A 448,674-nucleotide genomic window follows, 5' to 3' on the forward strand; every position below is an offset into this window, starting at 1 on the left:
CGCGAATCGCTGAACGCCGCCGTCGCGGCGAAGCGTGAGGCGGTCGGCCAGGTCGACGTCATCGTCGCCGAAGACATTGCGAAATTCCCAGACACCAATCTTGCCGAATCGCTCCAGCGCATTCCCGGCGTCGCGATCGAACGCGATGCCGGCGAGGGGCGCCAGATTACCGTCCGCGGCCTGGGCGCGCAGTTCACCCGTGTGCGCGTGAACGGAATGGAGACGATTGCGACGTCGGTCGACGGTGCGTCGTCCAACCGCGACCGCGCTTTCGACTTCAACGTCTTCGCGTCCGAGCTGTTCAACTCGATCGTCGTCAACAAGACCGCCTCGGCCAAGCTGGACGAAGGTTCGCTGGGGGCGGTGATCGATCTCAGCACGGGCAACCCGCTGGCTTATGGGGCGGGGACGAAGTTCGTCGTCACCGCGCAGGGGCGCTACAACGATCTCAACGACGACATCTCGCCGCGCCTCGCCGGCCTGGCCGCGTGGAACAACGCGGACGAGACGTTCGGCGTGTCGGCCTCCGTCGCCTGGTCGAAGTACGAGACGCCCGAGCTGGGCAACAACACCGTCCGCTGGGCGAACGGAGAGATCGAAGAGCAGGAGGACGGGACCTACAAGTTCACCAATGTCTTTCGGTCGGTCGACGGCGTGAACTGCCGCGATAACCCCACCGACGCTGGTTGTAACGAGGTCGCCGAAGCGTTCCACCCGCGCATCCCGCGTTACGGCCTGGTCAACCATGAGCGCGAGCGGCTCGGCGCGACTGCTGCCATCCAGTTCCGGCCCACGGACAACACGGATATCGAAATTAACGCGCTCTATTCCAACTTCAAGGAAAATCGCGACGAGTACTGGGGCGAGGTTCTGCTGCGTTCCAACGAGGACGATATCGACGTCGTCGATTATGCGATCGATGGCGACAACAACCTGATCAGCGCGGACCTCTCCAATGCGTGGATCCGCAACGAGCGGTATCACCGCGAAAGCGAGACCGATTTCTATCAGGTGTCCGGCCGGCTCGAGCAGCGCTTCGGCGATCTGACGACCACGCTCTCGGGTGGCTTCTCGAAGTCGGATGCCACGATCCCCGTCGAGACCACGATCATTTTCGACGATCGCGACGGCGAGTACAGCTACGACTACACGGATATGAAGTTTCCGCGGCTGACGTTCGGCACCGACGTGACGGATCCGGGCAACTTCCAGCTCGCGGAATTCCGCGACCGGCCGAGCAGGGTCGAGAACAAGTTCAAGACCATTGCGCTCGATCTCGAATACGAGCCGGTCGATGGGCTGCGCCTGTCGGCGGGGCCGTTCTACCGCGAGTTCGAGTTCTTCACGACGAGCGCGCGGCGCGACAGCCAGTATTGCTCGGCCTTCGATTGCGAACCCGGCGCCTATGGCGCGCCTGTCACGCCCGATCTGGCCGAACTGTTCGAGCTGGGCGATGCGGGGCAGCCGTCGGGCAACACCAATGCCTGGATCGTTCCCGATCTCGATGCCGCGGTCGCGTTCCTCGACCTCTACGGCATTCCCGCGGTTACCCGCGAAGGCGACGAGCGGGGCGTGACGGAAGAGGTCAAGGGCGGCTATTTCCAGACCGATTTCGAGATCGATCCCGGTGTGCGGATGACGGGCAACTTCGGCGTGCGCTACGCGCACACCAAGCAGACCTCGCAGGGCTTCGTTTCGGGCGAGTATCTTACGGTCAAGCGCAGCTACGACGATTTTCTGCCGGCCGTTAACCTGAACATTTTCCCCGCGGACAACTTTATCGTCCGCGGTGCGATCGCCCAGGTTGTCACGCGGCCGACACTGGGTTCGCTGACGCCCGGCGGTTCGGTTGACGAATTCAACTTCCGCATCAGCCGGGGGAACCCGTTCATCGATCCGTACCGGGCCTGGAACTACGACGTCTCGCTCGAATGGTACTTCGCGCCGGGGGCGATCCTGTCGCTGGCCGGCTTCGTAAAGGACATCGAGAGCTTCCCGGTCGGCACTTCGCGCGAAATCACCTTCGCCGAAAGCGGCCTGTCGACGTCGCTTCTCACCTCCGGCACCCCGGCCTACGATGCGGTGGTCAACGGCACCGATCCCGATCGCCTGTTCGAGTTCCGCACTACGACGAACGGCGAAGGCGCGGTGATCAAGGGGCTGGAGCTTGGCCTGAACCTGCCGTTTTCCGCCTTTACCGGCGCGCCGTTCCTGAGCGACTTCGGCATCCTGGGCAACGTGACCTATGTCGACAGTAATCGGGACGAGGAATTCCAAGGCGAGATCTACGAGATCACTTTCCCCGGCGTTTCGAAATACTCGGCCAACGGCACGATCTATTACGACAACGGCCGTTTCTCGGTCCGCGTATCGGGCGCCTATCGCGACGACTACAACACCGGCGGCAGCGGCAACGGCAACTTCCTCGAAGGCTTCGGGTCGACCTTCAACCTCGACGCGTCGATCCGGTACAAGCTGACCGACAATATCGAGCTGCTGATCGACGGTAACAACCTGACCGACCAGTATCGTTATCGCTGGACCGACGACTTTGCTCGCCGGAACTACGAGAACAATCACTTCGGGCGTATCGTCATGGTCGGCGCGCGCGTCGAATTCTGAAGGGGTCGTTCGGGTCGCAACGAAGGAGGGGCTCGCGCATGAACAGCGATCGCAGATCATTGCTCGGCGCGGGCCTCGCCGCGTCGCTGCTGGGGGCCACACGGCTTTCGGCGCAGACGCCGCCGCCTTCCGCCCCGGAGGGGCCGCCGCCGGGTCTTCCGCAGCCGATCGAAACCATAGACCTCTGGCCCGGCGGCGCGCCGGGAATGCCCGCGCAGCCGCCGGTCGAGCAGGTCGAAGAGCGTTCGGCCGATCCGCTCGTTGCCGACCGCGCGGTGCGCGGCATCACGGTGCCGCGCCTGTCGGTTTTCCGGCCCGACCGGCCCAACGGCGGCGCCGTTCTGTTGATACCGGGCGGCGGGTATCGGCATGTCGTGGTGGACAAGGAAGGCTACGAGATGGCGCGCTGGCTATCCGCCCGCGGCTTCACGGCCTTCGTTCTGTTCTATCGTCTGCCTTATGACGGATGGGCGGCGGGCCCCGATGTCTGCCTGTCCGATGCGCAGCGCGCCATGCGGATTATTCGTCAGCGCCACCGCGATTTCGCGCTCGATCCCGAGCGGGTCGCGGCTATGGGCTTCTCTGCCGGCGGCCACTTGTGTGCCGACCTTGCGACGCGCTTCGCGCAGCGCACTTACGATCCGGTGGACGAGGCGGACCGGCTGGGCGCGAGACCGGTCTGTGCCGCGCCGGTCTATCCGGTGATGGCGATGCAGGCGCCCCACGCCCATCCCGGATCGCGCGAGCGGCTGCTCGGCCCATCGCCTTCGGCTGCGCTCGAGGCTGCCCATTCCCCCCATCGAAACGTGCCGCGCGATGCGCCGCCGTTCTTCATCCTTCATGCGGAGGACGACGATGTCGTCCCGGTCGAAAACAGTCTGCTTCTGCGCGCCGCGCTCAAGGCCCAGGGTGTGGCTGTCGAAACGCACCTGTTCCGCCACGGCGGTCACGGTTTCGGCCTGCGCAAGGCCACAGGCAAGCCGGTCGCCGCCTGGCCCGAACTGTGGCGCGACTGGGCACGCGGAACAGGTCTGGGCTGACGTGTCTGTCGACCGTCGCTCTCTTCTGGCCGGAGCCGGTGTAGCCGGGCTGGTCGCCCCTTTCGGGCTCTCCGCCCCGCTGGCCGGCGCACGGGAACAGCACCGGCCGGCACAGCGCCGTTACCTGCGCGGGTTCGACAACCAGCGCGTACCTGACCAGGGCAACGGCACGTTTCTTAATCCCGTGCTATCGGGCGACCGGCCGGACCCGGCGATCCTGAAGGACGGGGACGACTACTACGTCACCTTCTCCACTTTCGATGCCTATCCGGGTCTGACCATCTGGCATTCGCGCGATCTGGTGAACTGGCGCCCGCGCAAGCCGGCGCTCCATCGCAATATCGGTTCGGTCTGGGCGCCCAGCCTGCACAAGGATCGCGGACGTTATCTGCTCTACATCCCGGTCAAGGCCAGTCCCCGGAACGATATCTTCGTCACCTGGGCCGATGCGATCGACGGGCCGTGGAGCGACCCGGTGCCGCTGGGCCTGCACGACCATATCGATCCTTGTCACGCGGTCGCCGAAGACGGGAGCCGCTGGCTGTTCCTTTCGGGCGGCGATCGCGTGCGCCTGTCGGACGACAACCTGTCGCTCGCGGGCGCGGTCGAACATGTCTACGACCCGTGGCGTTACCCGTCCGACTGGATCGTCGAGGGATTCGCGCCGGAAGGCCCAAAGATCCACCGTATCGGCGAATGGTTCTACATGCTCACCGCGGTTGGCGGGACGGCGGGGCCGCCGACCGGGCACATGGTCATTGCCGCTCGCGCGCGTTCGCTTCACGGTCCGTGGGAACACCATCCTGACAATCCTCTGGTGCGCACGACGTCGATCGACGAGGCCTGGTGGTCGCGCGGGCACGCTTCGCTGGTCGAGGGGCCCGAGGGCGACTGGTGGTCGCTTTATCACGGATACGAGAACGGCTTCTGGACGCTCGGCCGGCAGTGCCTGATGGACCCGGTGCGTTTTCGGCCCGACGGCTGGTTCGAAATGACCGGCGGCGACCTGTCCCGGCCCCTGGCCAAGCCGGCCGGCGGGGAGGCGCAGCCGCACGGTATGCCGCTGTCCGACGACTTTTCCGGCCCGCTCGCGCTCGGCAGCAAGTGGGCGTTCTTTCGCCCGTCGGCGAACGAGGCGGACAGAGTCAGCGCAGGCGGCGGCGTTCTGCGCTTCGCCGGCAAGGGGGAGGCGCCGTCCAGCGGTTCACCCCTGTTGCTGACCGCGGGCGATCGCAGCTACCGCTTCGAATGCGATATCGAAATCGCGCCGGGTGGACGGGCCGGGCTGGTCCTGTTCTACGACGACAAGCTCTATTGCGGGCTCGGCTTCGATGCCGAGCGGTTCGTGACCCATCAGTACGGGATAGAGCGCGCCCGACCGGCCAACCCGCACGGAAGCCGGATGCGGATGCGGGTAACGAACCGCGAGCATATCGTCACTTACGATACCAGCGGCGACGGGGGGCGCACCTGGCACCGCTTCGACCGCGGAATGGAAGTTTCGGGGTATCATCACAATGTTCGCGGGGGGTTTCACATGCTGCGCCCCGGGCTCTATGCCGCAGGACCGGGAGAGGCAAAGTTCCGCGATTTTCGTTTCATGGCGCTCGACAGTTGACGATGAGGGACGATCGCCTGGCTTCGCTCGGGTGTGGCCCGGTATCGCGCCGCCGCCTGCTTGGCGGAGGGCTGGCGCTGTCGGCAGCGACGTTCCTCCCCGCCTGCAAGCCGCGCATGTCCGGGCTGCTCACGGGGGCCGACACGCACCCGGCCGATTACCCCACAGTGAAGGCGGTCGAGTTCATGGGCCGCTATCTTTTCGAGCGCACCGGCGGGCGGCTGGGGATCAAGGTCTATGCCGGGGGGCAGCTGGGCAGCGAGACCGATACCCTGGAGATCACGAGTTTCGGCGGACTCGACTTCAATCGCGTGAACTTCGCCCCGCTCAATTCGATCGAGCCGATGACGCTGCCGTTTTCGCTGCCGTTCGTTTTCGAATCGGTGGCCCATATGCGGCGCGTGGTCGACAGCGCGGTGGGGGACGAGGTTCTCGCGACGCTGGAACCGCACGGGCTGATTGGTCTGTGCATCTACGATTCGGGGGCGCGCAGTTTCTACAACACGCGGCGGGCGATCCGCACGCCGGACGATATGGCCGGCCTGAAACTGCGCGTGCCGGCATCCGATCTCTACGTGGCAATGGTCAATGCGCTGGGCGCGAACGCTGTCCCGATCCCGTTCGGCGAGGTCTATCAGTCGCTGGCGCAGGGCGTGATCGACGGGGCGGAGAACAACTGGCCCTCTTTCGTCAGCGCCCGTCATTACGAGGTCGCGACTTATTATAGCCTGACCGAGCATCTGCTGACGCCCGAAGCGCTGGTGATGAGCAAGACGAGCTGGGACGGGCTTTCGCCCGACGACAGGCGGCTCGTTCGCGAGGCCGCGAAGCTCTCGGTCGTCGAAATGCGTCGCCTGTGGGACCAGCGCGTGACCGAGGCCAAGGCGACGATCGCAGCGTCTCCGGTCGCGGTCAACGCGGTCGAGAAAGAGCCGTTCGCCGCGCTCATGCGCCCGGTGTGGGATCAGTTCATCACCACGCCGGCCCAGAAATCGGTCGTCGAACGCATTCTGGCGATGAGGGAGGGGTGAAAATGGCCGCGACCATCGCACGCTGGCTGATCGGATTCGGTGCGGCCGGGCTGATTGCAATGACGGCGATCATCGCCTGGCAGGTATTCGGCCGCTTCGTCCTCGATGCGAGCCCGTCGTGGACCGAGCAGGCCTCGCTGATCCTGATGATCTGGTATGTCATGTTCGCTTCCGCCGCCGGCGTCTACGAAGGGTTCCATATTCGCATCGCGCTATTGGAAGAACGCCTGGGGGACGCGAGCCGGCCGGTCGCGCGGGTCGTGGCGCTGGTGATTGCCCTCGCCGGCCTGGTGCTCCTTGTCTATGGCGCGCAGCTTTGCTGGGCGGTCAGAGGCAATGCCGTCCCTTCGCTGGGGATTAGCCGTGCGGTGGCCTATATTCCCCTGCCCATTGCGGGCCTGCTGATGACGGTATTCGCCCTCCCCCGCGTTATAAGCGGGCGTAGCGCGGTCGAAGGGGGCGCCGGCTGATGGAGCTTCTGGTCCTTTTCGGCGTGCTGTTCCTCCTGCTTGCCATCGGCGTGCCGGTGGCATTCTCCCTGCTTGCTGCCGCACTCTGCTGCTTCGCGGCCATGGGTATCCCGCCGATCGTCGCGGTGCAGCGCGTTGCCGCCGGGATCAGCGTGTTCACGCTGATGGCGATACCGTTCTTCATCTTTGCCGGCGACCTCATGTACCGGGCGGGGATCGCGGAGCGTCTGGTGCGGGTGGCCGATGCGGCCGTCGGGCGCGTGCGCGGCGGACTCGGTATTGTCGATGTCGGCGCATCGATGATGTTCGGCGCGGTGTCGGGCTCCGCCATTGCCAGCGCGTCCGCCATCGGCTCGACGATGGTGCCGCTGATGCGCGACAAGGGCTATCCCGGCGATTACGCGGTGAACGTAACGGTGACGGCGGCCATCGTCGGCCTGTTGATCCCGCCGTCGCACAACATGATCATCTATTCCGCCGCTTCGGGCATCGGCGTTTCGATCGGCGACCTGTTTCTCGCCGGGGTCATACCCGGCCTGCTGACCGGCGCCATGCTGATGCTCATGGCCTGGCTGGTTGCCCGGCGTCGCGGCTTGCCGGTCGGCCGGTTCCCCGGATGGCGCGAGTTCGTGCGTGCTGCCGCCTATGCGGTGCCGGGTCTGATGACCGCGGTGATCATCATGGGCGGCATTCTCAGCGGGGTCTTCACGCCGACCGAAAGCTCGGCCGTGGCGGTTGTCTACACCCTGCTGATCGGCGCGTTCGTCTATCGCAGCCTCGGCTGGCGGGGCACCTGGGAAGCGGCGGCCAAATCCGTGCGGACGGCATCGATGGTGCTGTTCATCATCGCCGCTGCGACCGCATTCGGCTTCGCGCTCGCTCTGCTCGAAGTGCCGGCGGCGCTCGCCTCGCTAATCGGGCTGATGACCGAGAACCCCCTGCTGACCCTGCTCATCATCAATCTGATGCTGCTGGCGCTGGGCACCTTCATGGACATGGCGCCGCTGATCGTCATTACCACGCCGATTTTCCTGCCGGTTGCGATGGGCGTTGGCGTCGACCCCGTCCATTTCGGGATCATCATGATGCTGAACCTGGGCATCGGGCTGGTGACGCCGCCGGTGGGCTCTGTGCTGTTCGTCGGCTCTGCGGTCGGCAAGGAGCCGGTGACCGCGCTGGTGCGGACGATCTGGCCGTTCTATCTGACGCTGATCGCGGCGCTGCTGCTGATCACTTACGTGCCCGCGCTTTCGCTGTGGCTGCCGCAGGCAATGGGGCAATAACCGTCAGAGCGTGACGCCGCGTTTCCAGATCGAGATGACCCGCTGTCCGCTGCGTTCGGCGGCGGTCGGCTCGCCGCTGGCAATCGCCAGCAGGTGGGCGGCGAAGGCATCGGCCACGGCCTCGCGCGGTTCGTCCAGCATCCGGCCGGCATCGAAATCGATCCAGCCGGCCTTGTCGCGCGCCAGGCGCGAGTTGGACGCAACCTTGACCGTCGGCACCGGGAAGCCGAGCGGAGTCCCGCGCCCGGTCGTGAACAGGATCATCGTCGCGCCTGCGGCAGCCAGCGCGGTCGAGGACACCGCGTCGTTGCCCGGCGCCTCCAGCAGCGTCAGGCCCGGCCGTGTCGCCTGCGCGCCATAGTCGATGACGTCGACCAGCGGCGCCTGCCCGCCCTTCTGCACCGCGCCGAGCGACTTTTCCTCCAGCGTGGTAATCCCGCCCGCGATATTGCCGGGCGAGGGGTTTTCCGACACCGGCTGCCCCTGATCGAGGAAATAGCGCTTGAACCGGTTGAGCAGCGCGCCCGCCGCCTCGAACACCTCGGGCGAGATGGCGCGGCCGAAGAGCGCCTGCTCCGCGCCGAAGATCTCCGGGATTTCGGTCAGGACCGCCGTTCCGCCCGATGCGGCCAGCCGGTCGCTGAAGAGGCCGAGCAGCGGATTGGCGGTGAGGCCGGAAAGCGCATCGGACCCGCCGCACTTCAGGCCGACCGCCAGTGCGGAAGCGGGCGCCTCCTCGCGCCGGGCCGGCGCCAGGAGGTCGACGAGTTCGTCCACCATCCGCACCGCGGCGGCCCGTTCGTCTCCCGCATCCTGCGCGCGGACGATGCGCAGCTTGTGGCGGTTTGCAGGATCGATAGCGGCGACGAGTTCGTCGAGCTGATTGGATTCGCACCCCAGGCCGACCAGCACCACCCCGCCGGCATTGGGGTTGGCACACAGCCCGGCCAGCGCCCGGCGCGTTCCGGCAAGATCGTCGCCCAGTTGCGAACAACCGTGGGGATGACCGAATCCTGCGACAGCGTCGATCCGTCCGGCATGGCGCGCGGCACATTCGCGCGCGACATCTTCCACCAGCGGCGCGACGCAGCCGACCGTTGGCAGGAGCCAGACTTCGTTGCGGGTGGCGAAACGGCCATCGTCCCGGCGATATCCGCGCCACGCCGGCAGCGGCCGGGCGTTCGGCGCGCTTCGCCTCGCGTTCCCGGGGCGGTAGGCCACCTCGCCGGAAAGGCTGGTGGCGAGATTGTGCGAATGCACGTGGTCGCCCGCCGCGATGGCCTGCGTCGCACGGCCGATGGCGGCACCGAAGCGCACGACCCGGTCGCCGGTTTCCAGCGATCCCAGCGCGAACTTGTGCCCCGCCGGGATATCGGCGCGAATACGTATTTGCGCGCCCTCGACCTCTAGGGCCTCCCCGGCCGGCAGCGGATGCAATGCCGTTGCGACATTGTCGGCGTCATGGGCGCGTATCGCCTGCAATCGTGTGGTTTGCGTCATCCAATGGCCAGGAAGCGAGGCGGTCCAGGTGAAGGCTTTCGGCCTGCAAAACCGCGGATTTTGCAGCTTTGATACCGGTTTCCAAGGGGCGCGCCAAGTGGCATATTGCCGGCCCGACGAACCGACACGAGAGACGAGCGAGAGGAGGCCCATGCCGCGCGAACTGAATCTTCACCCCGATCGGCTGCTGCCGGCCGAACCGGCAGTGCGCGAAATCGCGCGCGCGCTCTACGCCTCGGTCGCCGACCTGCCGATCGTCAGCCCGCATGGCCACACCGATCCCGCCTGGTTCGCCACAAACGCTCCGTTCGGGAACGCGACAGAGCTGTTGCTGGCGCCCGATCACTACCTGTTTCGCATGCTCTATTCGCAAGGGGTCCGGCTGGAGGATCTGGGCATCGGCGGGCACGAGGCCGATCCGCGCGCGGCCTGGCGCATCCTGGCGGAAAACTATCACCTGTTCCGCGGGACCCCGTCGCGGATCTGGCTCGACTGGGTCTTTGCCGAGGCGTTCGGGATCGAGGTCCAGCTCGATGGCGAAACGGCCGATCTTTACTACGACACGATCACCGCCAAGCTCGCGACCGATGCCTTCCGCCCGCGCGCGCTGTTCGACCGCTACAATATCGAAGTGATCGCAACCACAGAAAGCCCGCTCGACACGCTCGACCATCACCGCGCCATTGCCGACAGCGACTGGGGCGGGCGGGTCATCACGGCCTATCGCCCCGATCCGGTGGTCGATCCCGATTATGAAGGGTTCGTGGAGAACCTGGCTCGTTTTTCGCAGGTGTCGGGCGAAGATTGCACGCGCTGGTCCGGCTATCTCGCCGCACATCGCAAGATGCGCGCGGTGTTCAAGGCGGCCGGGGCGACCTCGACCGATCACGGCCACCCGACGGCGACGACGGCGGACCTCCCCGCGGACGAGGCGGAGGCGCTGTTCGACCGCGTCAAGCGGGGCGGCGCGACTGCCGGCGATGCGGAACTGTTCCGCGCGCAGATGCTGACCGAGATGGCGGCGATGAGCCTGGATGACGGGCTCGTGATGCAGATCCACCCCGGCAGTTTCCGCAACCACAATCGCACGCTGTTCGAACGCTTCGGGCGCGACAAGGGCGCGGATATCCCGACTCGCACCGACTATGTCCATGCGCTCAAGCCCCTGCTCGACCGCTTCGGGGCCGAGCGCGACCTTTCGATCATCCTCTTCACGCTCGACGAAAGCGCCTATGCGCGCGAACTGGCGCCGCTGGCCGGGCACTATCCGTGCCTCCGGCTTGGCCCCGCCTGGTGGTTCCACGACAGCCCCGAGGGGATGCGGCGTTTCCGCCAGATGACCACCGAAACCGCCGGGTTCTATAACACCGTCGGTTTCAACGACGATACGCGCGCCTTCCTTTCGATTCCCGCGCGCCACGACGTCGCTCGCCGGATCGATTGCGGGTTCCTGGCGCAACTGGTCGCGGAACACCGGATCGAGGATTGGGAGGCCGCCGAACTGGCGCGCGAATTGGCCTACGGCCTTGCCAAGCGGGCCTATCGCCTGTGAGGCTCTCTCGCGAGACGCTGGATGCTCTGCCGCCCGACGTGGCGCGATGCGGCTACGACCGGCAGGCGCAGGGCATCGGCATCGTTCATTTCGGCATCGGGGCGTTCCATCGCGCGCATCAGGCCTGGTACACGGACCGCGCGATGGAAGCCGGCGAGCGCGACTGGGCGATCTGCGGGTTGAGCCTTCGTTCGCCGACCGTCGCCGAACAACTCGTGCCGCAGGACGGGCTCTATACCCTGACCGAGCGGGCAGGCAGCGAAGCGCGCACCCGCGTGATCGGCGCAGTGCGCGAGGTGCTGTTTGCGCAGCAGGATGCCGAGGCCGCGATCGGGCGTATCGCAGCACCCGAATGCCGGATCGTCAGCTTCACGGTGACCGAGAAGGGCTATTGCCGCGCCGAGGGCGGCGGGCTGGACTTCGCGCGCGCGCAGACGAGCTTCTACCCGTTGCTGGGGGAAGCGCTGTCGCGTCGTGCCGCGGAGGAGCTGCCAGGCGTCACCCTGCTGTCCTGCGACAATCTGGCCGGAAACGGCGCGGTCCTGCACGGCCTGATGCGTCAGTGGCTGACAGCGCAGGTCCCGGAAGCGGTCGCATGGTTCGATGCGCACTGCTCTGCACCGTCCACAATGGTCGACCGCATCGTGCCGCGAACGACCGACGAGGACCTTCAGGCCCTGAACGAACGTCTGGGCCTCGACGATCGGGGCGCCGTGTTCACCGAGCGGTTCAGCCAATGGGTGATCGAGGACGATTTTGCCGCCGGCCGGCCCCGGTGGGAAGATCTGGGCGTGCAGATGGTCGCCGATGTCGCCCCTTACGAAGCCGCCAAGCTGCGGATGCTCAACGGCGCGCATTCGCTGCTCGCCTATTGCGGGCTGCGGGCAGGGCACACTTTCGTGCACGAGGCGGCCGCCGATTCCGGGCTGCGGCGCCTGGCGCGCGAGCTGATGATTGCGGAGGCCATGCCCAGCCTTGCCGCCGCCCCCGGGCAGGACCTCGAGGCCTATGCGCAGGATCTGCTGGCGCGTTTCGCCGACCCTGCGCTGCGCCACCGGCTCGATCAGATTGCGATGGACGGCACGCAGAAAATCCCGCAGCGCTGGCTCGATACGGTCGACTGGCATCACGCCCGCGGCCATGCGCCTGCCGCGATCCGGGAAGCCTTCGATGCCTGGTGCTGGCACCTGGCCGACGGGCGCTGGGTCGACGACCCCGCCGGCGAGAAGCTGGTTGTGGCGCTCGCCGATGGCGGGAAGGGCGGCCTGCTCGACGTATGCTTCGGCGGCGGGGACGCCGCCCCGCTGTGGCCCGACCACGCCCACCTCCGCCCGGTGTTCGAGGCGGGCTGACGGCAGGAGGGACCTCGGCGGCTCTAACCTTCCGTCAGACGCGCTTCGGTCCGGCCGCCGGGGGCAGGGGACAGCGTGAGCGCAGCGCCGAAGGGCGCATCCGCTTCGAACAGCGCGCGTGTGGGCGGATGTTCGAGGTCGGCATTGGCCGCGATCCGCTCGCCCGCCGCGTTGCGGCCGAGGACGATGGCGACCGGCCCGGAGCGGCTTTCGACGATCGTGTAGGTTTCCACCGTCAGTTCGGTCTGCGGACCTGCCGCCTTGCGCACCGCGGCGGGTTGCCGCGGCAGTGCGATCGTCCGGTCCGCATCGGACCAGTCGGCAGGCTCCATCGAATAGATCCCGGCCGAATACTTGCTCATGAACCCGCCGTTCGCGCCGACCAGGGCGTAGCTGCCCGGCATTGCGCGCACGCGCGCCACCGCCTCGGCGATGGCATGGGTGGAATAGTTGTTTCCCGGCCCGCCGAAAAAAGGGAGCCCGCCGGTCAGCGTCAGACCGCGTGGGTCGGTGGCCGACAGCCCGAAACGGTCGGCCAGGTTGAATACCGGGATCGCGAAACAGGAATAGAGATCGAGATGGCGCACCTCGTCCAGGGTGCGCCCCGCCCGCGCCAGCGCCGCCTCCACGGCTGCGACCGAGGCGGGGCTGCGCGACAGGTCGGCGCGCTCCATCGGCGAGGGTTCGGCCTTGGCGGCAATGGCATGGATATGGACCCACCGGTTTTCCGGAACGCCCAGTTCGCGAGCCTTGCGCGCCGAGGCGACGATTACCGCCGCGCCCTGGTTCACCTGATCGCGCGCCACGGTCATGCGTGGATAGGGTTCCGCGACGATACGGTTGCGCGCGGTCACCGCCGCAAGGTCGTGTGCGGTGCGGGCTACGGGCGCCGCGGCATGGGGGTTGGCAGCGGCAACGCGGGTGAAGGGCGCGAACAGTTCGCCGATCGCTTGGCGATAACTGTCGGACGAAAGGCCGAGACGTGCGCGGCGGGCATTTTCGAACAGGGCGTAGTGCGCGATCGCGCTGGCTGCCCCGTGGCGAAGCAGCTCGGCATCGAACAGGTCGTCCAGGCCATAGCCGCGATCTTCCAGGTCGCCGCCCACCTCTTCCGACCAGTCGCGCGTTTCGCCGGCTTCGCGCAGCGCGCGCAGGGTCGAGATCGCTTCGGCCCCTGCGATCGCCGCGACTTCGCTGCGACCGAGAGCGATCTCGGTCGCGAGTTCGCCGATCAGGTTCTGGCCGGTCTGGCCCCCGGTGGTCTCCAGGATCGCGCGGCGCGGATCGGCGCCGATGCGGCGGGCGATGGCGCGCGGGGGATTGTCCGCCCGGCCGAACGGCGCCTCGGCATCGGGCCGCGACATTTCGAACTGGCGAATGGCGCCCAGCGTATCGATCGCGCCGGCAAGCCCGGGCCCTGCGCCGGCATCCGCAATCGCGGCGGCGAGGGCATCGCCTGCCAAATCCATCGGCGAGCGCGCCCGATAGCCGGGCTCGTCGGTTCGTTCGGAGACCTGGCCGACGCCGATGACGACAGGTGTATTTCCGCTAGTTTCGTCCATGCCCGTCGATCTCTCCCGTTTCGTCCATGTCTTTCGCGGCCGGTCCCGTTCACTCCCTTTCCGTCGCGGGCGGGAAGGAGGCGGGGAGCGGGCCATTGCCAGCTTCCGGGATCGACCCTAGTGCAAGTCGGGTGATCGACAAGTCCGCCTTCCGCAACGCCCTAGGCAGTTTTGTGACGGGGGTGACGATCGTCACCGCGCGCGACCGCGACGGAAAGCCGGTGGGACTGACGGCCAACAGCTTCAATTCCGTCTCGCTCGATCCGCCGATGGTGCTGTGGAGCCTGTCGCTCGGCAGCGCCAGCCTGCCGGCCTTTCGCGACGCGAAAGCCTGGGCGGTTCACGTGCTCGCGTGCGACCAGCAGGCGATGTCGGATCGCTTTGCCCGGCGCGGGGTGGACAAGTTTGCCGGACTGAGCCCTGCGGACGGACCGGAGGGCGCACCGCTGATCGAAGGCTATGCCGCGCGTTTCGGTTGCCGTGCACGGTTCGAATACGAGGGCGGCGACCATGCGATCTTCCTCGGCGAAGTTGTCGATTTCGATCGTAGCGAGGCCGACCCGCTGATCTATCACGGCGGACGCTACGGGCGGGTGATGCCGGCGGAAGCGGACGAGCCGGAGGCGCAGGATCACGCGCAGCTGGCCGCGCTCGGCCTCGCCCGCGCGGATGCCGACGGCTGGCGCCTGACGGAACAGGGAAGGGCGCAGCTCGCGCTGTTGCGGCGGATCGCCGACAAGGGCTGAGGCCGGACGAAGTTCTCCGACTCGCTTGCACATATAAGAATATCTTTATATGCGTTTCTGGCTATGCGTATCGAAACCATCATGCGGGCGCTTGCCGACCCGACGAGGCTGCGGATCATGCGGCTGCTTTCGGCCATGGAACTGGCCGTGGGCGAGCTGGCGCAAGTCCTGGGGCAGAGCCAGCCGCGCGTTTCGCGCCATGTCGGTATCCTGTGCGATGCCGGCCTGGCCGAGCGGCAGCGCGAAGGGAGCTGGGTTTTCCTGCGCGCCAGCGTGGGCAAGGAGCGCGGGAGCCCGGTGGGCGAAGCGGTCTCGCGGCTGCTGGCCACGGCGGAGCGCGAGGATGCCGATTTCGCCGCCGCCTGTGCCGAGGATCGGCGCCAACTGGCCGCGATCCGCGCCGCGCGCGAAAGCAGTGCGGAAGCCTATTTCGCACGCCACGCCGAGGTGTGGGACGAATTGCGGCAGCTTCACAGCCCCGACGAGCAGGTCGAGGCGAAACTGATCGAGGCGCTGGGCGAGGCGCCGCTGGGCCGGCTGCTCGATATCGGCACCGGCACAGGGCGGATGGCCGAACTGTTTGCCGAACGCGCCGAAGGCGTGGTTGCCCTCGACAAGAGCCTCGACATGCTGCGCTTCGCCCGGGCGAAATTGCAGAACCTGCCGTCCGACGCGGTGGAACTGGTCCAGGGCGATTTCACCGCCCTGCCGTTTTCCGCCCAGGGGTTCGATACCGTTCTGCTGCACCAGGTGCTCCATTTCGCGCAGGACCCGGCTGCGCCGCTGGCTGAGGCGGCGCGTGTCACTCGTCCTGGTGGCCGTATCGCGATCGTCGACTTTGCCGCCCACGACCGCGAGGAACTGCGCGATCGGCATGCGCATGTGCGTCTCGGCTTCACCGATGCCGCGATTACCTCGCTGCTGACCGAAGCCGGCTTCGCTCCCGCGCCGCCGATCGCGCTCGAAGGCGGGGAACTCGTGGTCAAGATCTGGATCGGGCAGCGTCTCGGCATGCCGGTCGGAACGCGGCGGAAGGCGAGCCAATGAGCCCGACGTTCGACCAGATGCAGGAAGCGCGTACCGCGCTCGACGCGCCGCTTTTTTCCGGGCTGGCGGGCGATATCGACGTGTCGTTCGAGTTCTTCCCGCCCAAGACCGAGAAGATGGCGCAGACCCTGTGGGAAAGCGTGCAGACGCTCGCGCCGCTGGGGCCGCGCTTCGTCTCCGTCACTTACGGCGCCGGCGGTTCGACGCGCGAGCGCACCCATGAACAGGTGGTGCGGATCAATCGCGAGGCGCGCATTCCGGCCGCCGCGCATCTGACCTGCGTCGAGGCGACGCGCGAGGAAATCGACGAGATCGCGCGCCACTATTGGGAAAGCGGGATCCGCCATGTCGTCGCCTTGCGCGGCGATCCGCCCGACGGCCAGTCGCACTATTCGCCGCACCCGGGCGGCTATGCCAACGCGGCCGAGCTAACCGCAGGGTTGAAGGCTGTCGCGCCGTTCGAGATTTCGGTCGCCGCCTATCCCGAGGTGCACCCCGATGCGCGCGATGCAGCGGCCGATCTCGACAACCTGAAGCGCAAGTTCGATGCCGGGGCAACCCGCGCGATCACCCAGTTCTTCTTCGAGCCCGAATGCTTCTTCCGTTTTCGTGACAAGGCGGTGGCGGCGGGGATCGACGGGGAAATCGTGCCCGGCGTGATGCCGGTGATGAGCTTCGCCAGCGTGCAGCGTATGGCCGGCCTGTGCGGTACGGCGATCCCGGCCTGGATGGCCGGCCTGTTCGAAGGGCTGGACGAGAAGCCCGCTGCGCGCCAGCTCGTATCCGCCACCATTGCCGCCGAGCTGTGCCGGCGGCTCTATGCCGGCGGAGTCCGGCAGTTCCACTTCTATACCCTCAACCGCGCCGAGCTGAGCTACGCCATCTGCCACATGCTCGGGCGCCGGCCGCAGGGAGACGATCGATGAGCGCGCGCGAACGCCTGTTCGCCGAAGCGGCGAAACGCATTCTCGTGTTCGATGGCGCTTTCGGCACGCAGATCCAGGCGCGCGGGCTCGGCGAGAGCGACTATGCCGGCGATCTGGGCCTGGATGCGGACCAGAAGGGCAACAACGATATTCTCGCGCTCACCCGCCCGGACGTGATTGCCGACATCACGCGCGCCTATCTGGAAGCCGGTTCCGACGTGGTTTCCACCAATACGTTTTCCGCCAACCGGATCAGCCAGGCCGACTACGCCGCCGAATCGCAAGTGCACGACATCAACGTCGCTTCCGCCAGGATCGCGCGCGAACTGGCCGACACTTTCCAGCAGGCGGACGGGCGGCCCCGTTTCGTCGCGGGCGCCATCGGCCCGACCAACAAGACGCTCTCGCTCAGCCCCGATGTCGAGGATCCGGGCTTTCGCGAAATCGACTTCGATTTCCTGACGGAGGTCTATCGCGAGCAGGCCGCCGCGCTGATCGAGGGCGGGGCGGACTTCATCCTGATCGAAACGATTTTCGACACGCTCAATGCCAAGGCCGGGATCATGGCCGTCCGCCGGCTCGAAAGCGAGCTGGGGCGCGAGGTGCCGATCATGCTGTCGATGACGCTGACCGACCTTTCGGGCCGCAACCTTTCGGGTCACACGGTGGAGGCCTTCTGGTACGCTGTGCGCCATGCCAACCCGGTGACCATCGGCCTCAATTGCAGCTTCGGCGCGGAGCAGTTGCGGCCGCACGTCCAGTTGCTCTCCGGCATCGCCGACACGTTGTTGATGGCCTATCCCAATGCCGGCCTGCCCAACGAACTGGGCGAATACGACGAAGCGCCCGAGACGACCGCCGCGCTGGTCAAGGCCTGGGCGGAGAACGGGCGCGCCAATATCCTCGGCGGCTGCTGCGGCTCGACGCCCGAACATATCGCGGCGATTGCCGCTGCCGTGGACGGCATTGCCCCGCGCAAGATCCCGGCGCGGGACACGAAGATGCGGCTCGCCGGGCTCGAACCGTTCTCGATCGCGGCATAGGCGCCATGGACGATTGCATCATCCGCGAGGCCGGACCGGCCGATGTAGAGGCGCTTGCGCTGATCGGCGCCGCGACCTTCCTCGAAACCTTTGCCGGCGTGCTCGATGGCGGCGCGCTGCTCGAACACTGCCGCAGGCAGCACTCGGCGGCGGTCTATCGCGCCTATCTGGACCGGGGCGCGCATGCCTGGCTGGCCGAACTCGGCGGCGCGCCGGTCGGCTATGCCCTGCTCGCAGAGCCGGAGCTGGACGCGGCGCGCGCGGGCGACGTGGAGCTGAAGCGGATATACCTGCTGTCGCGTTTCCACGGCAGCGGCATCGCGCGCGACCTGTTCGATGCGGCCCTGGCGGCGGCGGAGGGGCACGACCGCATCCTGCTGGGCGTGAAGGCCGACAATTCCCGTGCGATCGCGTTCTACACCGGTCGCGGGTTCGAACAGATCGCGACCCGGAAGTTCGACGTGGGCGGCACGCTCTACGATGATGCCGTCATGGCGCTTCGACTGGAGGACCGCAGGCGATGACCGGTTCCGGCTCTTCCCGTTTCGTCAATATCGGCGAGCGCACCAATGTCACCGGCTCGGCCCGCTTCAAGAAGCTGGTGATGGACGGCGACTACGCGGCGGCGGTGGAAGTCGCGCGACAACAGGTCGAGAACGGCGCCCAGGTCATCGACGTCAACATGGACGAAGGCCTGCTCGACGCGGTCGAGGCGATGACCACGTTCCTCAAGCTGATCGCCGCCGAACCCGACATCGCGCGCGTGCCGGTGATGATCGACAGTTCCAAGTGGGAGGTGATCGAAGCCGGGCTGAAATGCGTTTCGGGCAAGCCGATCGTCAACTCGATCAGCATGAAGGAGGGCGAGGCGCAGTTTCTGGAGCACGCCAGGCTGTGCATGGACTATGGCGCGGCGGTGGTCGTCATGGCCTTCGACGAGGAGGGGCAGGCCGATACCAGGGACCGCAAGGTCGAAATCTGCATCCGTGCGTACAAGTTGCTGACCGGGATCGGCTTCCCGCCGGAAGACATTATTTTCGACCCCAACATTTTTGCCGTCGCCACTGGGATCGAGGAGCACGACCGCTATGCCCTCGATTTTCTGGAGGCGACGCGCGAGATCAAGGCGGCCTGCCCGCATGTCCATATCAGCGGGGGCCTGTCGAACCTGAGCTTCAGTTTCCGCGGCAACGAGACCGTTCGCCGCGCGATGCATTCGGTGTTCCTCTATCACGCGATTCCCGCCGGGATGGACATGGCGATCGTCAACGCGGGGCAGCTCGACGTTTACGACGCGATCGATCCGCAGCTGCGCGAGGCGTGCGAGGACGTGATCCTGATGCGCCGCCCGGATGCGACCGAGCGGCTGATCGACCTCGCCGAAAGCTACAAGGGCAAGGATGCCAAGGCCGAAAAGGCGGCGCAGGAATGGCGCGGCTGGCCGGTCGAGCGGCGGCTGGAGCACGCCCTGGTCAAGGGCATCGATGCCCATGTGGTCGAAGACACCGAAGAGGCGCGGCAGGCGGTGGCCGCGCGGGACGGCCGCCCGATCGAGGTGATCGAGGGCCCGCTGATGGACGGGATGAACGTCGTCGGCGACCTGTTCGGCAGCGGCAAGATGTTCCTGCCCCAGGTGGTCAAGTCCGCCCGCGTGATGAAGAAGGCGGTCGCCCACCTGATCCCCTATATCGAAGCGGAGAAGGAGGAAGGCGCACGAGCCAAGGGCACGATCGTCATGGCGACCGTGAAGGGCGACGTGCACGATATCGGCAAAAACATCGTCGGCGTCGTGCTGCAATGCAACGGATACGAGGTGATCGATCTCGGCGTGATGGTGCCTTGGTCGAAGATCCTCGAGAGTGCCAACGACAACCAGGCCGATATGATCGGGCTTTCGGGCCTGATCACGCCCTCGCTCGACGAGATGGTGACCGTGGCCGAGGAGATGCAGGCCGCGGGCATGACCATGCCCCTGCTGATCGGCGGCGCGACCACGAGCAAGGTCCACACCGCGCTCAGAATCGATCCGGCTTACGACGGGCCGGTGATCCACGTGCTCGACGCCAGCCGCGCGGTCGGGGTGGCCAGCCGTCTGCTGTCCGATACCCAGTGCGATGCCTTCGTCGCGGATATCGCCGGCGAATACGAGAAAGTGCGCGCCGCGCGCGAGGGCAAGAACAAGAGCGTGCTGCTCAGCTTGGAAGAAGCGCGGGCGAACTTCTACGACGCCTACCTCAGCGACAAGCCCGCGCCGCCGAATGCGCCGGGCCTGCACGTCTTCGACGACTGGTCGTTGGAGGACTTGCGCGAATATATCGACTGGACGCCGTTCTTCCGCGCCTGGGAATTGCACGGCACCTGGCCGTCGATCCTCGACGACGATGTCGTGGGCGAAACGGCGCGCAGCCTGAAGGACGATGCCGACGCTCTGCTTTCCCGGATCGTCGAGGAAAAGTGGCTGACCGCCAGAGGCGTTGCCGGGCTCTGGCCCTGCGCGCGCGATGGCGACGACGTGACCGTCCATCTCGACGACCGCGAAGAGCGGGTCGTGTTGCCGTTCCTGCGCCAGCAGGTGAAGAAGTCGCGCGATCGGGCCAATATGTGCCTGGCCGATTTCATCGATCCGGCGGGCGACTGGATCGGCGGTTTTGCGGTCGGCATCCACGGGATCGATCCCTATTCCGCACGATTCCGCGAGGCGAAGGACGATTATTCGGACATCCTGCTCAAGGCGCTTGCCGACCGCCTGGCCGAGGCGTTTGCCGAGCGGCTTCACAAACATGTCCGCATGGAGCTGTGGGGCTATGCGCCGGACGAGCAACTCACCAACGAGGCGCTGATCAAGGAGCAGTATCGCGGCATTCGCCCTGCGCCGGGCTATCCCGCGTGCCCCGATCACAGCCTCAAGCCGATCCTGTTCGGCCTGCTCGACGCCGAAAGGAACGCGGGGCTGGAATTGACCGAAAGCTTCGCCATGTGGCCCACGGCCGCGGTGAGCGGGTTCTATTTCGGGCATCCCGAAGCGGAATACTTCGGCGTCGCGCGGATCGGGCGCGACCAGCTGGAGGACTATGCCGCCCGCCGGGGGGTCGATCTGTCCACCGCGGAACGCTGGCTGCGGCCCAATCTCGATTGACCGCGGCGCCGGGATCGCGCAGGGAACGATCCGTCGATCGGGGAAGCGATTCCCCGGGAACGTCGCGCGGGAGAGATCGCGGGTCCTTGCGGCTCGCGGCGCCGAAGGAGCAACCGCCCCGGAAACTCTCAGGCACCCGGACCGCGCGCCGGATGACACTCTGGAAAGCGTCCCGTGCAAGCGGGGCCACCGAAGGTGTAAGCCGGCATCGCCGGCCAGGCTCTCAGGTTTCCCGACAGAGGGGGCAGGTGGAAGGGCGCTTCGCAGCGAGGCGTCGCCATGCCGGTCGGGACGATAGATGAGCGAAACCGAAGACAACGCCGAACCCGCAAAGCTGCCGCTCGATGCCTGGCATCGCGACCAGGGCGCGCGCATGGTGCCCTTCGCGGGATATGAAATGCCGATCCAGTATGAAGGGATCGTGGCCGAACACGAATGGACCCGCACCCATGCCGGGCTGTTCGACGTCAGCCACATGGGGCAGCTCCTGGTCAGCGGCGCGGACGCGGCGGCCGCGCTGGAGGCCTTGCTGCCGGGCGACATTTCCGCCCTGAAGCCCGGCCGCCTGCGCTATTCGCTGCTGCTCGACGACAACGGCGGCATTCTGGACGACCTGATGGTGACGAACGTCACCGCCGAAGGCGGCGTGCCGACCTATTACCTGGTGGTCAACGGCGCGACCAAGTGGGACGACATTGCCCATTTGCGCGAAAATCTGCCCGACGAAATCACCCTGACCCATCTTGCGGACCGGGCGCTGCTCGCGGTGCAGGGGCCGGAGGCGGCGACCGCGCTGCGCCGCGTGTTCCGCGATGCCATGGGCGACCTCAGGTTCATGCAGGGCACCAGATTCGATTTCGGCGAGATCGAGATCGGCATCAGCCGTTCGGGCTATACCGGAGAGGACGGATTCGAGCTGTCGGTGCCGGCCGAGCATGCCGAAACGATCGCCGGGCGCCTCTGCGCGGAAATCGAGATCAAGCCCATCGGCCTCGGCGCGCGCGATTCGCTGCGTCTGGAAGCGGGGCTGCCGCTCTATGGCCACGATCTTTCGTCCGAAACCGATCCGGTGAGCGCCGACCTGGGCTTCGCGATCAGCAAGCGTCGCCGCAGCGAAGGCGGTTTTCCCGGTGCCGAACGTATCCTGAGCCTGCTTGCTAGCGGGACCGGGACGAAGCGCGTGGGCCTGGCGCTCGAAGGCCGGCTCCCGGCGCGCGAAGGCGCGCCGATCTTCAATGGCGAGACCGAAGTCGGCAAAGTCACCAGCGGCGGTTTCGCGCCCACGCTGGGGCATCCGATCGCGATGGGATATGTCGCCAGCGACTGTGCGAACGAGGGCACCGCTCTCGAAATCGAAGTCCGGGGCAAGCGTCTGCCGGCAACGGTCACGGCCATGCCGTTCGTGCCCCATAACTATTACCGCGGAGACAAGTGATGGCCCGATACTATACCGACGAGCATGAATGGATCGATGTCGAGGGCGACACCGCCACGGTCGGAATTACCGATTACGCGCAAGGCCAGCTCGGCGACATCGTGTTCGTCGAACTGCCGGCGGTCGGCACATCGGTCGAGAAAGGCAAGGACGCGGCCGTGGTCGAAAGCGTCAAGGCGGCAAGCGACGTCTACGCGCCGATCGACGGCGAGGTGACCGAGACCAACGATGCGCTCGACGACGATCCGGCACTGGTCAATTCCAGCCCCGAGGACGGTGGCTGGTTCTTCAAGCTGACCATCGCCGACACGTCGCAGCTCGAAGGGCTGATGGACGAGGCGGCCTACCAGAGCTTCGTCGAAGGGCTGTGACAGCGATCCGAGGGCCCGGCGATGGTCGGGACCTCGGGCAACCGGCGCTCCGCCAATGGCACGAGGCCCCCGCCTTCGCGGGGGCGCAGGATAGAACACTATGCGCTACCTTCCCCTGACCGATACCGATCGCGAAGCAATGCTCGCAAAAGTGGGTGCCTCGTCGATCGACGACCTCTTTGCCGATGTGCCGGAGGAAGCGCGCCTTTCCGGCCCGATCGAGGGATTGCCGCTCCACGCCAGCGAGATGGCGGTCGAACGGCACATGCGGCGCCTGTCGAAGAAGAACCTCGCGGCGGCGGACGCGCCGTTCTTCCTCGGCGCAGGGGCCTATCGCCATCACGTTCCGGCCACCGTCGATCATATCATCCAGCGCGGCGAGTTTCTGACCGCCTACACGCCCTATCAGCCGGAAATCGCGCAGGGCACGCTGCAGATGCTGTTCGAGTTCCAGACGCAGGTCGCACGCCTTTATGGCTGCGCGGTCGCCAATGCCTCGATGTACGATGGCTCCACCGCCTGCTGGGAAGCGGTCGCGATGGCGGCGCGCGTGACCCGGCGCAAGCGCGTGGTTCTCTCGGGCGCGCTGCACCCGCACTATGCCGAAGTCGTGCGGACGATGGCCAAGTTCACCGACGACGAGATCGCCGATGCGCTCCCCTCGCTGCAGGGCACGCCCGACAACGACGGGCTGATCGCGCGGATCGACGACGAGACCTCGTGCGTCGTCGTGCAGTATCCCGACATCCTCGGCCGCATTCCCGATCTCGCCGCGATCGCCGACGCCGCGCATGCCAGGGGCGCGCTGCTGATCGCGGTCAATACCGAGCCGGTGGCGCTCGGCGCGATCCGGTCGCCGGGCGAGCTGGGCGCGGATATCGTTGTGGGCGAAGGGCAGGCGATCGGCGTCGGCCTGCAGTTCGGCGGTCCGTACCTCGGTCTGTTCGCGGTGCGCGATGCCAAACATGTGCGTCAGATGCCGGGGCGGCTGTGCGGCGAAACCGTCGATGCTGAGGGCAAGCGAGGCTTCGTGCTGACGCTTTCCACCCGCGAACAGCATATCCGGCGGGAGAAAGCGACCAGCAATATCTGCACCAACAGCGGGTTGTGCGCCCTCGCCTTTTCGGTCCACATGACTCTGCTGGGCGAGAAAGGGTTGCGGCAACTCGCCGCCTGGAACCATTCGCTTGCGTGCAAAGCTGCCGACCGGTTGACGCAGATCCCCGGCGTGCGTCTGTTGAACGACAATTTCTTCAACGAATTCACGGTCACGCTGGGCACCGACGCGCGCCGGGTCGTGCGCAAGCTGGCGGACGACGGGGTCCTCGCCGGGGTCTCGCTCGGCCGGCTTTTCCCGCAGGCCGAGGCGCTGAAGGATGGCCTGCTGGTCGCCGTCACCGAGACCACTACGGAGGAGGACATCGAAACGCTGGCCTCCGCCCTGCAGGAGGCGCTGGCATGAAAGCTCCGAACAAGTCCGGCTGGAAGCCCGAAATGAACGCCGCCGAAGACGGTATGCACGAAGGTCCCGCCACGGCCACCGGCAACCGCGCGCTGATGCTGGAAGAGCCGCTGATTTTCGAGATCGGCCATGCGCAGACCAGCGGCGTCGACTTGCCCGCAATCGACCGGAGCGGCCCCGACCGCCTTGGCGGCATGGCTCGCACCGAGCCGATCGGCTTGCCGGGATTGTCGGAGCCGGAGACGATCCGCCACTACACCCGCCTCAGCCGGCAGAACTATGCCATCGATCTCGGGCTCTTCCCGCTCGGCAGCTGCACGATGAAGCACAATCCGCGGCTGAACGAGAAAGTCGCGCGCATGCCCGGCTTCGCCGACGTGCATCCGCTGCAGCCGGTATCGACCGTGCGCGGCGCGCTGGAGGTGATCAATGAGCTTGCCTTCTGGCTGATCGAGCTGACCGGGATGCACGGCGTGGCGATGAGCCCCAAGGCGGGGGCGCATGGCGAGCTGTGCGGCATTCTGTGCATTCGCGCCGCGCTGGAGGCACGGGGCGATGCGCGCGAGGTGATCCTCGTGCCCGAAAGCGCGCATGGCACCAATCCGGCCACGGCGGCCTTCGCCGGCTACCGGGTGGAAAACATCCCCGCCAATGCCGACGGCCGGGTCGATCTCGAGGCGCTGAAAGCCCGCCTCGGGCCGGATGTGGCTGCGGTGATGATCACCAATCCCAACACCTGCGGCCTGTTCGAACGCGACATGAAGGCGATTTCCGACGCGGTCCATGCCGCGGGGGGCTTCGTCTATTGCGACGGGGCGAACTTCAACGCCATCGTGGGCAAAGTGCGGCCCGGCGATCTCGGCGTCGATGCCATGCACATCAACCTGCACAAGACCTTCTCGACCCCGCACGGGGGCGGCGGGCCGGGCTCCGGGCCGGTGGTCCTGTCCGAAGCCCTGTCGCCCTATGGCCCGCTGCCGTTCACCGCGCGCACGGCCGATGGCGTGGTGCATCTGGTGGAGGAGGAGAACGCCGCCGCGTTCGAGCACACGCAGGCCTTCGGCCGCATGACGGCTTTCCATGGCCAGATGGGCATGTTCACTCGTGCGCTGGCTTACATTCTCAGCCATGGCGCGGATGGGCTGAAGCAGGTGGCGGAAGACGCCGTGCTCAACGCCAACTATATCCTGCGCAGCCTGGACGATCTGCTGGAGGCCCCCTTCGGCCACAGCGGCCCCTGCATGCACGAGGCGCTGTTCGGCGACAAAGGCTTCGGCGAAGGGCTTTCGACGCTCGATCTTGCCAAATCGCTGATCGACGAGGGGTATCATCCGATGACGATGTACTTCCCGCTGGTCGTCCACGGCGCGATGTTGATCGAGCCGACGGAGACCGAGAGCAAGGCGGGCCTCGACCAGTTCATCGCCGCGCTTCGCAGCGTGGCCGAGCGGGCGAAATCGGGCGACGCGCGCATGAAGCGGGCGCCCTATTATGCGCCTCGCCGGCGGCTCGACGAAACGCAGGCCGCGCGCAAGCCGGTGCTTGCGTGGCAGGAACCGGACAGCGCCCGATAGAGGCGCGGGGCGCGGGCCGGTGCCGCTTCAGCCTGGCTGAAAACGGCTCTAGCCGATTCCGTCGTGCTTGCGTTCGACGGTGATCTTGATCTGCTGGAGCGAGATGATCGCGACCCAGAATCCGATCACCGCCAATGCGCTGGAGCCGAGCACGGCAAAGGCCGCGCCTTTCAACCCGTTCCAGCCCATCGCCGTTTCTAGCAGCAGCAGCGCCAGGACCGTCGGCACTGCCCGGACCAGGAAGGCCGTGCCTGCGCGCCCGGCCGAAACCAGCAGCGATTCCAGGCTCGCCCCGACCAGTTCGATCGCGCCGGCGATCGCCAGGATCACCATGGCCCAGTAGACCACGCCGAATTCCGGCCCCGCGATCGCCTCCAGCCCCCAGCGGCCGAAGATCAGCGCGATCAGCACCGCCAGCGCGCCGCCGACCAGCGCGATATTCGCCATGCGGCGCGCCATATCGTGCGCCTCGTCCTGCGCATGGACCAGTTCGGGATAGATCGCCTTCGATACCGTCTGCGCCAGCTGCACCAGCGCCTGGCCCAGTTGCGACGCCACGCGGAAACCGCCGGCGAAGGCTTCGCCGCCGATGGCGCCGACGAGCAGGATCATCGCCTGCTTGCCGCCGACCGTCAGGCTGCCCGACATATTGGTCGACCATACGAAACGCCAGGCGCCCGGATGTTCGCGCGGAAGCCGCCAGAGGCTGATCTGCGAAAAGTCGATCTTCTCGCGCCATGCGGCGGCGGCCCACAGCGCCACCGCCACCGCGACTTCGGCAGCGGCCCAGGCGAGGATGAAGCCGAGCACGGTGGGCATGAACAGGGCCGCCAGGATCGCGCCTGCGGCCCGGACGACCGGCTGCACCGCCTCGGCCGCCGTGGCGCGCCCGAACTGGAAGCGCAGGCGCAGGAGGCCGGTGGGCGTCGAGCGCATGGCCAGCAGGGAAACGATGCAATATCCGAACGCCACCCACAACAGGTCGTCCGCCAGCGGCAGCCAGTGCTGCGCGCTCCAGACCAGTGCGGCCGCGATCACGGTTCCGATCAGAACGCTGAGAAAATCGAGTGCAATCGCGAACCCGGTCGCTTCGCCCGGCCCCTGCGGCTCGCTGCCCCAGCGAACCACGAACTGCCAGGTCTGGAAGTTGGCGAGACCGGTCACGGTCTGGCCGAGCGCGATGATCAGCGCGAAATAGCCGAACGCCTCGATCCCCAGCGTGCGCGTCGCCAACGCGAGGTAGACGAGGCTGAGCACGGCATTGACCGCGCGGCCGCTGAGCAGCCAGCCGATATTTCGCAACAGCCGCCGCATTGCACCCTACGGCGGCGTCAACCCGCCGCCGCCCGCTTGGCAAGCAGGCGCTCGGTGACTTCGAACGTGCGCTCGTTGTCGACATCCACCGCGTATTCGCCGCGCGACAGCACGATCGGCACCAGCTTGAAACCGAACCGGCGCGAAACCTGGGCGAACAGCTTCTCCTTCGAACCCCAGCCGAGATAGAACCGCACGAGGTTGAGCAGGCCGAACGCCTTGGCGATCCGGCGCGGGTATTTCACGAACTGCCCGCCGCTGCGCATGATTTCGGCCGCGGAAAGCGCCTCCGCACCGCCGATCCAGTAGGTGTTGCAGTTCGAATAGCTGCCATCGGCGAATTCGTAGAACCGTTTCTGCCCCTCGGGATCGGCGGCGTTCACGTCTTCCTTGCGCGCGAGGGCCGCAGCGGCGCCGGCCTCTTCCGCCAGGGCCTTTTCGATGAATTCGCCATATCCTTCGGCAGTGACGAGGCAGTTGTCGGCCGTGGTTATCAGCAGTGGGAAGCGCGCGCCTTCCGCGCCGGAGAACACGCTGTCGACGAGGTTGAAGGCACCGGGCCGGAACGCCAGCCGCCCCTCGCCCGCCAGCTTCGCCACCAGCGGAATGGCGGCGATCTCGTCCGGCTCGTGCGCGACGATGCGGATCTCGCCCACTTGCGGGCAAGCGGCGACCGCCTCGACGACATGTTCGATCATCGGCTTGCCGCCCACGGGGACGACGCATTTCTGCGCCACGCCCGCGCGCGCCGCGAGCGGATCGCGCACGCCCGAACGCTTCCCGGCCATGATGAGTGCAGTGACGGTCACGCCCGCTCCCTAGACCCATGGGCCGGATTGGCAACCCTTGCCAGCGCCGTGCCCGCCCGGCAGGGGCGGGGAATGCGCGTGATCCTCAGCCGGAAAGGTTTCGACAGCGCGGCAGGCGGCGGGGCGTCGCCGATCGTCGACGGCCGGCCCGTCAGCCTGCCGATCCCCGCCGGGGGAGCGTCTCGCACGACCTACGGTGCGCTCGGACTGGGCGAACATGTCCAGCGCGCCAGCCGCGGCCGCCACGGTCCGAACGATCGGTGCCACCACGACCCGATGTTCCTGGCGGACGGCACCTGCCTGTTCGGCCAGTGCGGCGCGGCGCAGACCCACCTCGCCAATCGCGGGGTCGGCGTGGGCGACGTGTTCCTGTTCTTCGGCCTGTTCCGCGACGAAGGGGTGGGGGAGCCGCATCATCGAATCTTCGGATACCTCGAAGTGACCGAACCGATAGCGCTCGCCGACTGTGCGCCCGCGCAGCGCGAGGCGCTGCTGCGCCATGCCCATCCCCATGCCATCGCCATGAGCGCGGCCAACGACACGATCTATCGCGGACCGGGCCGCACCGCCGCCACTACTTGCGAAGCGCTGCGTCTGACGGTTCCGGGCGGGCCGCCCAGCCTGTGGCGCCGGCCGGCCTGGCTGCGACGCGGGGGCTTGTCGTACCACGACCGTCCCGATCGCTGGCTGCCGGGCGGGCGCCTGCGGGCGGTGTCGCGCGGGCAGGAATTCGTCGCCGATATCGGCCGCCGCAAGGCCCCGCGCGAATGGCTCGAAGCGGTGATCGCGGCGATCAGAGCGACTTGATGATGGCCGAAAAGTCGAGTGCCCCGTGCTCGGCCGCGAAGGCTTCGTAGAGGTCTTTCGCGTGCCGCCCCAGCGGGGTGCTGGCGCCGGACGTTTCGGCAGCCTCCATCGCGAGCTTCAGGTCCTTGAGCATCAGCGCGCTCGCGAACCCGCCCTTGTAGCCGTTGTCCGACGGGCTTTGCGGGCCGACGCCGGGGACGGGGCAATAGCTGGTCATCGACCACGACTGGCCGGTCGCTTTCGAGGATATGTCGTAAAAGACCTGCGGATCGAGCCCGAGCTTCTCGGCCAGCCTGAACCCCTCGCACGTCGCGATCATCGTCGCGGCGAGGATCAGGTTGTTGCACAGCTTGGCAGCCTCGCCCGCGCCCGCGTCGCCGGCGTGGATCACCGCCTTGCCCATTGCCGCCAGAATCGGCTCGGCGCGCGCGAAGGCTTCGCCCGTGCCGCCGACCATGAAGGTCAGCGTGCCGCCGTTCGCCGCCGCGATCCCGCCCGAGACCGGCGCGTCGACCATCAGGTAGCCCTTGGCGGTCGCGGCTTCGGACAGCGCGCGGGTGGTGGCGACATCGATCGTCGAGCAGTCGAGCACGATCGCGCCTGCGGGCGCATGACCGAACACTTCGTTTTCCAGCACGGCCTTCACGATTTCGCCGTTGGGCAGCATCGTGACGACGGCCTCGACGCCCTGCACGGCCTCTTTCGCGTCGTCGAACACCGCGCAGCCATTGCCTTGCGCCGCGGCGCGCGCCTCGTCGCTGAGATCGAACGCGCGCACCTCGTGCCCCGCTTTAACCAGGTTCGCAGCCATCCCGCCGCCCATATTGCCGAGGCCGATGAAGGCGATTTTCATGTGTCTTTCTCCGTTCAAGCCCTCTCCCCTTCAGGGGAGAGGGGGGAGCCGCGCAACGTTCCCCTCTCCAACTTCGGCTAGCGAGCAAGCTCGCAAGCCTTCGTATCCTCTCCCCTGAAGGGGAGAGGGCTATGGCGTCACCGCCCCTTCCACTGCCCGTCGCGCTTTTCGATGAAGGCCGCCATGCCTTCCTTCTTGTCCTCGCTCGCGGCGAGGATCTGGAAGATGCGGCGTTCGATCACCAGGCCCTGGTCGAGCGCGGTTTCGAAAGCGGCATTGACCATTTCCTTGTTCGCGATCGCGGCCATCGGCGGCATTGAGGCGATCTCGGCCGCGGTCTTCAGCGCTTCGTCGAGCAGCCGGTCATGCGGCACCACGCGGGCAACGAGATTGCTGCGTTCGGCTTCCTCGGCGTCCATCATCCGGCCGGTCAGGCACATTTCCATCGCCTTGGCCTTGCCCACGGCGCGGGTCAGGCGCTGGCTGCCGCCCATGCCGGGGGCAACGCCGAGCTTGATTTCGGGCTGGCCGAACTTTGCCTTGTCGCTGGCGATAATGAAGTCGGCCATCATCGCCAATTCGCACCCGCCACCCAGCGCAAAGCCGTTCACCGCGGCAATCCAGGGCTTGCGCGTTTTCTTGACGATCTCGTGGGTCCAGGGGGCGAAGAAATCTTCCAGATAGAAGTCGGCGGCTTCCTTCTCGCTCATTTCCTTGATGTCGGCGCCGGCGGCGAAGGCCTTGTCGCCCGATCCGGTCAAAACCGCGCAGAGCTGGCTGCTGTCGGCCTGATAGGCGGCAAAGGCTTCGATCAATTCCTCAAGGACCTTGGAATTGAGCGCATTGAGCGCCTTCGGCCGGTTGAGCGTGATCAGCGTGACGGCGTCGCGCTGTTCGACGGTGATGGTTTCGTGGTCGGCCATTCGACTCTCCAAATTCGTCACCCTGAACGTGTTTCAGGGTCTATGCTTCAATCGGCACCGTTCGTGCACCGCGCACGTTGGATGCTGAACCAAGTCCAGCATGACGGTGCAAGGTTCAGGTCAGCGGCGTCCACTCCTCGCCTTCGGGCAGCGGGGCGAAAATCTTGTCGAGCAGGTCCTCGCTCACGCCTTCGGGCGTGGCCGGGTCCCATTGCGGGTCGTTGGTCTTGTCGACGATCACCGCGCGCACGCCCTCGGCGAAATCGGGGCGGGTGAGAACGCGGCTGGCGATGCGATATTCCATCCGCATGTTGTCGGCAAAGCTGTCGAGCTTTTCGCTCTCCGCCAGCTGGCGCAGCGCGACCTTGCAGGTCTGCGGGCTCTTGGTGCGCAATGTGGCCAGTTCCTTCGCCGCCCATTCGCCGTCATCGGCAGCGAGGCTGGCGAGGATGTCCTCCAATCGGTCCGAAGCAAAGTGCTTCTCGATGAGCGCGGCATTCTTTTCGATCCGTGCGGCTGGCGGGGTGACCGAAAGCTCGGACAGGATACCACCGATCCGGCCCGGATGCTCGATGATCCGCGCTTTGGCTTCGGCCAGCTTGTCGGACGGGAGATAGTGCGTCGCGATGCCCGCCCAGAGGCATTCCGCCCCGTCGAGCCGCGCACCGGTGAGGGCGAGGAACCGGCCGAGCCGCCCATGAAGGCGCGAAAGATGCCAGCCGCCGCCGACGTCGGGGAACAGGCCGATCCCGCTTTCGGGCATGGCGAAGCGCGTGTTCTCGGTCGCGACGCGGAACTTGCACGGCAGGGCAATGCCCACGCCGCCGCCCATGGTGATGCCGTCCATGAACGCCACGATCGGCTTGCCATATTCGAATATCTGGTGGTTGAGCCGGTATTCGTCGTGGAAGAAGGCGCGCCCGCTCTCCCCCCCATCGTTGAGCGCCGAATGGCGGAGCAGTGTGATGTCGCCGCCCGCGCAGAAACCGCGCCCTTCGGCATGGTCGAGAATGACGGCTTCGATCGCGTCGTCCCCGGCCCAGTCGGTCAGCGCCGCGCTCATCGCATGGCACATGTCCAGCGTTAGCGCATGCAGCGCCTTGGGGCGATTGAGCGAGAGATGGCCCGTATTGCCATGGCTGTGAATATTCACTTCGTCGGTCAAGACTGTCTCCGTTCGGTTCGGGCGAAGCCGATATCCGTTCGCGCCGTGTGCCCCGGCTTTGCCCGGCGCGAACGGAATGGGCTGCCTACTGGCGCAAGAGGTCGCGGCCCACGATCATGCGCATGACCTGGTTGGTGCCTTCGAGAATCGAGTGGACGCGCAGATCGCGCCAGAACCGCTCGATCGGATATTCCTTGAGATAGCCGTATCCGCCGAAGAGCTGCAGCGCGTTGTTGACCACGTTGCTGCCGCTGTCGGTCGCAAGCCGTTTCGCCATGGCGGAAAACTTGCTCTTGTCCGGCGCATTGTCGGTGACCTTGACTGCCGCGAGATAGAGCAGCGCTCGCGCCGCTTCCAGCTCGGTCGCCATGTCGGCCAGCATGAACTGCGTGTTCTGGAAATCGGCGATCGGCTGGCCGAACTGCTGGCGATCCTTGGTATAGGCGACCGCTTCGTCGAGGCAGCGTTGCGCGCCGCCCAGCGAGCAGGCGCCGATGTTCAGGCGGCCGCCGTCGAGCCCCATCATGGCGAAGCGGAACCCTTCGCCTTCGTCGCCGACGCGGTTCGCCACAGGGACGCGCGCATCCTCGAAAATGACCTGCGCGGTGGGGCTGGCGTTCCAGCCGAGCTTCCGTTCGGGCTTTCCGAAACTCACCCCCGGCGTATCCTTCTCGACCACCAGGCAGGTCACGCCTTTCGTCTTGTGCTCGCCGGTGCGGACCATGACGACGTAGACATCGTTGAAACCGCCGCCGGATATGAACTGCTTGGTGCCGTTGAGCACATAGTCGTCGCCGTCGCGGCGCGCGGTGGTCTTGAGGGCGGCGGCGTCGGACCCCGAACCCGGCTCGGTCAAGGCATAGCTGGCGATCTTTTCCATGGTCACCAGTTGCGGCAGGAATTTTGCCTTGACCTCGGCGCTGCCGAAGCTGTCGATCATCCACGCCGCCATATTGTGGATCGAGACATAGGCGCTTGTCGCGGGGCAGCCGTAGGCCATCGCTTCCATGATCAGGGCCGCTTCCAGCCGGCCGAGCGCAATCCCGCCGCTTTCTTCCGAGACGTAGATCGCGCCGAAGCCCAGTTCGCCGGTCTTCTGGATCACGTCGCGCGGGAAGTGGTGCTTCTCGTCCCATTCGGCGGCGAAAGGGGTGATGTTGTCGGCGGTGAACCGCCGCGCCATTTCCTGAATGGCGAGCTGGTCGTCGGTCAGCTGGAATTGTCCGGTCATTGGCAAGCTCTGGTTCCGCGGCGCCTCTGCGGCGGGCACGGGGGGAGGGGAAAGGCGGTGCGGCAGGCAGGGCCCGGCCGGATAGCCGACCGGGCCGCTGCAAGGCCTGTGCCGCGTGCGGTCACCCGCAAGTGACGTCGGTGATGGTCATCGCCTCGTCGTACATCACATTGACCCGGCCCTGGCGGAAATCCATCGTGAAGGCGGCGCCGGGCGGGCCCCAGCGGAGCTGACGCGCGCCAGTGTCCTGCAGGATCCGCGTGCCGATCTGCCCGGTCGCCTTCTGGCCGACATAGGCGCTGGCCGCGTCGGCGTCGCAGGTGCCGGGTCCGCTGCCCGGGCCTCCGGGACCGTCGGCCGTGGTCGCGCATGCGGCGAGCATCGCGGCAGGGGCAAGAGCGGCAAGGGGTTTCAGGCTGGTCATCATGCGTCTCCTTCGGCCGGACATGCGATATAGCGCAGGGGTTCGGGCATGGCATCTTCGCCATATTCGGTGCGGATCAGCGCCTCGCCGCCGTCTGCGGCTTCGAGCGCCATGTCGCGCGTCCATTCCATGCCTTCGCCGGTGAAGGCGAAAGTTGCGCGGATCGAATCGCCGTCCCTCTCGGCGACATCGCCCAGCGTGGCGCGCGATTCGTAGAAGGTCACGGCTTCGCCGTTCACCTCGGTCAGGCCCTTGGCATCGCCGCGGGTGGAGGTGCAATCGGCGGCCACGAGCCCCCAGCGGCCGTGCAGCGCGGTCGGTATGCCCCCCGCGGCATCGGCGCCGGGCGGGGTTGCGCCATCGCCGATCCCGCCATCGGGTTCGACCGGCATCGCGTCTTCGGTGCCGTCGGGGGTGGGGGTGTCGGCATTGTCGTCCGGGGCCCCGCACGCTGCGAGCGCCAGGGCCGGCAGGGCCGCAAGGAATGAAATCGGTCGCATCGGGTTCTCCTGTCTACGTCATCCACGTCAACTCGCGAACCGAGTATCCGTTCACCCCATTGTCGGGATGACGAAGGCGTTGCTACCGTCGCCCGCGCCGTCGGGCCAGCGCTGGGTGACGGTCTTGACCTTGGTCCAGAACCTGAGGCCCTCGGTCCCGTACTGATTTGTATCGCCAAAGGCGCTGCGCTTCCAGCCGCCGAAGCTGTGATAGCTGACCGGGACCGGGATCGGCACGTTGATCCCGACCATGCCGACGTTCACGCGGGCGGCGAACTCGCGCGCCGCATGGCCGTTGCGGGTGAAGATCGCCACGCCGTTGCCGTACTGGTGGTCGCTCGGCAGGCGCACCGCCTCCTCGAAATCCGCCGCGCGCACGATCTGCAGGACAGGGCCGAAGATCTCCTCCCGATAGGATTCCATCTTGGGCGTCACCCGGTCGAGCAGGGTCGGGCCGACGAAGAAGCCGTTCTCATGGCCCTGCAGGCTGAACCCGCGCCCGTCGATCACGACTTCGGCGCCTTCCGCTTCGGCAGTGTCGATCCACCGTTCGATCCGCGCCTTGTGCTCGGGCGTGACCACCGGGCCATAGTGGGCGTCGGGATCGTTCGACACGCCGACCCGCAGGCCCTCTATCGCAGGGATCAGCTTTTCGCGCAGGCGCTCGGCCGTATCCTCGCCCACCGGCACCACCACCGGCAGCGCCATGCACCGTTCGCCCGCAGAGCCGAAGGCGGCGCCGGCCAGGTCGTTCACCACCTGGTCGAGATCGGCGTCGGGCATGACGATGCCGTGGTTCTTCGCCCCGCCCATCGCCTGCACGCGCTTGCCGTTCTCGACCCCGCGCTTGTAGACGTAATGCGCGATATCGCTGCTGCCGACGAAGCTGACGCCTGCGATATCGGGGTGGTCGAGGATCGCATCGACCATTTCCTTGTCGCCGTGGACGACCTGCAGCAGCCCTTCGGGCGCGCCTGCTTCCAGGAACAGTTCGGCAAGCCGCACGGGTACGCTGGGATCGCGCTCGCTCGGCTTGAGGATGAAGGCGTTGCCCGCCGCGATCGCCATGCCGAACATCCACATCGGGATCATCGCGGGGAAGTTGAACGGCGTGATGCCCGCCCCGATGCCCAGCGGCTGACGCATCGAATAGACATCGATCCCCGGCCCGGCGCCGAGCGTGTATTCGCCTTTCAGCACTTGCGGGATGCCGCAGGCATATTCGATCACTTCCAGCCCGCGCTGAACGTCGCCCTTGGCATCGTCGACCACTTTGCCGTGCTCGCTCGACAGCAGTTCGGCCAGATCCTGCATATTGGCCTCGATCAGTTCCTTGAACCGGAACATGACACGGGCCCGCCTCTGCGGGTTGGTCTTGGCCCAGGCGGGCTGGACCTCCTTCGCCGCCGCAACCGCCCGCTCGAGCAGCGCCGCATCGCCCAGCGAAACCTCAGCCTGCACTTCCCCCGTCGAGGGATTCCACACCCGGTGCGTGCGCCCCGCGCCCCCGCCGGCGCCCCCAACGACAAAATGATCCACATGGCGCATGGCATCTCTCCTCTTGGCTCTCGCTAGCGCGCGATCTGGCGCGGATCGTGCCGATTGCAAGCGTGCAGACAACCTTCAATCCTGCAGGTAGAGGCTGCAATCATGCAGGATATCAACTGGAACGATCTGCGCGTGTTCCTGGCCGTGGCGGAAGCCGGGCAGATTGCGCGCGCCGCGCGTGCGCTCCGGCTCGACCCGACCACGCTCGGGCGCCGCTTGCGGCGGCTCGAACGGCAGTTGGAAACCACGCTGTTCGAACGCACGCGCGAAGGGCAGACGCTGACCAAAGCGGGCGAAGGGTTGCTGGCGAGAGCCGAAACCATGGCGCGCGCGGTGCGTTCGATCGACAGCGCGCGCGAACGGCGATCGGGGCTGGGGGGCAGCCTTCGCCTGAGCGTGTCGGAAGGTTTCGGCAGCCGCTTTCTCACGCCCTACCTCCCCGATTTCGCCCGTGCGCATCCGGATCTGTCGATCGAACTGGTGGCGAGCAGCGGCTTCCTCAGCCCTTCGCGGCGCGAAGCCGACCTGGCGGTCATGCTGTCGCGGCCGGAGGCGGGGCCGGTGATTTCGCGCAAGCTGGCCGATTACAGCCTTCGGCTATACGCCAGCGCCGATTACCTGGAGGCCGCCGGCACGCCGCGCACGCCGGCCGACCTGGCGCGCGGGCACAGGCTGGTCAGCTACATCCCCGAATTGCTCTATGCGCCCGAACTCAACTATCTCGACGATTTCCACGCGGGCCTCTCGGCCGACATCCGGTCGACCAGCATCAACGCGCAAAGCCGGCTGATCGAGGAAGGGGCGGGGATCGGTGTCCTGCCATGCTTTATCGGCGATCGCGCGCCGGGGCTGGTCCCGGTGTGCGCCGACCGGACGATCCAGCGCAGCTTCTGGATCGTCATCCATCGCGACATGCACGGGCTGCCGCGGGTGCGGATCGCACGCGACTGGCTGCTCGATTGCGTCCGCAAGGGCCGTTCGCTGCTCATGCCCGATTGACCGCGGCTTCCCACGTTCAGAACATTGGCGTGTCGACGGCTCTACCAGTTCCAAAGGGTGCCGTCCTCGAGCCGAGCGATCGGCAGGCACGCGGGGTCGTACGGGTACCTGGCGGCGAGCTGCTCGTCGATCGTGACGCCGTGCCCGGGCGCTTCGCCGCAAATCAGGTGGCCGTCCTCGAAGCGGTAATCGTGCGGAAAGACCGCGTCGGTCTCCGGTGTGTGGCGCATGTACTCCTGAATGCCGAAGTTCGGCACCCAGGTGTCGAAGTGCAGCGCCGCGCCCATGCTCACCGGGGAGAGGTCGGTCGCGCCATGACTGCCGGTGCGCACCTGATAGAGCGCGGCGAGATCATGTTGTCCGGCATGGCGCTGATCCTGCTCGGAGAGGCGGTCCCGCCTTTTCGGACAGAGTGCTAAGCTAGTCCCGACCTGAGAATGGACGGGAAATGAAGAAGACGAGGAAGCGCTGCAGCGCGGAGTTCAAGGCGCCTGGCGGCAATGCGTTGTTGGCATAACCTCTGCAAACCGTCAGTGGCGTATCGATACTATTTTCAAGGGCAATTGGGCGTATGACAGACTGGCAGTTCTGGATCGATCGAGGCGGCACCTTCACCGACGTGGTGGCGCGCGATCCCTCCGGCCATCTGCATACCGCCAAAGTGCTGAGCGAGAATCCGGCGCGCTACAGCGACGCTGCGACGGCAGGCATACGAACGATCCTCGGGATCGATTTCGACGCACCGCTGCCGCGAAAGGCGATCGCGGCGGTCAAGATGGGGACGACCGTCGCGACCAATGCGCTTCTGGAGCGCAAGGGTGCGGGCACGGCCTTGATCGTGAACCGCGGCTTCGGCGATTTGCTGCGCATCGGCCACCAGGCGCGCCCGGACTTGTTCGCCCTGGATATCCGCCTTCCCGATACGCTCTACGAACGTGTCGAAGAGGTGATCGGCCGCGTAGACGCTGAGGGTGGAATTGTCGCTCCGCTGGACGAGGCTGCGGCGCGGAAAAGCCTCGAGCGCTTGAGGAATTCCGGCCTCGACGCCTGTGCGATCGTCCTTGCCCATGCGTGGAAATACCCGGAAATGGAAATCCGGCTCGGCGAACTCGCTCGCGAGGCGGGCTTCTCGCAAATCTCCCTCAGCCATGAAGTCAGCGCCCTGATCGGTCTGGTCCCGCGAGGGCAGACAACGGTGGTCGACGCATATCTGTCGCCGGTCCTGCGCAATTACGTGGAGAAAGTCGAAAACGAGCTCAAGGAGACGCCGCTCTTCTTCCTGCGCTCCGACGGCGGCCTGGCGGCTGCGGCGGATTTCCACGGACGAGATGCGATTCTCTCGGGGCCCGCTGGCGGGGTGGTCGGTGCTGCGCGAACCGCCGCAGCGATTGGCGAGAACAAGATCATCGGGTTCGACATGGGCGGCACCTCCACCGACGTGGCGCTTTTCGCCGGCGAGTTCGAACGCGCCTACGATACCGAAGTGGCCGGTGTCGCGATGCGGGTTCCCATGATGGACATCGAGACGATCGCCGCCGGCGGCGGTTCGGTGCTGAAGTTCGACGGAACTCGCTTCCGGGTCGGGCCCGACAGCGCCGGCGCGAATCCCGGCCCTGCGTGCTATCGCCAGGGCGGGCCGCTGACCATTACCGACGCCAACGTGATGTGCGGCAAGGTGAGCCCGAAGCACTTCCCTGCAATCTTCGGTCCCGACGGGAATCTCGAACTCGATGCGCAGATCGTCGAGCAGATGTTCGAGGATCTGGCGGCCGAAGTTGCCGACGGTCGCTCCGGCCGGGAAGTGGCTGAGGGCTTTCTGAAGATCGCTGCAGCCAATATGGCCGCGGCGATCAAGCGGGTCGCTCTGGAACGCGGGCACGATGCGACCGAGTTTACCCTGAACTGCTTTGGCGGCGCAGGCGGGCAGCATGCCTGCATGGTCGCCGACGAGTTGGGGATGAGCCGCATTCTCATACATCCTCTCGCCGGTGTGCTCTCAGCCTACGGCATCGGCTTGGCCGACCGGAGCGCGTCCCGCGAAGCCACTCTGGAGATTCCCTTCAGCGAGACCAGCCTGCCGGAAATCGCGGCCGCGGCGAAACGCATGGCGAACGAGGCGATGGAGGAACTGGGGCGGAGCGACCGGGCGAGGACCGAAGTTGCGCTGCGCATGCGTTACGAGGGCAGCGATACGAGCCTGCCGGTGCCATTGTCGGATGCCGCCGCAATGCGGGCGCAGTTCGAGAAGCTGCATGCCGATCGGTTCGGCTTTTCCACTCCGGAGCGGCCCGTCGTGGCGGCAGACCTGATGGTCGAAGTGATCGCGCCGGGCGGCGAGATGTCGCCATTGTCCGCTGCAACGGCGCAGGAGCAAGACGAAGATCTGATCGGCGAGGTGGAGATCTGGACGGCCGGTGCGATGCACCAGGCGTCGGTTCACGACCGCAGGTTCCTGTCTGCCGGGCAGGTTTTGACAGGACCGGCGCTGATCCGGGAAGAGAACTCGACCACTATGGTCGAGCCGGGCTGGAGGGCGGAAGTCCTGCCGGGTGGAGAACTGGTCCTCACCCGCAATGCCGAACTCCGGCGGGAGAAGATCGGAACCGATGAAGCCGATCCGGTCATGCTCGAATTGTTCAACAATCTCTTCATGAGCGTGCCGGAGCAGATGGGCGCGATCCTGCAGCACACCTCGACCAGCGTGAACATCAAGGAACGGCTGGACTTTTCATGCGCGCTGTTCGACGCGGATGGCTCGCTCATAGCGAACGCGCCGCACGTGCCGGTGCACCTCGGCGCCATGGGCGAGAGCGTTCGCACGATTCTGGAGAGCCGCCGCGGATCGATGCAGCCCGGCGACAGCTATGTCCTGAACAATCCCTACAACGGCGGCACGCACCTTCCGGACGTGACGGTCGTCACCCCGGTCTTCGACGACAGCGACCAGGCCACCCTGCGATGTTTCGTCGCCAACCGGGGGCACCACGCGGATATTGGCGGAACCACGCCAGGCTCGGCGCCGCCGAACTCCACCACGTTGGCCGAGGAGGGCGTGCTGATCGACGACTTCCTGATCGTTCGCGAGGGCGTGTTTCGGGAGGCCGAGTTCCGCGATCTGTTGACCGGCGCCCCATGGCCTGCGCGCGACCCGGATGCGAACGTGGCCGATATCAGGGCGCAGCTCGCTGCGAATGCCGCCGGGGTGCGCGAGATCCGCGGTCTGGTGGCGCGATACGGGTGGAAGGTCCTATCCGCCTACATGCGCTTTGCGATGGAGAACGGCGAGGAGAGCATCAGGCGAGTCATCGGGCGCCTGAAGGATGGTGCCTTCGATTACGAGATGGACGATGGCTCGCGGTTGAGCGTCAAGGTCGGCATCGATGCCGCGTCTCGCAGCGCGACGATCGACTTTACAGGGACAAGCCCCCAGCGGCCCGGGAACATGAACGCGCCGCGCGCGGTGACCCGGGCGGTGGTGCTCTACGCCTTCCGATGCCTGGTGGACGAGGATCTCCCGCTGAACGAGGGTTGCCTCAGACCGCTCAAGCTCATCGTTCCCCCCGGGTCGTTTCTCGCGCCAGAGCCTGGTGCGGCGGTCGTCGCGGGCAACACCGAAGTGAGCCAGGCGGCGTGCGACGCCTTGCTGGGCGCACTCGGGGCGGCGGCGGGTTCTCAGGGAACGATGAACAACTTTCTGTTCGGCAACGGCAGGTACCAGTACTACGAAACGATCTGCGGCGGGGCAGGCGCGGGCCCCGGCTTCCACGGCGCGAGCTGTGTGCATACGCATATGACGAACACCCGGATCACCGATCCGGAGATCCTCGAGGTGCGATACCCGGTCCTGCTTGAAACCTTCGCTATCCGTCGATCCTCGGGGGGAGACGGCGCATGGCGCGGCGGAGCAGGGGCCAGGCGCGCGATCAGGGCGCGCGAGGCCATGTCGGCGACATTGATCAGTTCGCGCCGCACGCGGCCGCCGATCGGACTTGCGGGCGGTAGTCCGGGGGCTGTCGGCCGGCAGTGGGTGGAACGCGCTGACGGGACGATCGACATCTTGCCCGGACATGCCGAAGTCGAGCTGCAGGCCGGCGACCTGATCGTTATCGAAACGCCCGGGGGCGGCGGCTTCGGCGAACCGGCAAAGCGCTTGGCTGAAAGGTCGAATCGATAGCGGCGGTGCGCAGGCGGTTGCGCTGCAGCGATTGCGGCTGGCGCGAGCCCTGTATCGGGCCGACGTTTCGGGACCAGAGCGACTTGTCATGCCGCCGCAATTCGGCCATGTGCGCATCGCCCGACGGCACGCAATGTTGGAAATCCAACATTGACGATGTTGGAAGGATCGTTCCTTGCGGAATGAAAGGCGCTGCAAATCAAGGGTTTGCGGGTGTAGCTCAATGGTAGAGCAGCAGCTTCCCAAGCTGACGACGAGGGTTCGATTCCCTTCACCCGCTCCAGAATCTCGCCGAAAGGTCAGCTCGCTGTCGGGGGGATACCGCCGGGCAGGAGGAACAAGGGCAGGATGCGCGCGATCAGGTCGCGCATCGCGTCGTCCTCGCGGTCCAGCATTTCGCGCACGTGCGGGCCGATAACCGCGTCGCCGAAAGCGCAGACCGCCATCATCAGCACGGCCGACCGCACCCGGTTGTCCGCATTGTCGTCCTGCGCCTGGCCGACGATCGCGTCGACCAGCGCGCGCACGGCATCGCGCACCGGAGCGAGTTGCTGGACGTCGCCGGTCAGGATGATCCACGCGGCCAGCTGGCCTGCCCCGCCCTGGTCGAATGCGTCGAACACTTTGTCCGTCACCGCGCGGGGCGCGGCGGCATCGGTCTTGAGCATTTCGACGACATTGTCGAGCGCGTCGGTCAGATCGCGGATCATCGATCCCATCAGCGCCGATTGCAGGCTGGCCGCCGATCCGAAATGATGCAGGACATTGGCATGCGACATGCCGATCTCGCTGCCCACATTGGCGACCGTAACCGCAGAAGGCCCGCGCTCGAGCAGGAGCCTGCGCGCCGCGACGAGTGCCTCTTCGCGAACCTCTTCACCCATCCGCTTGCGCCGCCGGACTCGCTGGTCCTTTGGGTGTGCCATTTGTCCCTCCGTATTCGCGCCAGCCGATCTGACGTATGCGCTTGATAGCACATACAGATGTGCCCGCGCGCGTCACCCTCGGAAAAGCATTTACATTGACATCAATGTCAACTATATGAGTCGGGACAGCGAAGGAGTTCGACTATGTCCACGACCCAGACACCCGACAATATCGCGATCCAGAAGCGCAACTGGAAGTTCGGTCGCGGCTCGCCACACCGGCGCTGGTGGCATGGCGGCGATCCCGGGCGCACGGCCTTTTTCAACGCCCTGTCGTCCACTTTCCCGGTTGGCGAGAAGTTCTTCATGACCGCGGTGCGCCACTATCGCGACGACGCGCCGGCGGCGTTGCGCGCGCAGATCGACGATTTCGTCTACCAAGAATCGATGCACACGCGCGAACATGTGTTCTTCAACAAGCAGGCGCGCGAGGCGGGGTTCGACATCGGCCCGTCCGAGGACCGGGCGGCGCGAACGATCGCCTGGGCAAAGCGCCGGCCGCCGATCATGCAACTGGCGGCCACGTGCGCGCTCGAACACTTTACCGCCTCGCTGGCCAACGCGGTTCTGTCCGATCCCAGGCATCTCGCCGGGGCCGATCCGGAAGCGCATCGGATGTGGCGCTGGCACGCGATCGAGGAGATCGAGCACAAGGCCGTGGCCTACGATACATGGCTGCATGCCACGCGCCATCTGCCGGGCTGGCGCCGGTGGTTGAGGCGCTCGTTCGCCATGGGCGCGGCCACGGTGCGGTTCCACTACGTTATCTTCGCCAATACCGCCAATCTGCTGGCCCAGGACGGGCTCAACGACTTCAGGACGTGGCGCAAGCTGCTTGCCTACCTCTATGGCAAGGGCGGCGCGATGCGGCTGCTGGTGAGGAGCGCGATCGGGTACATGCGGCCCGGCTTCCACCCCTGGCAGCACGACGACCGCGCGCTCGTTGCCGAGGCGCTGCAAAGCCTGACGCCGCCCGCTGCCGCAAAGGTGCCGGCATGAGAAGGCTGACGATACTGGCCGCGCTCGCGATGGCGACGGTTCCGGCAGCGGCCTGGGCCGGATCGGGGATCACCGGAGTCTGGGCCACGGGCAGCGAGGGCGGAAAAGTCGAGATCTACCGCTGCGGCAGCGCGCTGTGCGGCAAGATCGTTGACGCCAGCCGGCTGCGTGCCAATCCCGACCTTCGCGACTTGCGCAATCCCGACAAGTCGTTGCGCAACCGCAAGCTCAAGGGCCTGGTGGTTCTGCGCGGCTTCAAGGGCGGCCCGACCGAATGGAAAGGCGGGCCGGTCTACGACCCGGAATCGGGCGACGGCGCCGCGACGGGGTATCTGACGCTGCGCGGCGACGGCAAGCTCGAGGTCAAAGGCTGCAAGGCCGCGATCTTCTGCCGCACCAAAGTCTGGACCCGGGCGAAGTGACGGAGCGCCGGCGCGGGGGCGGCCCCGTGGCCGCTCCGCGCCGCCGCCGTCATCGGTCCCGGCGATAGATGCCGATGCCGGCGGCGAGCCACGGCAAGATGCGACAATGGCCGTTGATGAACGGCCGCTATCGGGAGGCGCAGTCGACGGCTTTCCACTGGTAGGCTTGCACGGTTTCGCCGCGCGGCAGGTATTCGATTTCGAACTGCCGGCCGTTTCTCTCGACGACCAGGCGCAGTCTGGCCTCTTGATCGCCCTGCATTGCGTCCTGCGGAAACCGGTTCACGATCCGGTCGCCGTTGCGCAGGCCGGCCTTTGCGGCCTGTGAGTCCGGCTTGAGGCCGGAAACGATCCGCTCCGGGGCGACGAGCACGGCCGGATCGAAGCCGAGATCGAAGCGCCGCATGGGCTTTGTCACGCGCGTGAAGCAGGGGCCGAACGCGGCCGGAGACGGCAGGACCGTCGCGCCGGCCAGCATGGCCTCGAAATCCGCCAGCCCTTGCTCGCCGAGTTCGGCGAACAGGAGCCGTTCCCACAATGCGCGGTCCATCGGCCGGCCCGCCCGACGCTCGGCCAGCATTGTGCGCACGATATCGTCGAGACTGCGCTCGCCATCCGAAGCGGCGCGAATCTGCTCGTCGACCGTCGCGAAATAGAGCGAGCCACGATCGTAAGGCAGGACCCGAATGCGCGTATCGCGCCAGAATCCCTCGGGGATGCGGTCGTTGGGCGTGCCGATCAGCGCATTGGTGTAATAGCGCCCCGCCGTTTCGTTCAGATCGGCAAGAAACGCTTCGTCGTCGATCAGCCCGGCGCGCCACGGCAGCAGCCGTTGGTAATGCACTGCCAGCCCTTCGCCGAACCAGGATGACGCGAGCCCGTTCGCCGCATCCATGCTATCGCCCAGCGATCGCACCCAAGCGTGCAGCATCTCGTGCGCGAGCAGGCCTTTCAAGTCGTCCGCCGAAACGTTCGCGTCGAAAGTGAACGCGAAACTGTCGGTCAGCCCGATGCCGCTGCCGGGGTTGAGCGCATTGGTACGGGCGAAGACCCCGAAGTTTTCCGGCTTGTGGCGAAAGAAGCGTCCGTAGAAGTCGTGCAGCCGCGCAGCCCATGCCATCAGGTCCTGCCCGGGGAACGACAGCGTGCCCTGCCAGGCTGCGAAAAAGCCCGGGGAGCGATAGAGCCCCGGTCGGCCGGCCATGTAGTAAGTGGAGGCGATCTCGACAGGCCGCAGCGGACGGTCGGACCGGGCGTCGCCCACGCCGAGGCTGGAGACCGCGACGGCGCCTTCCGGCAATGCGGCAAGGTCCCACTCGATGGCGACCTCGCGCGCGAGATCGTCGTCGGGCAGCAGCAGGAATGCCGTCCCCGCGCCCGACACCCCCTGCGGTCCAGTGCGCAGCTCGTACTGGGGGAGGGCCAGGAACGGCCGGTCCGGGTCGATTTCCAGAGTGTAGCGCACCGTGACCGCGCCATCGGCCGGGCGCGCCATATCCCAGTAGCGAACGGCATTCGATCCGTCCGCCCGCTCGTCTCGCGTCTTGGCGGTCAGCGGCCCGCGCCGATCGGCGAACGATAGCCCGGCAATGTCCCGGGCCGAGGTTTCGACGTTGTTGGCGACAAGCGGCAGGCGGTAGGTTGCCGGCGCCGCAGTCACGGTCATCGCGATATCGAGCGTTTCGATCGTTCCGTCGCCGTCGCGATCGTGCGGAGCAAGAACGATGTCGAGCGTCTTCTGCGTCTCCTCCGCAGCGGCAGGGGCGGCGATAGCGAGCGCGGCGAGCAGGGCGGCGGTGCGGGATAGGAAAGTCATGACGGGCAGCGTACAGCGCCGGCGCCCGCAAAGCCTATGCGAAGGCCCGTCCCCGGCCGGCGGAGAAGCATAATTGATGCGATGTCCACCTCAGTTCGAGGGGAGCGGTATGCGATGGGTGCACTTGAGTTCGGACAGCGTGGCAGTCGAGCGAACATCCTCGACCCCAGGCAGCCGCAACAGGCGGCGGAACGTGAAATTCTGGTACCAGGCGATATTGGGGGCGAGAACTTTGAGGATCACGTCCATTTCGCCGAACAGGGTATAGGCCTCGGTCACCTCGTCGATATCCTGCAGTGCGCTGACGAAGCGTTCGCGCTGGTCGTCGCTCAGGCGCGACATCTTGAGCTGGGCGAAGATATACATGCTTTCGCCGAACTTCTCGCGATCGAGAATTGCGACCTGTCGCTTGACGTACCCCTCTTCCTTCAACCGCTGAATTCGCCGCCAGCACGGCGATTGCGAAAGTCCCACATGCTCGGCAATCGCGCTGGAGGATTCGCCCGCATCGATTTGCAGCCTGTCCAGAATTTTGAGATCGAGACGATCGAGATCGTTGGACATATTATGCTCCCAAGGCCTTCGGCGGCGATAAACGATGCCGCGATCTACGTCTTTACGCCATGAAAAACAATTCTCTGCAGTCGGCGTCGGTTAATCTCAACCGTATTCGGCATGATTTGCGGCAGCGATCGACGAGGAACGGGATGCAGAAATCAGAACTGGCGATTTTCGACAGCAAATATGTCCGCAAGCATCTCGATTACCGTTCCTGCATCCGGGTCGTTCGGGAGGCGATGGCCGCCTTGTCCGAGGGGCGCACCAGGCAGTTGCTGCGGACCATGTTCCAGATGGGCGAAGGCCGCACGTTCGCGCAGATGCCCGGCGCGCTCGGCGACAGCGATATGTTCGGGGCGAAAATGATCAGCGTCTTTCCCGATCCCGCCAACCCGGGCTCGCGCAGGCACCGGGGCGTGATCGCAATGTTCGAACCGGAGGAAGGGAAACCGGTTTGCATCGTCGATGCGGAAGAGGTCACGCATATTCGCACTGCCGCCGCCACGGCCATGGCGACCGACATCCTCGCCCGGCGCGATGCCCGGCGGCTGTTGATAATGGGCACCGGCGGGCAGGCGCGAACGCATCTGCGCGCCTTGCCACTGGTGCGCAATTTCGACCGGATCGCGATCTGGGGGCGGGACCCGGCCAAAGCGCGCAAGCTGGTCGGCGAGTTTTCCGGCGCGCTCCCGGTCAAACCGGCCGGGGACATTGCGGCTGAGGCGGCAAATGCCGATGTCATCTGCACTTTGACGGGTGCCAGCGAGCCGATTCTGCACGGCCGCTGGCTGCGCCCGGGGTGCCATGTGAATATCGTCGGTTCCAGCGGGCCGGGCCCGGTGGAAGTGGACAGCGACCTGGTTGTCCGGTCGCGCTATTTCGCCGACAGCCGGGCCTCGGCGCTGGACGCGGCGGCCGAATTCCTCGTGGCGCGGGAGGAAGGGCTGGTTACCGACGACCATATCGTGGCCGAGATCGGCGAAGTCGTGCTCGGCAAGCGAAACGGTCGCCAGGCGGACGACGAAATCACGGCCTACAAGTCGCTGGGCCACGCGGTGCAGGATCTCGCCGCCGCGGCCCACCTTTACAGGAGTTCCCGAGCATGAGCCGACCCCGCTGCCTTCGCGCTGCACTCATTCTGGCCATGATGGCCGGCGCTTCGACGGCCGCGATCGCGGAAACCGAGCGCTACTCGGTCGTCGCCAACGGCGAAAAGGTCGGCTTCCTGGTGGCCGAGACCGAGGGCGAGCGGGTCGAGGTCACCTACGATGTAAAGAACAACGGCCGCGGGCCGACCATGCGCGAGACGATCGTTCTCGACGACAGCGGCCTGCCGCTGCGCTGGCATCTGGAGGGCACGTCCACCTTCGAGAACGCGATCGACGAGACGTTCCGGCGCGAAGGGGATGGGGCCAGGTGGACCGATTCGACCGGCAGCGGTTCGGCCGAAGTGGCAGGCCCCGCGATCTACGTTGCGCAAGAAGGCAGTCCGTGGGCTCTCGGGCTCTATGCCCGGGCGCTGCTTGCCGATGAGGATCGCACGATCCCGGCGCTTCCCGGCGGGACGTTGAGCCTCAGCGAAGGGGCCCCGGTGACGCTGGGCGAGCGGAGCTTCCGCGCGGTTTCGATCCACGGCATCGGCCTTTCGCCCGATACCGTCCTGCTCGATGCCGACGGCGCCCTGTTCGCGCGCATATCGCCCGGTTCGGTCACCGTGCGCGAGGGGTTCGAAGACCATGCGGACGAACTTTCGGAGATTGCCGCGCGCCGGGGGGCGGAACGGTTCGCGCAGATCCAGGAGCGGGTCGCGCACGATTTCGACGGTCCGGTGCGCCTGCACAACGTGCGGATCTTCGACCCGGCCAGCGGAACGATCGGCGATCCCGTGTCGCTGGTGTTCCACGGCGAAGAGATCGCGGCCATCGAGCCGCTCGACAGTCCCCCGACGCCCGGCGAAGTGCTGGTCGACGGCGCCGGGCGCACCGTTCTGCCCGGCCTGCACGACATGCATGCCCATGTCTCGCTGCAATCGGCGCTACTCTATATCGCTTCCGGCGTCACCTCGGTGCGCGACATGGGCAACGACAATGCCTTCCTTCTCGACCTGACCGGCCGTATCGCGCGGGGCGAAGTGGCCGGCCCGCGGATCGTGCGCAACGGGTTCCTCGAAGGGCGCAGCGAGTATTCGTCGCGCAATGGCTTCATCGTCGACAGCGCGCAGGAAGCGCGCGAGGCGGTGCGCTGGTACGCCGCCCGCGGATACTGGCAGATCAAGATCTACAACAGCATGAACCCGGACTGGGTCGGCGACATAGCGGACGAGGCGCACAAGCACGGGCTGGGGATCACCGGACATGTCCCGGCGTTCACCAATGCCGACGCGATGATCGCCGGCGGCTACGACGAACTGACCCATATCAACCAGCTCATGCTCGGCTGGGTTCTCGAGCCGGGTGAGGACACGCGCACTCTCCTGCGCCTCACGGCGATGAAGCGCACGGCCGGGCTGGACCTGTCGGCGCCGCGCGTGCGCGCCACGCTCGATACCATGCAGGCCGGCGGGATCGCGATCGATCCGACCGCCGTCACGCTGGAACTGCTGATGCTCAGCCGCGACGGGACGATCAGCCCGGCGGTGGCCAGCTATTTCGACCACTTGCCGATCGGCCTTCAGCGCCGGCGGCGTCAGGGTATCGCGAAGATCGAGAACGCGGCCGACGATGCCGCCTATCTCGGCGCGTTCGACAGCATCAAGCGCCTGCTGGCCGAGATGCACGGTCGCGGGATCAGGATCCTGCCCGGCACCGACGACGCCACCGGCCTTTCGGTCCATCGCGAGCTGCAGATCTATGCCGAGGCCGGGATTGCGCCGGCGGACGTGCTGCACATGGCGACGCTGGGGCCGGAGCAGTATCTCGGACGGGATCAGCGGCTCGGCTCGATAGCGAAAGGCAAGCTGGCCGATTTCATCCTCGTCGATGGCAACCCGCTCGACGACATGGCCGCCCTTCATCGCATCGCGATGGTCGTGAAAGGGGGAACGGTCTATTTCCCCGAGGAGATCTGGAAGGAAGTGGGCGTCCGGCCGTTCGCGGCGGCGCCCGCCGTTACCCTCCCGGCGGAGTGAGGCAGTGCCGGCGCCGTTTCGGTCTTGCCGGGAAGGGCGCTAGCGCCGGTTGACGCGGCGCGGGAAGTACCATGCCGCGCCGACCAGCCCCCATACCGCGAGCAGCGCGTAGGGGCGCCAGTCGGCTTCGAGACCGGTGAAAATCAGCGCACCCGCACAGATCGCGCCCGCGTTGCCGAGCGCGATGACCGCGCCGCGGCGAGGGCGGAAAGCGGCCGCGGCGTGAATATCGGGATGCAGGCGGGCGACTTTGGCGGCGACAAGGCAGATGCTCCCGTATTTCACCAGGTTGGGGATATTGACCGCCAGGAACAGGAACGTCAGTTCCATCGGCAGCAGGAGACCGGCGCATCCCAGCGCGAACACCGATAGCAGCGCGATATAGGGCACGTGCCAGCGCGGATGGACCCGCGCGAGCGCACGGGGCAGGACGCCGGCTTCCCCCATCGCCATCAGGCTGCGGCTGAAGAGGGTGAAGATCGCGTTGAGGCTGGTTCCGATCGCGACCACCGCGGCAAGCACGACCAGCGGCCGCGCGGCCGGTCCCATGAACCGCTCCGCCGCTTCCAGTATCGGCGCTTCGCTGGTGGCCAGGGCGTCCCAGCCCATCACACCCACGGCGACGAAGGCCACTGCCAGATAGAGGATCGTGGCCGAGCCGATCGACAAGGCGATGCCGAGCGGGATGCTGCGCCGGCTCTCGCGGACTTCGGCCCCGGCTTCGGTCGCCGCTTCGATGCCGAAGAACAGGCCCATCAGCAAAGGCGCAGCGGCGAGGACACCGGATATGCCCTGCGGGAAGAAGGGTGTCAGGTGCACCGTCTCGACCGTGCCCGCACCCCATGCCACGAAGACCGCGAACAGCAGCACGAGCATGCCGATCATGATCGTCTGGCTGCGCGCCGCGGTTCGCACGCCGAAAAGGTTGGCGATCAGCGCGAGCAGGAGAAAGCCGAACATCGCCGGCTTGGTCGGCAGGGGAACGATCATCGAGATATAGCGCGTCAGGACGAGCGCGAGCACGACCATCGCCCCCATGTTCGCGACGATCCGCATCCAGGCGATGAAGAAGCCGAGCGCGGGGTGCAGGAAGCGCGACGGCCAGACGAACGAGGCACCCGATACCGGCAACGCCGAGCCGAGGAAGGCGTAGCTGACCGCGATCAGGTACATCGGCAGGGCCGCGACCAGCACGGACAGCAGCATGCCCGGGCCCGCCAGCCCCGAGGCGGGCGAAACCGCCGAGAATATCGAAACGCCGACCGCAGTGCCGAGCCCCAGCGACACCACGCCCCACAGCCCGATCCCCTGGCGCAGCCGGTTGTCGCCCCCGCTCACGGGCAGCCGTCCGCTGCGATGAACGACCGCATGTCTTCGAGAAAGGCCTCGCGCGCCGCGGCGTCGGAGTAGAACATATGCCCGGCCCCGTATTCTTCCGCGCGGTAGCGAGCCGGCGGCAGCGAGGTCTGCGCGAAAAGATAGTCCGCGGCGCCGATCGTCGTCGTCAGGTCGAAGATTCCGGTGCCTACGAAGAGGCGCAGGCACGCGTTCGAACGGGCGGCCTGTTCCACGATCTCCATGAAAGGCCAGTCCGCGAACGGCGAATCCGCGCCGCCGTAGCGCCAGGTGCCCTCCGGCCGGGCAATCACCTTGTAAGTGCCGGCGTCCAGGTGCGGCAGGATCGTGCCCAGGTATCCGGGCATCGCAGCCGCATAGAGGTCGGACACCGCGGAAAAGGCGTCGGGCCCCACGACCGGACCGGCGTCCTCGGGCCGCGGAGCAAGATAGCGCGCATCGTATCGGCCGATCACTTTGCCGGCATCGCGCAGCAGCTCCACCCGAAAGCGCTCCTTCGAAATCCGCAGGTCGTGCGCAAGGTAGAAGGCGGCCGAAATGCCGCTCAGCGCCTCCAGTCGGGCGGCGATCCGGTGGCGTTCCGCATCGGGCAGGGTCTCTCCCGCGAACAGGGCCGGCAGATATTCCTCATGCGCGAAACGCGCCGCTTCGTCGGCTATCGCTTGCGGGGTGCAAGGCTGGCTCGCCTTGCCATGATAGCAGGCGATCGCCGCCAGCGAAGGCAGCGAGACGACGTAGCTTATGATATTGTCGGGCCGCTGCGAGGTCTCGATCATGTTGAGCGCTTGCCCGAGCAGGACGACGCCGCGGATCGAAGGCGCGCTCTCGAGCGCGGCGAAAGCGTCGAGCATCGCCACCGCGCGGATCGTGCCGTAGCTCTCACCCAGAATATAGACCGGCGCGTCGCTCCGCCCGTTCGCGGCAAGCCAGGCGTCGACGGCTTGCGCGACCGCTCGCGCATCGCCCGATACGCTGTTGTAGACCTCCGCATCCGCCCCCTCGCGCGAGGAGAAGCCGGTGCCGGGCGGGTCGAGAAACACGATATCGGCGATGTCCAGCAGGTTGCCGGTGTTGGCCGCGACCGGCGCCCTGGCGGGCAGGTGCGCCGTGGGGTCCTGCGGAACCTCGAGTCTGGCGGGGCCGAGCACGCCGAGATGGAGGAACGTCGAAGATGCGCCAGGCCCGCCGTTGAACGCGAACAGGACCGGCCGGTTCGCATCGTCCGCCGCGGTGTAGGCGATGTAGCCGACGCTGGCATCGGGGACGTCGCCGTTGCTCGAGACCGCTATCGTGTCGGCCTCGATCGCAATCCCCGGTGGGATCGCCGGTTCCGCCTGGCTCTGCGCCGGGACGAGCGTCGCCGCGGCAAAGGCCAGGATACGGGCCGCTCCGCGCAGGTTCTTCAGCCTTCCGGCGACGGTTCGCATCATCGTTGCTTCATCCTGGTTTCGCCGGCCCGCGTTCGCGCATCGCGATAGCTGTGCATTGCCTCGGTCATCACTTCCAGCCCCAGTTCGAGGCGGGCAGCGTCGATTCCGAAACCCAGACGGACGTGACCGGGCGCGCCGAAATACTCGCCGGGTGCGACGATAACGCCGCGCTCCTCGGCGAGCCATTCGGAAAACGTCCCGGTATCCTCGATCCCGACCAGCCGGGGAAAGGCGATGCACCCGTGTTCGGGCAGTTCGCCTTCCACCAGCCCTTCGGCCAGCCAGCGCGCGTGATAGGCGTCGATAAACGGCCGGGCGCCTGAAACGATCGCCGCGGTCCGCTCGCGATAGGCATCCGGGTCCTCGAGAATCCGCGCCGCAATGGCGTGCGAGAGCTTGGAGATCGCAAATTCGACCTCGCGGTTGAGCGCGCGCACCGGTTCCATCACTTTCGCGTCCGCCACGATCCATCCGCAGCGAAGCGTGCTGAGACCATAGATTTTGGTGAGACTGTTGATCGAAATGATCCGCGGGGAAATGCCCAGGGTGACCGCCGGCTTCGCCGCATCGCCCGCGTAGGGAGCATAGACTTCGTCGACGACGAGATAGACCTCGTGCCGGTCGGCAATCTCGCCCAGGGCTCGCAGCACGTCTTCCGATACCATGAAACCCGAGGGATTGTGCAGGTTGGAAATCACGATCAGCCGCGTGTCCGGGCCGATTGCCCGCTCGACCGTTTCCGGATCGATCGCGAAGCGCGGCCCCGAACGCTCGAAAGTGTCGACGCCCAGGCCATAGGAACGCGCCAGTATGCCGAAGAGGTCGAAACCCGGATTTTCGACCAGCAGCCGGTCTCCCGGCCTCAGCAGGGCGCGATAGAGCAGCGACAGCGCACCGGTGGCCCCGGTGGTCGAGAGCACTTGTTCCTTCGCCACGGCGTATTCGCGCGCCAGCGTCTCGATGACGTGCGGGTTCCCGCTCGCGAAGGCGCTTTCGTAATGCCTGGTGACAGCGCCGCCGAAGCTGTCGCTCACCAGCTCCGCCAGCAGTTCGAGCGGCTCGGGGACCGAGCTTTCGAACAGACTGACGAGCCTGTCGCGCTGCGGTTCCATCCGGGCGAGCACCTGCCGAACCCACTGTGAATACGAGACCGGAGCCGGGCGGACGGAGGGGCGGGACGTCATCAATATCTCACTTGCCGGTTGTCGCTGCCGACCGGGGACGCTTCGTTCCGGTCGTGCCTTCTTTTTTCTTTTGTCGGCGCGGGTTCACGCTGGTGCGTGTGCCCGCGCCGTTTCGACGATCGTCACATCCGAACCTTGATTCCGGCCCAGAACCGGCGGCCGAGAATGTCGCCGTAGGAGATTTGCGGATAGGACGGCTGCTCGTCAGTGAGATTGTCGACGCCCAGACGGAAGGTCATCGCTCCGGCTTCGAACTGCGCGGAGAGGCTGTGCGTCAGGTTGCTCGACAGGATCGGGTGCGGGTTGTTTTCGATGGTCGCATCGGAATCCGCCTTGGTCTCGTCGAGGTAGTAGGCCTGATAGCTTACCCGGACCGGTCCTTTCTCCCAGTCGAGGTTGAAGCGCCCCTCCCACGTCGGTTTCAGGTAAGTGTTGTCGGTGCGCACGAACGTCTCGCCCGTGACCGAGGTGGTCAGCAGCGTGTTGTGGGTCGCATCGATCCCGACATGGAACCGGCCGAGGTCGCCGCCTGCCGGTTCGAAGCGGTAGTCGATCGCGTAGATCTCGCCGCGATACTTGACGACGCCGGCGTTGAAAGTGGTTGTCGTCCCCTTCAGAATGGTCCCGCCGGGGTTCAGGCCGTCGGGATTGGCGATCCTGTCGAATGCGGCGCAGACCTCGGGATCGGGGTTGACGTTGTCGTAGCAGGCGGCGGCGAAATCCTCCGTGGTGAACGGCGACAGGCCGTCCTCCAGGTCGATTTCGACCCTGTCCGCGCTGATCGTGAGCCCGGGGATGAACGCCGGCTGCAGGACGATGCCGTAGGTGAAGGTGTCGGACACCTCGTTGCGCAGATCGGGGTTGCCGCCGGTGGTGATGGTCGCCCGCTGGAAATTCTCCGCCGGGCTCTGAAAGCCGGCGAGCCGGTCGGCGGCGCTCGCCCCGGCATTGGACCCGTCGGCTTCCACGCCATAGCCGGGATTTGCCTCGAACAGCGCCAGACAATTGGCATAGCGCACGTCGGGGTTGGGTCCGCTGGAAATCCGATCCGCATCGCATGGGTCGGTCCCCGCCGAATCGAGCGAGGTGGTCGACGGCGCAAAGAGCTGCGTCAGGGTCGGTGCACGGAAGTTGCGGCTGCGCGAGGCGCGCACGGTTACGCCGTAGACGGGCTGCCAGCGCAGGCTCAGGTCCCAGACCTCTTCCTTGCCGGCGATGGAGTTGTCGACATACCGGCCGGCAGCGCTCAGCTCGAGCGTTTCGACCAGCGGCACCTCCATGCCGCTGCCGATGATCGGAACCAGCAACTCGCCCGAAAACTCGTCGGTATTGTACCCGCCCGACTGCGCCAGTTCCATCGTGCCCCCGCCGAACAGGCCGAGACGGTTCGCTTCCAGCGGCATGAAGGAAACCTGCTCGTCGCGATGCTCGTAAGCGAGGCTGAACTGCACGTCGCCCCCGGGCAGGCGGACGAGATCGCCGCCCAGAGTGGCGAGGAAATCGATCTGTTCGTTGGTGTAGTCCTGCCCGGCCTGCAGGCTGACATATTCGCGCGCGCCCTGGCTGACATTGCCGTTGCCGAACGGGTTGATCGGATCGCAGGCCGGATCGTCGTTGTCCGGGTCGGCATCGGCATTGATCGCGCAGACGATCGCGCCGCCCGAACGGACCGCATTGATGGCGTTGTTGTATTTCGCGTTGTCGACTTCCCAGCGGCGCTGGGAGCCTTCGACGCGGGCATAGCTGCCCGAAACGGTCCAGTAGAAGTCCCGCCACCCGGCGGCGAAGTCGCCTTCCAGGCCGATCACGCCGCGATAGGTTTCGGTTTCGGTTGTCTGGCTGTTCGACGGGGTGAGGTCGTAGAAATATTTCGAAAGGAACAGCGGCGCGCCGGCCGCGAAGCCGGGGTTCGCCGCAGACAGCGTGTTGCGGGCGGAAGCGCTCAGGAAAGGATTGTCGATCGTGAAGATCACCGGCCCGGCATAGCTGCCGGCGTTCAGGATCGTGCGGCTCTGGCCCTGGGGGATTTCCTCGCCCTCGGTCCGGGCATAGAGCAGCTCCGCCTTCGCCGTGACCGCGCTCGACAGCTCGTAGCTGGCGATCATATTGCCGGTGAGCCGCTCCACCCCGGTCCGCAGGCCGACCAGATCGCGATAGGCGAAACCGTCGCCGCCGCTGGCGAAGGGAATGCCGACTTCTTCGCCGGGATCGAAGGCCATCAGGCCGCCGTCGGGCGCGAATTGCAGCGGCGTTCCGTCGAGCTGGGTCAGGAACCGGGTGAACGGAGCGGGCGCGTTGAAGAGCACGCCGTTCGCGTTGAATTCCCAGAAATGGGCGTCGAGCAGCTCCTTCCTGGACGGAATACCGTCGTCGGGGGTCTCATTCTCCGGATTGGTAACCGTCAGGCGTCCGAGCGCGGACAGCGGCCGGTCGGCGAAGCGCAAGATGGGGGACTTGGCATAGTTGATGTCGACCGCGACATTCCCGCGCCCGTCGGCGAAATTGGTCCCCGCGGTGCCGCGCAGGCTGTAGGTGTGAAAGTCACCCCGCGACGAGATGCCGTTCTGGGCGTCCAGCTCCAGCCCTTCGAAATCGTCCTTCAGGACATAGTTGACCACGCCGGCGATGGCGTCCGACCCGTAGACCGCGGCCCCGCCGCCCTGAATCACTTCGACCCGTTCCAGCAGGCCGAGCGGAATGATGTTCGCGTCCACCTGTGCGTCGCCGAGGCCGGAAGATGTGGTGACCATGCGCCGCCCGTTGACCAGCGTCAGCGTGCGGCCGGGGCCGAGCCCGAAGAGATTGGGAAACTGCTGGCCCGACCCGCTGCTTTCGCCGCTGTTGTCGGCCTGGCTGAGCTGCGGCGAGTTGCTGGTGAGGGTGTTGAGGGCCTGGGCCGCGCTGGTATAGCCACGGCTTTCGACAACCTCTTCGCTCAGCACGACACGCGGTGCGGATTCGTCGGCCGGATCGCGGCGAATGCGCGACCCGGTGACGACGATCGGTGCATTCTCGGCCGCAGCGGTCGCGAATGGATCGCTTTCCTGTTCCTGCGCGCTCGCGGCGGCGGGTAGCGTGGCCAGAGCGGCCAGAGCGGATGTCGCCAGGAGTGTGGTGCGAGCGCCGCCGATCCGGCTGTAGCGTTGAATGAACATGTCGATCCTCATCATTTTATTGCTGTCGTTGCCGAGTCCCCCGCGGCAACTGCCAAGACTAGGCCGGGTCGCGGCGCAAATTGTTGCAAACAGGGGTGGGGCGGCTGCGTCGTCTGCATAACTGCTCGAGGCTTAGCATCGGATAGGCATAATTTAGCTCGCAAACGCGCTTCGGCGTGGATTGCCAAGGAAGGAACGGACGTCGGACCCGAATTTTTTGGCTACTGCCGGATCGTCGTACATCATGTGTCCGCCCCGATAGCAGTGGAGCCGAATTCGCGGCGCGACGTCGCGCGGAAGCGTGGCCACCGTTGCTTCGTTGGCCGCACAGCTGTTGAGCGAATCGTAAAGTCCGGCGGCCACGAAGACGCGCATCGCCGGCATCTTCTGCAAGGCCCGCAGCGTCCATGGCCGGGAGGGGCTGGGCGGGCCTTCGCCCGCCATCGCCCGTGCCAGCGACTCTTCGGTGATCGGCGCCTGATCGTATTGCCATTGCCCGCCGACGGGAAAGGCATCCACCTCGATCCCCGCGTAGTCGCCGGCCTGATAGCCGAGCGTCCGGTTGTAGTAGCGCAGAACCGCGCTTTCCTCCTGCGGGCTGGCCGCGCGCTGGCCGGTCTTGCGCATATCGAACACGTTCAGAGTCAATCCCTCGTCGGCGAGGAGGGCCGTGCGGAAGTCGCGGGGCGAGATCCACAGCGTATCGGCGTCGACCGCGGACGGAGCGATGCCATGATACCGTGCGAGCGCCGCAACCGTCCGCTTTCGCCGGTCCGGGTCCAGCGCCGCCGGATCGGCGAGTGCCGGATGCCAGACCTCGCGCGCCCATTCTTCGGCCTCGGCGATCGCGGCGTCGACATCGGACTGGAGTTCGGGTGCCAGCCGGCCGTGCGCTGCCGCGGATGCCGTTCGGCCGGGAAGCGAAAGCGCGCGCATCAGCGCCCTGTCGCCGTAGTCGCCCAGCGGGATTCCGCCCGAGATCAGGCCGATTCCCGCCACGCTTTCGCCCCGATCCGCCAACCGTTCCGCCACCCCGGCGGCACGCCAGGTGCCGAAGCTTTCCCCGATCAGGAACAGCGGCGAATGCGTGCGGCCGTAAGCCAGGCGGAAGCCGACGATGAAATCGGTCGTGGCGGCAATGTCGCCGACGGTGGAATAGAGCCGCTTTCTCGCTTCCGCCGATCGTGTTCGGCTGAAGCCGGTATCGGCCGGGTCGAGGAAGACCAGATCGCTGGCGTCGAGCGGGCTGGCCGCATTGTCGACCAGGGCCCCGTCTTTCAGCACCCTGGGGCCAAGGGCCTCGAAGTGAAGCAGGCGGGAGTCCGCGCCGGGCCCGCCGTTCCAGACGAAGGTCAGCGGCCGCTCGCCCGCGTCGCGCGCGCCGGGCACCAAGTATGCTGTATAGAACAGGTCGGCGAGCGGTTCGCCGTCGTCGCCGCGCACTGTCAGTGTCCCGGCGCAGGCGGCATAGTCCAGGCTCTTTCCGCCGATGACGGCGCTATGCACCGTGCGCACCGCACCTTCGGCACATGCCGGGGCCATCGCGCGTCGATCCTGCGAGGCGCTGGCGCATCCGGCCAGCACAAGGGCCGCGCCGGCGATAAAAATGGAAAGGGTTTTCGTCATGCCAAGCCTCCCGCGATCGATCGTAACCCGGCGCCTCGATCAAATTTATGCGAAAGGTTGCCCGATCCGGTGCGCCGGTCCGGCGCTGGATTCGGAGGAATCCATTTCGGCTGCAACTAGGGATTATTTATGCGTGAGAGGGCCGATATTGTGCAAACAATGGGTGGGGATATCATTACGGCTGCACCGAAATTGTCACGCCGCGGGTTAATCGCCGGGGCCACCTGTCTTCCCGTCGCCGCCGGGCTGGCCGCCCGCTCGCGTCGCGCGGTGCCCGCAACGGCTTCGGCCGCTGCGCTGTTTGCGCCGATGGACGGGACCTACCTCGATTCCGGGACGATGCACCCGATACCGCTGGGCGCAAAGGCGTCTGTCGAGCGATATCTCGATAGCCATGCGCGGGGAGCGCGCTGGCCGAGCGGAGAGGTCGAGCGGCGCGTGAAATCCTCTTTCGCCAGGCTGGTCAATGCCGCGCCGGAGGAACTGGCTTTCGTTCAGAGCACGACTGCGGGCGAGCAGCTGGTGGTGGATGCGCTCGACATCCCCAGCAGCGGGGGCAGGATCGTGACCGACACGCTGCACTTCTTCGGCTCGTTCTGGATGTACGAGCAACTGGCCGAACGCGGGATGGATGTGGTCTGGTTGCACCCGCAAGATGGTCGGATCGATCCCGCGGCCTACGAACGGGCGATCGACGGCAATACCCGGCTCGTCAGCCTGTCCCTGGTCTCGACCTACAACGGCTTCGAGCACGATCTTGCGCGGATCTGCGAGATTGCCCACGCGCACGGTGCGTTCGTCTATGCCGATATCATCCATGCAGCCGGCACGGTGCCGGTCGATCTGCACGCAACCGGCGTCGATTTCGCCGCCTGCGCAAGCTACAAGTGGCTGATGGGCGATTTCGGGCTGGGTTTCCTCTATGCCCGGGCCGACCGGCTGGAACAGCTTCGCCGCACTCGCTTCGGCTATTACCAGCTCGCCCGGTTCCGATCTCACGTCTACCCTTTCGATCCGCCCGGCAGCAGTGTTGCCGACATGGCCCCGCGCAACGACGCGGAAGGGCTGTTCGCAATGGGGACCCGGTCGCATTCGGTGATGGCCCAGCTCGACTGGTCGCTTGCGGCGCTGCTCGACATCGGGGTCGATCGGATCGCCGCCAGCCGCCAGCCGCTGCTCGCCCGCCTGCACGAGGCGCTGCCGGCCAAGGGATACCGGGTCGCGACCCCGCGCGACAGCCGGACACCGCTGCTGACCTGCGTGCTGGAGGGCGCGCACGAGCGGCTCTCCCCGGCGTTGGACCGGGCCGGAGTGCGGATCACGCTGTCGCGCAACCGCTTCCGCGTGTGTCTTTCGTTTTTCAACACTGCCGACGATGTGGAGCGGCTGATCGACGTGCTCCCCGATCTGTCACATGAGGATATGCGATGAAAACCGGCCGAAACCTGATCCTGACGCTTGCCGCCGCCTCGCTGGCGCTGGGGGCGTCCCCTTCCGCCGCGCAAGAGTTCGACCGGCCGATGCCGCCGTCGTTCCTGAAGGCGATGGAGCCGATGGTGCCCCGCGAGCGGGCGAGCGATCGGACCGTCACCACCCGGCACCGGGGTTCGTTCAACGGCAAAGCCGTGGCCTACGATGCCATCGTGACCGAAACGCCAGTGGCCAATGCGGCGGGGGAGACCGCCGCGGTGGTCGTCACATATGCCTATGTCGCGCGGAACGCAGGCGATGCGTCCGACCGACCGGTCCTGTTCATTTTCAACGGCGGACCCGGCGCATCGTCGTCTCCGCTGCACATGCATGCATTCGGGCCGCGCGTTATCGGGTCGGACGGGAGCGGGCTTGTGAACAACGAGTACAGCCCGCTCGACGTCGCCGATCTCGTGTTCGTCGATCCGCCCGGCACCGGCGCCAGCATGCCGGTTGCGGGGGCCGACCCGTCCAGCCTCTTTTCCGTGGCCGGCGATGCCGGCGCCGTGGCCGAAGTGGTGGAGGCATGGCGCGAGGCGAACGGACGGACGGCTTCGCCTTATGCCCTCGTCGGGGAAAGCTACGGCTCGGCGCGCGCGCTGGCGATGCTCGGCGCACAGATGGAAGCCGGACTGCCGCTGCCCGACGGGGTTGGCCTGCTTTCGATGTCGATCGGCGATACCAGCGGGCCGGTGATCGCGGACGTGGTGCTCCTCCCGACACTGGCGGCGGTGGCGTGGTATCATGGAGCGGTGGCGCGTGAGGGGCGGACGGCGCGGGATGTCTACGATGCGGCGCTTCGCTTTGCGCAGGACGAATATGCCACCGCCCTGATCCGCGGCCCCTCGCTGCCCGACGGGGAAAGGCGCGCCCTCGCCGCGCGCCTGTCGGCCCTGATCGGCCTTCCGGCGGAGGTTCTGCTGGAGAACGACCTGCGGCTGGACAAGCAGGGCTTCATGCTCGGCCTCCTTGCCGATCGGGGGCTGCGCACGGGGCAGCTGGACGCCCGGGCGACGCGCAGCATTGCCGAATCCAATTTCCAGCCGCCGTTCGACGATCCTTCGATGACGCTGGGCACATCGACCAGCGAGACGATCGAGGCCTATCTTGCCGGAGAACTCGGCTATCCGCTTCCCAGCCCCTATCGCAGTCTCAATCTGGGCATCAATTTCAAATGGGGCTGGGGAGAGGGGACCAGCTATCGCACAGCGCGCTTCACCCCCCATCTCGCGAAAGCCATGGCGCAGAAGCCGGGGATGACCGTGTTCACTGTGGGCGGACTGTACGACATAACGACGCCGGCCTATGCGGGAATCTTCGCGCTGGACCAGGCGGGCATTCCGCTCGACCGGCGCAGCACCCATCTCTATCCCGCGGGCCATTCGGTTTTCGAAGACCCGGAGGGGCTGGCGGCGCTGTCCGCGGACATTCGCCGCTGGGCCGGGGAACTGCGGCGAACCAAACGCTGAGGTCTGCACGGGCGGCAGCGGCGATGCCGGCAGCCACCGGCGCATTTTTCCCGGAAGTGAACTTGGTGCGGTCGAGAAGACTCGAACTTCCACGGGCGTTAGCCCACAACGACCTCAACGTTGCGCGTCTACCAGTTCCGCCACGACCGCACAGTCAGAAGGACGACGGGCGTCCTCGGGGGGTAGGCGGGCGCCCCTAGCAACAGGATTGCCGCATCGCAAGCGGTTTGAGCGGGTGGATGCCCGCCCCGGCCGTCAGTCGGGCTTCCATCCGATTTCGGCGAACTTGGCGGACTTGGGCACGTCGGTCACCGCCTCGTTGATCGTCACGCTTTCGCCCGGGGCCAGGCGGCGCTGAGGCGGGGACACTTCCCAGCTGTAGACGATCCGGTCGCGCGCGTCGCGCATGACGATCAGGATCGAAGGCAGGCTGCGGGTTTCGCGGCCGACATTGGTGATCGTGCCGCTGGCGCCGAAGAATTCGGTGCCGTTGGGCAAAGTGCGGCGATCCTGCTGATCGGCCGGAAATTCCAGCACCAGGTCGGGCTGTTCGACGGCAAAGGTCGGCCGGCTGATCGGCACCCAGTCGGGCAGGCCCCAATAGCTGACCGCGGCAACCGTGCCGACCGCGATGGCGGCGAATGCGGCCGCCGCGATAGTCCAGACCCTGAGAGGGTTCCGGCGCGGGCGGAACGGCGGTTCGGCGGCGAAGGGCGAGCGGACGTCGTCTCCCGGCTCCGCGTCTTGCGGCCACCCGTCGTCCGGCGAAGAGGGCGGCGGTGCCGGTGGAGGCGGTTGCTCGTCCACCGGCGGCGTCCGTATCGCCGCATCAGGACCATGCACTGGCGCCGCTTCTTCCGGCCCGGGCGCGGCGGTGCCGGGCCCCGTACCCGTCGGCGACCCTGTCTTTGCCGGCGAGGCGTCGGATGCCGGTGCAACCGGCGGTGGCGGGGAGGAAGCGGGACGTGCGACCGGGCGGTCTTCGGCCCGATTCTCCGCGCGATCGGGGTCGGCCCCGCTGCCATCCTGAAACCAGCTGTGGCGGCATTTGGCGCATCGCACCGTACGCCCGTCGACGCCGATGGCACTGTCGGGAACGACATAGCGCGTCGAACAGGCGGGGCAGGCGATGATCATCGTAACCGCCATCCTTACGGCGCCGGACGAATCGCAACAAGGCTCCGCCGGAGAGGCGAGGTGCGCGAGCGGCTTTTTTCCACATCGAAGCGCCGCTATAGCCGCGCGCAGATGCGCATTTGCCCTTCTCCGACCATGCAGGCGACCGCCCGGCCATGAACGATTTCGACTCCGCGAGCGATTTCGACAGCGAGATCGTATCGTTCGACAATGTCGGGCTGCGGTACGGCACCGATGGCGAAGTGCTGCGCGATGTGTCCTTCACGCTCTATCCGGGCAGCTTCTATTTCCTCACCGGCGCCAGCGGGGCAGGCAAGACCTCGCTGCTGAAGCTGCTCTATCTGGCGCAGCGCCCCTCGCGCGGGGCGATCCGCATGTTCGGGACCGACGTGATCACTCTGCCCCGCGCGCGCCTGCCCCGGTTCAGGCGGCGTCTGGGCGTCGTCTTCCAGGATTTCCGGCTTGTTCCGCACCTCTCCGCGTTCGACAACGTCGCCTTGCCGCTGCGGGTGGCGGGCGTGGACGAGGCGGACGTGGCCAAGCCGGTCTCCGACATGCTCGAATGGGTCGGGCTTTCGCACCGCCGCGACGCGCGGCCGGCGACGCTGTCGGGCGGGGAACAGCAGCGGGTCGCCATTGCCCGCGCAGTGATCGGCCGCCCCGATATGCTGGTGGCGGACGAGCCGACCGGAAACGTCGACCCCGAAATGGCGCTGAAACTGCTCCGCCTGTTCGAAGCGCTCAACCGTCTGGGCACGACGGTCGTGGTGGCGACCCACGACGTTCACTTGTTGAAGAAAGTGCCCGATTCCCTGATCATGCGGCTCGACAAGGGGCGCCTTTCCGATCCCACCGGCGTGTTGCGCTATCCCCCGCGCACTGCACGCGGGGGCCGGGGGACGCCATGACCGCCCGCCCCGGGCTCAACCGCGCCCTGCGCAAGGGCTTCGCGCCGTTCGCGGGCGAGCGTGCGGCGCGCCTGGTGCCGCAAGCGCGCCTGGCGGGGCCGATGCCGTGGGTTATCGCGATCATGGTCGCGCTGACGGTGATCGCGGCAGCCGGCGGGCTGGCATTGCAGAACATGGCCGAGGCGGCGCGCGCCGAACTCGCCGGCGGGGCCACCGTGCAAGTGCTCGAGGCTTTGCCGGAAGAGCGCGAGCAGCAGGCGCGCGCGGTGGAGGCGGCCCTCTCCGCCGATCCCGCGGTCGCGAGCTATCGGCGCGTGCCCGAAGGCGAGCTGGAGGCGCTGCTCGAGCCCTGGCTGGGCACCGGGATCGGCCAGGCGACGGTTCCTGTTCCCGCGCTGATCGACGTGCGCTTGCGCGGGGCGGCGGATGCCGATGCCGTGGCCGGATTGCAGGCCCGGCTGGCCGAAATCGCGCCCGATGCGCGGGTCGATGCCCAGTCGAGCTGGCTCGGCCCGGTGTTCGATGTCATCGCGGCTCTGCAATGGCTCGCGATCGCTCTCGTCGTCCTGCTGGCCCTTACCAGCGCAACGGCGGTCTGGCTTGCGGCACGCTCGGCATTGGGGAGCAATCGCAACACGATCGAGATCATCCACCTGCTCGGCGGCACCGACGGGCAGATCGCACGCATTTTCCAGCGGTCGATTGCGCGCGACGCGCTGATCGGCGGAATTGTCGGGCTGGCGCTCGGCTTCGGCGCGATGTTGGTTCTCGGGCGGCAGTTCGCGCAGCTGGGATCCGGGATGGTCGCCGGCGGCGGACTGGACACCCGCGACTGGATCGCGCTGGCCGCAATCCCGCTGGCCGGCGTTGCGATCGCGATCGTTACTGCGCGGTTTACGGTCCTGTCGGCGCTTCGGAGGATACTATGATCCGGCGCCTGGTTTCCGCCGCGGTGCTTGCATGGGCGCTGGGCTTCCTGTGGTTCGCGATCGCCCTGCCCGGTCCGGTCGAAGCGGCGAAGACCGATGCCGTCATCGTGCCCACCGGCGCGGCAGGCCGGATCGAGCGAGGCCTGGAGGTTCTGCGCGCCGGCGATGCACGCGCCCTGCTTGTCACCGGAGTCGACCCCGAAGTGCGCCCGGCCGAGTTCGCCGGGCAATTCGACGTGCCCGTGGCAACGATGGAATGCTGCGTCTCGCTGGGCTTTTCCGCGGTCGATACGCGCGGCAATGCGACCGAGACGGCGGAGTGGGTGCGGGCGCGCCGGGTTCGCTCGCTGCGGCTGGTGACCACGGACTGGCATATGCGCCGGGCAGCCGGGGAGTTGAAGCGGACTCTGCCCGACGGGGTGGAGGTCGTGCGCGACGCGGTTCCTTCGCAGCCTTCGCTGCGCATCCTGTTTCTGGAATATCACAAGCTGCTGGCCAGCGTCGTGTCGCGGTTGTGGCGGGGGGCGAAGGGGTGATCCTGCTGCGCAACCTCGCATTCTATCCGGCGTTCTACCTCGGCAGCGTCCTCTACGTGCTGGCCGCCCTGGCGATGGCGCCGGCCGGCGGTTCCGCGCTGGCGAACGTGGTGTCGCAATGGTGCCGGTTCCACCGGTTCTGTTCGCGCGTCCTGCTGGGTATCGAGATACGGATCGAAGGCGCGCCGCCGGCCGGGCCGGCGCTTTACGCCATTCGACACGAAAGCTTCTTCGAGGCGATCGACCTTCCGTGCCTGTTCGGCCACCCGGTGCCTTTCGCCAAGCGGGAGCTGTTCGCCATTCCCGGCTGGGGCCGCGCGGCGCGCGCCTATGGCTGCATTTCGGTTTCCCGCGACGAAGGGGCGCGGGCCCTGCGCGCGATGGTCGCGGCGGCGCGCGGGTTCGTGGCCGAGGGGCGGCCGCTGGTGATCTTCCCCGAGGGGACCCGCGTCGCGCACGGCGATCGCGCCCCGCTACAGGCCGGTTTTGCCGGGCTTTACAAGTTGCTGGGTTTGCCGGTCGTGCCGGTCGCGGTGGACAGCGGCCCGCTCTATCACCGCCGGCTGAAGCGGCCGGGGACGATCACTTATCGCTTCGGAGAGCCGATCGCGCCCGGCCTGCCGCGCGCCGAGATCGAGGCGAAAGTCGGCGAAGCGATCAATGCTCTCAACTCCGACCCTTCGCGGCGGTCGTAGCGCGCCTCACCGGCAGTTTCCGGGCTCCGTATGGTCGGCGCGCCCGAAATCGGGGCGGGCATCGTCCTGCCCCTGTTCGACGATCGAGCGGCGGATATCCCGCGTGCGGGCGAACAGGTCGAACAGCGCCTCCCCGTCGCCGCGCCGGATCGCGCGCTGCAGCGCGGTCAGATCCTCGGTGAAACGGCCCAGCATCTCCAGCACCGCTTCGCGGTTGGAGAGGAAGACGTCGCGCCACATCGTGGGATCGCTCGCGGCGATGCGGGTGAAATCGCGGAACCCGCCGGCCGAATACTTGATCACCTCGCTGCGGGTCACTTCCTCCAGGTCGGACGCGGTGCCGACGATGGTATAGGCGATCAGATGCGGGATGTGGCTGGTGACCGCGAGCACGAGATCGTGGTGCGCGGCATCCATGATCTCGACTTTGGCGCCAAGCGCTTCCCAGAAGCGGCGCAGCGCCTCGACCGCGTCCGGGTCGGCATCGTCCGGCGGCGTGAGAATGCACCAGCGCCGGCGGAACAGGCTGGCGAAGCCGGCGTCGGGGCCGCTGCGTTCGGTCCCCGCGACCGGGTGCGCGGGGATTACGCGGTGCCCGGGCAAGGCGCGCGACAGCGCCTCGCCGACCGAAGCCTTCGACGATCCGACATCGGACACGATTGCCCTTGCCGGCAGGGCGGCGGCACAGGCCCGGGCGGCGGCCTCCATCGCGCCGACCGGAACGCAGAACAGCACCAGGTCCGCGTCGCGCACGGCATCCTCGGGCGTCTCGCAGATCGTGCCGGCCAGGCCCCGCTCGGCGGCGCGCTGGCGGACTTGCGGATCGGCGTCGTAACCGGTCGTTGCGACCCCGGGCAGGCATTCGGCGACCGCCAGCCCGACCGAACCGCCCAGCAGGCCGAGCCCCACGATGGCAACGCGCTCGATCGTCATCGCGCCTTGTCCGCCAGATCGCGCAGAACGCCGGCAATCGCATCCATCTGCGCGCGCGTTCCGATCGTGATCCGCAGCCCGTGCCCCAGTCCCTGGCCCGGCAGGTGCCGCACGGCATAGCCTGCACGGGCGATCGCCTCGTGCGCTTCGACCGCGCTCGGCGCCCCTTCGAACAGTACGAGCACGAAGTTGCCGGCGCTGGGCAGGGCGCGCAGGCCGCGGTTGCCCAGCGCGCCGATCGCTTCGATAAAGCGCGCGCGTTCGGCCGCATTATGCCGGCGCGAGCGTTCGATGAAGTCCTGGTCCTCGACGGCCGCCAGCGCCGCGGCCTGGCCGCGCCCGGTAACGTTGAACGGCCCGCGAATGCGGTTGAGCGTGTCGAGGATCGCCGGCGCGCCCGTGGCCCACCCGATCCGCTCGCCCGCGAGGCCGTAGATCTTGGAGAACGTTCGCGTGACGAGGACGTTCGCATGGCGCGCGGCGAGCTCCAGCCCGCGGTCGTCGTCCTGCGGGTCGAGATATTCGGCATAGGCCTGGTCGAGCACGAACAGGACGTCGCCCGGCAATCCGGCATGGAGGCGGGCGATTTCCCCGGCGGACAGCAGGCTGCCGGTCGGGTTGTTCGGATTGGCGAGGAACACGACCCGCGTTCTCGGCGTGACCGCGGCGAGCAGCGCGTCCACGTCGGCGCCGTAGTCGGCATCGGGCGCTTCGACCGGCACGGCGCCGCAACGCCGGGCGGCGATCTCGTAAACCGCGAAGCTGTAGCGCGGGAACAGCACCTCGTCCCCCGGCCCGGCATAGCCCTGCGCGGCGAGGTTGAGCAGTTCGTCGGATCCCGTGCCGCATACGATGCGTGCCGGATCGAGGCCGTGCACCCGGCCGATCGCCGCGCGCAGGGCGAGGGAATCGGGGTCGGGATAGCGGGCGGGCGGACTGGCGCTCTCCAGTGCCGCCAGCGCCGCCGGGCTGGTTCCCAGCGGGTTCTCGTTGGCCGAGAGCTTGACCAGTTCGCGGCCGGCGGCGTCTTTCGACTGCCCGGGCACATAGGCGTGGATGCCCTCGATCCAGGGCTTGCGGGCAGGTTGCTGGGCCATGATGGCCGGGCGCATAGCCTGCCTGACCGGCGAATCGAAGCAAATCCTGCTTGCCCCGGCTAAGGGCGGATGTGTTGACACGCGCGCGGCCGCCGCCCAATCCCCGCGGCGCAATGACCGCCGCCGATCCCTCGCAAAGCTATACGCTGCCCGATCCGCTGCCGCTGGATGGCGGGCAGGTGCTGGCAGGCGCGACGATCGCCTACCAGACTTATGGCGAACTTGCGGCGGACAAGGGCAATGCGATCCTCGTCTGCCACGCGCTGACCGGCGACCAGTATCTCGCCAGCGCCCATCCGGTGACCGGCAAGCCGGGGTGGTGGGAGCGAATGGTGGGGCCGGGCAAGCCGATCGATACCGACCGGTATCACGTCATCTGCGCCAATGTGATCGGCAGCTGCATGGGATCGACCGGGCCGGCGAGCACGGCGCCCGACGGCAAGCCCTGGGGGATGCGCTTCCCCGTCATCACCGTGCGCGACATGGTTCGCGGGCTCGTCGCGCTGCTCGACGGGCTGGGGATCGCGCGGCTCCATGCGGTCGTCGGCGGGTCGATGGGCGGGATGCAGGCGCTGAGCCTCGCCGCCAATTTCCCCGAGCGGGCGGCGCGAGTCCTCGCCATTGCCACCACCGCGCGCCATTCGGCGCAGAACATCGCCTTCCACGAAGTCGGGCGGCAGGCGATAATGGCCGATCCCAACTGGCGCGACGGCAATTACTACGCCCACGGCAGCGCGCCCGACGCGGGACTGGCGGTCGCGCGGATGGCGGCGCACATCACTTATCTTTCCGAAGCGGGCCTGACCGAGAAGTTCGGCCGCCGCCTGCAGGACCGGTCGGCCAAGAGCTTCGGCTTCGACGCCGATTTCCAGGTCGAAAGCTATCTGCGTTATCAGGGCAGCGGTTTCACCCGGCGGTTCGATGCCAATTCCTACCTCTATATTACCCGCGCGATGGACTATCTCGACATTGCCGAGGAGCACGGCGGCAAGCTGGCCGATGCCTTCGCCGGCCACGCGATGGGCAAGGGCGCGCGGTTCTGCCTGGTCAGTTTCGACACCGACTGGCTCTATCCCACGGCCGAAAGCCGCCACGTCGTCCACGCGCTCAACGCGGCGGGCGCGCCGGTCAGTTTCGTCGAGCTGTCCTCCCCCTTCGGACACGACAGCTTCCTGCTCGACGTGCCCGCGCTCGACCGGGTGGTGAAAGGTTTCCTCGATGGTTGACGCGGCAACCCTGCGCCCCGACCTCGCGGTCATTGCGCGCCAGGTTCCCTCCGGCGTGCGCGTGCTCGACGTCGGCTGCGGCGACGGCGCGCTGATGGCCGCGCTGCAGCAGAGCCGGAATGTCGATGCGCGCGGGATCGAAATCGACCCCGAGCTGGTCGAACGCTGCGTCGCGCGCGGGCTCAGCGTGGTGCAGGGCGATGCCGACCGCGATCTCGCCTTCTATCCCGACGGCGCATTCGACATCGCGATCCTCAGCCAGACGCTGCAGACCGCCGCGCGGCCCGACCGGATGCTGGCGGAGCTGCTGCGCGTGGGCCGCCGCGCCTTCGTCTCTTTCCCCAACTTCGCTTACTGGCGGATGCGCTGGGCGCTGATGCGCCGCGGCCGCATGCCGGTGACGCGCCACCTGCCGGTGACCTGGTACGAAACGCAGAACATCCACCATGTGACGGTGAAGGACTTCGAGGAGCTGACCGCGCAGCTCGGCATCGCGATCGAAAGCCGCTGGTTCTTCACCGCCGACCGCGAAGTGGCGGCGCGCGGCGCGAACTGGCGCGCGGAATACGCGCTGTTCGAAGTGCGGCGGCGTTGATCCAGCCACTGACAAGTTGTGAGCCCCAGCGCAGGCTGGGGCCTCCCTCCACCCGCGGAACGCCAGCGGCCTGAGGCCCCAGCCTGCGCTAGGGCTCGGTAAGAGGGGTTGTCACCCCAACCGCTCCACATGCCACTTCACATGTTCGGCCATGAAGGTGGAGATGAAGTAGTACGAATGGTCGTAGCCCCGATTCCTTTGAACGCCGCGCCGAAGCATGGACCGCGTGATGCACGGCGTCCTGCGAAAGTCGGGCCTAGTTGGACAACCCCGATAGAAGACCCGAAGATTCCGGATCATATTTCAAGGCGAGCGAACGGAAGGCGTCGGCCAGATCGTTCAACTCGGTCTTGCCGGCGCAACTATGCTGCGAGGCGCTGATTCTTTTTCCGTTTCGCGCCGTTTCCAGCGTGAGAGACGCGCCATCTGAGCAAATTGCATCGTCGGCACCGTAATACGGAAGCGCGCCCAGGCGCCGGAGCGCTGCGCCGGTTATGCGTTCGGAGATCTCTGCGGCGTCCGAATCCGCGATCGGTCGTTCGAGCCGCCTCGTGACCACTTCGCCCGCCTTCCATCGAAATCCTGCGATCCGAACGAACCACTCACCTTCGAGCCTGTAGATTACAACCTGTTGCGATGCCGGCGGCGGCGTAAGGCTGGCCGCGAACGTCGCCGAGTAGACTGGTCCGTCGCCGAACGCGGGATCGCAGACGTCGGCCAGATGATAGTCGACCGAACGGCGCTCGTTCACGCATTCCTCTTCGAAGGAGCCGGCTGAAAGGACCAGGAACGCGGAAATCATCGAATGGAGCATGATGCCTCTGCCAAGCGATCGCTTGATCAGGCAGATACTCCCTAAAGATGACAATTGCACCAAACCCTCACCCCAACCGCTCCGCATGCCACTTCACATGTTCGGCCATGAAGGTGGAGATGAAGTAGTACGAATGGTCGTAGCCCGGCTGAAGGCGGATCGTGGCGTCGAGGCCGGCAGTGTCGCAGGTTTCGGCGAGGCGATGGGTGCGCAGCTGTTCGACGAGGAAATTGTCGGCCGTGCCCTGGTCGACGAGGATGTGGGGATGGCGCGCGCCGTCCTCGATCAGGGCGACGGCGTCGTACTCGCGCCATGACGCGCGGTCGCTTCCCAGATAGCGGCCGAGGGCCTTTTCGCCCCATGGCACCTCGCTCGGCGCGACGATCGGGGAAAAGGCGCTGATCGAGCGGAAGCGATCGGGGTTGCGCAGGCCGATGGTGAGCGCCCCGTGGCCGCCCATCGAATGGCCGGCGATCGACTGGCGGTCCATGTCGGCGGCCGGGACGTTCGCCGCGATCACCTGGGGCAGTTCGCGCTCGATATAGCTGCGCATCCGATAGTTCTTCGCCCACGGCTCCTGTGTGGCATCGACGTAGAATCCCGCGCCCTGGCCGAAATCGTATTCGTCCGCCGCGTCGGGCACGTCCTCGCCGCGCGGACTGGTGTCGGGGGCGACGAAGATCACCCCGTGTTCGGCGCATGCCCGCCGGTATTCGCCCTTTTCGGTGACATTGGCGTGGGTGCAGGTGAGGCCCGAGAGATACCAGAGCACGGGGAGCTTCGCGCCCTCGGCATGGTCGGGAACGAAGACCGAGAAGGTCATATCGGTGCCGGTTTCGGCCGAACGGTGCGAATAGACGCCCTGCGTGCCGGCGTGGGAGCGGGTCTGGCTGACGGTTTCGAGAGTCATGGGGGGCTCCTATCCGTTCGGGCGGCGCATGTCGAAGGGTGCGAGGGGCCGCAAGCTATCGGGCGAAGCGCCAGCGGCCTGAGGTCCCCGCCTGCGCGGGACTCGCACTCGTTTCACTCCTCCCCATCGTCTTGCGATGGGGAGGTGGGCGACGCCGCAGGCGTCGGTCGGAGGGGCTGTGCCGGGAATGGCCCCTCCACCACGAGCCGCTTCGCGTCTCGCGGTCCCCCTCCCCATCGCAAGTCGATGGGGAGGATAAATCGGTCAGGTGGGGCGTGCGTTCAGGCTTTCGCCCGATGAACCGCGCAGAGCTTGTTGCCGGAAGGATCGCGTACGTAGCTGAGGTACATGGCCCCGAGCGCGCTGCCCTCGCGCAGGCCCGGCGGGTCCTCGATCGACGTGCCGCCATTGGCGACACCGGCGTCGTGGAAGGCCTTTACCTGCTCGGGCGAATCGCATTTGAAGCCGATCGTCCCGCCGTTGGCGCCCGTCGCAGGCTCGCCGTTGATCGGTTCGGACACGCAGAACGTGCCGCCGTTGTGGACGTAGAACAGGCGGGTATGGCCGCTGCCGGAGACATTGCGCATCGCCTCGCCGGTGAAGCCCAGCGTGCCGAGCACGGCGTCGTAGAACGTCTTCGATTGCTCGATGTCGTTCGCACCGACCATGATATGGTTGAACATTGCAGGACCTCCCAAGGTAAGTTTCGATTAGCTACCTATATCGATGGCGAGGCCGCGGTCAATAGACCACCACGCTGCGGATCGATTCGCCCGCGTGCATCAGGTCGAAGCCCTTGTTGATTTCCTCGAGGTCGAGGACGTGGGTAATCATCGGGTCGATCTGGATCTTGCCGTCCATGTACCAGTCGACGATCTTGGGCACGTCGGTCCGGCCGCGCGCGCCGCCGAACGCCGTGCCGCGCCAGTTGCGCCCGGTGACGAGCTGGAACGGGCGGGTGGCGATTTCCTTGCCCGCCTCGGCCACGCCGATGACCACGCTGGTGCCCCATCCGCGATGGCAGCATTCGAGCGCGGTGCGCATGACTTCGGTGTTGCCGGTGCAGTCGAAGCTGTAATCGGCGCCGCCGTCGGTCAGCTCGACGATTTTCGCCACGATTTCCTCGCGGCTCATGCCGCTGGTGTTGAGGAAATGGGTCATGCCGAACTTGCGGCCCCATTCCTCGCGGGCCTCGTTGATGTCGATGCCGACGATCATGTTCGCGCCCGCGAGCTTCGCGCCCTGGATCACGTTGAGGCCGATCCCGCCGAGGCCGAACACCACGACATTGTCGCCGACCTGGACTTTGGCCGTGTTGACCACTGCGCCGACGCCCGTGGTGACGCCGCAGCCGATGTAGCAGCTCGTCTGGAACGGGGCGTCCTCGCGGATCTTGGCCACCGCGATTTCCGGCAGGACGGTGAAGTTCGAGAACGTCGAACAGCCCATGTAGTGATAGATCGGCTCGCCCTTGTAGCTGAAGCGGGTCGTGCCGTCGGGCATCAGGCCCTTGCCCTGGGTCGCGCGGATCGCGGTGCACAGGTTGGTCTTGCCCGAAAGGCACGACTTACACTGCCGACATTCGGGTGTGTAGAGCGGGATCACGTGGTCGCCGGGCTTCACGCTGGTGACCCCCGCGCCCACTTCGCGCACGATCCCGGCGCCCTCGTGGCCGAGCACGCTGGGGAAGATCCCCTCGCTGTCGTGCCCGTCCAGCGTATAGGCATCGGTGTGGCAGATGCCGGTGGCCATGATTTCCACCAGCACTTCGCCCGCCTTGGGGCCTTCGAGGTCGAGTTCGACGATTTCGAGCGGTTTTTTCGCTTCGAACGCAACGGCGGCGCGGGTTTTCATCGGGGGTACTCCTGCAGGGGTCTGTCGTCGAATCGTTGCGACAAACTAACCAATAGTTCGATAAAGTCAAGCAAAAAACGCCAAATAGGTTATGACGTCGCGATCAGCCTTCGTGGACGGCCTTGGGCACCATGCAGGCCATCACGCCTTCGCGGCCGTCCTCGCTGCCATAGCCCGACCATTTGACCCCGCCGAACGGGGCGTCGACCGCCGAAACGCTGGCGCCGTTGATCGCCAGCATCCCGGTCTCGATCTCGGCCGCGAGCCGGCGGCGGCGCGCCGGATCGTCGGTCCAGGCATAGGCGGCGAGGCCATAGGGCAGGCGGTTCGCTTCCTCGATCATGGCCTCTTCGCCCGCCATCGGGTTGATCAGCGCCACGGGGCCGAAGGGCTCGTGGTTCATGATATCGGCATCTTGCGGCACTTCGCTCAGCACCGTGGGTTCGTGGAAGAACCCGCGGTTCCCGATCCGCGACCCGCCGGCGAGCAGCTTCGCGCCCTTGTCCTGCGCGTTGCCGAGCAGTTTTTCCATCGAATCGAGCCCGCGCGAATTGGCCATCGGGCCCATCTCGGTCCCGTCCTCGAACCCGTTGCCGACGACGACTTTCTTCGCGCGTTCGACGAAGCCGTCGCGGAATTTCTCGAACGCCGGCTCCTCGACCAGGAAGCGCGTCGGGCTGACGCAGACCTGGCCGGCGTTGCGGTATTTGGCCGGCACCATCGTATCGAGAACCGCGTCGATATCGCTGTCGGCGAACACCAGCACGGGGGCGTGGCCGCCCAGTTCCATCGTCGCGACCTTGAGATCGTCGGCAGCGAGCCGGGCGAGGTGCTTGCCGACCGCGGTCGAGCCGGTGAAGGTGACCTTGCGGATGACGGGGGAGGCCAGCAGGTGGCGGCTGACGGTGTCGGGCACACCGAACACGCACTGCACCGCGTCGCCCGGAACGCCGGCGTCGAGCAGCGCCTGAACCATCGCGATCCCGCCAGCCGGGGTCTCCTCGCTCGGCTTGACGATCACCGAGCAGCCGGCGGCGAGCGCGCCGCCGATCTTGCGCATGACGTTGATCGCGGGGAAGTTCCACGCGGCGAAACCGGCCACGGGGCCGATCGGGTGATACTGCACCTCGACCCGCTGGCCCGCCGGGCGCACCAGCGTGCGGCCGTAAATGCGCTTGATCTCCTGCGCGTAGAATTCCAGCAGCATGGCGCAATAGATCGTTTCGCCGATCGCTTCCTTGACCGGCTTGCCCTGCTCGCGGGTCATGGCCTGGCCGATGTCGCGCGCACGCTCGCGGATGAGCGCCGCGGCCTTGGTCAGGATCGCGGCACGCTTGTCGGCGGAGGTGTCGCGCCATTCGCGAAAGCCGCGGCGCGCCCCTTCCAGCGCGCGGTCGAGATCCTCGCCGGTCGCGCGCGGCAGCGTTCCGATCGTCTCGCCGGTCGCCGGATCGACGACGTCTTCGCTTTCGCGGCCGCCGCCGGACAGCTGTTCCCCGCCGATCAGCAGGTGGAGAGAGGGATAGTCGGCCATGTGCAGCTCCTCGGTGTTCGTCGTTGGGCGGGGGATGGCCGCGCGCGGGCAGTGCGTCAACCGGCCCGTTGGCAAGCGTTCATCGGCCCGCGTATAAACGGCGGGAATGATCCGGTCGATATTCCCCGCCCTCGCGCTCCTCGCCGTCTCGCCTGCCTTGGCGCAGGCTTCCGCACCGCGGGCGGATGTTCCCCTCGACGTGAGCCAGCGAACGGCCTTGCGCTGTTCGGTCGCTTTCGCGCTCGTTGCGGAGGGGCAGGCGCGGGGCGACCCGGCGATGGCCGCTTTCCCGCAGCTTGGCGAGCGCGGACGCGAGTTCTTCGTTCGGACCGCGGCCCGGATCATGGACCAGACCGGGCTCGACCGTGAGGCGGTCGCCGGGCTGCTGGCGGCGGAACTGGAGGACTTGCGCGCCGGGGGTGCGCTGGAGGACGTCATGCCGCCCTGCCTGCTGCTGCTCGACGCCTCGGGGCTTTGACCGCACGGCTCGTCGCGGCGTTCACCGCCGGGTCAGGCGCGCGCCGGCAATGCCGGTGCGAACGATTCGGAGACTGTCCCATGCGCATTCTCGCCCTGTCCGCCGCCGCCATGCTGGCCCTGCCGGCCGCCGCGCAGGCGCAGGCCGCGGGCGATCCGCCGGTGCTCGACTATTCGGCGGACGATGCCCCCCTGTCGCAGCAATTGCGCGATCCCGCGATGCAGGATGGCCTTGCCGCGACCGTGGCCGTTCTCGGCGAAATCCTGCTCGACCTCCCCCTGGCCCCGATCGTCGAGCCGATGGCCGAAGCCGCGGGCCGCGATCCGGGCGATGTCGATCCCGATCTCACCTTGCGCAAGATGCGGCCCGAAGCGGGCGATCTGCCGGCCCGCGCGGCGGAGGAGCTGCCGCGTGCGATGGACCGGATGGCGGCAATGGCCGGCGGTATCGAGGCGATGGCCCCCGCGCTGCGCGATCTGGCGGGCCAGCTCGAGTTCGCGCTCGATCGGGCGCGCCGCCAGGGGCGGTAGCGCGCCGCCGAAAGCCCTTTTCCGCATGCGCGCAGGGCTGGACGGCCCCGCGCGCATGCGGCATGAGCATGCATGCATATGTGGCGCCTCTACCAGTTCCCGCTCTGCCCGTTCAGCCGCAAGGTTCGCCTGCTTCTGAGCGAGAAAGGCGTGGGCTACGAACTCTGGCGGGAGAACCCGTGGGACGCGAGCGACGAGTTCTGGGCGCTCAATCCCGCTGGCCGGACGCCGGTGCTCCACGATCCCGAACGCCGCATTGCGCTCGCCGACAGCCGCGCGATCTGCGAATATTTCGAAGAAACGGTGGACAAGGCGCCGATGATCAACGGCACCGCCACCAACCGGGCGGAGATCCGCCGGCTGGTCGCACTGTTCGACGAGAATTTCTTCGGCGACGTCACCATGCCGCTGCTGCACGAACGGATGAAGAAGCGGCTGGTGCTGCGCCAGCCGCCCGATTCGCGCATCCTGCGCGAGGCGATGAAGCTGGCGCACGGACACCTCGACTATATCGACTGGCTGATCGACAATCGCACCTGGCTGGCCGGGGCGACGATGAGCCTTGCGGACCTTGCCGCCGCAGCCCAGATCTCGGTTGCCGACTATCTCGGCGGGATCGACTGGACCGGGCATGAGCAGACGCGCGGATGGTATTCGGTGTTCAAGAGCCGCCCGTCGTTCCGCCCGCTTCTGTCCGAACGGATGGAAGTGATCCAGCCCCCGCGCCACTATGCGGAACTGGACGTCTGAGCCAGCGCCGCGGCCCGGCAACCGCCTATTCACAGGAGGCCTGCGATGCCTGACAAGATCGAGCTTTCCGACGCCGAATGGCGCGAACGACTGACGCCCGAACAGTTCCGGGTCCTGCGCGAAGGCGGGACCGAGCGGGCCTTCACCGGCAAGTACGAAAAGAACAAGCAGCCCGGCGAATATCGCTGCGCCGCCTGCGGCCAGGTCCTGTTCGCCAGCGACGCCAAGTACGACAGCGGCTCCGGCTGGCCCAGCTTCACCGCGCCGGCCGATGGCGAGGCGGTGGAGGAACACCGCGACAGCAGCCACGGCATGGTTCGCACCGAAGTCGTCTGCGCCCGCTGCGAAGGGCATCTGGGCCACGTCTTCCCCGACGGCCCGGGGCCGGACGGGCTGCGGTATTGCATCAACAGCGCCGCGCTCGACTTCAAGCCTGAGGAATAGTCGCCCCGGCCCGTTCACGCCGGGTTACAACTCGCCTATGCATCGGGCGGGATGCGAAAAATCGGGCGGTCCGCCCGCAAAGAGGTAAGCAGGAATCGATGGCGAAGCGGGGCAGCCGACGGCAAGGCGCCAGGTCCGGTGGCAAGGGCGGGCCGACAGGCTGGAAACGCTGGTTGCGCCGTCTCGCGATCTGGGGCGGCGTGCTTGCGCTGCTGGGGGCGCTGTTCCTGGGCCTCGCGGTGGCTTTCGCCGCGCGTTCGCTGCCCACCTATTCCGAACTGAAGGCGTCGCAGACCGGGCAGACGATCGTCGTGCGCGCGCGCGACGGGACCGAGATCGTCGAACTCGGCCCCAGTTACGGGGAGTGGCTGGACAGTTCGGAAATCCCGCAGGTGATGAAGGATGCGATGATCTCGGTCGAAGATCGCCGCTATCGCTCGCATCCCGGAATCGATCCCTACGGCCTGGTGCGCGCGCTGTGGGTGGCGGTGACCGGCGACGGGCGCATTTCCGCGACTTCGACGATCACCCAGCAGCTCGCCCGGAACATCTTCCTCAATTCCAACCGCACGCTCGACCGCAAGCTGCGCGAGGCGGTGCTGGCGCTGGCGCTGGAATGGAAGTTCTCGAAGGAGCAGATCCTCGAGCTGTACCTCAACAAGGTCTATTTCGGGGGCGGAGCTTACGGCGTCGACAGCGCGAGCCGCAAGTTCTTCAGCCATCCGGCGACCGAGCTTTCGACGGCGGAGGCCGCGATCATCGCCGGGCTGGTCAAGGCGCCGAGCCGCTATTCCCCGACTGCCGATGTCGATGCCGCGGTCGGCCGGGCCAACGTGGTCCTGCGCCTGATGCGCGAACAGGGGCGCATTTCGGCGAGCGAAGCGAACGTCGACCCTTCGGCCGTGAAGCTGAAAGAGGACCGCGGCCAGAACTCGGTCCGCTATTTCACCGACTGGGCGCTGCCCCAGCTCGACCTGCTGCTGCCCGAAACGTTCGAGCCGATCGAGGTCTGGACCACGATCGACGTGGGAATGCAGCGCGCGGCGACCGCGGCGATCAAGTCGAACACTCCCGACGGAGCGCAGGGCGCGCTGGTCAGCCTCGATCGCGACGGGGCGATCCTGGCCATGGTCGGCGGCACCGATTACGTCACCACCAATTACAACCGCGCCACCGACGCCGTGCGCCAGCCGGGATCGGCGTGGAAGCTGTTCGTCTATCTCTCCGCGCTGGAGGCAGGCTATACCCCGGAAGACCGGGTGGTCGACGCACCGGTCACGATCGACGGGTGGAGCCCGCGCAATTCGGGGGGCAGCTTCGCCGGTGAAATCGACCTGCGAACGGCCTTTGCCTATTCGAAGAACACCGTCGCCGCCCAGCTCGGCAACGAAGTGGGCTTCGGCACCGTCGCCTCGATGGCCAAGCGGTTCGGGATCACGACCCCGATCTCCACTTATCCGGCAATGGTCCTGGGCAGTTCCGAAGTGCGCGTGATCGACATGACCCGCGCTTTCGCCGCGATCTCGGCCGGGGGCAATTCGGTCGAACCCTACGGCATCGTCAAAGTGACGACCGCCGGCGGCGAAACGCTGTACCAGCACGAACCACCGCGCTCGACGCCGCTGGTGCCGGACTACGTGACCGCGGGGATCACCGACCTGCTCCAGACCACGGTCAACACCGGCACCGGGCGGGCGGCGCAGATCGGGCGGCCGGTGGCGGGCAAGACTGGCACGACCAATTCGAACAAGGACGGCTGGTTCCTCGGCTTTTCCAGCGGGATCACGACCGGCGTGTGGATGGGGCGCGACGATGCCAGGGCCGTTCCCGGCCTCCAGGGCGGGCGGGCGCCGGCGCAGGCCTTCGCCGCCTATATGCGCTATGCCGTGAAGGATCGCCCGGTGGAGAAGTTCGATACCGAGCTGCAATTGCCCGAATGGCAGCTGGAGCCGGACGACGAATATTATTACGGCGACCCGGACGATTATTACTACATCGACGAGCAGGGGAACCTGATCGAGCCGGGCCGGCCGGAGCAGCCGGGCGAACTGCCCTTCCCGATCGAAGGCGAACTGCCGCCGGCCGACCGCCCGCGCCAGCCGGGCCCCGCCCCGACGAACGAGGCCGGCGGCAACGGACAGGCGGCAAGCGACGATTTCCTCGACCGCGCGACCGGGCGCGACGAACCGCAGAGCCGCACTGCGCCGCAACCGCCCCGCGCCGCCCCGCAGCCTGCGCCCGCGCCGCAGCCGCTGCGCCTGCCGGGGCCGGCGGCGGAGGAGTAGAAGCGCAAGAAGAGTGGCCCACGAAAAAGGCCCTCCGGCAAGGGAGGGCCTTTCGGTCGGTTCGGCAGTGCGCTCGCGCCGTCGGCGTCAGCGCATCCTGACCGCGACGTAGAACGGGTTGATCTGGCCGACGCGCTGGATGCGCAGCAATACCGAATCGCGCCCGTTGCGCCGCGCCTCGTCGACGATCTCTTCGAGTTCGGCGGGCGAGGTGACATCGTTGTAATTGGCGCTCAGGATAATGTCGCCGCGCGTGACTTTGCGGCCCGCGTCGGTCGAGCGATCGACCGCGGCGATCACCACGCCGCGCGTATCGTTGGGCGCACGCAGCTGGCGGGCGATCTGCGGCGTCAGCTCGATCACCTGGATGCCGAGCCGCTCCGCCACCGCGCCGGTCTGCGGGGTGTCGCTCATGTCCGGCTCGTCTTCCGGGTCGAACGTCTGCTGTTCCTGCGCCAGCGCTTCTTCGGTCGGGAACTGGCCCAGCGTCACGGTGACCGTGCGCCGCTGCCCATTGCGATAGAGCGTTACCGGCAGGCGCGTGCCCGGCGCGGTGTTGGCGACGATGTAGGATACGCTGCGTTCGGGCGTAACGGCCTGCCCGCCGACTTCGACGATGATGTCGCCCGGGCGAATGCCGGCGCGATCGGCCGGGTCGCCTTCGCGCACGCTCTGCACGAATTCGCCCATACGCCGGTCCAGCCCCACCGAATCGGCGATGTCCTCGTCCACCGGCCCCAGCGAAACGCCCAGGAAGCCGCGCTCCACGCGCTGGCCGCGCCGCAGCTGCTCGACGATCGGGGCGGCGATGTCTGCTGGGATCGCGAAGCCGATGCCGACACTGCCCCCGGTGGGGGAAATGATCGCGTTGTTGATCCCGATCACATTGCCGCGCATGTCGAACAGCGGGCCGCCCGAATTGCCGCGATTGATGCTGGCGTCGGTCTGGATATAGCGGTCGTAGGCGCCCACGACCTGCTGCCCGTTGACCGGCGGTGTGCGATAGACCGCGGAAACGATCCCGCTGGTCACCGTGCCGCCGAGGCCGAAGGGATTGCCGATCGCGATCACCCAGTCGCCCACGCGCGCCTGGTCGGAATCGCCGAATTCGACGAAGGGGAAGGGTTCGTCGCGCGAGATCTTGAGCACCGCGAGGTCGGACTGCGCGTCCGATCCGACCAGCTCGGCCGGATATTCGGTGCCGTCGGGCGTCGTCACCGTGATCTCTTCGACCGTCGCGCCCCGCGCGCCGGGAGCGATAACGTGATTGTTGGTGACCACGTAGCCGTCGGCGGAAATGATGAAGCCGGACCCGAGCGACTGCCCTTCGCGATATTGCGGCTGCTGTCCGCGGCGCCGGCCGAAGAAACCTTCGAACGGCGTGCCGGCGAACGGGTTTATCGACTGCACTTCGACCCGCTGCTTGGTCGAGATATTGACCACCGCGGGCTGGAGCTGCGCGGTCAGGTCGGCGAAACTTTCGGGGGCACCGGCGCGCGGAACGGCGCCGGCAATGCGGCTTTCGTCGTTCTGGGCGACTTGCGCACCCGCGGGATAGCCGGTCGCGAGCGAGATCGCCGCGCCGCCGACAAGGAGTGCCGAAGTCAGGCCATAGGCGTATTTCACGGGCTTCACTTCCTTTGCTTCCTCTTCATGTCCAGTGCGTTTCCATGCCTCTGCCGCGAGGCGGCTTGCAGTCCCGGCGCGATAGATGAACCCGGGCCCTTAATGCGCCTTGAATAGGCGCCGGTCCGGCTCAACGCTGGCCGCGGAACTGCCGCAGATACTCGTTGTCCGGCGACAGGATCATCGTGCTTTCGCCGTTGCCCTGCTCGAACGTCCGGCGATAGCTCTCCATCGCGCGGTAGAAATCGTAGAACTGCGGATCCTTGCCATAGGCTTCGGCATATGTAGCGGCCGCCTGCGCGTCGGCCTCGGCACGGATGATCTGGGCGTTCTTGTCGCCCTGCGCGCGGATGGTCGCCGCCTCTTCCTGGCGGTCGGTCTGCATCCGGGTGAAGGCGGCGTTGAGCGGGGTGCCGTCGGGCAGGTCGGCCCGCTTGATTCTGACGTCGATCACTTGCGCGCCATAGTTGCGCGCCTCGCGGTCGAGCGCGTCGCGGATATTGGCCATCGCGCTGCCGCGCTCCGCCGTCAGCAGCGCCGCGAACGGCCGGCGGCCCAGTTCCTGGCGCAGGACCGAGGTGAGGATCGGCGAAAGCTGCGTGCGCAGGATCTCCTCCGACCCGGCGTTCTCGACCATCAACACCGGGTTGATGACGCGGAAACGGGCATAGGCGTCGACCTGCAGGCGCTGCTGGTCGCTGGAGAGCACCTGCTGGCGATCCATGTCGAGATCGAGCACGCGCTTGTCGACCATCTGGACGCGCTCGTATCCGGGCACGCGGAAGACGATGCCCGCCCCCGTCTCGCCATATGCCGCATCGGACTTGAACTGGTTCGCCACCCGATCCGGGCGGCCGCCCTGGATGATGACCGCCTGGTGCGTTTCGGGCACGATGACGACCGAGGCGAGCAAGGCCAGCAGCGCGACGCCGACGGCGATCACGCTGCCCTTGTGATTGTTCCAGATATTGCTCATGTCACTGCCCCTCCGGCGCGTTTACCACTGCGGGCGGGGAGCCGGCTCCGGCCGCCCGGGCGCGGCGATTGACTTCGGGCAGTGGGAGATAGGGGGTCACGCCCTCGGCCTCGACGATCGTCTTGTCGGTCTTGCTCAGAACGCTTTCCATCGTTTCGTAATAGAGGCGCCTGCGCGTCACCTCGGGCGCCATCCGGTATTCTTCGTATATCTTGTCGAACGCCGCTGCATCGCCCTGCGCGCGGGCCAGCATCCGCTGGGCATAGGCGCGCGCGCTGTTGACCGCGGTTTCGGCATCCTGCTGCGCGGCGGAAACGTCCTTGAACGCCTCCACCACTTCGGCCGGCGGATCGGTCTTCTCGATCTCGATCCCCTGGACCGCCACGCCCGCGCGATAGGCGTCGAGGATCGACTGCATTCGCGTGCGCACGCGCTCTTCGATTTCGGCGCGGCCTTCGCCCGAAAGAACGGAGTCCAGCTCCTGCTCCGCGACCGACGCGCGCATCGCCGCCTCGGCCACCTCGCGAATGGTTTCCTCAGGGTCGGCGAGCTGGAACTTGAACTGCTTCAGATCCTTGATGTTCCAGCGGATCAGATAGGACAAGTCGACCAGGTTCTGGTCGCCGGTAAGGATCAGCTTTTCCTCGTTCGTCCCTGGAATGCTTTCCGACCGGATCTGGCTGACGTTCTCGATCTCGACGACCTGTACCGGCCAAGGGAAAGTGAAGTTCAGGCCCGGCGAAAGCGTGCGCGAATATTTGCCGCCGAGCCAGGTGACGATCCCCTGTTCGCGCGGGGCGACCTGGTGGACGCTGGTGGCGAACAGCCACAGCGCGGCGATCGCGGCGATCGCCAGCGGGAACCAGTTGCGGCCGCCGGGACCTTCGGGCAGGCGGAACCGCGGCCCGCCGCCGCCACGCCGCGGCCCCTCCGGCCCGCGATGCCTGAAAATATCTTCGATATTGGCGGAACGGCGCGGTTCTTCGCCGCTGCCGCCGGGCAGCCAGGGATTGCGCGGCCCGCGGCCGGGATCGCCGGCCGGCGCGGGATCGTCGGCAGGCCCGTCGCCCCCGTCTCCGCCCGATCCGCCCTTCGGCTTGCCGCCCCAGGGGCTCTTGCCGGCCATTGCCAGCGCAATGCGTTTTTGAAATCCGCCCAAGATGTCCATGCCACCCTTTATAGGTGCCAATGCCGGGAAAAACAGGGGCAGCGGCGGGGAATCTCGCCGGCAATGCTTCCGCGCGTGCCGAACATCCTCTAGGGACCTCCACGATGACCGAAGAGGAGCTTAGAGCCCGTTTGCCCGCGCCGATCGCCGCGCGGGTCCAATCGCTGAAAGTGGCGGAGGGCAAAGTGACCGCCATCCTCGACGCCACCGGACTGGATGCCGCCGCGCGCGACAGTCTGGAAGGCGCGACGCGGGATATCCTGGCCCAGGGCGAAGACGTGCGGGACGTCCGGGTCGCCACGATCGCCGACCGGCCGCAGCGCCGGATCGTCGCGATCGGGTCGGGCAAGGGCGGGGTGGGCAAGTCCACGCTCACCGCCAATCTCGCGGTCGCTCTCGCCCGGGCGGGGCACAAGGTCGGGATCGTCGATGCCGACATCTACGGCCCTTCGCAGCCGCGGCTGCTCGACAACGAAAGCGAGCGCCCCGTTGCCGAAGGCGACAAGCTGGTGCCGGTCGCCAGCAAGTGGGGCGTGCCCGTGCTGTCGATGGGGCATCTGGTCGATCCGGGGCGGGCGATCGCCTGGCGCGGACCGATGGCGGGGCGCGCGCTGGGGCAGCTGATCGACGCGAACTGGGGCGATACCGAGCTGCTGCTGGTGGACCTCCCGCCCGGCACCGGCGACGTGCAGATCACCATGCTGCAACGGTTCAAGCCCGCCGGCGCGGTGATCGTGTCGACGCCCCAGGACCTCGCGCTGATCGATGCCACGCGCGCGACGCAGATGTTCGAGGCGGGCGGCGTTCCGGTGCTCGGCCTGGTCGAGAACATGGCCGGTTACGTCTGCCCGCATTGCGGCGAGACGAGCGATCCGTTCGGAAGCGGGGGCGCGGAAACGGAGGCCGAGCGCAAGGGCATACCGTTCCTGGGCCGCATCCCGCTGGCGCTGGCGATCCGCGAAGCGAGCGACGCGGGGACGCCGCCGGCCGCGAGCGAAGGCGGGCAGGGCGATGCCTTCCGCGCGATCGCCGAACGGCTGGCGCAGCGTCTGGCGGAAGGAACGGCCTGACCGTGCCGATCAGCCGCCGCGGTGTGCTGATCGGTGCCGCTGTGGGCGGAGGGCTTGTCGCCGCATGGACGCTGCGCCCGCGCAGGTTCGCCGATCCGCTGCCGCCGGGCCGCGGCGAACATGCTTTCGGCGCCTGGCTCAAGATCGCGCAGGACGGCGTGATCGCGATTGCGGTCCCCCAGCTCGAAATGGGCCAGGGCGCGACCACCGTGCTGCCGCAAGTCGTCGCGCAGGAACTGGGGGCCGACTGGCGGCAGGTCGCGGTCGAGCCGGCGCCGGTCAGCGGGGCCTATGCCAATGTGCCGCTCGCGGCCCGGTGGGCGCCGTTGTGGATGCCGGTCCTGCCCGGACTGGCCGACCGGCCCGACGACATTCTCGCCCGACGATTCGCCGAATCGAGCCGTTTCACCGCGACGGCCGACGGCACCACGCTGGCGGCGTACGAAATGCCGTGTCGCGAGGCCGCGGCCGCCGCGCGCGCGGTGCTGTGCATGGCCGCGGCCGGGCGCTGGGGCGTGGCATGGGAAGAATGCGAGGCCGCAGCCGGGTTCGTGCTGCACGACGGGAAGCGGCTGAGCTTCGCCGCGCTCGCGGCGGAGGCGGCGGAGATGACCGCGCCCGACCCCCCGCCGCTGCGGGCCCGGCCTCCCGCCGAAACGCCGATTCCGGGCGAAGCCGATGCGGCGACGTCCTACGCCCGGCTGGACCTGCCGGCCAAAGTGGACGGCACGTTCCTCTTTGCAGCGGACGTGCGGCTGCCCGGCATGGTCTATGCCGCGATCAAGCACGGCCCCGCCGGAGTGGCGGAACTGACCGATTTCGATCCGCGCGCCGCCGCGCATATCGGCGAGCTGGTGCAAGTGATCGAGGGCAAGCGATGGCTCGCCGCGGTGGCGACCAACTGGTGGGCGGCCGACCGCGCGCTGGCCGCGATGGAACCGCGGTTTCGCGTCGTCGGCCCGCTGGAGACGGGAAAGATCGACGAACGGCTGGACCGCGCCGTGCGGCGCGGGAAAGGGGAAGCGGTCGCGGTGCGCGGCGAAGGGGTGGAGTGGGGCCCGGAGCCCGGTCACGGCCCCGATCTGGCCTTGCGCTACGATGTCGCGCCCGGTGCCCATGTCACTCCCGAAACCGCCAGCGTCACGGCGCGCTTTGCCGATGGGCGGCTGGAACTGTGGATGGCCAGCCAGGCACCCGAGCGCGCCCGCCGGGCCGCGGCCAAGGCACTGGGGATTTCGGTCGAGAACGTGATTTTCTATCCCATGGCCGCGGGGGGCAGCTTCGACCGCCGGCTGGAACACGACCACGCGATCGAGGCTGCGTTGATTGCGCGCGAAGTGGGGCGGGTGCGGTCGCGCCCGGTCCAGCTGATCTGGTCGCGGTGGGAAGAACAGCTCGCCGGCCGTCCGCGTGCGCCTGTCGCAGCGATCGTTTCCGCGCGGCTTGCCCCGGGCGGGGAGGGGCGGATCGCGGGCCTCAAGGCGCGGATCGCGGTGCAGCCGTCGGCGCGCGAGTTCGGGCGGCGCCTGTTCGGCAACCGGACCGCCGCTGCCGCGTTGGCCGATAGCGCCGGCGAAGCCGATCCGATGGCGGTGGAAGGCGCCATGCCGCTCTACGATATTCCCCATGTCACGGTGGAGCACGTCCCGGCCGATACCGGGGCGCCCAGCGGACGCCTGCGCGGCAATGCGCACGGCTATACCGCCTTCTTCATCGAGAGCTTCATCGACGAACTGGCGCATCGCCACGGTCGCGAGCCGCTGTCGTACCGGATGGAGATGCTCGGCGGCGATCCGCGCATGGCCGAATGCCTCCAGCGCGCCGCGCGTCTGGCGGAATGGGACGGCGGGCAGGCGCAGAGCGGCAAGGGCCTGGCCTGCCATCGCATGGATGCCGGGGGTGCCGAGGGCGCCGGGGATGCGGGTGGCGGGCGGATCGTCTGCATCGCCACTGCCCGGCAGGAGGAAGGCGGCGTGCGCGTGTCGCGGCTCGCCGCCTGCGTCGATATCGGCCGGATCGTCAATCTCGACATCGCGCGCCAGCAGATCGAGGGCGGGCTGGTCTTCGGCATGGCTCAGGCGCTGGGCGCGGCGCTGTCCTATCGCCAGGGCGTGCCCGAGCAGTCCCGGCTTGCCGACATGAACTTGCCCACCCTGGCCGACGTGCCGGAGATCGCGGTCGATTTCGTCGACAGCGACGCACCGCCGTTCGATCCGGGCGAACTGGGCGTGGCAGTGGCCGCGCCGGCGATCGCCAATGCTCTTCATTCGGCAACGGGGCTTCGCCTCCGGCGCCTTCCCCTGCTATCGGGCGGCCTGTGACCTGGACGGAACAGACGGTGCCGCGCGATCACGCGCCGGTCGAAAGCGGGGGGATCGGCGTGCTGCTGGTCAACCTCGGCACGCCCGATGCGCCCGACACGGCCTCGGTCCGCCGCTATCTTGCGGAATTCCTGTCCGACCGGCGGGTGGTCGAGCTGCCGCGGCTGGTCTGGCAGCCGATATTGCGCGGCGCGGTTCTGACGACGCGGCCCCGGCGAAGCGCGCATGCCTACCGCCAGATCTGGACCGATGCCGGCTCGCCGCTCGCCGCGATCACGCGCGAACAGGCGGCGGGCCTGCAGGATCGGCTCGGCGGCGCGGCGCAGGTGCGCTGGGCCATGCGTTACGGCAAGCCCGCGATCGGCGACGAGCTGCAGGCGCTGATGGATGCGGGCTGCGAGCGTATCCTGCTCGCCCCGCTCTACCCGCAATATTGCGCCGCGACGACGGCCACGGTTGTGGACAAGGCTGCGGACAAGCTGCGGACAATGCGTTGGCAACCCAGCCTGCGCACCCTCCCGCCCTATCACGACGATCCGCACTACATCTCTGCCCTCGCACACGATCTCGGGGCGCAGCTCGATGCGCTCGACTTCGTGCCCGAGGTGCTGCTGCTCAGCTTTCACGGTATGCCTGAGCGGACGCTGCGCCTGGGCGACCCCTATCACTGCCACTGCCGCAAGACCGCGCGCCTGGTGGCGGAGGCGCTGGGACGCGCGGACTTGCGCATCGAAACCACGTTCCAGAGCCGGTTCGGCCGGGCGAAGTGGCTGGAGCCGGCGACCGATGCGGTGCTGACGGCGGAAGCGCAGGGCGGAACGCGGCGGCTCGCCGTCGCCGCGCCGGGATTTTCCGCCGATTGCCTGGAAACGCTGGAAGAACTGGCGATCTCCGGGCGCGAACAGTTTCTGGAGGCGGGTGGGGAACGGTTCGCCGCGCTCGCCTGCCTCAACGCGCGCGCGCCGGGAATGGCCATGCTGGAGGCGATCGTGCGCCGCGAACTTGCGGGGTGGATTTAGCGCGCCGAACTACTTACACTGGGGTAAGTAAGGAGAATCGAGCATGGCCACGCTTGCACGCGAAGGCGCGTCCGCCGCCGCTCCGTCGGCCCCCCGGCTACGCCACTGGCGCGAAGGCGCGCTGACAGAGGCGGATATTGCCCATATTCCCGGAGAAGGCGGCCTGCCGATCGTGGGCAATACTTTCCGTATGCTGGCCGACCCGCACGCCTTCACCCGGCGCATGGTCGAAACTTATGGCCCGGTGTATCGCAACAAGGCCTTCGGTGGCTGGAACATCGCGCTGGTCGGGGCCGATGCGAACGAGCTGGTCCTGTTCGACCGCGAGAAGCTGTTTTCGAGCGAGCAGGGCTGGGGCCCGCTTCTCGACCGCCTGTTCCCGCGCGGCCTGATGCTGATGGACTTCGACCATCATCGCGCCGACCGCCGGGCGCTGTCGATCGCGTTCAAATCCGGGCCGATGCGCCACTATGCCGGCAGCCTCAATCGCGGAATTGCGCAGGCGGTGCAGCACTGGGGCGGCGGCCAGATGCGGTTCTACCCGGCGATCAAGGCGCTGACTCTCGACCTTGCGGCCGACAGCTTCATCGGCATCCCCTGGGGGCCGGAGGCGGACCGGATCAACGAAGCTTTCGTCGACATGGTCCAGGCCTCGGTCGCGCCGATCCGGCGGCCCCTGCCTTTCACCCTGATGCGCAAGGGGGTGAAGGGGCGCGAATTCCTGGTCGAATATTTCACGCGTGAGACGCAGCGCCGCCGGGCGGAAGGCGGGGGGCAGGACATGTTCAGCCAGTTCGCCACCGCCACGCGCGAAGACGACAGCCTGCTGCCGGTCGACGAAGTGGTCGACCACATGAATTTCCTGATGATGGCGGCGCATGACACGATCACGTCGTCCGCCACGACGCTGGTGCAGTTGCTGGCCCGGCATCCCGAGTGGCAGGAACGGCTGCGGGCCGAGATTGTCGCGATCACCGGCGGCGGCGACATTGCCTACGACGATCTGGGCAAGCTGGAATTGACCGAGATGGCGTTCAAGGAAGCCTTGCGGATGATCCCGCCGGTCCCGTCCACCCCGCGCCGCGCCCTGCGCGCTTTCGAGTTCGGCGGATACCGTATTCCTGCAGGCGCGCCGGTGGGCATCAACGCGCAATACGTGCATCATATGGAAGAGCACTGGCCGGACCCGGAGCGCTTCGATCCGATGCGCTTCACGCCCGATCGGGTGAAGGCGCGCCACAAATATGCCTGGGTGCCCTTCGGCGGCGGTGCGCACATGTGCCTGGGGCTTCACTTCGCCTATATGCAGGTCAAGATCCTGATGGCGCAGTTGCTGACCCGTTACGAGATCGCGATCGAAGAGGGCTATGCCCCCGAGTGGCAGGCTTGGCCGATCCCGCGGCCGAAAGACGGGCTGAAGGTGACGTTTCGCGCTTTGTGACGCGGGGCGGTGCGACCGGATGCGACCGGGCCCGCCGGGGTCAGAAGTCTATGGCGATGCCGTCCTTCACCCAGTCTCCGTAACGGGTGGGGCTGAGCCTTTCCGGGTTGTCCGGCGGCCGGGGCGCGGGCACCGGATCGTTGCTCCAGTGTGCCGGTTTCGTGAATTTCCGTGGCCGTTCGGTTGCGCGCTTGGTCATCGCCCGAAGATGCGCGCACTGGCGCGCCGTTTCAAGCGCAGCTAGGGCGCGGGGCATGGCCCAGCCCCCCGGAATTCACGCGCGCCGTGCGGCGCTTCGTCTGCTCGACGCCGCTTTGCGCCGGGGCGAGACGCTCGATCAGGCTTTTGCCGGCGCGACTGCCGACGTGCGCCGGGCAGAAGACAAGGCGCTGGCCCGCGCGATCGCGAGCGAGGCCCTGCGCTGGCTGGTCGACTTCGATGCGCTGATCGACAGCGCGACCCGGCAGCCGCTGCCGTCCGATACCAAGCCGCGGGCGGTGCTGCGTCTGATGCTGGCCCAGTGGATGCGGCTCGGCACGCCGCCGCATGCCGTGATCGCGACCGCACTGCCCCTGCTGGCGGGCGGGCCGCGCCGACTGGCGCACGGCGTCTTCTCCACGCTCTCGCGCCAGGACGCCAGGCTCCCCGAAGCGCCGACCCTGCCCGCTGCCGTGGCCGCCCGATGGGGCGAGCGGGCGCCGGCGATCACCCGCGGCCTGGCCGAACCGCCGCCGCTGGATCTGACCTTGCGCGATCCTGCGCAGACCGAACACTGGAAGGTGCAGCTGGGCGCCGACAGTCTCATGCCCGGCCATCTTCGCCTGCCGCGGGGCGCGGCGGTCGAAAAGCTCGCCGGATTTGCCGACGGGGCCTGGTGGGTGCAGGATTTTGCCGCATCGCTCCCGGCGCGCCTGCTCGGTGCCGGCGAGGGGCGCCAGGTGCTCGACTTGTGCGCCGCACCCGGGGGCAAGACGCTCCAGCTCGCCGCCGCGGGCTGGCGCGTCACCGCGCTCGACATCTCCAAGCGGCGGCTGGAGCGGCTGCGCGAGAATCTGAAACGCACCGGGCTGGAGGCCGGCGTGGTCCGCGCCGACGCGCTGGAATGGCAGCCGAAGCATCGTTTCGACGCGATCCTGCTCGACGCGCCCTGCACCGCCACCGGCACGGCGCGGCGCCACCCCGAGGTGCTGCACCGGGTCGGGCCGCGGCAGATCGCGGAGATGGGGGATCTGCAAAGCGCCCTGCTCGCGCGCGCGGTCGGCTGGCTCAAGCCGGGCGGAACGCTGGTCTATGCGACGTGTTCGCTGGAACGCGAGGAAGGCGAAGGGCAGACGGCCGCCGTCCCCCTGCGCCCCGATCCGATCGACGGTGGCGCGCTGCCCGCGGGGCTCGCCCCGCATGACGACGGATGGTTGCGGACCGATCCGGGGATGCTGGCGGACGAAGGCGGTCTCGACGGGTTCTTCATCGCGCGCTGGCTCGGGCAAGGGTGCGATTGAGAGGCCGCGCGTCGCCGCCTCGGCTCATTGCCGTGTGGCGGGAACGACGACGATCCCGTCCGCGACTGCGCCGGTGGATGGTTCGTCGCGATGCGTTTCCGCCCGGTGTGCCACGATCCAGATGTTCGCGCCGTCGGGATCGATCCGTTCGATACGGCAGACGAAGCGATCGCCCTCGAACAACTGCGCCCAGCGGCCCTGCGCTTCCTTGCCCGCAATCTTGAGTGCGCCCGTGGCGTTCGATGCTTCGAATTCGATCCGCTTGGCGGCGCCGTGACGGTCGTTTTCGTAAATCAGTCTATATGTCTGCATCCTCTCCCCTCCTTCGGGGAAAGCGCGGGTTTCCAGTGAACGGGGCCATCAGCGGCTCTTCCTGCCGCCTTTGCGCTTCTGCTTGCCGGTGTAGCTGCTCCGGTTTGCCTTTCGACATCGGCGTCCTCTCGACTGCCCCGCACAAGCACCGACCCGCGCTTACGAAAAGCGTAGCGAACGAGCGAGGAAATCGTTCCGTTCGGCACACCTGCGGAAATGCGGTGCGCATCCTTCGCGGCTTAGCGCCGCGCGACGGCGACGAGGGCGGTGGAAGGAACCGGCAGGATCGAGCGGTCCCCGGCCATGCGCCGGATCTCTGCGATCACCGCGGCCTGTTCGCCATCGGCCAGGCCGATCCAATCGGGCGACATTCCGAACAGATCGTCGGGTGTGTCGAGCGCTGCGAGTTCGAGTTCGAAATCGCGCGTCACTTTCTCGATCGCCACCTCGGCGTAACCCGCCGCAATCATTTCGCGCCTGAAGTCGTCCGGGCTGCCGAGAGCCCTTACCCCTTCGGGCATCGGCATGTTTTCCCGGCCGGGGAACAGTTTCCGGCATACCTGGCGGCACAGCAGGAACGTTGCCGCTCCGCTGTCTTCCCAGGTGGCGACGACGCCTTTCCCGCCGGGGCGGGTCACCCGCGCCATCTCCGCCAGCCCCTTGCGCCAGTCCGGGAACATGATCACCCCGAAGATCGAGAAGACAGCATCGAACGTGCCGTCGGCCAGCGAAAGCGCCTGGCCGTCCATAACCGCCGTTTCGACATTGGGCACTGCCTTGGCGGCGATGGCGGCGACCATTCCGGGCGAAAAGTCGGTCGCAAGCACCCGCGCGCCGGTCCGCGCCGCGGCGAGCGCCAGGGCGCCAGTGCCGGCCGCGACATCCAGCACCGCGCTGCCCGGCCCCATCGGCACGCGCGAAAGAGCCACTTCGGCATAGAGCGCGGTAAACGGGTGTGCGGTCGTCTCGTAGTGACGGGCGGTATCGTCCCAATGGCCCGGATCTTCGAACTTCTGCATATGGCGCAACCTCGGCGAATCACGTAACACCGCATGTATCGTGAAGGATCGAGCAAAGCAATGTCGGCCAGCCCGGGCCTTAGGCCGGAGGTGTCTGCAGAAAAGCGTGTCGACGCCCGCCGCCGGGCGTCAACCGATCAGGCCTGGCCGCCTTTGGCTTTGGCGGCGAAGCTTTTGCGCAACTTCATGATCTTGGGCGGGATCACCGCCAGGCAATAGGGGTTTCGCTGGCCTTCGCCTTCCCAGTATTCCTGGTGATAGTCTTCGGCCGGATACCACTCCGCTGTCTGCTCGCCCCCCGACAGGCCCTCTATGGTGGTGACGGCCTGCTGCCCTTCGTGCTCCGCATTCCAGCGCGCGATGGCCGCTTCGGCCTCTGCGTGCTGCGCCTCGTCGAGCGGGAAGATCGCACTGCGATACTGCGTGCCGACATCGTTCCCCTGGCGGTTGAGCTGCGTCGGATCGTGGGTGCCCAGGAAGACATCGTAAATCTCGGCCAGCGATATCGTGTCGGGGTCGAAAGCGATGCGCACGGCTTCCGCATGGCCGGTCTCGCCCGAGCAGACCTGTTTGTAGGTCGGGTTGGGCACGGTGCCGCCGATATATCCGCTCTCGACCGTCTCGACTCCGATCACGTCGCGGAAGACCGCCTCGGTGCACCAGAAGCACCCGCCGGCAACGATCGCCTGCTCGCTGTTCGCCATAATCGCCATTCTCCTTCGAAGGCCGAGATAGGAAGCGCGGACTTGCTTGTCATCGGCGGCTGTGGGCGTAGAGTGGCGCCCCTGCTGCCGATGGAGAAGATCCGATGCGTTACCTGCTTGCCGCCGCCGCTTCGCTTGCCGTGTCCGCGCTTGCCGTGCCCGGGGCGGCGCAGGACGGCGCCGGCCACGAAAATCATGCCGCGATCGAGGCCGCGGTCGCCGCGACCAACCGCGACGCGGACCGCGCGCGCGACGCTTTCCGCCATCCGGCCGAAACGATCGCCTTCTTCCGCATCGCGCCGGACATGAAAGTGGGCGAATATGCCCCGGGCGGCGGCTGGTACTCGCGCGTGCTGGGCAATTACCTGGCCGACGAAGGCGAGCTGGTCGGCCTCTATTTCACGCCCGAATCCGGCCCCTTCGATGCCGAGAGGCAGGCCAATATCCGCAAGGGTGCCGCCGAGTTCGCGGGGAAAGTTGCCGGCTGGACCGGCAAGCCGGAGGCGAATTTCGCCGGCATGACGCTGGATAGCATGACCGAAGCGGACCAGGGCACGTTCGATCGCGTGCTGGTCGTGCGCATGCTGCACAACCTCATGCGCTGGAACATCGCCGACAGCGAGCTGAAGGCCATGCGCGACCTGCTCAAGCCCGGCGGCATGCTCGGCATCGTCCAGCATCGGGCCGGGGCCGACGCGCCGGCGGACTATGCCGATGGAAGCAAGGGCTACCTGCGGCAGGACGATGTTATCGGTTTCGTCGAGGCGCTCGGCTTCGAACTGGTCGCGGCCAGTGAGATCAACGCCAATCCCCGGGACAGCGCCGATCATCCCGGCGGGGTCTGGGAAATGCCGCCGACGCTTGCGACCAAGCGTGCGGAGCTGGAGAATCGGGGAGAAAGCGACCGTATGACCCTGCTGTTCCGCAAGCGCTGAACCTGCCGCCCGTGGACTCTGTCCCGGTGCGCCGGTAACGGGCGGGCATGAGCGAAATCACCGTATCCGCGCTGCAGCTCGACTTGTCGTCCGGGGATGAGCAGGCCAATATCGATGCCGTCTCGGCACTGGTCGAGCGGGCCGCGGCCGAGGGCGCGCAGGTGATCCTGCCACCCGAGCTGTTTTCCGGCCCCTATTTCTGCAAGGTGGAGGACGAGGCGCTGTTCGCTCTCGCCCGGCCGGTGGAGCAGCACCCGTCGGTGGTCGCAATGCAGGCTCTCGCCGGCAAGCTGAAGGTCGCGATCCCGACCAGTTTCTTCGAACGCGACGGGCACCACTACTACAACACGCTGGCGATGATCGGCCCCGACGGGGAGATCATGGGCACTTATCGCAAGAGCCATATCCCCGACGGCCCCGGCTACGAGGAGAAATACTATTTCCGCCCGGGCAACGACGGGTTCAAGGTGTGGGACCTGTTCGGCACCCGGATCGGCGTGGGCATCTGCTGGGACCAGTGGTACCCCGAAGGCGCGCGGATCATGGCGCTGATGGGCGCCGAGCTTCTCTTCTATCCGACCGCGATCGGCTCCGAGCCTTACGATGCCGACCTCGACACCAGCCGCATGTGGCGCCGCGCGATGCTCGGCCATGCCGTGTCGAACTGCATGCCGGTGATTGCGGCGAACCGCATCGGCACCGAGGACGGCCAGGCGTTCTACGGCCACAGCTTCATCACCGACGAGTGGGGCGACATCGTGCAGGAATTCGCCGCCGCCGAAAGCGGCGCGCTGGTCGCCACGATCGACCTCGCGCGCGCAGCCCGGCATCGGGCGGGAATGGGCTTCTTCCGCGACCGGCGGCCGCAGCTCTACGGCCGCATTTGCGAGGACGTGTGACCGCCGGCGCCGCGCGGCATCGCTATCTGGTCGCGCTTGGCTCCAACATGCGCCATCCGGCCTTCGGCTCTCCACGCGCCGTGGTCGATGCTGCGCTGATCGAGCTGGATCGGCAGTTCGGCGTCCGGGCGGTATCGTGCGTGGTGCAAAGCGCGCCGCTCGGCCCCTCGCGGCGGCGCTATGCCAATGCCGCGGCGGTGCTTGCGACCGGCCTTGCGCCGCAGGACATGCTGGCGGCGCTGCAGGCCATCGAGCGCGCATTCGGCCGGCGTCGGCGCGGGCAGCGCTGGGGCGCGCGCGTGCTGGATATCGACCTGATCTTGTGGAGCGGCGGCGCCCTTGCGGCGCAGGGGCTGCAAATCCCCCACCCTGCGTTCCGCGAACGGCGGTTCGTGCTGGAGCCTGCGGCCGCGATCGCCCCGTGCTGGCGCGATCCGACGACAGGCCTTTCGCTTCGCCAGCTCCATGCCCGCTTGACCCGGCCGCGCCCCCTGCCTAGGTGACCGGCCTCGACACACCGTGTCCAAGGGCCCTTAGCTCAGTCGGTAGAGCAACTGACTTTTAATCAGTAGGTCGCTGGTTCGAACCCAGCAGGGCTCACCATTTCTCCCGATTTCGCCATTTGCCGGTTCGCTTGTGTTCGCTTCGCCCTGGCGGGTGCGGCGTCTGGTCGGGTATGGCGGGCAAGCTGCGCTATGGGGACGGCCAGCATTTGTCAGCGTGCGGCCGACCTGCTATTGGTTACAAACGAAACCATGACGACGACGACCGCAACCGAACCCCAGGATTTCACCACTCTCCCGGAAATGCCGGAGGAGGTGTTCACTGCGCCGCTGAAAAGGCCGGCGCACGTCGGCGAAGATTGGCTCGAGCCGAAGCAGACCGAATATTCCTCGGAAGAGGACGCGATCTGGAACGACCTGTTCGCCCGCCAGATGGAGGTCCTGCCCGGCCGCGCGGCGAGCGCGTTCATGAACGGCTTGGAAAAGCTCGATCTCGGTCAGGGCGGCGTGCCCGATTTCGATCGGCTGTCGGCAGAACTCGACCGGCTCACCGGGTGGAGTGTGGTGCCGGTGCCGATGCTGATCCCCGATCACGTCTTCTTCTGGCACCTCGCCAACCGGCGGTTCCCGGCCGGCAATTTCATCCGCACGCGCGAGACGTTCGACTATATCCAGGAGCCGGATGTCTTTCACGACGTGTTCGGCCATGTGCCGATGCTGACCGATCCGGTCTATGCCGACTATATGCAGGAATACGGCAAGGCCGGGTGGAAGGCGATGCGCTACAACCGGCTCAAGGCGCTGGGGGCGCTTTACTGGTACACGGTGGAATTCGGGCTGATGCTCGAACAGGGCGAAGTGCGCGCCTATGGCGCGGGCATACTGTCGGGCCCGACCGAAGTGGTTTTCGCGGTGGAGGGGCGCAGCCCCAATCGCATCATGCTCAGCGTCGATCGCGTGATGCGGACCGACTACGTCATCAGCGACCTGCAGCCGACCTATTTCGTCATCGAAAGCTTCGAGGATCTCTACCGCCAAACCGTGGAGCGCGATTTCGACCGCCTCTATCGCAACCTGCCGCCGGCATTCACTTATGCCAATTCCGCGATAATCGACGTCGACAACGTGGTCCATCGCGGCACTCAGGAATATCTGCTGCGCGGCGGGCGCGGCAGCGGGGCGCAACCGGTCTGACACCGCGCTGGCGCAGGGAACAGCCGCCCGCGCAAGGCACCGCGCAAAAAGAAACGGCCCCGGATCGCTCCGAGGCCGTTCCCGCATTCATCGTCAGCGAAGACTTACATGCCTTCGGCCGATTCCTCGATCGCTTCGGCTTTCTCTTCGCCGGCGTTCTCCAGAGCCTCGGCCTCGGCTTCCATCTGCTCTTCGGCTGCGCCGTCGAGGGTCTCGGCCTCGTGCTCCATCGCATCCGCCTGGGCCGCGGTTGCGTCGCGGACCGCGTCCGCTCGATCTTCCGCGGCGTTCTCGGCCGGGCTGTCGCAAGCGGCGAGAGTGAGGCCCATGGCGGCAACCGACGCGACCATCGCGCCTTTGAAAATGCTTTTCATCTCAGTCCTTCCCCTTTGCTTGTTGGGTGACCGAGCCATACACGGGACTCGGTCGTGCGTGAATAGTGTTTACCTATATTACTTTCCGGCGGATCGGTTCCGCAGCAGAGTGAGAATCGCGATCGCGATCAACGCGCCGCCCACGGCTGCCGGGATGGAAATCGCGCTGGCGCCGGAAAGCACCGAACCGCGGTTGGCCAGCGTGCCGAGAATCGATGCTCCCGCACCGCCGGCCGCAAGATTTGCCGTTATCCGCGGACCGTCCTCGATCCGGCCGACGATCGCCGCCAGCCAGCCGAGAAGCGCTCCTGTAACGAGGAAGATCAACAAACCCATTGTCTGTCAGCATCCGCGACCGTTCATAGGGGAAGAACCCCGGAGCGCGAGCCGCGTTCCGCCTGTTGCGACGTTTTGACAGAATATTACACATCTCGGGCCGGTGCTCAGCCGAGTGTGAACCACCCGAGAGCGAACAGGCCGAGCGCGATCCGATACCAGCCGAAAGGTGCGAAACCGTGCCGGCTGACATAGGCGACGAAAGCGCGAATCACGACCATCGCGACCAGAAACGACGCCACGAAGCCCAGGGCGATCTCGCTCCAGCCCACCGTCGCCTCTCCTGCAAGCAGCGCGGGTTCGTCGAAAATCTTCACGGTCGCGGCACCCAGCATCGTCGGGACTGCGAGGAAGAACGAGAATTCGGCCGCGGTCTTGCGCCCGACGCCCATCGCCAGCGCGCCGAGAATCGTCGCGGCGGAGCGGCTGGTGCCGGGAATCATGGCGAGGCATTGCGCGAAGCCGACCGCTATCGCCGTTTTCCAGGAAAGCCCGGCGACGCCGACATCCTCGCGCGCGGGGATGGTCTTTTCCAGCACCAGAATCGCGATGCCGCCGACGATCAGCGCCCCGGCAACGACCAGCGGCGTGCCCAGCATGACGTCGATCGCATCTTTCGCGAGGAGCCCGATCACGGCGGCGGGCACGAAGCCGAGCAGGATATTGCGGACGAAACGCAGCGCCTCGTTCTCCAGCTTCAGAAAGCCGAGACCCATCGTCCAGAAGGTTTTCCAGTATGTCACCACCACGGCCAGGATCGCACCGAGCTGGATGACGATATTGAACTGGCGCCATTGCACGGGATCGTACCCGAAGAACGCCTGCGCCAGGATCAGGTGTCCGGTCGAGGATACGGGGAGAAACTCGGTCAGCCCTTCGAGGATGCCGAGCAGGATCGCGGTCAGGGTCAGGCTCATCGGGTCGGCCTCATGGCAAGGCTCCGGCGCGTGTCAAACGCTAATGCGGTCGGGAAGGGGGAAAATCGCCCCCGGCGCACCGGCCGGGGGCGGAATGGGCCGGCGCTTCACCAGATGCGAACGCGTTCCTCGGGCGGCAGGTAGAGCGCATCGTCGGGCGTCACGCCGAAGGCATCGTACCAGGCGTCCATCTGGCGCACGACGCCGTTGACGCGGTATTCTTCCGGGCTGTGCGGATCGGTCCGCAGCCGCTGGCGTGCGTTATCCTCGCGCTGTTGCGAGCGCCAGACCTGCGCCCAGGCGAGGAAGAACCGCTGGTCGCCGGTCAGGCCGTCGATGACCTTGTCCTCCTTGCCATCCAGCGACAGCTTGTAGGCGCGATAGGCAAGGCTCAGCCCGCCGACATCGCCGATGTTCTCGCCCAGGGTCAGACGGCCGTTGACGCAGGTTTCCCCGTCGTCGAGCGGGCAGAACTTGCCGTACTGTTCGACCAGCGCATCGCCGAGCTTGTCGAACGCGGCGCGGTCGGCGTCGGTCCACCAGTTGCGCAGCGCGCCGCTGGCATCGGACTTCGATCCCTGGTCGTCGAAACCATGCCCCATCTCGTGGCCGATCACCGCGCCGATCCCGCCGTAATTGACCGCCGGATCGGCCGAAATGCCGTAAAACGGCGGCTGCAGGATCGCGGCGGGGAAGACGATCTCGTTCTTGGTCGAGTTGTAATAGGCGTTCACCGTCTGCGGCAGCATGCCCCATTCGGTCCGGTCGATCGGGCCGCCCAGCTTGTCCAGCATGTCCTGCCACTGCCACTTTGCGGCCGCCATGCGGTTGGCGAGCGGCGCGCCCGGGGCGATCGCCAGGCCGGGATAGGTCTCCAGATTGTCGCGATAGCCGATCTTGGGGTCGAAGCTTTCCAGCTTGGCGACGGCTTCCTGCTTGGTCGCCGGGCTCATCCAGTCGTTTTCGGCGATGCTGTTGGCCAGCGCCTTGCGCAGGTTCTCCACCAGCTCTTCCATCGCGGCCTTGTTCTCGGGCGGGAAATAGCGCTCGACATACGACGCGCCGACCAGTTCGCCCAGCAGCCCCTCGGTCTCCGCAATCGCGCGCTTCCACCGTGGGCGCTGTTCGGGCGTGCCGGTCAGCGTGCGGCCGAAGAAGGCGAAGTCGGCCGCGTCGATCGCGCTCGGCAGGACGGCGGCGTTGTCTTCGAGGAATTCCTTGACCGTCCAGGCCTGGAGCACCTCCACCGGCGTCTGCGCGAGAAGCGCCGTCATGGCCGGCGTGCCGCCGCCGATCTTGCCCAGCGTTTCCGCGTCCAGGCCGAGTTCGGCCGCTTCCGCCTCGCTCGGCGGCAGGTCGTAGACGACGAAGCGGTCGGTGTCGGCAAAGCCCATTGCCGCGACCAGCGAATCGAGCGGAAAGCCGTTCGCCATCGCCGCCAGCTCTGCCGGGGTCACGGCGTTGTAGGTCAGATCGCGGTTGCGCCGGGTCGCGCGATCCCAGCTGACGGTGCGCGCGATCGCTTCCTCGAAGTCATAGACCCGCTGCGCGGTTGCGGCGGGGTCGGCATAGCCGGCCTGTTCGAACAGGAAGGCCATGAATTCGCGATACTTCGCCTGGATCTCGCGACCCTTCTCGCTCTCGTCGAGATAATAATCGCGATCGGGCAGACCCAGCCCGCCCGAGGCGAGATAGACCGAATAGCGGGTCGGTTCCTTGCCATCGACGGTCACGAACCCGCCCAGCGGCGAGGCATAGCCGGGCGTGCCCCACAGCGTGGCAAGTTCGGCACGGGTATCCACCGCGCGAATCGCATCGAGATAGGGCCGTGCCGGCGCCAGCCCGGCGGCGTCGATCGCCGTCTGGTCGAAGAACGCGTTGTAGGCATCGACGATCCGCCGTTCATCGGCGGACAGGGTGGCCGGGGCCTTGGCGACCAGTTCGTCGACCAGGGCCTTCACGTCGCTGGTCGATTTCTCGCGCAGGAGGTTGAAGGCGCCGAAACGGCTGAATTCCGGCGGCAGCGGATTGGCCGCGAGCCACTTGTCGTTGGCATAGGCGAAGAAGTCGTCGCCCGGATCGACGCTTTCGTCGATATAGGCCGGGTCGAAACCCCATTCGCCGAAGCTCATCGTCGGCAGCGGCGTTTCCTCGGCGGCGGGCGCCGGGGCCGATTGCTGCGCCTGGGCGGGAACGGCGGCAACGAGCGCGAGCGCGCTGGCGCCCCCGGCGAGCAGAGTGCGGATCATCTTCGGTTTCTCCCGGAAATTTCAGTCAGTCCCAAGGATGCGGCGATCCTTTGGCATTCACCATAGAAGGGTGCGGGCGGCCTTCGCAGTCGTTCGTCGGTTTCAGTTGCAACTTCATAGATTGGTTCCGCACCTGCCGGCTCGATCAGGCGGCCTCGGCTGCGAACTGGAGCGCCGCGAGCCGTGAATAGAGCCCGCCTGCCTCGCTCAACTGGCCGTGCGTGCCCTGTTCGACGATTCGCCCTTCGTCCATCACCACGATCCGGTCGGCCGCGCGCACCGTCGCCAGCCGGTGCGCGATGACCAGCGTGGTGCGCTGGCTCATCAACCGGTCGAGCGCCTGCTGGACCAGCTGTTCGCTTTCGGCGTCGAGCGCGCTCGTCGCTTCGTCGAGCAGCAGGATCGGCGCCTCGCGCAGCAGGGCGCGCGCGATCGCGAGGCGTTGTTGCTGGCCGCCGGAAAGGCGGGTGCCGCTTTCGCCCAGATAGGTATCCAGCCCGTCCGGCAGGTCGCGCAGGAAGCGGTCGGCATTGGCCGCGCGTGCCGCTTCCCAGATATCCTCGTCGCTGGCGTCCCATGCGCCGTAGCGAAGATTGTCGCGCGCGTTGGCCGAAAACAGCACGCCGTCCTGCGGGACGAGGGCGATGCGGCGCCGGATGTCGGCCGGGTCGGCGCTCGTGAGCGGAATGCCGTCGAGCCGGATCGTGCCCGCCTGCGGGTCGTAGAAGCGCTCGGCAAGCTGGAACACCGTGGACTTGCCGGCCCCCGAGGGGCCGACCAGCGCGACCGTTTCGCCCGGCTCGATCTCCAGCGTGAAATCCTTCAGCGCAGGCGCGTCGAGGCGCGTGGGATAACGGAAGCTGACTCCGCGGAACGACAGGCTGCCGCGGGGCGGCTCCGGCAACGCGAGGGGGCGGGCCGGCGGGGCGATCTCGGGCTTTTCGGCCAGCAGCTCTTCCAGCCGGCTGGCCGCGCCCGCGCCGCGCAGCAGATCGCCGTAGACTTCGGTCAGCGCCCCGAAGGCGCCGGCCACGAGGCCCCCGGTCAGCACGAACGCCGCGATCGTTCCGCCGCTGATCTCGTCGCTGGCAACCGCGATCGCGCCGCGCCACATGACCAGCGTGATCCCGCCGAAGACGAACAGGATCACGATCGAAGTCATCGCCGCACGCAGCGCAATGCGTCGCCGTGCGGTTGCGAAAGTGCGTTCCACGGCCTGGGCGAACCGGCTGCTTTCGCGCTCTTCCTGGTTGAAAGCCTGGACGATCTTCATCGCCGAGAGCACTTCGGTCACCATCGCGCCGACATCGGCGACGCGATCCTGGCTCGTGCGCGAGACCGTGCGGATGCGGCGCCCGAAATAGACGATCGGCAGGATGACCAGCGGAATGCCCACGATCAGGCCGACGGTCAGCGTGGGGGCGAGGTAGAACAGGATCGCGGTGCCGCCCAGCGCCGTCAGCAGGTTGCGCAGCGCGACCGAGACGGTGGTGCCGACCACCTGTTCGATCAGCGCGGTATCCGACGTCATCCGGCTGGAAATCTCCTTGGGACTGTTCTCCTCGTAGAACCCCGGCGCAAGGCGAAGGAGATTGCGCTGAACCTTCAGGCGAATGTCGGCGACCACCCGTTCGCCCAGCCAGCTTACGAAATAGAACCGCATCGCCGTGCCGATCGCGAGCACGACCACGATCATCAGCAGGCACTGGAAAGCGAGGGCGATCTCCTCGAGGTTCGCTTCGCCGCCGAAGGCCCGGTCGATGATTACCTTGAAGCGCCAGGGAATCGCCAGCGTCGCGGCGGCGGTGACGAAGAGCGCGAACACGGCGAGCGCGACTTTCCCCGGATAGCGGGACGCCTCGCGGAAAATCATCCTGAGCGGTGCGAGCGACCGCGCCGGGCGGCCTTCGCCGTCCACCGCCTTGCGGCGGCGCAGCAAGCCGCGGCGGGGGGGCGCGTCGGGTTCGGGCTGGTCCGCATCCATGCCGCGCGGCCTAGCGCCAGCCGGGCGCAAAATCCACTCACCCCTGGCGTTTCGGGCACGAATAACCAAATGATGCATTGCACAATGCAGCGTCTCCCGTCACTGTGCAGCGCACAAAACGACGGGAAGCGTCCGCGACGAGACGCCCAGCAGGGGAAACGATTTGCTCTATCACGCCTATGAATTGCAGCGCGCCTGGCTCGGCGGAGCCAGCGCCTGGGCCTCGATGGGGGCGGAAATGCTCTCCAGCCCTTACCTGCCGATGGGATATATGGGCCTGGGCCCCGTTGCGGCGAGCGCGCTGGAAGTGTTCGCCCATGCTGCCGCTCCGCGCGGGAAACCCGCGTTCGGGATCGAAACGGTCGAAGTCGGCGGCAAGTCCTTCGCGGTCGAGGAAGCCACAGTGGTCAACCGGCCGTTCGGCGATCTCAAGCGTTTCGCGCGCGACGGCCTGCCCGCCGACGCTCCCCGCCTGCTGATCGTGGCGCCGATGAGCGGGCACTACGCCACGCTGCTGCGGGGCACGGTGCGGCGCATGGTCGAAAACTGCGAGGTCTATGTCACCGACTGGGCCGATGCGAAGACGGTGCCGCTGGCTGAGGGGCGCTTCGACCTCGACGATTACATCGATTACCTGATCGGCTTCCTCGAACATATCGGGCCGGATGCGCACGTGATGGCGGTCTGTCAGCCGTCGGTGCCCGCCCTTGCGGCGACCGCGCTGATGAATGCGGAGGAGCATCCCTGCCGCCCGGCCACGCTGACCATGATGGGCGGCCCGATCGACACGCGCGAAAGCCCGACCACGGTGAACGACCTCGCGATGGAGCGGCCGATCGAATGGTTTCGCCACACGGTGATCGCGACCGTTCCCATGCAGCATCGCGGGGCGGGGCGCCGGGTCTATCCGGGTTTCCTCCAGCTTGCCGGGTTCATGTCGATGAACCTCGGCCAGCACATGATGAGCCATTTCGAGATGTTCAAGCATCTCACCATCGGCGACGAGGACAGCGCGCAGGCGACCAAGGATTTCTACGACGAATACCGTTCGGTCTGCGACATGACCGCCGAATTCTACCTCCAGACGGTGGAGGAAGTCTTCCAGAAGCATTCGCTGGCCAACGGCACTTTCGTGCATCGCGGCAAGCCGGTCGATCTCGGCGCGATCCGCGATACCGCGATCCTGGCGATCGAGGGCGAGCGCGACGATATCTCGGGCATCGGCCAGACCCGGGCCGCGCTCGACCTCGCCACCGGGCTCGACAAGGCGAAGAAGCAGTATTTCCTCGCCGAGGGGGCCGGCCACTACGGCATTTTCAACGGCAGCCGCTGGCGCACGAAAATCGCCCCCGTGGTGGAGAAATTCATCGCCCGGCATGGCGAGGCCAGGCTGAAAGCCGCGGCCTGAGGGCGCGGGCCGGCGGCGCGGGTCAGGGCGGAGGCTGCCCGCCTTCGCCCGCGGGCCGGGCGAAGAGCCGCCGGATCATCCTGCGCGCGGTCAGCACGAGCCAGACGGTGATGGCCAGCAGGACGAGGGCGATCGCCCCGGCGACGTAAGGATATTCGAACGCCGTCCACAGCAGGCCGGCCGTGGCGATATCCTCCACCGTCGAAACCGCCACGTTCGAGACCGGCTCCGGGCTGGTGTTGACCACGCCGCGCGCGCCGGCCTTGCCCGCGTGCGCCGCGAAGGCCGCGCCGCCGCCCAGAACGAAGGCGACGATCTGAACCGCCGGGTCCGCCGGGTCGATAATCGCCAGCGCCAGCAGCGCGCCGCCCACCGGTCGGACGACGCTGTGCACCGCGTCCCACGCCGAATCGAACCACATGACCTTGTCGGCGAGAAATTCGGCCAGGGCCGCGATCCCGGCAATGCCCATCACCCACGGGTTGGCGAGCGCGTCGAGCGCGGCAAGATGCTCGGGCAGGGGCAGGACCTCCATGCGCATCGCGATCCCGGTCGCGAATATGCACAGATAGAGCCGCCAGCCGGCAAGCAGGCTGACGCTGCCCGCGATGCCGATGATTTCCATGACGCCCATTGCCGCTCTCCCCCGCACAAACGAACGGGCGGCGCATGGGCTGTCTCCCCGGCCGGGCCCGGTCCGGGAAAGACCACATGCGCCGCCCGCGCAGTGAAGGCTTATAGGGCGATCAGAGCACTTCGAACATCCCCGCCGCGCCCATGCCGCCGCCGACGCACATCGTCACCACGACATATTTGGCGCCCCGGCGCTTGCCTTCGATCAGCGCGTGGCCGACGCAGCGTGCGCCGGTCATGCCATAGGGATGGCCGATGGAGATCGACCCGCCGTTGACGTTGAGCAGCTCGTTGGGGATGCCCAGCTTGTCGCGGCAATAGAGCACCTGCACCGCGAAGGCTTCGTTCAGTTCCCACAGGCCCACGTCTTCCAGCTTCACGCCGGTCCGTTCGAGCAGCTTGGGAATGGCGAAGATCGGGCCGATGCCCATTTCGTCCGGCTCGGTGCCGGCGACCGCCATGCCGACATAGCGGCCGAGCGGGGTGAGCCCTTTCTTTTCGGCCAGCTTTTCTTCCATCAGGATGCTGGCGGCCGAACCGTCCGAAAGCTGGCTGGCATTGCCGGCGGTGATCGTCGTGCCCGGGCCCATGACGGGCTGCAGGCCGGCCAGGCCTTCCAGCGTGGTGCCGGGCCGGTTGCCCTCGTCCTTGGCGATCGTCACTTCCTTGTCGGAAATTTCGCCGGTTTCCTTGTCCTGGACCTTCATCGTGGTCGTGACGGGGACGATCTCGTCGTCGAATTTGCCCGCTTCCTGCGCGGCGGCGGTGCGCTGCTGGCTCTGCAGGGCATATTCGTCCTGCTGCTCGCGGGTGATGCCGTAACGCTGGGCGACCGTTTCGGCGGTCTGCAGCATCGGCATGTAGATCGCGCCGTGCATGTTGATCAGCTCGGGATCGGGCATGACCCGCATTTCCTTGGTCTGCACCAGGCTGATCGATTCCTGCCCGCCGCCGGCCACCACGTTCATGTTGTCGACCACGATCTGCTTGGCCGCGGTGGCGATCGCCATCAGGCCGGACGAGCACTGGCGGTCGATCGTCATGCCGGAGACCGAGATCGGGCAGCCCGAACGCAGGGCGACCTGGCGCGCCAGATTGCCCGCCTGCGCGCCCTGCTGGAGCGCCGCGCCCCAGACGACGTCGTCGAGATCGCCGGGTTCGATTCCGGCGCGTTCGATCGCCGGGGCGAGCGAATAGGAGCCGAGCGTGGCCCCCTTGGTGTCGTTGAAGCCGCCCTTGTAAGCGCGGCCGATGGCCGTGCGGGCGGTGGAGACGATAACTGCGTTGCGCATTTCAAACCTCTCGTTACCCGGCGCTGGCCGGGCCTTTCAGTAATGACGCGGCCGCCGATGCCGGCCGCAATCGCCCCCCCCCGGGGGCGGGTGGAGCGTGTTCAGACGAACAGCTGCGTGATCCATTCGGCGATCAGGGCGGGCTTCTCCTCGCCTTCGATCTCGATCGTGATCTCGGTCGTCTGCTGCCACTGGCCGGGACGCTTTTCGACCATCTCGACCAGTTTCCAGTGGCCGCGGATGCGCTTGCCGGAACGGACCGGGTTGATGAAGCGCGTCTTGTTGCCGCCGTAGTTGACGCCCATCTTGACCCCTTCGGGCCGGGGAAGGTCCGAATTGGCCGCGAGATAGGGGATCATCGACAGGGTCAGAAACCCGTGGGCGATCGTGCCGCCGAATGGCGTCATCTTCGCCTTTTCCTCGTCGACATGGATGAACTGGTGGTCGCCGGTCGCTTCGGCGAACTGGTTGATCCGTTCCTGGCTGATCTCGACCCATTCGCTGGTGCCGATATTCTCGCCGACCTTTTCCGCGATTTCCTGCGGAGTCATACGCCTCTCCTTACGAACCGTCGATTCACTGCGAAACCGCGGCTTCATGGCGCATGCGGCGGCCCAGCGCAACGCGCCCTCCGGTGCCGCTACGGCATCGCCAGCCGAACGGGGCGGTGCGCGCGACCACCCGGCGCGGCAGGCCGGCCGCGCCGGCGAATCGCGCCGCTAGCCATGGGGGCGCGGCGCGCCGGCCGGGGTCGGTTGACGCGCCGTTAAGCTTGTCGTGGCAACAGGCGGCGGCATGACCCGGGTGCTGCATGTCCTCGACCATTCGTTGCCGCTGCACAGCGGCTATACCTTCCGTACGCGGGCGATCCTGAAAAGCCAGCAGGCGGCCGGGATCGAGGTGCGCGGGGTAACCGGCTTGCGCCATTCGGCAGAGGGGCCGGATATTGAAACGATCGAGGGGCTTGCCTTTCACCGCACCGCGGGAACGGTCTCCGGCCCGCCGGGAATGCGCGAGTGGCGCGAGATCGAGCGGTTCGCACGGGGGATCGAGGCGGTTGTCGCGCAGTGGCGGCCGGACGTGCTCCATGCCCATTCGCCCGCGCTGTGCGGCCTCGCAGCGCTCAAGGCGGCGCGGCGCCATGCGATCCCGCTGGTCTACGAAATCCGCGCATTCTGGGAAGACGCCGCGGTCGGCAACGGCACCGGCCATGAAGGCTCGCTGAAATACCGGCTCACCCGGGCGCTGGAAAACCGCGCGGTCGCCGGGGCCGATGCGGTGTTCACCATTTGCCGCGGGCTGCGCGACGATCTGATCGGGCGCGGCGTGCCGCCGGAGAAGATCGGCCTGGCCCCCAACGGCGTCGACCTTTCACTGTTCGGCGACCCGCCGCCGCGCGACCCGGCGCTTGCGCGCGAACTGGGTCTGGGCGACGGGCCGGTGATCGGCTTCGTCGGCAGCTTCTACGATTACGAGGGGCTCGACGACCTGATCGCCGCCATGCCCCGGCTGCAGGCGCGCGAACCGGGGGCGCGCCTGCTGCTGGTTGGCGGAGGGCCGATGGACGAGGCGCTGCGCGCCCAGGCCGCGGCCAGCCCGGCGCACGCGGCGATCCGTTTCACCGGCCGCGTGCCCCATGCGGAGGTGGAGCGGTACTATGCGCTGATCGACGTGCTCGCCTATCCGCGCAAGAAAAGCCGGCTGACCGACCTCGTCACCCCGCTCAAGCCGCTGGAGGCGATGGCGCAGGGCCGGCTGGTGGCTGCATCCGACGTGGGCGGCCACCGCGAACTGATCGCGCACGGCACCACCGGCACGCTGTTCGCGCCCGACGATCCCGCAGCCTGCGCGGACGCGCTGGCCGACCTGCTGAGTGACCGCGCCGATTGGGATGCCATGCGCCGGAACGCCCGCGCCCATATCGCGCAAAATCACGACTGGGCGCGCAATGTCGGTCGTTATCGAGACGTTTACCATCTGCTGTTAGCCCGTGGACCGAATGGGCCATCGCTCGCTGCGTGAGGCGGGCGGCCTGCGCAACGGGGAAGTACCACGTGTCAGCCGAGTATCAGGGCAAGACCGCCAGCCAGGTTCCGATCAGCCAGCATCCGGTCTTTCCGGCGATCGTCGCCTTGTGGTTCGCCGCGCTTCTGGGGCTCGGCAGCCTGGTGCTGCCCGCCGCGCTGTTCGAAAACCTGTTCGACGCGACCGGCATTGCCGCGGCCGTTCCCGCCGCCGCCGCGCCGCTCGGCGTTTCCGCGCGGATACTGATCGCGCTGGTCTTTGCGGTACTGGGCGTCTTTGCCGGCCTTTTCATCGCGCGCAAGGTCGCTGCGGCCCAGGGCGGTGTCCGGCCCGCCGTGCGCCGGCCAGGCTCCGGCCCGTCCGCCCGCCGCGACGATGCGGCAAAGCGGCCGCTCTCCGCGCGCGAGGACCTGGGCATGGACAGCTTCGACGATCCGGTCGACGCCCCGCCATCCGCGCCGATCGCCGGCCGTCGCCGCGCGCTGTCCCTGACCGACGAGAGCGAGCCGGGCGATGCCGCCGAAATCGCCACGCCGATGGAAGACGCGGCCGACGATGCGCTCGACCTCGCTGCCTTTGCCGACGGGGCGGAGCCTGCGGCCATCGCGCCGGATGAAACCGAGCCGCCGTCCGGCGCGACTTCGCCGGCCGAGACCTGGGCCGATGAGGCCCGGACGCCTGATACCTTGCCCCCCGACACCTGGGCCGACGATCCGCCTTTCGCCAACCCTGCCGATGCGCTGGGCGAACCGGCGAGCGGCGAAGCCGAACCCGCGCGGCCCTTCGACGCCGCGCCTCCGCCGGCACCCGCATTCGCCGCGCCGGCCGGGCAGGACCAAGAGCGCGAAAGCGCGAGGCCGGCGCTGGCCGATCTTTCGATCGCCGAACTCGTCGATCGCTTCGCCCTTTCGCTGCAACGCGCGGCGGAGCGCCGCGAGGCCGTATCCGAGCCCGTGCCCGAGCCTGAGCCTGAACCTGAGCTTGAAGACGATCTTGCGGACACGTCTTCATCGGCGCGCTATGTCCCCGACCTCGGGGTCGAAGCGCGCGAGGCGCCGCGATTCGCCGCGCCCGGCGCCGCGCCGGCCGAGCCGCCTGCCGCGTCGTTCGAAGCGGTTCCGGCCGCCCTGCGACCGGTCGTGCCCGAAGACGACGGGGCGTTCGAGAGCGAAGACGAGGACCTGGCGCTGTCCCTGCCGCTGGCGCGCGAGAGCCGTTCGCTCGACTGGCCTGCCCATGCCCCGGCCGGCGATTCGCCGTCCGACGCCGCGCTACTGGACGATTCCGAGGGCGAGGAGGAATGGGTCCCCGACTTCGCCGATCTTGCGGTCGACGACGGTTGCGGTTCGCTGCTCGACATTCGCTCGCAGCCCCGGGACCACGAATTCATCCGGTTCGAAGCCGATCCCGATGCCGATCCCGATGCCGATGGCGGGGGGCCGTTCGCACCCGCGGCGGTCTTCCCCGGCCGGGACGAACGGCGCGCCGCACCCGCCGCCGATGGCTCCCCGCGCGATGCCGAGGGGGCGCCGCCGCCCGCCGCCGCGCGCGCTTTCGACGCACCGCCGGAAACCGGGGCCGAGCGGTGCGCCGGGCCGGTCGACGAGGCGCAGGCCGAACGCGCCCTGCGCGAAGCTCTGCAGAAGCTGCAGCGGCTGAGCGGCGCCGCCTGACGCGGCCCCTCCGGGAAATCGCGCCCGGGGCGCTTTTGCGCGCGCAAGAATTACTAATACCTATGCGCCCCCTTCGCAGTTGCAAAATGCCGTTCCAATCTGCATGAAGCGCTTTCGCGACAATTTTCGTGCGCATTCGCGCGGCGAAATATGCGCTTCATTGCCGAAGGGGCCAGGGGGTACGCGCTTCGGCACCTGACAGAACGGGGTTTTTTGGATGGGATTTCCCACGCCGACAGGTCTGTATGATCCGCGCAACGAACACGATTCGTGCGGCGTCGGTTTCGTCGCGCATATCAAGGGCGAGAAAAGCCATGCGATCATCGGGCAGGCGCTGGAGATTCTCGCCAATCTCGATCATCGCGGGGCGGTGGGCGCCGATCCGCTGCTGGGCGACGGCGCGGGCATCCTGCTGCAAGTCCCCGATCCGCTGATCCGCGACTGGGCCGGGCAGGCCGGGCACGACCTGTCGCCGCCGGGCGATTACGCGGTCGCGCAGTGCTTCCTTCCGCAGGACGAGGCCGCGCGCACGTTCGTTGCCGAGCAGCTCGAGAAGTTCGTGGCCAAGGAAGGGCAGCGCCTCGTCGGCTGGCGCGACGTGCCGACGACGCTCGACGGGCTGGGGCGCGCGGTGATCGATTCGATGCCGGTCATGCGCCAGTGCATCGTGGCGCGCGGCCCCGACTGCGCCGACCAGGACGCGTTCGAGCGCAAGCTGATCGTGATCCGCAAGCAGACGCTCAACCCGCTGGCGAAGCTTGCCGAAAAGCACGACATGCCGGCCCTGACGCAGACCTATATCCCGAGCTTTTCGAGCCGCACGATCGTCTACAAGGGGCTGCTGCTCGCCAACCAGGTCGGCAGCTTCTACGACGACTTGCGCGATCCGCGCTGCGTCTCGGCACTGGGGCTGGTGCACCAGCGGTTCAGCACCAACACGTTCCCCAGCTGGCGGCTGGCGCACCCCTATCGCTTCATGGCGCACAATGGCGAGATCAACACCGTTCGCGGCAACGTGAACTGGATGGAAGCGCGCCGGCGGACGATGGAATCGGAGCTGCTGGGCGTCGATCTCGACAAGATGTGGCCGCTCATTCCGCACGGCCAGTCGGACACCGCCTGTCTCGACAATGCGCTCGAGCTGTTGCTGGCGGGCGGATACAGCCTCGCCCATGCAATGATGATGCTGATGCCGGAAGCCTGGGCCAAAAATCCGCTGATGGACCCGGCCCGCCGCGCGTTCTACGAATATCATGCCGCGCTGATGGAACCGTGGGACGGGCCGGCGGCGGTGGCCTTCACCGACGGGCGCCAGATCGGCGCCACGCTCGACCGCAACGGCCTTCGCCCGGCGCGCTATTGCGTGACGAAGGACGATCTCGTGTGCCTCGCTTCCGAAAGCGGCGTGCTGCCGTTCGCGGAAGAGGACATCGTGCGCAAGTGGCGGCTTCAGCCGGGCAAGATGCTGCTGATCGACCTCGAGCAGGGGCGCATCGTCGAGGATGCCGAGCTGAAGGCCGATCTGGCGGCCGAGCATCCTTACGAGACCTGGCTCTCGCGCACGCAGTACAAGCTGGAAGATCTCGAGACGATCGAGCCCGAACTGGCCGCGATCCCCGATCACACGACCACCCTGCTCGAACGCCAGCAGGCCTTCGGCTATACGCAGGAAGACATTTCCCGTTTCCTCGAGCCGATGGCGCTGGCAGGCGACGACCCGATCGGCTCGATGGGGACCGACACGCCGCTCGCCGTGCTCAGCCAGCGGCCGCGCCTGCTCTACGACTATTTCAAGCAGAACTTCGCCCAGGTCACCAATCCGCCGATCGACCCGATTCGCGAAGAACTGGTGATGAGCCTGCTGTCGATGGTCGGCCCGCGGCCCAACCTGCTGGGGCGCGATGCCGGCACGCACAAGCGGCTCGAAGTCGGCCAGCCGATCCTGACCAACGAGGATCTGGCCAAGATCCGTTCGGTGGAGGCGGCGCTCGACGGCGCTTTCCGCACCCATACGCTCGACATCACCTGGGATGCGGCGACCGGCGCCGAAGGCCTGGAGATGGCGCTGAAGGAACTGTGCTGGGCGGCGACCGAGGCGGTGCTGCTCGACCACAATATCCTGATCCTCTCCGACCGGGCGCAGGGGCCCGAGCGTATTCCCATTCCCGCCCTGCTCGCGACCGCGGCGGTGCACCACCACCTCGTGCGGCAGGGCCTGCGGATGCAGACCGGGCTGGTCGTCGAAACCGGCGAGGCGCGCGAGGTGCATCATTACTGCGTGCTCGCCGGCTTCGGCGCGGAAGCGATCAACCCTTACGTGGCTTTCGAAACGATCGAGAGCCTGCGGGCCGAGCGTTTCCCCGAAATTTCGGCGGGCGACGCGCGGCAGAACTACATCAAGGCAGTCGGCAAGGGGATGCTCAAGGTCATGTCCAAGATGGGCATCTCGACCTACCAGTCCTATTGCGGGGCGCAGATCTTCGATGCCGTCGGCCTGTCGAGCGCCTTCGTTGACAAGTACTTCACCGGCACGGCGACGACGATCGAGGGTGTCGGCCTGATCGAAGTGGCCGAGGAAGCCGTGCGCCGCCACGCGCTCGCGCATGGATCCGACCCGCTCTATGCCGGAATGCTCGATGCCGGCGGCATCTACCAGTATCGCCTGCGCGGCGAGGACCACGTCTGGACCCCGGGCAGCGTCGCCAGCCTGCAGCACGCGGTGCGCGGCAATTCGCGCGAACGCTACGAGGATTTCGCCCGCGCGGTGAACGAGCAGTCCGAACGCCTGCTGACCATTCGCGGCCTGATGGAGCTGAAGCCCGCCGACACCCCCGTTCCGCTGGACGAAGTCGAGCCGGCGAGCGAGATCGTCAAGCGCTTCAGCACCGGGGCGATGAGCTTCGGTTCGATCAGCCGCGAGGCGCATACGACGCTGGCGATCGCGATGAACCGGATCGGCGGCCGCTCGAACACCGGCGAAGGCGGGGAGGAGCCGGATCGCTTCATCCCGATGGACAATGGCGATTCGATGCGCAGCCGGATCAAGCAGGTCGCCAGCGGCCGGTTCGGCGTGACGACCGAGTATCTGGTCAATTCCGACGATATCCAGATCAAGATGGCGCAGGGCGCCAAGCCGGGCGAGGGCGGCCAGCTGCCGGGGCACAAGGTCGACAAGACGATCGGCGCAGTGCGCCATTCGACGCCCGGTGTCGGCCTCATCAGCCCGCCGCCGCACCACGATATCTATTCGATCGAGGATCTCGCCCAGCTGATCCACGACCTGAAGAACGTGCAGCCCACCGCGCGCGTTTCGGTCAAGCTCGTCAGCGAAGTGGGCGTGGGCACGGTCGCCGCCGGCGTTTCGAAGAGCAAGGCGGATCACGTCACGATCTCCGGCTACGAAGGCGGCACCGGCGCGTCTCCGCTGACCAGCCTGACGCACGCGGGATCGCCGTGGGAAATCGGCCTCGCCGAAACGCAGCAGACGCTCTTGCTCAACGACTTGCGCAGCCGCATCGCGGTGCAGGTCGACGGCGGCCTGCGCACCGGACGCGACGTGGCGATCGGCGCGCTGCTCGGCGCCGACGAGTTCGGCTTCGCCACCGCGCCGCTGATCGCCGCGGGCTGCATCATGATGCGCAAGTGCCATCTCAACACTTGCCCGGTCGGCGTCGCGACGCAGGACCCGGTCCTGCGCAAGCGCTTCACCGGCACGCCCGAGCATGTGATCAACTATTTCTTCTTCGTGGCCGAGGAACTGCGCCAGATCATGGCCGAAATGGGCTTCCGCACGCTGGAAGAGATGATCGGGCGGGTCGACCGGATCGACACGCGGCGGGTCGAACGCCACTGGAAAGCGCATGGGGTCGACCTGGGCCGCATTCTCCACCCGGTCCCGGCGCCCGAGGGCCGCGCGCTCTATCACACCGAAACCCAGGATCACGGCCTGGGCGCGGCGATGGACAACGAGCTGATCGCCGCCTGCCGCGATGCGATCGACAAGGGCACGCCGATCCGGATCCACCGCGAGATCCGCAACGTCAACCGCACCGTCGGCGCGATGCTGTCGGGCGAGATCGCCCGGCGCCACGGCCACGCGGGCCTCGGCCCCGAAACGATCCGCATCAACCTTTCCGGCGTGGCGGGGCAGAGCTTCGGCGCCTGGCTGGCGCACGGGGTCACGCTCGATCTGGTCGGCGATGCCAACGACTATGTCGGCAAGGGGCTATCGGGCGGGCGCATCGTCGTGCGCCAGCCGGCCGGCGTCGCGCGCGATCCGGGAGAGAACATCATCGTCGGCAACACCGTGCTTTACGGCGCGATCTCGGGCGAGGCCTTCTTCGAAGGGGTCGCCGGCGAACGCTTCGCCGTGCGCAATTCGGGCGCGGTCGCGGTGGTCGAGGGGACGGGCGATCACGGCTGCGAATATATGACCGGCGGCGTCGTCTGCGTCCTCGGCCCGACGGGGCGCAACTTCGCCGCGGGGATGAGCGGGGGCGTCGCTTACGTCTACGACGAGGCCGGCGAGTTTGCACGGCTGTGCAACCCGGCGCAAGTCGACCTGCTGCCGATATCGCCCGAGCCCGATGCCGAGGACGGCACGGGCCGGCCCCAGGCCCATCCGCGCTCGGTCGACGATCTGGGCATGGGCGACATGCTGCGCCACGACGCCGAACGCCTGCGCATTCTGGTCGAGCGGCACAAGCGGCACACCGGCTCTGCGAAGGCGGCCGCGCTGCTCGACAACTGGGACGCTGCCCTCGCGCGTTTCGTCAAGGTCATGCCGCGCGACTATGCCCGCGCACTGGCGCAGCTCGAGGCGGAGCGGCTCGAAGCGGAGCGCGACTCGTCAACCGGCGCGGACGGGCGGAAACCGGAAAGCGTGGCGGCGGAATGATGCGTTTCGGCTTTCGGGCGGGCGCCCTTCATCGAACGAACTGGATCTAACGGCATGGGCAAGGAAACCGGCTTCCTCGAATTCGATCGCGAAGATCGCACCGCGGCCGATCCGGCGGAACGGGTCGCGCATTACAACGAATTCGTGCACGCGCTGCCCGAAGGGAAGCTGCGCAACCAGGCGGCGCGCTGCATGGACTGCGGCATTCCCTATTGTCACACCGGCTGCCCGGTGAACAACCTGATCCCCGACTGGAACCACCTCGTTTACGAGGCGGACTGGAAGCGTGCGCTCGACATGCTTCATTCGACCAACAACTTTCCCGAGTTCACCGGGCGCGTGTGCCCCGCCCCGTGCGAGGCGGCCTGCACGCTCAACATCGTCGACCAGCCGGTGACGATCAAATCGATCGAATGCGCGATCGTCGATCGCGGCTGGAACGAAGGCTGGATCAAGCCGCAGGTGCCGGCGAAGCGCACCGGCAAGTCGGTCGCGGTGATCGGCAGCGGCCCCGCCGGCCTCGCCTGCGCCCAGCAGCTCGCCCGCGCCGGCCACGCGGTGACGGTGTTCGAGAAGGCCGACCGGATCGGCGGGCTGCTGCGCTACGGCATTCCCGACTTCAAGATGGAAAAGCACCTGATCAACCGCCGCGCGGTGCAGATGGAGGCCGAAGGCGTCCAGTTCCGCACCAGCAGCGAGGTCGGGGTGGAAGTGTCGTTTTCGGCCCTGCGCGAGAATTTCGACACCGTGGTCCTCGCCGGCGGGGCGGAGGAAGCGCGCAAGCTCGATATTCCGGGGGCCGAACTGCCCGGCGTGCGCCTGGCGATGGAGTTCCTGACCCAGCAGAACAAGCGCAACGCGGGCGACGACGAAGTGCGCGCGGCGCCGCGCGGCACGCTGACCGCGACCGGCAAGCATGTGATCGTGATCGGCGGCGGCGACACCGGCAGCGATTGCGTCGGGACCAGCAACCGGCAAGGCGCGAAGAGCGTCACCCAGCTCGAAATCATGCCCCGCCCGCCGGAGAAGGAGGACAAGGCGCTGACCTGGCCCGACTGGCCGCTGAAGCTGCGCACCTCCTCCAGCCACGAGGAAGGGGTCGAGCGCGACTGGTCGGTGCTCGCGCGGCGCGTCGTGGCCGAAGGCGGCGACGTCGTCGGGCTGGAATGCGTGCGCGTGGAATGGCGCGACGGGAAGATGGAAGAAGTCGAAGGCAGCACGTTCACCCTCCCGGCCGACCTGATCCTGCTGGCGATGGGGTTCACCGGGCCGAAACGGCGCGGACTGCTGGACCGGGCGGGGGTGGAACTGGACGCGCGCGGCAATGTCCGGGCCGACACGCAGACTTACGCCACCAGCGAGCCGAACGTCTTTTCCTGCGGCGATATGCGCCGCGGGCAAAGCCTGGTCGTCTGGGCGATCCGCGAAGGCCGCCAGTGCGCCCGCGCGGTGGACGAAGCCCTGATGGGATCGAGCGTCCTGCCGCGCTAGCCCCATGACCCTCCGATCCCCAGCGCAGGCTGGGGCCTCAGGCCGCCGGCGCTATGTCCGATACCGTCCCGAGCCCCTGCGAAGGCAGGGGCCTCAGGCCGCTGGCGTGTCGCCTGCTAGCACGAGACCCCAGCCTGCGCTGGGGATCGGAGAGGGGGGAGAGGAAAGGGGGAAACGGAGGGGAGAGAAACGGAAAGGCAGACTGACACACCCCACCATCCGCTGGCGAATGCGGACCTTACGCCGGAGCATACAGGCAAGCGGACGGAATCGGCCGGTGCCGCCTGGGCATCACAGGATTGCCACCTGGGCGTCACAGGGTTGCCTTGGTAACATCGTTGCGAACGGCGAAAGGGGTTACGGCAACCTTTCGCTCGGCCCTTAAGGGCTGCGAGGCGAGATACGGCCAGGGCTCGCCGGCACCGTATCCGTCGGGGGTGTCCCTGGCTCTGCGGCGTTGAGGCCCACCGCGGAGCCGAAGGGACAGGTCCCCCGAAAACTCCTCGCATACCGGCAAAGGGGGCTTTCTCTAAAAGGTCACTAGCCCCCCGAGGCACCGGCCGTCTGGACGAAGCGGCCTGCGTGACGCGTACACGCTCCGCCCCCGTCGCTTTGTGCCAGAGTGGACTGGCGGGGCTCCTATAACCCAATGGGTTACAATTGTCAAGCCATTTTTGCCATAACCAGACCCCCTTCCGAGTCCCAGCGCAGGCTGGGACCTCGTGCTATCGGGCGGAGCGCCAGCGGCCTGAGGCCCCAGCCTACGCTGGGGCTCGTGAGGGTTATCGGGCGACACGCCGGCGGCCTGGTCCCCGCCTGCGCTGGGTGCGCGGAGGGTTATCGGGCGCAGCGCCAACGGCCCGAGGCCCCAGCCTGCGCTGGGGCTCGCGAGGGCTACCGGGCGGAGCGCCAGCGGCTTGAGGTCCCCGCCTGCGCTGGTGCGCGGAGGGTTACCGGCGACACGCCAGTGGCCTGAGGCCCCAGCCTACGCTGGGGCCCGGGTGGCAGATATGGCTGTTCGGCGGATGCGGTGTCGGCGTCCGCGCGCGGGTTCGGCGCGCGGGGCGGCATTCTCAGCCCTCGTAATCGCCGCCGATCGAGGTCGAGCGGGCCGGGGCCGATGCGGTGATTCGCAGCGCTTCGGCCGACTGGCTGAGCGAGCCGACTTCGTCCGCCTCGTCCTCGTCGTCCGGGAGGATCTTCTGCAGGCTGAGCACCAGCGATTCGTTCAGGTCCTTCGGGCGGATCGTCTGTTCGGCGATCTCGCGAAGGGCGACGACCGGGTTCTTGTCGCGGTCGCGGTCGACGGTCAGTTCTGCCCCGCCGGAGATCTCGCGCGCGCGCTGCGCGGAAAGCAGGACGAGATCGAAACGGTTGGGAACCTTGTCGACGCAATCTTCGACGGTAACGCGCGCCATGGGGCACTCCGGTATCAAACGGGTTTACGGAAAGGGCGCGAGCTAGGCGTTCGGGGCGCGAGAGTCAAGGATTTGCGCGGCGCCGCGCGGCAGCCTAGAGCGCGGCGATGGCCGATGCGGACCCCAGTTGCAGCAATGCCGACCGCGCCGGCTTCGTCGCGCCCGAACCGTTCACGGTCGAGGCGTGCGGCCAGTCGCTGACATTCTATCCGGCAGGCGGCGCACGGCGCGATGCGCTGTTCGCGATGATCGATGGGGCGCAGGCCTCGCTCAAGCTCTGTTTCTATATCTATGCCGAAGACGCGATCGGCACGGCCCTGCGCGATGCGCTGATTGCCGCGGCCGGACGCGGGGTGGCGGTCACGCTGGTGCTCGATTCCTTCGGCGCCGATGCCAGCGACGCGTTTTTCGCGCCCCTGCGCGCGGCGGGCGGCTCGGTCCGCCGGTTCAGCCCGCGCTGGACCCACCGCTACCTGATCCGCAATCACCAGAAGATCGTGATCGCCGACGATCGCCGGGGCATGTTCGGCGGGTTCAACATCGCCGATTCCTATTTCGCCACGCCGGCCAAGGACGGATGGAACGACCTGGCGGTGGGGATCGCGGGGCCGGCGGTCGCCGGGCTGGTCGACTGGTTCGCCCGTCTGGCGGAATGGAGCGATCTCGACGACGGCACGTTCCGCCGGATCCACCGGGCGGTGAAGAGCTGGGACTGGTCGCACGACGGCGCGCGGTGGCTCGTCGGCGGCCCGACGCGGGGCCTGTCGACCTGGGCGCGCGAGGTCGGCCAGGATCTGCTCGAAGGCCGGCGGCTCGACATGCTGATGGCCTATTTCTCCCCGCCGCCGCATCTGCTGCGGCGGATCGGGCGGATCGCATCCAGCGGGGAGGCCCGGCTGGTCATGGCCGGGCGCAGCGACAACGGGGCGACGATCGGCGCCGCGCGCTCGCTTTACGACTACCTGTTGCGCAAGCGCGCGCGGATCTGGGAATTCCAGCCTTGCAAGCTGCACACCAAGCTGATCGTGCTCGACGATGTCGTCTATGTCGGCAGCGCCAATTTCGACATGCGCAGCCTCTATCTCAACCTCGAGCTGATGCTGCAGGTGAAGGATGCCGCGCTGGCCGAACGCATGCGCGCGTTCATCGCGCACCATATCGCGGCCTCGCAGGCGATCACCCCGGCGCTGCACAAGGCGCGGGCCACCCTGTTCAACCGGGTCCGCTGGAACCTCGGCTGGCTGCTGGTATCGGTGGTCGATTACACGGTCACGCGGCGGCTCAACCTCGGGCTCTGACCGAGTCGTTGTCGCCAGGGCCGCTCCCGATGAAAGCGCTCTAGTCGTATTCGCCCGTGCGCCGGTCTTCCTCGGCAAGGTCGGAGAAGCGCGTGATCCGCGGTTCGAAGCGCAGGCGGACTTTGCCGGTCGCGCCGTGGCGCTGCTTGGCGACGATCAGCTCGGCGAGGCCGAAGACGCGCTCCATTTCCGCCGCCCAGGCGGAATGCGCCTCGTGCGTCTTGGCGTCATCGCTTTCCACCGGCCGTTTCGGCTCGCGCGCGGCGACGTAGTAATCCTCGCGGTAGATGAACCAGACCATGTCCGCGTCCTGCTCGATCGAGCCCGATTCGCGCAGGTCGGACAGCATCGGGCGCTTGTCGTCGCGCTGTTCGACCGCGCGGGAGAGCTGCGAGAGCGCGATCACCGGCACGTCGAGTTCCTTGGCGAGCGTTTTTAGCCCGCGGCTGATCTCGGAAATCTCGTTCACGCGATTGTCGTTCGCCCGGCCGCTGCCCTGGAGAAGCTGGAGATAGTCGACGATGACCAGACCGATATCGTGCTTGCGCTTCAGCCGCCGGGCGCGGGTGCGCAGCGCGGCGATCGTGAGCGCGGGCGTGTCGTCGATGAACAGCGGCAGCTCGGCCAGGCGCTGGCTGGCGAAGCTGAGCTTCTGAAAGTCGTCGCGGCTGATCTTGCCCATGCGCAGAGCTTCGGAACTGATGCCCGCCTGTTCGGCCAGGATGCGGGTGGCGAGCTGGTCGGCGCTCATTTCGAGGCTGAACAGGGCCACGCCCGCGCCCACGGATTTCGCTTCGTCGATCTGGTCGCGCCGGTCGCGCAGCAGGCGGTCGGCGCAGTTGAAGGCGATGTTGGTCGCGAGCGACGACTTGCCCATGCCCGGGCGGCCGGCAAGGATGATGAGATCGGAATTGTGCAGCCCGCCGCACTTGTCGTTGATCGAGGTGAAGCCGGTCGTCTTGCCCGAGATGTGGCCGCCCGAATTGATCGCCAGCTCGATCATGCCGAGCGCCTTGTTGGTCGCCATGCCGAAAGTGGACGCCTCGCTGGTCGCGGAAGCGCCTTCGGCGACTTTGAACAGGTCGGCCTCCGCCTGTGCGATGCGGTCCATCGGCGCGACGTCCTCGCTGGTGTCGAGCGCCCCTTCGACCAGCGTGCGGCCGACGCTGACCAGCTCGCGCAGCAAGGCCAGGTCGTAGATCTGCTGGGCGAGTTCGCGCGGGGCCAGCAGGCCCTGGCCGTCGGCGGTCAACTGGGCGAGATAGGTGATCCCGCCCATTTCCTTGAGCGCCTCGTCCGCTTCGAAATAGGGCTTCAGCGTGACCGGGGTCACCACGGCATTGCGATCCAGCAGTGTGAGCACGCGTTCGTAGATGCGTTGGTGCAGCGGTTCGAAGAAATGTTCGGGCCGCAGCGCGACCGGCAGTTCCTCGATCACCCGGTTGTCGATCAGCACCGCGCCGAGAAACGCCGCCTCGGCCTCGATATTGGCGGGCAGCGCTCGGCCCTGCACGGAATCCGCGTCGGGGCGGGAGAGGAGGTCTTGTTCGGCCATCGGCGGCCTTGTGCGCAGGCCGCGCCCGCGATGGCAATAGCGAGGGCCGGTGGCGTGGCTGTGGATAGCGGGGAAAGGCCGTGCGGGACCCGGCGGCCGCCGCGATGCACGCGCGATGCAAGAAGGCTTGCCCCCGCCCCTTCGCATCTGCGAAAGCGACGGGACAATGTCCGACCCGGCTGACTCATGGCGTATCGCTCACATCGCGCTCGATCAGGATACGATCCTGTGGCGCAACCCCGATGTGGAGCAGGAACGCAGGGTCGCGATCTACGATCTGATCGAGGAGAACACGTTCAAGCCGCTGCGGGCGGTGGAGAAGGGCCACACCGGCCCCTGGCGGCTCACCCTGTCGGTTCAGGACGGGCGGCTGGCTCTGGCGATCGCGACGATGGACGACGTTCCGGTGGAAACGCTGGTGCTCGGCCTCGCTCGCTTTCGCCGGCCCATCCGCGAATATTTCGCGATCTGCGACAGCTATTATCAGGCGATCCGCAAGGCGACCCCGGCAGAGATCGAAACGATCGACATGGCCCGGCGCGCCATTCACAACAATGCGGCCGAGCTGCTGCTGGAACGCCTGGAAGGGAAAGTGGAAACCGATTTCGCCACGGCGCGGCGGTTGTTCACGCTGATCTGCGTGCTGCATATCAAGGGGTAGGGGGCGGCGCATGACAGGCAGGAGAGCGAAGCGGCGGACGCGGCCCGGCTGGCGCGCGCGTGCACTGGCGGCGCTGTTGCTGGTGGTGCTGGCCGGCGGCCTCTGGCTGTGGTGGGATCTGCGCCACTGGCGGCCGGCCGAAGCGGCGTTTCCCGACCAGGGGGTGCAGATCGGGACCGGCGACGGCGCGGTCAATTTCCGCACCTTGCGCGCATTGGGGGCGAGTTTCGTCTATCTCGACGCCAGCGACGGGGCGCGCGGGCAGGACCCGGCGCTGGGTGGCCATCTCGCCGCCGCGCGTGCCGCCGGCCTGCAGGTCGGGGCCGTCCACCGGTTCGATCCGTGCACGATGGCCGACGGGCAGTCGGCCAATTTCGTCACCATGGTGCCGCGCGATCCCGCGTTGCTGCCCCCCGCGATCGAACTGGCGCGCACCGCGGGCGACTGTGCCGAACGGGTGAGCGACGCGGCGGTCGAAAGCGAGCTGATGACGCTGATCAACCAGATCGAGATGCACGCGGGCAAGCCGGTGATACTGAAGATCGATCCCGACTTCGAGGATCGCTATCGCCTCGCCGGGATGCTGGACCGCAATATCTGGCTCACCCGGACCCGGTTCGAACCGACATATGCCGGCCGCCCCTGGCTGCTCTGGACCGCCAACACCGCCCTGCATACCGAGGCGGTCGACCGGCCGCTGCGCTGGGTCGTCGCGCGGCCGTAGCGCGCCTGTCGGAAAGGGGGTAGCAGGGGCCATGACCGACGAAGACCTGATCGCCGCCGCGCGCGCTGCGGCGGAAAAATCCTATTCGCCCTATTCGCAGTTTCCTGTCGGCGCGGCCCTGCGTTTCGCCGACGGCCGCGTGGTGACCGGGACGAATGTCGAAAACGCCAGCTACGGCCTGGCGCTCTGCGCCGAAACGGTCGCGGCGGCGAAGGCGATGGCGGAGGGAATTCGCGGCGGGCTGACGACGGTCGCGGTGACCGGACCCGGCGCCGATCCGGTGACCCCGTGCGGCCGCTGCCGCCAGGTGCTCAACGAACTCGCCGCGCTCGGCGGCACCGATCCCGAAGTGCTGTGCGTCGGCCCGGCCGAAGTGCGGCGCATCCGGCTGAGCGCGCTCCTGCCCGAGGCTTTCGGCCCGGCCAGCCTGGATTGAGCGCGCGCACGGAGGCGTTCGGGAGCCGGCCTCAGCTTCCCCCGTCCAGCCATTCCAGCAGCGCGCCCAGGCAATCGCGGCCCAGCTGCCGGCACCGTTCGGGCGACCAGTTCTGCTCGGGATCGGGCAGGTCGTCGTTGTCCTTGTACGGCATTTCCAGCGTCATCGCCGTGGCGCCGAAACGGTGCGCGACCTGGGTCGTGCTCATCGACAGGTTGGCCTGGCCGGGCTTGGCCGGGACATAGCCCTTTTCGGTCTGGAAATCGGGCGTGCGGCGATCGAGGATCGCGCGGTAGCGGGTGAAGCCGGCGTAATGCTCGTCTGTCAGCCCGGGAATCCCCTCGTAACCGGCGAGGAAGACCGCCGGAATGGCCTCGTCACCGTGGACATCCATCGCGAAGTCGACCCCGGCTTCGTCCATCGCATTGCGCAGCGCCAGAACCTCGGGGGAATTCTCCGCCGTCGGATTGTCCCACTCGCGGTTGAGATTCACGCCTTTGGCGTTGGTCCTCAAATGCCCGCGGCGTGACCCGTCGGGGTTGCAATTGGGCACGATATGGAACCGGCATTTCGCGCGCAGCGCCCGGGCGATCGGATCGGCCGGATCGATCAGCCGTTCCAGCGCGCCTTCCATCCACCATTCCGCCTGCGTCTCGCCCGGATGCTGGCGGGCATAGAGCCAGACCTGCTTTTCGCCTTCGCCCAGTTCGAGGCAATCGATCGCCTGCCCGTCCAGCGTCGTGCCGAGCCGGCGATAGCCGACCCCTTCGCTGGCGGCGCATTCGGCCACCAGATCGTGATGACGCTCCATCGAATAGGGCGCGAAATAGGCGAACCAGGCGAGATCGCTGGCCGGGGTATGGCGCACGGTCAGCGTGCCGCCGTCGGCATCCTTGTCGTAGGCGGTGTTCGCGACCGCCCAGTATTCGCGGTCTTCGCTCACCCGGCAATTGTATCCCGGCCAGCCGAGCGGATAGGCCGAAGCTTCCAGGCCGGTGATCCTGAGCACGAGTTCGCGCCCGGCGGCCCCGCTGACGCGGAAATGAAACCACTGCCGGAATTCGGACATATGGTCTTGGCGAATGGCCAGCGCGGCGCTGGCGCCGTCGACCGACAGCACCTCGATATTGCCGCCGTCGAAATTGCAGTCGATCTGGATGTCGTTCGTGCTCACTCGGGAACCTTTACTTCTATCGTCTCGCCGTTGCGGCCGGGGAAGTCCCGGAACAGCGCCTCCGCCACGGCTTTCGCACTGGCTGCTGGCTCGGCATATTGTGAATTTTCGCTTACCGAAAATTGCGCGCGCCCTTCCCAATATGTCGTGCCGCTTTGCTTGTCACGTATCATTACCCCGATCCGGGTGGCGATCGTCTCGCGCGGGCCGCCGCCCAGATTGATGTTGAGCCCCAGTCCCACACCCGATCCGTAGCTGCCGGTGGAGCCGCCGACGCCGACGCTGACCGGGCCGCGTCGCTGGCCGTCGGGGCCGGACACGAAGCGTTCGACCCGCACTTGCGCGACTTGCGCCGCATCGGCGCGGGGCGCCTCGCGATAGCCGAGCCGGGCCAGCTCGCGCGCGACGGCCTGCTTGTACGGCGTCAGGGCAAGCGAATCGGCCTGCGCCCCGGGCGCGGTCTCGACGAAGATCGTGCCCTGGCCGAGCTGCGCGCTCGCCGCCGGTTCGACGAACCGCGTGACTTCGACGGGGCCGGTGACCGCGGGCGTGGCACAGGCTGCAAGGGTGGAGAGGGCGGCGGCGGCGAGCGCGGCGGGCAGTATCCTGAACGATTGGGCTTCCATGGCGGGACTCCTGATGTGTGCCTGCAACAACGCACGGGCCGGCCCGTGCGTGCCCGGATCGGCGGGCGCGGGCAAACGGTTCCTTTACCAAGGCGGCCTAGCATGTTTCCATGGATTGCAAGCCCCCCGTGCTGGTGACCGGCGGTGCCGGGTATATCGGCAGCCACGCCGTTCTCGCGCTGCTCGACGCGGATTGGCCGGTTGCGGTGGTCGATAATCTTTCGACCGGTTTCCGGTTCGCCGTTCCGCCGACCGTGCCGTTCTATCGCGGCGACGTGGGCGATGCGGCGCTGCTGGCGCGGATTTTCGCCGAGCAGGGGATCGGCGCGATCATGCATTTCGCCGGCTCGGTCGTGGTGCCCGAATCGGTTGCCGACCCGCTCGGATACTACGACAACAACACGGTGAAGAGCCGCGCGCTGATCGCCGCGGCGGTGGCGGCGGGCGTGCCGCGCATCGTCTTTTCCAGCACGGCGGCGACATATGGAATGCCCGATGTCTCGCCGGTCGGCGAAGACGCGCCGCAGCGGCCGATCAACCCTTACGGCTGGTCCAAGCTGATGACCGAACGGATGCTGGCCGATGCCGCAGCCGCGCACCGGCTCGATTATTGCGCGCTGCGCTATTTCAACGTCGCCGGGGCCGATCCCCGGGGGCGCACCGGGCAGTCGACCGCCGGGGCGACGCATCTGATCAAGGTGGCGTGCGAGGCGGCGACGGGGCGGCGCAGCCATGTCGAGGTCTACGGCACCGACTATGCGACGCCCGACGGGACGGGGGTGCGCGACTATATCCATGTCAGCGACCTGGTGGCCGCGCACGTCCTCGCGCTGGAGGCGCTGATCGCCGAACCGGGCCGCTCGCTGACGATGAATTGCGGTTATGGCCGGGGGTTTTCCGTGCTCGAAGTGCTCGATGCGGTCGACCGCGCGACCGGCGGCGCGATCGAACGCCGGTTCGGCCCGCGCCGGCCCGGCGATCCCGATTCGATCGTCTCCGATCCCGCGCGCATTCGCGCGACGCTGCCGTGGGAGCCGAAATATGCCGATCTGGACCGGATCGTGTCCCACGCGCTGCAATGGGAGCGCGTCCTGGCGGAGCAGTCGGCGGGCGAGGCAGACGGGCTGCGACGGGTCGTTTCCGCCGCCTGAGCGCTTGACTCTGCCGCCCGTGCCGCTTAGGCGCGCCGCTTGATTTCTACGGCATCGGGGGCCATCTCCGGTGCCGATTTCGTTCCCGGGAAAGACCAATGAAGATCCGCAACAGTCTCAAGTCGCTCAAGAACCGTCACCGCGATTGCCGCGTGATCCGTCGCCGCGGGCGGACTTACGTCATCAACAAGACCAATCGCCGGTTCAAGGCCCGCCAGGGCTGATGCCCCGTGCGCCGCGACACGTTCGCGGCCCCGGCGCAAATCGAATGCCGACGGGGAGCCTCCGCGAAAGCGGGGGCTTTTTGCATGTCTGACACCGGAAATCCTGCCGTGGAAACCGCCGCCGTGGAAGCTGTCGTGTTCGACGTCGGCCGGGTGATCGTTGAGTGGGACCTGCGCGCGCTGTTCGCGAAGCTGATCGACGACCCCGCCGAACTCGATCGGTTCCTGGCCGAAGTCGTGACCGAGGAATGGCATTTCCAGCACGATGCGGGGCGCCCTCTGTCGGAAACGATATCCGAACGGCAGGCGGAATTTCCCGAGCACGCCGCGCTGATCGCGGCTTATGCCGAACGCTTTCTCGAAACTTTGCCGGGCCGCGTGCCGGGCACGGCGGCGTTGGTCCGGCGGCTGGCGGCGCGCGACGTTCCGCTGTTCGCGATCACCAATTTCGGGGCCGAGTTCTGGGACATGTTCCGCCCGACCGAGCCGCTGTTCGACCTGTTCGGCGATATCGTGGTGTCGGGCCGCGAGAAGACGATGAAGCCGGACGCCGCGATCTTCGCGCTGGCCGCCGAACGCTTTCGCTATCCGCCGGAGGCGATGCTGTTCATCGACGACAACCGCGCGAATATCGATGCCGCCGCCGCCCTGGGCTGGCAGGTGCACCATTTCCGCGATGCCGACACGCTGGAACGCGATCTGGAAGCGCGCGGGCTGATATGAAAAAGGGCCCCCGGCGTTTGCCGGAGGCCCAGAAGTGCCACCCTGTTCGGAGAGGACGGGTGGGATCAGTTGCCGTTGCAGCGGGCGAGATCCTCGTCCGCCAGAGCCTTGCCCTTGGCGGTGAAGCCGGTCACTTCGCCCAGCTCGCGGGCGACGCGCTGGCAGACCACGACGGGCCGCGAATTGCTCTTGGCCGCGACGCAGCTCGTGCCCTGGCACTGCCAGGCGACGCCGCCGATAATGGTGGTGCGCTCGGCGGCCGGTGCGGCCAGTTCGACGGTGTAGAAGGCCGCGCTGTTCGCATGGGCGGGGGCGGGCGCGACAAGCGCGCCGAGCGAGAGGGCGCTGATGGCGACGGCCAGCGTTGCCGCGCCGGCGGAGCGGAGAGGGGAGGAGAGGGTCATCGGACTGATCCTTTTCGCAGAGGGCTTACATTCCCAACGAGTTTCGAATAACAACCCGTCGCGAATCGCTGGTTACCGCACTGCACAATAGGTTGCAAGCAGAAACTTAATTTCAATTTTGTGACGGCGCGGCTTCGGGTTACAGATGGCCGCGGGAGAAATGAGCCTATGGGTGACGTAAGAGAACCGCTGCGCGAGCTGACCAATTGCGGCCTTCCCGAAGCGCTCGAGGTCATGGGAGAGCGCTGGAGCTTCATGATCCTGCGCGCCAGCTTCAACGGCCTGCACCATTTCGAGGAATTCCTCAGCGAACTGGGCATTGCCCGCAATATCCTTTCCAACCGGCTCGCCAAGCTGGTCGAGCACGGGATTCTGGATCGTCAGCCGTGCCCGGACGATCGCCGGCGGATCGAATACCGCCTTACCGCCAAGGGCTCCGATCTCCTGCCCGCGATGGTCGCGCTGCGCCAGTGGGGCCAGAAATACGGCAGCGAAGTGGTGGAGGACCCGGTGCTGGTCGACGAGCGCGACCGCCTGCCGATCGGCCCGACCTCGATCCTGTCGCACGACGGCCGCATCCTGGCGCACAAGGATCTCCGCCTGGTCAAGCCCGACCGGATGGGCCTGCGCGACGACGGCACGCGCGTCGAGCCGGGCAAACCGCTGGGCCGCGGCGACGTGGCCTACTACGACCGGGTGCAGGCGGCGGAATAGCCTGGAAAGCGGCCTGTTGGCCGCTTGCGCCATCCGCGCCTTCGCCGCCGGGCCCTGGCCAGTGCAAGAGGCGTTTCACGATGGTTGTCACCAGAATCGTTGCCAACCTGAACGCGCCGGACCCGATGGCGCTTGCGAAATTCTACCGGCTGGTCTTCGATCTGGACTTGCCTTTCGACATGGGCTGGATCGCGTTCCTGAGTCGCGAGTCGACTCAGAAGATCGAGCTGCATACCGCTTCGCAGGGAGGGTCCGGCACCGAACTGCCCGTGATCTCGATCGGGGTCGACGATCTCGATGCCACCGAAGCCGCCGTTCGCGATGCGGGTGCGGAAGTGGTCTACGGCCCGGCCACCGAACCCTGGGGGCTCCGCCGCTTCTTCTTCCGCGATCCGGCCGGCAACCTCGTCAACGTTGTCGACAGCTGAGGCGACGCGCGTTTCGCGGCGGCTATGCCCGCGGCGGCTGGCGCCGATAGCCGAGCGCTTCGGCCACATGGATGCGCCCCACCTGCTCGGCGCCTGCCAGGTCCGCGATCGTCCGCGCCACGCGCAGCATTCGCGTATAGCCGCGCGCGGATAGCCGCATGGCCTCGGCCGCCTGCATCAGCAGCGCGCGGCCGGCTTCGTCGGGCGTGGCGAAGCGTTCGAGCGGATCGCCGTCGAGTTCGGCGTTGGTGCGGGCACCGGTCTCGTCTGCCCGGGCGGTCTGGATCGCGCGGGCGTGGGCGACGCGCGCGGCGACTTCGGCCGAGCCTTCCGCAGGGGGCGGGAGCGCGAGGTCGACCGCGCTGACCGGTTCCACTTCGACATGGAGATCGATCCGGTCGAGCATCGGCCCCGAAACCTTGTTCTGATAGTCGGCGGCGCAGCGCGGCGCGCGGCTGCATGCGAGCGCCGGGTCGCCGAGATGGCCGCAGCGGCACGGGTTCATCGCCGCGATCAGCTGCACCCGCGCGGGATAGCTGACGTGCGCGTTGGCGCGCGCGACATCGACTCGGCCAGTCTCCAGCGGCTGTCGCAGCGAATCGAGCACCACGCGCTGGAACTCGGGCAGCTCGTCCAGGAACAGCACGCCCAGATGCGCCAGGCTGACTTCGCCGGGCCTGACCTTCAGCCCGCCGCCGGTGAGCGCGGCCATGCTCGCCGAATGGTGCGGGGCGCGAAACGGGCGCGCGCGCGAGATCCGCCCGCCCTCCAGCGTGCCCGCGACCGACTGGACCATCGAGACTTCCAGCGCCTCCGCGCTGCTCAGGTCGGGCAGGATGCCGGGGAGGCATGACGCGAGCAGGCTCTTGCCCGCGCCGGGCGGGCCGATCATCAACAGGTTGTGGCCGCCCGCCGCGGCGATTTCCAGCGCGCGCTTGGCCGTTTCCTGTCCCTTTACCTGCCGCAGATCGGGGCCGGGCGCGGCCGCCTCGACTTCGCCCGGAGGGGGATCGGGCAGGCGCCGCGTCCCTTTCAGATGGTTGAGCAGGCCGATCAGATCGGGCGCGGCGACGATCGGGACGTCGCTCGCCCAGCGGGCTTCGGACCCCTGCGCCGCAGGACAGATCAGCCCGGATTCCTGCTGGCTGGCGTGAAGCGCGGCGAGCAGGACCCCGGGGGAGGGGACCACGCGCCCGTCGAGCGCCAGCTCGCCCACGGCCACGAAGTCCGCAAGCTGTTCGGCATCGGTCACGCCCATGACGGCGAGCAGCGCGAGCGCGACCGGCAGGTCGTAATGCGATCCTTCCTTGGGCAGGTCGGCGGGCGAAAGGTTGATCGTGATGCGCTTGGGCGGAAGCGCCAGCCCCATCGACGACAGCGCGGCGCGCACCCGTTCCTTGCTTTCGCCTACCGCCTTGTCCGCCAGCCCGACGATGTTGAACTTGGGCAGGCCCGGCGCGACCGAGCATTGCACTTCGACCGCGCGCGCCTCCAGCCCGAGGTAGGCGACCGTCCTGACCAGTGCGACCACGCGTAAACTCCCCCGTCCCCGGCACGGGGTTTTGGCGCTGGCCGGGCGCGCTGTCGAGGGTCCGCTTGCGATTTTCTCCGGCCCGGACCGATTATCGCTAACCTTCGCGAAAGCATTTCGCTTTGCACTTGGGCAAGGCGGCGCTGCGCAGACTGCGCGCATGGTCCGGCTCCTGCCCTTGCTTGCCCTCGCAGCCGCCGCGCTCTCGGCACCGCTTCAGGCGCGCGAGACGGTGACGGTGGTGGTGGTCGAGGAATGGGTTGCGAGCGGTTCGGCGCGCTTCGTGCCGGCGGATCTCGCGGTCGAGCGACGCGCCATTGCCAGTTACGGCCCGTTCCGCGTGCTCGACGGGCAGCGCGCGGCTCTTGTCGACGTGACCGATTCGGCCAGCCCCGCCCAGTTCGCCGCCATGCTGCGCGACTATCCCGCGCTCGCGACGCTGGAGATGGTCGAGTGTCCGGGGACCGAGGACGACCGCGCCAATCTCGATCTGGGGCGGATGATTCGCGCGGCCGGCATCGCGACCCATGTTCCTGCCGGCGGCTCGGTTCGCTCGGGCGCGGTCGAGCTGTTCCTGGCGGGCGCGGACCGCCGGATCGACGACGGGGCCGAATTCGCCGTCCACTCGTGGATCGACGAGGATGGCCGCGAAGCGCGCGATTTCGCGCCCGGGGCGGCGATCCATGCCCCCTACATCGCCTATTACCGCGAGATGGGCATGGACGAGGCGGCGGCGCGCGCGTTCTATGCGATGACCAATTCGGTCGGATTCGCCGATGCCCGATGGCTCCGGGCGGAGGAAATGCGCCGCTGGCTGGCGCCGCAGACGGCCGGGCCGGACACGGCAGCTCCGGCACCGCAACCGGCAGCGCCCCGCATCGCCTATCTTGACTTGGGCGCCGCGCTGCCCTAGTCGCGCGCCCTTACGGCGGTCGTCTGGTTGCAGGCGGCCCTTTTCATTGGCGCCGATTGCCGTGGCATGGGATTGCTGCGGCAAGGGGCGTCGATCTGAGTTTTTCGAGGATATTATGAAGCGGACTTTCCAGCCCAGCAACCTCGTGCGCAAGCGGCGCCACGGCTTTTTCGCCCGCAAGGCGACCCCCGGCGGCCGCAAGGTCCTGCGTGCACGCCGCAAGCGCGGCCGCAAGTCGCTCTGCGCGTAATCTCCTTCGCATGCGTCCGCCGGGCGGGCGCGCGACATCCTGGCGCCTTTTGGCGCGAGAAGCGGCCGGCTGGCCATGCGGGTTCCTTTCGGGAGCCCGTTTCGTGCAGGCTTACCATCGGCTGCGTTTGATCCTATTCTTTCGGCGATGACACTCGCGACGATCCGCAAGCGCGCCGATTTTCTGGCCGCGAATCGCGGGCTGCGCGTGGCGCGGCCGGGCTTCGTGCTGCTGGCGCGCCCCAATGGCGGGCAGGGCAAGCGGTTCGGCATCACCGTGACCAAAAAGATCGGCAACGCCGTCGTGCGCAACCGCATGAAGCGCCGCTTCCGCGCGCTTCTGCGCGCCGCCCTGCCCGACGCCGGGCTGCCCGACCACGACCATGTGCTGATCGGCCGGGAGGGCGGGGTCGAACGCGATTTCGCACGAATGGCGGAGGAACTGGGCGAAGCGCTGCGCCGCGCGGCCGCAGGCAAGGGTGATCCGCCGCGCCGCCGCCGGGGGCGGGGCAAGTGAGGCGTGCGCTCATCCTGGTGGCGCGCGCCTGGCAGCTCGGGCCGTCGCGCATACTCCCGCCCACCTGCCGCTATGCCCCCAGCTGTTCCGAATATGCTATCGAGGCGCTCGAGAAGCACGGGGCAATCAAGGGTGGATGGATGGCGGTGAAGCGTATAATGCGCTGCCACCCATGGGGCGGGCACGGCTATGATCCTGTGCCGTAGTGCCTATATAACACACCTGTTGCGATAAACACGGGATCGAACGTCTTGCATAACCAGCGCAATCTCCTGCTCGCCGTCCTGCTGAGCGGTCTGTTGATCCTCGGTTGGGATACCGCCATGGGCTGGCTCTATCCGCAGACCGATCGTGCGGTGACCGAAGGCAGGATCGATACCCCGGCCGAAGCGGTGGAGGCGCAGCACACGCGCGAAGGCGGGCTGACCGATCCTGTCGAAATCGCGCAGGAGAAAGCCGATCTCGAAACCGCGCTTGCGGTTCCCGACCGCGCGGCGATCGACGCGCCGGCCATCGCCGGGTCGATCAATCCGGTCGGGGCGCGGATCGACGATGTCACGCTCAAGAATCACCGCGAATCGGTGGAGGACGAGAGCGGGCCGGTGCGGCTGTTCTCGCCGCAAGGCACCCCGGCCCAGCATTTCGCGCAGTTCGGCTGGGTGGGCGAGGGGCTGCGCGCCCCCGATGCCGAGACCGTCTGGCAAGTCGATGGCGGCCCGCTTGCGCCGGGCAGCCCGGTCACGATGCGGTGGGACAATGGCGAAGGGCAGCTATTCACCGTCCGCCTGACGGTCGACGAGAACTATCTGATCACCGCCGAACAGACGGTCGCCAATACCGGGAACGGCGCAGTGATCGTGCGGCCGTTCGCGCTGCTCAACCGGACCAGCCGGACCGCCAGCGCCAGCCAGTGGATCCTGCATTCCGGCCCGATCGGCTATTTCGGCGACGGCGTGCAGTTCGGCCCCGACTACGACGATCTGGACGAAGAGGGGGCGCAATCGCCCGACGGGCGCGCAGGCTGGATCGGCTTTACCGACATCTACTGGCTTTCCGCCATCGTTCCCGAAGCGGGCAGCGATGCCGCCGCCGAATTCCGCGCCCTGGGCGATGAGCACTATCGCGCGTCGCTCGTCTATCAGCCGGTCAGCGTGGCCCCCGGGCGCCAGGTTTCGCGCACCACGCGCCTGTTCGTGGGCGCCAAGGACAGCGCGGTCCTGAACGATTACGAGGAAGCGGGTATTCCCGGGTTCGGCAATGCCATCGACTGGGGCTGGTTCGGGGTGATCGAGAAACCGATCCTTTGGTTGCTCAAGCAGCTTTACGATCTGGCGGGCAATTTCGGCGTGGCGATCATCCTGCTGACGGTGGTGGTGCGCCTGCTGATGTTCCCCATCGCGCAGAAGCAGTTCGCCTCGATGGCCGCGATGAAGGCAGTCCAGCCGAAGATGAAGGCGATCCAGGAACGCTACAAGGACGATCGCCAGCAACAACAGCAGAAGATCATGGCGCTGTACAAGGAAGAGGGCGTCAATCCGCTCGCCGGGTGCCTCCCCCTGCTGCTGCAGATTCCGATCTTCTTCGGGCTGTACAAGGTGCTGATGCTCTCGATCGAGATGCGTCACAAACCCTTCGCGCTGTGGATCGACGACCTTTCCGCGCCCGATCCGGCGCATATCCTGAACCTGTTCGGCCTCCTGCCGTTCGAAGTGCCGGGACTGATCGCGATCGGCCCGCTGGCGGTGCTGCTGGGCGTGACGATGTGGCTGACGTTCAAGCTCAATCCGTCGACGATGGACCCGATGCAGCAGCAGATTTTCAACATCATGCCCTGGGTGCTGATGTTCGTCATGGCGCCGTTCGCCGCCGGCCTGCTGCTTTACTGGATCACCAACAACGTGCTGACGCTGGCGCAGCAAAGCTATCTCTATTCGAAGAATCCCCAGCTCCGGGCCCAGGCGGAGAAGGAGAAGGCGGAGCGGAGCCAGAGCGCGAATACCGACACGAAGAAGGGCAAGGCGTGACGCCGGAAGGCACCGAGCCGGAGCAGCGCGCCGCCAGGCTTTTCTCCGGCCGGGTCGAGTTCCTTCTCTCGGCGCCGCAGCTCAGGTTCCTCCCCGAACCGACAGTGCCCGAGATCGCCTTCTGCGGGCGCAGCAACGTGGGCAAAAGCTCGCTGCTCAATGCGCTGACCGGGCGCCGCGCGATCGCGCGCACATCGGTCACCCCGGGCCGCACGCAGGAACTGAACTTCTTCGAGGTTGGCGATCCGACCCTGTTCCGGCTGGTCGACATGCCCGGATACGGCTTTGCCAAGGCGCCGGTGAAAGTGGTCGAGCGTTGGCGCCAGCTCGTGCGGACCTATCTCAAGGGGCGTCAGGTGCTCCACCGCACGCTGGTGCTCGTCGATTCGCGCCACGGCCTCAAGGATGTCGACCGCGAGATGATGACCATGCTCGACGAAACGGCCGTCGGCTATCGCCTCGTTCTGACCAAGGCGGACAAGATCAAGGCCAGCGAGCTTGCAAAAGTGACCGAAGCGACGGCGACGGAGGCGCGCAAGCACCCCGCCGCGCACCCGGTTCTCCATGTCACCAGCGCCGAAAAGGGCATGGGGATTGCACAATTGCGCGCCGCGGTGCTGGAAGACGCGCGGGTATAGCGAAAAGGGTGCCGGCGGCCCTTGCCGGCCGGGCCGCTGCGGAGCAGAAGACGACCATGGTCTATACGATCGCGCAGGACCCGCTGGACGATGCCGAAGTGCTCGCGCTGCTCCAGCTCCATCTCGACGAGATGCATCGCTGGTCTCCGGCATGCAAGGTCCACGCTCTGCCGGCCGAGCGTCTGCGTGCGCCCGATGTCACGTTCTTCGTCGTGCGCGACGGACCTGTCCTGGCCGCGGTCGGCGCGTTGAAGGAACTGGCGCCGGACCGCGGCGAACTCAAGTCGATGCGCGCCGCGCCCGCCTATCGCGGAAAGGGGGCGGGGCAGGCGATCCTGCTGCACCTGCTGGCCGAAGCGCAGGCGCGCGGGTATCGCTGGGTCGGCCTGGAAACCGGCCGGCCGGCGGCGTTTCAGCCTGCCGTTCGTCTTTATGCCAAGCACGGATTCACCGAGTGTCCAGCTTTCGGCGATTACGTGTCCGACGAATTCAGCCTCTGCATGGAGAAATGGTTGTGATCCTCGACAGACGGACCGCGCTGGCGGGCGGTATCGCGCTGGCGGCGAGCGCTTGCGTGCCGGTGGAGCGCGCGCGCGACGGCCGCTTCGCCGCCTTGCTCAACATTGCCGAGGAATCGGCCAATGGGACATTGGGCGTGGCCGTTCTCGATACCGGCACCGGCCGGGTCTGGGGCCACAACGATTATGCCCGTTTCCCGCAGCTTTCCTCGTTCAAGCTCTCGCTCGCGGCATTGGTGCTCCATCTGGACGAGACCGGCGCCCTCGACGCGGACGAGCACATTGCCTGGGAGGCGAGCGAACTTCTCGACTACGCGCCATTTGCGAAGGAACGGCTGGATCGGGGCGCGACGCTGCGCGAACTGGCGGAAGCGACGCAGACGCTGAGCGACAACACCGCGGCCAACGTACTCCTGCGTCGTCTCGGCGGTCCCGAGCGGCTGACCGCCTTCTGGCGTGAGATCGGGGACGAGACAAGCCGGCTCGACCGGACGGAGCCCGAACTCAACAATGTCCCGCCAGGGGAAATCCGGGATACGACCACCCCCGCGGCAGCGGTGCATACGCTGAACCGCCTGATCTACGGCGACGCGCTGGGCGATGCCGCGCGCGCGACGCTGAAGACCTGGATGGCGGAAACCCGCACCGGAATGCGCCGCGTGCGCGCCGGATTGCCGCCCGAGTGGCCTGCGGGGGACAAGACGGGCACGTCGTTCTGGCCGGGCATGGGCAGCGTCTATGTCGATGTCGGCTATGTCGAGCCCGCGGGCCGCGCGCCGCTGACCTTCGCGGCATACTTTCGCGCGGCGCGCCAGCATACGAGCGTCGACCCGCGGGCCGAAGGCGCGCTGGCGGAAGTCGGCCGGATCATTGCAAGGTACGCGACCGAAGGCTGAGCGGGCGATCCCGACGCTTCTTCGGCCCCGCCCCGGGCGCGTCTATTCCTGTGCGAAGATCGCCACCTCGCTGGCGCCGCTGCTGTTCGCGCGTCCGCGGTACATGCCGGCGGAATTGAAGCTGAACACCGCCTCGCCATCCTTCGACATCACGATCACACCGCCGTCGCCGCCCATTGCCGCGACTTCGGCAATGACCGTGTCCGACGCCTGCTGAACGCCTTCGCCGGCCAGCAGCACGCGGTCGCAGATCGCCTGGGCAACGCCGGCGCGGATGAAGAATTCGCCCCATCCGGTGGCGGACACCGCGCAAGAGCGGTCGTCGGCCCAGGTTCCGGCGCCGATCACCGGGGCATCGCCGATCCGTCCCCAGCGCTTGCCCGTCATGCCCCCGGTGGAGGTTCCGGCAGCGAGATGCCCCTTCTGGTCGCGCGCCACCGCGCCCACAGTGCCGAACTTGTATTCGACGTCGAGCGCGGAAACTTCCCTCGCCTTCATATCGTCCAGCTGCTGCCGGCGATGCGGAGTTGCGAACCATTCGGCCGGCATCCGTTCCAGCCGCTTGGCCGTCGCAAACTGTTCGGCGCCGGCGCCCGACAGGAAGACATGGCGCCCGTCGTCCATCACCGCGCGGGCGAGGTGGATCGGATGGCGCACCGTGGTCACCCCGGCCACCGCGCCTGCGGCGCGCGTCCGCCCGTCCATGATCGAGGCGTCCATTTCATTGGTCCCCTCCCAGGTGAAGACCGAGCCGCGTCCGGCGTTGAACAGCGGATTGTCCTCCAGCAGGACGATCGCGGCCTCCACCGCGTCCAGCGCATCGCCGCCATCGGCAAGAACGCGCGCCCCCGCGTCGAGCGCCGCCTGCAATGCGCTGCGATAGGCCTGCTCGCGTTCGGGAGTCATATTCTCCCGCTTCAGCGTGCCCGCACCGCCATGGATCGCGAGCGACCAGCGAGGCGGCTCCGCTTCTTCCGCAGCGGGCTGGGCGGCAAGTGTTGCCGGGAACAGGGCAAGTATCGCGACAAGCGCGGCCAATGGTTTGATCATGAACGGCACGCTAGTGCCCGGCGCGCCGAACGCAAGCACGTGTTGTCCACTGCCATTCGTGCGCAGGTTTCGCGCGGCTCGACAAAGTGCTAAAGTCTTGATCTCACAGCAGGGAGATAGCCAATGCAATTCGGCAACTACCGCTTTGACCAGGAACTGGCTTTACATATCGCGGAAAAGGCGATCTGGGCCATTGTCATCCTGGTCGTCACCTGGGCAGTGGCGCGCGCCGCCAAATGGGCCTTTGCCAAACTGGTCGACAATGTCGCGATCTTTCGCCGCAGTACCGGCAACGGGACGAGCCTGGGCGAATCCCTCGGCAAGATCGTCAGCCTGCTGATCTGGCTGTTCGGCCTGCTAATTCTCCTCAGCGTTCTCGGCCTCGGCAATGCCGTCGGGCCGCTCAACACTTTGCTCGACAGCGTCATGGCCTTCATCCCGCGTCTCGTCGGCGCGGCGCTGATCTTCTTCATCGGCCTGATGATCGCCCGGATCGTGCGCGATCTGGTCGTCACCACGCTGCAGACGATCGACTTCGACAAATGGGCCAATCGCGGCGGGATCGACACGGTTACCGGGAACAGTGCGATCAGCCGGACGATCGGGACCATTCTTTATGCTCTGATCGTGATTTTTGCCGCAATTCTCGCGCTCGATGCGCTCGATCTCCAGAGCGTGTCGGCTCCGGCAAGCAATATGCTGCAGCTCATCTTCGATGCGATCCCGCGGATCATCGGCGCGGCCTTGCTGCTTGGGATCGGTTATCTGATCGGCCGGTTCCTCGTACCGCTGATCAAGGACGTGCTGGTCGGGCTGGGCGTCGACCGCGCGCTGGGCGCGACCGAGCTGCTTCCCGACAACACGACCGCCACCGATCTGATCGCACGCGTGGCGCAGATCGCGATCGTCCTGTTCTTCGCGATTGCCGCAACGCGCCTGCTCGGGTTCCCCGAACTGACCGCCATTCTCGACCAGGTGCTCGAACTCGGGGGTCGGGTCGTCTTCGGTGCCGTGGTGATCCTTGTCGGGTTCCTCATCGCGCGGCTTCTGGTGCGGATGATTTCCGGCGCGGGCGAGACGAATCTCGCCGGCACGATCATCAAGTGGGCCACGATCTTCGTCTTCACTTTCATGGGGCTGAGCTTCATGCAGGTGGGCGACGAAATCGTCCGTATCTTCTTCAGTGCGATGGTGATCGGCGGCGCGGTGGCCGCGGCTCTCGCCTTCGGTCTCGGCGGGCGCAACTGGGCCGCACGCAAGCTGGAGGAATGGGACGCGGAGGCATCGTCGTCGTCGGCTTCGAACCCGCCACGCGGCGAAACCGGGAACGATCCGCTGCCGCCCGGCGCGTAAGCAACGCGGATCGAGGGGGGCGCGCGGTCTGCGCCCCCGGACAGAAAGGGGCGCGGGTCCGGCAGGGTCCGCGCCCTTTCTCGCAGGGGCAGGCCCGCTCGTGCGGCAGGGGTCATTGCCCCGTCATCCCTGCGTGCGTATATGGCGGCCATGTCTGCAATTCGCCCCTGGCGCGCGATCGAGCGTCGCAAGAGCCGCCGGATCATGGTCGGCAACGTGCCCGTGGGCGGCGATGCGCCGATCACGGTGCAGACGATGACCAACACCCCGACCGAGGACGCCGCGGCGACGATCGACCAGATCCGCCGGTGCGAGGACGCGGGGGCGGACATCATCCGCGTTTCCTGCCCGACCGAGGAAGCGACCGCCGCGATGCCCGCGATCGTGCGGGCGGCGAACATCCCGGTCGTCGCCGACATCCATTTCCACTACAAGCGCGCGCTCGAAGCGGCTGACGCGGGCGCGGCCTGCCTGCGGATCAACCCCGGCAATATCGGCAGCGACGCGCGCGTCGCCGAAGTGATCCGCGCGGCCAAGGCCAACGGCTGCGCGATCCGCATCGGCGTCAACGCCGGCAGCCTCGAGAAGGACCTGCTCGAGAAATACGGCGAGCCGTGCCCCGAAGCGCTGGTCGAAAGCGCGCTCGACCATATCAAGCTGCTGCAGGATCACGATTTTCACGAATACAAAGTGGCAGTGAAGGCGAGCGACGTGTTCCTCGCGGTCAGCGCCTACATGGGCCTCGCCGAAGCGGTCGACTGCCCGCTGCACCTCGGCATTACCGAAGCCGGCGGCCTGATCGGCGGGACGGTGAAATCGAGCATCGGCATCGGCAATCTGCTGTGGGCCGGGATCGGCGACACGATCCGCGTCTCGCTCTCGGCCGAACCGGAAGACGAAGTGCGCGTGGGGTTCGAGATTCTCAAGGCGCTCGGCCTCAGGACCCGCGGCGTGCGCGTGGTCTCCTGCCCCTCCTGCGCGCGCCAGGGGTTCGACGTGATCCGCACCGTCCAGGCGCTCGAGGAGCGCTTGCAGCATATCAAGACGCCGCTGTCGCTCTCGGTCCTCGGCTGCGTCGTCAACGGCCCGGGCGAGGCGCGCGAGACCGACATCGGGATCACCGGCGGCGGCAAGGGCAAGCACATGGTCTATCTCTCCGGGGTGACCGACCACCACGTCTCCGACGCCGACATGCTCGACCATATCGTCGACCTGGTCGAGAAGAAGGCCGCCGAGATCGAAGCGGACATGAGCGACGCCGGGCAGGCCGACGAAATGCCTGCGGCGGTGAAACAAGCAGAAGTCGCGAAATAGTGGAGTTTGAACTGCTCCCACTTTCCTGGGATGCTGTAGCTGTTTTTGCGACGGGCTTCGCGGCTGTCATAGGTGCCACCTGCATTGGTTTGAGACAGGCGGAAATTACTGAACGCCAGATCGAGGTTCAGCGTGAGCAGGCAGAGAGTGATCGCCAGCTTCGTGCCAATGATTTAAAGCTCCGGTTGATGGAGCGACGCGCCAACTGCGTGCAGAAACTCCGCGAGATCTACCTGACTATAACCTCCGAAGGCGAGCTGCCTAATGAGGACAGAGCCAAGCTTTTCTCTATTATTCAGGAGATTGAATTAATATTCAGAGAGGATGTTGTCGAAGGATTGAGGGAGGTGGCCCTCGCTTCTTATCGGCTGCGCTTTAAGAGGCTTAGGGCTGAGAGAGAATTCAAGCGTGGAAATATAGAAAAATCAGGAAAAGAGGATGAAGAGGCGAATGAACTAGAAGGCATCATTTTTGATAAACTTCCGATCTTGATCGATTCTATGGTGAAGCATTCACGCCTGCACGACATTTCCTGAATTCCTGCCTTGGTTCACGATATACGCTGCGATTGGCTCCGGAGAACCGCACGCCAATACTCCGTGCCCCGTTCACGCTCCCGTTACCGCCTGTTATGCTAAGGTGTGCGCATGGACAGACGCGGCATTATCAAAGGGACTCTCGCTCTCGGCGCAACGCTGGCCTTGCCCGCCCGCCTGCCCGCGCAGGTGCGCATGGGTACGCCGCGCGACGCGATCCTGGTCGAGATCGCCAAACGCGAGCAGCAGAAAGCCGGATCGATGCTCTGGCGCACCGATATCGTCGGCATTGCCGATTTCGGGCTGCACAGCGCCGAGCCACGGTTTCACTTCGTGAACCTCGAAGCCGGGCGGGTCGATTCGTACCTGGTCACCCATGGCAGTGGTTCCGATCCCGAGCACGACGGGTGGCTCAACTGGTTCTCCAACGTGCCCGAATCGCTCTGCACCAGCCGCGGCGCCTATATGACCTACGGCTGGTACACCGGCCGTTTCGGCACATCGATCCGGCTGGAAGGGCTGGAGGCGGACAATTCGAACGCGCTCGACCGCGCGATCGTGATGCACCGCGCGGACTATGCGGAGCCGGAGCATATCGCGCGCTGGGGCCGGCTTGGCCGCTCCAACGGCTGCTTCGCCATGGGTGATGCCGATTTCAAGCGCGCGCTGCTCCAGCTCGGCGGCGGGCGGGTCCTGTTCGCCGACCGGCTGGGCCTGGCGCCCGACGGCTCGACGATCGTCCGCCCGCAGCAGGAAATGGGCGAGATCAGGCCGCTGATGCCCGATCCGCCGCGCGGCGACGACGTGCTGAACCCGGGCGTTTACTGAAGCGCTCAGGTCGTTTTCATGTCGTCGATGATTTCGACCGCTTCCTCGCTGGTGCGGCGAGCACGATGTTGTTCGCGCGGCGCGTCCAGCGCGGCCAGCACGGGGGCATCGCGGTCGTAGATGTCCTTGAACGTGCGCAGCTTGCCGTCGATGTCGGTCCCCATCGTGAAATAGGTGATATAGACCGGCATCCGGCTTTCGAACGGAACGCGCGTGTATTCGCCCGATTTCAGGATCTCGACCGCTTCCTGCGCGGCCGCCTTGCGTTCCTCGTCCGTCTCCGGGTTCTTCGCCAGGATCGCGAGAGTGATCGCCAGCTCGCTCGCCCGTTCGGTGCGGATGCAGCCGTGGCTCAGCGCGCGATTGGCGTTGTTGAACAGATGGCGCGAAGGCGTGTCGTGCAGGAAGATCGCGTGGGGGTTGGGCATGTCGAGCTTCATCAGCCCCAGCGAATTGCCGGGGCCGGGTTGCTGCACGACCGTGATCATGCCCGTTTCCTTGTTCCGCCAGCCCTTGTAGCCGTTGGCGCGCGCCCAGGCGGGATTGCCGAGAACGCGCGCGCCGAGGCCTTCGCCTTTCACGATCGATTGCGGCACGGTCCAGTTGGGGTTGAAAATCACCCCTTCGACCGTTTCGGCGAGCTGCGGGGTCGCCGTGCGTCCCGGCTTGCCGACGATCGTCTTGTACGTGCGCATGATCTTGTCGTTGACCGTCAGGCGCAGCTGATATTCGGGCACGTTGGTGATCAGGTACTGGCTGCCCAGGTCGCGGGCGAGCCAGCGCCAGCGGTCCATGTTGGCGCGGATCAGCTTGCGACGCGCTGTGGCATCGGCCGGCGTCGCGGCCAGTTCCTCGCGCAGACGGGCGTAATCGGGATGCAGCGGGGCGACGGACTGCAGCGCACCGGCGATATCGCCGCTCGCCAGCGCCTCGGCCATCACGTCGCCGGTGCGGTAGCGGTCGGGATCGGGATCGACCACGAACCACTGGCGCCGCGAGTCCATCGGCGTGCGGCCGTCGCGCATATCCTCCACCAGCCAGGCGAAGGCGCGGCTGGCCACCCGGTCGAGCTGCTCGCCCGGCCCGGCCAGGATGGCATTGCGCAATGCGGAAAGGTCGTAATCCGCCGGGTCCAGACCTTCGGCCCCGATCCCCTCGATCACTGCAACCAGCCGTTCGGCATTGGTCACGCTCCAGGGCTGAACCTCGGGGGTGAACTGCTGGACGACCTCGCGCGCGATCGTGGGTACGGGCTCGCCGGCCTCCTGCGAACTTTCGACAGCCGGGCTTTCGGCGGGCGGGTTTTCGGAAGGCGCGCTTGCCACCGCATCGTCGTCGGGATCGACCGGATATTCCCCGATCAGCTGCGATTCAGGGAGAAGGTTGTCCGGCGTGCGCTGCTGCGCTGCGGCCATTCCGGGAATGATCAGCGCCAGCGAAGCGGCAGCAAGAAAACTCGATTTGCGTGTGATGGTCATATACCTTCTCAACCCTAGGGCGCGCGCATCCGGTTGGTCTTGCAAGATTTTGCCCCATTGAATGACAAGCTTCAAGCATGCCGTCTGACTGAAGGCTGAATCGTTTGTAGTTAGATGACGTTCAGGCAGAGGCGGCTTATGCCGTCTTCATGTTTTTCGAGCATCGCCTCATGCCGATTGTCGTTACCGCTGTCGGCATCGGGCTGTTCGCGGCGATGGATGCGTTCATGAAGTCGGCGTCGCTCGCCACCGGTGCCTATAGCGCACTGTTGCTGCGGAGCGCGGCCGGGTTCGCGCTCGTCGCGCCGCTCTGGCTTGTGCTGGGCGGGCGCTGGCCGCGGCGCGCGGTGCTGCGCATCCATCTCAAGCGCGGCGTGGTCGTCGCGTTCATGGCGCTGTCGTTCTTCTACGCCCTGGTGCGCCTGCCCCTGGCCGACGCGATTGCCCTGTCGTTCGTCGCGCCGCTGATCGCGCTCTATCTCGCCGCCCTTCTGCTGGGCGAGACGATCGAGCGGCGCGCGATCGTTGCCGCGCTGCTGGGGCTGGCCGGGGTGGTCGTCATCGTCGGGGGGAAGCTCGGCAGCCAGGCGCTGGACCGGGAAACCGCGCTGGGGCTGGCCGCCATGGGATTTTCGACGCTGCTCTATGCCTGGAACCTGGTGATCCAGCGCGAACAGGCCCTGGTTGCGCGTCCGGTCGAAGTGGCGACGTTCCAGAACGGCATCGTCGGGCTGGCGCTGCTGCCGCTGGCGCCGCTTCTGTTCGCGATGCCGGGCGCGGAGGCCTGGCGCGATATCGGCGCGGCCGCCCTGCTGGCGACCGGCGCGGCGATCCTGCTCGCCTGGGCCTATGCCCGGGCCGAGGCGCAAGTCCTCGTCCCGGTGGAATACAGCGCGTTTCTGTGGGCCGCGCTGTTCGGATGGCTGTTCTTCCGCGAAAGTCTCGGCCCCGGCACGGTGGCCGGCGCGGCGCTGATCGTGATCGGCTGCTGGATCGCGGCGCGGCGCCGGCCGGAGCAGAGCGCGCTGTGAATCGTCCGGCGCGGTAGTTGCCGCCTGCCCCTTGACGCATCGCGCCCGAACGCGCAGGTGCCGCGGCACATAGCGACTCTCCGCCGGGGCGCAGCGCGGCGGTCGCGACCCATGAAAGGATGATGCACAGCATGACCCAGGTCGGCAAGGACACGCTCGAAACCCGCTCCACGCTCACCGTCGATGGCAAGGATTACGCTTACTATTCCCTGGCCAAGGCGGCCGAACACGTCGGCGACGTTTCGCGACTTCCGTTCTCGCTCAAGGTTCTGCTGGAAAACATGCTTCGTTTCGAAGACGACGGCTTCACCGTGGGCCGGGAGCATGTTCGCGCGATTGCCGACTGGCTGAAGAACCCGGCGACCGGCCAGGAAATCCAGTATCGTCCGGCGCGCGTGCTGTTGCAGGATTTCACCGGCGTGCCCTGCGTGGTCGACCTCGCCGCGATGCGCGACGCGATTGCCAAGCTCGGCGGCGATACCGCCAAGATCAACCCGCAGGTTCCGGTCAATCTGGTGATCGACCACTCGGTCATGGTCGACGAATTCGGCCACCCCAAGGCCTTCGAGCAGAACGTCGCTTTCGAATATGCGCGCAATGCCGAACGCTACGACTTCCTCAAATGGGGTTCGAAGAGCTTCCGCAACTTCTCCGCCGTGCCCCCGGGCACCGGCATCTGCCACCAGGTGAATCTCGAGCATATCGCCCGCGGCGTATGGTCGAGCGAGGACGAGAGCGGCCAGATGGTCGCCTACCCCGACACCTGCGTCGGCACCGACAGCCACACGACGATGGTCAACGGCCTCGGCGTGCTCGGCTGGGGCGTCGGCGGGATCGAGGCCGAGGCGGCGATGCTCGGCCAGCCCATTTCGATGCTGATTCCCGAAGTGGTCGGTTTCCGCCTCGACGGCAAGCTGGCCGAGGGTGTGACCGCCACCGACCTCGTGCTCACCTGCACGCAGATGCTGCGCGCCGCCGGCGTGGTCGGCCGTTTCGTCGAGTTCTACGGCCCCGGCGTTTCGACGCTGACCCTTGCCGACCGCGCGACGATCGCCAACATGGCGCCCGAATACGGCGCGACCTGCGGCTTCTTCGGCATCGACGGCAAGACGCTCGACTACATGCGCCTGACCGGCCGCAGCGACGAGACGATCGCGCTGGTCGAAGCCTACAGCCGCGAGCAGGGAATGTGGTTCGAACCGGACAACGAGCCGGTCTTCACCCGCACGATCGAGCTCGACATCGGCGCCGTCGTCCCCAGCCTGGCCGGTCCCAAGCGGCCGCAGGACAAGGTTATCCTCCCGGAAGTCGACGACCTGTTCAATTCCGAGCTGGAAGAGCACTACGACAAGAGCGAGCCCGAGCGCGTCGAGGTCGAAGGCAAGGATCACGACATCGGCGACGGCGACGTCGTGATCGCCGCGATCACCAGCTGCACCAACACCTCCAACCCCGATGTGATGGTTGCCGCCGGCCTCGTGGCCAAGAAAGCCAACGAGCGCGGGATGAAGCCCAAGCCGTGGGTCAAGACGAGCCTCGCGCCCGGTTCGCAGGTGGTCACCGATTACCTCGAGAAAGCCGGCCTGCAGGAGCATCTCGATGCCATCGGTTTCGACCTCGTCGGCTATGGCTGCACGACCTGCATCGGCAATTCCGGGCCGCTCGCGCCGCCGATCAGCGAGGCGATCAACGGCAACGACATCGTCGCCGCCAGCGTGCTTTCGGGCAACCGCAATTTCGAAGGCCGCGTCAGCCCCGATGTGCGCGCGAACTTCCTCGCGTCGCCGCCGCTGGTGGTCGCCTACGCGCTCAAGGGCACGGTGACCGAGGACATGATCGACACGCCGATCGGCCAGGACCGGGAAGGCAACGACGTGTTTCTGAAGGACATTTGGCCTTCGAACGACGAGATCGCCGAAATCCGCTCGGGCGCGATCGATCGCGCGATGTTCGAAGCGCGCTATGCCGACGTCTACAAGGGCGACGAGCACTGGCAGGCGATCGACGTGACCGGTTCGGACACCTACCAGTGGCGCCCGGGCAGCACTTACGTCGCCAACCCGCCCTATTTCGAAGACATGAGCATGACGCCGGCACCGGTGACCGATATCGTCGAGGCCAAGCCGCTGGCGATCCTGGGCGACAGCGTCACCACCGACCACATCAGCCCGGCCGGTTCGATCAAGGAAGACAGCCCGGCGGGCAAGTACCTGCTCGAAAACCAGGTCGCGAAGGCGGATTTCAACTCCTACGGCTCGCGCCGCGGCAATCACGAGGTGATGATGCGCGGCACTTTCGCCAATATCCGCATCAGGAACGAGATGGTTCCGGGGGTCGAGGGCGGCTACACCGCGTTCGAGGGCGAGCAGATGCCGATCTACGACGCGGCGATGAAGCACAAGGCGAACGGCACGCCGCTGGTCGTTATCGCCGGCAAGGAATACGGCACCGGATCGAGCCGCGACTGGGCCGCCAAGGGCACGATCCTGCTCGGCGTGCGGGCGGTGATCGTCGAAAGCTTCGAGCGCATCCACCGCTCGAACCTCGTCGGCATGGGCGTGCTGCCCTTGCAGTTCCAGGACGGCGACACGCGCGAGACGCTGGGGCTGACGGGCGATGACAGCTTCTCGATCCGCGGGCTGGCCGACCTCAAGCCGGGGCAGGATGTGGAAGTCGAAGTGACCCGCGCGAATGGCGAGAGCTTCAGCTTCTCGGCCAAGTGCCGGATCGATACCGCCAACGAGATGGAGTATTATCGCAACGGCGGCATTCTCCACTACGTGCTGCGCAAGCTGGCGGCCTGATCCGGGACGGCCGGACCGGTGGCCGCGGTTTTTCGCGGTGACATCGGTCCTGGCCGTTGGCGGTTCGTCAAAGAAAAGGGGCGGCTTCCTTCGCGGGGCCGCCCCTTTCCTGTTTCGAAGCGTGGGAGCGTGCTTCTAGGCGCCCCGGACGAGGCGCAGTTTCTTGCGGCCGAGCACCGCTGCCGCGGCCAGGCCGAACAGGATCGTCATCGGCGGTGCGGGCACTTGCGTGCCGCTGGTGCTGCCGTTGCTCGAACTCGAGGTCGAGCTGGAAGTCGAGGAACTGGTCGAGCTGCTCGTGCTCGAACTGGTCGACGAACTCGTCGAGCTGCTCGTGCTGCTGGTGACGTTGCCCGAGCTGGAGGTGCTGGTCGAGACATTGCCCGAGGTCGACGTGGTCGAGGTCACACCGCCCGTCGAAGTCGACGTCGAGGTGGTCGAAGTCACACCGCCGGTCGAGGTCGACGTCGTCGATGTGACGCCGCCGGTCGACGTGGAAGTCGAGCTGCCGCCGGTCGAGGTGGACGTGGAACTGCCCCCGGTCGAGGTCGAAGTCGAACCGCCGGAGGTCGAGGTGGAGCCGCCCGAAGTCGACGTCGATCCACCGGACGAGGTCGAGGTGACGACCACGCTGCCCCCGCTTCCGCCGCTGCCGCCGAAGAAACCCCCGAAGAACCCGCCGCCGAAGCCGCCGAACCCGCCGCTGCCGCCGATCACCGTCACCCCGCCGCTGCTCCCGCCCGACACGGGCGGTGCCGGCGGAAGCGGCACGGGCGCCATCGCCATTTGGTAGACCGGGGGGCATTCCTCGGCATAGGCGGCGGTCGGAGGGGGCGGGACGGCGCCGGGCGCCATCGCACCGGCAGGCACGCATTCGACCGTGCGGCGCACGATGCGGCGCTTGCGCTTGGTTTCCTTGGGCACCGTGCGCTTGGCGATCTTTTTGGGTGCCTGCTTGACGTAGCGCACCGGTTCGGTCTTTCCCTTGGCCGACTTGTACGACGGCGTATCGGTGACGGGCTTCTCGGCCACATGGACCGCGCCGCCTGCCAGCAGCACACCGCCCGCGGCAGTCGCGGACAATTTCGCCAGGGCCATTTTTACCGACATGGGCAAGCTCTTTCATTGCGTCTTCGGGTGGGCCGGGGCCGACGCGTTCGGCGTCCCGACCGGTTCTCTCTGCCTTCAGGAAGACGCATTGGAGGTGCCAGGGCAATCGCATTAACCGTCTCGCGCCGCCGAAAGTCGCGAAAAAACGGCCCTGCGCGCGGTCTCGGCCGGACTTGTCCCGCGATGGGGCGGAAACCGCGCAATTCCTTGCCGCCGCGTTAAGAGTTTTCTTCGAACAACCCCGATTGCGTGCCCTTGGGCGGCGTCATTTCGAGATGTCGCCAGCCCGATTCGTTGAGGCATCGGCCCCGTGCGGTGCGCGCCACCAGCCCCAGCTGGATCAGGTAGGGTTCGACCACTTCCTCCACCGTATCGCGCGGTTCGGCGAGGCCGGCGGCGAGCGTTTCCACCCCCACCGGGCCGCCGCGGTAAGTCGTGGCGATCATGGTGAGGTAGCGACGATCCATCGCGTCGAGGCCGAGGCGGTCGATTTCCAGCCGGGTCAGGGCATCGTCCGCCACCTTGCGCGTCACCACGCCGTCGCCCGCGACATGGGCAAAGTCGCGCACCCGCCGCAGCAGCCTGCCCGCGACGCGCGGTGTGCCGCGGCTGCGCCGGGCGATCTCGCGCGCGCCCGCGGGATCGATCTCCACCCCCAGCAGCCGCGCCCCGCGGGTGACGACGAGGTCCAGTTCCTCGTGGGTGTAGAAATTGAGCCGCACGGGAATGCCGAAGCGGTCGCGCAGCGGCGTCGTCAGCAGCCCCTGCCGCGTGGTCGCGCCGACCAGCGTGAACGGCGGCAAGTCGATCCGCACGCTGCGCGCCGAAGGTCCTTCGCCGATGATCAGGTCGAGCGCGCGGTCTTCCATCGCCGGGTAGAGCACTTCCTCGACCACCGGATTGAGCCGGTGGATCTCGTCGATGAACAGCACGTCGTGCGGCTCGAGATTGGTCAGAAGAGCTGCCAGATCGCCCGCCTTGGCGATCACCGGCCCGCTGGTGGCGCGAAAGCCGACACCCAGCTCTTTCGCGACGATTTGCGCCAGCGTCGTCTTGCCGAGGCCGGGCGGGCCGAAGAACAGCACGTGATCCATCGCCTCCCCGCGCGACCGCGCGCTTTCGATGAAGACCCGCAGATTCTCGCGCGCCGCCTCCTGCCCGATGAACTCGCCGAGCGACTTCGGACGCAGCGCGGCGTCGGGATCGTCGGGTTGGCGATCGGGGGTGTGGAGGGGGGCGGGGTCGGTCATGCCGGTGCAGCGCTAGACGCTAAATGGACCCTGAAACAAGTTCAGGGTGACGGGGAGGGAGTTCAGAGTGACGGAGGTGGAGTTCGGGGTGACGGGGAGGGAAAGGGAGAACCTGGTCGAGGCCCGACCCTTTCCCGTCATGCTGAACTCGTTTCAGCATCCATCCCCCGGCACCCTCCGCCCCATGCCGTTCGAGCGCAACCCCTGCGTCTACGTCCTCGCGAGCGGTCGCTACGGCACCCATTACATCGGCGTCACCAGCGATCTGATGCAGCGGCTCTGTCAACACCGCGAAGGAATCACGGGCGGATTCACGAAGCGATACCGGGTCCACCGCCTCGTTCGCTACGAAATGTTCGGCGACATGGAGGGGGCCATCTTGCGCGAGAGGCAGCTCAAACGCTGGCACCGGCAGTGGAAGATCAACCTGATCGAGCGGGACAACCCGCATTGGGCGGACCTGGCGGCAGGGCTCGGCTTCGAACCGCCGGCTTTGCGCGGGGGGCGCAATGGATCGTGAAACGCGTTCAGGATGACGGGGGAGAGAGTGAAGCACTATCCCGCCGCCCTCTTCAGCGCCACGCGGATCAGGTCGTTTTCGCTGGCGTCTTCGCCCAGTTCGCCCTGGGCGGCAGCGACGGCGCGGGCGGCGACGGCGGGCTTGAAGCCGAGATTCTCGAGCGCGGAGACCGCATCTGCGCTGGCACCGCCGGCGGGGGTGGCCGGCACCGCGCCCGCCACGCCGCCGCCCGGCAGTGCACCAGCCTTGTCCTTCAGCTCGTTGACGATCCGCCCGGCCAGCTTCGGCCCGACGCCTTGCGCGCGGGCGACCATTGCCGCGTCGCCGCCCGAGCAGGCCGCCTGCAGTTCGCCCGGCGAGAGCGTGGAGAGGATCGCCAGCGCGACTTTGCTGCCCACGCCCTGCACTTGCGTCAACAGGCGGAACCAGTCGCGCTCCGCCGCCTCGGCAAAGCCGAGCAGGCGCATGTCGTTCTCGCTCACCTGCAGGTCGGTGTAGACGGTGCAGGCCTCGCCCGTCTCGCCCAGCGCCGACAGCGTCTTCGACGAACAGTGGACGAGATAGCCGACGCCCGCGACGTCGATCACCGCCCAGTCGGCGCCGGTTTCGTCGAGCAGGCCCTTGAGCTTGGCAATCATGCTTTGTTCCTGCCCGAGTGCGCGCGGTTTGGCCAGCGCTGCGGCGCATTTGTCCGCAAATCCGCGCAATCGGGGGATATGCCTGTTGCACTGCACGTCGAAAGGGGGAGCGCCGCGACCGTCGCACGGGCCGGTGCCGGCAAGGAAAACGGTTCTTCGCGCAGCCGCAGCAAAGGTAAAGTGGACAGCTCCCGCACCATCGGACAGAAGGCATCGGCATGAGCTGGAACACCTTCGGACGCGTGCTGCGTTTCACGACCTGGGGCGAAAGCCACGGCCCCGCGCTGGGCGCGGTGGTGGACGGCTGCCCGCCGGGGCTGGAACTGACCGAGCAGGCGATTCAGCCGTTCCTCGACGCGCGGCGGCCCGGACAATCCAAGTTCACCACCCAGCGGCAGGAGGCCGACCGGGTGAAGATCCTGTCGGGCACGTTCGAACGCCGCACCACCGGTACGCCGATCGCCCTCATGATCGAGAACACCGATCAGCGGTCGAAAGACTATTCCGAAATCGCCAACACCTATCGCCCCGGCCATGCCGACTACGCCTATGACGCGAAATACGGTTTTCGCGACTATCGCGGCGGCGGGCGGTCGAGCGCGCGCGAGACGGCGGCGCGGGTCGCCGCGGGGGCCGTGGCGCGCCTGGCGATCCCCGAAGTGACCATCCATGCCTATGTCGTGCAGGTCGGCGAGGACCGGATCGACCGGGCGGCGATGGACCTGGAGACGGTGGGCGCCAATCCGTTCTTCTGCCCCGATCCGCAGGCGGCGGAGCGATGGGCCGCGCTGGTGGACGCGGCGCGCAAGGACGGGTCGAGCCTCGGCGCGGTGGTCGAATGCGTCGCCTCGGGCGTTCCCGCGGGTTGGGGCGCGCCGGTCTATGCCAAGCTCGACGCCGATCTGGCCGGCGCGATGATGGGGATCAACGCGGTCAAGGGTGTCGAGATCGGCGACGGCTTCGCCGCGGCGGCCTTGCGCGGCGAGGACAATGCCGACGCCATGCGCCCCGGCCGCGACGGGCCCGAGTTCGCGGCCAACCACGCAGGCGGGATCGCCGGCGGCATCTCCACCGGGCAACCGGTCGTGTGCCGCGTGGCGTTCAAGCCGACCAGTTCGATCCTGACGCCGGTCGATTCGATCACGCGCCCCGATGCCGATGGCATCTCGAAAGCGACCCAGGTGCGCACCAGGGGGCGCCACGATCCCTGCGTCGGCATACGCGGCGCGCCCGTGGTGGCGGCGATGATGGCGCTGGTGCTGGCGGACCACAAGCTGCTCCATCGCGCGCAGTGCGGATAGCCGCGGGGAGGGGCAGCGCAATGTCGAACCGGCGCCCGCTTCTCTGGGCCATACTGGCGCTGCCGGGCGCTAGGATCCTGTGGCGCTGGTGGGCGACGCCCGAAAGCTATGGCTTCGGCCATGCGATCGGCGACAGCGGCGACTGGGCGGCGTGGCTGCTGATGGTGACGCTGGCGGTGACGCCGGTGCGGCTGTTGTTCCGCCGGCAGCGCTGGACCGCCTGGCTGATGCGGCGGCGGCGCGACCTGGGCGTGGCAAGCTTCGCCTATGCGGTCGGGCACACGGTCATCTATGTCGCGGACAGGGCTTCGCCAAGCGTGGTGATCGAGGCGGCGGGTTCGCCCGATATGCTGACAGGGTGGCTGGCGCTGGCGCTGTTCGTTCCGCTGGCGGCGACATCCAACGATCTGGCCGTGCGCGCGCTCAAGCGGTCATGGAAGGTGCTGCACCGGCTGGTCTATCCGGCCGCGATCCTGACCTTCCTCCACTGGGTGCTGGCGGCCTTCGATCCGACCACGGCCTACATCCACATCGGGGTGCTGGCCGCCGTCGAACTGCTGCGAATCTGGTTGCAGCGCCGCCAGAGTCGTTTGCAGCAAGGTTGAAGCGGCACCGGCCCGCAGCCCCCCGTCCGGCCACCCAACGGCAGGGTATTCGAGCGGGAGTGCGGGCCGGTGCCGTCTCGATGAAAACGACCCTTAGAGCGTGACGTAGTTGCGGAAGCGCGCGACTTCTTCCGCATCGACGTATTTGCCGATCTCGCGGTCGAATTCGGCCATGTCCTCGTAAGGGCGATATTCCTCGAACTCGTGGATCATGCGGTCGGTCATCCCCGGGACCAGCGCGATCGCCTCCTCGCTGGCGTTGTTCAGGTCGATCGGGACGAAGACCTTGACGAGGATCGCGCTCGCTTCTTCCTGCGAGACGTTTTCCAGCAACCTGGCGTGCAGGCCGGTCACGTCGGCATAGGGCTGCCCGGCAACGATCGCTTCGGCCAGTTCGGGGGAGATGCCTTCGACGCCGGCCAGCTGCGCGGCGGTGGCGGTATTGGCATCGATCACGGCGGCGGTGGTATCGGCTGCCGTATCTTCGACCTCGGCCGCCGATTCCCCGGCGGGTGCGGCCGTATCCTCGGCGGTTTCCGAACAGGCCGCGAGGGTCATGGCCGTGCCGGTCAGAGCGGCGAGTACGATCTTGCGCATTCGGAAAAATCCTTTTCGGTTGTGTGGGCGGGCACTTTAGCAGGCGCGGAGCTGTTGCGAACCCCTTGCAATAAGAAATTTTGCCGAGATGCCGCCTGCCCGCCGGGCAGGTGCGAGCCGGGAAACCAAACATCTGCCGAACTTTTCGGAACGACCGGCCCGTTGATCGAAAATTTCGATGTTAGCTATCGCACAAAAACGCTTTTGTGCATCGCAACAGTCACTATCTGGGGCTTCGAGTTTCACACCTGAAAAAAGAGGACTTCAGACATGGGTATCATCGGAAGCACGATCAAACCGTTCACCGCCACCGCCTTCCAGAAGGGCAAGGACTTCTTCGAGGTCTCGGAGAAGGACCTCGAGGGCAAGTGGGCCGTGTTCTTCTTCTACCCGGCGGATTTCACGTTCGTCTGCCCGACCGAGCTGGAAGACCTCGGCGAGAAGTATGCCATGCTCCGGCAGATGGGCGTTGACGTCTATGCGGTGAGCACCGACACGCATTTCAGCCACAAGGCCTGGCATGACACGTCGGAGAAGATCGGCAAGCTCGAGTTCGCTTTCCTCGGCGACCAGAACCACATCCTCGCCAACAACTTCGGCGTGCTGCGCGAAGGTGCCGGCCTGGCCGATCGCGCGACTTTCGTGGTCGATCCCGATGGCGTGATCCAGATCATGGAAATCACCTGCGAAGGCGTGGGCCGCAATGCCAACGAATTGACCCGCAAGATCAAGGCGGCGCAGTACGTGCGCGAGAACCCGGGCCAGGTCTGCCCGGCCGCGTGGGAAGAAGGCAGCGACACGCTGGCCCCTTCGCTCGACCTCGTCGGCAAGCTTTAAGCCTAGCCACCGAACACAGGAACCCGGGCGGTGCCCCGGGTCACGTGGAAGGCCCGGGGCACCGCCCCCCTCCCGCCCCGGGCCTTCATACGCCGCCTCTTCCCGTCATTGCGAGGAGTGCGAGCGACGAAGCAATCGATGGTCCGAACTCGCCGGCATCGCGTCGGCCGGGTCGCTCCGTGGACTGCTGCGCCGCCTTCGGCGGCTTGCAATGACGACTTACCGAATCAGGAGTTTCGCCATGCTCGACACCGCGATGAAGCAGCAGCTTAAGCAGTACCTCGCCAACCTGCGCGAGCCGATCGAGCTTGTCGCCTCGCTCGGCGACGATGCCAAGTCGGACGAGACGCGCACGCTCCTGACCGAGATCGCCGAGCTGCACGAGCACGTTTCGGCGCAGTTCGACGGGACCGACGAGCGTAGGCCCAGCTTCGTCATCCGCCGCGCGTCCGATGCCGAAAAGTGGGTCCGCTTCGCCGGCCTGCCGATGGGCCACGAATTCACTTCGCTGGTGCTCGCGCTGCTGTGGGCCGGCGGCCACCCGCCCAAGGCCGATCCCGAGACCATCGAGGCGATCCAGCGGCTCGAGGGCGATTACAACTTCGAGATGTATTTCTCGCTCAGCTGCCACAACTGCCCCGACGTGGTGCAGGCGCTGACGCTGATGGCGCTCACCAATCCGCGCGTGACCGCCACGCTGATCGAAGGCGGCACGTTCAAGGACGAAGTCGATGCGCGCGACGTGATGGCGGTGCCCGCGACGTTCCTCAATGGCGAGCCGTTCTTCAACGGCAAGATGAGCCTGGAGGACGTGGTGGCGAAGCTCGACACGGGCGCCGACGAGCGCCAGGCGGCCAAGCTGGCCGAGAAGGAGCCGTTCGAGGTGCTCGTCGTCGGCGGCGGCCCGGCGGGGGCCTCGGCGGCGATCTACACCGCGCGCAAGGGCTTCGGCACCGGGATTGCGGCCGAGCGCTTCGGCGGTCAGCTCCACGACACGCTCGGGATCGAGAACCTGACCGGCACGACTTATACCGAAGGGCCCAAGCTCGCCGCGCAGCTCGAAAGCCATGTCGGCGAATACGAGATCGACCTGATGGACCGCCTGCAGGCGGAGAAGCTGATCCCCGCGACCGAGCCTGGCGCGCTGCACGAGGTCGTGTTCGCCAATGGCGCTTCGCTCAAGACGCGCGCGCTGATCCTCGCGACCGGGGCGCGCTGGCGCAATCTCGGCGTGCCGGGCGAGGCGGAATACCGCAACAAGGGCGTCGCCTATTGCCCGCACTGCGACGGCCCGCTGTTCAAGGGCAAGCGCATCGCGGTGATCGGCGGCGGCAACTCGGGCGTCGAGGCGGCGATCGATCTCGCCAAGATCGTCGACCACGTCACCCTGATCGAGTTCGACACACAGCTGCGCGCCGACGAGGTGCTGCAGGCCAAGCTGCGCAGCATGGACAACGTCGAGGTGCTCACCAATGCGCAGACGACCGAGATCACCGGCGACGGCAGCCGTGTGAACGGCCTCGTCTACAAGGACCGCGCGAGCGGCGCGGAGCATCGGGTGGAGCTGGCCGGCGTGTTCGTCCAGATCGGGCTGGTGCCCAACACCGAATGGCTGAAGGACAGCGGCCTTGCGCTCAGCAAGTTCGGCGAGATCGAGATCGACGGCGATGCGGCCACCAACCTGTCCGGCGTGTTCGCCGCGGGCGACTGCACGACGGTGCCCTACAAGCAGATCGTGATCGCCATGGGTGAAGGCTCCAAGGCGGCGCTGAGCGCCTTCGACTACCTGATCCGCAACGAGCCGGTCGAGGTGGCGGAGGCGGCCTGAGGGAACGATATTCCTGAGTCCCAGCGCAGGCTGGGGCCTCGTGCAATCTGGCGCTTCGCCAGCGGCCTGAGGCCCCTGCCTTCGCAGGGGCCCGCGATTATCGCCGCCGCTTCAGCACCAGATAGAGCGCACCCTCGCCCCCGTGGCGGCGGTGCGCTTTTCTGATTGCGGCGATATCCGAACCGTGCGGCCCGGCGGCGAGCCAGTCGAGGATCTTCGCCCGGATAGCGCCGCGGCGGTTGCCGCGGTCGGCGGCGTCGACCGGGCGCGGTTTGCCGGCGATCAGGAGCACCACGCGCGCGCCCATCGCCTTGGCCTGGAATAGCCCGCTCTCCAGCCGTGCATGCGCCGCATCGAGCGTGTGACCGTGCAGATCGAGTGTGAAATCGGGCGCAACGCTGCCCGCCCTGAAGCGCCGCTCCCAATGCGAGTCGAGCCCCGCATCCTCCCCCTTTGGGGGAGGGGGACCGCTCGCATCGCGAGCGGTGGAGGGGGCTGGGCGGGGTCTTGATGGCGCGCTCTGCTTCCCCCCTCCGTCAGCGCTGCGCGCTGCCACCTCCCCCAGAGGGGGAGGGGTTTTTCGGCCTGCCAGTGGCGTCACTGTCGCAGCAAGGCGTTGCCACGCCGCCTTCTCCGCTTCGCTCAGGCCGCGCGGGGCGCTCATCGCCTGTTGAGGCGCGCGACGGTTCCCCTGGGCAGCAGGATCAGCGCCCGGCCGTGCGCGCTCATGCCGCCGGCGATGGTGCGCGCATCCGCGCCCGCGCCCCAGAACGTGTCGAACCGGTTCGGCCCCTTGATCGCGCCGCCGGTGTCCTGCGCCACCCACAGGCCGTTCGCCTCGGGCCGGTCGACCTCCAGCCACACCGGTGCGCCATAGGGCACGAAGGCGGGATCGACGGCGACCGAGCTTTCGCGCCGCACCGGCACGCCGATCGAGCCCAGCGGCCCGTCGCCGGTCAGCTCGCGGAAGAACACCCAGGACTTGTTGAGCTGCATCAGCGCGCGGCCTTCTTCCGGGTTTTCGCGGATATAGGCCATGATGCCCTGCATCGATCCGGGATATTGCCCCGGCCCGTCGCCGATCAGCCCGCGTTCGCGCATGATCCGGCCGATGCCGACATATTCGCGGCCGTTCTGCCCGGCATAGCCGATCCGCATCACGCCCCCGTCGGGCAAGGCAACGCGCCCCGATCCCTGGATCTGAAGGAAGAAGAGTTCGACCGGATCGGCGGCCCAGGCGATTTCGAGCCCGCGCCCGGCCAGCGCGCCGGCCTCGATCTGGGCGCGATCGTAATAGAGCACGAAATTGCCCGCCGCGTCGTAACGGCCCAGCGGGGGGCGACCGGTCCGTTCGCTTTCGGGCACGTCCTTCGGCCAGGCGCGCACGAGATCGGGCGGCAGGCCGTAGACGGGCACCTCGTAACCCGGGCGCCGCGTGCGGCTGCCGCGGATTTCCGGTTCGAAATAGCCGGTGGCGAAAGCCGCGCCATCGCCGACGCGCGCGGTTTCGAAAAAGCGCGCGAAGAATTCGCGGCCCCGGTTATAGGGCCAGGTTCGCGCGGCGTCGCAGGCCGGGCGCCAGTCTTCCGGGTATGTGAGCCCGCTTGCGTCGGGATGGCCGAGGAGCCGCGGACAGCTTTCCAGAAAGGCTGCGAGGGCGGTGCCGGCGTCGCTTTCCGCGATCGGGAGCGCGGCGATGTCCGGTCCTGCCGCCACGCCGGCGAAGGCGGCGCTCGCCACGCCGCTCGGCGGCACGACGCCCGGCCCCGCCGGGCGCGGAGCCTCGCCGCGCGGAACGATGGTGCAGCTTGTCAGCAGGGCCGCCAGCGCGGCCAGAAATCCCCAGCGGCGCATGCCCGTTCCCCCTCAGCGGCGTGTCAGCCCTCGTCGGTTTCGTCGAGCAGCCAGTTGGGATCGGACGAATCGACATTCCGGCTGAACGTCCAGACATCGCGGCTTTCGATCGCATCGTCGAGCGAGCCGGCGACGACGTTGCCGTCCCTGTCGCGCGTCACCGCGGCGATATCGGCGACGAAACGGACGGCAATACGCGCCCGGCGTCCTTCGAGATGGGCGCTGTGGACCGTCGTATCCTCGATCCGGATAAGGCGGTTGTCGAGCGTTTCGCCCGCTTCCTCGCGCGCGGCGATCGCGGCGTCGAAGCCGGCATAGACATCGTCGTCGCACAGTTCCCTCAACGTTTCGCGGTCGCCCTTCCAGAAAGCTTCCAGGATCATCGCATAGGCGCCCTTGGCGCCTTCGAGGAAGGCGATCAGGTCGAACGAGCGATCGGCCGCGGCAATTTCCTGCACGCCGCGATCCACCGCGGGCACGGCGCCGCCCGTGCGCGGTGCCGGAATGGCCTGCCGGCGTATGGGGATGGCCGCGGTTTCGGTATCCTGCTTGCCCTTGTCGAATCGGGTGGGAATCGGTTCTTCCTCGTGCTCGGCACGGCGGCCGAGAACCGAATAGAGCCGCATGCCCAGGAAGGCCGCGATCATGGCGAGGATGACGATTTCGTAGATCACTAATTGCTGTCCGTTTGCCTGACGGGGCGGCAAGGCGCCGCGCCCGATCCAATCGTGCCCTAGATAGTGTCAAAATACAAATGAACAACGCGTGATGCCCCCGCTCCGCCCGCCCGGCGTGCGCGCCATGCGCGAGTTGCGGGCACCGGCCCGGGGTGCTAGGCGCGCCCCCGGACCCGCCCGAGTGCGGGGGCAGTATCCATTTTCGACGAAAGCGTATCCATCATGGCCGACGAAGGCGACGTGCTTACCGACCTCGATCTCGATCCCGCACCCAACGGCGCGGACAACCAGCCCGCCGCGGGGATCATCACCCAGTATGTGAAGGACATGTCGGTCGAAGTGCCGAACGCGCCGGCGTCGTTCCAGTGGAAGGACGCGCCGCAGGTGGACGTGCAGTTCAATATCGCCGCTCGCCAGATCGAGGGCGAGGTGCACGAGGTCGAACTGAAGATCAACGCGACTGCCAAGGCGGAACAGGGCAATGTCTTCCTGGTCGAGGTCGCCTATTGCGGCCTGGTCGGCATGCGCAACCTGCCCGAGGATCAGGCCCACGCGTTCCTCTATGCAGAGGCGCCGCGCCTGCTTTTCCCCTTTGCCCGCCGGATCCTGGCCGATGCCAGCCGCGACGCGGGGCAGCAGCCGCTGGTGATCGACCCGATCGACTTCAACGGCCTCTATCTCCAGCGGCTCCAGGCCAAGAAGGCGGAAGAAGCGGCCGCCGCCGGTCAGCCAGCCGGCGAAGCCTGAGCCGGCGGCCACGGCCGGTGCCCGGGCGGACCGCGGCATGAGCCTGCTCAAAAACGTCGGGACGATCGGCGGGCTGACGATGGTCAGCCGGCTGTTCGGCTTCGTGCGCGACATGCTGCTCGCGCGCGCGCTCGGCGCGGGCGGGGTGGCCGATGCCTGGCAGCTTGCCTTCCAGCTGCCCAACATCTTCCGCCGCCTGTTCGCCGAAGGCGCCTTCGCCAGCGCCTTCGTGCCGCTGTTCAACCGGCGCATGGCCGGCACCGACGATCTTTCGCAAGCGCGTCGGTTCGCCGAGGAAGTGCTTGCCTTCCTGATTCCGGTGCTGATCGTGTTCGGCGCGCTGGCGCTGATCGCGATGCCGTGGATCGCCGGCCTGTTCGCGAACGAAGGGATCGAAAGCGACCCCGAGCTGTTCGATCTCGCCGTGCTGATGGCGCGGATCGCGTTTCCCTATCTCGCCTTCATGAGCCTGGCGACGCTGTTCGCCGCGATCCTCAACTCGCTCTCGCGCTTTGCCGCCGCCGCCGCGGCGCCGATCCTGCTCAATATCTGCCTGATCGCCGCCCTGGCGACCGGCATGACCATGGGCGAGGGGGTCGAGGCGCGGCGCGCGACGGGCGAGCTGCTGGCGATCGCGGTGACGGCATCGGGCGTGCTCCAGCTCGTCTGGCTCTGGGCCTGGGCCCGGCGCTCGGGCTTTCGGATGCGGCTGCGGCGCCCGCGCGTGACGAAGGGGGTGAAGGAACTGGGCATCCTGATCCTGCCCGCGGTGTTCGGCGCGGGGGTGTACCAGATCAGCCGCTTCATCGACCTGTTCTTCCTCGCGACCCTGCCCGACGGCGCCTATACCTTCCTCGCGATGGGGGACCGGCTGAACCAGCTTCCGCTGGGCATTATCGGGATCGCGCTCGGCACCGCGATCTTGCCGGCGCTGTCGCGCCATATCGCCAGCGACGATCACGACGCGGCCCAGCGGCTGCAGTCGAACGCGATCGAGCTGGCCATGCTGCTCACCGTGCCGGCGGCCGTCGCGCTGTTCGTGACCGGCAGCGCCTTCACCCGCGCGTTCTACACCGGCGGGGCGTTCACCCTGTCCGATGCCATGGCGACGGGCGCGGTCACATCGGCGCTGGTCGTGGGCCTGCCGGCTTACGTGCTGATCAAAGTGCTGGTCCCCAACTATTTCGCGCGCAAGGATACGCGCACCCCGGTCTATACTGCGGCTGCCGCGCTGGTGCTCAACGTCGCGCTCAATTTCCTGCTCGTGCCGCGCCTGGGCGTGGTCGGGCTGGCGCTGGCCGGATCGATCGGGGCCTGGACCAATGTCGCGCTGCTTTATTTCCTGCTCGCGCGCAGCGACCGTTTCCGCCTGACGGCGCGCGTCGCCGGGCGAATCGCGCGGATCGTTCTGGCCGCGCTGCTGATGGGCGCCGCGCTGTGGTATGCCATGCCCTATGGCGCGGGCTATTATGCCGGGAGCGTGCTGGAACGGGTCGCGGCGATCGCCGCGCTGGTGGCGGTCGGGGCGGCGATCTATTTCGCCCTGGCGGCGGCGCTGGGCGTGCTCGACCGCGCGACGGTGCGGCGGCTGATGCGCCGCGAGGGTTGACATCGCGCGGCCGGGGCCGGAAGCGCCGGTTCCGTTCAACCCAACGGGGGCGCGGCCCCCAGCGACAGGATCGTCATGCGCATCGTTTCCGGCATCCAGCCCACCGGCAATCTCCACCTCGGCAATTACCTGGGGGCGATCCGCAACTGGGTGCGCATGCAGGACGCGCTGGAAGAAGGGGACGAATGCCTGTTCTTCCTGGCGGACCTGCACGCGATTTCCATGCCGCACGATCCGGCCGCGCTGCATCGTGCGACGCTGGAAATGGTGGCGGCGCTGGTCGCCTGCGGGATCGATCCCGACCGCTCGGTCCTGTTCAACCAGGCGCAGGTTCCGGCCCATGCGGAGCTGCAATGGCTGCTGAACGGCACCGCGCGGATGGGCTGGCTGAACCGCATGACGCAGTTCAAGGACAAGAGCGGCAAGAACCGCGAAGGCGCCAGCGTCGCGCTGTTCACTTATCCCGTGCTCCAGGCCGCCGACGTGCTGCTGTATCAGACGACCCATGTGCCCGTGGGCGAAGACCAGAAACAGCACCTGGAGCTGGCGCGCGACGTGGCGCAGAAGTTCAACAACGACTTCGCCGCCGAAGGCGCGCCGGTGTTCACCCTGCCCGAACCGATCACCCCGCCCGAGGCGGCGCGGATCATGAGCCTGCGCGACGGCAGCGCGAAGATGAGCAAGTCCGACCCGTCGGACATGGCGCGCATCAACCTGACCGACGACAGCGATACGATCGTGAAGAAGGTCAAGAAGGCGAAAACCGACCCGGAGCCTCTGCCCGCCGAGGCCGGCGGCCTGGTGGGCCGGGCAGAGGCGCTGAACCTGGTCTCGATCTACGCCGCGCTGTCGGGCGAGACGGTCGATGCAGTGCTCGCGCGGTTCGGGGGGCAGGGCTTCGGCGTGTTCAAGCCCGCGCTGGCGGAGCTGATGGTCGAAACGATCGCGCCCATTACCGCGCGGTTCCGTACCCTGCGCGAAGACCGCGAAGCGCTCGACGCGATTCTGGCCAAAGGCGCGGCGCGGGCGCGTGAACGGGCCGTGCCCACGCTCGATGCGGCCTATGCCGCGCTGGGGCTGGTGCGTGGATAGCCAGTGCGGCAGGTCCCAGCCTGCGGTGCACCTGCGCACAAACGGTTGGTAAACAAACGTTTCGCGCAGCGGGCATTCAATTCCCGTTCAGCCCGCCTGCTTTACAGCACGGCCCATCGATGACAGCGTGCAACCGGTGTGAGGGACGGCCGCGCTATGCGTTTCTGTTTCCAAAGGGGAAAACACGATGAACACCCGCAACCAGAGCTGGGGTCGCGCCGTCAAGCTTGCCGCCATAACGGTGCTGCTCGCCGGTCTGGCCGCCTGCGCCACGCCGTTCAAGGCCGACGTTTCGCGCTTCCAGTCGCAGCTTCCGGCGCCGCAGGGGCAGACTTTCGCGGTCGTGGCTGAGGACCCGGCGCTCGCCGGCGGTCTCGAATTCGCTCACTATGCCGATCTCGTCGCCGCGGAGATGACGCGGCTCGGCTATACCCGGGCTTCGCCCGACGATGCGACTCTGCTGGTCCGGTTCGACTACGGCGTCGACAACGGGCGCGAGCGGGTTCGCTCGACTCCCGGCTATCGCGATCCGTTCTACGATCCGTGGTACGGCTTCTCGCGCCGGCCCGTCTATGTCCGCACGCCGGATGGCTATCGCGTGGCCTATGTCCCCTCGCGGCCGTGGGGTTACGGGTTCTACGATCCGTGGTTCGGCGGGCCGGACATTCGCAGCTATACCGTCTATACCAGCGGGATCGACCTGAAGATCGACCGCGCCGCCGATGGCGAACGCCTGTTCGAAGGGAAGGCGGAAGCGGTCTCGACGTCCAACCGGTTGCAGTATCTCGTGCCCAACCTGGTCGAAGCCATGTTCACCGATTTCCCCGGCAATTCGGGCGAGACGGTGCGCATTTCGATCAAGCCGGAAGGCGAGAAAACGGTGCGCCCGATCGACTGATCGGGCGAACGCCCACCGATCGCCGAAAGGCGGGCCTGTGCGAGCGGGCCCGCCAATTTTTTGGCGATTATGCCCTTTGCAAATCCGGCCAGGTCGTGTGGAGGAGGCCCACGAGAAGGGAACGGAACGCCTCTTGGTCTGCCGTATGGCCGAATTTGCCAACGGTATAATCGCCTTTTTTAGCGCCGCGCGCCTCTTGTCGCTGTCTTCACCAGCGCGCATCTAACGTTGCGTTGCCATGACGCTGTCGCCCGCTCTCATCCGTTTCCGCTTCGTCGCCGCCGTGCTGCTGGCGGTTGCGTGCCTGCAGGCCGTGCCGACGAAAGCGGTCGCGTTCGAGCGGCGGCACGGATCGGCATTCGACATCGCGGCGGTCGAAGTGTCGACCGCGCCCTTCCAGTGCAAGGCCGAGCAGGGTCAGGTCCAGCGGATCGAGCCGCCCGTGGCGATGGCGCCCGTGCGGTCCGCGTCCGCACACGCTGCCGCGCGCACCAGCCGGTTCCTGCGTTTCGGCCGGCCCCCGCAGACCGGGCCGCCGCGTGCGCGAGACGTCGCCAGCCTCACGCACGCAGCCCGGGGGCCGCCTCTCGCCTGAATTGCCCACCGCTCCGGCCGATGCCGGCGGCGAAACGATGGACCAATTCAGGTGATACGATGCAACAGACACAGGACCGGGCCGTCTCGCCCGAAGAGCGACGGCTGGCGATCGAAGCCAGCGTCGCGCGCTACCCTGCCCTCGACGAGGCGGAACTGAAGGACGTGCTCCACTGGTTCCGCAAGGAAGCAACCGCTTACGAGGCGGCGATGTTCGCCAGCAACGAAGCGCTCGCCGAACCCTATCGGCGACTGCGCGACGAGCATCTCGACCGCCTCAGCCCGCGCGAGAAGGCGGCGGTGTGGATTGTCGGCGCACTTCTGCTCTCGGGCATCGCGGCGCTCTACATCATGTTGTGACCGCGTGCGGGGCGGGCCTTTTCGCAGGGCCCGCCCCGCTTCGCCAATCAGACGAGCGCGGCGTGCCCTCCGGTCGAGCCGAATCCCCCCGCACCGCGCACGGTTTCGTCGAGGTCGTCGACTTCGTCCCACGCCGCCCGCGTCACGGGCGCGAGCACGAGCTGCGCCACGCGGTCGCCGCGGGCGATCGCGAAAGGCTCGTCGCCGTGATTGATCAGAATGACCTTCAGCTCGCCGCGATAGTCGGAATCGATCGTCCCCGGCGCGTTGGGGGCCGAGATGCCGTGTTTCAGCGCCAGCCCCGATCGGGGGCGGACCTGAATCTCGTATCCGGCGGGGATGGCGAGGGCGAGGCCGGTCGCGACCGCGTGGCGCGCGCCGGGCGCCAGAGTCACGTCCTCCGCCGAAACGACATCCATTCCCGCGGCCCCTTGCGTAGCATAGCGCGGCAGCTCCAGCCCCTGGCCGTGGGGAAGGCGTTTGATTTGTACGGGAATGGCATCGTTCATTCGGTTTCGTCCGTCTCCAGGTATGCGGCGATCCGCGCCACCAGGGCGCGCGCCAGTTCCGTCTTCGGCATGCGCTCCAGCGTTTCGACACCGTCGGCGGTGACGATATGCGCCCGGTTGTGGTCGCTGCCCATCACGCTGTCCTTGGGCGCGCCCGAAACGTCGTTCGCGACGATCCAGTCGGCGCCCTTGCGCGCGCGCTTCGCCTTCGCGTTGTCGATCACGTTTTCGGTTTCGGCGGCAAAGCCGATCAGCAGGCCCGGCCGCGCGTCGTTCGCGGCGAGGCCGGCGAGAATGTCGGGATTTTCCGCCAGCACCAGTTCGGGCAGGCCGGACCGGGCCTTCTTCATCTTCTGCCCGGCGATATCGCGCGTGCGCCAGTCGGCCACGGCGGCGACCATCACCGCTACGTCCGCCGGCAGCGCGGCCTCGACCGCCTCGGCCATTTCGCGAGCGGACTCGACGTCGATCCGGTCGACGCCATGCGGCGTTTCCAGCGCGACCGGGCCGGCCACCAGCGTCACGCGCGCGCCGGCGGCGGCGGCGGCCGCGGCGATGGCGAAGCCCTGCTTCCCGCTCGACCGGTTGGCGATATAGCGAACCGGATCGATCGGTTCGTGCGTCGGCCCCGCGGTCACAAGCACATGGCGGCCATAGAGCGGGCGATGATCGGGGGCGGCATCGAAATCGGGCTGCCCCGAAAGCAGGTCCGGGCCGTCGCCAGCCTCGAGGCGTGCCACGATGGCGGCCCAGATCGCTTCCGGTTCGGGAAGGCGGCCGGGGCCGTATTCGCCGCAGGCCATCGGCCCTTCGTCGGGCTCGAGCACATCGACCCCGCTTTCGCGCAGCCAGGCGACGTTGCGCCGCGTTGCCGGGTGCTGCCACATGCGCACGTTCATCGCGGGCACGGCCATCACCGGCTTGTCCGTCGCGAGGATCAGCGTGGTCGCGAGATCGTCGGCGATCCCGGCCGCCATTTTGGCCAGCAGGTCCGCGCTTGCCGGGCAGACCACGACCAGATCGGCCTCGCGGCTGAGCTGGATGTGGCCCATCTCGGCCTCGTTCCTGAGATCCCACAGCGTGGTATAGACCGGGTTCTCCGACAGCGCGGCGAGCGTCATCGGCGTCACGAACTGCTGCCCGCCTTCGGTCACCACGCATGTCACCGATCCGCCGCCCTTGCGGATCAGGCGCACCAGTTCGCAGGCCTTGTAAGCGGCAATGCCCCCGCCGACGACGAGCAATATCCGCGGTGCCTTGGCCCCATTGTCACCGGTCATCGCAGATCGTCCTTCTTCTCACCGCGCGAACCTAGCCGCGCCGCCTGCCGCGTGCCACCCCCGTGCGGCGCGCGGCGACGAATTGTCTGGTGGTTTATGGGCGCGAACCTGTAAACACCCCGGCAAGACATATGGAGGAGGGGACATGCGGATCTTGCTGACGGCGCTCATTTTCGTGGGCGGACTGTTCTATCTGGTCACCGGGCTGGGCTTCCTGGTCGACCCGGTCAATTCGGGCGCGACATTCGGCCTCGGCGCTTCCGGCCCCGATGGCCTTGCGACGATGCGCGCGGACATGACGGCTTTCTTCCTCGTCGCCGGGGCCTGCATGCTGTTCGGGGCATGGCGGCGCAACGGCGACGTGCTGCTGGTGCCGGCGGCGCTGTTCGGCATCGCGCTGCTGGGCAGGGTCGTCAGCGTCGCGGCCGACGGGACGGAGCCGGGGTTCTGGCTGCCGATGGCGGCGGAGGCGATCACGGTGATCGTGCTGCTGGTGGCGAGCCGCATCCTGCCGCATCCGGCGACCTGAGCCGCGTTCAGGCGAAGATATCGGTGTCGACCGCGTTCATTGCAGAGATTTTGTGGTCGACCATCCGGCGGCACATGAGCGCGCCCAGCAGGCCCAACGTTGCCACGAACGCGATGGCGACCAGAAGCGTTGCGGCACTTTCGTAGATGGATAGGCCGAACGGGGTTCCCATAATGCCACCCACGCCGGTACCGGCGGCGGCCCATGCTTTCCACCGGGCCCAACGCGAATCGCTGGCGGCCAGGCGAACCATCGGGGTTCCTGCGATCAGCGCCGCCGGCGTGGCGACGATCAGCCCGAATGCCGCACCCATGACTAGAACGACCATCAGAATCCCGCCGCCCGTTCCGCTGTCACCTGTGGCGAGGGCTATGACGATCAGAACAAGTCCGCCGACGACGCCCAGCGCCGGCCCGGTCAGCAGCGCGGGGCCGAGCATCGCGCGGAAGGCCTGGCCCCAGCCCATCGCGGCTCAGCCGATCCAGCCGAGCATTGTCGCGCCCCAGACCGCACCGCCGCCGGCGAGCGCGGCCAGCAGGTAGCCGGGCCAGCCGCCGCGCTTGCGCGCGCGCCGCTGCCACATCAGCTCGATCGGCGGCAGCGGCGGCAGTTCGGGCGCGCCGCCGCGGGCGGGATAGCGCTCCTCTATCCGCCGCACGAGATCGGGGATGCGCAGCAGGGTCGCGGTATCTTCGCGAATCCGGTCGGCCAGCGCCGCTTCCGGTCCCAGCTCGTCGCGGATCCAGCTTTTCACGAAGGGTGCCGAAACGTCCCACATGTTGATCTGGGGATCGAGCTGGGTCGCGATCCCTTCGACCATGACCATCGTTTTCTGCAGCAACAGCAGGTGCGGCTGGGTCTGCATGTCGAAATCGCGGGTGATGGCGAACAGCCCGTCGAGCATCTGGCCGACCGAAAGCTCGCTCACCGGCTTGCCGCGCATCGGCTCGCCCACGGCGCGCAGCGCGGTCGCGAACTCGTCGACCGAGTGATAGCTCGGCACATATTGCGCCTCGAAATGGATTTCGGCGACGCGCCGGTAATCGCCGGTCGTCAGGCCATAGAGGATCTCGGCCAGCCATTGCCGCGCGCGCCGGTCGATCCGGCCCATGATCCCGAAATCGATCGCCACGATCGTGCCGTCGGCCTGCACGAACAGGTTCCCCTGGTGCATGTCGGCGTGGAAGAACCCGGCGCTGATCGCCTGGCGCAGGAACGCGAGCACCAGCCGGCGGGCAATGTCGGGCAGATCGTGACCTGCCGCGATCAGGGCGTCGCGGTCGGAAATCTTGATCCCGTCGACCCACTCGACGGTCATCACCCGGCCATTGGTCCGGTCCCAGTCGACCGACGGGATGCAGTAGCGTTCGACGCCGTGCATCGCATCGGCCAGCTCGCTTGCCGAGGCGGCTTCGCGCCGCAAGTCCAGCTCGCGGTTGGTCCAGCGCTTGAAATTGGCGATCGTCAGCCGCGGGCGCAGCCGGGCCGCTTCGCCGCCCAGCGCCTCCAGATGCGCGGCGGCCCATTCGTACGTCTGGATGTCGCGCGCGAAACGCTCCCGTATGCCCGGCCGTAGCACTTTGACGGCGACCTGGCGCCCGTCGGCGGTCACCGCGCGGTGTACCTGTGCGATGGAGGCGGCGCCGACCGGGACCGGGTCGATTTCTGCAAACAGCGTGTCGACCGGCTGGCCGAAGCTCGCCGAAATCGCCCGCTCGATCTCGGGATAGGGCACCGGCGGCAGGTTGTCCTGCAGCGAGAGGAGGTTGTGCGCCGCCTCTTCCCCCACCAGGTCGGGCCGGGTGGCGAGCGACTGGCCCAGCTTGATCGCGGCCGGCCCGATTTCCTGGAAAGCGCCGGCATAGTCGGGCTGGCGCGGCTGGAACGTGCCGAAACGGGCCACGCGCGCCAGGCGCTTGACCGGGCCGGGGGTGTTGGGATCGTTCTCGATCCCGCGCAGCGCCCCGTGCCGGGCGAGCGTGCGGCCCCATTTCAGCAGCCGGAATATATGGGTCGCCGGCTTGGTCATGCGCTCTCCCCTCCCGCTTGCGGGAGGGGCCGGAGGTGGGCCTTGCGGCCCATGCCCACCCCTAACCCCTCCCGCAAGCGGGAGGGGGATTGCAGGGCGACGCTCATACCTTCCATCCCGAATGGATCGCGACCAGCCCGCCCATGATCGGTTCGACGCGCGTATTGGCGAACCCGGCGGCGCGGATCATCGCCTCGAACTCGGGCATCGGGGGGAAGCGGCGGATCGATTCGACCAGGTAGCGATAGCTGTCCTCGTCGCCCGCGATCGCCTTGCCGATCTGCGGCACGAGCTTGTGCGAATAGAGGTCGTAGGCTTCCTTGAAGCCGGGCCATTCGGTGGTCGAGAATTCCAGGCAGAAGAAGCGCCCGCCGTATTTGAGCACGCGGTGCGCCTCGGCCAGGGCCTTGTCGATCCGGGTCACGTTGCGGATGCCGAAAGCGATCGTATAGGCATCGAACATGCCGCGCGGATAGCCCAGCTCCTCCGCATTCTGGCACGACCATGCAAGGCCCGTCAGGCCGCGGTCGATCGCCCGTTCGATGCCGACGTCGAGCATGTCCCGGTTGATGTCGGCCACCGTCACTTCGGCGCCGCGTTCGGCCAGGCGGAAGGCGATGTCGCCGGTGCCGCCGGCCATGTCGAGGATCGCCTCGCCCGGCTGCGGCTTGACCCGGCGCACGAAGCGGTCCTTCCACAATCGGTGCATCCCGCCCGACATGGCATCGTTCATCACGTCGTATTTCGCCGCCACGCGGGAAAAGACCGCGCCCACGCGGGCGGTCTTTTCCTCGGGGGGCACGTCTTCGTAGCCGAAGGAAACCCGCTCGCCATCCAGTTCGCTCATGGCCCCGGCCTTACGGGGAATTGCCGCCCGGGCAAAGGGTGTTAGAGGCAGGGGCCATGCCCGAACTGCCCGAAGTCGAAACCACCGTGCGCGGGCTGGCCCGCTACCTCGAAGGGGAGCGGATCGCGCGCGTGGCGGTCAACCGGCCCGACATGCGCCGCCCGTTCCCGGCCGAACTCGCGCAGATGCTGACCGGGGCGCGGGTGACGGGGCTGGGGCGGCGGGCGAAAGTCGGCCTGATCCACACCGACCGCGGCCAGACCCTTCTCTTCCACCTGGGGATGAGCGGGCGCTGGCGGATCGACCCGGCCGCGCCCGACAGGCACGACCACCTCGTGCTCGAAACCGGTGCGCACCGCTTCGCGCTCAACGATGCGCGGCGGTTCGGCTGGGTGGATCTGGTCGCCACCGATTCGCTCGACCGCCTGGCTGCGTTCGCCGCGATGGGGCCGGAGCCCCTGGGGCCGGGCCTGACCGCGGGCCACCTGCACGCCGCGCTGGCGGGCCGGAAACAGGCGATCAAGCTGCTGCTGCTCGACCAGCGCATCGTTGCCGGCCTGGGCAATATCTACGTGTGCGAGGCGCTCTTCCGCGCGCGGATCGATCCGCGCAAGGCAGGGGGCAGGGTCTCGCGCGCCGCGCTGGAACGGCTGGTGCCGGCGATCCGGGACGTGCTGGAACAGTCGATCGCTGACGGCGGGTCGTCCCTGCGCGACTATGCCCGGCCCGATGGCGAACTCGGCTATTTCGCGACCCGGTTCGACGTCTACGGCCGCGAGGGGGAGCCGTGCCGGCGCTGCGACGGCGGCACCGTGCGCCGCCTGGCCCAGGGCGGGCGCAGCACATGGTTCTGCCCCCGGTGCCAGCGGTGACGGGCGGGGCGAGGCCGGCCAACAGCCGGCCGCGGATCGCTGGCGTGCTTCGAACGGCCGGCCGCCTGCTGCCGGCGATGCTTGACGATTCGCACTGCCGCCGCTAAGGCGCGCGCTTTCCGGCGGGCGAACCGCCGCTTTGCCGCAAGATTATTCGAAGGAATCCGGCTTCCGCAACGAAGCCCGAGACAAGGACGAACATGGCCAATACGCCGCAAGCCAAAAAGCGCATCCGCCGCAACGAACGCCGCGCCCAGATCAACGGTGCGCGCATGAGCCGCATCCGCAACTTCGTGAAGAAGGCCGAAGCCGCGATCGAAGGCGGCGACAAGAAGGCCGCGGCCGAAGCGCTCCGTGCCGCGCAGCCCGAGCTGGCCCGCGGCGTGGCCCGCGGCGTGATCCACAAGAACACGGCAGCGCGCAAGTTGTCGCGTTTGTCCAAGCGGGTCGCGGCGCTCTGATTCGCGCGCTCCATTGCGGAGCGTGACAGTTTTGAAACGGCATGGGGGCCGGCGTGTAAAGCGCCGGCCCCTTTCCATTACAGAATGAAGACATCGGTTCGCCTGCAAACCCGCAGAAGCGCACGATTCGCGATGCCGCTTTCCAGTTTATGCCGGAGTTTCATTCACTTGAACGGACGCCTGCGGCCTTGCAGCGAGTCAACTTGTTTATTTCGGATTTTTTGCAGCGCCGCCTCTTGCGACTCACTCGAACCCCTTCAATAAGGGGAACTTCGGCACGGGGCGGGACAGCTGGTGCCTCTAAAGCATTGGTCGCATGGCACGCAGCCCGGGATGGAGGCGATTCCCGGGCGGGGAGAGGCTTTGCCCGGTGCACAGGAATATAGTGCCGGCCCCGTTCGGGGTTGGGGAGCGACGAGGCAGGATAATGGCGAGCAAAGTCGGCGAAGCGAGCGCTCGGGCAAGGAAAGGGCAAGGCGATTCGATGGAAGATCTCGAAGCGGTGAACCTGGCGGCGGATTGGTCGGATATCAGCCAGGGCCTGCGAAAGGATCTCGGTCACCAGCTTCACAGCCAGTGGATCAAGCCGATCCAGCTCGGCGGCTTCTGCGAAGAAACCGGAACGCTCGATCTCTACCTGCCGACCGAATTTTCGGCCAACTGGGTTCAGGACCGCTTTGCCGACCGGCTTTCGCTGGCCTGGAAGATCGCGCGCAACGAAGTGCGCAACGTGCGGATTTCGGTCCACCCCGGGCGGCGCAAGCTTCCCGACATCCACCTGGGCGGCGATAGTCACCGCGCGGCCAACGATGCCGATTCGTCGATGATTGCGGTCGCCGCCGGCACTATCGGGGAGCAGGGCTTCACTTCGTCGGTCGGGCTCGATCCCTCGCTGACGTTCGCCGCGTTCGTCACCGGCGAATCGAACGTGCTCGCCTGCAACGCGGCGCAGCGTATGGCGGCGAACGAGGAACCCCAGTTTTCGCCGCTCTACCTCAAGGCGGCGACCGGCCAGGGCAAGACGCACCTGCTCCATGCGATCGGCCATGCCTATCTGTCGAGCCATCCGCGCGCGCGCATCTTCTATTGCAGCGCCGAGCGCTTCATGGTCGAATTCGTCCAGGCGCTGAAGCAGAACCAGATGATCGAGTTCAAGGCGCGGCTGCGCAGTTTCGATCTGCTGCTGGTCGACGACATCCAGTTCATCATCGGCAAGGCGAGCGCGCAGGAAGAGCTTCTCTATACGATCGACGCGCTGCTGGCCGAAGGCAAGCGGCTGGTCTTCGCCGCCGACCGCGCGCCGCAGGCATTGGACGGGGTCGAACCGCGCCTGCTCTCGCGCCTGTCGATGGGCCTCGTCGCCGATATCGCCCCGGCCGATATCGAACTGCGACGCTCGATCCTCGAATCGAAGCTGACCCGGTTCGCCCCGCTCTCGGTGCCCGAGGACGTGATCGACTTTCTCGCCCGCACGATCACGCGCAACGTGCGCGAGCTGGTGGGCGGGCTCAACAAGCTGGTCGCCTATGCCCAGCTCACCGGGCAGGAGGTTTCGCTCCAGCTGGCCGAGGAGCAGCTGACCGATATTCTTTCGGCCAATCGCCGCCGGATCACGATCGACGAGATCCAGCGCACCGTGTGCCAGTTCTACCGCATCGACCGCGCGGAGATGTCGAGCAAGCGCCGCGCGCGCGCGGTCGTGCGGCCGCGCCAGGTCGCGATGTACCTGTCGAAGGTTCTTACCCCGCGCTCCTATCCCGAGATCGGGCGCAAGTTCGGCGGCCGCGACCATTCGACCGTGATCCACGCCGTCCGCCTGATCGAGGATCTGCGCCAGCGCGATGCCGACATGGACGGCGACGTGCGCAGCCTGCTCCGCCAGCTCGAGAGCTGACCCACGGCTGCGAGCCCCAGCGAAAGCTGGGGCCTCGGGCAACCCGGCGCTCCGCTTGTGGCACGAGGTCCCAGCCTTCGCTGGGACTCAGTCTCATATCGACAGTCCCTCCACAGCCTGCCAACAGCATTGCCATGGCCCTGCCCCCCGACCGCATCGACCGCTTCGCGCGCCATATCGTCCTGCCCGAGATCGGCGGGGCGGGGCAGGTCGCGCTCGCCGGGGCGCATGTCGCGCTGGTCGGCCTGGGCGGGATCGGCAGCCCGGCGCTGCAATATCTCGCCGGTGCCGGCGTCGGGCGCTTCACCCTGATCGACGACGGGCGAGTCGAACTGTCCAACCTGCAGCGCCAGACGCTCTATGCGGAGCGGGACGTGGGGCATGGCAAGGCGGTGTCGGCGCGGCGCTGGCTCGCCAATTTCGACGGAGCGATCGCGGTCGCGCTGGTCGACCGCCGCCTGACTCGCGACAATGCCGGCGCCGCGATCGCGGGGGTCGATCTCGTGCTCGACGGGACGGACAATTTCGCCACCCGGCTTGCAGTGTCCGATGCCTGCGTGGCGTCCGGCATCCCGCTCCTCTCGGCCGCCGTCGGGCGCTTTCAGGGGCAGGTCGGCGCTTTCGCCGGGCACTTGCCGGGCGAGGCCTGCTACCGCTGCTTCGTCGGCGACGCTTTCGATGCCGACGACTGCGATACTTGCGCGGAGGACGGGATGCTCGGCGCCATGGCAGGCTGGACCGGCACCTTCGCCGCCATGCAGGCCGTGCGCGTCCTGCTCGCGGGCAAGGCCGCTTTCGGCGATCCGCAATGGGGCCGCTTGCACCTTCTCGACGGCCTCAAGGCGGAGATGCGCACGCTGCGCATCGCGAGGGACCCGGCCTGCCGCGCGTGCAGTTCTGCCGGAAAAGCGTCCGACGATGGATCCCCGCCTTCGCGCGGATGGCAATAAGAGCAGCAGTGTCATTCCCGCGAACGCGGGAATCCAGGGCCCGGCTTGCCCGTCGGTTCAGCGGTTCAGGTCGTACCAGAGATCGCGCCATTCCGGGTTGCCGCTTTCGATCAGCTCGATCTTCCATGCGCGCCGCCATTTCTTCAGCGCCTTCTCGCGCGCGATGGCCTCGTGAATATCGCCGAACGGCTCAAGATGCACCAGACGGGTCACGCGGTACTGCCTGGTGAAGCCGGGAACCTTGCCGCTGCGATGTTCGTCCATCCGCCCGGCAAGGCGGGATGTGAGACCGATATAAAGCGTGCCGCGCTTCCGGCTCGCGAGGATGTAGACCCAACAATAGGGTTCGTCGGTCACGCCGTGGATCCCCGCCTTCGCGGGGATGACAAGGGATGGCGGGATCTCACGCCAGCACTTCCTCCACCCATGCCGGCACCAGTTCGCTTGCCGGGCCGAGGCGGGTCTCGTCGAACCAGGCGGAGCCCTGGCTGCGCTCCAGGTTCAGCTCCAGCGTCCGCAGGCCCAGTTCGCGCGCGTCGCGCACGAAGCCTGCCGCCGGATAGACCGCGCCCGATGTTCCGATCGAGACGAACAGGTCGGCCGAACGCAGCGCGGCGTAGATCCGCTCCATCTCGTAAGGCATTTCGCCGAACCACACGACGTCGGGCCTCAGCGCGCTCTGCCCGCAGGCGGGGCAGGGCGGGCGGTCGATCAGCGGCCCGGTCCAGCGCGAGCGCACGTCGCAGGCGGTGCACCAGGCGTTGAGGTGGGTGCCGTGCATGTGCAGCACCCGCCGCGCGCCGGCGCGTTCGTGCAGGTCGTCGACGTTCTGCGTCACGATCAGCAGCTCGCCCGCCCAGTCGGCGTCGAGCCGGGCCAGCGCCGCGTGCGCCGGGTTGGGCGCTTTCTCCTGAATTGCCGCGCGCCGCATGTCGTAGAAGCGCAGGACCAGGTCGGGATCGCGGGCGAAGGCTTCGGGGGTGGCGACGTCTTCCACCCGGTGCCGTTCCCACAGCCCGCCGCCGCCGCGGAAGGTGTCGATGCCGCTCTCGGCGCTCACGCCCGCGCCTGTGAGGATGACGATGTTGCGAATGTCTGCCATGGCGGCCATGAAGCACGCGGTTTCGGGGAAGCGCAATGGCACGGATCGGCATTATCGGCAGCGAAGGGCGCATGGGGCAGGCGCTGGCGCGCGCCATCGCGGACGGGGGGCACGAACCGGCCGGCGGGATCGACCGCGGCGGCGACCCCGCCGCGCTGGCCGACCGCAGCGACGTGCTGGTCGACTTTTCCGCGCCGGTCGCGCTGGAGGCGAACATTCACGCCGCGATCGGCGCGGGCATACCGATCGTGATCGGCACGACCGGGCTGGAAGAGCGCCATCATGTCGCGATCGACAACGCGGCGCGCCAGGTGGCCGTGCTGCAGACCGGGAACACCTCGCTCGGCATCACCCTGCTCGCGCGGCTGGTGCGCGAGGCGGCGGCCAGCCTCGGCCCCGAGTGGGATATCGAAATCGTCGAGATGCACCACCGGATGAAAGTCGATGCGCCTTCGGGCACCGCGCTGCTGCTGGGGGAGGCCGCGGCGGCCGGGCGCGGAATCGCGCTGGCCGACAATCGCGAGAGCGGGCGCGACGGCCATACCGGTGCGCGCCGGCGCGGGGCGATCGGCTTCGCCGCGCTGCGCGGCGGCACGGTGGCGGGCGAGCACAGCGTGATCGTGGCGGGGGAGGAGGAGCGGCTCATCCTGTCGCACAGCGCCGAAAACCGCATGATCTTCGCGCGCGGCGCGGTGAAGGCCGCCGCCTGGCTGATCGGTCGCGAAGCCGGCCGCTATGCGATGGACGATATTCTCGCGCCCGTGCCCGATTGATGCCCGAGATCGCCCGATCCGCCCGATGACGAAAGACCAGATCTTCGAATTCTTCCGCCGGCTCGCGGAAGACAATCCCGCGCCGGAGACCGAGCTGGAATACGGCAATGCCTATCAGCTCGTGGTCGCGGTCGCGCTCTCGGCCCAGGCGACCGACGTCGGCGTCAACAAGGCGACCCGGCGCCTTTTCGCCGAAGTCGAGACGCCCGAACAGATGCTGGCGCTGGGCGAGGAGGGATTGAAGGAGCACATCAAGACCATCGGCCTGTTCAATTCCAAGGCGAAGAACGTGATCGCCTTGTCGCGCATGCTGGTGGAGGAATATGGCAGCGAGGTGCCCGACAACCGGGAGGATCTGGTCCGCCTGCCCGGCGTCGGGCGCAAGACCGCCAATGTCGTGCTCAACTGCTGGTTCGGGCAGGAAACCTTCGCCGTCGACACCCATATCCTGCGCGTCGGCAACCGCACCGGGCTGGCGCGCGGGAAGACGCCGGAACAGGTCGAGACCAAGCTGGACAAGCGCGTGCCGCAGCCCTTCCGCCTGCACGCCCACCACTGGCTGATCCTGCACGGCCGCTATGTCTGCAAGGCACGCACGCCCGAATGCTGGCGGTGCCCGGTGGTGGACCTGTGCGCCTTCCGCAAGAAAGTGCTGGAACCGCCGCCAGGGCGCAAGAAGAGCGCGCGCTAGACCCGCCGCTGGCGCTGTGCCCGATGCCCTCCCGAGCCCCTGCGTAGGCAGGGGCCTCAGGCCGCTGGCGTGTCGCCTGCTAGCACGAGACCCCAGCCTGCGCTGGGGATCGGTAAGGGGGAGAGGAAGGGGGAGAAGGCGATCACCCACACCCCATCATCCGCTGGCGAGTGCGGACCTTACGCCGGGCATGAAGGCAAGCGGACGGAATCGGCCGGTGCCGCCTGGGCATCACAGGATTGCCACCTGGGCGTCACAGGGTTGCCTTGGTAACATCGTTGCGAACGGCGAAAGGGGTTACGGCAACCTTCCGCTCGGCCCTTAAGGGCTGCGAGGCGAGATACGGCCAGGGCTCGCCGGCACCGTATCCGTCGGGGGGTATCCCCTGGCTCTGCGGCGTTGAGGCCCACCGCAGGGCGGAAAGGGACAGGTCCCCCGAAAACTCCTCGCATACCGGCAAAGGGGGCTTTCTCTGAAGGTCACTAGCCCCCCGAGGCACCGGCCGTCTGGACGAAGCGGCCTGCGTGACGCGTACACGCTCCGCCCCCGTCGCTTTTGCCAGAGTGGACTGGCTGGGCTCCTATAACCCAATGGGTTATAATTGTCAAGCTATTTTTGCCATAACCCGACCCCCTTCCCGAGTCCCAGCGCAGGCTGGGACCTCGTGCTATCGGGCGACACGCCAGCGGCCTGAGGCCCCAGCCTACGCTGGGGCTCGGGAAGGTATCGGACATAGCGCCAACGGCCCGAGGCCCCAGCCTGCGCTGGGGCTCGGGAGGGTTAGCCTGCCGCTTGCGGGTGGAGCGCGGCCAGCGCGATGCGGGCGTAGATGCGCGAGAGCGTGGCGAGGTCGTCGACCGCCACCGCTTCGTCGCGCTTGTGCATCGTGGCGTTGCACAGGCCGAACTCGATCACCGGGCACAGGTCCTTCAGGAACCGCGCGTCGGACGTGCCTCCGCCGGTCGAAGCTTCGGGCACGATGCCCGTTTCGGCCTCCACCGCGTCCGAAATCAGCCGCGAGAATGCGCCCGGCGGGGTCAGGAAGGGTTCGCCGGAGACGACCGGCCGCGCCGTTCCGCCGTGCCGTTGCGCGATCGCTGCGATCCTGTCGGACAGCGAGGCGCCGCTGTGCAGGTCGTTGAAACGGATCGAGATGCGCGCCGTGGCCTTTGCCGGAATGACGTTGTGCGCCGGGTTGCCGACTTCGAGATCGGTGATCTCGATATTGGACGGCTGGAACCAGTCGGTCCCTTCGTCGAGCGTCAGGGCGTCGATCTCGGCCAGCATGGCGACCAGGCGCGGGATCGGATTGTCGGCGTTCTGCGGATAGGCGACGTGGCCCTGCGTCCCCTCGACCGCCAGCCAGATATTGACCGAGCCGCGGCGGCCGATCTTCATCGTGTCGCCCAGGCGGTTCACGCTGGTCGGTTCGCCGACAAGGCACAGATCCGGCCGGATCGCCTGGTCGCGCATGAAGGCGATCAGCGCGCGCGTGCCGTGGATTGCGGGCCCTTCCTCGTCGCCGGTAACGATGAAGCTGATCGTTCCCGTTTCGGGCGGCACGGCGGCGACGGCGGCGACCATGGCCGCGATCGCCCCCTTCATGTCGACCGCGCCGCGCCCGTAGAGCAGCTCGCCCCCCGGCGCCGGCCGCCGCTCGGGCGCGAACGGGCCGCTGGTCCAGCCTTCGCCCGGCGGCACGACGTCGAGATGGCCGGCGAAGGCGAAGTGGCGCGAGCCGGGCGGCCCCTGCCGGATCGCGAAGAGGTTCTCCACCGGGCCATCGGGCGCTTCGCCTTCCAGAAAGCGGTGAACCGCAAAGCCGAGCGGGGCGAGCATGTTTTCCAGCACGTCGAACACCGGCCCGGTGGCGGGGGTGACGCTGGGGGCGGCGATCAGGTGCTCGGCAAGAAGGCTGGCGTCTGTCATGGCAGGCGACGTAAACCACGGCGCGTTGACTGACCAGCCAGTGGAGAGCCGCCATGCCCCGAATCGATCTCGATGCCATCGCCCAGACCAACGCGACCGGCTATCCCGCGCCTTACGATGCGGCGGTGGAGGGGCGCTGGTACCGCCGGCTCGCCCCGGCCTGCGGCCTGACCGCGATCGGCGCGAGCCACGTCGTGCTGAAACCCGGGGCATGGTCGTCGCAGCGCCACTGGCACGCCGCGGAAGACGAGTTGCTCATCATGCTGGCGGGAGAGGCGGTGCTGGTGGAAGACGGCGGCGAAACCGTCCTGCGCGCAGGCGATGTCGCGGCCTGGCCGATGGGCGTGCGCGACGGCCACCACCTTCAGAACCGGGGAACGCAGGATTGCGTGTTCGTGGTGGTGAGCGCGGGCGACAGCGCTGCCGATCACGGGGAATATCCCGATATCGACATGGTCTTCGGCCCCGATGGCTATGCGCACAAGGACGGCACGCCTTACGCCGCGAAGCGCGCGCCCTAGGGCAGGCGGTCCATCCTGCCGGGCGCGAAGGCGGCGTCGAGCAGGTCGGCGATCCGCAGGCCGGCCTGGGTCACGCGCCGCTCGGCCACGGGAAGCGCGGCGACGATATCCTCCTGCGTCAGCGCGGTTTCGCGGGGCAGATCGCCGTCGCAGGCCGGGCGGTCGAAGGCGTTGGGATAGACGAAATCGCGCGCGAGCTGCCACGATTCGCGCCCCCAGTCGGCCGGGTGCCCGCCGGCGAGGGCCTGCTTCTCCGTCGCGCTATAGCGCCGGACGAGCGGCGGATCGGCGGCGGTGATCGCCCGTTCGGCCAGCGCCGTGTCCCATATCGAATGGAGATTGAGCCCCGGCACGATGCCATAGGCGGTTTCGCGATCGTTGCCGCCGCGGTCGTCCTTGTCGCCCGAGTGGAGCGGCATGTGCACGTCGCCCGCGAAATGGACCATGAAGGCCAGCGCCTCCAGCCGCACGTTCGCCGGCAGGCTCTCGTCCGAAAGAATGCGGAAATTGCGTTCGATCTGCGCGGTCACGCAGTTGCCGCCGGCGCAGTTGGCCTTGGCGTCATAGGGCTCGCACACCGGCGCCGTGCGATAGTGCCAGGCGGCCGTATAGCCCCAGCGCCAGTAATCGCGCCGCACGCAATCGGGCCAGGTCGCAGCGTCGGCCAGGTCGCGGATGCGGCATTCGGGCGTGCCCAGCGCGCGATCGTGCGCGACCAGCCGCGCGATCGCGGCACGCGTTTCGGGCGCGACATTGGCCAGCGCGATCTGCGCCGTGGTCCGATGGCCGAAATAGCCCCATGCCCCCGCCCCCTGCGGGATCAGCAGGCCCAGCAGCAGCGCGAGCGCGGCGGTCAGACGCGCGGCGCGGTTTCGTATTGCTCGATGATCCATCGCTCGTCTTCCGCCCCCGCGATCCATGCCTGCATCCATTCGTGTTCCCACACCGCCTCCATATAGGCGCGGGCGAAGCCGGGCACCGCGATGCCATAGGTGACGAAACGCGAGACGACCGGGGCATAGAATATGTCGGCCGCGCCGAACGTACCGAACAGGAACGGGCCGCCCTTGCCGAACCGGGCGCGCGCTTCGGCCCAGAGCTGGAGCACGCGGACGATGTCGTCGCGCGCGGCGTCGGTCAGCTGCACGCCGTCGAACCGCTTGCGCACGTTCATCGGGCACTCGCTGCGCATCGCCATGTACGAACTGTGCATTTCGGCGACCATCGACAGCGCCATGCCGCGCGCGGTGTCGTCCTTCGGCCAATAGCGTTCGCGGCCGACTTTGTCGGCGAGGTAGTCCATGATCGCGAGACTGTCCCAGATCACGGTCTCGCCGTCCCACAGCACGGGGACTTTGCCCGAGGGCATGATCTCGCCCGATTCGCGCTTCAGCGCGGCCCAGTCGTCGCCGCCGATATTGACCGTCAGCTCTTCGAACGCGAGGCCCGACTGCTTGAGCGCGAGCCAGGCCCTGAGGCTCCAGCTCGAATAGTTCTTGTTGCCGATAATCAGCTTCATTGCAGGCCCACCTTGGTTGCCGGGGAACTAGGGGCTTGGCGTCGGCAAGTCGAGGGCGAAGCCGCGGTGCCGCTGCGTCCAGAGTCGATTTCATCGAGCTTCAGCCTTGCGCAAACGACTCTAGCTGAACTTGTCCGCCTTGCGCTTGCCGAAGCGCATGTCCCCCTCCAGCCGGGCGCGCAACTGGGCGTAGAACGCTTCCAGAAACGCCCGCTCGTCGCCGCGCCCCGGGTTCCAGCCGATCTTGCGGCAAATCGCCTCGTGCACCGATTCCAGCGTTTCGGCCTTGTTGTCGCGCAGGACGCGCTCGAGCGTCTGAAGCTCGTATTCGCCGTATATCGACAGTTCCGCATCGCCGAAGCGGTACTCCGCGCCGGTCAGCGCGCTCGCCCCTTCGCGCGCCGCCCCCTCGGCCGACAGCGCGCCAGCCAGCGCGGCGCGCGGCGCCTCGACCACCCAGGTGCCGGCGATCAGGTCGCCCGCGCGCAGCGCGTCGCGGTTGAAGAACGGGAACAGCACGAAGACGAGGAACCAGGTCGCCGCCGCGATCCCCGCCAGGCCCATCGCCCCGCTGGACGCATTGATCAGCAACACGAGCGGCAGGAACAGCTCGATATCGCGCAGCAGGTTGCGCGCGACCACGGCTTCGGGCGTCAGGCGCCCGCCATTGCGTGCCGCGACCCGGATCCCGGCTGCGCGCTTGCCGAACGTCGCCCCGCGCGGCCCCATCTCCAGGACCATGAAATAACCGTTCCACAGCAGGAACCAGAACAGGATCCAGAACACCGCGACGAATTCGCCCGCCCCGCTCTGTTCGGCAAAGTCGCCTTCGAACAGCCCGCCCGCGACCCAGATGACCGTCAGCGTGACGCCGATCGCGGCCACCAGCATGATCGTGAGGTCGAGGATCAGGGCGCCGGCGCGCGCGCTGCGGCTGGCGACGGTGAAAGGCAGGGCGATTCCCTCCGGCGTCACGACGTCGCGCCGGCGCTTTGCCCGGTGGGCCAGGTGGGGGGCGGTCCGCTCGGCGCTCACGATGCACCTGCCGCGGCATGGCCGGCGGCGTGCGGCCCGCTGTCGGGGCGGTTGCGGCCATAGGCGAAGAAATAGGCGAGCCACGCCAGAAGCATCGTCACCCCGATCAGCAGCCGGCCCTCGGTGCCGAGCAACTGGCGCGGGAAAGCCTCCAGCACGGCCGCCGCGATCAGCATGAAGACCACCCCGACCATGACCTGCGCCGCGCGCTGCCCGCTCTCGGCCGCCGCGGCCAGGATCGGGCGGTTGCCGGGAAAGGCCATCGACCGCCCGATATGAACGCCCGCCGCGCCCGCCAGCAGGATCGCGAACAGCTCGCTCGTTCCGTGAACGCTCAGCCAGGCGACGAATTCCAGCGTCAGCCCCGCGTCGTGATAGAGCCACAGCATCGCGCCGAGCAGCGCCATGTTGTGCATCAGCAGCATCAGCGAGGGGATCCCGAAGGCAAAGCCGAGCGCAAACGCGAGGATCGCTACCCCGGCGTTGTTGCTGAACAGGTAGGCGGCGAAGGCCGACAGCCCCTGCGCATCCTTTTCCACCTGCAGGCTTTCCAGCAAGACCTCGCGGCTGGCGCCGGGAACGCGGGTGTCGGCCAGGCCGGTGGGGACGAGGGCGTAGAACCACTCGCGCTCGCGCATCACCAGCAGCCAGCCGACGATCGTGCCGGCGACCATCACCGCCAGCGCGACGCAGATGTCCAGCCAGATCGCCCGGATCGCGCGGCTCAGGCCGCCGCCCAGGAACTGGCGCAGCCAGGCGACGAAGCCCTGGCGCGGGCCATAGACCTGGAACCAGGCGCGCTGGACCAGCGCGTCGAGATAGTCGAGCGTTGCCGTGTCGAGCGACGTCTCGCGTGCGACCGCCAGGCTGGAGGCGGCCGTGCGGTAAAGCGCGGGCAGGGCGAGCACATCGTCGTCCGACAGCCCGCGCAACCGCCCCTGTTCCATCCGCGTGACGATCGCGTCGAGCCGGCGCCAGTCGCCCTCCCGCTCCAGCCGGAAGCGGTCGGAGCGCAGGGCCGCGGCCTCGACATCGGCGGGCGGCGCCACTTCGGCGCGGGAGAAAAGCGTTTTGAGGATCGGAGGCTTCATCCGATGGCCTCCGCCCGCTTGATCTCGAGATAGCGGTCGATCAGCCGGTAGCCGATCCGGTCCCACGGCGCCTCGATGATATCGACGCCCATCTGCCGCAGCCGCTCCAGCACCAGCGCCCGCTGGCGCAGCAGGGTGTCGGCCGCGACGGCGGTTGCAAGCGCGTCGAGCGTATCGGGCTCGGTATCCGAAAGGCTGGCCAGATCCTCGTCCTCGATCGTCACGAACAAGACCAGATGCCGGTCGACCAGCCGCCCGACGCTTTCGATCATCAGCTCCGCCCCGGTCGGGTCGGTGAAGTCCGAGAACAGCACCACCAGAGAGCGGCGCTGGAGGCGCGCGGCGAGCGTCGCCAGCGCGAGAGTGAAATTGGGTTCCTGCGCGTGATAGTCCAGCCCGGCGGCAGCGCGCTGGAGCCGGTGGAAATTGCGCGAATCGCCGACGAAAGGCGTCGACAGCTCCGGCCGCTGGGCGAATCCGAACAGGGCCACGCGGTCGCCGCCCTTGAGCGCGACGTAGCTGGCGGTCAGCGCGGCCGTCACCGCCCGGTCGATGCGCGGCAGGCCGCCGACCGGCTCGCACATGGCCTGTCCGCAGTCGAAGGCGAAAACGATCTGGTTGTTGCGCTCGCTCTCGTTCTCGCGCGCGTAGAGGCGCGTGTGCCGGGCGCTTGCCTTCCAGTCGATCCGGCGGCGGTCCATGCCCGGTTCGTATTCGCTCAGCGCCTCGAACTGCGTGCCTTCGCCGCGGATGCGCCGGGCGATCAGGCCGAACTGGGCATCGCGCAGGAATGCCTGCAGCGCCGGGCTGCGCACCGGTGCCAGATCGGGCCAGATGCGTACCTCGCTCTCCAGCGCATGGCTCGCCTGTCGCGCCCCCAGCCCGAGCGGGCCGGTCCAGCGCAGCCAGACCCGCTCCACCGCGGCCGTTCCCCGCCGGGAGGGCGCGACGCGCACCGTTCCCTGCCAGACCCCGGCCCCGGGCGCGAAGGGGGCGGCGAACCGCACGCTACCGGCCGGATCGAGCCGCGGATCGACCGCCAGCGCGATGTCGACCGGCGCGCGCGACGCCCGCCCGGAAATCTCCGCCATGGCCAGTACGGTCAGCGGCTCGCCCACTTCGGCATCGGCCGGAACGTGGACGCGCCAGTCGGCCATGCGGCCGGCCAGAATGCCGTCGAGCAGCACGATCGCCAGCAGCGCCGCCCCGGCCGCGGGCGCCACGACCCACGCCTGGGGCGCAGCGGCCGCGATCACGATCGCCAGCGGCGCGGCCAGGGCCGCCAGCCAGGCGGCGCGCGCGGTGGGGACGATCGGAAACGTCACGGCCTTGCCCGGCCCGTGGGGCGGGGCCGCGTCACCGGGGCGCCTCGGTGCTTTCGACCAGTTCCGTAACCAGCGTTTCCATCTCGCGCCCCTCGATCTCCGCCGCGGGGCTGAGCACGAGGCGATGGCGCAGGGCGGCGACCGCGAGCGCCTTCACGTCGTCGGGCAGGACATAGTCGCGTCCGTCGAGCGCCGCCCGCGCGCGCGCCGCATTGGCAAGGACAACGGCGGCGCGCGGCGATGCGCCGCTCGACAAGTCGCCGCTATCGCGCGTGGCCCGCACCAGCCGCACGACGTAATCGACGATCTCCTTCGCCACCGTCACCCCGTTCAGCGCAGCGCTCGCCGCCGCCAGCTTCGCCGCGTCGGTGGCGGCGGAAACGCCGAATTCGGCCGGGCGCGGGGGGCCCTGACGCTCGCCGAAGCGAGTCACGATCGCGGCCTCTTCCTCCGCGCTGGGGTAGGGCACCAGCAGCTTGAACATGAACCGGTCGAGCTGAGCCTCGGGCAGAGGATAGACGCCCTGGTTCTCGATCGGGTTCTGCGTGGCCACCACCATGAACCGGTCGGGCAGGGCATGGGTTTCGCCGTCCAGCGTCACGCGCCGTTCCTGCATCGCCTCCAGCAGCGCGGCCTGGGTCTTGGGCGGGGTGCGGTTGATCTCGTCCGCCAGCAGGAGATCGCAGAAGATCGGGCCGCGCGTCAGCGTGAACTGGCTGGTCTGGAAGTTGAACAGGTTGGAACCGAGGATGTCGCCCGGCAGGAGGTCGGGCGTGAACTGGATCCGCCCGTAGTCGAGCCCGAGCGCGCAGGCGAAGCACTGCGCCAGGAAGGTCTTGGCCGTCCCCGGCGGCCCTTCCAGCAGGACGTGCCCTTCGCTGACGAGAGCGACGAGCAGATGGTCGACCGTTTCCTCCTGGCCGACAATCGCCTTGCCCACCTCTGCGCGGATCGCCTGCGCCATTGCGCGGACATCGTCGAGCGTCATCGTCATCGGACCAGCTTCCTTTCGAGAGACTTCAGCGCGCGCGCCGCGCGCAGGATTTCGTGGGGTTTTTCCGCCTCGCGCAGGGCCGCGGCGAGTGTGGCAAAGGGCGGGGCGCCGGGCACGCGCCGGGCGATCGCGCGGTCGAGCGTTTCGTCGTCGGATCGGCGCAAGTGCAGGGCCGCGGCAATCCGGTGGCGCGCCGCCTCGGCATAGGGGCCGGTCAGCAGGTGCAGTCGCCGCGTGCGCAGCGTGAAGGCGGCGCTGTTGGCGACCAGCCGCCCCTTGCCGAAGGCGATCGCGCGCGCTTCGGCATGCGGCGGGCCGAACCGGCGGAAGGCGCGCCAGGCGACCACCGCCATCGCGATCAGCAGGCACAGCGTTGCCGCGACGAAAGGCGGCGCGAAGGCGAGGGTCAGGAGGTTCCTGCTGCGGCCCAGGCCGTTGAGCGTGAGATCGAAGACGATCGGCAGATCCTGCCCTTCCATCGCGACATCGACCAGTTCGTGCGCCAGCTGCGCGCGTTCGCGATCGGCCATGGCGTAGTTGTCGAGCAGGTCGGGATCGGCGACGACCATGAGGTTCCAGCGGTCCGCGTCGAGATCCTCCGCGTCGGCCGGCGCCAGCCCCGCCGCCTCGTCGAGCACGGGATAATAGCCCCCGTCGTCGTAGTATCCGGCCAGGATATGGCCGTTGCTGGCCGTGACCAGCGGGATCATCGTCGCATTGGTGATCGTCTGGACGTTTTCGCGATCGGGCATCGCGCCGCGCCGTGCCCCCCATTCCCAGTCGAACCCGTGCCCGCCATCCAGCGCGCCGGTTTGGACTTCGGTGACATACCGCCCTTCGAACTGCGCGATCCACGCCGGCTTGCCGGTTCCCGCGAGCACGACCCACCCCTCGCCGGTGTCGACCGGCGCCCAGTCGGGCACTTCGATGGCGTACCACTTGGGCAGGACCAGCAGCGTCGGGCCGATATAGCGCCGCTTCTCGATCAGCGCCGCGATCTCCTCCCCATCGGCGCCGTGCGGCGGGGTCAGGATCAGCAGGCTCTCGTCGTCGTGCGCCCCCTGGCTGCGCGAAAGCGCGACGTCGTGCCCCTCGCCCTCGAGCAGGTCGGCCAGCGCGGCATATCCGGTCAGCCCGCGCGAGGCGGCATGTCCGCCGCCGTCGTTCTCGCCGCGCGAGGTTTCGCCCGCGCCGATCAAATAGAGAGTCGCGACGAATGCGATCGCGCCGAACAGCAACATGCCCAGAACGACCCGCGGGTTGAACGCCGCCGGGGCCGATGCGGGGAGGGGCGCGGGCGGGGCAGCCGCCATCATGCCTTCCCCGCAAGCGGTTCGAGCGCGAAACGGGCATAGGCCTCGCGCGCGGCCTGCCAGTCGTCCTCGCCCAGGCTGCGCAGCGCGAACAGGCTGCGCTCGACCCGCTCGGCGATCGTCGCGAAGGCCTGGCGCGCCGCGTCGGGCAGCGCGGCCAGCGCGGCCAGCTCGCGCGCGGTGCTCGACGGTTCGACCCAGCCGGGGCGGGCCGCGGCGATCTGGCCCACGCTGCGCTGGAGCAGGAGATGCGTCGCCTCGTCGTAACGCCCTTCGGCCGCGAGCCGGTCGGCGTCTTCCAGCAGCGCCAGAGCCTCGGCCCGCTCGGGCGCCCATGCGGGATCGGAACGATCCTTCTCCGCCTGCGAACGACCAGCAAGCGCAGGGGCGAGGAGACGCCAGAGGAGATATCCGAGCAGCGCGATCGCCAGCGCCAGCAAGACCCATTTGAACACCGGCCACGACATGCCGAGCGCACGGCCGACGGGCGCGAACAGGTTGGCCAGGAACTCGAAAATCGCCTGCAGCCATCCGGGGGGCGGGGCGCGTTCGGGGATGTCGACCGGGGCGAACTGGATCGTCTCGTCCGCGCGCACGCTTCCCCAAACGTCCGGCGCCGGCTGTTCGCTGGCGTTCGCGATATCCCCTGCCGCCGTGGTCACACGGCAGGTGGTGGCAGGTCGCGCCGGGGGGCGCAAGCCCGCAACCGCACCGCCGGATCAGCCGCGCGCGCGGGCCTGGCGATAGCTGCCGAGCAGGCGCAATGCCTTGCAGTGGAAGGCAAGCTCTTCCAGCGCGCGATCGACCCGCGGATCGCCGGGGGCGCCCTCGATATCGGCATAGAACATCGAGGCGGCGAAACTGGTGCCCTGCTGATAGCTTTCCAGCTTGGTCATGTTCACCCCGTTGGTGGCGAAACATCCCAGCGCCTTGTAGAGCGCGGCGGGCACGTTCTTCACCTCGAACACGAAAGTGGTCATCGCGGTATTGCCGTCGAGCGCCGCGGGGTCGAGCGGTTCGCGCGACAGGACGACGAAACGCGTGGTGTTGTCGGGGGCGTCCTCCACCCGGTCCTCCACCACTTGCAGCCCGTATAGCTCCCCCGCCAGGCGCGGCGCGATCGCGGCGAGGCGCGGGTTGGCCTTCTCCGCCACGAAAGCCGCCGCGCCGGCGGTGTCGGCATGGCTCAGCGGCACGATCCCCCGCTCGCGCAGGAACAGGCGCGACTGGCCCAGGGCCTGGGGGTGGCTGTAAGCGGCCTCGAACGGGCCGAAGCCGCCGTCTTCGTTGGGCACGGCCATCAGGGCATGGGTGATGCGCATGAAATGCTCGCCCACGATCGAAAGCCCGCTGCGCGGCAGCAGGAAGTGAATGTCCGCCACGCGGCCGTGCTGGCTGTTTTCGATCGGGATGATCGCACAGCCCGCGCGGCCGTCCTTCACCGCCTCCAGCGCGTCTTCGAACCCGAAACAGGGCAGCGGCAGGTGATCGGGCGCCGCCTCGCACGCCGCGCGGTGGGAATTGGCGCCCGGGGCGCCCTGAAACGCGATTGCGCGGTCCGGGTCCTCGGCCGCGGCGGCGCGCATCCGCTCGACCATTGCGAGCGCGGGAGTGGGAAAGCTGTGCATAGCGGCCAGCGCGTAGACCGCCGCCCGGGGCGCGGCAAGACATATGGCTTGCGCTCGCCGGGGGTGCCGACTAGAGCGGCGCGCGAAAACCGCCACAACCGTATTCCTCGGATTTTTGACGCATGAACGACCGTTTCAACACCGCTGCCGGATGGGTGCTCTTCGCCGGGATCGTGGGCCTCGGCCTGTCGAGCGTAAGCTCGCGCTACTTCGCGGTCCATGCCCCGGAAGAGGGGGGGTATCCGATCGAAGGCGTGGCCGAGGACGGCGAAGGCGCGGAAGAGGTGCTGGATATCGGCGCGCTGCTGGCCAACGCCGATGTGACGATGGGCGAAGCGGCCGCGACCTCGCGCTGCGGCACCTGCCACACTTTCAATTCCGGCGGAGCGGACGGGCAGGGGCCCAACCTGTTTGGCATCATGGGAACGCCGATCGGCCAGCATGCGCCGGGCTTCGCCTATAGCGAGGCGCTGGCCGGCCATGGCGGTTCGTGGACGTACGACAACATGTTCGCCTGGCTCGAAAGCCCGCGCTCTTTCGCGCCGGGCACGAAGATGAGCTTCGCCGGGCTGTCCAGCCCCGAAGACCGCGCCAATATCATCCGCTTCATGTACGAAAACGGCGGCGGCCCCGCGCTGCCCGAACCGTTGCCGGAAGAAGAGGCCGCCGAAGGCGAGACCGCCGCCGAATCAGCCGAAGCCGCGGCCGTGAACGCCGTCGGCGATGCCGACACGCCCGAAGCGGGCATGGTCGTGCCGGGCGCCGATCAGACCAACCCGGTCGGCGAATAAAGGCGCGCGACATTTCGCACGGGGCAAGCGCGCGGCTATGCGCGCCCCTTGAACCCCTGCGCCACGACGTACCACTCGGACGAACCCTTGCGGCTCGCCGGCGGCTTCGCATGTTTGACCGTGCGGAAATGCTTCTTGAGCAGCGACAGCAGCGCGCTATCGGTGCCACCGGCCAGCACTTTGGCCACGAACGCGCCGCCTTCGGCAAGGTTCTCGACCGCGAACCAGGCCGCCGCCTCGACCAGGCCCATCGTGCGCAAGTGGTCGGTCTGCTTGTGGCCGACGGTGTTCGCGGCCATGTCCGACAGCACGAGATCGGGTTCGCCGTCCAGCGCCGCGGCCAGCGCGCCGGGCGCCTCGTCGGCCATGAAATCCATCTGCAGGATCGCGACCCCCTCGATCGGTTCGACTTCGAGCAGGTCGATTCCCACGATCGCCGCCCTGGGCGCGCGCCGGCGCACCGTCTGGCTCCAGCCGCCCGGCGCGATGCCGAGATCGACGACGCGGCGAACGCCGCGCAGCAGCCCGAATTTCTCGTCCAGCTCGATCAGCTTGTAAGCCGCCCGGCTGCGGTACCCGTCGGCCTTCGCCTGGCGGACGTAGGGATCGTTGAGCTGGCGTTCGAGCCAGCGGGTGGACGAGGCGGTGCGCCCGCGCGCGCTCCTGACCCGTTTGTCCGGGTTGCGGCCGGAACGCGCCATCAGCCGCGTGCCCGCCGGTCTGCCGCGGCGGAGGCGTCGGCGGCTGCCGTTTCGGAAGCCATCAGGCTGCGCAGGATCCCTTCCCGAATGCCCCGGTCGGCAATGCCCAGCCGCTCGGCCGGCCAGATGTCGAGGATCGCCTCCAGGATCGCGCAACCCGCGACGACCAGTTCGGCGCGGTCGCTGCCGATGCACGGCAGCCCGCCGCGCTCCTCCGGCGACATCGCGGCCAGCCGCGTGCTGACCGCGCGCATCGCGGTGGAGGGCACGATAAGCCCGTCGACGGCCCGCCGGTCGTATTGCGGGAGTTCCAGATGCACGCTGGCGAGCGTGGTCACGGTGCCGCTGGTGCCCAGCAGGCGGATGTCGGTGCCGGTCGCGGCAACGGGCGCGATCCGCTCGGCAAAGGCGGCGAAGCTGTCCGCCACCACGCGGCGCATTTCGGCATAGCGGGCGCTGCGCACCGCCGGTTCGCCTTCGACGCGGCCGACCGTGTCGGTCAGCGACACCACGCCCCAGGGCACGCTCTGCCAGTCGAGGATGCGGGGCACGCGCCCGCCCGGCTCGATCAGCACAAGCTCGGTCGAGCCGCCGCCGATATCGAAGATCACCGCGGGGCCGGCCCCGTTTTCCAGCAGGACATGGCAGCCCAGGACCGCCAGGCGCGCCTCTTCCTGGGCGGAGATGATATCGAGCACGATCCCCGTTTCGCGCCGCACGCGCTCGATGAAGTGTTCGCCATTGGCTGCGCGCCGGCATGCTTCGGTCGCGACCGAGCGGGCGAGATGGACGTTGCGCCGGCGCAGCTTGTCGGCGCAGATGTGAAGCGCGCCGAGCGCCCGGTCCATCGCCTCGTCGCTGAGCCGCCCGGACATGGCGAGGCCTTCGCCCAGCCGGACGACGCGGCTGAAAGCGTCGATCACGGTGAAATTCTCGCCCGAGGGGCGCGCGATCAGCAAGCGGCAATTGTTGGTGCCGAGATCGAGCGCCGCGTAAGCCTGCCGGCGCGACGGCGGGCCCTGGCGGGAATCGCCACGCGGGGCCGGGCGCTTGCCGGAAGACTTCCTATCGGTTGGCGCGGGGCGCTTGTAGCGGAAATCAGCTACTTTGCCGGACGTCTTGCCCTTGTGCGCGCCTGATCTCCTGTCTTTGTCCGGCGGAGAAAGATCCGCCATTGTCCCAATGCTTTCTTTATCCTCCCGCGCAAGATCGCGCGGGGACCTGACCCGATGCTAGCGCGCGCGCGGGGTGGGGGCAAGCGCGGCACGAAATCATGCCCGCATGGCGGCACGCACGGGCTTGACCTGCGCAGCGGGGAAAACTAGATGCGCCCCCTCGCGACCGCACTCGCGCAATGCCCCGTCGTCTAATGGTAAGACTACGGACTCTGACTCCGTCAATTGAGGTTCGAATCCTCACGGGGCATCCAGTTTTTCTCCTTACCCGGGCCAAATGGCAAACCAGCCGAGGCGCGCGTCTGCGCTGCTGCCGGGGGTCGGTCCTCGCTGTCTTTCGCGGAAATGCGCGTCGACAGTTCGCCGTTCAGCCATACGCGCTTCGGCGTCTATCCCGGCGTCCCGATCTGGCGCGGGCTTTGGTCGGGGAAGCCCGGGCGGCGGGCGAAACCGCCTCCCGCCCGGCCCATGGAACCGGTCGCGCTGCTGAAGGAACAGCACGGCATGGGGCATGGCCACGCAAACGCAGTGGTGGCCTATACTCTCGCGCAGGAGCGCGAATAGCGCGCGACGCGGCCGGCGATAGGCGTCAGGCGGCGGGTGCCTCTGCCAGGGGCCGGCGCCTGCCTGCGAGCGCGATCGAACCGGCGATCCAGAGGGCCAGGCCGATCCAGAAGATCGCGGCGAACGGGGCCTCGTTGCCGATAACGATGCGGGCGAGCGCGGTTGCGGCCAGGGCCACCGGCGTACCGACGATCACGCCGGTCCATGTGGCGCGCAGGCGCGGTTCGTCGATCCCGCGGCGGCGGCGCTTGCCCAGCCAGATATAGGTGCCGGTGGCGCAGATCGCGGTCAGCGCCGCGCCCAGCACGACATAGGCGATCTTGACCCAGACCCCGCCGAAATTGCCGAAGTGCAGCTTGTAGGTCGAGGCGGCGGCCTGCTGGCCCAATGCTCCGTCGGCCATGCCGGTGGTTCCCAGGAATGCGCCGTCGCTGTCGAATGCGTAGTATTCGCCGAAGATCAGCCGCCGTTCGTGCTCGCCCACCATCTGCACGTGCTGCCCGGCGGTCAGCGGGTCGTGGACGATGGCATACGTGAGGCGCACCTCGGGATATTCGCTCGCCATGTGGCGCAGCGCGGCGGCGACGTCGGGAACGGGTGCGGGCGCCGGGTCGGGCGCGCTTTCCGCCCCGAACACGGGACCAAAGACCGCCTCGACATCGCCGTCGTAGGCGCTTTCGGCAAGGCCGTAGGCAGTGACGGTGGCAAGCCCGATCAGCGCGCCGGTCAGCGCGATCGCGATGCCGAACGGCAGGGTCCAGACGCTGAGCCGGTTGTGCCAGTCGGTCAGGCCCACGCCCGCGTTGTTGCGCGCGCGCAGACGGAAGGCGTCGCGGAAGATCCGGGGATGCGCGATCACGCCCGAGAGCGAGAGCGCCAGCATCATCACGCCGAATATCCCGACGATCGTGATCCCGACCAGCGAGGGGAGGTTGAGCGTGTAGTGCAGATGGACGAGGAAGTCGTTCCATTCGATCATCTCGGGCATTGCAAGATTGCCCTCGGGGTCGAGATGGAACGCGTTGCTGTCGGTCGTGATCGTCGCGCGCGGCAGTTCCTCCACCGGGATATGGACATAGAGGTGGGTCGTCGCCGGCAGCCCTTCCTGCGCCTCGCGGGCGAGCACGTTCTCCACCCCGCGTTGCACGGCCTCGGGCGCGATCTCGGCCATTTCCGGCGCGTTCGGCTGTTCGAGGCGCTGCATCTCGACGTAGAAGACCGCGATAGTGCCCGTCAGGCACAGAATATAGAGGACCGCGCCGGCCAGCAGGCCGATGGCCGCATGGGCCGACAATGCGCGTTTTACCGTGCCCGGTTCGATGCTGGCGCTCATCCTGCCGCTCCCTATAGAAATGTCGTCAGCGCCGGCGCGGCGGCCACTGCCAGAATGGCGATCTGTCGCCCCCTGCTGGCCGACATCAACAGCAGGAAGGCGACGACGGTCCAGGCAACCGGCGAGGCGAGCAGCGCGAGGACGTTGGCGTCGGCTTCCGCCGCGCCGAGCGCAGCGGCAGCCCAGCGGGTGCCGATGGCGAAGCAGACCGATGCGGCGAACCCGGCCAGAGCCACGAGTGCGAACGTCACCAGGCGGCGGCCGAGGTTGAGCGGGGCCTTGCCGTCGGGCATGACGTGGGCGCGGCGATTGGACGCGCGCTCGCGCCCCGGCGTCGAACGCCATGCCTCCCGCGCAAGGATCGCGCAGGCCGCGCCCATTGCCCACAGCGCGACGACCGCGATCCCCCAGGCGCCCGCGATCGTGCAGCCGAGCGCCAGCGCCGCGGCGGCCAGGGCCCAGCCGGCGCCGTTGAGCACGCGCGAGCGGCCGGGCCGGCCCCACGAATATCGCAGCACGATCACCGCGACGACCGCGAGCGCCGACCCCGCCGCAAGAAGCCCCCCGCTTGCCATCAGAACCGATAGCTCACAGTGCCGAACACGTTGCGCTCGCTGCCCATGAAGCAGTCGCCGCGCGCGAGGCAGGCGGAATAGTACCGCTTGTCGAACAGGTTGGTCGCGTTGAGCGCGAAGCTCCACCGGTCGAAGGTCACTTCGGCGAAGGCATCGACCAGGGTGAAGGCGGGCGTCACGATGCCGTCGGGGAAGGCCCGGCCGTAGGATCGGTTCTTGCCCACGTGCCGGACCCCGCCACCGAGCAGAAGCGAGGCGTCTTCGGACAGGGCGAAGCGCTTGGTGCTCCATAGCGAGGCGTTGAACTTGGGCACGTTGTCGAGCTGCTGGTTTGTCCCGTCGATCTCGGCTTCGTTGTAGCTCAAGTTGGCGATCAGGTTCAGATCGCCGGGCAAGGTGGCGTTGGCTTCGAACTCAGCGCCCTTGGACGTCATGCTGCCGACCTGCAATTCGCCCCTGAGCAGATTGTCGGGGTCGGTCGGGTCGGGCACGACTACCGAAACCGGACGATTGCTCTCTTCGATGTGATAGCCGGTGACGGTGACCAGGATGGCGTCGGTCGGGTGGAACTTCAGCCCGGCCTCGAACTGGCGACCCGATTTGGGAACGAACAGCTCGCCGTAGACATCGGTGCCGGTGATTGGTTCGAAACTCTCCGTGTAGCTGAAAAAAGGCGAGACACCGTTCAGGACTTCGGCGATCACACCGGCGCGGAAGGTCGTCGCGGCGTCTTCCTGGCGCGGGTCGTTGAAGCTGCGCGAACTGGTCCAGTCGCGCCGCGCGCCGAGCACCAGGGAAACACGGTCGAAGAAGCGGATCTGGTCCTGCAGGTAGAGGCCGATCTGGTCCTGCTTCACGTCCTCCGACGGGCCGGACGGCTGCGGCAAGCCGCCGCCGTAGTCCGACAGGGCATCGTAATCGATATCGTAGATGTCGATTATCTCGAAGCCCATGCCGCCGGTCTTGCGCACGCGGTTCCAGCTGTAGTCGACCCCGGCGAGCAGGACGTGCTCGACATTGGCGCCGGTGTCGAAATCGAACTGCAGGTTGTTGTCGGACGAGAATATCTCCATCCGCGCGATGCTGCCGTCGGAATAGAGGCCGATGAGGCGCTGGTCCGGGTCGAGATAGGGATTGGCGGGATTGGAATAGCTGTTGGCGTAATGCGTGAGATAGGTCACGTCGCTGTCGATGTAGCGCGCCTTGAGGTTGAGCTTCGCCGCGTTGCCGAAGCGTTGCTCGAACAGGGCGGTGCCTTGCAGGAGGCGGCCGTCGTAGCGGTCCCAGCCCGGCTTGCCGACGAACAGGTCGTTGGGCAGCCGCCCGTTGGGATTCGGCAGGATCGTCCCGACGAGCGGGAGGAACTGCGAAGTCGAACCGCTATCGTCCTCCTGATAGAGGCCGATCAGCGTCAGCTCGGTATCGGGCGAAGGCGCGAACGTGACCGAGGGGGAGATCATCACCCGGTCGTCGGCAACGAAATCGGTCTGGGTGTCCGAATCGCGGACCCGCGCCACGACCCGGCCGGCGACGGTGTCGGTCAGCCCGCCGGTGAGGTCGGCAAGAACTTCCTTGCGATCGTGCGAGCCGTAGCGGACCGCGATTTCGCCCGAGGTCTCGAACTCCGGCCGTTTCGAAACCAGATTGATGATCCCGCCGAGCGAGCCCTGGCCGAACAGGACCGAGGCGGGGCCGCGCACCAGCTCCACCTGGTCGAAATTGTAGGGGTCGGACCGGATGCTGGCGTAGTAGCTGAAGATGTCGCGCATCCCGTCGCGGAACTGCAGCGCGTTGATCCCGCGCACGAAGGTGCTGTCGACGCGGCTGTCGGGGCCGTAGGGGTTGGCCGTCACGCCCGAGACGTAATTCAGCGTGTCGCTGACCGAGACGGCGCCCTGCGCAAGGTAAAGCTCGTCGTCGATCACCGTGATCGGCTGCGGCGTCTCGATGATCGGGGTGTCGGTCTTGGTCGCGGTGCTGCTTTCCTCGCGCGCGCCGGTGACGACGATCTGCCGCGGTTCGGCGGCATCGAACGCGGTATCTTCCGCGGTTTCGGCGAGAGCGGGAGTGGACGCCAGAGCAGTGGCGCAGAGCAGCGAGAAGCGCACGATTCGCATGAAAAATCCTTGATCCAGAAGTTGGGTGCCCGGCTAATGCGACGTAATCGCAATTGCAAGTGCCGTTTTGCGAAACTTCGGCTTGCCGCCGTCGACGGCGCCAGAACGAAGATCGAATGCGTAAGACCGGGGTGTGAAAGGGTGGGGGGCACGCTCCCCTATGCGTGCCGCCCCGGTTCCGCCGCCCGTCGGAATCGGCGGCGGAACGGTTCGAGCCAGTCCTGCCGGATCACCCGGTATGGGCCTCGATCAGTCCGTTCGCTTCCTCGATCGCGGCGGCCTGCGCGATTTCGCCATCGCGCAATTCGTCGGCGATCTGGAGCAGCCGCCCGCTGATCACGGTGCCGGCCTGGGCTTCTTCCTCCAGCGCGATCCCGCCCTTGCGTTCGGCGACCTCGGCCCATTTGGCGCGCACTGCGGCCCAATAGTCTTCGGTCGCCGCCCAATATGCGTCGGCGGCTGCGACGTCGTAGCCGTCGAACCGGGTATATGTGTTGAGGACATATTCCTGGACCACGGGTTCCAGCGCCTCCGCCGATCCTTCGGCAGGCTTCATCTTGGTGTTGTCCTGCCAGTGGATCCAGCCGGTGGGGGTCAGCTGGTGACGGTTGATCGCGGCATAGCGGTCGTAAACCGGGTCGCGGACCGCATCGCGCCGGGCGAGCGGGCGCCAGGTCCAGTTCGATCGCCAGCGGCGAATGCCGTGGGTGGTTTCCCACTGGCCCCACCCGGCATAGCGCGGGCTGTCGTCGACCTGATAGACGGTCTGCGACCAGCGCCCGTTGCGCATTCGCTCGGGCACGTCGACCCACTCCCAGCGGTCCGGGCCGGTATAGGCGAGGATGCGCGCCGGTTCGTATTCCCAGTCCTGCCGCCAGTGCTTGATCACGAAGGTCTCGCCCTCATGCTCGGCGACGAGCAGGTGCTGGAGGACGATCCGCGTGCCCGTGTCCTCGATCACGCGGACCGATTCGTGGCCGCCGGAGATCTTGCGTTCGAGCGGGGTGTAGCCTTCGGTCCAGGGCGTCGATTCCTGCATGTCGAAGCGCACCTTGTAATCGCCCGCCATCGCCAGGATCGTGGCCCGATCCTGTTCGAACATCGCGGTTTCGACGGCCTCGCCGCGATCGGCGATCGGCCCGTCGGCCAGCGCGGGTGTCGCCGCCAGCGCGATGGCCAGCAGTGCCGAGCCGATGAATGTCCTGGTCGTGGTCATGGTAAATCCCCCTTGGTTTCTAGAAGCGATAGCTGAGCGACAGGCTCGCGTTGCGGCCGGGCCGCGTGTAGGCATCGACGTTCGCCGGCGGGACGAACACCGAAGGATCGTGGTCCGACTGCACGAGCGACAGCCCGCGCACGTCGCTCCAGTACGTGTGTTTCTTGTCCAGCAGGTTGAACACGCCGGCGCGCAGCTTCAGCGAATCGGTCAGGGCGACGAAGGCCGTCGCGTCGAGGATGGTGAAGGCGTCCGGGCGATAGCATCCGTCGGTGCAGAGCCCGGCGGTTTCGTCCAGCGGCTTGCGCGCGTGGTGCGATGCGATCAGCTCCGCCCCGAAACGCCCGGCGGGCTCGCGATAGCCCGCGCCGATCACGAGATTGAGCGGATCGATCGTGTCGAGCGGGCGGGGCGCCTCGCCCGGCGAAAGGATATCGCCATCGGCATAGGCGATCGCGAAGCGGCCGTAGAGACCGTTGTCCGCCCGGTAAGCCGCCCTGGCCTCGACCCCCTCGATCTCGACCCGGTCGTAATTGACGAACTGGTAGATTGCCGGGTCGGCCGGGGTGAACGACCCGCTGACGACCTGCTGGCTGATGAAGTCGTCGTAATCGGCGTGGAAGGCCGCGATCGACAGCGAGACGTGGTCGCCGGTAAAGCGAATGCCGCCTTCCCAGCTCTCGCTCCGTTCGGGGCCGAGATCGGGATTCGGCGCGGAGATATAGCCGTAGGCCAGGTTGCCGAAGAAGTTGTTGACCTGGCTGGGCGTGGGTGCGCGGAACCCTTGCGCGTAATTGGCGAACAGCAGCACGTCGTCCGCCAGCCGCGCGGTCGCGCCGAGCTTGGGCGAAAGCCGGCTGTCGCTTTGCGCCGCACCGGCAAAATCGGGCAGCAGCGGGTCGTCGGTCGGGTCGAGGTCGTAGAAGTCGAACCGCAGCGCGGGAAATATCGTCACCGCGCCATCGAACAGCGCGATCTCGTCGGCGAGGAATACGCCGCCCAGCATGAAGTCGGTCACAGGGAACGCACGGGTGGGGAAGGTTTCGCCTGCGGGCGGTTCGGTCCCGTCGCGCAGCCCCTCCTGCCGGGTGAAGCTGATGTCGCCGCCGAAAGCGAGCGTGTGCGACAGGCCGCCGGTGGCGAATGTGCTGCGGGCCTCTGCCGCGGCGCCGTAGACGCGGTTTTCGAACGTGTTCAGGCGTTCGCGATCCGGGCGCGGCGTCGCCCCGACCGGGGATCGGTCCTCGTCGGTGAACTGGATATCCTTGCCGTCCTGGAAATAGACGGCGGCGTGAGCGTACTCGATCGCGCCCTCGGCCGAATATGTCCAGTCGAGCGAAATGCGGGTGCGCTCGCTTTCGTCGTTTGCGGTCAGGTCGTCGACGATCCAGCTCGGCATAGGGCCGAACAGGAAAGCGGGGCCTTGCCCGCTCAGGATGTCGCTGAACACCTCGGTTTCCAGATACTCGCCGGTCAGGCGCAGGCGGTGCGGGCCGCTGTCCCACACCAGCTTGCCGAGCAGGGCGTTGGATTCGCCATCCTGCGGATTGGGACGGGTGCGGCTTTCACCGATCCCGCCCACGTCGCCGCGATTGTCGAGTTCCTTGAAATCGCGCCGGGTATAGGCCAGCAGGGCGGAGATATCCCCGGCCTTCCCGGCAATCGCGGCCGTTTCGGCGAACTCCTCGTCCTCGCTCGAATAGGATGCGCGGACGAACCCGCCGACCGCATTCCCCGCTTCGATCAGGTCCACAGGATCGCTGGTGGTAAAGCTCACTGCCCCGGCCAGGCCGTCGCTGCCGTAGAGGGCGGAGGCGGGGCCGCGAACGATCTCGACCGACTTGACCAGCGATACGTCGGTATAGCCGCCGCGTCCCGAATCCTGCGCGCCGAAGGCGAAACCCTGGGGCGTGCGGATGCCGTCGACCTGGATCAGGACGCGGTTGCCGCCGATCCCGCGAATGGCGAAATCCTCGTTCCGGGCGCGTCCGGTGGCGCCGAGCGCCGCGCCGAAGCGGGCCGGCGCGCGGCGGACCGTGACCCCGGGCTCGTAACGGACGAGATCCCTGATGTCGGTCGCGATCGTATCGGCCATCTCCTCGGCCGTGATGACCGTGACCGTTGCGGGCGCGTTCTCGATCGCGATCGGCGTGCGGGTTGCCGACACCACGATGTGGCTCTCGCCGGGACGTTCGTCGGCGGCGTCTTCGGCGAAGGCGGGGGCGCCGCCGACCGCCAGCGCCATGGCGGCGATGCCGGCCGAACAATGCAGGGCGCCCCGCTTTAGTGCGCTCCGCCTTCCGATATCGCTTCGTCCGCCGCCCAGCCGATAGACCATGAAAACTGCCCTGTTGTTGCTACTGATAATGACTCGCAGTAGAATCAGAAGGCGGGCAACGTCAACCTCGGCCTGGCTGCAACGGTAAAGGAATCGCGCAAGCCGCGGAAATGGCCCGCGGATTTTTCCGCGATTTCGGCGCAATGGCCGGGGTCGGCCGGCCAGCACGGCGGCTCTCGTCGGTTGCGCCGCCCAAGATAGTCATCGCGGGCATTGCCGCCCCGCACCGGGGACCTTATGGCGCTGGCGATGAGCGAAGAACACGAGACCAAGGGTGAACGCGATCTCGCCGATCGCAAGTTCTACCCCGCCGATCAGGAAGCCGCCTTCTCCGACGCGGCGATGCCCCACACTCCGCAGACGCGCCACCCGGCCTATCGCCTGGCGTTTCGCGACACCGATTTCCTGCTCCGCGACGAATTGCGGCCGGTGCGGTTCCAGCTCGAGCTGCTCAAGCCGGAGATGCTGCTGGACGAGGCGGGGGTCGGCTCCACCCTCGTCATGTACGGATCCGCGCGCATTCCGCCGCCCGAAGCGGTCGACGAGGCGCTGGCCGGCGCGAAGGACCTGCCCGAAGACGAACGCCGGATCGTCGAAAATCTGGCGAAGAAAGCGAAATACTACGGCGAAGCCTACAGGCTGGCCAAGATGGTCAGCGAGAAGTCGATTATCGAATCGGGCAAGCGGCAGTTCGTGATCTGTTCGGGCGGAGGGCCCTCGATCATGGAGGCGGCCAACAAGGGGGCAAGCGATGCCGGCGCGGAATCGATCGGGCTGAACATCGTTCTGCCGCACGAGCAGGCGCCCAATCCCTATGTCACCCCCTACCTGTCATTCCAGTTCCATTATTTCGCCCTGCGCAAGATGCACTTCCTGCTGCGCGCCAAGGCGGTCGCGGTGTTCCCCGGCGGGTTCGGCACGTTCGACGAGTTCTTCGAACTGCTCACGCTGATTCAGACCGGCAAGATGAAGCCGATGCCGATCCTGCTGTTCGGCAAGGATTTCTGGAACCGGGTGATCGATTTCGAGGCGCTCGCCGACGAAGGGACGATCAGCCACAAGGATCTGGACCTGTTCCGCTGGTGCGAAACCGCGGACGAGGCCTGGGAAAAGATCGCGCGCTTCTATCAGCTCGACGGTTACGAGGCCGATTCTGCCGAGGCATCGCCGCCGCCCCGCACCGCCTGATGGCCGAGCGGGCCGTGGCCCGCACCGAAACCGGGCGCCTTGCGCAGCGCCTCGATCACGAACCGCCGGCCCAGCCGCACCGCGTGGTCAAGCGGCAGGCCGTGGCCGAGCAGCGTCGCGATCGCCGAAGCCAGCGTGCAGCCGGTCCCGTGGGTGTGGCGGGTGTCGATCCGCTGGTCTTCGAACGAGGCGAAATCGCCGTTTGTATAGACGAGCCGGTCGATCACCCGCTCGCCCGCGTCATGCCCTCCCTTGGCCAGCACTGCGCAGCCGTGATCCTGCGCGAGCCGGTGCGCCGCAGCGGCAATCTCGTCCGGCGTGGTGCAGGCCATTCCGGTCAGCGCGGCGAGTTCGGGCAGGTTGGGTGTCGCCAGGGTGGCACGGCGCATCAGCGCAGCGAAGGCGTCGATCGTTTCCGCGTCGGCCAGCACCGCCCCGCTGGTCGCGACCATGACCGGATCGAACACAACGTGCCCTTCGAAACCGGCGAGCAAATCGGCCACGGCGCGGGCCGTTTCGGGTGATCCGAGCATCCCGATCTTGATCGCGTCCGCCCCGATGTCGTCGAGGCAGGCTTGCGCCTGCGCCACGACCAGTTCGGCCGACAGCGTTTCGACCCCCTGCACGCCGGTCGTGTTCTGCACGGTGATGGCGGTGATCGCGCTCATCGCATAGCCGCCCAGCATCGTCGCGGTCTTGATGTCGGCCTGGATGCCGGCCCCGCCGGAGCTGTCGGACCCGGCGATGGCGAGAATACGGGGAGGAGTCTTCATTGACGGAACCTGCGCTCCGTGCCCGGCGGATGCCGGTCGTGCAGCGCTTTCGCCCGGGTCGGGCGGTCCATCAGCTCGCCGCCGCAGTTGGGGCAACGATCGTCGAGCGCCTCGGCGCAGGCGGCGCAGAACGTGCATTCGAAGCTGCAGATGAACGCGCCCGGCGCTTCGGCCGGAAGGTCCGTGCCGCAGCGTTCGCAGTCGGGGCGCATCTCGAGCATGGGCGTCCTTCTATCCCCTCAGGCCGCGTCCTGCACCGCGGCGCAGATCCGGTCGACAACCTGTTCGACCTGGGCCGCATCGTCGCCTTCGGCCATCACCCGGATCACCGGCTCGGTGCCGGAGGCGCGGATGACGACGCGGCCCTTGCCGGCCAGTTCGCCTTCGGCATCGGCGATGCAGGCTTTGACGTTCGCGTCCTCCAGCGGCGCTCCGCCGGAATAGCGCACGTTCTTCAGCAGTTGCGGGACGGGCTCGAACTGATGCAGCAGCTCGCTCGCCGGCTTGCCGGAACGGACGAGACTGGCGAGGACCTGCAGCGCCGCCACCGTGCCGTCGCCGGTCGTGGCATGATCGAGCAGGATCATGTGGCCCGACTGCTCGCCCCCGACATTGAAACCGCCCTGACGCATACGTTCGAGCACGTAGCGATCGCCGACCTTGGTCCGTTCGAGCGAGAGGCCCTGGTCGGCGAGGTACCGCTCCAGCCCCAGGTTGGACATGACGGTGGCGACGATGCCGCCGCCGCGCAGCGCCTGGCGGTGGGCGAGGCGGGTCGCGATCAGCGCCATGATCTGGTCGCCGTCGACCGTCCGCCCGCGTTCGTCGATCACGATCAGGCGGTCGGCATCGCCGTCCAGCGCGATCCCGATATCGGCGTTCTCGCGCACGACAGCGGCGCGCACCGCCTCCAGCGCGGTCGAGCCGACGCCGTCGTTGATGTTGGTTCCGTCGGGCTCGACGCCCAGCGTGACCACGTCCGCGCCCAGCTCCCAGATGGCCGAGGGCGTGACCTGATAGGCCGCGCCATGCGCGCAATCGACCACGACCTTGAGATCGTCGAACCGGATCTCGTCCGACACCGATTGCTTGACCGCGTGGATGTAGCGCCCGCGTGCATCGTCGATCCGGCGCGCCCGCCCGACCATCGGCGCGGCCACCAGCGGCGGCTCGCATTCGAGCAACGCCTCGATCGCCAGTTCGTCTTCGTCCGATAGTTTGAACCCGTCGGGGCCGAACAGCTTGATCCCGTTGTCTTCGAACAGGTTGTGACTGGCCGAGATCATCACGCCCAGGTCGGCGCGCATCTCGCGCGTCAGCAGCGCGATCGCCGGGGTCGGGAGCGGCCCGGTCATGATCACGTCCATCCCCACGCTGGTGAAGCCGGCGACCAGCGCGCTTTCCATCATATAGCCGGAAAGGCGGGTGTCCTTGCCGATCACCACCCGGTGGCGATGGTCGCCGCGCAGGAAATGCCGCCCCGCAGCCTGGCCCACCCGCATCGCCGTCGCCGCCGTCATCACGCCGTCGTTCGTGCGCCCGCGAATTCCGTCGGTACCGAAAAACTTGCGTGTCATGTTCGAATTCTATCTCCGGGCGATTTGCCAGGCGCTTCTGGCGCGGTTAGGCGGCAAAGAAAAGGGGACCCGCAAACGGATGGTCGTCGAAAAGGCAGACTCTAACGAACTCCTGGCGATCCGGCTGCCCGTCTGGTGGACGTTCGGCGGTCTCGTCGCGGGTCTGCTGGCCGGGCTGGTCCTGTCGGGGACGGCGGCGCTGGAGCCTGTCCTGGCGGTGACCGAGCCGGCGGGCGCGCTGTGGCTGCGCGCCTTGCAGATGACGATCATCCCGCTCGTTTCCGCCCTGCTGGTGATCGGGATCGCGCAGATGGTGCAGGCCGCGCGGGCCGGGCGCGCGGCGCGGCGAATGCTCGGCTGGGTCTTCGCGGTCCTGCTGTTTTCCGGCGTCACGGCGGCCCTGTTCATGCCCCTGCTGCTGAATCTCTTTCCGATCCCGCCTTCGGCCGGAACGCTGCTGGAAACCGGCGACATCGCGCCCCAGCAGGTGCCCGGACTGGCCGAATTCGTCACTTCGCTGATCGCACCCAACGTGATCGCCGCCGCGGCGGAAACGACGATGCTGCCGCTGACCATCTTCTTCGCGCTGTTCGCCGTTGCCGTCGCGCGCCTGCCGGACAGCCAGCGCGACACCCTGCTCCGCGTGTTTCGCGCGCTGGCCAACGCGATGCTGACGATCATCGGCTGGGTCCTGTGGATCGCGCCGCTCGGCGTCTTTGCGCTCGCGCTGGGGGTCGCCTCGCGCGCGGGGGGCGGGGCCTTCGCCACCCTCGTCCATTACATCCTCGTCGTTTCCGCGATGGGCGGGATCGTCCTTGTCGCCGGCTATGCCCTCGCCTGGTTCGGCGGCGGAATCGCGCCTTTGCGCTTTGCCCGGGCGATGATCCCGGCGCAGGCGGTGGCGGTTTCGACGCAAAGCTCGCTCGCCAGCCTGCCCGCCATGCTCGCGGTCGCCCGGCGGCTGGGCATTCGCGAGAGCACGGCCGATTTCGTCCTGCCGCTGGCGGTGGCGATCTTCCGCGCGACCAGCCCGGCGATGAACCTGGCGGTGGCGATCTATGTCGCCACGCTGGCCGGGGTCGAGCTGACCCCGGCCACGCTGGCCGCCGGGATCGCGGTGGCGCTGGTCATTTCGGTGGGATCGGTCAGCCTGCCCGGATCGATCAGTTTCGTCATTTCGATCGGCCCGATCGCCCTGGCAATGGGCGTGCCGATCGAACCGCTGGCGCTGCTGGTCGCGGTGGAAATGTTGCCCGACATCATGCGAACCCTCGCCAATGTCACCCTGGATGTGGCAGTAGCGGCGGCGACCGATCGCCCGGAAGAGGAATCCGTCTAGAACATGCAACCCATGGCCCGCCCGCGCGTTGGTCGGGCAAGCCCGAGAATTTCAACACTGGACATTAGGGGAACCAATCCATGGCCTTCAAACTGATCGACCTGCCTTACGCCAGCGACGCCCTCGCGCCCGCCGTTTCGGCCGAGACGCTGAGCTATCACCACGGCAAGCACCACCAGGCCTATATCGACAAGACCAACGCCGCGATCGAAGGCACCGACCTTGCCGGCAAGTCGCTGGAAGAGGTCGTCGCTGCGGCGCGCGGCAGCAACCAGGGTTTGTTCAACAATGCCGCGCAAAGCTGGAACCACGGGTTCTACTGGCATTCGATGGCGCCCGAAGGCGGTTCGCCGTCGGACGAGCTGGGCGCGCTGATCGACGAGGCTTTCGGCTCGCTCGACGATCTCAAAACCAAGCTGGCCGAGCGCGGTGCCGGGCACTTCGCAAGCGGCTGGGTCTGGCTGGCGGAAAAGGGCGGCAAGCTCTCGATCGAGGAAACGCACGACGGCGACACCCTGGCCGACCAGGATTTCAACCCGCTGCTGACGATCGACGTGTGGGAGCACGCCTATTACCTCGATCATCAGAACAAGCGGCCCGAATATCTCGATCAGGTGATCAAGAGCAAGCTCAACTGGGGCTTCGCTTCGGAGAACCTCGCGCGCGGGGAAACCTGGAAATACCCCGCCTGATCCTGCGCCGGATCGCAAAAGGAAAGCCCGCCTCGCATTCGTGCGGGGCGGGCTTTTCCCTTTTCGCGGATCAGGTCGGTTCCTCTTCCTGGCCCAGTTCCATGAAGTTGGTCGCGAACAGCGGTTCGCCGAATATGAAGCCGACCAGATTGGGGCGCCCCACATGGTCGAAGAACGCGGTCAGCATCAGCAGGATCGGCACCGACAGCAATGCGCCGAACACCCCCCAGATCCACGAGAAATAGCTGAGCGCGATGAGGATCATCACCGGGTTCATCGTGAACCGCGCGCCCAGGATCGACGGGGTGACGATGTTCGATTCGACCGTGTGCAACGCCAGATAGGCCGCCGCCGGTATGATGCCGAGCAGCACGGTATCGCCGGTCCCGATCCCGAACAGGGCGAGCAGCGCGGTCATCGCCAGCGGCCCGATATAGGGCAGGAAGTTGAGGAGCGCGGCCAGCCCGCCCCACATCACCGGCGCCTCCACCCCCAGCGCCCATGCACCCAGGGCGACGATGACGCCGACCCCCGCGTTGATCCACGACACGGTGAGGATATAGGCCGCCACCCGGTCCTGCACCTCGCGCAGGACCCGCGCGGCCTTGATGCTGGTGCCGAAACTGGCGCGATCGAACAGCAGGTGGCGGCGCAGCCGCACCCGCGCCTCGATCATGAAGAACGTCATCAGGAAGGTCAGCAGCACTTCCAGAACCACGCTGGGCGTGGCGAAGGCGAGCTGTTCGATCACCGAAGGGCTGGCGAGCACGACTTCGCGCGTGGTCGAGCGGCCCATCAGGTCGGCCAGGCGCTCGTTCGCCATCGCCACCCAGGCGAACTGGTCGCGCAGTTCGCCGAAGCGGTGCACGACCTGGTCGGCCATCGCCGGAAGACTGTCGAACAGCGCGATCGCGGGTTGGAGGATAAGGGCGAGCGCCAGCATCAGCACGCCGAAGAACGCGCCGAGAGCGACGAGCGAGGCGAGGACGTTGGGCAGGCCCCAGCCGGCGAGCTTGTCGGCCAGCGGGGAGAGAATGATGGTCAGCACCAGCGCCGTCACCAGCGGCAGGAAGACGACCGAGCCGATCGAAAGCACGAAAGGCAGCGCGAGGAACAGGCCGAGGCCGATCAGCAGGACCAGCGCGGAAATCAGGCGCAGCTCCTGCTCTGCAAAGGCGGCGCGCGTCCTTCGCCGCGCGGTGCGCCCTTCCGTGCTGCCACGCGATGCAGATGGACTGTCGGTCATGCGGCTGTCGGATCCTGTCTGCGGGGGCAGCCGGCATAGCGGGCCGGCATATGCGCTAGCAAGCGGCTAGCGGGTCGGGGAGGACTCGCCGCGGCCGGCTGCAACATCGTCCAACTCTTCCAGAATCGCGCGATGCGCGCCGTCGTCGCCGATCGCGCGTCGCGGTATCGAACCGTCCTGAAGCATGGCATTGAGCGACGCACGGGCGCGGCCCACGCGGCTTTTGATCGTGCCCACCGCGCAGCCGCAGATGGTCGCCGCCTCTTCGTAGGAAAAGCCGCCGGCGCCGACCAGCAAGAGCGCCTCGCGCCGCTCGGGCGGCAGGGTCAGCAGCGCGCGGTGCATGTCCGACAGATGGATCGGCTCTTCCTGCCCGGCGGGCTGGGTCAGCAAGCGTTCGGCAACGTTCTCGTCGTATTCGCCGCGGAAGCGGTTGCGGCGCATGTCGGTGAGGTAGGCGTTGCGCAGGATCACGAAGGTCCAGGCGCGCATGCTGGTGCCGGGTTCGAACCGTTCCTGCGCGGCCCAGGCTTTCAGCAGGGTTTCCTGCACCAGGTCGTCGGCCATGTCGGGCCGCCCGCACAGTCCGCGGGCGAATGCGCGCAGATGCGGGACGACTTCGGTCAGCTCGCGCTTGAAATCGGCCTTTTCGGAGGCCGTCCGTTCGGGGCGGGTCATCAGGATTTTTCATCCAGCTTCGACAGAAGCTCCTTGAAGCTGTCGGGAAGCGGTTCCTCGACAACCGAGTCGTAAAGCTGGCGCAGGCCGTCGGCCCATCCTGGATTATCGCGTTTTCCGATCTTTGACTCGCCTTTTCCGGTTTCCCCCGCGCGCCGATCCCCGTCAATATGCATGTACGCTCGCAATCCTTCGAAATATACGTAGAACCCCGGCGGGAGCCCTAGAACCCACGCGGAGGCTTTTCCAGTTTTCCAACTCGTGGTCTCCGCGAGGGAACGAAGGCGCCCCTGCTTGGTTCCCGGAACTAAGCGGGGTGCCCGCCAGTGTAGTGTTGGATCTGTCGGTGGAGTGCGGCGCAGCCTGATGCCAGTTCAAGCGTCTCGACGGGGGAAAAGTCGCCGCTGGCTGGTCGAATATCCGCGCGCCGCGCCGGTGGCCATCTTCCTGCTGATCGCCGCAATCACCGCGCTCAGCGTGTTCGCGATCGAACGGGGGGAGGCGCAGCGCGAAGCCGCCCGGCTGAGCGATCGCGCGCGCGCCGTCGCATCGGCGCTGGAGCGGCGCGCCAGCGCCAATACCGCCTATCTGCGCGCGGGAGCCGCCATGTTCGCGGCGGTCGACCGCGTGGACGAGGCCCTGTTCGACCGCTTCGTGGCGGAGCTTCAGCTCGACTTCGACTATCGCGGAACCGAAGGGATCGGCTGGGCGCAGAGCCTGCGCCCCTACGAACTCGACCAGTTCCGCATCGGCGCCAACGATGCCGGGCCCGATGCCGATGCGGCCGATGCCGATGCGGCCGGCCGCGGCGATTCGTCGGCGGAGGGGCAGGACCCTGCCGCGGCGGGCCGCCAGGCCGATCCGCCGGAACCCGCCGGCCAGGCGCCGGCGGCATTGCCCGATCCGATCAGAATCTGGCCGGCTCCGACCACGATGACCGGCCGGGTGGTCCCGGTCACGTTCCTGCGGCCCGCGAACGATCGCAACCGCCAGATGCTCGGATACGACATGTTCTCCGACCCGGCGCGGCGGGCGGCGATGGAGGAGGCCGAAGCCACGGCCCAGCCGACCGCCAGCGGCAAAGTCCAGCTCGCCTATCCCGATCCCGACAGCGCGCCCGGGTTCATCGTCTATATGCCGGTGTTCCGGGGGGAGGCGGGGCGCCGGGTGCGCGGATTCATCTACAGCCCGTTCAACGCGGAAAACTTCCTCGCCTCCGCGCTCGACCTGGCCGACGCGGGGGATCGGGGGGTCAAGCTCTACGACGGCGAAGCGACACCGGACCGGCTGCTCGCGCAGATCGCGCCGGCTTCGGGCGCGGGCAAGGCGGTTCAGCAGCGGATCATGGTCGCCAACCGGCCGATGGTGGTCGAAGTCGCGTCGCCGGCGTCCTACTCGCTTTCCGCGCTGTCGATGGTTACCCTGTTGTTCGGGCTGCTCGTGGCCAGCCTCCTGCTGGTGGTGGCCCGCCTCGTGACGCAGCAGACGCGCGAGGACCAGCTCAAGCTCGACTGGCTGGAGGAGCAGGATTCGATCCGCAATTCGCTCACGCGCGAGCTTAATCACAGGGTCAAGAACACGCTGGCGAACATCCTGTCGATCGTCGCGCTGACTCGCCGGCGTTCCGACTCGCTGGAAGAATTCGCCGACGGGCTGGACGGGCGGATTCGCGCGATCTCCGCGACGCACGACCTGCTGACCCAGTCGGAGTGGGGCACGACCCCGGTGCGCGCGGTGGTCGAGGCCGAAATGGCGCCGCATGCCCACGATTCGGGGGCGGACTTCACGATCGAGGGGCCCGATGTCGAACTCGCCCCCGGCGATGCCCTGACGCTGGGGCTGGCCATTCACGAGCTGGCGACGAACGCTTCCAAATATGGCGCGCTGAGCGTGCCGGAGGGGCGCGTTTCGGTGACCTGGGAACTCGAAGGCAAGAACGTGGTGCGGATGGAATGGGCCGAATCCGGCGGGCCGCGCCTGTCCGGCCGCCCGGAATGGCGCGGTTTCGGTCTCGACCTGATCGAAAAGATCGTCGCCCACGAACTCAACGAGAAAGTGGAACTGGAATTCCCGCCCGAAGGGGTGCGCTGCACCCTGCGCGTCCCGGTCCGGCGGCCGAGCGAATTCGCGATCCGCGCGGCGCAGCGCAGGGAACAGGCCGCGCGCTGAAGAGCACGCGGCCTCTCGGTCGCCGCCGGATTGCCGGTCAGCCCAGCGGCTGGCTGGAATTGAAGAACAGCGCCTGGCTGATCGCGGTGCGCACCGTGGCTTCCTTGAACGGCTTGGTCACCAGATAAGTCGGCTCGGGCCGGTCGCCGGTGAGCAGGCGTTCGGGGTAGGCGGTGATGAAGATCACCGGCACGCTGTCGAGCGCGAGAATATCGTCCACCGCGTCGAGGCCGGAGGACCCGTCGGCAAGCTGGATGTCGGCCAGCACGAGGCCCGGCGTGCGTTCGGCGACCACTTCCTGCGCTTGCGTGCGCGTGGCGGCCGTGCCGCAGATTTCGTGGCCGAGCGAAGTCACGAGGTCTTCGAGCTGCATCGATATCAGCGGCTCGTCCTCGATAATGAGTACGCTCGTGCTCGATTCGCGGTCGATTTCCTCGATCGCTTCCTGGACCAGCTTTTCCACCGAATCGCTGTCGAGATCCATGATCTCGGCCGTCTGGTCGATGGTGAAATCTTCCAGCGTCGTCAGCAGCAGGGCCTGGCGGTTGAGCGGGGTGATCGCGCTGAGCCGGTCGTGCGCGGCGCTTTCGTGGGCACCGGTTTCCGGTGCGTCTCCGGCCGTTTCCAGATAGGCGCTGGACCAGACCTTGTTGAATGCGCGGTAGAGCGGCACGCGCCCGTCGGCGAGCGATGCCTTCAGCTCGTCGTCGGCCAGCGCCGCTTCGAGTGTCTGGCGAACGAACGCGTCGCCGGTCGACTGCGATCCGGTCAACGCGCGGGCATAACGACGAAGGTACGGCAGATTGTTGGCTACCTGTTCTCCAAGCGGCATGTATTCCCTTCCCTAGAATGGCGTCGCTAGAACGCGCGCGCGTAGCATTGGTTCCAAAGGCGCGCTGGTGAACGACAAGTGCTTGTCGTGCAAGCATTCGGAGGCCTTTCGGCGGCGTCCGATCGGGGCCGCAAAAAAATTTGCGCCGGTGCGGGAACCAGGTTTTGGGTCGAACATTATCCCAATGTCACCGCCGAGACCCCCCTCCCGTCCAAGCGGCAGGTGATACGATCCCGAAGGGCCTCCGCTCAATGCGAGCGGAGGCCTTTTTTCTTTGGCGACTATGCCGTTGGCAAATCCGGCCAGGTCGTGTGGAGGAAGCCCATCCCTTGTCATCCTGAACTTGTTTCAGGATCCATTCTTCAAATCGCGCCGTCCTTGCTGGTGGCACGATAGATCCTGAAACAAGTTCAGGATGACGAAAAGGGGCCGGAGCGCCTCTTTGTCTACCGTATGGCCGGATTTGCAAAGGGCATAATCGCCTTTCCTTTGCCGTTGCAACTTCGTCTTCGGCGGGCGGCGGGAAGGGGTCACCCGGCGGGCTTGCGCAGTCGGGCGAGCAGCCCGCGCCGCGGCGGGGCGCAAATGGCCTGCACGAGATCGCGCGGGTCGTAAGGCTTTTCCAGGATCGCGCCGAGTTCGGCCACGCGGGGCGGAATCCGGTCCGGCGCGCCGGTGGAAAAGACGATCCGCGGCGCTTGCGGCCCGATGCTGCTGACCAGTTCGGCGATGGCCCAGCCGTCGTCGCGGTCGGCGAGCTGCACGTCGAGCACGATCACATCGGGGCGCGCGCGTCGCAGGGCCTCCAGCGCAGCATCGGTCGTATGGCAGATCTCGACCTGCCGGGCACCGGCGTCGAGCAGTTGCGCCTCTATCGCCAGCGAGAGGATCGCATCGTCTTCGACCACCAGCACGTGGTCCGGAACGCGCGGCGACGATCTTGTCCTGGGTGGCTTGTTCATGCTCACTTCAATCGACACGGGCGCCTCTGCCCCTGTCGCGAAACGGCGGGCATATTGCGCCAGTTCCCGCCGCCGGTCGGTTCTCCCGCACGGTGGCGCGCGCGCAACAGTTCGGTGCCGTTGCCGGGGCGTTACGGCGAAGGGGGCGAAGGGTCAGAGGGGCTTGCGATAGATCGCGTATTCGCGGTTGATCTCGCTCTCGATCGCATCGGCGATCGCGACCATGCCCTGGTTGTCTTCCAGGATCCAGCCGATCTCTCCGCGCTGCGTTCCGTTCGCGCGGGTCGTATCCTCGCGAATCGCGCTGATCATCATGAAGGCGAGCTGGCTGGCGAGCCGGGAATTGTGAAATTCCTTCAGCACCCCCATCAGCGGCACGCGGGCCACGCGCGCGCGCGGCTTGCGCAGCCAGCGCAGCATCGTCAGCCAGCCGAAGGGAAACAGCTTCCCCCCGATCCGGGCAAGCGGCTCGTTCGCGTTGGGCAGGGCCAGCATGAAGGCGACCGGCTTGCCGTCGAGTTCGGCGATGCGCGTCAGTTCCTCGCGCACCAGCGGGCGCAGCTTCTTCGCGCCATAGGCGATCTCGCGCTCGGTGAAGGGGACGAAGCCCCAGTTCTTCGACCAGGCATCGTTGAGGATATGCAGCACGGTGCGCACGTCCTGCGTATAGTTGGCATGATCCACCGGGCGAATCCTGATCCGCGGATTGCGCTGCCCCGACTTGACGATCCGGCGCACGAGCGGGGGGAAGTCCTCGGTGACGTCGAGCGCGTAAGTGAACAGCCGCTTGGCCACCTCGTACCCCGCGCCTTCGATATATTCGCGATAGCGGGCCGGGTGGTGGCCCATCAGCACGGTGGGCGGCTGATCGTGCCCGGCGATCAGCAGGCCCGGCTCTTCCCACATCGACAGCGAGATGGGGCCGAGCACGCGGGTCATCCCCCGCTCGCGCAGCCAGCGTTCGGCTTCGGCCAGCAGGGCGCGTGCCGCGGGCTCGTCGTCGGCGTCGAAGTAACCGAAGATGCCGGTGCCGGGGCCGAAGCCCTGTTCCGGTGGCATGTCCAGCATCAGCCGGTCGATGCAGGCGGCGATCCGCCCGACCGCCCGACCGCCCCGGCGCGCGATGAACAGCTGCACTTCGGCATGGTCGAACAGCGGGTTCTTCTTCGGGTCGAGCAGTTCCATCTGCTCGCCGCGCAACTGGGGCACGGCATGGGGCGTTTCGGCGGAAAAGCGGCGGCCCAGGTCGACGAACGCCGCACGCCCCGACTTGCCGTCAACCGGTTCGATCACTATTTCGGCGTCTGTCACGGGCCATCCTGTTCAGTTTGGGTTAGCCCTGTGTGTGCTTGCTGCGGCTTGTCAAGCGACAGCGATATTCGCGCCCCGTGCCGGCGATTGTTCCGTCGGCGGCGTTTTTGCTGTAGACGCGGCTTTCCGGGAAACACGACCATGAACCTGCATCAGACGATCGATCCTGCCGATATCGCGGCTCCGCCGCCTGCGGCGCGCGTGGCGGGCAAGGCTGCGATCGCGGACGACAAGGCGATGCTGCGCGCCGCGCGCGACCTGACGAAGGATCTCGCCGCCGCGCGGCCCGCGATTTACTGGACCGACACGCTGCTATCGGCGGGCCTCGGCTATGGCGCGCTCGCGGGTGCGATCCTGGTGGAAAGCGTTCCGCTGGCGATCGCGCTGGGCGTGGTCGCCGCGCTGGCGCTCTATCGCGCGCTGCTGTTCATCCACGAGCTGTCGCATATCCACCGCGACGCGCTGCCCGGTTATCGCCTGGCGTGGAACCTGCTGGTCGGCATTCCGGTGCTGACCCCGTCGTTCATGTACGAAGGGGTGCACACGCTGCATCACGCGCGCACCCGGTATGGCACGGTGGAGGACCCGGAGTACCTGCCGCTTGCGCTGATGAAGCCGTGGAGCCTGCCGCTGTTCGTCGCCGTGGCGCTGCTGGCGCCGCCCGCGCTGCTGTTCCGCTTTGCCGTTCTGGTGCCACTGGGCGCGGTCTTTCCCGCGGTGCGCAAGCTGGTGTGGGAGCGGTTCTCCGCGCTGTCGATCAACCCCGAATTCCGCCGCCGCCCGCCCGAAGGCGAGTTGCGCAAGCGGGTTTTCTGGCAGGAGCTGGGCGGCAGCCTGTGGGCGATCGCGCTGATCGCCAGCACGTTCGCGATCGGCTGGCGCCCGCTGCTGATTGCGCTGGCGGTGCTGTCGCTCACCGCGGTGCTCAACCAGCTGCGCACACTGGTCGCGCATTTGTGGGAGAACGACGGCGAACCGATGACGGTAACCGCGCAGTTCCTCGATTCGGTCAACGTGCCCCCGCCGGGCTGGATGGCGGAGATCTGGGCGCCGGTCGGCCTGCGCTATCACGCGCTGCATCACCTGCTGCCGAGTATGCCCTATCACTCGCTGGGCGAGGCGCATCGCCGGCTCGCCGCGCACCTGGGGACCGATTCGACTTATGCCGGGGCGAACCATCCGGGCATGGTCCCGCTGGTCATGCGCATTGCCCGCAGCACGATGGGCAGGCGCCGGACCGGGGCCTGACGCGGGCGCGCGCCGGCGGGCAGAGCCAGGCGGACAGAAAAACGGGCCGCGCTCCGGTTTGGAGCGGCGGCCCTTTTTCCTGTCGGCGGCGGATCGCCGGGTCAGTCCGTTTCGACCCTCAGCGACGGATCGCCGTCGACATCCGCGCGCACGCGGGTCTTGTCATCGCCGATGTCGGCTTCGACGCCGCTTTCGTCGATCGACACCGTGTCGCCGCGCTCTTCGGCCGGTTGTTCGGTGACGGCGGGGGTTTCCTCGGCCGCCGGAAGCACGGTCTCGTCGGCCACGGTGTCGGTTTCCGTCGGCGTCGGCGCATTGGCCTCGCTGCACGCGCCGAGCGCGAATACGCTGGCGGCGAGAACGGGCAGGGCGAGCGTCTTCATATCGCGTCTCCTCGATAGCGGCACTATGGCGATAGACTCGCGAGCCGGCGGCGCGGTTCCGCCAGCGGGCGTGGGCCGGCGCCGCCGCGACGAGACCGGCGCTATTCCTCGGTGCGGATCAGCACGGTTTCGCCGACCAGCAGGAACAGGAAGAACGGCGCCCAGGCCGCGAGGAAGGGGGGGTATCCGCCGAAGCTGCCCATCGCCAGCGCGGCGTTGTCGATCACGAAATAGGCGAAGCCCAGCGCCATCGCGATAATCGCGCGCAGGAACAGCTGGCCCGACCGCGCGAGGCCGAAGGCGGCGATCGCGCCCAGCAGCGGCATCAGGAAGGCCGAAAGCGGGCCGGAAAACTTGTGCCACCATTTGGCGCGCAGTTCGTCGGTCTGGCGACCGCTTTCCTCGTAGGCCATGATCGAACGATAGAGCGGCACCACGCCCAGCGTATCGGGATCGACGCTCTCCAGCTCGATCCGGGCCGGGGTCAGCCCCCTGGCGACGACCAGGCTGTCGAGCCGGGTCGTGTCGACCGTGGCGACGTCGAACCGCTCCACCTGCTCCAGCCGCCATCCTGGCGCGGCATAGCTGGCGGTCTGCGCGCGCGCCTGCTCGATCAGCGCGCTGCCTTCGCCGCGCCGGTACCAGGTCACCCCGCGCATACGGATGTTCTCGCCCGTGCCCCACAGCGATGCGGCGGTGAGCACGTCGTTCCCCTCGGTAAAATAGACATTCGCGCGCACGCCCGACTCCTCGGGCATCGCGCCGAAGTCGTTCGCTTCCCACGCCTTGAGCGTGGCCGTGGCGCGGGTGACGACGACCTCGTTGAAAGCGAAGCTGATCGCCGAAACCCCCGCCGCGGTCAGCAGCAGCGGCGCCAGCACCTGATGCGCGGAAAGGCCGGCGGCCTTCATCGCGATCACTTCGCTGTTCTGGTTGAGCGTGACCAGCGCGATGATCGTCGCCAGCAGGACCGAATAGGGCAGGAAACGCGCGACAAGCTGGGGCACCCGCAGGGTGACATAAGTCCACAGCTCGCCCTGGCCATTGCCCGGCGCGGCCAGGATCTTGCCGCTGGTGCTGAGCAGGTCGAGCATCATCAGCACGAGCACGAGGACGGCCAGCATCGCCACGATCCGCACGACGAACAGCTTCGCCAGGTAAAGCGTCAGCGTGCGCGAGGGGAAGAAATCGAGCTGCATTGCCGGGCCTTATTCCGCCGGAGCCATCTCGCCGGGGCGCGGCCGGCGCCGGCGGCCGAACAGCTTGCGCAGGCGCTCCGCCAGCTTGGCGAAGGCCGTTTCCAGCGCGCCGATCGGCTGCCCGCCGGGGACATAGGCGACCTTGTGATACATCCACACGATCAGCGCCGCGAACACCGCGAACGGCACCCACAGCGCCAGGACCGGGTCGAACCGGCCGAGCGCGGCGATATCCTCGCCATACTGGTTCACCTTGTGATAGGCGACGACCATCACGATCGACACGAACACGCCCAGCGCGCTGGTCGATCGCTTGGGCGGGATCGCCAGCGCCACCGCCAGCAGCGGCATCAGGGCCATCATCACCACTTCGACCATGCGGAAATTGAAACTGGCCTGGCTGGCGTCGCGCTTGGCCTGGGTCGTGCTGTCGCTCCACCCGATCTTGAGCAGTTCGGGCAGGATATATTCGCGCTCGGCATCGCCGCGTTCGCGGAACGCCTCGATCTGCGGCAGGTCGATCGGCAGGTCGTGCCGGGTGAAGCTGAGCACGCGCGGGGTGGTGTTGCCGGTGTCCTGCACGATCGTGCCGTCGGTCAGCCGCAGGATGATCGTGTCGGGGCTGTCGGTCGTCGCGAGGAAGGCCCCCTCGCGCGCGGAGATGGACAGGACCTGCCCCTTCTCGTCCGCGACTCGCGCGAAAATGCCCTGCAGCCGCCGCCCCTCGTCTTCGCTCGCCTCGATCCTCAGCGCCATGCGATCGGCCAGGGTGGTGAACTCGCCCACCTTGATCGAGGCGCCCAGCGCGCCGGAACGCAGTTCGTATTCGAGCTGTTCGTAATAATAGCGGCTGACCGGCTGGACGTAGAAGACGAGCGCGACGTTCACCGCCATCAGCACCGCGGTGATGATATAGGGCACGCGCAGCAGGCGGCCATAGCCGAGGCCGACGGCGCGCATCACGTCGAGCTCGCTCGATGTCGCCAGCTTGCGGAAGGCGAGGAGGATGCCGAGCAGCAGCCCGAGCGGAATCGCCAGGCTGGCATATTCGGGGATCAGCGCGCCGAGCATCTTGAACACGACGCCGATCGGCCCGCCTTCGACCGCGACGAAATCGAACAGGCGCAGCATCTTGTCGAGCAGCAGCAGCGAGGCGGCGATCGCGAACACGCCTAGCATCGGCAGCATCACCAGCCGGAAGATATAGCGGTCGAGGGAGGGGATCGATTTCAGCAAGGGTCCGGCTCGGGGTGGTTCGCCGATGCCCTAGCGCGAATTGCGCTGCCGGTCATGCCCCAACGGCGCAGGAACGGGCCGATCGGTCAGGCCTTTTCCAGCGTGCACTGCAGCGGGTGTTCGTTCTGGCGCGCGAAATCCATCACCTGGTTCACTTTGGTTTCCGCCACTTCGTAAGGGAAGATCCCGCAGACCCCCACGCCGCGCTGGTGGACGTGGAGCATGACCCGCGTGGCCTGTTCCATGTCCATGCGGAAAAACCGCTTGAGGCACATGACGACGAATTCCATCGGAGTGTAATCGTCGTTGAGCATCAGAACCTTGTACTGGCTCGGCTTCTGCGGCCGGGTTCGGGTCCGGGTGGCGATGCCGACCTGGCCGTCGCCTTCGCCCCCGCCCGGTCCGCCGTCGGGCGAATCGCCATCGCCCGCGCACAGCGGGCGCAGGGGCATCGTCTGCAAGGGATATCGGTCGATCGGCATGGGACAATGAATATCGTATCGTATCCGGCATTCGCAAGTAGGGCGTGCCGGTGCAGCTATCGCATGGCGCGGTTGCGGGACGATTAATGCCCCGCCCGGCCCGTCGGCAAAAGGGGAAACGCAAAACGAAACGGGCCGGCCAGCGTGGTGGCTGGCCGGCCCGTGCCGTGTTCATGGTGCCGGGGCCTGCCGCGAGGGAGGCGCGGCCTGCCCGGCGCGCGATCAGGCCGCGGTGGTGCGGGCCTTTTCCATCGCCAGGCTGACGCGGCTGGAAAGCGGCGCAGCGACGTCGCCGGCGAGCTTGACCCAGGCTTCGGTCGCCTTCGAGAACTGCGCGACGGCGGCATCGAAGTTGCGGCTGGCGATCTGGCCCTGGAGCTGGACGAAGTCGGTCGGCGACTTGACCGCGGCGAATTCCTTCGCGTCGGCGGTCATCGTCTCGACGGCGGACTTGCTGTCCTCGACTGCGGCCCGGGTCAGGTCCTGCAGGCCGGCGGCGAAGATCTTGCCCGATTCGACCATCGCCTCGAGGTTGCCCTTCGAGAATTCGCGCGCCTCCGCGGCATATTCGGCGCTCTTCTCGTAAGCGGTCTGGGCGTGGGTCTGAAGTTCGGCGAGGCCTTCCTTCATCTGCGCGGCGTAATCGGTGCTGGTCTGGGTCTTGGACATGTCGGTTTCCTTCGAACGGGGTTGGGCCGCGACTTTCGCCGCCGGCTGGGAAGCGGCGGCCTTCTTCGCGGCGGTTTTCTTGGTTGCGGTCTTTTTGGCAGTGGCTTTCTTCGCGGCGGTCTTCGCGACCGGCGCCGTCTTCGATTTCGAATCGCCGGCCGGCGTCTTCTTCGACGGGGCGGGCGACGGGGTCGTTTCGGTCTCGGTCTTCTCGGTCTTCATGGCAGTCGTGGTCTCGCTGTCGGCGGGCGTTGCGGGCTTGCCCGAAGCGGCGGGCGCCGCATTCCCCGTCTTCGCATCGCCCGTCCCGGCGATCCGGGCGTTCTGGCTGGCTGCGGCTTCGGCGTAAGCCTTCTCGGCCGCTGCGTCGTTGCTGGCTTCATCCTGCGTCGCCATTACGATCATCCTGTGCCTGCGGGTTCCATACCCGGCCTATGCTTCGGTTATGTTGCACTGCACAAAATAGGTGAGCGGTGCGCGAAGTCAAGCGATTTTTGTGCAGTGCAGCATGTGGCGCGAAGGCCGCGCAAACGGCGCGGGATGCGACCGGGCATCCGGCGGCGAACCCGGACCATGACGCCTGGTGGAAAAGCAGATCGCGCGGCCGGTGCGCCGCCGGATGGCGGATCGCGGGGCAACGGGCGAAGGGCTTTTGGCGAACGGCCGGGTCGCGCCATCGCTCGCGTCCGGCTCGGCCCGATAATCCGCGAACGGGGTGCCCTGCGTCGGTGGGGGCTCGCTGCCACGACCGCAGGTGTATGCGGCTTGCGCCGCATCGCTGCCGGGCCTGGTCGTTCCCGCCCAAGGACCGCCGCCGCGTACTCCCGGCCGATGCCGGGGACTGCCGGGGCGGCCTCGGCGGGCGAGGGCCCGCGCATCCATTCGCGGTGTCCGGCGAAGTCACCGAGCTCGGCAGCAAAGTGTGCCGCCGCCCCGCGCGCTCCGCACCGGCCACGCTGCCCGCCGTGAGGCGCGACGGGCAAAGGAGGAAGCACGGTCGACCGCGCGCTCCCGATCCGGGACCGACATATAACCAAGTCGGTTACGATGTCAAGACCAAAGTTCCACTTTCGGCGCGCGTGCCGCGGCCTGCCGCCGTGTCACCGCATCATGACATAGCGTCCGGGCGCGTCCTCGACGACTTTGTCGCCGCGGCCGCCGGGCTTGCGCTTGCCTTTCGCCGGCACTCTGGCGTCGTCGCGCCGCGCCAGCCATTCGAGCCAGTGCGGCCACCACGAACCGGGATGCTCCTGCGCGCCGTCGACGAATGCCTCCAGCGACGGGGCCGCGCTGTCGCCGGTCCAGTACCGGTACTTGTTCGCCGCGGGCGGATTGACCACGCCGGCGATATGGCCCGACCCGGCGAGCACGAAGGTGGTATCGCCGCGGAAATGGCGGGTGGCGCGCCAGACGCTTTCGGCCGGGGCGATATGATCCTCGCGCCCGGCCTGGATGAACACCGGGGTCTCGATCCGGGTCAGGTCGATCGGCGTCCCGTCGGCTTCCAGCGCGTCGGGCACGACCAGCTTGTTGTCGCGATAGAGATCGCGCAGGTAATCGCCGTGCCACTTCGCGGGCAGGTTGGTCACGTCGCCGTTCCAGTGCAGCAGGTCGAAGGCCGGGTAATCTTCCCCCAGCAGGTAGTTGTTGACGACGTAGTTCCAGATCAGGTCCTTGCCGCGCAAGGCGTTGAAGGTCGCGGCCATATAGCGCCCGTCGAGATAGCCTTCGGGCGAGAGCTTGCCGATCATTTCGAGCTGCGCCCCGTCGACGAAGCTGCGCAACTCGCCGGCCTTTTCGAAATCGACCTGCGCGGTGAAGAACGTCGCGCTGGCCACTTTGTCCGCCTCGCCCCGCCGCGCGAGGATCGCCAGCGTCGCGGCCAGCGTCGTGCCCGCTACGCAATAGCCGATCGCGTGGACCGCGGGGACGCGCAGCCGCGCGCGGACATGGTCGATCGCGTCGATCTGGGCGCGGATATAGTCGTCCCAGACAACGTCCTTCATGCTGGCGTCGGCCGATTTCCAGCTGACCATGAACACGCTCAGCCCCCGATCCACCGCCCATTTGACGAAGCTCTTCTTCGGCGAAAGGTCGAGGATGTAGAAGCGGTTGATCCACGGGGGGAAGATCACCAGCGGCACGGCCAGGACGTCCGGGGTCGAAGGGCTGTACTGGATCAGCTGGTAGAGCGGGGTTTCGTGCACCACCTTGCCGGGCGTGGTGGCGAGGTTTTCGCCCAGCGCGAAGGCCCCGGCATCGGTATGCGTCAGCTGGCCGCGCCGCAAGTCGGCGATCAGGTGCTGCATACCCTTGACCAGATTCTGTCCGGAGGTTTCGACCGTCCGTTTCAGCACGACCGGATTGGTGGCGAGGAAATTGTCCGGGCTCATCGCATCGAGCAGGGCCTGGGTGGCGAGGGCAAGCTGGCCCTTCTGCTCATCGGGAACGCCGTCGACTTCCCGCGCGGCGCGGGTGAAGTGGTCGGCCAGCATCAGGTACGTCTGGTGCAGCAGCGCATAGGCCGGATGTTCGCGCCAGGCCGGGTCGGCGAAGCGCCGGTCCTGCCGCGGGAGGGCGGGCGCGCCCTTCTCGCGGCCGGCCGCGTCGCCGTCGCCGCCGTCGAGCATCGCCCCGGCGACGCTCTGCCACAGCTCCACCCCCTCGGCCATCATGCGCTGCGCGGCGGCGGGGTCGAACGGGGCGGAGCCGGTCCAGCCCTGCGCCATCAGCATCCAGTGCGCCGGATCGAGGGGGTTGGCCGGATCGCCGCCGCCGGCCAGCCGCTCCTGGACGAAATCGAACCACATCGTGCGCAGCTGCTCGGCCGTTTCGGTCCATTGCGTCACGTCCCCGCCGGCCGGCGCGCCTGCCGGGCCGGCGAACCGGCCGATCATCTCGCGCATCGCCTCCGCCTGCATGTCGAAGAAAGTCGCAAACGGGTCCTGGCGTTCGGGCATCGATGCGCTCCCTCGAAGTCGCGGTTCGTCCCACAATAGCCAAAAGCGCATTTCGCCGCGACCGCTATTCGGTTACGATTCGTATGCGCGAGGTTTTCTCGCGTTCCGCCAACACCGTAACGAGATGAGGTCGATGGACACCGAATTCTACCGCATGAAGCGCCTGCCGCCCTACGTGATCGCCGAAGTCAACGCGATGCGGCACGCGGCACGGCGCGCGGGACGGGACATTATCGACCTGGGGATGGGCAATCCCGACCAGCCGCCGCCCGCCCATGTGATCGAGAAGCTGTGCGAAGTCGCGGCCAAGCCCGACGCGCACGGCTATTCGCAGTCGAAGGGCATTCCCGGCCTGCGCCGCGCCCAGGCGAATTATTATGGCCGGCGCTTCGGGGTCGATCTCGATCCCGAAACCGAAGTGGTGGTGACGATGGGGTCGAAGGAAGGGCTGGCCAGTCTCGCCACCGCGATCACCGCGCCGGGCGACGTCGTGCTGGCGCCCAACCCCAGTTACCCGATCCACACGTTCGGCTTCATCATCGCCGGCGCGACGATCCGCAGCGTGCCGACCACGCCCGACGAGCACTATTTCCGCAGCCTGGAAAAGGCGATGTATTTCACCGTTCCGCGGCCCAGCGTGCTGGTGGTCAATTACCCCTCCAACCCGACGGCGGAGGTGGTGGACCTCGCGTTCTACGAACGGCTGGTCGCCTGGGCGAAGGAGAACAAGGTCTGGATCCTGTCCGACCTCGCCTATTCGGAGCTGTATTTCGACGGCAACCCGACTCCCTCGATCATGCAGGTGAAGGGGGCGAAGGATGTCGCGGTCGAATTCACCTCGATGTCGAAGACCTATTCGATGGCCGGCTGGCGCATGGGCTTTGCCGTCGGCAACCGCAATCTGATCGCGGCGATGAGCCGGGTGAAATCTTACCTCGATTACGGAGCTTTTACCCCGATCCAGGCCGCCGCCTGCGCCGCGCTCAACGGCCCGCAGGATATCGTCGAGACCAACCGCCAACTCTATCACAAGCGGCGCGATGTCATGGTCGAGGCTTTCGGCCGCGCGGGGTGGGACATTCCGCCGCCCCGGGCGTCGATGTTCGCCTGGGCCCCGCTGCCGCCCGCGCTGCGGGAGATGGGGAGCCTCGAATTTTCCAAGCAGCTGCTGACCCATGCCGACGTCGCGGTCGCGCCCGGCGTCGGCTATGGCGAGGAGGGCGAGGGATATGTGCGCATCGCGATGGTGGAGAACGAACAGCGCCTGCGCCAGGCGGCGCGCAACGTGAAGCGCTACTTCGCCTCGCTCGGCATCAACGCCGCCGCCGGCACCGGCTGACGGCGTTTCCCGCGCGATTGCCTTCGGATCGGATGCAGCGGGCGTTGACGCTGCACCCGCGCGCTTCCTAGAGTCGCTTTCATCGAGACGGCACCGGGCCGGTGCCGCCTCAGCCTTGCTGAAAACAACTCCGGCCGGCCGCCGCAAGACTGTGCGGCCGGGGGAACTTATGGAAAGCGGGGTCGGGACGTGACGTGGTGCGGCGAGGAGACGGATTTTTCGTCGTTGCCGCGCACCATCCGGGCGGGGCCGGCGCTGCTCGACATGTTCCATCGCGACGCCCAGGTGGGCGCGCGCTGGCTGGGCCTTCACCCGCGCGAATTTGCGGTGCTGTGGCATCTGGCCGAACGCGCGGGCGAACCGGTCTCGCGCAGGCAGCTTCTCCGGCAGGTCTGGCGGCTGGAATTCGATCCGGCGACCAATCGCGTGGCAGTGGCCGTATGCCGGATCAGGGCCTGCCTGCGCGCGGTGGGGGTCGAGGGCCTGATCGCGACCGTTCCCGCGCGCGGCTATCTGCTGCGCGTCGCCAACGAAGCGCTGGACAGCCCCGAACGCTTGCGCGACGATGCCGCCTGACAGTCGATCCCGCGCGCCGCGCGCCGGATCGAACCGAACGGCAGAAGAGGCGGGGACGAACATGGAATTTCGCGAGAACGAGCGGGTGTCGGTCGAACTCGGGGGCGACGGGGTGGCGCAAGTGCGGCTGACCCGGCCCGACAAGATGAACGCGCTCGACCCGGAAATGTTCGCCCGCATCGTCGAGGCGGGGCAGGCGCTCTACGAAATGAAGGGCCTGCGCGCGGTCGTGCTTTCGGGCGAAGGGCGGGCGTTCTGCGCGGGGCTGGACCTGTCGAATTTCGCGAAGCCGCGCGACCCCGATGCGCCCCGGCTCACCGAGCGCACGCACGGCAACGCCAACTTGTTCCAGCAGGTGGCGATGCAGTGGCGCAAGCTGCCGGTGCCGGTGATCGCGGCGGTCCACGGCGTGTGCTTCGGCGGCGGGTTGCAGATCGCCAGCGGGGCGGACATCCGCGTCGCCGCGCCCGACACGCGCATGGCGATCATGGAGATGAAATGGGGCCTCGTGCCCGACATGGCCGGCTTCGCGCTCTGGCGCGGGCTGGTCCGCGACGACGTGCTGCGCGAGCTGGTCTATACCAATCGCGAATTCAGCGGCGAGGAAGCGCGCGAGCTGGGCCTGGCGACCCATGTCGATGCCGATCCCGTCGCCCGCGCGACCGCGATCGCGCACGAAATCGCCAACCGCAGCCCCCACGCGATCCGCGCCGCCAAGCGCCTCTTCGCGGCAATGACCGACCGCCCGACCGACGAAATCCTGCTCGAGGAAAGCATCGAGCAGCACAAGGTCATGCGCACGCCCAATCAGGTCGAGGCGGTCATGGCCGGAATGGAGAAGCGGCCGCCGAAGTTCGCCGACGTGTAAGCCGGCCGGATCAGCCGAAAATCGCCGCCGCCTGCATCGCGTCGAGCACTTGCCGGCCGTCGGCGTTCCACAGCCGCAGCCGTTCGGAGGAATAGCCTTCGTCGGCATGCTGGCTGGCGTTTTCGGACAGCCACCAGCCCTCGCGCGTCGCGGGCGCGGTGTCGAGCAGGTTGAACGACCAGTTGATCGAGCTGACCGGCCCCTGCCGCTGCATTGCGCGCATCGCGCCCGGCGGCAGGACGTCGCCCATCAGGATCAGCTCGGACACCGGGTCCAGCAGGTCGCGCTGGGTCAGCCGCGCCCATCGGCGCACCACCGGCGCGCCCGGGCCGCGCTCCTCCTGCGCCCGGCGCAGTTCGAAATTGTTGCGAATGAACGCCGGGCCCGCATCGGTCATGACCGGTTCCGCCCCTTCCGGCCCGCCGGGCCAGTTTTCCGGCTTGGCGGCGGGGTGAACCGCATTGGGCTCGCGCGCGGTCCCGAACAGCCACAGCGCGGTCAGCGCACACCGATCGTCGACCCAGATCTCGCTGCGGACCTGCGCGACGTTGCGCCCCTGGCGCACGATCTCGCGCCGAAGCTCGATCTCGCCGCCGACCGGGGCCACAAAGCCCACCTGCGCCGCGCGCAGCGGCGGGAGATCGGGGAAAGCGCGAATCGCGGCGGTATAGGCCACCAGGGCCGAGGCCCCGCCGTAAAGCGTGCGGCCCTGCATCCAGGCCTCGGCCTGCGACAGGTTGGCGGGGCCGCCGGCGGCGGTGACGGGGTCGATCAGGCTGGCAATGCTCATGCGCGCCAGCTTTACGTATTCGTCAGGCCCGGTCCAGACTGACGTTACGGAAGGTCGCAGGAGCGAAGGGCCGCAGCACCTCTTGCCGCCGCCCGCGCAGAGCATTCCCTGCGCCGCCCGTGCAGCTAACCGATTGCCTTGGCGCGGCCGAGCCGCTAGGGGGCCGCTTCCTTTTGCATTCCGCCGATGCAAGGGGACGAGGCCCGATGGCGGAGTGGTTACGCAGAGGACTGCAAATCCTTGCACGCCGGTTCGATTCCGGCTCGGGCCTCCACTCTTCGCGAAGCCAGGCATTGCGGCCCGCCCGCGGTGCCGATAAAGGCCCGCGATCAGTGCCGCTTTAGCTCAGTTGGTAGAGCACATCATTCGTAATGATGGGGTCACGTGTTCGAGTCACGTAAGCGGCACCATTCCTTTCAAGCGTTCGATTCGCACCCACCGCGCACGGGCGGCTCCCGGCAGCGCTTGTCCGTTCGCCGGGTCGCGCAGCGGATTGCCCGTATATGCTACCGGTGAAGATCGCGGGCTGGTTGTGGTCCGGCTTCTCCCCTAAGAGCGCGGCATGCACCCCGATCGTGAAGCCATGGCCAAGACCATACGTGCTTTGCTCAGGCGCGGCGTCTCGCCGGAGGATGCGGAAGATTTCGTCCAGTCCGCGTACCTGCGGCTTTCGGAGCAGCAGGCAAAAGGCAAAGTGCAGGCGCCATCGGGATTCCTGTACCGGACGGCCATGAACCTGTCGATCGACGACGGCCGGCGGAAAAGGCGCTGGTCGGGGAGCGACCGGCCGGTCGAAGACCTGCCGATCGCCGATCCCGCACCGCTTCCCGATGCGGTTTTGGAAGGTCGTAAACGTCTAGAGAAACTGGAGGCCGGCTTCTCGGCCCTCGATGAACGCACGCGCGCCATCGTGAAGGCGCAGAAGCTGGAGATGCTTTCGGTTGCAGAGATCGCCCGCCGCGAAGGTCTGAGCGTGAGTGCAGTGGAGAAGCGGCTGAGAAAGGGAATGTTGTTTCTGATGACCTGGATGGAAGAATGAGCGGTTCATCGGATCAACCGACGCGCGAGGATGTCGCCGCGATGGAGGCGGCAAGCTGGTTTGCCGGCAACCGGACGTCCGCGTCCGCGGAAACCGCGGAAGATTTCGATTCCTGGCTGTCGGCCGATTCGGCCAACCAGGCCGCCTATGCCGCCGCCGAAGCGATCTGGTCGGACCTCGACACGGTCCTGGCCCCGTACAGGGAGCCCGCTCCGGCAAGCGTGCCGCCACGGTCCGGTTTCCTGGCCAAGGGGGCAGGCCGGTGGGCCGCGCTCGGTGCCGCCTGCATTGCCATTCTGCTGGCCACTGTCTTCTTCCTGCGCCCCGGCGGGGAAATGTTCTCGACCGCGGTCGGTGCGCAGCAGGTCGCCGTGCTGGACGATGGCACGCGGGTTTCGCTCAACACCGCGACCAGGCTGAAGGTATCGTACGGGGACCAGCGGCGCGTCGTTCGTTTCGACCATGGCGAGGCGCTGTTCGACGTGGCGCGCGACCCCGCGCGTCCCTTCGTCGTTGCGGTCGACGACTATCGGGTGACTGCCCTCGGCACGTCCTTCGTGGTTCGCCGCGACGCGAAAGGGGCCTGGGTCACCCTGATCGAGGGGAGCGTGCGCGTGACCGGCGCCGGCGCCGGGGAGACGGTCCTGAAGCCGGGTGAACGGCTGATGTTCGCCGACGATGCGACACGGATAGATCGCCCGGAACTGAACAGGCTGACCGCCTGGCGGCACGGCGAACTGGTGTTCGACCGGACCCCGCTGCCCGAGGCGGTCTACGAGATCAACCGGTACACCGATACGCCGATCGTCGTGAACGATCCGCAGGCCCGCAGCCGCCATGTGACAGGCTCTTTCCGCGTTCACCGAAGCGAGGAGTTCGCGAAGAGCATCGCCGCGCTTTACGGCTTGAAGGCCGAGCGGCGCGAGGATTCGATCGTGCTCGAGCCGGCCCGCTAAAAAAATTTTTCGCAGATGATGCGGATTGGCCGGGGCCGAACGTCTACAGACAGTCCGCCGCATGGCGGGCAGCGGAATCCGGCGCCGAAATCTTTCACTGCCGTGAAAGAGAAGGCGGCTTTGGCCGCTGCTGTGCCCTGCCTGTAAAGGCAGGGTAATAATGAAGACTTTACCTGTTCAGGTAATCGGTGCGTCAAACACTTATGTTTGGCGCCACCTTTTCCTATTTGTATTATATTTGTATTTATACAAATCGAACAATCCAAGATTATCTTCATTAAGAGTCTTCGAATCGTCATACTGAAAGCCTAGCTGCCGCCTCGAGATTGGAGCGGAAGGGATCGATTGAGATCGTCTTTCGCAAAACGGGATCGAAGTGGGGCTCTGTTGATGTCGACGTCGTTCTGGGTTCGCGCGGCGAGTGCGGTTTTGCTGTCCGGCGCGGCCTCCGCCCAGGCTTATGCGCAAGAAGAGGCCGGCGACCGCCGCGTCGATATTTTGCGGTATCGCGTGGAGGGGAACACGGTTCTGCCCCAGATCGAGGTGGAGCGTGCGATCTATCCCTTTCTGGGGCCGGGGCGGCCGATCGGGGATGTCGAGGAGGCGCGGGCTGCGCTGGAGAAGGCCTATCGCGATCGCGGGTATCAGACGGTTGCGGTCCGCGTGCCCCAGCAGGACGTGCGCGGCGGGGTCGTTCGTTTCGAGGTGACCGAGCTGCGCGTCGGGCGCTTGCGGGTGACCGGTGCGGAATGGACCTCTCCGCAGAAGATCAGGGAGAAGGCGCCGTCGCTGGCGGAAGGCACGGTGCCCAACTACAACGACGTCAGCGAGGACATTGCTGCGCTCAACACCTCGCGCGACCGGGTGATCGCGCCGGCGCTGCGGGCGGGGGCGACGCCGGACACGGTCGACGTCGATCTCGAGGTGACCGAAAGCGCGCCGTTTCACTGGACGGCGGAGCTGAACGATCGCTATTCGTCGCGGACCGAGCGGCTGCGCGCTTCGGCTTCGGTGACTTACGCCAATCTCTGGCAGCGCGATCATTCGATCAGTCTGCAGGGCCAGTTCACCCCCGAAGACCCGGATCAGAGCTGGCTTGTCTCGGGCTCCTATGTCGCGCCGGTTTCGGGCACCCCGCTGACGCTGGTTGCCTATGCGGTGCACAACGACAGCGACATTGCCGCGGTCGGCGGGATCAACGTGCTGGGCTCGGGCGACATCGCCGGTCTGCGGGCGATCTATTCGATCCCCGGCGACAGCGTCTATCAGAGCCTGACCGCGGGGATCGACTACAAGAGTTTCGGCGAAGATCTGGTGCTGGGGGGCGATACGGCGTCGACGCCGATCGACTATGTCCCGCTGAGCTTCGCCTATGGGCTGAACCACCGGGGCGAGCAGCTCGACGCCAATTTCAACCTCTCGCTGAACATGGGGCTGCGCGGGCTGGACGCGACCAATGCGGAGTTTCGCGCCAAGCGTTCGCGGGCCAGCGCGAACTGGATCTATCTGCGTTCCAGCCTGGACATATTGTACCGCTTGCCGGCCGACCTGCAGCTGTCGATCGCGATGGCCGGCCAGCTTTCGGGCGAGCCGCTGATCAGCAACGAGGAATTCGCCATCGGCGGGCTGGACAGCGTGCGCGGCTATCCCGAAAGCCACGCGCTGGGCGACCTGGGCTATGCCCAGCAGGTGGAGCTGCGCAGCCCGGCGCTGTCGGGCGGCGATCTGAACGAGCTGCGCCTTTTCGCCTTTTCCGATGCCGGCCTGACCACCATCCGCAAGCCCCTCGCTTACGACGGCGTGGTGGATGACGGGACGCGCCTGCTGAGCGTGGGCGGGGGCCTGCGCGCGCGGTTCTTCGACAATGCCAATCTGATGCTGCTGCTGGCTGCGCCGCTGCTGAACGAAGAGTCCGTGGACACGGACTTCGGCGGACTTCGCGGCCAGTTCCGGCTGTGGCTCGACTTCTAATCCATATTTCAGACTTCGGAGCGGGGACTATGAAAAAACTACTGATGACCCTGGCCATTCTGGCCATGTTTGTACCTGGTGGGGCGTCGGCGCAGGATTGGTGGAGCGACGATTGGGGGTATCGCCAGGCGATTTCGGTGGATGCCACGGGTGTTGTTGCGGGGGAGGTTGAGAATGCGCCGGTTCTGGTTCGGCTTCATGCGGGGAACGTCGATTTCACGCGGCTGAAGGACGATGGCAGCGATCTTCGCTTTGTTGCGGCGGACGGCACGCCGCTGGATTTCCATCTGGAGAGCTTCAACCGCCAGGCGGAGATTGCGCTGGCCTGGGTGAAGCTGCCGGAAGTTTCGTCCGGGAGCCGGACGATCTATGCCTATTACGGCAACGAGGGGGCTTCGTCGGCGCTTTCGCCGGCGGATACCTATGACGGCGAGCAATCGCTGGTCGTGCACTTTGCCGATGGCGCGGCCCCGCGCGACGAGACGGCCAATGCCAACACGATCGGCAGCTTCACGGGGCAACTGGTTCCCGAAGGCCTGGTCGCCGGCGGCGCGCGCTTCGATGGCGAGAGCCGGATGCAGGTTGCGGCGAGCCCGTCGCTGACCGTGCCGGCCGGCGGCGAGATGACGGTGTCGGCCTGGATCAAGCCGGCCGGCGAGATGCCGGCCGATGCCGCGCTTTACACCAAGCTCGGCGCGGCGGGTTCGCGCCTGGTGATCGGCCTGCGCGGCGCGACGCCTTACGTCAGCGTCGACGGGGCGGAAGCGGCGGCGCCGGCGCCGCTGCCTTCGGGCAGCTGGGCGCATCTGGCGGTGACCGCCGGGGACGGCGCGGTGAGGCTCTATGTCGATGGCGCCGAAGCGGCGCAGCTGGCGGCGGACCTGCCGGCGCTGGGCGGCAGCGAGATCGTCGGCGCCAATGGCGAGCTGCCCGGCTTCATGGGCGATATCGACGAGCTGTGGCGCGCCAACACCGCGCGGTCTGCGGACTTCGTCGCCTTTGCCGCCAACTCGCAGGGGCGCGATGCCGCTGTCGTCCAGGCCAGCGGCGAGGCGCAGGCGGCCGAGGAGGCCGGCGGGCACAATTATGTGAGCATCCTGTTCGGCGCGCTGACGCTGGACGCCTGGATCGTGATCGCGATCCTCACGGCGATGCTGGCCATTGCCATTGCGGTGATGGTGGCGAAGGCGGGCCTGCTGTCGCGGGTGGAGCGGGCGAACGATACCTTCCGCCAGGACTTCTACCGCAGTTCGGGCGAGGCGGGGCTGCACGACGGGCTGGTCAACTCGGACAAGCTGAGCTGGCCCGAAGTGTCGACGCTGGGCCGCCTGTTCGCCGTCGGACGCGAGGAGACGCGCCAGCGGCTGGCCGAAGGGCGCCGCTCGGCGCGCGACCAGTTCGCGCTGGCGCCGCAATCGGTGGCGGCGATCCGCGCGGCGATGGATGCGCAGATGGCGCGCGAGGGGCAGCGTCTGAACGCGCGCCTGGTGCTGCTGACGATCGCCATCTCGGGCGGTCCGTTCCTGGGGCTGCTGGGCACGGTGATCGGGGTGATGATCGTCTTTGCCAGCGTGGCGGCGGCAGGCGACGTCAACATCAACGCGATCGCGCCGGGCATTGCCGCCGCGCTGCTGGCGACCGTGGCGGGCCTTGCCGTCGCGATCCCGGCGCTGTTCGGATACAACTGGCTGCTCTCCCGGGTCGAGAAGATCGAGACCGACAACCAGGTCTTCGTCGACGAGCTCGAGAAGCGTCTTGCCGAGACCTACCGCCCATCGTCCGCCGCCGCATCGGTGTCGGGCTGAGCGCGGGGCCGAACGGGGAGACGAGCGATGCAAGTCCAGAAGAAGCGCAAGCCCTATGACGAGATCAACGTCACGCCGATGGTCGATCTCACGCTGGTGCTGCTGATCATCTTCATCCTGCTGACGACGGCGGCGGTGCAGGGGATCAAGGTCAACGTGCCCAAGGCCAGCTCCTCGGTGAGCCTGGCCAAGCCGACGACCAAGGCGATCACGATCGACGAGCAGGGGCAGATCTATCTCGATACGTTCCCGGTGACGCTCGACGAGCTGGAATCGCAGCTGCGCACCTTCAAGGCGACGACCGAGGAGTTCCCGGTCGTGGTGAAGGGCGACCGGGTCACCCAGTACGGCCGGATCATGGAAGTGCTCGACGTGTGCAACCGCGTCGGCATCGACCAGCTCGGCCTCGTCAGCGAGCGGGTGCGCCCGTCATGAGCGAGCCGGTCCCCCCCTCCCGGTCCGAGAGGAAGGGACGCGCCCGCCAGGCGGGAGCGATCCTGGCCCCGATTGCCCTGATCGGCCTCCTGGCCTGGCTGATCTGGCCCGACGGCGATCTCTCGCCGGGCAGCGAGCGCTTCGTCACCGAGATCGAGATGCTCCAGCCCCCGCCGCCGCCCGAGCCGGCGCCGGAAGAGCCGATCATGGAAGAAGAAGAGGAGATCGTCGAGCCGAGCGAGGAACCGCCCAGCGAGACGCCGAGCGAAGAGCCGGTCGACCAGCCGCAGGACGCGCCCGACACCAGCGCCTCGAACCAGCTTGCCGGGCTCGACCGGCCGGCCGATGCGGGCTCGGACAACTTCCGCCTCGCAGCCGGCGGCGGCGGGGGCCTGTTCGGCCGCGGCACCGGCGGCGGCGGCGGCGGCCAGTGGGGCGCCTATATCGAAAGCCATATCCGCCGCGCCCTCATGCGCGATCCGCAAACCCGCGTCGCCAGGGGCTCGCTCAGGGTCCGGGTCTCCATCGCAGAGGACGGCCGCTTCACCGGCGCCACACTCCAGTCCTCCACCGGAAACCCCGAACTCGACGAGGCCGTCCGGAGAGTCCTCCAGAACCTCCCGCGCCTCAGCGTCGGACGACCACAGGACAGACCACCCCAAACCTTCGCCATCATCGATATGAAACGCAGTTGAGGCCCGGCAGGGCCGCAGATCCAGGGAATCGAATCTATGAAAATCTCTTTTCGAGGCATTCTGATGTCTTGCGGCGCCGGGCTGGCCCTGGCCGCCGCGGCCCCGGCCTCGGCGCAATCGGACGATCCGGAGTTTTCGCTCGAACTCCTTCAGCTGATGGTCGACGAAGGGCTTCTGTCCGCCGAGAAGGCACAAGGCCTGCTCGACCGGGCGAAGGCGCGCGTGGAGGAGAAGAAGGCGCGCGAGATGGCCGAGGCCAATGCGATCGAGGTGCCCTATGTGCCCGAAGTCGTGCGCGAGCAGATCCGCGAGGAAGTGAAGGCCGAGGTCATCGCCAAGGCGCAGGAAGAGCGCTGGATCACCGCCGACCCGATCCCCGAATGGATCGACGGCATCGAACTGTCCGGCGACATCCGCCTGCGGCGCGAACAGGTCTATTTCAGCGACGACAACTACTTCGGCTTTCCCGATCTCCAGGCGATCAACGATGCCGGCGGCGTCGTCGAAGGCGAGGGCGTGCCCACGCTCAACACGACCAACGATTTCGGGCGCTCGCTCTACCGCGCCCGCCTGGGCGTCAAGGCGCGGGTCGCCGATACCGTGGAGTTCGGCCTGCGGCTCGCCGCCGGCCGCGACCGCAGCCCGATCTCGACCAATGCGCTGCTCGGCGAATACTTCCAGAAGGACGGTCTGTGGATCGACCGGGCATACCTGTCGGTGCGTCCGCTCGACGAGCTGACGCTCACCGGCGGGCGAATGCCCAACCCCTTCTTCTCGACCGATCTGGTCTGGGACGAGGATATCAATCCCGAAGGCGTGGCCGCCAATCTGCGCGTGCCGGTAACCGGCGACGTCAGGGTTTTCGCGACTGCCGGAGCGTTTCCCCTGGAATCGCGCCAGACCAATGTGGTGGATCTCGAACGCTGGATGTGGGGTGCCCAGGCCGGCGGCGAGGTGAAGGCCGGCGATCTCTCGTTCAAGGCCGGCGTCGCCTATTACGATTACCGCAATATGGAAGGGATCAAGAACGCGCAGGATTCGCGCCTGACCGACTATACCGCGCTGTCGGTCGTCGGCATCGGCAATTCCAAGTTCAACATCCGCAACGATGCGACCACCCAGCTGATCGGCCTGTCGTCCGATTTCGACGTGCTCAATGTCACGGCCTCGATCGGCTACCGGATGTTCGGCGATGTCGAAATGCGCCTGACCGGCGATTTCGCCCGCAACCTGGCCTTCGATGCCGAGGCGATCGCCGCGCTCGAATCCAGCTCCGCCGATCCGGGCGACACCGCGTGGCAGGTGCGTTTCGATCTCGGCACGCCGGTCATGGCGGACTTCGGCGACTGGTTCGTCGCCGGCGCCTACAAACGTCTCGAGACCGACTCGGTGCTCGACATCTTCACCGACAGCGATTTCGGCGCCGGCGGCACGGACCTCGAAGGCTACGTCCTCGAGGGCGGCTTCGGCCTCTACCGCAACACCTGGCTGGGCGCCCGCTGGCTGTCCGCCGACGCGATCGACCGTGCCGCGCTGGTCCCCGTCTACGGCGCCGACATTCTGATGATCGATCTCAACGCAGCCTTCTGAGGGACATGAAAACGATGCTCCGCAAATCCAGTCTCATCGGCATTCTGCTGGCGTTCGGCCCTTCCGCCATGCAGACGGCGGCGGCCGCACAGGTGCCCCAGGCGCCGGCGGCCGTCGCCGACCCTTCCGCTGCGCAGGATGGCGCAGCCGGGAAGGAAGCGGGCGATCCCGCGCTCGAACGTCTCGAGGCCGAACTCGAACGCCAGCGCCGGATCGCCGAGAACGCCCGCTATCAGGTCGAGCGGCTGCGCGCCGAGATCGCGCTGAAAGACGAGCTGCTCGAACTCGGCCGGCAGCGTAACCGCGAACTCTACGAGACCGGCAACGAGATCCTGCAGCGCTATGCGGAAATGGATTTCGGCGATGTCGTTTCGGCGCGCGAACCCTTCGTTCAGAAGGGCCGGGTCGAACTCGAGAACAGCGTTCAGGATTACGAGGACGCGCTGCGCGCGGCCCGCTTCACCGGGGACACGCTGCCGCCCAGCGTCGAGGCGCGGATGCGCGAAGAACTGGCCCGGGCGCGCGGCGACGATGCCGGCCCACCGCCCCAAAGCACCCAAGACACCCAACCGGAATAAGCCTTCGGCCCCCCCTGCGGAGACATCCCATGCAGTTCCACCGCCTCTCTCGCACCGCTTTGCTGACCGGCGCCAGCTTCGCCGCCCTTGCGACTTTCGGGACCGGCCCGGCCCGGGCACAGAACGTGCCCCAGGACGTGGTCTTCGGCGACATGATCGCGCTGACCGGCGGCAATGTCCAACTGCCCGACGGCACGTATGCCAAGTGGCAGGGGGCGGAGAACCCGGTCATCGGCACCGATGCCGACGGCAGCCCGCTAATGACGATCAAGCAGACCCGGCAGAAGGCCCTGCTCGACTGGGAGAGCTTCAGCCTCAAGACCGAGGAAATCCTGGAATTCCAGCAGCAGGCGGCGGACTGGATCGCGGTCAACCGCGTGCATGGCGAACAGGCCAGCCAGATCGACGGCACCATCCGCGCGCCCGGCCGCGTGTTCATCTTCAACGATAACGGCGTGCTGTTCGGCGAAGGCGCGAACGTCGACGTGCGCCAGCTCGTCACCGGCAAGGGCGTGTCCGACGTGCTGGTCGACGGCGCCACCACGACCATCGTCCAGAAGGACGAGCGCGCCATTCTCAACTGGTCCGACATGTCGAGCCAGGCCGGCGAAATCCTGCGCTTCCAGCAGGAAAAGAGCGACTGGATCGCGATGAACCGCTCGCTCGCGGACGGCACCACCCGCCTCGCCGGCGACATCGAAGCCGACGGCCACATCTACCTCATCGCCCCCGAAGGCCTCGCCATCGCCGGATCGGTCGAAGCGCAGCAGGTCATCGCGTCGTCGCTCAACATGAGCGACAGGCAGTTCGAGGAGGGGCTCAACCGGTGCCTCGACTGCAACAACTCTCGCCACACCCCGCATTTCAGCAATAGCTGGATGCCGAACGTCTCGGCGTCCGTCGTGACCGGCGAGCAGATGGCCGAATGGCTGAGTTCGTCCGGGCCGACGGCGGTCAGCGAAGTGGTGGTTGAAGACAGCGCCACGATCGCCACCGGCGCGCTCGGCAAGATCATGCTGTTCGGCAATCACGTCACCAATGAAGGCATTCTTTCGGTCCGGGACGAAGGTCAGGTTATCCTCGCGGCGGGCGAGAATATCTGGCTCAACCTGGACAGCCGGGACGGCAATCGCTTCGAAGCCTTCGCCGGCCAATGGGACCCGGTCGCATTCAGCGGCAGTCCCGTATTTGCCAGAAAGATGCAGACCGTTCTGAGCGAGGCGGAGCAGCAGCTCTGGCTGGAACTGACAGGAACACTTTATCCGATCGGCTATACGTTTTCACGCGAGGAGTGGGGAAACAGCAGCCGGGACATTGGGCCGATGCCCGCCCTGCTGCAGGAACGCATAGAGCGGATTGGCTTCGAGCATGCGCTGTCCGTGCAGAACACGGCGCGCAATAGCGGGATCATCCGCGCATCGCGTGGCGGCAATGTCGATTTCCGTGGCTGGCGGCTCGAGCAGATGGGCGCGATCGAGATGACCTCGACCGCCAGTTTCAGGGGCAAGATCAATCTGGACGCCAGGCTCTATGCCCATGAGAGGCACTGGACGGAGCGCGGCGATGGCCCGCCCGTTCCGAACAACGGCACCATCGTCTTCGGCGAGGGGAGCCTGACCCAGATCACGCCCGATCTGGAAGCCACCGATACCATTCCGCTCACCGAAGGCGACCAGTCGGTCGGGTCGCTCGTCCTCAACGCATTCCGCGTGCATATGCAGGACGATTCGATGGTCTATATGCCCAGCGGCACGGTCAATGTCTGGCTGGACGAGACCGAGTTCCTCGTCAGTGGCGGCCGCGGGATCGGGCAGAATCAGAACAACGAAACCGGTACGCGCTTCATGATGGAGCGCGGGGCGACGATCGACCTTTCGGGGTGGGAATCGACCGTTCTGCCGATGGGCTATCATCAGGTGACGGGCAAGTTGTTCGCCGCGCAGCTCGCGGATTCTCCGCTGCAGCGCGAAGGGCCGTTCTACCGCAAGGAAATCACCGTCGACCGCCGCTACGGCACCGATCTCGCCAATTGGGAGAGCTTCGACAACCTCACCCAGGGCACGCTGGACTGGTTCTTGACCGACGGCGGCAGCTTCGCCATCGACGCCGACAACGACTTCATCATGAAGTCGGGCTCGCTGATCGACGTGTCCGGCGGCAAGATCACCTATGAGGCCGGGACGGTCACGACCACCTTGGTGCGCACACTCGACGGGCGGGTGATCGACATTCGCGAAGCCGATCCCGACCAGCTCTATATGGGGCTCGCCAACGAGTTCACCCAGTACGACCTGAAATGGGGTGAGCAGGAAACCTACCTCATCCCCTTCGTTTCGCCGACCCTTACGCGATACGAGGAAGGCTATGTCGAAGGCGGCAATGCCGGCAGCATCGATATCCTGGCGCCCGACGCGATCCTGCAGGGAACCGTGCTCGGCGGCGTCACCGTCGGCAAGTATCAGCGCGAGGACACGCCCGAGATGGGCAGCTTCACGCTCAACGATGCCGGCACCGAAGAGAACGAATACAAGGCCAACTCGCTGATCATCGCTGCGCAGGAGCAGCTCATTTCGGCCAATTTCGGGATCACCGACAATCTGGAGGACGAGTTCGGCGACCTCTTCGGCGAGGAGTTCGACGAAGAGAACTATGCCGATGGCATTGTCGTGCCACCGACGGAAAAGACTTACGACAACACGGCGTTGCTGTCCGCCGGGTTCTTCGACCGCTCCGAAATGGGCAGTTATCTGCTGATCCAGAGCGGGCCGGAGCCCGACGCGGAGGGCAATCTTCCGCAATCGTCCGTGTTCGTGGAATCCGGCGTAGCGCTCGATCTGGGCACCGCTTCTTTCGATCTGCGCTCCGAACGTGGCGGCGTGCAGTTCGACGGCACGATCCGCACCCTGGGCGGCGACGTTTCCATCTCCGGCGCGAGCCTGATCTTCGGTGCCGAAGCCGCGATCGATACCAGCGCGGGCTGGTACAGCGAGTACGAATTGCTCGATAGCCGGCCGCTGCTCGACAATGCTCGGGTCGATGGTGGCGACATTTCGCTCGGCCAGGTGAACGGCCGAGGGATCGCCGAGTGGCTGGAAGACGGGGTGATGATCCTGCCCGAAACGCTGCGGCTCAATCTCGGCGGCGGCGCCTGGGCGAAGCGCGACGGCACGATCGTGCGCGGTAAGGGCGGCTCGCTCAGCGTCACCGCCTTCAATGTCACCGAAGTCGATCTATCGGCGCTCGACCATGCCGAGGCTCTGGGCCTTGGCGGAAACGGCGCGTTGTCGCTGTCGACGTCGCGCAGCCTCTTCATTGGCGAGAGCGGAACGGACTTTCCGCTTCCTCCCGGATGGGAGCAAGGCGAGCCGGAGCCGCCGATACCCGGCGTTCCGGGACCCGAACGGCCGGAGATTCCGCGCGATCCGATCGTGATTTCCCCTGACCTGTTCAAGGATAGCGGTTTTTCGGCGATCCACCTTTCCGGCGAACGGCTGATGGTTGCCCCCGGCACACGGATCGAGGCGACTCCGTTGGCCTTGCGGCTCAAGCCGGCGGGCATCGAGAATGGCGTGGCCCCCTGGCAGCTTGCCGAGACGGGGACCGCGATGAGCGACCTCGTCGAAGTGACGCATCGCCCGCTCGGAATGCGCCCGGAGGGCCTGCGCCGGGGGATGGACCTGTCTTTCTCCGCCGCCAACTTCGGCTACATCCAGAACGCCGACAATCCCGGCGCGGTGCTGGTGGGCGAAGGCAGCAGCATCGTCACCGAGGCGGGCGGAACGATCGGGTTCACTGTGCGGAACGGCCAGACGCTCGACATCCGGGGGACTGTCCAAGCCGATGGCGGCACGATCGCACTGACCAGCCAGGGCGACGGGGCGACGATCCGGCTTGGAAGCGAGGCGCGACTGCTCGCGCGCGGCGCCGCGGTCACCACCGATATCGTGACCAGCCCCGATGGCGGCGAATGGCGCGACGGTTATGTGCTCGACGGCGGGACCATACAGTTTGGCGAGACCGTAACGGGAACCGGAAGCACTCTGCCCATCTTGGCGGTCGCAATCGAAGAAGGCGCCGTTCTCGACGTAAGCGGCGCGCAAGCGACGTTCGACATTGTGCCGGAAGACGGGAATGGCGGGCTTCGCGTTCCCACGACCATCGCCTCCGATGGGGGATCGATAGAGATCACCGCGCAGGAGCTGGACATCGCGGGCGCACGGTATTTCGCGCAGGCGGGCGGATCGGGCGCCAGCGGCGGCAGCTTCCTCGTCGATTTCCGTGCCAGCTACGAAGGCGGTGACGGCGCGGATATCGGCGGGGTGTTCGACGCGTTCGAACAATATGCCGGCCGCGGCTTCATCGTGGACAAGGAGGGCAACGAGGTCAGCTCGATTGTCGGAGTCGATCTCGGGCAGATTGCCTCCATCCTGTTCCGGCCCGTCGATATCGGCGATGGGCTGATCTTCAACAGCAGGCAGGAATTCGTCGACTATTTCTCGCTCGTCAATCTGGATGCGGCGGGGATGCCACCGGCTCTGGTCGTCGGCGATCCGGACATCCCCTTCGAATTCAGCGGCGCGAGCGCCAGCGTCGATCCCGGGCTGATCCAGGCCGCCGGCATCGTCGGCTTCCAGCCCAGCCCGCCTTACGACGGGCCGGAGACGGTGGCCCGCCTCCCGGTGGATTCGATCCTCGCAGGCGGTTTCTCCAACCTCACGCTCAGTGCCTCGCCCGGCATCGTCTTCGCCGGGGACGTCGCGCTCGGCGGCAGGAATGCGGACGGCGGATACCAGTTCGACAATATCACGCTCGCCACGCCCAATATCGTGGGGCTGGAAGGCGCGAACGTTACGCTGGAAGCCACGACAGTCGATCTCAAGCTGCCCGAGGTTCGCACCCTGGCGCAGCTCAATCTCAACCAGGCGATCTATATCGCGGCGCTGGGCGGCACCAATGCCGGAGGCGCGGATTCGCAGGCCGTCTTCACCGCGCGCAGCGGCGTGCTGACCGATATCGCGCAAGCCAATTTCACCGGCTTCGGCACGGTCGGGCTGGAGAGCGACGGCGATATTCGCTTGCGCGGATACAGCCGGTTCACGGATTCGCCAGAGCTGGTGGCTTTCCCCGGCCATCTTCGCACCACGGGCGATCTGCGTATCCGGGCCGATCAGCTCTATGCCGCCAGCGGGCGGGACTTCCTGGTCAAGGCCGATCGCAGCATAACGGTGCTGCCGCAGACCGACGGGCAGGCCATCAATGGCACGCCTTATGAAGCCGCCGCAATCCTGACGCTGGAGGCGCCGCGCATCGTCCAGGGCGGGACCGTCCGCTCGCCGCTCGGCGCGATCGTGTTCAACGCGATCGACGACGGCAGCGAAGGCGCCGGCACCGTCTCGCTGCTGGCGGGCAGCGTGACCTCGGTGTCGTCGGACGGCAATGTCGTGCCCTATGGCGCGCTGAACAATGGCGACACCTGGCTCGACCCTCTCTGGGTGCGGGATCCCCTGGATAACACCGGCGGCTCGGTCGACGATCGCGAGCTGCGGATCCTGCCCGAACGCGCGGTGACGATCCAGGGCGCGGATATCGATCTGCAAGCCGGGGCGCAGGTTGACCTGTCCGGCGGCGGCGATCTGTTTGCGGGCGAATTCACGCCCGGCGTGGGCGGCACGCAGGACTGGCTGAGCGGCTATTTCGATCAGAATTACGATTGGGTCGAATCGGATGAGGTCTATGCCATTTTGCCTGGCTACGATGCCGATGTCGCCCCGGTCGGGGTAGGGGACGCCGGCCCGGCCGTGGGGCAGAAGGTCTATCTGTCGGGCGGCAGCGGGCTGGAGGCCGGCTATTACACGCTGCTGCCGGCGGAGTTCGCCCGGCTCCCCGGCGCGTTCAGAGTCACCGCGCATCACCAGTATGACGGCGATTACACCGACGTCCGGCTCGGCGAATCGCGGCCGCTCAACGACGGTTCCTCGCTTCAGGCCGGCTATTCCTATGTCGGCGATCTGAACAACCGGGACCAGCGCACCAGCGCCTTCCTGGTCATGCCGCGCGAGACGCTGTTCGCTCGTTCGCAATACAATACCCAGCTTGCCAGCGAGTATTTCGGATCGGCCGAATTCATCGAGAAGGCGCTGCGCGAAAACAAGGAGGTGCCCGACGCCCCGCGCACGCCGCTCGACGGCGGCAGCATCGTGCTCGCGGCGACACGTTCGCTCAATCTGGCGGCCACGCTCGACACCGCGGCCGGCGAAGGCGGGCGGGGCGGCCTGGCCGACATCCAGGCGGACATGATCGCCGTGGTCGGCGAGGCGACCGATCGCACGCAATACGAAGGCTATCTGCAGCTCGACAGCGAGCAGCTCAACAGTCTTGGCGCGGAAAGCCTGCTGCTGGGCGGCATTCGCCGGCAGGGCGAAGTCAATCTGGAACTGACCGTCGGCGCGAGCGATGTCGTGATCGACAACGAGGGGGCCGTCCTTTCGGGGCCGGAACTGATCTTCGCCTCGCTCGGCGACGTTACGGTCAAGTCGGGCAGCAGCATCGAGACCAGCGGCGCCATGACCGGCGAGGCGAGCGACTTGCGCGTCATTGCCGCGACGAGCGAACTCATCGACGACCGGGGAACGGCCGACGAAGCCGACGACGTGCCGGTCCATCTCGCGCTGGACCGGGGCGCGATCATGCGGCTTTCGGCCAACGAGCAGATCGACCTGCTGCGCGATTCCGACGCGGTCGATCGCATGGCCGAGCTGACGGCCAACCCGGAACAGCTCGCCGCGCTCAATGCGCGCCGCGCCGAATTCGGCCTGGGTCCGCTGGAAACGGGCGGCGTGCTCGACATCGAGGACGGGGCGAGCGTGGTCAGCAGCGCCTCGCTGACGCTGGACGGCACTATCGACACCCTTATCGGCCAATCGGCTTCGGTCGGCGCACCGCAGATCAGCGCGGCTTCCTCGCGCGTCAGCGTGGGCGCGGTGCCGGCCGGTACGGAAGGGCTTGTCTTTGCCGAAGGTTCGCTCGGCGCCCTGGCGGCGGCGGAGGATATCGTCCTCAAGAGCTACAGCTCGATCGACTTCTACGGCGAAACGACGCTGCGCGCGGATGGCGGCCTGACGCTCGATGCGCGTACCTTCCGCGCCGTGGATGGCGATGGCGCCACCGTAACGCTCGCCGGTTCGACGGTGACGTTCGCCAACAGCAATGGCGGCACGGCCATCGGCGAGACCGGCGGCGCTGCGCTGCGCGTCGAAGCCGATAACATCTATCTGAGCGGGGGCGACAAGTGGCTCTCCGGTGTGGAGAAGGTGGACCTCGTCGCCAGCGAGCGCGTGATCGGCCGCGACGAGAACACGCTCCACGTTCCCGGCGCGCTGGCCATCGACGCGGCGGCGGTGACGGCGGAAAGCGGCGCGCGGCAGTTCTTCGATGCCGAGGGCGCGATTTCGCTGACCGCCAATGGCAATGCAGCGCTCGATCCCCTTCCGACCTTCGGCGCCACCCTGGGCTTCACCGGCGCCAGCATCGTCAGCGAAGGGCAGCTTGCCCTCACCGGCGGGACGGTGGAACTGCGCGCGCGCGAAGGCGATGTCGTGCTCGCCGGCGGTTCGGTCGACGTGACCAGCGATCAGGTGGAAATCTTCGACAAGCTGGTCGGCGTCGGTGCGGGGAATATCTCGCTGGTGTCCGATGCCGGCGATATCCTTGTCGGCGAAGGCGCGCTGGTCGATGTCTCCGGCACGGAGGCCGGCGGCGATGCGGGCAGGCTCACCCTCACGGCGGGACTTGGCGATGTGCGCGTTGCCGGCACGCTGCGCGGTGAGGCGGCCGAAGGCTACCGTTCCGGCTCGCTGCGGATGACCAGCCTGGCGATGGAGGATTTCGGCGGCTTCAACGCCATTCTCGATCAGGGCGGCTTCCGTCAGGCGCGCGCTTTCGAGATCAACAGCGGCAATGTCTCCATCGACAGCGATGTCACGGTTCGCGAATTCACCGTCGTCGCAAATGACGGTTCGATCGATGTTTCGAGGACGATCGAAACGCCGGGCGAGAATGGCGGCCGCATCCAGCTATCCGCCGCGCGCGACGTGACGCTGGCGGGCAGCGCGCAATTGCTGGCGCGGGCGGGGGCCGAGGGCGGTTCCGGCGGCACTGTGTTCCTGGAGACGGTCGGCCTTGAGGGCGGGACGATCGACATTGCCGCAGGATCGCTGATCGATGTCAGCGGCAGCGGGGAAGGCGGACGCACCGTGCGCCTGCGCGCGCCGCAGGTCGGTGGAAACGATGTCGCGATCGACCGGATCGACGGCACCATCACCGGCGCCCGCTCCGTGATCGCCGAAGCCTTCCGCGTCTATGACGAGGTGGAGACGATCGATCAGGACGTGATCGATCTCGTCAGCGGCGATGCCGCGGACTTTATGCAGAACGCGCCGGCGATCAACGCGCGGCTGGGCGAGCAGGTCCAGCTCGCGCCGGGTATCGAGCTGCGCAACGACGGCGACATGGAACTGGTCACCGATTGGGACCTTTCCACGATGCGCTACGATGGCGCGGCGGGCGTGCTCACACTGCGCGCGGCGGGCGATCTGCTGATCAATGCCAACCTGTCCGACGGCTTCGACGGTACATCGCCCGAAGCCGCCATGCTGGATGGGACAAGCTGGACCATCAACCTTACCGGCGGCGCCAATATCGCCAGCCCCAATTCGCTCGCCGTGCTGCCGCAGGGGCAGCTTGCGGAAGGGAAGGGCTCGGTCGTCATCGGCGGCACGCCCGATACGATCGAATATTACCAGACGGCGGAAGTGAGCGACGAGGTCGGCGATTGGGAGCCGGAGAAGCCTGACGTTGCGGACAGCGACCTTCCCGCTGACATCGTCGCAAACTACCAGCGTTGCGTGTTTGAGGGCGGTTGTTCGCTCGACGAATTCAACGAAGCCTTCTTCGCGTATCTCGGAGCAAGGGCGGCATTCGATGGCGACTGGGCAGCGTATCTGAACGACGAAATGACAGCCGATGAGTTGCGGGCAGCCTGGCCCGTCACTCTGGCCGGTGTCGTTCTCGAGGAACCCGAGAGGCCGGCACCGCCCTTCTACGGCATCGAGAACAGGCTGTTCCTGCTGGACGAGAACGGGCGCTTCGTTCGCGACGGCAGCGACGGCCCCTCGCTCGGTTTTGTCGAGCTGGAGCGGGACTGGGACACGGGCAAGTATATCGATCCGCGTACCGGCGAACTGATCGATCAGGACCCCGAGACCGGCGACTATGTCGATACCGACTATTATGCACGCCGTCCGCTTCCCTGGGCTGTGGCCAGCGGCACCAATCTCGAACTGCCCCGCCAGGATATGACGGAAATCGACCGGGTCACCGGTGCTCCGGGCCAAGGGCATTATTTCACTGAGGCGGTCGGTTATATGCAAACCGATAACAGTACCGGCTATCTCGTCCGCACCGGCACGGGCGCCATCAACGTCGCCAGCGGCCGCGATTTCGTGCTGCAAGAGGCCCCGTCCGTGCTCTACACCGCCGGCGTGCCGGCAGCGGAGGTCACGAATTTCGAGGCCGCGCCAGGCGGCTATACGCCCACCAATGGCGGCGACATCACGCTGAACGTCGCCGGTTCGATCGACGGGACGACCAGCTTTCAGCTTCCTTCGGCCTGGCTCGAGATGGTTGGCGATGTGGATCGGAACAACGGCACCTTCTCTCCGGGCACGGACCGGGAATACAACCAGCTTACCTGGCATGTTCGTTTCGACCGCTATCGCGCCGGCATCGGCGCGCTGGGCGGCGGCAATGTCACGGTGCGCGCGGGCGGCGACATCAACGAGCTGACGGTCAACATTCCCACCACGGGCCGCATTGCCGGCGGCCGTCCGGGCGATGAAGGCACGCAGTTCCACCAGACCGGCGGCGGCAATCTCAGCCTTCGTGCCGGCGGCAACATTCGCGGCGGCATCTTTTATGTCGGCGACGGGCTGGGCGAATTCACGGCCGGCGGGGCCTTCACCGGAACGCCCGGCGCGATCGAGCGCTTCGATCCCTTCGCGCCCCATCCTATGGCCGGAAACTTCCATGCCGATCCGCGCGGTGCCACGCTCAAATACGATTTCTATCCGCTCTTCTATACGTCGAACGGGACGCTGCGGCTCAGCAGCGGCGGCGATCTGAATGTGGAGGCGGTGCTCGATCCGTTCGGCGGACCGGGCGACTCCACATGGAATATAGACAATGCGCTGGTGACTCTCACGCCGGACGCTTCGGTCGAGATGTTCTCGTCCGGGGGCGACATTCGTATCTGGGACAATGTCTACAACATTGCGCATTACGACGTGGTCGGCGGGATGATCGATCGCATCAGCTATATGCCGGCGTCCGTGCCACTGAGCATCGACCTGATGGGCGGCCGAGATGCTCCGCGTGCGGAGCATTGGGGTTTCGACCACTGGCCGGCCACATTGCGAGCCACTGCCGCAGCCGGGGACATACAGTTCATGGGCGGCATCGCGCTGGCGCCTTCGGCCACTGGCAATCTCGAACTGATCGCGCGCGGGAGCGTCCAGCTCGGAGCCATGGACAACCCCAATCTCACGCTCAGCTATCCCGACCGGATATACGGCAATCTCCTGAGTTTGCGGCGTGGGATCGAAATGAGCCAGGCTCTGCCAGAATATGTTCGTACGCCGGACAACGTCTTTGTCAGGGGGGGAATCCCGCTCGCTGGCGGCGATCGGTACGGCATATTGCACGCGGGTGTCGGGGCGTTCGGCCCGGACATCCTGCCCGACCTGCATGTTGGGGACCTGGAGCCGGCGCGTGTCTATGCGGGCGAGGGCAAGGTGGTTCTCACCGAACAGCTTACATTGCCCAAGGCGGTTCGGGTCCGCTCTGCCGGGGAAATCTATTTCCCGCGGATTTCGGTCCAGCATAACAATCCCGGCGATCTCACCCTGCTGAAAGCCGGTGGCGGCATCTATTTCGGCGGCTCCTCCTTCGTGACGGTGGCCGGGCAAGGACGGCTGGAGTTCGAGGCCGGCGGCGATTTCTGGATCCCGGACAATGCCCAGGGCATCGTGTCCCAACCGATCATGGTATGGCCCAATCCGAGTTCATCCTATGGCGAGCAGGTGGAAGCCTATCCCGGCCGCCAGGCGGCCGATATCGCAATCACCGTGGGGCTGGAGCGGGAGCCGGACTATGCCGGCTTTGCCGACTGGCTGTTCAACCCCGAGGGCGCCGATACGCCGGATTATGCGCTGATCGACGCCGGCGACGGGCGGGAGCTGCCCATGTATCTGTTCGACCGGTTGAACCCCCGTGCGGACCGCGGCACCGATCCGGCCTTGTTCGATGCCGATCTGCGCGCCGGTTTCGTCAACTACATCCGCAGCCTCCAGGGTCTGGAAGCGCTCGAGAGCGAGGCCGAGCAGGGTCTCTATCTCGGCGAGGCGTGGGATTACTGGGTCGCGCTTCCGGCGGGACAGGAAACGCCCTTCGACGCCTTCTTCCCGCGCGGAGAAGCGGCGAAAGCGGTCGATCCGGTCTTCTATCTGCCCGAAACCAGCGAGGGCCTCGTCAACTATGTCCGCCGTGTGAACGGCATGGACATCCTTGAAACGCAGGAAGAGCAGCTCGCCTGGCTCGACGATGCCTGGGCGATGTGGGAATCGATGGCGATCGAGGACAAGACGCCTTTCTATCGCTCGGTGCTCAACATGGAACTGCGCACGACCGGGCGCGAGGCCAACGACCCCGACAGCGATCGCTACAATTCCACTTTCCGCGGATACGACGCGATCGCGAAGCTCTTTCCTGGCGCGCAGAAGCGGGCCGACGAGGAACTGGCCGAAGGCGAGGCGCGCTGGGACGGCGATTTCGAAACTTTCGCCAGCCGCGTGCTCTCGCGCGGGGGTGGCGATATCGACTTCGTCATTCCGGGCGGCGAACTGATGCTCGCCAATGTCGCGGCGACCGATGCGCAGACCGGACAGCCGACCGATGAATGGGGCGGCAGCGAACAAGGCGATGCTTTGCGAGCGGGTCTGATCACGGAGAATGGCGGCGCCATCAACGTCTTTGCGCATGACAGCGTGACGATAAACCGTTCGCGCGTTCTGACGGCCAAGGGCGGCAATGTCCTGATCTGGTCGTCCTACGGCGATATTGCCGCCGGGGCGGGCGCGAAGACCTCGATCTCGCCCGCCTACTACGACTACAGCTATGACGACTGGTACGATCGCGACCGCTCTCCCGCAGGCCTCCCGACCGGTGCCGGCATCGGGACGCTGGCCAGCGTCGATGGCGCGCCGGCGGCCGACGTCGACCTGATCGCGCCCAACGGGATCGTCGATGCGGGGGACGCGGGTATTCGGGTGAGCGGCAATTTCAATGTCTTCGCCGTTCAGATCCTCGGCACCGACAATATCGACGTCTCGGGTATCTCCACCGGCTTGCCCGTGCCGCCCGCCGCGCCGCCGACCTCGCTCGACACCGGCGATGTCGCCGCCCAGGCCAATCGGGCGATCGAGGCGATCACCGACGCGATGGCCCAGGCGCAGGAGAATGCTTCCGTCATGGCGCCTTCGATCATCGAAGTGCGGGTCACCGGATATGGCTGTCCGCCGGAAGACCTGACCTGCGAAGGCCCTTCGGCCAGCTCCGCACCTGCGGCCGAGGCACGGCCCGAGCGGCTTGCCATGGTGCGGAAGGCGGCGGTTCCCGCTCCCGTCGACCGGATCCACACGCTTTCCATTCCGCCCCAGCCGCTCAAGCAGGCTATTGGCGAGGTCAGCCGGAAGACCGGCACCGATGTCATCTATGACAGCGATGTGCCGGTGGCCGGGGCGACCCGCGGCGTGCAGGGAAGGATGACGGTCGAGGAGGCGCTGCGCCGGATGGTGAGGGAGCTTGGCCTGGAACCGGTCAAGGTCGGGCCGCAAAGCATCGTCCTGCGGCGCCGTTCCTAGAACAGGCCGCTTTGGCAACAACATCGCATCGGCAATTTTTCGGAGCAAACTCGATGGCCTCCCAATCTTCCTCTCTTGCGCAGGAGCGGTCTCCTGCGCAGTCCGAACCCGGGGCGGGGCTTCCGGTTCATTATGGCGACCCGCGGCCGCTATCGTCGCAGACGCATGCGAAATGGCGTCTCAAGCAAGGTGGACCGGATTTCGCCGCCCAGGCCCCTTTCGTGCCGATCGTGGCCGGCGAACTGGCGGCCGCGGCGCGCCATTATCCGATCGTGTTCGCCGCCGGGGATGGGCAGCCGATCGCCATGCTGGGGCTGGAACGGCGGAACCTGTTCGTCGAGGAGGGCCGCTGGGCCGCCGACGCCTATATGCCCGCCTATATCCGCCGTTATCCCTTCGGCTTCATCGGCCCTGTCGATTCCGATCGCTTCGTACTGGCGATCGACGCCGGTTCGGACCGGGTGGTGCAGGACGGGGAGGAGGGCACGCCCCTGTTCGAGGACGGCGAACCTTCGGACCTGACCAGGCGTGCCCTCGCCTTCTGCGAGGCCTTCCAGGGCGAAGCGGCCGCCACCCGTGCCTTCGCCGAAGCGCTGGCGGCGCAGGACCTCCTGATCGATCGCCGTGCCGACGCCACACTTCCCGACGGGCGCAAGTTCGGCCTTGAGGGTTTCAAGATCGTCGACCGGGAAAAATTCGCCGATCTCCCGGACGAGATCGTGCTCGATTGGCACCGCAGGGGCTATCTCGCGTGGGTCAACTTTCACTTGGCCTCGCTGGACCGGTTCGAAGTCCTGCTGCAGCGCCAGTCGGCGCTCATTGCCGTCACGCCCAAGTCACAAGAAAATGTTTCGCCACCGGCTCGCCGGGAATCCTCTGCCGTAGAAAAGAAAGCCGCATCATGATCGTCCGTTCGCTTGTCGCTTCTCTCGTGGTTCTCGCGGCCGGTTCGGCTGCGTCCGCGCAAACGGCCGGTGGCGACCGGCCTGCGGCGCCACTGGCGTCCGGCGCGCAGCCCCTCGGCGGTCCGGTCGTTCCGGGCGTCTGCCTGCTGTCGCGCGAGGCGATTTTCGCCAATGCCGCGGTGGGCAAGGCCGCCTCCGCGCGCCTCGCCGAACTGACCCGCGCCGCCCAGGCCGAAATCGACGCCGAGCGCGCACCGCTCGAAGCCGAAGCGCAGGCCCTGGAAGGACAGGCCGACAGTCCGCAGATCCGTACACGGCGGCAGGCGCTGGCGGAAAACTGGCAGGCGCTTCAGCGCAAGGCCGCACACACCAGTCGCGAGATCGACGCCACGCGGGCCAAGGCGCTCGAACGCATCGCCAACGAGGCGCAGCCCGTCATTGCCGAAGTCTACGCGCAGAAGAACTGCGGGCTGCTGTTCGATCGCAATTCGGCGCTTGGCGGCAATTTTGCCAACGATCTGACAGCGGACGTGGTGCGCGCGCTCGACGCGAATATTCGGACGATCGATTTCGAGCGCGAGCGTCTCCCCGATACCCAGCCCGAAGCGAGCGCGCCGGCGGTTCGATGATGCGCCGATGAGGGGGCTCCCGCGCGCTTGTCCGGCGCGGGGCCGGCTGCCATAATCCCTGTGAGTCAGGACGCCGCGACGAGGGAGAGACTCATGCCGCTCGGGTCGAAGGATCGTGTCTTCGCGAATCGGGCCGTTCGGGCCGCACTGGCGTTTTCGCTTGCCGTCGCGGCGCCTGCCGGCCTGCAGGCCGAGCCCGTTCAGCAGTTGCGCATTTACCGGGTCCCGGCCGAGAACGAGGAGGTGTTTCACCGCCGCTTCCGCGATCAGGCCATCCCCATCATGCGCGGCCACGGCTTCGAATTCGTCGCCACCTGGCGGTCGCGGCACGAGGGCCAGACCGAATTCGTTTATCTCCTCTCCTGGCCGGACGAGGCGACAATGGCCGCGGCCTGGGATGCCTTCATGGCCGACGAACGCTGGTCGGAAATCAAGCGGCGGACTGCCGCGAAGCATGGAACGTTCGTCCTCGGGATCGAGGATCGGACGCTTATCCCGACCGATTATTCGCCGTCCTCGCTCGACGGCGATTGAGCCGGAGAATGCAGGAGAGGAGGGCCGGGCGCGCGGCCCTCTTCTCCCCTCTCGAAACCGCCTTCCCTCGCGCGCTCCGCCCGCCCCTGCCCGGCATTCCCATCCGATTCCGAGCGACTGCATCTACTACATTGACATCAATGTCAGTTGGGTTACAGATGCCGGGGGAACAAGGAACGACGAATCCGAAAAAGGATTCGCGCTCGACAAGGGAGAGGACATCATGGGGATTGCCCGTAGTTGCTTTTGCGCCTGCAGCACTTTGGCTCTGATCGCGGGGGGCGGATCGGCCGCCCTGGCGCAGGATAGCGAGGCGCAGGCATCGGCTTCCACTTCCGCACAGGGGACCGAAGGCCCGGTGATCATCGTCACCGCGCAGAAGCGGGTCGAACGGCTGATCGACGTGCCCATCGCGATCACCGCGCTATCGAACGAGGCGCTCGACGATTACAAGATCGAAGGCGGATCGGAACTGCTGCGTGCAGTGCCCAACGTCAATTTCTCGAAAAGCAATTTCAGCATGTACAACTTCTCGATCCGCGGGATCGGGACGAAGGCGATTTCGGCGGCGAGCGATCCGGCGGTGGCGGTCAGCTTCAACAATATTCCGCTCATTCGCAATCGCCTGTTCGAATCCGAATTTTTCGACATGGAGCGGATCGAGGTCCTGCGCGGACCCCAGGGCACGCTCTATGGCCGCAATGCGACATCCGGCGTGGTCAACATGATCCCGGCGATGCCGGAATTTACCGAGGTCAGCGGCGAAGTGCGGGCGGAAGCCGGCAGCTACGCTACGCGCCGGCTGGGTGGGCATCTCAACGTCCCGCTCAGCGATACGCTGGCGGTGCGCGCGGCGGGCATGATGACCAAGCGCAACGGGTACGATTTCAACACCTACACCAACAAGCGCGTCAACGGGCGCGACTTGTGGTCGACGCGTCTCTCGCTGGCGTGGGAGCCGAGCGAGAACTTCCGCGCGAGCTTCATCTGGCAACATTTCGAGGAAGACGACAATCGCTCGCGAACCGGCAAGCAGCTCTGCACCCGCGATCCGGGACCGACTCAGATCGGCGATACGACCGTGCCGTTCGATTATACGCGGGCGAAGCTGAGTCAGGGCTGTCTGGCTGCGAGCCTCTATGACGATGCAGCGTACGGCGCGCCTAATCTGTTAGGGTCTTCGCAATTCTTTGCTGCAGCCATCAATTTGGTTGGTTATAAACCAGACACGAGAGAGCCGGTGAATGGGCTGTCACTACTTTCGCCGCCCTACCGTGGTATCACGCAGTCGCGCAACTTGCGCGAAATTGAAACCGCGTACGATCCGGTGTTCCGGGCCAACAATGATATCTTTCAACTCAATTTCGAATTCACGATGGGTGATGTCGGTCTCTATTCGCAGACAACGTTCGCCAAAGACAGTTATTATTCCTCGCAGGACTATAATCGCTTTGTATCCGTGCCGATTTTTCCCGATAGCGCCGGTCTAGTCAACGCGTTGGGGATTCCGTTGCCCAATGATGGGTTAACCCCGGGGGGGATCTATACCGATCCCCAACTTGGCCCATCCGACCGCTGGGTCGCGGTCGATATAAGCCAGTCCGAGAATGAACAGTGGTTTCAGGAACTTCGTCTGACATCGGATATGGATGGCCCCTTAAATTTCAACCTTGGGGCCAACTACCTTAACTTCGACACGCAAGACGATTATTATGTCATGAGCAATGTATTCTCATATATTGCAGAGTTATTGTATAACAGGCGTGGAAATGACATAATCGATTGCTCCCAGCCCGAAACAGTGCCGGGGGAGTGCGTCTACGTCGATCCCAATCCGATCGATCAGATCGATGGGGAGGGGCACAATTATTTCCGCAGCAAGAACGTTGTCGAGATCGAATCCTGGGGCGTGTTCGGCGAATTGTACTGGGACGTGACCGAAGATCTCAAGGTTACGCTCGGCGGGCGTTATACCAAAGACACTAAGACGACTACGCCGATCCCGACCCAGTTGCTGCTCGGCGCGGAAGATTACGGCCAAAGCACAGGCACTACCTCAGGCGGCTATATCAGTCGCGGATTTCGGGAGTTTCCCGACACGGTGCTGAAGTCCGACGCTTTCACCGGACGTTTCGTGGTGGATTGGCGGCCCGTAACGTCTTTCACCGATGACACCATGTTCTATGCCTCTGCCTCGCGCGGATACAAGGCAGGCGGAACCAACCCGCCCCGGATCGATGTCGACCCGGAGGTGATCCAGTATGAACCGCTCCCCGCCGATTTCGAACCTGAATATGTCACGGCCTTCGAGATCGGAACCAAGAACGTCTTTGCGGGGGGGCGCTTTTCGCTGAACGCAACGGCGTTCCTGAATCTGTACAAGGATTATCAGGTTTCGCAGATCGTCGACCGGATTTCCCTCAACGAGAATTTCGATGCCACCACCTGGGGGGCGGAGCTGGAAGCGGCGTGGGCCCCGACCGAGCGCTTCCGGGTCGACGCAACGCTCGGCTTTCTGCAAACCCGCATCGGCGACGGCGAGCAATCGATCGACGTGATGAATCGCACCCAGGGCAACGAAGATTGGGTACTGGTCCGGCCCTCACCGGCGGTACCGTCGAACTGCATCGCGCCGCGGGACAAAGTCGAGGCAATATTGAATAGCCCGTTTACTGCGCCGCCGGATGGGAGCCTCTCCAATATGGCGTTGGGGTCCTTGTGCGCCGGATCGAAACGATACGGCAGCTGGGATCCGGAGAGAGAGGGGCTGCCTCTCTATGCGATGTTCGGTTTTACCTACGATCCGCTGACCGATGCGCCGAACGGGGGAAGGGGCTTTTTTGCCGACCTGTCCGGCAATGAATTGCCCAATGCACCGCATCTGACATTCAACATCGGGGCGCAATACACGCTCCCGATCGATGGCGGCGATTGGCAGCTGACGCTGCGCGGCGATTATTACCGCCAGTCCGAAAGCTATGCCCGGGTCTACAATACCGAGATCGACCGGCTGAAGGCCTGGGACAACGTCAACGCCGCGCTTACGCTCACGCGCCCGCAGGACGACTTCTCGCTGCAGCTTTACGTCAAGAACGTCTTCAACGACGCGCCGATCACCGACTTCTTCCTGAACAGCGACGATACCGGCCTGACAGCCAACGTTTTCACGCTCGACCCGCGTATCATCGGGTTGAGGGCGACGGTGGGTTTCTAAAACTGTGTCAGAAAGAGAAAACTTCGGGCAAAACTTAGTATCATTGAGGTAACTTGTATGAGATTGATTATTAAGGCGACGTCATTCATAGCGCTACTCTGCGCTGCATCTACACCTTCTCAAGCGCAGAATTCGGAAGTATCTGGCTTGATGGGTATAATGAAGAAAAATGATCAAATGATTTGCGATGGAGTTTTAACGTTAAGCGGTTCTAATATTCAAGAATCCACTAAGATCGAAGATATTTCGGTCACCGGTGGGCCATTCTCCATATGCCAGTTAGTGTCGTTCTTGAATTCGCCTTATGACATTGAGCGTGATGGAAATCAATTGACAGTAAAAGGTGTCTATATTGATTCTTATTGGACTCCAGGTGGTTGTGAAGGAGATCTTACAGGCACAATAAATGGAAATTCTCTCACCATTGATTCAGTTATCCCGGAAGTCGATCCAGGAACCGGAGATTGTTTAGTGAAGGGTTTTTTCTCTTAAAAAGTTGAAATTTAATTTCGCACCAATACAATAGATATACAGGCAAATATATGCAAGCTATACTGTCCGATTTTCATCAGTTTATGAATTACGCCATAGAATAAAATAGATGGAAGTTTTAGGGAGGGTATGTTGAAGCTATTAGCTTTGGTAGCAGTTGGTGCGGCCTCTACGCATTCGCGCCGGCAAGTCTGATAGCGCAGAGTTCGACCGTCTCCGATATTTTAGCAATTCAGAAGGGAGCCGGACCTGTCCTAACCTGCGAGGCGGCACTTGCTCTTGATGGGCCGAGCCTGGAAACATCGACCCACGCCACATGAATGTTGACATTGACATCCATGTAAGTGACTCTGGCTCCACTCTGGAGATAATCTCCCGAGTCGCCGGCGAAAGATCGGTGTAACTAGAAGGAAGAGGAGTAGGATTATGAGAGGATTTGCTTTGTTGGCAGCCGGTGCAGCGCTTTGCGCACTTCCGGCGACTGCGATGGCACAGAGCTCCACCATTTCGGGAACCGTGCAAGTGCAAAAGGGGACCGGCCCGCAGTTGACCTGCACTGCCACTGTTGGGCTCAATGGCTCAACCCCGGAAACGTCCACGCAGGTTACCTCGCTATCGCTCAGCGGCAGTTTTGGGCTTTGCTCGACAGTTCAATTTCCCAATGTTCCGCACTCGATCACCCAAGGTGGCGGCAACTTTACCGTAAACGACGTCTACGCCCGTACGTACATCACCGGGGGCGATTGCGAGGGCGACCTCGCCGGGACTGTCAGCAACGGCGTCGTGAGCGTCAACGCCGTCCTTCCGGAAGTCGATCCCGGCACCGGCGATTGCACGGTGATCGGCACACTCTCCTGAACTCGCGCGCCTGTCCAGCGCGCGAGGCCTTCACCAGGCCTAGACTCGTGCCGCGGCCCGTACCCGGGCTGCGGCACCACTTTTTTGTTGCGCCGCCTTCGCTGGCGTCGCTTTTCGGGTGTCAGTGCATCGGCGACCGACCTTGGCGAATGAATCCGCGATAGGGCATTGTGTGCCCGTATGAAGCGACCGGGTGCGTCTTCGACAGCCAGCGGCCGCGTGGGCGCCGACGCGCGAGGCGCTGGGCTCGCCGCGCGGCGGGGCGGCGACCTCGTGATCGTTTTCGCTGCACTCCTCCCGCTCCATCCGGTTTCCGCGGCCACGGCGGTCCAGGACCGCGACCGTGCCGAGGCGGCGCCCGACACCTCGGAACCGGCAGGCGGCGAAGGCGGCGGGGATGCGGACATCGTCGTCACCGCGCCGCGATATGGCGAAGCGGTGGTCGCGGCCGAAACCGAGATCGCGGAAGACGAGATCGCCGCCCAGGGGGCCGCCAGCATCTCCGAACTGCTCGAACGCCTGAGCCCGCTGATCGACCCGTCGGGGGAGGAGCCGGTGATCCTCGTCAATGGAGAGGATGTCGGCTTCGACCGGTCGATCCTCGCCTATCCGCCCGAGGCGCTGCAGCGGCTGGGGGTGCTCGAACCCGGCGCCGCGGCCCGCTATGGCCACCCGGCGGGCAAGCGCGTGATCAACCTCGTGCTCAAGAAGCAATTCGCGCGCCGCACCGTCGACCTCGCCGCGCGAGCACCCACCCGCGGGGGGCGCCACGGCGGCGATCTCTCGATCGGGCAGGTCGCGATCTCCGGCCCCACGCGGTGGAACGTTCAGGGCCGGGTCTCGTTCGACAGCGCCCTGCGCGAAAGCGCCCGCGACGTTCGCCGGGAAGCGGTCGACCTCGCCGGCTATGTCGCCGCGCTCGACGGCGGCGAGATCGATCCGGCGCTGAGCGCTGTCGCCGGCCGGATCGTGACGGTGGCTCCGCTCCCCGGCGCTTTTGCCGGATCGCGGCCCGCGCTGGCCGATTTCGCCCGGCCGCGCGACCCGGCCTCCGTTGTCGACGCGGCGCGTTTCGCCAACCTGCTGCCCGCCCAGCGCAACGCCAGCCTTAACCTCGGCATCGGCCGCCGGATCGGCGCGTTCAATGCGGCGGTCAACCTCACCGCATCGGCCAGCGAAAGCGTCGATCATCGCGGCCTGCCGGTCGTCTCGGCGATTCTGCCGGCCGACAGCCGGTGGTCGCCGTTCGTCCGCGATGTCGCGCTGGTCCGGCCGCTCGACGGCGACGCCGCTCTGCGCAACGAGAACCACGCCCGATCGTTGGGCCTGTCGGTGTCCCTGTCGGGCCAGCTGGCCGGCTGGCGAACGCAGCTGTCGGCGGTTTACGGGCACAATCGCGGGCGCAATCTGCGGGAAAGCGGGATCGATACGGCGCAGGTGCAGAGCTTGCTGGACGGCGATGCCGCCGGTTTCGATCCCTATCGCCCATGGTCGCGCCGCCTGCTCTCGGCGACCCGCAACCGGTCGGCCAGCGACAGCCTGAGCCTCAGGATCAATGCGGCGAAGCAGGTGTTCGAACTGGCCGACGCACCGGTCAACGCCAGCGTCACCGTGGACGCGATGGGCAGCGAGAGCAGGTTCACCCCGCTCGACCGCCTCGGCAACGCGCAGCCGGGCAGCAGCCGCACCACCCATCGCCGCGGCGGGGGAGAGTTGGCGCTCGACATTCCGCTGGCGCGGCGCGGCGATGCCGGCCTGCTGCCGCTGGGCGACCTGTCGCTCGATCTGTCGGCGGGCGGCCGGGCCAGTTCGGGCAGCGCGCTGCGCCGGCAATATGGCGCGGGTTTCACCTGGTCGCCGGCGTCCTTCGTCCGGCTGCGCGGCTCTTTCGAACATCGCGAAACCGCCCCGTCGAGCGACGACCTGGGGGCGCCGCGAGTCGAGACGGTGAAGCTGCTTTACGATTTCGTGCGGCAGGAACTGGCGGAACCCCTGTGGATCACCGGCGGCAATCCCGCGCTCGATCGGGGCAGCCGCCGCACCCTCTCGCTATCCGCCCAGCTCCGCCCGCTGGACAGCCTGGCGCTGACGCTCGATGTCCGTTATCGCCGGCGCGAGGGGCAGGGCGGGATCGCGCCGTTTCCCGAGCTGACCCCGGCGACCGAGGCGGCTTTCCCGGAGCGGGTCACGCGCGACGATGCCGGGCGGCTGGTCGCGGTCGACGCGCGTGCGATCAATATCGCGCGCAGTTCGGAAAGCGAGCTGGTGTCGGGCGTGAACCTGCGCCTGCCCGATCCGTCCGCGGCGTCGGGCCGCGGCGCGATATCGGGGCGCGATCCGCTGCGCTATACGCTGTCGATCAACCATACGTGGAAGCTGGAAAACGAGCTGCTGATCCACCCCGGGGCGCCGGTCATCGACCGGCTGGCGGAGACCGGCCAGTCGCGCCACGCGCTTTCGGCGCGCGCGACGGTGGGGCGTAAGGCGATCGGTGCGAACCTGCAGGCGACCTGGAGCAGCCCGTCGCGCGTAAGAGCGACCGCTGCCGCGCCGCCCGCTTCCGATTTCCGCTATCGCCCGCCGCTATCGGTCGATTTCGGCCTGTTTGCAGAACCGGCCGAGTTCGCGGCCGATGCCGAAAATGCCGGATGGCTCGCCGATCTCCGGCTTTCGCTCGATGTCGAGAACCTGTTCGACTCCTACCGCCGGGTAACGCTGTCCGACGGCACCGTTCCGCCGGGGTTCGCGCGTTACGAGATCGACCCTCTGGGGCGAACGGTGAAGGTCTCGATCCGCAAGCAGTTCTAGGCCGTCGATGCGCTCCCGCTCTGGGCATTGCGAGGAAAGGATTGCAATTGCCGGGCCGGATCGCGCACGGGGCCGGAATGGACACACCGGTCGCTTCCCCGTGCCGCAATATCTGCCGCGTTTCCGCCGACGGCGCGCTGTGCGAAGGATGCGGGCGCACGCTCGACGAGATTGGCCGCTGGCAGACGGCGGAGGAAACGGAACGGCGGGCGATCGTGACTGCCGCGGCGGCGCGTCTGGCGCAGCTCAGGCGGGCCCGGTGACGGTCAGCGCGAGGGCGCCCTCGCTCCGTTCGATCCGCGCCGCAACGCCGAAGACATCGGCCAGCCGCGCCGCGGTCATCGTTTCTTCGACAGAGCCCTGCGCCACGATCCGCCCGTCCTTCATCCAGATCAGGCGATCGGCGTAGCGCGCCGCCAGCGCCAGGTCGTGAACGACGGTCAGCACGCCGCGCCCCGCGTGCGCGGCGGCGGCGAAGAGCTGCGCGACTTCGTGCTGGTAGCGCGGGTCGAGCGCGGCGACCGGCTCGTCCGCCACCAGCAGCGGCGTTTCCGCCGCGAATGCGCGTGCAAGATGGACCCGTGCCAGCTCTCCGCCCGAGAGCGTGTCGGCGGCGCGCTCCTCGAACCCGGCGAGGCGGCAGGCCGCGACCGCGCGTGCCACTGCCGCCGCATCCTCCGCCGAGAGCCGGCCGGGCGCCGCGCCATAGGCGAAACGGCCGAGCGCGATCACGTCGCGCACCGGCATCGGCCAGGCGAGCGGGCGCGTCTGCGGCAGGTAGGCGATCTTGCGCGCGCGGGCCATCGGCGAGAGGCTGCGGACGCTGGTGCCGTCGATCAGCGCCTCGCCCGCGTCGGGCGCGAGCAGGCCCAGTGCGAGCCGCAGGAGAGTCGACTTGCCCGAACCGTTGGGACCGATCAGCATGGTCAGCTCGCCCGGGCCGAGCCGAAAGCCGGCATTTTCGACGAGCGGGCGCCCCCCGGCGCGATAGGTGAGCCCGTGGGCTTCGAGCACGCTCATCGCATGAGCCTCCCGCGTGCGGCGATCCAGACGAAGATCGGCGCCCCGATCAGCGCGGCGACGACGCCCAGCCGCAGTTCGCTGTCGGTCGGCAGGAGCCGCACGCCAATGTCGGCCAGGACCAGCACCAGCGCGCCGAGCAGGGCCGAGGGCACCAGCAGGCGCGCCGGATCGTAGCCGACGAGGGGCCGGACGAGGTGCGGCGCGACGATCCCGACGAAGCCGATCGCGCCCGCGAGCGAGACCGCCGCGCCGGTCGCCAACCCCGCGCCGAGGATCACCGCGAGCCGCTGCCGCCTGAGGTCCAGCCCGACGCCCTCCGCCGCTTCCTCCCCCAGCGCCAGCGCGGCGAGACCCCGGCGGGTGGCGAGAAGCGTGCCGAAACCCACGACAAGGAACGGCGCGGCGTAGGCGAGATCGGCGAAGCTGCGGTTGGCGACCGTGCCCAGCGTCCAGTTGATCATGTCGGCCAGCGTGAAGGGATTGGGCGCGAGGTTCATCAGCAACGCCATCAGCGCGGCGGAAAAGCTCGACAGGCCGACGCCGACCAGGATCAGCGTCACCGCCGAGCGGGTCCGTAGTGCAGCGATCGCGACCACCAGTGTCGCCGCCAGCGCTCCGGCAATCGCGGCCAGCGGCAGGATCAGCGGACCGGCGCCGGCGAGGCCGAAGAAGAGCACGAAGGTCGCGAACAGCGCGGCGGTGGCGGAGACGCCGAGAATGCCCGGTTCGGCGAGCGGGTTGCGCAGCAGGCCCTGCAGCGCCGCGCCGCTCATCCCCAGCGCCGCGCCGACCGCGGCGGCGGCGAGCGCGCGGGGCAGGCGGATCTGCCAGACCACGAGGCTATCGCCCGCACTCCCTTGCAGGCTCAGCGCGCCCAGCACGCGCGCGAACGACAACGGCACCGAGCCGAGCAGGAGGGCGAGCAGGATCGCGCCGATCAGCGCGAGCACGAGGAGAAGGTTCGCACGCGCGGTCATGGCGCGTCTCTCTGTGCCGCGTGCGACAGCGCCTCGATCGCGTCGATCAGGAACCATCCGCCGCAGCTTGTCCAGGCGCCTTCGAGCGGCACGACGGGGCGGTTTTCGAGCTGCGCCTGCGCCACCGGGTGGCGCGCGGCGCTCCAGATGTCGCCCTGGCTTTCGACGCCTTCGTAGAAGGCCGGCGCGACCACGTCGGGGCGTTCGTAGGCGAGCCGCTCGAGCGGCAGGATGTTCCAGCCGGCCCGGTCCTGGAAATTGGCGAGCCCGGCGGTGCGCAGGATTTCGTGGACCAACGTGCCTTCGCCCGAGGTCATGCCCCCCGGCGTCATGTAAAGCGCGGTGCGGGGCCTGTCCGGCGGGGCCGGCAGGGCGGCGAGGCGGCGGTCCATATCGGCCGCCACGCGCTGCGCCTCCGCCCCGGCGCCCAGCGCGCTGCCCACGCGCACCACTTCCTCGCGCACTTCGGCGATCGTTTGCGGGAAGCCGATCTGGACCACCGGCACGCCGAGGTCTTCGAGAAAGGGCACCACGTCGGCCCCTCCGCCGAACGAGCGGATCACGAGGTCGGGCCGGAGTGCGAGAATATCGGCGGTGCGCGGCCGCACCATGGGCAGCCCTTCGGCCTCGGCGCGCATGTAAGAGAACCGCTCCCCCGCATAGGGCGAGAGCGCGAGGATCGCGTCGCGATCGGCGAAGCGGAGCACGTACTGGTCGGCGCAATAATCGAGGCTGACGATGCGTTGCGGTTCGGTGCCCGGTGGGGCGGCTGGTTCCGGCGCCGGAGCGCAGGATGCCAGGAACAACGCCACGAGGCCGGCAAGCCGGTGCTTTCGCCTCAGGACCGATCGCCATTTGTGCCCGGTGTCATCCCCGCGAAAGCGGGGATCCAGGGTACGGCGGTTGCTCCATGGATTCCCGCGTGCGCGGGAATGACAAACGGGTGTGAGAGATGTCCCCGTTTTCGAGGACCGGTGACGCTGAAAGCCGCCATTTGCAGACCGCCGGGGCTGAATGCCGATTGGCCCTGGCGCGCTTTTCGGCCATCCTGCATCGCGCATGGCGGAACCCCGTTCGCGGCGCGGGGAGGCTCGGGGCCCCGCATCGCCTGGACAGTCTTGGCCCGCCGGGGGCTTCTCGCTCCGGCGCCGATAGCCCGGCCGATGGCTGTCGCTTCTGCGGGAAAACGCGTTTCCCGTCCGATCGAGCTGACCCGGCTCCCGGACGAACGACGCGACGGCAGGTCTCCTGGCTTGCGGATCGGCGCCCTGGGCCGTCTTCCCGGAAAGCCGCTCCGTTGCCGGAAACGGTGTCCAGTGACGCGGTGGCCCGGGGCTCCCCGCTTACAGTTGCGGGCACAGCGCCGGCTTTGCACCGGCTTCCCTCTTCGCCGCAAAAGCGGCACCGTCTGGCGCGGCACTTGCGGCCGCGAGGCGCGGGTTGTCAATGGCGGAGCGGGTCAATCCTGCGCAGCGCTGCACGGTAGCGGGTCGGTTTGCATATCCGTGTCTTGGCAGCTCTGGCGAATGCTGCGGCAACTTTACCGTCGTCACCCCGGACTTGATCCGGGGTCCCGCTACCTTCCGCGAGCGGGGGGAGGTGGCCTTGGTACGAACGAAACAAGCGGGACCCCGGATCAAGTCCGGGGTGACGGAGGTGTTGGTGGCCGCCTCCACTTGATCGCAGAAATTCAAACCGACCCGCTATCCGCATCCGCCATCGCCTTGCGCATTTTCGCCAGCGCGGCGGCCTTGAGCTGGTGCACGCGCGGCACGCTGACTTCCAGAACGGCGGCGATTTCGGACAAGTTGAGTTCCTCGACGAAATAGAGCTGGATCACCAGCTGGTGCCGTTCACCCAGGCCCGAGAGCGCCGCGATCAGGCTTTCGCGGTCTTCCTGCTGGAGAACCTGCCGTTCGGCGTCGGGTTCGGCCGAGGCGAAGGCGCCGTCGGTTTCCGAATAGCATTCGTCGAGCGAGGCGATCCGCGTTTCCGCCAGATCGCGCTCGAACTGGAGAAAATCCTTCACCGGCATGTCGAGCGCTTCGGCCAGTTCGGGCGCCGACGGCTCGCGGTCGAGCGAGCGGCGCAGTTTCGCCCGCGTCGTCTCAAGCATCCGCCGGCGCGTGCGCGCGCCGCGCGAATCGGGCGAGGCGCTGCGCAGCAGGTCCACCATCGCGCCGCGCACGCGCATCTTGGCATAGGCGGCAAAGCCGTCGTCGCTGGGCGAATCGTGCTTCTGCGCGCATTCGGTCAGCGCGACCAGGCCCGCCTGAATCAGATCCTCGACATCGACCGTCGGGCCGCCGCTGCCCGACAGGTGCCAGGCAAGCTTGCGGACCATCGGCAGGAACCGGGTCACCCGGTCGCCGACATTGCCGCGATAGGCTTCCGCTGCCGCGAACTGGGTATGATCGAGCTTCATGCGGCCATCGCCTCCGTTCTCATCTCTGCGCCCGCCGCGGGCTGTTCGGCCTGTCCGGCCGGTTCGGCCTGCGGAGCGGGTTGGTCTTCGCCCCCGACAACCGCGATCACCTCGATCGGCTGGGAGACGGGAAGTTCGTTGATCGACAGCACCGCGCAGCCCGGCGCGCGCAGCCGCAGCAGGCTGGCCAGCGGGCGGCGTGCGCGGGGCTGCACGATCAGAGCGGGGGTGCCGGCGCCGGCCGGGCGCTCGGCCAGAATCGCCGCGATCCGTTCGCCGATCGACCGGGCCAGGTCCGGTTCGATCACGATCGCGCCGCTGGTCGGGTCCTGCATCCCGCCGACGACCATTTCCTCAAGCTGCGCGGCCAGCGTGATCACGGGCAGGCGCTGGTCGGGCGGGCAGAGGCTGCCGACCAGCATCGGGCCGAGATCGGCGCGCAGCATGTCGACCAGCTTGTCGTGGTCGGTCGTCTGTTGCGCCGCCTGCGACAGGCTGGAGAGCACCGGAATCGGATGAGCGAGCGCGATCCCGTCGGCCAGGAGCGTGCGCAGCAGGCGGGTGATCGCGGCCAGCGAAAGCGGCTGCGGCGTGATCGTTTCCACCAGCTGCGCGTTGCGCTCGCGGACCATGTCGAGCAGCTCGCGCACCTGGTCGGGGCCGAGCAGTTCCTGCGGCCGGGCGGAGAGGAGCTGGTTGACGTGGGTGGCGACGACGCTTTCGGCGTCGACCACCAGATATCCCTCGGCCACGGCCAGGTCGCGCGTCGCCGGCTCGATCCAGATCGCCGGGCAGCCGAAGCTGGGGTCCAGCGTCGCCTCGCCCGGGATTTCGGCCAGGCGACCGGCCTCGCCGGTATCGATCGCCAGCATCCGGTCGGCCCGCAGCTTGCCGGTGCCGAGCGGCGCACCGCCCAGCGTCACGCGGTAGGAATCGGGCGCGAGGTCGAAGCTGTCCTTGATGCGGAACTGCGGCACGACGAAGCCGAAGGCCTGGCACAGCTGCCGCCGCAGCCCGGTCAGCCGGGCGACCAGCGGCGCGCCGCGCTTCTCGTCCGCCAGGTGGACCAGGCCGAAGCCGAGTTCGACCGTCACCAGCGCCTGTTCCGACACGTCCTCGATCGCGATGCGGGTGGCATCGGGCGCGGGCTCCGGCTCTTCCGCCGGCACGAATTTCTTGCGCCGGCTGAGCATGTGCCAGAGCGCGAAGGCCCCGGCGGCGAGCGGCAGGAAGACCGATTGCGGCATGGCCGGGATCGTCCCCATCGCGGCGAGAATGCAGGCGACGGGCAGCCAGATGCCCGGCTCCGCCAACTGGCCGCCGATCTGGCCGGTGAGGTCGCGCGAGTCGGCCACGCGGGTGACGATCACCGCGGCCGCGATCGACAGCAGCAGCGCCGGGATCGAGGCGACCAGCGCGTCGCCCACCGCCAGCGTGACATAGACCTGGCCCGCTTCGGCGGCGGTCAGCCCGTGGGTCGCCATGCCGAGGACGAAACCGGCCACGATGTTGACCAGCAGGATCAGCAGCGCGGCGATTGCGTCGCCCTTCACGAACTTGCTGGCGCCGTCCATCGAGCCGTAGAAGTCCGCCTCGGTCGCGATCTCGCGCCGGCGGGCCTTGGCTTCCTCGGCCGTCATCAGCCCGGCGGCGAGATCGGCGTCGATTGCCATCTGCTTGCCGGGCAGGGCGTCGAGCGTGAAGCGGGCGGAGACTTCCGACACGCGGCCCGCGCCCTTGGTCACCACGACCAGGTTGATGATCATCAGGATCATGAACACGAACAGGCCGACCGCGAAGTTGCCGCCGATCAGGAAGGCGCCGAACGCCTCGATCACTTTGCCCGCGGCAGCCTCCCCCTCGTGCCCGTTCATCAGCACGACGCGGGTGGATGCGACGTTGAGCGCGAGGCGCATCAGCGTCGCGAACAGCAGGACGGAGGGGAAGGAGGAGAAGTCGAGCGGCTTTTCCGCATTCATCGCCGCCATCAGCACCGCGACCGAAAGCGCGATGTTGAGGACGAAGAACAGGTCGAGCATGGCCGCCGGGATCGGCACGACCATCAGCACGATGACCGCAAGAATGCCGACCGGCAGCGCCATCGAGGGCGTGAGGAAGGAACGCCAGGTCACAGCCCGAACGCCCTGAACTTGCCATAGGCCTCACCCACCTGGCGCGCGGCGCGCCCGGCCAGGGCATCCGATCCGCCGAAAGTCGCCCGCAGCGTTTCGGCCATCGAGGGGCGGGAGGGTACCGCTTCCGGCTCGCTCGCAAAGCTGCGCCGGGCATGGATGAAGGCCGCCGCCGGGGTGGCGGGCATGGCGCTGCCCGCGTTCCCCGGAACGATTTCGGGCGAAAGGGCGCCGCTTTCCTTGGCGCGTTCGATCTTGCCGCGCACCAGCTCCATCACGTCGCCGACCGAGCGCGCCCGCCCGCCCTGGTAGAAGATCGCCCCGTTGGCCTGCGCCGCCTTGGGGAACAGCGATGCCGCCGGCGTCAGCGGATTGTCCTGCAGCGCGCCGAGAAAGCTCTTGGCGCCGCCCGCGCCGAGGAAATGGGCGAGGTACAGCTCGGCATGGTCGGGTTCGCGGCCGAGGAAGCCGCGCAGCTCGCTGGCGTTGTCGCGCGCCAGCTCCGCCGCCATGAGCGAGGAGACCTCGGGATCGAAACGCAGCGCCATGATCTGCGAGCGCATACCCGCATCGCCGACCGCCGCGCGGCCGCCGTCGCGGGTGATCGCCGCTTCCGCCCAGTCGAGCCCGTGCGCGCGGCCATGGCGGTCGAGCGTCTCGAGCCAGGTGGAGGATATGAACTGGTAAAGCCCCGATGCGCTGGACGTGCGCGCCCGCGCATCGGGTTTCAGGTTGGATTCGATCTTCGCCTGCGCGAGCAGGTAGTCGAAATCGACTCCGGTCGCGGCAGAGGCACGGGCGATCGACGCCTGGACGGCGTCGCCCTGTGCCGGGCTGCGCTGAACTGATGTGACCTCTGGCAAGATGGCCCCCGGCATGGTTGAACTCGCCGGAGTTTAAGCAAGAGGTGTGCCAGAACGGGCTTTTCTCGCCGCGCGGGCAGTGCCGAACGCTCAGGCGGAGTAGGGAACTTCGCGCGAAACCGCGGGCCGGCCCGATCCGTAAAGGCTGATCCGCCCGGCCAGCGTGCCGAGGCGCGCCTCGACATTGGCGGCGATCAGGTTGCGGATCTTGCGATTGACCGCGTTGAGCCGCGCGACCGCGTCGAGCAGGCCGCGGCATTCCTCGTCGAGCGGGCCGTCGGCCTGGCGCTCGATCGCTTCGCACAGCTCCAGCTTGCCGTCAGACGATTGCATGATCGCGTCGAGGTCGAGACCGGCAAGCGCCTGCCGCTCGTCTTCCAGAAGGGCAAGCATTTGCCGCAATGTGTCGCGCAGGGGCCGTTCGGTCGTCATTTCGTGTTCCTCGGCAGGAAGCCCGCCGCGATCATCGCGTCGGCGGTCTTGCGCGGATCGAGAGAATACGTGCCGCTGTCCAGCGCCTGGCGGATGGCGGCAACGCGCTCGTGGTCGACGGGCGCATCGCCTTTCGCCAGCGCGACGGCGGCGAGCGCGGCGGCGCCGGCCTGGTCGGCCTCGTTGGCTGTCGGCCTGACCCGTTCGGGTTGCGCGACGGGAGAGGCGCTGCGCGCCCTCAGCCGCGCCGCGATCCCGTTTGCCGCCTGCATGTCGATCCGATCCATCGGTCCGCTCCGTTGCTGTAGCGGGATTGATAACGGCGCCGGCGGGCGATGTTTAAGGGGGTCTACGGCAAATCCATGCCGACCCGGCCGGGCCGGATCACGCGGGCGCGGATCGCTTCGCGTTTCTCGCCCGCGGGGCGCACGCGGATCCATTCGCCGACCGCGCCGGCCTCCAGCGCCTCGCCCTGGCGCGACACGGTAAAGCCTCTGCCCTGGATCGCGATCGAGACCGATTCCCCGCGCGCGATGACCGGCCGGGCCTGCGCCGCAGCGGCTTGCGTGGCGGCAACGGGCACGAACAGGCGCCACCCGCCCGAGACCGGGCAGCGCACGAGCACGGTGCGGTTGCCGCTGCCGTACCATTCGAGCGCGATCGGGGTCGGGCACTGGGTCAGCTTCAGGCGGCGGTCGACCGGCAGCCGCGCGCCGCCCTCGCTGCCCTGCGGCGCGCCGGTGAAGCGCTCGACCTCGCGGTCGATGCTCGAAAGATCGTGAAATCCGGCCGCCAGGGCCGGGGCCGCGACGGCGATCGCGCCGGCGGCGAGAAGTGTCCGAATGGGTCGCATGACATCACCTTTCGCTGGGCGCATCGCGCGCCGTGTCCGCGCGCTGCCCTGCAATCGCCGTGCCAGTCTCCCCCGCGTCTGCCTGCCGGCCGTCGAAATCGAGAACCGCGCTCAGATCGTCGCGCTCCGCCGGTTCGATCACGATCCGCGCGCTGTGCCCGGCCCTGCCCGCCTCGCGCGCCAGGGCCAGCGCCGCGGCAGCCGCCCGCTCGCCGCCGGCGGGGGCGTGACGGGCGAGGATCGTGAGGTTCTGGCGCGGATCGCGCGGCTGTTCGGCCAGCCATTGGGCCAGCGGTGGCGCGCCTGGCGCCGCGCGGTAGATCGCGATCGGTTCGCCGCTGGCGGGCAAGGCCGGCACATCGGCCCGGGACGGTTCCGAGCGTGCCGTTCGGGCGTCCGCCTCGGGCCGCTCGGCCATTGCCGCTGCGGTGACCATGAACAGGATCATCGCCAGATCGGCGAGCGTTGTCTGCCAGCCGCCGCGGATGGAAGCGCCGATCATGCCGCCGCCTTCGCGTCCGTATCCGCGTCGCGCGGGGGCGGCGCGCTCGGGATCGCGCGTTCGACGGTCGCGGCGAGCCATGCGATCAGCGCCTCCCGCTCGCTTTCCTCGGCCCGGGCGCGGCGCGCGATGGCCCCGGCCAGCGGGCCGAAAACGAAGTTGGCGAGCACGAGGCCGTAGAGCGTGGTGACCACGGCGGTCCCGATCGAGCGGGCATAGTCGCCCCCCGCGGCGGCGGAGAAGCCCCCCAGCGCCACGAGCGTGCCGACCAGCCCGAGCACGGGCGCCAGTTCCGCCGCTTCGCCAAGCACGCGGGTCGCGGTTTCGGCGGCGGTCCGGCGGCGGCTGCTGTGGCGCGCATGTTCGTCGTGCAGCGCCTTGATCGAACGATGGCGGATCAGCGCGTCGCTGAGATCGTCGAACTCGCCGTCGCCGAAGCTGTGCGGTTCGGCGCGCAGGATGCCGTCTTCCTCGATCTCGCGCACCTGGGCCGCCAGCTCGGCGCGCACGCGCGCGCTGTCGAACGGGCGGTTGGGCAGCTGCGCCAGGGCGATCAGCGCCGTGCGCGTGTCGCGCCAGCCGCAGCGAAGCAGGGTCGCCGCCAGAGTGCCGCCGAAAACGATCGCGAGCGAAACGGGATCGAGCAATTGCAGGACGTTCATCGATATCTCCTCGAACCGAAAGAACGCCCTGTCGCGCGGGCAATTCAGCCCCCGGCGGACATTTGCCGCAACCGGCAAGCGCTTGCCGGCCTTCGCTGCCGCGCCCCCGGCAAACGGTCCCGCGGACCGAAACTGGCACGCTCTTTGCTGAAAGGGCAGCGAACACGTCAGGAGACTGTCATGAGCGAAGGCCTTTTCGGAATTCACGGTGCGGCGCTGGAGATCAGGGCGCAGCGCATGGGCATGCTCGGATCGAACATCGCCAATGCGGCGACGCCCGGATATAAGGCGCGCGACATCGATTTCGCCGCCGCGCTGGAGGCGAAGCTGGGCGGGGCGGGCGACGAGCGGGCGATCGGTTCCGCCACGCGCTACCGCGTCCCGGTCATGCCCAGCCTCGACGGCAATACGGTGGAAATGGCGACCGAGCAGGCCGCCTTTGCCGAGAACGCCGTCGCCTATACCGCCACGCTGGGTTTTCTGCGCGGCCGGGTCGAAACGCTCACCCGCGCGATCAAGGGCGAGTGACGATGGCCGGCCCGATGACGCTTTTCGAACTCGGCCAGCGCGCCATGTCCGCCCAGATGGTGCGGATGAACGCGGCCGCGTCCAACCTCGCCAACGCCGGCAGCGTCGCTGCCAGCGAGCAGGAGGCCTACCGCCCGCTGCGCCCGGTCTTCGCCGAACAGCTCGACGCCGCGAGCGGGATGAGCACTGTGCGCGTCGACGGCGTCTATCGCGCCGATGTCGCGCCGGTGCGCCGGCACGAGCCGGGCCACCCGCTGGCGGACGAAAACGGCGATGTCTGGGCCAGCCCGGTCGATGAGAACGCCGAGATGGTCGAGATGCTCGAAGCCTCGCGCCAGTACCAGAACATGGTCGAGGCGCTGTCCACCGCCAAGCAACTGATGCTCGAAACGATGAGGATGAAATGACAAGCGTAGCAGCCACTTCCGATGCCGCCGCGATGGCGGCCGGCTCTGCCGCCACGGGGCGCGACTACGCCTCGCTCGGCCAGGCCGACTTCCTCCGTCTGCTGACCGTCCAGGTCCAGCAGCAGGACCCGTTCGACCCGGTCGATAACAAGGAGATGCTGGCGCAGATGGCCCAGTTCTCCTCGCTTTCCGGGATCACCGAGATGAACGAAACGCTGCAGGGCATTTCGGACAAGCTCGATGCTCTCGCGGCCGCGCAGGCGGCCACGAACCCCACCGAATGATGCACAGGAGCACACGGCAATGTCTTTCTACACTTCGCTGAACGGCCTGAAGAATTCGCAGACCGAGCTGGGCGTCATCGCCCACAATATCGCCAACGTCGAAACCAACGGCTTCAAGAAGGGCAGCACCCAGTTCGCCGACATCGTCGCCGGCTCCGCGCAGTCGGACCCGCGGATGATCAAGGGCATCGGCGCGACCGTGGAAGGGATCACGCAGAACTTCGGCCTCGGCCCGATCGAACAGACCGGCGGCGCGCTCGATCTCGCGATCACCGGCGACGGCTTCTTCGCGATGCGCTCGGCCGACAGCGGCAACACGGTCTATACCCGCAACGGCGCCTTCGGCGTCGACGAGGCGGGCTTCATCACCGACGGCGGCCCCAACCGCCTGCAGGTCTTCCCGACCGACGCCAGCGGCGCGGTCACTTCGACCACCCCGGTCGATGCGCAGATCGCGCCGACCAATGCGGCGGGCGCCGAATATGTCGGCGTCGTCGTGGGCGAGGACGGCCTGGTCTCGGCCTCCTATGCCGACGGTTCGACCGAGGCGGTCGGCAGCGTCGCGCTCGCATCCTTCATCACGCCGACCGGCCTCAAGCAGATCGGCTCGTCGAACTGGGAAGCGACCGGGATTTCGGGGCCGGCCAACTACGGTTCGCCGGGCACCGGGCAATACGGCTCGCTGATGTCGGGTTCGATCGAGCGGTCGAACGTGGACATCGCCGAGGAACTGGTCGGCCTGATTACCGCGCAGCGCAACTTCCAGGCGAATGCCAAGGCGATCGACACCGCGACCCAGATTTCGCAGACGGTCATCAACCTGCGGAGCTGATCCGATGGACCGCCTGATCTACACCGCGCTGAGCGGCATGAACGCCTCGATGGAGCGCCAGCGGGTGATCGCCAGCAATATGGCGAACGCCCAGACGGTTGGCTTCCGTGCCGAGCTGATCGACCAGCGGCCGGTGACGGTCGATGGCGAGACGCTGGACGTGCGGGCGATGCAGCGCGCGCAGGTGCGCGGTGCGACGATGAGCGCAGGCGAAATGATCCGCACCGGGCACGAGCTGGACCTGTTCATCCAGGGCGATGCGCTGATGGCGGTCCAGGCGATGGACGGGACCGAAGCCTATACGCGGCGTGCGGATCTTTCGATCTCGCCCACCGGCGCGCTGGTGAACGGCGAGGGCCGGCCGGTGCTGGGCGAGGCCGGGCCGATCACGGTGCCGCTGGGGGCAAAAGTCGCGATCGCGCCCGACGGCGTGGTCAGCGTGAGCGACCCGGCCGTGCCCGACCAGCCCCCGGTCGAAGTCGGGCGGATCAAGCTCGCCGGATGGCAGGGCAGCCCGATCGCCAAGGGGCTGGACGGCCTGTTTCGCGTGGAGGGCGGGGGCGTGCTCCCGGCCGATGCCGAAGCCAGCGTGATCACCGGCGCGCTGGAACAATCCAATGTGAAACCCACCGAAGTGCTGGTCGAGATGATCGATGCGCAGCGCCTGTTCGACATGCGCAGCAAGCTCATCGCGACCGCCCGCGACTGCGACCAGTCGGGCGCGCAACTCCTGCGCCTGGGCTGAGCCAGCCGCCGAAGAAACCCGCTGACGAAAGGAACAGCCAATGCCAACTTCCGCTCTCCAGGTGGCCCGCACCGGGCTCGAGGCGCAGGACGCGCGGATGCGCGTGATCGCCAACAACCTCGCGAACGTCGGCACCACCGGCTTCAAGAAGGATCGCGCCAATTTCGCGACGCTCGCCTATCAGGATGCGCGCGTTGCCGGGCAGCGGTCTTCGGGCGAAACGGCCTATGCCACCGGGCTCAACCTCGGCACCGGCGTCGCAGTCCAGTCGACCAGCCAGATCGTCACCCAGGGCGCGCTCAGCACGACGGGCAATGCGCTCGATCTCGCGCTCGACGGCGACGGCTATTTCCAGGTCGAACTGCCCGGCGGGCAGCTCGGCTATACCCGCGCGGGCAATTTCACCCGCTCGGCCGAAGGGCAGCTCGTCACCCAGCAGGGCTACGTCGTCCAGCCGGCGATCACCGTTCCCGAAGGGGCGTCGTCGATCTCGGTATCCCCCGACGGCATCGTTTCGGCGATGGTGGCCGGGGATGCCGAGCCGGCCGAGCTGGGCCAGCTCCAGGTCGCCGCGTTCGCCAATCCCGCCGGCCTGCGCGCGATCGGCGACAACTTCCTGGTCGAAACCGCCGCCAGCGGCGCGGCGCAGCTCGGCGCCGGGGGCGAACTGGGCCGCGGCAATATCCGTCAGGGGATGCTGGAGGCCTCCAACGTCAACATCGTGGAGGAGCTGGTCGACATGATCGAATGCCAGCGCGCCTACGAAATCAATTCGAAGATGGTCTCGTCGGTCGACGAGATGCTGCGCAACGCCAACCAGACATTATGAGCCAGGCGATGAACCCGACAGTCTTCACCCGACCCGCCGCCCGAAGCGCCGTGCGATCCGCCCCGCTGGCCGCCTGCGCGCTGGCGCTCGCCGCCTGCGGGGGCGAGCGCGCCGCCGGTTTCCAGGCCGCGCTGCCGCCCGCGCCCGCGCCGCTCGCGGCGGCGCCCGCCAATGGCGCGATCTTCCAGCCGACCGGCGGCTTCACCCCGCTGTACAACGGCAACCGCGCCAGCCGCGTCGGCGATCTCGTCACCGTGGTGCTGATGGAACGCACGCAGACCAGCAAGTCGGCCAGTTCCAACACCCAGCGCGACGGCGGCTTTTCGCTGACTCCCCCCAGCGCGGGCCCGCTCTCGTTCAATCCGAATATCCTTAATCCTTCGGGCCAGTCGTCGTTCAAGGGGCAGGGCGACGCCTCGCAGACCAGCGTTTTCAGAGGGGACATCACCGTGACCATCGCCGAAGTCCGCCCCAACGGCACCGCGCTGGTCCGCGGCGAGAAAGTCATGGAGTTGAGCCAGGGCGAGGAATGGGTCCAGCTGTCGGGCATCGTCCGCCTGTCGGATATAGACCAGGACAACCGCATCCCGTCGCACCGGATCGCCGACGCCCGGATCGCCTATGCCGGGAAGGGCGCGGTCCAGCGCGCCAGCCGCGAAGGCTGGCTGTCGAAATTCTTCAATTTCGTGACACCGTTCTGAGGGACGCCATGACCCGGATCATCCTTCTCGCCCTTGCGGCATTCGCGGCCCTCGCCGCCGCCCCGGCTTCGGCCGAGCGCGTGCGCGACCTGGGCACGTTCCAGTCGGTCCGTTCCAACCAGCTGACCGGATACGGCATCGTCGTCGGCCTCGACGGGACGGGCGACGACAACTTCGCCTATGTCACCCAGGCCATGCGCGGGGTGTCGGACCGCTTCGGACTGCAGCTGCCGCCCGGGGTCAACCCGGCGCTGAAGAACGCCGCCGCCGTCATGGTGACGGCGGACCTGCCTGCCTTTGCCAAGCCGGGCCAGCGCCTCGACGTGACCGTCTCGGCGATCGGCAAGGCCAAGTCGCTGCGCGGCGGGGCGCTGATCCTCACCGCGCTCTATGGCGCCGACGGGCAGATCTACGCCATGGCGCAGGGCAATCTGGCGGTCGGCGGGCTCGGCGTGTCGGGCCGCGACGGGTCCAGGCTGACCGTCAACGTGCCCACCGTCGGCCGCATCCCCGACGGGGCCAGCGTCGAGCGCGCGGTCGCCACCGGGTTCGAGACGTCCGACGTCCTGCGCTGGAACCTCTACCAGGCCGATTTCCTCACCGCCACGCGGGTGCGCGACGCGATCAACGCGCGCTATCCCGGCATGGCCCAGGTGGAAGACGGCGTGACCCTGGCGCTGCGGCTGCCCGGCGGCGCCAACCAGCGGGCCGGGATCATGGCCGACATCGAAATGCTCGACATCGACCCGGCCGAAGCGGCCGCGCGGGTGATCGTCAACAGCCGCACCGGAACGGTCGTGATCTCCAGCGCGGTGCGCCTGGCGCCCGCCGCGATCAGCCACGGCAGCCTGGTCGTGCGGATCGACGAGAACCCCACGGTGGTTCAGCCCGCCCCCTTTAGCGACGGCGAAACGGCGGTCGAGCAGGACACGGCGATCGACGCCTATCAGGAAGGCGATCGGGTGACGATGCTGCAACCGGGCGCATCGCTGGCCGAACTGGTCGACGGGCTGAACATGCTCGGCCTGTCGCCCCCGGACCTCGTCGCGATCCTCGAAGCGCTCAAGCAGGCGGGATCGCTCAAGGCGGAAATGGTGGTGATATGACGGACGCGATCACCCTGTCGCAGGCCAACCCGGCGATCGTTTCGGCCAGCGCGCCGGGCGGGACCGAGCGCGAGCGGCTGGCCGAAGCGGCCCGCCAGTTCGAGGCGATCTTCGTGCGCCAGATGCTCGCCGCTGCGGACAAGGCCGATTTCGGCGGCGAGGACCTGTTCGGCAGCAGCGGCGAGGAGACTTTCCGCGAAATGCGCGACGCGCGCTTTGCCGAACTGGCTTCCGGCACCGGCGCGCTGGGCCTCGCCGCGACGATCGAGGCGCAGCTCGCGCGCTTCGTCGGACCGGAGGGAGGCTGAGCCATGGCGTCCGACCTTCTTTCCATCGCGGCCAGCGGCGCCCGCGCGGCGCGCGCGGCGCTCGACGTCACGGCGCAGAACATCGCCAATGCCTCGAGCGACGGATATGTCCGGCGCAGCGCGCGCATGTCCGAGGTTTCGGCGGCGGGCGGGCAGGGCCGCATCGGCGACATTTCGCTGTCGGGCGCGCGGGTTTCCGGCATTCACCGGAACGCCGACATGTTCCGCCAGGCCGAAGTGCGCCGCACGAACAGCGATCTGGAGCGCGCGAATACCGAGCTGCGCGGGCTGGAGAATATCGAGGCCGCGGTCGAGCAGTCGGGGATCTACGATTCGATCGTCGAGTTCGAGGCCGCGCTGCAGCAGTTGTCCGGCGACCCGGGCAATCCCTCGCTGCGCGCCGCGGTCCTGGCCGGGGCGGATACGCTGGCCAGCAAGTTCAACATCGCGGTCGATTCGCTCGACGCCGCGGGCGAGGGGCTGCGCTTCGACGCCGCCGCCGCGGTCGAAGAAGCGAATGTGATCGGCGAGGAACTGGCCCGCGTGAACCTGCGCCTTTCGCGCGCGGGCGAAGGCAGCAGCGACCGCGCCAGCCTGCTCGACCAGCGCGACGCCCTGCTCGAGAAGATGAGCGGGATCGTCGATATCTCCACCAGCTTCGCCCCGGACGGCGCCGTTACGGTCACCACCGGGGGCTCGACGATGGTCGACGGCGGACAGTCGGCGGCGCTGACGATGACCGAAGCGGCAGACGGGACGATCGCCTTCCAGCTCGGCGGCGCCGACATTGCGCCGGCCGGCGGTTCGCTGGCGGGCGCCGCGCTCGCGCTCGAATCGGCGACCGGCGTGCGCGCGCGGCTCGACACCCTGGCCGACGAGGTTGCCGGAACGGTCAATGCCGCGCAGGCGAACGGGGTCGCTTTCGACGGCAGCCCGGGCCAGCCGATCTTCGCCGGCGCCGGCGCGGCCGGAATCCGCGTCGTCGCCACGCAGGGCAGCGCGATCGCGACCGCCCCGGCCGGCGCGCCGGCAGGCAGCATCGACGGATCGAACCTTGCCGCATTGCGTCAGGCGCTGGGCACCGCCGACCTCGCCGGGACGGCCAACGGGCTGCTGTTCGATGTCTCCAGCGCGGTTTCGGGCCGCCGGGTCACGCGCGACGCGCTCGACGCGATCGCCTCGTCCGCGCGCATTTCGCTGGAACAGCAGGCCGGGGTCGATCTCGATACCGAAGCCGCGAACCTGATGCGCTTCCAGCAGGCCTTCCAGGCCTCCGGCCGGGCGATGCAGGTGGCGAGCGATATTTTCGACACCGTGCTGGGATTGAGGTGACGCGATGATCAGCCTGAGCACTTCCGCATTCTACGAACGCGCCACGCGCCAGGTCGGTTCGCTCCGCGCCGAGGCCGAAAAGCTGCAGCAGCAGATGGGGACCGGGCAGCGCCTGTCGCGCTCGTCCGACGACCCGGTGGCCGCGGCGCGCCTGCGCACGCTCGCGCGCAGCGAGCGGCTGGCCGAAGTCGACCAGCGCAATTCGGACGTCGCGTCGAACGATCTTGCGATGACCGACGATGCGCTGGGCGCGCTCGCCAATCTGGCGATCCGCGCGCAGGAGCTTGCGACCCATGCCGCGAGCGAGACGTTGAGCAGCGCCCAGCGCGCCTCCATCGCGAGCGAGATCGAAAACCTGCAGGATGCCGCACTGCTTATCGCCAATGGCCGCAACAGCGCGGGCCATGCGCTGTTCGGCGGGCAGGCGACCGGCGCGGCTTACGAGAAAGGGCCGGGCGGCGTCGCCTATGTCGGCACCGCGAGCAAGGACGCGGTCGACCTGGGCGACGGGCAATCGGTCGTGCCCGGGCTGACCGGGCCGGAAGTCTTTTCGTTCGAAGTCGACGGGACGCCGACCGATTTCTTCGCCGTTCTGGGCGATCTTGCCACCGCCTTGCGCAGCGGCGCCGACCAGACCGGGGCCAGCCGCACCGCGCTCGACGGGCTCGCCGCCGGGCTGGAGAAAGTCACGACCGCGCAAACCGTGGTCGGTGCGCGGATGGGCTGGGTCGAGGTGATGGACGACCGCCGGACCGCCGCGTCGGAACGGGTGGCGGACGAGCAGCTCGCCGTGGGCGGCGCCGATCTGGCGGTGACGATGACCCGGCTGCAGGAAGTGACCACCGTGCTCGAGGCGAGCCAGGCGAGTTTCGTCCGGCTCGCGGGGCTCTCGCTGTTCGACATGATGCGCTGAGACGGCTTTTAACAGGGGTTCAAGACAGATGTACGCTGCAATCGGTATCGTCGTCCTGCTGGTCATGGTGTTCGGCGGCTTCGCCCTCACCGGCGGCGCGCTCGGCCCCGTGATGGAGGCCGTCCCGCACGAGATGATGATTATCGGCGGCGCCGCGATCGGCGCCCTGATCGCGGGCAATTCGCTGCACGAGCTGAAGGCCATCGGCACCTCGTTCGTGAAGATCTTCAAGGGGCCGCGCCATTCGCGGCAGGATCATATCGACGCGATCGCGCTGACCACCCGGCTGATGAAGCTGATGCGGACCGAAGGCCCGATCGCGCTGGAAAGCCATGTCGAGAACCCGCAGGATTCGGAAATCTTCGCCGAATACCCGAACCTTCTCGCCAACCGCGCGCTGACCGCGCTGATCTGCGACACGCTCACCCTGCTGGTCGTATCGTCGGGCACGCTGGAAACCCACGCGGTGGAAGACGTGATGGACAATGCGATGAAGACGCAGTTCCACGAAATGCGCGAGCCGCAGCACGCCTTGCAATCGCTGGCCGACGCGCTGCCCGCGCTGGGGATCGTCGCCGCGGTGCTGGGCGTGGTCAAGACGATGGGATCGATCGACCAGCCGCCCGCGGTGCTGGGGGGCATGATCGGCTCGGCGCTGGTCGGCACGTTCCTGGGCGTGCTGCTGTCCTATGGCGTGGTCGGCCCGCTGGCGAGCCGGCTGAAGCAGATCATCGACCAGGACGAGCAGATATTCCACGCGGTCAAGCAGGTGATGATCGCCTCGCTCAACGGCTATCCGCAGCCGCTGGTGGTCGAAAGCGCGCGTTCGGGCCTCGGCCATGCGTTCCGCCCCGGCCTGTCGGAACTGCTCGATAGCCTGAGGGGGCGGTAATGGCCGCTCCCGGCGGGGCAGGGCGCAACGACCCGGCGCCGATCATCGTCAAGAAGATCACCGTCGTCGAAGGCGGCGGCCATCACGGCGGCGCGTGGAAAGTGGCCTATGCCGATTTCGTGACCGCGATGATGGCCTTCTTCCTGCTGCTGTGGCTGCTCGGTTCGACGACCGAGGCGCAGCGCAAGGGGCTGGCCGACTATTTCACCCCCACGCTTGTCAAGCTGAAGGAACAGAGCGCCGGGTCGGACGGGTTGTTGGGCGGGGCTTCGCTGGTCGATCCCGACAACTACCCGCATCGCGCCGCGCAGACCGGGCGGCGCACGCTTACCGTCCCGCGCGATGCGGCCGGGGGGCAGAAGGAAGCGCTCGACCGCGTGCGCCGGATGCGCGAACGGGTGGAGGCGGAAGTGCAGAGCGACCGCAGCCTGCGCCGCCTGATGCGCCAGGTGCGGATGGTCGACACCACCGAAGGCGTGCGGATCGACCTGGTCGACGATGCCGATTTTTCGATGTTCGTGCTCGGCACCACGGTGCTGACGCCCGACGCGCGCAAGCTGCTCGACGTCATTGCCGAGGCATTGCGGCCCGAGCCGGGGACCCTGACCATCCGCGGGCACACCGATGCCCTGCCGTGGAAGAGCGGGGCCCAGGCGAACAACTGGTCGCTCTCGGCCGGCCGGGCGGAGGCGACGCGCCAGGCGCTGATGCGCAACGCCATCGGCGAACGGCGCTTCCGCCGGATCGAGGGCGTGGCCGACCGCGAGCCGCTGGTCGGCGACAACCCGCAGGACCCGCGCAACCGGCGCATCTCGATCCTGCTGACGGGTGCCGGCTGAGAAGAACCGCCCGCAGGGGCGTCGCAGAATGGGGAGGGAGGCGCGGCGTGCCCGCTTTTGGCGGCGGTGCCCGTTTGCCATTCGTGCCCCTTGTCATCCCGCCCTTTGTCAGCCGCGCCCCTTGCCATCCCTGCGCATTGTCATCCGGCCCTTGCCCCCACCTCTTGTCATCCCCGCGAAAGCGGGGATCCAGCTTCTGCCGCCGGACAATGGATCCCCGCTTTCGCGGGGATGACACAGAGAGAGTTGTGCGGGAATGACAGAGGGAATCGCTTGGGGCTGGAAGAGCGAATCGCCCGGCGATGACAGAGCGAATCGCCCGGCGATGACAGGGGGGAGTTGCGCGAGAGCGACGGGGGGACTTACGCCGCGATCACAGAAAGAACCGCGCCGGGACGGCGAACGGCCGGACTGAGGCTTCCCCCGCCCCTGCGTCTGCGCCGGCATGAGCGCGTCCACGCCGCATCCTCCGGCGGCGAACCCGGATGCGTGACGCCTGGAACTCGGATCGCGCGGCCGGTGCGGCACGCCAGGCGGCGTGCGCGCGGGTCGGGCGGTTGGCGGTTTATTCGCGAACGACCGACGGACGCGCCACGGCGTGAGGTTCGCCGCACACATCCGCTTGCCCGCCGCCGCCGCGGTGGGGCCCGGTTCGATCCCTCGATTTCCGGGACTGGCGGGCGCGGACGGCCGGGACTCGCCAAAAGTCCGCCCATGCCCCGTGGCTGATCGGCCACGCCAACGTGCGGGTGAGCCGCTGCCGGGAGACCCGGGGCTGATCGCCGGGTTCGCAAGGGCAACGGGCAGACACCGCCAACATCCATATCCCGGCTTCCGGCGGAAGGGAGCGAGCTTCCGGCTCCATGGGAGATCAACGCCCGAGCCCGAATGCATCGCACGCCAGCCGCACCGGCCGCGCCGCCGTGAGCGGGAAGGGAAGCCCCTGTCCGCGCCGGCGGAATAGAGACCTGTCGCCGTCGACAAGGCGCAGGCCCCGATCCTCGTTGCCCGGCGTTGAGGCCCACCGGGCGGGGGTGTGCATAACCCAAATGGTTCGCAATGTCAAGATCGACGTGCCGATTTGTTGCTGTTGGGGCAGGTAGGAGCAGGTGGGGCGGTTGCCCGCCCGGGAGGCGGGGGGCAGGGTTCTATCGGCGGGTGGGAGCGGGTGGCGCGGTTGGGACAAGGCCCCTCCACCACGCGCTTCGCGCGCGGTCCCCCTCCCCATCGCAAGACGATGGGGAGGAATGGGTGAGGCCGGGACCGTTCCTCCCCAACGACTTGCGTTGGGGAGGTGGCAGCCGCGCAAGCGGCTGACGGAGGGGCCCCTGCCCCAACGCCGCCCGTTCCGCGCCCCACCGGCCGGCAGGGCGCGACGACGCAAGCGCCGGGCGCGTCAGCCCTTGCCGATCAGCTTCTGGCCCTGCTGGCGCACCGCGCCCGCGATCATCGGTTCGAGGAAGCCGAGCGCGGGCGGGAGGTCGATTTCGAACACCAGCTCGCTTTCCTCGATATCGACTCGCCCGTCGAGGTTCTGGCCCATCGCGCTGATCCGCATGGTCATGCGGTTCTCGCTCGGCCAGTCGGTGGTCACTTCGGCCATGCCGCCGGGGATATGGCCGGCGATCTCGTGGCTGCGGCGGCGCATCCGTTCGCGCACGGTTTCGCGCGGAAGATCGTGCGGGATCGCGACGCGCATCAGCTTTCGTCCTTTCCAGCGCCTTCGCCGTAGCGGTAATCGAGATAGCGGTGCCGCACGGCGAGATCGTCGAGCGCGCCGTCGGCCAACTGCCGGGTGACCGAATCGATTTCGCGGCTGATCCGGCCCAGCCCTTCGGCCAGCTGCGCGTCGGGCGTGGCGCCGGCGCGTTCCTCGCCGCGCAAGTGCGCGGGCACCTTGCGATAGGAATCGATCATCTCGGGCAAGTGTTCGCCGACGAGCTGGCGCACCTCGCGCACCGCCGGATGGTCCTGGTCCACCGTTTCGAGCTGGAGCCCCAGGGCATCGAGCTGCACGCCGAGATCGTCGACGATCTTCGCCGCCGGCGGGGGCAGGGCGGGGCGCTGGTGTTCGAGCCACAGCTCGGTCCGCCCGACCAGCTCGCGCGCGCTGCCCTTGTTCAGCTCGGCCCGCCGGGGCACCTTGATTTTCGGGAAGGCGGCGAAGACCCCGACCGCGATCACGATCGCAAGGGCCGTCAGCATGACCCCGGCAAAGCCGATCCCGCCGACGATCAGCCCGGCGACCATCGCGGCCACGACGATGGCCCCGACGGCGAGCACGATACGCTTGATCTTGCCGACCAGGTGGCGCGTCTTCAGATCGGCCGATCCGCGCCCGATCGAAGCGCGCCGATGATACCCGCCGGCGCGGTTTTCCGCCAGCGAGCGGCGCGCATCGGCGAGGATGGCATCGCTGTCCCGTGTCGTGTCCGCCATGCCCGGCCCTAGCTTTCCAGAGCCAGGAGCGAGGGTTCGGAACCGACTTTGGCCTGCGCCTGCGCCTGCCCTTCGGCCCGTGCGATATAGCCTTTCGACTTCTCGACCTCCTGCCCCAGCGCGGTCACCGTCTGCTTCATCGAATCGAGCGCGCGCAGCTTGAACTGGTCGACTTCGTCCATCGTGTCGTAGATGTTCTGGAACGCGCGCTGGAGCGTTTCCAGCGGGATCGTGCTCGACGCCGCCTGCTCGTGGATCTTGCCGGTCTGTTCGCGCAGCATCGTGCTGGTCGAATCGATGATCCCGGCGGTCGTGTCGTTGAGCGCGGTGATCTGCTGCAGCACCAGCCGCTGGTTGGTCATCGCCTCGCTCACCGTCACCGCCGTGCGCAGCGCGCTTACCGTCGTCGTGCTGGCGCGGTCGACGCCTTTCACCAGTTCGACGTTGTTCTTCTTCACCAGGTCGAGCGCGAGATAGCCCTGCACGCTGACCGCCATCTGCGTCAGCAGGTCCTGCGTCCGCTGGCGGACGTAGAACAGCGCGGTCTCGCGGATTGCCTTGGCCTTGGCCGGGTCGGTCGCGTCGAGTTCCGCCGCCTTGTCCTCCAGCCGCTGGTCGAGCGTCTGGGAAATGTGGATCATCTGTTCCAGATTGCCCATTGCTTCCCACAATTTGGCACGCTCGACGTCGATCGCGGCATTGTCCATCAGCAGCTCGTCCTTGCCGTTGGCGAGCTTGGACAGGATTTCCTGGATATGCGTCTGCGCGCTCTGGTAGCTGCGGAAATAGTCGTTCAGCTTGTTGCCGAAGGGAATGATGCCGAGCAGCTTTTTCGGCCCCGTCAGCTTGCCCCGGCGCGAGGGGTCCAGCTCTTCCACCGTGCGGCGCAGCTCGGCCAGATTGGCGCCGACCCCTTCGTCCTTGTCCATCGCCCGGACCGGGCGGTCGAGAAAGCGGTTCGAATGCTGCGAGGCGGCCATGATCTCCTTGCGGCCCATATTGGTGATCTGGTCGACCTTGGTTCCGAATTCGGGCGAATTGGCGTCCACCGAAACGAGATCGGCGACAAAGGCGTCGACTTTCTCGTCCAGCTTTGATTTCTTCTCCTCGCTCACCGGCACCAGGCCGGCGGCCTTTTCCGGGGCGACCTGCGGCACCGGATCGGGCGGGGTCAGTTCCAGGTCGGTTTCGGTCGCCGTGGCGGTCTGATTCGTGGCCATACCTGCTTTTCGCTCCTCGCGGGCCGCCTGTCCGGCCCTTCGCATAGTGTATTAATGGCGTAAGACACGAAATTCAACAATCGCGCCCGGTGCGGTCTTGCGAATGTCGGCTTTTTTCATGCCAAGGCAAGCGCTAAAGACCGCTGATGGACGGTGAGACGACAGGCGAGAAAGGCCGCCCGGCGGGCGAGGTCGCGGCGGCGGTCCGAAACCCCCAGTGGTCGTTCCTGCGCGTGGTGGTGAGCTTTCGCCGCTGGTGGCGCGAAATGGTGGTCGGCACGGTCGAGCAGGGCGAGGTGATCGCCCGGCGGCGCGAAGAATGCGCGCTGTCCTCGCGCTATCTGTTCATGACCGCGATGTCGGCGGGGATCGCCGTTCTCGGCCTGCTGCTTTCCTCCCCCGCGGTGGTGATCGGCGCGATGCTGCTCTCGCCGCTGATGGACCCGATCATGGGCCTCGGTTTCGCGCTGGCGATCGGCGACTATCGCTGGCTGCGCCAGTCGGCCCGCTCGCTGGCCTGGGGCACGGCGATGGCGGTCGGCCTGTGCGCGGTAATCGTGTTCATGTCGCCGCTGCAGGACATCACGCCCGAGATCGCCTCGCGCACGCGGCCGAACCTGTTCGACTTGCTGGTGGCGCTGTTTTCCGCGCTTGCCGGGGCCTATGCCATGATCCGCGGGCGCGAGGGGACGATCGTCGGCGTCGCCATCGCCACCGCGCTGATGCCGCCGCTGGCGGTGGTCGGCTTCGGGCTGGCGACGGCCAACTGGACGGTCTTCTGGGGCGCGCTGCTGCTCTATATCACCAACTTCGTGACCATCGCGCTCACCGTCTGGGCGATGGCCCGGCTTTATGGCTTCAGCGTCACGCTGACCGAGCGCCAGTCGCGCTGGCAGAACTTCGTGCTCGGCGCGGTTTTCGTCGCGCTGGTCGTGCCGCTCGGCCTCTCGCTGCGCCAGATCGCCTGGGAAGCGGCCGCGGCGCGCCAGGTGCGGAGCGAACTGGCGCAGAATTTCGGCAGCGCGGCGCGCCTCTCGCAGCCCGAGATCGAGTTCGATACCGAACCGATGCGCGTTTCGGCCTTCGTCTGGACCACCCGGCTGCAGCCCGATGCCGAAGTGCGGGCGGAGGAAAGCCTGGCGCGGCGGCTGGGCACGCCGGTCGATGTCCAGCTCAAGCAGTTCCTGGTGCGCGACGAACAGAGCGCCGAAGAAGCGCAGCTCGCTTCGGCCAAGGAAGCGGAGGAGAGGGCGGCGCGCGACCGGCTCGACGATCTCGCCACGCGGCTGGCGGTGGCGGCGGGGACCAGCGAGGACGACGTCCTGCTCGACCGGCAGCGCCGCCGGGCGCTGGTGCGCGCCGAGCCGCTGCCGGGGGCGGGCCTGGCGGCATATGCCGCGCTCGAACGCCGGGTCGCCGCGACCGAGCCGGAATGGCGGATCGAGCTGGTGCCGCCGGTTTCGGCCCTGCCGCCGATCGCTTTCGAGGGCGAGGAGCCCGATGCCGCCGCGCGCGAGGCGATCGCCCTGGCGGGCTGGGCCGCGCGCCGGCTGGGCCGTCCGCTGATCGTCTCCGGCCCCGAAGCGCGCGCCGAAGCGGTCCGCGCGCTTCTGGCCGAGCAGGGGGCGGAGGCGCGCCTCGGCGAAACCGGTGGCACGCTGCGGCTGGCCTGGGGCGACTTCGCGGCGGAGTGAGGCAGCTCCCCTCCGAAGCCCCGCCCGCCTTTCCCGTTCGCCGGCCCGGTCTGCGCCGTCAGGCCGCCTGCATCAGCGAGAGCGGCTGGATTTCCCCGGCAAGGTAGAGCCGCTTGGCCTTGGCCCGGCTGAGCTTGCCCGAACTGGTGCGCGGCAGGGTGCGCGGGGGCACCAGTTCGACCACGCAGTTCATGCCGGTGATCGAGCGGACCTTGTCGCGGATCTGCTCGTGCAGGCGCACCCGCTCTTCCGGGTCGGAGACGCGGCAATGGACGAGCACCGCGGGCGCTTCCTCACCGTTCTCGGTCTCGACCGCGAAGGCCGCGATGTCGCCGTGGTTGAAGCCGGGCAATTGCTCCACCGCCCACTCGATGTCCTGCGGCCAGTGGTTCTTGCCGTTGATGATGATCATGTCCTTCGCCCGGCCGACGATGAACAGATAGCCGCCCGCCATGTAGCCCATGTCGCCGGTGTCGAGCCAGACATCGCCGTTTTCCCTGGCGACCAGGCAGTCGCGGGTCGCTTCCTCGTTGCGGAAATAGGAATGCATCACGCTCTTGCCGCGGCACCAGACTTTGCCGATCTTGTGATCGCCCTTGGCCTTCCCGTCTTCCCCGCGGATCTCGACTTCCATGCCGGGCAGCGGCTTGCCGCAGTTGACGATCGCGCGATAGCGGGCCGGGCGCGAGAAATCGGCGCGGGTGCCGGAAAGCCGCTCTTCCTCCACCAGTTCGACGCGGATGCCTTCGCCCGGAGGCATGACGGTAACGGCCAGGGTCGCTTCCGCCAGGCCGTAAGACGGGGTGAAGGCACTGGCGCGAAAGCCCGCATCGGCGAAAGCGTTGACGAAATTCTGCATCACGTCGGGCCGGATCATGTCCGCCCCGTTGCCCGCGGTGCGCCAGCGCGAGAGGTCGAAGCGTTCGGCGACGCTGCTCTGGCTGGAGATCCGGCGCGCGCAGATGTCGTAGCCGAACGTGGGGGAGTAGGAGAGCGTGTTGCCCTTGTTGCGGCTGATCAGATCGAGCCAGGCGAGCGGGCGGCGCGCGAAATGTTCGGTCTTGAGATAATCGACCGAAGCCTGGTTGGCGATCGGCGAGAGGAAACAGCCGACCAGGCCCATGTCGTGATACCACGGCAGCCACGACACCACGCGGTCGTTTTCGCCCAGGTCCACCGCGGTCGCGTGGCCGAACAGGTTGTGCAGCAGCGCCTCGTGCGTCACCGCCACTCCGGTCGGAAAGCGGGTCGAGCCGGACGAATACTGGAGATAGCAGATGTCGCCCGGCTTCGCTTCGGGCAGTTCGCACTCCGGCGCGGCGCGCTCGGCAAAGCTGCCCCAGTCGATCCCTTCGCACCCTTGCCGCCGGGCCGCGGCCTGCGCCATCTCGGCGATCTCGGGGGGGTAGATCAGCATCTTGGGATCGCAGCTTTCGAGCTGCACCGCGAGCTGGTCGATATAGCTTTCCTTGCCGCCGAAGCTGGTCGGCAGGGGCAGCGGCACCGGCCAGGCCCCGGTATAGACGCAGGCGCAGAACAGGGCCGCGAATTCCGGCCCGGTTTCGGCGACCAGCGCAACGCGATCCTCTTTCCCGATCCCCGCCGCGACCAGCCGGCGCGCCATCGCCAGGGCATCCTCGCGCATCTCGCGATAGGGATAGGGCCGCTGGAGCGTGCCGCGCATATCGTGGAAATTGAGCCCCTTCTCGCTCCGCGCGGCATAGTCGACCGCCTCGTTGAAGGTCGCGAAGTCCGACCGGCGGCGCGGCAGAGCGCAGTCGTTCGGGGTCGGAAGCAGGTTGGTTTCTGTCATGTTTGGAGGTGTTACCCGTCATTTGCGCGCAACATGGCGCGTGCATTGTCCCCTATAAGCGACGCTCTTTATCCCGTGCCCGGCGACGTTTCAAACTTTCCCATTTCCTAACGAGTGTGGCACGAATAAGGCCGCATGGTCGACCACACGATGAACAAGCGGCGAACACGCCGTGCGCCAGGGCCGCTCGATCCCGCCCGGATCGAGGAACTGGCGCTCGGCTATGTCGCCCGTTTCGCCACCAGCACGGCCAGGCTGGAAGCCTATCTGACGCGCAAGCTGCGCGAGCGGGGGTGGGAGGGGGAGGAGCAGCCCGATCCCGCCGCGATCGCCGCGCGTTTCGCAGCGCGCGGCTATATCGACGACGAAAGCTATGCCCGCAGCCGGGCCGAAGGACTGCTGCGGCGCGGATACGGCGCTCGCCGGATCGACGAGACGCTGCGCGGCGCCGGGATCGACGATGCGCTGCGCGGCGCGGTCGAGCCGGGGGAGGGCGCGCGCCGCGCGGCCGCCCTGCGGCTGGCGCGCAAGCGGCGCTTCGGCCCCTTCGCCCCCGAACCGCCCGACCGCGACCGGCGCGAGAAGCAGATTGCGGCGCTGGTGCGCGCGGGGCATGGATTCGACATCGCGCGCGCGGTAGTGAACGCGGCAGGCACGGAAGAGGCGGAGCAATGGGCCGCCGAAGCTCAAGCCGAAGACTGCTAGGAGATCGACCGATGCGCCGCATGATGTCCGTTTTCGTTCTGGCGCTCGCCGCCGCCTGTTCGCCGCCGGCCGGTGCGGGCGGGGCCGCGACGGCCACCCCCGGGGCGGAGGCGGCGGAAAGGCGGCACCCGGTGTCGGGGCTGGAAGTCGTCGATCTGGCGGTCGTGACCGGCGAGGGGCGGCACGTCTTCGCCGTCGAAGTCGCCAGGACGGCGCAGGAACAGGCGCGCGGGCTGATGTTCCGCACCGAGCTGGGGCCGAACGAAGGAATGCTGTTCCCGCGCAACCCGCCCGATATCGCCAGCTTCTGGATGAAGAACACGCCGCTGCCGCTGGACATTATCTTTATCGGCGAGGACGGGCGGATCATCAACATCGCCGCGCGCACCGTGCCCTATTCGCTCGATCCCGTGGGGGCCGCCGGATTGACGAGCGCCGTGCTGGAGCTTCGCGGCGGCCGGGCGGCCGAACTGGGGATCGAACCGGGCGACCGGGTCGAATGGTAATGCCGCGTCGCTGCGATTGCGCGCTTGGCCGCGCGGGCCGAATCGGCTAACCGCCCGCTTCATGAAATTCCTGGCCAAGATCTTCACCTGGTGGGATGGCGCGACCATCGGCACGCTGCTGCACAGCTGGCGCCATGGCGAGCATGTCGGCACCGATGCGCAGGGCAACCGCTATTACCGTTCGCGCCGGAAATCGTCCGACGGGCGCGAGCGGCGCTGGGTGATCTACGACGGATCGAACGACGCGAGCCGGGTGCCGCCCGAATGGCACGGCTGGCTGCACGGCGCATTCGACGACGTGCCCGAAAGCTATCTGCCCCCCGCGCGGATCTGGGAAGCGGACTATACCCCCAATGCCACCGGCACGCCGGCGGCCTATCTGCCGCAAGGGGCGCTGCAGCGCGGCGGCCGGCGGGCGGCGGCGACAGGCGATTACGAAGCGTGGTCGCCGGACAGTTGAACATGCGCGCACTGGCCGCCATGCTCCCTCTCGCGGTGGCCATGGCCGGTTGCGCCCAGGAGCCGCCGGCGCCCGAGCCGGTCGAAACCGAAGTGCCCGAAGAGCTTGCCACGCCCCAGGCGCCCGAGGTCGTGCAGGAGAGCAGCGAAGGGACGCCGATGGAGGAGCGTGTGGCAACGCTCGGACTGCTCAACAAGCGCAACAATCTGTCGCAGGACCTCGAAATGAAGCCGGGCGAATCGCGCCGGGTGGGCGACGTGATCGTCCGCCTCGCGGCGTGCGAGCGCACCGCCCCCTGGGAAATGCCGCGCGAGACGGGGGCCTTTGTCCAGGTCCTGGTGCGCAATGCCGCGTCTTCGGGCGAGGGCCAGTGGCAAAAGATCTTCTCCGGCTGGCTGTTCCGCAACTCCCCCAGTCTCAATGTTGTCGAGCACCCGATCTACGACGTCTGGGTGAAAGACTGCGCGATGAGCTTTCCGGGCGAGGACGACGGAGCCGCCTCCGCCTCCGCCAATAGCGCCGAATAGGCTTCGGGAAGGCTCTGTCCCGGCGCGCCGCGCGCTTCTGCGAGCAGCGCGCGGTAGCGCGGCTGCGGGATTTCCACCGCGCCCAGCGAGGCGAGGTGCGCGGTCATGAACTGGCAATCGAGCAAAACGAATCCCGCGCGCCGCATCAGCGCGACGAGCCAGGCAAGCGCGACTTTCGATGCGTTGTCGGCCCGGCTGAACATGCTTTCGCCGCAGAACGCCCGGTCCACCGCGAGGCCGTAGAGCCCGCCGACCAGTTCGTCGCCGCGCCAGCATTCGATCGAATGGGCATGGCCCTGGCCGTGCAAGGCGGCGAAGCTCGCCTCTATCCGGTGGCTGATCCAGGTCCCCTCGTGGTCGTCGCGCGGGGCGGCGCAGGCGCGCAGGACATCCTCGAACGCCGCGTTGCAGGTGACCGTATAGGCCCCGCGCCGCAGGACCTTGCGCAGCGATCGCGCGCAGCGGAACCCGTCCAGCGGGATGATCGCGCGCCGGCGCGGCTCGACCCAGAACAGCGCGTCGTCGTCGCGACTGTCGGCCATCGGGAAAATGCCGTTGCGATAGGCGTGCAGCAGCAGGTCGGGCGGGATCGGGCCTTGCGCGGGCGCGTGCATGATCCGCTGCCTTTACCGCCCGCGCGGCCCGGTGCCTAGGGCGCGCGCGGCGGCCCGCACCGTGCGTGCGGCGCGCCCGGCCCGCGTTCGCGCCGCCTTGCCATCGCCCGCGCTTGGCTCTAGAGGGCGGCTCCGCCTGCAGGGGTGTAGCTCAGTTGGTAGAGCATCGGTCTCCAAAACCGAGGGCCACGGGTTCGAATCCTGTCACCCCTGCCAGGCGATGTCCTCCATGCCGACAGACCGTGTCGCCGCTGCGCTGTCCCCCGTGGTGCAGCGTGTCGCATTCCACCGATAGGACCGCGAACGTCTCGCCCAGACCGGCGGCGACGATTGCCGCCTGCTGCGGGTCCAGGCCGGCGATATGCGCCTCGATCCGGCATCCGTCGCCCTCGCGCCGGGCCGCAAGCGCGATGGGGACGAGGGCGCGCCGGGCGAAGGCGCCGACCACGCGGGGAAGCGTTTCGGGATCGGCCAGAGCGTGGATGCGAAAGCGGTGCATTGCAACGCGGCGGGCTATGCCGCTGCCGTCGCCGGCCGCCGCGCCCCCGCGATGACCTCTTCGGCCAGGTCGTCGGCAACTGCAGCGGGCGAGCGACCTTCGCGAGCGGCGCGTTCGAGCAGGGCGACGACCCGCGGAGCGATCGCCGCCACGCGCCGGCCGACATCGGCCGCGTCCTCGCCCAGATACTCGGCCGAAACGCTGATGATCCCGCCCGCGTTGGCGACGTAATCGGGCACGTAGGCAATGCCGCGCCGGCGCAGCGTCTCCGCCACCTCGGGCCGGGCGAGCTGGTTGTTCGCGGCACCGCAGACGAGCCGCGCGGCGATCCGTTGCGCACTGCGCGCGTCGAGCACGCCGCCGAGGGCGCAGGGCGCGAAGACATCCGCCTCCGCCCCGACGATGGCGTCGACGTCCACCACTTTCGCGCCGTGCAGCGCGCGCAGGTTTTCGCAGCGGTCCGGGTCGACATCGGCGACGACCAGCCGCGCGCCGGCTTCGGCCAGGCGGCGGCACAGGTCCGCGCCGACATGGCCGACGCCCTGAACGGCGACGGTCAGGTCGCCGAGATCGCGTTCCAGGGCAAAGGCCGCCGCTTCGCGGATCGATTCGAACACGCCCTGCGCGGTCCACGGCGACGGATCGCCCCCGGCCCGCCCGTCCCTGGCCGGCAGGCCGGCGACATGGCGCGTGGCGCGGGCGACGTCCTGCATGTCGGCGACCGAGGTGCCGACATCTTCCGCCGTTACGTAGGTGCCGCGCAGCTCGGCGACCGCCTTGCCGAAGGCATGAAACAGGCGGGCGCGGTCGAAATCGCCCTCGGGCCGGCGCAGGACCGCTTTGGCCCCGCCGAGGGGGAGACCGGCGAGCGCGTTCTTGTAGCTCATCCCCTCGGCCAGCCGCAGCGCGTCGGCCCGCGCCCGATCCATGTCGGGATAGCTCCAGAAACGGCAGCCGCCCGCGCCCGGGCCGAGCGCCGTCGAATGGATCACGATCACGCCTTCCAGCCGGCTTTCGGGATCGTGCAGCGGCACGCACTGGACGGGCGGTGTCAGGCGGGTGGGGTGGGTAACCATTGCAAGCGTCTCCATTTTTCGCTGGCCGGAGTATTGCACCGCGGCGCCGAACAATCCGCGTCCCGATGGCACCCGAAATCGGCTGATGGTGGATGGATTATCCTGCAATTCAGGAATATGGGGCATGGATGACCCAGCTTGACCGATTCGAAATAAAGATTCTCCGCGAATTGCAACGGGACGCGAATCAAACCACGGCGCAGATTGCCGAGCGGGTGGGGCTTTCGCCTTCGCCCTGCTGGCGCCGGATCGACCGGCTCGAGCGCGAAGGCTATATCCGCAAGCGGATCGCGGTGGTCGACCGGCGCAAGGTCGGGCTCAACGCCCATGTCTTCGCGCAAGTGAAGCTCAACGCCCACGGGCGCGCCAATCTCGACGAATTCAGCGCCGCGATCCGCGCCTTTCCCGAAGTGCTCGACGCCTATGTCCTGATGGGCACGATGGATTTCATGCTGCGGATCGTGGCCAGGGACATCGATGCGTACGAGCGGTTCTTCTTCGAGCATCTGAGCAAGCTTTCGGGCGTGCAGGAAATCCACTCCACCGTCGCGCTGTCCGAAATCAAGGCGACCAACGAATTGCCCCTGGGATAGCGTTGCCGGGCGCGGCCGCGCTTGCCGGCCGCGCCGCCGCGTCTTAAGCCCGCGCGATGGAATTCGACGACCTTCTGCGGCGCTATTTCGCGACCGACGATATTGCCGCGGCAAGCCCCGCGGTGCTGGCGGCGGGGATCGAGCGCTGCCAGGTCGACCTGGGGCTGGAGCGGGACGCGGGCAAGCGTTTCGCGCTCTGGGCGCTTCTGCACATGCTCGGCGCCGCGCCCGACCTCGACGTCGCGTTCGAGGACGAGGCCGCGCGCGAGGCCGCGCGCAATTTCATGGACCTGCTCGACGCGACCAGGCCGTCGTAGCCGTCAGGCGGCGCGGTCGAGCCGGCGGGCGACTTTGACCGCGATCGCGATCAGCAGCGGCACGAGCACCAGCGAGAGCACGATCTTGGCCAGGGCCTGGCCCGCGATCAGCGAGCCGATCTCGCGCTCTCCGCCGAAGGCGAGAGTGATGAAGATGACCGAATCGATCGCCTGGCTGAGCGCTGAGGCGACAGCGCCGCGGATCATCAACCCGATATTGCCCTGCGCCTCTTCGCTGCCGCGCAGGCGCGAGAAGATCCAGACATTGAGCAGCAGCGAGACGAGATAGGCAACCGGCCCCGCGGCCATGATCCGCGGGGTCGTGGCATGGATCAGCTGGAACGCCTCCAGCCCTTCGGGCCACATCGCCGGATCGGCCGGCAGGCGCAGGACCAGCAGGATGAGGACGATCGACACGGCCAGCGGCAGGAAGCCCCAGACCACCAGCCGGTTCGCCGCCGCGGAGCCGTGGACTTGCGCGGTCGCGCTCGACAGCACGACGAGCACGAGAAAGGCGAAGATGCCCGCCTCCACTCCCAGCCCGGTTGGCCAGAGCATGACCTGCTTCACTGCCAGGAACCCGGCCAGCACCGTCATCCCGCCGTAAAGCAGGGCGAAGACGAACAGCGAACGGGGCAGGGAAGCGGCGGGGACATGGCTGTCGGGGGTGTCGTGCATCGCCCCGGATTATGGGCTGGCGGGCGAAAAGGGAAGCGTGGCCAAAGCGGCGTGCGCGTTTGACTGTGGATGCCCGGCAGGCAAGAGAGGGACATTGCCCTGTCGCGAGCAAACGGATTCTCACCCCTATGCACCCAGTCGTTGCCAGCCTGCTCGGGATCGTCGCGATCCTGGCGATCGCGGTCCTGCTTTCCACGGCGCGGCGGCGGATTCGGTTGCGGATCGTGGTCGCGGCCTTCGCGCTCCAGGCGCTGCTCGCCTTCCTCGTCCTGCAAACACCCTGGGGGCGGGCCGCGATCAGGGGGATGAGCGACGGGGTCGCGGCGCTGCTGTCCTATGCCGATGCGGGCACGGCCTTCCTGTTCGGGGCCGACAATCCGCTGGCCAACACGTTCGCGCTGGGCGCCCTGCCGGTGATCGTGTTCTTCGCCTCGCTCGTCTCGATCCTCTATCACCTCGGCATCATGCAGCGGATCGTGCGCTGGGTCGGCGGGGCGATCGGCTGGGTCACCGGGATCAGCCGGGTCGAATCGCTCGGTGCCGCAGCCAATATCTTCGTCGGCCAGAGCGAGAGCCCGCTGGTCGTGCGCCCCTATCTCGCCGCGCTCGCGCCCAGCCGCCTGTTCACGCTGATGAGCGTGGGCATGGCCGGCGTCGCGGGCACGATCCTGGCCGCCTATGCCGGGCTGCTGGGCGCCGAATACCTGCCTTTCCTGCTCGCCGCCGCCTTCATGTCCGCCCCCGGCGGCATCCTGATGGCCAAGATCATCATGCCCGACGAGGACGAGGCTTCGCCCGAGGCGGAAGGCGAGATCGCCCTGCCGCGCACACGGATCAGCGCCGAAGGCCCGGCAGCGATCACCGAAGGGGGCAAGGCGCATGAAGTCGAAGTGGCCGAGACGTTCGAGGAAGGTCAGCGCCCCGCGAATGTGATCGAAGCGGCTGCCCAGGGCGCGCAGACCGGCGTGAAGCTGGCGGTGGCGGTCGGCGCGATGGTGCTCGCCTTCGTCGCGCTCGTCGCGCTTGCCAACGGCCTGCTGGGCGCGGTCGGCGGCTGGTTCGGCATGCCCGAGCTGTCGTTCCAGATGGCGCTCGGCTGGCTTTTCTCGCCGGTCATGTTCCTGATCGGCGTGCCGTGGGAAGAGGCGGGCGTCGCCGGCGGCCTGTTCGGGACGAAGATCGTGCTCAACGAATTCGTTGCCTTCATCGAGCTGGGGCAGATCGACACGCTGACCGAGCGCAGCCGGGCGATCGTGACGTTCGCGCTGTGCGGTTTCGCCAATTTTTCCTCGATCGCCATCCAGATGGCGGTTACGGGCGGGCTTGCACCGAATCAGCGCCCCGTCATCGCGAAGCTCGGCCTGCGCGCGCTCGCCGCGGGCAGCTTGGCCAATCTGATGAGCGCGGCGCTGGCCGGCCTGTTCCTGCCCTATTGAGCCGCGTATAGAGGCTTGCCCATGTCCGATATCGCTTCCGTTTCCATCGCCCGTCCGCTGAGCGAGGTCGCCGCCGAGATCGGCCGCAGTTTCGAGGAATACGGCTTCGCGGTGATCCGCGACCACGGCATCCCGGCCGACCTGATCGCGCGGGCGGAAGACTTGTCGAAGGCGTTCTTCGCGCTGCCCGACGCGGTCAAGCGCCAGTATCACATCCCCGGCGGGGGCGGCGCGCGCGGCTATACCCCGTTCGGCACCGAGAAGGCGAAAGACGCCGAGGTCCACGATCTGAAGGAATTCTGGCACGTCGGCCGCACACTGCCCGAAGGGCACCCGCTGTCGGAATTCATGGCGCCCAATGTCTGGCCGCGCGAGATCGACGGGTTCGAGGAGACGTTCGAAGCGCTCTATGCCGCGTTCGAGCAAGCCGGGGGCCGTGTGCTGGAAGCGATCGCGCTGCACCTGGGGCTGGAACGCACCTGGTTCGCGCCGACGGTGGAAGACGGCAACTCCGTCATGCGTCTGCTCCACTATCCGCCGCTCTCCGGGGCCGACGCAGAAGGCGCGATCCGCGCCGCCGCGCATGGCGACATCAACACGATCACGCTGCTGCTCGGCGCGGAAGAGGCGGGGCTGGAACTGCTGACCGCCAGCGGCGAGTGGAAAGCGATCGACGTGCCGGAAGGCGCGCTGGTGGTGAACATCGGCGACATGCTGGAACGGCTGACCAACGGCAAGCTGCGCTCGACCACCCACCGCGTGGTCAACCCGCGCGGCGAAGCGGCCTATCGCTCGCGCTATTCGATGCCCTTCTTCCTCCATTTCCGGCCCGATTTCACGATCGAGACGCTGGAAAGCTGCATCGACCCCGATGCCCCCGGCGATCGGCCCGAGCCGATCTCCAGCCACGACTTCCTGATGCAGCGCCTGCGTGAGATAAACCTCGCCTGATTCGGCCTTATCGCGGGCCGGGACCCGATTTCTCGATATTGTTGCATTGCAGCAACAGCCCGAAATTCCCGGAATTCCGCCATTCCCGAGGTCGGGGGGATAGGGCGGCGGCGGCCAGGCCACCACTGTCACTTTTCGGTAACAAAACCGACTTCCTAGCGTCGCGGTTCGAAACTATCGGGCCGGCAGTCACTTTCATCTGCCCACCGAGCCTCACCGAAGGAACCGTACATGAAGCTCAAATATTTGCTCGCCGCCAGTGTCGTCAGCCTGTCCGCATCGGCGCTCATGCCGACCGTGGCCCAGGCGCAGTCGACCGGCTCCGTCGATTTCGAAGACACCGAGATCATTGTCACCGGCAGCCGCGAAACGGATGTCGGCGGTGTCGATATTCCCGCAACACCCAAAGCGCGCGTCGAAATCCAACGCGAATTGATGCTGCGGCAAACGCCGGGCCAAACAGTCAATGACATCATCAATCTGGTGCCCGGTGTCAGCTTCACCAATAATGACCCGTTCGGTTCGCTGGGCGGCAACTTCACCATCCGAGGTTTCGGTTCGGACCGGATTTCGCAGACGGTTGACGGCATCCCGCTCAACGACTCAGGCAATTATGCCCTCTACACGAACCAGCAGCCTGACCCCGAAACGCTTGAATCCGTGACGGTGTCTCTCGGCTCCACCGACGTCGATAGCCCCACCGCCTCGGCTGTTGGTGGCACGATAAATATCCGCACCCTGATGCCGCGCGACGAGTTCGGCGCGATGGCCTCGGTCAGCTACGGCGATCTCGTTGCGCGCGGCGATCCTGGCAGCCGTCCGTTCCACCGCGTGTTCGGAATGATCCATACCGGCGACATTACCGGCGCCGGCACCAAGGCGTGGTTCTCCGCCTCGCGCGCGGTCAATGATAGTACGTTCTCGAACTACGGCGGCGTCAACAAGCAACAGTACAACGGCCGGATTTATCAGGAGCTTGGCGCAAACGGCGATTTCATCGCGATTGCCGGGCACTACAATCAGAACCGGAATAACTTCAACGGCTCTCCGAACAGAAACAGCGACTTCTCGCTGGAGCCGGAAGATCGTTTCTACGACCTTTATGATGGTACCCCCTGCACGACCGCTCCTGCAGTGGAAGGCGAAGTCGATACGCCGAACAGCTGCGGCTCGCCGTTCGAGCGTCGGTACAATCCATCCAACACCGGCAATATCCGCGGCAGCTCGCGCTTTACCCTGTCTGACGGACTCGTGCTCACCGTCGACCCGAGCTACCAGTACGTTAAGGCGAATGGCGGCGGCACGAGCATCGGGATCGAAGGCACGAGTTCCGAAGGCTTCACCGGTGTAATGTTTGATACCGTGCCCTTCGTCAGCAGCCGGGGTGCGGTGTACTACTTCGCTGGCGATCGCGATCTGAACGGCGACGGGGATACGCTCGACGCAGTGCGTATTCTTTCGCCCAGTCAGACCCAGACTCATCGTTACGGGGTCATCGCAAATATCGCATACGACATCAGCGACAATCACCGCGTCCGTTTTGCTTACACCTACGATCGAGCGCGACATCGCCAGACGGGGCAAGCCGGTTTCCTTTATCCGAGCGGCGAACCTGCGGACGTGTTTCCGATCAACGACCCCATCCTCGACGATGGCGGCAATCAGCTGAACAAGCGAAATCGGCTTTCCTATGCGACGCTGCATCAGGTTTCCGGCGAATATCGTGGTGAGTTTTTCGATGACGATCTCGTTGTTTTGCTGGGAGGGCGCATGCCGTTCTTCGAGCGTGACCTGAACCAGTACTGCTTCACGACCTCTTCGAGTGGTTTTGTGGATTGCGTTTCGCCTGAAGATCAAGCCGGCTATGCGGCGGCCAACCCGAATGCGGCGTTGCCGACCTCGCGGGTGTTCAAGTACGACAAGTTCCTGCCGAACGTCGGCTTCACGTACAATTTCACCGATGCGGCAAGCATTTTTGCCAGCTACGCCAAGAACCTCTCGGTTCCGGGAACTGACGCTCTTTACGGGGCGCTCTACTTCGACGAATCCGATCCTGCAGCGCAGCCTGCGCCTGAAACATCGGACAGCTTCGACTTGGGACTGCGGTACCAGAGCGGCATTGTGCAAGCGCAGATCTCGGGCTGGTACACCAAGTATCAAGACCGACTGGCCTCGGCTTACAGCCTCGAATGCGACTGCTCGGTCACTCGCAACCTAGGCGAGGTGGAAAAGTACGGTATCGATGGGTCGATCGCGGTCCAGCCGATCCCGCAATTGCTCGCCTACGTCTTCGGTTCCTATCAGGACTCGGAGATCAAGGAAGATGTTTTGCTCGGAGAGGATGAAGTCGCACAGACGGCTGGCAAGCGTGAATCGGGTGTCCCAGAGTACACCTACGGCGCCCGCCTCCAGGCCACCCTTGGCGCGTTCGAAATCGGCGCCCAGGTCAAACGCACTGGTTCGCGTTTCCTGAACGATATCAATACGATAACCCTGCCTGGCTACACCGTAGCTGACCTCGACCTGCGCTATTCGCTCGCAGACGCCGGACTCGATCGGTCCTACCTGCAGCTTAATGTCACCAATCTCTTCGACGAGGTGTACATCGGCTCTGCCCCGACCGATCTTGTCAGCGAATCGGAGTACGTGAACATTGGCGCACCGCGTACGGTCGTAGCTTCGCTGATCGTTGGTTTCTGATGTAAGCGGCAACTACTACAAAAAACTACAAAAACGCGGCGGCGTCCCTCGCGGGGCGCCGCCGCTTTTTTCTTGTCTCTCGCGTCTGGTTCTGTCCCAATTGCGTCCGGGAACCGCGCAGGCCCGCCGCGGATTTGGCGGGAGGGAGGATCCGGGCACGATGGCAGACGGGCAAGGGGGGACGAGGCCGGAGGCGGAGCGGACCGGATACGCGGCCATGCGACGTCGGCCCCGCCTTGGCACGCTGGCGCTGGTCGCGCTGTTGCATGGCCTTGCCATCTACGGTCTCGCCAAGGTTTTCGCGCCCGATTTCACCGGCATCGTCGAGCGGGAAGTGATCGAGGCGATCGCCGTGACCGTAACGACCCCGCCCGAAGAATTGCCCGAACCGGAACCCGAGCCCGATCCCGGCGCCGCGGGAGAAGCGGGGCGCGAGGCGACCCCGCGCGAGGTGACCGCCCCCGAACCGCCCGTGTCTGTCCAGCCCCCCGTCCCCGTGCCGCAGGCTGCGTCCACCGGCACTGCCGACAGCTCGGGCGCGCGCGAGACGGGCGCGGGAACGGGCGCCGGCGGGACCGGGAGCGGCACCGGCAGCGGGCAGGGTGGCGGCGGCACCGGCGGCGGCGCGGTGACCAGGCCTGTTCACATCTCCGGCACGATCGACGATGCCCGCGATTTTCCGGTGCCCGAAGGCGGTCGCGCCGCCCGGCGGGGGACGGAGGTGATCGTGCGAGCGATCGTCGGCGTAAACGGCCGCGCATCCAACTGCACCGTCTATCGCCCGAGCCCCGATCCCGAGGCGGACCGCATTACCTGCCGCCTGGTCGAAGAACGGCTCCGCTTTCGCCCGGCGACCGACGCAGCCGGCAATCCCGTGCCTGCGCCGTTCTATTGGCGGCAGCGCTGGTTCTAGGTTCTGCCGGTCGGATCGCACGCCCCGGCTTGCCCTCGCGCGCGAGGTGGTCGATGACGATGCCCGCATGACCGAGGCAATCCATCCCGTGATCCTGTGCGGCGGCAGCGGCACCCGGCTCTGGCCCAGAAGTCGGGCCAGTCGCCCCAAGCCGTTCCTGCCGCTGCTCGGCCAACGCTCGCTGTTCGAGGAGACCCTGGCGCGCTGTACCGGGGCGCGTTTCGCCCCGCCGATAGTCGTGGCGGGGGAGCGGCATGTGGCGCCGGTCGAGGAACAGGCGCCGCCGGGCACGCGGCTGGTGGTCGAGCCGGCGGCGCGCAACACGGCCCCGGCGATTGCGCTTGCGGCGGGCCTTCTTCCCGACGATGCAATCGTGCTCGTCTGCCCCAGCGACCATCATATCGCGGATGTCGACGCCTTCGGGGCGGCTGTGGAGGCGGCGGCGAAGCTGGCCGCGCGCGGGCACCTCGTCGCCTTCGGGATCGCGCCCGACCGGCCCGAGACCGGCTATGGCTATATCGAACGCGGGGCGCCGATGGAGGGCGGGTTCGCGATCGCGCGCTTCGTCGAAAAGCCCGATGCGACGCGCGCGCGCGAGTTCCTCGCCGCCGGCAGGTTCGACTGGAACGGCGGTATTTTCGCCTTCCGCGCCGATGTCCTGCGCGAAGAGCTTGCCGCCTTTCGCCCCGACATGGCGCAGGCCGTGGCGGAGGCAGTGGCGGGCGGATCGTGGAGCGGCGGTCGGTTCCGGCCCGCAGCGCCGCCGTTCGCGCGGATCGAGGGCGAATCGATCGATTACGCCGTGATGGAGAACACGCGCCGCGCGGCACTGGTGCCGGCGGCCATGGGCTGGTCCGACATCGGCAACTGGGCCGCGCTGCGCGACGCGCGCGCGGCAAGCGAAGCGGGCGGCGACGGGGCGGGCAGCGACGGGGCGGGCAATATCGTGCGCGGCAAGGCCGAGCTGGTCGATTGCCGCAATGTCATGGTCGACAGCGACGGGCCGCGCGTGTCGTGCATCGGCCTGGAGGATGTCGTCGTCGTGGTCGATGGCGACGAGGTTCTGGTGATCCGCGCGTCCGCCGCGCAGGATGTGGGCAAACTGGGCGGCGCGCGCGAACAATGAGCGGGCGCGCGCTTTCCCCCAGGGCAGTGGCCAAGGTCTGGGGGCGCGAGCGCCTGCCCGCCCCCTTTGCCGCACCGGAGGGGGAGCGGATCGGAGAGATCTGGTTCGATCCCCCGCGCGAACTGCCGGAGATCCTCGCCAAGTATCTGTTCACCAGCGAAAAGCTTTCGGTCCAGGTCCATCCCGACGATGCCCATGCTCCGCCCGGTGCGCGCGGCAAGGACGAATGCTGGCTGGTGCTCGATGCCGAGCCGGGGGCATCGCTCGCGATCGGGTTCGACCGGCCGGTGACGGGCGAGGCGATGCGCGCGGCAGCGCTCGACGGATCGATCGAGCGGCTGCTCGCCTGGCACGCGGTCTCGGCGGGCGATTTCTTCTATCTCCCCGCAGGAACGGTCCATGCGATCGGGCCGGGGCTGTCGCTGGTCGAGATTCAGCAGAACAGCGACGTGACCTATCGCCTTTACGATTACGGCCGCCCGCGCGCGCTGCATCTCGACCAGGCGATCGCGGTCGCGCGGGGCGAACCTTACGACAGCACGCGCCATCGCCGGCACGCGGGCGGCGGGGCGGCCGCGCTGGTCGAAGGGCCGCACTTCCGGCTCGATCGGGTGGCCGGCGCGCCGGGCGCGGAGGTGGCCGCGCGCTACGACGGGCCGCTGCTGGTCATGCCGCTCGACGGGGGCGTCGTGCTGGACGAAGCGTATGTCGCGGCGGGCGGATGCGCGCTCGCGGAACGGCTGGAAGCGGTCGATTTTGCGCGCTGCCACGCCGCCCTGCTGGCCCAGCCGGTCCGGCGCGGGGTGCCCTAACAAGAAAATGGCCCGGCGCTGCATGCAGCGCCGGGCCCGAAGTCGGTTCGAGAAGAAGAAGTCAGCGCAGCAGCGAGAGAACGTTCTGCTGGCTCTGGTTGGCCTGCGACAGCATCGCGGTCGAAGCCTGGCTGAGGATCTGCGCCTTGGCGAGCGCGGTCGTTTCAGCCGAATAGTCGGTGTCTTCGATGCGCGAACGCGCGTCGGAGAGGTTGGTGACATTGTTGGTCAGGTTGTTGACCGCCGATTCCAGGCGGCTCTGACCGGCACCCAGCGAAGCGCGGGTGGCGGCGACTTCGGCCAGCGCGGCATCGACGGTGTCGATCGTGGTGTTGGCATTGGCCGCCGTATCGACGGCGAGCGTCGACATGTCGGTCGTGATCGCCTTGGACGTCAGCGTGACCGTGTCGCCGCTGTTGGCGCCGACCTGGATGTCCAGCGTAACGTCGGCCATCGTGTCGAACACGGCATTGCCGTTGAACTCGGTATCCGAGATCACACTGGCGATCTGCGCCTTCAGCTCGGTCACTTCCGAATTCATGTAACCGCGGTCGGCGTCCTGATACGAACCCGAAGCCGACTGCACGGCCAGTTCGCGCACGCGCTGCAGCATGTTGGTGACTTCGCTCAGCGCGCCTTCGGCGGTCTGCGCCATCGAGATGCCGTCGTTGGCGTTGCGAATGCCCTGGCTCATGCCGCGCACTTGCGCAGTCATGGTCGTGGCGATCGCGAGGCCGGCGGCGTCGTCCTTGGCGCTGTTGATGCGCTTGCCGGTCGACAGACGTTCCATGGCAGTGCCGAGCGCCTTGTCCGCCGCAGTGGAGGCATTTGCCGCCCGCATCGCACTGATGTTGGTATTGATAACAGCCATTGTTCAAACTCCCACAATGCTCTTCGAACGCTCCCCCCGAGAAACCCATCCTGGGCGGTAGCTGGAGCGAAGACCGGCAGGGGAGGCGAAAGTTTTAGGGGGAAGGCGACCGAATTCGACCGCTACGTAATTATACTTAAGGGTCAATCGCTGTTAACCATTAAGGCGATCTTGCCCATGCCGGCTCCAATACCGCTCGCGAACGGAACTTGGTTAACCAGCAGGGGGCTGAAGTGGGATCGATCGAGCAGACGGAAGGCTTCGAGAAAGCTCACGCACCGGTGGCGGGCAAGTTCGCGGGGATCGCATCCTCGCTGTTCCCGCGCCAGCCGGTGCACCTGGCGGATCACGCCGAAAGCGGCGCGGGCAAGCTGCCCAACGCGATTGCGCTGGCACGGGGGGAAACCCCGTCGATCGCGCGGAGGGGAACGGGCGCCGTTCTCACATATGCCGATCCCGTGTCCGAAGCGACGTTCGGCGCGCTTGTCGCGCTGGTCGCCGGCCGGGGCGGCGGGCCGGTTGCCGCCGACCCGGAATCGCTTTCCGTTCTCGCGCTTGCCGACCGGCTGGCACAGACGGATATTCCCGTTCTGATCAACGGCCCCACCGGCACCGGCAAGGAAGTCCTTTCGCGGTTCATCCACGATCGCAGCGCGCGCCGCGCCAAGCCGTTCGTGGCGGTCAACTGCGCCGCGATCCCCGAAACCATGCTGGAAGCCCTGCTGTTCGGCCATCAGAAGGGCGCCTTCACCGGCGCCAGCGCGGCGGGCGAAGGGTTCTTCCGCGCGGCCGAAGGGGGCACGCTGTTGCTCGACGAAATCGCCGAGATGCCGCTTTCGCTTCAGGCAAAGCTGCTGCGCGCGCTGCAGGAAGGCGAAGTCGTGCCCGTCGGCGCGACCACGCCGGTCAAGGTCGACGTGCGGATCATCGCCTGTGCCAACCGCGACCTGCCGGTCGAGGTGGAGGAAGGCCGCTTCCGCGCCGACCTGTTCTATCGCCTCAACGTCTTTCCGATGAATCTGTCGGCGCTGCGCGAGCGGCCGACCGACATCGTTCCGCTCGCCTTCGCGATGCTGCTGCGCCATGCGCCGCAGGGCGCACGGGTGCCGTGGCTGACCGACGGCGCGATCGCCATGCTCAAGCAGCACGGCTGGCCGGGCAATATTCGCGAGCTGGAAAACGTCATGCGGCGCGCGCTGGTTCTGGCCGGCGACGCGGGGACGATCGGCACCGGTCATATCGTGTTCGACCGCCCCGCGCGCCTGGTGGAACGGCAAGCCGGGAGCGCGGCCGCCACCCCGGCCGAACCCCTGGCCGCCCCGGCCGAGCCACACGGCGCCGGAACCGGAAGAAAACTGGCAAAAGTGGTCCAGCTTTCCGAAGCGCGCGCGATCATGGAGACGCTCGACGCCTGTGGCGGCAAGCGGGCCGAGGCCGCGCGCCAGCTGGGCATCAGCGAACGCACGCTGCGCTATCGCCTCGCCTCGTTCCGTGAGGCCGGGCTGGCGGTGGGAGGCCGGCGATGAGCGGCATCGACGGCCTCGGCGGCGCGGGTTCGGTCCAGCAGATCATGTCGCTGCGCCAGCAGATCCTCGAACGGTCGAGCACGCTGCAGGAAATTCACCGGAGCCGCGAGGCCGGGGCACCCGCCGCACCCGCGACCGAGCCGGCGGGTGGCGGTTTCGCCGACACGCTGCGCAGCGCGCTCGACGGGGTCAACGACGCGCAGTCGCGCGCCTCGACGCTGACCGAAGGGTACGAACGGGGCGAGGTGACCGATATCGCCAAAGTCATGCTCGCCCGCCAGGAAGCCGGCGTCGCCTTCGAAGCGACGCTGCAGGTCAGGAACAAGCTGTTGTCCGCATACCAGGACATCATGCGGATGGGGGTCTGATAGATGAGCGAACTCGTTCCCGCCAATGCCGCGCAAGGCTCGGTGCTCGCACCGCTGCGCAGCGGCGGCTCGTTCAGGGACCGCGCCGCGCGCTTCGTCGGCCAGCCGGCCGTCAGGAAGGCGCTGCCGTGGTTCGCCGGCCTCGCGCTCGCTGGCCTGCTCGCGCTGGTCTGGGCCGGCCTGTCGCCGGCTCCGCAGCGGATCCTCTATTCCTCGCTCGGCGATGCGGAGCGTGCCGGCGTCGTCGGCGCGCTCGATGCCGCGTCGATCGACTATACGATCGACAACAATACCGGCGCCCTCAGCGTGGGCGAGGACGATCTTTATCGTGCGCGTATGGTCGTCGCCGCCGACGGCGCGCTGGCGACGCCCGAAACGGGGCAGCAATTGCTCGACTCGCTGCCGATGGGCGCCAGCCGTACGCTGGAAGGCGACCGGCTGCGCGCGGCGCAGGAACGCGACCTGATGCTGACGATCAAGGAGATCGACGGCGTCGAATCGGTGCGCGTCCACCTCGCCCGGCCCGAACGCTCGGTCTTCGTGCGCGACACCGTGGCCCCGACCGCTTCGGTCATGCTGCGTCTGGCGCGCGGACGCCAGCTGTCCGATTCGCAGGTGACCGCGATCGCCAACCTCGTCGCCGGTTCGGTGCCGGGGCTGTCGATCGATTCGGTTCGCATCGTCGACCAGCACGGGCGCCTGCTGTCCGAACCGCAGGGCGCCGATTCCGACGGCCTGGAACTGCAGACGCGGATGGAAGCGAAGCTGCGCTCGCAGATCGACCAGTTGCTGACCCCGATGATCGGGGCGGAAAATTTCTCCAGCGAAATCCAGGTCGCGCTCGATATGAACGAAGTGACCTCGGCCCGCGAAAGTTACGACAAGGACGGGGCGGTCCGCCGCGAGACGACGCAGACCTCCACCGCCACTGCCGCCGGCAACGCGGTCGGCGTGCCGGGCGTTCTCGCCAATACTCCGCCCCCGGCGCCCGAGGCGGTCGAGGGCGCGCCCGAAGGCGGCCCGGCGGAAGGCGGGGCCAATGAAATCGGCGAAAGCAGCGCCACCCGGACATACGAGCTTGGGCGCGAGGTCGCCGTGTCGAACATCGCGCCGGGCAGCGTCAAGCGCCTCTCGGTCGCGGTCGCGCTCAACCAGGATGCCCTGAAGGGCGCCAACCCGGCCGATCTCGAGAAGTTCGAGGAACTGGTGGCCGCGGCGGTGGGGGCGAACCCCGATCGGGGCGATACGGTCGCGGTCGTGGTCCGCCCGTTCGAACCGGTGGTGGCCGACGAGATACCCTTCTGGGAGCAATCGTGGTTCGCGATGGTCGTGCGTCACGCGGTCGCGCTGATCGCGGTCCTGCTGATCCTGTTCTTCGTCGTCCGCCCGATAATGCGCACCGTGACCGACAGGAACCGCGGGGGCGAGGACGAGGATACCGAGGCGGGCGACGAGCCGGGACTGATTACCCAGACACGCCGCACCGCGCTGCCTGCCCGGTCGGACGAACCGAGCCGCGAGGAACTGTCCGCCCAGATCGAGCTGGCCCAGCGCATCGCGCGCGAGCAGCCCGACGATGCGCTCCAGGCCCTGCGCCGGATGCTGGGCGAAACGCGCAGCACCGAAGGGGTGGCCTGATGAGCGCGCCGATCGAATTCGATGGCGCGGACCGCGCCGCCGTGATGGTCATGCTGCTGGGCGAGGAAGAGGCCGCGCGCCTGCTGGCCGGGCTTTCCCCCGAAGAGCTGCGGACGCTCGGCGCCAAGATGTGCGAGATGGGCGATATCGGCCCCGCGGCGATTGCCGATGCCATTGCCAACTTCGCCAGTTCGGCCGGCAGCGCGAGCATTTCCGCGCACGGCCGGATCGACGAAGTCCGCCGGTTGATGACCGGCGCGCTGGGCGAAGTGAAGGCCGACAGCATCATGCGCCGCGTCGCTCCGCCCGAGAGTGCACCGCGCACCCCGGCGCTCGAAATCGCGCAGTGGCTCGAACCCGAAGTCCTGATCCCGCTGGTGCAGGACGAGCACCCGCAGGCGATCGCCGTCCTGCTGGTCCAGCTGGAACCGGCGACCGCGGCGGCGGTGCTGGCCGGCCTGCCCGAACCGCTGCATACCCCGGTCGTTCACCGGATTGCGAAGCTGGGGCCGGTCTCGCCCGAAGCGATCGCGATTCTGGAGGAAACGCTCGCCGCGCGGATCGCCGGAGTCCACGGCATCAAGCGCCTGGAAATGGGCGGCGTCCGCGAAGCGGCCGAAATCATCAACAGCGCCGCGCGCAGCGTGGAAAAGCGCGTGATGCCGGGGCTCAACAAGCTGGACAAGAAGCTGGCGCGCGACCTGGAAAGCGAGCTGTTCAAGTTCGAGCACCTGTTCGATCTCGATCAGCAGATGATGGGCCAGCTGCTGCGCGAGGTCGAAAGCGAGCTGCTGATCGACGCGCTGAAAGGCATCGAGGAGACACAGCGCGAAGTCTTCTTCCGCGCCATGTCAAGCCGCGCGGCCGACGGCCTGCGCGACGAAATCGAGGAACGCGGCCGGATCAAGCGAGCCGATGTGGAGGCGGCGCAGAAGGCCATCATCGCCGTCGCGAAGAAACTGGCCGCCGACGGTACGATCGTGATCGGGGCGGGGGGAGACGACGATTATGTCTAGCGCCACCGCGCTCAAGGCCAGTCTGCCGCTCGATCGCCTGCGCGGCGGCGGCGGTTTCGCCCGCGACCCGCGCTTTTCCGGCCTGTTCCGCAATCCGGCGGCCGAGGCGGCGGCCGCCGCTGCCGCCGCGCCGGAGCCGGATCCGGTCGCCGAAGCCTATCGCAAGGGGTTCGAGGAAGGCCGGGCCGAAGCCGAAGCCCATGCCGCCGAGCGCGAGCGCGAACGCGAGGCGCAGCGCCAGGCGATCGAGCTGGCTTTCGCCCGCTTCGACGCCGCCAGCGCCGAGGCGCTGCGCGAACGCCTGCGCCAGACCGTGCTCGCGTTGTGCGAGGAGGCCGTTCTGCCGCTGGCTATCGACCCCGAAGGCCTCGCCGCGCGGGTGAAAAAGGCCGTGGCCATGCTCCAGCGCGCGCAGGACGAGCGGCGCGTGCTGCTCCATCCCGACGATATTGCTCTGGTCAGGGATCGCCTTCCCGCCGACCTCGAACTGGTCCCCGACCCCGCGGTCGAACGCGGCGCTTTGCGGATCGACAGCGAGGACGGCGGAATCGAGGACGGGCCGAAACAATGGCGGCGCATCCTGGCCGAAGCGTTCGGCGAATGCTGACCCTGGCCGAGGCGACCCTGGGCGAGCTGGCCGCTGCGCCGCTCGACCTCGCGCCGCGCCGCTTCGGGCGGGTCGCGGCGTGCGACGGCGGGCTGATCGAGGTCAGCGGCCTGTCGGTCCCGATCGGGGGACTGTGCCGGATCGACGACGGCAAGGGGACGACCCTGACGGCGGAGGCCATCGGCTTTCGCAACGGGCGCACGATGATGATGATGCTGGGCGACAGTGTGCTGCTGCGCCCTGGCGTTGCCGTCCGACCGGAAGGGCGGCCGGGGATGCTGCCGGTCGGCCCGGCCTATCTCGGCCGCGCGGTCGACGGCCTGGGCGAACCGATCGACGGCGGCCCGGCTCTGCACGCCAGCGCGCAATGGCCCGCTGGCGGAAAGCGCACCGGTGCGCTGGACCGCGCGAGCGTGCGCGAGCCGTTCGACACCGGCATTCGCGCGATCAACGCGCTGACCACGTTCGGCGTCGGCCAGCGGGTCGGCATCATGGCGGGATCGGGCGTGGGCAAGTCGGTCCTGATCGACATGATCGCGCAAGGGGCCCAGGCCGATGTGGTCGTGGTCGGCCTGATCGGGGAGCGTGCGCGCGAGGTTTCCGATTTCGTCGAGCGGCACATGCACGGCGAAGCCGCGGCGCGCACCGCGGTTGTCGCGGTGCCTGCCGACCATGCCGCCAACCTGCGGCTGCGCGGGGCAATGCTGGCGACTTCGCTGGCCGAGTATTTCCGCGCCCAGGGCCTGCGCGTCCTGCTGATCCAGGACAGCCTGACCCGCATCGCCCATGCCGCGCGCGAAATCGGCATCCTGCTGGGCGAACCGGGCGCGGCGCGCGGCTACCCGCCCTCGGCCCTGTCCACCGTAACCAAGCTGGTCGAACGCGCCGGCAACTCGGCCGAAAGCGGCGGATCGATCACCGCGATCTATACCGTGCTGGCGGACGGCGACGATCAGAACGATCCGGTGGTCGATACCGCGCGGTCGATCCTCGATGGCCATATCGTGCTTTCGCGCGATCTCGCCCAGCGCGGGCAATATCCGGCCATCGATGTCGGGGCCTCGCTCAGCCGAGTGATGGCCGATGTCGCCGATCCGCGCCTCAACGCCTGCGCGCGCAAGCTGCGGGCGCTGGTCTCGGCCTACGAAAGCAATCGCGACCTGCTCCTGATGGGCGCCTATCGCGCCGGGGCCGACCCGCTGATCGACCGCGGGATCGCGCTCCAGCCGCAGATCGCGGCGTTCCTGGCCCAGGCGATGGAGGAGCGCGTCCCGCTCGACCGCGCGAAGGCCGAGCTTGAAAGGCTGATCGGCGATGAGCAGTGACGCGGCGCGCCTGCGCCGGGCGCGGCTGATCGAAAGGATGCGCTCCGCCGAACAGCGCCAGGCCGCTGCCGAAGCGCATCGGGCGGAAGCCGTGCGGCAGAAACTGGAACAGCTTTCGGCGCGGACCCGGACGCTGGCCGAACTCTACACGCTGCGCGACACGTCGCGCGACGGGGCCGACTTGCGCAGCGCCAGCGTGCTCGGCAGCCATCTGCGCGATCTGGGCGCGACCGCGGCCCGTCAGGCGGCCGATGCCCGGCGCGAAGCCGACGACCGGCTGGCCGACCTCGCAGTGGCCGACCGGCGGCTGCAGCACGCGGAGGAGGGGCGCCGCGATCTCGCGCGTGCGATCGACGAGAAGGCCGATCGCGACGAAATCCCCCGAATGCGGAAGAACTGGCACGCATCTTGAATAACCGTCTGCGTCATGAACGCAAACGGCAGGCCGATGATCTCTCAGCTTCTTTCCAACACGCCAATGTCCGCCACGCCCACGAAAGGCGAGCCGCGTCCGGCCCCCGGCGAGGATAACGCAGAAGCGGGGGGGTTCTCCGGCCTTCTCGCCACACTCGGCAGCGCCGTTCGCGGCGCCGCGTCGGGCGAGAACGCCGGCGAGGATATGCTCGCGGTTTCCGGCGCCGCCGACGAGGGCGAGGCAGCCGAACAGGCGCCCGACCCGCTGGCCCTGGCGCTCGCGGTGGATGCGGAATTGCCGGCGATTGCCGGGACCGGCAAGGTCTTGCCGGTTTCCGCCGCAGAATTGCCGGCCGGCACGGTGCCGCCGGCCGAAGGCGGCAGTGCCGCGGCGGCGATGCCGACCCTCCTGGGGCGCGGAGCCGGAACCGTCGCGAGTGAAATCCCGGCCGGGCGCACGACGGGGGCACCCGCCTTGTCAGCCGAAAACGCGCCATCGCCGGGTGCCGCCGCGATCCAGCAGGCCGCGCGCCCCGCAGTGGCGATCGAGGTCGCGCCGCGCCCGTCCAACCTGGCAGGCGAGATCGGCGGGACCGGTCCGCTGCATCAGGCCGCTGGCACGGCGCTGGACGTTTCCGCCGGTCGGGAAGCCGGGCAGCGCGAGGGGGGCGGCCATATGCGGAACCAGAGCGATGCGCAGCCGGCCCCCCGCGCGACGGCGGAACAGGCCGCGGCCGCGAATCCGAAACCTTCCGCCGAACAGGCGACTTTCGCGGCAACCGCCGCCGCCGCGACCGCCGCCAGTGGCGGTGCATCCGGCGGGGCGCAAGGCGGCCTTGCCCCGAACGCAGCGGCGATCCCCGCACCCGGCGCGCCGAGCGTCGAAACCGCAAACCCCTTCACGGCGAACAGGCCGGCAATCGAAACCCAGGTCGCGCGCGAACTGGGGCGGATCGTCGACAGCCTCGCCTCCGCCCGCGAAGCTTTCACTGCCAGGGCGGCCACGCTGGCGCTCGATCATGCCGAGTTCGGCGAGCTTTCGCTGCGTTTCGACCAGCGCCGCGACGGGCAGCTGGCCGTCCAGCTTTCGGCCACCGATCCCGAGGCGCACCGCGCGATCGCCGCAGCGGTTGCCGAGCGTCCGACTGTGGCGAACGGCGATGCCGGCGCCGCGAGTGGCCAGAACGGCGCACAGGCCGGCGGCAATGCCTCGGCCCGTGCAGGCGCGGAGCGCGGCGATGGCGGCTTCGCCGAAGACCGCGCCGCGGGCCGCGACCGCCGCGAACCGGGCCGCGATGCCGACCGCCATTCCGGCGGGCGCGGGCAGCCCGGCGGCCAGGCCGCTTCCGGCAATGGCCGCGCGGCGATCTACGCCTGACCCCCCAACGAACAGCCAGATCGAGGAACCGAACGATGAGTGACAAGAAGGGCAAGCAGGACCAGCCGGCGAAGAGCCGCGGCCTGCTCAAGATCGCGCTGCTGGGCCTGGCGCTGGCGGGCGCCGGGGGCGGGACCGTGTTCGGCCTGATGGCCGCGGGCGTGATCGAGACCGCCGATGCCGGCGCCCGGGAAGCCGGCCCGCAATTCGTGCTCAAGGGCGAGAAGGACCCTTATGCTCCCCCGGTCGCCAAGGGCAAGGAGGCCGCCAAGCTGGTGCACGGCGAGGGCGGAACCAAGTATCGCACCGCCTATTTCAGCTTTGCCGAGGATTTCACTTCCAACCTCAGGGACAGCAACGGGCTGATCCAGGTCAGCCTCGCCGCCTCGACCCGGCGCGACGGGCGCGTGCTCATGTGGCTCGACGAACACCAGCTCGCGATCCGCTCGCGCCTGCTGGTCGAGCTGGCCGATACGCCCGAAGAAGAGGTGATCTCCAGCGAAGGCAAGACCCGGCTCCAGAAGCGCCTGACCGACGCGGTCAACGAAGTGCTGGTCGAACAGGAAGGCTTCGGCGGGGTCGACAACATCTATTTCCGGACTTTCATCGTCCAATGATACGCCCCGCGACCTCTTCGCCCCGGCGGCCCGCCAGCCATTGCGCCGCGCTGCTCAGCCAGCGCGAGCCCTCGGCCGATCTCGGGCCCGAGTTCGAACGCTTCGGTGCCCGCCTGTGCCGCGCGCTCCATGCGAGCGTGACCGAACTGGCCGACGATGCCGGGGTGCGTATCGCCTTGCAGGATACGCAGAATCTCCAGGGCAGCCAGTTCGCCGGCCATTGCGCGCCGCTGGCGGCGATCAGCCGCCACCGCTTCGGCGTCGCCGGCCATGTCCTGGCGCTGGCGGTCGATGGCCGCGCGATCCTCGAACAGCTCGACCGTACGTTCGGCGGGTCGGGCGATATCGGCAAGGATCTGCCGGCCGCGCTGCCGCATACCGCGCGCCTGCTCTCGCGCCGTTTCGAAAAGCGCGTCATCGCGGCGGTCGCCGGCGAGCTGGCCGGGCTGGAATTCCGCACCGAAGACGATGCGTCGTCGACCGACACCGCCACCCCGTTCGCGCCCGAGGCCGAGCTGACCGCGCTGGCTCTGGCCGTCACCGGATCGGACGGGCGCGAGTGGCGTCTCGTGCTCGCGCTCGAAACCGCCGCGCTCGCATCGCTTCTGCCCAAGCGTGCCTCCGCCCGCCGCGCCCCTGTGTCGCGGCGCAAGCGCGGGATCGACGAGGCGCCGTTCGCGGAGCTGCCGCTGGCTGCCAGCGCGCGGCTGGTCGACATGGCGATCCCGCTCCACCGCGTCGCCGCGATCGAGGCGGGCACCGTCCTGCCGATCATGGTTGCGCGCAACGTGCCGCTGCAGATCGGCGAAGCCGTCGTCGCCCGCGGCACGGTGGGCGAAGTGGACGACCAGGTCGCTCTCCAGATTACCCAGACTTTCACCGGAAAGGATTCCCAATGACCGACGCAACCCAGGGCTTCGGCCTGATCCAGGACATCGACGTCCGCCTGACGGTCGAACTCGGCCGGGCGCAGATGAACTTGCGCGAAGTGCTCGACCTGGCGGAAGAAAGCGTGGTCATGCTCGACCGCCTGACCGACGAGCCGCTCGACGTGCTGGTCAACGGGAAGCTGATCGCCAAGGGCGAGGTTGTTGCCGAAGGCAACCGGTTCGGCCTGCGCATCCTCGAACTCGTCGGCGAGGGACGCGGTGGCGCCCAGCGCGAACGCCGCGCCCCGCCGATCGAAGTCACGACCAAGCAGCCGGAGGGGAGCGCGGCCTGATGGGCTGGTACATTCTCAAGCTGCTGATCCTGCTGCCGCTGATCGGCCTGATGATCTGGGGCAGCCTGAAGCTCGCCCAGAAGATGCAGGGCCAGTTCGGCGCGCCGCAAGGCGGAGGGGCCAAGGCCGTGCGGGTGGTCGAAACGACGATGCTGTCGCCGACCATGCGGCTGGCGGTGATCGAGTTCCACGGGCGCGAGATCCTGGTCTCCACCTCGCGCGCGGGGCTGACCCGTCTGGCCGAGGCGCCGGCGCGCACGACCGTGGCGGAGCGCGGCGAATGAAACGGCTTGCCGCCCTTTCCGCTGCCGCCACGGCCTTCGCGCTGCCTGCCGCGGCGCGGGCCCAGGCCGCTGTCCCCGGCGCGCTCGACCGTGCCTTCGGCGAACTCGGCGGATCCGGTGGCGAACCGCTGAGCATGTCGCTCCAGCTGCTCCTCGTCATGGGGCTGCTGACGATCCTGCCCGCGCTCATCCTGATGATGACCAGTTTCACCCGGATCATCGTCGTGCTCGCGATCCTGCGCCAGGCGCTGGGCCTGCAGCAGTCGCCGCCCAACCAGGTCCTGATCGGGCTGTCGCTGTTCCTGTCGCTCTTCGTCATGGCGCCGACGCTGGAGCGGGTGAACGAGGCCGCGATCGCGCCCTATGCCGCAGGACAGGTCAACGCCGAGGAGGCGATCGAGCTGGCAGGCAACGAATTCCACGGCTTCATGATCCGCCAGACGCGCGAGCGCGACTTGCAGATGTTCGCCGACATCGCCGATGCGCCGCAGTTCGCCAGCCCGGCGGATGTCCCGTTCTCCATTCTGCTGCCGGCCTTCGTCACCAGCGAGCTGAAGACCGCGTTCCAGATCGGCTTCATGCTGTTCCTGCCGTTCCTGGTGATCGACCTTGTCGTGTCGAGCGTGCTGATGAGCCTGGGCATGATGATGATGAGCCCAATGCTCGTCTCGCTGCCGTTCAAGCTCCTGCTGTTCGTCCTGGTCGACGGGTGGGCCCTGCTGATGGGCTCGCTGGCATCGAGTTTCATCTAGCCGGGGGCGACGACGATGGACGAACTGCCCATTCTTCTGGCGCTGGCGGACCGGATGCTGTGGATCACCGCGCTGGTGGCCGCGCCGGTCCTGCTCGCCAGCCTTGCGATCGGCCTGGTCATCGGCCTGATCCAGGCCGCCACTTCGGTCAACGAACAGACGCTGACTTTCGTGCCCAAGCTGGCCGCCGTGGCGCTGGTGCTGGTCCTGTTCGGGGCTTCGATGATGGCGCTGCTGAGCGACTTCATGCAGGAAATCTTCATGGAAATCGCCAGGATCGGGCAGTGATCGCACTCGACCTCGGCCTCGGCGCGATCGAGCAGGATTTCTGGCGCATCGTGTTCCTGATGACGCGGATCGGCGCCGGCCTGCTGGCCGCGCCGTTCTTCGGTGCCGCCTCGGTGCCGATGACGGTGCGCGTGTGCCTGACCGGGGCGCTGGCGATCTTCGTCGGCGTGTGGATGCCGGCGGTCCAGCCGCCCGAAGCGCTGTTTTCCGCCGCCGGCATGCTGGCGGTCGCAGGCGAAGTCGCGATCGGCCTCGCGCTCGGCTTCGTGCTCCAGATCGCCTTTGCCGCGCCGGTCATCGCGGCCGAAGTGATCGGCGGGGCGATGGGCATGAGCATGGCGATGGCGGCCGATCCGAACGGCGGCGGGCAGACCACCGCCTTCGGCCAGTATTTCACCATCGTCCTGACGCTGATCTTTCTCGCGCTGGGCGCGCATCTGCAATGGATCGCGCTGCTTGCCGAAAGCTATCGCGTCTTCCCCCCGGGCGACACCTGGATGGGGGCGGAAGGTTTTGCGCAAGTGGCGGGTTTCGCCGGGGCGATGTTCGAAACCGCGGTGCGCATCGCGCTGCCCGTCACGCTGGTCCTGCTGCTGGTGCAAATGGTGACCGGCGTGCTCAGCCGTTCGGCCCCGTCGCTCAACCTTTTCGCGCTCGGCCTGCCCGCCGGCGTGCTCGCGGGGATCGCGGCGCTGATCATCGCCGCGCCGATGATCTACGACCAGTTCGGCGACATCGTGCGGCTTTCGATCGATCAGGCATCCGGGGTGCTGGTGCGATGAGCGAAACCGCCGGCGAGAAGACCTTCGCCCCGACCGACAAGCGCCGTCGCGACGCGGCCCGCAAGGGCGATGTCCTGCGCTCGCGCGAGATCACCACGGCGGCCGCGATCCTGTTTGGCGGCGGCTGGCTGATGTTCGGCGGCCCCTGGCTGCTGGAGGAAATGACCGGGATCGTGCGCGACGCGCTGGTGTTCGACCGGGGCGAGATGATCGATTTCCAGCCGGGGCAGATGATGCTGACCGGCCTGCTCGCCGCGCTGCCGCCGATCCTGACCATCGCCGGGCCGATGATCCTGATCGCCCTGATCACCCAACTCGGCCCCAGCGCCGATGGCCGCTGGGTGAACGAGAATCTGGCCTTCAAGGGATCGCGGATCAATCCGCTTTCGGGCCTGAAGCGCATGTTCGGCACCAACGGCTGGATCGAGATGGGCAAGGGCATTCTGAAAGTCGCGCTGCTCGGCGCGATCGCCTGGTTCTGGGCGCGCGCCTGGCTGGACACGATCGTCGGACTGGGCAGCGGCAACCTGTCGCAGCAGCTTTCCGCCGCCTGGGGCGCGGTGATCTCGCTCCTCCTCGCGCTCGGCGGCGGGCTGGTCGTGATCGCGCTGGTCGATGCACCGATCCAGTGGGTCCGGCGCAACCAGCGGCTGAAAATGAGCCACCAGGAAATGCGTGACGAGCACAAGGAAGCCGAAGGCTCGCCCGAGGCGCGCGCCCATCGCCGCCAGCGCCAGCGCGAAATCGCCGCCGGCGGGGTGGCCCACGCCATGCGCGAGGCGCAGTTCGTGCTGACCAACCCGACCCATTTCGCGGTGGCGATGACTTACGATCCCGACAAGGCCGCGGCGCCGCTGGTCCTGGCCAAGGGGCGCGGCGACAAGGCGCAGGCGATGAAGGAGCTGGCGCGCGAATACGGCGTGCCGATGCTCGAATACCCGCAACTGGCGCGCTCGGTCTATTTCACAACGCGCGAGAACCAGACCATCCGCGAAGAGCTTTACGCCGCGCTGGCCGCGGTGCTGGCCTTCGTCTTCTCGCTCAAGCGGGGCGAATGGCGTCCGGCCCCGGCCATCGAGGTGCCGGTGGAGCTGCGCTTCGACGCGGAGGGGCGCCGTGCGGGGTGAACGCCGAAATCGTCGGCGCTGCCGAACTTCGGCGCGGCCTCTTAAGCCGCGCGGCACACGGCCGTTCTCAGCGGCATGAGCGAAGTATCGTCCATTATCGCCGGCCTGGGCGCGGGCAGCGGCATCGACATGGTCTCGCTGGCCAGCGACCTCGCCGACGCGCAGTTCGCGCTGCGCAACGACCGGCTGAGCGCGCGCAGCGAAGTGCTGGAACGGCAGATTTCCGCTGCTTCCTCGCTCAAGAACACGTTGTCGCTGCTTGCCAGCGCGCTGGGCGACCGGGTGCGCGCGGGCGACCTGGCGGTCAAGCCGCAGATCGCCAACCCGTCGGTGGCCACGGCGACCAGCCCGCCCGGCACGATGGGCTCGGGGTCCTACAGCCTCGAGGTTCTGGCGCTCGCCCGCACGCAGACCCTGGCGAGCCCGGCTTTCGCCGATCCGGCGGCCGCGGTCGGGTCGGGGACGTTGACCATCCGTTTCGGCGAGACCGACGGCACGGCGTTCGCTGCCGACCCCGGGCGCGAAGCGCTGACCGTCGATATCGCCAGCGGCGCCACGCTGTCGGACATTGCCGGCGCGATCAATGCGAAGAACGCCGACGTCACGGCCTATGTCGCACAGACCGCGCAAGGGGCGCAGCTCGTGCTCAAGGGCGCCGAAGGGGCGCAGAACGGCTTTATCGTAGAGGCGACCGAAACGCCCGGCGAGGAAGGGCTTGCCGCGCTTGCCTGGAACCCGTCTGCCGGGGACGATCCGGCGCGCCTTCTGGCAGCGTCCGCCGATGCCGAGTTCCGGCTGGACGGGCTGGCGATGACCAGCGCGTCCAACGATGTCGGCACCGTCGCGCCCGGCCTGTCGCTCAAGCTCACCGGAACCAATGCCGGGGCGCCGACGACGATCGATTTCCCCAGCCCTGTGGGGACGATCGCGGACGCGATGCAGGACATCGTGAGCGCGCTGAACGAAGTCGTCGGCGAACTCAACGCCGCGACCGATCCGATGTCGGGCGACCTCGCCCGCGATCCCGGCGCCCACGCGCTCAAGAAAACCCTGTCGGGGCTTGCGGGCATGGAGATCATGCCCAACGCGCCCGAAGGCGCCCCGCGCACGCTCGCCGATCTGGGCCTGGCCATTCAGCGCGACGGCACGTTCCGGCTCGACAGCGCGCGGCTGGACGCCACGCTCGCGCGCGACCCCGGCGGCGCGGCGGCGATGTTCACCACCGGCCTCTACGGGGTCTATGCCACGGTCGACAAGATAGCGCGCTCGGCTTCGCGCACCGGCGATCCCGGATCGCTCGCCGGCTCGATCGCGCGCTATCAGTCGCAGTCGGCCGACATTTCGGAAGAGGCTGCGAAGCTGGCCGACCAGCAGGAGCGGCTGCGCGCGAACATGATCGCGCGCTTCGCCAAGGCGGATACCCGCATCGCGGCTTCGCAATCGACGCTGTCGTTCCTGCAATCGCAGATCGACGCCTGGAACGCTTCGCGCGACTGACATGCTGGCGCTGACCGATCCGCACGAGGCCTATCGCCGCAGCGCCTTCGACGCGCGGATACAAGGCGGAGATTCGGCCGCGCTGGTGCAATTGTGCCTCGAACAGGCCATTGCCGGTCTCGGCTCGGCGCTGTTCGCGCAGGAGCGCGGCGATGCCTCGCTGCGCAGCAAGGCGCTGACCCGCACGCTTACCGCGATCACCGCGCTCGAAATGGGGGTCGACCGCAATGCGCCGCTGGCGCAGGCCCTGCTCCAGGTTTACGGCGCCGCGCGCAAGGCGGTGCTCGACAGTGTAACCGATTTCAATCCCGAGCTGCTGCGATCGGTGCGGCAGGATTTCCTCGATATCGAATCGGCCCTGCGCGGAGCCGATTGAGCGGGCGGAAATCGGCAAGTGGCGTAATGAAACGATTGCGGCCCACTTCCCGTTACGTTAGTTTACATTGCATTGAACGGGGGTTCGATTGGGGTTTGGGGGCGCAGACCCGCTGCATCATCGGCCTCGCATAACGAAGTGCGTCGCATCATCTGCGCGGAAATTGGGACCGATCGGTGAAGCTGGCAATGCAAGTGACCGACGTCGCGGGCGGGGTTCTCGTGCATGTTATCGACTCCGATACGCGCCGCCGCGCCGAGGTCTCGCGCACGCTGCTCGCGCTTGGCGTTCATGCCGAAATCTACGAGGATACCGGCGAATTCCTGCGGATGCTGCCCGCGCGCGGCGCGGTCCTGCTGGTGGAATCGGGTGAGGGCGACCTCGCCGAATTCATGGAGAGCCTGCGCGCGCGGCAGCGCTATTATCCCGTCTCGCTCTATTCGGACGCGCCGCGCCCCGAACGGGTGGTGCGCGCCTTGCGCGAAGGGGCGCTCGACTATCTCGCCTGGCCTTTCGAACCCGCCCTGTTCGAAGAATCCCTGCGCAAGCTGAACGAGACCGGCGACCGGCAGCGGCGGCTCGAACGCGTCCGGGCCGATGCGCGCGCGCGGGTCGAACAGCTGACGGGGCGCGAACGCGAAGTGCTCGTTTCGCTGCTCGACGGCAATTCGAACAAGCAGATCGCCGCGCTCCTCGATCTCAGCCCGCGAACGGTCGAGATCTATCGCAAGAACGTGATGCGCAAGCTGGACGCCAGATCGACGTCCGACGCCGTGCGGATCGGCATCTATGCCGATCTGTGGGAATTGCCGGTGGCCTGAACGTCGCGCCCGGGTTGCAGCGACAGCAGGAAGCCCGCCCATGCCAGAACCAGCGCGCGCGCCGCAGTGGGCGCATGCGCCAGCGCTTCGCCCGGTTGCCCTTCGCTCCAGACCCGCGCCGAAGCCGTCGACGCGCTCCGCGAAACGATTTCGTGCGACAAGGGCGGTCCGATCAACGCGGCTGCCGCGGCCTCGAACGCTTCCTGCGTCAGCAGTTCTTCGAACGCCGCCTCGTCGATCCGGCAGGCAACGATGCGATCGAACGGGGGCGGGGCCAGAACGCAGAGATGGCGCGACAGACGCAGGCAGTTCTCGACTGGCGCATCGCCGCCCGTCCGATCGGACAGCCTGACGAGGCTTTCGATCCAGGTCGCCGTATCAAGACAGGCGGTATTGTTGTCTGCCATCGGGGCAGGCCCCTTCCGGTTCCGCATCGGGTATACACCGATAACGGGCGAGTTGTTATCTTTCTCTTGCGGGCGATGCTGCGGGTACATTCAGCATCGAATTCGCGGCGGCGCGGAAAGTTCCCGCCTTGTCCGCGGCGCATTGGGCATTCTTCGGGCACAGCGCGTCGCGATGGCTGTCACATCGCCTTCACGATGCTAAGGCATGGCCACCCGCTCAACCACGCAGGATATCGTTGCTCATGCCGTCTCCCTCTGCCGATCGCCGTACCTTTCTCGCCGCCACCGGTTCCGCTTTCGCCGCGCTGGCCGCCAGCGGCTGCACCACCGCCACGATCGCCACCGGCGGGCAGGGCGGCGGCGCGGGCTACGGACCGCTGCGGCGCGATCCGGCCGGGCTGATCGACCTGCCCGAAGGGTTCGGCTATCGCACGATTTCCCGGCTTGGCGAAACGATGAGCGACGGGTTCACCGTGCCCGATGCGGCCGACGGCATGGGCTGTTTCGACCTCGGCGGCGGCAAGCTGGCGCTGGTGCGCAATCACGAACTGGTCCCGGGCAAGGACGGCGGCGGCGTCACCGGGCCGGCGTTCGATACCGTGGGGAGGAGCCTGGTCCCGCTGCCGGGCGGGACGACGACGCTGGTGCTCGATGCCGAAACGCTGGCGGTGGAGCGGCAGTATCGCTCGCTCGCCGGGACGATCCGCAACTGTGCCGGCGGGGTCACGCCCTGGGGCAGCTGGCTGACGTGCGAGGAGGCGCCGGTGCGCGCCGACGGACGGATCAACCAGGATCACGGGTGGACGTTCGAAGTTCCGGCCGATGCACCCGGGCTGGTCGACCCGGTGCCGCTGAAGGCGATGGGCCGCTTCAACCACGAGGCGGCCTGCGTCGATCCGGCGACGGGCATCGTTTACCAGACCGAGGATCGCGACGACAGCCTGCTCTATCGCTTCATCCCGGCGGTGCCGGGCAAGCTGGCCGAAGGCGGGCGTTTGCAGGCGCTGGCGATCGTCGACGCACCGGCCGATACGCGCAACTGGGCCGGGGCGCCCTGGCCGACGGGAAGTTGGGCCGCCGTGCGCTGGATCGATCTCGACGACGTGGAGGCGCCCGAAGACGACTTGCGCCAGCGCGGCGCCGCGGGCGGCGCGGCACTGTTCGCCCGCGGCGAGGGCATCCACATGGGCGAAGGCGAGCTGTATTTCTGCTGCACCAGCGGCGGCGCGGCCAGGCTGGGCCAGGTGTTCCGCCTGGTGCCCGGTCGGGGCGGCGCAGCGGACCGGCTGCAGCTGTTCTTCGAATCGACCAGCCCCGACCAGTTTAACTACGGCGACAACCTCACCGTCGGCCCCAACGGGCATCTGGTGGTGTGCGAAGATCAGTATACCGATGTCGTGACCAACCACTTGCGCGGGATCACCCCGGCCGGAGAGGCCTATCCGCTCGCTCTGCTGCACCTTCAGACCGAATGGGCCGGGGCCTGCTTCTCCCCCGATGGCAAGACTCTGTTCGTCAACGCATACAGCCCCACGATGACGTTCGCGATCACCGGGCCGTGGCTTGCCTGAAACGGGCGCGCGGCTTCGGTTGCGACAGCGATAGCGGCTTGTCCGCCGCCCCCGGCGGCTGCATGAACGGGCGATGTCGTCGCTGTTCTTCGCCTTCGTCGCCGTGCTGTTGGGAACGCTCGGCGGCCGCGACCAGCTGATCGTGGCGCAGGTTTCCGGCGCATCGCAGCGCGGGCCCGGCGTGCTCTGCGCCGCGATTGCCAGCGCGACGCTGTCCGCGCTTGCAATGGCGCTCGCGGGGCAGGCCGTTGCGGGAATCCTGCCGGGGCCGGGCAAGACGATGCTGGTCGCCATCGCTCTGCTGTTTGCCGCGCTCGAGCTGGCCTGGCCGGTGCGGCAGGCCAAGGCGAAGGAGCCGAGCCGGTCGGTCGCGGCGATCGCGATCGTGCTCGTGGCCCGGCAATTCGGCGATGGCGCGCGGTTTCTGGTCTTTGCCGTCGCGGCGGCCACCGGGGCGCCGCTGCTGGCGGGTATGGGCGGGGCGGTGGGGGGCATCCTCGCGCTGGCGGCGGGATGGGCCCTGGGGGAAAACGACCTGGCGCGCCTCCCCTTGCGTCCGTTGCGCGTGGCGCTGGCGGCGATAACGCTGCTGGCAGCAATCGTGATCGGCCTGGATGCGCGGGGAATTGTCGATTGATCGCCTTTTGCGATCACAGCGTCAGTCAGATTTGGCGAAACCGATCCCGGCTTCGTCCGTTCGTAAGCCGAACGTTGAATTCAGCAAGGAGGGTACATTTATGAGCAAGACCGGCGACAATTCGAAGAAGGCATTGGTCGACGCGCTGAACGGGGCGCTGGCCGATACGCTGGCGCTTTACGTCAAGACCAAGAATTTTCACTGGCACGTTGCCGGTCCGCGCTTTCGCGACCTCCACCTGCTGTTCGACGAGCAGGCGGCCCAGCTTATCGGCACGGTCGACCTGATCGGCGAGCGGGTGCGCAAGATCGGCGAACGGACGCTGACCTCGATCGGCTCGATCGCCACGGCGACCGGCGTTGCCGACCAGGACGATACCTCGATCGATGCCGACAAGATGGTGGCGGAACTGCGCGACGATAACCGCAAGCTGCACGAACGCCTCAATCAGGTGAAGGAAGCGGCGGAAGAGGTGGGCGACAATGCCACCAGCGGGATCGTCGACGACTGGATCGACCAGACCGAAGAACGCATCTGGTTCCTTGCCCAGACGCTGAAGTAAAAACATCGAAATTTTATGGCGAAAGCCCGTCGCGGCGCTTGGCCGCGGCGGGCTTTATGCTATTCGCTCGCGCGTGACCGATGTTGCACTGATCGAAGACGCCGACGACGATCGGGTCGCCGACTGGCTGGGCGATCGGCTCGGCTCCGCGCTTGCGGCGGAAGACGGGACGGTGGCGGTCACTGTCCCCGGCGGCTCGACTCCGTTCCCGATCCTCGAGCGGCTGGCCGCGCGCGGGCTGGACTGGTCGCGCGTCTGCGTGTGGCCGGGCGACGACCGTATCGTGGCGGAAGATCATCCGGCCAGCAACACCGGCCGCATCCGCGCCGCGCTGGAGCCGTTGGGCGCGCGGATCGTCCCGCTCGCCGAAGGTGCACAGCCGCCGCGCTTTGCGATTGCATGGCTGGGCATGGGGGCGGATGGGCACATTGCCTCGCTGTTTCCCAACACCGACCCCAGGGCGGACGATCCGGTGCCGGTGCGGCGGCTGACCCCCGATCCCCTGCCGCCCGAGGCGCCGTTCGACCGGGTGACCCTGACCATCCCCGCTTTGCTGGCGAGCGACGAGATCATGTTCGTCATACGCGGCGCGGAAAAGCGCGCGGTGTTCGAAGCGGCCATGCGCGGCGCGCACGATCTGCCCGTGGCGCGCCTGCTGTCCGCTGCGAGGCAGCCGGTAACGTGCTTCGCCTGATCCCCCCTCCGGCGCACCGCTTCGCGCTGCGTCTGGCCCATGCGGTGCGCAAGCGGTGGTGGCGCATCGCGCGGCCGGAGCTGGAAAGCTGCGCGGTTATCGCCAGCGACATCGATGGCCGCCTGCTGCTGGTTCGGCTCAGCTATGGCGCGGGAAACTGGGCGTTCCCCTCGGGCGGCGTGCGCCGGGGGGAAACGCCCGAGGACGCGGCGCGGCGCGAGCTGCGCGATGAAACCGGATGCCGGGCGCACGCCATGGCGCTGCTCGGCGTGCGCAACGAGAACCTGCACGGCGCCGCGAACCGGCTCCATATTTTCGCAACGCATGTGTCCGATCATCCCCGGCCCGACCGGCGGGAGGTGGTGGAGGCACGGTTCTTCCCGCCGCATTCGCTGCCCGAACCGCTCGACGCGCGCACCCGGCTCAAGATCGGCCTCTGGCGCAATCGGTCATAGCAGCGAGAGCTGTGCGGTATCCTGCGACCGGTCCTCGCGCGCCGGGCCGCCCCGGTCGAGGTTGGACAGCGTCAGCCCCATCAGCCGGATCGGCAGCGGCAGCGGGAGCAGGGTGTCGAGCAGCTCGTGCCCGAGCTGCGCGAACTCCCGCTTGTCGGCGACAGTGCGCGGGAGGCTGCGCGACCGGGTGACGATGCGAAAATCGGTGTACTTCATCTTCAGCGTGACGGTCCGCCCCCTGGCACCGGTCCGCTCTATGCTGTCCCATACGATGTCGACGATCGCGTCGAGCGCCTCGCGCAGCGCGTGGCCGGAGGAGATGTCCTCGCCGTAGGTACGCTCGCCGCCGACCGACTTGCGGATGCGGTTGGCCCGCACCGGGCGCAAGTCGACACCGCGCGCGGCGCGATAGAGGTAGTCGGCAAAACTGCCGAAATGCCTGCGCAGGAAAGCGATATCCTTCGCCGCCAGGTCCGCCCCCGTCTCGATCCCCAGCCGGGCCATCTTTTCCGCGCCTTTCGGCCCGACCCCGTGGAACCGGCGGACCGGCAGAGTGGCGACGAACGCCGCGCCTTCGCCGGGGCGGATCACGCACAGACCATCAGGCTTGTTCTGGTCGCTGGCGATCTTGGCCAGGAACTTGTTGTAGGAAACGCCCGCGCTGGCCGTCAGGCCGGTCTGTTCGCGGATCGCGGCCCGGATGCGCTGCGCGATCCGTGTCGCCGAGCCGATCCCGTGCAGGTCTTCGGTCACGTCGAGGTAGGCTTCGTCGAGGCTGAGCGGTTCGACGTGCGGGGTGTAGTGGCGGAAGATCGCGCGAATCTCCTGCGAGACCTGTTTGTAGACTTCGAACCGGTGGCGGACGAATATCAGGTCGGGGCACAGGCGCTTTGCCGTGACCGACGGCATCGCGCTGCGGACGCCGAACTTGCGTGCCTCGTAACTGGCCGCGGCGACCACGCCGCGCCCGCCCGCTCCGCCGACCGCGACCGGCTTGCCGCGCAATTCGGGGTGGTCGCGCTGCTCGACGCTGGCGAAGAAGGCATCCATGTCGACGTGGATGATCTTGCGCAGGCCCTGCGCTTCGTCGGCGTCGCCGTCGCTGTCGTCCATCGTCACGTCCATTCGGTGCAGATTACGCCACCGGGTTGCAAAGCGGAACCGTTCGCAGCAGAGGCATCTTGTGCAGATGCGAAATCGAACCATGGCCGGCGACGAGTCCGAAGTCCGGCGGCATTCCAGCCTCGCGGGGCGCGCCCCGATCGGGGAGCGCGAGCTGATCTGGATGATGGCCCTGCTGATGGCGCTCAACGCCTTCGGCATCGACGCGATTCTGCCCGCGCTCGACGATCTTGCGCGCGATTTCGGGGCGAGCGGCAACGACCGGCAGTTCGTGGTCGGGGTTTACCTGCTCGCGAGCGGGGTGGGGACCCTTCTGCCCGGCAGCTTCGCCGACCGATTCGGCCGGCGGCCGATCCTGTTCGTGGCGCTGGGCGCCTATATCCTGCTGTCGATCGCCTGCGCGCTGGCCACCTCGTTCGCGATGCTGGTGGCCCTGCGCGCCGTGCAGGGCATCTTCGCCGCCGGCATCATCGCCCTGCCGCCCGCGATCATCCGCGACCGGGTGGGCGGCGACCGCATGGCCCGGATGATGAGCCTGATCTTCGTCATCTTCCTGCTCGTCCCCGCGATCGCGCCCAGCATCGGGCAGGGGATCGTCGCGGTCATGGGCGATTGGCGGTGGATCTTCGGCGCGATGGCCGCGCTGGGGATCGGAATGACGGCCTGGGTCTATTTCCGCCTGCCGGAGACGCTCCACGCCGCCGACCGGCAGGAAATCCGCCTGAAGCCGATCGTGCGCAACATGACCAGCGCGGTGACGCTGCGCGCGACGATCGGATATACGCTGGGCAGCGCGTTGGTGTTCGGCGGCCTGTTCGGGTTCATCAATTCCAGCCAGCAGCTGATCGGCGAGGCGTTCGGGGCGGGCGACGCCTTCCCGATGATTTTCGCGATCTGTGCGGCCTGCATGGCGGTGTCGAACTGGTCCAATTCGCGCATCGTCGAACGCTTCGGCGCGCGCCGCGTCAGCCATGTCGCGCTGTTCGCCTTCATCGCCGTGGCAGCCGCGCAGCTGTGGTTCGCCAGCCAGCCGGACGAAAGCCTGTGGACCTTCGTTCCCCTGATGGCCGCGAACATGAGCCTGCTGGGCTTCATCGGCGCCAATTTCGGATCGATCGCAATGCAGCCGTTCGGCCATATCGCGGGCGCGGCCTCGTCCGCCCAGGGGTTCCTGCGGATGACCAGCGGTGCCGCGCTGGGCGGGTTCATCGGCTATGCCTACGACGGCACGGCGCGCCCGCTCGCGCTCGCGCTGCTGGCGACGGCCGTGCTGAGCCTGCTGTTCGTGCTGTTCAGCGAGAAGGGCGAACTGTTCGGCCCGCCGGTGCCCGACGAGGATTGAGCCGGACGGGGGAGCGCGCCGGCGAGCCTATTCGCCGGCCGGTTCCACCACTGCCAGCACTGCCTCCACCTGGACCTGTGCGCCCTCGCTCGCCGAAAGCGCGGTCACCGTGCCGTCGAACGGCGCGGTCAGCGCGTGTTCCATCTTCATCGCTTCGAGCACCATCAGCCGCTGGCCCGCGGTGACCGTGTCGCCTTCGGCAACGTCGACCGCGATCACTTTGCCCGGCATCGGCGCCAGGATGGCACCATCGGCGGCGGAGGCCGTCGCTTCGCCCAGCACGCGCGGCGTATCGAAGGCGAAGGCGTTGCCATCCTCGAACACGACGATCCGCTGGGCGGCTGTCTCGGCCATGCCCAGGGCATGGGCATCCATGATGTCGATGCTGCGCGTTTCCCCGTCGTGCACGACGGCGACGGGCGCGCGCGATTCGGCGTTGAGGCGCAGGCCGTCGATCCACAGCCACGGCGCCGCCTCGTCCGGCGCCGCCTCGCTGCTGCCGTCGACGGCCATCCGCGCGATCGCGGCCTCGCGCCAGGCGAGTTCGCTGGGCTGCGGCCGCGCGACGAGATCGTCGATCCGATCGCCGATGAAATTGGTCGTCGCCGTCCCGGCACGAAATTCCTCCGCGTCGAGGCAGCGGGCGAGGAAGGCGGCATTGGTGCGAACCGGCCAGACCCGCACGTCGCGCGTGCCCTCCAGCAGCATGTCGATGGCCTCGTCGCGGTCCTCGCCCCGCGCGATCAGCTTGGCGATCATCGGGTCGTAGAAGGGCGAGACCGTGTCGTCGGGCACGACGCCGGTGTCCACCCGCAGCCGATCGTGGGGCAGTTCGAACAAGTCGAGATCGCCGGTGGAGGGCAGGAAGCCGCTGACCGGATCTTCCGCATAGAGCCGCGCCTCCATCGCCCACCCGTCGATCGACAGCTCATCCTGCTTGAGCGGGATCGGCTCGCCGCTCGCGACGCGCAGCTGCCATTCGACCAGGTCGACGCCGGTGATCTCCTCGGTCACCGGGTGTTCGACCTGCAGGCGGGTGTTCATTTCCATGAAGAAGATGCGATCGGCGCGCAGCCCCTCGCTGGCGTCGGCGATGAATTCGATCGTGCCCGCACCCTCGTAATCGACGGCCTTGGCGGCACGCACGGCGGCGGCGCAGATTTCGGCGCGCGTCGCCTCGTCCATGCCCGGCGCGGGCGCTTCCTCGATCACTTTCTGGTGGCGCCGCTGGAGCGAACAGTCGCGTTCGAACAAGTGGACGACATTGCCGTGGCTGTCGCCGAACACCTGCACCTCGATATGGCGCGGGGTGGTGATCCATTTTTCCAGCAGCACTTCGTCGTTGGAAAAGCTGGCCTTGGCCTCGCGGCGGCAGGATTCGAGCGCCGCCTCGAAGTCCAGGGCTGCATCGACCTTGCGCATCCCCTTGCCGCCGCCGCCCGCGACGGCCTTTATCAACACCGGATAACCGATCGCGTCGGCTTCGGTCTTGAGACGTTCGGGCGACTGGTCCTCCCCCTCGTAACCGGGGGTGACCGGCACGCCCGCCTCGCGCATCAGTTTCTTGGCCGCATCCTTCAGGCCCATCGCCTCGATGCTCGACGGCTTCGGGCCGACCCAGATCAGGCCCGCGTCGATCACGGCCTGCGCAAAACCGGCGTTTTCCGACAGGAAACCGTATCCGGGATGGATCGCCTGCGCGCCGGTCTGCCTTGCGGCGGCGATGATTCGCTCCCCGACGAGGTAGCTTTCGGTTGCCGGGGCAGGGCCGATCGGCACCGCCTCGTCGGCCTGGCGAACGTGCAAGGCCTGTGCGTCGGCATCGGAATAGACCGCGACGGTCGCGATATTCATTTCCCGCGCAGTGCGAATGATGCGGCAGGCAATCTCGCCGCGATTGGCGATCAGGAGCTTGGTGATCATGGGCACGCTCGCTAGCCCAATTCTTTCGCCAATGCGAGGCGCGAAGCGTCATTCGTCGTCGGGCAGCGGGTCCATCGGCGGCTTGGCGATCGGGCCGGCCATGCGCACGTCGATCAGGATCGACCCGCGGGTCCATTCGGGCATCGCATCCGGTTCGGGCGGACGGTTCTTCAGCGCTTCCCAGAACGCCCCGGCGATATGTCCGGCCTTCTCGCGCCGGCCGATCGTCACCCGGCGATCCCAGGCTGCCGGGCCGCGGGCGCGGACCTCGCGCCCGATCGCGCCGTATATGCGGGCCGCCGCGAGCACGGCCCAGCGGCTGCGGAAGGGCAGGCGCGCGACGCCCAGCCTGGCCGCGGCCTCGTGCCGTTCCATGTGGCCGACGAGCCGCGCGGCCATTGCCGCCAGTTCGCCCCGGTGGTGCGGCTTCATGTGCTGGCCCGGTTCGATATCCTGTTCCACCAGCCATTCGATCGGCAGGTAACAGCGGTCGGCCGCATCGTCCTCGGCAATGTCGCGCGCGATATTGGAAAGCTGGAAGGCGATGCCCAGGTCGCAGGCCCGGTCCAGCGTCTCGCTGTCGCTGCCGGGCACGCCCATCACCACCGCCATCATGACCCCGACCGCGCCCGCCACGTGATAGCAATAGCGCGCCAGGTCCGCGTCGGTGCGCGGGCGCCAGCCCAGCGCGTCCAGCTCGAAACCCATGATAACGTCTTCGGCCATTTCGCGGGTCAGGCCGCATTCGCGGGCGACGAGGCCGAAGGCGTCGAAGGCCGGTTCGGCCGTCGGCAGGCCGTCGAACGCGCGCCCGGTCAGCAGCCGGATGGCGCGCAGCCGCTTGCCGGCATCGCCGAGGTCCTGGGGCGGATGGCCTTCCGGCGGCCGGCCGTGATCCTGCCCGTCGGCGAGATCGTCGCAGCGCCGGCACCAGGCGTAGAGCAGCCAGACCCGTTCGCGCGTCTCCCGGTCGAACAGCATGCTGGCGGTGTGAAAGCTGCGCGAACCCTGCTCTATCGCTTCGCGGGCCCGCTCGACCAGCGCCTCGCGGCTGCGCCCGCCGCCTGGCTGGGCCGGGGTGGTGCGCAGGATGCGCGAGGGCGCGAGCATTCGCGGAACTATGCGGCGCGCCCGTGCCATCAGCGCCCCTTCACAACTCGTCCGCCCGCATGCGGAAGATCGGCGTGTGCGGCTCGTAAGCCGCCAGCCGGTCGAGCAGCGCGGTCAGGGTGGCTTCGGCGACGATGATCCCCTGATGCGCGGGCCGGACGAAGCCGACTTCGGCCATGTGGCGATAGAACGCGATCAGGTGGTCGTAGAAGCCGAAGGCATTGAGCAGGCCGACCGGCTTGGTGTGATAGCCGAGCTGCGCCCAGCTGACCGCTTCCCACAGCTCGTCCATCGTGCCGACGCCGCCGGGGATGGTCACGAACCCGTCGGACAGGTCGGTGAAGCGCTGCTTGCGCTCGTGCATTCCCGATACGGTGTGCAGTTCGGTGCAATCGGTGTTGGCGACTTCGCTGCCGGCCAGCGCCTCGGGGATGATCCCGATCACTTCGCCCCCGGCCTCGAGCGCGGCGCCGGCAACCGCGCCCATCAGGCCGAGCCGCCCGCCGCCGTAGACGACCCCGATGCCGCGCTGCGCCAGCGTGGCGCCCACCTCGCGCGCGAGTTCGATATAACGCGGATCGGCGGGCGTGGCGGACCCGCAATAGACGGCAAGACGTTTCATAGATCCTCCCCGGAACGGGGAGGGGGACCAGCCGCCGGCTGGTGGAGGGGTACCATCGGTTTCTCCGTCCGTTGGGAGCAAATTTCGACAATGCGCCTAACTACCGGCTCGATATCTTCAAGCACAAGTTTGGCCGGAATGCGTGTCGTCGCAATGCCTTGCGAACGCAGAAATGCCGAACGGCGTGCATCCTTGCGCGCGCTGATCTCGTTGTCGTGCGTCCAGCCGTCCACCTCGATCGCAAGCCTGATCTTCGCGCAATAGAAGTCGAGAATGTAGTCGCCCGCGGAGTGCTGGCGGCGGAACTTGAATCCGCCCGGCCGTTTCCGAAGCTCTCGCCACAGCAGCGCCTCGGGCAGCGACATCTCGCTGCGCAGCTTGCGAGCCTTCCTGATCGTGTCGCGCGGACCTGTGATCATGGCGATCGCGCCTCCTCCAAAATCCCGATCACGGCGCGTGCCCCTCCACCATGCTGCGCATGGTCCCCCTCCCCGTGGCGGGGAGGATCATGCGCTCAAATCTCCGATCATCAGCCCGGCCGTCGCCTTCGCGCTGCCGACGACGCCGGGAATGCCCGCCCCCGGGTGCGTGCCCGCGCCGACCAGGTAGAAGTTCGCGATCGCATCGTCGCGATTATGCGCGCGGAACCAGGCGCTCTGCGTCAGGATCGGTTCGAGGCTGAACGCGCTGCCGAGATGGGCGTTGAGGTCGAGCGCGAAATCGCGCGGGGCGTAGTGGAAGCTGGTGACGATGCGGTCGTGGATGTCGGGGATCAGCCGCCGCCCGACTTCGTCGAGGATGCGCCGTTCGAGCATCGGGCCGATCTGTTCCCAGTCCACCGCCAGCTTGCCCTGGTGGGCGACCGGGACCAGCGCGTAGAAAGTGGAGCGGCCCGGCGGCGCCATGCCCGGATCGGTCACGGTGGGATGGTGCAGGTAGATCGAGAAATCGGCCGGCAGGACGCCGTTTTCGTAGATGTCGTCGAGCAGCCCCTCGTAACGCGGCCCGAACAGGACCGTGTGATGGGGAATGCCAGGCCATGTCCCCTCCAGCCCGAAATGGACCACGAACAGGCTGGGGCTGAACCGCTTGCGCGCGAGCGAGCGGGCCTGCTCCGTCCCGCGCTTGGTCCCGCGCAGCAGGTCGCGATAGGTGTGCACGATGTCGGCGTTGCTGGCCACGGCGTCGAACGTTTCGCGCCAGCCGCTGGCGGTCTCCACCTCGGTCGCGCGGTTGCCGATCGTATGGACCTGCACCGCCGCGTCGCCCAGCCGCACGGTCCCGCCGAGCCGTTCGAAATGGCGCACCATGCCGGCCACCAGCCGGTTGGTGCCCCCGCGCGCCCACCACACGCCCCCGTCCTTCTCCAGCTTGTGAATGAGGGCGTAGATCGCGCTCGTCGTCATCGGATTGCCGCCGACCAGCAGCGTGTGGAAGCTGAACGCCTGGCGCAGCCGTTCGTCCTCGATATAGCGCGCGACCATCGAATAGACCGAGCGCCAGGCCTGGTGCTGCAGCAGGGCCGGTGCCGCGCGGATCATGGCCCGGAAATCGAGGAACGGGATGCTGCCCAGCCGCAAATACCCTTCGCGATAGACGCTTTCGGAATAGGCGAGGAATTCGTGATATCCCGCGACATCGGCAGGGTTCAGACGTGCGATTTCGGCGTTGAGCTGCGCCTCGTCGTTCGAATAGTCGAACACCGTCCCGTCGGGCCAGTTGAGGCGATAGAACGGCGCGACTTTCATCAGTTCGACATCGGCATCCATGTCGCTGTCGGTCAGCGCCCACAGTTCGCGCAGGCAGGCGGGGTCGGTGATGACGGTGGGACCGGCATCGAAGGTGAAGCCCTCGCGTTCCCAGTAATAGGCGCGGCCGCCGGGCTTGTCGCGCGCCTCGATCACCGTCGTGGCGATCCCGGCCGATTGCAGGCGGATCGCCAGCGCCAGACCGCCGAAGCCGGCGCCGATCACGCAGGCGCGCTTCCCGTCGACGCGATCGGGCACGGGCGCCCCGGCGGCGGCGGGCGCGTCGTGCAGGAACGAGGTCTGCCGGTCGGTGTCGATCATTGCAGCGGACCCTGCAACGGCGGGCCGGTCCGCGCAAGCGCGCCCATTGCCCGCACCACGGGAACCGGCGGCTTTCCGAGCAGCAGGCGGGCTTTATCCCCCGCCGTCGAGCGCGCGGCGTAGAATCGTTCGATCAGCTTTTCGTCGAGACGATAGAAACGCTGGAATATGCGGTAGCGTTCGGCAGGCTTCGCAGCGCCGAACAGCATCGCGCCCAGCCGGCGATAGAACCGCGTGCGCCGCCACGTCCGCCGCGCCCGCGCGGCGAGCAGCGCGGCCAGCTGCTCGCCCGGCAGATCGGCCTCCGCCGCCACGGCGAGCGCGGTGTCGACGGCAAACGGCAGGGTATAGCTGGTGAGCGGATGCAGGAACCCGCCGCGCGCGCCGGCCCGCGCGACCCCCTCCGTCGCCTGCCCGCGCTGCCACCGGGCGAAGTCGCCCCCGGTCACGACCGGCAGGACGCCGGCTTCGCCGCCCAGGATATCGCCCTCCAGCCCGTGCCGCGCGCAATAGCGGTCGATCCGCGCGGACAGCGCGCCGCGATCGAGCACGGGGCTGTCCTGGTAATAGGTGTCCTCGACGAAAAGCTCGTCCGCCCCGAGCGGGAGGAGATAGACGAAGCGATAGCCGCCGTGCTGGGCGACATCGGCGTCCATGACGACCGGGCGCGCGAGGCCGTGGGGGCGGGGCGTGCGCAAGTGGCGGCCGAGGAAGACCTGCCAGCCGCCGGTCAGCCCCTCGCCCGATGCGAACCCGCGGCAGTCGATCACCGCGCGGGCGGAGATCCGCTCGCCGCCGTCCAGCGTCACGCCCCCGGCGTCGAGCGCGGCGACATCGCGCCCGGCCAGGACGGCCGCGGCGGGTAGCTCGCGCCGCAGGCCGGCGTCGAAATCGGCCGAAGCGAGCGAGGCGTAACCGGTGGCGAGCGTGCGGCGATAGGCGGGGAAGCGCACGGCGTAGCTGTCCCAGCCGGTCGTGCGGAACCGTGCCAGCAGGGCCGCGCCGGCAGGATCGAGGTCGCTGGCAAACCAGCTCCACCGGTGGTTGCCGCCCAGCACCTCGCCCCGTTCGATCAGCAGCACGGACATGTCGGGCCGCGCGCGGTGCAGCGCCAGCGCGATCAGCCCGCCGGCCAGTCCGCCGCCCACGATCGCGATTTCCACCCGGCGCCCGTTCATGCCGTGTGGGGTAGGGCGTAAAGCCCTGCCGGGCAATCGCACCCGTACGCAAGGGCCCGATTGCGCTTCGGAACATGCGATGCAACCATACGTTGCCGACAGAACAATTGCGGGAATATCTCAGGTTATGAAATCGACACTCATGCTTGCCGGCGCAGCGCTGTCGGCGCTGGCCGCCGCGCCGGCGCTCGCCCAGGATGGCGAGGCCGCGGGACCGCCCGGTATGGAAGACAGCATCTATTCCGGCGACTGGATCATGATCGGCGGCGGGGCGGTCTATTCGCCCAGCTACGACGGGTCGGACGATTACGTCGTCTTCCCCATTCCGGCGATCATGGGCAAAGTCGGGCCGGTCAGCATCGTGCCCAGCGCGGGCGGCGTGGCGCTGGATTTCATCGAGAACCCCGACCGGGGCGTCGGGCTCGACCTCGGGTTCGTCGTCGGCCTCAATTCCAACCGTGCGAGCAAGATCGAAGACCCGGTGGTCAAGGCCGCGGGCAAGCTCGACCGCGCGGTCGAGATCGGGCCGAGCGCGGGGGTCAGCGTCTCCGGTATGCTCAACCCCTACGACCGGTTTTCGGTCGGCGTCGATGCCAGGTGGGACGTTGCCGGCGCGCATGAAGGCATGGTGGCGAGCCCGAGCGTGTCGTATTTCACGCCGCTCGGCCGGGGCGTGGCCAGCGCGCTGTCGATCAGCGCCGAATATGTCGACGACGACTATGCCGGCTATTACTACTCGGTGTCGCCGGCACAGAGCGCGGCCAGCGGCCTGCCGCTTTACGAAGCGGACAGCGGTTTCACCAAGGCCGGGGCGACCGTCCTGCTCGGCGTCGATCTCGACGGCAATCTGGCCAATGGCGGATTGGCGCTTTACGGCCTGGGCGGCTATTCGCGTATGCTCGGCGATGCCAAGCGCACCCCCTATACCAGCGTGCGCGGCGATGCGGACCAGTGGATCGCATCGCTCGGCATCGGCTACGCTTTCTGACCGGTGCGGCCTGCGGGGCGGGGCGCGGCCGGAAACCGCACCCCCGCCCCGCGGTCAGTCGTCCGCCTCGTCGATCTTCAGTTCGGGCCGGGGCGGGGGCAGGGGCGCATCGCGGTCGCCCGGCTTCAGGTAAGTGTCGAACCATTCCATCATCCGCACGCTGTAGTCGTAGCGTGCGGCGGCCTTCGTGTTGCCGTGGCCCTCGCCCGGATAGAGCACCAGCCGCACCGGCGTTTCGGGCTTGCGCGTCTTGATGTGGCGATACAGCTCGTAACTCTGCGTCGGCGAAACGCGCGTGTCGCTGTCGCCGTGCATGATCAGCAGCGGCGTTTCCGCCTTGTCGACGTGGTAGATCGGGCTGCGCTCCATCAGATGATCCCATTCCTCCCACGGCCACTTGCGTTCGTGGACGAGGTACATCTCGTTGGGAATGTCGGTGGTGCCGAACTTGCTGATATTGTTGGAAATGCCGACGAACATCACCCCGGCGGCGAATTCCTGCGAGTAGTAGGTCGATCCCCATGCGGTGGCGAAGCCGCCGTAGGAACCGCCGGTAATGCCCACCCGGTCGGGATCGGCGATTCCGGCTTCGACCAGTGCGCGCTTGCCGTCGACCAGATCGTCGAATTCCTTGCCCGCATAATCGCCCTGGTGCTGCTTGGAAAAGGCGGTGCCGTAGGCGGTCGATCCCCGGTAATTGGGCATGAACACGGCATAGCCGCGGCCGGCGGCGACTTGTCCGGGCGAGCTGTAATAAGTCTGCCAGCCGTTCGATTCGTGCGCTTCCGGCCCGCCGTGGACATCGAAGATCACCGGCGCTCCGCCGCGCGGGATGCCGCCCACCGGCTCGATCAGGACGCCTTCGATTTCCTGCCCGTCGCGCGCGGTGTAGGTGAAAGTGCGCTGGGCGCCCATGTCGATTTCGGCGAGCCAGGGATTGTGCTGCGTCCAGCGGGTGAATCGGCCGCCCGACATCACGAACAGTTCGGGCGGGTGCGCGGGCGAATGCGCCTCGACCGCGATCGTGTCGCCGCCGACTTCCAGGTCGCTCAGGATCAGCGCGCCGGGATCGTGCTCTTCCAGCACTTCGCCTTCCGCCGAATAGATTCGCAGCACGCTCTGCGCGCCGATATCGACGATTGCCGCCAGCCGCCCGTCGGGCAGGAATTCGGCATCGCCGGCGGCCTCGGGCGCGCCGGCGTTGAGCGCGCGATAAGTTCCGGTGGCGACATCGGCCAGGTGCAGCGTGGTCGCCGCCGGATCGTGCCGGTCGACCGCCGCGATCAGTGACAGGCGGCTGCCGTCGGGCGAGATTTCCACATCGCCCAGCTTGCCCGGCGTTTCGATCGCGCGCAGCACGCGCCCGCGGGCGAGGTCCACGATGTGCACCCGTTTGGAGGTGTAGCTGTCGTCCACCCGCGGCGAGGGCGCGCTTTCGACGATCGCGGTCGTCCCGTCCGGGGCGATCTGGATCTTGCTGACATGGCCGGGGATCTCGATCGCCCGCGGGGCGCTGTCCACTTCGGCCCCGACGCGCGCGGCGAAGAGGCGGTTCAGCTTCGCCTCCTCCTCGTAGACGACGGCATCGAAGCCCGCTTTCTTGCGCTTGTCGAGCGCTTCGTCGGGCGCGGCCCCGGCAAGGAGGTAGAGCGTCGCGCCATCGGGTGCCCAGGCATAGCCGCGCACGTTGGCGTCCTCGATCGCGGCCAGCTTGCGGTGCCCGCCGCCGTCGACGGGAATGCCCCAGACCGCGCGCTTCTCGTCGTCCGCCTTGTAAAGAAAGCTGACCATGCGCCCGTCGGGCGAAAAGCGCACCGCCGACACGTCGATGTCGGGGGGCAGGAAATCGCGCGCGCTGTCGGGGCCGTAGGCAAGCTTGAGCTGGTCGCTGCTGCCGCCGTTCTTCTCCCCTTCGGTCACGTCGGGCCGGCGCGAAGTGGTATAGGCGATGCGGTTGCCATCGGGCGAAACCGCGAGTTCGCCGACGATTTCCAGCTTGGCGACGTCCTCGCTCGTCATCGGCCGCGCGGCGGCCGTGGCGGCGAGCGAGACCGATGCGAGCAGGGTCGCGGCGCTTACCAGTGTCCGGGTCATGGATATCCTTTCGAATGAAACTGCCTTGCCCGGTCATACAGGCTCGGGCGGCGAGGGCAAACGGCAGGCCGTGCCCCCCTTGCGCCGGACGGCGTGTGCGGGCATCACTCGCGCCGGATAGGGAGGAGACCCCAATGCAATTCAAGATGCTGCTGGCTGCCGCCGCTGCCGCCTTCGCTGCCGCGCCGGCGCTTGCCGAAACGATCGTCATCCACGCGGGCGCGGTGGTGACCGATGCCGAAAGCGATCCGCGCGGCCCCTCGACGATCACGGTGACCGACGGGCGGATCGTCTCGATCGCCGACGGCATCCAGCCCGCGCCCGCCGGGGCCGAAGTCGTCGCGCTGACCGACAAGACCGTGCTGCCCGGCCTGATCGACCTCCACGTCCATCTGACCGGCGATCCGGGCGGCGATTTCTGGAAGGAAGCGGTCGAGCCCGAAGAATGGGGGGTCGTCGTCGGGGCGAAGAACGCGCGGCTGACCGCGCTCGCCGGCTTCACCACCGTGCGCGAAGCGGGGAGCAGCCAGCATTCCGCCTTCTCGCTGCGCCGCGGGACGGCCGAAGGCATGATCGCCGGTCCGCGAATTATCGCTGCCGGCCCGGCGCTCGCGATCGTCGGCGGGCACGGCGACGTCACCGGCTTCCGGCCCGAGATCAACGCGATCCTCGCCTCCGGCTACGCCTGCACCGGCGCGGTCGAATGCGCCGAGAAAGTCCGCCGCGCGAGCCAGAACGGGGCTGACTGGATCAAGATCACCGCCACCGGCGGCGTGCTTAGCCAGCAGGGTCGCGGCCTCGGCGCGCACTTCACCAGCGAGGAGATGCAGTCGATCGCCGACACCGCGCACTCGCTCGGCCTCAAGGTCATGGCTCACGCCCACGGCGCGCGCGGGATCGAGGCGGCGAGCATGGCGGGGATCGATACGATCGAGCACGGCACTTACCTCGACGACGGCGCGATCCGTGCGATGAAGGCCAACGGCACCGTGCTGGTGCCCACGCTGATGGCGTTCCAGGGCATTTCCGAGCGGCTCGGCACCGGCACGTATACCCCGGTGGTGGAGGAGAAAGTGCGCGCCGTGGCGGAAGCTGCCAAGGTCTTCATGGGCAAGGCGCACGATGCCGGCGTCAGGATCGCCTTCGGCACCGATTCGGGCGTCTACGAACACGGCCGCAATGCGCAGGAATTCCGCCTGATGATGGGCCAGGGGATGTCGAGCCGCGAGGCGCTGGCCAGCGCGACGACGGTTGCCGCCGAAGTGCTCGAAATGGAGAACGAGATCGGCCGCCTTGCGCCCGGCTATTCGGCCGACATCATCGCGGTTGCCGGCAACCCGCTGGAGGACGCGACCGTGCTGGAGACCGTCGACTGGGTCATGGTTCGCGGGCGGGTGATCGAATAACCGCTCGTCGACTGGCGGGCCCCGCTCATCGAAGCGCGCCCGCCGCCGCGGCGCGGCGGCTCTAGAGTCGTTTTTATCGGGCCGGTGCCGCTTCAGCCGTGCTGCAAACGACCGACCGCATAGAATTCAGGGGAGATTTCGCATGACCACGCTTCGCCTCGCGCTTGCCGCGACCACCGCGCTTTCGCTTGCCGCCGCCATGCCCGCCGCGCCGGCTTTCGCCCAGGCCGCCGACGCGGCCTCCGCCGAGGCGGCGGCCCGGTCGGAGCACGACAAGCTCTTCGCCCTGTTCGCGGCGGCGAACGAGAAGCATCTCGAACTCAATCCGATCATGGCGCTCTTTCGCGGGGACATGCGCTATGCCGACCGGCTCGGCAATTACCTGACCGACGAATACAACGCCCGCACCGTTGCCAATGCGCGGGAAAACCTGGCCGCCCTGGCGAAGATCGACCGCGCGGCGCTGAACCCCACCGACCGGCTTGCCTACGAGGTTTTCGAATACGATCAGCAGAACACGCTCAAGAACCACGCGCCCGAAATCCTCGCGCTGACCGACGTTCGCCCGATCAACCATTTTTCCGGCTTTCACACGTTCTACCCGACCTTCGCCAGCGGGCAGGGGGCGGCGCCGTTCAAGACGGTCGAGGATTACGAGAACAATCTCAGCCGCCATGCCGAATATGTCGATCTGATCGAACGCGCGATCGCCCGGTTCCGCGAAGGGCAGGCGAGCGGCGTCTATGCGACGAAGCTGACGATCGGCAATGTGGTCGAACAGCTCGACACCCAGCTCGCGATGCCGATCGAGGAATCGCCGCTGTGGGGCCCGATCGGCATGTTTCCCGAGCATTTCTCGGAGGCCGACAAGGCCCGCCTGACCGCGGATTATCGCGCCTCGGTCGAAGCGATCTATGCCGTCCATACCCGGCTGCGCGACTATCTGCGCGACGACTATCTGCCGCAGGCGCGCGAATCCGTCGGGCTGTCGCAGATGAAGGGCGGGGCGAAGCTCTACGAACGCCTGATCGAGAGCACGACCACGCTGCCGCTGGGCGCCGACGAGATTCACCGGCTGGGGCTGGCCGAAGTCGCGCGGATCAAGACCGGGCTGGAGGACATCAAGGCCGAAGTCGGCTTCGACGGCACGCTCAACGAATTTTTCGATTACGTCCGCACCGATCCCCGGTTCGCGCCGGAAAGCCGCGAGGCGCTGACGCAGAGCTATTACGACATCGGCGAGCAGGTCGATGCGAAGATCGGCGACTATTTCTCGCTCGTCCCCAAGACCCCGCTCGAGATCAAGCCTTACGAGCCGTTCCGCGAGAAGTTCGAGGCCGGAGGATCGTATATGTCCGGCGCGCCCGACGGATCGCGGCCGGGCACGTTCTATTTCAACGCCTACGACCTGCCGAGCCGGCTGACGACGGGCAATGTCACGCTCTATCTGCACGAGGGCGCGCCGGGGCACCATTTCCAGATCAGCCTGGCGCAGGAAAACGACGCGCTGCCCGCCTTCATGCGCTTCGGCGGCAATACCGCCTATGTCGAAGGCTGGGCGCTCTACGCCGAAACGCTCGGTTACGAGATGGGCTTCTTCGACGATCCCTGGAACCGCTACGGCACCTTGCAGGACGAACAGCTGCGCGCCATGCGGCTGGTGGTCGATACCGGGCTGCACGCCAAGGGCTGGACGCGCGAGCAGGCGATCGACTTCATGCTCGAAAATTCGGGCATGACCCGCACCGAAGTCGTGGCCGAGGTCGAACGCTATATCGCCATTCCCAGCCAGGCGCTGGCCTACAAGATCGGCGCGCTCAAGATTCAGGAACTGCGCGAGAAGGCCGAGGCGGCGCTGGGCGACGATTTCGACATCAAGGCGTTCCATGCCCAGGTACTCGGCACAGGCGCGTTGCCGCTGCCGGTGCTGGAGAAGAAGATCGACGCCTGGATCGCCACGGGCGGGGCCTGACGCACGGCCGCGCGGGCTGGCCGCGGGACCCGGTCCGGGTCTAGGTTGTATCGGCATTCAGCCTTGATCGCGCTGAAACGGGAACACGCTTCCCCCACTTGTCATCCCCGCGCACGCGGGGATCCATGGTGCGGCCTTTCCTCCATGGATTCCCGCGTGCGCGGGAACGACATTCTGGGTCTTCTGGCACTGATCCGGTGCTCGCCTGCCAGTAGCGCCCGCTTTCGTCCGAATGGCGATACCGCCTGGGTCAGACCCGGGTGATCACCCGCACGTCGCCTTCGCGCTTGCGGACGTCGACCAGCACTTTGTTCCCCGACCGGTGCAGCATGATGTCCGCGCGGCCTTCGCCTACGGTCAGGTTGCGCAGCAGGACATCGTCGAGGAATTCGGGGAGATAAGGTTCGTCGAACGCGATCTGCCCCGCCGCGCCGTCCAGCGAGAGGCCGAGGCTCGACTGGATCAGGAACAGCGGCGCCGCCGCCGCCCAGGCCTGGGGAATGCACGAGACCGGATAGAACGTCGGCCCCTGCGCCGGCCGGCGGGCGAAGCCGCAGAACAGCTCCGGCAGGCGCCGCAGGTCGACGTAAGTGGACGCGGCGAACAGCCCTTCGAACACCGCCGTGGCCTCTTTGCGAAAGCCGTAGCGCGCCAGACCGGCGGCGATGATCGCGTTCTCATGCGGCCAGATCGACCCGTTGTGATAACTCATCGGGTTGTAGCGCGGCTGCCCCGCGGCGATCGTGCGGATGCCCCAGCCGGAAAACGATGCCGGCGCCATCAGCGTGCGCGCCGTCTGCCGCGCGCGCTCGGGGAAGGCGAGCCCGGTGAACAGCACGTGGCCCGCGTTCGATGCCTTGACCCGGCACGGCCGTTTGCCCCCGTCGAGCGCGAGGACGTAAGTGCCCAGCTCCTCGTCGAAGAAGTCGCGGTCGAACCGGTCGCGCAGCGCCTCCGCCCTGGTGCGGTAGACCGCCGCCTCCTCGCCATTGCCGAGGCGCGACAGAATGCTCGCGGCGGCCTGCCAGGCGCCGTAGACGTAGGCCTGCACTTCGGCGAGAGCGATGGGACCTGTCGCGAGCGAGCCATCCGCGTGGAAGATCGAATCGTGGCTGTCCTTCCAGCCCTGATTGATCAGCCCCTCGTCGGTATGGCGGCCGTATTCGACATAGCCGTCGCCGTCGCGGTCGCCGTGCTGTTCGATCCAGGTCAGCGCCGCCTCGATATTGGGCCACAGCGTTTCGAGCAGCGCGGTGTCGCCCGTCCGTTCGAGATAGGCGCCGGCGGTCATCACGAACAGCGGCGTCGAATCGATGCTGCCGTAATAGTGGCGGAACGGAACCTCGCCCAGTTCGGCCATCTCCCCCTGGCGCACTTCGTGCAGGATCTTGCCCGGTTCGGCATCGGCGACCGGATCGAACTCGCGCGCCTGGTGCACCGCGAGATAGCGCAGCACGCCGCGGGCGATCTCGGGATCGAGCCACAGCGTTTCGAGCGCGGTGATCAGCGCGTCGCGCCCGAAGACCGTGCTGAACCACGGGATACCGGCGTAGGGATAGGGGCCATACGGCGTTTCCGTAATCAGCATGTAGGTGTCCGCCACCGAGCGCTGGGCCGAACGGTTGAACACCTCGTTCGACGACAGGATCGAGGCGGCGCGCGATGACGAATCGCGCAAGGCGCGCCGGGCGCTGCGATAGGCGCGGATCAGCTCGCGCCTCAGCGACGCGCCTTCGTCCACGTCGCTGCAGCCGATCCGCACGATCAGCGTCTTGCGCGCACGCGGTTCGAGGTCGAGGCGGAACAGCGCCCGGTTGGCGGCGAGCGAAGCCGGGGCAGGCTCGAAGCGGATGTTTGTCGTGCGGCGAACCCCGTCGAGCCCGTCGTAGGCGAGGCGGACCCGGTCCGCCCCGACTGTCGGCTCGTGCAGCGTCCCGCGCCGCTCGCGCGTGCTGCCGCGCACTTCGAACAGGTCGGCGAAGTCGCTTTCGAAATAGAGTTCCAGCGACAGGCTGTGCGCCACGCTGTCGTAATTGCCGACGGTCAGGCGCTCGTACATCGCCCCCTGCCACAGGAACCGCACGCGGCGGATGTGGATCAGGTCGTTGGTGAGCACGGTCTTCCCGTTCGCGTCGGGCAAGTCCGGGTTGCTGAGATCGCACAGCAGCGCGATGTTGTCGTCGCGCAGCGACGAACTCAGCAGGATCGGGCGCTTTCCGCCGAGCGTGAGGTGCAGGTGCGACAGGTGCCGGGTGTCGCGGTGATAGATGCCCTCGGGGCTGCCGGGGCCGGCGATCGCATCGCCGCTGTGGTCGAACACGGCGAAGGTGTCGCCGTGTTTCAGCGTGCGCGGGCGCCGCTCGTGCAGCGAGGCGGCGGCGGGGATCGCGAACCGTTCCGGGTTCGCGCCCGCCTCCTCGATGGCGGCGTCCGCCCCGCGGGGGGTCGCAGATGCGTCCATCCCGTAATCGCTCCCGTTGTTCTCGGCCCGTTGTCGCCGATCAGGCCATGATCGGCAAATCGACCTTGTCCGCGCCCAGACGCATCGGCCTGCTCTGCGCCGGCACGCCGGAAAGCTCCCGATAGATCGACAGGTAATCGTCGACCATGCGTTCGGCCGTGAACCGGCGATCGAAGGTCTGGCGCACGCGCCGCCGGTCGAGACCGTCGAGCCGGCCGACCGCTTCGACCGCCTCCTCGACATTGTCGACGATGAAGCCCGATTCGCCTTCGTCGATCACTTCGGGGACCGAGCCGCAGCGGAACGCGATCGTCGGGGTGGCGCAGGCCATCGCCTCGATCATGACCAGGCCGAACGGTTCGGGCCAGTCGATCGGAAACAGCAGCGCGCGGGCATTGCCGAGAAAATCGGCCTTCTGCGCCTCGCCGATCTCGCCGACGAATTCGATATCGGGATAGGCGCGCACCATCGGGGCGATCACGTCGTCCCAATAGCGCTGGTCCGCCTTGTCGATCTTGGCCGCGATCCTGAGCTTCATGCCCGCCGCCGCGGCGATCGCGATCGCCCGGTCGGGCCGCTTCTCGGGCGAAATGCGGCCGAGGAAGGCGAGGTAGTCGCCCTTCGGCTCGAACGTCGGCGTCAGCAGGTCGCGCGGAAGGCCGTGATGGACGGTTCCCGCCCAGTTGACCGGGGGCAGCGGCCGCCGCTGGTCGTTCGAGATCGAAACCAGCGGCAGGTCGCCGAACGTGCGATAGTATGGCTGCAGGTCGGGCAGGTCGAGCCGGCCGTGCAGCGTCGTCACCGTGGGCACGCCCAGGGTCCTGACCAGCGGCCCGTGCAGCAGGTCGATATGGAAATGGAGGATATCGAATTCCGCCGCGCGCCGCCGCACCTCGTCGAGCAGGACGAGATGATGCGGCAGCGTGTCCTGCACTTGCGAGTCGAGCCGCAGGGCCGTCTCGCAAATGGGAACGAGTTCGGCCGACGTGGCCGAATCGGCGCTCGCGAACAGCGTCACCTCGTGACCCTGCCGGACGAGTTCGTCGGCGATATAGGCTACGATACGTTCGGTACCGCCATAGAGCTTGGGCGGCACGCTTTCCATCAAGGGTGCGATCTGTGCGATCTTCATTCTGCCAAGGCTCCTGAAAACAGGGGCCGGACGGGTGGCGAAGTCGCAACCCTCCGGTCGCCCGGTCACACAATGCCTGTGGGCGCGCTCCGTTCCGCGCGAGGCGCGTGACCTGCACGCTTGGCTGGACGGCGTGCGGCCGATGCCCTAAGTTGCGCGGCATCCCCGGGGAGCCTGGCGCGCAAACGCAGGTTGAGAGCGGAATATGCCGCGACCCGTCGAACCTGATCCCGGTAATACGGGCGGAGGGAGGGAACGGCTTTCGCTCCAGGAAACCGTGGCCTCGCTCCGATTTGAACGGAGAGCGAAATTTCATGGCCGACATCAATTCCCAGTTCGAAATCGGCGTCACCACCGGCCCGATCCGCGGTTCGAGGAAGATCCACGTCGGGCCGCGCCGCGTGGCGATGCGCGAGATCGCGCTCGAGGGCGGCGAGCCGCCGGTGCGCGTCTACGACACCTCCGGCCCCTATACCGACCCCGAGGCGCAGATCGACATTCGCCAGGGCCTGCCGCCGCTGCGCCGCGAATGGCAGCTCGCCCGCGGCGATGTCGAGGAATACGAACCGCGCGAAGTCAAGCCGGAGGACAACGGCCAGCTCGGGCCCGACCGCTCCGGCGGCGTGCCCCCGTTCCCGACCGCGCTGCGCCGCCCGCTGCGCGCGAAAGCCGGCGGTAACATCAGCCAGATGCACTACGCCCGCCGCGGGATCATCACGCCCGAGATGGAATATGTGGCGGAGCGCGAGAACCTGGGCCGCGAAATGCTGCGGCAGGAACGCGACGGGCAGGACTGGGGCGCCGAGATCCCCGACTACGTCACCCCCGAATTCGTTCGCGACGAAGTGGCGCGCGGCCGCGCGATCATCCCCAGCAACGTCAACCATCCCGAAGCCGAGCCGATGGCGATCGGCCGCAACTTCCTGGTCAAGATCAACGCCAATATCGGCAATTCCGCCGTCGCCAGCGATGTCGCCGCCGAAGTCGACAAGATGGTCTGGTCGATCCGCTGGGGCGCCGACACCGTCATGGACCTCTCCACGGGGCGCAATATCCACGACACCCGCGAATGGATCATCCGCAACTCGCCCGTCCCCATCGGCACGGTCCCCATCTATCAGGCGCTGGAGAAAGTCGGCGGCGTGGCCGAGGACCTCACCTGGGAGATCTTCCGCGACACCCTGATCGAACAGGCCGAACAGGGCGTCGACTACTTCACCATCCACGCCGGCGTGCGCCTGCCCTACGTGCCGATGACGGCCAAGCGCGTCACCGGCATCGTCAGCCGCGGCGGCTCGATCATGGCCAAGTGGTGCCTCGCGCATCACAAGGAATCGTTCCTCTACGAACGCTTCGACGAGATCACCGAGATCATGAAGGCCTACGACATCGCCTATTCGCTGGGCGACGGCCTGCGCCCCGGCTCGATCGCCGACGCCAACGACGAGGCGCAATTCGCCGAACTCTACACCCTCGGCGAGCTGACGAAGCGCGCCTGGGCGCAAGACGTGCAGGTGATGATCGAGGGCCCCGGCCATGTGCCGATGCACAAGATCAAGGAGAATATGGACAAGCAGCTCGAGGCTTGCGGAGAGGCGCCGTTCTACACGCTCGGCCCGCTCGTCACCGACATCGCCCCGGGCTACGACCACATCACCAGCGGCATCGGCGCCGCGCAGATCGGCTGGTACGGCACCGCGATGCTCTGCTACGTCACCCCCAAGGAGCACCTCGGCCTGCCCGACCGCGACGATGTGAAAGTCGGCGTCGTCACCTACAAGCTCGCCGCCCACGCGGCGGACCTCGCCAAGGGCCACCCGGCCGCCAAGGTCCGCGACGACGCGCTCAGCAAGGCCCGCTTCGAATTCCGCTGGCGCGACCAGTTCAACCTCAGCCTCGACCCCGACACCGCCGAGCAATACCACGACCAGACCCTCCCCGCGGAAGGCGCCAAGACCGCGCATTTCTGCTCGATGTGCGGCCCGAAGTTCTGCTCGATGAAGATCACGCAGGAAGTGCGGGACTTTGCGGCGAAGCAGAACTCGGAGAGCTACCTGGCGAGCGAGAGCATCAAACGCGAGACCTCAGCGGAGGAGGCCGAGGAAGCGCGCGAGGGGATGGAGGAGATGAGCAAGGTGTATCGCGAGAAGGGGGAGCGGTTGTATCTGCCGGAGGAGTAGCCACAGAAGCTGTGTTGGAACTGGCTTTCTCGGATAGCCCCTTTTGATGTTCCGATCTTGATCTTTATAGGAAATTTCCTATATCGACGCTTATCCACTCAGGCCATCGTATTTTTGGGCGGATTGACGAGACAGCCTCACCCTGCTAGAGGCGCCAAGCGCCTCTAGCAGGGTGAGGCTGTTTTCGAAGCCTGTTAAGTTGTCTTTAAGATTCTTTCCACTATGTAGGTTTTCGGCCACGGCATGCATTACCGTGTCCAATTCCGGAGCCCGCGCGATTTTATCGCGCGGGCTTCCGCGATTCTTGGGGGGCAAAAATGCACATCGCGTTTATGGACGAGTTTGGGCATATCGGTCCTTTCAAGGCGCGAACCGATCGTCAATATAACCAGAGTCCAGTTTTTGGCTTAGCCGGTTACGTTATGCCGCATCGCCAAATAAGGCATTTTGCAACCTTCTTCCTGCAATTAAAGTCGAACGTGCTGGCCCGGGAGCTCAGGCGGAATGGGAGGCATCCAGCCACTTGGGAGAAGAAGGGCGCTGATCTCATTACGACCAAGAATGTCACGAGGTATAGGCACGTACGCGAAGGCATCTTACGGCTATTGAATGAGATGCGAAAATGCGATGGGAAAATTATCTTTTACGGTCGCGAAAAATATATGAAACCGGAAGATGGTAATTCCTCGGGACTTTATACCACAACGCTTTCACACACTATCAGAAGCATTGATGATTTTTGCTGTAAAAGAAACTCGCAGTTTCTTATGATTTTGGATGAGCACTCTGATCGCTTGAAGCTTCTCGAGAGTGCAACAAAAACGATGTTCAGCCCGCAGGCGCCAGCTCGATGCTTGTTAGAGCCGCCATTCCAAGTGGAAAGTCACTTATATCAAACTATCCAGGCAGCTGACTGGATAGCCACGCTTGTAGGGCGGTTGCAGGCCTTTGCCATTGAACCTGATCAATACCAAGATTGGGAGTGGGCGGATAAATATTTCGGAAGAGCCGTCAATTCCCTAGCCACGCATTCGCGAGTATGGCGGCCAAGCGAGCTGCAAAAGCAGATGAGGCATGCCTGAAGGCGCAGTACCGAAGCCTTTAAAGCAACACATCTAGCCACCCGCCACCAACCTCTCCACCAACGCCCGCAACTCGCTCGGCGTCGTGTGCCCCGCGACCACCTCGTGATAGCCGATGCCGGCCTTGCGTAGGGCTTCCTTCTTCACCGCGTCGCGCGCGGCGGTGCAGTCGCTCGTGTGATGGCCTGAGCCCTGGTATTCGAGCGCGTGGACCACACGGCAGTTCTCGTCCATCAGCGCGAAATCGACGCGCTTGGAATTGACCGCGAAATAGGCGTCCTTGTCGGGGCTGGCGAGGAACTCGCCGAGGCTCACCTGCGCCATCACCTGCCAGCCGGGATTGCGGGCGATCACCGCCTTGTCGAGCGCCTCGAACACTTTCGCCTCCGACCGGTTGAGTAGCGCGCGCGAGGTAAAGCTGGCCTTGCTCACCAGCTTGAGCTGATCGGCGGCCATGTCCGCACCGACGGCCTGCCTGTGCTCTGCCGCCTCGATAGTCTTGAGGTTCGGACCCTTCTTGCCGAACCGCCCCGCATTCCGCCCGCGCCAGTAGGCCTTGCGCTTTTCGCGATCCGCCTTCTGCACGAAGCGTTCCACCGCCATGCCCATAATGGCGCCAATCGCCAGCACGATAAGCAAGGCCACAGGCCGGTCGAGCAGGAAGTTCACCGTTTCCATGACGAATAGTATCGCGCCAATATTTTGACGATTGGTGAAGCGTGAAGTGCAGCTCCCTCTTGCCCCAAAGCCGCTTCCGTTTCACATGGCCCCATGACCTACGCCGCCAACGCCACCGGCCCCTTCTACCACGGCACTCGCGCCGATCTCGCGCCGGGCGACCTGCTCGCGCCCGGATTCACCTCCAACTACGCCGACCGCAAGCTGTCGTGGATTTACTTCTCCGGCACGCTCGATGCGGCGATCTGGGGGTGCGAGCTGGCCAAGGGGGAGGGCCGCCAGCGCATCTATATCGTCGAGCCGACCGGTGCGTTCGAGGACGATCCGAATCTCACCGACAAGCGCTTCCCCGGCAATCCGACCGAGTCCTACCGCTCGCGCGAACCGCTCAAGGTCGTCGGCGAGGTCGCGCAGTGGGAGCCGCATCCGCCCGAGCGCATCAGGGAAATGAAGGACTTCCTCGCCCGCATGGAGGCCGAGGGCGGGGCCGAGATCATCGACTGAGGCGCTGGCCATTCCCCGCCGCCGCGCGCATAGGCGGCGGCGAAAGGAGGCCCGCGATGGCCGATCTCTATCTCAAGGCGATGCAGTCCGAGCGCAAGGCGCTGTGGGCGACCTGCCGGCTCAAGGGCCTGGCCAGGGACACCCCCGAACGCCGCCGGATCGCCGAACTCGACGAAGCGATCGCGGCCCACGCGCGCAAGCAGGGGCGCGAGGGCGGCCCTGCCGGCGGCGCGGGGTGAGGCGGGCGCGCGGCGCGCGCCGCGTCAGCCGTTCTTCATATTCTCCAGCCCCTTGATCCCGCCGGGCTTCAGGCTCGGCTGGCTGGCGTTGGGCCTGGGGCCCTTGTCGGCCTTGGGTTTGCGGATTTCCTTGTTCGACTTGCGTTGGCCCTTGGCCATGGTCTTTTCCCATCGGGGCGGTATGCCCCGCCGCGCAGCGTAGGCGCTTTTGCCCGCGCACCCTGCATGAAATCGCCTGCCCTGCGGCAAAGCGAGCGCCCGCGCCGCTTGGCCCGCCCGGCGCCGCGCGCTGCGGGCATCGCAGGGCCGCCGATTCCGCTGGCATCGCGCGCCGGTCCTCCCCATCTCGGGCTATGACAGAACCACAACCGAGAGGAGCATTCCGATATGCAGGTCCAGTTCAATTCCGACAGCTCCGTCATGGGCACCGAAAACGTCGCCGAGCGGATCGAGGCGCAGGTTCGCGAGAAGCTGGCGCGCTTCGCCGACCGGCTGACCCGGCTCGAAATCCATGTTCGCGACGAGAACGGATCGAAAGGCGGGACGGACGACAAGGCCTGCACCATCGAGGCGCGCCCGCGCGGCGGCCGGGCGATCGGCGTCACCGAACATGCCGACAAAGTGGACGCCGCCGCGCGCAAGGCCGCCAGCACGCTCGCCCAGCGCCTGGAACGGCACTTCGGCAAGGAAGCGAAGCACAGCCACGACCCGCGCCCCGAGAAGGCGCTGTAGCGCAGGGCGGCGCCGGTAGCGCAGCCGAAGTGCGATTCGCTGTCTGCGCTATCGCTTCGCTGCTTGAGCGCGGTTTCGGCAAAGAAGCGCACCGTTCCCCTCTCGTCATCCTGAACCTGTTTCAGGATCTATCGTGCCACCGGCAAGGACGGCACGATTTGAGGAATGGATCCTGAAACAAGTTCAGGATGACAGGGAGGCGGGGCTTCTTCCACATGCCCTGGCCGGACTTGCAAACGGTGTAGTCGCCTTTTGCCTGCGCTATCGCTGCGCTGCTTGAGCGCGGTTTTGGCAAGGAAGCGCACCGTTCCCTTCTCGTCATCCTGAACTCGTTTCAGGATCTATCGTGCCACCGGCAAGCACGGCACGATTTGGGGAATGGATCCTGAAACAAGTTCAGGATGACAGGGGGAGGGGGCTTCCTCCGCACGCCCTGGCCGGATTTGCAAACGGTGTAGCCGCCTTTTGTCTGCGCGACCGTCTCGCTGCTGTGGCGCTGGGGGCGGTCGGCGCCGCGGCCGTCCCCGCGCGAGGGGTCAGCCGAAGTCGAACCCCGCGGACCTGGCTTCGGCGATCACTTCGGCGCCGGTCTTCTTCGGGGTGTCGGCGGCGAGCGCGGCGTGGGGCGGCATTTCGTCGACGAAGATCTGCTCGTCGATCGGCCAGTCGGCCGGCAGGTCGAACAGGCCCGCCATGAAAGAGACCGTCCCGGCGGGCTTGAAGCGGTACCACAGGTTGCTGCCGCAGCGCCCGCAGCTCGCGCGTTCGGCCCATTCGGACGAATCGTAGCGGTTCACCGCATCCTCGCCCGCCAGCTCGAACGCTTCGGGTTGCAATCCGTGCAGCGAGAAGAACGGGCCGCCGGTCCAGCGCCGGCACATGTCGCAGTGGCACACCTCCACCCCCGGCTTCGCCTCGTGCAGGCGAACGGTGACCGCGCCGCACAGGCAGCGGCCTTCGAGCGGCGGGTCGAGGGAAACAGGATCGGCCATGGGGAACTCCTTTCGCGTGGCGGAATAGCGCCGGCGGGGTGCCGGAAAAGACTTTCCTACACCCCTGCGCCTGTGCCTTAAACTCCCCCATGACGCACGAATCGATTCCCCCCGACGCCGCGCCCCGCGCCGCCGCCCGCGCAGCCTCCCGTCCGGGCCGCCGGGCCAATGCCGACTATCGCTGGACTTCGCCCAAGGCGATCGCCTTCCTCGATGCGCTCGCCGCGGGGGAGAGCGTGGCCGCCGCCGCGCGCCTGGTGGGGATGAGCCGCCAGTCCGCCTATCGCCTGCGCGCGCGGGCCGGCGGGCGCTTCGCGCAAGGCTGGGACCTCGCGCGCCGGGCCGGCCATGCGCGGCGCGCGGCGGAGCGGATGCGCGGGGGCGCAAGGTGACAGGGCGGGGCGCACAAGGTGACACTCGGGACGCGCAAGGTGACAGGTCGGGCGCACAAGATGACAGGTCCGGGTCACAAGGTGACAGTGGGGCGCTGGATCGTGTCGCATGTGTCAACACCGCGCCGCCCGCTTGCCCGCCGGAACATTCGGCCCGCCGCGCGTGTTGGGACGGGAAAGGGGAGAGCGCCGATGTTCGTCGCCGCGTACTGGTGGAAAGTTCATCCGGGCAAGGAAGCGCAGTTTCGCGCGGCCTGGCGGCGGGGGACCGAGCTGATCGCGCGCAAGTACGGCTCGCTCGGCTCGCGCCTGCACTGGGATGCCGACAACGCGCGCTTCGTCGGGGTTGCCGAATGGCCCGACCGCGCGACCTGGCAGGCGGCCTACGACGCGAAGATGGTTTACGACGAGCCGGAGACCCGGCGCGCCTTCACCGATGCGATCGCCGATACCGCCGACGATCCGCTGCTGCTGATGGAGGTGACCGACGACCTGCTGGCAAGGCCGGTGGGAACGGGCGCCGTCTGACGGGATGCGGCCGCATGGCCGATGTCGAAGCGAGAGAACGGAGGTTGCCATGACCAGTCCATCCCATCTTCCCGCCGCAGCGCTGGGCGCGCTCGGCCTGGCGCTCGCCGCCGCCTGCACCCCGGCGGCGGACGGGCCCGCGGGCGCCGGCGCAGCGCCGGCCGGCGCGCGCGAGTGTTTCGACGCGCGCTCGGTCACCGGCTATCGCTCCGCGCCCGACAGCGACGACGGGGCGGACCGGATCTATGTCGATGTCGGCGCGCGCGATACTTATCTGTTCGAGATGTTCGGCCGGTGCCCGGAACTGAACTTCTCGTGGCGGATCGGCCTGCGCGACCGCGGGATCGGGCGGATTTGCCGGGGGATCGACGTGGACCTGGTCGTGCCCGACCCGGCCTACGGCACCCGGGTCTGCCCGGTGCGCATGATCCGCAAGCTCGGCCCCGACGAAGAAGGTGCGCGGCGCCGGCGCAGCGAGGATTAGGTGAATCGCCGCAGGTGTGCTAGATGGGCGGCGCTGACGTCGAAAATTGCGACGGACTTCGGCTTTTGACGACCGCCTTTCGCCGCTTCGCGCGGCTCCGGCGCAACCCAGACGGCGACTTCCTTTCATTTGACGACCCGACGCACGACCGGCGGGCAATTCCGTCCGCCAGCAATACCGTTTCTTGAAAGGAAACACCCGATGTCCAAGACTGGCACCGTAAAATTCTTCAATGCCGACAAGGGTTATGGCTTCATCCAGCCCGACGACGGCTCGGCCGACAGCTTCGTTCACATCACCGCGGTCCAGGCCGCCGGCATGCAGTCGCTCGATAAGGATCAGCGCCTGAACTACGAAGTCGAGCGCGGCCGCAATGGCAAGGAAAGCGCGATCAACCTTTCCACCGCCGATTGATCCGGTCTGCCGGGCGCGCCCCACCCGGCCGCGCCCGGCATTCCATCCGCCCCCCATCCGCTCCGCAAAGGACTTCCCCGATGAGCCAGGGTTTCGAATTCTACGAAGCACGCGCCAACGAAGCGGCTGCCGAAGCGCGGGCCGCGGTGCTCGCCAACGTGCGCGACCGCGCGCTGCGTTCGGAAGCCACCTGGCGCTCGCTGGCCGACCAGGCGCGCGCCGTGGCGCAGGAGCGTATCCGGGTGGAGCACGAGAAGGCCGTCCGCCGTGCGGAAGAGGCGCTCGAAGCCTGCCCGCCGCAATAGGGCCTGCCCGCTTCAATAAGGCCAGCGGGCCGCGATCAGGCGGAAGGTGCCGCCGCCGCCCTCCATGCCGTCCCATCCGCAGCGGGCGATCACGTCGTTGCTTTCGCGCGCTTCGCGTCCGGGCGCGAGCGACCAGGTGACGTGATAGGTGCCGCCCGTCGGCCGCGCGGTCGACCCGCCGATCTCGACCACCATCGCCTCCACCCCCTCGCCGTCGTCGGCCCGCCCGACGATCCGCGCCGTGGACGCCTCCGGCAAGGCCCGGGTCTCCTCCGCCGGTCCGAAAGTGACGTGATCGGCCACGGTGCGGGCATAGCGCGGCGGATGGCGGGCCAGCAACGCCGCGCGTTCGCCCCGGTCGAGCTTCCAGCCGCACCAGAGTTGCTGCGTCATCGCCGCGGCCTCAACTGCCGGACGGTTCGCGGTCGAACAGCTTGCGCAGCTCGTCCTTGGCGTCTTCCAGCACCCGCTTCCGGTCGGGGGCGATCTCGTCCTGCGACCATTTCCCGCTCATTCGCGATTCTCCTTTCGACAGGCCAATCCGCCGCCTGCCGGGCCGTTCCCGCTGGCCATTGCGCGCGCGGGGGCATAGAATGGAGGGCATGACCCGTTCTTTCATCGCCGCCGCCGCCCTGCTGTCGCTCGCCGCCTGCCAGTCCGGACCCGAAGGGCCGGGCGGGACAGCGCGCGATGCGCCGGGTGAAGCGTTCTCCGATATCGGGGTGGACGAGACGGTGACCTTCACCGGCACCGAGCCGTTCTGGGGCGGCGAAGTCACCGGCCAGTCGCTGACTTATTCCACGCCCGAGAACATCGACGGCACCACGATCGCGGTCGAACGCTTCGCGGGCAACAACGGGCTCGGCTATTCGGGATCGCTCGACGGGCAGCCGTTCGACATGACCGTGACGCCCGGCGAATGCTCCGACGGGATGAGCGACCGGACCTATCCGTTCACGGTCACCTTGCGGATCGGCGAAGAGCAGCGGCACGGCTGCGCCTGGAGCGAAGACACGCCCTTCAGCGGTCCGGCGAACCCGTAACGCCTGCCCGGTCGAGTTCGGGCCTCAGCCGGCCGGTCAGCCACAGCCACCACATCCGAAAGTCCGCGGCAAGGCTCCACAGCGGGTAGGTGAACGTCGCGGGGCGGTTCTTCTCGACGCCGAAATGGGCGACCCAGGCGAAGAAATAGCCCGCCACCGGCAGCGCCAGCAGCCACCACCAGCGCCCGGTCGCCAGGGCGAAGGCAGCGATCAGAACCACCAGCGTCGTGCCGACATAGTGCAGAGCGCGGGTGCGCGGCCGCGAATGCTCGCGCAAGTAGAACGGCCAGAATTCGGCAAAGGTGGAATAGGCGCGCGCCATGGCGGCGATAATGCCACGCGCAGACGGCGCAGGCAAATCGCCGCCAACCGGCGGGAGATCAGAACAGGCCCGGGGTCTCGCGCTGAGCCGGCGTGGGCCGGTCCGGCTGGAGCACCTCGCGCCGGGCGGTGATCGACCGGGCGGTCGGGTCGCGCAGCGCGGCCGTGGCGTCCCGGTCGCCGATCGCGCTGCACACGCCCGCCCCGCCGCGCAGGAAGGCGAGCGCCTGAGCGATCGAAGCTTCCCCCGGATCGCCCAGCGGACTGAGAATATCGTCGGTCGCGCGGCAGGTTACCGGCACCACGCTTGCCAGGCCGGTGAAGTATTCGCCCTGGCCGTCGGCATTCTCGGTCTTGAACGTCACCGCCCGCAGCCGGTCGTCGCAATTGCTGCGGTCGAAGGCATATTGGCCGACCGGCTTGCCGTATGTGTTCGTCCCCACCAGCGCCATGTCGGTGCCGAGATAGGGGATGAAGGCATTGGTGACGAGTTCGCTGGCCGAGGCCGTGCCGCCGGTGCCGATGAAGGCGATCTTCGTGGCCGCGATCGACTGGTTCTGCGCGCCGAAAAGGTCGGTTTCGTTCTCGCTGGATTTCGAAGGCCGCAGCGTGGTGTGGCTGAAGACCTGGCCAACGTAGTCGCGGCCCATCAGGTCCCCCATCAGCTCCGCAATACGGACCAGCCCGCCGCCGTTGTATCGGAAATCGACAATCACTTCGGTCACGCCTTGCGCGCGAAAGTCGGCGAAGGCTTCGCGCAGGTCGGTTTCCGCCGGTCCGATGAAGGTCCGCAGGTTGATGTAGCCGACCTTCTTGCCGCCATCGTCGAGGACCTTGGCGCCATAGCGGTCGGACACGGGGTCGAGCGGATATTCCGCCTTGGTCACCGTGATCTGACGTTCGGTGCCGCTCGTTTCCCGGATTTGGAACACGCGCTGCACGCCGGGATCGGACGGTCCGAGCGCGTCGATCACGGCCCGCGGCCCGCCCGACGCCATCAGGTCGGAGATGGTCTGCATCGAGGACGCGCTGGCCCCCACGGCCAGCAGTTCGACCCCGCGGTCGAGCCCCTGCGCCAGCCCCGGGCCGCCTTCGAACCCCTCGATCACGAACACGCGGTTGCTGCCGGTATCGTAGCCGAGGCGAATGCCGAAGCCTGCGTTGGAGCCCGAGTTGTAGTAGGCTTCTTCTTCCGCGATCGAAGTGATGTAGGTGAAGAAGCGATCCTTCGACTCGGCCCGGGCCGGTGCCACCAAGGCGTCGATATAGGATTGCAGATCGGTATAGGCGCTCTTGTTCACGCCGGTGTCGAGCAAGTCGGGGAAGAGGTACCATTCGTCGAGCACGGCGCGGACGAAATCCTGCCGCGCCGACAACGAGCATTCCGATGCGCCCGAGGTCGGCGTCGACGTCGGGTTGCTGCCGATCGGCCCACTGCCGCTGGAATCGCTCCCTCCGCCGCCGCAAGCGGCGAGCGAGCCTGCAAGAACGATGCTGAGCGCGGTGCGACCTCGACCCATTATATACCCTCCCCTCGTGCCCCGGGGGCGTGCCGCAGGGCGGTTCGCGATGCCCCACGATGCCTGCCACCGGCGGGCTGCGCAAGCGGGTTGGCGTTGTAAAGTGCGAAAACGGCACGGTTTTTGGGCTCGTTTGGCCGAAATCGGGCTCTGATCGGTGGAAAACCCCGCATTTGCGCCGTACCGCTCTCGCGAGACCGGGCGGTTGCCCCTAGGCTGCATCGCCTGAAACAACAGGAGTTCCGATGTCGAGTACCGTCCCGTCCTGGCTTGCTGGAGCGCTCAAAGGCTCGGGTCCGGGTGACGGGCGCCTGACGATCGCACAGTTGGGCGACGAGCGCAGTCTGGCGCGCGGGGGCTTTGCTCTTTCCAGCCCGGCATTCGCGGACGGCGGCGAACTCGATCCCTGTTTCACCGCGGACGAGGAGGATGCCGTCGCTCCCCCTCTCGAATGGACCGCACCGCCGCCGGGCACCCAGGAACTTGCCCTGGTGGTGGAGGATGCCGATGCGCCGGGCGATTCCCCGCCGTGCCACTGGCTCGTGTGGGGGCTGGCCGGACAGCGCGGCAAGCTGCTCGAAGGCGAGGCGCCCCCGCGTGTCGGCAAGAATGCGCATCGCAATTCCGAATGGCTCCTGCCGGAGCCGCCGCGGGAGGACGGGGCGCACCGGTATGTTTTCCAGCTTTTCGCCCTCGATCTGCCGTTGACGCTCATGCCCGGGGCCGGGCGCGACGATCTGGTCGCGGCGATGAAGAACCATGTCGTCGCGGTCGCGGCGCTGACGGGCAAGTACAAGCGCCAGCCCGAAGATGCGGGGGAAGGCGCTTGGGACGAAGACGATTTTGTGTAACCAGCAACAAGCCAAGAAGGAAAGGACCTTAAAATGGCTGGCAAGAACAATGCACTGCAGAAGCCGGTGACCCTGTCATCGGACCTCGAGAATGTCGTGGGCAAGGGGCCGATGACCCGCGCCCAGGTCACCTCGAAGGTGTGGGAATACATCAAGGCCAACGGGCTGCAGGATTCGCAGGACAAGCGGATGATCAATCCCGATGCCAAGCTGGGCGCGGTGATCGGCAATTCGCAGATCTCGATGTTCAAGATGACGGCTGCGGTGTCGAAGCACCTCAGCTGATTGTGTCCGCCGGCGGCGTTGCGCCTGTCGCTGACGCCGCCGGATACGGCGCGGCCCTGTGCCGCCCGGATCCGTTTCCCCGCCCGGCGACGGCCCTGCCGCCGACAGGCGTTGCCGCCGGGGCTGCCGGGATTTAACGCTCGGCACCCGGCGACGAAGGTTTATTGGGGGCTTATGACAATCCGAACCGGCATCGGCGGGTGGACATATCCCGACTGGCGCGGCGGGACTTTCTATCCCGAGGGGCTGCGTCAGGCCGACGAGCTTTCCTATGCGGCGGAGCGGCTCGGCGCGATCGAAGTCAACGGCACGTTCTATCGCCTGCAGAAGCCGGAAAGCTTCGCCAAATGGCGCGACGAGACCCCGGCGGGGTTCGTCTTCGCGCTGAAAGGTTCGCGCTTCGTCACGAACCGCAAGGACCTGTCGCAAGCCGGCGAATCGATCGACAAGTTCATCGGGCAGGGCATTGCCGAACTGGACGACAAGCTCGGCCCGATCCTGTGGCAGCTGGCCAAGACCAAGCGTTTCGAACGCGACGAGACGGCCGCCTTCCTGGCGTTGCTGCCGGCCGAGGTCGCCGGGCTGCCGCTGCGCCATGCGATCGAAGTGGGGCACGACAGCTTTGCCTGCCCGCAATTCGTGGACCTTGCGCGCGAAGCGGGGGTCGCCATCGTCTGGTCCGAAGACGAAGGACGCGCGCCGATCGCCGACCGCACTGCCGGATTCGCCTATCTGCGGTGCCAGAAGATGCGCTCCGAATGCGAAACGGGATACGATGGCGAGGGTCTGGCCCGGATCGCGGAGATGTGCCGCGAATGGGCGGCCGGGACGGCCCCCGACGGCCTGCCCTATGCCCACGACCGCGCCGGCAGCACGGGATATGGCGGAGACGTTTTCGCTTTCATGATCAACGGCGCCAAGGAGCGCGCGCCGGCCGCCGCAATGGCGCTCGCCGAACAACTGGAAGGGTTGCAATGAGAATACTGTCGTCGCTGTCGCTGACCGCGCTGATCCTGGCTTCGGCGGGAACCGTCTCCTCCGGCGCGCTCGCCCAGACGCCCGAACAGGTGGCCGAGGCCGCGCTGGAAGGGGCGCCGGTGTTCGACGGGCACAACGACGTGCCGATCCAGCTGCGCGCGCGCTTGCGCAACATGATCGGCGATTTCGACTTCGTCGATACGACCGATACCGGCGCCGACCACGCCGACGGGCGCACGATGCACACCGATCTCACGCGCCTGCGCCAGGGGAAAGTCGGGGCGCAGTTCTGGTCGGTCTACGTCTCGGCCGCGCTGGACGAGCCCGCGGCGGTGCAGACGACGATCGAACAGATCGACGTGACCCGGCGCCTGATCGACCGCTATCCCGACAGGCTGGCCCTGGCCCTGACCGCCGACGATGTGGAGCGGGCCGTGGAAGAGGGCAGGATCGCCTCGCTGATGGGGATGGAGGGCGGCCATTCGATCGGGTCCAGCCTCGCGGTCCTGCGCCAGATGTACGCGATCGGCGCGCGCTATCTGACCCTGACCCATTCGCGCAACACGCCCTGGGCAGACAGCGCGACCGACGATCCCGAGCACGACGGGCTGACCGAGTTCGGCCGCCAGGTCGTGCGCGAGATGAACCGGCTCGGCATGCTGGTTGACCTCAGCCATGTCAGCGAGGCGACGATGGCCGACACGCTCGACATCGCCGTCGCTCCGGTGATCTTCAGCCACTCGGGCGCGCGGGCGATCAACGGCCATTCGCGCAACGTGCCCGATTCCATCCTGCGCCGCTTGCCGGAAAACGGCGGCGTGGTCATGGTCGTGGGCCTGCCGGGCTATCTCAGCGAAGACATGCGCCAGTGGAACGCGCGGCGCCAGGCGGAAAAGGCGCGGCTCGAATCGCTGTGGCAGGGGCGCCCGGAGCAGGCCGCTGCGGCGCTCGAGGAATGGGACGCGGCCAATCCGGCGCCGGAGGCGACAATCGCCGACATGGCCGATCATATCGATCACATTCGCGATATTGCCGGGATCGACCACATCGGGATCGGCGGCGATTACGACGGAATGCCGACGGGGCCGGTGGGGATGGAGGACGTGTCCGGCTATCCCGCGCTGTTCGTCGAGCTGGCGCGCCGCGGCTATAGCCAGGCCGATCTGGAAAAGATCGCGATGCGCAACGTGCTGCGCGTCATGCGCGCGGCGGAAGCGGTCGCCGCGGAGCAAGCGGACATGCCGCCGATCGAGACGCCGGTTCCCGAATAGAGCCGGGCCGGCGTCCCGGAGGCGGTCAGTCGTCCGACTTCTTCTCGGGCAGGCCTTCGCGGTCGGTTTCGGCCAGATCCTCCAGCTCGCTCTCGCTCATCGAATCGTACATCTGTTTCGATGCGCCCTGGAGTTCGGATACCTTCGTCTCGCCGCGCTTGGCGGAAAGCGCGGCGCCGGCGGCCTGTTGCTGGGCCTTCGATTGTGCGGGCATGATAGAATCCTTTCCTCGGTTCGCTACCGGCCCTTCTTCCCACCGATCGATCAGGTGCCGACGCGGCCGGGTTCGTCGGCAGGGCTGTCGCCGCCTTCGGGGGCGCCTTCGATTTCCTCGAACCGGTCGTCGACGATGCTGTCGGTTCCGGTATCGCGTTCGGATGCCTCGATCCGCCCGCTGACGGAGCCTTCGCTTTCGACTTCGCCCTGTGTCAGCGCGCCTGTCACCCAGATGACGGTCAGCGCCGCGATCGCCAGGAGAGTGCCGACGATCAGGACCCAGCGCACGACGCCTTCCTTGGAGCCGCCGCTCGCCTCGGTCTCGTTCATGTGAACCTCATCGCCCTGTCGTTCCATCGTTCTTGCTCCCGTAAAGCGACCCTGATGGGGCATTTACGTTCGGAGCGGGCGAACGTTCCTGCTGCCGGTGGCGGCCGCCGGCAGTGCGGCCGCGACGGAAACGGTCCTCAGTCGCGAAGCAGCTCGTTGATCCCGGTCTTCGCGCGCGTCTGGGCATCGACGGTCTTGACGATGACCGCGCAGGCCAGCGAGGGGCCGCCGGCCGGGTCGGGCAGGGTGCCGGGCACCACCACCGAGTAGGGGGGGATTTTCCCGCGCGTGACCGCCCCGGTGGCGCGATCGACGATCTTGGTCGACTGGGTGATGAACACGCCCATCGCGACCACGCTGCCTTCGCCCACGATCACGCCTTCGACGATTTCCGAGCGCGCGCCGATGAAGCAGTTGTCGCCGATAATGGTGGGGTTGGCCTGCAGCGGTTCGAGCACGCCGCCGATTCCCGCGCCGGCGGAGATGTGGCAATTGCTCCCCACCTGGGCGCAGCTGCCGACCGAAGCCCAGGTGTCGACCATCGTGCCGTCGCCGACATAGGCGCCAATGTTGACGAAGCTGGGCATCAGCACCACGCCCCGGCCGATGTGGCTGCCGCGCCGGACGATCGCGCCGGGCACGACGCGGAAGCCTGCGGCGGCGAAGCGGGCATCGTCCCAGCCTTCGAACTTGCTCGGCACCTTGTCGTAGGCGGGGGCACCCACTGCGCCCTCGATCACGGCGTTGTCGCGCAGGCGGAAGCTGAGCAGCACCGCTTTCTTCAGCCACTGGTTGACTTTCCATCCGCCCGCGCCGTCGGGTTCGGCCACCCGCGCCTCGCCGCTGTCGATCAGCGCGATCGCCGCTTCCACCTGCTCGCGGATTTCGCCCGACTGCGGGCCGATGTCTGCGCGGTTTTCCCAGGCGGCTTCGATGGCGGATTCGAGTTCGGCGGACATGGCGGCGCTCCGGTGGATTGAAAGTGGCCCTGGCTGCTAGCCGCCTCGTGCCGGTGCGGCAAGAAAGCTAATCTAACCCCGCCGCCTGCGCGAACCGATAGGCGCGTTCGACCAGCGGCCCGACCCGTTCGGACATCGTTTTCGCGTGGGCCGACGATGCCGTGCCGTCGATCACCCGTTTCTTGATCCCCTGCATGATCCCGGCGAGGCGGAACAGGTTATAGGCGAAATACCAGTCCATCGGCGGCACCGGATACCCGGTCCGCGCCACGTAGCGATCGACCGCCTCTGCAACCGAAGGAATGCCGAGCGTCTCGAGATCGAGACCCTCCAGCCCGGCCCGTCCGTCGGCCGGGCTGAACCAGTTGAGCATGAGATAGCTGAAATCGGCGATCGGATCGCCCAGCGTCGACAGTTCCCAGTCGAGCACCGCGATCACCCGGCTTTCGGTCTTGTGGAAGATCATGTTGTCGAGCCGGTAGTCGCCGTGCACCACGCTCGATTCGTGCTGCGGGGGCACGGTTTCGGGCAGCCATTCGATCAGCCGCTCCATCTGCGGCATATGCTCGGTTTCGGACAGGCGATACTGCTTCGCCCAGCGCGCGATCTGGCGAGCGCAGTAATCGTCCGGCTTGCCGAAATCACCCATGCCGATGGCCTGGGGGTCCTTCAGGTGAAGATCGGCCATCGTGTCGATCATCGCGTGGTAGATTGCGCGCCGCTCGGCAGGCGAACATCCCGGAAGCGCCCCGTTCCACAGCGACCGCCCGTCGGCCAGGTCCATTACGAAGAACTTCGACCCGATCACTTCGGGATCTTCGCACAGGCCGTAAGTCTTCGGCACCGGAAAGCCGGTCGGGCCGAGCGCGGACATCGCCTTGTACTCACGGTCGACCGCATGGGCGCTGGGCAGCAACTTGCCGAACGGCTGGCGGCGCAGGACGTAGGTGCGGTGCGGCGTATCGACCCGATAGGTCGGGTTCGATTGCCCCCCCTTGAACTTGGAGAGCGTCAGCGGCCCGGAAAATCCTTCGACGTTGGCTTCCATCCAGGCGGAGAGCGCGGCCTCGTCCAGCTTGTCGCGGTCGGGCACTTCGATCGTGCCGACCATCTCTTTCTCGTAGTCGATCTCGGGTTGCGACGTGTCGGTCATCGGTCGAACATCACCACGCTGCGCGCGCTGTGGCCTGCGCGCATCTTGTCGAAACCGGCGTTGATCTCCTCCAGCGAGATGCGCTCCGCAATAATCGTGTCGAGATCGAGCAGACCGCGCATGTAGAAGTCGACAAGGCGCGGCAGATCGACGGGAAAATGGTTCATCCCCATGATCGCGCCTTGCAGTTTCTTGCCCGACAGAAGGTCCATCGCCCCCAGGCCGACCTTGCAGTCGAGCGGCATCATGCCCAGGATCGTCGCGGTACCGCCGCGGCGCAGGACTTTGACCGCGAGGTCGGCGCTGGCCTGGCGGCCCACCGCCTCGATCGCATGATCGACCCCGCCGCCGGACAGCCGCACGATCTGCTCCACGGCATCGTCGGCCGCGGCGTCGACCGTGTGGGTCGCGCCCAGCGTTTCGGCCAGTTCGCGCTTTTCCGCCAGGGGATCGATGGCGATGACTTTGCCCGCACCCGCGATCTTCGCCGCGTTCACCGTCGCCAGCCCCACGCCGCCGCAGCCGATGACCGCCACGGTCTCGCCCGGGACCAGCTTGCAGGCGTTGAAGATCGCCCCGGCCCCGGTCGTCACCGCGCAGCCGATCACGGCGGCGCGATCGAGCGGCATGTCCTTGTCGATCGCCACGCAGGCGTGTTCGTGGATCAGCATCTGCTCGGCAAAGGCGGAAAGGTTGAGCAGCTGCATCACCGGCTCCCCATCGCCGCGCGTCAGGCGAGGGGCCTGCTCTTTCGCCCGGCGGGTGTCGCCGCCCAGGCAGAGAGCCATCCGCCCGGTGACGCAGAACTCGCAATGCCCGCAGAACGCGCTGAGGCAGGTAACGACGTGGTCGCCCGGCTTCACCGTCTTCACTTCGCTGCCGACCGCGCGGACCACGCCCGCCGCCTCGTGCCCGGGCACGAGCGGCAGCGGGTGGGGATAGGCGCCGTCGATGAAGTGGAGGTCCGAATGGCACAGGCCGCAGGCCCTGGTGTCGATCAGCACCTCATGAGCCAGCGGCTCCGCCACTTCGATCTCGCCGATGACGAGGCCCTCGCCGGGTTTCTCGAGGATCGCTGCCTTTGCCATTACCGTGTCGCTCCCATATCGCCCGAGCTGACGGCGTCGCCATCCGGCCGGGGCGCATGTTTGGCGAATTCCATCCGCGCGATCGAGCGGGCGTGAACTTCGTCCGGCCCGTCGGCGAGCCGCAGCGTGCGTTGGTGGGCGTAAGCCTTGGCGAGACCGTAGTCGTTCGACACGCCGCCGCCCCCGTGCGCCTGGATGGCATCGTCGATGATCTTCAGCGCCATGTTCGGAGCCTGAACCTTGATCATGGCGATTTCCTGCTTGGCGGTCTTGTTGCCGACCTTGTCCATCATGTCCGCGGCCTTGAGGCACAGCAGGCGGGTCATCTCGATATCGATGCGGGCGCGCGCGACGCGCTCTTCCCAGACCGAGTGCTTGTAGATCGGCTTCCCGAAAGCTTCGCGTGCCTGCAGGCGCCGGCACATTTTGGCGAGGGCTTCCTCGGCAACGCCGATCGTGCGCATACAGTGGTGGATGCGGCCCGGGCCGAGCCGCCCCTGCGCGATTTCGAAACCGCGCCCTTCGCCGAGCAGCAGATTGTCCGCCGGAACGCGCACGTTGTCGAGCGTGATTTCCATGTGGCCGTGGGGGGCGTCGTCGTATCCGAACACCGGCAGGTGCCGTTCGATCGTGACCCCTTCGGCATCGAGCGGCATGACGATCATCGACTGCTGCGCGTGGCGCTGCGCGCCGAAATCGGTCTTGCCCATGACGATCGCGATCTTGCAGCGCGGGTCGCCGGCACCCGACGACCACCACTTGCGGCCGTTGATGACGTAGTGGTCGCCGTCGCGCTCGATCCGGGTTTCGATATTGGTCGCGTCGGAGCTGGCGACGTCCGGCTCGGTCATCAGGAAGGCGGAGCGGATTTCGCCTTCCATCAGCGGCTTCAGCCACCGATCCTTCTGCGCGCGCGTGCCGTAGCGGTGGAAGACTTCCATGTTGCCGGTGTCGGGCGCGGAGCAGTTGAAGACTTCGCTTGCCCAGCCGATGCGGCCCATTTCCTCGGCGCACAGGGCATATTCGAGGTTGGTCAGGCCGGGGCCGTCGAATTCGAACGTGTCGTCGACGTGGCTGAGTTGCCCCTGCGGCGGCATGAACAGGTTCCAGATGCCCTGCGCCTTGGCCTTGGCCTTCATATCCTCGACGATCGGGATCACCTTCCAGCGATCGCCCTGCGCGTCCTGCTCGGCATATGTGCCGGTGTTGGGGCGCACGTTCGTTTCGATGAAATCGCGCACCCGGTCGCGCCAGTACTGCTGTCTTTCGGTGGGTTCGAAGTTCATTTTGTCGCTGTTCCTCTTCTAGATCTCGATCTCGTTGCCCGGTGAAACTGGCAGAGGCGCAAGGGCGCGCCAAGCGCATTCGTCCGCGCCGTTCACGGGGCCATCGTGTTTGCGTCCAGGTCTCCGCGGGCCGCGGCGTCCAGCGCCGCCAGGCGCGCCTCGTGATCGGCGCGGTCGATGGGGAAGCGGGCGAGCCACCAGGCGGAGAACAGCCCGAGCGCGGCGATCATGATGCAATATTGCACGATGACGCTGTCGATAACCGGCGCCGCGACATTACCGGGGCTGGCGTCGCTCGGCAAACCGGACAGCGATACGATGACGCCCGCGGTCAGAATGCCCAGCCCGGTGGCGCATTTCTGCACGAACCAGTTGCCCGAATAGAACGCGCCTTCGGCCCGGCGTCCCGTGCGCTCCTCGAACGCCTCGACGATCTCCGCCACCATCGACGATGCCGAAACCAGCACCATCACGGTGAAACTGTTGCTGACGAGGACGAACGCGAACAGCATCGCAGTGGAGGTGGCGCTGCCGACTTCCGGCCAGACCCCGGCCAGGCGCAGGCCATAGGGGATCAGCCAGAACACCGTGGCCAGAATCGTGGCGCCCGAGGCGACCCGGATCTTGCCGAAGCGGCGATGAAGCGTGCCCAGGGTCAGAAAAACGATGACGACGCTGGCGAGAAGCACGAAAGGATAGATCGCAAGCGCGCCTTCGGTGAATTCCCACACGAAATAGAACAGGTAATTGGACAGCGCGAACGTCATCCCCTGAGTGATATAGGCCGCCACGGCCCCCAGGGCGAAGATCAGGAACGCGCGTTCGGAGAACGATTCGACGATTTCGCCGAACGCGGTCTTCACGCTGAACGAGGGCGGTTTGGTTTCGGGATAGCGCGCCACGAACTTGTGCTGCCCGAGCGCGGACAGGAGCGTGGTGACCACGATGACGACGGCCCCGACCAGGCCGTAGATCTCGTATCCTTCCCGATCGAGCAGGCCGTCGCTCAGGAACACGCTGTAGGTCAGGAACAGCAGGGCGAGGCCGCCGGTCCAGCCGAACAGGTAGCGGAACCGGAACAGCGTGGTGCGTTCGTCGTAATCGCGGGTCAGCTCGGGCACGAGCGCCGCGGAGGGGACTTCGCAGGCGGAAAGCAGCAGCCGGATCAGCACCGCCATGCCCAGCAGCAGCGCGAAGCTGGGCGGCCCGTCGACCGGCGGCGACCAGAGCACGTACCAGGCGATGCCGAGCGGTATCGGCGCGATATAGAGCCAGGGCAGGCGCCGCCCCCAGCGCGTGTAGGTGCGGTCCGAAAGGTTGCCCAGCACCGGATCGACGAAGGCGTCGATGATGAGAGCGAGCACGAGGGCGAGGCTGACCAGCCAGGCCTCCATGCCCAGGACGAGATTGTAGAACGTCAGGAGGAAGACGGAAAAGCCGTTGTCCTTCACCCCGAAGGCGATCGCGCCGAAGCCGTTGGCAAGCTTGATCCGCAGCGGCAGCGGGCCGCTGTGCGCAGGGGCGTTCACGATGCCGCTTCGCAGCGGAGCCGGCGCGCGCGACCGCCGGTTGCCGTCGTCTGGGCAGGGTATCTCATGCAGGGCCTCTCCTCCCGAATTTCGCCGCCAAGCTTACGGGAAGGTAAACTCGCGTCAACGCGGTTGTGATGACGTTACGGCATGGCGGAGCGGCACGAACGCGCTTGCGGAAAGGGGCCGAATCACCTTAACCTGCACGTAAAGCAGGCGGCATCGACCTGCCGCCGGATTTTCCCGAGAGGAGCCTGCCTGACATGTCCGACCTAGACAGTTTTCGCGCCGAAACGCGCGCCTGGCTGGAAGCCAACTGCCCACCCGAGATGCGCGAGCCCGTGCAGGGCGAGGAGGACGTGTACTGGGGCGGCCGCAAGGCCACGTTCAAGAGCGACGCGCAGAAGGCCTGGTTCGAGGCGTGCCGCGACAAGGGCTATACCGTGCCGGCCTGGCCGCGCGAATACGGCGGGGCCGGCCTGTCCCCGCCCGAAGCCAAGATCCTGCGCGAGGAAATGGCGCGGATCAACGCGCGCCCGCCGCTGTCGAGCTTCGGCATCTGGATGCTCGGTCCCGCGCTGCTGAAATTCGGGACCGAGGAACAGAAGCGCAAATACCTGAACGAGATCGCCCGCGGCGAAATCCGCTGGTGCCAGGGTTATTCGGAGCCGGGCTCGGGCAGCGACCTCGTCAGCCTGCAGACCTTCGGCGAGGACAAGGGCGATCACTGGATCGTCAACGGCCAGAAGATCTGGACCAGCTATGCCGACAAGGCGGACTGGATCTTCTGCCTCGTCCGCACCGACAAGTCGAACAAGTATCAGGGCATCACCTTCATGCTGTTCGACATGGAATCGCCCGGCGTTTCGACCAAGCCGATCAAGCTGATCAGCGGCAACAGCCCGTTCTGCGAGACGTTCTTCGACGACGTGAAGGTGCCCAAAGACCAGTATGTGGGCGAGATCAATCGCGGCTGGGACGTGGCCAAGTACCTGCTCGGTCACGAGCGCGAGATGATTTCGGGCGCCGACAATTCGGAACGCGGTGCCGGCATCGGCGCGATGCTCAAGCGCCAGACGGGCGAGCTGGATCCCGTCCTGCGCGCGGAACTGGCGCTGTTCGACGTCGACGCTCTCGCGTTCTCGGCCATGGCCGAGAAGTTCCTCGACGAGGTGAAAGTGGGCAAGGCGCACCCGGCGCAGCCCAACATGATGAAATATGCCGGCACCGAATTGAACAAGCGCCGTCACGAACTGATGATGGCAGCGGGCGGGTCCGCCGCGCTCGAGTGGGACAGCGAGGAATCGCGCGGCGGCTCGGCAGCGCGGTCTTGGTTGCGGACCAAGGCCAATTCGATCGAAGGCGGGACGAGCGAGGTCATGCTCAACGTCATCGCCAAGCGTATTCTGGAGCTGCCGGGGGCTTGAGCCAATCTCCCCTCCCGCTTGCGGGAGGGGCCGGGGGTGGGCCTCGGCCGACAAGCCCACCCCGCTGCGACTAGGACTTGCTGCGCAAGCGCAAGTCTCGCTCCCCTCCCGCAGGCGGGAGGGGGGCTAGGGAGAAAGAAATGCCGCTCTATCACGACGACGATCAGGCGATGCTTGCCGATACCGCGAGCCAGTTCATGGCCGAGGAAGGCGCGATCGCCAAACAGCTGCGCCACTGGCGCGACCGCGAGTGCAAGGACGGCTTCGGCCATGCGCTGTGGAAACAGATGGCCGAAATGGGCTTCACCGGCATTCTGGTGCCCGAGGCCGACGGCGGGCTCGGCATGGGCCATGTCGAGGCCGGCATCGTGCTGGAGGAGATCGGCCGCAATCTCACGCCCTCGCCGTTCCTGACCAGTTCGGTGGTCGCCGCCACCGCGCTCGGCCAGGCAAACGACGATCTGCGCGGTCGCTGGCTGCCCGGCCTGATCGCGGGCGACAGCGTGTTCGCCGTGGCGATCGACGAAGGCGCGAAGCACCGGCCAGAACGCATTGCCACCCGGGCGGAGAAGTCGGGCAACGGCTTCAAGCTCTCCGGGCGCAAGGATTTCGTCGTCCAGGGCGCGAGCGCGGACATGATCGTTGTCGCCGCGCGCACTTCGGGCACCGAGGATGACGCCGACGGCGTGACTCTGTTCGCGGTGCCCAAGGACGCGGCCGGGCTGGATCACAATGCGGTGCGGCTGGTCGACAGCTCGATGGCGAGCCATCTGACGCTCGACGGGGTCGAGCTGGACGGCGATGCCGTGATCGGCGAAGTCGACGGCGGGCGCGAGATTCTCAACCGGATGCTCGACGCCGGCCGGGTCGGCGCCGCTGCCGAAGGCGTGGGCGTGGCGCGCGGGGCGATGGATATGACGGTCGATTACCTCAAGCAGCGCAAGCAGTTCGGCAAGCTGATCGGCGAGTTCCAGGCGCTCCAGCATCGCGCCGCCCATCTCTATTCCGAAGTCGAGATCGCCCGCGCCGCGACGATCAAGGCGCAGCAGCTTCTCGACGCGGGGGCGGAGAACGCTTCGCTGATGGCCTCGGTCGCCAAGGCCAAGGTCGGCAAGGCCGCAGGGCTGGCGGTGAAGGAAGGCGTGCAGATGCACGGCGGCATCGGCATGACCGACGAATACGACATCGGCCTCTACATGAAGCGCGACCGCGCCCTGGCGGAATTCATGGGCGACGTTCACTACCACGCCGGCCGCGTGGCGGAGCTTTCGGGCTACTAGGACGTGTCGTCACCCCGGCCACCGAGCCGGGGTCCCGCTTTCTTCCCGCGGCGGGCAAAAAAAACGAGCGGGATCCCGGATCAAGTCCGGGATGACGGTGGAAGGAATGGCAATGACCCTCGAAGACCTGTTCAGCCTCGAAGGACGCATCGCGCTGGTGACCGGCGGCAGCCGCGGGATCGGGCGCATGATCGTCGAAGGGTTCCTCGCCGCCGGAATCGACAAAGTCTATATCACCGCGCGCAAGGGCGGCGAACTGCACGAAACGGCGGAGGAACTGGGCGAGAAAGTCGTGCCGATTCAGGGCGACATCTCGACGATGGCCGGCATCGAGGAACTCGTGGCGGAGATTTCGGGGCGCGAAAGCCGGCTCGATATCCTCGTCAACAATGCCGGCGCGGCCTGGGGCGCCGACTATGCCGAGTTCCCCGAAAGCGGGTGGGACAAGGTGATGGACCTCAACGTCAAGACCCCGTTCTTCCTCACCCAGAAGCTCCACCCCCTGCTGACCGCGGCGGCGAGCGCCGAACGGCCGGCCAAAGTGATCAACATCACCTCGATCGACGGGCAGCGGGTGAACCCGTGGGAGACTTATTCCTATCAGGCGAGCAAGGCCGCGCTGATCCATCTGACGCGGCGGATGGCCGCGCGGCTGGTGAAGGATCACGTCTACGTCACCAGCCTCGCGCCGGGGGCCTTCCCTTCCAGGATGAACCGCGCCGCGCGCGATCACGAGGAGCAATCGGCCGCCGGCATCCCCAGCAGGCGCGTGGGGGACAAGTTCGATATGGGCGGAACCGCGGTCTACCTGGCCAGCCGCGCGGGCGACTATACGATCGGCGAAACGCTCACCGTCGACGGCGGCATCGTCAACGCGCACCTGCCCAGCCACTTCGCACAGCCGGACTGAGGCCATTCCGCAAGGCGGCCCCCTCCGAGCCCCTGCGAAGGCAGGGGCCTCAGGCCGCTGGCGCTGCGTCTGATACCTCCCCGAGCCCCAGCGTAGGCTGGGGCCTCAGGCCGCTGGCGTGTCGCCTGCTAGCACGAGACCCCAGCCTGCGCTGGGGATCGGAGAGGGGGGAAACGGAGGGGAGAGAGGAAGGGGAGAGAAACGGAGGGGGAGAAGCGGAAAAACACCCACCCACACCCCACCATCCGCTGGCGAGTGCGGACCTTACGCCGGAGCATACAGGCAAGCGGACGGAATCGGCCGGTGCCGCCTGGGCATCACAGGATTGCCACCTGGGCGTCACAGGGTTGCCTTGGTAACATCGTTGCGAACGGCGAAAGGGGTTACGGCAACCTTCCGCTCGGCCCTTAAGGGCTGCGAGGCGAGATACGGCCAGGGCTCGCCGGCACCGTATCCGTCGGGGGGTGTCCCTTGGCTCTGCGGCGTTGAGGCCCACCGCAGGGCGGGAAGGGACAGGTCCCCCGAAAACTCCTCGCAAACCGGCTAAGGGGGCTTTCTCTAAAAGGTCACTAGCCCCCCGAGGCACCGGCCGTCTGGACGAAGCGGCCTGCGTGACGCGTACACGCTCCGCCCCCGTCGCTGTGTGCCAGAGTGTGCTGGCTGGGCTCCTATAACCCAATGGGTTACAATTGTCAAGCTACTTTTGCCATATTCCCGAGTCCCTTTCCGAGTCCCAGCGCAGGCTGGGACCTCGTGCTATCGGGCGGAGCGCCAGCGGCCTGAGGCCCCAGCCTGCGCTGGGGCTCGGAAGGGTATTGGACATAGCGCCTGTGGCCTGAGGTCCCAGCCTGCGTGGGTGCGCGGAGGGTTATCGGGCGACACGCCAGCGGCCTGAGGCCCCAGCCTGCGCTGGGGCTCGGGAGTTTTGGTGTCGTATCGGGGGCGGCTAGAAACTCTGCTCGTAAACCCGCGTCACGTCGCCTGCCCATTCGCCGTGGTAGAGGTCGAGCAGGCGTTGCGCGGGGACTTTGCCGCTGGCGACGATTTCGTCGAGCGTTTCGAGGAAGCCGGTTTCGTTGTCGCCCCCGGTGTTGAACCGGGCGCGCGCGGCGAGGCCGGCGCGTGCGATGGCGAGCACTTCGCGGCCCAGTTCGCGCAAGGTTCCGCCGCCGGGCACGGGCGCGTCGAGCGCCAGTTTCGGCACCGCGCCGCGCAGCGCCTCGCGCTCTTCCGTCGTCCAGCCTTTCACCAGGTCCCACGCGGCATCGAGCGCGGTCTGGTCGTAGAGCAGGCCGACCCAGAAGGCGGGCAGGGCGCAGATCCGGTTCCACGGCCCGCCGTCGGCGCCGCGCATTTCGAGGAAGCTCTTGAGCCGCACCTCGGGGAAGGCGGTGGACAGGTGATCCCACCAGTCGCCCTCGCGCGGTTTTTCCCCCGGCAGCGCGGGCAGCCGGCCGTCGAGGAAATCGCGGAAGCTCTGCCCCGCGGCGTCGATATATTTCCCGTCGCGGAAGACGAAATACATCGGCACGTCGAGCATGTAATCGACCCACCGTTCGTAGCCGAAGCCGTCCTCGAACACGAACGGCAACATGCCGGTGCGGTGCGGGTCGGTGTCCGACCAGATATGGCTGCGATAGCTGAGAAAACCGTTGGGCTTGCCTTCGGTAAAGGGCGAATTGGCGAACAGCGCGGTGGCGAGCGGCTGGAGCGCCAGGCCGACGCGGAACTTCTTCGCCATGTCCGCCTCGCTGCCGTAGTCGAGATTGACCTGGATCGTGCAGGTGCGCAGCATCATGTCGAGCCCGAGGTTGCCGACGCGCGGCATGTGCCGGATCATGATGTCGTAGCGCCCCTTGGGCATGACCGGCAGCTCTTCGCGAGTCTTGTCGGGCCACATGCCCAGGCCGAGAAAGCCGACCCCGCAGCATTCGCCGATCGCCTTGACCTGTTCGAGGTGGCGCCCCGTCTCGTTGCAGGTTTCGTGCAGGTTTTCGAGCGGCGCGCCCGACAGTTCGAGCTGGCCCGCCGGTTCCAGGCTGACCGTGCCGTCCGCCCCGCGCATGGCGATGACCTTGCCGCCTTCCTCGACCGGTTCCCAGCCGAACTGCTTCAGGTTGAGCAGCAGATCGCGGATGCCGCAGCTCTCGTCGTAGCTGGGGGCGTGGAAATCCTCGCGCTTGTAAACGAGCTTCTCGTGCTCGGTCCCGATGCGCCAGGCATCCCTGGGTTTCTCCCCCCGCTGCATCGGCGCGACCAGCTGGTCGCGGCTCTCGATGATCGGGTCCTCGGCGGCGGCAGCCTCGCGTGTGCTCATTCGGGAGGGGGTAGGAAACCGCACCTTTCGTGGGAAGGAAATTATTCTTCTACGAATTTTTCTGCGCTTGCCAGTCGCCGCAAGTCGCCATCCATACGGCGGTGGCGGCAATGGCGGCGGTTTCCGCGCGCAGGATGCGCGGCCCCAGCGCGATCGGGCGGGCGGCGGGAAGGGCGCGGACCGCCTCGCGCTCGGCATCGTCGAACCCGCCTTCCGGCCCCACCAGCAGCGCGGCCGGGCCGGGATGGCCGGCGAACGCCTGCGGGGCCGGGGTGCCGCCCAGCTCGTCGGCGAAGAACAGCGTGCGGCCCGCCGGCCAGTCGCGGAGCAGGCGGTCGAGGTCGGTCGCGGGGGCGAGTTCGGGCAGCGCGGTGCGCCCGCACTGCTCTGCGGCTTCGACCATGCGTTTGCGCAGGCGCTCTTCGTTGACCTTGCGCACGACCGAGCGGCGCATGGCGACCGGCACGAACCGGCGCACTCCCAGCTCGCAGGCCTTTTCCGCGATCAGCGCGAAGTTGTCGCGCTGGATCGGGGAGGCACAGAGCCACAAGTCGGGCACGTCCTCGCGCGGGGCGAGGCGCTCTTCGACGATGACCGTGCAGGCGCGCGCGCCGCCGGGGCCGAGCCGGGCGAGGTATTCGCCGGTCCGGTCGTCGAACAGCCGCACCGGATCGCCTTCGCCGCGGCGCATCACCGCGACGAGATAGCGCGCCTGGCCCGGATCGAGCGCGACGGTCGCCCCCGGCCCGATCTCGCCGTCGATATAGAGGCGAGGGGTCGAGCGGGGCGGCCAGGCGGGGGTGGCGGGCATGGAGTCCTCGTGCGTGCGTCGTACGAATTGACGGCCTAGCCGAGCGCGGCGGGCGATCAAGTGCGCGATCGCGGCTTTCGCCGACCGCGCCGGCTGGCTAGGGCAGACAGGATGAGCGACAGCATCGTCCCCGACAGCGAACATCGCGGCCTCGTGGCGCGACTGCCGCAGGTCCCGCGCGACCTGGCGCAGCTTGCGCGGTTCGACCGGCCGATCGGCTGGTGGCTGCTGTTCTGGCCCTGCGCCTGGGGCGTGTGGCTGGCGGGCGCGGGCGGGCAATGGGCGCTGCTCGCCTGGCTGCTGCTGGGCAGCGTGGCGATGCGCGGGGCGGGCTGCGTCTACAACGACATCGTCGACGCCGATCTGGATCGCAAGGTGGCGCGCACCGCGGTGCGGCCGGTCGCGAGCGGGCGGATATCGAAGCGGCTGGCCTGGGCCTGGCTGCTGGCGCTGTGCGCGGTGGGCCTTGTGGTCCTGCTCCAGCTCCGCTGGCAGGCGCAGCTGGTCGCGCTGGCGAGCCTGGCGATGGTTGCCGCCTATCCGTACATGAAGCGGATCACCTGGTGGCCGCAGGCCTGGCTGGGGCTGGTGTTCAGCTGGGGCGCGCCGGTCGGCTGGATCGCGCTGCGCGGCGACAACCTCGACGCGCTGGCCGCGCTCTACGCCGGGTGCGTGTTGTGGGTGATCGGCTACGACACGATCTACGCCTTGCAGGATCGGGAGGACGACGCGCTGGTCGGCATCCGCTCCTCCGCCCTGCGGCTGGGCGCGCGAGTGAAGCCGGGCGTGGCGCTGTTCTATGCCGGCGCGGTGGCGCTGTGGGCGCTCGCCTTCTGGCTGCTGCGCGCCGACTGGGTGGCGCTGCTGGCGCTGATCCCGGCGGCCGCGCACCTCGCCTGGCAAGTGGCGACGCTCGACCCGGCGGACCCGGCCAACCCGCTCGACCGCTTCCGGGCGAACCGCTGGACCGGGGCGCTGGTCGCCGCCGCCTGCTTCGTGGTGGGCAATGCCTGAAGGGCGCCGCCGCGGAGGTGGTCAGCCGTAGCTGACCACCTCGAACTCGATCCCGTCCCAGTCGAGGAAATAGAACCGGCGCCCGGGTTCGTAGTCGGCGTGCGAGAACGGCTTCAGCCCGGCCTCGATCACGATCTGCTCCGCCGCGTCGAGATCGTCGACCAGCAGGCCGACATGGTTGAGCGGCACGCCCTTGGCATAGCCGCCGCCGGCCTCCGGGTTGGTATAGAGCGCGAGATAGGTCGTCTCGCTGCCGACGTGGATCGTCTCGCCGCCGGCCATCGCCGGGCCGCGCCAGCGTTCGTGCCAGCCCAGCAGCTTCTCGAACAGCGCGGCGCTGCGATCCGGGTCGGTGACGGTGAGGTTGGCGTGTTCGATCTGGCCCTTGGGCATATGTGCACTCCTTTGCGGTTCCGGCGGCGCTGCGCCGCCTTTTGCGAATCGGTGCGAAGGACAATGCAACTTCAACTTAACTTGAGGTCAAGAACGAAATGCGCTAGGGGCGAATCATGCGTGCGAACGACCTGCTTCCCATCGGCGTGCTGGCGCGCCGCACCGGCCTTTCCCCTTCGGCGATTCGTTTTTACGAGGACAAGGGGCTGGTCACCGCTCACCGCACCGGCGGCAATCAGCGCCGCTTCCTGCGGTCGGACATTCGCCGGCTGAGCTTTATCCTGATCGCGCAGAAACTGGGCCTGACGCTGGAGGAGATTTCCGAACAGCTCGCCCGTCTGCCCGACAAGCGCACGCCGACCAGTTTCGACTGGTGGAAGATCAGCGAGGCGATCCGCGACCGGCTCGACCGGCGGATCGCGCAGCTGGAGGCGATGCGCGACAACCTCGACGGGTGCATCGGCTGCGGGTGCCTGAGCCTCAAACATTGCAAGCTCTACAACCCCGAAGACCGGGCTGCCGAAGCCGGCCCCGGCCCGCGGGTTCTGCGCCGGCTGGAGCAGGACGCGGCGCAGGCCGGCGGCTAGGGCGAGTCGGTTTTCACCCGGTGGCGCGGCCCTTGGCGGAAGGCCCAGCGCAGCGTCGTCCCCATGCCCCAGGCCGCGGCGCGGGCGGGCAGGGCGGCGAGGCCGGGCCGCTCCAGCCCCAGCATGGAGCGCGCGAAGGGCGGCAGCAGCGTGACCGCCTCCGCCGCCAGCGTGGCCTGGAGCGCGGCCGGCGCCGCTTCCGGCCGCTGGGTGAGGACGAAGCGCGCCACCTCGCGCGCCTCCGCCGATCCGCGCAAGTCGGCGCGCAACTCGCGGAAAATCGCCTCCGCCTCGCGCTGGTTTTCGGGCACCGGGTCGGCCCCCAGCGCGCGGGCGATCACGGCGAACTGGCGATAGTATTCGTCGCGCGCGGCGTGCGGCAGGCCGGGGCGGACATAGCGCAGATAGGCGGCGAGGAAGCTGGTCGCCTCCGCGACATGAACCCACGCCAGCGTGCGCGGGTCGCGCGCGGAATAGGGCGTCCCGTCGGGCAGGGTTCCGCCGACCTGCCGGTGGATGCGGTTGACCCGATCGATCGCCGCGCGCGCATCGTCGCGATGGCCGAACGTCGTCACCGCGATGAAGCGCGCGGTGCGCCGCAGCCGCCCGTGCATGTCGTGGCGAAAATCCGAATGGTCGAGCACGCCCTGGAGCGCGTGGGGATGGAGCATTTGCAGCAGCAGGCCCCGAATGCCGCCGACCATCATCCCGACGATGTCGGCATGGACCAGCCGGATCGGCGTGTCGCGCGCAAACAGCGCCTCTTCCGACGGCGGCACCGGCTGCTGGCCGTCCTCATTGAACACCGCGCGCACGCGCCGGACCAGCTCTGCGCGCAGGCGCTCCGAGGGAGGGCGGTCGGGCATAGGACTCCTATAGCCTTGTGTGGCGACAATGAAATCTCCGCGAAATCTCCGCGCGTGGCGCTTGCAGCGGCCCGGCCGCGCGTATAGTCACCCGCGCGAGATGAACGACATGACCGACAAGAGCTTCGATCAGGCGAGTAAGACCGTAATCGCCGCGCCCGACACCGAAGTCGACGTGCGCGAGACATTCGGGATCGACATCGACTGGAAAGTGCCCGCGTTTTCGAAACCCGATGAGCGCACGCCCGATCTGGACGATGCCTACGTGTTCGAACCGCAGACCACGATGGCGATCCTGGCCGGATTCGCCCACAACCGCCGGGTGATGGTCCAAGGCTATCACGGCACGGGCAAGTCGACCCACATCGAACAGGTCGCGGCGCGGCTCAACTGGCCCTGCATCCGCATCAACCTCGACGCGCATATCAGCCGGATCGATCTGGTCGGGCGCGACGCGATCGTTCTGCGCGACGGATTGCAGGTGACCGAATTTCGCGAAGGCTTGCTGCCCTGGGCGCTGCAGCACCCGGTGGCGCTGGTGTTCGACGAATACGACGCGGGCCGGCCCGACGTGATGTTCGTGATCCAGCGCGTGCTGGAACAGGCGGGCAAGCTGACCCTGCTCGATCAGAACCGCGTGATCCGCCCCGATCCCAATTTCCGCCTGTTCGCCACCGCCAACACCGTGGGGCTGGGCGACACCAGCGGCCTCTATCACGGCACGCAGGCGATCAACCAGGGGCAGATGGACCGCTGGAACATCGTCGTCGGTCTCAACTATCTGCCGGCGGAGACCGAGCAGGAAATCGTCGCCGCGAAGAATCCCGACACCGACCCGAAGACGATCGCCGACATGATCAAGGTCGCCGACCTGACCCGGCAGGGCTTCATCAGCGGCGACATCTCGACCGTGATGAGCCCGCGCACGGTTATCACCTGGGCGGAAAACGCCGCCATCTTCAAGGACGTCGGCTTCGCTTTCCGCCTCAGCTTCCTCAACAAGTGCGACGAGGCCGAACGGATGCTGGTGGCCGAATACTACCAGCGCGTCTTTGGCGAGGAACTGCCGGAGAGCGTGGTATCCGCCGCGTGACGGGTTGATGCGGTCCGTGGCTGTGTTATGTAATTAATACAGCTTTCGATGAACCGGATTTTTCCCTGGCCCTCGCGCAAGCGGCGCACCGGCGGCGACGAGCCGGACGGGCCGGGATTCTACGCTTTGCAGGATGCGCCCGGCGGCGTTTGGACCGATGCGGACGCCGCCCCCGATCGCGCGCGCGCCGGGGCGATGGGGCGCTCTTCCGGCGCCGGGGGCGATCCCTGGGCCGAACGGCTCGAACAGCTCGACCGCTATATGGAGGACGAGCCGAAGCGCGAGCGCAAGCGCCGGCGCCGGCGCTGGATCGTGCGGGGCGTGGCGGGCGTTTTGTTCGCTTTCATCCTGCTGATCGGCTGGCTGGCGGTGACTGCGCCGCTTTCGCGCTCGCTCGAACCGATCGCCCCGCCGCAGCTGACCCTGCTGGCGTCGGACGGCACGCCGATCGCGCGCAACGGGGCGGTGGTGGACGAGCCGGTGCGTGTCGCCGACCTTCCGCCGCATGTGATCGAACCGTTTCTGGCGATCGAGGACCGGCGGTTCTACAGCCACTGGGGGATCGACCCGCGCGGGATTGCGCGCGCGCTGTGGTCGAACGCGACCGGCGGGCCGACCCAGGGCGGCAGCACGATCACCCAGCAGCTCGCCAAATTCACGTTTCTTACCCCCGAACAGAGCCTGACGCGCAAGGCGCGCGAGGCGCTGATCGCCTTCTGGCTGGAAGCCTGGCTGACCAAGGACGAGATCCTCGAACGCTATCTTTCCAACGCCTATTTCGGCGACAACACTTATGGTCTGCGCGCGGCCTCGCTCCACTATTTCTACCGCCACCCGGAAAACCTGAAGCCGGAGCAGGCAGCGATGCTCGCCGGTCTGCTCCAGGCCCCGTCGCGCCTTGCCCCGACGCGCAATTTCGACCTCGCCGAACAGCGCATGTGGCTGGTTGTCGCGGCGATGGTCGATGCGGGATACCTGACTCCGGAAGAGGCCGCCCGGCTGCCGACCCCGCGGCTGGACGTGCGCACGCGCAACGAATTGCCCACCGGCACCTATTTCGCCGACTGGGCGCTGCCCGAAGCGCGCAAGCTGGTCGGCGGCGGCTATTCGGAGCAGACGATCGCCACCACGCTCGATTCGCGCCTGCAGGGGATCGCCCGCGACGTGGTCGCGCGCGCGCCGCTGGGCACGGCGCAAGTGGCGCTGGTGGCGATGCGGCCCAATGGCGAGGTCGTGGCGATGATCGGCGGGCGCGACTATGCCAAGTCGCCGTTCAACCGCGCGACCCAGGCGCGGCGCCAGCCGGGGTCGACTTTCAAGCTGTTCGTCTATCTCGCCGCGCTGGAGGCAGGGATGGACCCGGACGACCCGGTCGACAACCGCGCCATCGAGACCGGCACCTATCGCCCGCGCAATGCCGGCGGCGCCTATTCGCAGAGCCTGACGCTGGAACAGGCCTTCGCCCGGTCGAGCAATGTCGCCGCGGTGCGCGTGTTCGAGCAGGTGGGGGACCAGGCGGTGATCGACATGGCCCGCCGCCTGGGCGTCACCTCGCCGCTGGCCGAAGGAGACCCGAGCCTGGCGCTCGGCACTTCGACCATGACCCTGATGGAACTGACCGCCGCCTATGCCGGGATTGCGGCGAACGAATTTCCCGTGCGGCCGCACGCGTTCGTGGAGCAGCCCCCGGGCTGGTTCGACTGGCTGTGGAGCGGCAAGGAGCGCCTTTCGCGCGGGCGGCACGCGGCGATCGAGCGCCTGCTGCGCAGCGCGATCAACCGCGGCACCGGGCGCGCGGCGATGCTGCGTGCCCCGAACTTCGGCAAGACCGGGACGACGCAGGACAATCGCGACGCGCTGTTCGTCGGTTATGCCGGCGACCTGGTGGTCGGGGTGTGGATCGGCAACGACGACAACTCGCCGCTCGCGGGGATCAGCGGGGGCGGGCTGCCCGCGCGCATCTGGCGCGATTTCATGCGCCGGGCGCTGGGCGAGGCGCGCGCTCCGGCCCGCCCGCGCCCGACGCCGAGCCCCGATCCAAGCGGCCCTGTCCAGCCGCAGGACGTGCCGCAGATCGGCGATATCCCGCTGGACGAGGGCGGTTCGCGGCTGCGCGTGCACGATAGCGGCGTGATCATTTCGACCGACGTCAACGGGGTTCCGGTCGATGTCCGGCTGGACCGGGACGGGGTCGCGCTGGAGCCGGGCGCTACGCCGCGCGATCCCCCGGCGGACGACACCGCGCCGCGCTAGTCATCCGGCGTCGAAGTCCGCCCCCCACTCCCGTCATGCTGAAACGCGTTCAGGGTGACGAGTCAGCCGAAGACGCGTTCGAACACCCGGTCCACCTGGCGGAAGTGGTAATCGAGGTCGAACTTCTCCTCCAGCTCGCTCTCGCTCAGCGCGGCGGTGACATCGCCGTCCTGCTTCAGCAGGTCGAGCAGCGCCAGCTTGCCGTCGGATTCCCAGACTTTCATCGCGTTGCGCTGGACGATCGCATAGGCGTCCTCGCGACTGACCCCGGCCTGGGTGAGCGCCAGCAGCACGCGCTGCGAATGGACCAGGCCGCCCATGCGGTCGAGGTTCTTCTGCATCCGTTCGGGATAGACCACCAGCTTGTCGATCACCCCGGTCAGCCGCGCGAGCGCGAAGTCGAGCGTGATCGTCGCGTCGGGGCCGATGAAGCGCTCGACCGAGGAGTGGCTGATGTCGCGCTCGTGCCAGAGGGCGACGTTTTCCAGCGCGGGCAGGGCATAGGCGCGGATCATGCGCGCCTGGCCGGTGAGATTCTCGGTCAGGATCGGGTTGCGCTTGTGCGGCATGGCGCTGCTCCCCTTCTGCCCGGGGGAGAAGTATTCTTCCGCCTCCAGCACTTCGGTCCGCTGAAGGTGACGGATCTCGACGGCGACGCGCTCGATCGATCCGGCGATCACGGCCAGTGTGGCGAAGAACATCGCGTGCCGGTCGCGCGGGATGACCTGGGTGGAAATCGGCTCGATCGCCAGCCCGAGCCGTTCGGCCACATGTTCCTCGACCGCCGGATCGACATTGGCGAACGTGCCCACCGCACCCGAAATCGCGCAAGTCGCGATCTCCTCGCGCGCGGCGACCAGGCGTTTGCGGCAGCGGGAAAACTCGGCATAGGCCTGCGCCAGCTTGAGGCCGAAAGTGACCGGCTCGGCATGGATGCCGTGGCTGCGGCCGATGGTCGGGGTATACTTGTGCTCCTCCGCGCGGCGGCGGATCGCGGCGAGCAGAAGGTCGAGATCTTCCAGCAGGATGTCCGACGCGCGGGCAAGTTGCACCGCCAGGGTCGTGTCGAGCACGTCCGAACTGGTCATGCCCTGGTGCATGAAGCGCGCCTCGTCGCCCACCTGCTCCGCGACCCAGGTGAGGAAAGCGATCACGTCGTGCTTGGTCACCGCCTCGATCGCGTCGATCGCGGGCACGTCGATCTTCGGATCGGTCGCCCACCAGTCCCACAGGGCCTTCGCCGCGCTTTTCGGCACGACGCCCAGCTCGCCCAGCTTTTCGGTCGCGTGGGCTTCGATCTCGAACCAGATGCGATAGCGCGCCTCCGGCTCCCAGATCGCGGACATCGGGGGGCGGGCGTAACGGGGGACCATGGCAAACTCCGGGGCGGGAAAACGGGTGTCGCCGCGCGGCTATAGGGGGGAAGGCTGATTGGCAACCCGCCAGATTGGCGGTAGGGTGCATGGCTCCGATACTGCATCGCTGGGGGGCATATGCATCGTTTGGGCCGTCTTATCGCCGGGGGAATCGCAGCGACCGCATTCGCTGCGCCTGCCTGGGCGGGAGAGGAAATCCTCTATCAACCCGAACCCGAATGGGTCGACGTGGCCGAGCTTCCGCCGGCCGACAGCCATCCGGGCAAGCCGATGCGGCTGGTCGAATCGCAGGTTCTGCTGGACGGCGGGACGGTCTGGGAATTCACCGACCTCGCTCTCGCGCTCGAAACCCCGGAAATGCTCAGCCAACTGGGCACGGTTTCGGCGAACTGGCTGCCCGACAAGGGTGACCTGATCGTTCACCGGATCGAGCTGGTGCGCGACGGCGAAACGCTCGACGTCCTGGGCGATGGCGCCCGGTTCGAAGTGCTCCGGCGCGAACGGCAGTTGGAACAGCGCATCCTCGACGGCGGGCTGACGGCAACGCTGGCCGTGCCGGGTCTTCGGGTCGGCGACACCGTGCGCGTCGCCTATTCGGTGACCCGCCGCGATCAGGCGCTCGACAACGAAATGGAATGGAGTTCGGCGATCCTTGCCGAACCGCTGCCGGTGGCGGCCGGACGGATCGTCCTGTCGTGGCCGACCGGCCAGCCGGTGAGGCACCGGGTCTTGCGCGCGGACGATGCCGCGAAGGTGGTGCAGGAGGGCGGAATGACTCGCCTGACGATCGACATGCCCCTGGCCGAGCCGCCCGAGATGCCGGACGACGCACCGATGCGTTTTCGGATGCCGCCGTCCGTGCAGGTCGGCACTTTCGACAGCTGGGAAGCCGTCTCGGCCACGATGGCCCCCTATTTCCGCACCGAAGGGACGATAGCGCCGGACGGCGATATCGCGCGCGAGGTGGAGGAGATCCGCGCGGCCACGGCCGACCCGCTCGCCCGCGCGGCGCTGGCGGTGCAACTGGTGCAGGACGAGATCGGCTATCTCATGAACGGCCTCGACGGAGGGAACTACCTGCCGCAATCGCCGGCCGAAACCTGGCAGCACCGCTACGGCGACTGCAAGGCCAAGTCGCTCCTGCTTCTCGCCATGCTGCGCGAGCTGGGTATCGAGGCCGAAGCGGTGCTGGTCAGCACGACGATAGGCGACGCCGTGCCCGGGTTGCTGCCGCTGCCGGGCAATTTCAATCACATGATCGTGCGCGCCGACATCGGTGGGCAATCCTACTGGCTCGACGGGACGAGTTTCGGCACGCGCCTGCAGACGATCGGAGCGGTCCCGCGTTTCGGCCATGCCCTGCCGCTGCGCGAGGAAGGCGCGGCTTTGCAGCCCATCGCCGCGCGGCCCCTGCCGGTGCCCGATCGCACGGTTCGCCTTACGGTCGACCAGAGTGCCGGCCTGGCCGTGCCCGCGCTGTTCGATTTCGAGCTGACGGTGACGGGCCCCAACGCCTCGCCTTTCCGTATGCTGACGCAGCTGGAGGATGGGGAGCAGCGTGACGAGGCGATCCAGGCGACGGTGACTTCGGTGATCGGCGAGCACCGACAGATCGAAAAATCGATCGCCTACGACGACGAGACAGGCACCGCCACGATCGCGGTCGAAGGGCTGATGACGACGCCCTGGAAAATGCGCGACGGCCGCTATCGCCTGGAAATGCCCTATCTGCCGGCAGCGAGCTTCAGCTTCGAGAACGACCGGGCGCGGGCCGAGTGGCGCGATCTGCCGGTGACCGTGAACGGGCCCCTGTTCTGGCGCGGCGAGGTCGAGTGGTTGCTGCCCGACGGCGGCGAAGGTTTCGCGGTTCGCGGGGAGCCCACCTTCGAACGCGAGATCGGCGGCAACCTGATCCGCTCCTCGGGCGGGCTCGAGAGCGGGCGCGTCGCGATAGTGCAGGACGTCAAGAGCATCGCGTGGGAGATTCCCGCCAGCGAGCTGGCCGCGGTCAAGCGCGAAACGATCCGCATGAAACGCCGCTTGCCGACGATCGTCGCGCCTGCCGAGGTGCGCCGCGCCTGGGACTATCGGGGCAGCGACCGGCGTATGCTGGCCGAACTCGAGAAAGCCTATGCCCTGCTGATCGAGCGCGAGAAGGAAGACAAGGCGGGCGCCTATACCAACCGGGCGGCGTTCCGCGCCGGTATCGGCGACTGGGAGGCGGCGCTGGCCGATCTCGACATTGCTCTCGAACGCGAACCTGCCGCCTGGACCTATCGCTCGCGCGCGGCGGCGAAGCGGCAGTTGGGGGACCTGGAAGGCGCGCTTGCCGACCTCCAGGCCGCCGAAGCGCTCGATCCGGCCAACCCCGATCACTACAGCCAGATCGAGATACTCGGACAGCTCGGGCGCGGGGACGAAGCGATTGCCCTGGCGGAAGAAAGCGCGCTGGTGGCGAACGATCCCGACTGGGGCGACATCCAGCTCGCCTATGCCGAAGGATGGGCGGGGCAGACGCAGGACGGCCTCGATCGCCTTACCGATCTGGCCGATCTCGCCTCACCGGGATCGGAAGCGTTCAATGCCCTGTGCTGGTACGCCGGCATCTGGAACCTCGCCACGCGCGACACGCTGCCGGTCTGCCTGAAAGCGGTGGAACAGTCCGCCGGCGGGGTCGGCGCGCTCGACAGCCGGGCGCTGGTGCTGTTTCGCCTTGGCGAGGCCCGACAGGCCTTGACCGACCTCGACAAAGTGCTGACCGCTTCCCCGGGCGAGCATGCCTCGCGCTATTTGCGCGGGATCGTGCGACTGGAGCTGGGCGACGCCGCGGGGCGGGAGGATATTGCCCTGGCACTCTCGGCGGAACCTGCGCTCGAGGCGATCTATCGCGCCTATGGGCTGGCTCCGCCGAACTAGCGCGACCGGGCGCTTGACCAATTCATAACTGTTTGGTTATGAATAAGCCATGTCTCCCGATGCTTCGGATCTGCTGTTCAGGGCCCTTTCGGACCGCAGCCGGCGGGCGCTGTTCGAGCGCCTCTGCCGCAACGGGGAACTGACCGTCGGCGGGCTGACCGACGGTTCGGGCATTTCGCAACCCGCGGTCTCCAGGCATCTCGCGATTCTGAAGGATAGCGGGCTGGTCGATGCCCGCCGGGCGGGCCGGGCGACCTATTATCGCGCGCGCGCCGACCGGCTCTCGACGCTCGACGACTGGACACGGGCCATGCGCGAAACCTGGCACGCGCGGTTCGACGCGCTCGACGATCTTCTGGGAAGGATGGACAATTGACCGCCAACGACACCCGAACCCGAACGCTGACGATGGAACGCGAGTTCGCCCATCCGCCCGAGCGCGTCTGGCGCGCGCTGACCCAGAGCGAGCTGCTGGCCGAATGGATCATGCCGAACGACTTTCGCGCCGAGGTCGGCGCGCGGTTTTCGATGGACGCCGAATGGGGCAGAGTGGAAGGCGAGGTCCTGGCCGTCGAGCCGCAGCGCAGGTTGCGCTACACCTGGAACGGGTCGGGCCTGCAAAGCCAGGTCGAATGGACGCTGGAGCCGACCGGCGCCGGCACGCGATTGCTGCTCGAGCAGACCGGTTTCCGGCCCGAGGATCGGCAGGCCTATTACGGCGCCCGCGCGGGTTGGCCGCGGTTCCTCAAGACACTCGAAACGCTTCTGGAAAGGATCGATTGATGCGCGCAACGATCAGACAATGGCACCGCTGGATATCGATGGCCTTCGTCGCCACCGTAGCCGCGATTTTCCTGCTCCAGGCGGTCATGGTCCCGCCCGAATGGGTGTACTACACCCCGCTGCCGTTCCTCTTCGCGCTGATCCTTTCGGGCATGTACATGTGGTTCCGCCCTGCCCGGGGAGCGGGAGCCAAATGACCGGTTCCGGCCGGTCCGCGTGAAGGCGCAAGTGCGCGAGGCGATCGCTCGCAATCGCGCCAGGGCGGGAGGCTCAGCATCCTCCCGCTATCCGGTTCCGCTTCATTTGACAGCGGCTCCGGCGACGTCCACCTAGGCCCCGCATCACCGATCGAGAACATGGGTTCGCGGCGAATGGCCGGGGACCGTTTGCGGGACCGAGCGCAACGAGACGTCATGATCGAGCTTCCGACTTTCGAGGACATCGGCCTTGCCGGCCTGGCCCCCGCCGCCGAAGCGGCGATCGGGCTGTGCATTCTGGCGGCGATTGCCTGGCTGGGCAATTTCGTTGCCAAGAAAATCATTCTGCGCGTCCTGATCGCGCGGGTTCTGCCGAAGGATCGGCCGAACCCGGGCAAGATGGCGGCATATCTCGCCAATATCGTGCCAACGGTGATCGTCGCATACGGGGTCCACGCAGTGCCCCATCTCCCGCTGCCCGTGGCGTCGGTGATCGCCAACGTTGCCAACGGGGTGACCATCCTGGTCATAGCGATGGCGATCAGCGCCGGGCTGAGCTTCATCAACGCGCTCTATCAACGCAAGCCGCAGAGCGCGAGCCGGCCGATCAAGGGCTATATCCAGGTGCTCAAGATCGTCGTCTATTCGGGCGCCGCGATCCTGATCGTCGCGGTTCTGATAGAACAGTCGCCGCTGATATTGCTGTCCGGCCTCGGCGCGATGGCGGCGGTCGTCCTGCTGGTGTTCAAGGACACGATCCTCTCGCTGGTCGCCTCGGTCCAGCTCACATCGAACGACCTGCTGCGCGTGGGCGACTGGATCGAGATGCCGCAGGCCGGGGCGGACGGCGACGTGATCGATATCGCGCTGCACACGGTGAAAGTGCAGAATTTCGACAAGACGATCGTTTCCATCCCCACGCACCGGCTGATTTCCGAAAGCTACCGCAACTGGCGCGGCATGTCCGAATCGGGCGGGCGGCGGATCAAGCGGCCGATCTTCATCGACCAGAACGCGATCGGCTTCCTCGGCGAAGAGGAAATCGCCCGTCTGCGACGCTTCGCGCTGATCGCCGATTACCTTGCGGACAAGCAGCGCGAGATCGACACATGGAACGCGGAGCTGGGGGAGGCGGGGCGCGAGGCGGTCAATGCCCGCCGGGTGACCAACGTGGGCACGTTCCGCGCCTATGTCCTCGCCTATCTGCGCGCGCATCCGCGGATATCGCCGGCGATGACGCTGATGGTGCGCCAGCTCGAGCCGGGGCCGCAGGGGCTGCCGCTCGAAATCTATTGCTTTACCGACACGACCGCGTGGCTCGAATACGAACGGATCCAGTCCGACATCTTCGATCATCTGCTGGCGATCCTGCCCGAGTTCGGCTTGCGGATCTTCCAGCAGCCCAGCGGCCTCGATTTCCGGGAGCTGACCGCCAGGTAGGGCAGCGGCCCGCGATCGTCAGATCAGCCCTTTGGCCCGCAGGCTCGCGTGCCCTTCGCGTCCCACGATCACATGGTCGTGGACGACGATCCCCAACAGGCGCCCGGCTTCGGCGATACGCCGGGTGATCTGGATGTCGGCCGTGCTCGGTTCGGGGTTTCCGCTCGGGTGGTTGTGGACCAGGATCAGCGCGCTCGCGCCGACTTCCAGCGCGCGCTTGACCACCTCGCGCGGGTGAATCGCTGCCTCGTCGATCGAGCCGTCGCCGACATGGTGGTCGAGGATCAGGCGGTTGCGCGTGTCGAGGTAGAGCACGCGGACCCGCTCCACGGTCAGATGCGCCATGTCGATGGTGAGATAATCGAGCAGCGCCTGCCACGATCCGAGCACCGGCTTGCCCTGCACTTCGCTGCGCGCCATGCGCCGGGCGGCGAGTGCGGCGGCCTTGAGCATTGCCGTGCCCGTCTCGCCCATGCCCTTCACTTGCGTGAGCGCCGCGGGATCGGCGTTGAGCACGGCAGGCAGCGTGCCGAACCGGTCGAGCAAGGCCTTGGCCAGCGGCTTGGTGTCGCCGCGCGGGTTGCCGGCGAACAGCAGGTATTCCAGCACTTCGTAATCCGCCAGCGCCTCGGCCCCGCCGGCCAGCAGCCGCCGGCGCAGCCGCGCGCGGTGGCCGGTGCCCGCATGGGGCGGCGCGGACTTCGCCGGTTTCTCCCCCTCCTGCGGCAACCATTCCCCCTTCGGCGCGTTCGACAGCGATCCATTGCCTTTGGCGGGCGATGCGCGCAAGTGGGGGCCGATGGCGCTGGCCGAAGACGAGAAGGGCGAAGGGCCGGAAACGGCGGCATCCGGCCGGCGAGCGCCGCGCTGGCGAGTGCGCCTGTCGCTGTTCCTCCTGGCTCTGACGGTCGTCACACTGACCGTGCTGTGGTTTTCGCGCGAGCGGATCGCCGAGGACGTCATCGCCGGGATGCTGGAGGAATACGACCTTCCCGCGCAGTACGAAATCGAAAGTATCGGCCCGGAGCAGCAGATCCTGCGCAACGTGGTCGTCGGCGATCCGGCGCGGCCCGACCTTACGGTAGAGCGCGTGATCGTGAACTTGCGCTATCGCTTCGGCACCCCGGCGATCGGCCGGGTGGTGCTGGAACGGCCGCGCCTGTTCGGCAGCGTTCGCGGCGGGCGAGCGAGCTTCGGCAGCCTCGACCGCGTCCTTTTCGCGCAAAGCGACGCGCCCCCTGGCCTGCCCGATCTCGACCTGCAACTGATCGACGGGCGCGCGCTGGTCGAAACCGACTATGGCCCGGTCGGGATCAAGGCCGAAGGCGAAGGCGAGCTGGACGACGGTTTCGACGGGCAGCTGGCCATGGTTGCGCCGGAGCTGGAGGGGGCAGGGTGCCGCGCGGACGGGGCATCGCTTTACGGCCGATTGACCACGAGCGCGGGAAAGCCGGCATTCGCAGGGCCGCTGCGGCTGTCCGCCCTGACCTGCGAGGATGGGGGCGTGGCGCTGGCCGATCTTGCGCTGTCGCTGGAGGCGACCGGCGATGCCGATCTGGCGGGCTACGAAGGGCAGGCACGCGTGTCCGGCGGGCGCATCGCGCTGGAGGAAACGCGCATCAACGGCATGAATGCCAATCTGCGTGCAAGCTGGCGGAACCGGCGGCTTACCGCGCGCTATTCGCTGGTCGGGCGCGGCGTTGCGCACCCGCAGGCGCAGTTCGCGGTGCTTACGGCCAGGGGAGGGTTGCGCGCGCGCGACGGGTTCTCTCGGATCGAGGTCGAGGCCGATGTCGAAGGCAACGGGCTGCGCACCGGCCGCGCGGTGGCGGAAACGCTGGACGATCTCGCGCGCGGCGGCGCCGATACCCTGATCGCGCCGCTTGCCCGGCGCATGGCCGGCGCGCTCCGGCGCGAAGAGCGCGGCAGCCGGCTGACGGGCAACCTGATCTGGCGCAGGAACGGGGATGCGGTGTCGGCGGTGGTGCCCAATGCCACTTTGCGCGGGGGCAGCGGGGCGACGCTGCTGGCGCTTTCGCGCGTCCATTACCTCGGCGGGCGCGGCCGTGCGCCGCGGCTGACCGGCAACTTGCGCACCGGCGGCGATGGGTTGCCGCAAATGGTCGGTCGGATGGAACAGATTGCGGGTCGCGACGCCGTGCTGCGCTTACGGATGGCCGACTATGCCGCCGGCGATTCGCGTGTCGCCCTGCCTGAACTCGTGCTGGCCCAGGGCGCCGGCGGGCAGCTCGGCTTCTCGGGCCGCGCGGTGGTGTCGGGCGCGCTGCCGGGCGGCGCGGCGCGCGACCTGGTCGTGCCGCTCGACGGCCATTGGTCCTCCGCGCGCGGGCTGGCCTTGTGGCACGAATGCACCGATTTCCGGTTCGGCCGCCTCGCCCTGGCCGATCTCGTGCTCGAGCGCCGCGGCCTGCGCCTGTGCCCGCCGCGCGGGGGGCCGATTCTGGCTTACGACGCGCGCGGGCTGCGGATCGCGGCGGGCGCACCTTCGCTCGATCTCGCGGGCGAGCTGGCGGGCACCGCGATACGGCTTGAAACGGGTGCGGTCGGGTTCGCCTGGCCCGGCAACCTCGCCGCACGCGAGGTGTCCGTCGCGCTCGGACCCGAAAGCGAAGCCAGCACTTTCCGCATCAGCAGCGTTCAGGCAACGCTCGGAAGCGAGATCGAAGGGACCTTCGCCGATGCCGACGTCGCGCTGTTCGCCGTCCCGCTCGACTTGCGCCAGACGGCCGGGCGCTGGCGCTATGCCGACGGGATCTTCGCGATCGGGGAGGGAAGCTTCGTCCTGGAAGACCGGAGCGAGGAAGATCGCTTCAAGCCGCTGGTGGCCCGCGATGCGACCCTGTCGCTCGAAACCGACACGATTCGTGCCGGCGCGTTGCTGCGCGAGCCGACCAGCGATCGCGAAGTGGCGCGCGTGGCAATCGTCCACGATCTTGCGCGCGGTGCGGGCCACGCCGATCTCTCGGTCGCAAGCCTGGTGTTCGACGAGGCGCTGCAACCCGACATGTTGAGCGAGCTGGCGCTGGGCGTCATCGCCAACACCCGCGGCACCGTCACCGGCACCGGGCGGATCGACTGGGACGGGCAAGGCGTGACCAGTTCCGGGCGGTTTTCCAGCGAGGGGCTCGACTTCGCTGCCGCTTTCGGCCCGGTTCGGGGCGCTTCGGGCACGATCGTCTTTTCCGACCTGATCGGCCTGACAACCGTGCCGGGCCAGCGCCTGCAGGTCGCCTCGATCAACCCCGGGGTCGTAGTGACCGCGGGCGAGGTCGAATTCGCATTGCGCGAGGGGCAGTTTCTGTCGGTTGCCGGGGGCACCTGGCCGTTCATGGGCGGAACCCTGACATTGCGCCCGGTGGACCTGAATATCGGCGCGAGCGAGCGGCGCGCCTACGTCTTCGAAATCGAAGGCCTCGATGCCGCGACGTTCGTCCAGCAAATGGATTTGGGCAATATTTCCGCCACCGGCACGTTCGACGGCGAAGTGCCGATCGTCTTCGACGAGGCGGGCAACGGGCGCATAGAGGGCGGTCGCCTGGTCTCGCGCGCGCCGGGCGGCAATGTCTCCTATGTCGGCGAGCTGACTTACGAGGACCTGTCGCCGATCGCCAATTTCGCCTTCGACGCCTTGCGTGCGCTCGATTATCGGCGGATGACCGTGGAAATGAACGGCAGCCTGTCGGGCGAGATCGTCACCCAGGTCCGGTTCGAGGGCGTGAGCCAGGGCGAAGGGACCAGCAAGAACTTCGTCACCCGGCAGATCGCGGGCCTGCCGCTCGAATTTCGCGTCAATATCCGCGCCGCCTTCACCCAGTTGCTGACCAATCTGCGCTCGCTCTACGATCCGGCTTTCGTGCGCGATCCGCGCGAGCTGGGCCTGCTGTCGGACGACGGCGAGCGGCTGCAGCGCCGCGCGCGGCCGCCCGACGATGCGCTTCGGCCCGAAAACACAACGCCCGACGAACCATCCGTTCAGACCCAGGAAAGCGAGACAATGCCATGAAGCCCGCTGAATTGACTGCCCGCCGCGCGGCTGCGACAACCCTGCCGATGCAGGGGGAAGCAAAGCCATGGTCGCGGGCGATCCGTTCGCTGGTGCTGGTGATGGCCGGTTCGGCGGCGCTGGGGGGCTGCATTTCGGTGGAGGCCCCGGACAAGCCGATCGTGATCGAGCTGAACATCAATATCCGGCAGGAAGTGATCTACCGGCTCGCGGAAGACGCGGGCAATACGATCGAGGAAAACGCGGATATCTTCTGATGGGAACCGTCATGAACAGGAATATGTTTCACAAGGTCTCGCTCGCTGCCGCGGCTTTCGCGCTTGCCGCAGGCGGTCTCGCCGCCCCCGTGCAGGCGCAGCGCGATCCGGCCTACGAGGCCGCGCGCGCCAGCGGCAAAGTGGGCGAGAAGATGGATGGCTACCTCGGCATCGTCGGCGCTTCCACGCCGGAATTGCAGCGGATAGTGAACGACATCAATATCAAGCGGCGCGCGGTCTATGCGGAAAAGGCGCGGGCGGCGAACGCGACGGTGGAAGAATATGCCCTGACCGCGGGGTGCATCGCCATCGCGAAGACTTCGCCCGGCGAGAAGTACCAGGCGCCCGACGGTACGTGGAAGACGCGCACCAGCGCCCCGCCGCAGCGCGACAGCCGCTGCCCCGGCTGACCCTGCCGCCGGTTCCGGCCAGGCGGGGCAAGCCGCCGATTGACTCGCCAAAAGGGGCAGCCTAAGGGGGCGGCGCCCTCGGCGGGCAGGTGTTGCGCATGCTGCGTATTTCCCTAAGGAACACGGCATGAACGACGAAAAGCCCGCACGAGAACCAATCGCCGAGGATGCGCGGATCGACGCGCTCGAAGAGCGGCTCAGGGCCGCACGCGAGCGTGAAGATCAACGCAACCGGCCGCAAGTGCAGAGCGCCGATGCGAATTATCGCAGCGGCAACCGGGTGCTGGCGGATCTCCTGGGCGGTATTCTCGGCGGCCTCGTGCTCGGTTGGTTGGTCGATACCTTCGCCGGCACGTCGCCCTGGGGTCTGTTGGCCGGCCTGTTCCTCGGAATAGTGGTGGCCTTCAGGAACATTTTCCGGATGGCGAACACGCGCTCCGACGACTCCTCGCCCGAGGGGTAGCCGCGAGCGCGAATGTTCATGAGGTAGGGACGTAACAGCCGTGGCAGCCGAACCGGCAAAGGTCGACCCGATGTACCAGTTCACGATCGAGCCGATGTTCGGCTCGCAGAACTGGGAACTGGCGGGCTACAACATCGCCTTCACCAACAGCGCGCTGTGGATGCTGATCACCACCGTGGTCCTGGGCGTCTTCGTATGGGGCGGGACGAAGCGCCAGCTCGTGCCCGGCCGCTGGCAGATGGCGGTCGAAACCTTCACCGGTTTCGTCGACAACATGCTGGAAGCCAATGTGGGCAAGGCCGGGCGCAAGTACGTGCCTTATGTCTTCTCGCTGTTCATGTTCATCCTCTTCGCCAACCTCCTCGGCCTCCTGCCGCTCGGCGTGGTCGGCCTTCACCCGTTCACTTTCACCAGCCATTTCACGATCACCGGCGTTCTTGCCGCGATCAGTTTTTCGATCGTCCTGATCGTCGGCTTCTGGAAGCACGGTTTCCATTTCTTCAGCCTGTTCGTGCCGCACGGCACGCCGCTGCCGATGATCCCGGCGATCTTCCTGATCGAGCTGGTCAGCTTCGCCGTGCGCCCCTTCAGCCTCGCGCTGCGACTGTTCGTGGCGATGATGGCCGGGCACGTCCTGCTGGAGGTGCTGTCCAGCTTCGTGATCGACGGCACCAACGCGGGCGTCGGTTTCGCGGCCCTGGTCGGCCTGCCCAGCTTCCTGCTGATGATCGGCATCTGCGCGCTGGAAATCCTGGTCGCGGGCATTCAGGCCTATGTATTCGCTCTCCTGACGTCGCTCTACATCAACGACGCCGAGAACCTTCACTGAGTTTTACCAACCCGAATTAACGAATTCGATCCAAAGGAGTTTTTGAAATGGACGTAGAAGCTGCAAAGCTGGTTGGCGCCGGTCTCGCCGCGATCGGTGCGGGCATGGCCGCGATCGGTGTGGGTAACGTGTTCGGCTCGTTCCTCGAAAGCGCGCTGCGCAACCCGGGTGCCGCCGACGGCCAGCAGGGCCGCCTGTTCATCGGCTTCGCCGCTGCCGAGCTGCTCGGCCTGCTGGCGTTCGTCGTGGCGATGATCCTGATCTTCGTCGCCTGATCGACCGATACCCGTCGCCGGCCGGACTTGTGCCGGCCGGCACGCCTCTTTCCGCTGATTTCCGGGACGCGCTTCGATGCCCCAGATAGCCCAGCTCGCAGATACCTATTCCAGCCAGATATTCTGGCTGCTGGTGTTCTTCGGGATCGTCTTCTTCGTCGTCGGCCGGGGCATGGTGCCCAAGGTGATGGACACCGTTTCCCAGCGTGACAGCCAGATCGCCGCCGATCTCGCCGCGGCCGAGGCCGCGCGCGCGCAGGCGGACGAGGAAGAGGAAGCCTGGCGCAAGCGCGAGAACGAAAATCGCGCCGCGGCCCAGGCGCTGATCGCCAAGGCCAAGGCCGAGGCGGCGGCCGCCAGCGAAAAGAAGCTCGGCGCCGCGCAGAAGCGGCTCGATACCAAGCTGGCCAAGGCCGAAGCCGAAATCGCCGAGGCGCGCACTTCGGCGCTGGCCGAAGTGGAAGATGTCGCGGCCGAGGCGGCGCGCGACATCGTTCAGCGCCTCGCCGGCGCCAGCGTGACCGCTGCCAGCGCCAAGAAGGCTGTGAAGGAGGCCTTGAACCATGGCTAACACGCCCCAGGTCTTCGCCACCGAGGCGGCCCAGACCGAAGTGGTCGAACACGGTACGGCCCACCACGTGGAGCCGGAGCTGTTCGGCCTGGCGCCGTTCCAGGTCGTCGCCGTGGCGATGATCGTGCTGATCCTGATCGCGGTGTGGAAGAAAGTCCCCGGCATGATCGTCGGTGGGCTGGACAACAAGATCGCCGCGATCCGCCAGCAGCTCGACGAAGCCAAGACGCTTCGCGCGGAGGCAGAAGCGCTGCGCGACGAATATCGCCGCAAGGTGTCCGGCGCGGAGAAGGACGCCGAGGCGATGCTCGACAATGCCCGGCGCGAAGCCGACGCGATCCTCGCCAAGGCGGAAGAGGACAGCAAGGCGATGGTCGAACGCCGCAAGCGGATGGCCGAAGACAAGATCGCCGCCGCCGAGCGCGAAGCGATCAAGGATGTGCGCAATCGCGCCGCCACCGCCGCCGCCGCCGCCTCGCGCAAGCTGATCGCCGAAAAGCACGACGCCGATGCCGACCGCAAGCTGGCCGACGAGTTGATCGCCGGTCTCTGATCTGCGGTGGGGCCGGCAAGGCGCCGGAACGATCGAAGGGCCGTGTGCTTCTTCCTGTGACGACAGGAGAATCACATGGCTCTTTCCGCAATCGCCCTCAACTGCACGCTCAAGCCTTCGGGCGGCGAGGCGAGTTCGACCGATGCGATGATCTCGGTGCTGGCCGATGCTTTCGCCGGACATGACGTTGCGCTCGCCGAAACGCTGCGCGTCGTCGACTACAATGTCCTGCCGGGGGTAACCTCCGACGAGGGGGAGGGCGACGACTGGCCGGCGCTGCGCGAAAAGATCCTCGCCCACGACATCCTGATCTTCGGCGGTCCCATCTGGCTCGGGCAGATCGGCTCGGTCGCGAAGCGGGTGCTCGAACGGATGGACGCTTTCCTCGGCGAAACCGACGACAGGGGGCGGATGCCCAGCTACTCCAAAGTCGCGGTTGCGGCGATCGTCGGCAACGAGGACGGCGCGCACTGGTCGACTTCGCAACTGTTCCAGAGCCTCAACGATCTGGGCTGGACGATCCCGGCGGCCGCGGCCTGCTACTGGGTCGGCGAGGCGATGGGGTCCACCGATTTCCAGGATCTGGAGCAGACGCCCGACAAGGTTTCGCAGACCGCCGCGGCAGTGGCCGCCAACGCGGCCCACCTCGCCGGCCTGCTCAAGGACAAGCCCTATCCCGGGCAGGACGGATAGCCGCCCGGCTCAGAAGCTGTCCTTGGCCGCCCGCAGCGCGGCGAAGGTTTCGTGCGGGGCGCCGCCGCCCCAGCGTTCGCGCAGCGCCGCGTCGTCGGCGCGCAGGAAGGGGTTGGTCTCCAGCTCGCGCGAGAGCGGCATCGGCACGGTCGGCTCGCCGCGCGCACGGCGCGCGTCGATTTCCTCGGCATAGCGGCGCAGCGCGGCGTTGTCCGGGTCTGCGTGGAGCGCGAAGCGGGCGTTGGCCTGGGTATATTCGTGGGCGCAGTAGAGCGTCGTTTTGCTTGGCAGGTCCCTGATCCGCTCGAGACTGGCCCAGAACTGTTCCGGCGTCCCCTCGAACATCCGGCCGCAGCCGAGCGCGAAGACGCTGTCGCCGACGAAAGCCATCCCCGCGTCCGCGAAATGGTAGGCAATGTGCCCCTCGGTATGCCCGCCGACGTCGATCACGCGCGCCTCGTGCGTGCCCAGCGTCACGCGGTCCCCGTGGGCGACCACGCGGTCGATCGGGGCGAGTTTCTCGACTTCGCGCGGGGCGACGACCGTGGCCCCGGTCGCGTCCACGATGGCCCGGTTCCCGCCGGCATGGTCGGGATGCCAGTGCGTGTTCCAGATCTGCGTGATCCGCCAGCCTTTCGCGTCCGCCTGGCGCATGTATTCGGCGCCGTCGGGAGTGTCGATGCAGGCGGTTTCGCCGCTGTCCGGGTCGTGCAGCAGATAGCCGTAGTTGTCGTCGAGACAGGGGAACTGGTGAACTTCGAACATGGCCCGCATCCTACGCGTCCCCGCCCCTGTAGGAAAGGCCCGCCTGCCGGGTGGCAGACGGGCCTTCCTGTCGCCTCGTGTCCCCGCCGTCGCGGGGACATGCGGCAGGGTCAGTCTTTCTTCTTCAGCGCTTCGCCGAGGATGTCGCCGAGCGACGCGCCGCTGTCGGACGAACCGAACTGGGCCACGGCTTCCTTCTCTTCGGCGATCTGGCGCGCCTTGATCGAAAAGTTCGGCTTCTTCGAACGGTCGAAGCCGGCGACCAGCGCGTCGACCTTCTGGCCGGGCTGGAAGCGGTCGGGGCGCTGCTCGTCGCGGTCGCGGCCGAGGTCGGAGCGCTTGATGAAGCCGGTCGCGCCGTCTTCGCCGACCTGGACCTCCAGCCCGCCGTCGCGCACTTCGAGCACGGTGACGGTGACGGTTTCGCCCTTGCGCAGGCTGCCCGAAGCGGCGCCTTCGCTCGGCGCGCCCTTTTCGAGCTGCTTCATGCCCAGGCTGATGCGTTCCTTGTCGACATCGACGTCGAGCACGACGGCCTCGACCTGCTCACCCTTGCGGTGCAGCGCCAGCGCGTCTTCGCCCGAAATGCCCCAGGCGATGTCGGACATGTGGACCATGCCGTCCACGTCGCCGTCGAGGCCGACGAAGAGGCCGAATTCGGTCGCGTTCTTGACTTCGCCCGAAACCTTGGACCCGATCGGGTGCTTCTCCGCGAACTCTTCCCACGGATTGCGCTGGGCCTGCTTGAGGCCGAGCGAGATGCGGCGCTTCTCGCTGTCGACTTCGAGCACCATGACTTCGACTTCCTGCGAGGTCGAAACGATCTTGCCCGGATGGACGTTCTTCTTGGTCCAGCTCATTTCGGAAACGTGGACCAGGCCCTCGATGCCCGGTTCCAGTTCCACGAAGGCGCCGTATTCGGTGATGTTGGTGACGGTGCCGGTCAGCTTTGCGCCGACCGGGTACTTGGCGCCGACGCCTTCCCACGGATCGCTTTCGAGCTGCTTCATGCCCAGGCTGATGCGCTGGGTTTCCTCGTTGATGCGGATGATCTGCACGGTCACCGTCTGGCCGATCTCGATGATCTCGCTCGGGTGGTTGACCCGCTTGTAGCTCATGTCGGTGACGTGGAGCAGGCCGTCGATCCCGCCGAGGTCGACGAAAGCGCCGTAGTCGGTGATGTTCTTGACCACGCCGTCGATCACCTGGCCTTCGGACAGCTTGTCGATCAGCTCGCTGCGCTGTTCGGCGCGGGTTTCTTCGAGCACCGCGCGGCGGCTGACGACGATGTTGCCGCGGCGGCGGTCCATCTTCAGGATCTGGAACGGCTGCGGCATGTCCATCAGCGGGGTGACGTCGCGCACCGGGCGGATGTCGACCTGGCTGCCGGGCAGGAAGGCCACGGCGCCGTCGAGGTCGACGGTGAAGCCGCCCTTGACGCGGCCGAAGATGCGGCCTTCGACGCGCTTGCCTTCGCCGAATTCGCTTTCCAGCTTGTCCCACGCGGCCTCGCGGCGGGCGCGATCGCGGCTGAGCATCGCCTCGCCTTCGGCGTTCTCGACCCGGTCGACGTAGACTTCGACTTCGCTGCCGACTTCGAGCCCGTGCTCGTCGTCGACACGCATGAATTCCTTGAGGTTGATGCGGCCTTCGCTCTTCAGGCCGACGTCGACAACGGCCATGCCGTTTTCGATCGCGGTGACGGTACCCTTGACGACGCGGCCTTCGAAGCCTTCGTCGCCCGCACCGCCGAGCTGTTCGTTGAGCAGCGCCTCGAAATCGGCGCGTGTGGGATTGGCGGAAGTTGCCATGAGTTGAAGTTTCCTAATTCACGTTTTTTCCGGCCAGGCGGTTGGGTCCGCCGGTCTTGTGGCCAGACTCTCCGCCGGGCCGGATGCCGTGGCGGAGGTTCTTCGAATGCGCGGGGAGGGGGAGGGGCGGGAAATGCAGGCCGGGCGGTCGAACCGCGCGAATGTGACCGGCAATGCCAAAGGAAGCCTGCCTCCGACCGGACCCATGCGTCCGTCGAACGGGCGGGCGCCTAAGCCAGATAGCCGAAAAAGGCAAGCGAAACCGAGCGGCATGGTTGACACTCGAAGGGTCTGTTGTGCGCTGTGACTTTCGCCCTTGTCCCCTCGGCCCGGCGCGGTGTGCGCGCCGCCCCGCTGTGACCTTCCGCGCCCGGGGTCGCACCCGGGTGTGACTTTCGGCCGGGCCGCGTCCGCCCGGCGGCCCGCGGGGCGGGGCCGTCGGGCGGGCGGGGCGATGCGACCGGAAGGGCGGGGCAGGGCGTTCATGCCGGTCTGGTGGCACAACCGGGGGCCTGTAGGAAAATGGTTTTTTCGTGCCGGCGTGGCGAGGCGCGCGAGACGCTCGCCGAAGCACGGAGCCGGAGCGAAGGCCGGTCGTGCCGAGCCCTGCGCCGCGCGGGGTGCGGTCAGGACAGGTCGGAGCGCTGCGCCAGCTTCGTGAATTCGCTGGCCGTCATGAACCGCGCGCGGCGCCGTTCGCGGCGCGTGGCGGCCTCTTCGTCGCGGCCCCATAGCTCGGCTTGCCAGTCCTCCTCCACGTTCGCCGCGTTCCACAGCGCCTGCGGATCGGCATCGTCGTGCAGCGCGGCCAGCGCCACGCAGAGCGAGGCGGCGAGCGAGGCCATGGCCTGGACCCCGGCGAGCGTGAAGTCGTCCGCACTCTCCAGCCGGGCGCGCAGGGTGGCGAGGGTGGCGGGGGGCTGCGGCCGGTGGATAACCCCGCTGACCCGTTCCAGCCGTACCCCCTCGCGCGCCTCCAGCGCGGCGACCAGCGGCTCCCACAGCTCGTGCTGGCGGCGATAGAGCGGCTCGTCGGGGTCGGCGCGATAGCAGAGCGTGTCGGTCTCCGCGAAAGCCAGGATGCCGGCGATGGCGGCGTCGCGATCGGGGCGGATCACGTCGATCGCATAGTCGGCCAGATCGCGCAGGACGAAATCGGACGGGTCGACCGTTTCCCCCTGTCGCGCCCATTCGGCGGCCAGGGCGTCGGCCAGCGCCCACGTGGGCACGACTTGCGGCGCGCCGAGCGCGGTCCTGATCGGGCGCCCGTCCAGCGCGACGCGCCAGCCGTCATCGTGCGGCGCGACCGAAACGTCGCGATAGAAGCGCTTCATTCCTTTGGCGTCCGCCAGCGCCGGGCCATGAACAGCGGCACGACGAACACTTCGACCAGCCCGACGGCGATCAGGACATAACCGACCCCTTCGGCCAGATCGATCGCGCCGCGCACCGCGAGAATGCCGAGCAGGATGAACGCGATGCCGGTAAAGCGGATCGCGACGATCGCGAAATGGCGCCCCATGGCGGGATCGGTCATGGCAACAGGTCTCCCAGTTCGGCGGGGCTGGAGGCGACGTGCGCCGCCCCCGCTTCGCGCAGTTCGTCTTCGGTGTGATAGCCCCAGGCGACGCCGATCGCGCGCACGCCGGCCGCGCGCGCCATTTCCATGTCGAACGTGGTGTCGCCGATCATCACGGCATCGCCGGCCAGCGCGCCGGCTTCGAACAGCGCCGCTTCCAGCATGGCGGGATGGGGCTTGGACGGGTGCCGGTCGGCGGTTTGCAGGGTGACGAAGCGCTCGGTCAGGCCGTGCGCGGCGAGGCAGCTTGCCAGCCCGCGGTCGGACTTGCCCGTTGCGACGCCCAGCGTCCATCCGCGCGCCGCCAGCCCGGCGATCGCTTCGGCAATCCCGTCGAACAGCGGCTCTTCCAGCGTACCGTCGAGGCGGCAGGCGCGGAACGCTTCCTTGTATGCCTCCACCGCATGGCGCTGGCGTTGTTCCTCCGCATCGGGCGCCAGCAGGCGCACGGCCTGCGGCAGGCTCAGCCCCACGATCCGGCGCACGTCGTGCCGGGCGGGCGCAGGCAGGCCGGCGCTGGCGAAGGCCGTTTCCATCGAGGTGCAGATCGGCGCCTGCCCGTCGACCAGCGTGCCGTCGCAATCGAAAACCGCCAGGCGAACGGTCATTTGCGCCTGCCTTTCGGCCCGCCCGGCCCTTTCGCCTTCGCGGGCATTGCGCCGCGCTGGCGCCGTTCGCCGCGCCGCCCCTTGCGATATTGCTTGGCATGTTGGCGCGCGGCCTGCTTCTTTTCCGCGCGCGAGCGTTCGGGCGGGGATTCGCGCAGCGGCTCCGCCTCGCTCAAGGCAAGGTCGAACCCCAGTTGCTCCATGCTGGCGGCGAAGTGTTCGGGCAGGTCCGCGGTCACGTCCAGCTTGCCGCCCGTTTTCCCCGCGCTGCCCGGCTGTTCGATAATCAGGCGGCGCGCGTGGAGGTGCATCTTGCGGCTGACGCTGCCGGTCAGGAATGCGTCCTGCCCCCCGTACTTGCCGTCGCCCACGATCGGGTGCCCGATCGCCGCCATATGGACGCGCAGCTGATGCGTGCGCCCGGTCAGCGGCTCCAGCTCCACCCAGGCGGCTTTCTTGCCCGCGCGGTCGACCACGCGATAGCGGGTCACGGCGCGCTGGCCGCCCTCGTGATCGACATGCATCTTCTCGCCGCCGGTGCCCGGCTGCTTCGCCAGGGGGGCATCGATCGTCCCTTCCGCCACATCGGGAACGCCGACCACCAGCGCCCAGTAGACTTTCTTCGCGCTGCGCCCGGCGAAGCGCTTGGAATAGGCGGCCGCGCTGCCCGGGGTGCGCGCGACCAGCAGCACGCCGCTGGTGTCCTTGTCCAGCCGGTGGACCAGGCGCGGGCGCGGGTCGTCCTCGCCCGGCGCGAAGGCGTCGAGCAGCCCGTCGACGTGGCGATGGGTCTTGCTGCCGCCCTGCGTCGCAAGGCCCGGGGGCTTGTTGAGCACGATCGCGGTCTTGGTCTCGGCGATGACCATCGCTTTCGCTTCCGCGATCTCCGCGTCGGTCAGGGCGCGCTTTGCGCGCGGCTTGCGATGCGGCGCCTCGCCCCCCGGGGGCACGCGCACGGTCTGGCCGGCCGCCAGGCGATCCTCCGGCTTGGCGCGCCCGCCGTCGACGCGGATCTGCCCGGTGCGCGCCCATTTGGAGATCGTGGCAAAGCCGATCTGGGGCAGGTGACGCTTGAACCACCGGTCCAGCCGAATGCCGTCGTCGTCGGGTTCGACCGCGAACTGGCGGACTTTGTGCGGATCGGGGCCGGCGGGCACGCTCATGCCGCGATCCGCATGGCGATAAGGCCGATATAGAGCGCGCTCAGCCCGGCGAGGACCGAAACGAGCGCATAGCTGGCGGCGAGCCAGGGCTGGCCGCGCTCGATCAACAGCATGAGTTCGAGGCTGAAGGCGGAAAACGTCGTGAACCCGCCCAGCAGGCCGACGCCGGCGAGCAGGCGCCACTGTTCGCCGCCGCCGGCACCGTGGCGCGCCAGCCATCCGGCAAGCAGGCCCATCGCACAGCTGCCGACGACATTGACCGCCAGCGTCGCCCAGGGAAAGGCGGTCACCGCCTGCGGGCCGAGCAGGTGGGTCAGCAGCCGCCCGACCTGGTAACGCAGGACGGCCCCGGCCCCGCCCCCGGCAAAGACGTAGAGGCTGGCCGCAATCGGTGAAATGCTCGTCATGCGCCGCCTTTAGACGGCAATGCGCCGTTCGTCATCCCACCCGCGCAAGTTCGCCGCGACGAGGGGTAGGGCGCGGGGGCGGGTGGCGAGAACGAGGCATATTCGCGTGGCGGCTTGCCAATTCGCCGCGATTTGCCTATGTGCGCGCTGGTTCGAGCCGGTCCGGAACGGATTCGGCGCGTTTTTCGTTTGATTCGTAAAGGCGCATCCCCCCGCGCTGTGCGGGCTCTGCGCCATTGCTGTGAGGTGTTTGAATTCATGCAGATCATCGTTCGCGATAACAATGTCGACCAGGCCCTGCGCGCGCTCAAGAAGAAGCTGCAGCGCGAGGGGGTGTATCGCGAGATGAAGCTGCGTCGCCACTACGAAAAGCCCAGCGAGAAGCGGGCGCGCGAGAAGGCCGCCGCCGTGCGCCGCGCGCGCAAGCTGGAACGCAAGCGGGCGGAGCGCGACGGCGCCAAGTAAGGCCCTGCGCGCCGCCCCCGCGCAGGCGGCGGCGGCGCTTCGCGCTTGAACCCACAGCAGCGATAAGCCTACAGGGCGCGGGAAGCGATTCCCGCGCCCTTTCGCAGTTCAGGAACCTTGCATGACCGAAGTAACCCGCGTCCCGATCCAGCCCATCGCCAAGGGCAGCCTGACAAAGTTGTGGTTGGGCGTCCTCGTCGCGATCCTTCTCGCCGGCGGACTGGCCTGGGCGGCGGTGCCCCAGGGCGTTTCGGTCGAGGTGATCGAGGCGGGCGAGGGTGCGAACCCGGCGGCGGACGATGTCGTGCTGGTCAATTATACCGGCAAGCTGGCCGACGGCACGGTGTTCGACGAAGGACAGGCCACGCCGCTCCCGCTCGAAGGGATGATCGAGGGGTTCCGCGAAGGCGCGGTGAAGATGCAGAAGGGCGGCAAGTACCTGATCGAGATCCCGGCCGAGAAAGCCTATGGCGACGAGGAGAAGGTCAATCCGATGACCGGCGAAGTCGCCATCCCCGCGGGCAGCGCCCTCGTGTTCGAGGTCGAGCTGCTCGATTTCATGCCGTTCGAGCAGTTCCAGCAGCGGATGCAGGCGATGCAGCAGATGATGGAAATGCAGCAGCAGCAGGGCGGGGCCCAGGGCGTGCCGCAACCGGCCGAGTGACCGCAGCGCGGGCAGTCCGCCAGTGCCAGCTTGAACGCCGCCCGGCGCGCTGCTAGCGCCGGGTATCGCAATCCTTTCCAGACGAAGGGCAATCCGCATGTCCGTCGACCAGACCACCGTGGCGAAAATCGCCTCGCTGGCCCGCATCGAGATGAGCGACGAGGAACTGGCGCGCATGGCGCCCGAGCTGTCGCAGATTCTCGATTGGGTCGAACAGCTCGGCGAAGTCGATACTTCGCAGGTCGAACCGATGACCGCCGTCATCCCCAACACCTTGCGCCTGCGCGCCGACGAGATCGACGCCGATCCGCTGACCGGCGGCAACCGGCGCGACGACGTGCTGGCCAATGCCCCTGCGGCGGAGCACGGCTTTTTCGGTGTCCCGAAGGTGATCGAATGATGTGCCTGGCCCTGTTCACAAGCCCCGGCCCCCTCATGAGCCCCGGCCCCCTCATGAGCCCCAGCCCCCTCATGAGCCCCAGCGAAGGCTGGGGCCTCCCTCTATCGTGCGGAGCGCTGGCGGCACGAGGCCCCGGCCTTCGCTGGGGCTCGGCGCTATGACCGACTTTACCGAACTCGGCGTCAAGGCGATCCGCGACGGGGTCGCCGCGGGCGATTTCACCGCGCGCGAAGTGGCGGAAGCCTTCAACGCGGCGGTCGCGGGGGCGGGCGCGCTCAACGCCTTCATCGTGGCGACGCCCGAAAAGGCGATGGAAGCCGCCGAGCGCGTCGATGCCGACCGCGCCGCCGGCCGCGATCTCGGCCCGATGGCCGGCGTGCCGATCGGGATGAAGGACCTGTTCGCCACCGAAGGCGTGCCCACGACCGCCGCGAGCCACATCCTCGAAGGGTTCGTGCCCCGTTACGAAAGCACGGTGTCGCAGAACCTGTGGAACGCGGGCGCGGGCATGTTGGGCAAGCTCAATCTCGACCAGTTCGCAATGGGCTCGTCCAACGAAACGAGCCATTTCGGCAACGTGGTCAGCCCCTGGCGGCGCAAGGACGGCGGCGACACCGACCTTGCGCCCGGCGGCTCCTCCGGCGGTTCCTCGGCCGCGGTCGCGGCCCGTATCGCGGCGGCGGCGACCGGGACCGACACCGGCGGCTCGATCCGTCAGCCCGCCGCCTTCACCGGAATCTGCGGGATCAAGCCGACTTACGGCCGGTGCAGCCGCTGGGGCGTGGTGGCCTTCGCCTCCAGCCTCGACCAGGCCGGGCCGATGGCGCGCAGCGTCGAAGATTGCGCGATCATGCTCGGCGCGATGGCCGGCTTCGATCCGAAGGACGCGACCAGCCTCGACCTGCCGGTGCCCGACTGGGAGGCGAGCCTGTCGGACGACTTGCGCGGCAGGAAAGTCGGCATTCCCCGCGAGTACCGGATGGAGGGCACCGACCCCGAGATCCTGGAAAGCTGGGAACGGGGCAAGGAATGGCTGCGCGACGCGGGGGCGGAGATCGTGGATATCTCGCTGCCGCACACGAAATATGCGCTGCCGGCTTACTACATCATCGCGCCGGCCGAAGCCTCCAGCAACCTCGCGCGTTACGACGGGGTGCGTTACGGCCTTCGCGAATTGCCGGTCGACGCGGCGGGCAAGGGTGCGGGGCTGCAGGACATGTATGCCGCGACCCGCGCCGCGGGCTTCGGCGACGAAGTCAAACGCCGCATCCTGATCGGCACTTACGTGCTCTCGGCAGGCTTCTACGATGCCTATTACAATCAGGCGCAGAAGATCCGCACTCTGATCGCACGCGATTTCGAGCAGGCCTGGGCCGAATGCGACGTGATCCTGGCCCCGACGACGCCCACCGCCAGCTTCCCGCTGGGCGACAAGACCGACGATCCGCTGGCGATGTATCTCAACGACGTCTTCGCCGTGCCCGCCAGCCTGGCCGGTCTGCCGGCGATGAGCGTGCCCGCCATGCTCAACGGCGACGGTCTGCCGCTCGGCCTGCAACTGGTCGGCAAGCCGTTCGACGAGCAGGGCGTGCTCGACGCCGGCCTGGCGATCGAACGGCGCGCCGGGTTCGATGCCCGGCCGGAGAAGTGGTGGTGACGGGGGCCGAGACGATGAGCACGTATCGCATCCAGGGCGCGACGGGCGAGTGGGAGGTCGTGATCGGCCTCGAAGTTCATGCGCAGGTCACGTCCAACGCCAAGCTGTTTTCCGGCGCCTCCACCGCCTTCGGGGCCGAGCCGAACACGCAGGTCAGCCTGATCGATGCGGCGATGCCGGGGATGCTGCCGGTGCCCAATCGCGAGTGCATCCGCCAGGCGGTGCGCACCGGCATGGCGATCGAGGCGCAGATCAACGCCTGGAGCCGGTTCGATCGCAAGAACTACTTCTATGCCGATCTGCCGCAGGGCTACCAGATTTCGCAGCTCTACCACCCGCTGGTGGGCGAGGGGCAGTTGCTGATCGAAGCGGACGAGAAAGCCGGCATTGCCGAAGACAAGGTGATCGGGATCGAGCGCATCCATGTCGAGCAGGACGCGGGCAAGCTGATGCACGACCAGCACCCGACGATGTCCTACGTCGATCTTAACCGCTGCGGCGTGGCGCTGATGGAAATCGTCAGCCGCCCCGATATGCGCAGCCCGGCCGAGGCGGGCGCCTATCTTCGCAAGCTGCGCACGATCCTGCGCTATGTCGGTTCGTGCGACGGCAACATGGAGGAAGGCTCGATGCGCGCCGACGTGAACGTTTCGGTCCGCCGGCCGGGCGAGGAGTTCGGCACCCGCACCGAGACGAAGAACGTCAATTCGGTGCGCTTCGTCATGCAGGCGATCGAGCACGAGGCGCGCCGCCAGGTCGACCTGATCGAAGATGGCGGCACAGTGGTGCAGGAAACCCGGCTGTTCGATCCGAACAGCGGCACCACGCGATCGATGCGCAGCAAGGAAGACGCGCACGATTACCGCTATTTCCCCGATCCCGACCTGCTGCCGCTGGAACTGGACGAGGACTTCCTCGCCGAATGCCGCGCCAGCCTGCCCGAATTGCCCGATGCCAAGCGCCGCCGCTATGTCGAGGACCTGGGGCTGAGCGAGTACAACGCCCGCGAACTGACGGCCGAAGTGGAGACTTTCGCGCGTTTCGAAACGCTGCTGGCCGCGACCGCCAAGGGGATCGGCAAGAGCGAGAGCGAAGTCGCGACCCAGGTCGCCAACTGGTCGCTTTCCGTCGCCCCCGGGGTGATGAACGCGCTCGGCGACGAGGCGAACCCCGCGCACGCCACGGCAGAGGCCCAGGCCGCGATCCTTGCCATGCAGGCGCGCGGCGAAATCTCGGGCGGGCAGGCGAAGGAAATCTTCGAGATCGTCCTCAAGACCGGCCGCGAACCGGGCGAGATCGCCGAGAGCGAAGGCCTGAAGCAGGTCAGCGACACCGGCGCGATCGAGGCGGCGATCGACGATATCCTCGCCAAAAACGCCGACAAGGTGGAGGAATACCGCGGCGGGAAAGACAAGCTGTTCGGCTTCTTCGTCGGCCAGACGATGAAGGCCATGCAGGGCAAGGCCAACCCGGCGGTGGTGAACCAGTTGCTGAAGGCGAAGCTCGGGTGAATCCCCGGAATGGCGCAATATCCGATTGCGAGTTTTTCTTCATGATCTAAGAAGAGTGCGGGGTTGTCTAAACAGGGGGGTGCGATGAGAACGCTTTTCTCAGCTCTGCTGCTATTGCCGCTTGCCGGCATGGCGCAGGCGCAAGCCATCAAGAACGAACCGCCGCAGCGCGCATTTATCGAAGCAGAAATCGAAGCCGTCCAGATGCCGGCCCTCGCCTTCGAGGAGACGCCGGCCATTGCCGACGATTACGAGAAGTATTTCTACTTCCACCGGGAAGATACGAGCTTCGATGAAGCCTATGCCGATATCACCGAATGCGATGCGCTGAGCAGCGGGCTTAGCTATTACTCCGCGAACGACGCTGCGATCGCCGGAGCAATGGCGCAATACGGCGTCCTTGCCGGCGGTATCGGGGGTGTTGTCGGCGGGCTTATGGCCGATGCCATCTTCGGTTCCGCCGAGCGTCGCAAGCAACGGCGCATGAACTTGCGCAACTGCATGTATTACAAGGGTTACGACCGCTACGGGCTCGAGAAGGATTTGTGGCAGGAGTTCAATTTCGAGGAAGGGTTGTCGCGCGAGAACGCGGAAGATCGCGAACGCGCAATCCTGATGCAGGCGCGCGTCGCCTCGGGCCCCAAGCCGGAGCAGGAGGCCATCGAACCATGATCCGTCGAATTGCCATACTCGCCGCCTGCACCGTTGCGATTGCTTTCGCCCCTGCCGGGCAGGCGCAGGAGGTCGAGAGTCGCGCGATCGAAAGAAAGCATCTCGATTCGGGCAAGGCGAAGCTCGATCCGTCCAAAGCCTATATCTATATCACGGGGCCCGCGCGCACGGCGGGGGTCTTCATCAAGACCGCCGATGCGCAGGATATCTCCTTGTACGAAGCCGAGTGGAAAGAAGAATTCGCGGACGAGCAGAGGAAGTATGCCCGCAAACTCAAGACCTGGGAGCGGGTTGCCAAATCGGGCCGAAATGCCGGATCGAAACCGATCGAGCCAACCCCCCAGAATTTCTCGATCGGTCCGCTCGAGCAGCGGCTTATCGTGAGCTTCGGGCCACAATACATCTACGACAAGGGTAAGAATGCAAGCGGAGAGCGCTGGTTCAGTTATCTCATCGAAACCGAACCCGGCAATTACACCTATCTGGGTCCGGTGTCCTACGCGCCCGGAAATCCGGTCGCCGGTGTGTGTTATTGCATGGGCTCGGTGCAGTTCGATGTGCCGGCGGGGCAGGTTACCAGTCTCGGAGATTTCCTCGCATTTCGCTGGGTCGACGCGGATGCCGCCCGACAGGCTTCGGTCGCACCTGCGGTGGAGCAGTTGGCGGCGGAAGTCGTGCCGGTCGACTATTCGGTTCCTCCCGAATTGGCCGAGTTTGGCGCTGCACCTGCGGATTTGCGCGCGGCAGGGAAGACCGACAACTTCCTCGGCGTGATGATCGGTCGGATGCCTCCGATCGAGGGGGTGCTCGCCTACGATCGTGATACGCCGATCGATTTGAAGGGGCTCGCGGCGAAGAACGCCGTCGAAGCTGCAGCGGCTGCACCGACAGCTGAAGCTCAGATCGAAATGGCCGTGGAGGATGCCGAAAGGCAGCCTTGATCGTTTGAGCAGAAGAATGGCCCCGCGACCTCGGCGAGGTCGCGGGGCCTGTTCTGCGCCCACACTTTGATCGTGCGATCAGCCCGTGCGCTGGCCGGTCATCGGCATGGCGCCGAAGGCGCCGGCGTTGACGGTGCCGGTGAGCTGGTCGCCCTCGACCGTCGCCTTGCCTTCCAGCGTCATCGGCATCGGCACGGTCATGTCCATCTTCCAGGTCAGCGTGTTGCCGTCGATCTTGCCGTCCTTCACGTCCATCGAGCCGAGCGTGCCCGCATTCTGGCCGGTGAACGTGGTGCCGTCGTCGCTCGGGACCACGGTGAACGTGCTCTTCTGCTCCCCCATCGGGGTCTTGGTTACGCAGTCGTAAGTTCCGCCAACAGACATTGTCATCTCCTCGGTTGAAGTTCGGCCCTAGCAATCGCCTCCGCTTACATCGATGTCAACAAGCTCATTCGCCCGAACCCGATTCGGATCGCCGCACTTCGACCGGCAGGCCGATGCCTTCGAGCTGGGGTTCGACGACCGAAGCATCCCCGACGACGACGAAGACGAGATCGTCGCCCAGCAGCGCGGCGCGCGCCGCCGCATCGAGCTGGGGGGCGGTGAGCGAGGAATATTTCGCGGCGAGCGTTTCGTAATAGTCGTCGGGCCGGTCGTAGGTGACGATGTTCACCATCCCGCCCAGCACGTCGCCCGAGGTTTCGAACCGGCCCGGCAATTCGCGCACATTGCCGTTGATCAGCCGGGTCAGCTCGGCCGGGGTCACCCCCTTGTCGTCGGTATAGGCGGCCAGGTCCTTGCGCAGTTCGACGATCGAATCCGCCGTGCGGTCGGCCTGGACCGGGGCGTAGATCATGAAGCTCGACCGGTCGAGCGGCTGGCGCACCAGGCTGCGCACGCCGTAGGACCAGCCCTTTGTCTCGCGCAGGTTCATGTTGATCCGGCTGAGGAAGTTGCCGCCGAACACCTCGTTCGCGGCGTTGAGCACGACGAGGTCGTCGGTCCCCTTATGCTCCAGCACGCGCCCGGCCATGATTACCGACTGCGGCGAATTGGGCCGGTCGATCAGGATCACCCGCGATTGCTGGGGCGGGATCGGAGTATCGAAGTTCTTTTCCGGCGCCGGTTCGGCCGGCGCCTGCCAGTCGCCGAAGCTCGCCTCCAGCAGCTGCGTGACTTCGGCCAGCGAGGTGTCGCCGACCACGAACACCCGGGCCTTGTCGGGGCGCAGCCAGGTGCGGTGGAAATCGCGAATCTCGCCGATCGCAACCGTTTCGACCACCTCGGCCCTGCCGGTGCCCGACGGCGGAATGCCGTAAGGATGCCGCTCCCCGAACAGGACCGGCGCCAGCGCGCGCTGGGCGATCGCACTGGGATTGTTCAGCTCGTTTTCGATCCGGGCCAGCTGCCGGGCGCGGACACGTTCCAGCTCCTGCGCGTCGAACGCGGGCTGGCGGATATATTCGGCCATCAGCTCCAGCGAAGGGGCGAGATTGGGGGCCATCGCGTCGAGCCCGATCGATGTCGTGTCGGCATCGGCAGAGGCATAGAGACTGGCGCCCAGCCGCTCCTTGGCAATGGCGAGCGCGGTCGAATTGAGACGCGCCGTCCCCTCGTCCATCAGCGACAGCATCAGCGACTGGATGCCCAGCTTGTCTTTCGGATCGGCCGAATATCCCGCGTCGAAATTCACCCGCACGCTGACGGTCGGCACTGCGTCGCGGCGGGCGAAGAAGACTTCCATCCCGTTCGACAGCGTCGCGCGTTCGATATCGGGGAAGTCGAGCGGTTTCAGCTCGCCCACTTCGGGAAGGCGGGAACGGTCGGCCTCTGCCGCCTGCGCACCGCCTTGCATCGCGAACGGACCGGAATAGAACGCAGGGCCGGCCAGCCCGCTGTCGGTCCCGGCGTCTGCCCCGGTGAAGAAGCCGCCGCGGTGCTCGCCGCCTTCCTGCCGGTCGCCCGGCTCCACCGTGAGGGCAAAGACCGGCCGCGACAGCCACTTGGCGGTCACGTCGCGAACCCGCTCCGGCGTCATCGCGGCGGCGGTCTGGAGCACTTTCTTGTATTCGGCGGGATTGTCCGAATAGAGCAGCCCCTGGGCCAGCGTCGGCGCCTTGCCGCCGAAGCCGCCGACCTGTTCCAGCCCGCGGATCTGGCCGGCGGCATAAGTCGTCGTGGCGCGCTGCAGCTCGTCGGCGGTCGGCCCTTCGGCAAGGAAGCGGGCGATTTCTTCGTCCAGCGCGGCGGCCAGCTCGTCCCGGTCCACCCCCGGCCTGGCATCGGCATAGACCACGAACTGGCCGGCCTGTTCGAAAATCTGCGCGCTTGCGGCTACCCGAACGGCCAGCTGTTTTTCACGCACCAGCGCATTGTCGAGCCGCGAGCTGGCGAGGCCGCCCAATACGGTCGCGCCCATCGACAGGGGCAGGTATTCGGGATTGTCGAGCCCCGGCACCGCCCACATGCGATAGATCCGCGGGCTGGCGATGCGATCGTAGATCGTTTTCGCCTTCGGTTCGGGCAGGGTCGGTACCGGGGCGCTGACCGGTTCGATCGCGGGGCCGGCGGGGATCGCGCCGAACCACTTGGTCACTTTCTCGCGCGCGGTCGCGGTGTCGATATCGCCGGCGAGGACCAGCACGGCATTGTTGGGGCCGTAATGGTCGCGGAACCAGTTCTTCACATCCTCCAGCGTCGCGCCCGACAGGTCATCCATCGAACCGATGGTGGAATGGTGGTAGGGATGGCCGGAGGGATAGAGGTTTTCGAGCTGCTCGTACTCGACTAGGCCGTAAGGCTGGTTGTCGCCCTGCCGCTTCTCGTTCTGGACCACGCCGATCTGGTTGTCGAGCTTCTCCTGAGTCACCGCGCCGAGCAGGTAGCCCATCCGGTCGCTTTCCAGCATCAGCGCTCGGTCGAGCGCGCCGGTGGGCACGGTTTCGAAATAGTTCGTGCGGTCGAACCAGGTCGTGCCGTTGAAATCGGTCGCGCCGACCTCTTGCAGCGGCTCGAAGAAATCGCCGGGCGCGTTCTCGCTGCCGTTGAACATCAGATGTTCGAACAAGTGGGCGAAGCCCGTCTTCCCCTCCGGCTCGTGCTTCGATCCGACCCGATACCAGACCGAAACGGCGACCACCGGCGCCTTGCGATCCTCGTGCACCAGCACGGTCAGCCCGTTGTCGAGCTGGAACTGTTCGTAAGGGATCGAAACGCTTTCGATCAGCTCGGATACCGGGGCCGGCTCGCCGGTGACCGCGGCCGCCGCCGCTGCGGGGTCGGTTGCGGGATCGGCGGCGGCGCGGGCCTGGACCGTGGTGCCGACGGCAAGCGCGAGCGCGGCAAGGCTGACGGTGGCGAGTTTGAATTTCATGGCTTTCCCCCGGGAAACGATTCGCAAAAATACTGCGGCGATCCTAGGCGCAGGGCCGCGATTCGCCACGCTTTTATCGGCAAACTGCATGGATCGGGGGACCGGGGGGAACGCGGGCCGCGGATCGCCGTGCCCTGTGCGCGAAGGACGCAAATACCCTCGGGATAACTTGCCGCCGCCCCTTCCTGCGCGCGGATTCGGCCCGCTACCCCGCAGGCCGTGAAAGCGCAGATCACCATAGGCCACGATGCGGGCGGGGCGCCGGTCGAATTCGACGTGGAGGAGCTGCTGGCCACGCGCCTGCTCGTTCAGGGCAATTCGGGCAGCGGCAAGTCGCACCTGCTGCGCCGCGTGCTGGAAGAAAGCGCGCAGATGGTGCAGCAGATCGTGATCGACCCGGAAGGGGACTTCGTCTCGCTCGCCGAACCGTTCGGCCATGTCGTGATCGACGGGGCCGCCTATTCCCCGGCGGAGATCGAGGCGCTCGCGCGCCGTATCCGCGCGCACCGGGCCTCGGTCGTCCTCGCGCTGGAGGGGCTGGAGGTGGAGCAGCAGATCCGCTGCGCCGCCCAGTTCCTGACCGCGCTGTTCGATGCCCCGCGCGAACACTGGTATCCGGCGCTGGTCGTGGTCGACGAAGCGCAGATGTTCGCCCCTTCGGTGGCGGGCGAGATCGCCGAGGATACCCGGCGGATGACCCTGGGTGCGATGACCAACCTTATGTGCCGCGGGCGCAAGCGCGGGCTGGCCGGCGTCGTCGCCACGCAGCGCCTGGCGAAGCTGGCGAAGAATGTCGCGGCCGAAGCGTCAAACTTCCTGATGGGGCGCACCTTCCTCGATATCGACATGGTGCGCGCGGCGGACCTGCTGGGAATGGAGCGGCGGCAGGCCGAGCGCATCCGCGAGCTGGAGCGCGGCCATTTCCTCGCGCTCGGCCCGGCGATCAGCCGCCGGCCGCTGGCAGTGAAGATCGGCCCGGTCAAATCGGGCGGCGCCGCGCGCAAGGACGGGCTGATGCCGCTGCCCGAGGCCGCGCCGGAGGAGATGGAATCGCTCCTGCTCGGCGACCTGGCGGACGAGGCGGCGAAACCCGCGCCGCCTGCATCGCCCCCGCCGCCGGCGCCCGCACCCGAACAGCTCGTGGAAGCGATGGCCGCGCGCGAGGCGGCGCCCGCCGCCGATCCGGGCGAAAGCGCGCCTGCCGCCGACGCCGAAGGGGAAATCGGCGCGATCATCGCGGCCATGGCGCGCGAGGACGGGGCGACGTTCCAGTCCGCCTCGGCGCTGTTCCAGGGCTTCCTGCTCCGCTGCCGCAAGCAGCGGCTGGTCGGCCCGCTGCCGGACATGGCCGCGTTCCGTCGCCGTTTCGCCATCGCCAGCGCCGGGCTGGACCGGCTCGACGATCCGGCGCGCGCCCGCATCCTCGCCCTGGCCGAGGCGGTGCCCGACGACGTGCTCGCCCCCTATCTGGCGATCGCCGCCGCCGCGGCCGAGGGGCTTTCGGCGCCGGACGACGAGGAGCTGGCGCGCGTCTACGGCTCGAACTCGCCCGGCCGCATCCGCCGGCTGCTGGAGCATATGGAGCGGCTCGGCCTGGTCGTCGTGCGGCAGGATTTCGGCGGCGGCCGCACGCTGATCGTGCCGGGGCTGGAGCCGGCCGCGAGCGGGGACGCCTAGGGCGGGCTGCGCTCACAGACTCCCTGCCATCCCCGAGTCCCCGCGAAGGCGGGGACCTCAGGCCGCTGGCGCTCCGTCTGCGGCGCTTCTCGGCCCCGCCGCTTTCAAACACGCGAAGCGCCAGCGGCCGGAGGCCCCCGCCTTCGCGGGGGCTCGGGACGAGGAGAGGTGCCCTCTCGCGCAAAGCCCTTGGCGCCCTGCGCCTTCGTGAGCGCGGCCAAGGCATTGCCAGCTTCACCTCTTCAGAAAAATCACTTGACAAAATGAACCATATAGGTTATACACTGTCCCGTAGCCCGCAAACCGTCTTGCAAAATTTCCCGCGGCACGTTCTTGTGTTGCAAAGGCGCAACACCATATCCGGCCGGTATTCAGCATGAGGGATCACCGATGAATCTCGAAAAATTCACCGATCGCGCCAAGGGTTTTCTCCAGTCGGCGCAGACCATTGCCATCCGCATGAACCATCAGCGGATCAGCCCCGAGCACCTGCTGAAGGCCTTGCTGGAGGACAACCAGGGCATGGCCTGGCAGTTGATCGCGCGCGCGGGCGGCGATCCGCGGCTCGCGGTCGACGAGGTCGATGCCGCGCTGGCGAAAGTGCCGGCGGTGTCGGGATCGGGCGCGCAGCAGACGCCGGGCCTCGACAACAACGCGGTTCGCCTGCTCGACCAGGCGGAACAGCTGGCGACGAAAGCCGGCGACAGTTTCGTGCCGGTCCAGCGCATCCTTCAGGCGCTGGCGCTGTCGACCGACAATGCCGCGGGCCGCGCGCTCAAGGCGGCCAATGTGGATGCCAAGGGGCTGGAAGCCGCGATCCAGGACGTGACCGGCGGCCGCACCGCCGACAGCGCCGGGGCGGAAGAAAGCTACGACGCGATGAAGAAGTATGCGCGCGACCTGACGCAGGCCGCGCGCGACGGCAAGCTCGACCCCGTGATCGGGCGCGACGAGGAAATCCGCCGCACCGTGCAGATCCTCGCCCGCCGGACCAAGAACAACCCCGCGCTGATCGGCGAGCCGGGCACCGGCAAGACCGCGATCGCCGAAGGGCTGGCGCTGCGCATCGCCAATGGCGACGTGCCCGACAGCCTGAAGGGGCGCACGCTGATGGCGCTCGACATGGGCGCGCTGATCGCGGGCGCGAAGTATCGCGGCGAGTTCGAGGAACGGCTGAAGGCCGTGCTCGACGAAGTGAAGGGCGCCGAAGGGCAGATCATCCTGTTCATCGACGAGATGCACACGCTGATCGGCGCGGGCGCCAGCGAAGGCTCGATGGATGCGTCCAACCTTCTCAAGCCGGCGCTCAGCCGCGGCGAGCTGCACTGCATCGGCGCCACGACGCTCGATGAATACCAGAAGTATATCGAGAAGGATCCGGCGCTCCAGCGGCGCTTCCAGCCCGTCTATATCGACGAGCCGACGGTGGAGGACACGATCTCGATCCTGCGCGGGATCAAGGACAAGTACGAGCTGCACCACGGCGTGCGCATCACCGACGGCGCGATCGTCGCCGCGGCGCAGCTTTCCAACCGTTACATCCAGAACCGATTTCTGCCCGACAAGGCGATCGACCTGATGGACGAGGCCGCGAGCCGCATCCGCATGGAAGTGGAAAGCAAGCCCGAGGAGATCGAGGCGCTCGACCGCCGGATCATCCAGCTCAAGATCGAGGAGCAGGCGCTGGGCAAGGAAAGCGACCAGGCCTCGAAGGATCGGCTGGAGGCGCTGCGCGGGGAGCTGGCCAATCTCGAGCAGCAATCGGGCGAGCTGACCGCGCGCTGGCAGAACGAGCGTGACAAGATCCACGCGGAAAGCCGGCTGAAGGAAGAACTCGACCAGGCGCGGATCGAGCTGGAGCAGGCGCAGCGCGCCGGCGACCTGGCGAAAGCGGGCGAGCTTTCCTACGGCCGCATTCCCGAGCTGGAAAAGCAGCTCGCCGAGGCCCAGGGCCATACCGAGAATGCCCTGCTGCGCGAAGAAGTGACCGAGGAGGACATCGCCTCGGTCGTCAGCCGCTGGACCGGCGTGCCGATCGACAAGATGATGGAGGGCGAGCGCGAGAAGCTGCTCCAGATGGAATCGATCCTCGGCAAGCGGGTGATCGGCCAGGAACAGGCCGTGCAGGCGGTGTCAAAGGCCGTGCGCCGCGCGCGCGCCGGCCTGCAGGACCCGAACCGGCCGCTCGGCAGCTTCCTCTTCCTCGGCCCCACGGGCGTCGGCAAGACCGAGCTGACCAAGGCGCTGGCCGGGTTCCTGTTCGACGACGACAACGCGCTGGTGCGGATCGACATGAGCGAGTTCATGGAAAAGCACGCCGTCGCCCGCCTGATTGGCGCCCCTCCGGGCTATGTCGGCTACGAGGAAGGCGGCGTGCTGACCGAGGCGGTGCGGCGCCGGCCCTATCAGGTCGTGCTGTTCGACGAGGTGGAGAAGGCGCACAACGACGTGTTCAACGTCCTGCTCCAGGTGCTCGACGACGGGCGCCTGACCGACGGGCAGGGCCGGGTGGTCGACTTCTCCAACACGCTCATCATCCTCACCAGCAACCTCGGCAGCCAGTTCCTCACCCAGATCGAGGACGGGCAGGGCGTCGAAAGCGTCGAGCCGCAGGTGATGGACGTGGTGCGCGGGCACTTCCGCCCCGAATTCCTCAACCGGCTGGACGAGATCATCCTCTTCCACCGCCTCGCGGCCGAACACATGGCGCCGATCGTCGATATCCAGGTCGCGCGCGTGCAGAAGCTGCTCGCCGACCGCAAGATCGAACTCGACCTGACCGACGCCGCCCGCCGCTGGCTGGGCCGCGTGGGCTACGATCCGGTTTATGGCGCAAGGCCCCTGAAACGCGCGGTGCAGCGCTATCTGCAGGACCCGCTGGCGGAGAAGCTCCTGGCGGGCGAAGTGCCGGATGGCGCGACGGTGAAGGTCGACGAGGGGGATGGGGCGTTGGAGATGGTGGTGGGGTAGGGGGCTCCGACGGCGCCCGCACTCCACAAAAAAGGGCCCCGGTTTCCCGGGGCCCTTTTCTTTGTGCGCATTGGGCGCTTCGGTTCGATCAGAACTTCTTCGAAACGCCGATGCTAAAGCGACGACCCACGTCATCATTCTCCGAACCGGGAATGATGTAACCGTAGTACTTCTGGCCGATCCGGTCGAACAGGTTGGTCACCGCGAAATTGAAACGGAAGCCGTTCTCGGTTTCGAAGTACGTGTTGAGATTGACGGTGACGTAATCGTCCAACTCGTCGATCTCACGCGTATCGTTCGGGCTCGGCCCGCGGTCAAACCGCGAATAGAGCTGCTCGCCAGTGTAGTTGGCGAAGATGCCCATGCCCCAGTTGTCGAGCGAGTAGATCAGGCGCGCCTGGCCCGAAAACTCGGGGTCGCCGCGAATCCCATCGGAGCGCTGCGGGGCAACGCCGGTGATGTCTTCAATCCGACGCTTTACGTAGAGCATGTCGCCGCCAATCCGGATCGAGCCCGGCAGGCCCAGACCCGAGAGATCGGTACCGTAGTCGAGCGCACCGGTGATCCCTTCGAAGAGGATCGACTGGCCGTTCACGAAGCCGGAGACGACCGCCGGGTTCGACGGATCGTTCGGAATCTGGCCGTCCGGACCGAAGCCCAGCGCTTCACAGAAGCTATTGCCGTTTACCGGATCGCTGGCATCGAAGTTCTCGTTGTCGAAGCACCCGCTCGCGAGATCGGCAGCCGCCAGGTTCGCGATCGGTCCGTCGATCTCGATGTCGATGTAGTCGGCGGTGATCGTCAGCCCCGGCACGAAGCGCGGGCGGACGATAACACCGAACGTGAAGCTGTCAGCCTTCTCGTTCTCTAGGTTCGGATTACCGCCGTTGAGGCCGGCAACCGAGGCCTGAGCCGCCAGGAGGGTGTAAGTGGCCGGATCATTGCCGGTGGCCGCCAGGAAGGCGCTGCAGTTGGCCGAGCGCGTTTCGGGAACGGGGCCCGAGTCGATCGCCGATGCGGTACACAGGTCGGGCGGTCGCACGAACGTGGGGCTCTGCGGCAGGAACAGCTCGGTAATCGCCGGCGCACGGAACGACCGGGTGAAGTTGCCGCGGAACTGCACATCACGGATGGGAGCGATCGTGCCGCCCACGGCGTAGGCCGTGAAGCCGCCATTCACGCTGTTATCCACGTAGCGGATACGGCCGAATGCCTCGGCGCTGTAGAGCAGCGGGATGTTGTTCTCTGGCCCGGCAAGCGGAACCAGGATCTCGCCGAAGACTTCCTTGACGTCGTAGCTGCCCGAAATCGCTGCCACGGCCGCGCCGCGGCCTTCACCATTGAGGGTGAAGCTGGAAGGCGTGAACGCCGCGCTTTCATCGCGATATTCGAAACCGACGTTGAAGCCGATCGGTCCGGCCCAGAGATCGAAGAGATCGCCACCGACGTTCGCGTTGAAGACGATCTGACGAATCTTGGCGACTTCGACCACGTCTTCGCTGATGTAGTCGAGGGCGGCCTGGCTGGCCACGCCGACACCGAGAAGGTTCAGCGGAACGCAGTTCGGGTCAGCGACAGGTTGCACGGCCTGGCTCGGTGCCACGGGGACGGCCGGCGTGGTCGTGCAGACGGCGTTTCCATTGACGTCCGTGGTGTAGCTCACGGCGTTGATGAAACGCTGCTGATTGATTTCCCGACCGAAGTTCTCGATCTCGTTCTCGCCGTAGTTGAAACTGGCTTCGTAGTTCCAGCGACGGTCGAACAGGCCACCGAAGTCGCCCCGCACGCCCAAGACACCGCGCTTCAGTTCGCTTTCGGTGATGGTGCCGTTGTCGAACAGGTCCTCGTTCGAACGCGACACGTTGAACGACGTCAGCCCCAGGTCGGTGAGCGTCTGGCGCGCCTGGTCGGTCAGGAAGGGATTGGTCGCAACGTCATAGGTGAGGCCGCCACTGACCCCCGGATCGAACACGAACGTGTTGAACGACGGGTTGTTGCCTTCCTCGATCGAACGGCTCTTGTAGTAGAGACCTTCGCCGAAAAACTCGAGGCCGGGTACCAGTTCGTAAGTCAGGAACAGGTTGCCGGTGAAACGTTCGAGCGTCGCGGTCAGGTTCGTCTGATCAGCCGTGTCGTAAGCTGTCGGGCTGAGACCGGTGCCGAAGAACCCGGTGAGGTTCGTGCCCGGGAAGATGTTGTCGATGATGTTCCCGTCGCGGCCGAAGGCCAGGCCGAAGCCGGCACTGGTGATAACGCCGCCGGTGGAGAGATAGGGCGACATGACGTTCGGGAAAAGAACGCGTGCCGGCACGCCATCGTCGGGGCCGGTGTTGCAGCCGATGTTGGGATTGATCCGCCCGTCGTCCGCAGGCTGGTCGCTACCGGGGGCGCAGTTGTTATTCAGGAAGCCGACGTTGTCGCGGACGTGCTGCCGTTCGGAACCACGGATTCCGTCCGCATCGTCGTAGGACAGGGCGACGGTGACGTTGCCGCGGTCATCGTCGAAGTTCTGCCCGAAGACGCCCGAAACGTTGTAGTTGAACCCGTCGCCGCGCTCGGTGATTCCGGTGTTTGCCGAAAGCTCCAGGCCTTCGTACCGGTCCTTGAGGATGATGTTGACGGTGCCGGCAATGGCGTCGGAACCATAAACGGGCGCGCCGCCGACAAAGACGTTGTCGATACGCTCGATCAGGACGGTCGGGATGATGTTGAGGTCGACCTGAACGCCGGGGCCGCCGGCCGAAAACAGCGAAGGCAGGTTGGACGAAACGACGCGGCGGCCGTTCACCAGGCTCAGCGTACGGTTGGAACCGAGGCCGAACGTGTTGACGAAGTTCACGCCGGCGCCGAAGCTGGCCTGGTCGCCGCGCTGGGAGACGCTGCCACGAAACTGCGGAAGCTCGTTGAGTGCGTCCGCGGTGTTCGTGATGTTACGGGCCTCGTAGTACTCGTTGGAGAGCGAGGTGGTCGGCTCCGTGCCGACGATCTCGGGCCGCCGGATGCGCGAGCCCGTCACGACGATGGTCGCCTCTTCGGCCGCTGCCGGGGCTACCAGGTCTTCGGCTTCCTCGTTGACTTCGGCATCCTGCGCGAACGCGGGCGTTGCGAATGCGGCGAGCGACAGGGCTGCCACGCCGACGCCGGCGAACAGACGTGCCTTGCCGCCAACTAGTCGTGGATATTTCATGCTGTTCAGTCCCCCTGATGCGCCGAAGGAATGGCGCGCTGGTTAGGTCGTCAAACATGCCGGACGCACGAAGCTTTCGGCCTGTTCAGAAACAACCGATGCGATAGCATGGGATTGGTCGCAAATGAAAACAGGTTACCTCCGAAACGTTCGCGTCGCGATGTAGCGAAAATGCAACAGTCGGCCGCCATCGAATGCAGTTTTCGACGGCGTTACTCACCGTGATTCGCAGGGGGTGGGGCCGGAGCTATGTCAAAGGCGACAGTGAGGCGCTCTCCCCCATCGATGGGGCGTGTGCCGTGCCAGGTTGTCGAAGGAAACAGCACCAGCCTTCCCGGAACGGGCTCGATCAGGCGCAGCGGTTCCAGCGCCAGATCGAGCTCCTTCGGTGGTTCGCCGAGCGATAGCCATCCCGCGTGCGGATCGTCGGCTGCGCTGTCGGGCGTCACGAAATAGAGTGCCGCGCTGATCCATCCTTCGGGATGAACGTGGTTCGCATGATAGCCGCCGCCCTGCAGGCGCACCGACCATGAGCCGGCTATGCGGGGGCGGGATGGCTTGGCGGCCAGGACGGGATGCGTTCGATCGTCGACCAGGGCGGCCATGTAGAAGGCCACTTGGCTTACGATCGCCTTGCGCAAGGCCACGATCTCGGGTTCGGTCCGGGCAAGGAGCGGCCCATCGGTCTGCGTACCCTGGCGAACCGACTGGCCCAGGTGTGCCGACCGGGTGCGGTGCAGGCCTCGCAAGAGTTCCACCAGCCTTTCGAGTTGTTCCCCATCGAGCAAGGCGAAAGTCTGCACGAGATCGGGTCTGTAGAACCACTCTGCGCGACTGTCGCCCAGAAGGCGCCAGGCGGTGCCCAGCCAGGACCACACATGGTTCGAACCCGGAGCATCCAGCAAAGCCTCGCCGATGGTCGCCGCGGTTTCCGGTCGGCCGCAGCGCAGATGATGGCGCATCGCGTGGCTTGCCAGTTCCGGGGAGCTGGTGGGCAGGATCGATGCGAACAAACTGTCGGCTTTTGCCGACTGGCCAAGTTCGGACAGGGCAATGGCCTTGTAGATGGTGAGACCGTCGCTTGCACCCAAGGCGCGTTCGCAAGCCTCGGCGAAGGCGGCAAGCTCGGCGAATTGCTGGCCGCGGTAGAGGATATCGAGCCGCGTCGCGCGAAGCTGGGGGTCGCGCGGATACTGGCCTATCGCGGCATCGAGCGTCGCCAGTTGTTCGTCGGCGCGCCCTTCTGCAACAAGCATTTCGGCAAGGTGCTTGTGACCGTCGGCCCAGCGGGGGTTGGAATGCAGAAGCGTGCGGAGTTCCTCTATGGCTCGCCCGGCCTGGCCTTCGGCCGACAGCGCGGCAGCCCGCCCAACGAGGATCGTGCCGTCGGCGGGGGCCAGGGCGAGCGCTGCGTCGTAAAGATCGACGGCTGGCCGGCCCGCCTCAAGCGTAGCGCGCGCCAGCGCATGGGCGGTGACCGCGCTTGCCGCATCGAGCTGGAGAGCCCGAGAAAAGGCGGCGATCGCCTGTTCGGTTTCCAGCTCAGCACGGTGGAGCGTTCCGAGTGTGTGCCAGAGACGCGAGTTGTCGGGTGCCTCGTCGAGCCGCCTTTCCAGCCGAGCGATCCATTCGCGCGCATCGCCGGCGTTGCGCGCGGCAATCGCGGCCCTGATCAGGTGTTCGTCGCCGGTTGGCAATTCAGGACCATTTTGAGAATGCCCGATCTTGGCTCACCCGCCCGAATCGCCCCCGGGATCGATCAAGCCAGCATCCTGAATGTCGGTCGCCATCCTGCGAGACTGCCGACCCTGTTCTTCCCACTGTGCCAGGGTCATGCAAATGCGTTTGCGTTTGATGCGCGAACCCGTGACCTTGAGCCGTCGGCATTCGACCGTGTTCGGATCGGCCTTTTCGTCGTTCGCCTCTGCGGTTGCCTGAGGCGAGCTCTGAGCGAGAACGACTGGCAAGATCGTCGCACCTGTTGCCGATGATGGTGTAGCCAACGCTGCACCCATAGCTCCGAGCACGGCGAGACAAGTCGAAATTCGCACTAGTTCCTCCCTCGATGAGAACGAGAATAAACATATCGGGGGCGACTGCGCTTGTCACGACGCAAAAAGAAAACGGCGGGCACAAGGCCCGCCGTTCCGCTTCTTGCCGTCGTTATGCTTCTGATCAGAAGCGAAGACGTGCGGTAACCGAAAAACGGCGTCCCAGCACATCGTAGGTCGACGGATAGGTGTTGCCCGAGTTCTGGGCGGTCGTGCCGATATACGAGCTGACGTTCGGCGGATCCTTGTCGAACAAATTGAACACACCGAAGGTGAGGTCCATATTGTCGTTGACATCGGCCCGGACGTTCAGATCGAAGTAGTGCGCCGACGGGATCTCCAGATAATCCTCCAGAATGCCGTCAGTCGACAGCCCCTTCTCGTACACGACCTTGTCGATCCAGCGCCAGCGCAGCGAGATCGCGCCGAAGTCATCCACATTGGCGGTAACGCGTCCGTTGGCCGTCCATTCGGGAACGATTTCGCCGTTGAAGAAGCTGCAGTTCGAGCTGTACTGACCGACGCATTCCCGGCCATTGAAGCTGATCTGGTCCACCCAATTCATACCAAAATCGAAGTCCAGACCGCCGAAGCCAGTCGGCATGCCGTAGGTGATACGGGCATCCACGCCGCTCGTCTTGATCGTGCCTTGGTTCGTGAGAGCGAGGAGTAGGCCGGTCGTTTCGCCACCACCGTTGAGCGAGCCGTTGAGTGGGTTGCGCCCGACGAGCGCACATTCCGGAGCCGACGGGTTTGGCGAATCGAAGTTCGGGCCGAAGCACGGATCGAGAATGTCGTTCGTGGTCGGCGTGGTGATCGCGTCCTCAATCTTGATGTTGTAGTAGTCGGCCGTGATCACCAAACGCGGCACGAAGCTCGGCGTGAGAACGACGCCGAGCGTATAGCTCTTGGCCGTTTCGACATCGAGATCAGGATTGCCGCCGCTGGTCGCGTTCACCTGACCAGCGGAAGGCGCCGGGATCGAGCCGATCGAGCTGGCCGGGGCGCCCTGAGCCAGACAGATGCTGCGCAGGGTTGCGTCGTTGGCCGGCGCGGCGCCCTGACAGGGATCGTTAGCCAGAGTGGCGAGGCCCGTCGTGACCGGCAGGAACAGCTCCGCGATGTTCGGCGAGCGAACGGCTTTCTGGTAGATGCCGCGGAACTTGAAACCGTCGAACGGCTCGATGCTGCCACCGGCCTTCCAAGTCAGGCTGCCGCCCGTATTCGAATAATCCGAATAACGCAGACCGGCCTCGATCGTGGCGCTGCGGATGAAGGAATCCTCGATCAGCGGGATGATAACCTCGCCAAACACTTCCTTGACGTCGTAGCCGCCCGAATAGCTGGGCGACGGTGCGCCGGTGCCCAGAACTTCGTCCTGCGTACCGAAGGAAACGTCCGAGATCTGCGACGCGGAATAGTCGCGGTACTCGGCGCCGATGGCGATGCCGATCGGCGTCTGGGCGCCCAGGAAGCCTTCTTCCGTCAGGTCGCCGCTGATGCTGCCGCTGACCACGGCGAGTGAAGTCGAGACGGTATTGCCGGCCGGCTGATTGATGAACGCTACGGTTTCCGGCGAAATCGACTGGCCGTCACCGAACAAGTTGATCGGAACACAGCCATTCGATGCATCCGAACAGGTATTGGCATCGTTGGCACGAAGAGCCTGTTGGACGCGCGACTTGAGGCCCCAGTTCTGGTTCCGCTGGTTACGGTCGGATTCGCCGTACGTGCCGTAAACGTCGTATTCGAGTAGCGACGTCAGGTTGCCACGAACACCAGCCCAGACTTGGAACTGATTGGTGGTATAGTCGGTCTGACGCGGCCCCATCTCGACAAGGCGGCGATTGATCGTGGTCGGCACTTCCATGTAGTTCGGATCGTTGGGATCCGTGGCGGCGCCAGCCGCAGCGCAAGTCGCCGGGTCGATGTCGTTCTCAGCGCAGATGCTGTTGCGGATCGAGTCGGTCAGAAACGGGTTGTTCAGCGGGAACTGGTAGGCATCGCCAAACAGGCCCGAAGGCGCGAGTTGCAATTGCACCGTTGCCTTTGTGAACATGCCTTTGGTGTAAAGCTCGACGCCGTCGGTCACTTCGTAGCTCCCGGTGGCGAAGACGTTGAACCGCTCCAAAGGAGTCTGGAAGTAGTTGAACGGAGCGAAGTTGAAGGTGTTGTAGGTGTCAACCAGCGTGCCCGTCTCGGGATCGTACTGGTCGCCATTGATCCGGGTCGGGACCGAGGTGCCCGAACCGATTTCCTGACCGCCGACGAACAGCGTCTTGCGCGAGATTTCGCGATCACCTTGCAGGACCGGGTTGACGTTCTGGTAACCCAGGCTCAGCGCGACGTTGCCGCGGCCATCGTCGAAGCCGGCACCCAGCGTGACGTCGGTGCGGAAACGACGACCGTCACCGCGTTCCGTAATCCCCATCGTGCTGGAAATCTCGGCGCCCTGGAAATCGTTCTTCAAAACGAAGTTGGCAACACCTGCGATCGCGTCGGCACCATAGACCGACGAAGCGCCACCGGTGACGACTTCGACCCGCTCCACAAGGGCAACGGGGATGATGTTAAGGTCGGTCGTGCTGGTCAGCGTGCTGGGCACCACGCGCGTGCCATCGAGCAGCACGAGGTTCCGGTTCGTGCCCAGGCCGCGCAGGTTCAGCGCCGCGAAGCCGCCGCTGCCATTGTTGACGTTATTGCCGAAACCCGGGACCACGCCGGGCAGGTCGACCAGCAGTTCTTCCGCGTTGGTCGCTTGGTCAATCGCGATGTCGTCGGCCGAAACGACCTGGACCGGGCTCGACTGTTCGAGGTTCGGATTGGTGATGCGCGAACCGGTGACGACGATCGTCGGACCGGTCACGGGGGTCGTGGCCGCCGCTTCGCCCTCGGCATCCTGCGCGAACGCCGGAGCGCTCGACAGGGCAAGGCCGAGCGCGAGAGGCGCTGCACTGGCCTTGAGAATGGTTGAATTCTTCATGAGATCTCTATCCCCTTTGGATCCGCCCGATTGCGGACTTCATTTTATGCGTGAGAACGAGGGTGCACTCCACACGCTCGCCCCGCTGGGGACAGGGATGCGCCACCTTGGCGCGCCTCGCAAATCCAAATGGCGCGCCCGTGAAAGATTGGCCACACATGTCGCCATTTTGCAACATTGGGAAAAAGCGCAGTTTTCCTGCGCAACCGTGCCGCTGGCGCGCTTGACCGTGGCCAACTTGCTGCGTAACCGGTGGCAAAACGAAACTTGAGAGGGAACTATGCCAGCAGCTTACATCGTCGATGCGGTGCGGACGGCCGGGGGGCGGCGCGGCGGTCGGCTCGCCGGGGTGCATCCGGTCGATCTCGCCGCCAAGGCGCTCGATGCCCTGGTCGCGCGCACGGGGATCGATCCGGCGAGCGTCGACGATGTAATCATGGGCTGCGTCAGCCAGGCGGGCGAGCAGTCGATGCACGTCGGCCGCAACGCCGTACTGGCATCGAAGACCCTGCCACAATCCACCCCGGCAGTGACGATCGACCGGCAATGCGGGTCGAGTCAGCAAGCCATCCAGTTCGCCGCGCAGGCGGTGATGAGCGGCACGCAGGACGTCGTGATCGCCAGCGGGGTGGAGAGCATGAGCCGCGTGCCGATGGGCTCGACCGCGACATTTCACATGAAGGAAGGGCTGGGCACCTACAAGTCGCCGGGGCTGGAAGAAAAGTATCCCGGCGTCATGTGGTCGCAGTTCATGGGCGCCGAGATGATCGTGGACAAGCACGGGTTGACCAAGGACGATCTCGATCGGTTCGCGCTCGAAAGCCATCGCAAGGCAATCGCCGCGACCGAGGCGGGCGCCTTCGACGCGGAGATCGTCCCGGTGGAGATCGAGACCCCCGAGGGCACGGAACTGCACACGGTGGACGAAGGGATCCGGTTCGACGCCACGCTGGAAAGCATCGCGTCGGTCAAGCTGCTGAGCGAGAAGGGCACGATCACTGCAGCGACGTCGAGCCAGATCTGCGACGGGTCGAGCGCCGCACTGATCGTTTCGGAAAAGGTGCTGAAGGAACAGGGCCTCACCCCGCTGGCGCGGATCGTCAACCTGACGGTCACCGCCGGCGATCCCGTCATCATGCTGGAAGAACCCCTGTTCGCCACCGACAAGGCGCTGCAGCGGGCCGGCATGACGATCGACCGGATCGACCTGTTCGAAGTCAACGAGGCCTTCGCGCCGGTGCCGCTTGCCTGGCTGAAGCATACCGGGGCGGACCCGGACCGGCTCAACGTCAATGGCGGCGCGATTGCGCTCGGCCATCCGCTGGGCGCCAGCGGGACCAAGCTGATGGCGACGCTGATCCACGCGCTGAAGGCGCGCGGCAAGACTTACGGTCTGCAGACGATGTGCGAAGGCGGCGGCGTCGCCAACGTCACCATCGTCGAGGCGCTTTGAACCGCTCGCAAGTCCCGGCATAAGCGGGGCTCTCAGACATTATCGCACGATGCCCCTGCCTTTTGCGGGGGATCAGGAAGAGGATGAAGCAATGGAAGTCAGCAGCAATACCCCGGCAGTCGTAACCGGCGGCGCATCCGGCCTGGGCGAGGCCACGGCGCGCGCGCTCGCCGCCAAGGGCGCGAAAGTCGCGATCTTCGACTTGCAGGAGGAAAAGGGGGCCAAGGTCGCCGAGGAGATCGGCGGCGTGTTCTGCGAATGCAACGTTACCGAAGAGGCTTCGGTCGACGCCGCTTTCGCCAAGGCGCGCGAGGCGCACGGGCAGGAGCGCATCCTGGTCAACTGCGCGGGCGTCGGCAATGCGATCAAGACCGCCAAGCGCGACAAGCAGACCGGCGAGATCAGCCACTTCCCGCTCGACGCGTTCAACTGGGTGATTCAGATCAACCTGGTCGGCACGTTCCGCTGCATCGCGAAGTCGGCCGCGGGCATGATGACGCTCGAGCCGCTGAGCGACGACGGCGACCGCGGGGCGATCGTCAACACCGCGAGCGTCGCGGGCGAGGACGGGCAGATCGGCCAGGCCGCCTATTCGGCGTCCAAGGGCGGGGTGATCGGCATGACTCTGCCGATCGCGCGCGACCTGATGGGCGAGGGCATTCGCGTCAACACGATCCTGCCGGGCATCTTCAACACCCCGCTGATGAACGCCGCCCCGCCGCAGGTGAAGGAAGCACTGGCGGCCTCGGTGCCGTTTCCCAAGCGGCTCGGCAACCCGGACGAATATGCCAAGCTGGCGCTGTGCATGATCGAGAACGGCTATTTCAACGGCGAGGATGTGCGGCTCGACGGGGCGATCCGCATGGCCCCGCGCTGATCGCCTTCCCGCACCGCCCCTGCTGCTTCAAGGGGGCGGACGACGAGAACCGGCGCCTTTGATCCGGCCGTTTCCGCGCCTGCACAAAGTAGAGGGCGGTCCGTGTCTTGCGGTTGGCAGGGGAGAAGGCCAAGGGAGAGGACGATGAGCGGCTACAGCCAGATCGGGCTCGACATCGACGAAGGGATCGCCACGATCACGCTCGATCGTCCGGGAAAGATGAATGCCTTCACCCGGACGATGATGGACGAAATCGTCGACGCGATGGATGCGATCGATGGCGACGACGGGGTGCGGGCGGTGATTTTCACCGGGGCCGGCGATCGGGCATTCTGCGCCGGCGCGGACCTGACGCCGGAGGATGGGGCGACGCCGTTTGCCTCGCAGGAGCCGGTGGAGGACCTGTCGGACCCTGTCGTGCGCGACGGGGGCGGGCGCCTGGCATTGCGTCTGTTCAACGCGACCAAGCCGCTGATCGGGGCCTGCAACGGCGTCGCCGTGGGTGTCGGCGCGACGATGCAGCTGCCGATGGACATCCGCCTGGCGGCCGACACCGCCCGCTACGGCTTCGTCTTCGCGCGCCGCGGGATCGTGCCGGAAGCATGCTCCAGCTGGTTCCTGCCGCGCCTTGTGGGCATGCAGCAGGCGCTCGAGTGGACTTATACCGGGCGCATTTTCGACGCGCAGGAAGCGCTCGATGCCGGTCTGGTGCGGTCGGTCCATCCGGCGGACAAACTGCTGGGCGAAGCGCGGGCGCTTGCGCGCGAAATCGCGACGAATACCTCGGCCGTATCGGTCGCGCTGACGCGGGCGATGATGTGGCGCCTGTCGGCCGCCGACCACCCGATGCAAGCGCACCGGGTGGACAGCCGGGCGATCTATTCGATGGCCCGGACACCCGACGCCGCCGAAGGCGTGGCGAGCTTTCTCGAAAAGCGCGCGCCGGCCTTCCCCATGCAGCCGACGCGCGACATGCCCGATTTCTACCCATGGTGGGACGAGCCCGAATATCGTTAGCCGGCTTGCCAAGGCGACCGGTTGCCTTAGAAACCATCCGATGACTTCCACGGACCGCCCGACCAAGCTCGACGAATTCCTGCCCTATCAGCTGTCGATCGCCTCGAACGCGGCGAGCAACCGGATTGCGGAAGTCTATCGCAACCAGTTCGACCTGCGCATCCCCGAATGGCGGATCATGGCGGTTCTGGGCGATGCCGGCTCCGCGACCCAGCGCGAGCTGGCGATCCGCACGGTTATGGACAAAGTGGCGGTCAACCGTGCCTGCCGCAGCCTCGAGGAACGCGGCCTGGTGGCGCGTGAGCCCAATGCGACCGACGGCCGATCGCACCACCTCGCGCTTACCGGGGAGGGCAGGGCGATGTACGACCGCATCATGCCGCTTGCGCGCGAGATGGAACAGCGCCTGTTCGCCGCCTTCACGCCCGAAGAGCGCGCGACGTTCAGCCGTATGCTCTCGCGGGTGCGCGAACGCGCGGGCGAGCTCGATCCCGAAGACGATTTCGACGATCCCGCCACAGGGTAAGCCGCACCGTCGCGCCGAACGCCGGACGGGTCAGCGCCCGGGATTGGAGGCGAAAGCGTCGGCGATCGAGCAGGCTGCCGGCCCGAGGATCACGATGAACAGGACCGGCAGGATGAACAGGATCAGCGGCACTGTCATGATCGCCGGCAGGCGCGCCGCTTTCTCTTCGGCGCGCATCATGCGTTCGTTGCGGAATTCGGCGGACAGGACGCGCAGCGCCGAAGCGAGCGGAGTGCCGTAGCGTTCGGTCTGGACCATCGTGGTCACCACCCCGCGCATCGCCTCCAGATCGACGCGATAGGCAAGGTTCTCGAACGCCATCTTGCGTTCGGTGAGAAACGACAGCTCGATCGCGGTCAGCGCGAATTCGTCGCCCAGTTCGGGATAGGCGCGGCCCAGTTCCTTGGCGACCCGGTTGAACGCCGTGTCGACCGTAAGGCCGGCCTCGGCGCAGATAACCAGCAGGTCGAGCGCATCGGGCAGGCCCTTGCGGATGATGTCGGTGCGCTTGCTCGCCTTGTTCTTGAGGAAGATTTCCGGCCCCTTGTATCCGAGGATCAACAGGGCGGCGACCGCGCCGAAACGCTTCATACCGCCCCAGTCGGGGAAGTAGTCGACCAGATAGATCATCACGAAGGCGAGCCCGCCGAGCAGCAGGGGGAGAACGATCCGGCCCGCCACGACGTAGACCGCCAGTTCCTTGTTGCGGTAACCGGCGTGCGCCAGCTGCTGCTGGATGCTCTCGATCTGGCTTTGCTGAAGGACTTTCATGCCGGCCAGCGTGTCTTTGACCCGCTCCGTGCCTTCGGATTTGCGGACCAGGCTTTGCCGCTTGCGCGCATTGACCTTGACGATGCCCGCCTTCAGTTCGTCGCGACGCGCGTTGAGCGCCTTGACGCGGCGAGCCATCGGGTCCTTCACCGTCACCGCGGCATAGATTGCGAGCATCACGGCGACGGCGGCAATACCGGCGAGAATCGAGCCGACGAGGATGACGTCGAAGCCGAGGAGCGTGGGGCCGGGTGGCGTATCGGGCATGTCCTGTCGTCCTCGTTCAGATCTCGAAGCTGACCATCTTGGCCATGATGAACCCGCCGATCGACATCCAGACCAGGCCGCCCAGGCCGGTGACGATCAACCGGTCGTCTTCGAAAAAGCCGCCGACGTAACCGGGGTTGATCCACCAGATCAGGCCGAAGACGATGAAGGGCAGAGCGCCGACGATATAGGCGGAGGCTTTCGATTCCGAGCTCATCGCACGGATCTTGAGCTTCATTTGCGAGCGTTTGCGCAGAACGTCGGCCAGGTTGGAAAGCGTTTCCGCGAGATTGCCGCCGGTCTCGCGCTGGATCGCGAGCGCGATGCAGAAGAAGTTGAATTCGGCGATCGCCAGGCGATCGGCGGTTTCCTGCAGCGCCTCTTCCATCGAACGGCCGATCTTGATCCGCTCGACGACGCCCTTGAATTCGATCCCGACCGGTCCGGGTACTTCCTGCGCCACGACTTGCAGGGTTTCGGTCACCGGCAGGCCCGAACGCAGGCCGCGAACAAGCAGTTCGATGGCATCCGGGAAGCGGGCGTTGAAGGCATTGGTGCGCCTCTTGATCAGGTGGCCTACGACCAGGTGCGGAATGCCCGCACCCAGCAGCAGGCCCAGGCCGAGCGACAGCAAGGGTGCGCCGGAGCGCAGATAGACGACGACCGCCACTGCCAGGGCAAGCCCCAGCGAGGCGTAGATATACTGGGACACGGTCCATTTCTTGCCCGTGCGGTCGAGCCGCAGGGCGAGCGCGTCGATCCGCGAGGTGGACCCGGCGACCCTGTGGACGGGGGGCTTGCGCGCTGCGATCGCCTTCTTGAGCTGGGATTCGACCTTGGTATCGGTGCTTTCCGAATGGCGGTAACGCAGCGCGTCGATCCGCCGCTGCGCCGCCTTCGCGGCGGAAGGGCCGGCCACCAGCATATAGCCGATGACCATCAGGGCCATGATCCCGCAGCCGACCAGCAGAAGCTGGATGATATTCATGCGCGTGTCCTGCCTTTCCCCGCCGGCTGCGGGCGGTTATCCGTGCAGCCGGCCGCTCCTTCCGGTCACTCGGCCGGAGCCGCGACTTTCTTGCCCTTCTTGGCCAGAAGCGACTTGAAATCGAAGCTGCCGAGAAGCGACGTCTTGGCCGGTTCGTCGTCGAGCGCCCCGTCGTCGCTGGCGCCGATAACCCGCTCGGCCACCTGCCGCAGCGCCGCGCCGGCCTTGCTCGCCCGGTTCGCATCCACGAATGCCTGGCCCAGCTTGGCGGCATTGGCGGCGCCTTTCGGGTCGAACGGGACGGCGAAATCGATCGCGCGCTCTATCGACGCTTCGAAATCCGCCTTGCTGATTTCGGTCACGCCGGGTTGCACCTTGTTCGCCACGACGATGGTCTGGGCGTGCGCGGCATTGGTCTTCAGCCACGACAGGATGCGGATCGTATCGCGCGCAGAGGCAAGCGTCATTTCGGTCGCCAGGACAACGACGTTCACTTCCGCCAGGAGATGCGGAAAATTGATCAGCATGTTGCGGGGCAGATCGATCACCGTCATCTCGAACGCCTGACGGAATTCCTCCTCCAGTTGCACGAATGCCGAGCCGTCGGTCATCAGCGGGGCACTGATCGGTGCCTCGGCCGAAAGGATGGCGAGATTGTCGTTCGCGCGGATCATCGCGCGCTCGATGAACAGCCCGTCGATGCGGCTGGGGCTTTCGATCGCGTCGGTCAGCCCGCGACCCGGTTCGAGGTCGAGCGCGAGCGCACCGGTGCCGAAGTGCACGTCGAGATCGAACAGCGCGGTCGGCAGGTCGTGATCGGTGCTGAAAAGCCAGGCGAGCGAAGTCGCCAGGGTCGAGGCGCCGACACCGCCGCGCGTTCCCACGACCGCGGTCGAGATGTGCCGCTTGGCCGTCGCCGGATCGTTCGGACGCGGCGCCGCGAACACCGCCTGGGCCTGGTTGAGCGCGTCGCGAAGCTGACCGGCCGAGAGGGGTTTCAGCAGATAGTCGTGAATGCCGCTGGCGAGCAGATCGCGGTAGAGGCGCACGTCGTTCACCTGGCCGATCGCGATCACGACCGTGCCCGGCTCGCAGACTTCGGCCAGGGCATTGATGTCGTTAAGCGGATCGCCGCTTTCGGACAGATCGACCATCAGGATATTCGGGCTCGCCGTGACGGAGAGCGACTGGATGGCGTTGCGCAGTCCCCCGCGGGCGCATTTTTCCGGCTGCCAGCCCATTTCGACAACGACCGGGCGCACGATGTCGAGCGCCGCCTCGTCGCACAGGAAGGCGGCGAAGGGATCGCGGTTCCCGCTGGGTTTCCAGGGTGCGTTCATGGTTCAGTTTCCTCCGGTGGCCGACGAAGTCAGTGCGCCCGCGCCCGTCGGAGCCTGCTCGCGATAGCTGTTGATCGCCTTGCTCGAACTCATGATCACGGTCTCGCCCGTTCCGGTCTGTCCGCTGATCAGATCTTCCGGGTTGGCGACCATCGCGGCCATGTTGCTGTTGACGGCGCAGCCGTAGTTGGGATGGGTGCCGTTGGCGTAATTCATGTCCGATTTTGCGGACCAGTCGGGACATCCGGGCACTTCCGCGACAGACCGCGTCACCACGACCCGCACGGTGCCGGGCTGGACGAAGCCGACCGTAACCGGGGCGCCTTCGCTGAGCAGGAGGCCGTGCCGGGCGGCGAGCTTGCCGATCGCCTCGCGCACTGGGCCGCTGGCGGTGGCATCGTCGATCGCGACTCTGTCGCCGTAGCGCAGATCCACTGTCTCGAACCAGTCGGCCAGGCGCTGCTGTTCGGAAATCGGCAGGCCGCCCGCGCCGGACTGAAGGTCGAGCGTGTAATTGGTCCGTTCCACCACCGGCTGCTTGGTCGAATAGAGGCTGGCATTCTGCGGCATGCCGCCGCAGGCTGCCAGCGACAGCCCCAGCGAGACGGCGAGCGCGCCGGCGAATGTGCGGTTGATTGCCTTGGGCATGGAGTTCACCTTTCTCACTTCAGGCTGAAGCCGGGGGCGGCGTTTCCGCTCTCGCGCCGCTTGCTCCCCGACGATCCGGGGAGGACCGCCTGAGGATCGGCCCGCGAGACTTCGGGCTGGGGCGCATCGCGATCGACGGCCGTGGGGGCGGGACGGCGTTCTCCGCTCACCCCGGCATTTTCCTGATACCCGAACAGGCCGGTGGCTTCGTCGGGGGCGTGGAAGCCATCGGTCGGCAAGCGGATGTCGTTGGCGTCGACGGGGTTCACCAGATACGGCGTCACCACGATGACCAGCTCGGTTTCGCCCTTGCGGAACTGGCGCGAGCGGAACAGGTTGCCGAGGATCGGCACGTCGCCGATTCCCGGCGCCTTGTCGATCGTGCTCTGGGCGCTGTTGCTCATCAATCCGGCGATCATGAAACTCTGGCCCGAGCCGAGTTCGACGGTGGTTTCGGCCCGGCGGATCGTCAGCGCGGGAATCTGGAAACCCTCCATCGTCACCGCGCCCTGGCTCGACAGTTCGGATACTTCCGGCCGCACGCGGATCGAAATCCGTCCGTTGGCAAGAACCGTCGGCGTATACGCCAGGCTCACGCCGAACTTGCGATACTCCACTGCCGTGGTGCCAAGACCCTGGCTGATCGGAATGGGGAATTCCCCGCCCGCCAGAAACTCGGCCGTCTCGCCGGAAAGCGCGGTCAGGTTCGGTTGCGAAAGCGTCGTCAGCAAGCCGTTGCGCTCGGCAAGGTCGAGCGCGCCGGCAAGATCGAGGCCGAGAAACTTGCCGAAGCCCGAGAGGGTCGTTCCGCCTTCGATCCCGGTCACCACGCTGGTGCCTTCGGTGGCTTCGGTCACCCCGGTGAACACTCCGCCGCCGGGCGCATACTGGGGGAAGGGGGAGCGGCCGGTGGTGACGCCGAACTTGAAGCCGCTCGAACCGTCGAACGATGCCAGGTTGGCGCCGATGGCGCGAACCAGCGATCGGCTGACTTCGGCGAACCGGACCTGCAGGTTGACCTGAAGCGGCGTGGCCATCTTCAGCCGGCTGATGACGTTCATTTCCTCGCCGACGAATGCCTGCACGAGGCGTTCCGCTTCGGCCGCGTCTTCGGGGGCCGCCACCGTGCCGGTGAGCAGCACCGTGTTGGTCCCCATTGTCGCGACGGAGATCTGCGCCTCCGGCATGGCGAGCGTCAGCATCTGGGGGATGCTGTCGATGTTCGAACCCACGCGGACATTCGCCGACCAGATGACATCGCCGGCTGCATTGCTGGCGTAGATCGTGGTCTCGCCGCCTGCCTTGCCGAAGACATAGAGCTGGCGCCGCGATTTGACCTGCACGTCGGCGATCGAGTCGTTGGCCACGAAAACATCGGCCATCGTGCCGGGCACGCTGATCAGCTCACCCCGGCCGATCGACAGCACGATGCTCTGCGCCGGGCGGGAGACGGCCTGTGCGTGGGCGGCCGGGGCATGCAAAGTCCCGAGCGGGGCCAGCGCGGCCCCCGCAAACAGCGCGGCTGCGAGAAGGCGGCATTCCATAGTCTTGCCTTTCGATTGCGTGCCGCGGCGGCGGCAGGCGATAAGTTTGCGGTCCGGGCGCATGGTCAATTCTTCCCGACCGGAACTTCGACAGTGTCCTTGCCGCGCGTTACCCGCACGACGGGCCCGCTGGGGGCAGGGGCACCGACCGAATAGCCGCCGCCCGAATTGCGTGGAGCGGGCGCGGCAGGGGCGGTCGAGCGCATGGCGGGCATGCTCGAGCGCTGGAAGCGCGAGACGTCGCCGCCGGTCACGTAAGTCGTCCCCTGGTCGATCGGGCGCGCCATCGCTTCGCGCAGCAGCTTTTCTTCCTCTTCGGGGCTCGCGTCGTCGGGCACCTTGATGTCGCCTGCCGCGATCGCGCGTTCGAGTTCGGACTGGCTGTCGGCGATCGCGCGCAGCGACAGGCTGAGGGTGCCGATCGTCTGCGCAACTGCGACTTTCTCGGCGATCTTGGGCGTCACTTCCAGCGTGACGGTCCGAAATGCGCGCACGACCGTCTTGCCATCGACCGTCTCCTGGGTCGTGGACTGGTCGGTTGCGAGGACGCGCAGATTGCGCAGGATGGTCTCGGAAGCCTTCAGCGATTGGCCGTCCTCGCCCTTGACCGACTGGGTCAGCACCAGATCGACCCGGTCGCCCGGGAAGACGAAGCCGGCAACGCCGGTCTTGGCCGAAACCGGCACGGTCACGGCCCGCATTCCGGGGCCGAGGGCGGCTGCGAGAAAACCGCTGTCGCCCGGGCTGACGAGGGAACCCTGGGTTACCGGCTCGCCCGCCGTGATCGGGTGGCGCACCACGGTGCCGAGCAATTTGGAGATGTCCGATTCGCCGTCGAGAAAATAGGCGTCCTTCACCAGTTCTTCGGGCCACATCTGGAACCCGAGCGCGTCGGCGGTGATGATCGTGCCCGTCGGCAGCGCGCGTTGCGCGACCAGCACCTTGGGCCCTTGCGGAATCGGCGCCGCCTCGACCCGGGGCGTGGAGGCCCCGGCAAACATGCTGCGGGCCGCCAGGGCCGTGGCGATCGCGATCACCAGCGCGCCGAGCAGCAGAACCAGCTTCTTCCTGTCCATGGCTTAACAAGCCCCCTCGTATTGCCCGCGACCGATGCGAGCGGATATGGTTTCCGGCTCTAGTGGCCGACTGGTTAAAATCGGGTTCACCCCGGAATCGGACCGATTCCGGCAGGCGGCAGATAGTGGGTGCAAAGAACCCAGAGGCCGCCGAACGAGATCGCGACCCCGTAAGGCACGGCGAGGCGATCGCGCTGGCGGCGCATGACATGCCAGGCGCCCAGAACGACCGTGAGCAGGCCCCCGGCCAGAGCCATGACGATCAGCAACTGCAGGAACGCCCCCGGTTCGATCCACAGCGCGAGCGCGGTCAGCAACTTGACGTCGCCGCCGCCCATCCATCCCAGCGCGAACAGGCCGGCGAGCACTGCGAACACGGCGAGCGCCACGCCCAGTTGCGCGGCCACGCCGGGCCAGAGCGAAGCCCCGCTGGCCCACCAGAACAGCGGCGCGCCGAGCGCGATGGACAGTGTCAGCCAGTTGTCGATCTGGCGCCGCCGGATATCGGTACATGCCGCAACGACCAGCGCGATTGCCAAGCCTGCAAGCAGTACGTAGTGGAATTGGCCTCCCGGCATCGAAACCCCCGATAATTCCCCTGGGGCCCCGGTGCTAAAGTTTATCGCTTACCAAACAGTAACCACGTGCAGGAGAGCGGGCATCAATCGAACCGAGAACGTCCAGCCCGAACCCGGCCCGATCGATCGCCGCGCCATTCCCCCGCACGCGGCGGAAAGCCGCTGGATGGCGCCGGACGGACATGCCATTCGCAGGATCGACTGGCCGGGGGCCGGCGGGACCCCGCGCGGATCGATCCTGTTTCTGCCGGGGCGCGGGGACTGTTACGAGAAATATCTGGAAGCGCTGGAGCAGTGGCATCGCGCGGGCTGGCGCGTCACCGCGTCGGACTGGCGCGGCCAGGCCGGCTCCGGCCGTTTGGGCAACGACCGGGTGACGGGCCATATCGACGATTTCGCACGGTGGGTCGACGACCTGGCGCACCTCTGGCAGGACTGGAAGGCGCAGACCCCCGCGCCCCATGTCCTCATGGGCCATTCGATGGGCGGACATCTGGTCCTGCGCGCAATGGCCGAACGCCGGGTCGATCCCGATGCGGCGATCCTGTCCGCGCCGATGCTCGGCTTCTACGGAAGCATCCTGCCGGTCAGCTGGATGCATCGGGTGGCGGATGTGATGAAGCGGTTCGGCGATCCCGCCCGTCCGGCCTGGAAATGGAGCGAGAAACCGGGCGAGGTTCCGGTCACACGGATAAACCTGCTGACCCACGATGCCGAGCGGTACGAGGACGAGCTGTGGTGGCGGGAGAAACGGCCCGAACTGGTCATGGGGCCGGGCAGCTGGGGCTGGGTGGAGCGCGCTTACGAATCGATGCGTGCGCTCGACCGGCCGGACGTGCTGGAAGCCATCCGGGTGCCGGTCCTTCTGCTCGGAACCTCCAACGACAAGCTGGTCGACATGATCGCGATAGAGGCCGCCGCGCGCCGCCTGCCGGCGGGCGAACTGCTGTCGTTCGGCGATGAAGCACGGCATGAAATCCTGCGCGAGGTCGACCCCGTTCGCGACCGGGCGATGACGGCGATCGCGGATTTCCTCGACCGAGCGGCCGTGGCCCGGCACGATGAGGGATAGAGGCGGATTGGCGGAGCGGTTCGATATTGCGATTGTCGGTGCGGGAATGGCAGGGGCCAGCCTGGCGGCCGAACTCGCGCCCCATGCCCGGGTTCTGGTCCTCGAAGCGGAAGATCGCCCCGGTTACCACGCCACCGGGCGCTCCGCCGCGTTCTGGGAAGAATGTTACGGCGGGGAGGGGATCGTCCCGCTCACGCTCGCTTCCGGCCCCTATTTGCGCGAGCGCGGCTTCCTCGCGCAGCGCGGCGCGCTGTATATCGGGCGAGCCCGCGAGACCGAAGCGCTGGACAGGTTCGTGGAACGATTCACCCGCAGCGGCGCGACGCTGGAACGTCTTGGTCGGGCGCGGCTCGAGGAAATCGTACCGGGCCTTCGCCCGGCGTGGACCGGCGGGGTATGGGAAGCGGCCTGCGCCGATATCGACGTGGCCGGTCTCCATGCCCATTACCTCGCCGCATTCGGCAGAGCGGGCGGCCGGTTGGAGGTGCGCGCGCGCGTCACCGGCCTCGAACGGCACAAAGGGGGATGGTCGATCGCGACCGAGTGCGGGGGCCGGTTCGAGGCTGCCATCCTTGTCGACGCGGCGGGGGCCTGGGCGGACGAGGTGGCGACGCTCGCAGGAGTCGACCCTCTGGGCATCGTGCCCTTGCAGCGAACGGTCGCGCAGCTGCGGGTCGATCCGGCCCCGGCGGACGACCTCCCGCTGGTGCTCGACATTTCGGGGAGCTTCTATTTCAAGCCGGAGAACGGCCGGCTCTGGCTCAGCCCGCAGGACGAAACGCCATCGCCGCCGTGCGATACCGCGGCCGACGAACTGCCCGTCGCCCAGGCGATCGCCAGCCTCGAAACCGTGGTGGACTGGCAGGTGGAGGCCGTCGAGCGCAAGTGGGCCGGACTGCGCAGCTTCGCATCCGATCGGCGGCCCGTCTATGGGTTCGACCCGGCAGACGACGCCTTCTTCTGGTTCGCCGGGCAGGGCGGCTTCGGGATCCAGACCTCCCCCGCGGCGGCGCGCCTCGGGGCGCAGTTGCTGCTGGGGCATGAACGCGACGCGATGACCGCCGCGCTCGATCCGCGGCTCTATACCCCGGCGCGATTTCTTCGATCGGAGGCGGCTGGCAATCGGCCCGACATTTGTTAGGGTGCCGCCCGGTTTCCACCCTTCGGGAGAATTTCTACGATGGCTCACCACTTCAAGATCAAGAAGAACAAGGCCGACGAATTCGTCGCGTACTTCATGTACAATTCGGAACCGATCTTCTGGACCGAAGGCTATTCGAGCAAGGCCGGCGCCAAGAACGCGATCGAATCGATCAAGGCGAATGGCCCGGACGCGGAAACCATCGACGAAAGCTGACGCTCGGGCGGGTCAGCCCGCTCCTTCTTCGCGGGCGATACGGTCCGCTTCGTCGCTGGCGAGGCGGTCCACCCGCTCGTTTTCCGGGTGGCCGTTGTGGCCGCGGACCCAGCGCCAGCTCATCTCGTGCCGCGCGGCGGCGTCGATCAGTTCGTGCCACAGGTCGGCGTTGCGAACCGGTTTCCTGCTTGCGTTCTGCCATCCGCGGCGCTGCCATCCCGCAACCCATTTCGTGATGCCGTCGAGCACGTATTTGCTGTCCGAATAGAGCGTCACGCGGCACGGTTCGGTCAGGGCCTGAAGGCCGCGGATCGCGGCGGTCAGTTCCATTCTGTTGTTGGTCGTGTCGCTTTCGGCCCCGGCCAGTTCCTTTTCGTGCTGCCCCATGCGCAAGAGGGCTGCCCAGCCGCCAGGGCCCGGGTTGCCCTTGCACGCGCCGTCGGTGAAGATTTCGACCTGTTTCATTTCCATCGTCTGTTGCCGCTTTATGCCTTCGGGGCAAAGGGGGCGTCGCCCGCTTCGGCGTAGAATTCCAGCCGCCGGGCGAAATCCATCGGGTCCTTGCGCGTGACGAGAGCATCTTCCGGGGTGTCGAGCCAGTCGAACGCCCTCGTCGCGACAAAGCGCATCGCGGCGCCGCGCGCCAGCAAAGGCAGTGCGGCGCGCTCCGCAGACGAAAGCGGCCGTGCGCGTTCGTAACCGGCCATCAGCGCGCTTCCCACGTCCTCGCGATAGCGCGAGCCCGCCTTGTCGAACGACCAGGCTGCATGGGTGACGGCCACGTCGTAAGCGGCGAAATCGCGGCAGGCGAAGTAGAAATCGATCAATCCGCCGACCCGGTCGCCCAGCATCAGGACGTTGTCGGGAAACAGATCGGCGTGAATCACGGTTTCGGGCAAGTCGTTCGGCCATTGTTCGAGCAGGTCGGGCATATGCCGCGCGGTCAGCGCCGGAAGGTGCGGATCGATGCTGCCGAGATCGCCGCCGCACCGGTCGAGCAGGCTTTGCCAGTCGCGCGGGCGCAAGTCGTTCGCGCGCGAACCGGGATAGTCGGCCGAGGCGCGATGAAGCTCCGCCAGCGCCGCGCCCACGGCATAGGCCTGGCCGGGCGTCGGCCGATCGACCGAAACGCCGGGGAGGAACTCGATCAGAGCGATGGCCTTGCCGTCGAGAATCCGCCAGGCGCGCCCTTCGCGATCGTGGATCGTGCGCGGCACGGGGCACCCCGCTGCCGAAAGATGGTCGAGCAAGCCGAGGAAAAAGGGCAGGTCGTCCAGCTCGATCCGCCGCTCGTACATCGTCAGGATGTAGCGCGCGCGATCGGTTTCGATCAGCCAGTTGCTGTTGGAAACGCCTTCGGCAATCCCTTTGGCGGACACCAGATTGCCGACGTCGTAGTGCGCGATGAGATCTGCCAGGTCCTCGGCTCCGAGGTGGGTATAGACCGCCACGCGTGTGTCAGTCCGCCAGTTGCCGCGGCAGTTTGAACACCATTTTCTCTTCGGCTGTGACCAGCGTGTGCTCTTCCACCGCGCGCCATTGCGCAAGCCGGTCCACGACTTCGCGAACCAGCGTTTCGGGGGCGGAGGCACCGGCTGTCAGGCCGATCGTGCCCACGCCGTCGAGCCATTCGGGGCGGATGTCGCTGGCGCGCTGGATCAGCCTGGCATCGGTGCCGCAGCGTTCGGCGACTTCCACCAGGCGCAGGGAGTTGGAGGAATTGGGCGCCCCGATCACCAGCACCAGGTCGCTGCTCGGCGCCACGGCCCGGACGGCGGCCTGGCGGTTGGACGTGGCATAGCAGATATCCTCCGCCCGCGGGCCGACGATCTGCGGATACCGTTCCCTGAGCGCGGTGACGATGTTGCGCGTATCCTCCACCGAAAGGGTGGTCTGCGTCAGGTAGGCCAATGGTTCGTCCTGGGAAAAGCCCAGAGTTTCCACATCCTCCAGCGTTTCGACCAGCGTCATCGTGCCTTCGGGAACCTGGCCCATCGTGCCGATGACTTCCGGATGCCCCTTGTGCCCGATGAAAACGATATGGCGGCCCGCCTCGATCTGGCGTTCGGCCTGGCGGTGGACCTTGCTGACCAGCGGGCAGGTCGCGTCGAGGTAATCGAGGCCGCGCCGCTCGGCTTCCGCCGGCACCGCCTTGGGCACGCCATGGGCGCTGAACACCACCGGTGCGCCGTCGGGCACCGCGTCCAGCTCTTCGACGAACACTGCGCCCTTGGCTTTGAGATTGTCGACCACGTAGCGGTTGTGGACGATCTCGTGCCGCACGTAGACGGGGGCTCCGTAGCGCTCGAGCGCGCGTTCCACGATCTCGATCGCCCGGTCTACGCCGGCGCAGAATCCGCGCGGTGCGGCGATCAGCAGGGTCAGCGCAGGGCGCCGGTCCGTGCGCGCAGAGGTCTGCAATGGGGCATTCATGTCTGCGCCTCTAGCGCTTTGCCGCTCGCGCCGCTAGGGCGGCCTCACTGGAATTCGAAGGAAGCCTTGCATGATCCCGAGCCGCCGCGCCCTAGCCCCCGTCGCTCTCGCCGCAGCACTGGCGGCCTGTGCGGGGGAGGGCGATCTCGTCATCGACCAGGGCGTGGGCATTACCGCCGTCCGCACCCCGTGCCCCGCAGTCGGCGTTCCCGACTATACCGGCGACATCACGACATTCCGCACGCCCGGCAGCAGGACGGCGGCCGACATCGACGTCACGGCATCGATCACGAATCTTCGTTCGACCTGCAACGAGCAGGGGGCGGAGCGGATCTACGCCGAAGCGACGTTCGACGTGCTCGCGCGGCGCAGCGACACGCGCGAGGCACGCCGGGTCGAACTGCCCTATTTCGCCACGGTCCTGCGCGGCGGTTCGGCCGTTCAGTCGAAGCGTGTGGGCACCGTGGTGATCGATTTCGCCCCGGGGCAGGAGCGGGCCCAGGGACGCGGCGTTGCCGGCGCTTTCGTCGATCGCGCCGCAGCCACTTTGCCGGAGGATATCCGCGAACAGATCACGCGTCGCCGCGAGCCCGGCGATCCCGATGCTGCCCTCGATCCGCTGGCCAACCCGGAAGTTCGGGCTGCGCTGAATCGTGCGACGTTCGAACTCCTGGTCGGCTTCCAGCTGACCGAGGAACAGCTCGCTTACAACGCCACGCGTTGAACTGGCGCCGGCCCGCGGCGGGGGCGGCGCATGCTTGCGCTTTGTCCCATTTCGTCTAACCGCGCGGGCCATGTCGGATAGAAAGACCCTCCATGCCGCTTTCGCGGCGAAAGTCGATGCCGTGCTCGCCGCGCTCGAAACCGAAGGTGCGCTGCCGGCCGGCACTTCGCGCGCCCATGTCGCTGTCGAACCTCCGCGCGATGCCAGCCACGGCGACCTGGCCACCAATGCCGCGATGGTCCTGGCGAAACAGGCTGCGACCAACCCCCGCGCACTGGCGGAAAAGATCGTCGAACACCTGCAGCGCGACGTGGAGATCGAGAGCGCGGAAATCGCCGGCCCGGGATTTATCAATATGCGGCTGGCCGATGCCGCATGGCGCCGGGAACTTAACGCGATCGCCCGGCTTGGCGGCGACTATGGCCGGTCCGTCCTGGGGCAGGGCCAGCGGGTCAACATCGAATATGTATCCGCCAATCCGACCGGTCCGATGCACATGGGGCATTGCCGCGGCGCGGTGGTGGGCGATGCGCTCGCCGCCTTGCTGGAGTTCGCCGGCCATACGGTCATCCGCGAATACTACGTCAACGATGCCGGCGCGCAGGTCGACGTGCTCGCGCGTTCGGCGCACTTGCGTTATCTTGAGGCGCTGGGCGACGATATCGGCGCGATCCCCGAAGGTCTCTACCCCGGCGATTATCTGAAGCCGGTGGGCGAAGCGCTCGCCGCCGAGTTCGGCGACAGCTATCGCGACCGGCCCGAAAGCGAGTGGCTGCCGTTGTTCCGCGAGCGCGCGGTGGCGGCGATGATGGCGCTGATTCGCGAGGACCTGGCGCTGCTGGGCATCCATCACGACGTCTTCGCCTCGGAAGCGGAGCTGCAAAAGGCGGGCAAGCCCGAAGCGGCCGAAGCCTGGCTGCGCCAGCACGATCTCGTCTACGACGGACTGCTGGAAGCGCCCAAGGGCAAGACGCCGGAGGACTGGGAGCCGGTCGAACTGCCGCTGTTCCGCTCGACCCGGTTCGGCGACGACCAGGACCGGCCCATTCGCAAGAGCGACGGCAAATGGACCTATTTCGGCGCCGATCTCGCCTATCACATGCAGAAGGCGGAAAGCGCCGATGCGCTGATCGACATCTGGGGCGCCGACCATGCCGGCACGGTCAAGCGGATCAAGGCCGCCGTCGCGGCGCTGAGCGAGGGCCAGAGCGAGGAAGGCGGCAAGCCGATTCCTTTCGACGTGAAGCTGGTCCAGATGGTGCAGCTTCTGCGCGGCGGCGAACCGGTGAAGATGTCGAAACGCAGCGGCACTTTCGTCACGCTGGCCGATGTCGTGCGCGAAGTGGGCAAGGACGTGGTCCGCTTCACGATGCTGACGCGCAAGCCCGAAGCGCAGATGGATTTCGATTTCGCCAAAGTGGTGGAAGCGTCGAAGGACAATCCCGTCTTCTACGTGCAATACGCCCATGCGCGGATCAGCTCGACCTTGCGCAAGGGGGCGGCGGAGGGTGTCGAACCCTCGGCTTCCGCGCTCGACCGGCTGGGTGCGGAGGAGCTTTCGCTGGTCAAGCAGGCGGCGCAGTTCCCGCGCGTGGTCGAAGCCGCTGCACAGGCGCGCGAGCCGCACCGTATCGCCTTCTTCCTCTATGATCTCGCGGCGGCATTCCACGCTTACTGGAACCTGGGGAACGACGACCCCGCAAAACGCTTCATCGTGGCACAAGACGCCGAGCTGACTGCGGCGAGGCTTTTCCTCGCCGCGCAGATCGGGCAGGTAGTGCGCAATGGCCTGGCTCTGCTTGGAGTGGAGGCCGTGGAGGAGATGTAGTCATGGCGGGGCGCGAAGGGGAATACGAAGGCGAGGAACCGGGGACCGAAGCGTGGGAGGACGCCGAAGACAACGGCCGCCTCGAACTCGACGAGGACGAACGCCTGCCCTGGCTCGAATCGGCCGATTACGAGGAGCCGGGCGTCGATACCGGCCGTATCGTCGGTTTCGTGCTCATCGCCTTGTTGATCCTGGCCGCGGTGGTGGGCGGAGGCTGGTATCTGCTCAATCGCGATTCGGGCGGCGACGTCGTGGCCGACGGCAGCACGATCGAGGCGCCCGAGGGGCCCTACAAGGAAAGGCCCGAAGACCCCGGCGGCCGGATTGCCGACGGGACCGGCAATGTTGCGCCGGCGATCGGCGAGGGCGAAACGCGGGAAGGAAGGCTGGCCGAAAGCAGCGCCGCGCAGCCCTCTGCCGGGGGTGGCAAGGGTTCCGCGGACGCGAGCGACGCCCCGGAAGGCGTCGGAGTGCAGGTCGGCGCGTTCTCCAGCCGCGAAACCGCACAGCGCGGGTGGACCACTCTCATGCGCCAGACCGACGCTCTCAACGGGGTTCGCCACCGTATCGTCGAAGGGCAGGCCGATATCGGCAAGGTCTATCGTCTCCAGGCGATCGCCGACGACCTGGCCTCCGCCCGCCAGCTGTGCGAGACATTGCAGGCCGATGGGGTGGCCTGCCAGGTAAAGCCCTGATCCGGTGAACGCGGGATAGAGCGATAGGGCGGCGTTTTGCACATCGCCGCGGCGTGTCGCGCTTGCGATAACCGGCGATAGCTGCGATTCCCCAAGGCATGACGCCCGCCATTTTCGGACTGTCCGGCACTTCCCTGAATGCCGGGGAGCGCGACTTTTTCCGCGATGCCGATCCGGCGGGTTACATCCTGTTCGGTCGAAACTGCGATACGCGCGATCAGCTGCGCGCGCTGACCGACAGCCTGCGCGAACTCCACGGGCGGGAGCGTCTGTTCATCTGCATCGATCAGGAAGGGGGCCGGGTGGCTCGCTTGCGTCCGCCGCACTGGGGCGAATACCCGGCGGGGGAGGCATTCGACCGCCTCTATCGCCTCGCCCCGGCCAGCGCGATCGAGGCCGCCCGCGTCAATGCCGAAGCGATGGCGCTGGAGCTGTCGGCCATGGGCATAACGGTCGACTGCCATCCGCCGCTGGACGTGCGGCGGGACGGTGCGCACGATGTGATCGGCGACCGCGCGCTGGGAAGCGAGCCGATGCAGGTCGCCGCAATCGGCCGCGCCATCCTGGACGGGCTGGCCCGGGGCGGGGTGGCGGGGTGCATCAAGCACATGCCCGGCCACGGCCGGTCGAGCACCGACACGCACAAGGAACTGCCGACCGTCACCGCCAGCGCGGCCGAGCTGGAAACCGACCTTGCGCCTTTCCGCTCGCTGGCCAATGCGCCCGTGGGCATGACCGGGCACCTGCTGTTCACGGCCTGGGACAGCGAGAACCCGGCCACGCTGTCGCCGACCGTCATCGGGGAAGTCATCCGCGGGCAGATCGGCTTCGACGGGCTGCTGCTGACCGACGACATCGACATGGAGGCACTCGCCGGTTCGGTGCCCGAGCGTGCCGAGCGCGCCATTGCCGCCGGCTGCGACCTGGTACTGAACTGCTGGGCGAAAATCGACGACATGGTCGAAATCGCCAGCCGCTTGCCGGAATTGGGCCAGCGTGGGCGTGAGCGGCTCGATCGTGCGCTCGAAGGCACGGCTCTCCGTCATGACGAGGGCGACCGCCGAGCGCTTCTCGCCAAACGCGATGCGTTGCTCGCCCAGGCGGAGCAGACCGCATGACGGAGGCGGAGACGATTGCCGCCGATGATCCGGCCTTCGACGCGAACCGCGGCGACTGGGAAGGGCCGGGAACGCGCGAGGCCGAGGAAACGTCGCTCTATCTGGAGCTGGACGGATGGGAAGGTCCACTCGATCTTCTGCTCGATCTGGCGCGCAGGCAGAAAGTCGATTTGCGCTCCATTTCGATCCTTTCGCTCGTCGATCAGTATCTCGACTATATCGAACGGGCCGAAGCGTTGCGGCTGGAACTGGCGGCCGACTATCTGGTGATGGCCGCGTGGCTGGCATACCTGAAATCGGCGCTGCTGCTGCCGCGCGACGAGCAGGAGGATCCGAGCCCGGAAGAACTGGCCTTGCGCCTGCAATTGCGCCTGCAGCGACTGGGCGCGATGCGCGAGGCGGCTGCGCGATTGATGGCGCGCGACCGGATCGGGCGCGACGTGTTCCTGCGGGCGCGGCCCGAAGGCTTGCGGATCGACCGGACGACCCGCTGGACATGCGACTGGTATTCGCTCGTCCAGGCCTATGGACGCGTGAAGGCGCGCACTGCGCCCGCTATTCACATGGTTCGCGAACGGCCGGTCATGACGCTCGAATCCGCGCTGGACCGGGTATCGGCCATGCTGGGCGTGACGCTCGACTGGATGGACTTGCGCGATTTCCTGCCGCCCCATGCCGAACCGCGCCTGCGACGTTCGGCACTGGCTTCCAGTTTCGTCGCCGCGCTGGAACTTGCGCGACTGGGCAAGGCGGAGATCGACCAGCAGGAAACTTTCGGCGCGCTTCGATTGCGCAGGGCGACTTCATGAGCGGCGCGCCGGACGAGCTTCAGCGCGCGGTCGAGGCCACGCTGTTCGCGGCGGAAGAACCGATGACGGTCGATGCGCTTGCCGGCCATCTGGGGGATGCCGATCCGGCCGAGGTCCGGGCCGCCTTGCACGCGCTCGCCGGCCAATATTCGGGCCGCGGGATCGAACTGGTCGAACGCGGGCGGCGCTGGCATTTCCAGACCGCGCCCGACCTCGCCCACCTCTTGCGGCGCGAACGCGAACAGGTTCGCCGCCTCAGCCGGGCAGCGACCGAGGTTCTGGCGATCGTCGCCTATCACGAGCCGGTCAGCCGCGCGGAAATCGAATCGATTCGCGGGGTGCAGACATCGTCGGGCACGCTCGACGTGTTGATGGAGACGGGCTGGGTGCGGGTCGCGGGGCGGCGCGAAGTGCCGGGGCGGCCGGTGATCTATGCAACGACGCCCGACTTTCTGCAGCATTTCGGCCTCGAATCGCGACGCGACTTGCCGGGGATCGACGAACTGCGCGCTGCGGGCTTGCTCGATCCGGTCGATCAGGCCTACGATGCGCTGGTTGCGACCGACGAGGGCGAGGGAGATTCGCCGGCCGTGCCCGGGCAGGCACCGGAAGGCTGAACCGGCGCGGTTCGCCGCTGGCACAAGGCGGGGCGAACGCCTATATCGGTGGCAACGCAATCGGAAAGGTTCCCCATGTCGCTCGGCCCCTGGCAGCTTATCATCATCGCGCTCGTGATTCTCGTCCTGTTCGGGCGCGGCCGCATTTCGGAGATGATGGGAGATTTCGGCAAAGGCATCAAAAGCTTCAAGCAAGGCATGAACGAGGAAGACGGTCAGGCGGCCAAGCCTGCTCCGCGCATCGAAGGGCCTGGGCACGAGGCGAAGCCGGCCTCCGACGCCGCATCCGAAGCCAAGCCGGCGGAAACGCGCGACAACGCAAAGTGACGCGGCCGACGCGCGCCGCCTGACCCCATGTTCGATATCGGCGCAACGGAACTGCTCGTAATCGCGATCGTGGCGATCATCGTGATCGGCCCGAAGGACATGCCGCTCGCGCTGCGCACGGCAGGCCGGTGGATCGGCAAGATCCGCCGGGTGTCGGCGCACTTCCGCACCGGCATCGACGCGATGGTTCGCGAAGCCGAAATGGAAGACATGGAGAAGAAGTGGCGCGAACAGAACGCGCGCATCATGGCCCGGCACCCGGAACAGGAGATGGAACCGCTGGACCAGCGCGAAACCGCGGCCGAGTCGAGGCCTCGACAGGCGGAACCGCCGGAAGAGGGGGCGAAGACGGACGCGAACGACGAGCAGTCGGGCGCGAACGGCGATCAGCCCGGCCTTCCGCTTGGCAAGCCCCCGGCAGGATAGGGCCGCAATGGCGCTGAAGTTACGCGATCTCGACGATACGCAAGCCCCCCTGCTCGATCACCTGATCGAGCTGCGAACCCGTCTGGTGCGCTGCGTCGCGGCGCTCGCGGTGGCGTTCGCCGTCTGCCTCTATTTTGCGGACGATATCTTCGGGTTTCTCGTGCGCCCGCTGACCGCCGCTTTTCCCGACGGTGAGGGCCGGTTGATCTATACCCAGCTGTACGAGGCGTTCTTCGTGGAGTTGAAGGTCGCGCTGTTCGCTGCGTTCTTCATCAGCTTCCCGATCATCGCCAACCAGCTTTGGGCTTTCGTTGCGCCGGGTCTCTATGCCCGCGAGAAAAGAGCGTTCCTGCCATTCCTTATCGCGACGCCGGTGCTGTTCGTGATCGGCGCCGCGCTCGCCTACTACGTGGTCATGCCCACGGCCTTCCGTTGGTTCCTCGGGTTCGAGGGCAGGGTCGGGGGGCTCGATATCGAGGCTCTGCCGGGCACCGGCAACTATCTCTCGCTGGTCATGCAGTTCATTCTCGCCTTCGGGATCAGCTTCCTGCTGCCGGTCCTGCTCCTGCTGCTCAATCGCGCGGGGATCGTCACCCGGGCCCAGCTCGTTTCGGCGCGTCGCTATGTCGTCGTGCTCGTGGTTGCGATCGCGGCGGTCGTGACGCCGCCCGATCCCGGTTCGCAGCTGATCCTGGCGGTTCCGCTGCTCCTGCTGTTCGAAGGGTCGCTTGCGCTGATGCGGATTACCGAACGGCAACGCCTGTCGGCAGGAAGCGAAGGGGAGGCCGAGGGCGCCGGGCAGGAGAGCTGATAGCATCCGGGCGGCAGAGTGCCGCTACACCCAAGTTCCCCGCGAGGGGAGGGATTTCATGCCACCGACGTTCCTCGGAGGGAGCGACCGGCATCGGATGATCGTGCGACCGGAGGCTTCAGCCTGCACCGGGGCTCGGAAACAGGCGAACCTCCCGGGTCTTTGCGTTGTCTGCGAGCTTGCGGGGCTTGTCTCTCGATACAAAACCGACAGGTTTGGGAAGGCATCCTTCCCGCGCACAAAAAAACGGGGCCGGAAGGCCCCGTTTTCTCAAACTCTCGTCTGATCCGTTCGGATCAGGCGCTGACCGGATCGTCGTCACCGTCGACGGCAATCACGATGCCCGCGATCACGGCAGCTGCCGCCAGGATGGCGAGGATGATGCCCGAACCGCCTTCACCACCAAGTTCGCTCTCTTCAGCAACCGGGGCCGCCGAACGATCGGCAACCGGGGCCGACTGAGCAAGAGCCGGCGAGGCGGCCAGGGACAGAGCAGCCGTGGCGGCAAGAACATTGCGGAATTTCATCGATACGTCTCCTGAGCACTTCAATAGTTCGAAACTCGTCGCCCCTCGTAGGACAGGCGAATTCGAGTGACAACCCAAAATTCCCGGCAACTTTCAATAACCGGGGCACTGTGGCCGAAAAGTCTCGCCACGCCCGGGCAATGCCCGAGGAAAGTTAAAGAATGCCAATTGCATTTTTTATTCGAATCCCGACGGATTCGCCCGCGGCGCGCATATCAGTCGGCGTGGCGGGGCGATTCGCTCTGCACGAATCGCTCCCCGCCGACCCAGGTTTCGATCACCCGCGTGCCGCGCAGTTCCTCGGGCGTGGACAGCAGGGGATCGCGGTCGATTATCACGAAATCCGCCCGTTCGCCTTCGATCAGGCGCCCGAAACGTCCTTCGGCAAAGCCGGCGTGGGCGCCGGCGCTGGTAAAGGCCGCAAGAGCCCGCTCGCGGCTGACCGCTTCGGCCGGATACCACCCCCCGAACGGCCGGCCCTGTGCATCGCGCCGGGTGAACGCCGCCGCAAGGCCGGCGAATGGATCGGGCGATTCGACGGGCGCGTCGGATCCGAACACCAGCGGAGCGCCGGTTTCGGCGATCGATTTCCAGGCGTAGGCCCCCTGAAGCCGCGGCGGGTCGAGACGCCGTTCTGCCATTTGCCTGTCGGACGTCTGATGCACCGGCTGCATCGAGGCAATCACGCCATGTCGGGCGAACTGCGGAATGTCCGCCGGGTCGACGATCTGTCCATGCTCGATCCGCCAGCGACGGTCGCCGGGGTACGTCGACGAGAGTTCCTCGATCGCTGCCAGCACCTCGGCGTTTGCCGCGTCCCCGATGGCGTGGACGGCGACCTGAAACCTGTCGAGCGCGGCGCGGCTCATCAGATTGCGAAGCTGCGACCCGGTCAGGAGCGGCAGGCCGTTGTTGTCGGGGTCGTCGGCATAGGGGCGCTTGAGCCAGGCTCCGCGCGAGCCGAGCGCGCCGTCGAGATAGATCTTCACCCCGTTCAGCCGCAGCTTGTCGTCGTAGAGCCACGGCGTCGGGCCGGGGCCGCCGATCAGTTCCATCGCGCCGGTGCCGGCGGCATAGGCCATGATCCGGATCTTCAACCAGCCGCCATCGCCGGCGCGGCGGTAGGTTTGCCAGTCCTCGATCGTTGTGCCCATATCGGCAACGGCCGTGATCCCGTGACGCAGCAGAATGTCCTGCGCCTTCTGCAACGCCAGATCGCGATCCTCGGGGCGCAGCGCGGGCAGTTTGGATGCAACCAGTTCGCTCGCCGCATCGACGAACACGCCGGCCGGCCGGCGCGTGCCCGCGATCCGAACGATTCGTCCGCCTGCCGGATCGGGGGTCGCCTCGTCGACATTGGCCAGCCGCATCGCGGCGCTGTTGGCCCAGCCGGCGTGGCCGTCGACCCGTTCGAGCCAGACCGGACGGTCGGCCACGGCGGCGTCCAGTTCGGCCGCGGTCGGAAACCGCCCCAGCCCCCACTTTTCCTGATTCCATCCGCGTCCGACGATCCACCGTTTCCCGGGGTTCGCAGCGGCATAGTCGGCGATTTTCGCCTGCGCTTCCGCCAGCGAAGCGGTGTCGGAGAGGTCGAGCGTCAGCGCGGCCAGGCCGATCCCCATGACGTGCAGATGCGAATCGACGATCCCGGGGATGACGAAGCGCCCCTTGCCGTCGACGTGAAAGTCGACCTCGCGGGGGCGCTTGTCGCGCCGGTCCAGCACCTTTTTGATCCGCCCGTCGTTGTCGATCACGAGCCCTGTAAAAGTGTCGATATCGCCGTCTGCGTCGATCGTGACGCCCTGGACGTTGTCGACCAGCGTGTCTGCGCCGGCGGGCGCAGCGCTGCAGAAGGCGGCGAGCAAAAGGGCGGGAAGGGCAAGGCGGATCATCGTCTCTCCTGTGGCACACCCGGCGCAGACGGCGCCGGACCCTGCCGGCAATTACGGCAAGTCGCCGGCGTTGCAAATGCCTGCACGGCGCGAATGCGGGGGTGATGCAAGAGGCATGTTTCCTGGCCCGATCTTTTGCCCTAGGGCGCTGGGTCATGAGTCAGAGCAAAGCCGTTTCCGTCGCGGAATCCTCCGCCGACAAGCTTACCGTCGATCACGTCCGCGCGGCCGCCGCGCGGATCGCAGGCGCCGTGGTCCGCACGCCGACGATGTACAGCAGGACCCTATCCGACATTGCCGGCGCGGACATCTGGCTGAAGTTCGAAAATCTTCAGTTCACCGCAGCGTACAAGGAACGCGGCGCTCTCAACGCGCTCCTGCTCCTGACGCCGGAGCAGCGCGAGCGCGGAGTCATCGCCGCCTCGGCCGGCAATCATTCGCAGGGGTTGAGCTATCACGGAACGCGCCTGGGCGTTCCGGTGACGATCGTGATGCCGCGCCCGACGCCGACGGTGAAAATCATGCAGACCGAAAGCGTCGGCGGCCAGGTCGTGCTGGAGGGGGAGACCTTCGACGAGGCCTATGCCCATGCGCGCAAGCTGGAGAAGGAACTGGGCCTCACATTCGTCCATCCCTTCGACGATCCCGATGTGGCGGCCGGCGCGGGCACTGTCGCGCTGGAAATGCTCGAGGACGCGCCCGAAATCGATTGCCTGGTCACCCCGATCGGCGGCGGCGGGCTGATTTCCGGCATGTCGACCGTGGCGCGCGCGCTTCGCCCCGGGATCGAAGTGGTCGGCGTGCAGGCCGCCCTGTTCCCGTCGATGTATGCGCGGGTGAAGGGCGAGGATCGCGATTGCGGCGGCGACACCCTGGCCGAAGGGATCGCGGTCAAGGCGCCGGGGGCTTTCACGTCCGAGGTGATTGCGGAACGTGTCGACGATATCCTGCTGGTGAGCGAGGAATCGCTGGAAAAGGCGGTTTCCCTCCTCCTCCAGATCGAAAAGACGGTCGTGGAAGGGGCCGGGTCGGCGGGCCTTGCGGCAGTGCTCGAACACCGCGACCGCTTTGCCGGGCGCAAGATCGGGCTCGTCCTGTGCGGGGGCAATATCGACACCCGCCTGCTTGCCAACGTGCTGCTGCGCGATCTGGCCCGTTCGGGCCGGCTCGCGCGCCTGCGCATCACCCTGCAGGACAGGCCGGGTGCGCTCTATCGGGTGATGCGCGAGTTCGAGGCGCACAACGTCAATATCATCGAGATCTATCACCAGCGGATATTCACCAGTCTCCCGGCCAAGGGGCTGATAACCGACATCGAATGCGAAGCGCGCGACCGGGAACAGATCGATGCGCTGGTGGAATCGCTGCGCGGGCAGGGCTATTCGGTCAGCCAGGTGGAACTGGCCTGAATTCCGAACCGCGCAGCCTCCCGCACGGCGCGCAAAGCGTGCCATGGCCGCACAGGTCAGGCGATTCGCCGATCCTCAATTGTGCAAAATAACCCCTCGCCGACCATGTTATATGGTTAAGGGACTTTTACCGCGGCCGGCATGTCGGCATAGTCGGGAAGAAGTTCGCAGCACGCCGATTCAGCCGAGAGAGGTAAACGCCAAGCCGTGACGGCCCCCGTTCGTTTCCCCCGCTTCTTCGTGACCAGCCCCGCCCCGTGCCCCTATCTGCCCGGTCGCAGCGAGCGCAAGGTGTTCACGGAGCTGAAGGGCGCGAATGCCGACGAGCTGAACGAGGCGCTTGGCCGGATCGGGTTCCGCCGCAGCCAGACGGTGGCCTATCGCCCCAGTTGCCTCGATTGCCAGGCCTGCGTCTCGGTCCGCGTGGTCGCCGGCGAGTTCGCCCCGTCATCCTCGCAGAAGCGGATCGCGCGGCGCAATCGCGACCTCGAGGTGACCGAGTGCCGCCCCTGGGCGACCGACGAGCAGTTCGACCTGCTGCAGCGCTATCTGAGCGTGCGCCACCCGGGCGGCGGCATGGCGTCGATGGACGAACTCGATTTCGCGGATATGGTGGAACACACGCCCGTAACCAGCTATGTGGTTGAATATCGGGAGCCCTCCGACGGTTCGGGCCCGGGTCGCCTCGTCGGAGCGTGCCTGACCGATCGCCAGGGCGACGGGCTGTCGATGATCTACAGTTTCTACGACCCGGAGCATGAGGCGCGGTCTGGACTTGGTACTTACATCATTCTCGATCACATTCGCCGAGCTGCCGAGGAGGGCCTGCCCTATGTCTACCTCGGGTACTGGGTCGAAGGGTCGCAAAGCATGCAGTACAAGATCCGCTTCCGCCCCATGGAGCGATTGGGGGCGGAAGGGTGGCGGCGGCTGGGCCGCGAAGAGCAGGATGCGCTCATCGCCGCAGCCGTCGGCGCCCGGAGCGATTCGGGCGGCGAGGCCCGTCCCGCGAAGGACGGCACCGCCAGCCAGTATCGCATGGCCGAATAGGCTCGCTGCCGCGCTCGCGGCGCTGGGGCTGGCGACCGCGCCCCAGGCGCTGCTGGCGCAAGATCGCCAGGCTCCCGCAACGCTCGAGGATCTGATCCCCGATGCGGCGGTCGACAATCCCGAGGCCTGGGCCGAAGAAGGCGTCGAGCCGGAGGCGCGGGCCGCTGCCCAGCAATCGCCGGCGATCGATCCCGGCGATCCGCTGGTCGACGATCCTGCGATCCAGGTCGCCTGGCCCGACGAAACGCCGATCCCCGAACCCGATCCCCTTGCGCCCGAGGAAGAGATCGAATTTGCGGACATCGACCGCGAGTTCTTTCGCGGGGCCCCCGAAATGAAAGTGATCACTCTGGGGCCGGAACTGGCGCTCGGTTTCCCGGCCGAAGAGGGAAGCTTTCCTCAGCGCGACGAACTCGCGAAACGGTTCGAGGCGCTGTCGACGGTCGAGGAACTGCAGGACGACGACAACGACGACAATATCGCCCAGCTTGCCGCGCGCGCGCGGGCGGACGAGGAGCTTCTGGCACAGCTTCTGCGCGTATACGGCTATTACGACGCCCAGATAATCCGCACGGTCGGCGGAACCCGCCCCGGCGGCGATTCCGCCGAACGCGGGGCGAACGTGCGTTTCGACATCGTGCCGGGCGAGCGCTATTCGTTCGGCGCGATCGACCTGGGGGAGATCGAGCAGGCGCCCGACGGTCCGGCGCTGCGTTCGGCGTTCGAGATCGAGACCGGCGACCCGCTGTCCAGCGATGCGATCGTGCAGGAGCAGTTCGATCTCGACCGGGCGCTGGGCGAAACGGGTTATCCCTTCGCCGAGATCGACGAGCCCCAGCTGCTGGTCGATCACGCGCGGATCGAGGGCGATCTGACCATGCCGGTCCGCCCGAACGGCAAATATGCGTTCGGCGAGATCGTCAGCGGGTCCCCCGATTTTCTGCCCAGCCGGCATCTCCAGACCATCGCCCGGTTCGACCGCGGCGACATCTACCAGCGCAGCCTCGAACAGGATCTGCGCCGCGCGATCGTGGCCACGGGGCTGGTCTCGTCCGTCACGATCACCAAGCGCGAAGTGGCGCCGCCCGATGCGACCAGGCCGGGCGAAATCGCGCTGGATGTGGAGATGACCAGGGCCAAGCTGCGCACGATTGCCGGGGCTGTCGGCTATGGTTCCGAAGAAGGTTTCCGTGTCGAGGCAAGCTGGGAACACCGCAATTTCTTCCCGCCGGAAGGCGCCATCCGCGTGCGCGGGATCGTCGGCACGCAGGAACAGCTTGCCGGGGTTACCTTCCGCCGCAACAATTTCGGCGGGCGCGACCGCATTCTCAACGTCGATGCCTATGCCAGCACGATCGACAGCCCGGCCTTCGACGCCCGCACGCTCGCGTTCGTCGCCAGCTACGAGCGTTCGTCGACCCTCCTGTTCCAGAAACCGATCAGCTGGAGCGTGGGTTTCGAGGCAGTGGCGACGGGCGAGCGCCCCCCGGCGAACGACGATACGCCGCAACAGCCGCGCCAGACCTATTTCGTCGGCGCCATCCCGCTCTATCTCCAGCTCGACACGACCAACGACCTGCTCGACCCGACCGAGGGGTTCCGCGTGTCGGGCCGCTTCTCGCCCGAGGTGTCGCGCAGCAGGGGGGTGGAAAGCTTCTATCTGCGCAGCCAGTTCGATGCGAGCTATTACCGGCAGGTGAGCGACAAGGTCGTCGTCGCCGGGCGCGCGCGCTTCGGCACGATCGCGGGGACGGCGATCGCGAACATCGCGCCCTCGCGCCGGCTCTACGCCGGTGGCGGCGGGTCCGTGCGCGGTTACGGCTATCGCGAGATCGGGCCGCACGACGAGCTGGGCGACCCCACCGGCGGGCGCTCGCTGGCCGAGGTCGCCCTGGAGGCGCGCATCAAGACCGGCTTCTTCGATGGCGCGCTGTCGGTCGTGCCCTTCGTCGACGCCGGGACGGTCAGCACCAGCACGTTGCCCGATTTCGAAACGTTCCGCGTCGGCGCGGGGCTGGGCGTGCGCTACCACACCGGGTTCGGCCCGATCCGCGTGGACGTGGGCGTTCCGATCAACCCCGGCCCGGACGATAGCCCGGTTGCGGTCTACGTATCGCTGGGGCAGGCGTTCTGATGGCGAACGAAAGCACCCCGGATGCCGCCGGTCCCGACGACGCGGCCGGGCAGGATGCGGCCCCCGCGCGGCGGTCCCGGCTGGGGAAAGCGGCGCGGTGGGGCGTCGGCATCGTCGTCGGCCTGGTCGCCGTCGTCCTGCTGGCGCTGGCCGCGCTCAACAGCCCGATCGGCAAGCGCTTCATCGTCGACCGCATAGCCGAGGTCGCACCCGCTTCCGGCCTGCGCATCGCGGTCGGCCGGATCGAGGGGGACATATACGGCCAGGCCACGCTGCACGATGTCGTGCTCTCCGATCCGCAAGGCCGCTTCCTCACGGTCCCGGTGGCCGAACTGGACTGGCGCCCGCTGAAATGGTTGTGGAGCGGCCTCGACGTGCGGCACCTGGTCGCCCGCCGCGGGGTCCTGCTGCGCACGCCCGAATTGCTGCCGGGCGATCCCGATGCACCGATCCTGCCCGATTTCGATATTCGGGTGGACCGGCTGGAGCTGGACAATTTCCGGGTCGCGCGCGGTGTGGTGGACGATTCCGAACACCGGGTGGACCTCGCCGCCAGGGCGGACATTCGCGACGGCCGCGTCTTCCTCGACGCTGACGGACAATTGGGACAGCGCGACACCGTCCGCCTGCTGGTCGATGCGGAGCCCGACGGCGACCGTTTCGACCTCGAACTCGATTACCGCGCGCCGCAAGGCGGCGTGATCGCCGGCCTTGTCGGTGCCGACGCCGGCTATCGCGCGCGCATCACCGGCGACGGGACCTGGAGCCGGTGGCGCGGCGCCCTGCTGGTGGAGCGCGAGGGCGAGCGCTTTGCCGCCTTCCGCATCACCAATCGTTCGGGCCGCTACGGCATCGTGGGGCAGGCGACGCCGGCGCCGGTGCTCGAAGGCGTGGCGGCCGACCTTCTTTCCGGCCCGGTTTCGCTGGCTGCCTTCGGCACGCTGGAAAACAGCGTGCTCGATGGCGAGCTGGCGGTTCGCGCGCGCGGGATCGTCGGCGATGCGCAGGGGGCCGTCGATCTCGCCGACAATGCGTTCGACGATTTCGCCTTCGACCTGCGGCTGGCCGAAGCCGCGCCCGTGGCGGACATGCGCGTGGAAGGGGCGCGTATCGTCGCCACGCTCGACGGGGCGTTCCGCGATCTCACGATCGGCCACCGGATCGTGGTCGATCGCTTCGCCAGCGGGACGACCGAGGCGCGCGGCCTGGTGCAGGACGGGACCGCGACTTACGACGGCGTGCGCTGGACCGTGCCGCTCGACTTGCGCGCACAGCGGGTCGTGGTCGGCAACGAGTTGATCGATCCGCGCCTCGTCCGCGGCCGTCTTTCGGGCGAGATCGTCTACGCAGGCACGCGCCTGGTGTCGGACGATCTGCGGCTGGTCTTCCCCGACGCCAGCGCGCGATTCTCGTTGCGGGGGGATACCCGCACCGGGGCCTATGCCCTTGCCGGGCCGGTCGCGCTGCGCGGGTTGCGGATAGAGAACGTCGGGGCGGCCAGCGGCACTGCGAAGATTCTGTTCAAGGTCGCCGACGGCGTGCCCTGGTCGCTGCGCGCCAATTTCGCCGGGCGCATCGGCGATGTGACCAATGCCACGCTGGCCAACCTTGCCGGGCCGACGATCGCCTTCCGCGGCGGGGTGGGCCTGGGCGGTGCCGGGCCGATCGTGTTCCGCGATCTGACGGTCGATTCGCAGAAGCTCCAGCTCGCGCTCGACGGCCAGGTTCGCGATGGCACCACGACTGTCGCCGGGCAGGGGACGCATAGCGAATACGGGCCCTTCACCGTCGAGGCGGGGCTGGACGGGGAGGGGCCGCGCGCCGCGCTCGTCTTCGCCGATCCGCTGCCGGCCGCGGGGCTGAAGGACGTACGCGTCGCGATCGTGCCGAGCGAGAACGGCTTCCTGATCGAGACGGAGGGCGGTTCGATGCTCGGCCCGTTCGACGGCACGCTGGAACTGCTGATGCCCGAAGGCGGGCCGACCCGGATCGCGATCGACCGGCTCGACGTCTGGGAAACCCGCGTGCAGGGCGACCTGCTGCTGGGCGACGACGGGGTGTCGGGCGATCTCGCGCTTGCCGGCGGCGGGCTGGACGGTACGATCGCGCTGGCGCCGCGCGCCGGCGGGCAGGCGTTCGATGTCGCCATCGACGCCAGAAGCGCCCGTTTCGGCGGGGAGACCCCGATTGCCATCGGTCGCGCGCATGTCGAGGCCAGCGGCCTGCTGGCCGACGGGAACACCACGATCGAAGGCGACGCCACCGCGCAGGGCCTGCAATATGGCACCCTGTTCCTCGGCCGCCTGACCGCCGATGCGCGCGTGCGCAACGGCGAAGGGGACGTCGACGTCGCCTTCACCGGACGGCGCGGCAGCCGGCTGGGAATGCAGCTCGATGCCGAGTTCGCCTCGCAGCGGATTGCCGTTGCCGCGCGCGGGTTCTTCGCCGGGCGCCGCATTTCGATGCCGCGCCGCGCGATCTTCCTCGCGCAGGAGGGGGGCGGCTGGGCGCTCCAGCCGACGCAGGTCGGCTATGGCGGCGGGATCGCGATCGCATCCGGGCGTTTCGGCGGCACCGGCCCCACCTCGCTCGAACTGAAAATGGCAAAGATGCCGCTGTCGCTCGCCGATGCGGCGGTGGAGGATCTGGGGCTGGGGGGCACGATTTCCGGCGTGGTCGATTTCGGCACGGGCGAGAACGGCCTGCCGACCGGCAGCGCGCGGGTGCAGGTGGACGGGCTGACCCGTTCCGGCATGGTCCTGACCTCGCGCCCGATCGACCTGTCGCTGGTCGCGCGGCTGGGCGCGGACCAGCTGGAAACGCGCGCCGTGATCGACGAGGGCGGCGAACGGCGCGGGCGCCTGCAGGGCCGCATTTCCGGCCTGCCGGCAGGCGGCGCGCTGTTCGACCGGCTGCGCGCGGGCAACCTGGCGGCGCAGCTGCGCTATGCCGGCCCCGCCGACGCGCTGTGGCGGCTCGCCGCGATCGATACGTTCGACCTGACAGGGCCGCTTTCGGTCGCCGCCAATGTCACCGGCACGCTGGCCGATCCGCAAGTGCGCGGCTCCCTTGCGAGCGACAACCTGCGGCTGCGCAGCGGCCTGTCGGGCACCGACGTTACCGGGGTCAGCGCACGGGGCGACTTCGCGGGGGCGCGCCTGCGGCTGACCCGCTTCGCCGGCAACACGGCCGGCGGCGGCACGGTGTCGGGCAGCGGCACCGTGACCTTGCAGGACCTCGGCCAGCGCGGGCCGCAAATGGATATCCGCATCGCGGCGCGCAACGCCAGCCTGCTCGATGCCAACGGTCTCAAGGCCACTGTCACCGGACCGTTGCGGATCGTGTCCGACGGCATAGGCGGCACGATCGCCGGGCGGTTGCTGGTCAACCGGGCAAGCTGGTCGCTGGGCGCGATGGAGGAGGCGCAGGACCTGCCGCAGATCAGCACGCGCGAGATCAACGCCCCGGCCGATATTGCCCCACGCGCCGTCCCCAGCGCCCCCTGGCGCTATCTGATCGACGCCCGCGCCCCGTCGCGCGTCGATGTCGACGGCATGGGGCTGGAAAGCGAATGGCGCGCGAACGTGCGGGTGCGCGGGACGACCGACGATCCGCGTATCGGCGGCGAGGCCTCGGTCGTCCGGGGCGAATACACGTTCGCCGGCGCGCGGTTCGAACTGACCCGCGGACAGATCGATTTCGACGAGACCGGCCCGATCGATCCGCGGCTCGATATCCGGGCGGAGACGGAGCGCGACGGCCTGGACGTCATCGTCCAGGTCCAGGGCAATGCCATGCAGCCCGAAATCAGCTTCACCTCGTCGCCCGCGCTGCCCGAGGAGGAGATTCTCGCCCGGCTGCTGTTCGGCGGGTCGATCACCGACCTTTCCGCAACCGACGCGCTCCAGCTCGGCGCAGCGGTCGCATCGCTGCGGGGCGGCGGCGGGCTCGACCCGATCAACCAGCTGCGCTCCGCGATCGGGCTGGACCGCCTGCGCATCGTCGGCCCCGATCCGGCGCTCGACCGCGGTACGGCGGTTGCGGTGGGCAAGAACTTCGGCCGCCGGTTCTATGCCGAAATCATCACCGACGGGCAGGGCTACAGCGCGACCGAGGTGGAGTTCCGGGTGACCTCGTGGCTCTCGCTGCTCGCCAGCGTGTCCACCATCGGCCGCGAGAGCGTGCGGGCGGAAGTCAGCCGCGACTACTGACGTGCGAAGCGCCGCGGCGGTCATGCCCGCTTGCCTTCATAGAGCCGGGCTTCGGCGGCGCGCCGGCGGACAAGGCCGGTCAGCACCCGCCCACCGGCGCGGTTCCAGCGGGCGAACTCGCGCGCCGCGCCGTCGTGGTCGCCCGCCACGTGCTTGCGGGTCAGCGTCGCGCGGGCGATCGCGCCGGTGTTGTAATGGAAGCTGACCAGCGCATCGAACTGGCCCTGCGTGGTCGGCGCATCGCCGATGGCGGCGGCGACTTCGGCGGCATGGCGTCCGACGTCGCGCACCAGCCGCGCATCGCATTCCTCCTGCGTCCACACGGTTCCCGGGCCGATCCCCGGCCCGGTCGCGCCCCAGCCGATCGTCCACGGTGCGCCGCTCCCGGCCCCGGTCCGGGCCAGGCTGCTGGCGGGATCGGGATAGGCTTCCACCAGCCCGTCCTTGCGCAGTCGCTCGCATCCCTCGAACCGCTTGATGAGAGCGATGCCCGCGGGGCCGACGGTGTGGGATCGGGGAGGTTCGGGGGTGGTTTCGCTGGCCCCTCCGTCAGCCGCTGTCGCGGCTGCCACCTCCCCAACGCAAGTCGTTGGGGAGGATTCAGGCACCGTTCCTCCCCAACGACTTGCGTTGGGGAGGGGGACCGCTCGCGAAGCGAGTGGTGGAGGGGCTACTGCGCGCCCGAGCATTGCGCGGACAGCGTCGAAAATCGTCTTGCGTTGCATGCAGTCACCTCGTCGAAAACGAATCGAGGCAGAACAAATAGGCAACAAATGGGGGTGTAGGAAAATGGTTTTTTGAAAAAAGTCGTTTTCGGCAAGCTGTGGGCCGGAGCGCGAGGCATCCGCTTGCGGCACGAAAAAGGGCGCCCGAACTCGCGTCCGGACGCCCCCCCTCGGTGATCGGGCTATGCGGATCAGGCGCTGTAATACATGTCGAATTCGACCGGGCAGGGGGTGGTCTCGAGGCGCATGACCTCTTCCCATTTCAGCTCGATATAGGCTTCGATCTGGTCCTTGGTGAACACGTCGCCCTTGAGCAGGAAGTCGTGGTCGGCCGAAAGCGCCTCCAGCGCTTCGCGCAAGCTGCCGCAGACGGTCGGCACGTCGGCCAGTTCGGCCGGCGGCAGGTCGTAGAGGTTCTTGTCCATCGCCTCGCCCGGATGGATCTTGTTCTGGATCCCGTCCAGCCCGGCCATCAGCAGGGCGGAATAGGCGAGGTAGGGGTTGGCCATGGCATCGGGGAAGCGGAACTCGACCCGCTTGGCCTTGTCGCCCGCGCCGTAGGGGATGCGGCAACTGGCCGAGCGGTTGCGCGCCGAATAGGCGAGCAGGACCGGCGCCTCGAACCCCGGGACCAGCCGCTTGTAGCTGTTGGTGGTCGGGTTGGTGAAGGCATTGAGCGCCTTGGCATGCTTGATCACGCCGCCGATGTAGTGGAGGCAGGTGTCCGACAGGCCGGCATAGCCGTTGCCGGCGAAAGTCGGCTTGCCTTCGTTCCAGATCGACATGTGCGTGTGCATGCCGCTGCCGTTATCGTTCTTGATCGGCTTGGGCATGAATGTCGCCGTCTTGCCGTAGGCATGGGCGACCTGGTGCACGACGTACTTGTAGATCTGCATGTTGTCGGCGGTTTCGACCAGAGTCGAGAACAGCAGGCCCAGCTCGTGCTGCGCGGCGGCGACTTCGTGGTGATGCTTGTCGCACTTGAGGCCCATTTCGGTCATCGTCGCGACCATCTCGCCGCGGATGTCGACCGCGCTGTCGACCGGCGCGACGGGGAAATAGCCGCCCTTGGCGCGCGGACGGTGCGCGAGGTTGCCGGCCTCGTATTCCTTGCCGGTGTTGGTCGGCAGCTCGACATCGTCGATCGCGTAGCCCGAGCCGGCATAGCCGTCTTCGAAGCGAACGTCGTCGAACATGAAGAACTCCGCCTCGGGCCCGACGTAGACGGTGTCGCCGATGCCGGTGCTCTTGAGGTAATTCTCCGCCCGCTTGGCGGTGGAACGCGGGTCGCGGCCGTACCAGTCGCCGGTCGAAGGCTCGACGATGTCGCAGAACAGGATCAGCATCGGCGTGGCGCTGAACGGATCGACATAAGTCCGCTCGAGGTCCGGCTTCAGGATCATGTCGCTTTCGTTGATGACTTTCCACCCGGCGATGGAGGAGCCGTCGAACATCAGCCCGTCCTCAAGCTCGTCTTCGCCCAGCATGGCGGCAGTCATGGTCAGGTGCTGCCACTTGCCCTTCGGGTCGGTGAAGCGCAGGTCGACCCATTCGATCTCCTGCTCCTCGATCTGCTTGAGGACATCTTTGGCCTTGGACATGTGTGCTCTTCCTTCATTTCTCCCCTCCCGCTTGCGGGAGGGGGCGGGGGTGGGCCAGTCGCAGCGGTCGGAAACCCACCCCACTGCGACTAGGACTTGCTGTGCAAGCCCAAGTCTCGCTCCCCTCCCGCAAGCGGGAGGGGATAGTTCTAAATCGCATCGTCGTCCTTCTCGCCGGTGCGGATGCGCAGCGCCGACTCGATGGTGGAGACGAAGATCTTGCCGTCGCCGATGCGGCCGGTCTGCGCGGCGGCGGCGATCGCCTCCACCACGCGCTCCGCGATCTCGTCGCCGACGATCACTTCCAGCTTAACCTTGGGCAGGAAATCGACCACGTATTCGGCGCCGCGGTACAGCTCGGTATGCCCCTTCTGCCGGCCGAAGCCCTTGGCTTCGAGCACGGTGATCCCAGACACCCCGATTTCGTGCAGCGCCTCCTTCACCTCGTCGAGCTTGAAGGGTTTGATGATCGCTTCGATCTTTTTCATGTAGCCTTCGATCCCTGCGCAATGTGCCGACCCGTGCGGAACGCGTGCCCGCCCGGTTCGGCTCATCGCTTACCCCTGCCGGCAAATCAAGAAGCGTGCCAATACGGCCGCCCGCCGGGTTTGGCCGGGAACGGCCGATCGCGGGCGCGCCGATTGCCTAAACCGAATCCACCCGCTGCCTAAAATCTAGGCATCGAGGCGCAGGCCGGCCGTCTCGTCGAGCCCGCACATGAGGTTCAGCGACTGCACCGCAGCGCCGCTCGCGCCTTTGCCGAGGTTGTCGAGGCGGGCGACGAGGCGCGCGTGCCAGCCACCCTCGTTGCCGAACACGAACAGCTCCATGGCGTCGGACGGACGGGCGCTCTCTTCGAGCACCAGTGCGCCGATCCCGCTTTCGTCGCGGACCGAGACGACCGGCGAATCCTGGTAGAAGTCGCGCAGGGCATCGCGCAGACCGGCGGCGGTCGGATCGCCCGCCATCGCCCCCAGGTGCAGCGGGACCTCGACGATCATTCCGCGATAGGCCGGGACGACCGAGGGGGCGAAGATCACGTCGTGCACCAGGCCGGCGTGGGCTTTCATTTCGGGCCGATGCTTGTGCGCCATGTCGTAGCCATAGGCGCGGAATGCCGGCGCGCCCCCGGCTTCGAACTGCTCGATCAGCGCCTTGCCCCCGCCCGAATATCCGCTCGCCGCGTTGACGGTGTAGGGCCAGTCGGCCGGGATCAGCCCGGCGCGCACCAGCGGGGCGACGAGCGCGAGGAAGCCGGTGGGGTAGCACCCCGGATTGCTGACCCGCGCGGCCGAGGCCACCGTGTCGCGGCCGACCAGTTCGGGGAACCCGTATGTCCAGCCGGGCGCGGTGCGATGCGCACTGGAGGCGTCGATCACCCGCGTCCGCGCATTTGGATCGATCATCGTCACCGCTTCGCGCGCGGCGTCGTCGGGCAGGCACAGGATCGCGATGTCGGCATCGTTCAGCGCCTCGCGCCGCGCCGCGGCGTCCTTGCGCCGTTCGCCTTCGAGAACGCCCAGCGCGAACTCGGGCCGCCCGCGCAGCCGCTCCACGATTTCGAGCCCGGTCGTGCCCGCCGCGCCGTCGATGAATACAGAGACGGTCATTGCGCCAGCCGATCGATCCGCAGATAGCCGCTCGGCCCCTCCGGCCCGCAGCTCGCCCAGCACCAGTCTCCGGCATAATCGAGCGCTTCGACCGCGGTGCCCGCCGCAAGCTGGGCAAGCGCTTCGGAATCCTCGCCCGGGGCGAGATGCAGCGCGGCCCCCTGCGCGCCGACCGTGCGCGGTTGCGGCATGACGTAGTGCGCCGCGAGGTAGCGCCCCGCAAGCGCGATATGCGCCAGGTCCCCGCGCAGCGGCAGGGTGCCGGGCGCGGGACGCGCAACGGGTCCCTTCAGGCCGATGGGGCCTTCGGGCAACTGGTATATATCGTGCGCCGTCACAGGTATTTCTTGAGGACCTCGAAAGTCTGAAAGCCGGGCGCTTACTCGCTGGCAGGCCGCCGGGCAAGCGCGGCGCGCCGCCCGCTACCCGTGGGCATAGCGGGCGCAGAGCATGTGCCACGCGGCCCGCAGGCCATAGGCCTCGCCGCCCTTGGGCCGGCCGGGCTTGGCCGTCGGCCGCCATGCGAAGGTGTCGAAGTGGGCCCAGTCGATAGGCGTGTCGTCGTCCAGCGTTCCGACGAACTTGTCGAGGAACAGCCCGGCGACGCTCGCCCCGGCGAAGGAATTGGCGTGGGCATTGTTGGTATCGGCGATGTCCGATTTCAGCCACTCGGCATAGGCTTCGGGCAGGGGCAGGCGCCACGGCTCGTCGTCATGCGCCTTGCCCGCGGCAATCAGCGCGGCGGCGGTTTCGTCGCGCCGGGTCATCAGCGCCGGATACTCCGGCCCCAGCGCAACCCGCGCCGCGCCGGTCAGCGTGGCGAAATCGATCACCAGGTCGGGCCCGTGCTCGCTCGCCAGCGTCAGCGCATCGCCCAGGATCAGGCGCCCTTCGGCATCGGTATTGCCGATCTCCACCGTCAGGCCCTTGCGGCTTCGCAGGACATCGCCGGGGCGGAAGGAATTGGCGGAAATCGCGTTTTCGACCGCCGGCACGATCAGGTGCAGCCGCACCGGCAGCCCGGCGCCCATCACCAGCCCCGCCAGCGCGATCGCGTGCGCCGCGCCGCCCATGTCCTTCTTCATCAGCAACATGCCGGACGACGATTTCACATCCAGCCCGCCCGAATCGAAACAGACCCCCTTGCCGACCAGCGCGAGCACGGGGTCGCTTTCCTTGCCCCAGGTCAGGTGCATCAGGCGCGGCGCATGGTGGCGCGCGGCGGCGCGGCCGACCGCGTGGACCATCGGAAAGCCCTGCTCCAGCGCGTCGCCCCGGGTGGTGGACAGCTTCGCCCCGTGCACTTTGGCAAGCCGTTCGCATTCTTCTTCCAGCGCGGCGGGGCCCATGTCTTCGGCGGGCGTGTTCACCAGGTCGCGCACCAGGCATACCGCCTGCGCCTC

At 67.3% G+C, this 448,674-nt stretch carries 416 protein-coding genes, 7 tRNA genes, 1 pseudogene and 3 riboswitches (2 of these 427 cut by a window edge); of the genes and pseudogenes, 247 read left to right on the forward strand and 177 right to left on the reverse strand.

Going from position 1 to position 448,674, the window contains the following annotated elements; translation table 11 throughout:
* The 6 genes in view from V5F89_RS04785 to V5F89_RS04810 are tightly spaced (at most 38 nt apart) and all read left to right on the forward strand, a layout consistent with a single transcriptional unit that may run on beyond the window.
* Positions 1-2,622: the 3' portion of a TonB-dependent receptor gene (locus tag V5F89_RS04785; RefSeq protein ID WP_338447108.1), read on the forward strand. Its footprint begins 177 nt before the window's first position; only the last 2,622 of its 2,799 coding nucleotides appear in the window; the start codon falls outside the window, past its left edge; the stop codon is at positions 2,620-2,622.
* Between the two features lie 38 nt (positions 2,623-2,660).
* A complete protein-coding gene (locus V5F89_RS04790) occupies positions 2,661-3,662 on the forward strand; it encodes an alpha/beta hydrolase (protein WP_338447109.1) in 1,002 nt (333 codons plus the stop codon).
* Between the two features lies 1 nt (position 3,663).
* Positions 3,664-5,280, forward strand: coding sequence for a family 43 glycosylhydrolase (locus V5F89_RS04795; protein WP_425334375.1), 1,617 nt, complete (start codon positions 3,664-3,666; stop codon positions 5,278-5,280).
* 2 nt (positions 5,281-5,282) lie between these two features.
* The gene (locus V5F89_RS04800; RefSeq protein ID WP_338447110.1) at positions 5,283-6,311 is read left to right on the forward strand and encodes a TRAP transporter substrate-binding protein; all 1,029 of its coding nucleotides are present in this window, start codon (positions 5,283-5,285) and stop codon (positions 6,309-6,311) included.
* Between the two features lie 2 nt (positions 6,312-6,313).
* Positions 6,314-6,781, forward strand: a complete 468-nt coding sequence (locus V5F89_RS04805; protein ID WP_338447111.1) for a TRAP transporter small permease — start codon at positions 6,314-6,316, stop codon at positions 6,779-6,781.
* Positions 6,781-8,064: a TRAP transporter large permease gene (locus tag V5F89_RS04810; RefSeq protein ID WP_338447112.1), complete on the forward strand. Its 1,284-nt coding sequence runs from the start codon at positions 6,781-6,783 to the stop codon at positions 8,062-8,064. Before V5F89_RS04805 ends, V5F89_RS04810 begins: the two co-directional genes overlap by 1 nt.
* 3 nt (positions 8,065-8,067) lie before the next feature.
* Here V5F89_RS04810 and V5F89_RS04815 read toward each other — a convergent pair whose 3' ends face one another.
* The gene (locus V5F89_RS04815; RefSeq protein WP_338447113.1) at positions 8,068-9,564 is read right to left on the reverse strand and encodes an altronate dehydratase family protein; all 1,497 of its coding nucleotides are present in this window, start codon (positions 9,562-9,564) and stop codon (positions 8,068-8,070) included.
* A 151-nt stretch (positions 9,565-9,715) separates the two neighbouring features.
* Here V5F89_RS04815 and uxaC point away from each other — a divergent pair, with 151 nt between their 5' ends.
* Both uxaC and V5F89_RS04825 read left to right on the forward strand, forming a co-directional pair.
* Positions 9,716-11,116, forward strand: coding sequence for a glucuronate isomerase (uxaC, locus tag V5F89_RS04820; RefSeq protein ID WP_338447114.1), 1,401 nt, complete (start codon positions 9,716-9,718; stop codon positions 11,114-11,116).
* Complete coding sequence (locus V5F89_RS04825) at positions 11,113-12,468, forward strand: mannitol dehydrogenase family protein (RefSeq protein ID WP_338447115.1); 1,356 nt, start codon at positions 11,113-11,115, stop codon at positions 12,466-12,468. The genes uxaC and V5F89_RS04825 overlap by 4 nt, the downstream gene beginning before the upstream one ends.
* 23 nt (positions 12,469-12,491) lie before the next feature.
* On the opposite strand, the gene V5F89_RS04830 is transcribed toward V5F89_RS04825, so the two are convergent.
* A complete protein-coding gene (locus V5F89_RS04830) occupies positions 12,492-14,030 on the reverse strand; it encodes an acetyl-CoA acetyltransferase (RefSeq protein WP_338447116.1) in 1,539 nt (512 codons plus the stop codon).
* Positions 14,031-14,161: 131 nt separating this feature from the next.
* Between V5F89_RS04830 and V5F89_RS04835 the strand changes: the two genes are divergently transcribed.
* The 10 genes from V5F89_RS04835 (at position 14,162) to gcvPB (ending at position 25,770) form a co-directional block, all read left to right on the forward strand.
* Positions 14,162-14,776, forward strand: a complete 615-nt coding sequence (locus V5F89_RS04835) for a flavin reductase family protein (protein WP_338447117.1) — start codon at positions 14,162-14,164, stop codon at positions 14,774-14,776.
* A 63-nt stretch (positions 14,777-14,839) separates the two neighbouring features.
* Positions 14,840-15,823 (forward strand): metalloregulator ArsR/SmtB family transcription factor, encoded by a 984-nt coding sequence (locus tag V5F89_RS04840; RefSeq protein WP_338447118.1) that lies wholly within the window; start codon positions 14,840-14,842, stop codon positions 15,821-15,823.
* Positions 15,820-16,749, forward strand: a complete 930-nt coding sequence (metF, locus tag V5F89_RS04845; RefSeq protein WP_338447119.1) for a methylenetetrahydrofolate reductase — start codon at positions 15,820-15,822, stop codon at positions 16,747-16,749. The genes V5F89_RS04840 and metF overlap by 4 nt, the downstream gene beginning before the upstream one ends.
* Positions 16,746-17,792: a homocysteine S-methyltransferase family protein gene (locus V5F89_RS04850; protein ID WP_338447120.1), complete on the forward strand. Its 1,047-nt coding sequence runs from the start codon at positions 16,746-16,748 to the stop codon at positions 17,790-17,792. The genes metF and V5F89_RS04850 overlap by 4 nt, the downstream gene beginning before the upstream one ends.
* Positions 17,793-17,797: 5 nt before the next feature.
* Positions 17,798-18,316: a GNAT family N-acetyltransferase gene (locus V5F89_RS04855; RefSeq protein WP_338447121.1), complete on the forward strand. Its 519-nt coding sequence runs from the start codon at positions 17,798-17,800 to the stop codon at positions 18,314-18,316.
* Positions 18,313-20,928: a methionine synthase gene (gene metH / locus V5F89_RS04860; RefSeq protein WP_338447122.1), complete on the forward strand. Its 2,616-nt coding sequence runs from the start codon at positions 18,313-18,315 to the stop codon at positions 20,926-20,928. Before V5F89_RS04855 ends, metH begins: the two co-directional genes overlap by 4 nt.
* 57 nt (positions 20,929-20,985) lie before the next feature.
* Positions 20,986-21,082, forward strand: a riboswitch (glycine riboswitch).
* Positions 21,083-21,226: 144 nt separating this feature from the next.
* Positions 21,227-22,363 carry a glycine cleavage system aminomethyltransferase GcvT gene (gcvT, locus tag V5F89_RS04865; protein ID WP_338447123.1) on the forward strand — a complete coding sequence of 379 codons (1,137 nt, stop codon included), beginning with the start codon at positions 21,227-21,229 and terminating at the stop codon, positions 22,361-22,363.
* A complete protein-coding gene (gcvH, locus tag V5F89_RS04870) occupies positions 22,363-22,734 on the forward strand; it encodes a glycine cleavage system protein GcvH (protein ID WP_338447124.1) in 372 nt (123 codons plus the stop codon). The genes gcvT and gcvH overlap by 1 nt, the downstream gene beginning before the upstream one ends.
* A 100-nt stretch (positions 22,735-22,834) precedes the next feature.
* Positions 22,835-24,196 carry an aminomethyl-transferring glycine dehydrogenase subunit GcvPA gene (gene gcvPA / locus V5F89_RS04875; protein ID WP_338447125.1) on the forward strand — a complete coding sequence of 454 codons (1,362 nt, stop codon included), beginning with the start codon at positions 22,835-22,837 and terminating at the stop codon, positions 24,194-24,196.
* On the forward strand, positions 24,193-25,770 hold the full coding sequence (gene gcvPB, locus V5F89_RS04880; protein ID WP_338447126.1) for an aminomethyl-transferring glycine dehydrogenase subunit GcvPB: 1,578 nt from the start codon (positions 24,193-24,195) through the stop codon (positions 25,768-25,770). Before gcvPA ends, gcvPB begins: the two co-directional genes overlap by 4 nt.
* A 48-nt stretch (positions 25,771-25,818) precedes the next feature.
* Here gcvPB and V5F89_RS04885 read toward each other — a convergent pair whose 3' ends face one another.
* Positions 25,819-27,072 carry a lipopolysaccharide biosynthesis protein gene (locus tag V5F89_RS04885; RefSeq protein WP_338447127.1) on the reverse strand — a complete coding sequence of 418 codons (1,254 nt, stop codon included), beginning with the start codon at positions 27,070-27,072 and terminating at the stop codon, positions 25,819-25,821.
* A gap of 29 nt (positions 27,073-27,101) precedes the next feature.
* Positions 27,102-27,893 (reverse strand): NTP transferase domain-containing protein, encoded by a 792-nt coding sequence (gene mobA, locus V5F89_RS04890; RefSeq protein WP_338447128.1) that lies wholly within the window; start codon positions 27,891-27,893, stop codon positions 27,102-27,104.
* A 72-nt stretch (positions 27,894-27,965) separates the two neighbouring features.
* On the opposite strand from mobA, the gene V5F89_RS04895 reads away from it, so the two are divergent.
* A complete protein-coding gene (locus V5F89_RS04895) occupies positions 27,966-28,700 on the forward strand; it encodes a hypothetical protein (protein WP_338447129.1) in 735 nt (244 codons plus the stop codon).
* On the opposite strand, the gene mmsB is transcribed toward V5F89_RS04895, so the two are convergent.
* The 7 genes from mmsB to V5F89_RS04930 form a co-directional block, all read right to left on the reverse strand.
* The gene (mmsB, locus tag V5F89_RS04900; protein ID WP_338447130.1) at positions 28,687-29,553 is read right to left on the reverse strand and encodes a 3-hydroxyisobutyrate dehydrogenase; all 867 of its coding nucleotides are present in this window, start codon (positions 29,551-29,553) and stop codon (positions 28,687-28,689) included. The two genes, V5F89_RS04895 and mmsB, sit on opposite strands and share 14 nt — an antisense overlap.
* Positions 29,554-29,690: 137 nt before the next feature.
* Positions 29,691-30,476 carry an enoyl-CoA hydratase-related protein gene (locus tag V5F89_RS04905; RefSeq protein ID WP_338447131.1) on the reverse strand — a complete coding sequence of 262 codons (786 nt, stop codon included), beginning with the start codon at positions 30,474-30,476 and terminating at the stop codon, positions 29,691-29,693.
* A gap of 115 nt (positions 30,477-30,591) precedes the next feature.
* Complete coding sequence (locus V5F89_RS04910; RefSeq protein WP_338447132.1) at positions 30,592-31,641, reverse strand: enoyl-CoA hydratase/isomerase family protein; 1,050 nt, start codon at positions 31,639-31,641, stop codon at positions 30,592-30,594.
* 85 nt (positions 31,642-31,726) lie between these two features.
* The gene (locus tag V5F89_RS04915; protein ID WP_338447133.1) at positions 31,727-32,872 is read right to left on the reverse strand and encodes an acyl-CoA dehydrogenase family protein; all 1,146 of its coding nucleotides are present in this window, start codon (positions 32,870-32,872) and stop codon (positions 31,727-31,729) included.
* Between the two features lie 121 nt (positions 32,873-32,993).
* A complete protein-coding gene (locus V5F89_RS04920) occupies positions 32,994-33,299 on the reverse strand; it encodes an I78 family peptidase inhibitor (protein ID WP_338447134.1) in 306 nt (101 codons plus the stop codon).
* Positions 33,296-33,796, reverse strand: coding sequence for a hypothetical protein (locus V5F89_RS04925; protein WP_338447135.1), 501 nt, complete (start codon positions 33,794-33,796; stop codon positions 33,296-33,298). The genes V5F89_RS04920 and V5F89_RS04925 overlap by 4 nt, the downstream gene beginning before the upstream one ends.
* Positions 33,797-33,847: 51 nt before the next feature.
* On the reverse strand, positions 33,848-35,344 hold the full coding sequence (locus V5F89_RS04930; protein WP_338447136.1) for a CoA-acylating methylmalonate-semialdehyde dehydrogenase: 1,497 nt from the start codon (positions 35,342-35,344) through the stop codon (positions 33,848-33,850).
* 102 nt (positions 35,345-35,446) lie between these two features.
* Between V5F89_RS04930 and V5F89_RS04935 the strand changes: the two genes are divergently transcribed.
* A complete protein-coding gene (locus V5F89_RS04935) occupies positions 35,447-36,343 on the forward strand; it encodes a LysR family transcriptional regulator (protein ID WP_338447137.1) in 897 nt (298 codons plus the stop codon).
* 41 nt (positions 36,344-36,384) lie between these two features.
* Here the strand turns inward: V5F89_RS04935 and V5F89_RS04940 are convergent.
* A pseudogene (locus tag V5F89_RS04940) lies at positions 36,385-36,696 on the reverse strand (enolase C-terminal domain-like protein); the annotation flags it as partial.
* A gap of 218 nt (positions 36,697-36,914) precedes the next feature.
* Between V5F89_RS04940 and V5F89_RS04945 the strand changes: the two are divergent.
* Both V5F89_RS04945 and V5F89_RS04950 read left to right on the forward strand, forming a co-directional pair.
* Positions 36,915-40,517 (forward strand): hydantoinase B/oxoprolinase family protein, encoded by a 3,603-nt coding sequence (locus V5F89_RS04945; RefSeq protein WP_338447138.1) that lies wholly within the window; start codon positions 36,915-36,917, stop codon positions 40,515-40,517.
* Positions 40,518-40,726: 209 nt separating this feature from the next.
* Positions 40,727-40,800, forward strand: a tRNA-Gly gene (locus tag V5F89_RS04950).
* Positions 40,801-40,816: 16 nt separating this feature from the next.
* Here V5F89_RS04950 and V5F89_RS04955 read toward each other — a convergent pair.
* A complete protein-coding gene (locus V5F89_RS04955) occupies positions 40,817-41,443 on the reverse strand; it encodes a TetR/AcrR family transcriptional regulator (protein WP_338447139.1) in 627 nt (208 codons plus the stop codon).
* A gap of 144 nt (positions 41,444-41,587) precedes the next feature.
* Here V5F89_RS04955 and V5F89_RS04960 point away from each other — a divergent pair, with 144 nt between their 5' ends.
* Together V5F89_RS04960 and V5F89_RS04965 are read left to right on the forward strand one after the other, a co-directional pair.
* A complete protein-coding gene (locus V5F89_RS04960; protein ID WP_338447140.1) occupies positions 41,588-42,442 on the forward strand; it encodes a metal-dependent hydrolase in 855 nt (284 codons plus the stop codon).
* Positions 42,439-42,864: a DUF2147 domain-containing protein gene (locus V5F89_RS04965; protein ID WP_338447141.1), complete on the forward strand. Its 426-nt coding sequence runs from the start codon at positions 42,439-42,441 to the stop codon at positions 42,862-42,864. Before V5F89_RS04960 ends, V5F89_RS04965 begins: the two co-directional genes overlap by 4 nt.
* A gap of 127 nt (positions 42,865-42,991) precedes the next feature.
* Here the strand turns inward: V5F89_RS04965 and V5F89_RS04970 are convergent, their stop codons facing one another.
* Positions 42,992-44,680, reverse strand: coding sequence for a peptidase M61 (locus V5F89_RS04970; RefSeq protein ID WP_338447142.1), 1,689 nt, complete (start codon positions 44,678-44,680; stop codon positions 42,992-42,994).
* Positions 44,681-44,770: 90 nt separating this feature from the next.
* Entirely contained in the window at positions 44,771-45,244 is a 474-nt protein-coding gene (locus V5F89_RS04975; RefSeq protein WP_338447143.1) for an Lrp/AsnC family transcriptional regulator, read from the reverse strand.
* A gap of 143 nt (positions 45,245-45,387) precedes the next feature.
* Here V5F89_RS04975 and V5F89_RS04980 point away from each other — a divergent pair, with 143 nt between their 5' ends.
* Positions 45,388-46,344: an ornithine cyclodeaminase family protein gene (locus tag V5F89_RS04980; RefSeq protein ID WP_338447144.1), complete on the forward strand. Its 957-nt coding sequence runs from the start codon at positions 45,388-45,390 to the stop codon at positions 46,342-46,344.
* On the forward strand, positions 46,341-48,365 hold the full coding sequence (locus tag V5F89_RS04985) for an amidohydrolase family protein (RefSeq protein ID WP_338447145.1): 2,025 nt from the start codon (positions 46,341-46,343) through the stop codon (positions 48,363-48,365). Before V5F89_RS04980 ends, V5F89_RS04985 begins: the two co-directional genes overlap by 4 nt.
* A gap of 39 nt (positions 48,366-48,404) precedes the next feature.
* Here the strand turns inward: V5F89_RS04985 and V5F89_RS04990 are convergent, their stop codons facing one another.
* The 5 genes from V5F89_RS04990 to V5F89_RS05010 all read right to left on the reverse strand — a co-directional run bounded on the left by V5F89_RS04990 (position 48,405) and on the right by V5F89_RS05010 (position 57,116).
* A complete protein-coding gene (locus tag V5F89_RS04990; protein ID WP_338447146.1) occupies positions 48,405-49,703 on the reverse strand; it encodes an APC family permease in 1,299 nt (432 codons plus the stop codon).
* Positions 49,700-51,151 carry a S10 family serine carboxypeptidase-like protein gene (locus V5F89_RS04995; RefSeq protein ID WP_338447147.1) on the reverse strand — a complete coding sequence of 484 codons (1,452 nt, stop codon included), beginning with the start codon at positions 51,149-51,151 and terminating at the stop codon, positions 49,700-49,702. The genes V5F89_RS04990 and V5F89_RS04995 overlap by 4 nt, the downstream gene beginning before the upstream one ends.
* On the reverse strand, positions 51,148-52,335 hold the full coding sequence (locus V5F89_RS05000; RefSeq protein WP_338447148.1) for a pyridoxal phosphate-dependent aminotransferase: 1,188 nt from the start codon (positions 52,333-52,335) through the stop codon (positions 51,148-51,150). Before V5F89_RS05000 ends, V5F89_RS04995 begins: the two co-directional genes overlap by 4 nt.
* A 122-nt stretch (positions 52,336-52,457) precedes the next feature.
* Positions 52,458-55,505 (reverse strand): TonB-dependent receptor domain-containing protein, encoded by a 3,048-nt coding sequence (locus V5F89_RS05005; RefSeq protein ID WP_338447149.1) that lies wholly within the window; start codon positions 55,503-55,505, stop codon positions 52,458-52,460.
* A 138-nt stretch (positions 55,506-55,643) separates the two neighbouring features.
* The gene (locus tag V5F89_RS05010) at positions 55,644-57,116 is read right to left on the reverse strand and encodes a S10 family serine carboxypeptidase-like protein (RefSeq protein WP_338447150.1); all 1,473 of its coding nucleotides are present in this window, start codon (positions 57,114-57,116) and stop codon (positions 55,644-55,646) included.
* 270 nt (positions 57,117-57,386) lie between these two features.
* Between V5F89_RS05010 and V5F89_RS05015 the strand changes: the two genes are divergently transcribed.
* A complete protein-coding gene (locus V5F89_RS05015) occupies positions 57,387-58,547 on the forward strand; it encodes an aminotransferase class V-fold PLP-dependent enzyme (protein ID WP_338447151.1) in 1,161 nt (386 codons plus the stop codon).
* On the forward strand, positions 58,544-60,055 hold the full coding sequence (locus tag V5F89_RS05020; protein WP_338447152.1) for a S10 family serine carboxypeptidase-like protein: 1,512 nt from the start codon (positions 58,544-58,546) through the stop codon (positions 60,053-60,055). The genes V5F89_RS05015 and V5F89_RS05020 overlap by 4 nt, the downstream gene beginning before the upstream one ends.
* Before the next feature lie 63 nt (positions 60,056-60,118).
* Here V5F89_RS05020 and V5F89_RS05025 read toward each other — a convergent pair.
* Together V5F89_RS05025 and V5F89_RS05030 are read right to left on the reverse strand one after the other, a co-directional pair.
* Positions 60,119-60,205: transfer RNA gene (locus tag V5F89_RS05025), tRNA-Leu, on the reverse strand.
* A gap of 105 nt (positions 60,206-60,310) precedes the next feature.
* Positions 60,311-61,192 carry a zinc-ribbon domain-containing protein gene (locus V5F89_RS05030; RefSeq protein ID WP_338447153.1) on the reverse strand — a complete coding sequence of 294 codons (882 nt, stop codon included), beginning with the start codon at positions 61,190-61,192 and terminating at the stop codon, positions 60,311-60,313.
* Positions 61,193-61,347: 155 nt separating this feature from the next.
* Between V5F89_RS05030 and ftsE the strand changes: the two genes are divergently transcribed.
* From ftsE to V5F89_RS05050, 4 genes are read left to right on the forward strand one after another with little or no spacing between them, the layout of a single operon-like run.
* Positions 61,348-62,100, forward strand: a complete 753-nt coding sequence (ftsE, locus tag V5F89_RS05035) for a cell division ATP-binding protein FtsE (protein ID WP_338447154.1) — start codon at positions 61,348-61,350, stop codon at positions 62,098-62,100.
* Entirely contained in the window at positions 62,097-63,029 is a 933-nt protein-coding gene (locus V5F89_RS05040) for a cell division protein (RefSeq protein ID WP_338447155.1), read from the forward strand. Before ftsE ends, V5F89_RS05040 begins: the two co-directional genes overlap by 4 nt.
* The gene (locus V5F89_RS05045; RefSeq protein ID WP_338447156.1) at positions 63,026-63,565 is read left to right on the forward strand and encodes a YdcF family protein; all 540 of its coding nucleotides are present in this window, start codon (positions 63,026-63,028) and stop codon (positions 63,563-63,565) included. The genes V5F89_RS05040 and V5F89_RS05045 overlap by 4 nt, the downstream gene beginning before the upstream one ends.
* Complete coding sequence (locus V5F89_RS05050) at positions 63,544-64,260, forward strand: lysophospholipid acyltransferase family protein (protein ID WP_338447157.1); 717 nt, start codon at positions 63,544-63,546, stop codon at positions 64,258-64,260. The genes V5F89_RS05045 and V5F89_RS05050 overlap by 22 nt, the downstream gene beginning before the upstream one ends.
* Positions 64,261-64,266: 6 nt before the next feature.
* Here the strand turns inward: V5F89_RS05050 and V5F89_RS05055 are convergent, their stop codons facing one another.
* Both V5F89_RS05055 and hisC read right to left on the reverse strand, forming a co-directional pair.
* Positions 64,267-65,193, reverse strand: a complete 927-nt coding sequence (locus V5F89_RS05055; protein ID WP_338447158.1) for a prephenate/arogenate dehydrogenase family protein — start codon at positions 65,191-65,193, stop codon at positions 64,267-64,269.
* On the reverse strand, positions 65,190-66,290 hold the full coding sequence (gene hisC, locus V5F89_RS05060; RefSeq protein WP_338447159.1) for a histidinol-phosphate transaminase: 1,101 nt from the start codon (positions 66,288-66,290) through the stop codon (positions 65,190-65,192). The genes V5F89_RS05055 and hisC overlap by 4 nt, the downstream gene beginning before the upstream one ends.
* Before the next feature lie 113 nt (positions 66,291-66,403).
* On the opposite strand from hisC, the gene metX reads away from it, so the two are divergent.
* Both metX and metW read left to right on the forward strand, forming a co-directional pair.
* Entirely contained in the window at positions 66,404-67,516 is a 1,113-nt protein-coding gene (metX, locus tag V5F89_RS05065) for a homoserine O-acetyltransferase MetX (protein WP_338447160.1), read from the forward strand.
* On the forward strand, positions 67,509-68,111 hold the full coding sequence (gene metW / locus V5F89_RS05070) for a methionine biosynthesis protein MetW (RefSeq protein ID WP_338447161.1): 603 nt from the start codon (positions 67,509-67,511) through the stop codon (positions 68,109-68,111). Before metX ends, metW begins: the two co-directional genes overlap by 8 nt.
* A gap of 256 nt (positions 68,112-68,367) precedes the next feature.
* On the opposite strand, the gene V5F89_RS05075 is transcribed toward metW, so the two are convergent.
* From V5F89_RS05075 to V5F89_RS05095, 5 genes are all read right to left on the reverse strand, one after another.
* Positions 68,368-68,925, reverse strand: a complete 558-nt coding sequence (locus V5F89_RS05075; RefSeq protein WP_338447162.1) for a hypothetical protein — start codon at positions 68,923-68,925, stop codon at positions 68,368-68,370.
* Between the two features lie 67 nt (positions 68,926-68,992).
* Positions 68,993-69,835 (reverse strand): S-formylglutathione hydrolase, encoded by an 843-nt coding sequence (fghA, locus tag V5F89_RS05080; RefSeq protein WP_338447163.1) that lies wholly within the window; start codon positions 69,833-69,835, stop codon positions 68,993-68,995.
* Between the two features lie 281 nt (positions 69,836-70,116).
* A complete protein-coding gene (locus tag V5F89_RS05085) occupies positions 70,117-70,518 on the reverse strand; it encodes a VOC family protein (RefSeq protein WP_338447164.1) in 402 nt (133 codons plus the stop codon).
* A 58-nt stretch (positions 70,519-70,576) separates the two neighbouring features.
* Positions 70,577-71,689, reverse strand: coding sequence for an S-(hydroxymethyl)glutathione dehydrogenase/class III alcohol dehydrogenase (locus tag V5F89_RS05090; RefSeq protein WP_338447165.1), 1,113 nt, complete (start codon positions 71,687-71,689; stop codon positions 70,577-70,579).
* A 103-nt stretch (positions 71,690-71,792) separates the two neighbouring features.
* Complete coding sequence (locus V5F89_RS05095) at positions 71,793-73,223, reverse strand: NAD-dependent succinate-semialdehyde dehydrogenase (RefSeq protein WP_338447166.1); 1,431 nt, start codon at positions 73,221-73,223, stop codon at positions 71,793-71,795.
* Between the two features lie 106 nt (positions 73,224-73,329).
* Here V5F89_RS05095 and V5F89_RS05100 point away from each other — a divergent pair, with 106 nt between their 5' ends.
* The 5 genes from V5F89_RS05100 to V5F89_RS05120 all read left to right on the forward strand — a co-directional run bounded on the left by V5F89_RS05100 (position 73,330) and on the right by V5F89_RS05120 (position 77,710).
* On the forward strand, positions 73,330-73,701 hold the full coding sequence (locus V5F89_RS05100; protein WP_338447167.1) for a hypothetical protein: 372 nt from the start codon (positions 73,330-73,332) through the stop codon (positions 73,699-73,701).
* 80 nt (positions 73,702-73,781) lie between these two features.
* Positions 73,782-74,231, forward strand: a complete 450-nt coding sequence (locus V5F89_RS05105; RefSeq protein ID WP_338447168.1) for a hypothetical protein — start codon at positions 73,782-73,784, stop codon at positions 74,229-74,231.
* A 78-nt stretch (positions 74,232-74,309) separates the two neighbouring features.
* Positions 74,310-74,981, forward strand: a complete 672-nt coding sequence (locus V5F89_RS05110; protein ID WP_338447520.1) for a glutathione S-transferase family protein — start codon at positions 74,310-74,312, stop codon at positions 74,979-74,981.
* Between the two features lie 45 nt (positions 74,982-75,026).
* Positions 75,027-75,425, forward strand: a complete 399-nt coding sequence (gene msrB, locus V5F89_RS05115; protein WP_338447169.1) for a peptide-methionine (R)-S-oxide reductase MsrB — start codon at positions 75,027-75,029, stop codon at positions 75,423-75,425.
* 98 nt (positions 75,426-75,523) lie between these two features.
* Entirely contained in the window at positions 75,524-77,710 is a 2,187-nt protein-coding gene (locus tag V5F89_RS05120; RefSeq protein WP_338447170.1) for a PBP1A family penicillin-binding protein, read from the forward strand.
* A gap of 87 nt (positions 77,711-77,797) precedes the next feature.
* Here V5F89_RS05120 and V5F89_RS05125 read toward each other — a convergent pair whose 3' ends face one another.
* The 3 genes from V5F89_RS05125 to V5F89_RS05135 form a co-directional block, all read right to left on the reverse strand.
* The gene (locus V5F89_RS05125) at positions 77,798-79,345 is read right to left on the reverse strand and encodes a Do family serine endopeptidase (protein WP_338447171.1); all 1,548 of its coding nucleotides are present in this window, start codon (positions 79,343-79,345) and stop codon (positions 77,798-77,800) included.
* Between the two features lie 121 nt (positions 79,346-79,466).
* Positions 79,467-80,312 (reverse strand): protease modulator HflC, encoded by an 846-nt coding sequence (locus V5F89_RS05130; RefSeq protein ID WP_338447172.1) that lies wholly within the window; start codon positions 80,310-80,312, stop codon positions 79,467-79,469.
* Between the two features lies 1 nt (position 80,313).
* On the reverse strand, positions 80,314-81,480 hold the full coding sequence (locus V5F89_RS05135; protein ID WP_338447173.1) for a protease modulator HflK: 1,167 nt from the start codon (positions 81,478-81,480) through the stop codon (positions 80,314-80,316).
* A gap of 104 nt (positions 81,481-81,584) precedes the next feature.
* On the opposite strand from V5F89_RS05135, the gene V5F89_RS05140 reads away from it, so the two are divergent.
* From V5F89_RS05140 to V5F89_RS05155, 4 genes are read left to right on the forward strand one after another with little or no spacing between them, the layout of a single operon-like run.
* The gene (locus V5F89_RS05140; protein WP_338447174.1) at positions 81,585-82,550 is read left to right on the forward strand and encodes an Mrp/NBP35 family ATP-binding protein; all 966 of its coding nucleotides are present in this window, start codon (positions 81,585-81,587) and stop codon (positions 82,548-82,550) included.
* Between the two features lie 2 nt (positions 82,551-82,552).
* Positions 82,553-84,871 (forward strand): molybdopterin cofactor-binding domain-containing protein, encoded by a 2,319-nt coding sequence (locus V5F89_RS05145; protein ID WP_338447175.1) that lies wholly within the window; start codon positions 82,553-82,555, stop codon positions 84,869-84,871.
* Complete coding sequence (gene hemH / locus V5F89_RS05150; protein WP_338447176.1) at positions 84,868-85,890, forward strand: ferrochelatase; 1,023 nt, start codon at positions 84,868-84,870, stop codon at positions 85,888-85,890. The genes V5F89_RS05145 and hemH overlap by 4 nt, the downstream gene beginning before the upstream one ends.
* Before the next feature lie 43 nt (positions 85,891-85,933).
* Positions 85,934-87,331 (forward strand): cytochrome P450, encoded by a 1,398-nt coding sequence (locus tag V5F89_RS05155; protein WP_338447177.1) that lies wholly within the window; start codon positions 85,934-85,936, stop codon positions 87,329-87,331.
* Between the two features lie 40 nt (positions 87,332-87,371).
* Here V5F89_RS05155 and V5F89_RS05160 read toward each other — a convergent pair whose 3' ends face one another.
* Positions 87,372-87,587, reverse strand: a complete 216-nt coding sequence (locus V5F89_RS05160) for a DUF1674 domain-containing protein (protein WP_425334376.1) — start codon at positions 87,585-87,587, stop codon at positions 87,372-87,374.
* Here V5F89_RS05160 and V5F89_RS05165 point away from each other — a divergent pair.
* Positions 87,586-88,830: an RsmB/NOP family class I SAM-dependent RNA methyltransferase gene (locus tag V5F89_RS05165; RefSeq protein WP_338447179.1), complete on the forward strand. Its 1,245-nt coding sequence runs from the start codon at positions 87,586-87,588 to the stop codon at positions 88,828-88,830. The two genes, V5F89_RS05160 and V5F89_RS05165, sit on opposite strands and share 2 nt — an antisense overlap.
* A 24-nt stretch (positions 88,831-88,854) precedes the next feature.
* On the opposite strand, the gene V5F89_RS05170 is transcribed toward V5F89_RS05165, so the two are convergent.
* The 3 genes from V5F89_RS05170 to msrA all read right to left on the reverse strand — a co-directional run bounded on the left by V5F89_RS05170 (position 88,855) and on the right by msrA (position 90,865).
* Complete coding sequence (locus V5F89_RS05170) at positions 88,855-89,142, reverse strand: hypothetical protein (RefSeq protein ID WP_338447180.1); 288 nt, start codon at positions 89,140-89,142, stop codon at positions 88,855-88,857.
* 239 nt (positions 89,143-89,381) lie between these two features.
* Positions 89,382-90,161, reverse strand: coding sequence for a class I SAM-dependent methyltransferase (locus V5F89_RS05175; protein WP_338447181.1), 780 nt, complete (start codon positions 90,159-90,161; stop codon positions 89,382-89,384).
* 137 nt (positions 90,162-90,298) lie between these two features.
* Positions 90,299-90,865, reverse strand: a complete 567-nt coding sequence (msrA, locus tag V5F89_RS05180; RefSeq protein ID WP_338447521.1) for a peptide-methionine (S)-S-oxide reductase MsrA — start codon at positions 90,863-90,865, stop codon at positions 90,299-90,301.
* A 104-nt stretch (positions 90,866-90,969) separates the two neighbouring features.
* Between msrA and V5F89_RS05185 the strand changes: the two genes are divergently transcribed.
* From V5F89_RS05185 to phhA, 5 genes are all read left to right on the forward strand, one after another.
* Complete coding sequence (locus V5F89_RS05185; RefSeq protein ID WP_338447182.1) at positions 90,970-91,800, forward strand: methyltransferase; 831 nt, start codon at positions 90,970-90,972, stop codon at positions 91,798-91,800.
* Between the two features lie 47 nt (positions 91,801-91,847).
* Positions 91,848-92,699, forward strand: a complete 852-nt coding sequence (aguB, locus tag V5F89_RS05190) for an N-carbamoylputrescine amidase (protein ID WP_338447183.1) — start codon at positions 91,848-91,850, stop codon at positions 92,697-92,699.
* Positions 92,696-93,202 carry a 2-amino-4-hydroxy-6-hydroxymethyldihydropteridine diphosphokinase gene (gene folK, locus V5F89_RS05195; RefSeq protein WP_338447184.1) on the forward strand — a complete coding sequence of 169 codons (507 nt, stop codon included), beginning with the start codon at positions 92,696-92,698 and terminating at the stop codon, positions 93,200-93,202. The genes aguB and folK overlap by 4 nt, the downstream gene beginning before the upstream one ends.
* Positions 93,203-93,226: 24 nt before the next feature.
* A tRNA-Lys gene (locus tag V5F89_RS05200) sits at positions 93,227-93,302 on the forward strand.
* Positions 93,303-93,505: 203 nt separating this feature from the next.
* On the forward strand, positions 93,506-94,396 hold the full coding sequence (gene phhA / locus V5F89_RS05205) for a phenylalanine 4-monooxygenase (protein ID WP_338447522.1): 891 nt from the start codon (positions 93,506-93,508) through the stop codon (positions 94,394-94,396).
* 104 nt (positions 94,397-94,500) lie between these two features.
* Here the strand turns inward: phhA and V5F89_RS05210 are convergent, their stop codons facing one another.
* The 5 genes from V5F89_RS05210 to V5F89_RS05230 form a co-directional block, all read right to left on the reverse strand.
* Positions 94,501-94,770, reverse strand: coding sequence for a hypothetical protein (locus V5F89_RS05210; RefSeq protein ID WP_338447185.1), 270 nt, complete (start codon positions 94,768-94,770; stop codon positions 94,501-94,503).
* 78 nt (positions 94,771-94,848) lie between these two features.
* Positions 94,849-95,106, reverse strand: coding sequence for a hypothetical protein (locus tag V5F89_RS05215; RefSeq protein ID WP_338447186.1), 258 nt, complete (start codon positions 95,104-95,106; stop codon positions 94,849-94,851).
* A gap of 107 nt (positions 95,107-95,213) precedes the next feature.
* A complete protein-coding gene (locus V5F89_RS05220; RefSeq protein WP_338447187.1) occupies positions 95,214-96,023 on the reverse strand; it encodes an undecaprenyl-diphosphate phosphatase in 810 nt (269 codons plus the stop codon).
* Positions 96,024-96,130: 107 nt separating this feature from the next.
* Positions 96,131-98,272 (reverse strand): M13 family metallopeptidase, encoded by a 2,142-nt coding sequence (locus tag V5F89_RS05225; protein ID WP_338447188.1) that lies wholly within the window; start codon positions 98,270-98,272, stop codon positions 96,131-96,133.
* Positions 98,273-98,417: 145 nt separating this feature from the next.
* Positions 98,418-100,256 carry an ABC transporter transmembrane domain-containing protein gene (locus V5F89_RS05230; protein ID WP_338447189.1) on the reverse strand — a complete coding sequence of 613 codons (1,839 nt, stop codon included), beginning with the start codon at positions 100,254-100,256 and terminating at the stop codon, positions 98,418-98,420.
* 163 nt (positions 100,257-100,419) lie between these two features.
* Between V5F89_RS05230 and V5F89_RS05235 the strand changes: the two genes are divergently transcribed.
* On the forward strand, positions 100,420-101,664 hold the full coding sequence (locus V5F89_RS05235; RefSeq protein WP_338447190.1) for a polyhydroxyalkanoate depolymerase: 1,245 nt from the start codon (positions 100,420-100,422) through the stop codon (positions 101,662-101,664).
* A gap of 22 nt (positions 101,665-101,686) precedes the next feature.
* Here the strand turns inward: V5F89_RS05235 and V5F89_RS05240 are convergent, their stop codons facing one another.
* From V5F89_RS05240 to V5F89_RS05250, 3 genes are all read right to left on the reverse strand, one after another.
* A complete protein-coding gene (locus tag V5F89_RS05240) occupies positions 101,687-102,298 on the reverse strand; it encodes a DUF4126 domain-containing protein (protein WP_338447191.1) in 612 nt (203 codons plus the stop codon).
* A 112-nt stretch (positions 102,299-102,410) separates the two neighbouring features.
* The gene (locus V5F89_RS05245; RefSeq protein ID WP_338447192.1) at positions 102,411-103,589 is read right to left on the reverse strand and encodes an acetyl-CoA C-acyltransferase; all 1,179 of its coding nucleotides are present in this window, start codon (positions 103,587-103,589) and stop codon (positions 102,411-102,413) included.
* Between the two features lie 101 nt (positions 103,590-103,690).
* Complete coding sequence (locus V5F89_RS05250) at positions 103,691-104,140, reverse strand: MaoC family dehydratase (RefSeq protein WP_338447193.1); 450 nt, start codon at positions 104,138-104,140, stop codon at positions 103,691-103,693.
* 244 nt (positions 104,141-104,384) lie between these two features.
* Here V5F89_RS05250 and V5F89_RS05255 point away from each other — a divergent pair, with 244 nt between their 5' ends.
* The 4 genes from V5F89_RS05255 (at position 104,385) to V5F89_RS05270 (ending at position 113,675) form a co-directional block, all read left to right on the forward strand.
* Positions 104,385-105,611 (forward strand): TIGR04063 family PEP-CTERM/XrtA system glycosyltransferase, encoded by a 1,227-nt coding sequence (locus V5F89_RS05255; RefSeq protein ID WP_338447194.1) that lies wholly within the window; start codon positions 104,385-104,387, stop codon positions 105,609-105,611.
* A 32-nt stretch (positions 105,612-105,643) separates the two neighbouring features.
* Complete coding sequence (locus V5F89_RS05260; protein ID WP_338447195.1) at positions 105,644-107,287, forward strand: hypothetical protein; 1,644 nt, start codon at positions 105,644-105,646, stop codon at positions 107,285-107,287.
* A 217-nt stretch (positions 107,288-107,504) separates the two neighbouring features.
* Positions 107,505-112,184 (forward strand): glutamate synthase large subunit, encoded by a 4,680-nt coding sequence (gltB, locus tag V5F89_RS05265; RefSeq protein WP_338447196.1) that lies wholly within the window; start codon positions 107,505-107,507, stop codon positions 112,182-112,184.
* 54 nt (positions 112,185-112,238) lie between these two features.
* Complete coding sequence (locus V5F89_RS05270) at positions 112,239-113,675, forward strand: glutamate synthase subunit beta (RefSeq protein WP_338447197.1); 1,437 nt, start codon at positions 112,239-112,241, stop codon at positions 113,673-113,675.
* Between the two features lie 1,073 nt (positions 113,676-114,748).
* Here V5F89_RS05270 and rpoZ read toward each other — a convergent pair.
* Positions 114,749-115,093 carry a DNA-directed RNA polymerase subunit omega gene (gene rpoZ / locus V5F89_RS05275; RefSeq protein ID WP_338447198.1) on the reverse strand — a complete coding sequence of 115 codons (345 nt, stop codon included), beginning with the start codon at positions 115,091-115,093 and terminating at the stop codon, positions 114,749-114,751.
* 107 nt (positions 115,094-115,200) lie between these two features.
* Here rpoZ and V5F89_RS05280 point away from each other — a divergent pair, with 107 nt between their 5' ends.
* Positions 115,201-116,391 (forward strand): phosphatidylserine/phosphatidylglycerophosphate/cardiolipin synthase family protein, encoded by a 1,191-nt coding sequence (locus V5F89_RS05280; RefSeq protein ID WP_338447199.1) that lies wholly within the window; start codon positions 115,201-115,203, stop codon positions 116,389-116,391.
* 40 nt (positions 116,392-116,431) lie between these two features.
* On the opposite strand, the gene V5F89_RS05285 is transcribed toward V5F89_RS05280, so the two are convergent.
* Complete coding sequence (locus tag V5F89_RS05285) at positions 116,432-117,946, reverse strand: replicative DNA helicase (protein ID WP_338447200.1); 1,515 nt, start codon at positions 117,944-117,946, stop codon at positions 116,432-116,434.
* Between the two features lie 166 nt (positions 117,947-118,112).
* Between V5F89_RS05285 and V5F89_RS05290 the strand changes: the two genes are divergently transcribed.
* From V5F89_RS05290 to V5F89_RS05300, 3 genes are read left to right on the forward strand one after another with little or no spacing between them, the layout of a single operon-like run.
* Entirely contained in the window at positions 118,113-118,607 is a 495-nt protein-coding gene (locus V5F89_RS05290; protein WP_338447201.1) for a UPF0262 family protein, read from the forward strand.
* A 10-nt stretch (positions 118,608-118,617) separates the two neighbouring features.
* On the forward strand, positions 118,618-119,331 hold the full coding sequence (locus tag V5F89_RS05295; RefSeq protein ID WP_338447202.1) for a glycoside hydrolase family 25 protein: 714 nt from the start codon (positions 118,618-118,620) through the stop codon (positions 119,329-119,331).
* A 31-nt stretch (positions 119,332-119,362) separates the two neighbouring features.
* Positions 119,363-119,767 carry a cytidine deaminase gene (locus V5F89_RS05300; RefSeq protein ID WP_338447203.1) on the forward strand — a complete coding sequence of 135 codons (405 nt, stop codon included), beginning with the start codon at positions 119,363-119,365 and terminating at the stop codon, positions 119,765-119,767.
* Positions 119,768-119,798: 31 nt separating this feature from the next.
* Here the strand turns inward: V5F89_RS05300 and V5F89_RS05305 are convergent, their stop codons facing one another.
* Both V5F89_RS05305 and V5F89_RS05310 read right to left on the reverse strand, forming a co-directional pair.
* The gene (locus V5F89_RS05305) at positions 119,799-120,941 is read right to left on the reverse strand and encodes a M14 family metallopeptidase (RefSeq protein WP_338447204.1); all 1,143 of its coding nucleotides are present in this window, start codon (positions 120,939-120,941) and stop codon (positions 119,799-119,801) included.
* Positions 120,938-121,567, reverse strand: a complete 630-nt coding sequence (locus V5F89_RS05310) for a DUF4136 domain-containing protein (protein WP_338447205.1) — start codon at positions 121,565-121,567, stop codon at positions 120,938-120,940. Before V5F89_RS05310 ends, V5F89_RS05305 begins: the two co-directional genes overlap by 4 nt.
* Positions 121,568-121,677: 110 nt before the next feature.
* On the opposite strand from V5F89_RS05310, the gene galE reads away from it, so the two are divergent.
* The 3 genes from galE (at position 121,678) to V5F89_RS05325 (ending at position 123,665) form a co-directional block, all read left to right on the forward strand.
* Positions 121,678-122,718, forward strand: coding sequence for a UDP-glucose 4-epimerase GalE (galE, locus tag V5F89_RS05315; protein ID WP_338447206.1), 1,041 nt, complete (start codon positions 121,678-121,680; stop codon positions 122,716-122,718).
* Positions 122,719-122,816: 98 nt separating this feature from the next.
* Positions 122,817-122,942, forward strand: a complete 126-nt coding sequence (gene ykgO / locus V5F89_RS05320; protein WP_007165381.1) for a type B 50S ribosomal protein L36 — start codon at positions 122,817-122,819, stop codon at positions 122,940-122,942.
* An 84-nt stretch (positions 122,943-123,026) separates the two neighbouring features.
* A complete protein-coding gene (locus V5F89_RS05325) occupies positions 123,027-123,665 on the forward strand; it encodes an HAD-IA family hydrolase (RefSeq protein WP_338447207.1) in 639 nt (212 codons plus the stop codon).
* Positions 123,666-123,730: 65 nt separating this feature from the next.
* Here the strand turns inward: V5F89_RS05325 and V5F89_RS05330 are convergent, their stop codons facing one another.
* Entirely contained in the window at positions 123,731-124,069 is a 339-nt protein-coding gene (locus V5F89_RS05330; protein ID WP_338447208.1) for a CC_3452 family protein, read from the reverse strand.
* Between the two features lie 168 nt (positions 124,070-124,237).
* Here V5F89_RS05330 and V5F89_RS05335 point away from each other — a divergent pair, with 168 nt between their 5' ends.
* Both V5F89_RS05335 and V5F89_RS05340 read left to right on the forward strand, forming a co-directional pair.
* Positions 124,238-124,783 carry a helix-turn-helix domain-containing protein gene (locus tag V5F89_RS05335; protein WP_338447209.1) on the forward strand — a complete coding sequence of 182 codons (546 nt, stop codon included), beginning with the start codon at positions 124,238-124,240 and terminating at the stop codon, positions 124,781-124,783.
* Positions 124,784-124,863: 80 nt separating this feature from the next.
* Positions 124,864-125,211 carry a VOC family protein gene (locus V5F89_RS05340; RefSeq protein ID WP_338447210.1) on the forward strand — a complete coding sequence of 116 codons (348 nt, stop codon included), beginning with the start codon at positions 124,864-124,866 and terminating at the stop codon, positions 125,209-125,211.
* A 22-nt stretch (positions 125,212-125,233) separates the two neighbouring features.
* Here V5F89_RS05340 and V5F89_RS05345 read toward each other — a convergent pair whose 3' ends face one another.
* The gene (locus tag V5F89_RS05345) at positions 125,234-126,742 is read right to left on the reverse strand and encodes a YifB family Mg chelatase-like AAA ATPase (protein ID WP_338447211.1); all 1,509 of its coding nucleotides are present in this window, start codon (positions 126,740-126,742) and stop codon (positions 125,234-125,236) included.
* 160 nt (positions 126,743-126,902) lie between these two features.
* Here V5F89_RS05345 and V5F89_RS05350 point away from each other — a divergent pair, with 160 nt between their 5' ends.
* From V5F89_RS05350 to bla, 8 genes are all read left to right on the forward strand, one after another.
* Positions 126,903-127,655 carry an alpha/beta hydrolase gene (locus V5F89_RS05350; protein WP_338447212.1) on the forward strand — a complete coding sequence of 251 codons (753 nt, stop codon included), beginning with the start codon at positions 126,903-126,905 and terminating at the stop codon, positions 127,653-127,655.
* A 115-nt stretch (positions 127,656-127,770) separates the two neighbouring features.
* Complete coding sequence (gene rpmH / locus V5F89_RS05355; protein WP_160734471.1) at positions 127,771-127,905, forward strand: 50S ribosomal protein L34; 135 nt, start codon at positions 127,771-127,773, stop codon at positions 127,903-127,905.
* A gap of 147 nt (positions 127,906-128,052) precedes the next feature.
* Positions 128,053-128,421 carry a ribonuclease P protein component gene (gene rnpA / locus V5F89_RS05360; RefSeq protein ID WP_338447213.1) on the forward strand — a complete coding sequence of 123 codons (369 nt, stop codon included), beginning with the start codon at positions 128,053-128,055 and terminating at the stop codon, positions 128,419-128,421.
* Positions 128,418-128,627: a membrane protein insertion efficiency factor YidD gene (gene yidD, locus V5F89_RS05365; protein WP_338447214.1), complete on the forward strand. Its 210-nt coding sequence runs from the start codon at positions 128,418-128,420 to the stop codon at positions 128,625-128,627. Before rnpA ends, yidD begins: the two co-directional genes overlap by 4 nt.
* A 45-nt stretch (positions 128,628-128,672) precedes the next feature.
* Positions 128,673-130,445, forward strand: a complete 1,773-nt coding sequence (gene yidC / locus V5F89_RS05370; protein WP_338447215.1) for a membrane protein insertase YidC — start codon at positions 128,673-128,675, stop codon at positions 130,443-130,445.
* Entirely contained in the window at positions 130,442-131,083 is a 642-nt protein-coding gene (gene yihA, locus V5F89_RS05375; protein ID WP_338447216.1) for a ribosome biogenesis GTP-binding protein YihA/YsxC, read from the forward strand. The genes yidC and yihA overlap by 4 nt, the downstream gene beginning before the upstream one ends.
* An 8-nt stretch (positions 131,084-131,091) precedes the next feature.
* Positions 131,092-131,601, forward strand: coding sequence for a GNAT family N-acetyltransferase (locus tag V5F89_RS05380; protein ID WP_425334377.1), 510 nt, complete (start codon positions 131,092-131,094; stop codon positions 131,599-131,601).
* Positions 131,598-132,497 (forward strand): class A beta-lactamase, encoded by a 900-nt coding sequence (gene bla, locus V5F89_RS05385; protein ID WP_338447217.1) that lies wholly within the window; start codon positions 131,598-131,600, stop codon positions 132,495-132,497. Before V5F89_RS05380 ends, bla begins: the two co-directional genes overlap by 4 nt.
* A 42-nt stretch (positions 132,498-132,539) precedes the next feature.
* Here bla and V5F89_RS05390 read toward each other — a convergent pair whose 3' ends face one another.
* On the reverse strand, positions 132,540-133,547 hold the full coding sequence (locus V5F89_RS05390) for an isoaspartyl peptidase/L-asparaginase (RefSeq protein WP_338447218.1): 1,008 nt from the start codon (positions 133,545-133,547) through the stop codon (positions 132,540-132,542).
* A gap of 123 nt (positions 133,548-133,670) precedes the next feature.
* Between V5F89_RS05390 and V5F89_RS05395 the strand changes: the two genes are divergently transcribed.
* The 4 genes from V5F89_RS05395 (at position 133,671) to V5F89_RS05410 (ending at position 137,578) form a co-directional block, all read left to right on the forward strand.
* Positions 133,671-134,900: a mechanosensitive ion channel gene (locus tag V5F89_RS05395; RefSeq protein ID WP_338447219.1), complete on the forward strand. Its 1,230-nt coding sequence runs from the start codon at positions 133,671-133,673 to the stop codon at positions 134,898-134,900.
* Between the two features lie 150 nt (positions 134,901-135,050).
* Complete coding sequence (gene ispG / locus V5F89_RS05400) at positions 135,051-136,214, forward strand: flavodoxin-dependent (E)-4-hydroxy-3-methylbut-2-enyl-diphosphate synthase (RefSeq protein ID WP_338447220.1); 1,164 nt, start codon at positions 135,051-135,053, stop codon at positions 136,212-136,214.
* Positions 136,214-136,750 (forward strand): hypothetical protein, encoded by a 537-nt coding sequence (locus V5F89_RS05405; protein WP_338447221.1) that lies wholly within the window; start codon positions 136,214-136,216, stop codon positions 136,748-136,750. Before ispG ends, V5F89_RS05405 begins: the two co-directional genes overlap by 1 nt.
* Before the next feature lie 111 nt (positions 136,751-136,861).
* Positions 136,862-137,578, forward strand: a complete 717-nt coding sequence (locus V5F89_RS05410; RefSeq protein ID WP_338447222.1) for a murein L,D-transpeptidase catalytic domain family protein — start codon at positions 136,862-136,864, stop codon at positions 137,576-137,578.
* Between the two features lie 5 nt (positions 137,579-137,583).
* Here the strand turns inward: V5F89_RS05410 and V5F89_RS05415 are convergent, their stop codons facing one another.
* Positions 137,584-139,056, reverse strand: coding sequence for a L,D-transpeptidase family protein (locus tag V5F89_RS05415; protein ID WP_338447223.1), 1,473 nt, complete (start codon positions 139,054-139,056; stop codon positions 137,584-137,586).
* Between the two features lie 170 nt (positions 139,057-139,226).
* Here V5F89_RS05415 and V5F89_RS05420 point away from each other — a divergent pair, with 170 nt between their 5' ends.
* The 4 genes from V5F89_RS05420 to V5F89_RS05435 all read left to right on the forward strand — a co-directional run bounded on the left by V5F89_RS05420 (position 139,227) and on the right by V5F89_RS05435 (position 144,116).
* Positions 139,227-140,087, forward strand: coding sequence for a DMT family transporter (locus V5F89_RS05420; protein WP_338447224.1), 861 nt, complete (start codon positions 139,227-139,229; stop codon positions 140,085-140,087).
* Positions 140,088-140,218: 131 nt separating this feature from the next.
* Positions 140,219-142,891, forward strand: coding sequence for an aconitate hydratase AcnA (gene acnA, locus V5F89_RS05425; RefSeq protein ID WP_338447225.1), 2,673 nt, complete (start codon positions 140,219-140,221; stop codon positions 142,889-142,891).
* A gap of 163 nt (positions 142,892-143,054) precedes the next feature.
* Complete coding sequence (locus tag V5F89_RS05430) at positions 143,055-143,684, forward strand: hypothetical protein (protein WP_338447226.1); 630 nt, start codon at positions 143,055-143,057, stop codon at positions 143,682-143,684.
* A gap of 192 nt (positions 143,685-143,876) precedes the next feature.
* Positions 143,877-144,116, forward strand: coding sequence for a hypothetical protein (locus V5F89_RS05435; RefSeq protein WP_338447227.1), 240 nt, complete (start codon positions 143,877-143,879; stop codon positions 144,114-144,116).
* 103 nt (positions 144,117-144,219) lie between these two features.
* Here V5F89_RS05435 and ruvB read toward each other — a convergent pair whose 3' ends face one another.
* A complete protein-coding gene (ruvB, locus tag V5F89_RS05440) occupies positions 144,220-145,251 on the reverse strand; it encodes a Holliday junction branch migration DNA helicase RuvB (RefSeq protein ID WP_338447228.1) in 1,032 nt (343 codons plus the stop codon).
* Between the two features lie 139 nt (positions 145,252-145,390).
* Between ruvB and V5F89_RS05445 the strand changes: the two genes are divergently transcribed.
* Entirely contained in the window at positions 145,391-145,771 is a 381-nt protein-coding gene (locus V5F89_RS05445; RefSeq protein ID WP_338447524.1) for a GIY-YIG nuclease family protein, read from the forward strand.
* 35 nt (positions 145,772-145,806) lie between these two features.
* Here the strand turns inward: V5F89_RS05445 and ruvA are convergent, their stop codons facing one another.
* A complete protein-coding gene (gene ruvA, locus V5F89_RS05450; protein ID WP_338447229.1) occupies positions 145,807-146,409 on the reverse strand; it encodes a Holliday junction branch migration protein RuvA in 603 nt (200 codons plus the stop codon).
* 218 nt (positions 146,410-146,627) lie between these two features.
* Here ruvA and aroC point away from each other — a divergent pair, with 218 nt between their 5' ends.
* Both aroC and V5F89_RS05460 read left to right on the forward strand, forming a co-directional pair.
* Complete coding sequence (gene aroC / locus V5F89_RS05455; RefSeq protein WP_338447230.1) at positions 146,628-147,710, forward strand: chorismate synthase; 1,083 nt, start codon at positions 146,628-146,630, stop codon at positions 147,708-147,710.
* A 20-nt stretch (positions 147,711-147,730) separates the two neighbouring features.
* Positions 147,731-148,315 (forward strand): sulfite oxidase heme-binding subunit YedZ, encoded by a 585-nt coding sequence (locus V5F89_RS05460; protein ID WP_338447231.1) that lies wholly within the window; start codon positions 147,731-147,733, stop codon positions 148,313-148,315.
* 93 nt (positions 148,316-148,408) lie between these two features.
* Here V5F89_RS05460 and V5F89_RS05465 read toward each other — a convergent pair whose 3' ends face one another.
* A complete protein-coding gene (locus V5F89_RS05465; RefSeq protein ID WP_338447232.1) occupies positions 148,409-148,912 on the reverse strand; it encodes a helix-hairpin-helix domain-containing protein in 504 nt (167 codons plus the stop codon).
* A 270-nt stretch (positions 148,913-149,182) separates the two neighbouring features.
* Between V5F89_RS05465 and ahpC the strand changes: the two genes are divergently transcribed.
* Together ahpC and ahpF are read left to right on the forward strand one after the other, a co-directional pair.
* Positions 149,183-149,749, forward strand: coding sequence for an alkyl hydroperoxide reductase subunit C (ahpC, locus tag V5F89_RS05470; protein WP_338447233.1), 567 nt, complete (start codon positions 149,183-149,185; stop codon positions 149,747-149,749).
* A gap of 241 nt (positions 149,750-149,990) precedes the next feature.
* The gene (gene ahpF, locus V5F89_RS05475) at positions 149,991-151,577 is read left to right on the forward strand and encodes an alkyl hydroperoxide reductase subunit F (RefSeq protein WP_338447525.1); all 1,587 of its coding nucleotides are present in this window, start codon (positions 149,991-149,993) and stop codon (positions 151,575-151,577) included.
* 97 nt (positions 151,578-151,674) lie between these two features.
* Here the strand turns inward: ahpF and V5F89_RS05480 are convergent, their stop codons facing one another.
* Genes V5F89_RS05480 through V5F89_RS05490 form a run of 3 tightly spaced genes read right to left on the reverse strand, consistent with a single transcriptional unit; the run spans position 151,675 to position 154,105 of the window.
* Positions 151,675-152,241 (reverse strand): Smr/MutS family protein, encoded by a 567-nt coding sequence (locus V5F89_RS05480; protein WP_338447234.1) that lies wholly within the window; start codon positions 152,239-152,241, stop codon positions 151,675-151,677.
* The gene (locus V5F89_RS05485) at positions 152,238-153,431 is read right to left on the reverse strand and encodes a murein transglycosylase A (protein ID WP_338447235.1); all 1,194 of its coding nucleotides are present in this window, start codon (positions 153,429-153,431) and stop codon (positions 152,238-152,240) included. Before V5F89_RS05485 ends, V5F89_RS05480 begins: the two co-directional genes overlap by 4 nt.
* A gap of 23 nt (positions 153,432-153,454) precedes the next feature.
* Positions 153,455-154,105: a Tim44/TimA family putative adaptor protein gene (locus tag V5F89_RS05490; protein ID WP_338447236.1), complete on the reverse strand. Its 651-nt coding sequence runs from the start codon at positions 154,103-154,105 to the stop codon at positions 153,455-153,457.
* Between the two features lie 225 nt (positions 154,106-154,330).
* On the opposite strand from V5F89_RS05490, the gene secB reads away from it, so the two are divergent.
* The 6 genes from secB (at position 154,331) to V5F89_RS05520 (ending at position 159,408) form a co-directional block, all read left to right on the forward strand.
* Positions 154,331-154,855 (forward strand): protein-export chaperone SecB, encoded by a 525-nt coding sequence (gene secB, locus V5F89_RS05495; RefSeq protein ID WP_338447237.1) that lies wholly within the window; start codon positions 154,331-154,333, stop codon positions 154,853-154,855.
* 37 nt (positions 154,856-154,892) lie between these two features.
* The gene (murJ, locus tag V5F89_RS05500; RefSeq protein ID WP_338447238.1) at positions 154,893-156,464 is read left to right on the forward strand and encodes a murein biosynthesis integral membrane protein MurJ; all 1,572 of its coding nucleotides are present in this window, start codon (positions 154,893-154,895) and stop codon (positions 156,462-156,464) included.
* 75 nt (positions 156,465-156,539) lie between these two features.
* Positions 156,540-157,556, forward strand: a complete 1,017-nt coding sequence (trpS, locus tag V5F89_RS05505; protein ID WP_338447239.1) for a tryptophan--tRNA ligase — start codon at positions 156,540-156,542, stop codon at positions 157,554-157,556.
* A 187-nt stretch (positions 157,557-157,743) separates the two neighbouring features.
* On the forward strand, positions 157,744-158,454 hold the full coding sequence (locus V5F89_RS05510) for a DUF4136 domain-containing protein (RefSeq protein WP_338447240.1): 711 nt from the start codon (positions 157,744-157,746) through the stop codon (positions 158,452-158,454).
* Between the two features lie 238 nt (positions 158,455-158,692).
* On the forward strand, positions 158,693-159,049 hold the full coding sequence (locus V5F89_RS05515; RefSeq protein ID WP_338447241.1) for a hypothetical protein: 357 nt from the start codon (positions 158,693-158,695) through the stop codon (positions 159,047-159,049).
* A gap of 59 nt (positions 159,050-159,108) precedes the next feature.
* Positions 159,109-159,408, forward strand: a complete 300-nt coding sequence (locus tag V5F89_RS05520; protein WP_338447242.1) for a hypothetical protein — start codon at positions 159,109-159,111, stop codon at positions 159,406-159,408.
* 47 nt (positions 159,409-159,455) lie between these two features.
* On the opposite strand, the gene dut is transcribed toward V5F89_RS05520, so the two are convergent.
* Together dut and coaBC are read right to left on the reverse strand one after the other, a co-directional pair.
* On the reverse strand, positions 159,456-159,917 hold the full coding sequence (gene dut / locus V5F89_RS05525) for a dUTP diphosphatase (protein WP_338447243.1): 462 nt from the start codon (positions 159,915-159,917) through the stop codon (positions 159,456-159,458).
* On the reverse strand, positions 159,914-161,197 hold the full coding sequence (gene coaBC / locus V5F89_RS05530) for a bifunctional phosphopantothenoylcysteine decarboxylase/phosphopantothenate--cysteine ligase CoaBC (protein ID WP_338447244.1): 1,284 nt from the start codon (positions 161,195-161,197) through the stop codon (positions 159,914-159,916). The genes dut and coaBC overlap by 4 nt, the downstream gene beginning before the upstream one ends.
* A 145-nt stretch (positions 161,198-161,342) precedes the next feature.
* Here coaBC and V5F89_RS05535 point away from each other — a divergent pair, with 145 nt between their 5' ends.
* Entirely contained in the window at positions 161,343-161,726 is a 384-nt protein-coding gene (locus V5F89_RS05535; RefSeq protein ID WP_338447245.1) for a DUF4345 family protein, read from the forward strand.
* A 7-nt stretch (positions 161,727-161,733) separates the two neighbouring features.
* Here V5F89_RS05535 and V5F89_RS05540 read toward each other — a convergent pair whose 3' ends face one another.
* The 3 genes from V5F89_RS05540 to V5F89_RS05550 form a co-directional block, all read right to left on the reverse strand.
* Entirely contained in the window at positions 161,734-162,192 is a 459-nt protein-coding gene (locus V5F89_RS05540; RefSeq protein WP_338447246.1) for a hypothetical protein, read from the reverse strand.
* A gap of 6 nt (positions 162,193-162,198) precedes the next feature.
* Positions 162,199-163,755, reverse strand: coding sequence for a 2-polyprenylphenol 6-hydroxylase (ubiB, locus tag V5F89_RS05545; RefSeq protein WP_338447247.1), 1,557 nt, complete (start codon positions 163,753-163,755; stop codon positions 162,199-162,201).
* Positions 163,756-163,858: 103 nt separating this feature from the next.
* The gene (locus tag V5F89_RS05550) at positions 163,859-164,602 is read right to left on the reverse strand and encodes a class I SAM-dependent methyltransferase (protein WP_338447248.1); all 744 of its coding nucleotides are present in this window, start codon (positions 164,600-164,602) and stop codon (positions 163,859-163,861) included.
* Between the two features lie 56 nt (positions 164,603-164,658).
* Between V5F89_RS05550 and mutM the strand changes: the two genes are divergently transcribed.
* The 4 genes from mutM (at position 164,659) to V5F89_RS05570 (ending at position 168,779) form a co-directional block, all read left to right on the forward strand.
* Positions 164,659-165,474 carry a bifunctional DNA-formamidopyrimidine glycosylase/DNA-(apurinic or apyrimidinic site) lyase gene (mutM, locus tag V5F89_RS05555; RefSeq protein WP_338447249.1) on the forward strand — a complete coding sequence of 272 codons (816 nt, stop codon included), beginning with the start codon at positions 164,659-164,661 and terminating at the stop codon, positions 165,472-165,474.
* 200 nt (positions 165,475-165,674) lie between these two features.
* Positions 165,675-165,935, forward strand: a complete 261-nt coding sequence (gene rpsT, locus V5F89_RS05560; protein WP_338447250.1) for a 30S ribosomal protein S20 — start codon at positions 165,675-165,677, stop codon at positions 165,933-165,935.
* Between the two features lie 484 nt (positions 165,936-166,419).
* The gene (dnaA, locus tag V5F89_RS05565; protein ID WP_338447251.1) at positions 166,420-167,829 is read left to right on the forward strand and encodes a chromosomal replication initiator protein DnaA; all 1,410 of its coding nucleotides are present in this window, start codon (positions 166,420-166,422) and stop codon (positions 167,827-167,829) included.
* Positions 167,830-167,963: 134 nt separating this feature from the next.
* Positions 167,964-168,779 (forward strand): HesA/MoeB/ThiF family protein, encoded by an 816-nt coding sequence (locus V5F89_RS05570; protein ID WP_338447252.1) that lies wholly within the window; start codon positions 167,964-167,966, stop codon positions 168,777-168,779.
* Between the two features lie 57 nt (positions 168,780-168,836).
* On the opposite strand, the gene V5F89_RS05575 is transcribed toward V5F89_RS05570, so the two are convergent.
* Positions 168,837-169,136, reverse strand: coding sequence for a GIY-YIG nuclease family protein (locus tag V5F89_RS05575; protein ID WP_338447253.1), 300 nt, complete (start codon positions 169,134-169,136; stop codon positions 168,837-168,839).
* 46 nt (positions 169,137-169,182) lie between these two features.
* A complete protein-coding gene (locus V5F89_RS05580) occupies positions 169,183-169,881 on the reverse strand; it encodes an NAD-dependent deacylase (RefSeq protein WP_338447526.1) in 699 nt (232 codons plus the stop codon).
* 35 nt (positions 169,882-169,916) lie between these two features.
* Here V5F89_RS05580 and dapB point away from each other — a divergent pair, with 35 nt between their 5' ends.
* On the forward strand, positions 169,917-170,654 hold the full coding sequence (gene dapB / locus V5F89_RS05585) for a 4-hydroxy-tetrahydrodipicolinate reductase (protein WP_338447254.1): 738 nt from the start codon (positions 169,917-169,919) through the stop codon (positions 170,652-170,654).
* A 25-nt stretch (positions 170,655-170,679) separates the two neighbouring features.
* Positions 170,680-171,345, forward strand: coding sequence for an endonuclease III (gene nth, locus V5F89_RS05590; protein WP_338447255.1), 666 nt, complete (start codon positions 170,680-170,682; stop codon positions 171,343-171,345).
* Positions 171,346-172,125: 780 nt separating this feature from the next.
* Here the strand turns inward: nth and dapE are convergent.
* Positions 172,126-173,274: a succinyl-diaminopimelate desuccinylase gene (dapE, locus tag V5F89_RS05595; RefSeq protein ID WP_338447256.1), complete on the reverse strand. Its 1,149-nt coding sequence runs from the start codon at positions 173,272-173,274 to the stop codon at positions 172,126-172,128.
* A 53-nt stretch (positions 173,275-173,327) separates the two neighbouring features.
* Between dapE and V5F89_RS05600 the strand changes: the two genes are divergently transcribed.
* Positions 173,328-173,795: a cupin domain-containing protein gene (locus V5F89_RS05600; RefSeq protein WP_338447257.1), complete on the forward strand. Its 468-nt coding sequence runs from the start codon at positions 173,328-173,330 to the stop codon at positions 173,793-173,795.
* Here V5F89_RS05600 and V5F89_RS05605 read toward each other — a convergent pair.
* From V5F89_RS05605 to V5F89_RS05645, 9 genes are all read right to left on the reverse strand, one after another.
* Positions 173,792-174,688: a S1/P1 nuclease gene (locus tag V5F89_RS05605; protein ID WP_338447258.1), complete on the reverse strand. Its 897-nt coding sequence runs from the start codon at positions 174,686-174,688 to the stop codon at positions 173,792-173,794. The genes V5F89_RS05600 and V5F89_RS05605 overlap by 4 nt on opposite strands.
* Positions 174,649-175,314, reverse strand: coding sequence for a glutathione S-transferase family protein (locus V5F89_RS05610; protein WP_338447259.1), 666 nt, complete (start codon positions 175,312-175,314; stop codon positions 174,649-174,651). Before V5F89_RS05610 ends, V5F89_RS05605 begins: the two co-directional genes overlap by 40 nt.
* A 120-nt stretch (positions 175,315-175,434) precedes the next feature.
* Positions 175,435-176,349, reverse strand: coding sequence for an RDD family protein (locus tag V5F89_RS05615; RefSeq protein WP_338447260.1), 915 nt, complete (start codon positions 176,347-176,349; stop codon positions 175,435-175,437).
* On the reverse strand, positions 176,346-177,440 hold the full coding sequence (locus V5F89_RS05620) for a stage II sporulation protein M (protein ID WP_338447261.1): 1,095 nt from the start codon (positions 177,438-177,440) through the stop codon (positions 176,346-176,348). The genes V5F89_RS05615 and V5F89_RS05620 overlap by 4 nt, the downstream gene beginning before the upstream one ends.
* On the reverse strand, positions 177,437-178,765 hold the full coding sequence (locus V5F89_RS05625) for a DUF58 domain-containing protein (protein ID WP_338447262.1): 1,329 nt from the start codon (positions 178,763-178,765) through the stop codon (positions 177,437-177,439). The genes V5F89_RS05620 and V5F89_RS05625 overlap by 4 nt, the downstream gene beginning before the upstream one ends.
* Before the next feature lie 31 nt (positions 178,766-178,796).
* Positions 178,797-179,753 carry a MoxR family ATPase gene (locus V5F89_RS05630; protein WP_338447527.1) on the reverse strand — a complete coding sequence of 319 codons (957 nt, stop codon included), beginning with the start codon at positions 179,751-179,753 and terminating at the stop codon, positions 178,797-178,799.
* Between the two features lie 2 nt (positions 179,754-179,755).
* Positions 179,756-181,075, reverse strand: coding sequence for a DUF4350 domain-containing protein (locus V5F89_RS05635; RefSeq protein WP_338447263.1), 1,320 nt, complete (start codon positions 181,073-181,075; stop codon positions 179,756-179,758).
* Entirely contained in the window at positions 181,072-181,734 is a 663-nt protein-coding gene (locus tag V5F89_RS05640) for a DUF4129 domain-containing protein (RefSeq protein ID WP_338447264.1), read from the reverse strand. Before V5F89_RS05640 ends, V5F89_RS05635 begins: the two co-directional genes overlap by 4 nt.
* 57 nt (positions 181,735-181,791) lie before the next feature.
* Positions 181,792-182,700 carry a prephenate dehydratase gene (locus tag V5F89_RS05645; RefSeq protein WP_338447265.1) on the reverse strand — a complete coding sequence of 303 codons (909 nt, stop codon included), beginning with the start codon at positions 182,698-182,700 and terminating at the stop codon, positions 181,792-181,794.
* A 122-nt stretch (positions 182,701-182,822) separates the two neighbouring features.
* Here V5F89_RS05645 and V5F89_RS05650 point away from each other — a divergent pair, with 122 nt between their 5' ends.
* Positions 182,823-183,491: a c-type cytochrome gene (locus V5F89_RS05650; RefSeq protein WP_338447266.1), complete on the forward strand. Its 669-nt coding sequence runs from the start codon at positions 182,823-182,825 to the stop codon at positions 183,489-183,491.
* Between the two features lie 35 nt (positions 183,492-183,526).
* Here the strand turns inward: V5F89_RS05650 and V5F89_RS05655 are convergent, their stop codons facing one another.
* Positions 183,527-184,192 (reverse strand): RlmE family RNA methyltransferase, encoded by a 666-nt coding sequence (locus V5F89_RS05655; RefSeq protein ID WP_338447267.1) that lies wholly within the window; start codon positions 184,190-184,192, stop codon positions 183,527-183,529.
* Positions 184,192-185,367, reverse strand: coding sequence for a Ppx/GppA phosphatase family protein (locus V5F89_RS05660; RefSeq protein ID WP_338447268.1), 1,176 nt, complete (start codon positions 185,365-185,367; stop codon positions 184,192-184,194). The genes V5F89_RS05655 and V5F89_RS05660 overlap by 1 nt, the downstream gene beginning before the upstream one ends.
* Before the next feature lie 180 nt (positions 185,368-185,547).
* Here V5F89_RS05660 and V5F89_RS05665 point away from each other — a divergent pair.
* Both V5F89_RS05665 and V5F89_RS05670 read left to right on the forward strand, forming a co-directional pair.
* Positions 185,548-185,621: transfer RNA gene (locus V5F89_RS05665), tRNA-Gln, on the forward strand.
* 91 nt (positions 185,622-185,712) lie between these two features.
* Positions 185,713-185,931 (forward strand): DUF4287 domain-containing protein, encoded by a 219-nt coding sequence (locus V5F89_RS05670; RefSeq protein ID WP_338447269.1) that lies wholly within the window; start codon positions 185,713-185,715, stop codon positions 185,929-185,931.
* Positions 185,932-185,956: 25 nt separating this feature from the next.
* Here V5F89_RS05670 and V5F89_RS05675 read toward each other — a convergent pair whose 3' ends face one another.
* The 5 genes from V5F89_RS05675 to V5F89_RS05695 form a co-directional block, all read right to left on the reverse strand.
* On the reverse strand, positions 185,957-187,264 hold the full coding sequence (locus V5F89_RS05675) for a PepSY-associated TM helix domain-containing protein (RefSeq protein WP_338447270.1): 1,308 nt from the start codon (positions 187,262-187,264) through the stop codon (positions 185,957-185,959).
* Positions 187,265-187,275: 11 nt separating this feature from the next.
* Entirely contained in the window at positions 187,276-187,839 is a 564-nt protein-coding gene (locus V5F89_RS05680) for a hypothetical protein (RefSeq protein ID WP_338447271.1), read from the reverse strand.
* Positions 187,839-189,956, reverse strand: a complete 2,118-nt coding sequence (locus V5F89_RS05685; protein ID WP_338447272.1) for a TonB-dependent siderophore receptor — start codon at positions 189,954-189,956, stop codon at positions 187,839-187,841. Before V5F89_RS05685 ends, V5F89_RS05680 begins: the two co-directional genes overlap by 1 nt.
* A gap of 229 nt (positions 189,957-190,185) precedes the next feature.
* Positions 190,186-191,172, reverse strand: a complete 987-nt coding sequence (locus tag V5F89_RS05690) for a DUF6607 family protein (protein ID WP_338447273.1) — start codon at positions 191,170-191,172, stop codon at positions 190,186-190,188.
* A gap of 19 nt (positions 191,173-191,191) precedes the next feature.
* Complete coding sequence (locus V5F89_RS05695) at positions 191,192-193,510, reverse strand: TonB-dependent hemoglobin/transferrin/lactoferrin family receptor (RefSeq protein ID WP_338447274.1); 2,319 nt, start codon at positions 193,508-193,510, stop codon at positions 191,192-191,194.
* A 249-nt stretch (positions 193,511-193,759) separates the two neighbouring features.
* Between V5F89_RS05695 and V5F89_RS05700 the strand changes: the two genes are divergently transcribed.
* Positions 193,760-194,698 (forward strand): LOG family protein, encoded by a 939-nt coding sequence (locus V5F89_RS05700; RefSeq protein ID WP_338447275.1) that lies wholly within the window; start codon positions 193,760-193,762, stop codon positions 194,696-194,698.
* Here the strand turns inward: V5F89_RS05700 and thiD are convergent.
* Genes thiD through glmM form a run of 3 tightly spaced genes read right to left on the reverse strand, consistent with a single transcriptional unit; the run spans position 194,650 to position 197,048 of the window.
* Positions 194,650-195,471: a bifunctional hydroxymethylpyrimidine kinase/phosphomethylpyrimidine kinase gene (gene thiD, locus V5F89_RS05705; RefSeq protein ID WP_338447276.1), complete on the reverse strand. Its 822-nt coding sequence runs from the start codon at positions 195,469-195,471 to the stop codon at positions 194,650-194,652. The genes V5F89_RS05700 and thiD overlap by 49 nt on opposite strands.
* Positions 195,468-195,692, reverse strand: coding sequence for a DUF1272 domain-containing protein (locus V5F89_RS05710; protein ID WP_338447277.1), 225 nt, complete (start codon positions 195,690-195,692; stop codon positions 195,468-195,470). The genes thiD and V5F89_RS05710 overlap by 4 nt, the downstream gene beginning before the upstream one ends.
* Positions 195,693-195,710: 18 nt before the next feature.
* The gene (gene glmM / locus V5F89_RS05715; protein WP_338447278.1) at positions 195,711-197,048 is read right to left on the reverse strand and encodes a phosphoglucosamine mutase; all 1,338 of its coding nucleotides are present in this window, start codon (positions 197,046-197,048) and stop codon (positions 195,711-195,713) included.
* A 79-nt stretch (positions 197,049-197,127) separates the two neighbouring features.
* Here glmM and V5F89_RS05720 point away from each other — a divergent pair, with 79 nt between their 5' ends.
* Complete coding sequence (locus tag V5F89_RS05720; RefSeq protein ID WP_338447279.1) at positions 197,128-198,387, forward strand: dicarboxylate/amino acid:cation symporter; 1,260 nt, start codon at positions 197,128-197,130, stop codon at positions 198,385-198,387.
* 80 nt (positions 198,388-198,467) lie between these two features.
* Positions 198,468-199,079: a superoxide dismutase gene (locus V5F89_RS05725; protein WP_338447280.1), complete on the forward strand. Its 612-nt coding sequence runs from the start codon at positions 198,468-198,470 to the stop codon at positions 199,077-199,079.
* Between the two features lie 70 nt (positions 199,080-199,149).
* Here V5F89_RS05725 and V5F89_RS05730 read toward each other — a convergent pair whose 3' ends face one another.
* The 3 genes from V5F89_RS05730 to V5F89_RS05740 form a co-directional block, all read right to left on the reverse strand.
* Positions 199,150-200,325, reverse strand: coding sequence for an AI-2E family transporter (locus V5F89_RS05730; protein ID WP_338447281.1), 1,176 nt, complete (start codon positions 200,323-200,325; stop codon positions 199,150-199,152).
* 66 nt (positions 200,326-200,391) lie between these two features.
* A complete protein-coding gene (locus tag V5F89_RS05735) occupies positions 200,392-201,003 on the reverse strand; it encodes a sigma-70 family RNA polymerase sigma factor (protein WP_338447282.1) in 612 nt (203 codons plus the stop codon).
* Complete coding sequence (locus V5F89_RS05740; protein WP_338447283.1) at positions 201,003-201,179, reverse strand: NepR family anti-sigma factor; 177 nt, start codon at positions 201,177-201,179, stop codon at positions 201,003-201,005. Before V5F89_RS05740 ends, V5F89_RS05735 begins: the two co-directional genes overlap by 1 nt.
* Before the next feature lie 190 nt (positions 201,180-201,369).
* Between V5F89_RS05740 and V5F89_RS05745 the strand changes: the two genes are divergently transcribed.
* On the forward strand, positions 201,370-203,172 hold the full coding sequence (locus V5F89_RS05745; RefSeq protein WP_338447284.1) for a CHASE domain-containing protein: 1,803 nt from the start codon (positions 201,370-201,372) through the stop codon (positions 203,170-203,172).
* A gap of 37 nt (positions 203,173-203,209) precedes the next feature.
* Here the strand turns inward: V5F89_RS05745 and V5F89_RS05750 are convergent, their stop codons facing one another.
* The 3 genes from V5F89_RS05750 to V5F89_RS05760 all read right to left on the reverse strand — a co-directional run bounded on the left by V5F89_RS05750 (position 203,210) and on the right by V5F89_RS05760 (position 206,277).
* Positions 203,210-204,004, reverse strand: coding sequence for a response regulator (locus V5F89_RS05750; RefSeq protein WP_338447285.1), 795 nt, complete (start codon positions 204,002-204,004; stop codon positions 203,210-203,212).
* A 530-nt stretch (positions 204,005-204,534) separates the two neighbouring features.
* Positions 204,535-204,966: a response regulator gene (locus V5F89_RS05755; protein WP_338447286.1), complete on the reverse strand. Its 432-nt coding sequence runs from the start codon at positions 204,964-204,966 to the stop codon at positions 204,535-204,537.
* Positions 204,967-205,119: 153 nt separating this feature from the next.
* Positions 205,120-206,277 (reverse strand): N-acetyltransferase, encoded by a 1,158-nt coding sequence (locus tag V5F89_RS05760; protein WP_338447287.1) that lies wholly within the window; start codon positions 206,275-206,277, stop codon positions 205,120-205,122.
* A 141-nt stretch (positions 206,278-206,418) separates the two neighbouring features.
* On the opposite strand from V5F89_RS05760, the gene V5F89_RS05765 reads away from it, so the two are divergent.
* Positions 206,419-207,525, forward strand: a complete 1,107-nt coding sequence (locus tag V5F89_RS05765; protein WP_338447288.1) for a fatty acid desaturase — start codon at positions 206,419-206,421, stop codon at positions 207,523-207,525.
* Between the two features lie 101 nt (positions 207,526-207,626).
* Here V5F89_RS05765 and V5F89_RS05770 read toward each other — a convergent pair whose 3' ends face one another.
* From V5F89_RS05770 to V5F89_RS05795, 6 genes are all read right to left on the reverse strand, one after another.
* A complete protein-coding gene (locus V5F89_RS05770; protein WP_338447289.1) occupies positions 207,627-207,908 on the reverse strand; it encodes a hypothetical protein in 282 nt (93 codons plus the stop codon).
* 101 nt (positions 207,909-208,009) lie between these two features.
* Positions 208,010-209,107, reverse strand: coding sequence for an LPS export ABC transporter permease LptG (gene lptG, locus V5F89_RS05775; protein WP_338447290.1), 1,098 nt, complete (start codon positions 209,105-209,107; stop codon positions 208,010-208,012).
* 9 nt (positions 209,108-209,116) lie between these two features.
* A complete protein-coding gene (gene lptF / locus V5F89_RS05780; protein ID WP_425334378.1) occupies positions 209,117-210,343 on the reverse strand; it encodes an LPS export ABC transporter permease LptF in 1,227 nt (408 codons plus the stop codon).
* 86 nt (positions 210,344-210,429) lie between these two features.
* The gene (clpS, locus tag V5F89_RS05785) at positions 210,430-210,825 is read right to left on the reverse strand and encodes an ATP-dependent Clp protease adapter ClpS (protein ID WP_338447291.1); all 396 of its coding nucleotides are present in this window, start codon (positions 210,823-210,825) and stop codon (positions 210,430-210,432) included.
* Positions 210,826-211,047: 222 nt separating this feature from the next.
* Entirely contained in the window at positions 211,048-211,890 is an 843-nt protein-coding gene (locus V5F89_RS05790) for a phasin family protein (protein ID WP_338447292.1), read from the reverse strand.
* 704 nt (positions 211,891-212,594) lie between these two features.
* Positions 212,595-214,454, reverse strand: a complete 1,860-nt coding sequence (locus V5F89_RS05795; RefSeq protein ID WP_338447293.1) for a class I poly(R)-hydroxyalkanoic acid synthase — start codon at positions 214,452-214,454, stop codon at positions 212,595-212,597.
* A gap of 133 nt (positions 214,455-214,587) precedes the next feature.
* Between V5F89_RS05795 and V5F89_RS05800 the strand changes: the two genes are divergently transcribed.
* The 3 genes from V5F89_RS05800 (at position 214,588) to V5F89_RS05810 (ending at position 217,237) form a co-directional block, all read left to right on the forward strand.
* Positions 214,588-215,793 (forward strand): LL-diaminopimelate aminotransferase, encoded by a 1,206-nt coding sequence (locus V5F89_RS05800; protein WP_338447294.1) that lies wholly within the window; start codon positions 214,588-214,590, stop codon positions 215,791-215,793.
* Between the two features lie 225 nt (positions 215,794-216,018).
* The gene (locus tag V5F89_RS05805) at positions 216,019-216,369 is read left to right on the forward strand and encodes a winged helix-turn-helix domain-containing protein (RefSeq protein WP_338447295.1); all 351 of its coding nucleotides are present in this window, start codon (positions 216,019-216,021) and stop codon (positions 216,367-216,369) included.
* Between the two features lie 61 nt (positions 216,370-216,430).
* A complete protein-coding gene (locus tag V5F89_RS05810; RefSeq protein WP_338447296.1) occupies positions 216,431-217,237 on the forward strand; it encodes a crotonase/enoyl-CoA hydratase family protein in 807 nt (268 codons plus the stop codon).
* A gap of 10 nt (positions 217,238-217,247) precedes the next feature.
* Here the strand turns inward: V5F89_RS05810 and V5F89_RS05815 are convergent, their stop codons facing one another.
* The gene (locus V5F89_RS05815; protein ID WP_338447297.1) at positions 217,248-218,027 is read right to left on the reverse strand and encodes a thioesterase family protein; all 780 of its coding nucleotides are present in this window, start codon (positions 218,025-218,027) and stop codon (positions 217,248-217,250) included.
* Between the two features lie 200 nt (positions 218,028-218,227).
* On the opposite strand from V5F89_RS05815, the gene V5F89_RS05820 reads away from it, so the two are divergent.
* The 19 genes from V5F89_RS05820 (at position 218,228) to V5F89_RS05910 (ending at position 249,773) form a co-directional block, all read left to right on the forward strand.
* Positions 218,228-218,301, forward strand: a tRNA-Cys gene (locus V5F89_RS05820).
* A 60-nt stretch (positions 218,302-218,361) separates the two neighbouring features.
* Positions 218,362-218,437, forward strand: a tRNA-Thr gene (locus V5F89_RS05825).
* A gap of 152 nt (positions 218,438-218,589) precedes the next feature.
* Entirely contained in the window at positions 218,590-219,066 is a 477-nt protein-coding gene (locus tag V5F89_RS05830) for an RNA polymerase sigma factor (protein WP_338447298.1), read from the forward strand.
* The gene (locus V5F89_RS05835; protein ID WP_338447299.1) at positions 219,063-220,022 is read left to right on the forward strand and encodes a FecR family protein; all 960 of its coding nucleotides are present in this window, start codon (positions 219,063-219,065) and stop codon (positions 220,020-220,022) included. Before V5F89_RS05830 ends, V5F89_RS05835 begins: the two co-directional genes overlap by 4 nt.
* A 390-nt stretch (positions 220,023-220,412) precedes the next feature.
* Positions 220,413-221,993: a ShlB/FhaC/HecB family hemolysin secretion/activation protein gene (locus V5F89_RS05840; RefSeq protein ID WP_338447300.1), complete on the forward strand. Its 1,581-nt coding sequence runs from the start codon at positions 220,413-220,415 to the stop codon at positions 221,991-221,993.
* A gap of 29 nt (positions 221,994-222,022) precedes the next feature.
* Positions 222,023-223,798 (forward strand): DUF2341 domain-containing protein, encoded by a 1,776-nt coding sequence (locus V5F89_RS05845; protein ID WP_338447301.1) that lies wholly within the window; start codon positions 222,023-222,025, stop codon positions 223,796-223,798.
* A gap of 27 nt (positions 223,799-223,825) precedes the next feature.
* Positions 223,826-224,233: a biopolymer transporter ExbD gene (locus V5F89_RS05850; protein ID WP_338447302.1), complete on the forward strand. Its 408-nt coding sequence runs from the start codon at positions 223,826-223,828 to the stop codon at positions 224,231-224,233.
* The gene (locus V5F89_RS05855) at positions 224,230-224,928 is read left to right on the forward strand and encodes an energy transducer TonB (RefSeq protein WP_338447303.1); all 699 of its coding nucleotides are present in this window, start codon (positions 224,230-224,232) and stop codon (positions 224,926-224,928) included. The genes V5F89_RS05850 and V5F89_RS05855 overlap by 4 nt, the downstream gene beginning before the upstream one ends.
* A 63-nt stretch (positions 224,929-224,991) precedes the next feature.
* Positions 224,992-226,518, forward strand: a complete 1,527-nt coding sequence (locus V5F89_RS05860) for a putative porin (RefSeq protein WP_338447304.1) — start codon at positions 224,992-224,994, stop codon at positions 226,516-226,518.
* 14 nt (positions 226,519-226,532) lie between these two features.
* A complete protein-coding gene (locus V5F89_RS05865) occupies positions 226,533-227,096 on the forward strand; it encodes a hypothetical protein (protein WP_338447305.1) in 564 nt (187 codons plus the stop codon).
* 29 nt (positions 227,097-227,125) lie between these two features.
* On the forward strand, positions 227,126-240,070 hold the full coding sequence (locus tag V5F89_RS05870; protein ID WP_338447306.1) for a filamentous haemagglutinin family protein: 12,945 nt from the start codon (positions 227,126-227,128) through the stop codon (positions 240,068-240,070).
* Positions 240,071-240,123: 53 nt separating this feature from the next.
* Entirely contained in the window at positions 240,124-240,975 is an 852-nt protein-coding gene (locus tag V5F89_RS05875; protein WP_338447307.1) for a SapC family protein, read from the forward strand.
* Positions 240,972-241,604: an OmpH family outer membrane protein gene (locus tag V5F89_RS05880; protein WP_338447308.1), complete on the forward strand. Its 633-nt coding sequence runs from the start codon at positions 240,972-240,974 to the stop codon at positions 241,602-241,604. The genes V5F89_RS05875 and V5F89_RS05880 overlap by 4 nt, the downstream gene beginning before the upstream one ends.
* Positions 241,605-241,697: 93 nt before the next feature.
* Entirely contained in the window at positions 241,698-242,138 is a 441-nt protein-coding gene (locus V5F89_RS05885) for an NIPSNAP family protein (protein WP_338447309.1), read from the forward strand.
* Between the two features lie 223 nt (positions 242,139-242,361).
* Positions 242,362-245,352, forward strand: coding sequence for a TonB-dependent receptor (locus tag V5F89_RS05890; protein ID WP_338447310.1), 2,991 nt, complete (start codon positions 242,362-242,364; stop codon positions 245,350-245,352).
* A gap of 57 nt (positions 245,353-245,409) precedes the next feature.
* Positions 245,410-245,844, forward strand: a complete 435-nt coding sequence (locus tag V5F89_RS05895) for a hypothetical protein (protein WP_338447311.1) — start codon at positions 245,410-245,412, stop codon at positions 245,842-245,844.
* Positions 245,845-246,270: 426 nt separating this feature from the next.
* Complete coding sequence (locus V5F89_RS05900; RefSeq protein ID WP_338447312.1) at positions 246,271-246,702, forward strand: hypothetical protein; 432 nt, start codon at positions 246,271-246,273, stop codon at positions 246,700-246,702.
* 273 nt (positions 246,703-246,975) lie between these two features.
* Complete coding sequence (locus V5F89_RS05905; RefSeq protein ID WP_338447313.1) at positions 246,976-249,510, forward strand: hypothetical protein; 2,535 nt, start codon at positions 246,976-246,978, stop codon at positions 249,508-249,510.
* A 77-nt stretch (positions 249,511-249,587) separates the two neighbouring features.
* Positions 249,588-249,773 carry a DUF1289 domain-containing protein gene (locus V5F89_RS05910; protein ID WP_338447314.1) on the forward strand — a complete coding sequence of 62 codons (186 nt, stop codon included), beginning with the start codon at positions 249,588-249,590 and terminating at the stop codon, positions 249,771-249,773.
* On the opposite strand, the gene V5F89_RS05915 is transcribed toward V5F89_RS05910, so the two are convergent.
* The 11 genes from V5F89_RS05915 to V5F89_RS05965 all read right to left on the reverse strand — a co-directional run bounded on the left by V5F89_RS05915 (position 249,757) and on the right by V5F89_RS05965 (position 259,379).
* On the reverse strand, positions 249,757-250,530 hold the full coding sequence (locus V5F89_RS05915) for an ABC transporter ATP-binding protein (protein ID WP_338447315.1): 774 nt from the start codon (positions 250,528-250,530) through the stop codon (positions 249,757-249,759). The genes V5F89_RS05910 and V5F89_RS05915 overlap by 17 nt on opposite strands.
* On the reverse strand, positions 250,527-251,510 hold the full coding sequence (locus V5F89_RS05920) for an iron ABC transporter permease (RefSeq protein ID WP_338447316.1): 984 nt from the start codon (positions 251,508-251,510) through the stop codon (positions 250,527-250,529). Before V5F89_RS05920 ends, V5F89_RS05915 begins: the two co-directional genes overlap by 4 nt.
* On the reverse strand, positions 251,507-252,322 hold the full coding sequence (locus V5F89_RS05925) for an ABC transporter substrate-binding protein (protein ID WP_338447317.1): 816 nt from the start codon (positions 252,320-252,322) through the stop codon (positions 251,507-251,509). The genes V5F89_RS05920 and V5F89_RS05925 overlap by 4 nt, the downstream gene beginning before the upstream one ends.
* Before the next feature lie 423 nt (positions 252,323-252,745).
* Positions 252,746-252,919, reverse strand: a riboswitch (cobalamin riboswitch).
* 281 nt (positions 252,920-253,200) lie between these two features.
* Positions 253,201-253,935 carry a FliA/WhiG family RNA polymerase sigma factor gene (locus tag V5F89_RS05930; RefSeq protein WP_338447318.1) on the reverse strand — a complete coding sequence of 245 codons (735 nt, stop codon included), beginning with the start codon at positions 253,933-253,935 and terminating at the stop codon, positions 253,201-253,203.
* Entirely contained in the window at positions 253,932-256,037 is a 2,106-nt protein-coding gene (locus V5F89_RS05935; RefSeq protein WP_338447529.1) for a flagellar biosynthesis protein FlhA, read from the reverse strand. The genes V5F89_RS05930 and V5F89_RS05935 overlap by 4 nt, the downstream gene beginning before the upstream one ends.
* 26 nt (positions 256,038-256,063) lie before the next feature.
* Entirely contained in the window at positions 256,064-256,930 is an 867-nt protein-coding gene (locus V5F89_RS05940) for a lytic transglycosylase domain-containing protein (protein ID WP_338447319.1), read from the reverse strand.
* Positions 256,931-257,020: 90 nt separating this feature from the next.
* The gene (locus tag V5F89_RS05945; RefSeq protein WP_338447320.1) at positions 257,021-257,362 is read right to left on the reverse strand and encodes a flagellar protein FlgN; all 342 of its coding nucleotides are present in this window, start codon (positions 257,360-257,362) and stop codon (positions 257,021-257,023) included.
* Positions 257,359-257,649, reverse strand: a complete 291-nt coding sequence (locus V5F89_RS05950) for a flagellar biosynthesis anti-sigma factor FlgM (RefSeq protein ID WP_338447321.1) — start codon at positions 257,647-257,649, stop codon at positions 257,359-257,361. The genes V5F89_RS05945 and V5F89_RS05950 overlap by 4 nt, the downstream gene beginning before the upstream one ends.
* A 62-nt stretch (positions 257,650-257,711) precedes the next feature.
* On the reverse strand, positions 257,712-258,215 hold the full coding sequence (locus V5F89_RS05955; protein WP_338447322.1) for a flagella basal body P-ring formation protein FlgA: 504 nt from the start codon (positions 258,213-258,215) through the stop codon (positions 257,712-257,714).
* A 4-nt stretch (positions 258,216-258,219) separates the two neighbouring features.
* Positions 258,220-258,717, reverse strand: a complete 498-nt coding sequence (locus V5F89_RS05960) for a hypothetical protein (RefSeq protein WP_338447323.1) — start codon at positions 258,715-258,717, stop codon at positions 258,220-258,222.
* Entirely contained in the window at positions 258,714-259,379 is a 666-nt protein-coding gene (locus tag V5F89_RS05965) for a MotA/TolQ/ExbB proton channel family protein (protein WP_338447324.1), read from the reverse strand. Before V5F89_RS05965 ends, V5F89_RS05960 begins: the two co-directional genes overlap by 4 nt.
* Positions 259,380-259,559: 180 nt before the next feature.
* On the opposite strand from V5F89_RS05965, the gene flgB reads away from it, so the two are divergent.
* Genes flgB through V5F89_RS06030 form a run of 13 tightly spaced genes read left to right on the forward strand, consistent with a single transcriptional unit; the run spans position 259,560 to position 269,095 of the window.
* Positions 259,560-259,907 carry a flagellar basal body rod protein FlgB gene (gene flgB, locus V5F89_RS05970; RefSeq protein WP_338447325.1) on the forward strand — a complete coding sequence of 116 codons (348 nt, stop codon included), beginning with the start codon at positions 259,560-259,562 and terminating at the stop codon, positions 259,905-259,907.
* A gap of 2 nt (positions 259,908-259,909) precedes the next feature.
* Positions 259,910-260,314 (forward strand): flagellar basal body rod protein FlgC, encoded by a 405-nt coding sequence (gene flgC, locus V5F89_RS05975; RefSeq protein ID WP_338447326.1) that lies wholly within the window; start codon positions 259,910-259,912, stop codon positions 260,312-260,314.
* Positions 260,311-260,598, forward strand: coding sequence for a flagellar hook capping FlgD N-terminal domain-containing protein (locus V5F89_RS05980; protein ID WP_338447327.1), 288 nt, complete (start codon positions 260,311-260,313; stop codon positions 260,596-260,598). The genes flgC and V5F89_RS05980 overlap by 4 nt, the downstream gene beginning before the upstream one ends.
* Positions 260,599-260,617: 19 nt before the next feature.
* Complete coding sequence (locus V5F89_RS05985; RefSeq protein ID WP_338447328.1) at positions 260,618-261,430, forward strand: flagellar hook basal-body protein; 813 nt, start codon at positions 260,618-260,620, stop codon at positions 261,428-261,430.
* Positions 261,431-261,434: 4 nt separating this feature from the next.
* A complete protein-coding gene (locus V5F89_RS05990; protein WP_338447329.1) occupies positions 261,435-262,175 on the forward strand; it encodes a flagellar basal body rod protein FlgF in 741 nt (246 codons plus the stop codon).
* A 40-nt stretch (positions 262,176-262,215) separates the two neighbouring features.
* The gene (gene flgG, locus V5F89_RS05995; protein ID WP_338447330.1) at positions 262,216-263,004 is read left to right on the forward strand and encodes a flagellar basal-body rod protein FlgG; all 789 of its coding nucleotides are present in this window, start codon (positions 262,216-262,218) and stop codon (positions 263,002-263,004) included.
* A gap of 8 nt (positions 263,005-263,012) precedes the next feature.
* Positions 263,013-263,705 carry a flagellar basal body L-ring protein FlgH gene (locus V5F89_RS06000; protein ID WP_338447331.1) on the forward strand — a complete coding sequence of 231 codons (693 nt, stop codon included), beginning with the start codon at positions 263,013-263,015 and terminating at the stop codon, positions 263,703-263,705.
* A gap of 8 nt (positions 263,706-263,713) precedes the next feature.
* Positions 263,714-264,811 carry a flagellar basal body P-ring protein FlgI gene (locus V5F89_RS06005; protein WP_338447332.1) on the forward strand — a complete coding sequence of 366 codons (1,098 nt, stop codon included), beginning with the start codon at positions 263,714-263,716 and terminating at the stop codon, positions 264,809-264,811.
* Complete coding sequence (locus tag V5F89_RS06010; protein ID WP_338447333.1) at positions 264,808-265,119, forward strand: rod-binding protein; 312 nt, start codon at positions 264,808-264,810, stop codon at positions 265,117-265,119. The genes V5F89_RS06005 and V5F89_RS06010 overlap by 4 nt, the downstream gene beginning before the upstream one ends.
* Before the next feature lie 3 nt (positions 265,120-265,122).
* Positions 265,123-266,451: a flagellar hook-associated protein FlgK gene (flgK, locus tag V5F89_RS06015; protein ID WP_338447334.1), complete on the forward strand. Its 1,329-nt coding sequence runs from the start codon at positions 265,123-265,125 to the stop codon at positions 266,449-266,451.
* 4 nt (positions 266,452-266,455) lie between these two features.
* The gene (locus tag V5F89_RS06020; protein WP_338447335.1) at positions 266,456-267,364 is read left to right on the forward strand and encodes a flagellar biosynthesis protein FlgL; all 909 of its coding nucleotides are present in this window, start codon (positions 266,456-266,458) and stop codon (positions 267,362-267,364) included.
* A 28-nt stretch (positions 267,365-267,392) separates the two neighbouring features.
* Positions 267,393-268,256 carry a flagellar motor stator protein MotA gene (motA, locus tag V5F89_RS06025; RefSeq protein ID WP_338447336.1) on the forward strand — a complete coding sequence of 288 codons (864 nt, stop codon included), beginning with the start codon at positions 267,393-267,395 and terminating at the stop codon, positions 268,254-268,256.
* On the forward strand, positions 268,256-269,095 hold the full coding sequence (locus V5F89_RS06030; protein ID WP_338447337.1) for a flagellar motor protein MotB: 840 nt from the start codon (positions 268,256-268,258) through the stop codon (positions 269,093-269,095). The genes motA and V5F89_RS06030 overlap by 1 nt, the downstream gene beginning before the upstream one ends.
* A gap of 1,396 nt (positions 269,096-270,491) precedes the next feature.
* Here the strand turns inward: V5F89_RS06030 and V5F89_RS06035 are convergent.
* From V5F89_RS06035 to V5F89_RS06045, 3 genes are read right to left on the reverse strand one after another with little or no spacing between them, the layout of a single operon-like run.
* Entirely contained in the window at positions 270,492-270,794 is a 303-nt protein-coding gene (locus tag V5F89_RS06035; protein WP_338447338.1) for a polyhydroxyalkanoic acid system family protein, read from the reverse strand.
* Positions 270,794-271,534, reverse strand: coding sequence for a hypothetical protein (locus V5F89_RS06040; RefSeq protein ID WP_338447339.1), 741 nt, complete (start codon positions 271,532-271,534; stop codon positions 270,794-270,796). Before V5F89_RS06040 ends, V5F89_RS06035 begins: the two co-directional genes overlap by 1 nt.
* Before the next feature lie 8 nt (positions 271,535-271,542).
* Positions 271,543-272,754 carry a toxic anion resistance protein gene (locus tag V5F89_RS06045; RefSeq protein WP_338447340.1) on the reverse strand — a complete coding sequence of 404 codons (1,212 nt, stop codon included), beginning with the start codon at positions 272,752-272,754 and terminating at the stop codon, positions 271,543-271,545.
* A gap of 146 nt (positions 272,755-272,900) precedes the next feature.
* Here V5F89_RS06045 and V5F89_RS06050 point away from each other — a divergent pair, with 146 nt between their 5' ends.
* On the forward strand, positions 272,901-274,448 hold the full coding sequence (locus V5F89_RS06050) for a TIGR00341 family protein (protein WP_338447341.1): 1,548 nt from the start codon (positions 272,901-272,903) through the stop codon (positions 274,446-274,448).
* A gap of 58 nt (positions 274,449-274,506) precedes the next feature.
* Here V5F89_RS06050 and V5F89_RS06055 read toward each other — a convergent pair whose 3' ends face one another.
* A complete protein-coding gene (locus V5F89_RS06055) occupies positions 274,507-276,261 on the reverse strand; it encodes a fatty acyl-AMP ligase (protein ID WP_338447342.1) in 1,755 nt (584 codons plus the stop codon).
* 135 nt (positions 276,262-276,396) lie between these two features.
* On the opposite strand from V5F89_RS06055, the gene V5F89_RS06060 reads away from it, so the two are divergent.
* From V5F89_RS06060 to V5F89_RS06075, 4 genes are all read left to right on the forward strand, one after another.
* On the forward strand, positions 276,397-276,966 hold the full coding sequence (locus V5F89_RS06060) for a regulatory protein RecX (RefSeq protein WP_338447343.1): 570 nt from the start codon (positions 276,397-276,399) through the stop codon (positions 276,964-276,966).
* A 20-nt stretch (positions 276,967-276,986) separates the two neighbouring features.
* Positions 276,987-277,472: a DUF192 domain-containing protein gene (locus V5F89_RS06065; protein WP_338447344.1), complete on the forward strand. Its 486-nt coding sequence runs from the start codon at positions 276,987-276,989 to the stop codon at positions 277,470-277,472.
* Positions 277,473-277,533: 61 nt separating this feature from the next.
* Positions 277,534-277,932: an NADH:ubiquinone oxidoreductase subunit NDUFA12 gene (locus V5F89_RS06070; RefSeq protein ID WP_338447345.1), complete on the forward strand. Its 399-nt coding sequence runs from the start codon at positions 277,534-277,536 to the stop codon at positions 277,930-277,932.
* 2 nt (positions 277,933-277,934) lie between these two features.
* Positions 277,935-278,459 (forward strand): DUF2155 domain-containing protein, encoded by a 525-nt coding sequence (locus tag V5F89_RS06075; RefSeq protein WP_338447346.1) that lies wholly within the window; start codon positions 277,935-277,937, stop codon positions 278,457-278,459.
* On the opposite strand, the gene aat is transcribed toward V5F89_RS06075, so the two are convergent.
* The gene (aat, locus tag V5F89_RS06080; RefSeq protein WP_338447347.1) at positions 278,372-279,073 is read right to left on the reverse strand and encodes a leucyl/phenylalanyl-tRNA--protein transferase; all 702 of its coding nucleotides are present in this window, start codon (positions 279,071-279,073) and stop codon (positions 278,372-278,374) included. The genes V5F89_RS06075 and aat overlap by 88 nt on opposite strands.
* A gap of 140 nt (positions 279,074-279,213) precedes the next feature.
* Between aat and V5F89_RS06085 the strand changes: the two genes are divergently transcribed.
* A tRNA-Trp gene (locus V5F89_RS06085) sits at positions 279,214-279,289 on the forward strand.
* A gap of 297 nt (positions 279,290-279,586) precedes the next feature.
* On the opposite strand, the gene V5F89_RS06090 is transcribed toward V5F89_RS06085, so the two are convergent.
* Entirely contained in the window at positions 279,587-280,648 is a 1,062-nt protein-coding gene (locus V5F89_RS06090; protein WP_338447348.1) for a Leu/Phe/Val dehydrogenase, read from the reverse strand.
* Positions 280,649-280,776: 128 nt separating this feature from the next.
* On the opposite strand from V5F89_RS06090, the gene V5F89_RS06095 reads away from it, so the two are divergent.
* Both V5F89_RS06095 and V5F89_RS06100 read left to right on the forward strand, forming a co-directional pair.
* Positions 280,777-281,241, forward strand: a complete 465-nt coding sequence (locus tag V5F89_RS06095) for an Lrp/AsnC family transcriptional regulator (protein ID WP_338447349.1) — start codon at positions 280,777-280,779, stop codon at positions 281,239-281,241.
* Between the two features lie 56 nt (positions 281,242-281,297).
* The gene (locus V5F89_RS06100; RefSeq protein WP_338447350.1) at positions 281,298-281,558 is read left to right on the forward strand and encodes a hypothetical protein; all 261 of its coding nucleotides are present in this window, start codon (positions 281,298-281,300) and stop codon (positions 281,556-281,558) included.
* 3 nt (positions 281,559-281,561) lie between these two features.
* On the opposite strand, the gene V5F89_RS06105 is transcribed toward V5F89_RS06100, so the two are convergent.
* Positions 281,562-282,236 (reverse strand): queuosine precursor transporter, encoded by a 675-nt coding sequence (locus V5F89_RS06105; protein ID WP_338447351.1) that lies wholly within the window; start codon positions 282,234-282,236, stop codon positions 281,562-281,564.
* 128 nt (positions 282,237-282,364) lie between these two features.
* Between V5F89_RS06105 and V5F89_RS06110 the strand changes: the two genes are divergently transcribed.
* From V5F89_RS06110 to V5F89_RS06135, 6 genes are all read left to right on the forward strand, one after another.
* Positions 282,365-283,672, forward strand: a complete 1,308-nt coding sequence (locus V5F89_RS06110; RefSeq protein WP_338447352.1) for a NupC/NupG family nucleoside CNT transporter — start codon at positions 282,365-282,367, stop codon at positions 283,670-283,672.
* A 21-nt stretch (positions 283,673-283,693) separates the two neighbouring features.
* Positions 283,694-284,623, forward strand: a complete 930-nt coding sequence (locus V5F89_RS06115; RefSeq protein WP_338447353.1) for an isopenicillin N synthase family dioxygenase — start codon at positions 283,694-283,696, stop codon at positions 284,621-284,623.
* Between the two features lie 231 nt (positions 284,624-284,854).
* Positions 284,855-287,323 (forward strand): TonB-dependent receptor, encoded by a 2,469-nt coding sequence (locus V5F89_RS06120; RefSeq protein WP_338447354.1) that lies wholly within the window; start codon positions 284,855-284,857, stop codon positions 287,321-287,323.
* 217 nt (positions 287,324-287,540) lie between these two features.
* Complete coding sequence (locus tag V5F89_RS06125; RefSeq protein ID WP_338447355.1) at positions 287,541-288,236, forward strand: energy transducer TonB; 696 nt, start codon at positions 287,541-287,543, stop codon at positions 288,234-288,236.
* Between the two features lie 67 nt (positions 288,237-288,303).
* Positions 288,304-289,362: a mannose-1-phosphate guanylyltransferase gene (locus V5F89_RS06130; RefSeq protein WP_338447356.1), complete on the forward strand. Its 1,059-nt coding sequence runs from the start codon at positions 288,304-288,306 to the stop codon at positions 289,360-289,362.
* Complete coding sequence (locus V5F89_RS06135) at positions 289,359-290,174, forward strand: class I mannose-6-phosphate isomerase (protein ID WP_338447357.1); 816 nt, start codon at positions 289,359-289,361, stop codon at positions 290,172-290,174. The genes V5F89_RS06130 and V5F89_RS06135 overlap by 4 nt, the downstream gene beginning before the upstream one ends.
* Before the next feature lie 61 nt (positions 290,175-290,235).
* Here the strand turns inward: V5F89_RS06135 and V5F89_RS06140 are convergent, their stop codons facing one another.
* Positions 290,236-291,045 carry a flagellin gene (locus V5F89_RS06140; protein ID WP_338447358.1) on the reverse strand — a complete coding sequence of 270 codons (810 nt, stop codon included), beginning with the start codon at positions 291,043-291,045 and terminating at the stop codon, positions 290,236-290,238.
* Between the two features lie 233 nt (positions 291,046-291,278).
* On the opposite strand from V5F89_RS06140, the gene V5F89_RS06145 reads away from it, so the two are divergent.
* From V5F89_RS06145 to V5F89_RS06235, 19 genes are all read left to right on the forward strand, one after another.
* A complete protein-coding gene (locus V5F89_RS06145; RefSeq protein WP_338447359.1) occupies positions 291,279-292,571 on the forward strand; it encodes a sigma-54 interaction domain-containing protein in 1,293 nt (430 codons plus the stop codon).
* Positions 292,568-292,939 (forward strand): flagellar hook-basal body complex protein FliE, encoded by a 372-nt coding sequence (gene fliE / locus V5F89_RS06150; RefSeq protein WP_338447360.1) that lies wholly within the window; start codon positions 292,568-292,570, stop codon positions 292,937-292,939. The genes V5F89_RS06145 and fliE overlap by 4 nt, the downstream gene beginning before the upstream one ends.
* Positions 292,940-292,942: 3 nt before the next feature.
* Positions 292,943-294,577 carry a flagellar basal-body MS-ring/collar protein FliF gene (gene fliF, locus V5F89_RS06155; protein WP_338447361.1) on the forward strand — a complete coding sequence of 545 codons (1,635 nt, stop codon included), beginning with the start codon at positions 292,943-292,945 and terminating at the stop codon, positions 294,575-294,577.
* Positions 294,577-295,593 carry a flagellar motor switch protein FliG gene (fliG, locus tag V5F89_RS06160; protein ID WP_338447362.1) on the forward strand — a complete coding sequence of 339 codons (1,017 nt, stop codon included), beginning with the start codon at positions 294,577-294,579 and terminating at the stop codon, positions 295,591-295,593. Before fliF ends, fliG begins: the two co-directional genes overlap by 1 nt.
* Entirely contained in the window at positions 295,586-296,200 is a 615-nt protein-coding gene (locus V5F89_RS06165) for a FliH/SctL family protein (protein WP_338447363.1), read from the forward strand. The genes fliG and V5F89_RS06165 overlap by 8 nt, the downstream gene beginning before the upstream one ends.
* Positions 296,194-297,525: a FliI/YscN family ATPase gene (locus V5F89_RS06170; RefSeq protein WP_338447364.1), complete on the forward strand. Its 1,332-nt coding sequence runs from the start codon at positions 296,194-296,196 to the stop codon at positions 297,523-297,525. The genes V5F89_RS06165 and V5F89_RS06170 overlap by 7 nt, the downstream gene beginning before the upstream one ends.
* Positions 297,515-297,937 carry a hypothetical protein gene (locus V5F89_RS06175; protein WP_338447365.1) on the forward strand — a complete coding sequence of 141 codons (423 nt, stop codon included), beginning with the start codon at positions 297,515-297,517 and terminating at the stop codon, positions 297,935-297,937. Before V5F89_RS06170 ends, V5F89_RS06175 begins: the two co-directional genes overlap by 11 nt.
* A gap of 36 nt (positions 297,938-297,973) precedes the next feature.
* On the forward strand, positions 297,974-299,317 hold the full coding sequence (locus tag V5F89_RS06180) for a hypothetical protein (RefSeq protein ID WP_338447366.1): 1,344 nt from the start codon (positions 297,974-297,976) through the stop codon (positions 299,315-299,317).
* A gap of 35 nt (positions 299,318-299,352) precedes the next feature.
* Positions 299,353-299,934 carry a flagellar basal body-associated FliL family protein gene (locus V5F89_RS06185; RefSeq protein ID WP_338447367.1) on the forward strand — a complete coding sequence of 194 codons (582 nt, stop codon included), beginning with the start codon at positions 299,353-299,355 and terminating at the stop codon, positions 299,932-299,934.
* Positions 299,931-300,833 (forward strand): FliM/FliN family flagellar motor C-terminal domain-containing protein, encoded by a 903-nt coding sequence (locus V5F89_RS06190; RefSeq protein WP_338447368.1) that lies wholly within the window; start codon positions 299,931-299,933, stop codon positions 300,831-300,833. The genes V5F89_RS06185 and V5F89_RS06190 overlap by 4 nt, the downstream gene beginning before the upstream one ends.
* The gene (gene fliN, locus V5F89_RS06195; protein ID WP_338447369.1) at positions 300,830-301,156 is read left to right on the forward strand and encodes a flagellar motor switch protein FliN; all 327 of its coding nucleotides are present in this window, start codon (positions 300,830-300,832) and stop codon (positions 301,154-301,156) included. The genes V5F89_RS06190 and fliN overlap by 4 nt, the downstream gene beginning before the upstream one ends.
* Positions 301,156-301,440, forward strand: coding sequence for a flagellar biosynthetic protein FliO (locus V5F89_RS06200; RefSeq protein WP_338447370.1), 285 nt, complete (start codon positions 301,156-301,158; stop codon positions 301,438-301,440). Before fliN ends, V5F89_RS06200 begins: the two co-directional genes overlap by 1 nt.
* On the forward strand, positions 301,437-302,192 hold the full coding sequence (fliP, locus tag V5F89_RS06205) for a flagellar type III secretion system pore protein FliP (RefSeq protein ID WP_338447371.1): 756 nt from the start codon (positions 301,437-301,439) through the stop codon (positions 302,190-302,192). The genes V5F89_RS06200 and fliP overlap by 4 nt, the downstream gene beginning before the upstream one ends.
* A gap of 15 nt (positions 302,193-302,207) precedes the next feature.
* Positions 302,208-302,480, forward strand: a complete 273-nt coding sequence (locus V5F89_RS06210) for a flagellar biosynthetic protein FliQ (protein ID WP_338447372.1) — start codon at positions 302,208-302,210, stop codon at positions 302,478-302,480.
* A complete protein-coding gene (fliR, locus tag V5F89_RS06215; RefSeq protein WP_338447373.1) occupies positions 302,477-303,262 on the forward strand; it encodes a flagellar biosynthetic protein FliR in 786 nt (261 codons plus the stop codon). The genes V5F89_RS06210 and fliR overlap by 4 nt, the downstream gene beginning before the upstream one ends.
* Positions 303,259-304,389: an EscU/YscU/HrcU family type III secretion system export apparatus switch protein gene (locus V5F89_RS06220; RefSeq protein WP_338447374.1), complete on the forward strand. Its 1,131-nt coding sequence runs from the start codon at positions 303,259-303,261 to the stop codon at positions 304,387-304,389. The genes fliR and V5F89_RS06220 overlap by 4 nt, the downstream gene beginning before the upstream one ends.
* Before the next feature lie 75 nt (positions 304,390-304,464).
* Complete coding sequence (gene fliD / locus V5F89_RS06225; protein WP_338447375.1) at positions 304,465-305,886, forward strand: flagellar filament capping protein FliD; 1,422 nt, start codon at positions 304,465-304,467, stop codon at positions 305,884-305,886.
* Position 305,887: 1 nt separating this feature from the next.
* Entirely contained in the window at positions 305,888-306,262 is a 375-nt protein-coding gene (locus V5F89_RS06230) for a flagellar protein FliS (RefSeq protein ID WP_338447376.1), read from the forward strand.
* Positions 306,263-306,438: 176 nt separating this feature from the next.
* Entirely contained in the window at positions 306,439-307,083 is a 645-nt protein-coding gene (locus tag V5F89_RS06235; RefSeq protein ID WP_338447377.1) for a response regulator transcription factor, read from the forward strand.
* On the opposite strand, the gene V5F89_RS06240 is transcribed toward V5F89_RS06235, so the two are convergent.
* Entirely contained in the window at positions 307,050-307,490 is a 441-nt protein-coding gene (locus V5F89_RS06240; protein ID WP_338447378.1) for a hypothetical protein, read from the reverse strand. The two genes, V5F89_RS06235 and V5F89_RS06240, sit on opposite strands and share 34 nt — an antisense overlap.
* A gap of 242 nt (positions 307,491-307,732) precedes the next feature.
* On the opposite strand from V5F89_RS06240, the gene V5F89_RS06245 reads away from it, so the two are divergent.
* The 5 genes from V5F89_RS06245 to V5F89_RS06265 all read left to right on the forward strand — a co-directional run bounded on the left by V5F89_RS06245 (position 307,733) and on the right by V5F89_RS06265 (position 311,409).
* The gene (locus tag V5F89_RS06245) at positions 307,733-309,061 is read left to right on the forward strand and encodes an alkaline phosphatase PhoX (protein WP_338447379.1); all 1,329 of its coding nucleotides are present in this window, start codon (positions 307,733-307,735) and stop codon (positions 309,059-309,061) included.
* A gap of 73 nt (positions 309,062-309,134) precedes the next feature.
* A complete protein-coding gene (locus V5F89_RS06250) occupies positions 309,135-309,698 on the forward strand; it encodes a hypothetical protein (protein WP_338447380.1) in 564 nt (187 codons plus the stop codon).
* Positions 309,699-309,798: 100 nt separating this feature from the next.
* Positions 309,799-310,260, forward strand: a complete 462-nt coding sequence (locus tag V5F89_RS06255) for a DNA starvation/stationary phase protection protein (protein ID WP_338447381.1) — start codon at positions 309,799-309,801, stop codon at positions 310,258-310,260.
* A 73-nt stretch (positions 310,261-310,333) separates the two neighbouring features.
* Positions 310,334-310,954, forward strand: a complete 621-nt coding sequence (locus tag V5F89_RS06260; RefSeq protein WP_338447382.1) for a 6-phosphogluconolactonase — start codon at positions 310,334-310,336, stop codon at positions 310,952-310,954.
* Positions 310,942-311,409: an NUDIX domain-containing protein gene (locus V5F89_RS06265; protein WP_338447383.1), complete on the forward strand. Its 468-nt coding sequence runs from the start codon at positions 310,942-310,944 to the stop codon at positions 311,407-311,409. The genes V5F89_RS06260 and V5F89_RS06265 overlap by 13 nt, the downstream gene beginning before the upstream one ends.
* Here V5F89_RS06265 and dinB read toward each other — a convergent pair.
* Complete coding sequence (dinB, locus tag V5F89_RS06270) at positions 311,404-312,522, reverse strand: DNA polymerase IV (RefSeq protein WP_338447384.1); 1,119 nt, start codon at positions 312,520-312,522, stop codon at positions 311,404-311,406. The genes V5F89_RS06265 and dinB overlap by 6 nt on opposite strands.
* Positions 312,523-312,598: 76 nt before the next feature.
* Here dinB and V5F89_RS06275 point away from each other — a divergent pair, with 76 nt between their 5' ends.
* Complete coding sequence (locus V5F89_RS06275; RefSeq protein WP_338447385.1) at positions 312,599-313,873, forward strand: multidrug effflux MFS transporter; 1,275 nt, start codon at positions 312,599-312,601, stop codon at positions 313,871-313,873.
* Between the two features lie 27 nt (positions 313,874-313,900).
* On the opposite strand, the gene V5F89_RS06280 is transcribed toward V5F89_RS06275, so the two are convergent.
* The 6 genes from V5F89_RS06280 to crtY all read right to left on the reverse strand — a co-directional run bounded on the left by V5F89_RS06280 (position 313,901) and on the right by crtY (position 320,760).
* A complete protein-coding gene (locus tag V5F89_RS06280; RefSeq protein ID WP_338447386.1) occupies positions 313,901-315,796 on the reverse strand; it encodes an acetyl/propionyl/methylcrotonyl-CoA carboxylase subunit alpha in 1,896 nt (631 codons plus the stop codon).
* A 48-nt stretch (positions 315,797-315,844) separates the two neighbouring features.
* Complete coding sequence (locus V5F89_RS06285; RefSeq protein WP_425334380.1) at positions 315,845-316,906, reverse strand: phytoene/squalene synthase family protein; 1,062 nt, start codon at positions 316,904-316,906, stop codon at positions 315,845-315,847.
* A 40-nt stretch (positions 316,907-316,946) separates the two neighbouring features.
* Positions 316,947-317,528: a TIGR00730 family Rossman fold protein gene (locus tag V5F89_RS06290; RefSeq protein ID WP_338447388.1), complete on the reverse strand. Its 582-nt coding sequence runs from the start codon at positions 317,526-317,528 to the stop codon at positions 316,947-316,949.
* Complete coding sequence (locus V5F89_RS06295; protein WP_338447389.1) at positions 317,525-317,947, reverse strand: endonuclease domain-containing protein; 423 nt, start codon at positions 317,945-317,947, stop codon at positions 317,525-317,527. The genes V5F89_RS06290 and V5F89_RS06295 overlap by 4 nt, the downstream gene beginning before the upstream one ends.
* A gap of 87 nt (positions 317,948-318,034) precedes the next feature.
* A complete protein-coding gene (locus V5F89_RS06300; protein WP_338447390.1) occupies positions 318,035-319,597 on the reverse strand; it encodes a phytoene desaturase in 1,563 nt (520 codons plus the stop codon).
* Positions 319,594-320,760, reverse strand: coding sequence for a lycopene beta-cyclase CrtY (gene crtY, locus V5F89_RS06305; RefSeq protein WP_338447391.1), 1,167 nt, complete (start codon positions 320,758-320,760; stop codon positions 319,594-319,596). The genes V5F89_RS06300 and crtY overlap by 4 nt, the downstream gene beginning before the upstream one ends.
* Before the next feature lie 142 nt (positions 320,761-320,902).
* Between crtY and V5F89_RS06310 the strand changes: the two genes are divergently transcribed.
* Complete coding sequence (locus tag V5F89_RS06310; RefSeq protein WP_338447392.1) at positions 320,903-321,763, forward strand: MipA/OmpV family protein; 861 nt, start codon at positions 320,903-320,905, stop codon at positions 321,761-321,763.
* 54 nt (positions 321,764-321,817) lie between these two features.
* On the opposite strand, the gene V5F89_RS06315 is transcribed toward V5F89_RS06310, so the two are convergent.
* The gene (locus V5F89_RS06315) at positions 321,818-323,857 is read right to left on the reverse strand and encodes a S9 family peptidase (protein ID WP_338447393.1); all 2,040 of its coding nucleotides are present in this window, start codon (positions 323,855-323,857) and stop codon (positions 321,818-321,820) included.
* 134 nt (positions 323,858-323,991) lie between these two features.
* Between V5F89_RS06315 and V5F89_RS06320 the strand changes: the two genes are divergently transcribed.
* Both V5F89_RS06320 and V5F89_RS06325 read left to right on the forward strand, forming a co-directional pair.
* A complete protein-coding gene (locus V5F89_RS06320) occupies positions 323,992-325,263 on the forward strand; it encodes an amidohydrolase family protein (RefSeq protein WP_338447394.1) in 1,272 nt (423 codons plus the stop codon).
* Between the two features lie 142 nt (positions 325,264-325,405).
* Positions 325,406-327,235: a DUF885 domain-containing protein gene (locus V5F89_RS06325; RefSeq protein WP_338447395.1), complete on the forward strand. Its 1,830-nt coding sequence runs from the start codon at positions 325,406-325,408 to the stop codon at positions 327,233-327,235.
* 250 nt (positions 327,236-327,485) lie between these two features.
* Here the strand turns inward: V5F89_RS06325 and V5F89_RS06330 are convergent, their stop codons facing one another.
* Both V5F89_RS06330 and V5F89_RS06335 read right to left on the reverse strand, forming a co-directional pair.
* The gene (locus tag V5F89_RS06330) at positions 327,486-329,696 is read right to left on the reverse strand and encodes an amylo-alpha-1,6-glucosidase (RefSeq protein ID WP_338447396.1); all 2,211 of its coding nucleotides are present in this window, start codon (positions 329,694-329,696) and stop codon (positions 327,486-327,488) included.
* Between the two features lie 40 nt (positions 329,697-329,736).
* On the reverse strand, positions 329,737-330,828 hold the full coding sequence (locus V5F89_RS06335) for a glycosyltransferase family 4 protein (protein WP_338447397.1): 1,092 nt from the start codon (positions 330,826-330,828) through the stop codon (positions 329,737-329,739).
* 156 nt (positions 330,829-330,984) lie between these two features.
* Positions 330,985-331,096: riboswitch (TPP riboswitch) on the forward strand.
* A 46-nt stretch (positions 331,097-331,142) separates the two neighbouring features.
* On the opposite strand from V5F89_RS06335, the gene thiC reads away from it, so the two are divergent.
* Both thiC and V5F89_RS06345 read left to right on the forward strand, forming a co-directional pair.
* Positions 331,143-333,008 carry a phosphomethylpyrimidine synthase ThiC gene (gene thiC / locus V5F89_RS06340; RefSeq protein ID WP_338447398.1) on the forward strand — a complete coding sequence of 622 codons (1,866 nt, stop codon included), beginning with the start codon at positions 331,143-331,145 and terminating at the stop codon, positions 333,006-333,008.
* Between the two features lie 317 nt (positions 333,009-333,325).
* Complete coding sequence (locus V5F89_RS06345; protein ID WP_338447399.1) at positions 333,326-334,090, forward strand: DUF3800 domain-containing protein; 765 nt, start codon at positions 333,326-333,328, stop codon at positions 334,088-334,090.
* A 33-nt stretch (positions 334,091-334,123) separates the two neighbouring features.
* On the opposite strand, the gene V5F89_RS06350 is transcribed toward V5F89_RS06345, so the two are convergent.
* Positions 334,124-334,768 carry a DUF2726 domain-containing protein gene (locus V5F89_RS06350; RefSeq protein WP_338447400.1) on the reverse strand — a complete coding sequence of 215 codons (645 nt, stop codon included), beginning with the start codon at positions 334,766-334,768 and terminating at the stop codon, positions 334,124-334,126.
* 93 nt (positions 334,769-334,861) lie between these two features.
* Here V5F89_RS06350 and arr point away from each other — a divergent pair, with 93 nt between their 5' ends.
* Together arr and V5F89_RS06360 are read left to right on the forward strand one after the other, a co-directional pair.
* Positions 334,862-335,272: an NAD(+)--rifampin ADP-ribosyltransferase gene (arr, locus tag V5F89_RS06355; RefSeq protein WP_338447401.1), complete on the forward strand. Its 411-nt coding sequence runs from the start codon at positions 334,862-334,864 to the stop codon at positions 335,270-335,272.
* Positions 335,273-335,328: 56 nt separating this feature from the next.
* Complete coding sequence (locus tag V5F89_RS06360; protein ID WP_338447402.1) at positions 335,329-335,511, forward strand: hypothetical protein; 183 nt, start codon at positions 335,329-335,331, stop codon at positions 335,509-335,511.
* Positions 335,512-335,535: 24 nt separating this feature from the next.
* On the opposite strand, the gene V5F89_RS06365 is transcribed toward V5F89_RS06360, so the two are convergent.
* Entirely contained in the window at positions 335,536-335,670 is a 135-nt protein-coding gene (locus tag V5F89_RS06365) for a hypothetical protein (protein WP_338447403.1), read from the reverse strand.
* 228 nt (positions 335,671-335,898) lie between these two features.
* Between V5F89_RS06365 and V5F89_RS06370 the strand changes: the two genes are divergently transcribed.
* Positions 335,899-336,243, forward strand: a complete 345-nt coding sequence (locus V5F89_RS06370; protein ID WP_338447404.1) for an HPF/RaiA family ribosome-associated protein — start codon at positions 335,899-335,901, stop codon at positions 336,241-336,243.
* Positions 336,244-336,779: 536 nt separating this feature from the next.
* On the opposite strand, the gene V5F89_RS06375 is transcribed toward V5F89_RS06370, so the two are convergent.
* A complete protein-coding gene (locus V5F89_RS06375) occupies positions 336,780-337,235 on the reverse strand; it encodes a GFA family protein (RefSeq protein ID WP_338447405.1) in 456 nt (151 codons plus the stop codon).
* 89 nt (positions 337,236-337,324) lie between these two features.
* On the opposite strand from V5F89_RS06375, the gene V5F89_RS06380 reads away from it, so the two are divergent.
* The 5 genes from V5F89_RS06380 (at position 337,325) to V5F89_RS06400 (ending at position 339,358) form a co-directional block, all read left to right on the forward strand.
* The gene (locus V5F89_RS06380; protein WP_338447406.1) at positions 337,325-337,627 is read left to right on the forward strand and encodes a helix-turn-helix domain-containing protein; all 303 of its coding nucleotides are present in this window, start codon (positions 337,325-337,327) and stop codon (positions 337,625-337,627) included.
* A gap of 192 nt (positions 337,628-337,819) precedes the next feature.
* A complete protein-coding gene (locus V5F89_RS06385) occupies positions 337,820-338,155 on the forward strand; it encodes an antibiotic biosynthesis monooxygenase family protein (RefSeq protein WP_338447407.1) in 336 nt (111 codons plus the stop codon).
* 49 nt (positions 338,156-338,204) lie between these two features.
* Complete coding sequence (locus V5F89_RS06390; protein WP_338447408.1) at positions 338,205-338,639, forward strand: DUF6491 family protein; 435 nt, start codon at positions 338,205-338,207, stop codon at positions 338,637-338,639.
* A 201-nt stretch (positions 338,640-338,840) separates the two neighbouring features.
* Positions 338,841-339,053 (forward strand): cold-shock protein, encoded by a 213-nt coding sequence (locus V5F89_RS06395; RefSeq protein ID WP_338447409.1) that lies wholly within the window; start codon positions 338,841-338,843, stop codon positions 339,051-339,053.
* 80 nt (positions 339,054-339,133) lie between these two features.
* Complete coding sequence (locus V5F89_RS06400) at positions 339,134-339,358, forward strand: hypothetical protein (protein ID WP_338447410.1); 225 nt, start codon at positions 339,134-339,136, stop codon at positions 339,356-339,358.
* Between the two features lie 12 nt (positions 339,359-339,370).
* Here V5F89_RS06400 and V5F89_RS06405 read toward each other — a convergent pair whose 3' ends face one another.
* Positions 339,371-339,751 carry a hypothetical protein gene (locus tag V5F89_RS06405; protein WP_338447411.1) on the reverse strand — a complete coding sequence of 127 codons (381 nt, stop codon included), beginning with the start codon at positions 339,749-339,751 and terminating at the stop codon, positions 339,371-339,373.
* A 209-nt stretch (positions 339,752-339,960) separates the two neighbouring features.
* Between V5F89_RS06405 and V5F89_RS06410 the strand changes: the two genes are divergently transcribed.
* Positions 339,961-340,401: a hypothetical protein gene (locus tag V5F89_RS06410; RefSeq protein WP_338447412.1), complete on the forward strand. Its 441-nt coding sequence runs from the start codon at positions 339,961-339,963 to the stop codon at positions 340,399-340,401.
* Here the strand turns inward: V5F89_RS06410 and V5F89_RS06415 are convergent.
* Positions 340,379-340,723, reverse strand: a complete 345-nt coding sequence (locus V5F89_RS06415) for a DUF962 domain-containing protein (protein ID WP_338447530.1) — start codon at positions 340,721-340,723, stop codon at positions 340,379-340,381. The two genes, V5F89_RS06410 and V5F89_RS06415, sit on opposite strands and share 23 nt — an antisense overlap.
* Positions 340,724-340,781: 58 nt before the next feature.
* Positions 340,782-342,242: a S41 family peptidase gene (locus tag V5F89_RS06420; RefSeq protein ID WP_338447413.1), complete on the reverse strand. Its 1,461-nt coding sequence runs from the start codon at positions 342,240-342,242 to the stop codon at positions 340,782-340,784.
* Positions 342,243-342,487: 245 nt separating this feature from the next.
* Here V5F89_RS06420 and V5F89_RS06425 point away from each other — a divergent pair, with 245 nt between their 5' ends.
* From V5F89_RS06425 to V5F89_RS06440, 4 genes are all read left to right on the forward strand, one after another.
* A complete protein-coding gene (locus V5F89_RS06425) occupies positions 342,488-343,093 on the forward strand; it encodes a YbhB/YbcL family Raf kinase inhibitor-like protein (RefSeq protein ID WP_338447414.1) in 606 nt (201 codons plus the stop codon).
* 33 nt (positions 343,094-343,126) lie between these two features.
* Positions 343,127-343,378, forward strand: a complete 252-nt coding sequence (locus V5F89_RS06430) for an SWIB/MDM2 domain-containing protein (RefSeq protein ID WP_338447415.1) — start codon at positions 343,127-343,129, stop codon at positions 343,376-343,378.
* 174 nt (positions 343,379-343,552) lie between these two features.
* Positions 343,553-344,356: a DUF72 domain-containing protein gene (locus tag V5F89_RS06435; protein WP_338447416.1), complete on the forward strand. Its 804-nt coding sequence runs from the start codon at positions 343,553-343,555 to the stop codon at positions 344,354-344,356.
* Positions 344,353-345,627: a dipeptidase gene (locus tag V5F89_RS06440; protein ID WP_338447417.1), complete on the forward strand. Its 1,275-nt coding sequence runs from the start codon at positions 344,353-344,355 to the stop codon at positions 345,625-345,627. The genes V5F89_RS06435 and V5F89_RS06440 overlap by 4 nt, the downstream gene beginning before the upstream one ends.
* Positions 345,628-345,652: 25 nt before the next feature.
* On the opposite strand, the gene V5F89_RS06445 is transcribed toward V5F89_RS06440, so the two are convergent.
* From V5F89_RS06445 to V5F89_RS06475, 7 genes are all read right to left on the reverse strand, one after another.
* Positions 345,653-345,841 carry a DUF3008 family protein gene (locus V5F89_RS06445; protein ID WP_338447418.1) on the reverse strand — a complete coding sequence of 63 codons (189 nt, stop codon included), beginning with the start codon at positions 345,839-345,841 and terminating at the stop codon, positions 345,653-345,655.
* 50 nt (positions 345,842-345,891) lie between these two features.
* The gene (locus V5F89_RS06450; protein ID WP_338447419.1) at positions 345,892-346,200 is read right to left on the reverse strand and encodes a hypothetical protein; all 309 of its coding nucleotides are present in this window, start codon (positions 346,198-346,200) and stop codon (positions 345,892-345,894) included.
* 110 nt (positions 346,201-346,310) lie between these two features.
* Positions 346,311-347,132 (reverse strand): 2,3,4,5-tetrahydropyridine-2,6-dicarboxylate N-succinyltransferase, encoded by an 822-nt coding sequence (dapD, locus tag V5F89_RS06455; RefSeq protein WP_338447420.1) that lies wholly within the window; start codon positions 347,130-347,132, stop codon positions 346,311-346,313.
* A 67-nt stretch (positions 347,133-347,199) separates the two neighbouring features.
* On the reverse strand, positions 347,200-348,285 hold the full coding sequence (locus V5F89_RS06460; RefSeq protein WP_338447421.1) for a phosphotransferase family protein: 1,086 nt from the start codon (positions 348,283-348,285) through the stop codon (positions 347,200-347,202).
* Complete coding sequence (locus V5F89_RS06465; protein WP_338447422.1) at positions 348,282-349,373, reverse strand: Zn-dependent alcohol dehydrogenase; 1,092 nt, start codon at positions 349,371-349,373, stop codon at positions 348,282-348,284. Before V5F89_RS06465 ends, V5F89_RS06460 begins: the two co-directional genes overlap by 4 nt.
* The gene (locus V5F89_RS06470; RefSeq protein WP_338447423.1) at positions 349,373-350,659 is read right to left on the reverse strand and encodes an acyl-CoA dehydrogenase family protein; all 1,287 of its coding nucleotides are present in this window, start codon (positions 350,657-350,659) and stop codon (positions 349,373-349,375) included. Before V5F89_RS06470 ends, V5F89_RS06465 begins: the two co-directional genes overlap by 1 nt.
* 92 nt (positions 350,660-350,751) lie before the next feature.
* Positions 350,752-352,188 carry an MFS transporter gene (locus tag V5F89_RS06475; RefSeq protein WP_338447424.1) on the reverse strand — a complete coding sequence of 479 codons (1,437 nt, stop codon included), beginning with the start codon at positions 352,186-352,188 and terminating at the stop codon, positions 350,752-350,754.
* Between the two features lie 263 nt (positions 352,189-352,451).
* On the opposite strand from V5F89_RS06475, the gene V5F89_RS06480 reads away from it, so the two are divergent.
* The 3 genes from V5F89_RS06480 (at position 352,452) to V5F89_RS06490 (ending at position 355,805) form a co-directional block, all read left to right on the forward strand.
* Positions 352,452-353,615: an acyl-CoA dehydrogenase family protein gene (locus V5F89_RS06480; RefSeq protein WP_338447425.1), complete on the forward strand. Its 1,164-nt coding sequence runs from the start codon at positions 352,452-352,454 to the stop codon at positions 353,613-353,615.
* Positions 353,616-353,755: 140 nt separating this feature from the next.
* Positions 353,756-354,895 carry an acyl-CoA dehydrogenase gene (locus tag V5F89_RS06485; protein WP_338447426.1) on the forward strand — a complete coding sequence of 380 codons (1,140 nt, stop codon included), beginning with the start codon at positions 353,756-353,758 and terminating at the stop codon, positions 354,893-354,895.
* A gap of 112 nt (positions 354,896-355,007) precedes the next feature.
* On the forward strand, positions 355,008-355,805 hold the full coding sequence (locus V5F89_RS06490; protein WP_338447427.1) for an SDR family oxidoreductase: 798 nt from the start codon (positions 355,008-355,010) through the stop codon (positions 355,803-355,805).
* 946 nt (positions 355,806-356,751) lie between these two features.
* Here V5F89_RS06490 and V5F89_RS06495 read toward each other — a convergent pair.
* Both V5F89_RS06495 and V5F89_RS06500 read right to left on the reverse strand, forming a co-directional pair.
* Positions 356,752-358,122 (reverse strand): glutamate--cysteine ligase, encoded by a 1,371-nt coding sequence (locus V5F89_RS06495; RefSeq protein WP_338447428.1) that lies wholly within the window; start codon positions 358,120-358,122, stop codon positions 356,752-356,754.
* A 49-nt stretch (positions 358,123-358,171) separates the two neighbouring features.
* A complete protein-coding gene (locus tag V5F89_RS06500; RefSeq protein WP_338447429.1) occupies positions 358,172-358,933 on the reverse strand; it encodes a 16S rRNA (uracil(1498)-N(3))-methyltransferase in 762 nt (253 codons plus the stop codon).
* Positions 358,934-359,044: 111 nt separating this feature from the next.
* Between V5F89_RS06500 and ubiA the strand changes: the two genes are divergently transcribed.
* Positions 359,045-359,947 carry a 4-hydroxybenzoate octaprenyltransferase gene (gene ubiA / locus V5F89_RS06505; protein WP_338447430.1) on the forward strand — a complete coding sequence of 301 codons (903 nt, stop codon included), beginning with the start codon at positions 359,045-359,047 and terminating at the stop codon, positions 359,945-359,947.
* Between the two features lie 21 nt (positions 359,948-359,968).
* Here ubiA and V5F89_RS06510 read toward each other — a convergent pair whose 3' ends face one another.
* Complete coding sequence (locus tag V5F89_RS06510; protein ID WP_338447431.1) at positions 359,969-360,340, reverse strand: VOC family protein; 372 nt, start codon at positions 360,338-360,340, stop codon at positions 359,969-359,971.
* A gap of 116 nt (positions 360,341-360,456) precedes the next feature.
* Between V5F89_RS06510 and soxR the strand changes: the two genes are divergently transcribed.
* A complete protein-coding gene (gene soxR, locus V5F89_RS06515; protein ID WP_338447432.1) occupies positions 360,457-360,927 on the forward strand; it encodes a redox-sensitive transcriptional activator SoxR in 471 nt (156 codons plus the stop codon).
* Here the strand turns inward: soxR and V5F89_RS06520 are convergent.
* Positions 360,924-361,793, reverse strand: a complete 870-nt coding sequence (locus V5F89_RS06520; protein ID WP_338447433.1) for an oxygenase MpaB family protein — start codon at positions 361,791-361,793, stop codon at positions 360,924-360,926. The genes soxR and V5F89_RS06520 overlap by 4 nt on opposite strands.
* A gap of 100 nt (positions 361,794-361,893) precedes the next feature.
* Here V5F89_RS06520 and cobS point away from each other — a divergent pair, with 100 nt between their 5' ends.
* Both cobS and V5F89_RS06530 read left to right on the forward strand, forming a co-directional pair.
* The gene (gene cobS, locus V5F89_RS06525; RefSeq protein ID WP_338447434.1) at positions 361,894-362,886 is read left to right on the forward strand and encodes a cobaltochelatase subunit CobS; all 993 of its coding nucleotides are present in this window, start codon (positions 361,894-361,896) and stop codon (positions 362,884-362,886) included.
* A 48-nt stretch (positions 362,887-362,934) separates the two neighbouring features.
* The gene (locus tag V5F89_RS06530) at positions 362,935-365,139 is read left to right on the forward strand and encodes a transglycosylase domain-containing protein (RefSeq protein ID WP_338447435.1); all 2,205 of its coding nucleotides are present in this window, start codon (positions 362,935-362,937) and stop codon (positions 365,137-365,139) included.
* A gap of 62 nt (positions 365,140-365,201) precedes the next feature.
* On the opposite strand, the gene purB is transcribed toward V5F89_RS06530, so the two are convergent.
* Positions 365,202-366,512: an adenylosuccinate lyase gene (purB, locus tag V5F89_RS06535; RefSeq protein WP_338447436.1), complete on the reverse strand. Its 1,311-nt coding sequence runs from the start codon at positions 366,510-366,512 to the stop codon at positions 365,202-365,204.
* A gap of 120 nt (positions 366,513-366,632) precedes the next feature.
* On the opposite strand from purB, the gene V5F89_RS06540 reads away from it, so the two are divergent.
* The 5 genes from V5F89_RS06540 to V5F89_RS06560 all read left to right on the forward strand — a co-directional run bounded on the left by V5F89_RS06540 (position 366,633) and on the right by V5F89_RS06560 (position 371,851).
* Complete coding sequence (locus V5F89_RS06540) at positions 366,633-369,431, forward strand: DUF3857 domain-containing protein (RefSeq protein WP_338447437.1); 2,799 nt, start codon at positions 366,633-366,635, stop codon at positions 369,429-369,431.
* Positions 369,432-369,480: 49 nt separating this feature from the next.
* Positions 369,481-369,807 carry a metalloregulator ArsR/SmtB family transcription factor gene (locus tag V5F89_RS06545; RefSeq protein ID WP_338447438.1) on the forward strand — a complete coding sequence of 109 codons (327 nt, stop codon included), beginning with the start codon at positions 369,481-369,483 and terminating at the stop codon, positions 369,805-369,807.
* Positions 369,804-370,214, forward strand: coding sequence for an SRPBCC domain-containing protein (locus V5F89_RS06550; protein ID WP_338447439.1), 411 nt, complete (start codon positions 369,804-369,806; stop codon positions 370,212-370,214). The genes V5F89_RS06545 and V5F89_RS06550 overlap by 4 nt, the downstream gene beginning before the upstream one ends.
* Entirely contained in the window at positions 370,214-370,411 is a 198-nt protein-coding gene (locus tag V5F89_RS06555; protein WP_338447440.1) for a hypothetical protein, read from the forward strand. The genes V5F89_RS06550 and V5F89_RS06555 overlap by 1 nt, the downstream gene beginning before the upstream one ends.
* A 216-nt stretch (positions 370,412-370,627) precedes the next feature.
* Complete coding sequence (locus tag V5F89_RS06560; RefSeq protein WP_338447441.1) at positions 370,628-371,851, forward strand: mechanosensitive ion channel family protein; 1,224 nt, start codon at positions 370,628-370,630, stop codon at positions 371,849-371,851.
* Positions 371,852-371,869: 18 nt separating this feature from the next.
* On the opposite strand, the gene radC is transcribed toward V5F89_RS06560, so the two are convergent.
* Entirely contained in the window at positions 371,870-372,580 is a 711-nt protein-coding gene (gene radC / locus V5F89_RS06565; RefSeq protein WP_338447531.1) for a RadC family protein, read from the reverse strand.
* A gap of 70 nt (positions 372,581-372,650) precedes the next feature.
* Here radC and V5F89_RS06570 point away from each other — a divergent pair, with 70 nt between their 5' ends.
* From V5F89_RS06570 to V5F89_RS06610, 9 genes are all read left to right on the forward strand, one after another.
* Complete coding sequence (locus V5F89_RS06570; protein ID WP_338447442.1) at positions 372,651-375,875, forward strand: YdbH domain-containing protein; 3,225 nt, start codon at positions 372,651-372,653, stop codon at positions 375,873-375,875.
* The gene (locus tag V5F89_RS06575) at positions 375,872-376,132 is read left to right on the forward strand and encodes a YnbE family lipoprotein (protein WP_338447443.1); all 261 of its coding nucleotides are present in this window, start codon (positions 375,872-375,874) and stop codon (positions 376,130-376,132) included. Before V5F89_RS06570 ends, V5F89_RS06575 begins: the two co-directional genes overlap by 4 nt.
* Before the next feature lie 11 nt (positions 376,133-376,143).
* Entirely contained in the window at positions 376,144-376,542 is a 399-nt protein-coding gene (locus tag V5F89_RS06580) for a YdbL family protein (protein ID WP_338447444.1), read from the forward strand.
* A gap of 127 nt (positions 376,543-376,669) precedes the next feature.
* Positions 376,670-377,005: an AtpZ/AtpI family protein gene (locus V5F89_RS06585; protein ID WP_338447445.1), complete on the forward strand. Its 336-nt coding sequence runs from the start codon at positions 376,670-376,672 to the stop codon at positions 377,003-377,005.
* A gap of 70 nt (positions 377,006-377,075) precedes the next feature.
* Complete coding sequence (locus tag V5F89_RS06590) at positions 377,076-377,834, forward strand: F0F1 ATP synthase subunit A (RefSeq protein WP_338447532.1); 759 nt, start codon at positions 377,076-377,078, stop codon at positions 377,832-377,834.
* Between the two features lie 47 nt (positions 377,835-377,881).
* On the forward strand, positions 377,882-378,109 hold the full coding sequence (locus V5F89_RS06595; RefSeq protein ID WP_047805836.1) for a F0F1 ATP synthase subunit C: 228 nt from the start codon (positions 377,882-377,884) through the stop codon (positions 378,107-378,109).
* 76 nt (positions 378,110-378,185) lie between these two features.
* Positions 378,186-378,680 carry an ATPase gene (locus V5F89_RS06600; RefSeq protein ID WP_338447446.1) on the forward strand — a complete coding sequence of 165 codons (495 nt, stop codon included), beginning with the start codon at positions 378,186-378,188 and terminating at the stop codon, positions 378,678-378,680.
* Positions 378,673-379,233, forward strand: a complete 561-nt coding sequence (locus V5F89_RS06605; protein WP_338447447.1) for a hypothetical protein — start codon at positions 378,673-378,675, stop codon at positions 379,231-379,233. Before V5F89_RS06600 ends, V5F89_RS06605 begins: the two co-directional genes overlap by 8 nt.
* Before the next feature lie 75 nt (positions 379,234-379,308).
* Positions 379,309-379,926, forward strand: a complete 618-nt coding sequence (locus V5F89_RS06610) for a flavodoxin family protein (protein WP_338447448.1) — start codon at positions 379,309-379,311, stop codon at positions 379,924-379,926.
* Positions 379,927-379,935: 9 nt separating this feature from the next.
* On the opposite strand, the gene gloB is transcribed toward V5F89_RS06610, so the two are convergent.
* From gloB to crcB, 7 genes are all read right to left on the reverse strand, one after another.
* A complete protein-coding gene (gene gloB, locus V5F89_RS06615; protein ID WP_338447449.1) occupies positions 379,936-380,691 on the reverse strand; it encodes a hydroxyacylglutathione hydrolase in 756 nt (251 codons plus the stop codon).
* Positions 380,692-380,801: 110 nt separating this feature from the next.
* The gene (gene rpsA, locus V5F89_RS06620; RefSeq protein ID WP_338447450.1) at positions 380,802-382,502 is read right to left on the reverse strand and encodes a 30S ribosomal protein S1; all 1,701 of its coding nucleotides are present in this window, start codon (positions 382,500-382,502) and stop codon (positions 380,802-380,804) included.
* 626 nt (positions 382,503-383,128) lie between these two features.
* Positions 383,129-383,836 (reverse strand): ATP12 family chaperone protein, encoded by a 708-nt coding sequence (locus tag V5F89_RS06625; protein WP_338447451.1) that lies wholly within the window; start codon positions 383,834-383,836, stop codon positions 383,129-383,131.
* Positions 383,833-384,039, reverse strand: coding sequence for a hypothetical protein (locus V5F89_RS06630; RefSeq protein WP_338447452.1), 207 nt, complete (start codon positions 384,037-384,039; stop codon positions 383,833-383,835). Before V5F89_RS06630 ends, V5F89_RS06625 begins: the two co-directional genes overlap by 4 nt.
* Positions 384,036-384,689, reverse strand: a complete 654-nt coding sequence (locus V5F89_RS06635) for an HAD-IA family hydrolase (RefSeq protein ID WP_338447453.1) — start codon at positions 384,687-384,689, stop codon at positions 384,036-384,038. The genes V5F89_RS06630 and V5F89_RS06635 overlap by 4 nt, the downstream gene beginning before the upstream one ends.
* On the reverse strand, positions 384,686-385,852 hold the full coding sequence (locus tag V5F89_RS06640; protein ID WP_338447454.1) for an RluA family pseudouridine synthase: 1,167 nt from the start codon (positions 385,850-385,852) through the stop codon (positions 384,686-384,688). The genes V5F89_RS06635 and V5F89_RS06640 overlap by 4 nt, the downstream gene beginning before the upstream one ends.
* A complete protein-coding gene (crcB, locus tag V5F89_RS06645; protein ID WP_338447455.1) occupies positions 385,849-386,259 on the reverse strand; it encodes a fluoride efflux transporter CrcB in 411 nt (136 codons plus the stop codon). Before crcB ends, V5F89_RS06640 begins: the two co-directional genes overlap by 4 nt.
* A 258-nt stretch (positions 386,260-386,517) precedes the next feature.
* Here crcB and rpsU point away from each other — a divergent pair, with 258 nt between their 5' ends.
* The 6 genes from rpsU (at position 386,518) to V5F89_RS06675 (ending at position 392,569) form a co-directional block, all read left to right on the forward strand.
* The gene (gene rpsU, locus V5F89_RS06650; protein ID WP_047807610.1) at positions 386,518-386,724 is read left to right on the forward strand and encodes a 30S ribosomal protein S21; all 207 of its coding nucleotides are present in this window, start codon (positions 386,518-386,520) and stop codon (positions 386,722-386,724) included.
* A 121-nt stretch (positions 386,725-386,845) separates the two neighbouring features.
* Entirely contained in the window at positions 386,846-387,388 is a 543-nt protein-coding gene (locus tag V5F89_RS06655) for an FKBP-type peptidyl-prolyl cis-trans isomerase (RefSeq protein ID WP_338447456.1), read from the forward strand.
* A 97-nt stretch (positions 387,389-387,485) separates the two neighbouring features.
* Positions 387,486-387,788 (forward strand): Asp-tRNA(Asn)/Glu-tRNA(Gln) amidotransferase subunit GatC, encoded by a 303-nt coding sequence (gene gatC, locus V5F89_RS06660; RefSeq protein ID WP_338447457.1) that lies wholly within the window; start codon positions 387,486-387,488, stop codon positions 387,786-387,788.
* Between the two features lie 157 nt (positions 387,789-387,945).
* Positions 387,946-389,445, forward strand: coding sequence for an Asp-tRNA(Asn)/Glu-tRNA(Gln) amidotransferase subunit GatA (gene gatA, locus V5F89_RS06665; RefSeq protein WP_338447458.1), 1,500 nt, complete (start codon positions 387,946-387,948; stop codon positions 389,443-389,445).
* Between the two features lie 14 nt (positions 389,446-389,459).
* Positions 389,460-390,956, forward strand: a complete 1,497-nt coding sequence (gene gatB / locus V5F89_RS06670) for an Asp-tRNA(Asn)/Glu-tRNA(Gln) amidotransferase subunit GatB (protein ID WP_338447459.1) — start codon at positions 389,460-389,462, stop codon at positions 390,954-390,956.
* Positions 390,957-391,501: 545 nt separating this feature from the next.
* Positions 391,502-392,569, forward strand: coding sequence for a hypothetical protein (locus V5F89_RS06675; RefSeq protein ID WP_338447460.1), 1,068 nt, complete (start codon positions 391,502-391,504; stop codon positions 392,567-392,569).
* Between the two features lie 78 nt (positions 392,570-392,647).
* Here the strand turns inward: V5F89_RS06675 and V5F89_RS06680 are convergent, their stop codons facing one another.
* Both V5F89_RS06680 and V5F89_RS06685 read right to left on the reverse strand, forming a co-directional pair.
* Positions 392,648-392,953, reverse strand: a complete 306-nt coding sequence (locus V5F89_RS06680; RefSeq protein WP_160733839.1) for a hypothetical protein — start codon at positions 392,951-392,953, stop codon at positions 392,648-392,650.
* 64 nt (positions 392,954-393,017) lie between these two features.
* On the reverse strand, positions 393,018-395,942 hold the full coding sequence (locus tag V5F89_RS06685; protein WP_338447461.1) for a pitrilysin family protein: 2,925 nt from the start codon (positions 395,940-395,942) through the stop codon (positions 393,018-393,020).
* Positions 395,943-396,161: 219 nt separating this feature from the next.
* Here V5F89_RS06685 and V5F89_RS06690 point away from each other — a divergent pair, with 219 nt between their 5' ends.
* Together V5F89_RS06690 and clpB are read left to right on the forward strand one after the other, a co-directional pair.
* Positions 396,162-397,619 carry an ATP-binding protein gene (locus V5F89_RS06690; RefSeq protein ID WP_338447462.1) on the forward strand — a complete coding sequence of 486 codons (1,458 nt, stop codon included), beginning with the start codon at positions 396,162-396,164 and terminating at the stop codon, positions 397,617-397,619.
* A 390-nt stretch (positions 397,620-398,009) separates the two neighbouring features.
* Positions 398,010-400,589: an ATP-dependent chaperone ClpB gene (clpB, locus tag V5F89_RS06695; protein WP_338447463.1), complete on the forward strand. Its 2,580-nt coding sequence runs from the start codon at positions 398,010-398,012 to the stop codon at positions 400,587-400,589.
* An 88-nt stretch (positions 400,590-400,677) separates the two neighbouring features.
* On the opposite strand, the gene V5F89_RS06700 is transcribed toward clpB, so the two are convergent.
* The 3 genes from V5F89_RS06700 to V5F89_RS06710 form a co-directional block, all read right to left on the reverse strand.
* A complete protein-coding gene (locus tag V5F89_RS06700; protein WP_338447464.1) occupies positions 400,678-403,605 on the reverse strand; it encodes a TonB-dependent receptor domain-containing protein in 2,928 nt (975 codons plus the stop codon).
* Between the two features lie 383 nt (positions 403,606-403,988).
* A complete protein-coding gene (locus V5F89_RS06705) occupies positions 403,989-405,473 on the reverse strand; it encodes a 2OG-Fe(II) oxygenase family protein (RefSeq protein WP_338447465.1) in 1,485 nt (494 codons plus the stop codon).
* Positions 405,474-405,951: 478 nt separating this feature from the next.
* On the reverse strand, positions 405,952-408,810 hold the full coding sequence (locus V5F89_RS06710; RefSeq protein WP_338447466.1) for a TonB-dependent receptor plug domain-containing protein: 2,859 nt from the start codon (positions 408,808-408,810) through the stop codon (positions 405,952-405,954).
* 280 nt (positions 408,811-409,090) lie between these two features.
* On the opposite strand from V5F89_RS06710, the gene V5F89_RS06715 reads away from it, so the two are divergent.
* The 4 genes from V5F89_RS06715 to V5F89_RS06730 all read left to right on the forward strand — a co-directional run bounded on the left by V5F89_RS06715 (position 409,091) and on the right by V5F89_RS06730 (position 412,683).
* Positions 409,091-410,263 (forward strand): acetyl-CoA C-acetyltransferase, encoded by a 1,173-nt coding sequence (locus V5F89_RS06715; protein WP_338447467.1) that lies wholly within the window; start codon positions 409,091-409,093, stop codon positions 410,261-410,263.
* A gap of 91 nt (positions 410,264-410,354) precedes the next feature.
* Complete coding sequence (locus V5F89_RS06720; protein ID WP_338447468.1) at positions 410,355-411,140, forward strand: SDR family NAD(P)-dependent oxidoreductase; 786 nt, start codon at positions 410,355-410,357, stop codon at positions 411,138-411,140.
* Between the two features lie 144 nt (positions 411,141-411,284).
* A complete protein-coding gene (locus tag V5F89_RS06725) occupies positions 411,285-412,157 on the forward strand; it encodes a crotonase/enoyl-CoA hydratase family protein (RefSeq protein ID WP_338447469.1) in 873 nt (290 codons plus the stop codon).
* A gap of 40 nt (positions 412,158-412,197) precedes the next feature.
* Positions 412,198-412,683, forward strand: a complete 486-nt coding sequence (locus tag V5F89_RS06730; protein WP_338447470.1) for a MarR family winged helix-turn-helix transcriptional regulator — start codon at positions 412,198-412,200, stop codon at positions 412,681-412,683.
* Between the two features lie 30 nt (positions 412,684-412,713).
* Here V5F89_RS06730 and V5F89_RS06735 read toward each other — a convergent pair whose 3' ends face one another.
* The 7 genes from V5F89_RS06735 to V5F89_RS06765 form a co-directional block, all read right to left on the reverse strand.
* Positions 412,714-413,721 (reverse strand): type II secretion system F family protein, encoded by a 1,008-nt coding sequence (locus tag V5F89_RS06735; RefSeq protein ID WP_338447471.1) that lies wholly within the window; start codon positions 413,719-413,721, stop codon positions 412,714-412,716.
* Positions 413,722-413,737: 16 nt separating this feature from the next.
* Positions 413,738-414,709, reverse strand: a complete 972-nt coding sequence (locus tag V5F89_RS06740) for a type II secretion system F family protein (RefSeq protein ID WP_338447472.1) — start codon at positions 414,707-414,709, stop codon at positions 413,738-413,740.
* 65 nt (positions 414,710-414,774) lie between these two features.
* A complete protein-coding gene (locus V5F89_RS06745; protein ID WP_338447473.1) occupies positions 414,775-416,049 on the reverse strand; it encodes a pilus assembly protein CpaE in 1,275 nt (424 codons plus the stop codon).
* 3 nt (positions 416,050-416,052) lie between these two features.
* A complete protein-coding gene (locus V5F89_RS06750) occupies positions 416,053-416,697 on the reverse strand; it encodes a CpaD family pilus assembly protein (protein ID WP_338444902.1) in 645 nt (214 codons plus the stop codon).
* A 14-nt stretch (positions 416,698-416,711) separates the two neighbouring features.
* Positions 416,712-418,241 carry a type II and III secretion system protein family protein gene (locus V5F89_RS06755; protein WP_338444903.1) on the reverse strand — a complete coding sequence of 510 codons (1,530 nt, stop codon included), beginning with the start codon at positions 418,239-418,241 and terminating at the stop codon, positions 416,712-416,714.
* A 65-nt stretch (positions 418,242-418,306) separates the two neighbouring features.
* On the reverse strand, positions 418,307-419,317 hold the full coding sequence (gene cpaB, locus V5F89_RS06760) for a Flp pilus assembly protein CpaB (protein ID WP_338444904.1): 1,011 nt from the start codon (positions 419,315-419,317) through the stop codon (positions 418,307-418,309).
* A gap of 86 nt (positions 419,318-419,403) precedes the next feature.
* The gene (locus V5F89_RS06765) at positions 419,404-419,895 is read right to left on the reverse strand and encodes an A24 family peptidase (protein WP_338444905.1); all 492 of its coding nucleotides are present in this window, start codon (positions 419,893-419,895) and stop codon (positions 419,404-419,406) included.
* Positions 419,896-420,061: 166 nt separating this feature from the next.
* Here V5F89_RS06765 and V5F89_RS06770 point away from each other — a divergent pair, with 166 nt between their 5' ends.
* The 3 genes from V5F89_RS06770 to V5F89_RS06780 are packed head-to-tail and all read left to right on the forward strand — an operon-like array spanning position 420,062 to position 422,324.
* On the forward strand, positions 420,062-420,967 hold the full coding sequence (locus tag V5F89_RS06770) for an alpha/beta hydrolase (RefSeq protein ID WP_338444906.1): 906 nt from the start codon (positions 420,062-420,064) through the stop codon (positions 420,965-420,967).
* Positions 420,957-422,108 (forward strand): FAD-dependent oxidoreductase, encoded by a 1,152-nt coding sequence (locus V5F89_RS06775; RefSeq protein WP_338444907.1) that lies wholly within the window; start codon positions 420,957-420,959, stop codon positions 422,106-422,108. The genes V5F89_RS06770 and V5F89_RS06775 overlap by 11 nt, the downstream gene beginning before the upstream one ends.
* Before the next feature lie 39 nt (positions 422,109-422,147).
* The gene (locus tag V5F89_RS06780; protein WP_338444908.1) at positions 422,148-422,324 is read left to right on the forward strand and encodes a YegP family protein; all 177 of its coding nucleotides are present in this window, start codon (positions 422,148-422,150) and stop codon (positions 422,322-422,324) included.
* Between the two features lie 12 nt (positions 422,325-422,336).
* Here the strand turns inward: V5F89_RS06780 and rnhA are convergent, their stop codons facing one another.
* Genes rnhA through ispH form a run of 3 tightly spaced genes read right to left on the reverse strand, consistent with a single transcriptional unit; the run spans position 422,337 to position 424,757 of the window.
* Positions 422,337-422,789 carry a ribonuclease HI gene (rnhA, locus tag V5F89_RS06785; RefSeq protein ID WP_338444909.1) on the reverse strand — a complete coding sequence of 151 codons (453 nt, stop codon included), beginning with the start codon at positions 422,787-422,789 and terminating at the stop codon, positions 422,337-422,339.
* 20 nt (positions 422,790-422,809) lie between these two features.
* Entirely contained in the window at positions 422,810-423,775 is a 966-nt protein-coding gene (gene thrB / locus V5F89_RS06790) for a homoserine kinase (protein WP_338444910.1), read from the reverse strand.
* 7 nt (positions 423,776-423,782) lie between these two features.
* Positions 423,783-424,757, reverse strand: coding sequence for a 4-hydroxy-3-methylbut-2-enyl diphosphate reductase (gene ispH, locus V5F89_RS06795; protein ID WP_338444911.1), 975 nt, complete (start codon positions 424,755-424,757; stop codon positions 423,783-423,785).
* A 70-nt stretch (positions 424,758-424,827) separates the two neighbouring features.
* Between ispH and V5F89_RS06800 the strand changes: the two genes are divergently transcribed.
* The 9 genes from V5F89_RS06800 (at position 424,828) to tatC (ending at position 432,112) form a co-directional block, all read left to right on the forward strand.
* Positions 424,828-425,481 carry a hypothetical protein gene (locus V5F89_RS06800; RefSeq protein WP_338444912.1) on the forward strand — a complete coding sequence of 218 codons (654 nt, stop codon included), beginning with the start codon at positions 424,828-424,830 and terminating at the stop codon, positions 425,479-425,481.
* Positions 425,482-425,551: 70 nt separating this feature from the next.
* Positions 425,552-427,309, forward strand: a complete 1,758-nt coding sequence (gene argS / locus V5F89_RS06805; RefSeq protein WP_338444913.1) for an arginine--tRNA ligase — start codon at positions 425,552-425,554, stop codon at positions 427,307-427,309.
* 2 nt (positions 427,310-427,311) lie between these two features.
* Positions 427,312-428,004 carry an SPOR domain-containing protein gene (locus V5F89_RS06810; RefSeq protein ID WP_338444914.1) on the forward strand — a complete coding sequence of 231 codons (693 nt, stop codon included), beginning with the start codon at positions 427,312-427,314 and terminating at the stop codon, positions 428,002-428,004.
* Between the two features lie 98 nt (positions 428,005-428,102).
* Positions 428,103-429,122, forward strand: coding sequence for a beta-N-acetylhexosaminidase (nagZ, locus tag V5F89_RS06815; protein WP_338444915.1), 1,020 nt, complete (start codon positions 428,103-428,105; stop codon positions 429,120-429,122).
* The gene (locus tag V5F89_RS06820; RefSeq protein WP_338444916.1) at positions 429,119-429,931 is read left to right on the forward strand and encodes a ScpA family protein; all 813 of its coding nucleotides are present in this window, start codon (positions 429,119-429,121) and stop codon (positions 429,929-429,931) included. Before nagZ ends, V5F89_RS06820 begins: the two co-directional genes overlap by 4 nt.
* The gene (gene scpB, locus V5F89_RS06825; protein ID WP_338444917.1) at positions 429,928-430,548 is read left to right on the forward strand and encodes an SMC-Scp complex subunit ScpB; all 621 of its coding nucleotides are present in this window, start codon (positions 429,928-429,930) and stop codon (positions 430,546-430,548) included. Before V5F89_RS06820 ends, scpB begins: the two co-directional genes overlap by 4 nt.
* Before the next feature lie 75 nt (positions 430,549-430,623).
* Positions 430,624-430,875, forward strand: a complete 252-nt coding sequence (gene tatA, locus V5F89_RS06830) for a twin-arginine translocase TatA/TatE family subunit (RefSeq protein ID WP_338444918.1) — start codon at positions 430,624-430,626, stop codon at positions 430,873-430,875.
* A gap of 27 nt (positions 430,876-430,902) precedes the next feature.
* On the forward strand, positions 430,903-431,301 hold the full coding sequence (gene tatB / locus V5F89_RS06835; RefSeq protein ID WP_338444919.1) for a Sec-independent protein translocase protein TatB: 399 nt from the start codon (positions 430,903-430,905) through the stop codon (positions 431,299-431,301).
* A 7-nt stretch (positions 431,302-431,308) separates the two neighbouring features.
* The gene (gene tatC, locus V5F89_RS06840; protein ID WP_338444920.1) at positions 431,309-432,112 is read left to right on the forward strand and encodes a twin-arginine translocase subunit TatC; all 804 of its coding nucleotides are present in this window, start codon (positions 431,309-431,311) and stop codon (positions 432,110-432,112) included.
* A gap of 296 nt (positions 432,113-432,408) precedes the next feature.
* Here tatC and V5F89_RS06845 read toward each other — a convergent pair whose 3' ends face one another.
* Together V5F89_RS06845 and V5F89_RS06850 are read right to left on the reverse strand one after the other, a co-directional pair.
* Entirely contained in the window at positions 432,409-432,639 is a 231-nt protein-coding gene (locus V5F89_RS06845) for a hypothetical protein (RefSeq protein WP_338444921.1), read from the reverse strand.
* 215 nt (positions 432,640-432,854) lie between these two features.
* Positions 432,855-434,531: an amidohydrolase gene (locus tag V5F89_RS06850; protein WP_338444922.1), complete on the reverse strand. Its 1,677-nt coding sequence runs from the start codon at positions 434,529-434,531 to the stop codon at positions 432,855-432,857.
* 155 nt (positions 434,532-434,686) lie between these two features.
* Between V5F89_RS06850 and V5F89_RS06855 the strand changes: the two genes are divergently transcribed.
* The 4 genes from V5F89_RS06855 (at position 434,687) to V5F89_RS06870 (ending at position 443,335) form a co-directional block, all read left to right on the forward strand.
* A complete protein-coding gene (locus V5F89_RS06855) occupies positions 434,687-435,940 on the forward strand; it encodes a threonine ammonia-lyase (protein WP_338444923.1) in 1,254 nt (417 codons plus the stop codon).
* Positions 435,941-436,147: 207 nt separating this feature from the next.
* A complete protein-coding gene (locus tag V5F89_RS06860) occupies positions 436,148-436,990 on the forward strand; it encodes an arginyltransferase (protein ID WP_338444924.1) in 843 nt (280 codons plus the stop codon).
* Positions 436,890-439,124, forward strand: coding sequence for an autotransporter assembly complex protein TamA (locus tag V5F89_RS06865; RefSeq protein WP_338444925.1), 2,235 nt, complete (start codon positions 436,890-436,892; stop codon positions 439,122-439,124). The genes V5F89_RS06860 and V5F89_RS06865 overlap by 101 nt, the downstream gene beginning before the upstream one ends.
* A complete protein-coding gene (locus V5F89_RS06870) occupies positions 439,124-443,335 on the forward strand; it encodes a translocation/assembly module TamB domain-containing protein (protein ID WP_338444926.1) in 4,212 nt (1,403 codons plus the stop codon). Before V5F89_RS06865 ends, V5F89_RS06870 begins: the two co-directional genes overlap by 1 nt.
* Positions 443,336-443,355: 20 nt before the next feature.
* Here V5F89_RS06870 and V5F89_RS06875 read toward each other — a convergent pair whose 3' ends face one another.
* The 6 genes from V5F89_RS06875 to V5F89_RS06900 all read right to left on the reverse strand — a co-directional run.
* Positions 443,356-443,907, reverse strand: a complete 552-nt coding sequence (locus V5F89_RS06875; RefSeq protein WP_338444927.1) for a lysozyme — start codon at positions 443,905-443,907, stop codon at positions 443,356-443,358.
* Between the two features lie 344 nt (positions 443,908-444,251).
* Positions 444,252-445,661: a type I glutamate--ammonia ligase gene (gene glnA / locus V5F89_RS06880; RefSeq protein WP_338444928.1), complete on the reverse strand. Its 1,410-nt coding sequence runs from the start codon at positions 445,659-445,661 to the stop codon at positions 444,252-444,254.
* Positions 445,662-445,810: 149 nt separating this feature from the next.
* Entirely contained in the window at positions 445,811-446,149 is a 339-nt protein-coding gene (locus V5F89_RS06885) for a P-II family nitrogen regulator (RefSeq protein ID WP_338444929.1), read from the reverse strand.
* 186 nt (positions 446,150-446,335) lie between these two features.
* Complete coding sequence (argC, locus tag V5F89_RS06890; protein ID WP_338444930.1) at positions 446,336-447,271, reverse strand: N-acetyl-gamma-glutamyl-phosphate reductase; 936 nt, start codon at positions 447,269-447,271, stop codon at positions 446,336-446,338.
* The gene (locus tag V5F89_RS06895; protein ID WP_338444931.1) at positions 447,268-447,609 is read right to left on the reverse strand and encodes a hypothetical protein; all 342 of its coding nucleotides are present in this window, start codon (positions 447,607-447,609) and stop codon (positions 447,268-447,270) included. Before V5F89_RS06895 ends, argC begins: the two co-directional genes overlap by 4 nt.
* Positions 447,610-447,693: 84 nt before the next feature.
* Positions 447,694-448,674: the 3' portion of a leucyl aminopeptidase family protein gene (locus V5F89_RS06900; RefSeq protein ID WP_338444932.1), read on the reverse strand. 423 nt of this gene lie beyond the right edge of the window; the window shows 981 of its 1,404 coding nt (coding positions 424-1,404); the start codon falls outside the window, past its right edge — the gene reads right to left on this strand; its stop codon occupies positions 447,694-447,696.

It is taken from the genome of Pelagerythrobacter marensis (assembly GCF_036700095.1).
Taxonomy (GTDB): domain Bacteria; phylum Pseudomonadota; class Alphaproteobacteria; order Sphingomonadales; family Sphingomonadaceae; genus Pelagerythrobacter; species Pelagerythrobacter marensis_A.

Coding starts and splice junctions, on each gene's coding strand:
- V5F89_RS04790 (WP_338447109.1), top strand. CDS start 2,661: ATGAACAGCGATCGCAGATCATTGCTCGGCGCGGGCCTCGCCGCGTCG.
- V5F89_RS04800 (WP_338447110.1), top strand. CDS start 5,283: ATGAGGGACGATCGCCTGGCTTCGCTCGGGTGTGGCCCGGTATCGCGC.
- V5F89_RS04805 (WP_338447111.1), top strand. CDS start 6,314: ATGGCCGCGACCATCGCACGCTGGCTGATCGGATTCGGTGCGGCCGGG.
- V5F89_RS04810 (WP_338447112.1), top strand. CDS start 6,781: ATGGAGCTTCTGGTCCTTTTCGGCGTGCTGTTCCTCCTGCTTGCCATC.
- V5F89_RS04815 (WP_338447113.1), bottom strand. CDS start 9,564: ATGACGCAAACCACACGATTGCAGGCGATACGCGCCCATGACGCCGAC.
- uxaC (WP_338447114.1), top strand. CDS start 9,716: ATGCCGCGCGAACTGAATCTTCACCCCGATCGGCTGCTGCCGGCCGAA.
- V5F89_RS04830 (WP_338447116.1), bottom strand. CDS start 14,030: ATGGACGAAACTAGCGGAAATACACCTGTCGTCATCGGCGTCGGCCAG.
- V5F89_RS04840 (WP_338447118.1), top strand. CDS start 14,840: ATGCGTATCGAAACCATCATGCGGGCGCTTGCCGACCCGACGAGGCTG.
- metF (WP_338447119.1), top strand. CDS start 15,820: ATGAGCCCGACGTTCGACCAGATGCAGGAAGCGCGTACCGCGCTCGAC.
- V5F89_RS04850 (WP_338447120.1), top strand. CDS start 16,746: ATGAGCGCGCGCGAACGCCTGTTCGCCGAAGCGGCGAAACGCATTCTC.
- V5F89_RS04855 (WP_338447121.1), top strand. CDS start 17,798: ATGGACGATTGCATCATCCGCGAGGCCGGACCGGCCGATGTAGAGGCG.
- metH (WP_338447122.1), top strand. CDS start 18,313: ATGACCGGTTCCGGCTCTTCCCGTTTCGTCAATATCGGCGAGCGCACC.
- gcvT (WP_338447123.1), top strand. CDS start 21,227: ATGAGCGAAACCGAAGACAACGCCGAACCCGCAAAGCTGCCGCTCGAT.
- gcvH (WP_338447124.1), top strand. CDS start 22,363: ATGGCCCGATACTATACCGACGAGCATGAATGGATCGATGTCGAGGGC.
- gcvPA (WP_338447125.1), top strand. CDS start 22,835: ATGCGCTACCTTCCCCTGACCGATACCGATCGCGAAGCAATGCTCGCA.
- gcvPB (WP_338447126.1), top strand. CDS start 24,193: ATGAAAGCTCCGAACAAGTCCGGCTGGAAGCCCGAAATGAACGCCGCC.
- V5F89_RS04895 (WP_338447129.1), top strand. CDS start 27,966: ATGCGCGTGATCCTCAGCCGGAAAGGTTTCGACAGCGCGGCAGGCGGC.
- mmsB (WP_338447130.1), bottom strand. CDS start 29,553: ATGAAAATCGCCTTCATCGGCCTCGGCAATATGGGCGGCGGGATGGCT.
- V5F89_RS04905 (WP_338447131.1), bottom strand. CDS start 30,476: ATGGCCGACCACGAAACCATCACCGTCGAACAGCGCGACGCCGTCACG.
- V5F89_RS04915 (WP_338447133.1), bottom strand. CDS start 32,872: ATGACCGGACAATTCCAGCTGACCGACGACCAGCTCGCCATTCAGGAA.
- V5F89_RS04920 (WP_338447134.1), bottom strand. CDS start 33,299: ATGATGACCAGCCTGAAACCCCTTGCCGCTCTTGCCCCTGCCGCGATG.
- V5F89_RS04925 (WP_338447135.1), bottom strand. CDS start 33,796: ATGCGACCGATTTCATTCCTTGCGGCCCTGCCGGCCCTGGCGCTCGCA.
- V5F89_RS04930 (WP_338447136.1), bottom strand. CDS start 35,344: ATGCGCCATGTGGATCATTTTGTCGTTGGGGGCGCCGGCGGGGGCGCG.
- V5F89_RS04935 (WP_338447137.1), top strand. CDS start 35,447: ATGCAGGATATCAACTGGAACGATCTGCGCGTGTTCCTGGCCGTGGCG.
- V5F89_RS04945 (WP_338447138.1), top strand. CDS start 36,915: ATGACAGACTGGCAGTTCTGGATCGATCGAGGCGGCACCTTCACCGAC.
- V5F89_RS04955 (WP_338447139.1), bottom strand. CDS start 41,443: ATGGCACACCCAAAGGACCAGCGAGTCCGGCGGCGCAAGCGGATGGGT.
- V5F89_RS04960 (WP_338447140.1), top strand. CDS start 41,588: ATGTCCACGACCCAGACACCCGACAATATCGCGATCCAGAAGCGCAAC.
- V5F89_RS04965 (WP_338447141.1), top strand. CDS start 42,439: ATGAGAAGGCTGACGATACTGGCCGCGCTCGCGATGGCGACGGTTCCG.
- V5F89_RS04970 (WP_338447142.1), bottom strand. CDS start 44,680: ATGACTTTCCTATCCCGCACCGCCGCCCTGCTCGCCGCGCTCGCTATC.
- V5F89_RS04975 (WP_338447143.1), bottom strand. CDS start 45,244: ATGTCCAACGATCTCGATCGTCTCGATCTCAAAATTCTGGACAGGCTG.
- V5F89_RS04980 (WP_338447144.1), top strand. CDS start 45,388: ATGCAGAAATCAGAACTGGCGATTTTCGACAGCAAATATGTCCGCAAG.
- V5F89_RS04985 (WP_338447145.1), top strand. CDS start 46,341: ATGAGCCGACCCCGCTGCCTTCGCGCTGCACTCATTCTGGCCATGATG.
- V5F89_RS04995 (WP_338447147.1), bottom strand. CDS start 51,151: ATGATGCGAACCGTCGCCGGAAGGCTGAAGAACCTGCGCGGAGCGGCC.
- V5F89_RS05000 (WP_338447148.1), bottom strand. CDS start 52,335: ATGACGTCCCGCCCCTCCGTCCGCCCGGCTCCGGTCTCGTATTCACAG.
- V5F89_RS05005 (WP_338447149.1), bottom strand. CDS start 55,505: ATGATGAGGATCGACATGTTCATTCAACGCTACAGCCGGATCGGCGGC.
- V5F89_RS05010 (WP_338447150.1), bottom strand. CDS start 57,116: ATGACGAAAACCCTTTCCATTTTTATCGCCGGCGCGGCCCTTGTGCTG.
- V5F89_RS05020 (WP_338447152.1), top strand. CDS start 58,544: ATGAAAACCGGCCGAAACCTGATCCTGACGCTTGCCGCCGCCTCGCTG.
- V5F89_RS05030 (WP_338447153.1), bottom strand. CDS start 61,192: ATGATCATCGCCTGCCCCGCCTGTTCGACGCGCTATGTCGTTCCCGAC.
- ftsE (WP_338447154.1), top strand. CDS start 61,348: ATGAACGATTTCGACTCCGCGAGCGATTTCGACAGCGAGATCGTATCG.
- V5F89_RS05040 (WP_338447155.1), top strand. CDS start 62,097: ATGACCGCCCGCCCCGGGCTCAACCGCGCCCTGCGCAAGGGCTTCGCG.
- V5F89_RS05045 (WP_338447156.1), top strand. CDS start 63,026: ATGATCCGGCGCCTGGTTTCCGCCGCGGTGCTTGCATGGGCGCTGGGC.
- V5F89_RS05055 (WP_338447158.1), bottom strand. CDS start 65,193: ATGACGATCGAGCGCGTTGCCATCGTGGGGCTCGGCCTGCTGGGCGGT.
- hisC (WP_338447159.1), bottom strand. CDS start 66,290: ATGGCCCAGCAACCTGCCCGCAAGCCCTGGATCGAGGGCATCCACGCC.
- metX (WP_338447160.1), top strand. CDS start 66,404: ATGACCGCCGCCGATCCCTCGCAAAGCTATACGCTGCCCGATCCGCTG.
- metW (WP_338447161.1), top strand. CDS start 67,509: ATGGTTGACGCGGCAACCCTGCGCCCCGACCTCGCGGTCATTGCGCGC.
- V5F89_RS05075 (WP_338447162.1), bottom strand. CDS start 68,925: ATGCTCCATTCGATGATTTCCGCGTTCCTGGTCCTTTCAGCCGGCTCC.
- fghA (WP_338447163.1), bottom strand. CDS start 69,835: ATGACTCTCGAAACCGTCAGCCAGACCCGCTCCCACGCCGGCACGCAG.
- V5F89_RS05085 (WP_338447164.1), bottom strand. CDS start 70,518: ATGTTCAACCATATCATGGTCGGTGCGAACGACATCGAGCAATCGAAG.
- V5F89_RS05090 (WP_338447165.1), bottom strand. CDS start 71,689: ATGAAAACCCGCGCCGCCGTTGCGTTCGAAGCGAAAAAACCGCTCGAA.
- V5F89_RS05095 (WP_338447166.1), bottom strand. CDS start 73,223: ATGGCCGACTATCCCTCTCTCCACCTGCTGATCGGCGGGGAACAGCTG.
- V5F89_RS05100 (WP_338447167.1), top strand. CDS start 73,330: ATGATCCGGTCGATATTCCCCGCCCTCGCGCTCCTCGCCGTCTCGCCT.
- V5F89_RS05105 (WP_338447168.1), top strand. CDS start 73,782: ATGCGCATTCTCGCCCTGTCCGCCGCCGCCATGCTGGCCCTGCCGGCC.
- V5F89_RS05110 (WP_338447520.1), top strand. CDS start 74,310: ATGTGGCGCCTCTACCAGTTCCCGCTCTGCCCGTTCAGCCGCAAGGTT.
- msrB (WP_338447169.1), top strand. CDS start 75,027: ATGCCTGACAAGATCGAGCTTTCCGACGCCGAATGGCGCGAACGACTG.
- V5F89_RS05120 (WP_338447170.1), top strand. CDS start 75,524: ATGGCGAAGCGGGGCAGCCGACGGCAAGGCGCCAGGTCCGGTGGCAAG.
- V5F89_RS05130 (WP_338447172.1), bottom strand. CDS start 80,312: ATGAGCAATATCTGGAACAATCACAAGGGCAGCGTGATCGCCGTCGGC.
- V5F89_RS05135 (WP_338447173.1), bottom strand. CDS start 81,480: ATGGACATCTTGGGCGGATTTCAAAAACGCATTGCGCTGGCAATGGCC.
- V5F89_RS05140 (WP_338447174.1), top strand. CDS start 81,585: ATGACCGAAGAGGAGCTTAGAGCCCGTTTGCCCGCGCCGATCGCCGCG.
- V5F89_RS05155 (WP_338447177.1), top strand. CDS start 85,934: ATGGCCACGCTTGCACGCGAAGGCGCGTCCGCCGCCGCTCCGTCGGCC.
- V5F89_RS05165 (WP_338447179.1), top strand. CDS start 87,586: ATGGCCCAGCCCCCCGGAATTCACGCGCGCCGTGCGGCGCTTCGTCTG.
- V5F89_RS05160 (WP_425334376.1), bottom strand. CDS start 87,587: ATGCCCCGCGCCCTAGCTGCGCTTGAAACGGCGCGCCAGTGCGCGCAT.
- V5F89_RS05170 (WP_338447180.1), bottom strand. CDS start 89,142: ATGCAGACATATAGACTGATTTACGAAAACGACCGTCACGGCGCCGCC.
- V5F89_RS05175 (WP_338447181.1), bottom strand. CDS start 90,161: ATGCAGAAGTTCGAAGATCCGGGCCATTGGGACGATACCGCCCGTCAC.
- msrA (WP_338447521.1), bottom strand. CDS start 90,865: ATGGCGAACAGCGAGCAGGCGATCGTTGCCGGCGGGTGCTTCTGGTGC.
- V5F89_RS05185 (WP_338447182.1), top strand. CDS start 90,970: ATGCGTTACCTGCTTGCCGCCGCCGCTTCGCTTGCCGTGTCCGCGCTT.
- aguB (WP_338447183.1), top strand. CDS start 91,848: ATGAGCGAAATCACCGTATCCGCGCTGCAGCTCGACTTGTCGTCCGGG.
- phhA (WP_338447522.1), top strand. CDS start 93,506: ATGCCGGAGGAGGTGTTCACTGCGCCGCTGAAAAGGCCGGCGCACGTC.
- V5F89_RS05210 (WP_338447185.1), bottom strand. CDS start 94,770: ATGAAAAGCATTTTCAAAGGCGCGATGGTCGCGTCGGTTGCCGCCATG.
- V5F89_RS05215 (WP_338447186.1), bottom strand. CDS start 95,106: ATGGGTTTGTTGATCTTCCTCGTTACAGGAGCGCTTCTCGGCTGGCTG.
- V5F89_RS05220 (WP_338447187.1), bottom strand. CDS start 96,023: ATGAGCCTGACCCTGACCGCGATCCTGCTCGGCATCCTCGAAGGGCTG.
- V5F89_RS05225 (WP_338447188.1), bottom strand. CDS start 98,272: ATGATCCGCACTCTGCTCGCCGGGGGCGCCAGCGCGCTCGCGCTCGTT.
- V5F89_RS05230 (WP_338447189.1), bottom strand. CDS start 100,256: ATGGATGCGGACCAGCCCGAACCCGACGCGCCCCCCCGCCGCGGCTTG.
- V5F89_RS05240 (WP_338447191.1), bottom strand. CDS start 102,298: ATGGGCGTCATGGAAATCATCGGCATCGCGGGCAGCGTCAGCCTGCTT.
- V5F89_RS05245 (WP_338447192.1), bottom strand. CDS start 103,589: ATGCGCAACGCAGTTATCGTCTCCACCGCCCGCACGGCCATCGGCCGC.
- V5F89_RS05250 (WP_338447193.1), bottom strand. CDS start 104,140: ATGACTCCGCAGGAAATCGCGGAAAAGGTCGGCGAGAATATCGGCACC.
- V5F89_RS05255 (WP_338447194.1), top strand. CDS start 104,385: ATGACCCGGGTGCTGCATGTCCTCGACCATTCGTTGCCGCTGCACAGC.
- gltB (WP_338447196.1), top strand. CDS start 107,505: ATGGGATTTCCCACGCCGACAGGTCTGTATGATCCGCGCAACGAACAC.
- V5F89_RS05270 (WP_338447197.1), top strand. CDS start 112,239: ATGGGCAAGGAAACCGGCTTCCTCGAATTCGATCGCGAAGATCGCACC.
- rpoZ (WP_338447198.1), bottom strand. CDS start 115,093: ATGGCGCGCGTTACCGTCGAAGATTGCGTCGACAAGGTTCCCAACCGT.
- V5F89_RS05280 (WP_338447199.1), top strand. CDS start 115,201: ATGGCCGATGCGGACCCCAGTTGCAGCAATGCCGACCGCGCCGGCTTC.
- V5F89_RS05285 (WP_338447200.1), bottom strand. CDS start 117,946: ATGGCCGAACAAGACCTCCTCTCCCGCCCCGACGCGGATTCCGTGCAG.
- V5F89_RS05290 (WP_338447201.1), top strand. CDS start 118,113: ATGTCCGACCCGGCTGACTCATGGCGTATCGCTCACATCGCGCTCGAT.
- V5F89_RS05295 (WP_338447202.1), top strand. CDS start 118,618: ATGACAGGCAGGAGAGCGAAGCGGCGGACGCGGCCCGGCTGGCGCGCG.
- V5F89_RS05300 (WP_338447203.1), top strand. CDS start 119,363: ATGACCGACGAAGACCTGATCGCCGCCGCGCGCGCTGCGGCGGAAAAA.
- V5F89_RS05310 (WP_338447205.1), bottom strand. CDS start 121,567: ATGGAAGCCCAATCGTTCAGGATACTGCCCGCCGCGCTCGCCGCCGCC.
- galE (WP_338447206.1), top strand. CDS start 121,678: ATGGATTGCAAGCCCCCCGTGCTGGTGACCGGCGGTGCCGGGTATATC.
- ykgO (WP_007165381.1), top strand. CDS start 122,817: ATGAAGATCCGCAACAGTCTCAAGTCGCTCAAGAACCGTCACCGCGAT.
- V5F89_RS05325 (WP_338447207.1), top strand. CDS start 123,027: ATGTCTGACACCGGAAATCCTGCCGTGGAAACCGCCGCCGTGGAAGCT.
- V5F89_RS05330 (WP_338447208.1), bottom strand. CDS start 124,069: ATGACCCTCTCCTCCCCTCTCCGCTCCGCCGGCGCGGCAACGCTGGCC.
- V5F89_RS05335 (WP_338447209.1), top strand. CDS start 124,238: ATGGGTGACGTAAGAGAACCGCTGCGCGAGCTGACCAATTGCGGCCTT.
- V5F89_RS05340 (WP_338447210.1), top strand. CDS start 124,864: ATGGTTGTCACCAGAATCGTTGCCAACCTGAACGCGCCGGACCCGATG.
- V5F89_RS05350 (WP_338447212.1), top strand. CDS start 126,903: ATGGTCCGGCTCCTGCCCTTGCTTGCCCTCGCAGCCGCCGCGCTCTCG.
- rpmH (WP_160734471.1), top strand. CDS start 127,771: ATGAAGCGGACTTTCCAGCCCAGCAACCTCGTGCGCAAGCGGCGCCAC.
- rnpA (WP_338447213.1), top strand. CDS start 128,053: ATGACACTCGCGACGATCCGCAAGCGCGCCGATTTTCTGGCCGCGAAT.
- V5F89_RS05390 (WP_338447218.1), bottom strand. CDS start 133,547: ATGATCAAACCATTGGCCGCGCTTGTCGCGATACTTGCCCTGTTCCCG.
- V5F89_RS05395 (WP_338447219.1), top strand. CDS start 133,671: ATGCAATTCGGCAACTACCGCTTTGACCAGGAACTGGCTTTACATATC.
- ispG (WP_338447220.1), top strand. CDS start 135,051: ATGTCTGCAATTCGCCCCTGGCGCGCGATCGAGCGTCGCAAGAGCCGC.
- V5F89_RS05410 (WP_338447222.1), top strand. CDS start 136,862: ATGGACAGACGCGGCATTATCAAAGGGACTCTCGCTCTCGGCGCAACG.
- V5F89_RS05415 (WP_338447223.1), bottom strand. CDS start 139,056: ATGACCATCACACGCAAATCGAGTTTTCTTGCTGCCGCTTCGCTGGCG.
- V5F89_RS05420 (WP_338447224.1), top strand. CDS start 139,227: ATGCCGATTGTCGTTACCGCTGTCGGCATCGGGCTGTTCGCGGCGATG.
- acnA (WP_338447225.1), top strand. CDS start 140,219: ATGACCCAGGTCGGCAAGGACACGCTCGAAACCCGCTCCACGCTCACC.
- ruvB (WP_338447228.1), bottom strand. CDS start 145,251: ATGACCGACCCCGCCCCCCTCCACACCCCCGATCGCCAACCCGACGAT.
- V5F89_RS05445 (WP_338447524.1), top strand. CDS start 145,391: ATGCTGAACTCGTTTCAGCATCCATCCCCCGGCACCCTCCGCCCCATG.
- ruvA (WP_338447229.1), bottom strand. CDS start 146,409: ATGATTGCCAAGCTCAAGGGCCTGCTCGACGAAACCGGCGCCGACTGG.
- aroC (WP_338447230.1), top strand. CDS start 146,628: ATGAGCTGGAACACCTTCGGACGCGTGCTGCGTTTCACGACCTGGGGC.
- V5F89_RS05460 (WP_338447231.1), top strand. CDS start 147,731: ATGTCGAACCGGCGCCCGCTTCTCTGGGCCATACTGGCGCTGCCGGGC.
- V5F89_RS05465 (WP_338447232.1), bottom strand. CDS start 148,912: ATGCGCAAGATCGTACTCGCCGCTCTGACCGGCACGGCCATGACCCTC.
- ahpC (WP_338447233.1), top strand. CDS start 149,183: ATGGGTATCATCGGAAGCACGATCAAACCGTTCACCGCCACCGCCTTC.
- ahpF (WP_338447525.1), top strand. CDS start 149,991: ATGCTCGACACCGCGATGAAGCAGCAGCTTAAGCAGTACCTCGCCAAC.
- V5F89_RS05480 (WP_338447234.1), bottom strand. CDS start 152,241: ATGAGCGCCCCGCGCGGCCTGAGCGAAGCGGAGAAGGCGGCGTGGCAA.
- V5F89_RS05485 (WP_338447235.1), bottom strand. CDS start 153,431: ATGCGCCGCTGGGGATTTCTGGCCGCGCTGGCGGCCCTGCTGACAAGC.
- secB (WP_338447237.1), top strand. CDS start 154,331: ATGGCCGACGAAGGCGACGTGCTTACCGACCTCGATCTCGATCCCGCA.
- murJ (WP_338447238.1), top strand. CDS start 154,893: ATGAGCCTGCTCAAAAACGTCGGGACGATCGGCGGGCTGACGATGGTC.
- trpS (WP_338447239.1), top strand. CDS start 156,540: ATGCGCATCGTTTCCGGCATCCAGCCCACCGGCAATCTCCACCTCGGC.
- V5F89_RS05510 (WP_338447240.1), top strand. CDS start 157,744: ATGAACACCCGCAACCAGAGCTGGGGTCGCGCCGTCAAGCTTGCCGCC.
- V5F89_RS05515 (WP_338447241.1), top strand. CDS start 158,693: ATGACGCTGTCGCCCGCTCTCATCCGTTTCCGCTTCGTCGCCGCCGTG.
- V5F89_RS05520 (WP_338447242.1), top strand. CDS start 159,109: ATGCAACAGACACAGGACCGGGCCGTCTCGCCCGAAGAGCGACGGCTG.
- dut (WP_338447243.1), bottom strand. CDS start 159,917: ATGAACGATGCCATTCCCGTACAAATCAAACGCCTTCCCCACGGCCAG.
- coaBC (WP_338447244.1), bottom strand. CDS start 161,197: ATGACCGGTGACAATGGGGCCAAGGCACCGCGGATATTGCTCGTCGTC.
- V5F89_RS05535 (WP_338447245.1), top strand. CDS start 161,343: ATGCGGATCTTGCTGACGGCGCTCATTTTCGTGGGCGGACTGTTCTAT.
- V5F89_RS05540 (WP_338447246.1), bottom strand. CDS start 162,192: ATGGGCTGGGGCCAGGCCTTCCGCGCGATGCTCGGCCCCGCGCTGCTG.
- ubiB (WP_338447247.1), bottom strand. CDS start 163,755: ATGACCAAGCCGGCGACCCATATATTCCGGCTGCTGAAATGGGGCCGC.
- V5F89_RS05550 (WP_338447248.1), bottom strand. CDS start 164,602: ATGAGCGAACTGGATGGCGAGCGGGTTTCCTTCGGCTACGAAGACGTG.
- mutM (WP_338447249.1), top strand. CDS start 164,659: ATGCCCGAACTGCCCGAAGTCGAAACCACCGTGCGCGGGCTGGCCCGC.
- rpsT (WP_338447250.1), top strand. CDS start 165,675: ATGGCCAATACGCCGCAAGCCAAAAAGCGCATCCGCCGCAACGAACGC.
- dnaA (WP_338447251.1), top strand. CDS start 166,420: ATGGAAGATCTCGAAGCGGTGAACCTGGCGGCGGATTGGTCGGATATC.
- V5F89_RS05570 (WP_338447252.1), top strand. CDS start 167,964: ATGGCCCTGCCCCCCGACCGCATCGACCGCTTCGCGCGCCATATCGTC.
- V5F89_RS05580 (WP_338447526.1), bottom strand. CDS start 169,881: ATGGCAGACATTCGCAACATCGTCATCCTCACAGGCGCGGGCGTGAGC.
- dapB (WP_338447254.1), top strand. CDS start 169,917: ATGGCACGGATCGGCATTATCGGCAGCGAAGGGCGCATGGGGCAGGCG.
- nth (WP_338447255.1), top strand. CDS start 170,680: ATGACGAAAGACCAGATCTTCGAATTCTTCCGCCGGCTCGCGGAAGAC.
- dapE (WP_338447256.1), bottom strand. CDS start 173,274: ATGACAGACGCCAGCCTTCTTGCCGAGCACCTGATCGCCGCCCCCAGC.
- V5F89_RS05600 (WP_338447257.1), top strand. CDS start 173,328: ATGCCCCGAATCGATCTCGATGCCATCGCCCAGACCAACGCGACCGGC.
- V5F89_RS05605 (WP_338447258.1), bottom strand. CDS start 174,688: ATGGATCATCGAGCAATACGAAACCGCGCCGCGCGTCTGACCGCCGCG.
- V5F89_RS05610 (WP_338447259.1), bottom strand. CDS start 175,314: ATGAAGCTGATTATCGGCAACAAGAACTATTCGAGCTGGAGCCTCAGG.
- V5F89_RS05620 (WP_338447261.1), bottom strand. CDS start 177,440: ATGAAGCCTCCGATCCTCAAAACGCTTTTCTCCCGCGCCGAAGTGGCG.
- V5F89_RS05630 (WP_338447527.1), bottom strand. CDS start 179,753: ATGACGCTCGACGATGTCCGCGCAATGGCGCAGGCGATCCGCGCAGAG.
- V5F89_RS05635 (WP_338447263.1), bottom strand. CDS start 181,075: ATGATGGCGGCTGCCCCGCCCGCGCCCCTCCCCGCATCGGCCCCGGCG.
- V5F89_RS05645 (WP_338447265.1), bottom strand. CDS start 182,700: ATGCACAGCTTTCCCACTCCCGCGCTCGCAATGGTCGAGCGGATGCGC.
- V5F89_RS05650 (WP_338447266.1), top strand. CDS start 182,823: ATGAACGACCGTTTCAACACCGCTGCCGGATGGGTGCTCTTCGCCGGG.
- V5F89_RS05655 (WP_338447267.1), bottom strand. CDS start 184,192: ATGGCGCGTTCCGGCCGCAACCCGGACAAACGGGTCAGGAGCGCGCGC.
- V5F89_RS05660 (WP_338447268.1), bottom strand. CDS start 185,367: ATGGCGGATCTTTCTCCGCCGGACAAAGACAGGAGATCAGGCGCGCAC.
- V5F89_RS05670 (WP_338447269.1), top strand. CDS start 185,713: ATGCGCGTCGACAGTTCGCCGTTCAGCCATACGCGCTTCGGCGTCTAT.
- V5F89_RS05675 (WP_338447270.1), bottom strand. CDS start 187,264: ATGAGCGCCAGCATCGAACCGGGCACGGTAAAACGCGCATTGTCGGCC.
- V5F89_RS05680 (WP_338447271.1), bottom strand. CDS start 187,839: ATGGCAAGCGGGGGGCTTCTTGCGGCGGGGTCGGCGCTCGCGGTCGTC.
- V5F89_RS05685 (WP_338447272.1), bottom strand. CDS start 189,956: ATGCGAATCGTGCGCTTCTCGCTGCTCTGCGCCACTGCTCTGGCGTCC.
- V5F89_RS05690 (WP_338447273.1), bottom strand. CDS start 191,172: ATGACCACGACCAGGACATTCATCGGCTCGGCACTGCTGGCCATCGCG.
- V5F89_RS05695 (WP_338447274.1), bottom strand. CDS start 193,510: ATGGTCTATCGGCTGGGCGGCGGACGAAGCGATATCGGAAGGCGGAGC.
- V5F89_RS05700 (WP_338447275.1), top strand. CDS start 193,760: ATGAGCGAAGAACACGAGACCAAGGGTGAACGCGATCTCGCCGATCGC.
- thiD (WP_338447276.1), bottom strand. CDS start 195,471: ATGAAGACTCCTCCCCGTATTCTCGCCATCGCCGGGTCCGACAGCTCC.
- V5F89_RS05710 (WP_338447277.1), bottom strand. CDS start 195,692: ATGCTCGAGATGCGCCCCGACTGCGAACGCTGCGGCACGGACCTTCCG.
- glmM (WP_338447278.1), bottom strand. CDS start 197,048: ATGACACGCAAGTTTTTCGGTACCGACGGAATTCGCGGGCGCACGAAC.
- V5F89_RS05720 (WP_338447279.1), top strand. CDS start 197,128: ATGGTCGTCGAAAAGGCAGACTCTAACGAACTCCTGGCGATCCGGCTG.
- V5F89_RS05725 (WP_338447280.1), top strand. CDS start 198,468: ATGGCCTTCAAACTGATCGACCTGCCTTACGCCAGCGACGCCCTCGCG.
- V5F89_RS05730 (WP_338447281.1), bottom strand. CDS start 200,325: ATGACCGACAGTCCATCTGCATCGCGTGGCAGCACGGAAGGGCGCACC.
- V5F89_RS05735 (WP_338447282.1), bottom strand. CDS start 201,003: ATGACCCGCCCCGAACGGACGGCCTCCGAAAAGGCCGATTTCAAGCGC.
- V5F89_RS05740 (WP_338447283.1), bottom strand. CDS start 201,179: ATGCATATTGACGGGGATCGGCGCGCGGGGGAAACCGGAAAAGGCGAG.
- V5F89_RS05745 (WP_338447284.1), top strand. CDS start 201,370: ATGCCAGTTCAAGCGTCTCGACGGGGGAAAAGTCGCCGCTGGCTGGTC.
- V5F89_RS05750 (WP_338447285.1), bottom strand. CDS start 204,004: ATGCCGCTTGGAGAACAGGTAGCCAACAATCTGCCGTACCTTCGTCGT.
- V5F89_RS05755 (WP_338447286.1), bottom strand. CDS start 204,966: ATGAACAAGCCACCCAGGACAAGATCGTCGCCGCGCGTTCCGGACCAC.
- V5F89_RS05765 (WP_338447288.1), top strand. CDS start 206,419: ATGAACCTGCATCAGACGATCGATCCTGCCGATATCGCGGCTCCGCCG.
- V5F89_RS05770 (WP_338447289.1), bottom strand. CDS start 207,908: ATGAAGACGCTCGCCCTGCCCGTTCTCGCCGCCAGCGTATTCGCGCTC.
- lptG (WP_338447290.1), bottom strand. CDS start 209,107: ATGCAGCTCGATTTCTTCCCCTCGCGCACGCTGACGCTTTACCTGGCG.
- clpS (WP_338447291.1), bottom strand. CDS start 210,825: ATGCCGATCGACCGATATCCCTTGCAGACGATGCCCCTGCGCCCGCTG.
- V5F89_RS05790 (WP_338447292.1), bottom strand. CDS start 211,890: ATGGCGACGCAGGATGAAGCCAGCAACGACGCAGCGGCCGAGAAGGCT.
- V5F89_RS05795 (WP_338447293.1), bottom strand. CDS start 214,454: ATGCCCGAACGCCAGGACCCGTTTGCGACTTTCTTCGACATGCAGGCG.
- V5F89_RS05800 (WP_338447294.1), top strand. CDS start 214,588: ATGGACACCGAATTCTACCGCATGAAGCGCCTGCCGCCCTACGTGATC.
- V5F89_RS05810 (WP_338447296.1), top strand. CDS start 216,431: ATGGAATTTCGCGAGAACGAGCGGGTGTCGGTCGAACTCGGGGGCGAC.
- V5F89_RS05815 (WP_338447297.1), bottom strand. CDS start 218,027: ATGAGCATTGCCAGCCTGATCGACCCCGTCACCGCCGCCGGCGGCCCC.
- V5F89_RS05830 (WP_338447298.1), top strand. CDS start 218,590: ATGCACCCCGATCGTGAAGCCATGGCCAAGACCATACGTGCTTTGCTC.
- V5F89_RS05835 (WP_338447299.1), top strand. CDS start 219,063: ATGAGCGGTTCATCGGATCAACCGACGCGCGAGGATGTCGCCGCGATG.
- V5F89_RS05840 (WP_338447300.1), top strand. CDS start 220,413: ATGTCGACGTCGTTCTGGGTTCGCGCGGCGAGTGCGGTTTTGCTGTCC.
- V5F89_RS05845 (WP_338447301.1), top strand. CDS start 222,023: ATGAAAAAACTACTGATGACCCTGGCCATTCTGGCCATGTTTGTACCT.
- V5F89_RS05850 (WP_338447302.1), top strand. CDS start 223,826: ATGCAAGTCCAGAAGAAGCGCAAGCCCTATGACGAGATCAACGTCACG.
- V5F89_RS05855 (WP_338447303.1), top strand. CDS start 224,230: ATGAGCGAGCCGGTCCCCCCCTCCCGGTCCGAGAGGAAGGGACGCGCC.
- V5F89_RS05860 (WP_338447304.1), top strand. CDS start 224,992: ATGTCTTGCGGCGCCGGGCTGGCCCTGGCCGCCGCGGCCCCGGCCTCG.
- V5F89_RS05865 (WP_338447305.1), top strand. CDS start 226,533: ATGCTCCGCAAATCCAGTCTCATCGGCATTCTGCTGGCGTTCGGCCCT.
- V5F89_RS05870 (WP_338447306.1), top strand. CDS start 227,126: ATGCAGTTCCACCGCCTCTCTCGCACCGCTTTGCTGACCGGCGCCAGC.
- V5F89_RS05875 (WP_338447307.1), top strand. CDS start 240,124: ATGGCCTCCCAATCTTCCTCTCTTGCGCAGGAGCGGTCTCCTGCGCAG.
- V5F89_RS05880 (WP_338447308.1), top strand. CDS start 240,972: ATGATCGTCCGTTCGCTTGTCGCTTCTCTCGTGGTTCTCGCGGCCGGT.
- V5F89_RS05885 (WP_338447309.1), top strand. CDS start 241,698: ATGCCGCTCGGGTCGAAGGATCGTGTCTTCGCGAATCGGGCCGTTCGG.
- V5F89_RS05890 (WP_338447310.1), top strand. CDS start 242,362: ATGGGGATTGCCCGTAGTTGCTTTTGCGCCTGCAGCACTTTGGCTCTG.
- V5F89_RS05895 (WP_338447311.1), top strand. CDS start 245,410: ATGAGATTGATTATTAAGGCGACGTCATTCATAGCGCTACTCTGCGCT.
- V5F89_RS05900 (WP_338447312.1), top strand. CDS start 246,271: ATGAGAGGATTTGCTTTGTTGGCAGCCGGTGCAGCGCTTTGCGCACTT.
- V5F89_RS05910 (WP_338447314.1), top strand. CDS start 249,588: ATGGACACACCGGTCGCTTCCCCGTGCCGCAATATCTGCCGCGTTTCC.
- V5F89_RS05915 (WP_338447315.1), bottom strand. CDS start 250,530: ATGAGCGTGCTCGAAGCCCACGGGCTCACCTATCGCGCCGGGGGGCGC.
- V5F89_RS05920 (WP_338447316.1), bottom strand. CDS start 251,510: ATGACCGCGCGTGCGAACCTTCTCCTCGTGCTCGCGCTGATCGGCGCG.
- V5F89_RS05930 (WP_338447318.1), bottom strand. CDS start 253,935: ATGAAGCTCGATCATACCCAGTTCGCGGCAGCGGAAGCCTATCGCGGC.
- V5F89_RS05935 (WP_338447529.1), bottom strand. CDS start 256,037: ATGGCGCTGCCGGTCGGCATTCTTGCGGTCATCGTGCTGATGGTCGTG.
- V5F89_RS05945 (WP_338447320.1), bottom strand. CDS start 257,362: ATGACGACCGAACGGCCCCTGCGCGACACATTGCGGCAAATGCTTGCC.
- V5F89_RS05950 (WP_338447321.1), bottom strand. CDS start 257,649: ATGGATCGGATCGACATGCAGGCGGCAAACGGGATCGCGGCGCGGCTG.
- V5F89_RS05955 (WP_338447322.1), bottom strand. CDS start 258,215: ATGCGACCCATTCGGACACTTCTCGCCGCCGGCGCGATCGCCGTCGCG.
- V5F89_RS05960 (WP_338447323.1), bottom strand. CDS start 258,717: ATGATCGGCGCTTCCATCCGCGGCGGCTGGCAGACAACGCTCGCCGAT.
- V5F89_RS05965 (WP_338447324.1), bottom strand. CDS start 259,379: ATGAACGTCCTGCAATTGCTCGATCCCGTTTCGCTCGCGATCGTTTTC.
- flgB (WP_338447325.1), top strand. CDS start 259,560: ATGAGCGAAGGCCTTTTCGGAATTCACGGTGCGGCGCTGGAGATCAGG.
- flgC (WP_338447326.1), top strand. CDS start 259,910: ATGGCCGGCCCGATGACGCTTTTCGAACTCGGCCAGCGCGCCATGTCC.
- V5F89_RS05980 (WP_338447327.1), top strand. CDS start 260,311: ATGACAAGCGTAGCAGCCACTTCCGATGCCGCCGCGATGGCGGCCGGC.
- V5F89_RS05985 (WP_338447328.1), top strand. CDS start 260,618: ATGTCTTTCTACACTTCGCTGAACGGCCTGAAGAATTCGCAGACCGAG.
- V5F89_RS05990 (WP_338447329.1), top strand. CDS start 261,435: ATGGACCGCCTGATCTACACCGCGCTGAGCGGCATGAACGCCTCGATG.
- flgG (WP_338447330.1), top strand. CDS start 262,216: ATGCCAACTTCCGCTCTCCAGGTGGCCCGCACCGGGCTCGAGGCGCAG.
- V5F89_RS06000 (WP_338447331.1), top strand. CDS start 263,013: ATGAACCCGACAGTCTTCACCCGACCCGCCGCCCGAAGCGCCGTGCGA.
- V5F89_RS06005 (WP_338447332.1), top strand. CDS start 263,714: ATGACCCGGATCATCCTTCTCGCCCTTGCGGCATTCGCGGCCCTCGCC.
- V5F89_RS06010 (WP_338447333.1), top strand. CDS start 264,808: ATGACGGACGCGATCACCCTGTCGCAGGCCAACCCGGCGATCGTTTCG.
- flgK (WP_338447334.1), top strand. CDS start 265,123: ATGGCGTCCGACCTTCTTTCCATCGCGGCCAGCGGCGCCCGCGCGGCG.
- V5F89_RS06020 (WP_338447335.1), top strand. CDS start 266,456: ATGATCAGCCTGAGCACTTCCGCATTCTACGAACGCGCCACGCGCCAG.
- motA (WP_338447336.1), top strand. CDS start 267,393: ATGTACGCTGCAATCGGTATCGTCGTCCTGCTGGTCATGGTGTTCGGC.
- V5F89_RS06030 (WP_338447337.1), top strand. CDS start 268,256: ATGGCCGCTCCCGGCGGGGCAGGGCGCAACGACCCGGCGCCGATCATC.
- V5F89_RS06035 (WP_338447338.1), bottom strand. CDS start 270,794: ATGCGCGTCGCGATCCCGCACGATCTTCCGCGCGAAACCGTGCGCGAA.
- V5F89_RS06040 (WP_338447339.1), bottom strand. CDS start 271,534: ATGGCGGACACGACACGGGACAGCGATGCCATCCTCGCCGATGCGCGC.
- V5F89_RS06045 (WP_338447340.1), bottom strand. CDS start 272,754: ATGGCCACGAATCAGACCGCCACGGCGACCGAAACCGACCTGGAACTG.
- V5F89_RS06050 (WP_338447341.1), top strand. CDS start 272,901: ATGGACGGTGAGACGACAGGCGAGAAAGGCCGCCCGGCGGGCGAGGTC.
- V5F89_RS06055 (WP_338447342.1), bottom strand. CDS start 276,261: ATGACAGAAACCAACCTGCTTCCGACCCCGAACGACTGCGCTCTGCCG.
- V5F89_RS06060 (WP_338447343.1), top strand. CDS start 276,397: ATGGTCGACCACACGATGAACAAGCGGCGAACACGCCGTGCGCCAGGG.
- V5F89_RS06065 (WP_338447344.1), top strand. CDS start 276,987: ATGATGTCCGTTTTCGTTCTGGCGCTCGCCGCCGCCTGTTCGCCGCCG.
- V5F89_RS06070 (WP_338447345.1), top strand. CDS start 277,534: ATGAAATTCCTGGCCAAGATCTTCACCTGGTGGGATGGCGCGACCATC.
- V5F89_RS06075 (WP_338447346.1), top strand. CDS start 277,935: ATGCGCGCACTGGCCGCCATGCTCCCTCTCGCGGTGGCCATGGCCGGT.
- aat (WP_338447347.1), bottom strand. CDS start 279,073: ATGCACGCGCCCGCGCAAGGCCCGATCCCGCCCGACCTGCTGCTGCAC.
- V5F89_RS06090 (WP_338447348.1), bottom strand. CDS start 280,648: ATGGTTACCCACCCCACCCGCCTGACACCGCCCGTCCAGTGCGTGCCG.
- V5F89_RS06095 (WP_338447349.1), top strand. CDS start 280,777: ATGACCCAGCTTGACCGATTCGAAATAAAGATTCTCCGCGAATTGCAA.
- V5F89_RS06100 (WP_338447350.1), top strand. CDS start 281,298: ATGGAATTCGACGACCTTCTGCGGCGCTATTTCGCGACCGACGATATT.
- V5F89_RS06105 (WP_338447351.1), bottom strand. CDS start 282,236: ATGCACGACACCCCCGACAGCCATGTCCCCGCCGCTTCCCTGCCCCGT.
- V5F89_RS06110 (WP_338447352.1), top strand. CDS start 282,365: ATGCACCCAGTCGTTGCCAGCCTGCTCGGGATCGTCGCGATCCTGGCG.
- V5F89_RS06115 (WP_338447353.1), top strand. CDS start 283,694: ATGTCCGATATCGCTTCCGTTTCCATCGCCCGTCCGCTGAGCGAGGTC.
- V5F89_RS06120 (WP_338447354.1), top strand. CDS start 284,855: ATGAAGCTCAAATATTTGCTCGCCGCCAGTGTCGTCAGCCTGTCCGCA.
- V5F89_RS06125 (WP_338447355.1), top strand. CDS start 287,541: ATGCGACGTCGGCCCCGCCTTGGCACGCTGGCGCTGGTCGCGCTGTTG.
- V5F89_RS06130 (WP_338447356.1), top strand. CDS start 288,304: ATGACCGAGGCAATCCATCCCGTGATCCTGTGCGGCGGCAGCGGCACC.
- V5F89_RS06135 (WP_338447357.1), top strand. CDS start 289,359: ATGAGCGGGCGCGCGCTTTCCCCCAGGGCAGTGGCCAAGGTCTGGGGG.
- V5F89_RS06140 (WP_338447358.1), bottom strand. CDS start 291,045: ATGGCTGTTATCAATACCAACATCAGTGCGATGCGGGCGGCAAATGCC.
- fliE (WP_338447360.1), top strand. CDS start 292,568: ATGAGCGGCATCGACGGCCTCGGCGGCGCGGGTTCGGTCCAGCAGATC.
- fliF (WP_338447361.1), top strand. CDS start 292,943: ATGAGCGAACTCGTTCCCGCCAATGCCGCGCAAGGCTCGGTGCTCGCA.
- fliG (WP_338447362.1), top strand. CDS start 294,577: ATGAGCGCGCCGATCGAATTCGATGGCGCGGACCGCGCCGCCGTGATG.
- V5F89_RS06165 (WP_338447363.1), top strand. CDS start 295,586: ATGTCTAGCGCCACCGCGCTCAAGGCCAGTCTGCCGCTCGATCGCCTG.
- V5F89_RS06170 (WP_338447364.1), top strand. CDS start 296,194: ATGCTGACCCTGGCCGAGGCGACCCTGGGCGAGCTGGCCGCTGCGCCG.
- V5F89_RS06175 (WP_338447365.1), top strand. CDS start 297,515: ATGAGCAGTGACGCGGCGCGCCTGCGCCGGGCGCGGCTGATCGAAAGG.
- V5F89_RS06180 (WP_338447366.1), top strand. CDS start 297,974: ATGATCTCTCAGCTTCTTTCCAACACGCCAATGTCCGCCACGCCCACG.
- V5F89_RS06185 (WP_338447367.1), top strand. CDS start 299,353: ATGAGTGACAAGAAGGGCAAGCAGGACCAGCCGGCGAAGAGCCGCGGC.
- V5F89_RS06190 (WP_338447368.1), top strand. CDS start 299,931: ATGATACGCCCCGCGACCTCTTCGCCCCGGCGGCCCGCCAGCCATTGC.
- fliN (WP_338447369.1), top strand. CDS start 300,830: ATGACCGACGCAACCCAGGGCTTCGGCCTGATCCAGGACATCGACGTC.
- V5F89_RS06200 (WP_338447370.1), top strand. CDS start 301,156: ATGGGCTGGTACATTCTCAAGCTGCTGATCCTGCTGCCGCTGATCGGC.
- fliP (WP_338447371.1), top strand. CDS start 301,437: ATGAAACGGCTTGCCGCCCTTTCCGCTGCCGCCACGGCCTTCGCGCTG.
- V5F89_RS06210 (WP_338447372.1), top strand. CDS start 302,208: ATGGACGAACTGCCCATTCTTCTGGCGCTGGCGGACCGGATGCTGTGG.
- V5F89_RS06220 (WP_338447374.1), top strand. CDS start 303,259: ATGAGCGAAACCGCCGGCGAGAAGACCTTCGCCCCGACCGACAAGCGC.
- fliD (WP_338447375.1), top strand. CDS start 304,465: ATGAGCGAAGTATCGTCCATTATCGCCGGCCTGGGCGCGGGCAGCGGC.
- V5F89_RS06230 (WP_338447376.1), top strand. CDS start 305,888: ATGCTGGCGCTGACCGATCCGCACGAGGCCTATCGCCGCAGCGCCTTC.
- V5F89_RS06240 (WP_338447378.1), bottom strand. CDS start 307,490: ATGGCAGACAACAATACCGCCTGTCTTGATACGGCGACCTGGATCGAA.
- V5F89_RS06245 (WP_338447379.1), top strand. CDS start 307,733: ATGCCGTCTCCCTCTGCCGATCGCCGTACCTTTCTCGCCGCCACCGGT.
- V5F89_RS06250 (WP_338447380.1), top strand. CDS start 309,135: ATGTCGTCGCTGTTCTTCGCCTTCGTCGCCGTGCTGTTGGGAACGCTC.
- V5F89_RS06255 (WP_338447381.1), top strand. CDS start 309,799: ATGAGCAAGACCGGCGACAATTCGAAGAAGGCATTGGTCGACGCGCTG.
- dinB (WP_338447384.1), bottom strand. CDS start 312,522: ATGGACGACAGCGACGGCGACGCCGACGAAGCGCAGGGCCTGCGCAAG.
- V5F89_RS06275 (WP_338447385.1), top strand. CDS start 312,599: ATGCGAAATCGAACCATGGCCGGCGACGAGTCCGAAGTCCGGCGGCAT.
- V5F89_RS06280 (WP_338447386.1), bottom strand. CDS start 315,796: ATGATCACCAAGCTCCTGATCGCCAATCGCGGCGAGATTGCCTGCCGC.
- V5F89_RS06285 (WP_425334380.1), bottom strand. CDS start 316,906: ATGCTCGCGCCCTCGCGCATCCTGCGCACCACCCCGGCCCAGCCAGGC.
- V5F89_RS06290 (WP_338447388.1), bottom strand. CDS start 317,528: ATGAAACGTCTTGCCGTCTATTGCGGGTCCGCCACGCCCGCCGATCCG.
- V5F89_RS06295 (WP_338447389.1), bottom strand. CDS start 317,947: ATGATCACAGGTCCGCGCGACACGATCAGGAAGGCTCGCAAGCTGCGC.
- V5F89_RS06300 (WP_338447390.1), bottom strand. CDS start 319,597: ATGATCGACACCGACCGGCAGACCTCGTTCCTGCACGACGCGCCCGCC.
- V5F89_RS06310 (WP_338447392.1), top strand. CDS start 320,903: ATGAAATCGACACTCATGCTTGCCGGCGCAGCGCTGTCGGCGCTGGCC.
- V5F89_RS06315 (WP_338447393.1), bottom strand. CDS start 323,857: ATGACCCGGACACTGGTAAGCGCCGCGACCCTGCTCGCATCGGTCTCG.
- V5F89_RS06320 (WP_338447394.1), top strand. CDS start 323,992: ATGCAATTCAAGATGCTGCTGGCTGCCGCCGCTGCCGCCTTCGCTGCC.
- V5F89_RS06325 (WP_338447395.1), top strand. CDS start 325,406: ATGACCACGCTTCGCCTCGCGCTTGCCGCGACCACCGCGCTTTCGCTT.
- V5F89_RS06330 (WP_338447396.1), bottom strand. CDS start 329,696: ATGGACGCATCTGCGACCCCCCGCGGGGCGGACGCCGCCATCGAGGAG.
- V5F89_RS06335 (WP_338447397.1), bottom strand. CDS start 330,828: ATGAAGATCGCACAGATCGCACCCTTGATGGAAAGCGTGCCGCCCAAG.
- thiC (WP_338447398.1), top strand. CDS start 331,143: ATGGCCGACATCAATTCCCAGTTCGAAATCGGCGTCACCACCGGCCCG.
- V5F89_RS06345 (WP_338447399.1), top strand. CDS start 333,326: ATGCACATCGCGTTTATGGACGAGTTTGGGCATATCGGTCCTTTCAAG.
- V5F89_RS06350 (WP_338447400.1), bottom strand. CDS start 334,768: ATGGAAACGGTGAACTTCCTGCTCGACCGGCCTGTGGCCTTGCTTATC.
- arr (WP_338447401.1), top strand. CDS start 334,862: ATGACCTACGCCGCCAACGCCACCGGCCCCTTCTACCACGGCACTCGC.
- V5F89_RS06360 (WP_338447402.1), top strand. CDS start 335,329: ATGGCCGATCTCTATCTCAAGGCGATGCAGTCCGAGCGCAAGGCGCTG.
- V5F89_RS06365 (WP_338447403.1), bottom strand. CDS start 335,670: ATGGCCAAGGGCCAACGCAAGTCGAACAAGGAAATCCGCAAACCCAAG.
- V5F89_RS06370 (WP_338447404.1), top strand. CDS start 335,899: ATGCAGGTCCAGTTCAATTCCGACAGCTCCGTCATGGGCACCGAAAAC.
- V5F89_RS06375 (WP_338447405.1), bottom strand. CDS start 337,235: ATGGCCGATCCTGTTTCCCTCGACCCGCCGCTCGAAGGCCGCTGCCTG.
- V5F89_RS06380 (WP_338447406.1), top strand. CDS start 337,325: ATGACGCACGAATCGATTCCCCCCGACGCCGCGCCCCGCGCCGCCGCC.
- V5F89_RS06385 (WP_338447407.1), top strand. CDS start 337,820: ATGTTCGTCGCCGCGTACTGGTGGAAAGTTCATCCGGGCAAGGAAGCG.
- V5F89_RS06390 (WP_338447408.1), top strand. CDS start 338,205: ATGACCAGTCCATCCCATCTTCCCGCCGCAGCGCTGGGCGCGCTCGGC.
- V5F89_RS06395 (WP_338447409.1), top strand. CDS start 338,841: ATGTCCAAGACTGGCACCGTAAAATTCTTCAATGCCGACAAGGGTTAT.
- V5F89_RS06400 (WP_338447410.1), top strand. CDS start 339,134: ATGAGCCAGGGTTTCGAATTCTACGAAGCACGCGCCAACGAAGCGGCT.
- V5F89_RS06405 (WP_338447411.1), bottom strand. CDS start 339,751: ATGACGCAGCAACTCTGGTGCGGCTGGAAGCTCGACCGGGGCGAACGC.
- V5F89_RS06410 (WP_338447412.1), top strand. CDS start 339,961: ATGACCCGTTCTTTCATCGCCGCCGCCGCCCTGCTGTCGCTCGCCGCC.
- V5F89_RS06415 (WP_338447530.1), bottom strand. CDS start 340,723: ATGGCGCGCGCCTATTCCACCTTTGCCGAATTCTGGCCGTTCTACTTG.
- V5F89_RS06420 (WP_338447413.1), bottom strand. CDS start 342,242: ATGGGTCGAGGTCGCACCGCGCTCAGCATCGTTCTTGCAGGCTCGCTC.
- V5F89_RS06425 (WP_338447414.1), top strand. CDS start 342,488: ATGTCGAGTACCGTCCCGTCCTGGCTTGCTGGAGCGCTCAAAGGCTCG.
- V5F89_RS06430 (WP_338447415.1), top strand. CDS start 343,127: ATGGCTGGCAAGAACAATGCACTGCAGAAGCCGGTGACCCTGTCATCG.
- V5F89_RS06435 (WP_338447416.1), top strand. CDS start 343,553: ATGACAATCCGAACCGGCATCGGCGGGTGGACATATCCCGACTGGCGC.
- V5F89_RS06440 (WP_338447417.1), top strand. CDS start 344,353: ATGAGAATACTGTCGTCGCTGTCGCTGACCGCGCTGATCCTGGCTTCG.
- V5F89_RS06445 (WP_338447418.1), bottom strand. CDS start 345,841: ATGCCCGCACAATCGAAGGCCCAGCAACAGGCCGCCGGCGCCGCGCTT.
- V5F89_RS06450 (WP_338447419.1), bottom strand. CDS start 346,200: ATGGAACGACAGGGCGATGAGGTTCACATGAACGAGACCGAGGCGAGC.
- dapD (WP_338447420.1), bottom strand. CDS start 347,132: ATGTCCGCCGAACTCGAATCCGCCATCGAAGCCGCCTGGGAAAACCGC.
- V5F89_RS06460 (WP_338447421.1), bottom strand. CDS start 348,285: ATGACCGACACGTCGCAACCCGAGATCGACTACGAGAAAGAGATGGTC.
- V5F89_RS06465 (WP_338447422.1), bottom strand. CDS start 349,373: ATGGCAAAGGCAGCGATCCTCGAGAAACCCGGCGAGGGCCTCGTCATC.
- V5F89_RS06470 (WP_338447423.1), bottom strand. CDS start 350,659: ATGAACTTCGAACCCACCGAAAGACAGCAGTACTGGCGCGACCGGGTG.
- V5F89_RS06480 (WP_338447425.1), top strand. CDS start 352,452: ATGTCCGACCTAGACAGTTTTCGCGCCGAAACGCGCGCCTGGCTGGAA.
- V5F89_RS06485 (WP_338447426.1), top strand. CDS start 353,756: ATGCCGCTCTATCACGACGACGATCAGGCGATGCTTGCCGATACCGCG.
- V5F89_RS06490 (WP_338447427.1), top strand. CDS start 355,008: ATGACCCTCGAAGACCTGTTCAGCCTCGAAGGACGCATCGCGCTGGTG.
- V5F89_RS06495 (WP_338447428.1), bottom strand. CDS start 358,122: ATGAGCACACGCGAGGCTGCCGCCGCCGAGGACCCGATCATCGAGAGC.
- V5F89_RS06500 (WP_338447429.1), bottom strand. CDS start 358,933: ATGCCCGCCACCCCCGCCTGGCCGCCCCGCTCGACCCCTCGCCTCTAT.
- ubiA (WP_338447430.1), top strand. CDS start 359,045: ATGAGCGACAGCATCGTCCCCGACAGCGAACATCGCGGCCTCGTGGCG.
- V5F89_RS06510 (WP_338447431.1), bottom strand. CDS start 360,340: ATGCCCAAGGGCCAGATCGAACACGCCAACCTCACCGTCACCGACCCG.
- soxR (WP_338447432.1), top strand. CDS start 360,457: ATGCGTGCGAACGACCTGCTTCCCATCGGCGTGCTGGCGCGCCGCACC.
- V5F89_RS06520 (WP_338447433.1), bottom strand. CDS start 361,793: ATGCCCGACCGCCCTCCCTCGGAGCGCCTGCGCGCAGAGCTGGTCCGG.
- cobS (WP_338447434.1), top strand. CDS start 361,894: ATGAACGACATGACCGACAAGAGCTTCGATCAGGCGAGTAAGACCGTA.
- V5F89_RS06530 (WP_338447435.1), top strand. CDS start 362,935: ATGAACCGGATTTTTCCCTGGCCCTCGCGCAAGCGGCGCACCGGCGGC.
- purB (WP_338447436.1), bottom strand. CDS start 366,512: ATGGTCCCCCGTTACGCCCGCCCCCCGATGTCCGCGATCTGGGAGCCG.
- V5F89_RS06540 (WP_338447437.1), top strand. CDS start 366,633: ATGCATCGTTTGGGCCGTCTTATCGCCGGGGGAATCGCAGCGACCGCA.
- V5F89_RS06545 (WP_338447438.1), top strand. CDS start 369,481: ATGTCTCCCGATGCTTCGGATCTGCTGTTCAGGGCCCTTTCGGACCGC.
- V5F89_RS06555 (WP_338447440.1), top strand. CDS start 370,214: ATGCGCGCAACGATCAGACAATGGCACCGCTGGATATCGATGGCCTTC.
- V5F89_RS06560 (WP_338447441.1), top strand. CDS start 370,628: ATGATCGAGCTTCCGACTTTCGAGGACATCGGCCTTGCCGGCCTGGCC.
- V5F89_RS06570 (WP_338447442.1), top strand. CDS start 372,651: ATGGCGCTGGCCGAAGACGAGAAGGGCGAAGGGCCGGAAACGGCGGCA.
- V5F89_RS06575 (WP_338447443.1), top strand. CDS start 375,872: ATGAAGCCCGCTGAATTGACTGCCCGCCGCGCGGCTGCGACAACCCTG.
- V5F89_RS06580 (WP_338447444.1), top strand. CDS start 376,144: ATGAACAGGAATATGTTTCACAAGGTCTCGCTCGCTGCCGCGGCTTTC.
- V5F89_RS06585 (WP_338447445.1), top strand. CDS start 376,670: ATGAACGACGAAAAGCCCGCACGAGAACCAATCGCCGAGGATGCGCGG.
- V5F89_RS06590 (WP_338447532.1), top strand. CDS start 377,076: ATGTACCAGTTCACGATCGAGCCGATGTTCGGCTCGCAGAACTGGGAA.
- V5F89_RS06595 (WP_047805836.1), top strand. CDS start 377,882: ATGGACGTAGAAGCTGCAAAGCTGGTTGGCGCCGGTCTCGCCGCGATC.
- V5F89_RS06600 (WP_338447446.1), top strand. CDS start 378,186: ATGCCCCAGATAGCCCAGCTCGCAGATACCTATTCCAGCCAGATATTC.
- V5F89_RS06605 (WP_338447447.1), top strand. CDS start 378,673: ATGGCTAACACGCCCCAGGTCTTCGCCACCGAGGCGGCCCAGACCGAA.
- V5F89_RS06610 (WP_338447448.1), top strand. CDS start 379,309: ATGGCTCTTTCCGCAATCGCCCTCAACTGCACGCTCAAGCCTTCGGGC.
- gloB (WP_338447449.1), bottom strand. CDS start 380,691: ATGTTCGAAGTTCACCAGTTCCCCTGTCTCGACGACAACTACGGCTAT.
- rpsA (WP_338447450.1), bottom strand. CDS start 382,502: ATGGCAACTTCCGCCAATCCCACACGCGCCGATTTCGAGGCGCTGCTC.
- V5F89_RS06625 (WP_338447451.1), bottom strand. CDS start 383,836: ATGAAGCGCTTCTATCGCGACGTTTCGGTCGCGCCGCACGATGACGGC.
- V5F89_RS06630 (WP_338447452.1), bottom strand. CDS start 384,039: ATGACCGATCCCGCCATGGGGCGCCATTTCGCGATCGTCGCGATCCGC.
- V5F89_RS06635 (WP_338447453.1), bottom strand. CDS start 384,689: ATGACCGTTCGCCTGGCGGTTTTCGATTGCGACGGCACGCTGGTCGAC.
- V5F89_RS06640 (WP_338447454.1), bottom strand. CDS start 385,852: ATGAGCGTGCCCGCCGGCCCCGATCCGCACAAAGTCCGCCAGTTCGCG.
- crcB (WP_338447455.1), bottom strand. CDS start 386,259: ATGACGAGCATTTCACCGATTGCGGCCAGCCTCTACGTCTTTGCCGGG.
- rpsU (WP_047807610.1), top strand. CDS start 386,518: ATGCAGATCATCGTTCGCGATAACAATGTCGACCAGGCCCTGCGCGCG.
- V5F89_RS06655 (WP_338447456.1), top strand. CDS start 386,846: ATGACCGAAGTAACCCGCGTCCCGATCCAGCCCATCGCCAAGGGCAGC.
- gatC (WP_338447457.1), top strand. CDS start 387,486: ATGTCCGTCGACCAGACCACCGTGGCGAAAATCGCCTCGCTGGCCCGC.
- gatA (WP_338447458.1), top strand. CDS start 387,946: ATGACCGACTTTACCGAACTCGGCGTCAAGGCGATCCGCGACGGGGTC.
- gatB (WP_338447459.1), top strand. CDS start 389,460: ATGAGCACGTATCGCATCCAGGGCGCGACGGGCGAGTGGGAGGTCGTG.
- V5F89_RS06680 (WP_160733839.1), bottom strand. CDS start 392,953: ATGTCTGTTGGCGGAACTTACGACTGCGTAACCAAGACCCCGATGGGG.
- V5F89_RS06685 (WP_338447461.1), bottom strand. CDS start 395,942: ATGAAATTCAAACTCGCCACCGTCAGCCTTGCCGCGCTCGCGCTTGCC.
- clpB (WP_338447463.1), top strand. CDS start 398,010: ATGAATCTCGAAAAATTCACCGATCGCGCCAAGGGTTTTCTCCAGTCG.
- V5F89_RS06710 (WP_338447466.1), bottom strand. CDS start 408,810: ATGAAGAATTCAACCATTCTCAAGGCCAGTGCAGCGCCTCTCGCGCTC.
- V5F89_RS06715 (WP_338447467.1), top strand. CDS start 409,091: ATGCCAGCAGCTTACATCGTCGATGCGGTGCGGACGGCCGGGGGGCGG.
- V5F89_RS06720 (WP_338447468.1), top strand. CDS start 410,355: ATGGAAGTCAGCAGCAATACCCCGGCAGTCGTAACCGGCGGCGCATCC.
- V5F89_RS06725 (WP_338447469.1), top strand. CDS start 411,285: ATGAGCGGCTACAGCCAGATCGGGCTCGACATCGACGAAGGGATCGCC.
- V5F89_RS06730 (WP_338447470.1), top strand. CDS start 412,198: ATGACTTCCACGGACCGCCCGACCAAGCTCGACGAATTCCTGCCCTAT.
- V5F89_RS06735 (WP_338447471.1), bottom strand. CDS start 413,721: ATGCCCGATACGCCACCCGGCCCCACGCTCCTCGGCTTCGACGTCATC.
- V5F89_RS06740 (WP_338447472.1), bottom strand. CDS start 414,709: ATGAATATCATCCAGCTTCTGCTGGTCGGCTGCGGGATCATGGCCCTG.
- V5F89_RS06745 (WP_338447473.1), bottom strand. CDS start 416,049: ATGAACGCACCCTGGAAACCCAGCGGGAACCGCGATCCCTTCGCCGCC.
- V5F89_RS06750 (WP_338444902.1), bottom strand. CDS start 416,697: ATGCCCAAGGCAATCAACCGCACATTCGCCGGCGCGCTCGCCGTCTCG.
- V5F89_RS06755 (WP_338444903.1), bottom strand. CDS start 418,241: ATGGAATGCCGCCTTCTCGCAGCCGCGCTGTTTGCGGGGGCCGCGCTG.
- cpaB (WP_338444904.1), bottom strand. CDS start 419,317: ATGGACAGGAAGAAGCTGGTTCTGCTGCTCGGCGCGCTGGTGATCGCG.
- V5F89_RS06765 (WP_338444905.1), bottom strand. CDS start 419,895: ATGCCGGGAGGCCAATTCCACTACGTACTGCTTGCAGGCTTGGCAATC.
- V5F89_RS06770 (WP_338444906.1), top strand. CDS start 420,062: ATGGCGCCGGACGGACATGCCATTCGCAGGATCGACTGGCCGGGGGCC.
- V5F89_RS06775 (WP_338444907.1), top strand. CDS start 420,957: ATGAGGGATAGAGGCGGATTGGCGGAGCGGTTCGATATTGCGATTGTC.
- V5F89_RS06780 (WP_338444908.1), top strand. CDS start 422,148: ATGGCTCACCACTTCAAGATCAAGAAGAACAAGGCCGACGAATTCGTC.
- rnhA (WP_338444909.1), bottom strand. CDS start 422,789: ATGAAACAGGTCGAAATCTTCACCGACGGCGCGTGCAAGGGCAACCCG.
- ispH (WP_338444911.1), bottom strand. CDS start 424,757: ATGAATGCCCCATTGCAGACCTCTGCGCGCACGGACCGGCGCCCTGCG.
- V5F89_RS06800 (WP_338444912.1), top strand. CDS start 424,828: ATGATCCCGAGCCGCCGCGCCCTAGCCCCCGTCGCTCTCGCCGCAGCA.
- argS (WP_338444913.1), top strand. CDS start 425,552: ATGTCGGATAGAAAGACCCTCCATGCCGCTTTCGCGGCGAAAGTCGAT.
- V5F89_RS06810 (WP_338444914.1), top strand. CDS start 427,312: ATGGCGGGGCGCGAAGGGGAATACGAAGGCGAGGAACCGGGGACCGAA.
- nagZ (WP_338444915.1), top strand. CDS start 428,103: ATGACGCCCGCCATTTTCGGACTGTCCGGCACTTCCCTGAATGCCGGG.
- V5F89_RS06820 (WP_338444916.1), top strand. CDS start 429,119: ATGACGGAGGCGGAGACGATTGCCGCCGATGATCCGGCCTTCGACGCG.
- scpB (WP_338444917.1), top strand. CDS start 429,928: ATGAGCGGCGCGCCGGACGAGCTTCAGCGCGCGGTCGAGGCCACGCTG.
- tatA (WP_338444918.1), top strand. CDS start 430,624: ATGTCGCTCGGCCCCTGGCAGCTTATCATCATCGCGCTCGTGATTCTC.
- tatB (WP_338444919.1), top strand. CDS start 430,903: ATGTTCGATATCGGCGCAACGGAACTGCTCGTAATCGCGATCGTGGCG.
- tatC (WP_338444920.1), top strand. CDS start 431,309: ATGGCGCTGAAGTTACGCGATCTCGACGATACGCAAGCCCCCCTGCTC.
- V5F89_RS06845 (WP_338444921.1), bottom strand. CDS start 432,639: ATGAAATTCCGCAATGTTCTTGCCGCCACGGCTGCTCTGTCCCTGGCC.
- V5F89_RS06850 (WP_338444922.1), bottom strand. CDS start 434,531: ATGATCCGCCTTGCCCTTCCCGCCCTTTTGCTCGCCGCCTTCTGCAGC.
- V5F89_RS06855 (WP_338444923.1), top strand. CDS start 434,687: ATGAGTCAGAGCAAAGCCGTTTCCGTCGCGGAATCCTCCGCCGACAAG.
- V5F89_RS06865 (WP_338444925.1), top strand. CDS start 436,890: ATGCGCTCATCGCCGCAGCCGTCGGCGCCCGGAGCGATTCGGGCGGCG.
- V5F89_RS06870 (WP_338444926.1), top strand. CDS start 439,124: ATGGCGAACGAAAGCACCCCGGATGCCGCCGGTCCCGACGACGCGGCC.
- glnA (WP_338444928.1), bottom strand. CDS start 445,661: ATGTCCAAGGCCAAAGATGTCCTCAAGCAGATCGAGGAGCAGGAGATC.
- V5F89_RS06885 (WP_338444929.1), bottom strand. CDS start 446,149: ATGAAAAAGATCGAAGCGATCATCAAACCCTTCAAGCTCGACGAGGTG.
- argC (WP_338444930.1), bottom strand. CDS start 447,271: ATGACCGTCTCTGTATTCATCGACGGCGCGGCGGGCACGACCGGGCTC.